This window comes from Streptomyces sp. NPDC051064, assembly GCF_044455985.1.
Lineage (GTDB): Bacteria > Actinomycetota > Actinomycetes > Streptomycetales > Streptomycetaceae > Streptomyces.
Window position 1 is genome coordinate 1,096,746 of record NZ_JBITFK010000001.1, and the last position, 339,002, is coordinate 1,435,747.

Below are 339,002 nucleotides of genomic sequence, written 5' to 3' on the forward strand. Positions count from 1 at the left end.
CACCCGCGTAATCGACCTGGTCCGTGCACTTCGTGCCGGACTCGGCGGGCGTGCCGGACGACTTGCCCTCCACCGTGTCGGACTGCGAGGTGCTCGTGGCCGTCACCGATGAGCTGCTCGCGGAAGAGGACGCGTTGCCGCCACCGTCGTTGTTGCATGCCGTCAGCGCCAGGCCGAGGGCCACTGCGGTCATGGTCAGTACCGAGATCTTCCGAGTGCGCATGCTGGTCTCTGTCCTCTGCATGGGGGTGTCGCTCGTGGGGAGCGGGCGAGTGGGCTGGGCGACTGTTCGCCCGTCTGGCTTTCTGTCTTCCCAGACGGCCGGTGCGGTTGCCCGAGTTGCTTCTTGATCGTCTTCAGGACACGTTCGTGACATGACAGTGGTCGCGTCGTGAAGTCCGCATCGGGCGTGTCGCCTGCGGGGCGGCGCGGCGAACGCGTGAGCGCCGGACCGTCCCCCGGTGGTGAAGGGGAGGGCCCGGCGCTGTCCGGCTGTCACCGGGTTTCCGCCGTCACGCGGGGTAGGGGTTCGCCTCCCGCGCCGTCCGGAGGGCACCCGCCCACCAGGCCAGCTGCTCCAGCAGGGTCTTGGCGTACCCCGGGGCGCCGGGGTCGAGGGGGCGGCCGTCCTCCCACGCCGTGTAGTAGTTCGGGAAGGCGAGACCGTCCCGGATCGTCACGGCGTGCAGTTCTGTCAGCACGTTCTCCAGGTGCAGCACCGCGTGCCGGCCACCTGCGGCCCCGCCGTAACTGACGAAGGCGACGGGCTTGGCCGCCCACTGGGTGAAGTGCCAGTCGATCGCCGCCTTCAACGACGCCGGATAGCTGTGGTTGTACTCCGGCGAGACCACGACGAACGCGTCAGCGCCCTCCAGGGCGGACGTGAGTGCCGCCATCCCGGCCGGACGGGGGTAATCCTCCCCGGCGTACTTCGGTGAGGCCGCCGGCAGCTCCAACGGAATGTCGATATCGGCCAGATCGACGATCTTCACATCGAACGCGCCGTGGCTTCCCGCCTGTTCGGCGACCCAGGAGGCCACGACCGGTCCGAACCGTCCTTCGCGGACGCTTCCGACGAGGATCACCAGTCTGTACGTGTCGTTGTCCATGCCCACCACGATCCGGCCGCCCGGCGGCCGCAACCAGACCGTGCTCAGGCTGGCCCCCGCAGGGCCACCCTGAGCCCTCCGCCGTCCGTGCGCACCGCCCTATGCTCGGAGCATGGGGACGCCGTTGGGAGATTTCATCCGGGCCAAGCGTGACAGCATCCAGCCGCAGTCGCTGGGGCTGCCGGACCACGGGCGCCGCAGGGCACCGGGGCTGCGGCGCTCGGATCTCGCGGGGCGGGCCGGCATCAGCGTGGAGTACCTGACGCGTCTGGAGCAGGGCCGAGACCGCAACCCCTCGGTCGCGGTGGTGAACGCGGTCGCCGACGCGCTCAGTCTCGACACCGCGGAGCGCGGTCATCTGCGTTACCTCGCGAAGATCACCGGCGGCGAGTGCACCGCCCACACCCAGCCCTCACCGGCGCCCCGCGAGGTCCGTCCACCGGTCCTGGAGACGCTCCGCCTCATCGAACCGGGCATCGCCGTGGTGACCAACCGGCTGGGCGACGTCCTGGCCCGCACCAGCGCGTACGAGGCGGTGACGAGCGGGACCGGGCTGCTCGACGGCGACGCCCCGAACCTCACCCGCTACCTCTTCACCGACCCCCGTGCCCGGAGGTTCTTCGCCGACTGGGACGACGTCGCCGACGAGCAGGCCTTCGACCTGTGGCTCGCCCCGTCCATCGAGAACACCGAGTGGTTCACCGCGGAACTGGCCCCCGTCGCCGGCCCTGACTTCACGGGCCGCCTGAACGGCCATGTGGTTCCGCGGCGTGGGGTCCTGCGCCTCAACCACCCGTCCGGGGACGAACTCCGGCTGCTCCGCGAGACGCTCGACCTCTCCTCGGACGCCCAGCAACTGGTCGTCTTCCTCCCCGCGGACGAGAGAACGGCCCAGGCGGTCGCCCGGCTCCGCGGCCTGCCGCCGCACGGCCGGCTCCGCGCCGTCTCGTAGCGCCTCGCCGGGTCAGCGCCCCAGCCGCTCCAGCAGCGCCGGCACGTCCGCGAACGAGTCCACCACGTGGTCCGGGGTCCCGTCGGCGGCCTCATGGGTCTCCGGCCGGTACTTGCCCGTCCTGACCAGCGCCCCGGTGATGCCGTGGCGCTGGGCGGCCAGCACGTCCGTCTCGATGTCGTCGCCCACCATCAGCGTCCCCTCCGGGCCGGTGCCGAGGTGGGCCAGTGCGGCGGCGAAGAAGGCGCCGGACGGCTTGCCGGTGATGACGGCCTCGGTACGCGCGGCGCGCTCCAGGCCGGTGAGGAACGCCCCGGTGTCGAGGTCGAGCCCGTCGGCGGTGCGCCAGTACAGGTTGCGGTGCATGGCGACGAGTGCCGCGCCCTGCTGGACGAGGCGGAAGGCGCGGTTGAGCGCCGCGTACGTGAAGGCGCCGCCCGCCCCGCCGAGGACGACGACATCGGGCACGGCCCCCTCGGTGTCCTCCTCCTCGACGAGGGTCACCCCGGACAGGTCGTCCCGTACGTCACCGGTGTTGATCAGCAGGCAGCGGGCTCCGGGATGGTGCTCGCGGAGATGGGCGGCGGTGACGGCGGGCGCGGTGAGGATGTCGCCGGGGCCGACAGGGAAGCCGGAATCCGCGAGCCGTTCGGCGATCCGGGCGCGCGTCCGCGACGTGGTGTTGGTGACCAGCGCCAGGGGGATGTCCGCGGCGCGGAGCCGTTCCATGGCCTCCACCGCACCGGGCAGCGGCTCCCAGGACACCGTGAGTACGCCGTCGATGTCGATCAGGACCGCGCCGATCAACTCCATGTACCCGACCCTCCCCGACTTGCCCGACCGGCGCAAATGCGGTTGCTTCGAAGGTGGGGGTGCGCGTGTGTGTTCCGCTCTTCCCTCGCTTGGAGGTGAACCACCGTGCTGTTCACCGACCGCACGGACGCCGGGCGGCGGCTCGCCGTGGCGCTGCGGCACCTGGAACGCCGCGATCCCGTCGTCCTGGGGCTGCCGCGCGGCGGCGTCCCGGTGGCGTACGAGGTGGCGCAGGCCCTCGGCGCTCCGCTCGATGTGATCGTGGTCCGCAAACTCGGGGTGCCCTACCACCCGGAGCTGGGGTTCGGCGCGATCGGCGAGGGCGGGGTGCGGGTCATCAGCGACGAGATCGTCCGCCATGCCGGGGTCCGGGAGAAGGACCTCGACTCCGTCGAGCGCACCGAGGAGGCGGAGCTCGTGCGCCGGGCTCGGACGTACCGCGAGGGCCGGCCGCGCCTGCCTCTGAAGGGGCGCGCGGTGGTCGTGGTGGACGACGGGGTCGCCACCGGAGCGACCGCGCGGGCGGCCTGCCAGGTGGTGCGGGCACAGGGTGCCGCCCATGTCGTACTGGCCGTGCCGGTCGCGTCACCGGATGTCGCCGACAGGCTGCGCGAGGACGTGGACGAGGTCGTCTGCCTCTCCACACCGCACCTCTTCTCCGCCGTGGGTGAGTGGTACCGGGACTTCTCCCAGACCTCGGACGAGGAGGTCGTCTCCCTGCTGGCACGGGCTTCCGGGAGTGCCGCCACGGCCGAGGAGGTCGAGGTGGACGCGGGCGGGGTCCCGCTCTCCGGGGACCTCGTGCTCCCCGGGGACGCGGGGGCGGTCGTGGTGTTCGCCCACGGCTCGGGCAGCAGCCGCCACAGCCCGCGCAACCGCGCTGTGGCCACGGCGCTGAACCGCGCCGGCCTGGGCACCCTGCTCTTCGACCTGCTCACGCCCGGGGAGGAGGTCTACCGCGCCAACGTCTTCGACATCGGCCTGCTGGCCGGGCGGCTGGCGGACACCACCAGCTGGCTCCGCCGCCGTGTGCCCCTCCCGGTCGGCTCCTTCGGGGCCAGTACGGGCGCGGCCGCGGCACTGCGGGCCGCCGCGGCGGCGGACTCGGGCGTCGGCGCCGTGGTCTCCCGCGGCGGGCGCCCCGATCTGGCCGGAGCGGATCTGTCCGCGGTACGGGCGCCCACCCTGCTGGTGGTGGGCGGCGCCGACACCACGGTGATCGACCTCAACCGGCAGGCGCAGGCGGCGCTGCACTGCGAGAACCGGCTGGAGATCGTCCCGGGTGCCACGCACCTGTTCGAGGAGCCGGGAGCCCTGGACCGGGTCGCGGAGCTGGCCGAGGACTGGTTCACCACGCACCTGGTCCGGCCGGCCGGCTGATGCCCCGCCGGCCCTGTTTCAGGGACGGACCACCGCCTTCCCGTACGGAACCAGCCGCACCGGCCCCACCAGGCCGTACTTCTGCCGCTGCGCCACTCCGAAGACGGGTGCGTTCGACACCCGCAGCCGGTTGAGGAGGGTCGTGGCGACCTCCACCTCGATCGTGTTGGTGCCGCTGCGCAGATACGGGCCTACGTCGACGGTGGTGGTCACCTGGTCGGCGGGCGGCAGATGGCGCCCGTTGACCGTGACCCGGTAGGTGTCGAAGACCTCGCCCAGCTCCAGCGTCGCTCCGTGGCCGCCGGTCCAGGGCCCGCCGAGGCGGACGGTGGCGCGGTAGCGGCCGATGCCGGAGGAGTCGGCGAGCTCCGGGATCTCCGACCAGGGCAGGAGGCCGTCGATCTCGACCGTTCGGCGGGTCCTTCCGGTGGTGGAGGAGGTGGCACCCGGCGTCCAGTCCTCGGCCGTCAGCGTCCAGCGGGTCAGCGGGACCGGCTCGGGTACGTCGTCGATGCGTGCCCGGAGCGTGCGGCCGTCGCCGAGCGTCGTCGCGTAGGTCCCCGGGCGGGTGTCCCGGATCTCGACCCTGTCGTTTCCGGCGCGGCGCACCTCGGCCGCGTCGGACGCGGTGGCGTACCACTGCGGTGCCGGGCCGGTGGCCCAACGGCCCGGGCGGGCGGTCGCGATGATCGTGGTGGCGCCGGGTTCGAGGGTGACGCGCAGCCGCAGTCGCCCGTCGGGGAGGCGCGTGTACGCCGCGAGCGGCTCGATCGTGCCGGTCCACGCGTCGAGGCGGTAGGGGACGACGTCGCGGTGGCGGGTGGTGAGGGTGACGTCGTGGCTGATGCGGGTGCCGGTCGAATTCTTCTTGCTGACGGCGTCGTTGGCGAAGAAGTAGTAGTCGGCGTCGCTGTCGGCCCGGTGGTTGTGGAGCAGCATCGAGGACTCGGCGTACTCGACGTCGCGGGTGAGTCCGAGCGCGGCGATGCCCTGCGGGACGTCGGGGCGGTCGGGGACGTTGCTGACCGTCGGCTGGGCGAGCAGCTTCCGGATCAGGGTGAGGAGCCGGTCGTTGTCGCCGGTGCGGGGCATGCCCGGCACGTGACCGTCGCTCCAGTCGCCGATGACGATGATCGGCAGGCCCTTGCGGGCGTAGCCGAGCAGCTTCTCCGCCACGTCGGTCTGGAGGGTGTGCTCACGGCCGATCATGACGTCGCCGTCGACGAGCAGCGCCTTGTAAGCGGGCCCTTCGGGGGCGAGCCTGCCGTTCTTCACCACGGCGCCGGGAAGGCTCAGGAGGCGTGGGCTGAGGAAGAGGTGGGTCCAGCCCACGGGGACTCCGTCGGCAGTGAACCAGGACGCCCCGAGCCCCGAGCCGGCATAGCCCTTCTGCCACAGGACGCCGACGTCGACCTTGTTGACCCCGGTCTGGAGTACCTGCTGGGTGCGGCTCAAGTAGCCCGCGATGTCGGGGAAGTGGCCCCAGGTGGGCTGCCGCGGCCCCCAGGCCTCGCCGTAGCCCGTACCACCGTTGTACGGGGAGAAGGCGGCGAAGCCGGGCCAGGCGGCACCGGGTGCGGAGGCGTACGCGAAGCCGTGGAAGACGGCCTGGTTGACGCCGGCGGCGTACTGGGTGACGAGCTTCTTGAGCGTGGCGTCCCAGGTGGTGGCGTAGGCACCGCCCGCGGTGCCGCCGGCCTCGTTGGAGAGGATGAGCTTGCCGCCCATGTCCCGGCCACCGGCCAGGGTGCGGAAGTCGTCGAGGTTCTTGAAGCCGAGCGACTCGCCCTCGGAGATGTCGAGAAGGGCCGCTTTGTACATGGCGTCGGTCTGGAGGCCGTACGGCTGGATGCGAAGCTGCAGTCCGAGGCCGTGGGCCCACTTCTGCACCGGCCGCAGATGGTTCTCCACGTACAGCTCGGTGACGACCTCCATGAAGTCCCGCCGGACCGCCTTGTCGGTGACGGCGCCGAAGGCGAAGACGTACTTCTCCTTCGTCTGGAGGAGTGCGGGGAGGTACGGGGTGAGGGCGTAGCCCATGCGGCGTTCGAACTCGGCCGCGATGCCGGGGGTCCAGAGCGTGGCATGGGTCTCCATCTCGATGGAGTCCTCGAAGAGCGCTCCCCCGTTCTCCCGCAGCAGCGCGCGCATGCGGGAGGTGAGGATGTGCTCCTCCCAGTAGTCGATGACCGCGCGGGTGCCGGCCGCGCTGAAGTGGTCCACGACGTAGCTGAGCGGGGAGGTGTGCGCGGGGCCCTCGGGTCGCTGGCCGGAGCCGCGCTCCCAGCAGGCGATGACGAGCCAGGTGCCGTCGTCGGGGGCCGTCCACTCCAGGGTCCCGGCCGCCGGCACACGCGCGGTGAGGTCGGTGACGGTGTCGAGGTCGAGCTTCACGGGGGCGGCGGTGGGCGAGGTGCCGGCGGTGACCCGGGCGGCCAGGACGCGATGGAGCGCGCGGGCGGTGACGCCGGAGCCCGGTGCGGTGACGGGCTCGGGCAGCGGGCCGGGGAACGCGGCGCCCGCGGGAAGGACCGTGACGCCGTGGGCGAGCTCCTTCACGGCGCCGGGGCTGTCGGGCGTGATGCCCGGGACGGCGGCGGGCCAGGCGGGGCCCAGGGTGAGGTCGACGACGATGTCACGCTTACGGGCCCGCTCCAGAGCGGTCTCGACGGCGTCGGTCCAGGCACGGGTGCCCCAGCCGTGCCGCACCGGGTCGATCGGTTCGGAGAGGCTGTGGGTGACGGCGGCGATCTCGACCCCGCCGAATCCGGCGGCCGCGATCTGGTCGATCTCGCGCTCGATCTCGTCGGCGTCGACGAGGGCGTCCGGCCACCACCAGCGGAACTTGGGGCGCACGGCGGGGGCGGGATCGGCGAAGCGGCGGGCGAAGGCGCCCTTGGCGGCCGGGCCGGCGGCCGGTGACGCGGGCGCGGCCACCGCCGCGCCTTCGGAAAGGGGGAGCGCGGCGAGCGCGCCCGCCGCCGCGGCCATCCTGAGGACGGCCCGTCGGCGGAGGCTGGTCCGCGAGCCCGTCCCGCCGTCCGTCGCAGCCTCGCTCGCGACCGTTTCGCCGTGCCCCGGTCTGTTCCGCATCTCGCCACCCTGGTGATTCGCCCCGTCCTGCACGCATGTCAGCGGTGCAGGAATGCCTAACGATTTAAACGATTCAATATCTCAGGCTGGAACATATGTGACCACTACCTCCGACCACAAGAGGCGTGCGCGATCCCGTCCCCTGCTGACGCCCCGACGCAGGCACTCGACCGGCCAACGGCGCGCGACTAAAGGGATGAATCAATACTTGACGCCCAGTCACCCGCTTCCGGTGTGAGGTCTTGACGCTCACCGCAGCAGCACCTAGCTTGCCACCGGATGTCGTAAAACGATTCAACTCACCTCTGGGGAGACCGCGTTCGCAGCCGACCGGCCCTCGGCTTCCGACGGCCGCTCCCCGCCGGAAGGAGCCCGGTCCTTGACTGCCTCGCCTCCCCCGCAGCCGTGCCGCCCGCCGACCCCCTCCCGCCGCCGGGTGCTGACCGCGACAGCGGCGACCACGGCGGTCGTGGCGCTGTCCGGCGGCGCCGTGAGAGCCGCGTCCGGGGCGCCCCCCGCGGACACCTCCGAAGCGGCCGTCGCCCCTCCGGCGCTCGCCTCTCTGCCCCTGGGTGACGTCCGTCTGCTCGACAGCCCGTTCCGGGAGAACATGCGACGGACCTGCGCCTATCTGCTCTTCGTCGATCCGGACCGGCTGCTGCACACGTTCCGCCTCAACGTGGGGATCGCCTCGGAAGCCGAGCCCTGCGGAGGCTGGGAGGCCCCGGACGTCCAGCTGCGCGGGCACACCACCGGCCATCTGCTGTCCGCCCTGGCACAGGCCCACGCCCATACCGGCGAGGAGGCGTACGCCGCCAAGGGCCGCCGCATCGTGGCCGCGCTCGCCGAGTGCCAGGCGGCGGCGCCCGCCGCCGGATTCCGGCCGGGCTATCTCTCCGCCTTCCCCGAGGAGGTCTTCGACCAGCTCGAAGCGGGCGGGAAGCCGTGGGCCCCGTACTACACGCTGCACAAGGTGATGGCGGGGCTGCTCGACCAGCATCTCCTCTGCGGCGACTCCCAGGCCCTGGACGTGGTGCGCGCCATGGCCGCCTGGGTCGACGGCCGGACCGCGGCCCTCGCGTACGACCGGATGCAGGCGCTCCTGAAGGTCGAGTTCGGCGGCATGAACGAGGTGCTGACCAATCTCTTCCTGGCGACCGGCGACCCGGCCCACCTGGTGACGGCCCGGCGCTTCGACCACGAGGAGCTGTACGGGCCGCTGGCCGCCGGCCGGGACGAGCTGGCGGGCCGGCACGCCAACACCGAGATCGCCAAGATCGTCGGCGCGGCCCGGAGTTACGAGGCGACGGGAGAGCGCCGCTACCGCGACATCGCCACCTACTTCTGGAAGACCGTCGTCGCCGACCACTCGTACGCCATCGGCGGCAACTCCAACCAGGAGCTCTTCGGGCCGCCGGGCGAGATCGTCAGCAGACTGTCGGAGGACACCTGCGAGAACTGCAACAGCTACAACATGCTCAAGCTCGGGCGGCAGCTGTTCCTGCACGACCCGGACACGGCCGCCTACATGGACCACTACGAGCGGGCCCTGGTCAACCAGCTCCTGGCCGAGCAGGACCCGGACTCCGCGCACGGCTTCGTCACGTACTACACGGGCCTGTGGGCGGGGTCGCGCAGGCAGCCCAAGGGCGGGCTCGGTTCCGCACCGGGCAGTTACAGCAGCGACTACGACAACTTCTCCTGCGACCACGGCACGGGCCTGGAGACCCACACGAAGTTCGCCGACTCCGTCTACTTCCGGTCGGCGGACGGCAGCGCGCCAGGCCCGTCGCTGTACGTCAACCTCTACATCCCCTCCGAGGTGCGCTGGCGCGAGCAGGGCGTGTCACTGCGTCTGACCACGCCCGACCCGGCCGGTGACCTCAACCGGCTCACGGTCACCGAGGGCGGCGGCAGATTCGCGCTGCGGCTGCGGATACCGGGCTGGCTGGCCGACGGGCACGGCAAGGCGGCCTCCGTACGGGTCAACGGGCACGTGGTGGGCGGGGATCCGGCCGAGCCGGGCACCTATTTCACGGTCCGCCGCACCTGGAAGCGCGGCGACACGGTGGAGCTCCACCTGCCCCGCGAGCCCGTCTGGCGTCCCGCACCGGACAACCCGCAGGTCCAGTCGGTTTCCTACGGGCCGCATGTGCTGGCCGGCGCCCACGGTGACACCGCGGTCGCGACCATCCCCCTCGTCCGGCCCGGCTCGCTGCGTCCGGCCACCGGGCGGTCCGGCGGGGCCGGGGAGTTCACCGCGCTCGCCGACGGACAGCGGATACGGCTGCTGCCCTTCCACCGCGTCCATCACCAGAACTACTCGGTGTACTGGGCCGTCGCGCCCGGCCCGTCCCGCCCGCGCGAGGTCGTCCGTCACTCCCTGGACGAGGGCGTGGGCGCCTCGTCCGCCGACCGCACCGGTTCCTTCCCTCCCGCGCGGCTCGCGGCCGGTGCCACCTGGACGGATCAGGGACCGGACGGCCGCAGCGCCGTCGCCCTGGACGGTACCGGCGGCCACGTCGTCCTGCCCCCGTCCGTGCCCTCGGGGCTCGACGCACTCACCGTGAGCGTGCGCGTCCGTCTGGACAGCCTCGCCGACTCGGCCCGGGTCTTCGATCTCGGGTACCACAAGGGCACCTACCTCTTCCTCACCCCGCGCACCGGCGCCGGGAAGGCACGCGCCGCGCTGAAGATCTCCGGCATGCAGGGCGAGGACGTCGTCGACGCGGCCGGCCCGCTGCCCACCGGCCGCTGGATCCACGTCGCGCTGACCATCGGCGCGGGCACCGCGGTGCTGTACGTCGACGGGGCCGAGGCGGGCCGCAACCCGGCGATGACCCAGAGCCCGCTGCTCCTCGGCGCCTCCACCCGCAACTACCTGGGCCGTTCACAGAACTCCACGCACCCCGCCCTGCACGGCGCGGTCGCGGACTTCCGGCTGCACAACCGGGCCCTCACCGCGGCCCAGGTCGCCGCGCTCTGAGCTCCCCGCCTCCCGCACCCCCCTACACGGAACACGGAGTACCCGCATGCCCGCATCCCCCCTGTCCAGACGCACGTTCGTGGCCGCTGCCGGGGCGGCAGGCACCGCCTTCGCCGTCGGCTCGCCCGGCATCGCCTCCGCCGCACCCGGGCAGTCCCCCACGTCGGCCCCGGCCGCCTCCGGCTACTCCCCCGCGCGCTTCACCGACCCGCCGCGCGACAGCCGCCCCGCCGTCTACTGGTACTGGAACGGCAGGGTCACCCCGGAACTGGTCGACACCCAGCTCGCCGATCTCCGCGCCAAGGGGATGTTCGAGGTGATCGTCTTCCCCTTCGACAACGCCGAGATGCAGCCCGAGTTCTTCACCGAGGGCTGGTTCGACATCATCGAGCACGTCCTGCGGGTCGCGGAACGCACCGGCATGCGGGTCTGGATCTTCAACGACGACCACTTCCCCAGCGGCCGCGCCGGCGAGTACATCGTGAAGGGCGGCACGGTCGGCTCACGCACCTACGAGCCCCGCCCCGACCTGCGGCTCAAGGCACTGTGGCGCTCCACCACCGTCGTCGAGGGACCCGTCCGCACGGACCTCGTCAGCACGACCGGTGTCGGCACGGACAACAGGCGCCTGGTGGCCGACGCGGCGGTCCTCGGGGGTTCCGCCGTGCTGCGGGCCGGCGCCGGATGGACCGATGTCACGGTCACCGCGAGCGCCCAGGGCGATCATTCCTCCTCCGCCGCCCTCGTCGTGCGGGCGAACGCGGACGGCTCGGACGGATACGTCGTCGAATTCGACCGGACCGGTGTGGTCACCGTGTCCCGGCTGACGGGCGGCGAGGCCACCGAACTCGCCAGGACCACCCGCACCGACGGTTTCAACAGCACGAAGTTCCACACCCTCGTGGTGAAGGTGTCCGGGCCCGCCCTCTCCGTCACCCTCGACGGCAAGGACAAGGGAACCGTCACCGACACCGTGTACGGCACGGGCAGCGCCGGGGTCCGTGCCACCGGTGCTCAGCGCTCACTGTGGGACAGCCTCACCGTCACCGATGCGTCGGGCGCTCTCCTCTACGAGCAGGACTTCACCGACCCGTCCTCGCCGGGCGACTTCCCGGCGAAGGCGGGCGTCGCGGGTGAGCCCGTCGCAGCGGCCGCCCGTCCGCTCGGCGCCACCGGCACCGGCTCGCTGACGGATCTGACGGCCGAGCTCCGTGCGGGCGACGGCTGGCAGGTCCCTGCGGGCCGCTGGCAGATCGACCTGTTCGGCGGGTCCCCGCTCATCGACGACAGCCAGGGTTACAGCCGCAGCTATGTCGATCTGCTCGCCGACGAGCCGGTCGAGCTGCTGCTGGACATCGTGCCGGGTGAGTACCACCGCCGTTTCGGCCGGTACTTCGGCACGGTCGTCCCCGGCTTCTGGGACGACGAGCCGTTCTTCGCCTCCGCCGAGGCCCACTTCAGGCGGCTCCCGTGGTCGCCCGCCCTGGAGGACGCGCTGCGCGCCGTGGGTACCGAGCCGGGAATCGCTTACGCCTGCGCCTTCGACGACCTGGGCCGCAGCGGCAGGATCGAGCGCGGCCGCTTCTGGCAGGCGGTCTCCGACCGCTTCGCCGCGGCGTTCGAGAAGCAGGCGCGCTGGTACGAGAAGCGGAAGACCGTCCTGATCACCAATCCGCTGTACGACGAGACCTCGCCCTCCAAGCGCATCTGGTCGACCGGCGACCTGCACAAGGTCAACCAGTGGGCGCAGGTCCCCGGCGGGGACGTCATCACCGCCGAGTACGAGGCGGGCGGTTCGACGATGACGCCGCGCAACCCGGCTTCCTCCGGCCATCAGATGGGGCGCGAGAGGGTGCTGATGGAGGCCTTCGGCAACATGGGCTGGGCCGTCGCCCCGGACTTCGTACGCGCCCTTCTGGGTGCGCACGCCACGCGAGGCGTCAACCTCACCGTGCTGCACGCCCTGTGGACGGACGAGACCCGCGTGTTCTTCCCGCCGCCCTTCGGGCCGCGTTCACCGTGGTGGTGGGCGATGGAGCCGATCTCCGACTGGATCGGGCGGGTGATGGAGCTCGCCCGGGGGACCTCGGCGGTCCGTACGGCACTCGTGCAGCCGCAGCGGGCGGCGGAGCAGTTCACGGGGACCGCACGGCAGGGTGAGGTCGACGGCGCGTTCAACGGCGCCGCCGAGGCGCTGGAGCAGGCCCAGGTGGACTTCGACCTGGTGCACGAGGGGGCGCTCTCCGGCGACCGCGGGCTGCTGGCGCACGGCTCGGTGCACGACGGCCGGCTGGTGGTCGGCGCGGCCCGCTACGACCTGGCCGTCCTTCCCGTGACCCCGGCCCTCACCGCGGCGAGCGTGCGGAAGCTGGCGGAGTTCGTCCGCGCCGGCGGGACCGTCGTCGCCGTGGGCGAGCTGCCCGTGGAGGACGCGGACGGCCAGGACCGGGCCCTGCAACGGGCGTTCGGCGGGCTGTTCGGCGACGGCGTGCCGAGCCGCCGCCGCTCCGGGAAGGGCGAGGCCGTACGCGTGGCGGACACCGGCGGGCTGCGGGACGTGGCGCACGCCGCCGGGGTGGCCGCGGCCGTCCTGGAACCGGCGGCGCCCGCTCTGCGGGTCCTGCGCACCGTGCGCGGCGAGGACACCGCCTTCCTCGTCAACAACGAGAGCGGTGAGACGGTCGAGACCGTGGCCGCGCTGCCTGCCGACGGGGTGCCGGAGCTGTGGGACCCGGCCACAGGGACCGCCCGCCCGGCGCCCGTGTACCGCACGGAGCGGCGGGGCCAGGGCGGGACGGGTGTACGGGTGCCCCTCCGCCTCGCGCCGTACGAGACCCAGGCCGTCGTGCTGCGCCACGGGGCACGGTCCGGGCCTCACCTCACCGACGCCGCGCTCCCCGTCGAGGCCGTCACCCGGCACGGCCGTGAGCTGCGGGTCACCGCGGTCGCCGACGCACCCGGCCGGTACGCCGTGGCGGGCACCGACGGATCGCACAACTACCGCGGCACCGTCGTGGTCACCGATCCGCTCACCCCGGTCCCGCTGGACGGCGACTGGACGCTGCTGCTCGCCCGCGAGGGCGCCGAACCGGTGACCCGGCCGCTCGGCAGCTGGACGGATCTGGAACCGCTGTTCTCCGGCAGCGGCACGTACTCCACCGCGTTCACCCTGGACCGGGCGGCGCTGCGGGACCGGGGGTTCCGGCTCGCCCTCGGTGTCGTACGGGAGGTCGCCGCGGTCACGCTCAACGGCACCGAACTGCCGCCGCTGCTGTGGAGCCCCTACACCGCGGACGTCACGGGGCTGCTGCGGCCGGGCCGCAACACGCTCTCCGTGAAGGTCTCCAACACCCTGTCCAACGAGCGGAACAAGCCCATCCCGTCGGGGCTCCTCGGCCCTGTCGCCCTCCGCCCCTACCGCCGCGCGACGGCCGCGCTCCCCCGCGTCTGATCCGCCCCTCCCAACGTACAAGGAGCACCCGCGTGCCCAGATCCAGACCTCTCACCTCCCGCGCCCGGCGCCGCCCGGCGCTGCTCGCCGCCAGTGGGCTCAGCGCCCTGGTGACCGTCCTGCCGACGGCCGTCACCGCCGACGCGGTCGCCCCGGCCGCCCTCTCGGCGACGGGGCTGCGCACCCAGCACCTCTCCCAGGCGCTCGGGATCGACGACACGACGCCGTCGCTGAGCTGGCGCACCACCGCCCGCGCCCGGTCGACCGTCCAGTCCGCCTACCGGATCCAGGCGGCCACGTCCCTGGACAAGCTGCGGCGGGGGCGGGCGGACCTGTGGGACTCCGGCAAGGTGGAGTCCGCCGTGCCGGAGGCGACGTACGCCGGTGAGAAGCTCGGGTCCCGTACCCGTGTCCACTGGCGGGTGATGCTCTGGTCCGGCGGTTCCGGGCGGGACTCGGGCTGGAGCGAGGCGGCCGTCTTCGAGACGGGCCTGACGCAGCCGCGGGACTGGGACGGCGCCGACTGGATCACCCACCAGGACTGGGCGCTGAGCGGGCGCACCGTCGCCCCGGTGGTCGTCAAGGTGGAGCGCACGACCGCGCGTTACGTCCGGCTGGACGTGACGAAGCTCGGTCTGCCGCTCGCCGACGCCTTCCCGGAGCGTACGTGGCGCGTACAGCTCGGTGAGATCGACGTACGGGACTCGACGACGGGCACCTCCGGGCTGGCGAAGGGCTCGGCGGTCACCGCCTCCGAGACGAACACACTCCGCAAGACCTGGGAACCGGCCCTGGCCGTGGACGGGCTGCCCAACAGCGCCCTGCAGACGGCCGCCGGGTACGCGAGCGCCGCGCACACCGGTCCCGATGTCTCCGGGCAGCCCGTCGTGCTCACCCTGGACATGAAGTCCGCGAAGACGTTCGACGAGGTGGCCCTGTATCCGCGCGCCGACGTGCTGACCGAGGACGGCGAGGTGCCGAACTTCCCGGTCGACTACACCGTCTCCGCGTCGGACGCCCCGGACTCGGGCTTCACCCGGATCGCCGGGGTCACCGGGCAGCGCCCGCCGAAGCCCTACCTGCCGGCCGGACTGCCCGTGTTCGCGAAGGACTTCGCGCTGGAGCAGAAGGTGCGCAGCGCCAGGCTGTACGTGTCCGGCCTCGGCGTCCACGAGACGACGCTCAACGGCGAACCGGTCGGTGACGCGGTGCTCGAACCGGCGAACACCGACTACCGGGACCGGGTGCAGTACGCCACGTACGACGTGACGAAGCAGCTCGGCAAGGGGGCCAACACGCTCGCGGTGGCCCTCGGGAACGGCATGGCGAACGTGGTCTCCACCGCCGACCGCTACCGCAAGCTGTACGGCAACATCAGCGACCCGAAGCTGATCGCCCGGCTGGAGATCACCCTGGCCGACGGTTCGGTGCGCACGGTCCGCAGCGGCGACGACTGGCGCACCGCGCTCGGCGCGACGACGTCGTCCAACTGGTACGGCGGCGAGGACTACGACGCGCGCCGCGAGATCCCGCACCGGGACGAGCCGCGCGGGTCACGCGTGGGCTGGGAGCGCGCCGAGGAAGTGGCGGCCCCCGGTACCCCGGAGCGGCCCGCCGTCCTCAGCGCGCGGGAGACCGAGCCGGTCCGGGTCGTCGAGACCCTGGAGGGCCAGGAGGTCGAGGGCGCGGCGGGGAGCCGGGTCTTCGACCTGGGCCGGAACATCGCGGGCTGGCCCGAGATCACGGTGCGGGCGCCGAAGGGCACCGCGGTGCGCATCTACCCCTCGGAGTCGCTGAAGGACGGCCGTGCCTTCCAGTCGATCAGCAATGTGGGCGGCCCCCTGTGGGACAGCTACACGACGGGCGGTGCCACGTCGGAGACCTGGCACCCGTCCTTCAGCTACCACGGCTTCCGCTACCTGGAGTTGCGAGGCCTGCCCGAGGGCGCCACCGTCTCGGTGCGGGGGAAGGTCCTCCGTGCGGACAACGCCTCGGCCGGGGACTTCACCAGCTCCGACGAGCTGATCAACGGCATCCACTCGATCATCCGGCGGTCGATCGAGGGCAACATGATGAGCGTCCTCACCGACTGCCCCAGCCGGGAGAAGCTCGGCTGGCTGGAGCAGAACCAGCTCGTCTTCCCGGCCCTGGCCGGCAACTACGACATGCAGGCCTACCTGCGCAAGATCATGCGCGACATGAGCGACGCGCAGACCGAGGACGGCCTGGTCCCGAGCACGGTCCCGGAGTACACGAACCTGCCCGGCAGTTACCGCAACGACTCCAACTGGGGCGGCGCGGTGGTTCTCGTCCCGTGGCAGATGTACACGACGTACGGCGACAAGGACACGCTGTCCGCGTACTACCCGCAGATGAAGGCCTACGCCGCGTTCCTGGAGGGGCAGGTGAAGGACGGCATCCTCGACTACGGCCTGGGCGACTGGTTCACCCCTGACCGCACGTTTCCGCGCGCGGTGGCCGGGACGTACGGCTACTGGCGGGTCGTCGACGCGCTCAGCCGGATCTCCGGCGTCCTGGGCGACGAGGAGGCGGCGGCGCGGTACCGGGTGAAGGCGGACGCGAGCGCGAAGGCGGTCTCCGACGCGTACTACGACCCGGCGTCCGGCACGCTCGGCGGCGGCGGGCAGGGCGCCGAGGCGCTGGCCCTGGACATGCGGGCCTACCCGGCGGGCGAGCGGGAGCGGCTGCTGGGACACCTGGTGGGCAGCATCGAGGCGGCGGGCGACCACCTGCTGCTGGGTGAGATCTCGCTCCCGGCCGTCTTCCGGGTGCTGTCGGAGTCGGGCCGTGACGACGTGGTGCACCGGATCGCCACGCAGACGACGAGTCCGAGCTACGGCTACCAGGTACGGGCGGGCAACACCACGCTCGGCGAGAGCTGGGACGGCGGCCCCGGGCAGTCGCAGAACCACTTCATGCTGGGCGCCGTCGACTCCTGGTTCACCGGCCGGGTGGCGGGCATCCAGCAGGCCGAGGGCTCGGTGGGCTACCGCAGGCTGCTGGTGGATCCGGCGGTCGTGGGCGATCTCACCTCCGCGTCGGGGTCCTACACGACGCCGTACGGCAGGGCGGCGACGTCCTGGCAGCGGGACGGCGAGCGCTACCGGCTGCGGGTGACCGTGCCGGCGGGTTCGACGGCCGAGGTCCATGTCCCGGTCAGCTCCGGACGCCCCCGCGCCACGGCCGGAGCACGGCTGCTGCGCACGGGGAACGGCGAGGCGGTGTACGAAGTGGGCTCGGGCGACTGGACGTTCACGACGGCGTACACGGGCGCGGCCACCGGGTCCTGACCGGTCACCGCACCCCCTCCGCGCGGGGACGCCCTCCGGAACACCGGGGGGCGTCCTATCCTTTTCCTTTCCGGAGCGGTCCAGGGGCGGGGGTGCGGTCATGCGGGTCCGGCTGATCGAGGGCGGAAGCCTTCCCGCGTACGCCGACGGGATCCGGCGGTTGTACGCCGAGGTCTTCTCGGCGCCGCCGTGGAGCCACCGACGGGGCGGGGCCCTGGAGGTCGACGAGCTGGCCGTCGCCCCACAAGCGCGCGGCACCGCACTTGTAAGTGGAGCGATGCACGACCGTTACGTGAATCGATTCAAGGCCCCGGAAGATAGTGGCCCGCCCCGAACACTGTCAAGGGCGCCCACCCATTCCCCCCATTCAGGTCGCACATCGCCCCTCTTCCTGGAACTTCCCGCCATCAACCCATTGACGGCGCCCGCAATCCCCGTTTAGCTTCCGAGCAACCTCATTGAAACCTTTCACGGCGGTGGAGCGGCACAGTCCCTCCGCTGAGGAGCTCCCATGAACCAGTCCGCCCCGGACCCGGCCCCGGTCCTGGCCCTGAAGGGCGTGAGCAAGTCCTTCGGTGCCGTACGGGCCTTGCAGGGCGTGTCCCTGCAGTTGTTCCCCGGCGAGGCCCACGCACTCGCGGGTGAGAACGGCGCCGGCAAGTCGACGCTGATCAAGGCCCTCGCCGGGGTGCACCGCCCGGACAGCGGCGAGGTGCTCCTCGACGGCGAGCCCGTCGTCTTCCACGGCCCGGCGGACGCCCGTGACGCCGGCATCGCCGTCATCTACCAGGAGCCGACGCTCTTCCCCGATCTGTCCATCGCCGAGAACATCTTCATGGGCCGTCAGCCCCGGCGCTCCTTGGGCCGGATCGACCGAAGGGCCGTGCACGAGACGACCGCCGGGCTGATGCGGAGGCTCGGGGTCGACCTGGCACCGGACCGGCCGGCGCGCGGACTGTCGATCGCCGACCAGCAGATCGTCGAGATCGCCAAGGCGCTCTCCTTCGACGCCCGCGTCCTGATCATGGACGAACCGACGGCCGCCCTGACCGGGAGCGAGACCGCCAGGCTCTTCTCCGTCGTCCGTACGCTGCGCTCCGAGGGCGCGGCGGTGCTGTTCATCTCGCATCGCCTGGAAGAGATCTTCGAACTGTGCCAGCGCGTCACGACCCTGCGCGACGGCCGGTGGATCTCCTCCGAGCCGCTGGAAGGGCTCACCGAGGACGACCTGGTGCGCAGGATGGTCGGCCGTGACCTCGACGACCTCTACCCCAAGCAGGACGCCGAGGTCGGCGAAGTCGCCCTGTCGGTGCACCGGCTGACCCGCGAGGGCGTCTTCCGCGATGTGTCCTTCGACGTACGCCGCGGCGAGATCGTCGCGCTGGCCGGCCTCGTCGGCGCCGGGCGCACGGAGGTCGCCCAGGCCGTCTTCGGTGTCGACCGCGCCGACGCGGGCGAGGTGAAGGTGGCCGGCACGGTGCTGCGCCCCGGTTCCCCGACCGCCGCCATGGACGCCGGGCTCGCTCTCGTACCCGAGGACCGGCGCCAGCGCGGACTGGTCATGGATATGTCGATCGAGCGGAACATCGGCCTCACCGGCCTGGGCGAGGTCCGCAAGCGCGGGCTCGTCAGCCGGGCCCTGGAGCACGACCGGGCCGCCGACTGGGCGGTGCGTCTCCAGCTCAAGTACAACCGGCTGGCCGACACCGTGGGCGTGCTCTCCGGCGGCAACCAGCAGAAGGTCGTGCTGGCCAAGTGGCTGGCGACCGGTCCCGCCGTGCTGATCGTCGACGAGCCGACCCGCGGGATCGACGTCGGCACCAAGGCGGAGGTCCACCGGCTGCTCTCCGCGCTCGCTGCCGACGGCCTCGCCGTACTGATGGTCTCCTCCGACCTTCCCGAGGTCATCGGCATGGCGGACCGGGTGCTCGTGATGCACGAGGGCCGGCTCGTCGCCGAGATCCCGCGCGAGAGCGCCACCGAGGAGTCGGTCATGGCCGCGGCCACCGGACGCAACGAGAGGGCAGCGGCATGACCACCACCATCGAGAGCCCCCCGGACACCGCGAAGGCGCCGGAGCGGAGTGCCTCCTCGCTCGTGGACGCGGTCTTCCGGGCGCGGGAGATCTCCATCGCCGGGGCGCTGGTCCTGCTGGTCCTCGGCACCTACCTGGCCAACCCACGCTTCCTGTCCGACCAGGGCATCAAGGACCTGCTGCTCAACGCGTCGATCCTGGTGCTGCTCGCGGTCGGCCAGTCCGCCGTCGTGATCACCCGCAACATCGACCTTTCCGTCGGTTCCGTCGTCGGCCTGTCCGCCTTCGCCTGCGGCAAGTTCGTCGCGGGCAGCGACCACGGCGTGCTGACCGTGATGCTGCTCGGCATCGCCATCGGTGTGGTCTGCGGCCTGGTCTCCGGCACCCTCGTCAGCTTCGGCAAGGTACCGGCGCTCGTCGTGACCCTGGGGATGCTCTACATCATCCAGGGCATCGACTACTGGTGGGCGCAGGGCGAGCAGATCAGCGCGTCCGACGTGCCGGAGGCGATCCTGGGCCTCGGCAGCGGCAGCGTGCTGGGCATCCCGTACCTGCCGCTGATCGCGGTCGTGCTGCTCGCGGCGACGGCGTACTTCCTGCGCGGCTACCGCTCCGGACGGGAGCTGTACGCGATCGGGTCGAGCCCCGAGGCCGCCCGGCTCGCCGGGATCCCGATCCGCCGCCGGGTGCTCGCCGCGTACGCCTTCTCCGGGGCCGTCGCCGGCTTCGCGGGCGCCCTGTGGCTGGCCCGTTTCGGCACCGTCGTCGCGGACAACGCGCACGGCTGGGAGCTGACCGTCGTCAGCGCCGTCGTCGTCGGCGGTGTCGCCATCACCGGCGGCACCGGCACCGTCTGGGGCGCCGCCCTCGGCGCCCTGCTGCTCACCACCATCGGCAGCGTCCTGGTCGTGCTGAAGGTGGACTCCTTCTGGCAGGGCGCCATCACCGGTGCGCTCCTCCTGCTGGCCATCAGCGTCGACCGGATCGTGAACCTGCGGATGACCGCCGCCCTGAGGAAGAGGAACGCCCGCCATGACCACGGCGCCTGACACCAAGCCGGCCCCCACGCCGCGGGCCGCGACGAAACCCTCTCCCCTGCGCGCCCTGGCGCTGCGCTGGGACACCGCGGTCGGTGTCCTGCTGGTCGCCGTCCTCGTCGTCGGGCTCGGGTCCACGGAGGGCTTCGGTTCGAGCGAGAACCTCGCGTTCGCCTTCAACGACATCGCCGAAGTCGCCATCATCGCGCTGCCGATGACCCTCCTGGTCGTCGCCGGGCAGGTCGACCTGTCGGTGGCCTCCATGCTGGGCCTGGGCAGCGCGCTGACCGGCGCGCTGTGGGAAGCGGGCTGGGCCTTCGAGATGATCGTGCCGGTGGTGCTGCTGGTCGGCGTCGCCGGAGGCCTCCTCAACGGCTGGCTGGTCACCAAGGTGGGTCTGCCCTCCCTGGCCGTCACCATCGGCACCCTGGCGCTCTACCGGGGTCTGGCCTCGGTGGCGCTCGGCAGCGACGCGGTGACGGACTTCCCGCAGGTCTACGCGGACTGGGCGGTCGACACCACGACCGTCCCCGGCACCTTCCTCACCTATCCGGTGCTGCTCTTCGTCGTCCTGGCCGCGGTCACCGCGGTGGTACTGCACGCCACCGGGTTCGGCCGCTCGCTCTTCGCGATCGGCGCCCAGGAGGAGGCCGCGTACTTCGCCGGCATCCGGGTCAAGCGGATCAAGCTGCTGCTCTTCGTGGTGACCGGGCTGTTCTCGGCCTTCGCGGGTGTCGTCTTCACCCTCCGCTACGGAAGTGCCCGCGCGGACAACGGACTCGGCTTCGAGATGCTCGTCATCGCGTCCGTCCTGCTCGGCGGAATCGACTTCGACGGCGGAAAGGGCACACTCTTCGGCGCGGTCGCCGGTGTCCTGCTGATCGGCCTGCTGAAGAACCTGCTCACGCTCAACGACATCGCCAACGAGGTGCAGGTCATCGTGACCGGGCTGCTGCTCGTGGCGTCCGTGCTGACCCCACGGATCATCGCGACGGTCGTCGAACGCCGGCACAGGCGGGCCGCGAACGCCCCCGCACCCCAGTCGTCCTAACGCCCCTCCCCCGTACCTCTCCGAAAGGCACACGCCGCCATGATGCTCCGCAATGCCGCTGGGCGCCGCGCCGTCGCGACCGCAGCCACCGCCGTCTCCCTGGCCCTCGCCCTCACCGCCTGTTCCGGCACCACGAAGGACAGCAAGGAGAGCGGGAGCGCGAAGGCGGGCAGCTCCGCGAAGGCCGACCCGGACGCGCCGCTGAAGAAGGGCCTGAAGCTCGGCTTCCTGCCCAAGCAGATCAACAACCCGTACGAGAAGATCGTCGACGAGGCGGGTATCGCGGCGGCGAAGGAGTACGGCGGCACGGGCAAGGAGGTCGGCCCGTCCGACGCGAACGCCTCCTCGCAGGTCTCCTACATCAACACCCTGATCCAGCAGCGCCAGGACGCGATCCTCATCGCGGCGAACGACCCGAACGCGGTCTGCGGCCCGCTCAAGCAGGCCATGAAGAAGGACATCAAGGTCGTCGCCTACGACTCGGACACGGCGAAGGACTGCCGCCAGCTCTTCATCAACCAGGCCAGCTCGGAGGAGATCGGCCGCAGCCTGGTCCAGCACCTCGGCGAGCAGATCGGCTACAAGGGCAAGGTCGCGATCCTGTCGGCGACCCAGAACGCGACGAACCAGAACACCTGGATCGAGTTCATGAAGGAGGAGCTGAAGCTCCCGAAGTACAAGGGCATGGAGCTGGTCAAGGTCGCGTACGGCGACGACGCGGACCAGAAGTCCTTCCAGCAGACGCAGGGCCTCATGCAGGCCTACCCGGACCTCAAGGGAATCATCTCCCCCACGACGGTCGGCATCGCCGCCGCGGCGCGCTACCTGAGCGACTCCTCGTACAAGGGCAAGGTCGTGCTCAACGGGCTCGGCACGCCGAACCAGATGCGCAAGTACGTCAAGGACGGCACCGTCGAGCAGTTCTCGCTCTGGAACCCGGAGGAGCTCGGCTACCTCGGCTCGTACGCGGCCGCGGCGCTCGCGTCGGGCCAGATCACCGGTGCGGAGGGCGAGAAGTTCAAGGCGGGCAAGCTCGGCGAGTACACCGTCGGCAAGGACGGCGAAGTCATTCTCGGCGAGCCGACCGTGTTCGACTCCAAGAACATCGACACGTTCGACTTCTGACCGGAGGGGCCGACTCCATGCAGCGCGTCTGCTTTCTGCTGAAGGTCCGTGAGGACCGCAAGGACGAGTACCGCGAGCGCCATGCCGCGGTGTGGCCGGACATGCTCGCCGCGCTGTCGGAGGCGGGCTGGCACAACTACTCGCTCTTCCTGCGCGAGGACGGCCTGCTGGTCGGCTATCTGGAGACGGAGGACTTCGACGCGGCCCGGGAAGCGATGGCCGCGACGGAGGTCAACGCCCGGTGGCAGCGGGAGATGGGCAAGTTCTTCGAACAGTCGGAGGCCGCCGACGAGGCCATGGTCCCGCTGACCGAGGTGTTCCACCTCGCCTGACCGGCGTCCGCCCCGGCTGTCCGTGACAGCCGGGGCGGACGTACGTGGACCTGGCCCCACCGGCGGTGCACGCGGGTGATGTTCAGGTCGCGGCCCTGCGGGATGTCCACGGACATCACCGTGCCGAGGTTCGGTTCGGTGCGTCGGTGCGGCCCTCCCAGCGCCGGGCCCTGGCGGCCGTGTCAGCCGAGTTCGCCTTCGCCCTCGTCGCCCGGCGGCTCGTCACCGCCGCTGTTCCTGATCCGGTCGGCCTGCTCGATCGCCGTCGCGAGCTTCTCCACCGAGCTGTCCTCGGTGGAGGACGCCAGCTTCCGCGCACGGCCGGCGAGTTCGCCGAGCGTGGGCGCCCCCTGGAGGTCACCGCCGCGCAGGGTGTCCGCGAAGTAGGCGGCCACCGCGGTCACCTGGAGCCGGGCGCCGGCGTCGTCCCAGAGCCTTCCGTCGATCGCGCCGGTCCCGACCGACCCGGTCTCCTCGTGCGCCTCGCGTGTCTTCGGGTCCAGCCAGCGCACCGTCGCCGTCGCCACATGGCCGGAGGCGCCCTCACGGAGCCGCACGGCGTAGAGCGCGGTCACCGTGTGGCCGGGGCCCACCTCGCCGCCGTCGACGCTGTCGTCCCGGAAGTCCTCGTCGGCGACCTTACGGTTCTCGTAGCCGATGAGCTCGAACTGCTTGACCGTCTTACGGTCGAACGCCACCTGGGCCTTGGCGTCGCGGGCCCGGAGCTCGACGTGGGCGGGCAGCTGGTCGACGAAGACCTTCCTGGCCTGCGTCTCGTCGGCGATGTAGGTGGTGTTGCCGTCGCCCTTGTTGGTGAGGCGTTCCATCAGCTCGTCGCCGTAGTCGCTGCCGACACCGACGCCGAAGAGGGTGATGCCGTACTCCTTGCGTGCGTCCCCGATGCGTTCCAGGATCGCGTCGGCGTCCGTCTCACCGGTGTTGGCGAGGGCGTCGGAGAGCAGGACGACGCGGTTGTTGGCGCCCTTGCGGTGGCCTTCGACCGCTTCCTCGTAGCCGCGCCGCACGCCGGCCGCCACGTTCGTGGAGTCGGCTGGTTCCATCGCGGCGATGGCGTCGCGGAGCTTGGTGCGGTTGCCCTGGAGGCGGGTCATCGGCAGCCTGGTCTCGGCCTCGTCGCTGAAGGTGACCAGGGAGACGGAGTCGTCGTCGCGCAGTTCGTCGGCGAGGATGCCCAGTGAGGTCTTCGCGAGGTCGAGGCGGCCCGGTTCGGACATCGATCCGGAGATGTCGACGACGAAGGTCAGCGCGGCGGGCGGGCGTTCGCCCGAGTCCTGGGCGGTCTTCGTCGCCAGCCCGATCCGTACGAGCGACCAGTCGGCGGCGTCGGTCCTGGCACCGTCGACGTTCACCGAGAAGCCGTTTCCGTCCGGCCTCTCGTACCCCTGGCGGAAGCTGTTGACGAACTCCTCCGGGCGCACCGTGCCGGCCGCCGGGAGCTGTCCGTCGCCCAGGGTGCGGCGCGCGTATCCGTAGCTGGCGGTGTCCACGTCGAGGGCGAAGGTCGACAGGTAGTCGGGCGCCACGCTCTCTCGTGCCGCACCGTCCTCCGCCCGACCCGCCCCGTCCTCATCCTGCCCCGGCACGGCGGACGGAGCGGCGGGGGGCTGTTTGCCCCCGGCCGGTCCGCCGCTGCCGGCGAGGCCGCGGTCGGCGGTGGCGGAGTCGTTGCCCGTGCCCGGCCCGCCGCAGCCGGTCACCAGGATCCCGCCCGCCAGGAGCAGTGCGAGTGCTCCCGTGTACGTCCTTGCCCTGCGGTCCATCCGTACCCCCCACGTCGTAGACATTCGTCAATGTGACGTGCGAGGCGGCCGGGCGGAGTCGTCAGAAGCGTTGCGGAACCGTCTCGATGGCGCAACGGCGGGTGCCGACGTGGCGGAACATCAAGGTCAGGACACGATGTCCTTACGGCTGAACCCGCGGAAGGCGAAGGCGAACAGGATCAGGGCATAGGTGACCGATACGGCCGCGCCCTTGACCATCCCGCCCCATGCGAGATCGGGCTGGAGCGCGTCGGCCCAGGCGAACTGCCAGTGGGCGGGCAGGAACTCACGCCAGGTACCGAGCGCGGTGACGGCGTCCAGGACATTGCCGACGATGGTCAGCCCGACGGCGCCGCCCACCGCGCCGAGCGGTGCGTCCGTCCTCGTCGACAGCCAGAACGCCAGCCCGGCGGTGACGAGCTGGGAGACGAAGATGAAGGCGACGACGAGCGCGAGGCGCGGCACGGTGTCCGATGTGGCGAGCGCGCCCCCGGTGGGCAGCTTCAGCGGCCCCCAGCCGTACGCCGCTGCTCCCGCGCCGAGGGCGACGAGCGGCAGCAGCACCATCGCGGCGAGGCTGAAGCCGAGCGCCACGACGAGCTTGCTCCACAGCAGCCTGGCCCGGGGAACGGGGGCCGCGAGCAGGTAGCGCAGCGAGGACCAGCTGGCCTCGGAGGCGACCGTGTCACCGCAGAACAGTGCGACCGGCACCACGAGCAGGAAGCCGGCGGAGACGAAGAGGCAGGTCGCCGCGAAGTTCGCGGCGGACTCCGTCGCCACGTCCATGAGGTTGATCCGCGAACCGCCACCTCCGCCGCCGCCCTCGCCGCCGCCGGGGGTGCCGCCGACCGCGAAGGCGATGATCAGGACGAACGGCAGTGCTGCCAGCACCCCGAACATGAGCAGGGTGCGCCGCCTGCGCAACTGCCTCATCGCCTCCACGCGCAACGGCAGGGTGCGGCGGGCGTGGTAGCCGGGGGCTTCGGCGAGTGCCTGGATCTCAGTTGCGGAGCTCATGCGGATCCTTGGGAGATGAGGGTGAGGAACGCGTCCTCCAGGCGGCGGTGCGGCCCGACACCCGTCACCGGCACGTCGAGACGGACCAGTTCGGCGACCAGCTGCGCGGCCGTGGCACCGTCGAGGCGGACCAGCAGGCCGTGGCCGTCGTCGAGGCGGACGGCGGAGCCGATGCCCGGCAGGGCGGCCACCTTGTCCACGAGCGGTTCGGCCACCTCGGCGCCCGTGGTGACGAGCAGCATGTCGCCGGAGCCGGTGATCTCGGCGACCGGACCGGCCTGGACGAGCTGACCCCGGTCCATGACCACCAGGTGGGTGCAGGACTGTTCCACCTCGGAGAGGAGGTGGCTGGAGACGATCACGGTCCGGCCCCCGGCCGCGTACCGGATCATCACGTCCCGCATCTCGCGGATCTGGGGCGGGTCGAGACCGTTGGTCGGTTCGTCGAGGATGAGGAGGTCCGGCATGCCGAGCATGGCCTGGGCGATCGCGAGCCGCTGCCGCATGCCCTGGGAGTACGTCCGCACGGCGCGGGCCAGGGCGTCGCCGAGCCCGGCGATCTCCAGGGCCTCGTCGATGTGGGCGTCCTCGGCGGGCCGCCCGGTGGCCTGCCAGTACAGCTCCAGGTTGGAGCGGCCGGACAGATGCGGGAGGAAGCCGGCGCCTTCCACGAAGGAGCCGACGCGGGACAGCACGGGCGCCCCGGGACGGATCGCGTGCCCGAAGACGCGGATCTCACCGGCGTCGGGAGTGATGAGCCCCATCAGCATGCGCAGGGTGGTGGTCTTGCCCGCGCCGTTCGGTCCGAGGAGGCCGAGCACCTGCCCCTTCTCGACGCGGAAGCCGAGGTCACGCACGGCGTACCGGTCGGTGGACCTGGCGTACTTCTTGGAGAGCCCGGTGATCTGCAGCGGGACTCCGGTCAGCGCCGGGTCGGGGGCGGGGGCCGCGGTACGCCGGCGTGCGGTGAGCAGGACGGCGGCGGCGATGACGAGCCCGGCCGCCGGGAGCCCCCAGGTCCACCAGGGCAGCGTGGCCGCGGCGGTCTTCACGGCGGGTGCCGTGGGGACGGTCAGGGGCCCGTCGAGGGAGACGGTGTACGTCGCGGGCTCGGCGGGAGAGGCGTAGGCGAGGTCGGTCGCGGAGAGGACGAGGCGGAGGCTGTGCCCGGCCTCGACCTCGTGGTCGACGGCGGGCAGGGTCAGCTCGACCGGCTTGCCCTGCTCCTCGGGGGTGATCCGGTAGGGGGAGACGAGCTGGGAGGGCAGGACCTGCTGTTTCCCGTCCGGCGAGACGTCGTAGACCTTGCCGAACAGCACGGCGTCGCCGTGGTCCGCCTTCACGTTCACGCGGACGGTCGGCGATCCGGTGACGTGTACGGCGCTGCCCAGCGGGGCGGAGTCGAAGCGGGCGTACTGCCCGGGGAAGTCGAGGGAGAACCCGACGCCGAGCGAGGACAGCTGGGAGAGCCCGCCTCCGACGCCGGGGACGGCGGAGATGGAGGGCGGGTTGGCGCCGGCGGGGTTGCGGAAGGTCTGCGTGAGGCCGCCGGCAGCGGGCTGCTGCTCCTTGCCTCCACCACGCGCTCCCGCCAGGGTGATCTTCCGCCCGCCGCTGTTCAGGCCGGGGTACGTGTCGCTGCTCGCGCCGCGCTTCAGGGCGGCACCGTCGGTGGAGTCGACGCCGCCGGTCCGGGTCACGCGGAACCCGGGGCCGGTGTCGGCGCCCTCGTCCTTCTTCAGGTACCGGTCGAACCAGTCGCCGACCCGGCCCTCGACGCGGTCGCCCTCGTCGTCCCCTCCGTCGTGTCCGCCCGCGATCCAGTCGACGGAGACGGGTGCGCCGTTGGCCTTGATGGCCCCGGCCATGGCATCGGCCTGGCCGAGCGGGAACAGCGAGTCGCTCTGGCCCTGGAGGATGAGCGCGGGCACGTCGATCCGGTCGGCCACGGCCTCGGGGGAACGTTCCGTCAGGAGTTCGCGCGCGGCGGCGTCCGGTTTGCCGCTGACGGCGACCCGCTCGTACATCTCGCACAGCTGCTTCTGGAACTTCTGGCAGCCGCCGCCGGAGCTGACGAAGATCCCGGCCCAGAGTTTCTTGAAGACCCCGTCCGGGAAGAGCGCGTCGGCGAGGTTCCAGTAGCTGATCACCGGTGCGATGGCGTCGACCCGGTCGTCGTACCCGGCGGCCAGCAGCGACACGGCACCACCGTACGAAGCGCCGGTGACACCGACGCGTGGGTCCCCCTTCGCGTCGAGCTGCACCTCGGGCCGGCCGGCCAGCCAGTCGATGAGACCGGACACGTCCTTGACCTCGCCGTCGGGGGCGTTGAGCGTGATCTCCCCGCTCGTCCTCCCGAATCCGCGGGCGGACCACGTCATGACGGCGTACCCGTCGGCGGCCAGCTTCTCGGCCTGGGCGCGCACATCGTTCTTGCTGCCGCCGAAGCCGTGCCCGATGAGGACGGCGGGCCGGGGCCGCGTGCCCCCGGACGTGAAGTACGACGTGTCGACCGACACCCCGTTCATCTTCATCATCCGGTCCTGCCGGTGCACGGTCGGGGGGCTGTCGTCGGCGACGGCGGTCCAGGTACCGGCCCCCACGAGCACGGCGAGGGCGGCGACCACCGCGGCCCACCGGCCTGGGGTACGGGGCAGCCGGTGCCGCCACCGGGAAGTCGGTTTCTCCATGACTCGACCCTAAACGGAGCGTGCGGTGCGCCAGGATGCCCCCAGGGGGAGCTCCCCGGCCTCCCTGAGAGGTACGGCACACCCCGCCCGTACTCCGCATGCGGTACACCACACGCACGAAAGCCCCATAAGTGAACATCCGCCCAGCCACCACCACCGCCGAGCTCCTCGCCGCCGCGCATCTCCACGCCGCCGAGCCCCGCCCCGAGTGGGCTGCCCGCTTCCTGGCGGCGGAGGGGGACGGGGTTCGCCATGCTGACCTGGGAGTTCGACGGGACGGACGCTCTCGGCCGGCCCTGAGCACGGGCGCCCACCCCTGACGAACGTCGCATACGGCCCCTGCCGTTCGGCCCGGGTGCCCGGCCCCCTGCCGCTCGTACGTTCGGCGTCATGACGAACCCACATTCCCCGGCCGCCCGCCTGCTCGGCGCGGCGGCCCTTCTGGCGCCGGCCGGCGGTGCCGTCGCGCTCCTGTCACCGGGCGGTTTCGGCCGGGCCGAGCCGACCGAGGTGACCCAGGGTGTCTCCGTGTCCGTGTACCGGTCGTTGACGGCGGCGGTCGCGGACGCGCCCGACCGGCTCGCTCATCTCCTGGAGCCGGTCACCGAGCTCACCCTGGTCGCCCTGGGCCTCCTGCTGCTCCTGCTCGGCTGGACGGCCGTACGCCGCAGGGACTCGCGCCTGGCTGCCGGAACCGTCCTGACCGGCGCCGGGACCGTCGTGGCGTACGCCGTCAGCGAGGCGCTGAAACTGGTGGTCGACGAGGAACGCCCCTGCCGGGCCGTGCCCGGGGCCGAGGCGGTGGCCGCGTGTCCGGAGGCCGGCGACTGGTCGTTCCCCAGCAATCACGCCACGCTGGCCGCCGCACTGGCGACGGGGCTCGCACTCCGGCGGCCCCGTCTGGCCGCCGTGACCGTGCCGTTGGCGGTGGCGGCGGCGCTGCTGCGTGTCCTGACAGGAGTCCACTACCCGCACGACGTACTGGCCGGCTCGCTGCTGGGCGCGGCCGTGGTGGCCGCGCTCCTGCTCCTCGCGCAACAGCCGGTGGAGCGCGCCGCGTCAGTCGTTCTCCGTCGGGTGCGCGGGCACGACACCCGCCTCATGGGCCACGACGGCGGCGGCGGCCCGGTTCTCCACCCCGAGGCGGGACAGGACGGAGCTCACATGTGCCTTGACGGTCCCCTCCACCACATGGAGCCGCCGGGCGATCTGCCCGTTGGACAGTCCGCTGCCGAGGAAAGACAGCACCTCGCGTTCCCTGGGGGTCAGCCCGGCGACCTTCTCCCGGGCGGCGACCCTGCGCCCGGCCCGGGCACCGGCTCCGCCGGAGGCGAGGTGCGCGACCACGCGCGCGGCGACCTTCGGTGACAGATAGGCGGCGCCGTCGGCCACCGCCCTCACGCCTGCCAGGAGTTCCTCGGGCTCGCCCGACTTGATCAGGAAGCCGGCGGCCCCGCAGCCGAGCGCCCGGAGGATGTAGTCGTCCTCACCGAACGTCGTGAGCATGATGACGCCCGTGGCGGGAACGGTCCGGCTGATCTCCGCCGCGGCGTCGATGCCGTCGGTCCTCGGCATCCGTACGTCGAGCACGGCCACGTCGGGACGGTGCAGCCGCACGAGCTCCACCGCCTCGTGTCCGTCGCCCGCCTCGGCGACGATCTCGATGTCCGGGTCGGTGGACAGCACGGCCCGGACACCGGCCCGGATCATCGGCTCGTCGTCGGCGATCAGCACCCTGGTCATCGCGCGCTCACCCGGCCAGGGCATCGAGCGAGACCAGCGTGTCGTCGCGGAAACAGAGCCGGTAGGCGTCCCCGGAGCGGCTGTCGAAGCGGTCGGCCGTCATCGCGTAGTACTCGCACGTCACTCCTCGTCCCTCGGGCCGCTGGCCACCGGAGGGCCGGTGGACCGACTGGCGGTCCGGCAGCACCCGCCGCACCTCCGCACGATCCTGCCCCACCCGGAGCCGGGCGTAGTCCCCCGGATCGAGGGTCGACCGTGCCGCCGCCACCATGTCCCACCCCATCACCGCCGCGCCCAGCACCGCGCCCGCGCCCAGCGGGACCAGGAGCGCGGTGGCCAGGGTGCGGCCCGCACGCCGCCGTGCCCTGCGGAACTCCGCCGGCGCCCCGTCCGCGGACCGGCCGGCCCGGTCCGGAGCGGGACGGTCCTGCACACGGGCCGGAGGGCGGTGCGGCAACCGGGCGGACACGGCGAAGCCGTCGCCCCGGGGCCCGTGTTCGAAGGTGCCGCCGGCGAGCCTGACCCGCTCGTCGAGCCCGATGAGCCCGCGGCCCCCCGAGCCGGGCGGCCGCCCGGCCGGGGTCTTCGCGGCACCGTTGACGACGACCACCTCGGTCTCGGTCTCCGTGTGCCTGACCTGGACGGTCGCCGCAGCGCGGGGCGCGTGCCTGGCCACATTGGTCAGCGCTTCCTGCACGACCCGGTGCACGGCCCGTGCGACGACGGGAGGAAGCCCGTCCGCCTCCCCCTCCACCCGCAGTTCGACCCTCAGCCCGGACTCGGCCGCATCGCCGACCAGTTCGGTCAGCTCCCGCCCGTGCGGCCGCAGCGGGGTCCCGTCCGTGTCCTCGCTCAGGACGCCGATCACTCCGCCCAGGCGCTCGACCGCCGTGGCCGCCCGTGCCCTGATGTCCTTGGCGGCCCGCCGCTGCTGGTCGTCGAGCCCGGGTGCGAGCTGGAGAGCGCCTGCCGACAGGGCGATCAGGCTGAGGTCGTGGCCGAGCACGTCGTGCATGTCCTGCGCGATGCGGGCCCGCTCCGCCAGCCGTGCCTGTCCGGCGACAAGCTGCCGCTCCCGCTCGAGCCGTTCGGCCCGCTCCCAGCCGGCCCGGGCCAGCTCCTGGTACTGCCGCCAGAACCGCCCCGCGAACCAGGGCAGCAGGACGCCCAGAACCATCACCCCGACGAACCGGGTACCGAGCGCGAGCAGGGGCGGCACCAGCGAGGCGGCCACCACCCCGGCGGCGAGCACGGCGGCCAGCGAGCAGAGCACCGCTCCGGTACGCCCGGGGCCGCGCCCCGCCACGAACGCGGCGACCACGGTCGGCGCGGCCCACCAGGGACTCACCAGGCTCAGCCCCCCGAACACGGCCACCGTCGCAGGCACCAGGACAGCAGCCGCACGTTCCCCGCTCACGTTCCCGCGCGGAGTCAGGTTCAGGTTCACCGGCCCGACGGTACGGAATCCGGGGCCTGTCCGGCACTGCCGAAAGTCATGGTCGTGGCGGGGAAGCCGGAGCCACCGGACGGGGCGCCCTGAGATCGAGCGGCGTCTCCACGGGCAGCAGGGCGGCGGCCCGCTCCCGCTCCCCCGCCCGGACCGCCGCGTGCACCTCGCGGGCCAGGGGTGTGACATCGCGTACGGAGACGGTCCACTCGTCGGCGTACCGCCGGGCGGCCTCCCCCGAGAGCCCGAGTTGCAGCGAGCGGTACGGGAGCGGGTTCAGGGCCAGATCGCGCTCGGGGTCCCACTGGACCCGCGCGGGAGCGGACCGCAGCGCCCGCTTCCACGCGCCCTGGTCCTCGTGCACATCCCTTACGTAGTGCGAGAGTTCGGCGTTCTCCAGCGCCCAGGCGAAGCCGTCGCGGGTGATCTCGACGGCGAGCACGGTCTCCTGGCCCTCCTTCGTGCCCCAGCCGCAGCGGTACATCATCCAGAGGAAGCTCGGCTTGATCCAGGTCATGCGGTCGCGCTTCCAGGCCGGCGGGAAGCGCCCGTCGCGGGCGGCGGGCAGTCCGATGGCCGGCCGGTAGGCCTGGTACACGGTGACGGTGGAGTCGGTGTGCTGCGCGCGGATCTCGTAACGGGGCGGGTGTGTCCGGTCGTTCATACGTCCCAGGATGCGGGCCCCGGCGCGCCACAGCACCTGGTTTTCGCTGTGCGGTACGGCCCGCCTCGAACATGAGTTACCTGCCCGGCCGATCCGGCCCACCCGCACCGTCTGAGCTTCCGGTGACTCCTACGGGCACCGCCCGCACCGTCGGCCAGCGGTCGAGGACGGCGCGGCGCAGGTCTCCCGCGAGAGACCCGAGATGCCGCAGGTCGCCGTGGTCCGTGGTCATGTCGGCGACCACCCCGAGCCGGTGGGCGAGGCGTTGGCGGGCGGTCGCCGTGCCCCAGGTCCAGTCCTCGTCCGGGACGCGGGCCAGGTGGTCGGTGGTGCCTCGGTGCGCCCGCTGGACCAGGGCGTCGCCCCGGATCAGCCACCCCGCGCAGGCGTCGGCGAGGCCTGCTTCCGGCAGCGCGGTGCCGGTCTCGGCGTGCCAGGCCGTGCGGTAGGCGGCCTCCGCCCCCTCCAGCAGGGGGCCGGACGCCCTCGTGACGCACCAGCAGGTCGGGAATCCGATGCGTAGGTAGGCGAGTTCCATCAGGCCGCTGCCCAGGGACGCCTGCTCGAAGTCGATGAACCTGACCCCGTCCGGGGTGTGCAGGTCGTTGCCGGGGCACGGGTCGCCGTGGAGGAGCGCGGTCCCCTCCGCCCGGCCGAGGCGCTCCACGAGGGCGTGGAGTTCGTCCCGTACTCCTGGCGGCCCGACGGCCCCGAGGGTCTCGGCCAGGGTGAGGAACGACGTGACGTCGGCGCGGGTCGGGCCCTGCCAGCGGGGCAGAGTGTCCGCGTCGCCGATGCCGGCGGTGGCGTGCAGCCTGGCGAGGGCGGTCGCGTAGGGGACGATCCAGTCGGCGGCGGGACGGCGGTCGGCGACGTGTTCGAGGACGAGGACCCGCTCGGCCGGATCCGTGCCCAGGAGCGCGGGCACGACCGGGGTGCCTGACGCACGGCCGCCGATGCGCAGGGCGGCCACCTCGCGGGCGTACCGCTCGTCGGCTTCGGGGCCCGCCACCAGCTGCTTCAGCACCGCCGGGCGTCCGGACAGCTCGATGCGCCAGACCCGTGAACGCGGGCTGCTCTCCAGGGCGGACGGGTGCGCGGGCGGGCCCAGACGGTTCCTCAGGGTCTCGCCGAACGGAAGCTGCGACGCCGTCACCATGCGGTCAGTCTTCCAGTCGGCGAGCGCCCGCGTCCGCCGTGTCAGTGATTGCGGGGGAAGCCGAGGTCGACGCCCGCCGGGGCGTCGGCCGGGTCGGGCCACCTGGTGGTGACGACCTTGCCCCGGGTGTAGAAGTGCACGCCGTCGTTGCCGTAGATGTGGTGGTCGCCGAAGAGGGAGTCCTTCCAGCCGCCGAAGGAGTGGTAGCCGACGGGCACCGGGATCGGGACGTTGACGCCGACCATGCCGGCCTCGATCTCCAGCTGGAAGCGGCGGGCCGCCCCGCCGTCGCGGGTGAAGATCGCGGTGCCGTTGCCGAAGGGCGAGGCGTTCATGAGGGCGACGCCGTCCTCGTACGTCTCGACGCGCAGGACGCACAGGACGGGGCCGAAGATCTCGTCGCGGTAGGCGTCGGAGTCCGTGGAGACGTTGTCCAGGAGGGACAGGCCGATCCAGTGGCCGTCCTCGAAGCCCTCGACCGTGTGGCCGGTGCCGTCGAGGACCACGTCGGCGCCCTGCGCGGCGGCGCCGGTGACGTAGGAGGCGACCTTGTCGCGGTGGGCGGCGGTGATCAGCGGGCCCATCTCGGAGGCGGGGTCCGTGCCGGGGCCGATGGTGATCTTCTCGGCGCGCTCGCGGATCTTCGCGACCAGCTCGTCCGCGACGGAGTTCACGGCGACGACCGCGGAGATGGCCATGCAGCGCTCGCCCGCCGAGCCGTACGCCGCCGAGACGGCGGCGTCGGCCGCGGCGTCCAGGTCGGCGTCCGGAAGGACCAGCATGTGGTTCTTCGCGCCGCCGAGGGCCTGGACGCGCTTGCCGTTGGCGGAGGCGGTGGCGTGGATGTACCGGGCGATGGGGGTGGAGCCGACGAAGGAGACGGCGGCGACGTCGGGGTGGGCGAGGAGCCCGTCCACGGCGACCTTGTCACCGTGCAGGACGTTCAGCACGCCGTCGGGCAGGCCCGCCTCCGCGGCGAGCTCCGCCAGCAGGTTGGCGGCCGACGGGTCCTTCTCGCTGGGCTTGAGGACGAAGGTGTTCCCGCACGCGATCGCCAGCGGGAACATCCACATCGGCACCATGGCCGGGAAGTTGAACGGGGTGATGCCCGCGACGACACCGAGCGGCTGCCGGATCGAGGAGACGTCGACCCGGCTGGAGACCTGGGTCGACAGCTCGCCCTTGAGCTGGGTGGTGATGCCGCAGGCCAGCTCGACGATCTCCAGGCCCCGGGCGACCTCACCCAGCGCGTCGGAGTGCACCTTGCCGTGCTCGGCGGTGATCAGCGCGGCGATCTCGTCGCGGTGGGAGTCCAGCAGGGCGCGGTAGCGGAAGAGGACGGCGGTACGGGCCGAGAGCGAGGAGGTGCCCCATGTCTCGTACGCGGTCCTCGCCGCGGACACCGCGGCGTCGACCTCCTCGGTGGAGGCGAGCGCCACCTGGGTCGTGACGGCGCCGGTCGCCGGGTCGGTGACCGGACCGTAATTGCCCGACGTGCCCTCGACGGTCTTGCCACCGATCCAGTGGTTGACGGTCTTCATGACGGGGTCTCCTTCACAGGTGGCGGCGTCGGGCTGCGATCTGCCGGTCGTACTCTTTCCTGGCCTCGACCGCCGACGGGCGGGTCGCGGTTTCGGCTACGGGAACATCCCACCACGCCTGTGCCGGGGGAGGCCCCGACACTGTGTCTGCCGTTTCGGTCTCGACGTAGACACAAGTGGGACGGTCCGCGCCGCGCGCCTCGGCGAGGGCCCGGCGCAGCTCCCCCACCGATCCGGCGCGCAGCACGTGCATGCCCAGCGAGGCCGCGTTGGCGGCGAGGTCGACGGGCAGCGGGGTGCCGGTGAACGCCCCGTCCTCGGTGCGGTGCCGGTAGGCGGTGCCGAAGCGTTCTGCGCCCACGGACTCGGAGAGGCCGCCGATGGACGCGTATCCGTGGTTCTGCAGGATGACGAGCTTGACCGGCAGGCCCTCCTGCACGGCGGTGACGATCTCGGTGGGGTTCATCAGATACGTGCCGTCGCCGACGAGCGCCCAGACGGGCCGGCCGGGCGCCGCGAGCTGGACGCCGAGGGCGGCGGGGATCTCGTATCCCATGCAGGAGTAGCCGTATTCGACGTGGTATTGGTGCGGGGAACGGGCCCGCCACAGCTTGTGGAGGTCGCCGGGGAGGGAGCCCGCCGCGTTGATCAGGATGTCGTCCTCGGTGACCAGCTCGTCCAGCAGCCCGAGGACCTGGGCCTGGGTGGGGCGGGCGCCCGGGTCACCGGTGGCGAAGGCCGCGTCGACGCGCTGCTCCCAGCGGTCCTTGGCGTCGGTGTACTCGCTCTCGTAGGCGGGGTCGACGCGGTGTCCGCGTGCGCCGAGGGCCTCGCCGAGGGCTTCGATCGCGGTGCGGGCGTCACCGACGAGAGGGAGGGCGGCGAGCTTGTGGGCGTCGAAGCCGGTGACGTTGAGGTTGAGGAAGCGGACGGCCGGGTCGGCGAAGAGGGTGCCGGACGCGGTCGTGAAGTCGGTGTAGCGGGTGCCGATCCCGATCACCAGGTCGGCCTCGCGGGCCAGCGCGTCCGCCGTGGCGGTGCCGGTGTGGCCGATGCCGCCCACATCTGCGGGGTGGTCGTGGCGCAGGGATCCCTTGCCGGCCTGGGTGGAGGCGACGGGGATGCGGGTGGCGGCGGCGAACGCGGCGAGGGTCTCCTCGGCGGCGCTGTGGTGGACGCCGCCGCCCGCGACGATCAGGGGGCGCCGTGCGGCGCGCACCGCCCGGACGGCCTGTGCGAGTTCGTACGGGTCGGGGGCGGGCCTGCGTACGTTCCAGACGCGCGTCGCGAAGAACTCCGCCGGCCAGTCGTACGCCTCGGCCTGGACGTCCTGCGGCAGCGCGAGGGTGACGGCGCCGGTGTCCGCCGGGTCGGCGAGGGTACGCATCGCCTGGAGGGCGGCCGGGATCAGGGCCTCGGGTCGGCTGATCCGGTCGAAGTAGCGGGAGACGGGGCGCAGGCAGTCGTTGACCGACACGTCGCCGGTGTGGGGCACTTCGAGCTGCTGGAGCACGGGGTCGGCGGGTCGGGTCGCGAAGGTGTCGCCGGGCAGGAGCAGCACGGGCAGGTGGTTGACGGTGGCGAGCGCGGCACCGGTGACGAGGTTGGTGGCGCCGGGGCCGATGGAGGTGGTGACGGCGTGGGCGGAGAGCCGGCCCGACTGGCGGGCGTATCCGACGGCGGCGTGCACCATGGCCTGTTCGCTGCGGCCCTGGAGATACGGCATCGCCGGGCCGGCCTCGACGAGTGCCTGTCCGACGCCCGCGACGTTGCCGTGGCCGAAGATGCCCCAGGTGGCGTTGATCAGGCGGTGGCGCCGGCCGTCGCGCTCGGTGTACTGGCGGGCGAGGAAGGCGACGAGGGCCTGGGCGGTGGTGAGCCTGCGGGTGGGCTTCGGAGCGGCTCGGGGCGTGCTGCGTGGTGTGGTCACCGGGCACCTCCCGTGCCGTGGAGCGGCAGCCTTGGGTCGACGGGCTGTGCGGGCCAGGTGTCGCGGATCCAGCGGTGGTCCGGGTGGTCGCGGATCAGCCACTCACGCTGCTCACCCGGGCCGGCCATCACGTTCAGGTAGTACAGGGTGCGGCCGGGCGGGGCGATGGACGGGCCGTGCCAGCCGTCGGGGATGAGGACGGCGTCACCCGTGGCGACCTCGGCGAGGACGTCCGTGCCTCCGGGGCGGGACGGCGACACCCGGTGGTAGCCGAGGCCGCCGCCCTCGACCTCGAAGTAGTAGATCTCCTCGAGCACCGACTCGCTGCCGGGGCGGTGCTCGTCGTGCTTGTGCGGGGGGTACGAGGACCAGTTCCCGCCGGGGGTGAGGACCTCGACGGCGATGAGCCGGTCGCAGTCGAAGGTGTCGGCGGCGGCGAAGTTGTTCACCTGGCGCGAGCAGGCGCCGGCGCCGCGGAGCTCGACCGGTACCTCCGGCGCGGGGCCGTAGCGAGCGGGGAGTCGTCGCTCGCACTTCGCTCCTGCCAGGGCGAAGCGGCCTCCTGCGCCGGAGGCGATCTGGGCGCGGGCGTCGCGTGGGACATAGGCGAAATCGGTCGCCGCGCTGAACACGTCTTTCCTGCCCAGCAGTTCAAAGATCTCACCTGCCGCCTGCACCGTACAGCCACCGGACAACGGCAGGATGATCCATTCGCTCTCCCCGGTTACCAGGGTATGAACACCTCCTGGTTCGAGCTCCAGGACGCGCAGACTCGACCGTTCCCACCCGGCGCGCTCCGGGTCGACGTCGAGGGCGTAGGGGCCGCGTGCGGCTCGGCCGGCCCTGAGGTGGTACCTCTGCTGCTCGTCGGTCGTCGTCATGGCTTCATCCCTACCCGTCGTCCCGCCCGTTCACGGGCACCCGTGGCCGGGTGCGTTCACAGCAGCCCCACGGCCGTGTCGACCGCCCCCGCCACGTCCCCGTCGGCGGGGTAGAGCAGCGAGCGCCCGACCACCAGCCCCTGGACGGTCGGCAGCCGCAGCGCGCCGCGCCATTTCTCGTACGCCGTGTCCGGGTCCCCCGTGACCTCGCCGCCGAGCAGCACGGCGGGGAGGGTCGAGGCCCGCATCACCCGCTCCATGTCGTCGGGGTCGTCGGTGACGGGGACCTTGAGCCAGGTGTACGCGGATGTCCCGCCCAGGCCCGAGGCAATGGCGATGGAGGTGGTGACGGCGGTGGCGCCCAGGTCGGTGCGGAGCCCGGCAGGGGTGCGGTGGCAGAGGAACGGCTCGATGAAGACCGGCAGCCGGAGGGCGGCCATCTCGTCCACGGCGCGGGCGGCGGTGTGCAGCGTGTCCAGGGAGCCGGGGTCGTCGTGGTCGATCCTCAGCAGGAGTTTGCCCGCGTCGTAGCCGTGGCGGGAGAGGTCGGCGGGGCGGTGGCCTGTGAAGCGGTCGTCGAGCTCGAAGGCCGCTCCCGCGAGCCCGCCGCGGTTCATGGAGCCGAGGACGACCTTGCCCTCCAGGGCGCCGAGGAGGAGCAGGTCCTCCAGGACGTCCGCGCCCGCGAGTACTCCGTCGACGCCGGGGCGGGCGAGGGCGAGGCAGAGGCGTTCGAGGAGGTCGAAGCGGTCGGCCATGGCCAGGTCGTCGTCGCCGACGGCGAGGGCGCCGCGGGCCGGGTGATCCGCCGCGATGATCATCAGGCGTCCGGTGGGGCCGAGGAGGGGGCGTCTGCGGCGGGCGGCGGCGGCCTCGGCGACGGCTTCGGGGCGGTGGGCGCGGAGCCGGACGAGATCGGCGACGCCGGCCGCGGCGGGCGGGGTCATGGGGTGGCTCCCGCGGCTCCAGCAGCTCCCGAGGCCCCCGTGGCTCCGGTAACTCCCGAGGCCCCCGCGACTCCCGAGGCTCTCCTCGCCGCCGTGGGTGCGCCGGCCGTGCCCTCGGCGAGGGCCTGTTCGACCTCGTGCGGGAACGGCATCGCTGACGAACAGGCCAGGCGGGAGGCGACGATGGCTCCGGCCGCGTTGGCGTAGCGCATGATGTGCGCCGTGTCCCAGCCGGCGAGGAGGCCGTGGCAGAGGGCCCCGCCGAAGGCGTCCCCTGCGCCGAGACCGTTGACGACGTCGACGGGCAGCGGCGGGATCTCGGCGGTGGTGCCGTCGCGGTGGAGCGCGAGGACGCCCTCGGGCCCCTGTTTGACGACGGCGAGTTCGGGCCCGGCGTCGAGCAGGGCGCGGGCGGCCGCGTGCGGTTCGCGTTCTCCGGTGGCGATCTCGCACTCGCCGAGGTTGCCGACGGCGACCGTGGCGTGGGCGAGTGCCTCGCGGTAGTGGGCGCGAGCGGCTCCGTCGCTCCCGTCTCCCTCCTCGCCCCAGAACATGGGACGCCAGTCGAGGTCGAAGACGGTGGCACGCGGGTGGCCCGGCGGAGCTGTCGCGCCACGGGCGCGGAGCGCGGTGAGGGTCGCGGTGCGGCTGGGCTCGGCGCAGAGGCCGGTGCCGGTCATCCAGAAGACCCGGGCCGCCCGCACCGCGTCCAGGTCGAGCTCGCCGCCGTGGATCTCCAGGTCGGGCGCCTTGGGCTGCCGGTAGAAGTAGAGCGGGAAGTGGTCCGGAGGGAAGATCTCGCAGAAGGTGACCGGGGTCGGATACTCCGCCACGGCGCTCACCCACCGGTCGTCCACCCCGAACTCCCTCAGCGCCTGGTGGAGATAGTCGCCGAACGCGTCCCGGCCGGTCCGGGTGATCACAGCCGTGCGCCGTCCCAGCCGGGCAGCCGCCACCGCCACGTTGGACGGGGAGCCGCCGAGGAACTTCCCGAAGGTCTCGACCTGGGCCAGCGGTACACCGGTCTGCAGCGGGTAGATGTCCACCCCGATCCGCCCCATGGTGATGACGTCGTACGGCTCAGGCATACGCATCCCTTCGACCCGTCGCTCCGGCCCGGTACGTCCTCCCGGGAGGCGGCCACGGCCGGACGGCCGCTCCCAGGTCTAGCCCTCGCCCGGAACCCTGTCAACACTTTGTCCGGACATTCGGACGAACTCTTGACACTCCTCCCCGAGGACTGAAGGGTGGGCGATATGACCTCCTCCGTAACCCCTCCGGCCCGCATCCGCATCGGTTCGGCACCCGATTCGTGGGGAGTGTGGTTCCCCGACGATCCGCAGCAGGTGCCCTGGGAGCGATTCCTCGACGAGGTCTCCGAAGCGGGTTACGAGTGGATCGAGCTCGGCCCTTACGGCTATCTGCCGACCGATCCCGCCCGGCTCGCGGACGAGACCGCACGCCGGAATCTCGCCGTCTCCGCGGGCACCGTCTTCACGGGATTGCACCACGGTCCGGCGGTCTGGGACCGGACCTGGGAGCATGTCGCGGGCATCGCGGCACTCACCCGGGCGATGGGCGCAGGACATCTGGTGGTCATCCCGTCGTTCTGGCGGGACGACAAGTCGGGCGAGGTGCTGGAGGACCGCACGCTCACCGCCGCGCAGTGGCGCGACCTCACCACCCAGACGGAACGCCTGGCCCGCGAGGTCCGGGACCGCTACGGACTGCGGATCGTGGTGCACCCGCACGCCGATACGCACATCGACAGCGAGGAGAACGTCAACCGCTTCCTCGACGCCACCGACCCCGACCTGGTCTCGCTCTGTCTCGACACCGGCCACTACGCGTACTGCGGCGGGGACAGCGTGAAGCTCATCAGGACCTACGGCGAGCGGATCGGCTATCTGCACCTCAAGCAGGTCGACCCGGAGGTGCTCGCGGACGTCGTGGCGAACGAGGTGCCGTTCGGCCCGGCCGTGGCGCGGGGCGTGATGTGCGAACCACCGGGCGGAGTGCCCGCGCTGGAGCCCGTGCTGGATGCCGCGCGCGCCCTGGGCACCGACCTGTTCGCCATCGTCGAGCAGGACATGTATCCCTGCCCGCCCGACAAGCCGCTGCCCATCGCACGCCGCACCCGGGAGTTCCTCCGGATCTGCGGGCCCGCGCGGCCGTCCTCCTGAGCTTCCTCTTCAGCCTCTCGAGCCCCTCCCCCAGCAGTCACCTCTCTGTCACGTATGTCCGCGTTCCGCTGGGTCCCTGTCACGGACTCGCGACGCCCCCTGCCCGGGCCGGGCCGCTCTCGTTCACCGGAACAGAGGCGCGCGGACGTACAGAGAGGTGTCATTCATGACGGACAGAACGCTCTGGTCGTACAAGGACATTGCGGCACACATCCGGGTCCAGCCGGACACGATCCGTTCGTACCGCAAGCACGGGCTTCTTCCGCCTCCCGACGATGTCCGGAACGGGAAGCCCTACTGGTACGTGGACACCGTCCTGGCGTGGATCGCGTCCCGGCCCAGCAACCGGCGCCGTTGAGCCGGCCGGCCGTTGAGCCGGCCGGACACGAACGCTCAGGCCTCCTCCGCCGGTTCGATGATCGTGACGCCCGCTCCTGGGGCGGTGCCCATCGCGGCGAGGGCCGCCGGGACGGCGTCCAGCCCGATGGTGGAGGTCACCAGCAGATCCGGCCGCAGGGTGCCGGCCCGGACCATGTCCATCATCGGCGGGTAGTCGTGGGCGGCCATGCCGTGGCTGCCGAGGATCTCCAGCTCCAGTGCGATCACCCGCGCCATGGGTACGACGGGGTCGCCGGCCGCAGACGGCAGCAGCCCGACCTGGACATGACGGCCCTGCCTGCGCAGGCTCCGCACCGAGGCGGCACAGGTGACCGGGGACCCCAGCGCGTCGAGCGACAGATGCGCGCCGCCGCCGGTCAGTTCGCGTACGGCCTCGTCGGCACCGGCGGGGTATGCCGAGGCGTCCACACAGGCGGACGCGCCGAAGGCCCGCGCCAGCTCCAGAGCCTGCCGCGAGACGTCGACCGCGACGACCCTGGCCCCGCACGCCACCGCGATCATCACGGCCGACAGCCCGACCCCGCCGCAGCCGTGCACGGCGACCCACTCCCCCGGCGCCACCCGCCCCTGTCCCACGCCGGCCCGGAACGCGGTGGCGAACCGGCATCCGAGCCCGGCCGCCGTGGCTGACGACAGCCCCTCGGGCACCGCGACCAGATTGACGTCGGCCTGCTCCAGTGCCACGTACTCGGCGAACGATCCCCAGTGGGTGAAGCCCGGCTGGGTCTGCCGCTCACAGACCTGCTGGGCGCCGGCCGCGCAGGCGGAGCACCGGCCGCAGGCACAGACGAAGGGCACGGTGACCCGGTCGCCGGGGCGCCAGTTGTACACACCGGAGCCCACCCCCTCGACCACCCCGGCCAGTTCGTGTCCGGGGACGTGCGGCAGGACGATGTCCGGGTCGTGCCCCATCCAGCCGTGCCAGTCGCTCCGGCACAGCCCCGTGGCCTCGACCCGGACCACGACACCCCCGGCCGAGGGGGTGGGGCCCGGGAGGTCCCGGACCCGGGCCTCCTGCCCGAACTCCTCGAACACCACTGCCCGCATCGGCCCCGCCTCCCATGGTCCGGCTCGCGCCGTCCGGTTCCTCAGGGCTGCGCCGCCCCGCGATCCGGCGAATCTACGCCCCGGCCTTGATCTTGTTGATACGCCGCTACGTGGAGCCCCTGGTGTGCGACACACTCGATGGAGGGACACCGGGAGCACATAAATACCCCCTAGGGGTATAGTTGTCCGTGCGGGTAAGTGCACCGGGCCCCCCGGCGCCCCCTCGCACCACATCCGCCACACATCAGTGCCTGCGAAGAGGAGAACGTCATGACCGCCGAGACCGACACGCCCCGGACCGCCGGCTCCTGCTGCTCGTCCACCGGTTCCCGCCACGACGGAGCGGCCGACGCCCAGGCGGGCGGCGTCACCACGGTGTACGAGGTGAAGGGGATGACCTGCGGCCACTGCGAAGGAGCGGTCACCGAGGAGGTCTCCGGGATCGAGGGAGTCACCTCCGTGAAGGCGGAGGCCGCCACCGGCCGGGTGACCGTCACCTCCGCGGCGCCGCTGACCGACGACGCCGTACGCGCGGCCGTCGACGAGGCGGGCTACGAGCTCGTGGGCCGCGCCTGAGGATCGGCGGCCCGCGCCTCGCGCGGCTCGCATCGAGGGCGGCCTCACGCCGGTTCATGGAGATCTCAAGGTGGCCCCTGCCCTCATCCGCCCTTCGAGGCGTACTCTGTGCAGCATCAGAAGCAACCGCTTCCAGGCTGGGGCCACCCTGTGGCCACTCTGCCGCTCACCACGTCCTGGCAGGTCAGAGCCATGTTCGCGGGGGCGACAGCAGACGTCACCGACGGTCTTCGTCACGACGGACGGCCTGCGGTTGCACTCCTTCACATAATTTCTACAAAGAGACTTAGATCACACCGATTTGAGGGTAACCATCTGATGGGTTGGTGAGTCTAAGAGTGCGATGCCAAGGATGTCTTGGGGGACGTCCGACGGAGTGTCTTGGGGGACGCTCCGGGCAAGCGTGGCCGGGGCACGTGCACCGGGGAGCTTTGAGCGGCCCTCCCGTGCGTACGTACCCCGGCAGTCGCACAGCAGGACCGAACTGAATACGCACCACAGGAAAACAAAGGGAGTTCAGGCTCCCGCGCAAACGCCCGGCCGGATCCCGTGGGGGGAATCCGCTCCGGGATATGGGAAGCGCCCTGTCCGTCGACCCGTGGGGGGATCGGCAGACGGGGCGCTTCTCGCGTTCCGCGGCTTCACGGTGTGAACCGCTCAGGGGCCCCTGCGCGGCGGCTCAGCAGCGCGGTCACCGTCGACAGGGGCTCCCACTCCGTGGCGCCTCCGGTCAGTCTCCTCGCCACCCGAGCCCAGGCCGCCCCGTCCGTGCCGAGCCGGGTCCGTACGAGAACGGCGAGCTCGGCCCGCGCGGCAGCGGCCTCGGCCGGTGCGTCCGTGCGGCGGCCGGCCGCGTTCAGATAGGCGAGCATCCGTACGGCCGGGGTCGCGAGACTCAGCAGGTCCGCGCCGGTCAGCAGACCCGAGGTGAGCAACCCGTCCAGCTGAGTGGCCGGCGGGCAGTGGTACTGGTCGCCCAGCCCGTGCCGGGCCCGCTCCCGGGTCAGCCGCTCGCCCTCCGGCAGCCCGTCGGGCCCCGGCTCCGGCAGCAGCGCCGCGTGCCGCATCCGTACGTCCTCGGGGACCCCGGGCAGATTGATCAGATCACCCCAGTACGGCAGCGGGTCCTGTTCGTGGGCGGCTTCGAGCGCCTCCCAGTCGACGGGCTCACCGGGCGGAAGTGCCTGGACGATGCCGCGCGCCTGGGCGGCGTGACGGGCGCGCCGCAGTTTCACGAGGAGCTTCTCCGGGGCCAGTTCACGGTCGAGCCGGGCACGGAGCACCGCGGCGGGGTCGGCGGACGCCAGAGCCTTCGCGCACAGCGATGTGGCCGCCCGCCCCAGCACATTGCGGCCCGCGAGGCCGGCCAGCCGGTCGGCTCCGCCGTGTTCGAGCAGCCGCAGACATCCCAACAGCTGGTGCCCGAGACCCAGTTGGGCACCCTCGCGGATGAGGAGCTCCTCGACCAGGCCGGGTTCGGCCGAGCACAGCCAGGTCAGACCCCCGGCCGGGCGGGCTCCGCCCCCGGCGCGCCACTCGGCCAGTACGCGGGCCCCCGACGACGGCGGTCCGGCTCCCCGGTGAGGGCGGGAGCGGGTCACGATCCGGTGGACGGTCGGCCGGTGCGTCAGATGCCGCAGGAGCACGAGGTCGATGTCCGGGTCGTCGAGATCGGCCAGCCGCTCCGCCGAGCCGTCCTTGAGCCAGCGGCACTGCGCGGCGAGCACGCGGAGCGCGTCGGGATCACGACCGGCGAGCAACCGGTCGAGGAGGTGGCGCGGAGTGCGGTCGTAGCGCAGCAGGTACGCGGCGAGGAGCCAGGGCCCGTCGGGGCCCAGCCGCGGCAGCACGGCGTCGGCCACCTCGGCGTCGGCCAGGCACAGCAGAGTGCCTTCCGGCCACGCCCACAGATGGTTGCCCCGCTCCAGCAGCTTGATCGCCTCGTCGGGGGTGCGCGGCCGGGGCGTGTCCGGGAACCAGCTCTTCCGCGGCGTGGGGACCTTGGCCGGCGACTGGGCCGCGGTGTGCGGGGCAGGCCCGTCACCGGAGCGTGCCAGGCGCAGCAACTGCACCCAGGTGGGCCCCTCCGGGTCACCGGTGGATCCGGACACGGCGGACGCCGGCACCCTGGCGGCCAGGCGCAGCCATGCCTCCGGATCGGCGCCGAGATCGGCGCGCAGCCGGCGGGCGAGCGCGGCCCGCCAGGCGTGGGCGAACGCGAGCCGTCGCCAGTCGTGGGGGAGCAGCAGCAGGTGGCCGGCCGGCAGCAGGGTGAGCAGTTCGTCGGCGGGCAGAACGCCCTGGACGTAGGCGTGTTCGGTGAGGAGGGCGCTGGACCCGTGGGTCTGCGGACGCTGCGCCCGTATCTCCGCGAGGGTGGGCGCCACGTGGACGGGTCCTTCCCCGGACGGGGCGATGCCGTGGGCCGCGCAGGCTTCGGCGAACCATTCCGGGGTGCTCAGCCCAGGGGCGTCACTCCAGTCGCACTCGGCCAGCGCGCGCAGCACATCGGGGTCGTCGGGCAGCGGTGTGCCGGCGGGAGCGAGGGAGTACAGCAGGTCCAGGGCCGGCAGGGCCAGGGACCGGTCGCGGCGGCTCAACTGCGACGGTGCCGGAGCGCAGGCGTGTGCTTCCGGGGAGGGACGCTCCTCCTCGACACCTGGCGCGGTAGCGACCTCACCGATGGCGGCCGGGGCGGCCCTGCCCGCGTCCGCGATCAGCTCCGCCACGGATCCGCGGTGCTCGGGCAGCAAGCTGTCGAGTACGGCCCAGATCCCGGGGTCCTCGCCCAGGTGGGTGTCGGCCAGCATGCGGAGCGCGGCCACGGCCTCGTCCGTCAGCAGGGCCCGCTCGGCGAGCGCGGCGAGGGCGGCCATCGCGTGGACGGCCGGTCGCGCCCCGTGTATCAGCTCGACCGGGTCGAGCAGGCCGGCATCGACCATGCCCTCCGCCCAGCGGGCCGCACTGTCGTCGAGCGTCTCCTCGGCCAGGCGCTGTCCCGGCAGACCGATGTTCCCGGCACGGCGGCCGTCGGCCCGCCACGGTTCGTTGAGGACACTCAGGCGAAACGCCAGGCGCTGCGCGTCGCTCGCCGCTTCGTGGCGGGCCAGCTCCTCGCACGCCTTGGGCATGAACGGGCTCTTCGCGTGGGCCAGGGCCAGGGCGTCGATGTCGTGGACGTACGGCTCGGCGAGCAGATCACGCAGGGTGCTGGTGCCCCGGGTGGTCGCCAGCAGGGCGGGCAGGCGCGCGGGATCCTCGTACGGCTCGCACTGTTCCCGCAGACGACGTACAGCGTCTGCGGGGCGGCCGTCCCGGCCGGGATCCTCGCCCACGCCGCCGCAGCCGGCGTCCGACAGGGCAGCACTGACCGCGCTCACGACATCCCGGCTCAGGTGACGGGCCACGGACGGGTCGTCGAGCAGGGCTCGTACTTCGTGCGGCCCGGTGCGCTCCCAGACTCTCAGCAGCGCGTACTGCTGAGCGACCCGCCGGGGTCCGGACCGCAAGGCCGACGCCACCAGCTGCGGATCTCCGGAGCCGAGCAGCGGCGCGAGCCAGGTACGCGGAACGTCGTCGCGCGGTGAGACCAGCTCCGTGCGCAGCGTGTCGTCCATCGGCTCGGCGGGGAGCCGGTGCGCGACGGTACGACGCAGGGACTGGGTGGCGCGGGGGTTGCGGTAGACGGCCGCCGCCACCTCGGAGTCGCCGACGGTGAGCAGACGGGCCAGGACCCGGGTGTCGAGCCGCGGGTGGCGGGCCAGGGCGGCGCGGACGCGGGAGTCGCCGTGGTCGAGGACGGCGGTGACGAGGGACGGCGCGGGGAGCGTCCCGCCGGCGAGCAGCTCCGCCGCCACCCGTTCGGGAAGGCCGGCCAGGGCGACGGCGGCGTGCTGCGGCTCGACGTGCTCCAGCAGCAGGCCGAGCGTGGCGTGGACGCTCCGGGGCGCGGGCGGGACGACAGCGCCCTCGGCGGGGGGCTTCGCGGGCACCGGCGCCTCGGCGAGCACTTGGGGCAGGCTGCCCCGGTGGCCGATGAGTGCGTCGTGCAGGCCACGCCACCGCTCCACGTCGCCGCCGAGCTGACTCCCCGCCAACTCGCGTAGCAGCAGAGCGGTTTCGCGGTCGGCTCCGCCCGCGGCGGCGACCTTGGCCGCGACCGTACGCGCCGGACGCGTCTGCTGTACGGCCCGGAGAGCGGCGCCCGCCTCGCCCTGGGCCGATGCGGCGCTACCCTCGTTTCCGGGTGTGCCGGAGGACGCTCCGAGGAGGGCGCGGAGCACGCGGCCGGCGGGCCCGGCCTGCATTTCTGTCATGCCCGACATGCTAGGTCCGGCCCAGGACTCCCCGGCCGTCCCCCGGAACGCCGAATCGCCCCGTACGCCGCGCTCGATGATCGAGCACGGCACGCGGGGCGAAGGCAGTGGGCCCTGAAGGCCCGGTACGTCAGCGGCTCCGGCGGGGCGGAACCGACGGGTGGTCGGGGATCAGCGGCCCTCGACCGGGACGAAGTCGCGCAGGACCTCGCCGGTGTAGATCTGGCGCGGGCGGCCGATGCGGGATCCCGGCTCCTTGATCATCTCGTGCCACTGGGCGATCCAGCCGGGAAGGCGGCCGAGCGCGAACAGCACGGTGAACATCTCGGTCGGGAAGCCCATGGCGCGGTAGATCAGACCCGTGTAGAAGTCCACGTTGGGGTAGAGGTTGCGCGAGACGAAGTACTCGTCGGAGAGCGCGTGCTCCTCCAGCTTGAGCGCGATGTCGAGCAGCTCGTCGGACTTGCCGAGCGACGACAGCACGTCGTGGGCGGCGGCCTTGATGATCTTGGCGCGGGGGTCGAAGGACTTGTACACCCGGTGGCCGAAGCCCATCAGGCGGACGCCGTCCTCCTTGTTCTTCACCTTCTGGATGAACGAGTCGACGTCGCCGCCGTTGGCCTGGATGCCCTCGAGCATCTCCAGCACCGACTGGTTGGCGCCACCGTGCAGCGGGCCCCACAGGGCCGAGATGCCGGCGGAGATCGAGGCGAACATGTTCGCCTGCGAGGAGCCGACCAGACGCACGGTGGAGGTCGAACAGTTCTGCTCGTGGTCCGCGTGCAGGATGAGCAGCTTCTCGAGCGCCGAGACGACGACCGGGTCCGGCACGTACTCCTGGGCCGGCACGGAGAACGTCATCCGCAGGAAGTTCTCGACGTAGCCGAGGTCGTTGCGCGGGTAGACGAACGGGTGGCCGATCGACTTCTTGTACGCGTACGCCGCGATCGTCGGGAGCTTGGCCAGCAGCCGGATCGTCGAGAGGTGACGCTGCTCCTCGTCGAACGGGTTGTGGCTGTCCTGGTAGAAGGTGGACAGCGCGCTGACGACCGAGGACAGCATGGCCATCGGGTGGGCGTCGCGCGGGAAGCCGTCGAAGAAGCGCTTGACGTCCTCGTGCAGCAGCGTGTGCTGGGTGATCTCGTTCTTGAAGGCCGACAGCTCGTCGACCTTGGGAAGGTCGCCGTTGATCAGCGTGTAGGCGACCTCGAGGAACGTCGAGCTCTCGGCGAGCTGCTCGATCGGGTAGCCGCGGTACCGCAGGATGCCCTGCTCACCGTCGAGGTACGTGATGGCGGATTTATAGGCGGCTGTGTTGCCGTATCCGCTGTCCAGCGTGACCAGGCCCGTATTGGCCCGGAGCTTCCCGATATCGAAGCCCTTGTCGCCGACGGTGCTGTCGATCACCGGGTAGGTGTACTCGTCATCGCCGTACCGCAGTACTACAGAGTTGTCGCTGTCGCTCACGTCATCCCTCACCGACGTAGTGCCTCTTCTTCGAGGTGCCCTGACTGTCTCCACCCTCCCCCATTTGGCTCAGGAGAGTGCACTCGGGGTCGTCCATTGGACCTAATGGCGGCACTGAGTGCCGTCAACTTTCTCATCCTGCCCCCTGGGGTCCGGTTCCGGAAGGGCTCAGTGATGTTTCCCACCGTTTTGATCGATCATTTTTTCGGGAGGTCTTCCGACGCCTCGCCGCGGAGCCGGAAATCCAGTGCCGTGCAGCGCCTGCCTGCGGAAACCGTGCGGACGGCCTGGCCGATGGCCTTGCGTGAACCGACCAGTACGACGAGCTTCTTGGCCCTGGTCACAGCGGTGTACAGCAGGTTCCGCTGGAGCATCATCCAGGCGCTGGTGGTGACGGGGATGACGACTGCCGGATACTCGCTGCCCTGGGAGCGGTGGATGGTCATCGCGTAGGCATGGGCGAGTTCGTCCAGTTCGTCGAAGTCGTACGCGATCTCCTCCTCCTCGTCCGTCAGGACCGTCAGCTTCTGCTCGTCCGCGTCGAGAGCGGTGACGACGCCGACGGTGCCGTTGAAGACGCCGTTCTCCCCCTTGTCGTAGTTGTTCCGGATCTGGGTCACCTTGTCGCCGACCCGGAAGACCCGGCCGCCGAACCGCTTCTCGGGCAGGTCGGGGCGGCCCGGGGTGATGGCCTGCTGGAGCAGTCCGTTGAGATGGCCGGCGCCTGCCGGACCACGGTGCATCGGGGCGAGGACCTGCACGTCACGGCGGGGATTCAGGCCGAACTTGGCCGGGATCCGACGGGCCGCGACATCCACGGCGAGCACCCCGGCGTCCTCCGTCTCGTCCTCCACGAAGAGGAAGAAGTCGTCCAGTCCCTGGGTCAGCGGCGGCACCCCGGAGTTGATCCGGTGGGCGTTGGTGACGACGCCGGACTTCTGGGCCTGACGGAAGATGGTGGTCAGCCGGACCGCCGGGACCGGGCCGCCGTCGGCGAGCAGATCCCGCAGCACCTCCCCGGCGCCGACCGAGGGCAGCTGGTCCACATCGCCGACCAGCAGCAGATGGGCACCGGGTGCCACCGCCTTGATGAGCTTGTTGGCGAGGAGCAGATCGAGCATCGACGCCTCGTCGACGACGACCAGATCGGCGTCCAGCGGCCGGTCACGGTCGTACGCCGCGTCCCCGCCGGGCTTCAGCTCCAGCAGCCGGTGCACGGTGGACGCCTCGGCGCCGGTCAGCTCCGAGAGCCGCTTGGCGGCCCGCCCGGTGGGGGCGGCCAGCACCACCTTCGCGTTCTTCGCGCGGGCCAGCTCGACGACGGAGCGGACGGTGAACGACTTCCCGCAGCCGGGGCCGCCCGTCAGCACGGCGACCTTCTCGGTGAGGGCGAGCCGGACGGCCGCCTCCTGCTCGGGCGCCAGCTTCGCCCCCGTACGCCCGGCGAGCCAGGACAGCGCCTTGTCCCAGTCGACGTCGCCGAAGGCCGGCATCCGGTCCTCCGGCGTACGCAGCAGACGCCGCACCTGTGCGGCGAGGGAGATCTCGGCGCGGTGGAAGGGGACGAGATACACGGCGGTGACCGGCTGTCCGTCCTCGGGACCCGGCACCTTCTCCCGCACGACACCCTCGGGGTCCTCCGCGAGCTCGGCCAGGCAGTCGATGACGAGACCGGTGTCGACCTGGAGCAGCTTCACCCCCTCCGCGATCAGCCGCTCCTCGGGGAGGAAGCAGTGCCCCTGGTCGGTGGACTGCGACAGGGCGTACTGCAGCCCGGCCTTGACCCGCTCCGGGCTGTCGTGCGGGATCCCGACGGCCTGGGCGATGCGGTCGGCGGTGAGGAATCCGATGCCCCAGACGTCGGAGGCCAGCCGGTAGGGCTGGTTCTTCACGACGGAGATCGAGGCGTCCTCGTACTTCTTGTAGATGCGGACGGCGATGGAGGTGGAGACGCCGACGGTCTGGAGGAAGACCATGACCTCCTTGATCGCCTTCTGCTCCTCCCAGGCCGCGGCGATCATCTTCGTCCGCTTCGGCCCGAGCCCGGGCACCTCGACGAGCCGCTTCGGCTGCTGCTCGATGATGTCCAGGGTGTCCACCCCGAAGTGGGTGGTGATGCGGTCGGCCATGACCGGCCCGATGCCCTTGATCAGGCCGGAGCCGAGGTAGCGGCGGATGCCCTGGATGGTGGCGGGCAGGATCGTCGTGTAGTTCTCGACGGTGAACTGCTTGCCGTACTGCGAGTGGGAGCTCCAACGCCCCTCCATCCGCAGCGACTCACCGGGCTGCGCGCCGAGCAGCGAACCGACGACGGTGAGCAGGTCCCCTGCTCCTCTTCCGGTGTCGACGCGGGCGACCGTGTAGCCGTTCTCCTCGTTGGCGTAGGTGATCCGCTCCAGGACGCCTTCGAGTACGGCGGTGTTGGACATGGGGTCGACGGTATCGGGCGGGTACGACAGCCCGCGCCGGGACTACGGCACCTGCGGCCACGACGGCTCCACACGTGCCTGGGAGCGGGGGCAGCAGGTCCCGCCTGTTCGGGCACCTGTCGTGCCCCAGGGCTTCCTGACTCGGCACCATCGCCGCGTTTAACGTCCGGGAGTGAGCCTCTGGACTTCCCTTGAGCCCGCCTCCACGACCGTGGACCCGGGTGGCAGTGCGACTGTGCGGCTGCGTCTGCGTAACACCGCTGACGTGGTGGAGGAGTACCGCTTCGAGGCGGTGGGCTCTCTCGCGCCCTGGACCGCCGTGGAGCCGCAGTCGCTGCGGTTGTACCCGGGGACGACGGGGTCGGTGGATCTGACGTTCGCTCCGCCGCGTACGCCGGATGCGACGGCGGGGCCGAATCCGTACGCCGTGCGGATCACGCCGACGGAGCATCCGGAGGCGACGACGGTTCCGGAGGGGAACGTCACCATCACTCCGTTCACGGAAGTGCGGGCGGAGTTGATACCTCCGACGGTGAAGGGCCGTTTCCGTGGCCGTCCGAAACTGGCCGTCGACAACCTGGGCAACACGAAGCTGACGGCGTCGGTGAGTGGCAGCGACAACGGCGACCAACTGTCCTACGAGATACATCCGGGCAGTGTGCAGATCGAGCCGGGCCGTGCGGCGTTCGTGAGGACGACGCTGAAACCACGGCAGATCATCTGGTTCGGGTCGGCGGAGCAACGGCCCTACACCCTGGCCGTGCAGCGGTCGGGTGTGACGCCGCTGGACGTGGAAGGCACGTACGTGCAGCGGGGTTTCCTGCCGCGCTGGCTGGTGGCCTTCCTCAGTGTCCTCCTGGCGCTGGCGATCACGTTCGTGATGCTGTGGATCGCCTACAAGCCCCAGGTCCGCAGCACCGCCACCGAGAAGTCCCAGGACGCCGCCATCAGCACGCTGCCGCCCTCTCCCTCACCGTCCGCCGGTGCGCCGAAGGCCCCGTCCGCCGAGGCGACGGCACCTCCGGCCGCGGCACGGCAGACGGGCGGGGCGGGGGCGGAAGGCGGCGGTTCCGACAAGGAGGAGACCGAGGCACCGGAGAGGACGGCGGCGACCGCCGTCCAGCAACTGGCCACGGAGGACCCGGGCGGACGGCACATCTGCTACCGGGTGTACACGGCGGACAAGGGCTGGACCGACGCCGTGTGCGACGGTGAACCGGCGGGCGCAGCCGGCGAGGGAACGCCGCTCAAGGCCGTCAACATCGCCGTGTCCGGAACCAACGGCACATCCGGCGGCGCCTTCACTCCCGACCCCGCGTCGACCAAGGGTGAGGGACACTTCCCCGAGCCGTGGTCGAACGCCGCGGACGGCATCGACAACTACGTCGGCAGCACCAAGAAGGACGCCCCGGACCTGATGGGGTTCACGATCAGCGTCGACGCCGGCAAGGGTGCCGTCTGCCAGTCCACCTACGTCAACAGCGATGCCTGGCTCGGCCTGGCATGCGACGATCCCGAGAACGGGCTCGAATTCACCTACGCCGGCACCCACGACAACACATCGTGGATCGAGGCGGTCAAGCTCAGGGTGTGATCGGCCGGCAGCCTCCGCGACCTGATGATGGCCCTGATCGGGCCCTTGACCGGCGCCCGGTCAGGAGCGGCGTCGTATGTCGAAGCTGATGTGGAAATTGCCGTCCGCGTCCTTGGTCAACTCGCCTCCCGAGATGAAATACGCGCGCTCCGGGGGAAGTTCCTTCACCTTGTTGTACGTCCGCACGGTGTTGAGCGTCGATTTCCCGTTGACCGTGCCCATCATCTGCTTGTACTCATCACTGTCCTCGGGGAAGGAGACCTTGGACTTGTCGCCGAGGATGCCACCCAGAGTCTTCTTGGCCTGTGCTCCCGAGATGTTCTGCCGGTAGATGCGGTCCGGCAGCTTGTCCGGGATCCCGGCAGAGGCGGTCTTCTCCTCCGCCAGTGCCCCCTTGACCTTCTTGTTCAGCGCGGCGCCACTGAGGCCGCCGCTCGTACCGAGTACCGAATCGGCCGCTGTCCACTGGTTGAGGAAGACGTCACTCGCGGTATAGGCGGGAGGCGGGACCACTTCCCCGGTCTCCGGGTCCTCCGTGTCCTTGCTCTGGCGGTAGTTCTCCATCATCACCGCGAAGGAACCGCCGTCGTCCTTCCCGAAGAGGTTCTTGAACGCCCCGCCCCTGAGCGGCGGCTTCCCCGAAGCGTCCTGCGGGTCGGCCTCGTAGTCCTGTGACTCTTCACCGATCTCGATCATCTCGTCCGGGACCGGCCGCCCGAAGGCCTTCAGCGCCGACGAATGCCTGGCCTTTGCGCCCACGTCGGCCTTCTTCTCATGCGCGTTCGTCTTCTCGATCCACGCGTCGAGCCTCTCCTGCGGGTCCTCCACGAGGCGTTGCACCGGGACACCGGCCCCGGGGCCGCTCCGCAGGGGCCGCTGCAAGGCGGCATTGCCGGCAGTGCTCTGAAAAGCGGCGACCTGTGACGCCGTGAGCAGCTCCCGCGAAGCCGGTGACACCCCGGCGTGCGGCCGGCGGAGGCTCGCCGGCGGGGGCGTACGGGCCCTGGCGCCGCGCACGGTCCAGGAGTCACGGTCGAGTCGCTCGCGCTCGGGCATGCTCGTCTCTTCTCTCCGTCTGCGGCACAGGGCCGGCTCAGCCTCACCCGGCCGGGAACGTCTGCCAAGGCCTGCCAGGGCACTTCCCGGGAAGCATCTGCCTGCCCTCCCGGCCATCCCCCACTCCTCGCGTGCGTCTGGGCGAAGTCCGCGAGAAAGACGTCCCGGGGGAGCCGGCATTGACCCCGTGGCGGCCCTCGGGTGGGGCGTGGGCGCGTGGGCGCCCGTGCGCCTGAGGGGTTGGTGGCGGGTGTCCGGCGAGGTCGCCACCCAGCCGTTCAGGGGCGCCGCTCACCTGCTCTGACCTGGCCCTTCACGTCGGGTGGCGATAAATTCGGGTCCTCGGAAAGGGGGTTCCGGATGGACCGGAACGTGCGCTCCGTCGACGATGTACTGAAGCTCATGGACAGCCTGTTCGCGCCGGAGGCCGACCGGTGGACGAGCGGGGCCGGCAATTGGTGGGACGGGTTCTACGAGGACCGGTCGAAGCCGGTGCCGTTCTTCGCGGCGAAGCCCGACGAAAGCCTCGTCTCATACGTGGAGCGAGGGCTGGTCCCCCCGGGGCGCGCGCTCGATCTCGGATGCGGTCCGGGGCGCAACGCACTCTGGCTCGCCTCGCGTGGCTTCGAGGTGGACGCCGTCGATCTGTCGCCCGGCGCCATTGCCTGGGCGGAGGAACGCGCCCAGGAGGCAGGCGCGGACATCCGCTTCCGCTGCGGCGACGCCTTCGCCGAGGACGCGTCGGCCGGCCCGTACGACCTGATCAACGACTCGGGCTGTTTCCACCACCTGCCGCCGCACCGGCGCGTCAGCTATCTCCGGCTCGTGGAGCGGTCCCTCGCACCCGGCGGGCATCTCGCCCTCAACTGCTTCGCCTCCGGCGCGGTGGGCTCCGAGCTCCCGGACGCCGAACTCTACGGCGCAGGGGGGCTGCAGGGCGGCCTCGCCTTCACCCCCGAATCCCTGCGCTGGATCTTCGAGGGGATGGAGGAGGTCGAACTGCGCCGGATGCGGGACGAGCCGGCCGACTCCCCCTGTTTCGGTGAGGACTTCCTCTGGGCCGCGCTCTTCAGGAAGCCTGCCGGCCCCGGGCCCCTCACTCCATGACCGCGGTGGCCTCGATCTCCACCAGGTGGGCGGGGACGTCCAGCGCCGCGACCCCCAGGAGTGTCGCCGGCGGGGCCGCGGTGACCCCGAGCTTCTCGGTGGCCCGGGAGATGCCCGCGAGGAGCAGGGGCATCTTGTCGGGGGTCCAGTCGACGACGTACACGGTCAGCTTCGTCACGTCGGCGAAAGAACCTCCGACCCCGGCCAGGGCGGTGCCGACGTTCAGGTAGCACTGTTCGACCTGGGCGGTGAGGTCGCCTTCGCCGACCGTGACACCGTCGGCGTCCCAGGCGACCTGGCCGGCGACGGAGACCAGCTTCGAACCGGTCGCGACCGACACCTGGCGGTAGACGTCGATCTCCGGCAGTCCCTTGGGGTTCGTCAGGGTGATGGCCATGCTGTCCGCCTCCTTGCCGCGCGGCCCGACGGGTCGACGCGTGCTCTCTTGTGGTTACTGGGAAACCTTAGGAGAGTGAGGGCTGACGTGGAAGAGCGCACTTTTCGGTGACAGGGGAACCTGAAGGTGACCAAGCAGTTCAGCGGCTCGCCCGAGGAGCGGGCGGACCTGAGGCGCGCGGATTCGCTGGCGCGGGAGATCTTCTCCGACGTCGCCAACAAGTGGGCGCTGCTGATCATCGAGGCCCTGGGCGACCGCACCCTGCGCTTCGGTGAGCTGCGGAGCGCTGTCGAGGGGATCAGCCACAAGATGCTCACCCAGAACCTGCGCATGCTGGAGCGCAACGGTCTGGCCGAGCGGACCGTGTATCCCACGGTCCCGCCGAAGGTCGAGTACACCTTGACCGAGCCGGGCCAGGGGCTGCGTAAGACGGTCGACGTGATGTGCGACTGGACCCACCGGAACCTCGGCAACATCGAGGCGGCCCGGAGCGGCTTCGACGGCTGAGGCAACCGGCCCCGGGCCCACGGGAGGCCGCGGCGCCGCTCCCGCGAGCGCCCGGCCCGGCGCCGTGCCGGCTTCAGCCCGACCGGCCCAGCCGTCGCCGTACGCGCCGGACCTGGCCGTTGTCGGCGACCGTGTCGAGGATCCGGCGTCCGGCGCCGGCCTCGTACGCCGGGCCCTCCAGCCGGAGCAGGGCGCCGCCGCGGACCACGGCGTACGCGACCGGCGCGTCCGCCTTCGGCAGGGTGACCGGGTGGCGTCCGTCCGGGAGCTTCAGACGGGCGGGCAGGCGCAACGCCGCCGTCGGCCCGTCGGCGGCGGGGACCACTTCGGCGGTGACCGTCAGAGCGGACACGGTGACCTTGACGGGAGCCGGGTCTCCAGGGCTCGCCGCCACATAGGGCAGCGGGAGCGAACGCCCGCCGCGTACGGCGTTCGCCGCGGCGGCACCGGCCGTGTCGGGGCCGAGCCTTCGCAGGCGCTGGTCCATGTCGAGGGCGAGCTGGCCGACACCGGCGGTCAGGTACGGGAGCGCGAGCCGGCCGCCGGTCAGCGCCGGACCCGCGGCCGGGCCGCCCGGGACGCCCTGGCCGGCCACCCGGACCATCCGGTCGATGCCCAGCAGGCTGACGAACGCCCACACGTCGTAGACCCCGCGCTCGAGCCGCCGTCCGCCGGCCAGTCTCCGCGGGTCGAGGCGGAGCCGTCCGGAGGCGAGGAGCCGGGACCGGCCCTCCCCCAGGGGCTGGAGCCTGACCTCCAGGTCACCGTCCGGGTACCACCAGTCCTCCCGGTCGCGGTCCTTGACGACCAGTTCCGCGTACGCCATCCGGAGCGGGTCGCGGACCTCCCATCCGCCTTCCGTCCCCGGTACGCCGGTGAGCAGCTCCGGGTCGAGCCACCACTTCCCGTCGCGCTCGGTCAGGACCAGCGGCTCACCGTCGCCGCGCAGCAGTTCCAGCGTGACGTCGGCGACGAGGCAGCCGTCGTGCCAGTGCGGTGCGCCGAGCTCGCTGCGGGCTGTCACGGTGCGGACGTGCTCCGCGAACGCGACCGCCCCGGCGAAGTCGCCGCGTTCCAGCAGTTCGGCCCTCACCCCGCTCACCGCGGGCAGCCCACGCCGCACGGCGGCCGGGAACTCCCCCAGCGCCACCTCGCGCGCGGTGTCGAACCGCTGTCGCTGCTCGGCCGGGTCCTCGCGCAGGATCTCGGGCTCACGGGCCCTGGACAGAACCTCGACGTGGTAGAGGCGGTGCAGGAGCCGGTTCTGCAGGGCGTCGACGTCGTCGGAGGGGCTGGTGCCGTCCTTGATCTGCCCGATGACGGTACGGAGGTTGGGCCAGAACCCGTGCCGCGGATTGAACCGGTGGCGGGTGTTGTTCCCGCCGTCGTCCCGCTTCATCCAGTAGTAGCAGGGGTAGTCGGCCAGGACCGAGATCCGTTCCGCCTTCAGATAGGCGGCGGTGACGAAGGCGAGATCCTCCATGATCCACGGGCCCTCGGGGAAGCGCAGCCCGTGCTTCTCGACGAAGGCCCGCCGGAACATCTTGTGCGGTGACATGCTCTGCATGAGCTCGTCGTTCTCGATCGTGCAGCTGTCCAGCGTGTACCGGAACAGCCGCCGGGGCCGCACCATCGTGCTGGACATCTTGCCGATCACCACGTCGGCCCGATTGCGCGTCGCGTGCTCGTACAGCCGCTCGAGGGCCTCGGGTCCGAGCTTGTCGTCGTGGTCGACGAACTGCACGTACTCGCCCCTGGCGTGCTTCATGCCGAGGTTGCGCGGCGCGCCCGGCCAGCCGGAGTTGGGCTGGGTGTGCACGTGGACGTGGTCGTGCCCGGCCGCCAGCTTCTCCAGGCGTGCCAGGGTGTCGTCCGTGGACCCGTCGTCGACGTAGATGACCTCGTATTCGTCGGCCGGAAGGCTCTGGCCGAGCAGCGACGGGGCACACTCGTCGACGTATTTCCCGGTGTTGTACACGGGGACGATCACGCTGACTTTGACTCTCGGCATTCCACGGACCTTCACGTTGGCGGGCGCGGGGCATCCGAACCCTCCCTCCCCGGGCCGGACGACGAGGGGTTGAAACCCTGATCCGGTCCTCCGAACCGTCCGGACGGCTCACGGACGGCTCACGCAAGCGGAATGGGGCCCGGCCCACGGGCCGGACCCCCCTCGCTTTCCCCCTCCGTCGGGCTTCCCGATCCCCCCGGACCCCTCCCCGGAAGTCCCGACGCAGAGTACGACCGGGAAGGGTACGTAAAGGTTGCACGCCTTGACGATCTCTTTGCCTTCGAGTCGTCGACCCGCTCTCAGCAGGCATGTTCCAGGTACCGGGCGGCGACTTCGGCGATCACTTCGGCTCCGTCACGGGCCCAGAGCTCCTCGTTGAAGATCTCGACCTCGATCGGCCCGTCGAAGCCGGTGGCCTCGACCTGCCGGCGCATCGCGCGGAAGTCCACGCTGCCGTCGCCCAGTTGGCCCCGGCCCACCAGAACTCCCGCCGGAAGCGGAGTGATCCAGTCGGCCAGCTGGAAGGAGTGGATCCGGCCGCCCGCGCCCGCCCGGGCGATCTGTGCGGGCACCTGGTCGTCCCACCAGATGTGGTACGCGTCCACGACCACGCCGACCTGCTCGGCCGGGAAACGCTCGGCGAGGTCCAGGGCCTGGGACAGGGTGGAGACGACGCAGCGGTCCGAGGCGAACATCGGGTGGAGCGGCTCGATCGCGAGGCGGATGCTGCGCTCGGCGGCGTACGGGGCGAGCTCCGCCAGCGCGTCGGCGATGCGCTCCCGGGCGGCGTACAGGTCCTTCTCCCCGTCGGGAAGACCGCCCGAGACCAGGACGAGGGTGTCGGTGTTCACACCCGCGGCCTCGTCGACCGCCGCACGGTTGTCGTCCAGGGCGCGGGCGCGTGCGGCGGGGTCCGTGGCGGTGAGGAAGCCGCCGCGGCAGAGGCTGGTGACGGTGAGGCCCGCGTCCCTCATCAGCTGCCCGGCACGCTCGACGCCGTACTCCTGCACCGGGGCGCGCCACAGGCCGACCTGGCCGATGCCCGCCTTGGCGCAGCCCTCGACGAGCTCCGGCAGGGAGAGCTGCCTGACCGTCTCCTGGTTGATGGAGAGGCGGGAGAGTTCGCTGGTCATCGGCTTCCTCCGTGGACGTTCAGCAGAGCGCGCATGCGGGCCTCGGCCAGCTCGGGGTCCGGGAACAGGCCGAGGCGGTCGGCCAGTTCGTACGCCTTCGCCAGGTGCGGCAGCGAGCGGGCGGACTGCAGGCCTCCGACCATCGTGAAGTGGTCCTGGTGGCCCGCGAGCCAGGCGAGGAACACCACGCCCGTCTTGTAGAAACGGGTTGGGGCCTGGAACAGATGGCGCGACAGCTCGACCGTGGGGTCCAGGAGCGCGCGGAAGCCCTCGGTGTCCCCGGTGTCCAGGACCCGCACCGCGTGGGCGGCCAGCGGGCCGAGCGGGTCGAAGATGCCGAGCAGGGCGTGGCTGAAGCCCCGGTCGTCGCCCGCGATCAGCTCGGGGTAGTTGAAGTCGTCGCCCGTGTAGCAGCGCACCCCGCTGGGCAGACGGCGCCGGACGTCGACCTCCCGCTCGGCGTCCAGGAGCGAGATCTTGATGCCGTCGACCTTGTCCGGGTGTTCCGCGATGACCTTGAGGAAGGTGTCCGTGGCGGCGTCCAGGTCCGCGCTGCCCCAGTAGCCCTCCAGCGCGGGGTCGAACATGGGGCCGAGCCAGTGCAGGACGACCGGCTCCGTGGCCTGGCGCAGGAGATGGGCGTATGTCTCCAGGTAGTCCTCGGGGCCGTTCGCCGCGGCGGCCAGCGCACGGGAGGCCATCAGGATGGCCTGGGCGCCGCTCTCCTCGACCAGGGCGAGCTGTTCCTCGTACGCGGCGCGCACCTCGGGCAGGGTGGCGGGGCCGGTGAGCTGGTCGGTGCCCACGCCGCAGGCGATCCTGCCGCCCACCGACTTCGCCTCGGCGGCGGAGCGGCGGATCAGCTCCGCCGCGCCGGCCCAGTCCAGGCCCATGCCGCGCTGCGCGGTGTCCATGGCCTCGGCGACGCCCAGGCCGTGCGACCAGAGGTGACGGCGGAAGGCGAGGGTGGCGTCCCAGTCGACGGCGGCGGGGTCGTCGGTGCTGATGTCGGCGTACGGGTCGGCGACGACGTGGGCTGCGGAGAAGACCGTACGGGAGGCGAGCGGCGCCCCGGACGGTGCCAGGCCGAGCGGGGTGGTCCGGGGCTCGTAGGGCCCCTGCGGGAGGTGGATGGTCACAGGCTCAGCTCCGGCACGTCGAAGCGGCGGCCCTCGGCGGAGGACTTGAGGCCGAGCTCGGCGAGCTGGACGCCCCGGGCGCCGGCCATCAGGTCCCAGGTGTAGGGCTCGTCGAGGACGATGTGGCGCAGGAAGAGCTCCCACTGGGCCTTGAAGCCGTTGTCGAACTCGCCGTTGTCGGGGACTTCCTGCCACTGGTCGCGGAAGGGCTCGGTGACCGGCAGGTCGGGGTTCCAGACCGGCTTGGGGGTGGCCGAGCGGTGCTGGACACGGCAGTTGCGGAGGCCGGCGACGGCCGAGCCGTGGGTGCCGTCGACCTGGAACTCGACGAGCTCGTCGCGGTTGACGCGGACCGCCCAGGAGGAGTTGATCTGGGCGACTGCGCCGCCCGCCAGCTGGAAGGTGCCGTACGCGGCGTCGTCGGCGGTGGCGGCGTAGGGCTTGCCCTGCTCGTCCCAGCGCTGCGGGATGTGCGTCTGCACATGGGCCGAGACGCTGGTGACCTGGCCGAACAGCTCGTGCAGGACGTACTCCCAGTGCGGGAACATGTCGACGACGATGCCGCCGCCGTCCTCCGCGCGGTAGTTCCAGGAGGGGCGCTGGGCCTCCTGCCAGTCGCCTTCGAAGACCCAGTAGCCGAACTCGCCGCGCACCGAGAGGATCTCGCCGAAGAAGCCGCCGTCGATGAGGCGCTTCAGCTTGAGCAGGCCCGGGAGGAAGATCTTGTCCTGGACCACGCCGTGCTTGATGCCGGCGTCGCGGGCGAGGCGGGCCAGTTCGAGCGCGCCCTCGACGTCGGTCGCGGTGGGCTTCTCGGTGTAGATGTGCTTGCCGGCCGCGATCGCCTTCTTGATCGCCTCGACACGGGCCGAGGTGACCTGGGCGTCGAAGTAGACGTCGATCGAGTCGTCGGCGAGCACCGCGTCCAGGTCCGTCGACCACTCGGTGAGGCCGTGCTGCTCGGCGAGCGCCTCCAGCGCGTGGGCGCGGCGGCCGACGAGGACGGGTTCCGGCCACAGCACGTCGCCGTCACCGAGGTCGAGGCCGCCCTGCTCGCGGATCGCGAGGATCGAGCGCACCAGGTGCTGCCGGTATCCCATGCGTCCCGTGACGCCGTTCATGGCGATGCGCACTGTCCTGCGTGTCACGAAAGTTCCTCCATACAGCCGTAGCAAGCGCTTTCTATGCGGTATGACGCTAGCCTGCCGACAGTGGCCCGGACAAGGGGGGCCGCGCCACAACTCCTCGGAGGAGAGCGATGACAGTCACCCTGGCGGACGTAGCGGCCCGCGCCCGGGTGTCCCCGGCCACCGTGTCCCGCGTCCTGAACGGCAACTACCCGGTGGCCTCGTCCACCCGGGAGCGGGTCCTGCGCGCGGTGGACGATCTGGACTACGTACTGAACGGCCCGGCCAGCTCGCTCGCCGCCGCCACGTCCGACCTGGTGGGCATCCTGGTCAACGACATCGCCGACCCGTTCTTCGGCATCATGGCCGGAGCGGCGCAGAGCGAGATCGGCGGCCCGGGCGACGGAACCGGCCGCGCGGGCGGCGAGAAGCTCGCCGTCGTGTGCAACACCGGCGGCTCCCCGGGGCGCGAACTCACCTATCTCACCCTGCTGCAGCGGCAGCGCGCCGCGGCCGTCGTCCTGACCGGCGGCGCGCTGGAGGACCCGGCACACCAGGCCGCGATGGCGGTGAAGCTGGCCAAGCTCGCGGACGCCGGCACCCGGATCGTCTTCTGCGGACGCCCTCCGCTGCCGGGCACCGACGCGGTGGTCGCCGCGCTGACCTTCGACAACCGGGGCGGTGCCAGGCGCCTCACCGAGCATCTGATCGCCCTGGGCCACCGCCGGATCGGCTACGTCGCCGGGCCCATGGAGCGCACCACGACCCGGCACCGGCTGGAGGGGCACCGCGAGGCCATGAAGGCCGCGGGGCTGTACGGGGACGAGGAGAGCGTCACCGTGCACGGCCCGTACGACCGGAGCTCCGGCTACGACGCCACCCTCGAACTCCTGCGCAGGGAACCGGACGTGACGGCGGTCGTCGCCGCCAACGACACCGTGGCACTCGGTGCCTGTGCGGCGGTCCGGGAGCGTGGGCTCCGCATCCCCGAGGACATCTCGGTGGCCGGCTTCGACGATCTGCCGTTCTCCGTGGACGCCGTACCGGCCCTGACGACCGTACGGCTGCCGTTGTTCGAGGCGGGGGCGCGGGCGGGCCGGCTGGCGATGGGCAAGGAGACACCTCCGGCGGGAGGCACGGCGACGATCGCCGCGGAGCTCATGGCACGCGGATCGACGGCGCCGCCGCGGCTGGGATGAGGATTCTCCCCCGCGAACACGGGTACTGGTCAGGACCGCACCGATGAAAGGACAGACACCGTGAAGCTCGCTTTCTCCACCCTCGGGGTTCCGGGGATGCCCGTGGCGGACGTGGTGCGGCTCGCCGCCGGGAACGGCTACCAGGGGGTGGAGCTGCGCGCCCATCCCGAGGAGCCGGTCCACCCCGGCCTGACCTCGCTCGAACGGGCCTCTGTGGCGGAGGAGTTCAAGCGTGGAGGCGTCGAGATCCTCACCGTCGCCGGGTATGTGCGCGTGGCCTCCGAGGGTGAGGACGGGCCGGTGATCGCCGCGCTCGCCGAGCTGGTGGAGCTGGCGCGCGACCTGGGCGCGGCCAACGTCCGGGTGTTCCCCGGCGGCGGGGACCAGGACCCCGCGGAGGCCGACGCGATCGCCGCACGGCGCCTGGGAGCCGCCGCGCCGCACGCCGCCGACCTGGGCGTACGCATCCTGCTGGAGACCCATGACTCGCACCGCGCCGGGGCCGACGTGGCCCGGGTCGTGGGCACCGTCGGACACGGGCAGATCGGCGCGATCTGGGACGTCATGCACACCTGGCTGGCCGGCGAGGACCCCGCGGCCAGCCATGCGGTGCTGGCCCCGCACCTGGGATACGTACAGGTGAAGGACATCGCCTCCGCCGAGGACACCGCGCCGCTCGCCCTCGGCGCGGGAGCGCTGCCCCTGAAGGCATGCCTGGACATGCTGGACCAGGACAGCTGGGTCTGCTGGGAGTACGAGAAGCGCTGGTACGCCGGGGCCGCCGGTCTGCCGGACCTGCTCGCGGCGGGGCGGGAGCACATCCTGCGGCTCGGCGCGCCGAAGCAGTAGGTCAGGCCCGCGCCTCCTGGGGCTCCTCGGCCCCCTGGACCTCCGGCAGCCGCGGAGCGGCGACGCGACGGGGCCTCGCCAGGGAGGTCAGGGCCACTCCCCCGACCAGCAGCGCCGCCGCGCACCACCGCAGAGGGCTGACCGTCTCGCCGAGGAGGAGCGCGGCCGAGGACATCCCGAAGACGGGCACGAGCAGGGTGAACGGGGCCACCGACGAGGCCGGGTGGTGGCGGAGCAGGAAGCCCCAGGCCGCGAAGCCGAAGACCGTGGAGATCCAGGCGACGTAGACGACGGTGCCGACGCCGCTCCAGTCGAGCGCGGCGAGGGCGTCGGCGTCACGGTCCCAGCCCTCGAAGAGCAGGGACAGGGCGAGGAGCGGCAGTACGGGCACGGTCGACACCCAGACCATGAAGTTGAGGGAGTCGGACGGCGCCGCCTTGCGGGTGATCACGTTGGAGACGCCCCAGCAGGCCGCCGCCAGGATCACCAGGACGAAGGCGAGTACGGGTCCGCCCGCCCCCTCGTCGGCAGCGGCCACGCCGATGCCGGCGAGTGCGACACCCATGCCCAGGACGCGTGTCCTGCCGGGGCGTTCGGACAGGACCAGGGCTGCGAACAGGGCGGTGAAGACGGCCTGGACCTGGAGGACGAGGGAGGAGAGCCCGGCGGGCATCCCGCGGTCCATCCCGATGAAGAGCAGCCCGAACTTGGCCACTCCCAGGGCGAGACCCACCCCGAGGATGTACTTCCACGCCACCGTGGGCCTGCCGACGAAGAACACGGCGGGCAGCGCGGCGACGAGGAAGCGCAGGACGGAGAAGAGCAGGGGCGGGAAGTGGGCGAGACCCAGCTCGACGACGACGAAGTTCACACCCCAGACGGCGGCGACCAGCGCGGCCAGGGCGATGTGGAGAGGACGCATGGACCGAGCATCCGACGCCGGACCATGTAGCACCAGCGCGGATTTCTTCATGGTTGGATTGAGAACGGCTAACGCTTCCCGCTCGTCCGGAGGTCCCGGTGCTCGACCTGTCCCGGCTGCGCGCCCTGCACGCCGTCTCCGTCCACGGCTCGGTCGCGGGCGCCGCCGCCGCTCTCGGCTACACCGCGTCGGCGGTCTCCCAGCAGATCACCAAACTGGAGCGGGAGACCCGTACGACCCTGCTCGAACGGCGCGGGCGCGGGGTGGCGCTCACCGAGGACGCGCTTCATCTCGCCTCCACCGCACAGCAGTTGCTGGCGATCGTGGAGCAGGCCGAGACGACGCTGGAGCAGCGCAGGGGGCAGCCGACGGGGCGGCTCTCCATCGCCGCGTTCGCCTCGGCGGCGCGCGGGCTGCTGCCCGGGGTGCTGGCGGAGCTGGCACGGGAGCACCCGGCACTGGACGCGCGGCTCACCGAGGTCGACCCGCATCTCTCGGTCGACCTGGTGGCGAAGGGCGTGGTCGATCTCGCGGTCGCCCACGACTGGGACATCAGCCCGCTGCCCGCACCGGAGGGCGTCGCCCAGGCCGTGCTCGGGGACGACCGCTGCGACCTGCTGGTGCCGGAGGGCCATCCGCTCGCCGGCCGGGAGGCGGTGCGGCGGGAGGAGCTGGCCGAGGAGCGGTGGGTGTGCCAGCCGCCCGGCACGGTGTGCCACGACTGGCTCGTACGGACCCTGAGGGCGGCGGGGTACGAGCCGGACATCCGTCACCGGGCGGAGGAGAACCACACCCAGCTGGCCCTCGTGGCGGCCGGGCTGGGCGTGGCGCTGATTCCCCGGCTGGGGCGGGGCCCGCTGCCCCCCGGTGTGGTCGCCGTGCGGCTGGATCCCGTACCGGTGAGGCGGCTGTACGCGCTGTGGCGCACGGAGGCGGCGCGGCGGCCCGCGATCATCGCGGCGGTGTCGGTGCTGCGCGGGCACGGAGCGGGAGCGGGCCTTTCCTGACGGCCGGACACCACCCGTCCTTCCACGCCGTCACGCCCGTTCCCGGACCGCCCTCTTGACTGGTAGTTACTTTCCATATATCCGTACCTTCTTGGAAGTTTCTTTCAGCACCGGAAGGGGCTCACGTGCACCACCGCACCTCCAGACGCACCCTCCTCACCGCCACCGCGGCGACCGCCGCAGCCGCGGCCACCGGCGTCGCCGCTCTCCCCGGCGCCGCGCAGGCAGCCGCGACAGGTACCTCCCAGGACAGCCGCCTCAAGCGGCTCATCGCCCGGATGAGCCTGGAGGAGAAGGTCGGCCAGCTCTTCGTGATGCGGGTGTACGGGCACTCCGCGACCGACCCCGACCAGGCGGACATCGACGCCAACCTCGCCGAGATCGGGGTCCGCGACGCCGCCGAGCTGATCTCCACGTACCACGTCGGCGGCATCATCTACTTCGCCTGGGCGCACAACACCCGCGACCCGCACCAGATCGCCGCCCTCTCCAACGGCATCCAGCGGGCCGGGCTCGCCGGCCCCACTCCGCTGCCGCTCCTCGTCTCCACCGACCAGGAGCACGGCATCGTGTGCCGCGTCGGCGAGCCCGCGACTCTGCTGCCGGGTGCGATGGCACTGGGCGCGGGCGGTTCACGCTCCGACGCGCGCGCGGCGGGCAGGATCGCGGGGGCCGAACTGGCGGCGCTGGGCATCAACCAGAACTACGCGCCGGACGCGGACGTCAACGTCAACCCGGCCAATCCCGTCATCGGCGTACGCTCCTTCGGCTCCGACCCGGAGTCGGTCGCCGGGATGGTCGCCGCGCAGGTGAAGGGGTATCAGAGCGCCGGGATCGCCTCCACGGCCAAGCACTTCCCGGGCCACGGGGACACCAGCACCGACAGCCACACCGGTCTGCCCGTCATCTCGCACACCCGCGAGCAGTGGGCCGCGCTCGACGCCCCGCCGTTCCGGGCGGCCGTCGCCGCCGGCATCGACTCGATCATGACGGCCCACATCGTGGTGCCCGCCCTGGACCCGTCGGAGGACCCGGCGACCCTTTCCCGCCCGATCCTCACCGGCATCCTGCGCGAGGAACTCGGCTACGACGGTGTCGTGGTCACCGACGCGCTGGGGATGGAGGGTGTCCGCACGAAGTACGGCGACGAGCGCGTCCCCGTACTCGCACTGCTGGCCGGCGTCGACCAGCTGCTCAACCCGCCGCACCTCGACGTCGCGTGGAACGCGGTCCTGAACGCGGTGAAGAGCGGCGAGATCAGCGAGGCCCGCATCGAGGAATCGATCCTGCGCATCCTGCGGCTGAAGACACGGCTCGGCCTGTTCCGCGACCCGTACGTCACCCAGCGGGGCGTCGACCGCACGGTCGGCATCCCGTCGCACCTCGCCGCCGCCGACCGGATCGCCGAGCGGACGACGACGCTGCTGGCCAACACCGGTTCGCTGCTGCCACTCTCCCGCCGGTCCCACAAGAACCTCCTGGTGGTCGGGGCCGATCCGGCCTCCCCCTCCGGCACGACCGGCCCGCCGACGACGACGCTCGGCGGGGCCTTCGAGGAGCTGGGATTCGCGGTGACCGTCCTGTCCACCGGCACGGCGCCCTCGAAGGCGAAGATCGCCGAGGCCGTGGCCGCGGCGGAGGGCAAGGACGCCGTGGTCGTGGGCACGTACAACGTCACGGCGTCCAGCACCCAGCGCACCCTGGTCAGCGCCCTCGCGGCGACCGGCGTCCCGGTGATCACCCTCGCGATCCGCAATCCGTACGACATCGCCCAGCTCGCCGGTACGGGCTATGCCGCGAGCCTCGCCGCCTACTCCTGGACGGACGTCGAGCTGCGGGCCGCCGCTCGTGTGATCGCGGGGCGGGCCCGGCCGGAGGGCAGGCTGCCGGTCCCGGTGCAACGGGCGGACGCCCCCGCGCAGGCGCTGTACCCCGTCGGCTACGGGCTGTCGTACCGGAGCTACGCCACGCCCTCGCCGTAACCACCCGATGAGCTGAAAACACCCCGTGCACCTGGCGTGTGCCCGCTCCGGCGGGTCACGCTGGGTGCACGTCCGTGTGGAGGTGCAGCTGGGCGGGGACATGCCGATGGGCTGCGCCCACCGGATGTGAACATCCGGCAGGCCCAGCCCACTTCGGCGCGGAGCGGCCCTACGGCCGCAGTGTGCCCCGGTCCCGCTGGAGTTCGGCGTCACGCACGTCCAGGCGCGCGTCGAACTTCGCGAGGGGCTTCGCCTTCGCCGGATCGGCCTCGACGGCCGCGGGAGCGACCCCGGCCCAGCGCAGGATGGCGGCGGTCGCCTTGGCCTTCTCGTCGGCGACGAGGCCGGCGACCTTGGAGCCGTGGTTGCCGCCCGGCACCGTGTAGACGTAGCTGTCACGGGCGCCGCGGCCCAGGCGGAAGGGCTCGGCTCCCCACGGGTCGTTCTCGCCGTAGACGTACAGCATGTGTTCGGCGTTGTTCCGGACCCAGCTGTCCACGTCACGCATGGCCGAGGGCTGGAACTTCATCGGGATGGAGCGCGGCACGAAGTTGCGCGGCGGCTGGTAGCCGTAGCGGCTCAGATTCCCGAGCCAGGGCTGCTCGATGTCGGGCGACCCGAGCTGCGTACCCGCCTGGTAGTAGTACGGCGTGTACGTCTCCAGGCCCTGGTCGGCGTAGGCGGAGAAGCCGGAGATGCCGTCGATGGAGTCCCAGATCTCCTGGTCGGTGGCGTTCGGGGCGTCGGCCGGGATGGAGTCGCAGTCGGCGAGCAGGCTGTACTGCCAGTACGCCCAGACGTAGTCCATGACGACGGCCTCGTACGCCTTGTCGAGCGTGCCGACGGTGTCGAAGGTCAGGCCGTTCTCGGCGGCGTATGCCTCGAACTTCTTCTCCAGCGGCTCGCGGCGGACGAGGGCCTCGCGCTGGACACCGGTCAGCCGGTCTCGGCACTCCTCGGTGCCGACGCGGGCGAAGAACCGGTCGTACGCCGAATCCTCCTTGTTCACCACGTCGTTGGGCGCGACATAGGCGACGACGCCGTCCATGTCCTTCGGGTAGAAGCGCTCGAAGTAGGTGGCGGTCATGCCGCCCTTGGAGCCGCCGGTGGTGAGCCAGTTCTCGGAGTAGATCTTCTTCAGCGCCTTGAAGACCCGGTGCTGGTCGCTGGCGGCCTGCCAGATGTCGAGCTTCGACCAGTCGGCGGGGGCCGGGCGGGACGGGGTGAAGAAGCGGTACTCCAGGGAGACCTGGTTGCCGTCGGTGATCTGCGTGGGCTCGCTGCGGCTGGGGTTGGTCGAGACGTTGTAGCCGCTGGTGAAGAAGACCGTGGGCCGGGTCGTGTCCTTGTGCAGCAGGGTGAGCCGCTGCTGGAACGTGCCCTTGGACGGGTGCCTGTGGTCGACCGGCTGGGTGTAGTTCAGGACGAAGAAGCGGTAGCCGGGGTAGGGCTTCTCCTCGATCAGACTCATGCCCGGGATGGCCAGGATGCGGTCCTTGATGTCCTCGCTGCTGCTCTCGTTGCTGCTGAGGCCGCTGCTCTGCTTCGCGGCCGGTTCCGCGGCTGTGGCCGCACCGGCCGAGGCTCCGGTCGCACTCACTGTGCCTATGAGCACCGCGAGCGACAGAACGCCTCTGAGCGCCTTGCGCATGCACCCTCCCCTTGGTTCACGACAGTCGCCGTGAACCTAGCGGTGGTAACACCCGTCACGCCAGACCCACTCGCGCGTCAGCACCCGATCCACCCCGTGGAACCGGAGGACCCCCCGATGGAACCCGAGGCACGGACGCAGCGGTTGAGCGCGTGCACCGTGACCGGGCCGGCCAGTTCGGTGAACCTGCCGCTGTCGACGACCGCCCGGCCGCCGCGCGGCTGGAGCGAGACCCGCATCGCCCGGCGAGCGCCCGGCTTCTTGGCGACCGTGACGGCGCACGCGTAGGCACGGCTCTTGTAGACGCGCAGCGAACCGGTGGAGAACTTCACCGTCTTGACCAGCCGTCCGGAGCAGGGCGACGCGGCCTGCGCCGGGGCCTGCCCGACGGGGCCCGTCACCAGCACCAGGGCCCCGAGCAGCGGCAGGAGGAGCGACGCCGTCATGCGCCGGCCTGTCGCCGGCCCGTGCCGCTCAAGCCCCGTCCGTCCCGATGACCTCAGCTGTCTCGCCACACGGTCCACCCCATCGACCCCTCGAACACATCGACCTCCATCAGACACACGTACGCATGGGTGTACGACGCGGGAAGACGGCGTTCAGTTGCGGAGGGGTGTCACACGCCCGCCGGGGCGTCCTCCCCGATGCCCTCCCCTATGAAGGTGCGCCACAGCCGGGCATACGTGCCTTCCCTGGCCAGCAGCTCGGCATGCGTGCCGTCCTCGGCGACCCTGCCCCGGTCCATCACCACGACCCGGTCGGCGCGCGCCGCCGTCGTCAGCCGGTGGGCGACCACCAGGGTGGTGCGCCGTCCTGCCAGCCGGTCTGTGGCCTGGTTGACCTGCGCCTCGCTGGCGAGGTCGAGGGAGGCCGTCGCCTCGTCGAGCAGCAGGATGTCGGGGTCGACCAGTTCTGCGCGGGCGAGCGCGATCAGCTGGCGCTGGCCGGCCGAGAGATTGCGGCCCCGTTCGGCGACCTCGTGCAGATAACCGTCCTCCAGGGTGGCGATCATGTCGTGCGCGCCGACGGCCCTTGCCGCCGCCTCCACCTGGGCGTCGGTGGCCTCCGGGAGCCCGTAGGCGATGGCGTCGCGGACCGTCCCCTCGAAGAGGTAGGCCTCCTGCGGCACGACTCCGAGCCGGTGCCGGTACGCCGTCCTGTCGAGCTGCCGCAGATCCGTGCCGTCCGCCGTGACCCGTCCGCTCGTCGGGTCGTAGAACCGGGCGACGAGCTTGACCAGCGTGGACTTGCCCGCCCCCGTCTCGCCGACGAAGGCGACCGTCTGGCCCGCCGGGATCCGCAGATCGATGCCGGTGAGGGCCTCCTCCTCGTCGGCGTAGGCGAACGAGACGTTCTCGAAGGCGATCTCGCCGCGCAGCGACGTCACGTCCACCGGCTCGTCGTGGTCGGCCGTGGAGGTCGGCTCGCGCAGGAGTTCCTGGATCCGGCCGAGGGAGACGGTGGCCTGCTGATAGCCGTCGAAGACCTGGGACAGCTGCTGCACGGGAGCGAAGAACAGGTCGATGTAGAGCAGATAGGCCACCAGCGCGCCCGTGGTCAGCGTGCCGTTGTCGACACGGCCGGCGCCGACGATCAGCACGGCGGCCGCCGCGACCGAGGCCAGCAGCTGGACGAACGGGAAGTAGACCGAGATCAGCCACTGACCGCGCACCCTCGCCTGGCGGTAGTGGTCGCTGCGCGCCGCGAACCGCTCGGCGCCGTCGCGCTCGCGCCGGAACGCCTGGACGATCCGCAGACCGGAGACGGACTCCTGGAGGTCGGCGTTGACGACGCTGATGCGCTCACGGGCGAGCTCGTACGCCTTGACGCTCTTGCGGCGGAAGAAGAACGTACCGACGATCAGCAGCGGCAGCGTGGCGAAGACGACCATGGCCAGCTGGATGTCGAGAACGAGCAGCACGACCGTGATGCCGAAGAAGGTGACCATGGAGACGAAGGCGGTGACCAGGCCGGTCTGCAGGAAGGTGGAGAGCGCGTCCACATCCGTGGTCATCCGGGTCATGATCCGGCCGGTCAGCTCGCGCTCGTAGTAGTCGAGTCCGAGCCGCTGGAGCTGGGCGAAGATCTTGAGGCGCAGGGAGTACAGCACGCGTTCGCCGGTGCGGCCCGTCATCCGGGTCTCACCGATCTGGGCCACCCACTGCACGAGGACGGCCAGCAGACCGAGTCCGGCCGCCGCCCAGACCGCGCCGAGCGCCATCTTCGTGACGCCGTCGTCGATGCCGTGCCGGATCAGCACCGGCAGCAGCAGTCCCATGCCCGCGTCGACGGCGACCAGGGCCAGGCTCACCAGCAGCGGGGCTCCGAAGCCGTGCAGCAGTCTGCGCAGACCGTACGACTTCTCCGGTCGCACCGCGCTCGCCTCGTCGATGCCGGGAGCGTCCGTGGCCGGTGGCAGCGCCTCGACCTGGGCGAGCAGCTCGGGAGTGGCGGGCATGCCGGCGGCCGCCGCGTCGCGCCGCTCGTCCTTACGGATCCACAGCCCGGGGGTGAGACCGCGCTCGGCGTCGAACTCCGCGTCCAGCTCCTCCAGGAGCGCGCGGTCGTCCTCCGGTTCGGCGGTGACCGACGGCTGGTGCCCGGGTGAGGTGCCGCCCATCTCGTCCGGGTCGGTGAGCAGCCGGCGGTAGAGCGCCGAGCGGCGCTCCAGTTCCGCGTGCGTGCCGATGTCGGCGAGCCGCCCCTGGTCGAGGACGGCGATGCGGTCGGCGAGGCCGAGCGTGGACCTGCGGTGAGCTATCAGCAGGGTCGTGCGGCCCTCCATGACCTGGGCCAGGACTTCGTGGATCTCGTGTTCGACCCGGGCGTCGACGGCGGAGGTGGCGTCGTCGAGGAGCAGCAGGCGGGGGTCGGTGAGGATGGCGCGGGCGAGCGCGACGCGCTGGCGCTGGCCACCGGAGAGGGTGAGCCCGTGCTCGCCGACCTTGGTGTCGTAGCCCTCGGGCAGTTCGGAGATGAAGCCGTGCGCCTGGGCGGCGCTCGCGGCGCGTTCGATCTGCTCCTGGGTGGCGCCCGGGTATCCGTACGCGATGTTGGCGCCGACGGACTCGGAGAAGAGGAAGCTGTCCTCCGGTACGAGCCCGATGGCGGCCCGCAGCGAGTCCTGGGTCAGCTCACGGACGTCGTGGCCGCCGACCAGGACGGCGCCGTGCGACACGTCGTAGAAGCGGGGCAGCAGGAGCGAGACGGTGGACTTGCCGCTGCCGGAGGCTCCGACGACGGCGACGGTCTCGCCCGGCTCGATGGTGAGGGAGAAGCCGTCCAGGACCGGCCGGTCGTCGTCGTAGCCGAAGCGGACGTCGTCGAACTCGACGCTCGCGGGGGCGTCGGCCGGGAGCGTCTTGGTGCCGTCCTCCATGGACGGCTCGGTGTCGATGAGCTCCAGGACGCGCTCCACACCGGCGCGGGCCTGCTGGCCGACGGTGAGGACCATGGCGAGCATCCGGACCGGGCCGACGAGCTGGGCGAGGTAGGTGGAGAAGGCGACGAACGTACCGAGCGTGATCTCGCCCCGGGTGGCGAGCCAGCCGCCGAGGGCCAGCATCGCGACCTGGCCGAGCGCGGGGACGGCCTGGAGCGCCGGGGTGTAGCGGGAGTTCAGCCGGATGGTGCGCAGCCGCCCCGCGAAGAGCCTGCGGCTGACCTCGCGGAGCTTGCCGGTCTCCTGCTCCTCCTGGCCGAACCCCTTGACGACCCGGACGCCCGAGACGGCGCCGTCGACCACTCCGGCGACGGCGGCGGCCTGGCTCTGGGCGTACCAGGTGGCCGGGAAGAGGCGCGTCTTGGAGCGGCGGGCGATGAACCACAGCGCGGGGGCGACGGCGAGGGCGACGAGGGTCAGGGGCAGCGAGAGCCACGCCATGATCACCAGGGAGATGAGGAAGAGCAGGATGTTCCCGATGGTCATCGGGAGCATGAAGAGGAGCCCCTGGATCAGCTGGAGGTCGCTGGTGGCCCGCCCCACGACCTGCCCGGTGGAGAGCTCGTCCTGGCGCTTCCCGTCGAGCCGGGTGAGGGTGCCGTACATCTCGGTACGCAGGTCGTGCTGGACGTCCAGGGCGAGCCGCCCGCCGTAGTAGCGGCGGATGAAGGTGGCGATGTAGACGAGGACGGCGGCCCCGATGAGCAGTCCGGTCCAGACGCCGAGGGAACGGGTGTGGCTGCCGACGACGTCGTCGATGATCACCTTGGTGATGAGGGGGACGAGCGCCATCACGGCCATGCCCACGAGCGACGAGCCCAGCGCCAGCACGACGTTACGCCGGTAGCGCCACGCGTATCCGCTCAGCCGCCGGCCCCACCCCTGTGTCTCGGGGTCCTTCGTCTCGGCGCCCTGTTTCTCCGCGCCCTGCTTCTCCGCGCCCACGCGTGCCTCCTGTATCGCCCCGTTGCCCCGCCTGGGCCTACCGCAAGTCTCCAACGCGGTCGGCCGAAGATTTCATCCTCCCGCAACAATTCTCAGCCGATGGGCGGATCCGGGGGCCGGTGGTCCTAGGACTCGGGCGGCGGCAGCGGCGGCGGTCAGCGGGCGGCGGCGCTCAGCCGGCGGCGGGCCCGATGTCCTTGTGGACGGCCTTGGAGACGGCCTGAATGGTGTCGATGCCGTCCTCCATCGTCCTGTTGTCCTGCGTGAGCACGGTGATCACGTAGTCGTGGCCCTTGCCGCTGAACGCGCCGACGCTGTGCACACGCCAGCCGTGGGTGGAGCGCTCCAGCCAGCCGTTCTTGAGCTGGACCGTCGCGTCGCCGGGGGCACCGGCCGGTACGCCCCAGCGCTGTTCCGGGACGACCTTGCGCATCCGGTCCAGGACGAAGGTCCGCGAGCTGTCGTCGAGGACCTTGTTCCTGGCCGTCACGAGGGTCAGCAGACGCTGTTCGTCATGGGCGGTGATCTGGGTGAGCCCCCATGCGCCCTCGGCGTCCAGGGCCGTACGGGTCATTCCCGCGGCCTTGAGGAATCCCTCGACCTTCGCGGGGCCGAGCTTGTCCCACAGCTCGGTGGTCGCGTCGTTGTCCGACTCGGTGATCATGGCCGTGGAGAGCCTGCTCTCGTGCGGGGTGAGCGGCCGGCCGGTCTTCTGCGCGTCCCAGAGCAGTGCGGCGAGGACGGTGACCTTGACCACGCTCGCCGAGTCCACCTGCTGGGTGGGCCGCAGCGTGCAGCTCGTACGCGTCCGGTGGTCCTGCACCGCCAGGGCGGTGGTGGACCTGTGCCCTTTGAGGGCCGCGGTGATGTCCTTGGACATCTTCGCGGCGAGCCCGGCCCGGTCCGAGGCGCAGGAGACGGCGGGGGCCGGTGCCGCGGTGGCGGGCGACGCCACGGCCGCCGGGGTGAGAGCACCACCGATCAGGGCGGCGCCGAGCGCGACGCGGGTGTACCGGGTCATCCGCTGGTGAGTCATACCGTCCTCCGCACCGTCTCGCTGGTCGCCCCTGCGGAGCACCCGGACATGATGCGCGGAACGGACAAACCGAGCTATGGCCTGGGACACAGGCAGGAGGGCCGTCCCGGCGCCCGTCCCGCGCCGCAAGGCCTCCGGGCCGGGCTCAGTGACCGACGCCACGCCGCTCTCCCTCCGCCAGGTCCGGCCGGAAGCCGGTCCGGGACCCGGCGCAGGGCCGGGCTCAGAGGTGCGTCGGCTCGAACATCTTCAGCAGCGCGGGGAGCACGACGACCGCGGGCCCGGGGGCCGCCAGAGCCTTGCCGAGGTCGGCGGCGAGGGTCTCCGGCGTCGTACGGACCGCGGGGACGCCGAAGGACTCGGCGAGGGCGACGAAGTCCGGGCGGGAGAGTTCGGTCGCCGTCGCCTCGCCGAAGGCGCCCGTCATGTACTCCCGCAGGATGCCGTAGCCCCCGTCGTCGACGATCAGCCAGGTGACGGGCAGGTCGTACTGCCGCACGGTGGCGAGCTCGGCGATCGAGTACATCGCGCCACCGTCGCCGGAGACCGCGAGCACCGGCTTCGTCGGATCGGCCGCTGCGGCGCCGATCGCGGCGGGGAAGCCGTAGCCGAGTCCGCCCGCGCCCTGGGCCGAGTGCATCGTGTTCGGACGGCGGGCGTCGAAGGCGGACCAGGCCCAGTAGGCGAGGATCGTCATGTCCCAGAAGCTGGGCGAGGTGTCGGGCAGCGCCTCGCGGACCGAGGCCAGCACCTGCTGCTCCAGCGTGAGGTCCTGTGCCGCGATGCGCTCGTGGACCCGCTCCAGCAGCGCCCGGACGCGCTCGGGCGCGGTGTCGTCCTCACGGGGCTCCACGGCGTCCAGAAGGTCGGCGAGGGCCTCTCGGGCGTCGGAGTGGATGCCGAGCGCGGGGTGGTTGGACTCCAGCTTCCCGGCGTCGGCCTCGATCTGGATGACCCGGCCGCGCGGGGCGAACGTGTGGTAGTTCGAGGAGAGTTCACCCAGTCCCGAGCCGACGACCAGCAGCACGTCCGCGGACTCCAGGAAGTCCGTGGTGTGCCGGTCCTCCAGCCAGGACCGGAGCGAGAGCGGGTGTTCCCAGGGGAAGGCGCCCTTCCCGCCGAAGGTGGTGACGACCGGGGCGTTGATCTTCTCCGCGAGCGCGCGCAGCTTGCCGGACGCGTCGGAGCGTACGACTCCGCCGCCCGCGATGACCGCCGGGCGCTCGGCGTTCGAGAGCAGGTGGGCGGCCGCGAGCGTCAGCTCCGGTCGCGGGTACAGCTCACGCGGGGTGGCGTCGAGTGCGCTGACCACGGGCAGGACGGTCTCGGCGAGCAGCACGTCCTGCGGGATCTCGACCCAGACCGGGCCGTGCGGGGCGGTCAGCGCGGATTCCCAGGCGGCGGCGATCGCGGAGGGGATCTGTGACGCCGTGCGCACGGTGTGCACGGACTTCACGATGTCGCGGAAGGACGCCTTCTGGTCGCGGAGTTCGTGCAGATAGCCGTGGCGCCCGCCGCCGAGTCCGGCGGTGGGGATCTGGCTGGAGATCGCCAGCACGGGCGCGGAAGCGGCTGCCGCCTCCTGGAGCGCGGCCAGGGAGGTCAGGGCGCCCGGACCGGTGGAGAGGAGCAGGGGCGCCACCTCGCCGGTGATCCGGCCGTAGGCGTCGGCGGCGAAGCCCGCGTTGTTCTCGACGCGCAGTCCGACGTACGAGAGCGAGGAGCGGCGCAGCGCGTCGAACATCCCGAGCGCGTGCTGGCCGGGCAGCCCGAAGACGGTGGTGGCGCCGAGGCCCTGGAGGGTCTCGACGACGAGGTCGCCGCCGTTGCGTCCGGGCGGAGGCTTCAGGGCGGCCTCGGCCTGCGCGGCGGTGAGCCGCGGCCGGTCGTCGTGGTCGTGACTCACCGGTTGCGGCCCTCCGCGATCTGGCGGGACATGATCGTCGTCAGCTCGTACGCCGTGTGGGACGCGGCGACGGAAGTGATCTCCGCGTGATCGTACGCCGGGGCGACCTCGACCAGGTCGGCCGAAACGAGGTGGCAGGAGGAAAGTCCGCGCAGGATCTCCAGGAGCTCGCGCGAGGTGAGGCCGCCGGCCTCGGGAGTGCCGGTGCCGGGGGCGTGCGCCGGGTCGAGCACGTCGATGTCGATGGAGATGTAGAGCGGGCGGTCGCCGATGCGCTGCCGCAGCTGGTCGGCGATCTCGTCGACGCCGCGCCGCATGACGTCGGCGGAGGTGACGATGCCGAAGCCCATCTTGGCGTCGTCGGTGAGGTCCTGCTTGCCGTACAGCGGGCCGCGCGTGCCGACGTGGGACAGCGCCTCCGTGTCGAGGATGCCCTCCTCCACGGCGCGGCGGAACGGGGTGCCGTGGGTGTACTCGGCGCCGAAATAGGTGTCCCAGGTGTCCAGGTGGGCGTCGAAGTGGAGCAGGGCGACGGGGCCGTGCTTCTTGGCGACGGAACGCAGCAGGGGCAGCGCGATGGTGTGGTCGCCGCCGAGCGTCATCAGCCGGGCGCCGGTGGAGAGCAGGTCGTCGGCGGCGGCCTCGACGGTCTCGACGGCCTCGTTGATGTTGAACGGGTTGGCGGCGATGTCACCCGCGTCGGCGACCTGGGCGAGGGCGAAGGGGGAGGCGTCCTGCGCCGGGTTGTAGGGGCGCAGGAGGCGCGAGGCCTCCCGGATCGCGTTGCCGCCGAAGCGGGCGCCGGGCCGGTAGGAGACGCCGCTGTCGAAGGGCACGCCGACCACGGCGACATCGGCGGAGCCGACCTCGTCGAGCCGGGGCAGCCGGGCGAACGTCGCGGGTCCGGCGTACCGCGGGACCCGGGAGGAGTCGACGGGTCCGCGCGGCGATTCGTTGCTGCTCATGGGTGCGGGTGCCTTTCGTTGTGCCATGCGCGCCTTGTGGGCGTTCATACGGTATTCAGTCTGCCAGGGGCCCGTCCCGGCCCCTGGGCCGGTGAACGGGCGGTCAGACGGCGACCGGGTCCGGGGTGGCCGGGTCCTCGGTCCCGCGTCCGGCCAGGCGCTCGCGCCAGGCGGTCAGCACGGCAGGATCGGTCGGCCTGGTCGCCAGCGATACGACGACGTACACCGCGAGTGAGGCGATCAGCCCGTAGTAGACCGGCTCGTTGGCGAGGATTCCGTAGGCGGCCATCAGTCCGATCACCGCGACACCGCCGACGGCCACGGCCGCCAACGCGCCCGCCGCCGTGCCCCGGCGCCAGAGCAGGCCCCCGAGGATCGGCACCAGCAACCCGCCGACCAGCAGGTTGTAGGCGACGGTCAGCGCCTCGACGACGTCATTGAGCGCGATGGCGATCACGATGACGGCGACGCCCATGATGAGGATGAAGGCCCGGTTGCCCTTCACCTCGTCCCGCTCCTCGCCGCCTTCCTCGGCGACCACGCCCCGCAGCCGCGACCAGATGTCGTTGTTGGCCACGGTCGCGCAGGCGATCAGGGCGCCGGAGGAGGTGGACATCACCGCGGCGAGCGCGGCGGCCAGCACCAGTCCCCGTACGCCGACCGGCAGTTCGTCCTTCACGATCGTCGCGAAGGCGGCGTCGGCACTGGGCAGCTTCGGGTACATCACCTTGGCCGCCGTCCCGATGACGGCACCGGCGACGGCGTAGACCAGACAGTACGTACCGGCCACGGTGCCACCCCAGCGTGCCGTGCGGTCGCTGCGCGCGGTGAACACGCGCTGCCAGATGTCCTGGCCGATCAGCATGCCGAAGGTGTAGATCAGGACATACGTGAAGATCGTCTCGCCGCCTATGCCCAGCGGGTCGAAGTACTCCGTCGGCAGCTTCGCCTTCATCTCGCTGAAGCCGCCGGCCTTGACGACGGCGATCGGCAGGAGCAGCAGCAGGACGCCGATCGTCTTGACGACGAACTGCACCATGTCGGTGATCGTGATCGACCACATGCCGCCGAGCGTCGAGTACGCGACGACGATGGTGCCGCCCAGGATGATCGCCACGGTCCGGTTCACGTCGAACAGGACGTCGAAGATGGTGGCGTAGGCGATGGTCGAGGTGACCGCGAGCATCAACGTGTACGCCCACATGACGACACCGGAGATGACCCCGGCCCGGCCCCCGTAGCGCAGGTCCAGCATCTCGGAGACGGTGTAGACCTTCAGCCGGGCGATGCGCGCGGAGAAGAAGACGGACAGGGCGAGAAGCCCGAGGCCGATCGTGAAGACCATCCAGGCGCCGGAGAGCCCGTACTGGTAGCCGAGGCCGACACCACCGATGGTCGAGGCACCGCCGAGGACGATCGCGGCCATGGTGCCGGAGTACATCCAGGGGCCGAGCCGTCGTCCGGCGACCAGGAACTCGCTCTTGGACTTGGCGCGGCGCATGCCCCACCAGCCCATGGCGAGCATGCCGGCCAGATAGACCACGATCACCGCGTAGTCGACAGCCATGGGCTTTCCTCCGTCTCGGTTCCGCTCAGGGGGTGTGGTGATGAAGACGGTAGGTGGCCGGAAGCCGACGCTGAAGTGTACGTTTCCTCCATCCTCATGAAGCTGAATGGATGGACCATCCATGCCGGACTCCCCCGCCGGGCCCCCCGCCCCTCCCATCGCCCTCTCCGAGCTGCTGGCCCGGGAGGAGCTCGGGCTGCGCCGGATCGCCGGTCCGGACCACGCGGATCTGCTGTGGGTGCACACCTCGGAGATGGCCGACCCGTATCCGTATCTGCTCGGCGGTGAGCTGCTGCTGAGCGCCGGGGTGCAGCTCACGGACGCGGACACCTACGTGACCCGGCTGGTGCAGGCGGGGGCGGCGGCGCTCGGCTTCGGGGTGGCGCCGGTGCACGACACGGTGCCGGCCGCCCTGGTGGAGGCGTGCGACCGGCACGGGCTGCCGCTGCTGGAGGTGCCGCCGGAGACCCGCTTCACCGCGATCGCCCAGGCGGTGTGGCGGCTCATGGCGGAGGCCCGGCACCGCGAGCTGCGCCGGGTGACCCGGGCCCAGCAGGCCCTGGCGACGGCGGCGGCCCGCCCGGACCCGGTGCCCGCGGTGCTGCGCCAGCTCGCCGTGCAGCTGGAGGGCCGGGTCGCGCTGCTCACGGCGGACGGCGCTGTGCTGCACGCGGCGGGCGGGCGCCCGGCACCGGATGTGCAGACGGCACTGGCCCGGCTGGCCCGGGTGGTGGTACCCGCACCCTCCGCCCCGCCCCCTGTGGCCGCTCCCACCGCGCGCTCCTCCCCCGGCCGGAAGCCGAACCCGTCGTCGGCGACCGACACCCGGGGCGGCACCCACCTCTTCGCGTACGCGCTCGGCGGCGGGCAGGGCCTGGCCCTCGCCCTGGCGACGCCCCGGCGCGACTTCGGCGACCACACCGTCGCGGGGATCGCCGTCGTCCTGCTCTCCCTGCTCACCGCCCCGCACCAGGGCGCCGACGCCGCGGGCCGTTCGGCGGCGCTCGTACGGCTGCTGCTGGGCGCGGCCCCGCAGGACGTGGCCCCGCTGCTGGGCGACGGCGACTCCTGGACGGTGGTCCACGCCCGGCGGGCCGACGGCACCCCGGCCGGTGCGCTGAACGCCGGGGCCCTCGGCGCCGCGCTGGGCTCCGCCCTCTCGGACGTGGACCGCGAGACCGTACGGGTCCTGCTCCCCGGCCGCCACGAGGCGGTGCCCGCGCAGCCCGGCTGGACCCTCGGCGTCTCCGGCCCCGCCCCGGTCACCGCCCTGCCCGACGCCGACGCCCAGGCGGCCCGCGCCCTGGGCCACGCCGAGGCGACCCGCGCCCCGCTGAGCACACACCGTCCGGGCACCGGCTTCACCGCCCTGATCCCCCGTGCGGAAGCCGAGGCCCACGCGCGCGCCCTGCTGGCCCCTCTCACCGAGACCCTGGCCGAGACCCTGCGCTGCTGGCTGAGCCTCCACGGCAGCTGGGACCGTACGGCGGTGGCCCTCAAGGTCCACCGCAACACGGTCCGCCAGCGCATCGCCCGGTGCGCGGCGCTGCTGGACGCGGACCTGGACGACATGGACGTACGGACGGAGCTGTGGTTCGCGTTGCGGGACCACGGGCCCGCGCGGGCGTGAATCCTGGCCTCGGGCTACGGCTCAGCCCTTGTTGACCTTGATGACGACGGTCTTGCACACCTTGTCGGCGAAGGTCTGCTTCTTCTCGTCCCACAGCGGCCACAGCCAGCCGAGGTAGCAGGCGAAGCTGTCCAGGAAGTGCGCGAGCTTACGGACGAACGCCATGCCGAACCCCAGGGGCCTGCCGTCGGCTTCCCGGTGCAGGCTGATGCCGAGGACCTTCTTGCCGGTCGTCTGACCGGTCTTGCCCTCCAGGTAGAGCTGGTAGAAGGCCATGGCGAGGGTGTAGACCACGCCGATCGCGAAGAAGACTCCTGGCTCGGCAGTCGCCGGGTCATCGCTACCCGCGAGGTCGATGAAGCCGAGCGCGTACATCGGGCCGGCAATGATCAGCACGTCCAGCAGGTACCCGCCGACGCGCTGCCCCCAGTGGGCCAGCGGCGGCAGTCCTGCCCCCGGCATGCCGGGCGGCGGGTACGCGCCGTACGGCTGCTGCTGATAGCCGTACTGAGGGGGCACGCCCTGCGGCGCCTGCTGCGGGTAGCCGTACTGAGGAGGCACGCCCTGCTGGGGGTAGCCGGGCTGAGGGGGCACGCCCTGCGGCGCCTGCTGCGGGTAGCCGGGCTGGCCTTGCGGAGGCTGCTGGCTGTAGGGGTTGTTGGGATCGCCGAAGCTCATGGCGAAGCTCTCCAGTTCCGAGGTGGGGACGGAGCGACCTGAGCGGAGGGCTGTTTCACTCCACACGCAGGTGCCCCCCGTACAGCCGCGGTTGTGCGCGATCATCGTGTTCGTAGGACTGTCTGCTTGTCTAATCCGACCAGGACCTGTCCGGCCAGGCGCAGGTATGTCTTCCTCACCGTCACCACGGGGATGGTCGACATGAACTCCTACGCGACCCAGCAGTAGACGCCTTGGCCCTGGAGTCGGGCGCTGCTGACGAGCGCGGCCAGATCGCTCAGGATCACTTCGGCGATCTCCGCGTCGATGACCTCGCCGTCCTCCGCCCGTTGCAAGGACCATGCGGCGGCGGCAACCTTCAATTCGGGCCGTTCGGCCCCGGCGAGTGCCGCGGACAGGCGAGGCGAGATGGCGAAGACGACGCACCCGTCATCGTCCAGGCCGGCGACGAGACGCGGCTCATCGGCTTCGACGAGTTCCTCGACGCTGCCGCCGGCAAGCAGGCACTCCCACTCGACCACAGCCTCTTCGGGATCGAAGTTGCCGAAGGAGAGCGACGCGAACGCGCGTGGCCCGGTCCGGAGAGCAAGAGCCGCGGACGCGTCGTCCGGAGCAGCGAAGAACTCGACGATGACGCTCACCCCGACATCATGCCGGTCCGCCCACGGCCGTGACCGGCCGCGCCTGGTATGCCGAAGCCCGTCCTCCACGACTTCGGGCGGTCTACACGGGCATGTACGCCGGGCCGGCGCCGATTCCGTCAGCCTTGAGGGACATCCGCACCAGTATTCCCGACTCATTGATCAGCAGTTCCGGCACATGGTCCTCGTAGAAGCGGATCTGCCCGATGACGCCCTCGGTGCTGCTGTGCCGCGCCAACTGCTCCAGCACCGGCCCCAGGTCGGAGAGACACTCTGCGTGCACCTCCTGGCGTGCGGTGAGAGCCCATCCGCAGTCTGTCCGGTGCAGCTCACCCACCAGCAGGCCGCCGATGCGCGCCGCCGGTCCACGCTCGGCGAGGAGAGGGAACACGTCGTCCGGTCCGGCCAGTTCTTCCGCGGGAACGTCTGCCGTTCCCTCCGCCCGCCCGGCGCCGGTGCCGGTGGCAGTGCCGAGATGCCATTCCAGCTCGTCCACGACCGCGCTCGGCATCGTGGCGCGGAGATCCAGTGAGAGCTCGACTGCGTACATGTCACCCATCCCGGCAGCCTATGCATGCGCGGTGGGCGGAGAAAATGGGAGGCAGCCCCGAGAACAGTCTGCTAGGAATACGAATTCCTCTTCAGCCGACAGGACTTGGATGTCATGCCCCGCGCCGTCACACTCATCCGTTCCACCGCGCTGTCCGACGTGGCCGAGTACGCCTACGCGGCCACCGCGCCCGCCGACGCACGGCTGATCTTCCTCGCCGGGGCGTGCCCGCTGAACGAGGACGGGTCAACAGCGGCCGTAGGCGACTACGCCGGCCAAGCGGCGAAGGCCCTCGAGAACATGAAGACCGCACTCGCAGCGGCGGGGGCCGGTCTGGAGGACGTCATCAGCACACGCGTACTGGTGGCCTCCACGCGACAGGAGGACCTGGGGACCGCCTGGGAGGTGGTCAGGAACGCCTTCGGTGACCACGACGTCCCGAGCACGTTGCTCGGCGTCACCGTGCTGGGATACGCCGACCAGCTGGTGGAGATCGAAGGCGTCGCCGCCGTACTCGACTCCTGATCATCACGGGGCAGCTCAGCCCCTGCGTCGAGCCGTCGGCCGAACCCTCAGACCCCGGCCGTGCAGAACACGCACGCCTCCCAGAAGGGCAGGGCGCCCAGCACCCGGTGACGTACGCACGAGGCCATCGCGGCCTCCTGCGGACCGGGAAGGACGCCCGCCTCGCCTCTCGCGGTCGCAGGGTCGAACTCCTCCACCATCGCCCGGTACGTGCGCAGGTAGCCCTCGGCCCAGGGCGGCTCGTACGTCAACTCCTCCCACCTGTGCCCGGACAGCGCCAGATCGAGGACGCGAAGCAGGAAGTTCTTGGCCGCGGCCTGCTCCTGCGGTGTGTCCCCCCAGTCGAGATCCTCCAGATCGAAGCCGACCACTCCACGCCCCATCACGCTCTGGTCCTGGAGCGTCAGCAGGGCGGCGAAGCGGAAGTGCCACGGCTCACGGGCCAGTGCGGACACGGAGAGCATCAGCAGGTCCACGAACACCGCCGTGCCGCCGTTGGTCATCTCCAGGCGCCGGCCACCACCGGCGCGAAACACGTTCATGGTCCGAGGGTAGAGAGAGGGAAGACGCCGCACCCGGTACGGGCTTACTGACTCAGCCCGACAACGCCCCAGCCTCGCCTTTCCGCTTCGTTGAGGACCCGGCCCCAGTCCTCCAGCAGGTCGGTGAACTCGCTTAACTCGCCGACCGACCTCCCGGGGTTGGCGGCGTGCTCGGTGAACGCCGCACTCAGCCCGCCGAGCAAGGGCTCTACCCGCTCCCAGGTCGTGGCAAGCTCCCGCACGCTTTCGGGCGACCGAGCCAGAAGCATGCCGTAGGAGATTTCGGGGTCATCGCAGAAAAAGTCCGGATCGATGTGCTGCGCCTCACCGTCCGGCCCGTCCCAGATCAGACCGATCAGCAATGCGTCCAAACCAGCGCGCACCTGCGGATCGGCGTAGTCGCGGACAGACTCCCACCTCTCCCCGGCCCAGAAGTGCGCCTTGAACGAGTCCATGGTGCGCCGGAACTCGTAGAGGGCAAAGTAGGTGCTATCGGGGCCCTGCGGCCACGTGAACTCACCCTCGGGCTCCGGGGTTCCGTAATCCCACAGCCCCGTCTCGTCTGCGTACCAAGCATCCCTCAAGCGCTCAAGTCGCTCACGCTGAGGAGCCTCGCCCAGCCAAGACCAGTCGGCGATCATCACACTGATATCGAGCCCCATGGCTCGACCGTACCGATCGCCGGGGCTCAGAAGTTCACGCTCCTGAATCCCGAGGCGGAGCGCTCTGTCGCGGCGCGGACCCCTGGGGCGTCATTGGGGAGTTACGGACAGCGATTGACCCCATATGCCCGGGATGGACGCCCGTAACTTCCCAACGACCGGAGTCGCGGCGTCCCTGCCGCGCCGCACCCAGGTCAGCGCAGGGCGTGCGGTCGCCCTGTCCGCCCGCGGCGTCGTGGTCGGAACGGTGCACACGGCGCAGCTGCCCGCCCTCCACGCCGCCACGTCACCCGAGGCCGTGGGCGGCGGGTTCTACGGACCGAGCGGGACCGGGCACATGGGTGGCGGCCCGGCGGAGCAGAAGCTGTACAGCTGCCTGCGCGGCAGGGAGGACGCGCAGCGCATCTGGCAGATCTCCGAGGAACTCGCGGGCGTTCGCTCCTGGGGATAGAGCCGATCAGACCGATGCCGCTGCTCTTCCGGGCGGCACGCCTCCGATCGGTGAACCCACATTCTGGTGTCAGTGACGTGCGCTTTCATGGGCCGCATGACTGTTCATGATGTTGCTCAAGCTCTTCCTGATATCCCGGCACTGCGGGACCGGTGCCGGTCGATAGCCATGCTGGAGACCGTGCTGAACCCTCACGGTGAACGCTGCTACTCATTCAGTTCGAGCTGCTCGGCGACGGAGGAGGTCGCCTCCATGCGGAGCGGTTCAGGGGACGAGTTCGACGTCATCTTCTCTCCAGCGGGTGCGTACATCCGAGGCTTCGACCACGAGTCGGCAATGAGCCCGTATGTCGGCGACGAACCCTGGCCAGGCGTGGTGGACTCGGTGCCGGAGGTGTTCCGCAGGTACGTCGAGGAGCCGGCCTTCACCGATGGCGGAGTGCCTACGGTCACGGCCTGCCTGTGGCGTGAGGCGGTGAGTGGGCACTGGCAGGCGGGGGAGATCGACTTTCCCGAGAACAGCGCCGACCCTGACGGCTCGGGTTGGATGTTCCGTCTGCTGGTCGCCCCGTCGCCGGAGGAGTTCCAGAGGTTCGCCGAGGACTACTACGAGATCCAGGTGGACCTCGACGCCGTGCGTCACGTGTATGCCCTCCGCCCGCTGACCCAGGAGGTGGTGGCTGCTTTGAACAGCAAGGTTGCCTGGGCGGAAATCAGCGACGCGGCCACCGCGATCGGCTATGCCGTCGCGGTCGGCGCGGCTTCCTGACCTGGACCTGCCCGGACAGGCTCCATGGGTGGGGAGCTCACCTGCCGGAGCTCCTTGAGAGACTTACGGCCATGACCACGAGCGATCACGAAGTGCACAAGTCGCGGGATCGCATCGAAGCCTGGTTCAGGGACCGTCTTCGGACGAGCCCCGTCAGACCGGCCGCGGACGAGAGTCGGCTCCGCGCGGTGGAGGCGGACCTTGCGGTGGCACTTCCCACCGACGTGCACGAGTGGTGGAGCCTGGACCGTGTCAGCGCCGACTACTGGATTCCTGGATCGTTCGCTCCGTTGAGCCTGGAAGAGGCCCTGGAGACCCGAGAGATCTGGTTGCTGATCGCTGAAGAGGAAGAGGCATCCTTCGACGCGAACGGCGAACCGGAAGCGCGGTTCCTGCCGTTGTTCCTGCCGATCGCGATGAGCCCCGGCGGTGACGGACTCATCGTCGACCTGCGCCCCGGCGATTCCCATGGCGCGGTTTTCCGTTGGGACCACGAGACGTGGCTGCTCGGGGTGCCGCTGTGGAGTTCGGTGGGTTCCATGCTCCAGGACATCGCTGCCGCCCTCGAATCGGGGACGCCGGTTCTGCTCCGGCACGCTGCCCTCGGCGGCACCGAGGAGACCTGTGTCGCTGTCGTGGATCACGCCGGTGATCTGGTCTGGGATGCGGCAGAACACTGATTGCGGCTCACACCCTCTCGGTGAGGACGGCACCCTCGAAGGGCGGTGCATGAGCCTTCGGGTGCTGCGGAATCCCGATACCGCACCCGCTCCCGGCCGGCGACTACGAACACCGGCCGGGGACCGGTACCGGACATCGCCACCGGCCGGGCAGGGGCTGCCGCGCCGCCGGGACCCGCCGTGTGGCGCGGGTCACCGGAACTCCCCGGTCCGGCCGGAGAGGTAGGGGGTGTGAGGTGTAATGAACAGGGAGATCGGGAGCGCATGCGTGCACGGATCAGGGCGGGCGACCGCGAGGCGTTCGCCGCGCTCTACGAGGAGTACGCGCGGGCGGTCTACAACCACGCCTACCGGCTGACGGGCGACTGGTCGACGGCCGAGGAGGTGCTGTCCGAGACCTTCCTGGCGGCCTGGCGCACCCGTCACGCCGTCGAACCGGAGGGCGACTCGCTGCGGCCGTGGCTGCTCGGCATCACCACGAACAAGGCGCGCAACGCGAATCGCGGCATCGGGCGACGCCTGGCCTTCCTGGCCCGCCGCCCCGCCCCGGAACCGGTGGCGGACATCGCGGACGCCACGGCAGGGCGTGTCGACGACGCACGGCGGCTCGCCGCGGTCCGGCGGGCGCTGGGCGGGCTCCGCCGCCAGGAACGCGAGGTGCTGGTCCTCTGCGTCTGGTCCGGGCTGGACTACGCCGAGACCGCCGAGGCCCTCGGCATCCCGGTGGGCACCGTGCGGTCGCGGCTGTCCCGTGCCCGTGCCCGGCTGCGCCGGCTCACCGACGAGGAGCTCGGCCGGCCGCCGGACGGGTCCGCGCGGGAGGCGCGATCCGGAGAAGCGGTCCGATCCGGCCGGGAACCCCGCCCCGGCCGCGGAGAGGTAGAGAGCAGGGCCCCGTTCGTGGCCCTGCCCATCCAGGAGGAAGCCCGATGAACGACCGCACCTCCGGCCCCGAACAGGCCGAACTCGAGGAACTGGACCGGCTGTTGCCGGCCCCGGCCGAACGGGACCTGCCCCCGGGCCGCCATCTTCACCACAAGGACACCCTGATGCGTCTGATCGACCAGGACGGCGACCGCGCCACCGCTCGCCCCCGCCCCCGCCTCCTGCGCCCTGCCGTTCTGCTGCCCGCCGCCGGACTGGCCCTGGGCGGGGTGCTGCTGACCACGCTCGCCGTGACCGGCCAGGACGGCGCTCCGCCACCCTCCGCCGCGGGCACCGGCTCCCACGCACCGGCCCCGCGCGGCGCGACCGTACTGCTCGACCGGATCGCGTCGGTCGCCGGGAAGAGCGACGAACAGACGGTCACCGGTGACCAGTTCGTGTACGTCAAGACACTGCAGACCGGAAGCGAGGGGAAATTCGGTGGCCCGTTGAAGCTGGGAAAGCCCCACGAGCGTGAGGTCTGGATGGCGCAGAAGGCGGGACCGGTGATCGATGTCGGCCTGATCCACGAGGAGGGCTCGTACTACCCGATCGAGGTCGGGGTCCCGGACGGCGAGACCCCCGTCGGCGACCCGGCGGGCCTCAACCGGCCGACGTACACGTGGCTGGCCTCGCTGCCCACCGACCCCGACGTCCTGCTCCGGCGGCTCGCCACCGAGATCACCCGGGACCAGGACTCACGCGACACCCCGGCCGAGGATCGTGACCAGGCCCGGGACACCTTCGACACCATGGGTCGACTGCTGCAGGAGACGGTGATGCCGCCGAAGACCGCGGCCGCTCTCTACAAGGCGGCGGCGAAGATCCCCGGCGTGACCGTGGACACCGACGCGGTGGACGCGGCCGGCCGGCACGGGATCGGCGTGGCCCGCGACGACACCCGGGCCGGCTGGCGCACCGCCTGGATCTTCGACCCGACCACCCTGGAGTACCTGGGCGAGCGCACCTACCTCATCCGGGACACCACCATGGGCAAGAAGGGCGCCCTGCTCAGCAAGTCGGCGGTCCTTGAGCGCGGGGTCGTCGACGACCTCCGCGAGAGGCCGTCGGCCGGGAAGCCGTCGACGACCTGATCCCGGCGGGGCCTGCCGGGGCGTGACCACACGCCCCGGCACCGGCCTCTCTCCGCACGACCCCTGTCACGCCCGGTCGCGGGTGGGGTTCAGCCGGAGTGCCGAGACGAGGAAGAACACGCCTCCGGGGAAGGCGTGGCCCGCGAGGTTCACCAGCGTCGGCTCGCCGCTCCCGGCCGTCGGGAAGTCGGCCGGCGCAGGGCACTCGGTCGCGGAGTTGGCCGACTCGGTGCTCGCGACGGTCGACACGCAGGTCGCCGTGGGGCGCTCACCCGACGGGGGGCTGACCGGACCTCGCACCCCACCAGCGCGGGCCCCGCGACGAGCGTCAGTGCGCTGCGAGGTCTGCGAGCAGCTCGGCGGCGGGCTTCGGGTGGACGAGCCAGCGCAGGTGACTCCCCTCGAGTGTCCGGACGTCGAAGGGATTGTCCGGTGTGAGCGCGTCGGCTTCGCGGATCATGCGGTCCTGCACGGCGGGCGGAACACTGGCATCGGCGGCCAGGCGCACATAGGTCCTGGGAATCCGGCCCCAGGTCGCGGCCTGCGCCCGGTCGGCGGACGTACCGGCGTCGAGGTTCTCGTCGGGCTGGAAGATGTTCAGGAAGGTCCGGAACTCGTCATCGGTGAGGTCGGCGGCGAACGCCTGCCTGAACGCGGTGAGCGCCGCCGGGTCGGCGGTGCGGAAATTGACCCGCAGAAGGCCCAGTTCGGCCGGGTTCCCGACGAGCGCGGGAGCCAGGGCTCCCGGGTCGACGTCCGCCATCTCCGGCTGGGCGTAGTAGCCGGCCACGTCCAGATCGACGGGGCACCAGGCGGAGACGTAGACGATCCGGTCGACCAGCTCGGGCCGGGCGTTGGCGACGGCGGTGATGGTGATGCCGCCCCTGCTGTGGGCGACGAGGACGGTGGGGCCGTTCCGCTTGGCACGCTCGAGGGCTTCGATCACTCGGGCGACGTTGTCCGCGAGCGTGACTCCCTTGATGCTCCCCGGTTCCGCGGAGAGGGCGTCCAGGTCCTGAGGGGCCTGGTAGGCCGAGGGGAAGGTCGCCTCGAATCCGTGCCCGGGAAGGTCGACCGCGACCGAGCGATGCCCCAGGAGGGCGAGTTCGGCCTGCAGCGGCGCGAACGAGAACGAATTCGCGAAGGCCCCATGGACAAGGACGAAGGTCGGCAGATTCTGCATGCCTCAGCCTCCAACAGAACGATCTTCGGAGCAATACCCGTACCAGGAACGCCCCCTCGCCCGCCCGAAATGTCGGGCCTTCCAGCATGTGCAACCGGGGGTTGACCATCTCCTCCCGCGCCCCTAAGTTTCTCGCAACCCGCTGGTACATCGATTAACCACCCTGGTCAACGTCCTGGTTGGAGACATCCCGCTGTGCGCTCACCTCTGAGTCGGCGCGGTTTCCTTGCCGCTGGTTCCGGCCTCGCCGCCGCTGCCGCGCTCCCCGCAACGTCCGGCTGCTCCACGCTCGCCTCGGCCGATTCCGACCCCGGCTCCCTACTCGTCCACACCCAGCTCGGGACCACCGCGCCGGGCTCCGCCACGTACACCGCCGTCGTCAAGGCCTTCGAGAAGGAGAACCCGGGCATCCGGGTCAAGAACCTCGTCAACGGCGACGACCTCCCCCAGGTCTACGAGACCTCACGGCTGGCCCGTAAGGAGCCGGACGTGGTCATGGTCAACCTGTACGACAAGACGCTGGCCTGGACCGACGTCGGTGCCACCGTCGACGTCAAGGGCTACCTCGACGACTGGGGGCTGCGCGACCGCGTCCTGCCCGCCGCCCTGACGGAGTGGACCGACGACAAGGGCAGGCTCCGCGCCTTCCCGTACTTCGCCACCAACTGGCCCGTCGCCTTCAACACCCACCTGCTCGACCGGGCCGGCGTCGGCTCCGTCCCCACCACCGGGGACCAGCTCATCGGCGCAGCACGGAAGTTGCGCGCCAAGGGCATCGCCCCTGTCACCGTCGGCGGCAACGACTGGACGGGGCAGAAGCTGCTCGCCCAGATCATCCAGACCTTCCTCACCCCCGAGGAGGCCAGGCAGGTCTACACGACCGGCGACTTCAGCGGCAGCCGGGGAGCCCGCGCGGGCATCGACTACTTCGTGACCCTGCGGGACGCCGGTGTCTTCGCCGACAAGGCGCAGGGGCTGACCTCCGACACGATGACCACGCAGTACAGCACGGAGGCGGCGGCCATCCAGTCCGCCATGTCCTCCGCGCTGGCGAAGGTCCCGGCGAAGGCGGCCGGGCACACCGAGATCGGCGGCTGGCCGCTGGCGCCGGGTGCCGCCCACGAGAAGCCGACCATCCTGCGCTCGTACACCCTCATCGGCTTCTGGATCAGCCCCAACGGGGTCAAGAAGCTGTCCTCCGTCGAGAAGTTCCTCAGCTTCATGTACCGCCCCGACGTGGTGTCGCGCTTCATCACCGAGAGCGGGCGGGACATGGCGCTCGTGACCGACACCGTCAGCAAGGACTTCCCGCTGGTGGCCGAGGCCCAGCAGCTCGGCGAGCGGGTCGGTCAGGTGCTCCTCCCCGACCTGTACGTCCCCCCGACCGCCACCCAGCCGCTGATCACCGCGACCAGCACCGCATTCACCCGGGGGACGAGCGCGGCCTCCGTGCGCTCCGCCCTGGAATCCGCCTACCGCACGGCCTGATCCGCGCGCCCGAGCCCTTGCGAGTCCTCCCATGACGATGCTCTCGTCCGCCCCGGGCGGCGCCTCGGTCCGCGGACCGGTCCCTTCCCCGCCGTCCGCCCCCACCACGAAGCGCCGCACGCAGGGCGGGGTCGTCCTCGCCGTGCCCGCGCTGGTCTGGTACCTGGTCTTCATGGTCGGCCCGCTGGTCGCCATCTTCGTCATCGCCGCCCTGCACTGGCCCGGCATGCTCCAGCCGGTCTCCTTCGCCGGTACCGGCAACGTCAGCGCGGTCCTGGACGACCCGGTCTTCTGGGACGCGGTACGCAACACCGCCGTGCAGCTCGCCGTGGCCGTGCCCCTGATGATCGTCGGGGCGTACATGCTCGGGTACTACGTCGCGCAGAAGCCGCCGGGCCACCGCGTCCTGCGCTATCTGCTCTTCATCCCCGGGCTGATCTCCACCCCCGCCAAGGCGATGGTCTTCTACGCGGTCCTGTCCCCGGACGGCCTGCTCAACGGCGCCTTGGACAAGGCGGGTCTCGGCTCGCTGACCGACGCCTGGCTCGCCTCGCCGTCCACCGCGCTCGGCTCCCTCGTCCTCCTCGACGTGTGGAGCGGCATCGGGTTCACCGCCGTGCTGTTCGCGGCCAGGCTCGGCAGCGTCCCGGACGAGATCGGTGAGGCCGCGCAGCTCGACGGCGCCGGGCACTGGCGGGCCATGTGGCGTATCCACTTCCCCGTCATACGTGACTTCGTGGGCGTCGTGACGATGCTCCAGTTCCTCTGGACGCTGTTCGGCTCCGCGCAGAACGTGCTGCTGCTCACCCAGGGCGGGCCGGGAAGCTCGTCTACGACGTTGTCCTTCCTCGTCTACCAGAAGGCGTTCATCGCGGCCGACCTCGGCTACAGCCAGACCGTCGGTGTGGTCCTCTTCCTGGTCGGCCTGGCCGGGCTGCTGACCATCCGCCGCGTCTTCCGCCAGAACTACTGATCGGAGCTGGTCCCATGAAGTTCGGAAGGTCCTGGCTGCCGGCGCACATCTTCGCGTGGCTGTACGTGGTGCTGCTGGTCGTCCCCCTCTACTACCTGCTGGTCTCGGCGTTCAAGACGAACGACCAGATCTTCGGGAGCCCGTTCTCCCTCCCCACCTCCCTCTCCACCGCGAACTTCACCGAGTCGTTCTCCTCGGCGCACCTCGGGCCGGCGATCCTCAACTCGATGCTCGTGACCGTGCTGGCGCTGCTGCTCACCCTCGCCCTCGCGATACCGGCCGCCTTCGCCATCGCCCGTGCGGAAGGGCGGCTCGGGGCCCTGGTCGAGCGGGTGTTCTCGCTGGGCTTCCTGATCCCCACGTTCGCCGCGCTCTTCCCGACGTTCCTGCTGGCCGCCGCCACCGGGCTGTTCCACACCCGCGCGTTCATGGTGCTGTTCCTGCCGGCCACGGCGATGCCGCTCTCCGTCGTCATCCTGGTGCAGTTCATGCGGACCATCCCGCGCGAGATGGAGGAGGCGGCGCGCATGGACGGCGCGTCCACCTTCGCCGTCCTGCGGCACGTCCACACACCGATGTGCATGCCGGGGATCGCGACGATCCTGCTGCTGAACTTCCTGACCTTCTGGAACGAGTACCTCTACTCGCTCGTCATCATCGGCCCCGACCCGGACCTGCGGACCGTGCAGGTCGCCCTGCCCACGCTCAAGTCCCTGACGGGCACGGACTACGGCATTCTTACGGCGGGCACGGTGCTGACCCTGGTCCCGGTCTGGGTGGTCTACACCGTGCTCCAGAAGCGGATGCAGCAGGCCCTCGTCAGCGGAGCGGTGAAAATGTGAGCAAGCCTCTCGAAGGGCGTACCGCCGTACGTCCCACCATCAAGGCCGTGGCCGCCGCGGCGGGTGTGTCCACCGCCGCGGTCTCCCAGGCCGTCAACGGCACCGGCCGGATCTCGGAGGCCACCCGCCGCCGGGTCCTGGACGCGGCCACCGAACTGGGCTGGTCCCCCAGCGCCTCCGCGACGGCGCTGCGCCGGGCCCGCACCCGTACGATCGCGCTCGTCGTCCGGCGGCCCACGGATGTGCTGGGCTCCGACCCGCACTTCAGTGAGCTGATCACCGGTCTGGAGGGCGAGCTCGCGCCGCGCGGTTACGGTCTGCTGCTGCACCTGGTCGCCGACATGGCCCAGGAGAACGCGCTGTACGAACGGCTCGTCGCGGAGGGCCGTATAGACGGCGCGGTGCTGACCGACGCCCGTGCCGACGACCCGCGCCCGGTCCTGCTGCGGGGCCTCGGGCTGCCCGCCGTCCTGCTGGGCGCCCCCGACGCCGGATCGCCCGTGCCCCGGGTAGGGCTCGGGCAGCAGGGCGCGGGCGTGAAGGAGGCCGTGGCCCATCTGCTGGAGCTCGGCCACCGCCGCGTCGCCTACGTCGCGGGCCCGGCCGAACTGCTGCACACCCGGCTGCGGTTGCACGCCTTCGAGGAGGCACTCGCCGAGGCGGGGCTGGCGCCCGTCGCCGTACGGCACAGCGACTTCACCGAGCAGGCCGCCGTCGACGTCACCGAAGAACTGCTCGCCCTGCCCGACCGGCCGACGGCCCTCGTGTTCCCCAACGACTCCATGGCCGTCTGCGGCATCGGCACGGCCCAGCGCGCCGGGCTCCGGGTGCCCGGCGACCTGTCGGTGGTCGGCTACGACAACCTCGCGCTCGGCCGCTGGGTCCACCCCCGGCTCACGACCGTCGACCAGCAGGTGCAGCGCGTCGGTGCCGCCGCCGCCCGGACCCTGCTCGCCGGGTGCGGGGAGGACGTGCCCCCGCCGGAGCTCGACGGCAGGCCCCGGCTGGTCGTACGGGAATCGACCGGCCCGCTGACACCCCCGACCTGAACCGCCGCACCACCCCGGCGCCCCCCCGCACATCGAAGAGGACCCAGAAACACCATGCGACGCCACAGCGCCCAGCTCACCCACGACTCCGCCGTCCTCCCGTGGCTCGGCGCCAACTTCTGGTCCCGCACCGGCGGCCCGCTGATGTGGCGGAACTACGAGCCGAAGACGGTCCGCGAGGAGCTGGCCGTGCTCCGGGAGCACGGCCTGAACATGACCCGGTCGTTCTTCTACTGGCCCGACTTCCACCCGGAGCCCGGACGGATCGACGAGGCACTCTGCGACCGCTTCCGGGACTTCCTGGACGCCCACCACGAGCTGGGCATGGGCACGGTCCCCACGTTCGTCGTCGGCCACATGTCGGGCGAGAACTGGGACCCGGCGTGGCGTGGTGACCGGGATCTGTACGAGGACGTGTGGCTCGTCGGCCGGCAGGCGTGGTTCGTCTCGCAGATGACCCGCCGCTTCAAGGACCACCCGGCGGTCACCGGCTGGCTGATCACCAACGAGATGCCGGGCTACGGCCGGATCTACCAGGTCGACCCGCCGTCGAGCGATGTCGTCACCGCCTGGGCACAGTTCATGTGCGACGCGGTGCGCGCGGCGGGCGGCACCCAGCCGGTGTCGCTCGGCGACGGCGCCTGGGGCATCGAGGTGACGGGCCGCGACAACGGTTTCTCGCTGCGGGAGACCGCCGAGTACGTCGACTTCGTCGGGCCGCACGTCTACCGCTCCGACACGGACCGGCCGCGCCAGCACTACCGGGCCGCGTTCGAGTGCGAGCTCGCCGCCGTCACCGGTCAGCCGGTCGTCCTGGAGGAGTTCGGGCTCTCCACGGACACGGTCTCGGCCGCGAACGCCGGGATCTTCTACCGGCAGACGCTGCACAACTCGCTGCTGGGCGGGGCCACCGGCTGGATGGCCTGGAACAACACGGACTACGACGACCTGTGGGAGCAGTCGCCGTACGACCACCACCCCTTCGAGATGCACTTCGGGATCACCGACAGCGCCGGGCGTCCGAAGGAGCCGCTGCGTGAACTGGCCGCTTTCGCGAAGGTCCTGGAGCAGGTCGACTTCCCGCGCTGCCGCCGTACGGACGCGGACGCGGCTCTCGTCGTGCCGGCCTTCCTGGAGCGCGGCTACCCCTACAGCCGGCCCGCCGACCGCCCGCTGATCTTCACCTCGCTGCACCAGGGTTACGTGGCGGCGCGCGGCGCGGACCTGCCGGTGGCGTTGGCCCGGGAGGCCGACGGGCTGCCGGACGACGCCTCGCTGTATCTGCTGCCGTCGACCCGCCAGCTGACCACCCGCACCCGCCGCGCGCTGGAGCGCAGGGCGAGGGAGGGGGCCACGGTCTACCTGTCGTTCTGCTCGGGTGAGTACCCGACGACGCGCGGCCCGTGGTTCCACGACCTCGACGGGCTGTTCGGCGTGGAGCTCCAGCTGTCCTACGGGGTCGCCGAGCCGATCGAGGACGACGTCCTGGAGATGACGTTCACCGAGGACTTCGGCTCGATAGCCGCCGGCGAGGTGCTGACCTTCCCGGTCGCGGGCAACGAGGACAGCCGCGCCTATCTGCCGGTCGTCCCGGACGGCGCGCGGGTGGTCGCCACCGACGCGCACGGCCGCCCGGCGCTCCTGCGCCACGAGACGGGCGCGGGCCGCACCGTCCTGGCCACGTATCCGCTGGAGCACATGGCCGCCCGTACGGCCCGTGCCAACCCCGAGCAGACCCACCGGCTGTACGCGGCGCTCGCCGAACTGGCCGGTGCGGCGCGCCCCGTGACGGTGGGCACCCCGTACGTCAGCGCCGACACGCTGGTCCGCGAGGACGGCACGCGCTTCGTGTGGCTGGTGAGCCAGTCCGGCGAGGAGCTGACCGTGCGCCCGTCGGCGGACGGGGAGCTGCGCGAGCTGACCGGCGGGGACCCGGTGCGGGACGTGACCCTCGCCCCGTACGGCGTGCGCGTCCTCGAACTGCGCTGACCGCCCGACCCCTGAGGAGCCGCCCGATGTCCGAGCCTCTGTTCCGCGACCCCGAGGCGCGCGTCGCCGACCGGGTGCGCGATCTCCTGTCGCGGATGACGCTCACCGAGAAGGTGGGCCAGGTCAACCAGCGGATGTACGGATGGGACGCGTACGAGCGCACGCCGTCCGGCCACCGGCTGACGGACGCGTTCCGTGCGGAGGTGGCGGCCTACGACGGGATGGGCGCGCTGTACGGACTCCAGCGCGCCGACCCCTGGTCCGGTGTGACGGCGGAGACGGGGATCGGCGCCGCGGACGGGGCACGGGTCTCGGACGCCGTGCAGCGGCACGTCGTCGGGACCACCAGGCTCGGCATCCCGGTGCTGCTGGTCGAGGAGATGCCGCACGGCATCCAGGCGCTGGACGGGACGGTGCTGCCGGTGAACCTGGCCGTCGGCGCCACCTGGAATCCGGAGCTGTACGAGGAGGCGGCGGCCCTCGCCGCCGGGCAGCTCCGGGCCCGTGGCGGCCATGTGGCGCTGGTGTCCGCGCTCGACCTGGTGCGGGATCCGCGCTGGGGCCGCGCGGAGGAGTGCTTCGGGGAGGACCCGTATCTGGCGGCGCGCTTCACCGAGGCGCTGGTGCGCGGGGTGCAGGGGCCGGCCGGGGACCGCATCGGGCGGGACCGGGCGGCCGTCGTGCTCAAGCACTTCGCCGGGCAGGGGGCCACGGTCGGCGGCCGCAACAGCGCGGCCACCGAGCTGGGCGCGCGGGAACTGCACGAGATCCATCTCGTGGCGGCTCTCGCGGGCGTACGGGCCGGAGCCGCGGGGCTCATGGCGGCGTACAACGAGTTCGACGGCGTCCCGTGTGCGGCGAGCCGCCACCTGCTGACCGGGATCCTCCGGGAGCGGTGGGGCTTCGGCGGCCTGGTGATGGCCGACGGGCTCGCGATCGACCGCCTGGTGCGGATGGCGGGTGATCCGGCGGCGGCCGGTGCGATGGCGCTGCGGGCCGGGACCGACCTGAGCCTGTGGGACGACTGCTACCCCCGGCTGGCGGAGGCGGTCCGGCGCGGGCTGGTCGACGAGGCCACGCTCGACACGGCGGTCGGGCGCGTCCTGGCGCTGAAGTTCCGCCTCGGCCTCTTCGAGGATCCGTACACCGGCCCCCGGGTGACGGACCGCGCGCGCGTGGAGGGGCTGAGTGAGCGCGTCGCCCGCGAGTCCGTGACTCTCCTCGAACACGACGGGGTGACACTGCCGCTGGCCGGCCGGCCCGTCGGGACCGTCGCGGTCATCGGTCCGAACGCCGACTCCGTGCCGCAGCAGACCGGGGACTACACCGCGCCGCAACGGCCCGGCACGGGCAGCAGCGTGCTCGCGGGGCTCCGGGCCGCGGCGCCCGCGGGCACGGACGTCACGTACGCCCGGGGCTGCGGCCTCATCGGCGGCGACCGGTCGGAGCTGCCCGGGGCGGTGGCGCTCGCCTCCGCCGCCGATGTGGCGGTGCTGGTCCTCGGCGGGTCGAGCGCGCGCGAGTCCGGGACGCGCTTCGACGCGAACGGGGCGGCCGTCGTCGCCTCCGGGAATCCGGTGGAGATGACGTGCGGCGAGGGCGTCGACCTGGCCGAACTCGCCTTGCCTGAAGGCCAGTCGGCGCTGCTGGACGCGGTCTCCGCGACGGGCACCCCGGTGGTCGTGGTGCTGGTCCAGGGCCGGCCGCACGCCCTGCCCGACCTCACCGGCAGGGCGGCGGCGGTGCTGAGCGCCTGGTATCCGGGCCCATGGGGCGGAAGGGCCGTCGCGGACGTACTGTTCGGCCGGTCGGGCCCCCAGGGGCGGCTGCCGGTCTCGGTTCCCCGCTCGGCGGCCCAGCTCCCCGTGTTCTACAACGGGAAGGACCACGGCTACCGGGGTTACGTCGACCAGCCCGCGACCGCTCGTCACGCGTTCGGCCACGGGCTGTCCTACACGACGGTCGAATACGGCGCGCCCCGGCTGTCCGTGCCGTCCCTGCCGGCGGACCGGTTCGACGGGCCGGCACCGCTGAGCTGCACGGTCCGACTCACCAACACGGGCGCCCGGCCGGTGCGGGAGACCGTCCAGCTCTACGTGCGCCGGGTGCTCGGCGGGACGTCGTGGCCGCGGGTACGCGAACTGCGGGGCTTCGTCCGGGTGGAGCTGGCGCCGGGCGAGAGCACCGAGGCCGTCTTCCCGGTGGACGCGGCGGTCCTCGCCTCGTTCACGTACGCGGGGGAATGGGCCGTGGAGCCGGGCGCGTTCGCGATCGGGACGGGGCCGTCCTCACAGCTCACCCAGGACGTCCGGCTCACGGTGACGGCGGCGCCCACCGGACGGGGTACCGGGCGCCGATGACGGCGTACGCTCCGCAAGGCCCGGCAGCCCTCCCCGCCCTTTCAGACCGTCCCGGGCTCCGCCTGCACGGTCCTTGCCGTGCCCGGCGCCGCCTCCGGCGCGGGGGCCGCGGCTCCCTTCGCCGTACGGACACGAGGGCGGTCGTTGCGCCCGCCGCCCCGCACCAGCAGCACGCTCACCGCGGCCAGGAAGCCGACGACGGTGAGGCCGACCAGGCCGCCCTTCGTCGAACCGGTCGTGTCCTCGATGATCCCGAAGGCGGTGGGGGCGACGAACCCTCCGAGGTTGCCGATGGAGTTGATCAGCGCGATGCCGGGGGCGGCGGCCCGGGCGTCGAGGTAGCTCTGCGGGATCGTCCAGAAGACCGGTGAGGCGGGCTTGAAGCCCACTGCCGCCAGGCAGAGCGCACCCAGGCCCACCCAGGGTGAGACGAAGACAGCGAGCAGTGTGCCGCAGCCGCCGATGAGGAGAAGGACCACCAGGACCGGCCGCCGTTTGCCGATACGGTCCGAGATCCGCCCGCTGACGTACACGGCGAGGATCGCGCAGATCCAGGGCACGGACGTCAGCAGTCCGACCTGGAGGTCGTTCAGGCCGCCGATGTCGTCGACGATCGACGGCAGCCAGAACGTCACCGCGTACAGGGCGACGTTGATCGCGAAGTAGATCCACAGGAAGAGCAGCATCTGGGGGTCGGCGAGCAGCTTCCAGCGGGAGACCCGGGCCTTGGTGCCGCGCTGTGCGTCCCGCGCGTCCTGTTCGGCGTCGATGGTGGCGACGAGGCCGGCCTTCTCCTCGTCCGTCAGCCAGGTCGCCTTCTCGATGCTGGAGTCGAGGAAGCGGTAGACGACGAAGCCGAGGACCACGGAGAAGACGCCCTCGACGAAGAACATCCACTGCCACCCGGAGTGGCCCCAGAGTCCGTGCATCTCCAGCAGCGCCCCCGAGATGGGACCGACGATGACGGTCGCCGTGCCGGAGCCCATCAGGAACACGGAGGTGGCCCGGCCGCGGTGGGAATCGGGCAGCCAGCGGCTGAAGTAGTAGATGACGGCCGGGAAGAAGCCGGCCTCGGCGACGCCGAGCAGGAAGCGCAGGGCGTAGAACATGCCCGGGCTGTTGACGAAGGCCATCGCGGTGGCCACGACGCCCCAGCTGATCATGATGCGGGTGAGCCACACCTTGGCCCCGAACCGTTCCATCATCATGTTCGAGGGGACCTCGAAGATGGCGTAGGCGATGAAGAAGATCCCTGCGCCGAGTCCGAACGCGGCGGCGGACAGCCCGACGTCGGCGCGGAGCTGGTCCTGGGCGAAGCCGAGGTTGACGCGGTCCATGTAGTTCGCGACGAACATCACGAAGAAGAGGGGGACCACGCGGCGGAAGATCTTGTGGATCGCGGACCGGACGACGGCCGGGTGCTGGACCTGGGGGGTGGGGGGAACTGCGGACACGAGCGGCACTCCTTTGTGCGGCCGGGCCACCGCCGCTCTCGCGGCGGTGGCTGCTCGCCGTCGGTGCGGTGGGGCGAGGAGTCGGGGAACGGTTACCAGCGCGGCACGGACGGGGCGACCCACTGCGGGTCGGTGACGCGCATCGCGGCCGCGTCGTCGCGGTCCTTGTACGTGCCGTCGTCGTCGAGCCACCGCTGGTGGAGGAACGCGAGCTTGTCCCGGTCGAGTTCGACTCCGAGGCCGGGTGCGTCGGAGACGGCGACCTTCCCGGCGTCGAAGGTGAGCCGCTCGGTGAGGACGTCCTCGGACTGCCAGGGGTAGTGGGAGTCGCAGGCGTGGTGGAGGTCGGGGACTGTGGCGGCCACATGGGTCATGGCGGCGAGGCTGATGCCGAGGTGGGTGTTGGAGTGCATGGACACTCCGACGCCGAACGCGCGGCAGATGGCGGCCAGTTGCTGGGTGTTACGCAGGCCGCCCCAGTAGTGGTGATCGGAGAGGACGACCTGGACGGCGCCTTGGGTGAACGCCTCCTTGATCTCGTCGAACGTCGTCACGCACATGTTGGTGGCGAGCGGTACGCCGGATTTCGCGGCGACCTCGGCCATGGCGGGGACGCCGGTCGCCGGGTCCTCCAGGTACTCCAGGACGTCCCGGAGCTCCTCGGCCACCTCCAGGGAGGTCTCCACCGACCAGGCCCCGTTGGGGTCCAGCCGCAGCGGATGGCCGGGGAACGCGGCGGCGAGGGCCTTGACCGCGGCGATCTCCTCGGCCGGGGGGAAGACGCCGCCCTTGAGCTTGAAGGAGGTGAAGCCGTACCGCTCGGTGAAGGTGCGGGCCTGCTCGACGATCCCGGCGGGATCGACGGCGGCGCCCCACCCGTCCTCCTCGCCGGACCGCTCGCCGGACGGACCTGCCGGATGAGCGGCGCACTTGTAGAAGAGGTACGCGCTGTACTCGACGGCGTCCCGCACCTTGCCGCCGAGCAGCGCGTGCACGGGCAGGCCGAGCGCCTTGCCGAGGGCGTCGAGGCAGGCGACCTCGAAGGCGGAGACCACGGACAGGCGCAGTTTGTCGGCGGTCTGGACGCCGCGCAGCCCGCCGACGTCGACCTGGCCGGTGACCCGGGCGGCGTCGACGGCGACCTCGTCGGCCGCACCGAACAGGCCGTTGAGGTCGCTGACCTGGTGGCCGATCAGCTGCTCGGCGAGGGGCCGGGCCAGCTCCAGGTACTTGGTGTCGCCGTAGGTCTCGCCGAGGCCCGTGGTCCCGTCGGCCGTGACCACCTCCACGATCAGGCGCGGGGTGTACGGCTGGTGGACGCCCGCGGTGTTCAGCAGCGGCGGGTCGGCGACCAGGATCGGGGTCAGCGTCACGTCCGTGATGGTCAGGTCGCGGGTCACAGGGAGGCTCCTACGAGGTCGAGTCCGGTGGAGAGCAGGGCCTTGAGCTCGGCCAGGTCGGCGGCCGAGGGGTCGGTGAGCGGGGCGCGCACGGGTCCGACCGCCCGGCCGCGCAGCCGGGCGCCGGCCTTCACCAGCGACACGGCGTATCCGGGGACGCGGTCACGGAGCTCGACGAGCGGCACGTAGAAGTCGCGCAGCAGTTTGTCGACGGTGCCGGAGTCGCCGTCGCGCAGGGCGGCGAAGAAGGCGTTCGCGATCTCGGGGGCGAAGGCGTGGACGGCGGAGGAGTAGGCGGGGACGCCGACGGTGGCGTAGGCGCGGGCCTGGATCTCGGCGGTGGCGGCGCCGTTGAAGAACAGGAAGCCGTCGGGGGCGGCGAGGGTCAGGCGCTGGAGGCGGTCGAGGTCGCTGTGGCCGTCCTTGACGCCGATGACGCCCGGGATACGGGCGATACGGCGGAGCGAGTCGGCGGTGTAGGTGACCTGGCCGCGCTGGTAGGCGATGAGCGGGAGCCGGGTGCGGGCGGCGATGTGCTGGAGCTGGGCGACCAGCCCGTCCTGCGGGGCGGCGGTGAGGTAGTGCGGCAGGACGAGGAGCGCGTCGGCTCCGGCTTCCTCGGCCACGCGGGCGAACCGGACGGCCTGCGCCCAGCCGTAGCCGGTGCCGGCGACGACCGGGAGGCGGCCGGCCGCCTCCTCGACGGTGATCGTGACGGCCTGCCGGTACTCGTCCTCGTCCAGTGAGAAGAACTCACCGGTGCCGCAGGCGGGGAAGACGGCCCCGGGGGCGGTGGCGAGCTGCTCTGCCACGTAGTCGCGGTAGCCGTCCGGGTCGAAGGATCCGTCCTGGTGGAAGCTGGTCAGCGGGAAGGAGAGCACACCGCCCGCCATCCCGTTCCGCAGCCGTCGTGCCACGGCCTCCGCGGTCTCCGTGCCGGTGTCGAGGCTCACGCCATCTCCCCATGTAGACGTCATCCATGTATGAGGATGGAGATTAGGGAGGTGGACCTCAGGGCGTCAATGGGTGTGCATCGCCCTTCTCCGAGCCCGATTACGATCGGCGCATGCCTGACACAAAGGGAGAGGCGGGCGGCGTCCGCGAGGTGAAGTCCGCGGCACGCACGGTCGAGTTGCTGGAGGTCCTGGCGGCACGCGGCGACCGTCCGGCGCGGCTCCAGGAGCTGGCGGACGAGCTGGGAGTGCCGCGCAGCTCGATGTACGCGCTCCTCCAGACGCTGATCTCACGCGGCTGGGTCCGCACGGACCTGACCGGCTCCCTGTACGGCATCGGCATCCACGCCCTGCTCACCGGCACCAGCTACCTGGATTCCGATCCCCGGCTGAGGGCGGTGCGGCCGTATCTCGACGAGGCCTCCGAGGCGCTGGGCGAGACGATCCACATGGGCCGGCTGGACGGGCGGGACGTGACTTATCTCGCGACCCGGGAGTCGCACGAGTACCTGCGGACGATCAGCCGCGTCGGACGGCGTCTGCCGGCGCACGTGGGCGCACTGGGCAAGGCGTTGCTGGCCGAGCGGCCGGACGAGGAACTGCCCGAGGGGCCCTACGAGGCGCTGACGCCGAACACCCACACCGACCGGGGCACCCTGGTGGCCGACCTCGCGGAGATCCGGACGCGCGGTCACGCGGTGGACCGGGAGGAGGGCGTATCCGGGCTCGTCGGCTTCGGGTTCGCCCTGCGGTACGACAACCCGCCGCAGGACGCCGTCAGTTGCTCGGTACCCGTGGCCCGGCTGACACCGGAGCACGAGGAGCGGATCGTGGCGGTGATGCGGGAGATCCGGGCGAAGATGGAAGCGGCGGTTCCCACCGGGAGCGGAGCGGCGCACTGGCGCTGACGCCCACCGGCCCGGTGACGTCCCGCACTACGACCGCCCGGCGCGCAGACCGTCGATGACGATGGCGAGCATGCGTTCGCCGCGTTCCTGCCAGTCGGGCCCACCGGCCTTCCACAGGAACGACACGAGCAGCAGGACCTCGTCGGCGTCGGCGTCGGGGCGCAGCTCCCCCGCCTCCTTGCAGGCGGTCAGCAGCCGGTCCAGCGCGGCGATGACCGGCGCGTAGTACTCGTTGCCCAGGTCGGCACGGGTGGCGGCCTCGACGGCCAGGGACGCGCCGTGCTTGATCCGGCCGTAGGCGGCGAGGCGACCGAACCAGAGGCGGAGCGCGTCCAGCGGCTCGTGCTCCGTGAGCAGGGCCGGGGCGGCGTCGACGAGGGCCTCGACGTCCTCCCGGTAGACGGCGACGAGCAGTGCCTCGCGGTTGGGGAAGTTCCGGTACATGGTGCCCTGGCCGATGCCGACCGCCTTCGCGATCGACTGGAGGGTCGCGTCGGGGGTTTCGGTGAACACGGCGCGCGCGGTGTCGATGATGCGCGCCCTGTTGTCCTGCGCGTCCGACCGCGTGGCGCGGCGGCGTGGCTCCGTCATCGACTCTCCCTCGTTCCGGGCGTACGGGCACCGATTGCTTATCCGGACACATGTCCGCTACCGTGGAATCCGTACTGGACACATGTCCGCTTAACAGTCTAGAGCGTCTGGAACGGAGATTCGGCATGCCTGGAACCGAGGGCAAGGTCGTGGCGATCACAGGGGCGAGCAGCGGGATCGGCGCCGCCACCGCGCGCCTGCTGGCGGAGGGCGGGGCGCGGCTCGTACTCGGCGCCCGCCGGGAGGAACGGCTCGCCGCCCTGGCCGACGAGCTGCGGGAGAAGGGGTGCGAGGTGGCGTTCACCTCGGTCGACGTCACCCGCCGCGAGGACCCGGCACGCCTGGTGGAGCTGGCCCGTGAACGCTTCGGCCGGCTGGACGTCCTCGTCGGCAACGCGGGGATCGGCCCGGTGTCACCCCTCGACGACCTGCGGGTGGACGACTGGGACGCGATGATCGACGTGAACGTCAAAGGACTGCTGTACGGCATCGCGGCCGCCCTCCCCGTCTTCCGGAGCCAGGGGCACGGCCAGTTCGTGCACACCCTGTCGACCGCCGCCTACCGGACGGTGCCCACCATGGCCGTCTACTCGGCCTCCAAGGTCGCCGCGCGCACTCTCACCGAGGGCCTGCGGCAGGAGGCCGGGCCGTCGATCCGGGTCTCCGCGGTCTCGCCGGGGTTCGTGGCCACCGACTTCATCGACTCCGTGCCGGACGCGGGTCTGCGTGCGCGGATGAACGAGTCGAAGGAGGAGGCGGCCATCCCGCCGGCGGCGGTGGCGCGAGCCATCCGGTTCGCGATCGAGCAGCCCGACGACGTCGACGTCAACGAGATCGTCGTCCGGCCGACCGCCCAGGCCTGAGGTGGCCCGACGGCACGGCGGGGAGCGCCGCACGGGGTGTCCCGGCAGGCGGGCGGGCGGTACGAGGCCCGGGGCCACCTCAGGACGTCGGGCCGAAACGCAGCGCCGGGTCAGGCCGGCTGGAGATCTACGGGCCTTCGGCCGCCGGCCGAAGGCCCGGCGCAGGCCGCAGCGCGCGCCACCGTGGCCCCGGGCGGTCGCTGTCCTCGCGGTGCTCTCACTGCACGCGCGCGGAGGCCCGGCCCGAGCGGTCGCCCTCGTCCTCCTCGTCCTCGTCCTCGTCCGGCACATGGACGTCGAAGACGTAGATGTTGATCTCGACGACCTCCAGACCGGTCATCGACTCCACCGCGTCCGTCACCTGGGTCCTGATGCGGTCGGCCAGCTTGTGGATCTGGACGCCGTACTCCACCTCCACGTCCACGTCGATCGCGGCCTGCTTCTCGCCCACTTCCACCTTGACGGCACGCCCCGCCCCGGACGACCCCGACCTCCGTCCCGTGACCGCGCCTATGGCCTTCGAAGCCCCGCGGCCGACCGAATACACGCCGTCGGTCTCGCGGATGGCGATTCCGGCGATGGTGGCGACGACACCGTCGGCGATGGTCGTCGTGCCCCGCCCGGCCTGCCCCGTGCTCCTGTCCGCGGTTGAACTCCCGCCCTGGGTCCCGACATCAGCCATGACTGCCTCACAGAGAGTTGATGCGACGAGGCTGCTCGTGTCCCCGTCGGCTCCTCATTTCACTGTGCGCCTGCCCGCCGCCGACCGCCATCGAGGCGTACGCAGCGCTCGCCGCGGCCACGCTCCGCTACCGGCGCTCAGCTGAGCCGGGCGTGCTCAGCATCACCCTGGACAGCCACCGTGACCGCCGGGTAACTTTTGACCAGGACTGAGCAAGCGCTTAGCCACCGCGACCGACGCTGAAGCTGACACCAGGAGGCATCCCGTGCGCCGTACGGTTTACAACGAGGACCACGAGGCGTTCCGGGAGACCATCCGCGCCTTCATCGAGTCCGAGGTCGTCCCCGTCTACGACGAGTGGTTCGCGGCGGGCCAGGCGCCCCGCGACTTCTACTACAAGCTCGCCGAGCTGGGGATCTTCGGCATCGAGGTGCCCGAGGAGTACGGCGGCGCGGGCGTGGAGTCCTTCAAGTTCGAGGCGATCCTGTACGAGGAGACCGCCCGCGCGGGCATCTCCTTCGGCGGCTCCGGGGTGCACGTCCTGCTCTGCCTGCCGTACCTCAAGGCGTACGCCACCGAGGAGCAGAAGAAGCGCTGGCTGCCGGACTTCGTCTCCGGCAGGTCCATGTACGCGATAGCCATGACGGAGCCGGGCACCGGTTCGGACCTGGCCGGCATGAAGACGACCGCCAAGCTCTCCGAGGACGGCACGCACTACGTCCTCAACGGCGCCAAGACCTTCATCACCGGTGGTGTGCACGCCGACAAGGTCATCGTCTGCGCCCGCACGGACGCCCCCAAGGCCGACGACCGCCGCCACGGCATCTCGCTCCTGGTGGTCGACACCAAGTCCGAGGGCTACTCGGTCGGACGCAAGCTCGACAAGCTGGGCCTGAAGGTCTCCGACACCGCCGAACTGGCCTTCGTGGACGTCAAGGTGCCCGTCGAGGACCTGCTGGGTGAGGAGAACAAGGGCTTCTCCTACCTCGGCCAGAACCTCCCGCAGGAGCGCCTGGGCATCGCGGTCGGCGCGTACGCGCAGGCCGCCGCCGCCGTGCGGTTCGCCCAGCAGTACACGCAGGACCGCACCGTCTTCGGCAAGACCGTCGCGTCCTTCCAGAACACCAAGTTCGAGCTGGCCGCCTGCAAGGCCGAGGTCGACGCGGCCGAGGCCGTCTGCGACCGGGCGATCGAGGCCCTGGACGCCGGTGAGCTCACCCCCGCCGAGGCCGCCTCGGCGAAGCTGTTCTGCACCGAGGTCGCGCACCGCGTGATCGACCGCTGCCTCCAGCTGCACGGCGGCTACGGCTTCATGAACGAGTACCCGATCGCCCGCCTCTACACGGACAACCGGGTCAACCGCATCTACGGCGGCACCAGCGAGGTCATGAAGTCGATCATCGCCAAGTCCATGGGCCTCTGAGAACGGCTACGTTTCTCCTTCATGAGCGCAGCACTTGAATCCCTGCTCGATCTGCTCGACCTGGAGCAGATCGAGCAGGACATCTTCCGGGGCATGAGCCGTTCCGCGGTCGTGCCCCGTGTCTTCGGCGGCCAGGTCGCGGCCCAGGCCCTGGTCGCCGCCGGGCGTACGGTCCCCGAGGACCGGGGAGCCCACTCCCTGCACGCGTACTTCCTGCGTCCCGGGGACCCGGGCGCGCCGATCGTCTACAGCGTGGACCGGATCCGCGACGGGCGGTCCTTCACCACCCGCCGGGTCGTCGCCGTCCAGCACGGGAAGCCGATCTTCCACCTCTCGGCGTCGTTCCAGGTGCACGAGGAGGGCATGGACCACCAGGCGGTCATGCCCCCGGCCCCGGACCCGGAGACCCTGCCGACCGCGGCGGAGATGCTGCCCCGGTACGCGCACCGCTTCACGGACCCGCGCATGGCGGACCGGCTGCTGGAGGCCCGGGCCGCGGTCGACCTGCGGTATGTGGACGCCCCGCCGTTCGCCACCGCCGGTGAGCCGCGCGAGCCGCGCTCCCAGGTCTGGTTCCGGACGCACGGCAAGCTGGCGGACGACCCGCTGCTGCACGTCTGCATGGCGACGTACGTCTCCGACATGACGCTGCTCGACTCGGTGCTGCTCGCCCACGGGCGCGGCGGCTGGTCGGTCGGTGACGTGGTGGGCGCCAGCCTCGACCACGCGATGTGGTTCCACCGCCCCTTCCGGGCGGACGAGTGGCTGCTGTACGACCAGGAGTCGCCCTCCGCGTCCGGCGGGCGCGGTCTCGGCCAGGCCAGGATCTGGACGGCGGACGGGAAGCTGGCCATCACGGTCATCCAGGAGGGCCTGGTCCGCGTCCCGAGGGACTGAAGCCCGCACGTTCGGACATACTGCCCCCCATGAGTGACGACCGGTCCGGCGGCAGCGAGTCCACGTTCACCGTCGTCGTCGCGGCGGTCGCCAATCTCGGCATCGCCGTGGCGAAGCTGGTGGCGGGACTGATCAGCGGTTCGAGCGCGATGCTGTCGGAGGCCGCGCACTCGGTCGCCGACACCGTCACCGAGGTCATGCTCCTCACCGCGCTCAAGCGCAGCGAGAAACCCGCGGACGAGGACCATCCGCTGGGCTACGGCCCCGAGCGGTACATCTGGGCGATGCTCGCAGCCGTCGCGACGTTCGTGGGCGGAGCGGTGTTCTCCCTCTACGACGGGATCCACACCCTGCTGCGGGGCGAGGAGCTCGGCGATCCGCTCGTGTCGTACCTCGTGCTCGCCGTCGCCTTCCTGCTGGAGGGCTTCTCGCTGCGTACGGGCGTCCGGCAGGTGCGGGGTGAGGCCATGCGGCTCCGGATGCCCGCGCCGCACTATCTGCGGCGGACGCCCGACACGGCGGTCAAGGCCGTGGTGATGGAGGACTCGGCGGCGCTGGCCGGGCTGCTGCTGGCGGCCGGCGGCCTGCTCGGCGGGCAGCTCTCGGGCTCCGGGGTGTGGGACGGGATCGCCTCCGTCCTGATCGGCGTACTGCTCGTGTACGTGGTATGGGTGCTCTGCCGGTCCAACGCACAGTTGCTGATCGGCCGGCCGCTCCCGGCCGGGATGCGGGACGGGGTGCGCGAGGAGCTGCTGTCCGTGCCGCACATCGTCGAGGTGGTGGAGCTGACCACGCTGATCCAGGGGCCGTCGGAGATGCTGATCGCGGCGAAGATCGACTTCCGGGACGCGTCGACGGCCGCGCAGATCGAGTGGGCGTGCGAGGAGGCGGAGCAGCAGCTGCGGGAGCGCTACCCGTCGATCCGGCGGGTGTACCTGGATCCGACACCGGGGCGCGCGCAGCGTCTGGCGGCGCGCGCCGGCGGCTGAGAGGGGCGCGGGCGTGCCGGCCGCGCCGCCGGAATGTGAGACTGCTGCGAGGTGTGGGGTCCGCGCTCCCCGGGAGGGGTAGGACCGTGCCGATCTCTTTCCCGACAGAGGAGAACCGGCCGTGCCGCAGCGCCCCGCCCCCATCGTGCTCGACCCCGCCGCCCGTGACGCCGACGCCGAGCACGAGCTGTTACGTGCTCAGGGGCCCGCGGCGCGTATCGACATCCTCGGTGTGGAGGCCTGGTCCGTCTCCGATCCGGCCCTGCTCAAGGAGCTTCTGACCAGCCCGGACGTCTCCAAGGACGCGCGCCGGCACTGGCCGGGTTTCGAGGAGGCGGTCCAGAGCTGGCCGCTGGCCCTGTGGGTCGCCGCAACGAACATGTTCACCGCGTACGGAGGCGAGCACCGCCGCCTGCGCCGCATCGTCGCCCCGGCGTTCAGCGCCCGGCGCATCGCCGCGCTGAGGCCGACCGTCGAGTCCATCGTGGAACAGCTGCTGGACGGCTTGGAGGCCACGCCACGAGGTGAAGTGGCGGACCTGCGCGAGCGGTTCGCGTATCCGCTGCCCATCACGGTCATCGGACGCCTCCTGGGCGTCCCCGACCAGCGGGCCGACGAGTTCCGTGTTCTCGTCAACGACGTCTTCTCCACCACCCTGACCCCGGAAGAAGCAGCCGCCAACACGGCCCAGTTGTACGCCATGCTCGACGTCCTCATCGCGGGCAAGCGGGCCGAGCCGGGCGAGGACGTGGCGTCGGTGCTGATCGCCCTGGGCGAGGAAGGGGCCGACGGACAGGGTCTGGCCGAGGAGGAGTTGCGCGACACGCTGCTCCTGATGATCAACGCCGGCTACGAGACCACCGTCAACCTGATCGACCAGGCCGTCACGACGCTGCTCACCGACCCCGCGCAGCTCGCCCACGTCCGTGCGGGCCGCGCGTCGTGGCCGGACGTCGTGGAGGAGACGCTGCGTCACTCGCCCCCGGTGAAGCACCTGCCCCTGCGGTACGCCGTCGTCGACATCCCGCTGCCCGACGGGCAGACCATCGCCAAGGGCGAGGCGATCCTGGCGTCCTACGCGGCGGCCAACCGCCACCCCGGCTGGCACGACGATCCGGACACCTTCGACGTCACCCGGATCACCAAGGAGCACCTCGCCTTCGGGCACGGGATCCACTTCTGCCTCGGGGCGGCCCTGGCCAGGATGGAGGCGGAGATCGCCCTGAGCGCCTTCTTCGACCGCTTCCCCGACGCCGAGATCGCTCCCGGCGAAGGGGACATGGGTCCGGTGGCCTCGCTGATCAGCAACGGCCACCGGTCCCTGCCCGTCCGCCTGCGGCCCTCGGCGTCCCCGGACGAGAGGCCCTAGACCCGGTCGGCGGAGGGGAGCAGCCCGGCCGCGTCCAGCAGGTAGTCGGTCATCGGGTCGTAGTAGCGCGGGTCGGTGACGTGGTCGTCGAGCGGCACAGTGACCTGGAGGGTGCCCTCCGCCTCGCCCAGGAAGAGCGCGGGGTCGTTGCAGTCCGCGTAACCGATCGAGTCGATCCCGCGCTGCCCCGCGCACCCGGCCCACCCGTGGTCGGCCACGACCAGGTCGGGCCGGGGCCGGCCCTCGCGCTCCAGGCCGTCCAGGATGGCGGCCATCGGCACCGGTGAGTGCGTGTGCCACAGGGTCGCGCCGCGCTCCAGGACGGCGACGTCGGCGAACTGGAAGACCATGCCCTCGTCCGCCATCAGGCCGCCGGGGATCCGTACGATCTCGCATCCGGCGGCCCGCAGCGCGTCCGCGGTCTGCCGGTGCACGTCGAGCAGACCGCCCGGGTGGCCGGTGGCGAGCAGCACCCGTTCCCCGTCGGCCGCCGCCTTCCGCAGCCGTGCGGCCATCCGGTCGAGCGCGTCGACCGTCAGCTCGGGGTCGATGGTGTCCTGGCCCTGGCGGTGCTCCGGGTCGTCGTTGACCCCGCATCTCTCGGCCATCACGGCGAGGACGTCCTGCTCGTCGGTCCACCGGTCGCCGAGCTCCAGCCCCAGCCAGAAATGGCGGTTGCCGTTGGCGAGCTGGCGGTAGTGGGAGAGGTTGTTGTCGCGGGGAGTGGCGACGTCGCCCGCGATACGTGTGCGGACGAGGTGCTCGACGAGTTCGGCGCGGCTGGGTATCGGCATGCACCCATTGTGCCGTCGGCGACGCACTGTGTGCCCGGTGTCTCGTTCGGCGGAATCCTCCGCGGCACGGTGCGCCGCGTGGCTACGCGGTCCGGGCATTGCGGCCGCCGGCACGAGGACCGCGAGTCCGAGCCACAGCAGCACGGCGGACGTGGCGATGACGGACGGGAGCGGCACCTGACCGCTCCCCCGGGTTACGAGGCCGCCGCCTCGAAGGCCCCGCGCGCCAGCCGGTGCAGCAGGGCTGCCGTGGCGGCCCTGCCCGGGAGCGCTTCGGGGCGGGTCAGGTGGGGGGTGGAGTTCAGCAGGCCGAACACCGCGTGGACGGTGACCCGGGCCTCGTTCTCCGCGAGGTCCGGGTAGAGGGCGCGTACGGCCTCGACCCAGACCTCGACGTACTGCCGCTGGAGCTGGCGCACGCGCTTGCGGTCGGTGTCACGCAGGCGGTCCAGCTCGCGGTCGTGGAGGGTGATCAGGGGGCGGTCGTCCAGGGCGAAGTCGATGTGGCCCTCGATGAGCGCGTCCAGGAGTGCGTCCGGGGAGCCGTCGCGGGAAGCGCCGCCCTCCGTGACACGCAGCTTCCCGCCGGCCAGCAGGCGCTCGCTGATGCCGACGAGCAGTTCGGCGAGCATCGCGTCCTTGCCGGGGAAGTGGCGGTAGAGGCCGGGGCCGCTGATGCCGACCGCGGCCCCTATCTCGTCGACCCCGACACCGTGGAATCCGCGCTCGGCGAAGAGGCGGGCGGCCTCCCGGAGGATCTGCTCGCGGCGGGTGGGAGCCGCGACACGGGCGGCGGCATGGGTGCTCATGAGGATTCATTCTAGACAGGCGGGTTAGCGCTCGTTAACCTGAGCACCATGCGTTAACGCTCATTAACTATCGTCCGACTACTGCGGTACGGGCAAGGGGGCTCGACAGGATGCAGCAGGCACCGGTCCTGGTGAGCGCGGCCGATCCCGCCTCGGAGGCCTGGCAGGCCAACGAGGCGGCGCATCACGCGCTCGCCGAGGAGCTGCGCACGCGGCTCGCCACGGCACGGCTCGGCGGAGGTGAGAAGGCCCGCGCCCGGCATGTGGCGCGCGGCAAGCTGCTGCCCCGGGAGCGGGTGGACACGCTGCTCGACCCGGGCTCGCCCTTCCTGGAGCTGGCACCGCTCGCGGCCGAGGGGCTGTACGGGGGCGCGGCGCCTGCCGCCGGGGTGATCGCCGGGATCGGGCGGGTCAGCGGCCGGGAGTGCGTGATCGTCGCCAACGACGCGACCGTCAAGGGCGGCACGTACTACCCGATGACCGTGAAGAAGCACCTCCGCGCCCAGGAGGTGGCCCTGGAGAACCGGCTGCCCTGCCTGTACCTGGTGGACTCGGGGGGCGCGTTCCTCCCGATGCAGGACGAGGTCTTCCCCGACCGGGACCACTTCGGGCGGATCTTCTACAACCAGGCCCGGATGTCGGGCGCCGGTATCCCGCAGATCGCGGCGGTGCTCGGCTCGTGCACGGCGGGCGGGGCGTACGTCCCGGCCATGAGCGACGAGGCCGTCATCGTCCGGAACCAGGGCACGATCTTCCTGGGCGGCCCCCCGCTCGTGAAGGCGGCCACGGGTGAGGTCGTCACGGCGGAGGAGCTGGGCGGCGGCGAGGTCCACTCCCGGACGTCCGGGGTCACCGACCATCTCGCCGAGGACGACGCGCACGCGCTGCGGATCGTGCGGAACATCGTCGCGACCCTCCCCGGGCGCGGGCCGCTTCCCTGGTCCGTGGAGCCCGCCGAGGAGCCGACGGCGGATCCCGCGGGCCTGTACGGGGCGGTGCCCGTCGACTCGCGTACGCCCTACGACGTGCGGGAGGTCATCGCCCGGGTGGTGGACGGCTCCCGCTTCCAGGAGTTCAAGGCGGAGTACGGCCAGACGCTGATCACCGGCTTCGCCCGGATCCACGGCCATCCCGTCGGCATCGTCGCGAACAACGGGATCCTGTTCTCGGAGTCCGCCCAGAAGGGCGCCCACTTCATCGAGCTGTGCGACCAGCGGGGCATTCCGCTGGTCTTCCTCCAGAACATCTCGGGCTTCATGGTCGGCCGGGACTACGAGGCCGGGGGCATCGCCAAGCACGGCGCCAAGATGGTCACGGCCGTGGCGTGCACGCGGGTGCCGAAGCTGACGGTCGTGGTCGGCGGGTCGTACGGCGCGGGGAACTACTCCATGTGCGGCCGGGCCTACGGGCCGCGCTTCCTGTGGATGTGGCCGAACGCCAAGATCTCGGTCATGGGCGGCGAGCAGGCCGCCTCGGTGCTGGCCACCGTCAAGCGCGACCAGATCGAGGGGCGCGGCGAGGAGTGGCCCGCCGAGGAGGAAGAGGCCTTCAAGGACCCGGTCCGCGCGCAGTACGAGCAGCAGGGCAACGCCTACTACGCCACCGCCCGGCTGTGGGACGACGGTGTGATCGACCCGGTGGAGACCCGGCAGGTGCTGGGGCTCGCCCTGACCGCGTGTGCCAACGCCCCGCTGGGCGAGCCCAGTTTCGGCGTCTTCCGGATGTGATGTGAGGACTTCCATGTTCAGCACTGTTCTGGTCGCCAACCGTGGCGAGATCGCGGTCCGGGTCATCCGGACCCTGCGCGAGCTCGGCGTGCGGTCGGTCGCCGTCTTCAGCGACGCGGACGCGGACGCCCGGCACGTCCGGGAGGCGGATACGGCGGTACGGATCGGGCCGGCCCCGGCCGCCGCGAGCTATCTGTCGGTGGAGCGGCTGCTGGACGCCGCCCGACGCACGGGAGCCGAGGCGGTCCACCCGGGTTACGGCTTCCTCGCGGAGAACGCGGGCTTCGCCCAGGCGTGCGCGGAGGCGGGGCTGGTCTTCATCGGCCCGCCCGCCTCCGCGATCTCGTTGATGGGCGACAAGATCCGCGCCAAGGAGACCGTCGCCACCGCGGGGGTGCCGGTCGTGCCGGGCTCCTCCGGGAGCGGGCTCACCGACGCCCAACTGGGCGCGGCTGCCCGGGAGATCGGGATGCCCGTTCTGCTGAAGCCGTCGGCGGGCGGCGGCGGCAAGGGCATGCGGCTGGTGCGCGAGGAGGCGCTGCTCGCCGACGAGATCGCGGCGGCCCGGCGCGAGGCGCGCGCCTCGTTCGGTGACGACACGCTCCTCGTGGAGCGGTGGATCGACCGGCCGCGCCACATCGAGATCCAGGTCCTGGCCGACGGCCACGGCAACGTGGTGCACCTCGGCGAGCGCGAGTGCTCCCTCCAGCGCCGCCACCAGAAGATCATCGAGGAGGCGCCCTCGGTCCTGCTCGACGAGGCGACCCGGGCCGCGATGGGTGAGGCGGCCGTGCAGGCGGCCCGGTCCTGCGGGTACGTGGGCGCGGGCACGGTCGAGTTCATCGTCCCGGGCAGCGACCCCTCCTCGTACTACTTCATGGAGATGAACACCCGTCTCCAGGTCGAGCACCCGGTCACCGAGCTGATCACCGGACTCGACCTGGTGGAGTGGCAGCTCCGGGTCGCCTCCGGCGAGCGGCTGCCGTACGCGCAGGCGGACATCACGCTCACCGGGCACGCCGTCGAGGCCCGGGTCTGCGCCGAGGACCCGGCGCGCGGCTTCCTGCCGTCCGGCGGCACGGTGCTCGCGCTGCACGAGCCGGGGGGCGGCGGGGTGCGGACGGACTCGGGGCTCAGCGAGGGCGTGCCGGTCGGCAGCACGTACGACCCGATGCTGTCGAAGGTCATCGCGTACGGCCCCGACCGTGCGACCGCCCTGCGCCGGCTGCGGGCGGCGCTCGCGGACACGGTGGTGCTGGGCGTCCCGACGAACGCCGGGTTCCTGCGGCGGCTGCTGGCCCATCCGGCGGTGGCCGCGGGCGATCTGGACACCGGCCTCGTGGAGCGGGAGGCGGACGGCCTGGTGCCGGACGGGGTGCCGGAGGAGGTGTACGCGGCGGCGGCGCTGCTGCGGCAGCCGTCGCCCGCTCCCGCCGGCGGCTGGGTCGATCCGTTCTCGGTGCCCAGCGGCTGGCGGCTGGGCGGCACCCCCGCGGAAACCTTCCACCACTTCCGCGTCCCTGGCCATGACCCGGTGCGCGTGGGTCTGCGGACGGGCGCGGAGTCCACGGCGGCGCTGACGTTCGGCCACGCCGGGGACCGGCGGGAGCCCGCGGACGCGTGCGGTCCGGTGCCCTCGCTGCCCGGCGCGGAGAGGTCCCGGCTGGTCGAGGCGTCCGGGCGGCGCGTGGTCGTCGAACTCGACGGCCTGACCCACACGTTCAGCCTGGTGTCGTCCCCGGAGGGGGTCTGGCTCGGCCGGGACGGGGACGCCTGGCACGTCCAGGACCACGACCCGGTGGAGGCGTCCCTCAGCGGTGCCGCCCGTTCGGGCGCCGACACGCTCGCCGCGCCCATGCCCGGGACCGTCACGGTGGTGAAGGTGGCGGTCGGGGACGAGGTCGTGGCCGGGCAGAGCCTGCTGGTCGTCGAGGCGATGAAGATGGAGCACGTCATCTCCGCCCCGCACGCCGGGACCGTCACCGAGCTGGACGTCACCGCAGGTGCCACGGTCGCCATGGACCAGATCCTGGCCGTGGTGGCCCCGAGGGAGGAATCGTGACCGACACCGGACTGCCCATGACGGTGCCCGCGCCGGGGCTGCCCGCCCGGGTCCGTATCCACGAGGTCGGCGCCCGTGACGGACTGCAGAACGAGAAGTCCGTCGTACCGACCGGGGTGAAGGCGGAGTTCATCCGCCGTCTCGCGGAGGCCGGGCTCTCCACGATCGAGGCGACCAGCTTCGTCCATCCGAAGTGGGTGCCTCAACTGGCGGACGCTGAACAGCTGTTCCCGCTCATCGGCGACATCGCGGATGTCGGGGACGTGGCCCTGCCCGTCCTGGTGCCCAACGAACGCGGCCTGGACCGGGCGCTCACTCTCGGTGCCCGCAGGATCGCCGTGTTCGGCTCGGCGACGGAGACGTTCGCCGCCCGCAACCTCAACCGCACGGTGGACGAGTCGCTCGCCATGTTCGAGCCGGTGGTGGCCCGGGCGAAGGCGGCAGGGGTGCATGTGCGCGGCTATCTGTCGATGTGCTTCGGGGACCCGTGGGAAGGCGCCGTGCCCGTCGCGCAGGTCGTGCGGGTCGCGAAGGCGCTGATGGACCTCGGCTGCGACGAGCTCTCCCTCGGCGACACGATCGGCGTGGCCACCCCGGGCCATGTGACGGCGCTGCTGACCGCGCTGAACGGGGCGGGGGTCCCCACCGGCACGATCGGGGTGCACTTCCACGACACGTACGGCCAGGCGCTCTCCAACACCCTGGCCGCGCTCCAGCACGGTGTGACGACGGTGGACGCCTCGGCCGGCGGCCTCGGCGGCTGCCCGTACGCGAAGAGCGCGACCGGAAATCTCGCCACCGAGGATCTCGTGTGGATGCTCGACGGCCTCGGTGTCGAAACCGGGGTCGATCTCGGCGCACTCACCGCCACAAGCGTGTGGATGGCCGAACAGCTGGGCCGCCCGAGCCCTTCCCGTACCGTCCGCGCGCTGTCCCACAAGGAGTGAACGACCCATGTCCCTTGACCACCGGCTGACCGCCGAGCACGAGGAACTGCGCCGCACCGTCGAGGAGTTCGCACACGATGTGATCGCCCCGAAGATCGGCGACTTCTACGAGCGCCACGAGTTCCCGTACGAGATCGTGCGGGAGATGGGGCGCATGGGCCTGTTCGGCCTGCCCTTCCCGGAGGAGTACGGCGGCATGGGCGGCGACTACCTCGCCCTCGGGATCGCCCTGGAGGAGCTGGCCCGGGTCGACTCCTCCGTGGCGATCACGCTGGAGGCGGGTGTCTCGCTCGGCGCCATGCCGGTCTACCGGTTCGGGACCGAGGAGCAGAAGCAGCGGTGGCTGCCGAAGCTGTGCGCGGGCGAGGCGCTCGGCGCGTTCGGTCTGACGGAGCCGGACGGCGGCTCGGACGCGGGCGGGACGCGGACGACGGCCGTTCTGGACGAGGCGGCCGGCGAGTGGGTGATCAACGGCTCCAAGTGCTTCATCACCAACTCCGGTACGGACATCACGGAGCTGGTCACGGTGACGGCGGTCACCGGCCGCAAGGAGAACGGCGCCCCGCGCATCTCCGCGATCATCGTCCCGTCGGGCACCCCCGGCTTCACGGTGGCCGCCCCGTACTCCAAGGTCGGCTGGAACGCCTCGGACACCCGTGAGCTGTCCTTCTCCGACGTCCGCGTCCCGGCGGCGAACCTGCTGGGTGAGGAGGGCCGCGGTTACGCGCAGTTCCTGCGGATTCTGGACGAGGGCCGGATCGCGATCTCGGCGCTCTCGACGGGCCTGGCGCAGGGCTGTGTGGACGAGTCACTGAAGTACGCGAAGGAGCGGCACGCCTTCGGGAAGCCGATCGGCGCCAACCAGGCCATCCAGTTCAAGATCGCGGACATGGAGACGCGGGCGCACATGGCCCGGGTCGGCTGGCGGGACGCGGCCTCGCGGCTGGTGGCGGGCGAGCCGTTCAAGAAGGAGGCCGCGATCGCGAAGCTGTACTCCTCGACGGTGGCGGTGGACAACGCCCGCGAGGCGACGCAGATCCACGGGGGCTACGGCTTCATGAACGAGTATCCGGTGGCCCGCATGTGGCGCGACTCCAAGATCCTGGAGATCGGCGAGGGCACGAGCGAGGTCCAGCGGATGCTGATCGCCCGGGAGCTGGGGATGGACGCCTGACGGGCGGGGCCGACACGGCATATACTCCATCTCAGGCGTATATACCCATCGGGCCCCAGGAGGTCCGCCATGACGAAGACCCTCGTGGACGTGGACGACCAGATGCTGGCGTTCGCCCAGCAGCAGCTCGGCACCTCGACCAAGCGGGAGACGATCAACCGGGCACTGACGATAGCTGCCGCGGTGAGTGCGGACGACCGGGCCCGGGCCTTGCGCTGGCTGCAGGACAACGCGGACCAGTTCCTGGACTTCGATGTCCTCGAAGACCGGGAGCGGTCAGGACTGTGAGCTATCTCGCCGACACATCGGCCGTCTGGCGGCTGCTCCGGCGCCAAGTAGGAGAGCCCTGGCCGAGGCGCGTCGCCCAGGGACTCGTGTCGCTCTGCCCACCCGTGGAGTCCGAGCTCATGCCGGCCCTTTGGACGGACCGGGACCATGAACCGTTCTTCACCATGCTCGGTCAGACCTTCGGATGGGCTCCCGCACTCGAAGACCCCTGGCCGAGGATCATCGAAGTGCAGCGAGAGCTCGTGAGGATCGGCCACCACCGGGGGCCCTCGCCCATCGACATCCTCATCGCCCTCACAGCCCGACAGCACCGGCTCACCGTGCTGCACGTGGACGATGACTTCGGCGCGATCGCGAAGGTGTGCCCGGACATCGACATGCTGCGCCTCCAGCCGGTCACCGGCTGAGCCGGACGTTCGCGAGAGCCGCCTTCCCCGGTCACGGGGGAGGCGGCTTTCCCGTGGGCCGGAGACGGAACGGCCGCCCCCCTTGCCCTCCCCGTCCACGGCATGTGAGGTTAGGCTAGCCTACCTTCGAATCGTCAGCGGGCGCCCTGAGGCGCGTACGAAAGCAGACCCACTCATGCCCAACCTCCGGACCAGCCCACTCTCCCGCCGCGGCCTGCTGGCCGCCGGTGGCGCCGTCGGTCTCGGTGCCGTCCTCGCAGCCTGTGGCGACGGCGACGAGAAGAGCTCCGCCTCGGGTTCGGGTACGGAGAAATCCGGCCCCTGGTCCTTCAAGGACGACCGCGGGCAGACGGCCGAGGCCGAGTCCGTGCCGAAGAACATCGTCGCGTTCATCGGTGTCGCCGCCGCGCTCCACGACTACGGCGTCGAGGTCAAGGGTGTCTTCGGCCCGACGAAGACCTCCGACGGCAAGGCCGATGTACAGGCCGGCGACCTGGACATCAGCAAGGTCGAGGTGCTCGGCAACGTCTGGGGCGAGTTCAACGTCGAGAAGTACGCCGGTCTCGCGCCGGAACTCCTCGTCACCGCCATGTGGGAGAAGGACGCCCTCTGGTACGTGCCGGACCAGTCCAAGGACAAGATCCTCAAGCTGGCCCCGAGCGTCGCCCTGTGGGCCGCGCAGACCACCGTGCCGAAGGCGATCCAGCGTCACGAGGACCTCGCCGCCTCCCTCGGCGCCGACGTCAAGGCCAAGAAGGTCACCGACGCCAAGGCCGCGTTCGAGAAGGCGGCGGCCCGGCTGCGCGCCGCCGCCAAGTCCCAGCCGAACATCAAGGTCATGATCGGCTCTGCCAGCCAGGACCTGTTCTACGTCTCCCTCGCCAAGACGTCCGCCGACACCCTGTACTTCCAGGAGCTCGGCGTGCAGTTCGTCGAGCCGAAGGTCAACGCGGCCGGCTTCTTCGAGGAGCTGAGCTGGGAGAACGTCGACAAGTACGACGCCGACATCATCATGATGGACAACCGCTCCTCGGCCCTGCAGCCCGACGCCCTGACCTCCAAGCCGACCTGGGCCCAGCTGCCCGCCGTCAAGGCCGGCCAGGTCGTCCCGCGTACGACGGAGCCCATCTACTCCTACGACAAGTGCGCGCCGATCCTCGACGCCCTCGCCGAGGCCATCGAGAAGGCCAAGAAGGTCAGCTGACCCTGCGGCCCTGCCGGGAGTGGCTCCCGGCAGGGCCCTCGCCGTTCCGGTTCCTGGGAGGACCCCTCGCATGACGACCGCCACCGCACCCGCCGTCGCCCCCTTCCGGTTCTTCGGCCTGACGGTCCTCAGGACCAGCAGGCTGAGCCCCTCCCTGCGGAGAATCACCTTCGGCGGACCGGGGAGCGACGGCTTCGTCGCCGGGGGCCGGGACCAGAGCCTCTCGATCTTCCTGCCACATCCGGGCGAGACCGAGGCGGTCGTCCCGGTCGACGAGAACGGTGAGTGGTTCGCGGCCTGGCGGGCCCTGCCCCCGGAGGTCCGGGCCGTGATGAGGTCGTACACCGTGCGCGCCCAGCGGTACGCCCCGGACGGCTCGACCGAGATCGACATCGACTTCGCCCTCCACGAGGACGGCGGGCCGGCCTGCCGCTGGGCCGAGGCCGCCACGCCGGGGCAGCGGCTCACCGTGCTGGGCCCCACCGGCGAGGACAACAACGGGATCCGCTTCCAGCCGCCGCGGGACACCGGCTGCGTGCTGATCTGCGCCGACGAGACGGCACTTCCCGCCGCCTCGGCCGCCCTGGAGTGGCTGCCGGCCGGCACGAAGGCCAGGGTCTGGCTGGAGGTCCCGCACACCCAGGACCGGCTGGACATCCGCACCGAGGCCGACGCGCACATCACCTGGCTCGTACGGGACGAGGGCGCTCCCTCCGCCGTGGACGCCGTGCGCGCCGCCGCACTGCCCGGGGGCGCCCCGTACGTCTGGATCGCCGGCGAGTCGTCCGGGGTCAGGGCACTGCGCCGCCACTTCGTGCGGGAGCGGGAGTTCGACCGCAGGCGCGTCACCTTCGTCGGCTACTGGCGGCGCGGGCTGAGCGAGGAGCAGCTCCGGGAGGAAGCGGCGCGGGCGGCCGCGTAACACGCCTGCGTTTCTTGTGGGGTTCCTGTGACGGACCCCCCGGGGGGGGCGAGGATCGCGAAGTTGTTAGGTTAGGCTTACCTAAGTCAATTGTTCGCGCCCTCGTCCCCTTTTCTCTGCCCGGACGCGACGACGTCCCTGCCCGGGAGGCCCCCACCATGCGTTCCCACCTGCTCAACCACACGACGGCGGAGGACTACCGTCGCTCCGTCACCGCGGGAGTCGAACAGGTCGCAGCCAGACTCGCCTCCACCGAGCAGCCGTTCAGCGGCATCGGCGTCGAGGCGCTCGCCCGCGTCGTCGACGCCATCGACCTCGACCGGCCGCTCGGCGACACGGCTGCCGCCCTGGACGAGCTCGGCGAGGTCTACCTCCGCGACGCCGTGTACTTCCACCACCCCCGCTACCTCGCCCACCTCAACTGCCCTGTGGTCATCCCCGCCGTGGTCGGCGAGGCCGTGCTCTCCGCGGTCAACTCCTCCCTGGACACCTGGGACCAGAGCGCGGGCGGCACGCTGATCGAGCGCCGGCTGATCGACTGGACGGCCGCCCGCATCGGCCTCGGCCCCGCGGCGGACGGCGTCTTCACCAGCGGTGGCACACAGTCCAACCTGCAGGCGCTGCTGCTGGCCCGCGAGGAGGCCAAACTCCGGCCCGAGGAGTTCACCCGGCTGCGGATCCTCACGTCCGAGTGCAGCCACTTCAGCGTCCAGAAGTCGGCCAAACTCCTCGGCCTGGGCCCGGACTCCGTCGTGTCCGTCCCCGTCGACCGTGAGAAGCGCATGCGGACCGTGGCGCTGGCCGCGGCCCTCGAACACTGCGAGGCCGAGGGCACCGTGCCGATGGCGGTCGTCGCCACCGCGGGCACCACGGACTTCGGCTCGATCGACCCGCTGCCCGAGATCGCCGCGCTCTGCGAGCGGTACGGGACCTGGATGCACGTCGACGCCGCCTACGGCTGCGGACTGCTCGTCTCGCCCACCCGGCGCGCACTCGTCGACGGCATCGAGCGCGCCGACTCGGTCACCGTGGACTACCACAAGTCCTTCTTCCAGCCGGTGAGTTCGTCCGCCGTGCTGGTCCGCGACCGGGCCACGCTGCGCCATGCGACGTATCACGCGGAGTACCTCAATCCGGAGCGCACCGTCGAGGAGCACATCCCCAACCAGGTGGACAAGTCCCTGCAGACCACGCGCAGGTTCGACGCGCTCAAGCTGTGGATGACGCTCCGCACCATGGGCGCGGACGGTGTCGGTGAGCTGTTCGACGAGGTGTGCGAGCGGGCCGCCGAGGGCTGGCGGCTGCTGGCCGCCGACCCGCGCTTCGACGTCGTGGTGGAGCCCCGGCTGTCCACCCTGGTGTTCCGCTACGTCCCGGTCCACGTCAGGACGCCCGCCGACATCGACCGGGCCAACCTCTACGCCCGCAAGGCGCTCTCCGCCTCGGGTGAGGCCGTGGTCGCGGGCACGAAGGTCGGCGACAGCCAGTACCTGAAATTCACCCTGCTCAACCCCGAGACGACCGCGGCCGACATCTCCGCCGTCCTCGACCTGATCGCCGGCCACGCCGAGCAGTACCTGGGAGAGTCCCTTGACCGCGCTTCCTGAGCCCCTTGACGCCCCGTACGACTTCATCGGGATCGGGCTCGGCCCGTTCAACCTCGGACTCGCCTGCCTGACCGAGCCCGTCGAGGAGCTGAACGGACTGTTCCTGGAGTCCAAGCCGGACTTCGAGTGGCACTCCGGGATGTTCCTCGAAGGGGCCCATCTCCAGACGCCGTTCATGTCGGACCTGGTGACGATGGCCGACCCGACCAGCCCGTACTCCTTCCTGAACTACCTCAAGGAGCGGGGCAGGCTCTACTCGTTCTACATCCGGGAGAACTTCTACCCGCTGCGCACCGAGTACAACGACTACTGCCGGTGGGCCGCGGCCAAGCTGAGCAGCGTCCGATTCAAGCAGACCGTGCAGTCGGTTACGTACGACGAGGGTGACGGCCTGTACACCGTCCGCACCGCCGACAGCGCCTTCCGCGCCCGTCACCTCGTCCTGGGCACCGGCACCCCGCCGCACATCCCGGAGGCCTGCCGGGGCCTGGGCGGCGACTTCCTGCACAACTCCCGCTATCTGCGGGAGAAGGCGGCGCTGCAGGCCAAGAAGTCCATCACGCTGGTGGGCAGCGGGCAGAGCGCGGCGGAGATCTACTACGACCTGCTCTCCGAGATCGACGTGCACGGCTACCGGCTGAACTGGGTGACGCGCTCCCCCCGATTCTTCCCGCTGGAGTACACGAAGCTCACGCTGGAGATGACCTCTCCGGAGTACGTGGACTACTTCCACGCCCTGCCCGAGGAGACGCGCTACCGGCTGGAGTCCGGCCAGAAGGGCCTCTTCAAGGGCATCGACGGCGAGCTGATCGACTCGATCTTCGACCTGCTCTACCAGAAGAACCTGCCGGGCCCCGTCCCCACCCGTCTGCTCACCAACTCCTCGCTGAACAGCGCGCGCTACGAGGAGTCCACGGGCACGTACACGCTGGGCCTCCGCCAGGAGGAGCAGGGCAGGGATTACGAGCTCGACAGCGAGGGCCTGATCCTCGCCACCGGCTACCGGTATGTCCCTCCTGCCTTCCTGGAGCCCGTCCTGCACCGGATCCGGCACGACTCCCGCGGCCGTTTCGACGTGGCCCGCAACTACAGCATCGACACCACCGGGCGCGGGATCTTCCTGCAGAACGCCGGGGTGCACACCCACTCGATCACCTCGCCCGACCTGGGCATGGGTGCCTACCGCAACGCGTACATCATCGGCGAAATGCTCGGCCGCGAGTACTACCCGGTCGAGAAGTCCGTCACCTTCCAGGAGTTCGCAGCATGACCAGCACGAAACCCCGGGGGACGTTCACCGTCCGCCCCATGGACCCCTCCCCCGGCCGGCCGGGCCGTAGGTCCGACGCCGAGCTGGTGCACGAGTGGGTCACCCACCCCAGGGCCGCCTTCTGGATGATGGGCGACGCCCGGCTGGAGGACGTCGAGCGGGAGTACGTGGCGATAGCCGCCCACCCGCACCACGACGCCTTCATCGGGCTGCACGACGGCCGGCCCGCCTTCCTGATGGAGCGCTACGACCCCACCGAGGTCGAGCTCAAGGGGCTGTACGAGGCGGAGCCCGGTGACGTCGGGATGCACTTCCTGGTCGCCCCGCCCGAGACCCCGGTGCACGGCTTCACCCGGGCCGTGATCACCACCGTCATGGAGACCCTGTTCGCCGATCCGCGGGTCCGCAGGGTCGTCGTCGAACCCGACGTCTCCAACACCGCCGTGCACGCGCTGAACAAGGCGGTCGGCTTCGAGGTGGTCCGCGAGATCGCCAAGCCGGAGAAACAGGCCCTGCTCAGCACCTGCACCCGCGAGCAGTTCGAGGCCGCGACCACTGGAGCCCACCGATGACCGACCGCACCACCACCACCGCAGCCGTCGACCACCTGACCCCCGAGCGCTGGGCCGTCGCCAACCGGCTGCTGATCCGCAAGGCGCTGGCCGAGTTCTCCCACGAACGGCTGCTGGTCCCCGTCCCGCTCGACGACGGCGGCTACAGCGTGCGCGGCGACGACGGGACGGTCGAGTACCGCTTCACCGCCCGCCGCTTCGCGCTGGACCACTGGCAGGTCGACGCCGGGTCGATCACACGTCACCGGCACGGCTCGGACCTCCCGTTGGACGCGCTGGAGTTCTTCGTCGAGCTGCGCTCCACGCTGGGCCTGTCGGCGGAGATCCTTCCCGTGTACCTGGAGGAGATCTCCTCCACGCTGGCCGGAACCGCGTACAAACTGACCAAGGAACCGACCACCGCCGCACAGCTCGCCGTGTCCGGTTTCCAGGCGGTGGAGACCGGCATGACCGAGGGGCACCCCTGCTTTGTCGCCAACAACGGGCGGCTCGGCTTCGGGGTCGACGCCTATCGCGCGTACGCCCCGGAGGCGGCGACCGGAATCCGCCTGGTCTGGCTGGCCGCCCGTCGCGATCGCGCCACCTTCACGGCGGGCGCCGGGCTGGACTACCCGGCCCTCATCGCGGGTGAGCTCAGCGAGGAGACCCTCGGCGGGTTCGCGGCGCGGATGACGGACCTCGGGCTCGACCTCGACGACTACCTCCTGATCCCGGTCCACCCCTGGCAGTGGTGGAACAAGCTCGCGATCACCTTCGCCGGCGAGGTGGCTCAGCAGCACCTGGTCTGCCTGGGCGAGGGCGAGGACGCCTATCTGGCCCAGCAGTCGATCCGGACCTTCTTCAACACCGACCACCCCGGGAAGCACTATGTGAAGACGGCGCTGTCCGTGCTGAACATGGGCTTCATGCGGGGGCTCTCGGCCTCGTACATGGAGGCGACCCCCGCGATCAACGACTGGCTGGCCGGTCTGATCGAGCGGGACGAGCTGCTGCGCGGGGCCGGGTTCTCGATCATCCGGGAGCGGGCCGCCATCGGCTACCACCACCGGACCTACGAGGCGGCGACCGCCAAGGGGTCCCCGTACCGGAAGATGCTCGCCGCGCTCTGGCGGGAGAGCCCCGTCCCGTCCCTGGCCGGGCGGGAGCGGCTCGCGACGATGGCCTCGCTGCTGCACACCGACGCCGAGGGCCGCTCGGTGGCGGGCGCGCTGATCGCCGAGTCGGGGCTCGCCCCCGCCGACTGGCTGCGGCGGTACCTGGACGCGTACCTCGTGCCGGTCCTGCACAGCTTCTACGCGTACGACCTGGTGTTCATGCCGCACGGCGAGAACGTGATCCTGGTGATCGAGGACGGCGTGGTGCGCCGGACGGTCTTCAAGGACATCGCCGAGGAGATCGCGGTCATGGACCCGGACGCGGCCCTGCCGCCCCAGGTCGAGCGGATCCGCGCGGACGTCCCCGAGGACATGAAGCTGCTGTCGGTCCTCACCGATGTCTTCGACTGCTTCTTCCGCTTCCTGGGGGCGGACCTGGCCACGGAGGGGGTCCTCGACGAGGAGACCTTCTGGCGGACGGTCGCGGCGTGCGTCAGGGGCTACCAGGACTCCGTGCCGTACCTCGCCGACAAATTCAAGCAGTACGACATGTTCGCGGAGGAGTTCGCGCTGTCCTGCCTGAACCGGCTGCAGCTGCGTGACAACCAGCAGATGGTCGACCTGGAGGACCCGGCGGGCGCGCTCCAGCTGACCGGCAGGCTGCGGAACCCGATCGCGGGGTACTGAGGCCGAAGAATGAGAATGTAACGGACATTCCCGCCAGATCAACCCAGCAGGATGAGATTTCTGCCCGATATCGGGCAGATTTCTTGCGTAGCGCCATCGATCCACGCAATATCGACGAGTGCTCGAACACCGCCCCGCGCATGACGACCTCATCGACCACCTCGTACGCTCCACCGCGCTCCAGCGCGGCGAGGCCGCCAGGGTGATCCTCGACGTGCTGGCGTACTTCGACGAGACGACCGAGGCCTTCGTCCGGCGCCGCCACCGCGAACTGCAGTCCGGCGGCCTGGTGAACACGGAGATCTTCGAGCGGATCGCGGCCGAGCTGCCGCACCGCGCGGTGGCGCCGCAGGAGCTCTCGCTCCGCCAGCTGCGCCGCATCGTCTACGGCTGAGCGGGACGGGCCGGGCACCGGATTTTTTGTACGTCGATGGAGGGGCAGAGACTCTATGTGCGGGATCGTCGGTTACATCGGGAAGCGTGACGTGGCTCCGCTGCTGCTGGAAGGCCTGCAGCGGCTGGAGTACCGGGGCTACGACTCCGCGGGCATCGTCATCACGGGCAAGGCCCCGGCGGGCAGGCCCGGCGCCCTGAAGATGGTCAAGGCCAAGGGCCGGGTCCGCGAGCTGGAGGCCCGCGTGCCCAAGCGGTTCGCCGGCACCACCGGCATCGCCCACACCCGCTGGGCCACGCACGGCGCCCCGAGCGACGAGAACGCGCACCCGCACCTGGACGCGGAGAGCAAGGTCGCCGTCGTCCACAACGGGATCATCGACAACGCCTCCGAGCTCCGCGCGAAGCTCGTCGCCGACGGTGTCGTCTTCCTCTCGGAGACCGACACCGAGGTGCTGGTGCACCTGATCTCCCGCTCGCAGGCGCTGACGCTGGAGGAGAAGGTCCGCGAGGCGCTGAAGTCCGTCGAGGGCACGTACGGCGTCGCCGTCCTGCACGCCGACTTCAACGACCGCATCGTCGTCGCCCGCAACGGCTCCCCGGTCGTGCTCGGCATCGGCGAGAAGGAGATGTTCGTCGCCTCCGACGTGGCGGCCCTGGTCGCGCACACCCGGCAGATCGTCACCCTGGACGACGGCGAGATGGCCACCCTCAAGGCCGACGACTTCCGTACGTACACCACGGAGGGCTCGACCACGACGGCCACACCGACCACCGTGGAGTGGGAGGCCGAGTCGTACGACATGGGCGGCCACGACACGTACATGCACAAGGAGATCTCCGAGCAGGCCGACGCCGTGGACCGCGTGCTGCGCGGCCGCATCGACGACCGCTTCTCCACCGTGCACCTGGGCGGCCTGAATCTGGACGCCCGCGAGGCGCGCGGGGTCCGCCGGATCAAGATCCTGGGCTGCGGCACCTCGTACCACGCGGGCATGATCGGCGCCGGCCTCATCGAGGAGCTGGCCCGCATCCCCGCGGACGCGGAGCCCGCGTCCGAGTTCCGCTACCGCAACCCGGTCGTGGACCCCGACACCCTGTACGTCGCCGTCTCGCAGTCCGGCGAGACCTACGACGTGCTGGCCGCCGTGCAGGAGCTCAAGCGCAAGGGCGCGCGCGTCCTGGGCGTCGTGAACGTCGTCGGCTCGGCGATCGCCCGTGAGGCGGACGGCGGCATGTACGTCCACGCGGGCCCCGAGGTCTGCGTCGTCTCCACCAAGTGCTTCACCAACACCGTCGTCGCCTTCGCGCTGCTCGCCCTGCACCTGGGCCGCATCCGCGACCTGTCGGTGGCCGACGGCAAGCGGATCATCGAGGGGCTGCGCAAGCTGCCGGAGCAGATCGGTCAGATCCTGGAGTCGGAGGACGAGATCAAGAAGCTGGCCGAGGAGTACGCCGGAGCGCAGTCGATGATGTTCATCGGCCGCGTCCGGGGCTACCCGGTCGCGCTGGAGGCCTCCCTGAAGCTCAAGGAGATCTCGTACATCCACGCCGAGGCCTACCCCGCCTCGGAGCTCAAGCACGGCCCTCTCGCGCTCATCGAACCGGCGCTCCCGACGGTCGCGATCGTCCCGGACGACGATCTGCTGGAGAAGAACCGCGCCGCGCTGGAGGAGATCAAGGCCCGCAGCGGACGCATCCTCGCCGTCGCCCACCGCGAGCAGGAGAAGGCCGACCACACGATCGTCGTCCCGAAGAACGAGAACGAGCTCGACCCGATCCTGATGGGCATCCCGCTGCAGCTGCTCGCCTACCACACGGCGCTGGCCATGGGCCGTGACATCGACAAGCCGCGCAACCTGGCGAAGTCGGTCACCGTCGAGTAGCGGACACCGTCCCGCCGCCTGCGGGAAGGCCCCTGACGTCGCGTCAGGGGCCTTTCCGTGCGCTCAGGGGATGACGATGACCGGGCGCTGGGCGCGGCGCGCGAGACGGCCGGCCACGGACCCGAAGATGCGGCCCACGATGCCGTGCGTCGAGCCGACGACGATCGCGTCGGCCGAATACTCCCGGCCGACCTCCTCCAGCTCGTGGCAGATGTCCCCGCCGCGCTCCACGAGGACCCAGGGGATCTCGGCGAGATAGTCCGCGCAGGCCAGCTCCAAGCCGAGGACCTCGGTTCGGTGGTCGGGAACGTCGACGAAGACGGGCGGCTCGCAGCCGGCCCAGACGGTGGTCGGCAGCCGGTTGGCCACATGGACGATGATCAGTCCGGAACCGTGCCGGTTGGCCATTCCGATGGCGTACGCGAGGGCTCGTTCGCTGGACATGGAGCCGTCGAAACCGACCACGACGCCATGCCGGAAGGCGGGATCGCAGGAAGGGCGCGACTCTCCGACCGGCTGCGGTTCCGACCCGGGGTCGGCTACCTGCTTGCGGTCTGCGGGTTCAGGGATTTCGTGACCGGCCATCGGTGTCTCGGCGAAGAGAGTCCTCGTGAGGAGGGAGCGGTTTGGAGGTGTACCTGCGAGCTGTGGAGCTGTGTCCGGGAAACATCTTCCCAACCCCCTACCCCTAAGGGTACGGCGCCACTCCTCCACTGCCCAGCGCTCACACATCGCGGGCGGCGATGGAGGGAGCATGCCGGAGACTGCCCCGGTATGGCAATGCCGGTTGCGTCGTACATCCAGCTCGTGGACGCTTCGACGGGTTCCGGTCACGGTGTCCGGCCGGCGCTCACCGCGATCCGGGCGCGGCGGCCGGATGTGCCACCCGCCCCTCCGGCCGGGATCGTCACGCCCCGCCATCGTGCAATTGCACATCGTTCACCCGGAGAGGCCGAATGGCCTCCAGGGGCTCCAGAGGCGTATGGATGCTCCCGTGAACAGGGGGCGTACGCCGGTCGTATGACTGGATTGCGCACACACAACCATCGGTTTTCAGCCAACTTCACCCCCATCCCGTTCCCTTGGGGCCGGAGCCGCCCAACCCACGTGCCACCAGGCAGGAATAGACCGCGCGGTACGCTTTGACCCTATGGGGACGGGCCATGATCGCCATGCGCACTTCCCTGTGGGGCTCACGGGTGAAACGCTTCGTGATCGAACGCTTCGCGCCAAGTTGCCTTGTCGACATAGTGCCGGTGGGGGAACGTGTCACGTCGGGACCACGGGACGCAGTAGATTCGATCTTGACTGTGTCGAGGACTGGGGACGCGTGCGAGACCGAGGGGAAACGTGCAGGAGCGACAGGCCCGTAAGGACCAGGAAGACGCGAACACCGAGGGGGGCTTAGCGTCATGAGCCAGGACTCCGCCACCGCAACGGAGGCGTCACGGAAGCTGACCGGGCGGCGACGCCGGGAAGTCGTAGCCGTACTGCTGTTCAGTGGCGGCCCTATCTTCGAGAGCTCCATTCCGCTCTCAGTTTTCGGAATCGACCGGCAGGACGCGGGCGTTCCCCGCTACCGCCTGCTGGTCTGCGGGGGTGAGGAAGGACCGCTGCGCACCACCGGCGGGCTCGAACTCAGCGCACCGTACGGCCTGGAGGCGATCAGCAGGGCTGGCACCGTCGTGGTGCCCGCCTGGCGGTCCATCACCTCCCCGCCGCCCGCAGAGGCCCTGGACGCGCTGCGCCGCGCCCATGAGGAGGGTGCCCGCATCGTCGGACTCTGCACGGGGGCCTTCGTCCTCGCCGCGGCCGGCCTGCTGGACGGCCGCCCGGCCACCACGCACTGGATGTACGCACCGACGCTGGCCAAGCGCTATCCGTCGGTGCACGTCGATCCGCGTGAGCTGTTCGTCGACGACGGCGACGTGCTCACCTCGGCCGGGACGGCGGCCGGAATCGATCTGTGCCTCCACATAGTCCGTACCGACCACGGCACCGAGGCGGCAGGGGCCCTGGCCCGCAGGCTCGTCGTACCGCCGCGGCGCAGTGGCGGTCAGGAGCGCTACCTCGACAGGTCTTTACCTGAAGAGATCGGCTCCGACCCGCTCGCCGAGGTCGTGGCCTGGGCGCTGGAGCATCTCCACGAGCAGTTCGACGTGGAGACGCTGGCCGCGCGCGCCTACATGAGCCGGCGGACCTTCGACCGCAGGTTCCGTTCGCTCACGGGCAGCGCACCGCTCCAGTGGCTCATCACCCAGCGCGTGCTGCAGGCGCAGCGGCTGCTCGAGACCTCCGACTACTCCGTCGACGAGGTCGCGGGCCGCTGCGGCTTCCGCTCGCCGGTCGCGCTGCGCGGGCACTTCCGCCGCCAGCTGGGCTCCTCCCCCGCCGCGTACCGGGCCGCCTACCGGGCCCGCCGTCCGCAGGGCGGGGCACTGGAGGGCGTCACCACGGTGCTCGAGACGTCCGTACCCGTCCAGGGCGCGGGACCGAGCCGGCGAGCCGCAGCGGCGTCCTCGCCCGGCCCGTCGCCGGTCACCGCGACGGCCGCTCCCGGCGGCGGCGTGGACCGCCTCGGACCGGGTCCCGAGGCGTACGCTCCGGGCCGCCCGGCCCTGCCGGGGCAGCGCAGCGCCCCGTAGGGTGGGGCCCATGAACGACCGTATGGTGTGGATCGACTGCGAGATGACCGGGCTCTCGCTGACGGACGACGCACTCGTCGAGGTGGCCGCGCTGGTCACCGACTCGGAACTGAACGTGCTCGGCGAAGGGGTGGACATCGTGATCCGCCCGCCGGACGCGGCCCTGGAGACCATGCCCGAGGTGGTGCGGCAGATGCACACCGCCTCGGGCCTCCTCGACGAGCTGGCCGGGGGCACGACCCTGGCCGACGCGGAGGAGCGGGTCATGGCCTACATCCGCGAGCACGTGAAGGAGCCGGGCAAGGCCCCGCTGTGCGGAAACTCGGTCGGCACCGACCGGGGCTTCCTCGCGCGTGACATGCCGTCGCTGGAGGGCTACCTCCACTACCGGATCGTCGATGTGTCCTCGGTCAAGGAGCTGGCGCGCCGCTGGTACCCGAGGGCGTACTTCAACAGTCCGGAGAAGAACGGCAACCACCGGGCGCTCGCCGACATCCGCGACTCCATCACGGAGCTGCGTTACTACCGGGACGCGGTCTTCGTGCCGCAGCCCGGACCGGACTCGGCCCGCGCCAAGGAGATCGCGGCACGCCACACGCCGGCCGCCGGGCAGTAGGGACACACCGCTGGTCACGGGCCCTCCGGGGCCCGTGCACCCGCCCCGGAGAACCGGGGCGCGAGCACCCGCTCGGACCCTGTACACTTTTTCTCGGCCGGTCAGGAAAGCGACCGGACGACATGGTGGGTATAGCTCAGCTGGCAGAGCACCTGGTTGTGGTCCAGGATGTCGCGGGTTCAAGTCCCGTTACTCACCCTGAACGATCAGCCCCTGACCTGGGAAAACGGGTCAGGGGCTGAGTCTTTTCCCCGGCGGCGGACATGTGGCGCCCCTCGCTTCCCCGGCTCCGTACACCGCCGGTCACCCGGGGCGACCGGCACGCGGCGCCGACGGGCGGGCGGCCCTCCCGCCCCCTCGCGCGCCGGCCCGGCCGGGTGACACCCGCCACACCCCGCTCCGCCCCGCATGGCGAGCCGCGGACCGGGCATCCGGCTTCGCGGGCCCTGCCGCACCATCCCCCGACGCGGCAGGGCCTCCTCGCGCCCGCGCGACGGTGACGGCCCCCGGACGCCACCGCCCGGGGCCCGCTGCGTGCCAAAAATCCGCAGCTGTGTGGAAGGCGTGATGAGGGTTCATGCATACGTTCGGGTCTCATGGGCACGCGGAGTGCATCCCGAACGAATGGCTGACCGAACGAAGCCGATAGGAAGCCACAATGACGCGCGGCAGGTGAAGCACATGGCCACGACCGAGAACACCAAGAGCGATCACGGCAGCAGTGGCGGCAACGGCCGGATCGATGTCTCCACAGCAATGCGGAAAGCGGCCGAACAGCTTGCCGAACTCCTCCAGCGCCAGCCCGATTCGGTGTCCTCACTGAATGCGACGGACGACGGCTGGGCGGCGGATGTGGAAGTCGTCGAGATCGAGAAGATCCCCGACACCATGAGCGTGATGGCCTCTTATCGCGTCAGGCTCGACGGCCAGGGTCAACTCGTGGGCTACGAACGAATTCGACGGTACTCGCGAGGACAGGTCGACCGCTGAGCCGACCACTCGCCGAGCAGCCGAACCGCGCAACACAACTCATTGGAAGGAAGACCGACCATGAGTCTCGTACAGCAGAGCAACGCCTCCAACAGCAGCGGGGGCGGTTCCGGAAATCTCTACGACGTTCTTGAGCTCATTCTCGACAGGGGGCTCGTCATCGATGCCTTCATTCGTGTCTCGCTCGTCGGTATCGAGATCCTCAAGATCGACGTACGTGTCGTCGTCGCCAGCGTGGATACGTATCTGCGTTTCGCCGAGGCGTGCAACCGGCTGGACCTGGAGTCGGGCCGAAAGGCTCCCACGCAGCTCACCGACATAGTCGGGGACACGGTGGAGAGCGGCGCCAAGGGCAAGTCGAAAGGGGCACTGACCGGCGCGGTCGAAGCCTTCACGGACTCCCTCCAGGGTGGCCGTGACGACTCCGACGAGAAGGAGAAGGAGAAGGAGAAGCGGCCGGCGCGCAAGACCGCTTCGAGCAGCAGCCGCCGGACGTCCCAGCGAGGGGAGGAGTGACGCATGCCGACCTACATCTACGCCATCACCGCGGCCGACCACCCGCTGCGGCTGGACGGCCTGTCCGGCGTCGGGGAACCGGCGTCGGAGCTGCGCACCGTCAGGACGGGGGCGCTCGGCGCTGTGGTCAGCGACACACCCGCCGACCTGCGGGCGAAGCGACGTGATCTCGTCGCCCACCAGAGCGTGCTGGAGAGGCTGATGGCCGACGGCGCCGCGCTGCCGATGCGCTTCGGCCTCGTAGGGCCGGACGACGATCAGGTACGGGCCGCGCTCGAGCAGGGCGAGGACAGCTACACGGCCCGCCTTTCCGAGCTGGACGGCCGCCTCGAGTACAACGTGAAGGTCTCGCGCGACGAGGAGAGCCTGCTGCGGGAGATTCTCACGGAATCGCCCGAGGCCCGGCGGCTCAGCGAACACACCCGGCAGAACCCGGGGGCGCAGGACCAGAAGATGGCTCTCGGCGAACTCGTGTCGCACGAGGTCCAGGCCAGGCAGGAAGCAATGGGACGGGAATTGGCGAGCGCACTGGCGACCGCCGCGGAACGGGTCTCCGAAGGAGAACCCACGAAGACCCACTTCCTGAACGTGTCCTACCTCGTGAGGCGCGACGAGGCGTCCGCCTTCTCGCAGGCGGTCCACGAGGAGGCCGAGCGCAGGGGTGACGATTACACGTTCGCCCTGAACGGCCCTCTTCCGCCCTACAGCTTCGTCTGACGTACATCCCTCGCAGAGGGGAGGCATCTGTTCATGGGCCTCATTACGCAACTGCTCACCCTTCCGCTGGCTCCGGTACGCGGCACGGCATGGGTTCTCGATCAAGTGGTGCAAGCCGCGGAACGCGAGCACTACGACCCGTCGTCCGTACGCACGCAATTGGCCGAGCTGGAACGTGAACTGCTGAGCGGCGAAATCGACGAGGAAGAATTCGACCGACGCGAGGACGAACTGCTGGACTGGCTCGCCGAGTGCGAGGCCTACCGGAATCGTCCGGACAACAACTCCTGATGGCGGGAGATCGAGGTGTTCGACAGATGACCGGAAATGCAAAGATAGGTGCGGCCCTGGTGGGCGGCTATCTGCTGGGACGTACCAAGAAGGCCAAGCTGGCGATCGGCTTCGGGATGTTCCTGGCAGGGAAGAAGCTGAGCCTGGACCCGAGGCAGCTCGGCAGGATGCTGGCGGACTCGCCGCTCCTGGGCGGCGTCAACGACCAGGTCCGCAAGGAGCTGGTGGGCGCCACGAAGACGGCCGCCACCCATGCCCTCACACAGCGGGCGACCGGCCTTGCCGACTCCCTGCACAAGCGCACACTCGAACTCGAGGACCCGTCCGGCGCCAAGGGGCGGGACGAGGCCGACGAGGAGTCCGAGGAGGACGACCTCGACGCGCGGGACGCCCAGGACGACGAGGACAGGGACAGCGAGGGCACGCAGGAGAAGCCGGCCCCGCGCCGCACGGCAGCTGCCAGGAAGGCCGCCGAGCCGGCGGCCAGGTCCACGGGCGGTGCCCGGCGGACCGCATCGGGCGGCGCGCGGAAGAAGGCCGCTCCGGCCGCCCGCAAGGCCGCCTCCGGGGCCCGTGGGAAGCGGGGTGGCAGCAATGGCTGACTCGGCTTTCAGCAAGCTCAAGGACGACGTGGCGAACAATCCCGCCACCGACCGCCTCAAGGAAGAGCTGCAGAACTACCTCAAGGCGCGTGCGCAGCACGCGGTCACCAACCTCGGCCACAAGCTGGGCGAGGGGGTCGGCAGACTCGCGGACGGCGACGCCCCGGGGGGCGCGGCGAAGACCCTCGCCAAGGGCGGCAAGGCGCTCAGCGAGGGCAAGTCCCCCGCACAGGCCGCCGTCAGCGCCGGCGCGTCCCATGTGAAGGACGCCGTCAAGGACAAGGTCAAGGGGCTGTTCGGCAAGGGGCGCAAGGGCGGCGGAGGCAAGTCGAAGAGCGTCACGATCTCCGAGGACATCGACGTCGGTGTGCCGGTGCGCGAGGCCTACGACCAGTGGACGCAGTTCCAGGAGTTCAGCACCTTCGCCAAGGGTGTCGTGAGCGTCGAGAAGTCCGACGACACGAGCAGCAACTGGAAGGTGAAGGTCGCCAAGTCCACGCGCAGCTGGAAGGCGAACGTCACTGAGCAGGTTCCGGACGAGCGGATCACCTGGACCACCGAGGGTGCCAAGGGCACGGTCAAGGGAGTGGTGACGTTCCACGCCCTCACCGACGACCTGACACGGGTCCTGCTCGTTCTCGAGTACTTCCCGAAGGGGCTGTTCGAGAAGACCGGGAACATCTGGCGCGCCCAGGGCCGCAGGGCCCGGCTCGATCTGAAGCTCTACCGCAAGTTCATCATGATGCGCGGCGAGGCGACCGACGGCTGGCGCGGTGAGATCCGCGACGGCGAGGTCGTCGTGGAGCACGACGAGGCCGTCGAGGAGGAAGAGGCCCGCGCCGAGGAGGAGAACGGCTCCGAGGCGGAGGAGCCCGAGTCCGGGAACGGCGAGGAGGACGAACTCGCGGACGACGAGGACGGCGAACTCCCCCCGGAGGACGAGGCCTACGAGGACGACGAGGACGAAGAGGCTCCCGCCGACGAGCCCCGTGCGGACGACTCCTACGAGGACGAGGACGAGGACGCGGACGAGGACGTGGAGGAGGACGCGGATGCCGAGGAGGAGGAGCCTCTCGAGGACGACGAAGAAGAGGAGCCGGCCCCGCGCACCCGGCGCCGTACCGCCTCCGCACGGAGCTGACATGCTCCGCCTACAGCACGGATGGGACTGATCCGACGTGTCCGACTCACTGGCCGGCCGGATGGGGGCCTCTTCGGGAGCGTCCCCGTACGGCCAGCAGCAGTCCTCCGCGAATCTGGCCGACATCCTCGAACGCGTCCTGGACAAGGGCGTCGTCATCGCGGGTGACATCCAGATCAACCTGCTCGACATCGAACTCCTGACGATCAAGCTGCGCTTGCTGGTCGCTTCCGTGGACAAGGCCAAGGAGATGGGCATCGACTGGTGGGAGCACGATCCCTCGCTCTCCTCCAGGGCCCGCCCCCGGCAGAGGCCCCAGGCGGTGGACGCGTCGCGGGACGGAACGGCGGTGGAGGCGGAGAACGCACGGCTCCGGGCCGAGATTGCCGAGCTGAGGGCCGCTGTGGGGCTGCCGGCCTCATCGGCGGCCGGGGCCGGCCAGGACGCGCTCACCGGGCGTGCCGGCGTGGAGAACGCGGAAGGTGAGGATGCGAAGTGACTGCGGAAGTGGACCCGGCGACGGGCCCGGAGATGTCCTACGTCTACGCCGTCAGCCGCGCCGGAGCCCCTCTCGAGGCGGCTCTCGCGGGGCGGCCGGGCCTGGAGGGGTCTCCTCTGCGGACGGTCCGCGCCGGGGACCTCGTCGCCCTGGTCTCGTCGGTCCCCTCCGCGTCGTACGGAACCGAGGGCGTGAAGGCGCAGATGGAGGACCTCGGCCGGCTGGAGGTGCTGGCCCGCACCCACCACGCGGTCGTCGAGGCGGCCTACGAGCACGCGGCCGTACTGCCGATGCGGCTGGTGACGGTGTACCTCGACGACGGGCGTGTCCAGGACATGCTCGGCGCGCGCGAGGCCGAGTTCTCCGCTCTGCTCGCCCGCCTCGAAGGCCATGTCGAGCTCGGCGTCAAGATCTACGCCGACCCGCGCGAGGCGGTCTCGGTGGGCGGCGGCGGAGCGGAGGCGGAGGCGCCGGGCTCACCCGGGCGGGCCTACCTGCAGCGGCGCCGTGCACAGCAGCAGAACCACCGCGCGACCTACCGGGCGGCGGGCTCGGTGGCCGCCGAGGTGCCCGCCCGGGTGGCCGGCATCGCCCGGGCGCACGTCACGCACCGTCCCCAGCAGGGAGACCTCGCCCAGGCCGCGGGCGAGAACATCGTCAACGACGCCTATCTGGTCCAGGGCACCGAGGCCGACGCGTTCCGCGCGGCCCTCACGGGGCTCGCCGACGACGTACCGGGCGTGCGCGTGGAGATCACCGGCCCTTGGGCCCCGTACTCCTTCGCGACGCCGCCCTCGGCGGACAGCGGTGATCCGCGATGAACGACGAACTGGGCGCCGCCATGCCCGGTGCGGGGTTCGCCGAACCCCGCACCGGGCATTCCGGGCCGCCCGACGAGTCCATCGAGTCCCTGGCCGGGCGCCAGGTGGCACTGATCGACCTGCTGGACCGCTTGCTGAACGGAGGAGCGGTGCTCACGGGCGATCTGGTCCTCTCCATCGCCGACGTCGACCTGGTGCACATCAACCTGAGGGCCGTGATCCGGTCGATCACGTCGGACGAACCGGCGCCGTGGTGAGGACCGCACGGCGAATGAACGAGGAGCAGTCCATGGTCGAGGAAACCGGGGAAACACAGCCGCGTACGCAGAACCTCCAGGAGGTCGCCCAGGCGGCGGCCCGCGCTTTCGATCTGGTGCCCGCGAGGCCCGACGAGGCGAGCACGCGCAGCGGACCGGCCCAGCGGCTGGAGACCGACCCGGAGACGGTGGAACGCGACCTCATCAAACTGGTGCTGACGATCGTCGAACTGCTGCGCCAGCTCATGGAGCGCACCGCTCTGCACCGGGTCGACGTGGGCGATCTCCGTGAGGACCAGGAGGAACGCATCGGCATGACGCTGATGATCCTCCAGGACCGGATGTCGGAGCTCTGCGAGCGCTACGACCTCACCATGGAGGACCTCAACCTGGATCTGGGTCCGCTGGGTTCACTGCTTCCACGGGATTCCGGCTGAATTTTCACCGCACCGTTTCGAGCCGCGGCGAGGGGTAACACGAACACCATGACTGCAGAGAGCGAAGAATCCAAGAAGGTAAACGGTTCTGCGGCGAAGGCCGGTACGGGTGCCAGGACGGCCGCCGCCAAGGGGCGACAGACCACCGCGGCAGCCAACAACCACGCCAAGTCCGGCTCGGCGGTCGCGGCCTCGAAGGCCAAGTCATCGGCGCAGGACGCCAAGTCCTCCGCCGGGGAAGCCGCCCGCTCGGCGGAGACCGGAGTGCGGTCGGCCGGCCAGGCGACGAAGCGCGCAGCGGCCGCCGGCTGGGACACGGGCCGGCAGACCGTCCTGGACACAGCAGGGAAGGTGACCTCGACGGCCACCACCGCGTGGACGGTCGTCAAGCACCGCAAGGCCATAGCGGTGGGAGCCGCCGCGGGCGTCGGCGGTCTCCTGGGCGGCGCGTTCGCCCTCGGACGCCAGACGGCCAAGACCCATGCCGGACCGATCACCCGCCTCACCGGCGGCCGGATCTGACCGCACCGCGGCCCTCGCCGCGCCCCCTCCCCAAGAGGGCCGACAGACCACTGTCGGCCCTCTTGCCTGCGGAGCACCTCGTCAGACCCGGCGGCAGTGATCTCGGAGCTCGGAGATGACAGCTCTCTCTCGCGCGTTGACGTCCCCGTCCACCGTGGCCACCCGGTCAGCCGCGTCGAGGAGGTCGCTCAGATCCCCCGGCTCGGCGTCCAGGCGTCGCCACACCTCGGCGGGGTCGACGTCGACGACGTGGGCGAGCTGTTCGTCGACCACCTGGTGCTGATCCCGGGCCAGTCTCACCAGGTGCCGCATCAACAGCGCCTCGTCATCGGCGATCTTTTCGTCCGCCATGACGACGAGCCACGCGACCCACAGCATCAACTGCGGGTGCTGACTCCGCTTGCTGAGCCCCTCGGCGAGTTCGATCACCCGCGCCTCGTTCCGGAAGACGGCCTGCGCGTGCCGGCCCGCGAGCAGCGTCGTATAGCGGTTCAGCACCACCGCGAGCGGAACGCCGACCACGGGGATACCGATCTTGATGACGTTGCGCTGCAGGAGGTACTTCCCGACGACGGGGAGCCCCTTCGCGGCGGTCAGCACCCCCTTGGAGTAGAAGCGCTTGATCACCGGCCGCATGAGGGCCGGGACCGCCTTGATCACGCCTTCCCGGACCACCTCCCCGCTCTTGATCGTGAAGGCCACGCGAATGAGCTTCCACATGTCGTCGGGGTCGGACAGGTCGAGCGGGACCCGGTAGAGGACTGCGACGTCGTAGGCCAGGCGCAGCTGGAGCCGGGTGACGAACGCGACATCGACCATCATGGTCGCGACGGCGGCCGGGACGGTCGCCGCCGACGCGCCACCCAGGCTCCCGAGGGTGGCGGCGACGGTCGCCGTGTAGGCCCCGGCGGAGAGCCCGCCTTCGAGCGCGGCGTACCGTGCCGCCATCTTGATCCGCTGATCGACGACGGCATCCGCGGGTACGCCCTCGTACCGCTCCTGGAAGTACTGCCGGTCGACCTTGGCGGTGTAGGAACTCAGGGCCTGAGCGCTGAGCTTGGTGAACCAGCCGCCCGACTTGATGTCGTCCGGGCTCAGCCCCTTGATGAACTCCCGTAGCTCGGCCCGCTCATGCTCGACAGCCTCCCGGTCGGCGTCGCTGTCGTCACCCGGGGCGTCGGCAGCGTCGGTCGGGGTTTCGCTCGTGGCGAGGTCTTCGGGGAGGTCCGGCGTGGGGCCGGTTCGCCCCGCAGGCTTCTCCTCGCTTCTCGGCTCCTCGGCGCTCGCTACGGCCTCGGGCGCGGGCTCCGATGCCCGGGGTGAGGGCACCGTCGCCGTCGGGGACGCGACCTGCGGGCCTGCGTCGGTCACGGCGTCCTCGTCCGGGCTCAGGGCCGCACCCTGTGCATCCGCATCGATGTCGACACCGAAGTCCGTCGCCAGTCCGGCCAGTCCGGATTCGTAGCCCTGGCCCACGGCTCGGAACTTCCACTCGCTGCCGCGCCGGTAGAGCTCTCCGAAGATGAAGGCACTCACGGCCCCGGCGTCCTCGATGGCGAACTGGACGAGGCCCTGACCGGAACTGTCGGCGACGGTCAGGCGGAGGTCGTCGAGATCCCCGAACCGGGACCCTCCGTGACGGCTCGCCGCCACGATGATCTGCTCGACGTCAGGTGGTACGGCGTCCAGGTCGAAACTGATCCGGGCCTCGTCGCCATCCGTCGTGGCGGCCTTACCGAGCAGTTGCACACTGCCGTCTCCGACGACCGGGTTCTTGTGGGAACAGAAGTCGGCGGCGCTGCGCACCTTGCCGTTGCCGTCGAGCAGGAGCACGGAGACGTCCGCGTCCCCCTCCGCGTTCGCGCTGCCCCAGCCGAGGCTCATCACCACGGACCCGACGTCCTCGCTCAGCGTGGCCAGACCGACGTTGGCACCCTTGATCATCTTCTGCATGCGACCCCCCAAATGCGCTGCCGGCCCGGAACGCACGCGCGGCAGAAGAGTGTGACGTTGTGTGGTGCGTCACACGTTCGCCGTACGCGAGGAATCCTAGCGGCCGAACGCTCCAGTTATGGAGGAGTTGTGAAAGACAAGTCGTTCATATGAGTGCCCGGCCGGCTGCACGAACCTCAGGACGACTCCCGGACCACCAGCTCCGTCGGCAGCACGATCCTCGGCCGCTCCTGCGCGCCGTCGCCCGACGAGCGGTTCGCGATCTCCTGCAGCAGGACGCGGGTCATCGTGCGGCCCATCTCCTCGATCGGCTGACGCACGCTCGTCAGGGGCGGGTCCATGTGGCGGGCCACCGCGGAGTCGTCGAAGCCGATCAGGGCCACGTCGTCCGGGATGCGGCGGCCGGACTCGCGCAGGACGTGGCGGGCGCCCGCGGCCATCACGTCGGAGGCGGCGAAGACCGCGTCCACGTCGGGACGGCGCTCCAGCAGCTCCCGCATCGCGCGGGCGCCGCCCTCCTCGCTGAAGTCCGCGGGGGCGATCAGCCGTTCGTCGGGGTCGAGACCGGCCGCGGCGATGGCCTTGCGGTAGCCGTCGAGGCGGCGCTGGGCACCGTAGACGTCCAGGCGGCCGGTGATCGTGGCGATGGAGCGGCGGCCTCGCGATATGAAGTGGTCGACGGCCGCGCGTGCACCTTCGAAGTTGTCGGAGTCCACGGAGGGCAGCGTCTCCGCCGCGTGCCTGCGGCCGCTGATCACGGCGGGCATGCCGAGCTGTTCGAGGAGGTCCGGCAGCGGGTCGTCGGCGTGGACGGAGACCAGGAGCACTCCGTCGACCCGGTGCGCGGTCAGATACTGGGCCAGCCGGCGGCGCTCGCGGTCGTTGCCCGCGAGGGTCAGCAGCAGCTGCATCTCCGTGTCGGCGAGGGCCGCGCCGACGCCCCGCACGATGTCCGAGAAGTAGGGCTCGGCGAAGAACCGGGTCTCGGACTCGGGCACGACGAGCGCGATGGCGTCCGTGCGGTTGCCTGCGAGGGCGCGGGCCGCGCGGTTGGGGACGTAACCCAGTTCGGCGACCGCCGCCTCGACGGCCTCCCGGGTCTGTGCGCTGACCCGCGGCGAGCCGTTGATGACGCGTGAGGCCGTGCCCCGCCCCACTCCGGCCCGGGCCGCTACCTCTTCGAGCGTGGGCCGCCCGCCACTCCGTACTCGCGCTGCCGCCATGGCTGCCTCCCGTTCGCGGTCAATTTCTCACAGCGGGTCGGCCAAACCAAGTCCCACCGTCCGATCCCTTGACACGTGGCAGGACCCAGCGGTCCCTGCAGCGCCACAACTCTTGGGAGCGCTCCCAAGCGTACGGGGTCCGGATGACGAACACGTAAGGCGGGCGGGGCGGACACGAAAAGCGGGACCCGGCGGAGTGCCGGGTCCCGCTTTTCCGTGCCGGTCGGGGTCAGACGGTGCCGACCGGGGGCAGTGCGTGGCGGCGGATCACGTCGGAGTACCAGTGGGCGCTCGTCTTGGGAATCCGGCGCTGGGAGGCGTAGTCGACGTACACCGCGCCGAAGCGCTTCGAATAGCCGTACGCCCACTCGAAGTTGTCCATGAGCGACCAGAGGAAGTAGCCGCGGACGTCCGCGCCGTCGGCGATCGCCCGCTGCACGGCGTCGAGGTGACCGTGCAGGTACGCCACCCGCTCCGGGTCCGCGACCTTGCCCTCCGGAGAGACGTAGTCGTCGAACGCGGCGCCGTTCTCGGTGACCATCAGCGGGAGGCCCGGGTGGTCCCTGGTGACGTCCATGAGCAGGTTGTAGAGCCCGTCGGGGTCGATCGACCAGTCCATGGCGGTGCGCTCCTTCCCCTCGGCGAGGTGGAAGGCGACGTGCTCGGAGCCGGGCCAGGGGGAATGGTCACTGGCCCCGTGGGCGTCGCTGCGCGCGTAGTCGGCGCCGTCCACCGGGGTGGAGACCAGCGTCGGGGTGTAGTAGTTGATGCCGAGGGCGTCGACCGGGCGGGAGATGGTGGCGAGGTCGCCGTCCCTGACCAGCTTCGACCAGTCCACCAGGTGCGAGGTGTCGGTGATCAGGTCCGCGGGGTACTCCCCGCGCAGCATCGGGCCGGTGAAGACGCGGTTGCCGACCGCGTCGATGCGGCGGGCTGCGTCCGCGTCGGCCTCACTGTCGGTGAGGGGGCGGACCTGATGGAGGTTGAGGGTGACCGAGGTCTGCGCAGAAGCGGGGAGTTGGGCGCGCAGAACCTCGATCGCCCGGCCATGGGCGAGGTTGAGGTGATGGGCCGCCTGCAGCGCCGCTGCGGGCTCGGTACGGCCGGGGGCGTGCACACCGGAGCCGTAACCGAGGTAGGCCGAGCACCAGGGCTCGTTGAGGGTGGTCCACATGCCGACGCGGTCGCCGAGGGCGCCCGAGACGATGGCGGCGTAGTCGGCGAAGCGGTCGGCGGTCACGCGCTCGGGCCAGCCGCCGGCGTCCTCCAGCTCCTGGGGCAGGTCCCAGTGGTAGAGGGTGGCGACGGGCATGATGCCGGCGTCCAGCAACTCGTCGACGAGCTTGCGGTAGAAGTCCAGACCGCGCTCGACGGCGGGGCCGCGGCCGGTGGGCTGGACCCGGGACCAGGAGACGGAGAAGCGGTACGCCTTCAGCCCGAGCTGTTTCATGAGCGCGACGTCGTCGCGGTAGCGGTGGTAGTGGTCGGCGGCGATGTCGCCGGTGTCGCCGTTGCGGACCTTGCCGGGCGTACGGCTGAAGGTGTCCCAGATGGACGGCGTGCGGCCGTCCTCGGCGGCGGCGCCCTCGACCTGGTAGGAGGCGGTCGCCGCGCCCCAGATGAAGCCCGTGGGGAACTGCGTCTCGGGCGCCTGCTTCGGGGTGGTGTCGGGTCGTACGGCTGTCATGCGGGAGCGCTCCCATGGGGGTGGACGGGACGAGGACGGGGAAGTGCGGGACCCGGCAACCGTACGGCCTGTGGTCAGGTACAGGCCGTACGGGGCGGCCGGGTACGGACCGCGGCGGACGGGCAGGTCAGCCCTTGACGGCGCCGGACATGATGCCCCCGACGATCTGCTTGCCGAAGATCACGAAGACGACGAGCAGCGGCAGGGTGCTGATCAGCGCGCCCGCCATGACGATGCTCTGGTCGGGCACGTAGGACGCGCTCAGCTCGCCGAGTGCCACCTGGAGCGTCGGGTTCTCCGCGTTCAGAGCGAGGTAGGGCCAGAAGAAGTCGTTCCAGGCCTGCACGAAGGTGAGCATGCCGAGCACCATCATGGCCGGTCGGGCGACCGGCAGCACGATGCTCCACACGATGCGGAGGTTGTTCGCTCCGTCCACCCGGGCTGCCTCGATGAGTTCGTACGGCAGGGCCTCCACGAGGTACTGGCGCATGAAGAACACACCGAACGCGCTCACCAGGGTCGGGAAGATCACCGACTCCAGCTGACCGCCCCAGCCGATGTCCGACATCATCATGAACAGCGGTACGACGCTGAGCTGCGGGGGGATCGTCAGCGTGGCGATGACCGCCGTCATCAGTGCGCCACGGCCTTTGAAGCGCATCTTCGCGAAGGCGTAACCGGCCAGGGTGCAGAAGAACAGGGTCGCCAGCGTGATGCTGGCGGACACGATCACCGTGTTGACGATCGCCTTGCCGAGGTGGGCCTGCTCCCAGGCCGCCTGGAGGTTGTGGAACAGGTTCCCGCCCGGGATGAGCGGCGGGGTGGTGCCCAGAATCTCGTCCTGGGTACGGGACGCGGCCACGAGCGTCCAGTACAGCGGGAACAGCGAGCCGAGGCCGACGACGGCGAGGGCGAAGTAGGCGAAGGGGCCCGCGTGGTGCTGACGGCCGGCGCCTGGCCTGAAGCGGCGGCGCGGGGGTTCGTCACGGACGGCCGCCTTGGAGACGCGCCGGTGGTCCGGAGCGGTGATGGGGCTTGTGGTGGTCATGGATATGGCTCCCGTCAGGCCGCGGTCTTGCGCCCGAGGCGCCCGATGAGCCAGTTGATCGCGGCAATGAGCAGCAGCAGGATGAGCATGGCCCAGGCGACCGCGGCGGCCGTACCGAGATGCCCGAGGTTCCAGCCGTAGTTGAAGAGGTAGATGCTGAGCGTCTCGTACTGGTGCTCGGTGCCGCCCTGAGCGCCGTTGGTGCCGCCCTCCAGAAGGAGGGGTTCACCGAAGAGCTGCATCGAGCCGATGGTCGAGACGACGATCGTGAAAAGGATCGTCGGCCGCAGCGCGGGAATCGTCACGTTGCGGAACTGCTGCCAGCGCGAGGCACCGTCGAGCGAGGCGGCCTCGTACAGGTCGGACGGCACCGCCTGCATCGCGGCGAGGTAGATCAGGGTGTTGTAACCCGTCCAGCGCCAGATCACGATGACGGCGATGGCGATGTTGGACGTCCAGTGGCCGTTGACCCAGTTCGTCTCGCCGAAACCGAAGAATCCGAGCACCCAGTTCAGCAGACCGCCGTCGGCCCGGAACACCAGGGCGAAGACGATGGCGGCGGAGGCCACCGAGGTGGCGTACGGGGTGAGGATCACCGTGCGCCAGAACGTGCTGGCCCGCAGTTTGTAGTTCAGCAGGTGAGCGAGGCCCAGCGCGACCATCAACTGCGGGACGGTCGAGATGACGCCGATGACGAACGTGTTGGTGACCGCGGTCCAGAACTCGGAGTCCTGCAGGATGGTGCTGAAGTTCTCCCAGCCGACCCATTCCATCTGGTCGAGGCCGGTCATCTCCACCTTGTGCAGGGCGATCCAGCCGGTGTAGACGAGCGGGTAGAGCCCGAAGGCTCCGAAGACGAGGAAGAACGGCGCGATGTAGGCGTACGGCGACGCCTTGTCGTCGAATCGCCACAGCCGGCTGCGCCACGCCTGGCGGCCGGGAGTCATGGGCTTCGGAGCGCGGCGGCTGGGCCGGGGGCCGCCGTGCGCGTCCCGGGTGGGGGTCGTGGTTGCCACAGGTGGGAGTCCTTCCCTGGGGTGTGCCGACACCTCAGGGGCAGGCCGGTCCTCTGGTCAGGCCCGGCGGGGGTGTCGGAGAAGGTGCGCGGTGCCGGTGAGGGAACCGGCACCGGTGCGGGCCGGCCGGGACGCGCTGGTCCCGGCCGGCCGCACGGTGGAAGATCAGCCGACCACCTTGTCGATGTCCTTGATGGCGGCATCCCAGGCGGCATCCGGAGCGGTGCCCCGCTGCTCCATGTTGTTGATCTGCTTGGAGAAGGTGTCCTTGATCACGCCGTCCTTCGGGCCGAGCACCGCGGCCGGGATGACCTGTGCCTCTTCGGCGTAGATCTCACCGATGGGGGCGTTGTTGAAGTACTCGAGCTTGGCGGTCTTCACGTCGGGGAGCTCGTAGGCGCCCTTGTTCGACGGGAAGAGGCCGGCGGCCTTGAACACGGCGGCCTGCTGCTCGGGCGCGGTCAGCCACTTGACGAGCTCACCGGCCTCCTTGACGTGCTTGCCCTTCGCGGGCACGGCGAGGAAGGAACCGCCCCAGTTGGCCGCGGTCTCACCCGGGGTGCGGGCGATGTCCCACTTGCCCTTGAACTCGTCGCCGGAGTACGTGGCTATCTGGGCCGCCATCCACGCGGGGCAGGCAACGGTGGCCATGGTGCCCTGGCGGAGAGCGGCCTTCCACGGGTCCTGGAACTGGGCCAGGCCCTGGGTCAGCTTCTTGTCGACCGCCTCGGAGGCAAGCTTCCAGCCCGCCTTGACGCCGGCGCTCTCCTTGTAGATCGGGTCGCCGTTCTTCGCGTAGTACTGCTCCGAGCCGGAGCTCACCACGCCGTTGTACATGGCGCTGGCGGAGTCCATGAAGAAGGTGTCCTTGGGGGCCTTCTTCACGTACTCCTCACCGAGCTTGAGGTAGTCCTCCCAGCCGCCGGCGAGCTTCGCGGCGACCTCCTCGCGGTCGGTGGGCAGTCCGGCCTGCTCGAAGAGGTCACGGCGGTAGCAGATGGACATCGGGCCGATGTCGGTACCGGCGCCGATGACCTTGCCGTCGTCGGTGGTCGCCTGCAGCGCCTTCCAGTTCACCCACTGGCTGGTGTCGATGACCTTGGACAGGTCGGCGAAGGCGTCCGCCTTGGTGTCGACGAGTTCCTTCGCGCGGCCGACTTCGATGCCCTGCACGTCGGCCAGGCCGCTGCCCGTGTTGAGCTGCTGGAGGAACTTGGTGTAGTAGACCGGCTCTTCGGCGGCGGTGTTCGCCTTGACCGTGATGTTCGGGTGGAGCTCGTGGTACTTCTCGAAGAGCTTCGCCTCCTTGTACCCGAACTGTCCGAAGTCGGCGAGGGTCAGGGTGATGTTCCCGTCCGCGTCGGCCTCGTCGGAATCCGAGCCGGAATCGCCGCAGCCGGTCAGCAGCAGGGCGGCGGCCGTGAGGCCCGTTGTGGCCATGATGGCGGTTCTGCGGCTTCGACCTGCGACGGTGCGGGTGATGCGCATTCCACTACTCCTTGTTCCAGGGTGGGACTTGCGTTCGATCTGCGGCATACGCGCTGGTGGGTGCGGGTGCCGGTGGTGCGGAGACGACATGGGCGGTGCCGTCCCCCGCACGAGCGAAAAACCTCGTCCGATATGGGAGCGCTCCCATGCGCTGATGCCGGAAGATTGCTACCTCCCGGGGTGGGTGTCAAGAGTTGAAGACGCTTCCGTTGCCCGAGCGTGTCCTGCAAGTCACGGGAACGTGTCCGACCGAGGGCTTGCGTTTACCTCCGCACCCTGCATGTGAAGTGCGCGGGAATCCCAATTGCCGCAGCTCAGCGAGGTGTTGGGCGTCGGCATGCCGTTCCGGCCGTGAGAAAGGGCCGTCCGCCGCGCAGATTTCCGCGCCACGCTCGAAAGGGCCCCTCGAGCCCCCGCCGTCACGAAAGGCCCGCCGGAAAATGAACGGGGCGGGGGGTCACGGAGGTGCACAGGGGGGTCATGGGGCGTTTCCGTGTTCTTTCCCCGAACTCCACTGCGGCGCGGGGAGGTTCCGGTTCCTTCCGTACGGGCGGGCACAGCAGTACCCCTCCGCGCACCGGGGAACGGGCCTGGAGGGGTACGGAGGGGACGCGCGTCCCGGCCGGGTGTGGGGGGCGTGGGGGGCGGCCGGGACGCGCGCGTCGAGGTGATGGCCGAAGGGGTGGTGCGGACTATCCGAAGGCGCCGAACGCCTTGGTGAAGGCCAGCGGCTCCTGGAGGACCGAGCTGCAGGTCGCGTCCGCGGTCGGCTTCGCGCCGCCCTCGCACTGCGCGTCCCGCGTGCCCGACCACATCGCCAGCCGGCCGATGCCCTTCTCCTGGGCGAACTCCACCAGCTGCGTGGCGTCCTCGACGGTGAAGATCTCGGTGGCGACGTCGTTCACGCCGATCATCGGGGTGACCGCGACGGCCTTCCACGCCTCCGCGTCCGTGAGCCCGAGCACGCCCTTGATCTGGGCCTGCGTGGCGGTGGCCGCCTGGGTGGCGTAGTCGCCCATGTCCTCGCTGTACGACGCCCCGTAGTCCATCGCCATGATGTTGACCGCGTCGATGGAGACTCCGTTCTTCTTCGCGTCCGCGATCAGGTCCACGCCCGGCTGGGTCAGCCCCTCGGGCATCACGGGCAGCGTGAAGGACACGTCGAGACCGGGGTGCGACTTCTGGAGCTGGGCGATGGCGGCCGAGCGTCGGGAGTTGGCGGCGGTGTCGGGCAGTGCGCCGCCTTCGATGTCGAAGTCGACCTTGGTCAGCTCGTACGTGTCGATGACTTCGGCGTACGCCGCGGCGAGCTCCTCCACCGAGGAGCAGTGCAGCGCCAGTTCGGCGCCGGCCGCCCCGCCGAAGGAGACCCGCACGTCGCCGCCCTCGGCCCGCAGCGCGCCGATCTGGGCGGCCACCTTGTCGTCGGCGAGTCCCGTGACCCCGCCCCACAGCGGGGCGCAGCTGCCGCCCGACGTGATGAACGCCAGGTTGAACTCCTCGACGCCGGTCCTGGACGCGGTGTCGAGGAGGTCGTAGGCGGGGTGGAGCGACGTGTCGACGTACGGGGCGAATCCCGCTCCGCCGGCCGTGCCCCCGGGGATCTCGGACGGTTCGGCCGTCGCGGTCTCCGTGGGCGTGGCGTCCTCCGTCGGCGTCGATGTGGGCGCCGGGGTCCCGGTCGGGCGTCCGCTCGGTTCCGGGGTCGCGCCGCCGTCCGCGGAGCAGGCGGCGTCGTTGATGCGGCAGCCTTCCGGATCGGCGGCGGCCGTCGCGGGGTCGGACGTGGTGACGAAGCCGACCGTCGCGGACGCGCCAGGAGCGATGTCCTTGTTCCAGCTCTCGGGCTTCACGGTGACGTGGTTTCCGCTGACGGTGTGCTCGCCGTTCCAGAGCGAGTCGATCTCCGTGCCGGCGGGCAGGTCGAATTCGAGCGTCCAGCCCGACTGGACCGTCCCGGTGTCGTTCGAGACGACGTACTGCCCGGTGTAGCCACCGGTCCAGCCGCTGGCCCTCGTGTACGTGGCGCCCACGGCCGCCGCCTGCGCGGTGCCGGTGAGCGCGAAGACCGTGCCGCCCACGACGGCCGCCGCGACGAGGGCGCCGACGGCCTTCGTGCGGGTGCTCGTCGTGCGGCGGTGCGTACTGGTGCCCATCGCGTGCCTCTGTCCTGCCGGGGGGTGATTGCGTCTGCACGCTAGCCGCCGGCAACCAGGCAAAAGGTACTCATGGGACCCGAGTTGCTGTTCTTAGGGTTTGCTTAAGGGAGACATCGGTGCCGGTTAAGACGGTGTCCTACATGGCGAGTTTGAGGAGTCGTCTGTAGCAGCAGAGGGCTGCGGCGAGGCCGAGGAAGGCCCAGTAGTTGCCTGGTTGGCGTTCGTAGGGGGGCTGAGCCTGCGGTAGCCGGACAGCCACGACATCGTCCGCTCGATCACCGACCTGCGGCGCCCCAGGTGTTGCCCTGCATCGAGTCGTGATCAATTTGCCGGAGTCGCTCTCGTTGCGAAGGTGGATCCGGTAGTCCAGTGTGCATGAGGCACGCGCAACTGACGTGCCAGGAACGGGGGTTCGTCGAGCCGTATCTACCGGTCGGTGAGTACGGCCCGTATCCCGAGCGGCTGCGGCAGCAGTTCGAGGGCGTGATCGCCGAGGCGGCAGAGCGGCACCCGTTACGGGCCCGGGACAGCAAGCATGTACCTACGAACCTTGATCCTTGCTGGGGGCGACCGGGAAGGATGCCTCCTCGCGGCCCGTGCCGTCGGTGATCCACCATCTGTCCTCGCCGAGAATGGTCAGTTCTGCGCGGCCGTCGCCGTCCCAGTCGTGGACGGCGAAGAGCGTGCCACCGTCGGGGCCGTCGTCACCCGGCACGGACCGCTTGGTGGAGTGCCAGGGTTTCGATCCGAGCCCGTGCTCGGAGCCGCCCTGCAGCACCTCGATCCGCGCGTCCCCCGCCTCCTTCTTCTTGGTGAGCTGTACGGCCAGGTCGTCGCAGCCATCGCCGTTGAAGTCCCCGACGGCGAGCCTGGTGCCGAAGCCCTCCTTGAAGTCGCCGCCGTCCATGGTGACCCACTTCCCCGGCTCCTTCCCGTAGCGGACGTTGACCTGGCCGCGCCGGTGAGGTGTGTCGACCTCGTCGTAGCTGTCGACGAAGCTCCGACCGATGGCGATGTCCTGGCGCCCGTCGCCGTCGAAGTCGCCGAAGACGATGTTCTCGCCCTCCGGCAGCCGCTTGGGTTCCTTGCTAAGGCCGCCGACCGTACGGGCGCCGCCGGTGAACAGCAGGGGCGGAACCCACGGAGAGTCGTAGAGCGCGAGATCGGTGGCACGGTCGTCGTTCGCGTCCCCGGCGACCAGTACGGGTGACGCGCCCTCGTGGACCGGGCTGGGGATCTCCACGGTCCTGACCGGGGCGCCGGAGCGCTTGAACGGTCCCTTGAGGACGACCAGTTCCCGAGCCTCGTTCGAGTCCCTGAACACCGCGAGGTCGGTGTGACCGTCCCCGTCGAAGTCGCCGGCGACCGGCGCGGTGTGGTATCCGCTGCCCGGCAGTGGCACACGCCCGTGCGCTCCGCCGATCCGCGGGCCCTTGGGGCCTCCCCACAGGACCTGGGCGGCGCCGCTCACGACGAGGTCGGCGTGGCCGTCCTCATCCAGGTCGGCGACCGTGGGCTGCAACGGGTCGTCGCCCGTCTGGACGTCGTGCGGTACACCGAGGTCGTCGTGGGCGAAGACGGTCGTGCGGTCGGGGTCAGGACCGTGCTCGGAGCCGGGCACGACGAAGAGGTCGAAGTTCTCCGTCTCGGAGATCTCGTGCACCAGATCGACGAGGCCGTCCCCGTCGAGGTCGGGGGTCGCGGGCGTGGCCTCGCGCGCGGAATCGACCGCCCGGCAGGGACTGTTGGGCACCGCACGCGCGCCGCCTGACGGCCGAAGGACGAGGAACGCCATCACCGCCACCACTACGAGGGAGGCCGCCACGGCGTGCCACACGCGCAAGTGGCGGAAGAACGGACCGCCTGCTGTCGGAAAGTGCATCAGCCCACTTCACGGGCGTGGACGCGGCCCGCACAAGGAAGCGGATCATTTCGTTACGGGGGTGATGCACGACGGTCCTGCCCCCCTTTCTGGCCCACGGGTACGTACGGCGGTGAGCCAGGGCTTCCTCCGGCCGGATCTCGGCATCCTCCGGGTAGCCCCGCGGGCTTCGATCTGTGACAGCAGGACCGGAGCAGATCGCGGCGCTCGTCGCCGACGCCGGGGCCGACGCGGTCGTCAATGCCGCAGGCCGGGCCCGGAAGGCCGACGATACGGATCTTCATCTGCGCGGCCCAACGCTTAGGACAGAGCCCTACATGCCGCGTCTGGGTAGACCGCCTTCATGAAGAGTGGGCGGTGGGACTGGATTGTGCCGGTCCGACTATGGGAGATCGCGGGGACCTGGTGGCGCGGAGCGGCTGGGAGCAGATAGAGGCTCGCACCGTGCTCAACGATCTCGGTCGGGAGTGGGCGGAGGATCTACACGCTCTAGCTGGCCGTCGGGGCTGAGCCCGTCAGCCCTCAGGCCCTGATGCTTCCCTGACGTTGCCCGCAGCCGCGCCCGAGGCACGGAAAGTGCGCCGGTAGGCCGACGGGGCGACCCCGGCCTCCGCCGCCAGGTGCCGTCGGAGCGAGGTGGCGGTGGCGAAGCCGACCTCGTGGGCGACCCGTTCCACCGGCAGGTCGGTGGACTCCAGCAGGTGCCGCGCCCGTCGCAACCGCTGCTGGGTCAGCCAGCGGCCGGGGCTCAGACCGGTCTCCTCCCGGAAGCGCCGGGCGAACGTACGGGTGCTCATGGCCGCGTGCGCGGCCAGCTCGTCCAACTGCAGAGGCTGTTCCAGCCGCTGCAGCGCCCAATCGCGGGTCGGCCCGGTGCCGGTTCCGCTCGCCGGCGGCAGCGGCCGCTCGATGTACTGTGCCTGCCCTCCGTCCCGGTATGGCGGCACGACGCAGCGGCGGGCGACCTGGTTGGCGACCTCGCTGCCGTGGTCTCGGCGCACCAGGTGCAGGCAGACGTCGACACCGCTCGCCGCCCCTGCGGAGGTCAGCACGTCACCGTGGTCGACGAAGAGCACACCGGGGTCGAACTCGGCCTGGGGGAACAACGCCTGGAAGTGGTCGGTGAGCTCCCAGTGGGTGGTGGCCCGGCGCCCGTCCAGGAGACCGGCGGCGGCCAGCAGGAAGGCACCGGTACAGATGGACACCAGGCGGGTACCAGGGCGGACGCGGGACAGGGCGGCGAGGGCGTGCGGGTCCGGGGTGGCCGACGCCGGGGAGATCGCGTACGGAGGGATGACCACGGTGTCCGCCTCGGCCAGCACCTCGGGGCCGTGCCCGGGGGTGACGATCAGGTCCGAGTCGGTATGCACGGGCTGCCCGTCCACGCTCGCGGACAGCACCTCGTAGCGGCCATCGGCGGAACCCAGGATCCGGTGAGGGATGCCGAGTTCGAAGGGATAGACGCCGTCGAGGGCAAGGACGACGACCTTGTGGGCGCCGGGCCGCAGATCCGGGCGCAGCCCGCAGTCCAGTTCGGCCGCGCGGTCGGCGAGGTCGCGGGCCTGGGACGGGGCGGCGGACGCGGGACGGGTGGCAGGGCCGAGGGGCATGGCAAGAATGTATCGGAGGCTGACCTTCTTGCCAATCGCCCCGGACGGACCGTACGGCCAGGATCGAGACATGACTTCGACGGACACCTCTGAGCACCTCAACTTCCCGGACCCGGCGGCTGCCACGGACTTTCCGGACCGCGCCGCCGCGGACCGCGCCGCTCCGGACGGCGCCCCCGTGATGCTCGCCCTGCACCAGACGGCCCTCGGCGGCCCCGAGGTCCTGCAGCTGACTGAGCTTCTGCGGCCCTCGCCCGGCCCTGGGGAGATCCTCGTCGCCGTGCACGCGGCCGGACTCAACCCCACGGACTTCAAGCACCGCGCCCTGAGCATCTTCCTGCCGCCCCCGCCGCTGACCCTCGGTTGGGACGTCTCCGGCACCGTGGTGGAGACCGGGTTCGGCGTCACCCTCTTCCGGCCCGGTGACGAGGTGTTCGGCATGCTGCCCTACCCGTACGGGGCCGGCTCCCACGCCGAGTACGTGACCGGCCCCACCCGCGCCTTCGCCGCCAAGCCCACCGGGATCGACCACATCCACGCGGCCGCTCTGCCGCTGGCCGCGCTCACCGCCTGGCAGGCCCTCGTCGAGACCGCGGACCTCCGGGCCGGACAGCGGGTGCTGATCCACGCCGCAGCCGGCGGAGTCGGTCATCTCGCCGTACAGATAGCCAAGGAGCGCGGCGCGCACGTCACCGGGACGGCGAGCGCCCCCAAGCATGACTTCCTGCGCGAGCTCGGCGCGGATGCCTGCATCGACCACCGCTCAGAGGACTTCGCCGAAACCGAGGAGCGCTACGACGTCGTCCTTGACACCCTCGGCGGGGAGACTGCCACCCGTTCCGTGGGCGTGCTCCGCCCCGGCGGTGTCCTCGTCTCCCTGATGCCGGGCGCCGAGGACACCCAGGCAGCGGCGGAAAAGGCACAGGTCCGCGCCGTCATCCTGATCGTTGAGCACGACGGGGCCGGGATGCGCGCCGTCGCCGAGCTCGTAGCCCGGGGCAGGCTCCGTGCCCACGTCTCCGGCACCTTCCCACTCGCCGAAGGCGCCCGGGCCCACGTCCTGGGAGAGACGGGCCGCACCACGGGGAAGCTGGTCATTACCGTGCGCTGAGGCGTGACACCTACGAACCGTACTCGACTCGCGAACAAAGCCAATTGGATGACAGCGGACACCCGGGGTACTCCGGCCTCGGGGAGCATCAGTACAGCAGTTGACGCCAAGCCGGTGATCATGGTCGGCCGGCGCGAGCGCGCTGACGCGGTTCTTCCCGCGGCACCTGCTGTCAGACGGGTGGCCAGTTCCGCAGCGCGACGTCGGCCACCTGCTGGAGTTCGGAGCGGGTGGCACCGTCGGCAGCCTGGACGGCGATGCCGTTCGCTACGGTCATGACGTATCGAGCGAGCGGTTCCGGGTCCACGCCGGGGGGCAGATCACCCTCGTCGACGGCCTGCTGGAACCGGTGGCGGAGGCGAGCACGGGCCTCGTCGCGCCAGGCGCTCAGGGCTTCCTGGGCCGGCCGCCCGGAGTCGCCGGAGGCCAGCGAGCCCTGCACACCCAGGCATCCGGCGGGGCAGCCAGGGCGGGTGGCCTGCAGGGCATCGCACCGGATACACGCTGGGACGGTACGGCGCTATGCGGCTGACTCCGGAACGCGCGGAGCAGGTGTTCACGAAGCTCGCGGTACCAGACACCGCCTGGGTCAGATCCGAGGAGACTGGCCAAACCGTGCACCAGACGGAATCGCAGCAGCTATCGACTTAAGACCGGCTGTCCCTGGGGTTCGGGCCGGCCCCCTGAGCACCTCGGAACTCTGCGTTCCGGCCTCGCGCTCCCCGGGGCCCCCGCCTTCCGGTACGCCGCCCCACCCGGTGCCCCCGGCGCGCGCGCTCGGCCGGGCCGCCGTCGAGCCCTATCCAGATGCGCACCTCCGTGCCGCCGAGCACCGACCGCCCGATCCGCAGGTCGCCGCCGGTGGATTCGGCGACCCTGCGGACGATGTCGAGACCGAGGCCGGTCGAACCCACCTCGCCCCGCGCCCCGTTCCGCCCGCTGGCACCCCTGGCCAGGGCGGATTCCGGATCGGGTATCCCGGGCCCGGCGTCCGAGACCAGCACGATCACCGCGTGGCCGGTGTGGTGCACGTCGACCGCGAAGGCGGTGCCTTCCGGGGTGTGCCGGAACACGTTGCCGAGCAGCGCGTCCAGAGCGGCGGCCAGCTCGGGCCGGGCCACCGGGATCCGTACGGTGCGGTCCACACCCGCCAGCCGCACCGTGCGCCCCTCGTCCTCGGCCAGCGCCGACCAGAACCCCATGCGTTCCCGGATGACCTCCGACGCGTCGCACCCGGCTCCCGCCCCCGTCTGCCCGCCCTGGGTCTGCGGGCGCTGTTCCCGGGCCGTACGGATGATCGTGTCTACCTCGTGCTCCAGCTGTTCGACGGCCGCCCTGGTCTGCTCGGCGGCCGGGCCCTCGCCCAGCGAGGCGGCGTTGAGGCGGAGCACGGTCAGCGGGGTGCGGAGCCGGTGCGAGAGGTCGGCGGCCAGTTCGCGTTCGTTGGCCAGGAGCTGGACCACCTGGTCGGCCATCGAGTTGAAGGCGACCGCGGCGGAGCGGAGCTCGGTGGGGCCCTCCTCGGGGACCCGGGTGCCCAGCCGGCCCTCCCCCAGGTCCTGGGCGGCGCCCGCGAGCCGCTGGGCGGGCTCCACCATCCGTACGCCGAGCCGGTCGGCCACGGCCACCGAGCCGACGATCAGCGCGATCCCGACCCCGGCGAGCACCAGCCAGGCCGTTCCGACGCCGTTGGAGACCTCGTCCTCGGGCACGAACACCTCGACGACCGCGATGCCTCCGGAGCCGAGCGCGGTGGGCTGGAGCAGCGCGGAGCCGCCGGGCACCTCGGCGATGGAGGCGCGGCCCGACTTCCGTACGGTCTCCAGGTCCTCGCGGGTGGCGCGCCGGGTGCCGATCTCCAGGCGGTCGCCGCCCTGTCCGGCTGCGGGGACGTGGACCGCGAGGCGTCCCCGGCCGCCGGGCTCGGTGGACAGGACGGCCCGGGTCAGCTCCTCACGGTCGGTGGTGATGGTGAGGGTCGGGCCGATCGTGGCGGCCTGCCGCTCGGCGTCGGAGAAGGCGCGGTCACGGGCCATCTCCTTGATGACGAGCCCGAGCGGGACGGCGAACGCGATCACGACCATGGCGGTGACCGCCAGGCAGACCCTGACCAGGGCCCATCTCATGCGGACGGCCCCGGGGCCGGTGGTTCGAGCTTGACGCCGACTCCGCGCAGGGTGTGCAGATAGCGCGGCCGGGCGGCCGTCTCGCCCAGTTTGCGGCGCAGCCAGGAGAGATGGACGTCGATGGTCTGGTCGTCGCCGTAGGACTGCTTCCAGACCTCGGCCAGCAGCTCGCGGCGCGGGACGACGACGCCGGGGCGGCCGGCGAGGAAGGCCAGAAGGTCGAATTCACGGCGGGTCAGGTCCAGCGCGGCGCCGTCCAGTTCGGCCTGGCGGCGCAGCGGGTCGATGGAGAGCCCGCCGACCTGGAGGACCCGCGGGGGCGGCGCCTGGGCGCCGGGGCCACGGGTGCGGCGGAGGACGGCCGCCATGCGGGCGGAGAGGTGCTCCACCGAGAACGGTTTGGTCAGGTAGTCGTCGGCACCGTCGTTGAGGAGCCTGACTATCTCGGCCTCGTCGTCCCGCGCGGTCGCGATGATCACGGGTACGTCGGTGATGGAGCGCAGCATCTTCAGGGCCTCGGAGCCGTCGAGGTCGGGCAGCCCGAGATCGAGGACGACGACGTCGAAGCGGAAGTGGGCGACTTCGCGCAGCGCTTCGAGCGCGGTCCCGACGCTCCGTACGGTGTGCGAGGCCTCGGTCAGGTGCCGGATGAGGGCGGAACGTACGAACTGGTCGTCCTCGACCACGAGCACACTAGGCATGCGCCGCACCGTAGCCCATCCGGAGGAACGGGGTCCCTCCCGGACAGCACGTGTGCGGGTGGTGCAGGATGTGCCCGATGCAACGAGGACTCGTACACGCGATCGCGTGGTCGCTCGCCACGGGTGCGGCGGTGACCCTGTCGTGGTGGGGCGTGCACACGGTCATGTCGGGGACGGCGTACGACCCTCCGCGTGCGGTTCCGATCTCGGTGGGGGCGCGGGGCGCGCAGGCGACGGACGAGCCGGTGTCGTCCTCGACGCACCGCGCGCCGCCCTCCCCCTCGCCGAGTGCCACCGCCTCCCGCTCCACGGCCCGGGCGTCCCCACGGCCCTCCCGGAAACCGTCCTCCCGGCCGCCGGCCGCGAGCAGCGGGGCGGCAGAACCCCCTGCGCCCCCGGCCGCCTCGGGCGAGGTGAAGAGCTACCCGACGCGCGGGGGCAGGGTCGTCCTGGAGCTGGCGGATGCCTCGGCGAAGCTGGTCTCGGCGACGCCGGAGCCGGGCTGGTCGATGCAGGTGTGGACGAACCCGGAGTGGATCCGGGTGGACTTCAGCGACGGGGCGGGTGCGACGGTCTCGGTGTTCTGCACCTGGAACGGCCATCCGCCGACCGTGGAGACCGTGGACCAGTAGTCCGGTTACGAGAACGCGTCGGGCGGCGGGGCCGGGGACGGCTTGGCGCCCGCGTCGGTGACGACGGCGGCGCCTCCCGTGAAGTCGGCGAGCGCGCGGCCCTGTTCGACACGGCCGGGGTGCGGGTCGCTCGCGACCCGCCGGGTCAGGTCGGCGACGGCGATCGGCAGGTCGGAGGCGACCAGGACCGCGTTCCCGAAGCGGCGGCCGCGCCAGACGGTCGGATCGGCGGCCAGGGCCAGCTCGGGGAAGAGCGAGGCGGCCGTGGCGATCTGGCCGCGCAGATGGGCGAGCGGCGGGCCGTCAGCGAGGTTGGCGGCGTACTGCCCGCCGGGCTTCAGCACCCGGCGCACCTCGGCGAGGAATTCGACGGAGGTGAGGTGCGCGGGGGTGCGGGCCCCGCCGAAGACATCGGCGATGACGAGGTCGGCCCAGCCGTCCTGGATCCTGCCGAGCCCGGCGCGGGCGTCCGCCGAGCGGACCCGTATCCGCGCCTGTGGGTCCAGGGGCAGCTCCCGCCGCACCAGTTGAACGAGGGGCGCGTCGATCTCCACGATCTGCTGCGTGGAGCGCGGGCGGCTCGCGGCGACGTACCGGGCGAGCGTGAAGGCTCCGCCGCCGAGGTGCAGCACCTGGAGGGGCCGGCCGGGCGGCGCGGCGAGATCGATGACATGGCCGAGCCTGCGCTGGTATTCGAACGAGAGGTACGCGGGATCGTCCAGGTCCACATGGGACTGCGGGGCGCCGTCCAGCAGCAGCGTCCACGCGCGCGGGCGCTCACGGTCGGGCACGAGCTCGGCGAGGCCCCCGTCCACCGTCGCGGAGACGGACTCCTGCCGGCGCTCGGACCGCTTCCGGTCGCTCGCGCCCCGGGCCGCTCCTCGACGTGCCACGCGCGCTCGTCCCCACTACTCACCGGTTCGGGCCGGTTCCCCGGGAGGGCCGGCGACGGCGGGAAACCCCGCCCACCTGGCCATTATGGCCTCAGCGGCAGTTGTCAGCCGCCTCGATGAGCCTGGCCGCCTGGTCGAGGGCGGCCCGGAGGACGGCCGGATCGGTGACCGGGGTCTCCTCGGCGGGCGGCAGGAGCCACCCCCCGCCGATCACGGGCGGCTCGGCGGGAACGCGCAGCCCGCGGCCGTCCGTCCTCGTACAGGCGCTGCCGGGTACGTCCCACGCCTCCGCCGTACCGGGTGGCACCAGGAAGCCGAGGACGGCGCAGGCTCCGTCGTGCAGGATCGGGCCGACGGACTCGTTCTCCGCTCCCCTGCGCAGGATGTCCACGGCCTCCAGGCCCTGACGCGCCGGGACGGTCACCAGGTCGCACGGTGTGGTTTCCGGGGCGCTGTCCATATGAGGCAAGGGAACCCCTCCTCTTCATCTCAGCGGGGCGGTGCCGCGCCCCGTCTCCGCAAGGACCAACGCGCCGACGGCGTCAAGGGCTACGGCGGCACACCGCCGTAAAGGGTGGCAGTTCATGGCGGATCATGGGTGAGATGTCCGCTTTATGGCTAAACGCTGCGTGTGCGGTCTGTCACAGCAGGTACGTTCTTGCTCCGCCGGGACACCGGAAGCACGAGCCCGGCTGCACCAGAGAGGGCCCCGCCATGGTGTCGACACGGGCAGTTCCCAACCTCGCCTTCCGGCGGCTGCGCGGACAGCGCTCCGCCGGGGAGTTCGCGGCCGCGATCCGCCGGGCCGCACGCGAGATCGGTGAACACGTCGCGTGCGACGCCCGGTACATCGGACGCGTGGAGTCCGGCGAGATCCGCTGCCCCAACTACGCGTACGAACGGGTGTTCCTGCACATGTTCCCCGGGGCGAGCCTCGCGGACCTGGGCTTCTCGGCGCGCGAGAGCGTGCGCGGCCGGGGGGCCCGCACGACACCTCTGCCCCCGCCCACCACACCCCCCGCGCTCGACAGCGAGATCCACGAGGAGAGCGACGTGCTGCGTCGCGTGTTCATGACCAGCGGTACCGCCACGGTGGCGGCCGCGTCCCTGGGCCTGGGCGGCCATGCGTCCGCCGCGGGCCCCCTCACCGTCCCCGCGCAGCGCCGGATCGGCGAAGCCGAGGTGAGCGCCGTGGAGAAGGCCGTGCGCCAGATCCGGCTGCTGGACGACCGGCACGGCGCGGACGGCCTCTACCGGCGGGCCTCCCAGCCGCTCCGGGCCGCGTACGCCCTGCTCGACTCCGGGACCACGGCGCGGCGCAGCACGGCGGACCGGCTGCACGCCGGCGCCGGTGAGCTGGCGATCTCCGTGGGCTGGCTGGCCCACGACTCGGGGCGCTTCGACGACGCGCGCTCCCATTACGCGGAGGCGCTCGCGACGGCCCGGCTGGCCGGGGACGCCGCGCTGGAGGCGCACGCGTTCTGCAACGCCTCGTTCCTGGCCCGCGACACGGGGCGGGCCCGGGAGGCCGTCCGCGCGGCGGAGGCCGGGCAGCGGGCGGCCGGGCCGCTCGGCTCACCGCGGCTGCTGGCCCTGCTGGCGCTGCGGGAGGCGGGGGCCAGGGCATGGCTCGGGGACCGCACGGGATGCGAGCAGGCGATCGGGCGGGCACAGACGGCGTTCGAGCGCGGGCCGAGCGACGCGGACCCTGAGTGGATGACCTTCTTCAGGGAGGCGGAGCTGGAGCTGCTGGAGGCGCAGTGCTGGTCGGCGCTGGGTGACTGGCCCCGGGCGGCGCGGCATGCCCGGCGGGCGACCCGGCTGCAGGACCCGCACTTCACCCGGAACCTCGCGCTGTACCGCGCGCAGCTCGCCGGTGACCTGGCGCGGGCGGGCACGGCCGACGAGGCCGCGGCGGCGGGCCACCAGGTGCTGGACCTCCTGGACCGTGTCCAGTCCTCCCGGATCCGCGGGATGCTGGCGAGCGCCGTACGGGTGCTCCGTCCCCGGGGCGGCCCGGAGGTGACGGCCCTCCTGGCCCGCTACGAGGAGCTGCCCCCGGACGCGTGAGGCGGGCCCGCTGACCCCGGTCCAGGCGGGCAGAACCCAGCCCGGACGGGCTTGAATGGGCCGGCCCGAGCCGAAGAGCGAGCGGGCTTGAATGGGACGGCCCGAGTTGGATGTGCTCGCCCGAGCAAGAGACCGAACCGGGTCCCCCGGGTCAGCGGTCCAGGTGGCCCGTGTCGTTCCAGCGCTCCAGCGCGGGGAGGCCGTACGCCCACCCCAGCACCGACAGCGACGTGGGCTCCAGCCTGATCCGCGCGGCGAACGACACGTCCTCGCCCAGCCACCGCGCCCCCAGCGCCCGCAGGATGTGACCGTGCGCGAAGACCAGCACATCGCGGTCGGCGGACCGCGCCCACTCGACGACCTCGTCCGCCCGGGCCGCCAGTGAGGCGAGGCTCTCGCCCCCCGGGACCCCGTCGCGCCAGATGAGCCAGTCCGGCCGGTCCGCCTTGATCTGCGCCGGGGTCAGCCCCTCGTAATCCCCGTAGTCCCACTCCATCAGCGCGTCCCACGGCTGGGCCCGCTCACCGAATCCGGCGATCGCGCAGGTCTCGGAGGCCCGGACGAGCGGGCTGGTCCGCACCTCGACGCCGGGCAGGCCGCCCCAGGGCTCCCGGTGCAGCCGTTCACCGAGCAGCTTGGCGCCCTCGCGGCCCGTGTCGAGGAGGGGAATGTCGGTCCTGCCGGTGTGATTGCCCTGGACCGACCACTGTGTCTGGCCGTGCCGGGCGAGCAGGATTCGCGGTGCCATGACGGCTCTCCCTGAAAAAATACGGAGATCCGAAGATCCGGGGACCCTAGGATCTGGTGGGTCCGGGACGGCGGTGTCCGGGACGGCGACGGGGCGGCGGACGCGAGCGGCCGGCTGGGAGACCGGTGCGGGACCGGGCCCCGCTCCATCATCTCCCACATGCTTCACGGGCAACCTGCGGGGCGGCGTCCGCGTCCCTCCCCACGCATGACCAGGGCTGTCCGCGTGGGACCGGCCCCGGGGGGAATCAGGACATACGACCACCGTACGGTTGAACGCCCGCCGACGACCGCATGAACACTGGGGAGAGCTGCCGGATGCCGCACGCCACCGCCGCGACACCGTCCTCCGGTCACCGGCCCCGCTGGTGGACGGAGCTTCCGCTGATCGCGGTGGTGTACGGGCTGTATTCGACGGGCCGGCTGCTGGTCCACGAGAACATACCGGCGGCCGTCGAGAACGGGCTCGCGATACTCCGCCTGGAGAAGGCGCTGCATCTCAACGCCGAGCACCCACTCAACCGGATCCTGACCGGCAACCCCACGCTCGGGATACCCGCCGACTTCGCGTACGCCTCCCTGCACTACCTGGTCACCCCGGCCGTCCTGGTCTGGGTCTTCCGGCGCCGTACCGCCGCCTACCGGGCGGCCCGTACCTGGCTGATGACCTCCACCCTCCTCGGGCTGGCCGGCTTCACGCTGATGCCGACCTGTCCGCCCCGGCTGCTCGACGCCCACCACGGTTTCGTTGACACCATGGCGCAGTACAGCGCGTACGGGTGGTGGGGCACGGGCGCGAGCGCCCCCCGCGGGCTCAGCGGGATGACCAATCAGTACGCGGCGATGCCCAGCCTGCACGTCGGCTGGGCGGTGTGGTGCGGCGTCCTGCTGTGGCGCCACGGGCGCCACCCGCTCGTCCGGGCCGCGGGGATCGCCTATCCGCTGATCACCGTGTTCGTGGTGATGGGCACGGCGAACCACTATTTCCTCGACGCCTTGGCCGGCGCCGCCGTGATGGCCGTCGGCGCACTGCTGACCATGCCGTTGATGCGGCTCGCGGACCGCGTCAAGGACCGGGTGAGGGCGGTGTTCGCACGGGTGCCCGCATCCGTCACCCCCACGGTATCCACGATTGTCAGTGAGGGATGCAAGACTTCCGCGGGTGAGCGAATACCCGGCCGGCGGACCGCCTCCGCAGATTCCAGCGACGCGCGCACCCGCTCCGCAGTCGAAGCCAGCGACGACGCTCCGGCAGCGGCTCGCTGAGCTGCGCGGTCCGGCCGTCGCGCCGCATCCGCTCGACGCACGCGCGCTGGCCGCGCTCGCGGCCAACCCGGGATGCAAGCGGCGCGCCCTGCTCGACGGCGCGGGCGTCGACAAGGCCGTGCTGGCCACCGCGCTCGGCTCCCCCGCGGCGTTCGGCCAGTCGCAGTTCGCGTTCGTGCGGGGCAACGCCTTCGAGGCGAAGGTCAAGGCCGACGGCGGGACGGAGCTGCTACGCCTCCTCGTCGAGCGGCTCGGCGGCGGCGCCGAAGCGCCGGACTCGGCCGTGGTGCCCGATCTGACGGCAGCCGGCCCCGAGGGCCGCGCCGCGCGTACGGCGCTGGCGCTGCGCGAGGCCACGGAGGCGGGCGGCTGGGCGCTGCTCGACCATCCGATGCTGGCCCTGGAGGTCGCGGGCTCCCCCGCCTACCTGGAGCCGGACGCCGTGGTGGTGCATCCCGACGGCACCTGGACGGTCGTCGAGATCAAGTCCTTCCCCATGATCGACAGTTCGGCGGACGCCGCGAAGGTCGGTGCGGCGGCCCGCCAGTCCGCGGTCTACGTCCTGGCGCTGGAGCGGATCGCCGCGAAGACGGAGGGCGCCCGGGTCGGGCACCGGATCCTGCTCGTCTGCCCGAAGGACTTCTCCAACCTGCCGACCGCCTCGGTCGTGGACGTGCGCAAACAGCGTGCCGTCACCAGCCGCCAGCTGACGAGGCTGACCCGTGTCGAGGACATCGCGGCCGCCCTCCCCGAGGGCACGACCTTCGACCCTGGCTGCTCCCCCGAGGAGCTGGGCACCGCGGTCGACACGGTCCCCGCGGCGTACGCCCCCGAGTGCCTGGCCGCGTGCGAGCTGGCCTTCCACTGCCGGGCCAAGGCCCGCGCCGAGGGCGCGGTGGAGTCGCTCGGCCGGAGCGTGCGGGGCGAGCTCGGAGGCCTGACGACGGTCGCCGGGGTGCTGTCCGCGGCGGCCGGCAAGGAGGGCGACGCGGCCGACCCGACGGTTGCCGCCCTGCGCCGGGCCGCCGCGCTGCGGGCCGAAGCGCTGGCCGGTGTGGACGGCGGCGTTCCATGTCGCTGATCAGCACTCTCGCCCGGCTGGAGGCCGTGGACAGCGGCCGGGCCCAGCCGCTGGCCACCGTCCGCCACCGCCATCTGACGGACCGGCCGCTCGTGCTGGTGCCGCTGACGACCGCCGGTGAGGCCGGCGCCCCGCTCGGCGTGCTCGTGGGCACGGACCGCGCGGCGCCCCGGCTGCTGGTGGTGGCCCAGCCGCGCGACCGCGATCTGCGGTTCGCGTTCCTCGCCGAGCTGGCCGAGGCGGTGCTGCCGCACATCGAGTCGTACGCCGATGCCGTCGAGCCGGCCGAGCGCAACGAGGTCGATGCCGGGACCGGCAAGAAGGTCAAGGTCGAGGTCGAGCTGTGCACGGACGCGGCCCAGCTGATCGTGCCCAGCAGGGCCGGCCTCGACTTCGTACGGCTGCTCGGGCGGTCCATGCGGTTCCGGCGTACCGCCGAGGACGACCCGGACACCCCCTATCCGGCTCCCGCCCGTGTGCCGCTGCTCGGCCGCTGGCTGACGCATTACGGGGAGCGGGCCCGGGTGCCCGGCTCCTCGCTGCTGCTGGCCACGACGGATCTGCTGAACCGGCACTGGGCGACGGGACAGAGCAGCCTGGAGGACCAGCATCTCGGCGCGCTGCTCGCCTGGGTCGATCCGCCGGACGGCGAGTCCGGTGCGGAGGCCGCGCTCCGGGCGGAGCTGGAGCGGGACCGTGCCGGCCAGCTGGTCTGCCCGCCGGCCGGACCGGCGACGGATCCGGCGTTCGACAACAGGCTGCTGGCGCCCGCGATCGAGCGGTACGACCGGGCGCGCACGGCGCTGGCCGCCGCGGAGGACGGCCTCGACGCCGACACCCGGCTCGGCGAGCTGAGCGGTGCGGAGCGGGAGATCAGGTCGCTGCTCGCGGGGGTGCTGCTGCCCACCTGGGACGCCGTGTGGCGGGGGCTCGACCTGCTGCGGGAACTGCCGGAGGGGGCCAGGGCCCAGGACCGCTGGACCAGGGACCGCTGGTCGTTCACCGCGCACCGGGACCGGGTGCGGGCGGGCGAGCCCCCGCAGCCGCGCCGGGACGACGCGGTCACGGCCGCGCAGAAGCTGGCCTCGCGGGAGACGGCCCAGGCGCAGCTGGACGCCCAGGAGGCGCTCGACGACCCGCTGGTGCTGGCGGGCCGCAGGCTGGCCGGTGAGGCGTTCGTCGGGGAGGTGACGGAGATCGAGATGGCGTACAGCGAGTCCAAGCGGCCCTCGCCGCGCCCGCTGGTCACGGTGCGGACCGAGGAGCGCCCGCATCTCGGCGAGCGGACCAAGGTGTACCGCTCGCTGGAGGGGAAGCCGCAGACGGCGGAGTTCGTGGGGTACGCCGCCGAGGACCCGCACACCGGCACGGTCGACCTCGTCCTGCGGATCACGGACCGGATGGGCCGGAGCAAGGAGCCCGCGCCCGGTTCGGTGCCCGAGCCTGGCGACCGGATCGCCTGGACCCTGTTCGAACACGACCAGCGGGGCGGTCCGAAGCTGCCCGATCCGGAGGACACCCCGTGGACCCATGGCGGTCCGCCGGGCGCCGCCGGCTCCACCGGCCATGCCGAGCAGCCCGACCCCGTGACCGCGGAGGACCTCCTGTGACAGCCGTTACCGACCCGGGGGCCGCTGCGGCGCGGGCGACCGACGCGATCCTCGGCGACACCCTGCGCGGCACGGCGCGCGGCATCGTCGTGGACTCGCCGCCGGGCGCGGGGAAGTCGACGCTGGTGGTGCGTGCGGCGCTGGAGCTGGCCGCCGCAGGCCGCCCGCTGATGGTCGTCGCGCAGACCAACGCCCAGGTGGACGATCTGGTGGTGCGGCTGGCGGAGAAGGCCCCCGAGCTGCCGGTGGGCCGGCTGCACAGCAGCGACTCCGATCCGTACGACAAGGTCCTGGACGGCCTGGACAACGTGCGGAAGTCGGCGAAGGCGGCGGATCTGGCGGGCCTGGACATCGTCATCTCCACGGCCGCGAAGTGGGCGCACGTGAAGAACGTGGAGCCGTGGGGGCACGCGATCGTCGACGAGGCGTACCAGATGCGGTCGGACGCCCTCCTGGCGGTGGCCGGACTGTTCGAGCGGGCGCTGTTCGTCGGGGATCCGGGCCAGCTCGACCCGTTCTCGATCGTGGGTGCCGACCAGTGGGCGGGCCTGTCGTACGACCCGTCGGCGAGCGCCGTCTCGACTCTGCTCGCGCACAATCCTGAGCTGCCGCAGCACCGGCTGCCGGTGTCGTGGCGGTTGCCCGCGTCGGCCGCGCCGCTGGTGTCGGACGCGTTCTACCCGTACACACCGTTCCGCAGCGGTACGGACCACGGTGACCGGCGGCTGTCGTTCGGCGTGCCCTCGGACGGGTCGGGCCCCGACCGGGTGCTGGACGAGGCGGCGGAGTCCGGCTGGGGGCTGCTGGAGCTCCCGGCCCGGCACACCCCGCGCACGGACCCGGAGGCGGTCCGGGCGGTGGCGCTGGTGGTGCGCAGGCTGCTGGACCGGGGCGGCGCCGCGACGAGCGAGCGTGGCCCGGATCCGGTCCCGGTGACGGCGGAGCGGGTCGCGGTCGGCACGGCCCACCGCGACCAGGCCGCCGCGGTGCGGGCGGCGCTCGCGGAGCTGGGTGTGACGGGTGTGGCGGTGGACACGGCCAACCGGCTCCAGGGCCGCGAGTTCGACGTGACCGTGGTCCTGCACCCGCTGTCGGGCCGCCCGGACGCCACGGCCTTCCATCTGGAGACGGGCCGCCTGTGCGTCCTGGCCTCGCGGCACCGCCACGCGTGCGTGGTGGTGTGCCGTGCCGGGGTGGCGGACCTGCTGGACGAGCACCCGTCGACGGAGCCGGTCCAGCTGGGCGTGACGGTGAAGTTCCCGGACGGCTGGGAGGCGAACCACGCGGTGCTGGCGCATCTCGCCGAGCACCGCGTGCATTGGTCGCCCTGATTCTGGGCAGCGCTCTTGCGCTCGGCTGGACAATGGAAGGTGGCCGTCCGGCCGCACGAGGAAGGAACACCACATGGCACAACCCGAGCGGAACGAGCGGCAGAGGCTGCGTCCGGCGCCGCTGCTCTTCGAGCCGTCGGAAGCGGCGGCGGATCCTGAGCACTTCTTCGACCTGGAGTCGATGGAGGACCCGAAGGAGCTGCTGGCCCGCGCGACGGAGCTGACGCTCGCCTTCCGGGCGGCGACCGACCGGGCCGTGGAGTTCCAGGCCGTGGCCGCCGCCCAGCTCGCGGATCCGCGGCGGTTCGACCGGCTCACGGCCGCGGACATAGCCGAGCGCGCGGAGTGGACCGAGGACTACGCCAAGAAGATGATCGAGTTCGGCCGGTCCCTGCTCGACGCCCCCGCGCCCTGACCCCGGGGCCCCACGGCGGCCCCTGACACCGCACGGCCGTCCGTCACTGCGGGTACACCTGTGGCATATGCCGTCGGGCAAGATACTCCGCCGGGGTCCGTCCTGTCCGACTTTCGGCAACTCTGGGGAACAGGAACGTCACGGCCGGTAGACATGTCGTCATGAGCGCATGGCTGAATGACGAAACGACGCAGCGGACCGCTGCCGCCCCGCGCCACGGTGTCGACATCTTCGCCCTGCTGCGGGACCGCGTGGACCGCCGGGCCGACGACAGGGCCGCCCAGGTCACGGCGTCCGGTGCCGCGTGGCTGGCGGGTGCTTCGGCCTACCCCCGCAGCACGCTCTCGCAGTGGGAGGCCCGTCCCTGCTCCCCCGGCGTGCTGCCGTGCGGCTCCTCGTTCGATGTCGTGAGCGTCCCCGCGCTGTTCGGCAGGCGCATGCTGGAGCAGCTCTGGTCGGAGGGGCCGGGATCGGGCCCGGTCGCCACGCACCGGGGCCGGATGCTGCTGTTCGCCTCCCCCGGCACGGCCCAGCGGCTGCCGTCCCTGCTGGCCTGGGAGGAGTGGGGCACGGGTTCCGCCGACGGCCCCCGGCGGCAGGGCGCCCTGCCGCCGGTGCTCTGTCACGGCACGGGGGACGCGGTCACCGTTCCGCCCCTGACCGGCGGCGCGGGCGCCGGCGGGCCCCGCTGGGTGGTCGCCCCGGACACCCGTAACCCCTGGCTCCCGGGGCCGGACGTACTGCTGTGGGCCTGTGTGAGGGTGGGCAGGTCGGCGGCCCCGTCGACCACCGGGAATTCGATTTTTCCTCCCGCCGATCCGGGTGCTAATGTCTACGAGGTCAGCAGGCGCCGTTAGCTCAGTTGGTTAGAGCAGCTGACTCTTAATCAGCGGGTCCGGGGTTCGAGTCCCTGACGGCGCACCGACGGTGGAAGCCCCCTCGTGGAAGCGAGGGGGCTTCTTCGTGTGCCGGAGCGGGTCAGGTCCCGGTGGCGATCCGGACGGTCCAGGCGCCCGACCGGGTGCGGTCGGCGACGTCGATGCGGATGCGCTCACCGGGCACGGTGTAGCGCTCACCCTCCCGGAGCGGGGCGTCCGCGAGCGGCGGGTAGACCGACCTGTCCCAGCAGGCGTCGGAATCGGGGTGGGTGTCCAGCACCTCGACCGGGCCGCCGCCGGACGGCGTGGCGTTGCGGATGCGGTAGACGAGCACGCCCTCGGTGCACGTCGTACGGTCGTTGCCCGTGGCGCTGCGGGCCTCGATGGCCAGCGCGCTGTCCGGGCCGGTCCTGACGACCGCGAGCCGGGTCCCGAGGGACGCGCCGCGCACGGGCACCTCGGCCATCGGTTCCAGGGTGAGGTCGGCGGCGCCCTGCACACACACGACCTCCTCGCCGTCCAGCCAGCCGAGCTTCCACTTGTGCCAGCCGAACAGGTCCGGGGAGAGTCCGAACTGGCTTCCCATCACGTCCCAGTCGCCGACGTAGGTGTCCCAGTCGCCCTTCCCGTCCTCCGGGCGGTGGTAGAGGTCCGCCAGGTCGAAGACGTGTCCGGTCTCGTGCGCGAGGACGTTCCGGTCCGGCGGGTGTTCCTCGAAGACGGTGACCACACGCCTGATGTCCGTGCCGTCGGCGCGCACCGGACGGTCGAAGTTGACGACCTTGGTGGCGTCGGAGTCGACTCCGGGGGCGTCCGGGTCGGCGACGAGGTAGACGATGTCGTAGGCGGAGAAGTCGGTCTCCTCGTCGGCCGCCTCGATCGCGTCACGCAGGTAGGCGCTGCGGCGCTCGGAGCCCCAGTCGCGCTGTATGCCGTACCAGGTGGAGGGGTGGGGCATGGAGGTCCACCGCCGCTGCGGGTGGATGCGCAGGGTGAATCTCCCGTACGACGCGCGCTGGAAGAAGCGGGTGGTGGAGGGGAAGTGGTCGGCGGCAAGCACCTCGGGGGGCACGACGGGGTCGGAGTCGGGGAACGAGAGAAAGACCATGACCGCGTCGAGGCTGCGGTCGGGGCGCGGGTAGGCGCCGTTCCAGGTGTCGAGGCCGAGGGAGTGATGCGCCCCGGTCCTGGGCAGGGCGCACGGTCCCGCGTCGCGCGAGGCCGCCACGGCGGGCCCTGCCACGAGTCCGGTGGCGGCGAGCGCCAGGAGGGACGTGAGAGCAGCCGCCGCGCTGCGCAGCCTCGAACTCTCGGCTCTCCCGGGTCTGCGCTGACGCGGCACATCTACCTCCGGGTGGCGAATGCGGGACTTCCCCCTCACCCTCTGCCGAGTCAGCGGCGTACGCCCTGTTGTGCTGCCCCACACGGGTCAGCGGAGGCCCCGGTGATCATCTGGATCCACACGATCACCCTTACGGACAGTCACATTCGCTCACTCCGAAACCTGAATCGTCCAGATCAGCACAAAAATGATCATCTACGACCATCGAGCATGCGGGTGTCACGTGCGGGACAGGCGTGGGGCAGGAGTGGGCCATGCGCGTGCCCCCCGTCCGAAACGGCGGGCACGTTGGAACGGCCGGTGTGCAACCCTCTATGCTTCACCTCGTTTTCCTGCGTGGTTCCCGCCTCCGGCGCGGCGCTCCACTCCACGCAGCTGCCCGGCCACATCTGTTCACGACAATCTGCACAGCGGGAGCGAGCGGTGAGCGGAACCTCCGAAGGGCCGACGCCCCGGGCGGGCACGGCCCCCGGCGCCGGGCCGTCAGAGGTCACACAGGGTGATCATCCGAGGCCGAACCTCTCCGAGCTGCGCGACTACCGCGCCGCGTTCGCGGCGTCCGCCCTCCCGATGGCCGTCGTCGACCACCACGGCCTGATCGTCAGGCCCAACGACGCGCTCGGCGCGCTGCTCGGCGCCGACGCCTCGTCCCTGACCGGGCGGACCGCGGCCGACCTCCTCGGTCTCGCCTCGGACAGCCCCACCTGGCGGGCGTACACCGAGGTCCTGCGCGGCGGCCGCCCCCGCCTCCGGTGCACCCGGCGGCTCAAGCACGCGGACGGCCGGCCCCTGTGGGCCGAGGTCACCGTCGTGCCGATGGGCGACCGGGCCTCCGGCGCGGGCCGTGTGCTGCTGTCCGTCGCCGACGTCAGCGACCGGCGCGAGATGCGGGAGCGGCTGCGCCATCTGCGGATACACGACCCCGTGACCCGGCTGCCCAACCGCACCCTGTTCTTCGAGCGGCTCGCGAGCGCGCTGGAGACCCCGCCGCACCAGGACGGGTCGCCGCCCCCGCACGGCCGGATCGGCCTCTGCTACCTGGACATCGACGGCTTCAAGGCGGTCAACGACACTCTGGGGCACCGCACCGGCGACCGTCTCCTCGCCGCCGTCGCCGGGCGGCTCACCGACTGCGCCGAGGCCGACGGCCACCGCACCGGCGGTCACCTGGTGGCGCGCCTGGGCGGTGACGAGTTCGCGATCCTGGTCGAGGACTCGTCGGGTACGCCGCAGCTCACCGAACTCGCCCGCTCGGTGCTCTCGGCCCTCCAGCGGCCGTTCGAGGTCTCCGGGCACCGGCTGTCGGTCTCGGCGTCGATCGGGGTGGTGGAGCGGTCGTCGGCCGGCACCTCGGCCACCGCCCTGATGCAGGCCGCGGACACCACGCTGTACTGGGCGAAGGCCGACGGCCGCGCCCGCTGGACCCTCTTCGACCCCGAGCGCAACGCCCACCGGATGACCCGGCAGGCGCTCTCCTCCACGCTCCGCCCGGCCGTCGAGCGCGGGGAGTTCACGCTGGAGTACCAGCCGCTGGTCGGCATGGCGGACGAGGTCGTACGGGGTGTGGAGGCCCTGGTCCGGTGGAATCACCCGCGGTTCGGCCTGCTCGCACCGAGCCGGTTCGTCCCGATCGCCGAGGAGGACGGCACGATCGTCCAGCTCGGCCGGTGGGTGCTGCGCACGGCCTGCCGTCAGGCCCGCCGCTGGCAGCTGGAACACCCGGACGAGCCACCGCTGTTCATCAGCGTCAACGTCGCCGTGCGTCAGGTCCGGGACTCCGACCTGGTGACCGATGTCGCGGAGATCCTCGCCGAGACCGGCCTCGAACCCGGTCTGCTCCAGCTGGAGCTGACCGAGTCCGCGGTGATGGGCTCGTCGGGCAGGCCGCTACGGGTGCTCCAGGCACTCAGCGACATGGGGGTCCGTATCGCGATCGACGACTTCGGCACCGGCTACTCCAACCTCGCCTACCTCAGCCGGCTGCCCGTGTCCGTGCTGAAGCTGGACGGCTCCTTCGTCCGCGGTTTCCGTTACGAGGACGGCGCGCACCCCAGCCCGGCCGACGAGACGATCGTCGAGGCCATGGTGCAGCTGGCGCACCGCCTGGGCCTGACGGTCACCGCGGAGTGCGTGGAGACCTCGGGCCAGGCGGAGCGGCTGCGCCGGATCGGCTGCGACACCGGGCAGGGGTGGCTGTACTCCCGGGCGGTGGCCCCGGAGCGGATCGCCGAGCTGATCGGCACGAGGCCGCCGGAGCGCCTGTAGCGGCACTCGCGGCGCCCCGTTCCGCACCCTCTCAGAGGGAGAACTCCCGGATGACGGTGTTCTCGAAGACCGCGGCGCCGCCGACGGTGAAGAGGGCCAGCCCCGTGTCTACGAGATAGGGGAAGGCTTCCATCGAGTGGGTGTGGCGGCCGTCGTCGAAGAACACCTCGACGGTGGTGCGATCGACCAGCACCCGGAGCTGGACCTTCCTGGCGGCGGCGTCGAAGGGTGTTCTGCTCTCCTGCCACTTCCCGGAGGTGTCCGGGTTGACCGCCCCGCGCCGGTTGACGTAGGCGTAGTCGCCGTGGACACCGGCGTCGATGTGGCGGCCGCCGTCGTTGGACCTGCGCAGCTGTACGCCGGCGCCGGTGAGCACCTCCCAGGTGATCGTGGTCGACAACTCGTACGCGGTGCCGGTGTAGTCGAGCAGGAGGGTGCCGTCGACGCTCACGTCGCCGAGGTCCACGGTGCGCGAGACGCTGTCGTCCAGGGCGGCCACGGGGCGCGACGCCAGGTAGTGCGTGCCCGCTGCGGTGCGGCGCAGGGTGATCTCGCGCACGATCGAATCCGTGCCGTTGAAGCCGTCGGAGTCGATGGTGGGGGTCGTGTTCGCGTAGTCCCAGTTGTTCATCCAGCCCATCGCGTACCGGACCGCGGGGTCCACGGTGCCGTCAGCGGAGTGCTTCTCCCAGGTGACGGCGCCGTACCAGTCGAAGCCGTGGTCGAGCCACTGCGGTTCGGCCGCGTCGGGTGCGAAGGTGGTGCCGTCGAACTCGCCCGTCCAGTACGCGTAGGTGTTGGGGAGCCCCGCGGCCTTGCCGTTGGCGCTCACGCCGAGAACCCACTTGGTGACGGAGTCCGCGCCGGTGATGCGGAAGAGGTCGGGGCACTCCAGGACGCCGATGCCCTCCTTGACGAAGCCGGAGGCGTAGGTCCACTCCTTGAGGTCGTGCGAGTGGTAGAAACCGGCCTTGGTGTTCTCCGCGAGCACCATCACCCAGCGGCCGTTCTCCTGGTCGCGCACCACCTTGGGGTCGCGGAAGTCCTTGACCCCGGGGTTGGGCAGCACCGGCGCGGTGCCGTGGGCGGCGAAGCTCCGGCCGCCGTCGGTGGAGTACCAGAGGTACTGCGCCTGGGAGTCGGCGCCCTCGACGGGTTCCTGGGTGGCGAGCACGACCACTGCGCCGGCCCCGAAGCCCGCCGTGTCGTCGGTGTCCACGACCGCACAGCCCGACCAGACGTCGCCGTTCGGCGTGGTGTCCTTCGGCACCGCGATGCCCTGGTCCCGGAACGACACCAGATCGGTGCTGGTGGCCAGGCGCCAGGCGGTGCCGGTCGTGGTGCCGCCCGCGAGGTAGTCGGCGTTGTACAGGTAGTAGTAGTGGTATTCGCCGTCGATCCACACCGGCCGTTGCGGGTCGTTCTTCCACTGGTCGGGGACGGTGAAGTGGTAGGCGGCACGGTAGCTCGCCGCCTGCTTCGCCTCGGCCCGGCCGGGAGCGACGGCAGCCGCGCCGGCGGGTACGGCCGCCGCTGCGGCGCCGATCGCGCCGGCCCGGAAGAGAGTCCTCCTGGTCATTCCACGCATGGTGATTTCGCCTTCCTGACGACGGCGTCCCGGCGGCCCTGTCCGGCTCGCCACGGCTCTGTACGGGCATGCGGAGGCTCGCTGCGGCCCACTGCGGCTCACTGCGGCTCTCACGCTGCATCAGGACTGTAGACCTAACTCGTTAAAGGTCAAGGGGTGCGGCAGCCGGGAGCCATGAACAGGTACCTCGAACAACCCGTACGACGCCTGAGGTCCACCGCCCGGTCGCCCCTGTGCCGGGGCGCGTGCCGTCACGGGCCGGGCGGTGGCCCCACCGAGGCGCGGCCGACCACCGGGCACTCCAGACGCAGCACCTCCGCGGCGGGCGGGCTGCCCGCCGCGATGGCGTCCAGCAGCAGCCGCGCAGCCGTCTCGCCCATCGCCCGGTGCGGGAGCGCCACGGTGGTGAGCGGCGGGGTGAGAAACGCGGCCATGTGCTCCTGGTCGTCGTATCCGACCACGGACAGCTCGCCGGGGACGTCGATGCCGAGCCGGGCGGCCGCGTGCAGGACGCCCGCCGCGACCCGGTCGTTGTAGCAGACGATCCCGGTGGGCCGCTCCTGGGGTGGAGCCCCGTCGAGAACCCGCAGAGCACCGTCGTATCCGGCGGAGATCTCTCCCCCGGTCCGGACGATCCAGTCCTTGCGGAGCTGCAGTCCCGCGCCCCGCGCGGCGTCCCGCAGTCCCCGCAGCCGCTCGGACGACGCGATGTCGTCCATGCCCCCGACCAGGGCGATCCTGCGGTGCCCCGCGTCGATGAGCAGCCGGGCCGCCGCCCGCCCTCCCGCTCTCTCGGCGGGGATGACCGTCGCCCGTGAGCCCTCCTCGGGCAGACAGTTGGCGAGCACAGTGAACGTCCGGTCCAGGCCCTGCGGGAGGTGGGCACGGTGCAGAGACATGGCGGCGTAGATGATGCCGTCCACCCGTCGGTCGAGGAGCTCCGCGACGGCCGCCTCCTCCTTGACCGGGTCCCCGGTGGAGTCGACGGTGAGGACCAGGTGTTCCTCGTTCCAGGCGGTCTCCATGGCACCGCGCAGCAGGGGCCCGGCGAAGGGGGAGGACGCGATGTGGTCGGTGACCAGTCCGATCACGGCGGTGCGGCGTCGCCGCAGACCCCGGGCGACGGCGTTGGGACGGTAGTCCAGCTGCTCGGCGGCCTTGCGGATCCGGTCCTGGGTCGCCGCCGAGAGGTTGCCCTCGGCGCGTCCGTTGAAGACGAACGAGACCGCGGTGTGAGAGACACCGGCGAGACGCGCCACGTCCTTCGACGTGGGCCGATCACGGGCGCTCGCGCCCCCGCTGTCGGGCTTGTCCATGGAGCGGTGCCCCTCCCCCGTTACCGGTTCGAATCGTGCCACCCTATCCGCGCCGGCGGTCGCCGCACGGAGGGCTGCGCCCCTTGGGGATACTTGCCCTGCCAGGTGTGAGGCCCTCAGGAGGAGAAGCGACGTGAACCGCCCGACCGCCCGTGATGTGGCCGAGCTGGCCGGGGTCTCCCGTGCCGCCGTGTCCTTCGTCTTCAGCGGGCGGGCGGCGGGGAATCTGTCCGCGGACACCCAGCGGAGGATCAGGAGCGCGGCGGAGCAGCTGGGTTACCGGCCCGACGAGGTGGCTCGCTCGCTGCGCAGGCAGCGCAGTGCGGTCATCGGACTGCTGAGTGACGAGATCGCGACCAGCCCGTTCGCGGGCCGGATGGTGCTCGGCGCCATGGAGGCGGCCCGGGAACGGGGGCATCAGGTGCTGCTCCTGGAGTCCCGCCTCGATCCGACGGCCGAGGCCGAGGCGGTGGCCGAGCTCCGGGCCCGGGGCGTGGACGGCATCGTGTACGCGGCCATGTCGATGCGCCGTACGGCCGTGCCGGAGGGCATCGACCCGGCACGTGCCGTGCTCGCCAACTGCCTCCCGGTCGAGGCGGGTGCGTACGCGGCGGTGGTGGCCGACGAGCGGGCGGGCGGCCGGGCGGCTGTGGACGTGCTGATCGAGGCGGGTCACCGGGAGATCGCGATGCTCGGCGGCGAGCAGGAGAACATCGCCGCCCTCGACCGGGGCGCCGGCTTCCGCGACGGGATGCGGGCCGCGGGAATCCCCGTCCGCGAGGACCGGCTGATCGGCGCGGGCTGGCAGATCGACGAGGGGTACGCCGCCGCTCTGCGAGTGCTGGACGGTCCTGACCGGCCTACCGGGCTGGTGTGCGCCAACGACAGGGTCGCGGCCGGCGCGCTGCTCGCGGCGGCCCGGCTGGGCATCGACGTGCCCGGAGACCTGTCGGTGGTCGGCTACGACGATCAGGACCAGATGGCCGGCCATCTGGTGCCGGCACTCACGACGGTCGCCCTGCCGCACCACGGGATGGGCGCGGTGGCGGTGCGGACCCTCCTCGACGCGGCCGACGCCGGGGAGGGCGTCGACCGTACGAGAACGTGCCTGCTGGAGTGCCCGGTCGTCAGACGGGATTCGGTCCGGAGGCCTCCCAGCCACTGACGCGCGTGGCGGCGGAGCCGCGTACGAGCACGTCGTACGTGCCCTCCGGGGCCGGGTACACCTTCTCCGTGATCACCGCCCGCTCGTCCAGGAACGCCTCGATGAGCGGGCCGTCCACGAGGACCCGCAGGTGGGCGCTGACGCCGCCGGGCACTGTCGCGGTGGCCAGGGCGGTGCGCGGGCGGGGGTGCGACGAGGTCGCCGGGGCGTCCGTGCGGTCCAGGACGAGGGTGCCGCGCGTGGGGTTCACATGCAGGCGGACCGAGGGACCGAGGGTGAGGGTCACCTCGCTGTCGGGCTGCGCCACGGTGACGTCGAGTTCGAGCTCGTAGGCCGCGGGCAGCTCCGCGCCGGGCGGCAGCTCCGCGCCGCGCAGGGCGGCGAGTTCGGGTGCCGGGGCGAGGCGCAGCGTTCCGTCCGGATGCACGCCGACCTCGCGCGGGTACGTGAGGCAGCCGGCCCAGCCGGCCGCGACGGACTCCTGCTCGGTGCGTGACTCCCAGCTCCAGCCCCACACCAGGGTGCGGTCCTGCTCGACGAGTGCGGTGGGCGCGTAGAAGTCACGGCCGTGGTCGAGCATTCCGCCTGCCCCTGGCACGAACCTCAGCCCCTCACCGGCTTCCCGCAGCTCGCCGATCAGATAGGCGGTCGAGTACGTGATGTCGTCGATCCAGAGGGAGAGGAGGAGGATCCAGCGGCCGTCACCGGCCGGGAGGAGCGCCGGGCACTCCCACGCGGTGGCGGGCGCGGCGACACGTCCGGCGACCGGGTCGGTGGCGTCGACGAGCGAGCCGGCGTAGGTCCACTCCGTGAGGGAGTCGACCCGGTAGAGGAGGACGTCACCGAGGCCGGTCCCGCGATGCCCGGCGCCGACGATCCCCCAGCGCCGGCCGTCGTGGGTGAAGAGGTACGGGTCGCGGAACGCGTGCAGGTCGAGGCCCGCCGGCGGTCCCGGTACGACCGGTTCGGGGTCGGCCTTGAGCTCGCCGACGGTGCCGTCCGTGGCCCGGGCGATCATGACGGAGCCGACCCCGTCGCGCCGGTCCATGCCGGTGTAGACGGCGGTCGGCACCCCCTCCTCGACCACCGCGCAACCGGACCACGCGCCCAGCTCGTCCGGGCTTCCCGGCGTCGGTGCCAGGGCGACGCCGTGGTCGGTCCAGGTGACCAGATCGGGGCTGGAGGCGTGCCCCCAGTGGATGTCCCCCCACACCGCGGCGCCCGGGTTGTGCTGGAAGAACAGGTGGTAGCGGCCGTCGTGGAACAGCGGGCCGTTCGGGTCGTTGCACCACTGCCCCGCAGCAGGCCGTACATGGCGGCGGGGGATGTCGCGGTCTGCCATATCGCTTCACTTCCTTGTCATCGAACCTCTTGCCTTTTGGAACCTAACACGTGATAGTGGTGCCGCCCTAGCACGTGTTAGGCGCTACTGCGGAACGGCTGGTTCCGCCATCATGAGCAGGCGCTGTGCGGGGACACCGCAGCGCCCAGCACGAGGGAGTGCCCATGACCACCCACAGTCCAGCGGCTCCGAGCCCCGAGGCGGCGGCCCCGATGAGGAGCAGGCGGCGCCTGAACTTCACGCTGATCAGCGCGGCCCTCTTCATGTTCTTCGTGACCTGGTCGCTGTCCTGGTCGCTGTTCTCCATCTGGCTCACCCAGGACATCGGGCTGAGCGCGGGCCGCAGCTCCCTCGTCATCAGCGCCAACGCCGTCGGCTGTCTGGTGACCATGCCGGTGTACGGCTTCGTCCAGGACAGGCTGGGCCTGCGCAAGAATCTTCTGTACTGGATCAGCGGACTGATGCTGCTGGTCGGCCCGATGTACATCTACGTCTACGGCCCGCTGTTGAAGTCCCACTTCGTCATCGGCCTGGTCGTCGGCTCGGCGTATCTGGCCATGGCCTTCGCGGTGGCCGTCGCCACCCTGGAGAGCTACACGGAGCGGCTCAGCCGTTTCCACGGCTTCGAGTTCGGCCGCGCCCGGATGTTCGGTTCACTCGGCTGGGCCGCCGCGACCTTCTTCGCCGGCCGCCTCTTCAACATCGACCCCGCGCTGAACTTCTGGGCCGCGTCCGGGGCCGCCGCCGTCTTCGTCCTGCTGCTCGTCGCGATCCGGGTCACCGACGGCCGGCGGGCGGCGGCCGTCGATCACGCCGCCTCGTCCGTCTCGGTCGCCGACGTGAAGTCGCTGGTCACCTACCCGGCGTTCTGGGGTCTGCTGCTGTTCGTGGTGGCCGTGACCGCGACGTACAACACGTACGACGCGATGTTCCCCTCGTACTTCTCCTCGCTCTTCTCCACCTCGGCCGCCGGCAACCGGATGTACAGCGATCTGAACTCCGTCCAGGTCTTCCTGGAAGCCGGCGGTATGGCGCTCGCACCCTTCCTGGTCAACCGGCTCGGCCCCAAGAAGTCGCTGCTCCTCTCCGGCTGTGTCATGGCGACCCGGATCTTCCTGTCCGGTGTCGTCACCGACTCGCTCGCGATCTCGGCGGTGAAGCTGCTGCACGCCGTGGAGCTGCCGATCATGCTGATCGCCATCTTCAAGTACATCAACCGGCATTTCGAGCCACGGCTGTCGTCGTCGATCTATCTGGTCGGCTTCCAGCTGGCGACGCAGATCGGGGCCGCGGTCATCTCCCCCCTGGCGGGCATCGGTTACGACAGCATCGGCTACGCCCACACCTACCTCGTCATGTCCGGGTTCGTGGCCGCCTTCACCGCCCTCTCGGTCTTCACACTGCGGGCCGACTCCAAAGGCATTCCCGGGACGCTGCCGTCCCCGGACGGCGAACTCTCCCCCGAACCGGCCAAGATCTGACCGGCACCGCTCCACCCGTCGGACGGACAGTTCCATCAACCATGTGAGGAAAACACAGTGATCGTCGTCGCCGGTGAGGCCCTGATCGATCTGGTGCCGCTGACCCCGGGCGACACGCTGGCGCCGATGGCTCCCGTGCGCGGCGGCGGACCGTACAACACGGCCGTCGCCCTCGGCCGGCTCGGTGCCGACGTCTCCTTCTGCTCGCGGATCTCCACCGACGCCTTCGGCGAGGCCCTGTTGCGAGGCCTGCGGGACGAACGGGTCGACGTGTCACATGTGCAGCGCGGCCCGGAGCCCACGACGCTGGCCGTCGCTTCGCTCGGCGCCGACGGCTCCGCCGCGTACACGTTCCATGCCGGAGGCAGCGCCGACCGGCTCTTCACCGTGCCGGCAGCCTTCCCGCCCACCGTTCGGGCGCTCTCCTTCGGCACGTGTTCCCTGGTTCTCGAACCGGGGGCGAGCGCGTACGAGGAGCTGATGCGCCGGGAGGCCGGACGTGGGGTGTTCATCGCGCTCGACCCGAACATCCGGGCAGGGCTGATCGCCGACGCGGACGCCTATCGCGCCCGCTTCCGTAGCTGGCTGCCGCACGTCTCGCTGCTGAAGCTGAGCGAGGAGGACGCGCAGTGGCTCGGCTCCGACGTCAGGGCCTGGCCGACGACCGGTCCCGCGGCCGTGGTACTCACACGCGGCGAGCGGGGGCTGACGGTGTTCACGCGCGACGGACGGGAGATATCCGTTCCCGGCGTGGACGTGGAGGTGGCGGACACGATCGGCGCAGGTGACACGGTGAACGCGGCGCTGCTCCACGGGCTGGCGGAACGTGACCTGCTGTCCGCCGGGGATCTGGCAGCACTCCCGGACGGGACCTGGGCGCAGGTGCTGGCGTTCGCCGCCCGGGCCGCGGCCGTCACCTGCTCGCGCGCCGGGTCGGAACCGCCGTACAGCACCGAGCTCTGACCCGTTGCGCCGGCGGGCCCGTACACCCGGAGGCGTACGGGCCGTTCCGGTCAGCCGAGGCGGGGCAGCCCGTAGGCGTCGGCGATGAGTTCGTACGAGCGCAGCCGGGCCTCGCCGCCGTGTGCGTTGGCCGTGATCATCAGCTCGTCGGCTCCGGTGCGCTTGGCCAGGTCGTCCAGGCCGCTGCGGACCTCGTCCGCCGTGCCGTGGACGATGTCCTTCAGCCAGCCGTCGACGAACTCGCGCTCCATGGGGCTGAAGTCGTACGCCTCCGCCTCTTCCGGGCTCGGCACGAGACCCGGGCGCCCGGTGCGCAGCCGGACCATGGACAGGGCGCCGGTGAGCACCTGGCGCCTGGCCTCGCGCTCGTCGTCGGCGGCCAGGGCCGCGACCCCGATGAGGGCGTAGGGGGCGTCCAGCACCGCGGAGGGGGTGAAGGACTCCCGGTACAGGTCCAGGGCCGGCACGGTGTTCCGGGACGAGAAGTGGTGGGCGAAGGCGAAGGGCAGGCCGAGCACGCCGGCCAGCCGGGCGCTGAAGCCGGAGGAGCCCAGCAGCCAGACGGGCGGGCGGCCGGGCGACTGCACGCCGCCGGGCGAGGTGGCCTGCACGGGCCCGGGGACGGCGTGGATACGGGCGTAGGGGTGCCCGTCCGGGAAGTCGTCGTCCAGGAAGCGGGTCAGCTCGGCGAGTTGCTGCGGGAAGTCGTCGGCACCCTCGTTCAGCCGGTCCGTGCGGCGCAGGGCCGCGGCTGTGGCGCCGTCCGTCCCGGGGGCGCGGCCGAGGCCGAGGTCGACACGGCCGGGGGCCATCGCCTCCAGGGTGCCGAACTGCTCGGCGATCACCAGGGGGGCGTGGTTGGGCAGCATCACCCCGCCGGAGCCGAGCCTGATGCGCTCGGTGTGGGCGGCCAGGTGCGCGAGAATCACGGCGGGGGACGAGGAGGCCACCCCGGGCATGGAGTGGTGCTCGGCGACCCAGTAGCGGTGGAAACCGCGGCTCTCGGCGAGCTTGGCGATGTCCACGCCGGTGCGCAGGGCCTGGGTCGCCGTGCGGCCCTGGCCCACGGTCACCAGGTCGAGCACGGAGAGCGGTACGGAGGCCGTACCGCCCGCTGTGCCGCGAATCCCGTCGCCTCGGTGCTCGTCGCCTCGGTTCTCGTCCACGTGTTCGGCCTCTCCGGTGCTACGTCTGTGTACCGGAGGGTGCAACAGGAGGATGGCTCCGCTTATTCCCGACCGCTCCCCGGACCTGGCCCTGGACGCCTACTCCCGGACCTCGATGCCCCGGGGCTCCGAGGCGCCCAGCGGGGGCTCCCGGGTGGCGAACAGGGTGCCGAGCGTGGGGGCCCAGATCCGGCGTTCGGCCAGCCGGAGCCCTTCCCAGACCGCCACCTGGTTGGCGGTGAGGACCGGCTTGCCGAGAAGTTCCTCCAGTTCGGGGACGTACGCGGCGGTGTGCAGAGCGTTGTCGGGAAGCAGGACCACCTCGGCGTCCGGGTGGTCGCCGGCCACGGCCAGCTCCTTCACGAGCTCCACGTCCGCGTCGGCCGCCGCGGACGCCGTGACGATGCCGCCGCCCCTGGTCGAGGTCACCTCGACGCCCCCGGACCCCAGGAAGCCCGCGAAGAGCGCGGCGACATCCTCGGAGTAGGTCGCGGCGACCGCGACCCGGGTGGCACCCAGCTCGCGTACCGCCTGGACGAAGGCGATGGACGTGCTGGACGCGGGGAGCCCGGCGGCCCTGGCCAGGCCCGCGGCCTGCTCGTGGGCACCGGCCCAGCCGTAGGCGAAACTGCCGCCCGAGCAGGCCCAGACCAGCGACTCGGCGCCGGCCATCCGCAGTTCCTCGACGCCGGCGCCCAGGCGCTCGGCCGAACCGGCCGCCCGTAGGCTGTCGGCCCTGCGGACGTCCTCGTCGATGTCGGTGTGGAAGAGCGGCACTCTGATGTCGCTGTCGAGCATGACCTCGATCCGCGGGAAGTCGTCCTCCGCGGCGTGGCCCGGGTAGAGAAGTCCTACGGTCGTCATGTCCACCCTTCCCGTGCGTCCGGATGTCCTGTCGGCACTCGTCACCACCGCTGCCCCCGCCTGCGACAAGTATTCCCCTTTTCACCCCATACCGCCGCCCGCAACGGGGGTGACCAGCGGTTTCTCCTCGGACGCGAACGCCCTGTTGACGGGCGTGTTCCCCGGTGCGAGCGTGGTCATTCCGATGACCGCTCCCGTGATCCTCGTCCTGGACACCGACCCGTCACCGCGCCTGGGCCGGCTGACCGGCCGGGCCGCCGTCCGGTACGCCGACGAGCGGACGCTGGCAGCCCGGCTGACCGACGCGGATGTGCTGCTCGTCTGGGACTTCACCTCGGACGCCGTCCGCGAGGCCTGGCCGGGCGACGGGCCACGCCCCCGCTGGGTGCACACGGCGAGCGCCGGGGTGGACCGGCTGCTCTGCCCGGAGCTGGCCGCCTCCCCCACCGTCGTCACCAATGCCCGTGGCGTCTTCGAGCTGCCCATCGCCGAGTACGTCGCGGGACTGGTGCTCGCCTTCGCGAAGGACCTGCCCCGCACGCTGGAGCTCCAGCGGCAGCGCCGCTGGAGCCACCGGGAGACCAGGGGACTCTCCGGCAGCCGCGCCGTGGTCGTCGGCGCGGGCCCCGTCGGCCGGGAGATCATGCGACTGCTGCACGGCCTCGGCGTCCAGGTGGCGCTCGTCGGCCGTACGGCCCGGCGCACGATCCACGGCGCCGGAGATCTGGGCCGGCTGGCGGCCGGCGCGGACTGGGTGATCTGCGCGGCCCCGCTGACGGACGAGACGCGCGGGATGTTCGACGCCCGCTTCTTCGGACTGCTCCAGCCCTCCGCCCACTTCATCAACGTGGGGCGCGGCCCGCTGACCGTCGAGGAGGACCTGACCGACGCCCTGCGGAAGCAGTGGATCGCGGGTGCGGCGCTCGACGTGTTCCACGAGGAGCCGCTGGGCCCGTCCAGCCCGCTGTGGGACGTGCCCGGGCTGCTGGTCTCCCCGCACATGAGCGGCGACACGGCCGGCTGGCGGGACCGGCTGGGCGAGCAGTTCGTCTCGATGTACGAGGGCTGGGTGGCCGGTGAGCCGCTCCCCAACGTGGTGGACATGGAGCGTGGTTACGTACCTTCTCCTGACATTCCGGCCTGACGGTCCAGGTGACGGGCGGTCATGAACCCGCACGCGGCGGGGAACACGCCCCGCACACCCGTCGTCGCACTCCGCCCATGACGAGACACGGGAAGGTCACCCTCCGGCCACTGTTCGATTACGTGGCAGCGCTTGCTGCATAGATGTCCGGGAGCGGGAAGGTGCTCACCCTGTCCGGACTGTTCGACACCCCGATTTCTCCAGGAGATTGCGAACCATGGCTGACTTCCCTCACCTGTCCCGTCGGGGCTTCCTCAATCGATCGGCGGCCGTGGGAGGTCTGATCGTCGTTCCCGGCCTGCTCTCCGCGTGCAGCAAGACCGACGCCGGCGCCACGGACGGTGAGGGGGCGCTCGACAAGCTCCGCAAGCAGGGCTTCGTCAGGGTCGCGTACGCCAACGAGGCCCCGTACGGCTACATGGAGGGCAAGGAGCTCAAGGGCGAGGCCCCCACGCTGCACCGGGAGATATTCAAGGCGCTCGGCGTGGACGAACTGAAGCCCACCCTCTCGGAGTGGGACGGCCTCATCCCCGGCCTCCAGGCGGGCAAGTACGACGTCGTCAGCGCGGGCATGGCCATCACCCCCGAGCGCTGCGCCAACGCCCTGTTCTCCGAGCCGGAGTTCATCTCCCCCACCGCCCTGATGGTGAAGAAGGGCAACCCGAAGAAGCTCACCGACCTGGCGTCCGCGAAGGCGGCCGGGGTCACCGTCGGCGTGATGTCCGGTGCGGTCGAGGCCTCGTACGCCGAGGGCGCGGGAATCGCCGAGGGGAAGATCAAGACGCTGCAGAAGCCGCAGGACGGCGCGGACGCCGTCAAGGGCGGCCGGGTCGACGCCTTCCTGCTCACCGGCATCTCGCTGCGCTGGCTCGCCAAGACCAACCCGGACACCGAGGTCACCGAGGCCTTCGTCCCCGAGCTGGACGGCGCGAAGCAGTACTCGCCGGGCGGCGCGGTGTTCCGCAAGGGCAACGAGGATCTGCGCGACTCCTTCAACCGCGAGCTCAAGAAGATCGTCTCGGACAGGTCCCGCTACGTGGAGCTCCTCCAGGAGTACGGCTTCGGCGCCACGGAGATTCCGCCGGCCACGCTCAAGACGGCCGACCTGTGCAAGGGCTGACGAGGACGGATCCCACCGTATGAGTGACTTCCTCTCCATACTCGGCGAAGAGTTCCCGCAGGTCAGGTCGGGCCTGTGGGTGACGCTCGAGGCGACGGTCCTGGGCTCCCTGCTCGCCCTGCTGCTGTCGTTCGTCCTCGGCCTCGCCGCGGGCAGCAAGCTGCTGCTGGTGCGCGGGGTCTCCCGGACCGTCGTGGAGTTCTTCCGCGGCACCTCGCTCTACATCCAGCTGTTCTGGCTCTACTACGCGATGCCGCCCCTCACGGGGTACGAACTCACCCCGCTGGTCTGCGGGGTCGTCGCCTTCGGCCTGAACTACGGGGCGTACGGGTCCGAGATCGTGCGCGGCGCGATCAACTCCGTGCCACGCGCTCAGTACGAGGCGGCCGTGGCGCTGAACATGACGCCCTTCCACCGGATGCGGAAGGTGATCATGCCGCAGGCCTGGGTGCAGATGATCCCGTCCTTCACCAACCTGCTGATCCAGCTGCTGAAGTGCACGCCCCTGCTGTGGCTGCTCTCCGCGGCCGATCTGATGACCGCGATCGAACACGTCCGCAGCCGCAGCGGTGAGAGCCTCATCACCTATCTGCTGCTGCTGGCCGTCTACTTCGTCCTCGCCTACGCGCTGACGCTTCTGATGAACATGCTGGAGCGCACCGCCAAGCGGCGGCTGGGACTGCACACCGGTGCGGGCAGCCTGCTCAGGACACGCACGGCGGAAGCCGCCGCCACAGCGGGAGGTGCCCGGTGAACCAGTCGTTCCGGTGGGATGCCGTCGGGGACGCCTTTCCCCTGCTGCTCGAAGGATTCCGGGTCACGCTGCTCGCGACCGTGCTCGGCACGCTCGTGGCGGCGGTGCTGGGGCTGGCCGTCGCCGTGGCCGGGCGGGCACCGTCCCGCGTCGTGACCGTGCCGGTGAAGGCGCTGACGGAGTTCGTCCGTTCCACCCCGCTGCTGGTCCAGCTGGTGGGCGCGGCAGCCGTCTTCAGCTCCGTGGAGCCGCTGACCATCGGCATCATCGTGCTGGGCATCCACTACGCCGCCTACACCTCGGAGGTCTACCGGGCCGGGATCGACGGTGTGCCCAAGGGACAGTGGGAGGCCTGCCGGGCGCTCTCCATGTCGCCGCGGCGGACCTGGCAGGCCGTGATCCTGCCGCAGGCGGTGCGCAACGTGCTGCCCGCGCTCGGCAACTACGCGATCTCGATGTTCAAGGAGACCCCCTTCCTCGCCGTGATCACGGTGCAGGAAATGGTCTTCGAAGCCCGGAAGTACGGAGCCGACCACTTCGTGTACACCGAGGTGTTCACGCTCGCCGGACTTGTCTTCCTGGTCGCGAGCTACCCCACCTCACTGCTCATGAGAAAGCTGGAGAAGCGCCTTGGCCACTGAATCCGCCCCCCTCAAGGAGCCCGCGGACGCGGCTCCGGACGCCCGGCTGACCGGCGTCGAGCCGCTGGTCCGCTTCGACAAGGTCGTCAAGCGGTACGGCGACCATGTGGTCCTGGACGAGCTGGACTTCACCGTCCGGCGCGGCGAGCACGTCACGCTGATCGGACCGAGCGGCTCGGGAAAGACGACCATCCTGCGGCTCCTGATGACGCTGGAGAAGGTCAGCGACGGCGTGATCTGGGTGGACGGCTCGCCGCTCTCTCACGTGAGGACGCCGTCCGGCTCGCTGAAGCCCGCCGGTGAGAAGCAGCTGCGGGAGTCCCGGAAGAAGATCGGGATGGTCTTCCAGCAGTTCAATCTCTTCCCGAACATGAAGGTGCTCCAGAACATCACCGAGGCGCCCGTCAACGTCCTCGGCATGGACAAGGACGAGGCGGAGACCCGGGCCCGGGAGCTGCTCGACCTGGTCGGGCTCGCCGGCAAGATCGACGCCCACCCCTCCCAGCTCTCCGGCGGCCAGCAGCAGCGCGTGGCCATCGCCCGTGCGCTGGCGATGCGGCCGGAGATCCTGCTGCTCGACGAGGTGACGTCGGCGCTGGACCCGGAGCTGGTGGCGGGTGTGCTGGACCTCCTCAGCGACATCGCGAGGAACACCAACATCACGATGCTCTGTGTGACCCACGAGATGAACTTCGCCCGGGACGTGTCCGAAAAGGTCCTGATGTTCGACGCGGGACGGGTCGTGGAATCCGGTACGCCGGAGAAAATATTCACCGACCCCGAGCACGAACGCACGCGCGAATTTCTCAACGCGGTGCTGTGACCTTGCCTTCGGAATGTCGATCGTGACCTTGGCATATGCCATGCGGGTGCGCCCCGGCCGACACGGCCGGGGCGCACCATCAACTCCTCGACAGCCCCTCCCCAACGGCCTGTTGACGACTATCGTGGGTCGTGAGCTTGCGGTCACAACCTGGCAGATGCCCTGGAGGGGGAACCGTGGCGTTGAAGCCCGAGCCGAAGGCACCGTTCCATTCGGTGCAGTACGCCCTTCGGGTGCTGGAGTCCGTGTCCACCCACGGCAGCGGGGTGACCGAGGCACGGCTCTCCCGCGAGACGGGGCTGCCGACGGGCCATCTCACGCCGCTCCTGCTGACGCTGCGCCGCGAGGGATACGTGGAACAGGTCGCCGACGGCGCGTACGTCATCGGGTCCTCGCTCCTGGAGCTCGGCTCCGGCGCCGCCCGCAGGCGGGCCCTGGAGGCGAAGCTCCAGCAAACCCTCGTACAGCTGCGCGACTCGGTCGGTGCGGCCGTCTATGTCAGCCGCTACGTCGACGGGGAGATCCGCGTCACACAGATGGCCGACGGGCCCCGCACGCCGGCCGTCAACGAGTGGGTCGACTTCCGCTCGGCGGCGCACGCCAGCGCGATCGGCAAGTGCCTGCTGACGCAGCTCGACCAGAACGGCCGGCGCGACCATCTGGCCCGGCACCGGATCGCGCGGCTGACGTCGCGGACGATCACGAACGAGAAGGTGCTCTTCTCCAAGCTGGACAGCCAGCCGGCGACGGTCCCGGTGCTCGACCTCCAGGAGTACGCCGTGGGCACGGTGTGCGCGGCCGTTCCGCTGACGGCGGGCTCGTCGGCCGGCTGCCTGGCGCTCTCCCTGCCGATCGAGCACGCGCACCGGCTGCGGGCCGCGGCCGCGACGATGAACCGGCGCGCGGCGCCGGTCCTGCTGTCGCTGGCTCTGTGAGCCGCGTTCCGCAGGCCGCTCCCTGTGGGATACGCCACGCCCGGACGGTGGCGCCCAGGCCTGGCCCGGTATACATGCACGGACGCGGGCCCGCAGGTCAGGGGCGGATCCGCACGATCCGACGGCTGACGTCGGGGTGCGGCGGGCGTGTGTCATCAGCACCCCTGAGGACCAGGTATTATTTTCGAGTCAGCAGGCGCCGTTAGCTCAGTTGGTTAGAGCAGCTGACTCTTAATCAGCGGGTCCGGGGTTCGAGTCCCTGACGGCGCACAGACACCACAGTGGGCGGTCTCCTTCCGGGGAGACCGCCCACTGTGCTTCGTGCAGCGCTGGATCAGAACTTCACGTCGGAGCACGCGTAGAACGCGTTGCTGGTGTCGGCGACGTTCCAGACGGCCAGGATGATGTGCTTCCCGGACTTCTGGGTGGGCATCGTGCCCTGGTGCGTCAGCGTCGCCGGCGGCTGCTGGTTGCCGTACGGCACCGTCATGAAGGGCTGCGATTCCAGGGCCGCCCTGGTCAGCGGCTTGGTGGAGTCCCAGCCGTTCTTGGTGATGTAGTAGCGGAAGTCGCTGGTGGAGTGCCGGGCGGTGAACTGCCAGCGGAAGCTGTAGCCCTGCCCCGCGGTGACCTGGGTGGCGGGCCAGTTGCCGCCGCGCGGGTCGTCGAGCTGAGCGAAACCGCTGTTCCCGCCGGCGCAGATCTTGCCGTCCGCCGGTCCTGCCGCCGGGAAGCCCTTGGGGCCCTCGACGCTCTGCGGTTCCCACTGGATGTTGCCGCAGCCGGTGACGGTGCCGTTGGCACAGAGCTTCTGCCGGCTGATGGGGGAATCCGTGTAGCCGTGGCTGCTGGCGCTGCTGGTCGCGAACATGGAGACGCCCGCTATCGCCAGGCCGATGACGGCCGCGCTTGCCCTTTTCCGCATGCTGTGTCGCTCCTCGAGAACGTGGGGGATGTTCTGGGGATGATCCGAACTGTGCTGCGCGCCTCGCTGTGCGGTCTAGACCAAGTCCAGATTATTGACGCGGCATGAACATGTCCAGACCAATGTGGATCGGGTTTCAGCGCACCCTCCGGTGCAAGCGGAGGCGCTCAGGCCCCTTCCCCGCCGCTGCGGCCGGTGTAGAACGCCACCGTCAGATCCCTGACCAGGGCCTTGTGTTCGTAGGCGTCGAGCTCGACGATGCCGCGTGCGGTCAGCCGGCCGACCGTGTCGTCCACCGCAGCGACGACGGAGGTCAGCACCTCGTCCCGGTGCTTCGCGTCGATGGCCGCCACCCGGCGCCGCTGCATCGCGGCCGCGACCTCGGGGGCGTACTCGATCCCGGTGGGCTGCGCGGAGTAGACCTCGATGCCCACGGGCACGCAGTCCGCCTTCACCAAGCGGGTCAGCGCGTCACCCACCGCCTCCGCGTCGCGCAGGGTGCGGGTGTCCTCGTGGAAGGCGTCGGCAGGCAGCTGCGAGAGGACCCGGGCCAGCGCCGCCTCCACCTGGTCGCGCAGGTACCGCTCGTGGTCCGCCACTCCGAGCGTGGCCCGCGCGGTGTCCCTCACCCGCCATACGACGAGGACCACGGCCCGCAGCGCGGTACCGCTCGCGTCCACGGCGGACAGCGGCTCGCTGCGCCAGTGCCGCAGGCGTACGTCGATGCGGCGGCGCCGCAGGATCGGGGAGATCCAGAGGAGGCCGGCGCGCCGGACGCTGCCCCGGTAGTCACCGAAGAGCGTCAGCACCGAGGCGTGTCCGGACCGGCCCCGTCCGAGGCCGCAGAGCACGAACAGCGCCACCGCCATCACGAGGGCGAGCAGCGCCCAGGTCCCGGTGCCGATGCGGTCGTACGGCCGTGCCCCGAGTCCGAGCCGGCCGGTCACGTCGGTGGGCAGCGCGCCGTGCCACCACAGCGTGGCGAGTCCGGCCGCCACCCCGGCCGTCGCGGTGAACAGCGCGGCCCAGCCCGGCAGTACGGGCCCGGGCCGCTCGGTGAGCCGGGGGTCGGCGAGGGGCGCCGGCCGGGTGGGCGCCTGCGTCCGGCGGGACTGCGGCAGGGGCGCACGGCGCTCATCGGACCGCGGGGCGGTGCCGGCCCCCGCACCGGCGGGGCTGTCGCCCTGGTCGTCGTCGCGGAAGAGCAGGTGTACGGGGATGGGCGCGGTGGTCTCGGTGGTGATGACGGGCTGCCGGCGCCCGGCCCCCCACCAGGCGACCGGGTCCGCGGCACCGACGGTGAGCGTGACCGGGGCACGCTCCTCTCCTTCGGCCGGCCGGAACCGGCCGGGCTCGGGCTTCCGGAGATCCAACGGCCATTCCTCCTGGGCGGCCGGAGCGGGCACCTGGCCGGTGTCCTGGTCCGCCGGGGCGGGCGCCGCCCCGGTGTCCGCCCCGACGACCGCTTCCGGAACGGACGGCAGAAGACGCGTCTCCGGCTCCGCCTCCAAGGGCTCGGTGCCACGCACCGGCTCGGAGCCGAGCCACGGCTCCAGGTCCAGGTCGAGGTCCGGGCCCCTCGGGCCGAACGCCGGCTGCGGCACCGGCTCCATGCCCAGCCCCGGCCCCAGGTCCAGGTCCACCGGAACACCCACGCCGTCCGCCGGTACCGCCCGCCCCACCACGGCGACGGCGTCCAGGGCCGGCCCCAGATCCGCCGGGATGTCGTCCTCCACCGCCGCCGGCACGTCCACCGCGGGAGCCGTGGCCGCGTCCGCCCCGCCCCCGGCCGGCTCCGCCGACGGCTCCGGAACCACCGGCGGCAGCACCTCGACGGGCGCCTCTCCCTGCGCGTCCCCCACGCCGGGACCGGGGACGATCACCCGCGTGTCCCGCTCGCCCAGCTCGTCCCACTCGCCCCGTACGTTCTCCGTTGACCGCATTCCCGCCTCCGTCATGTCCGTTCCGTCGCTTCACCCGTCACGCGAAGAGCCGTCGCCATGTCTCCGGCCCCGGATATCCGTCGGCCGCGCTCCCGCTCCAGCCCTGGGCGCGCTGGAACGCCTGGACGTTGCGGCGGTCCGCCTCCGTCCAGCGCGGGCCGGGGCCGGTCACGTAATGGGTGCCGTATCCCTTCTTCACCAGCCGGTCGCCGAGCTGTTCGACGTGGCTGTTGGACTGCCCCGGCCGGAAGAAGCTCTTCCCGGGGTACGCCACGGCTCCGCCCGTGGTCCCGCCGGACCCGGCGGCGGGGATCCTGTGGCCGGTGCCCTTGAGGAGCAGACTCCAGGTGCCAGGGCCGGGGATGCCGTCCGCTTCCTTGCCCTTCCACCCCTGCGCCAGCTGGAACGCCTGGGTCGCGCGCTTGTCCGCGTCGCTCCAGCGCGGCCCCGCGCCCTCCTTGTAGAAGCGCTTGCCGCCCTGCGCGATGAGCAGCTGTCCGAGCCGGGTCACATGCGCGTTGTCGGCACCGGGACCGAACTTCCCAGCGCCGGGGAACGCGGTGGTGGCCGAGCCGCTGCCGCTCGCGCCGCTGACGATGCCCTTGTAGCGGTAGGCCACGTACTTCGAGGAGTTGCTCCAGTACGCCATCGGCGTCGTCGCCTTCCGCGCGTTCGGGCGGGTCTGCTCGTACGCGAGGTAGTGACTGTGCGTGTGGTCGGTCCAGCCGCCGAAGACCGTGACGTGCGACCCCACCGCGGGGTCGGCCAGGTTGTGGAAGAGGAGGATGTCGCCGGGCTCCAGGTCGGCCCTGGCGATCTTCGTCCCGAAGGTGGCGAGGCTGCCGGTCCACTCGTTGCTGCCGAGGTCCCACGCCATCGACACGAAGCCGGAGCAGTCCTGCCGGTAGCCGTCCGACCAGTACGCCGCCATGTCGTAGGGGACCTTCGCCGTCACCCATTTCTTGGCGCGGTTGATGATCTCGGTCCGCGTCGTCGTGCGCGACGCCGTGTCCGGGGCGGAGGGCGGCCCGGAGGACCCCCCGTTGCCCAGGGGCCCCACCGGGCCCTGAGGGGTGACCGGCTGGGGGTCGGTCACCGTGCCGCCGCGGGCGTCCCGTCCGGCAGCGGTGGCGGCGGCCTGACCTGCACCGCAGGCCAGGACCACCCCCGCCGCGGTGACCAGCACCAGCGCCCGCCGCGCGCCGTGCGCGGCCGGGTGGCCGCCGTGGCGTACGGGCAGTGCGGAGGCCGTACGGCGACGTCGCGCGCAGCCCGGACAGCCACAGTCGGCGGCGGGTTCGTACTCCTCGAAGACCGGCACAGTCATGCGACTCCTCTTCCCCTCGGCATTCGTCCAGATCTTCCGTATCTCAACTTTCCCGACATATCTCATGGTGACGGATTAAAGAGACAAAACGACCGTCCGACAGGCCGTACCGGAGAGGAATTGGTCGGGAGCACTCCAGGACATCGGGTAAAGTTCTTCAGGTCAGCAGGCGCCGTTAGCTCAGTTGGTTAGAGCAGCTGACTCTTAATCAGCGGGTCCGGGGTTCGAGTCCCTGACGGCGCACGCAACAGCGAGGCCTCCTCACCGAGTGTGAGGGGGCCTCGCTCGCGTTTCCCTCCAGCTCGTAAGCGCCCCCGGGGCGCCTTTCGTCACCTCCGTGCGCCTCCTTCACGGTATTCCCTCAAATCACACGTATGGCGGGTAAACAGCCCGTTTCCCCCTTGCGCTCAAGCCGCATAGTCGGACAACCTGACCGGGTGTCGTCCGAGGGATCCACGGATCTCCCGGCCGGGGGGAGCAGCGAACGGCATGTGCGCGGAGTGGGGACTCCGCCGTCGTACGCACGGAGAGAAAGCACGCAGAGCTTTGCGTGCGGGGGGATGACCATGACGTCGACGCCGTCAGGCGACCGGCAGCACCACGACGCCGCCCACACGGTCCAGCTGCGGCCGCCTCCGCAGCCGCGCGCCGACAGACCCGGGCGGCAGACGAAGAAGGCCCTGCCGCGCTACGACTACGAGCACTACAGCCGGCTCGCCGGGCCTCTGACCCAGCCCGATCCCGACCGGCCGTATACGGTGCGCTACCGCTCGCTCCTCTCGCAGGAGACCCACCGGATACGCGCGGCCCTGCTGCTGGGCGCCGCGCCGCTCGTCTCGCTGGGCCTCTTCGCCTGGCTCATGCAGCCCGAGCACTGGACGGAACGTGACCCGAACCTCGAGAACGACACGCTGCTCGTCCTCGACATGGTGATGCTGGTGTCGATCGGGCTGATCGAGCTCTTCCGCACCATGAACGTCCTGTCGAACGCGCACGCCACGCTGGTGGCCCGCGACCCGGTGCCCGTCATACCGGAGAGCGGCACGAAGGTCGCCTTCCTCACCTCCTTCGTCCCGGGCAAGGAGCCCCTGGAGATGGTGACGAAGACGCTCGAGGCCGCCGTGCGGATCCGGCACCGCGGCCAGATGCACGTCTGGCTGCTCGACGAGGGCGACGACCCCGCCGTGAAGGAGGTCTGCCTCCGCCTCGGCGTGCACCACTTCTCCCGCAAGGGCGTCGCCCACTGGAACCAGGCCAAGGGCCCGCACCGGGCGAAGACGAAGCACGGCAACTACAACGCCTGGCTCGACGCGCACGGTGACGCGTACGACTTCTTCGCCTCGGTCGACACCGACCACATCCCGCTCCCCAACTACCTGGAGCGGATGCTCGGTTACTTCCGCGACCCGGACATCGGCTTCGTCATCGGCCCGCAGGTCTACGGCAACTACGACACCTTCGTCACGAAGGCCGCCGAGTCCCAGCAGTTCCTCTTCCACGCACTGATCCAGCGCGCGGGCAACCACTACGGCGCCCCGATGTTCGTGGGCACCAGCAACGCCGTACGGATCTCGGCGCTCAAGCAGATCGGCGGCCTCTACGACTCGATCACCGAGGACATGGCCACCGGCTTCGAGATCCACCGCCACCGCAACCCGCTGACCGGCAGGAAGTGGCGCTCGGTCTACACCCCGGACGTCCTGGCGGTCGGCGAGGGCCCGACCGCGTGGACCGACTTCTTCACCCAGCAGCTGCGCTGGTCCCGGGGGACGTACGAGACGATCCTCAAGCAGTACTGGAAAGGCTGGTTCTCGCTCCCGCCCGGCAAGCTCTTCAACTACACGATGATGATCATCTTCTACCCGATGTCGGCCCTGAACTGGATCCTGGCCGCCCTCAGCTGCGCCCTCTTCCTCGGCATGGGCGCCTCCGGTGTCCAGATCGACCCGGTGATCTGGATGATGCTGTACGGCAACGCCTCGGCGCTCCAGATCGGCCTCTACATCTGGAACCGCCGCCACAACGTCTCACCGCACGAGCCCGAGGGCTCCGGCGGCCTCGCCGGTATGGCGATGTCCGCGCTCTCCGCGCCGATCTACGCCCGCTCGCTGATGGACGCGGTGCTGCGCCGCAAGAGCTCGTTCGTGGTGACGCCCAAGGGTGACTCGTCCAGCCCGGACACCCTTTTCGGCACCTTCCGCATCCACCTCTTCTTCATCCTGGTCTTCGGCGGTTCGATCGCCGCTTCGTTCGTCCTCGGGCACAGCCACCCGGCGATGCTGACGTGGGCCTGTCTGGCGCTGCTCATCACCGCCGCGCCCCTCATCGGCTGGCGGTACACGATCCGCGCCGAGCGGAGGAAGCGCCGCGGCGGGCCCCCCGCACCGGCACCCGAGCCCGCGCCGCGGACCGGGTCCACCCGGGCGGGGAACGAAGACACCGTGCAGATCGCTCTTGGGGGACGTCACACATGAAGTACCGTCCGAGCCGCCGTACCCGCCGCCTGGCGATCAGTACGGCGGCGGTTCTGGCGCTCGCCGGGGCGAACGGGCCGTGGGTGTACCGCTTCGGCACCGAGCGCTACCACGAGTACGCCGTCAACCAGCAGGATTACAAGGCGGAGAACGGCCACTGGGACTTCCTCGACGTCCCCTCCGAATTCCGGATCAACACGATCCACGCCGCCTTGCTGCACACCGGCAAGGTGCTGCTCGTCGCGGGCTCCGGAAACAACCAGAGGAACTTCGACGCGAAGAGCTTCCGGTCGGTGCTGTGGGACCCGGAGGAGAACAGCTACAAGAACATCCCCACGCCGAAGGACATGTTCTGCGCCGGTCACACCCAACTGCCGGACGGGAAGCTCCTCATAGCCGGCGGCACGAAACGGTACGAGAAACTGGAGGGCGACGTCACCAGGGCCGGCGGCCTGATGATCGTCCACAACGAGGACCCGGACAAGCCGGTCACCCTGCCGGCGGGCACCCGCTTCACCGGACGGGAGAACGGCAAGTCGTTCGTCTCCAAGGACCCGGTGCTGGTGGAGAAGGCCACCAAGGTCTTCGACGAGGAGACCGGCGCATTCCTGCGTAACGAGCCGGGGCTCGGCCGGATCTACGTCGAGGCGCAGAAGTCCGGGACGGAGTACGAGACGGGCACCGAGGACAACTACCGGGTCTCGGGGCTCTCCGGCTCCGACAGCCGCAACGTCTACGGGATCGCCCAGAAGCTCGCCCTCGACAAGAAGGACTTCCAGGGCCTCAAGGAAGCCTACGAGTTCGACCCGGTGGCCGAGAAGTACATCAGCGTCGACCCGATGAACGAGGCCCGCTGGTATCCGACGCTCACCACCCTGGAGGACGGCAAGGTCCTCTCCCTCTCCGGGCTGGACGAGATCGGGCAGATCGTGCCGGGCAAGGACGAGATCTACGACCCGGAGACCAAGAAGTGGGAGTACACCGGCATCGTCCGGAAGTTCCCCACCTATCCCGCCGTCTTCCTCATGAACAACGGCAAGCTCTTCTACTCAGGCTCGAACGCCGGTTACGGTCCCGCGGACGTGGGCCGCGATCCGGGCGTCTGGGACCTGGAGTCCAACACCTTCGAGAAGATCCCCGGGCTCAGCGACCCGGACAAGATGGAGACCTCGGCGACCGTACGGCTGCCTCCCGCCCAGGACGAGAAGTACATGGTGATCGGCGGGGGCGGTGTCGGCGAGTCCGAGAGGTCCAGCGAGAAGTCACGGCTGGTCGACCTGACGAAGGACGACCCGCGCTTCACGGACGGCGCCAGCCTCTCCGAGGGCACCCGCTACCCCAGCGCCTCCCTCCTCCCGGACGACTCCCTGCTGGTCACCGGTGGCTCCAGCGACTACCGGGGACGCGGCGGTTCGGACGTGCTGCAGGCCCGGCTGTACGACGCGAAGTCGGACACCTACCAGCGGGTCGCGGATCCGGCGGTGGGCCGCAACTATCACTCGGGGTCCGTGCTCCTCCCCGACGGCAGGGTCATGATCTTCGGCTCGGACTCGCTGTACGCTGACGAGGCGAACACGCGGCCCGGCACGTTCGAGCAGCGCATCGAGATCTACACGCCCCGGAGCTGACGGCCGGCCCCGAGCGGATCTCCCGTGGCGGCACTGGGTTGTTCACGACCCAGCACGCCTCGTCGATCACCTCGGCGAAGCTGATGCGCCCCAGCGCCGTCACCCACGTCACGGACACGGACCAGCGGTCGATCGCCCTGGATCTGGAGAAGTCCGCCGACGGCATCACCGTGACCGTCCCGGAGAACCGGGCCCTGGTCCCGTCCGGCTGGTACATGCTCTTCGTCACCGACGCCGACGGCACACCGTCGGAGGGCATGTGGGTGGAGATCCCCTAGAGGACGGGACGCGTCGTGGGAAGGGGCCCGCCTGACGAAGGGCCGCGGGACCCGCCGGGCTACTTCGTGGCGCGGGCCAGGCCCAGCGCGTACTCCGGCCACCAGTCGCCGGCCTTCGGGCCGCCCTTGCAGTCGCCGTCCGACTCCCCCGGACGCTTGACCCAGAGGTACGCGTCCACCAGCTCGTCGCCCGTCTCCGTCGTCGGGGGCTCACCGAGTGCGCGGCCCGGGGGGTTGCACCAGTTCTCCGCGGGGTCGCCCCCGTCGTACGCGCCGTTGCCGTTACGGCTGGTGTCGATCACGAACGGCTTGCCGCCCACCTTCGCGGAGAGCTGTCTGCCGAATTCCGTGCTGGCCGCCGTCGTCTGGAAGTTGGACACGTTCACCGCGAAGCCGTCCGCCTCGGCGATTCCCGCCCGCTGCAACGGCTCGAACAGCGCGTCGGGCGACTGCCACCCCGCGTTGCCCGCGTCCACGTACACGGTGGTCGCCGGCTGCTGCTTCAGGCGCTCGACCGCGCCCTTCAGCAGGTCGTACCGCTCCTCCTGGAACTCCTGCGGCGTGCACCCGTCCACCAGGTGCAGGAGGGCGTCCGGCTCCAGGATCACCGTGGCCCGGCGGTCGCCGATGCCCTTGGCGACACCGTCCAGCCATGCCCGGTACGCGTCGCCGTCGGCCGCCCCGCCCTTCGAGAACTGACCGCAGTCCCGGTGCGGGATGTTGTAGAGGACGAGCAGCGCGTCCCGGTCGGCCTTCTCGGCCGCCTCGGTGAAGCCCTTCGCCGCCTCCTGCGGATTCTCGGGGCCGATCCACTCCCCCACGGGCTGCTCCGCGATCTTCCGGATCAGCTCGGCGTTCCCCTTCTCGCCGTCCTTCACATAGGACGCGACCTGCCGCGCGGCGTTCCCGTCGGGGTTGACCCAGTACGGATCGTCGCCCTCGGGCTGCCGGCCGACCGCGGCCGGCGCGTCCTTCGCTCCGTCGTCGGACGAGCCGTCGCCGGACGAGGAACACCCGGCCAGCAGCAGAACCACGAGCGCCCCGGCCGCCGCACTCGCCATCCGTCCGGTGTAACTGCCGTACATCCGTTCCCCCTTGTCGCGATGCACTGCCCGGTCGAATCCATCCTGGCACAGCGGTCCGGGCCCCGGCCGCTCCCGCCCGGATCCGGACATCCTGCCGAAAAACACTCCGGGTGCGGGGCGTGGTCGGCCTACGGTGTCGTGCCGGTGCGAACGACCCGACCTCCCGCGTCGTGCCCGGGTCACTCCCGCGGTCCGGGCGCCGTGGCAGAGGACCGGCCCGGCCGGCGGCTCCGAGGGGGAGCGGGCGCCGACCGGGCCAGGTTGCCTTTCAGGCGCGGCTCTTCGAGCCGTCCTTCTCCACGCTCTTCTCCGCCGTCAGATAGGCGGAGACCACGACGTTGGCCGTGTACGCATGGGACGTGTGGTCGTACGTACCGCCGCAGGTGATCAGACGGAGCTCCGCCCGTCCGTCCTCACGGGGCCCGTACGCCTTCTGCGCGTCAAAGCGTTCGCGGGTGAAGACCTGGACGTCGTCGATGGTGAATTCGGCGATCTTCCCGTCGGACCGGCTCACCCGGACCTTCTCGCCCGGTCTCGCGGCGCTGAGCCCGTAGAAGACGGCCGGCTTCGTCTCGGTGTCGACATGGCCGACGAAGAGCGCGGCGCCCTTCGTGCCGGGCTCGGTGCCCTCGGCGTACCAGCCGACGGCACCCGGCGTCTCGAACGGCGGGGGCTCGATCGCCCCTTCGTCGTCCAGCCCGCGGCTCACGAGGTCCGCGTCGATCCCGATGGAGGGGATCTCGACCCGCTGCGGCGTGGCACCGTCCAGCGGGTCGTGAGCCGGGGGCAGCGGTACACCCAGGGGGCGGCCTACCGCCGCGACGTCACCGGTCGTCGGGGCGGAGTTGCCCGCGGTGGCCGCACGGCCCCACAGCCAGAGCCCCAGCAGCAGAACGGCCCACGCGACACCGGTCAGCAGCCGTCCGGTCCCGGCGGGACGGTCCGGGGCCGACATGTCAGTGCTGCGCCGGGCGGCGGCGTCGCGCGCTGCGGAACGCGACGGCGACGGCCGCGACGGCGCCCAGTCCGAGACCGAGCACCGCGTGCCGGGTCCCGGGGCCCTCGTCGGCGGCCTCCTCGGCGAGCACCGCGGTGCCTCCGCCGCCGGCCCTCACGGGGGCGACGGGCGAGGGGCGGCTGTGATGGACGACGGTGACCGTGCCGGTGGCCTTGCCGTGGCCGTCCTTGCAGGTCACCCAGACCTCGTAGTCGTCGGGTGCGGCGTCGGAGCGGATCCGGGCCTCGGCGACGAGCTCCTTGCCGTCACCCCGCTCGAAGCGCGCTTCGGAGGCGAAGGCCTCGGAGTTGCCCCGGGCCGACCTGCCCTTGCCGCAGGCGTCGGTCCGGAGTTCCACCTCCCCGCCGGGTGAGACACGGGACGGACTGACCGAGACCGTCCCGGAACGCTTCTCGTCCCTGGAGTCGTCGGACGTGGAATCGGCCTGCGCGGCGGACGCGGGAAGGGCTATCGTCCCGGCCACGATCGCGGCACAGAACGTGAGGGGCAGTGAACGCATCGTAAACCTCCTAGGGGAAGGTTCACGCGTGGGGCGGCATCCCGCATCCGCTGTAGCCCGGTCGGGTTACGGCACGGGCAGGTCGACCAGGTCGACGAGGTCCGCGATCGAGTCGACGACCGTGGAGGGCCGGAAGGGGTACCGGTCCATGTCGTCCTCCGTGGTCAGGCCGGTGAGGACCAGGAAGGTCTGCATCCCCGCCTCCAGACCGGCCAGCACGTCGGTGTCCATCCGGTCGCCGATCATGGCGGAGGTCTCGGAGTGGGCGCCGATGGCGTTGAGCCCGGTCCGCATCATCAGCGGGTTGGGCTTGCCCGCGAAGTACGGCGCCTTGCCGGTGGCCTTGGTGATCAGCGCGGCGACCGAGCCGGTAGCGGGCAGCGGGCCCTCTGCCGACGGGCCGGTCTCGTCCGGGTTGGTGCAGATGAAGCGGGCGCCTCCGTTGATCAGCCGGATCGCCTTGGTGAGGGCTTCGAAGCTGTAGGTCCGGGTCTCTCCCAGTACGACGTAATCGGGCTCGTGGTCGGTGAGGACGTAGCCGATGTCGTGCAGCGCGGTGGTGAGCCCGGCCTCGCCGATGACGTACGCCGTGCCGCGCGGCCGCTGGTCGTCCAGGAACTGGGCGGTGGCCAGGGCGGAGGTCCAGATATTCTCCACGGGCACGTCCAGACCCATGCGCTTGAGCCGCGCGTGCAGGTCACGGGCGGTGTAGATGGAGTTGTTGGTGAGGACCAGGAACGGCAGCCCGGAGTCCCGCAGCCGCTTGATGAAGGCGTCGGCCCCGGGGATCGGTGTGCCCTCGTGGATGAGGACACCGTCCATGTCGGTCAGCCAGGATTCGATCGGCTTGCGCTCTGCCATGTGACGGGCTCCTGCCGTACGCACTGTGCACTCGGGGTGCCGGACGCCGGCGGCACCGCGTTGTGCAGCGCCGACGCCCCGATCCTAGGCCGCACGCTCCGTCGGGCGGAAGCGACCGGACGCGAGCAGCCGATCTTGGCCGGCATCCCGCCCTCGACGCACTCGCCCGCGGGGAGCCCCAGGTCAGTCCCGTGCGCGGCGGATCCTGCGTGCGCCCGCCAGGGCTGCCACACCGCCGGCGAGCAGCACACCGGCAGCGATTCCGGCCGCGGCGGCCTGGCCCTCATGCCCGGTGCGGGCCAGTTCGGAGGTCTCCGTGTCGCTCTCCTCGCCGGCGTCCTTCCCCGGGCCGGTGGGCTCCAGGTCGGTACCACCGTCGAGGTCTCCCTCGACGACGTCGAAGGTGTAGTCCTCCGACTCCCCCACCCAGTCCCCGTCGTCGCCGCGCTGCTCCACCGCCGCCAGCCGCTGCACGACGGCCGCGTTGGCCGTGACCCGTCCGGGCTCGGTGTCCGAGGTGAAGGCCATCCGGACCTGGACGGTGACGGTGCCCCCCGCGGGCACGGTGAAGCCGGGGAAGTCGTCGTCCTCGCCGCTGCCGAAGACCCCGATCTGCTCGTGCCGTTCCGTGGTCTCCCAGGAGACGCGGTGCCGCGTGTCCGGGTCGGACTCCTCGGAGAACTCCAGCTGGATCCGGGCGGGGGTGAGCGTGCGGTCCTCGTCGGTGAGCACCAGCACCGGGTGGATGGCACGGCACGGCTCGGCCGTGGTGTTGGTGAGGTCGAGGTACCAGATGCCGTAGCCGCCGCCGGAGGCGTAGGTGTCCGGGCCGCCGTGGATCCGGGTCTCGATCGGGAAGCGCTCGGCGTCCGGCTCACCGCAGACGGGCTGCCGGTCGTCGGCGACGACCGAGGTGGGGGCCACCGGTGCCGCGTCCGCCTGGGTTCCGCCGAGGAGGACCGCGGGTACGGCGAATCCGGCCGCCAGCCCGAACGTCCCGAGGGTGGAGAAGACACGGCCGTCGCGCGGCCGTGCGGGGGGTTTGGGGGGCATGGGAGAAACACCCTTCGCTGCTCGCGAACGACCGGCGCGGGAGGCCGGCTGCCGGGGACGACGCTGCCACGCGCGCGCGTGGGCGGCCACCGCCGTACGGGCGGTACCGCCCGTACGGGCGTCGGAAACCGCCCGATCAGCCCTGCCCGGACCGCTCTTCGGCCTCGCCCGCCCGGCCGAAGAGCGGCGCCAGGACCAGCTGGGCGGCCCCTTCGGCGACGGGCCGGTCGCCGCCGCCGGCCACGGTGACGGGCACGGCGGCGGTGACTCCCTCGCGCCGGGCACGCTCCTCGACGACGGCGCGCACCCCGCTCAGGTAGGCGTCCTCGTCGGCGGCGACGGTACGGCCGCCGAGGACGACCCGGTCGATGTCGAGCAGCCCGACGAGGTTGGCGGCGCCCGCCCCGAGGACCCTGGCGGCCTCCGCGATGTCGCCGCGGGCGGCGGCGGCCAGGCAGAGCGCCTCGATGCAGCCGCGCCCGCCGCAGCCGCACGGGGGGCCGTCCAGCTGGAGGGTCTGGTGGCCGAACTCTCCGGCGCCGGTACGGGCCCCTCGGTGCAGGGTGCCGCCGAGGACGAGGCCGGCGCCGAGGCCGGTGCCCAGGTGGAGGTAGGCGAAGTCGGCGTCGGCGCGTTCGCGCAGGGCGAGGCCGAGGGCGGCGGCGTTGGTGTCCTTGTCGACGACGACGGGCAGTCCGGTGCGTCCGGCGAGGGCGTCGCGCAGCGGGTATCCGTCCCACTGGGGGAAGCCGGTGACCCGGTGCAGCACTCCGCCCCGGTGGTCCAGGGGGCCCGGCAGGGCGGCGCCCACGCCGAAGACCTGCCGGTCCTCGGCCCCAGGGGCCGCTGCCCGTACCGTCTGCACCGCATGGGCGGCCGTGGCGAGGACCTCGGCGGCCGGGGCTCCGAGGTCGAGCGGGAAGGTGCGGGTGGCGACCGTGGTGCCGGCGAGGTCGGCCAGGACGGCGGTGAGTTCGTCGCGGTCCAGGTGGAGGCCGACGGCGTAGCCGGCGTCCGGGACCAGCCTGAGGACGGTGCGGGGCTTGCCGCCCGTGGAGGCGAGCCGGCCGGCTTCGGCGGCCAGGCCCTCCGCGCGGAGCCTGGCGGTGATCTTGCTGACGGCCTGCGGGGTGAGCCCGGTGCGCTCGGCGAGCTCCAGCCGGCTGATGCCCTGCTCACCGGCGACGCGCAGCAGGTCGAGGACGAGCGACGCGTTGTGGTGGCGCAGCGCCGGGAGATTCGCCCCGCCGCTCCTGCTGTTGCTCCTGTTCACCGCACCATTGTCTCCATCGCTTGCACTTTGGCAACAGCGTTGCTTAAGTGGATCGCATGACTGCCAACGCTCCTCTCCGCGTCGGGCTCGTCGGCTACGGCCTGGCGGGTTCCGTCTTCCACGCCCCGCTGGTCGCCGCGACCGACGGCCTCGTCCTCGACACGGTCGTCACGTCGAACGAGGAGCGGCAGGCGCAGGCCCGCGCCGAGTTCCCCGGCGTGCGGTTCGCGGCCTCGCCCGACGAGCTGTGGCCGCGCGCGGAAGAGCTGGACCTGATCGTGATCGCCTCGCCGAACAAGACGCACGTCCCGCTCGCGCGGGCGGCGCTGGAGGCGGGGATGGCGGTGGTCGTGGACAAGCCGCTCGCCGGCACGGCCGCCGAGGCCCGTGAGCTGGCCGCGCTGGCCGAGGAGCGGGGGCTGCTGCTCTCGGTCTTCCAGAACCGCCGCTGGGACAACGACTTCCTCACGCTGACCGGCCTGATCGAGGAGGGCGAGCTCGGTGAGGTGCAGCGCTTCGAGTCCCGCTTCGAGCGGTGGCGTCCGCAGCTGAAGGGCGGCTGGCGCGAGTCGGGCGACCCGGAGGAGATCGGCGGGCTGCTGTACGACCTGGGCAGCCATGTCGTCGACCAGGCGCTCACGCTGTTCGGGCCCGCGGTGCAGGTCTACGCGGAGTCCGACGTACGCCGCCCGGGCGCGGCGGCCGACGACGACACCTTCATCGCGATCACGCACCGCAACGGCGTGCGCTCGCACCTCTACATGAGCGCCACCACGGCCCAGCTCGGCCCGCGATTCCGGGTGCTCGGCTCAAAGGCGGGCTATGTGAAGTACGGTCTGGACCCGCAGGAGGCCGCACTGCGCGAGGGAGCGCGCCCGGCGGCCGGCGCGCCGTGGGGCGAGGAGCCGGAGGAGCTGTGGGGCCGGGTCGGTTCCGGTGAGTCCCCGCAGACCGGCGGCGGCGACCCGGTCCGCACGCTGCCGGGCGACTATCCCGCGTACTACGCCGCCGTGGCCTCGGCCCTGCGCGGCAAGGGTGACAACCCGGTGACGGCTCTGCAGGCCGCCGCCGCACTGGATGTCCTGGAGGCGGCGCGGCGCTCGGCCCGTGAGGGCGTGTCCGTGACGCTTCTGCCCCACCACGACGAGGAGCAGCACGCATGAGCCCCAGCGCTCCGACCATCTCCGAGCTGATCGCGCAGGAGCGGCGTCTGACGCTGCCGCGTTTCGGCTACGACGACGCGTACGCGCTGGGCGGCCTGCTGGTCGCGCTGGCCCGTGAGCGGCACGCCCCGGTCGCGATCGACATCCGGCGGGGCGGCCAGCAGCTGTTCCACGCCGCGCTGCCGGGTTCGAGTGCGGACAACGACGCCTGGATCGACCGTAAGCGGAAGGTGGTGGAGCGGTACGGGGAGAGCTCCTACCTGGTCGGTACGCGGTTCCGGGCGAAGGGCACCACGTTCGAGGAGTCCTCGCGGCTGGACCCGGACACGTACGCCGCGCACGGCGGTTCGTTCCCGATCGCGGTGGAGGGTGCCGGCGTGATCGGCTCGGTCACGGTGTCGGGACTGCCGCAGGCCGAGGACCACGCCCTGGTCGTGGAGGCCCTGGAGCAGTTCGCGACGCGCCCGCAGTCCTGACAGCGGTGCGGGGCGGGCCCGCCGGGATCACCCGGCGGACCCGCCCCGCACCCATTCCCTAGGCGTCCTTGAGCTCCTGGCGCTGGCGCCCCAGTCCCTCGATCTCGAGCTCCACCACGTCGCCCGCCCGGAGATACGGCTTGGGCTCGGGCCGGCCCATGGCGACGCCCGCCGGGGTGCCGGTGTTGATGACGTCGCCCGGGTAGAGCGTCATGAAGTGGCTCAGATAGCGCACGACCTCACCGACCGGGAAGATCTGCTCGGCCGTGGTGCCGTCCTGCTTCAGCTCGCCGTTGACCCACAGCTTGAGCGGCAGTGCCTGCGGGTCGGGCACCTCGTCCGCCGTGACGAGCCAGGGGCCCAGCGGGTTGAAGGTCTCGCAGTTCTTGCCCTTGTCCCAGGTGCCGCCGCGCTCGATCTGGAACTCGCGCTCGGAGACGTCGTGCGAGGTCGCGTATCCGGCGACGTGTCCGAGCGCCTCCTCGGCGGAGTCGAGGTAGCGGGCGGTGCGGCCGATCACGACGGCGAGCTCGACCTCCCAGTCGGTCTTCCGGCTGCCGCGCGGCACCAGCACCGTGTCCTCGGGGCCGACGACGGTGTCGGGGGCCTTGAAGAACAGGATGGGCTCTTCGGGGATCGCCGCCCCGGTCTCGGCCGCGTGGTCGTGGTAGTTCAGCCCGATGCACACGATCTTGCCGATCCGCCCGAGAGGCGGTCCGACCCGCAGGCCTTCCGCGTCGAGCGGGGGCAGGACGTCGGGCGTCTGCGCCGCTTCCCGTACGCGTGCCAGTGCCGAGGCGTCGGCGAGGAGCTCGCCGTCGATGTCGGTGACGAGGCCCGAAAGGTCACGCAAAGTCCCGTTCCGGTCAAGCAGCGCGGGGCGTTCGGAGCCCGCCGTACCCACTCGAAGAAGCTTCAACGGTCCATCTCCCCTTGGTCGCGATCGAGCCCGTCGGTGGGTTGCGGCCAGCGAAAGGCTCGGTCGATCCTCCAAGACATCGGATCACTCCGCAAGACCCTGTTCACACACTGGATCCGATGCGCCTACACGGCGGGCGCGACCGCGGCCTCGGTGGCCGGGGTCTCCCGGTAGAGGTAGGCGCGCTCGATCGCGGTCCAGGTGGTGCTCGTGACGATGTACAGAGCCGCCGCGAGCGGCACGTACGCGACGGAGACGAGGGTCAGGAAGGACATCAGCGGCATGACCTTCGTCATCGCGCCCATGCCGGGCACGGGCTGTCCGTCCGGGCCGGTGGCCGGCGTCATCGGGTTGGCGGCCATCTGCCGCTTGGTGCGTCCGTAGTTGAAGGTGGCGACGGCGGCGACGATCACGAAGAGTGCGAGGTAGACCATCCCCTGCTCGCCGAAGGGACCGCCGTCGGCCAGCGCGTCGTGCCAGCGCTCGCCGAGCGGGGCTCCGAAGAGTTCGTGGCCGAGCAGCGAGTTGGGGTCGCCGCCGATCCTCTGGCTGGAGAAGAGGTGGTAGAGCAGGAAGAAGGCGGGCATCTGGAGCAGGCTCGGGAGGCAGCCGGAGAGCGGGGAGACCTTCTCCTTCGCGTGGAGCTCCATGAGCGCCTTCTGCATCCGGTCGGGGTTCTTGGCGTGCTTCTTGCGCAGTTCGGCGATCTGCGGCTGGAGCTTGGTGCGGGCCTTCTGCCCGCGCGCCGCCGCCCGCGAGAGGGGGTGGACGGCGAGCCGTACGAGCGCGGTGAAGAGGACGATCGCGGCGGCGGTGGAGGCGCCCTGGAAGAGGGGCTGGAGCAGATCGGCGAATGCGCCGACCAGGCTCGCGAAAGCGGACATGAACGCGGACATGGGGTGAGCCCTCCGGGGGTCTCGTCGTGCCGGGGAGTGAATGACTCGGCAGGACGACCCGCGCAGGGGTGGTGGAAGTGTGTCCTCTACGCGGCCGTCAGGAGGGCGGCCCCGGGCGCTCGGGGCCTGGTGCGCCCCCGGGCGTCGGGGTCACGCTGCGGGAGGAACGCGGTGCGCTTCTCGCGGTCGCGCATGGCGGTGCGCACTCTCGTACGGGGTACGGGGGCGGCGCAGCGCGCGCTGATGACGGAGCAGACGAGGAGCGCCGAGCCGGCGGCCGCGGTGGCGGCGAGCGCGACGGCGGCGGAGAGGCTGCCGCCCTCGGCGAGGAGGACCTCGGTGAGGAACAGGACGAGGAAGGCGGCGGGGCGGAAGAGGCGGGCGACCGCACGGCGTACACGGTTCATGTCGTCGTTCATCGGCCCTCCCCCGTCGCTTCGCGCTCGTATGTGTCCTTCAGCCGTTATACACGATCGGTGTCCAGCGGCTGAAGGAGCCGGCGGGGGGCGAGGAGGGCGCGGCTGACGGGGTCGGCGGGGTCGGGGTCCAGTCCCGCACCGGGCCGCATCTCCACGTCCTCGAGCGGCACACCGATGTTCCCGCAGGCCGCGCACTGGCCGTACGCCCCGAGTTCGCTGTCGCAGGTGGCGTGGAAGAAGAGGCGCAGGGGCTCCGAGCCCTCGATGTGCTCACGGCCCCAGAGACCGAGGGAGCGCAGGGTGGGCCAGAGGGCCTTGCCTCTGTCGGTGAGGACGTACTCGTCGCGCCGAGGTGACTCCTGGTAGCGCCGCCTGGCCAGCACCCCGGCCTCGGTGAGCGCCTGGAGGCGGGAGGCGAGGACGGCGCGCGGGATGCCGAGGTGGGCGAGGAAGTCGTTGTAGCGGCGGACCCCGTAGAGGGCGTCGCGGACGACGAGCAGGGTCCAGCGCTCGCCGATCACTTCGAGCGCGCGGGCGATCGAGCACTGCTGGGCCGCGTAGTCCTTGCCGAGAGCCATGGCGTCCACTTTACCCCTTCGGTTCGGTGACCGAACCTACTCGTGCTAGCGTGGCCCCTCGGTAGGTTCATTCACCGAACCTTAGGCACGGACCTGGACCCCCGACGGGGCGGTCCCCGGAGGGACGTCATGACCCAGCAGCCCCTACAGACCGCCGCGGCCGACCTGAGACGGCCGGCGCGACTCCGCCCGCCGCACCGGCCCGGCGCGACCCTCGCCGTCACCAGCGCGGCCACCGCCGTCGCGCTGATGAACTACACGGCGCCGATGACGACGCTCCCCGCCCTCTCCGGCGCCTTCGCGACCCCGCCCGCCGCCCAGGCCTGGCTGCTCAACGGGGCCCCGCTCGGCCTCGCCGTGCTGCTGCTCGTCGCGGGCAGCCTCGCCGATGACTTCGGGCGCCGCAGGCTCTTCCTGATCGGCACCCTCGGCCTCGGCGTCACCACCGCGCTCGGCGCCCTCACCACGGGCACCGTCGGCTTCACCCTCGCCCGGGCAGCCCAGGGCGCCGCGAGTGCGGCGATCCTCGCCACCAGCCTCGGACTCCTGGTCGGCGCCTACCCGGTCGGGCACGCGCGGATCAAGGCGATGGGGGTGTGGGGAGCGTTCGTGAGCGCCGGGATCGCGCTCGGCCCGCTGCTCGCGAGTTCTCTCTCCACCGTGGACTGGCGGCTGACGTATCTCGCCCTGGGGCTCGGCGCCCTCGTCACCGGGGCCTTCGCCTTCCGGGTCCTCACGGAGTCCCGCGCACCCCGCGCCGGCCGCCCCGACCTGGCGGGCGCCGCCGTGCTCGGTCTGGCGATGACCGCGCTGCTGACGGCCCTGACGCTCGGCCGGGACGGCTGGCTGCGCGCACCGGTCGGCCTGCTGCTGCTCGCGGCGCTGACGCTGACCACGGTGTTCGCCGCGGTGGAGCGCCGGGCGGCGGCCCCGCTGATCGACCTGGCCCTCTTCCGCAGCCGCGCCTTCCTGGCGTCGGCCGTGGGCGGCCTGTTCACCGGGCTCTCGGTGATCGGACTGTTCAGCTATCTGCCGACCCTGCTCCAGCACGCGCTCTCGCTGTCGGCCCTGGACTCGGCCTGGCTGTTCCTCCTCTGGTCCGGCACGTCGTTCGTGGTGGCCCTCCAGGCGCGGCGGCTGACCGGCCGGATCACCGCCAGGCACCAGCTCGCGGCCGGCTTCGTGCTCCACGCGGTGGCGGTGCTGCCGATGCTGGGACTTCTGACCGGCGCACCGGGTGGCGCGGAGCCATCGGTGTGGGCGCGTCTCGTCCCGGCCCTGATCGTGGCCGGCGCGGGCAGCGGCCTGATCAACGCGGCGCTGCCCCGGCTCGCCGTCGAGTCGGTGCCGCCGGAGCGGGCGGCCATGGGATCCGGTGCCAACAACACCGCGCGCTATCTCGGCTCCTCGGCCGGTGTGGCCGTGACGATCGCGGTGGCGACGACCCCGGCGGGGGCGGACGGGGCGGTGCTGCTGTCCGCCGCCATGGCGCTCGCGGCCACGGCGGGCGTCCTCCTCCTGCGGGAGCGCCACTGAGGCCTCCCGGGGCCGGGGAGTCGGACCCGGGATCCTGAGGCCCCCCGGCTGGAGCAGGCCCCGGGTGTTCTCCCCGGCGCCCTGCGGCCTTCATCAGCACTCCGGCCCGCGCCCTCTCACCTCGCACCCGACCCGCAGTACCGTGTGGTCCATGCGCCCCGACACGCCTGCCGACCACATCGCCGAAGCCGAGCGCCTGCTGCGCACCGCGGCGCAGTATCCCGAGGACCACGAACCGCTGTTCCTCCAGGCCGCGGCCCATCTGGAGCTCGCCGGTGAGCGCGCCCGCGCGAGCACCCTCTACGACGAACTGCTCGACTCCACCGAGACCACCATCGACCACCCGCATCTGGTCAAAGCACTCAAAGCGTCCAACCTGTGGGAGTACGGCCACGAGGCGGAGGCCCGCGCGATCATCGACGGCATCCGCGCCGCCGGCCCGCTCGACGCGGCACCGTGGGAGATCGCCGCGGAGACGCTCGAAGCGCACGACGAGCTGGAGGCGGCCCACGACTTCTTCTCGACCGCGCTGACGCTGCTCCTCGCGCCGGGCGAGGAGGTCCCGTACGCCACCCAGTCGCTGGTGACCGGACGGCACCGGGTGCGCAGGCTGATGGGCGTCGCCCACGACGCGTGGGACGAGCTGGCCGACGCGCTGCACACGGCCGCCGTCCCCCTGGACGAGCTGCACGACCCGAAGCGTCTGTGGTCCCTCGGCTCCTCGGACCCGGGCGAGCTGCAGGCGGAGATCAACCGGCTCCGCGCCGAGCTGGGCACCTACCGAAGCGCGTTGTCCCGCCCGTTCCCCGTCGCGGTGCTGCACTGGCCCGAGGGCGAGCTGCGGGAACTCCTCACGGCCTACCCGGAGCTGGCCCAGGAGTACCTCTCGCACCAGGACCATCTGGCGCGCCTGGAGGCGGCGTTGCGGGATCTGCATGCCACGGGCACGCCGAATCTCGGCATCGTGACGGGCACGGTCCCCTCCTACGAGGCGTTCGCCGCGTCGGAGGCCGCGTCCCCGTCCGACCCCGACCTGCTCCCCCAGTACGCCACCACGCTGGCGGCCCGTGGCCGCGCGGTCCCGTGGCCCCCGGCGCGGAGTGCGGCGTGCTGGTGCGGCTCGGGGCGTCCGTACCGCGAGTGCCACGGGGCGGGCTGAGGGGGCTCCCCTCCTACTTCCCCGCGAACACGTCCCGCAATTCCTTGTCGAGCTTCTCGGCGGCCTCGTCGGTGTCGGGCTGCTCCGCGGCCAGCAGCGCGTGCACATGGGACTGCAGGACCTGGGTGAACGCGCCGTAGTAGGGGGTGCGCGGCCGCTGCACCGCCACGGTCAGCGCCGCGCCGAGGATCCGGATGTACGTGGCTCGCGCCTGCGCCCCCTGCCCCGTCGGAGGCCCCTCCCCCGTGGCCGCCGCCTTCGGCGCGTCCCCCGCCGGCCGGAGCGCGGCGGCGACCCGGGGCCGGCAGGGCATCGCGGCGCTGCCGTAGACGGAGGCCCGGGTCGCCGCGAAACCGGCGTCGAGCAGGCAGCGTTCGCTCTCCCGCGAGGTCAGGAAGGTGATGAGCTCGCGGGAGAGCTCGGCGCGGGGCGAATCGGCGGTGACGGCGAGGTTCTGCCCGCCGAGCACGGCCTTCCCCGGCAGCCGGTTCACGGCGTAGGCCTGCGGCTTCATCAGGCTCCCCAGGGCCCCGTACGCGTACGGCCAGTGGCGCAGGAAGACGGCGCGTCCCTCGGCGAAGTCGGTGAGGGACGCCGTCTCGTCCGAGGTGAGCGCGGCGGGCTGGACACGGCCCCGGTCGACGCGGTCGAGGAGCGCGTCGAGCCCCTTCTTCAGCTCTCCGGCGTTCGAGCTGTACTTCCCCTCGCTGTCGGTGAGTTCGACCTCGGCGTCGGCGAACGCCTCGACCGCGTTGACGGTCAGCCCCTCGTACTGCTTCAACTGCGTCGTCCAGCCCGCCAGTTCGTCACGCCGGACCGGGTTCAGCCCGAGGGTCTTGACGGAGGAGTAGAGCTGGTCCCACTTCCAGTGGGCGTTGGGCTGCTTGTCCGCCTTGATGTCGGCCTCCGTCAGGAGGTCGGGCCGGTAGTAGAGGAGCCCCACGTCGGTGTTGAACGGCCGGGCGTAGGAGCGGCCCTTCCAGACGGTGGTGGCGTGGACCTGCCGGATGAAGTCGAGGTCGTCTTCGGCGGCGGCGCCGGATTCCTCGACGGGCATCGGGCGGATGAGTCCGGCCTCGGCGAATTCCGGGATCCAGGTGATGTCGAGGTTCACCACGTCGTAGCGGGCGCTGCCGGACTGGAGGGCGCCGAGGAGCTGACTGCGCTGCTGGTCGGCGCCGCCGGGCAGCTCGACGAGCTTGGCCTGCTCGGCCTTCGACCCGGCGTGGAGGCGGTTCCATTCCTCCACGAGCTGCTGCCGCACGCTGCCGGAACCGGTGACGTCCAGCCCGCTGGCGACGACGATGGGGCCTTCCGCCGGCTCCTCCCGGCCGTCCTGCGGCGTGTCCCCGGGCCCTCCCGTGCAGGCGGCGGAGACGAGCGCGAGCAGGCAGGCCAGGGCGACGGCCGTCCTGGCCCTGCGGCGGCTGGTGCGACGGTCGCCGTAGGTCATTCCGCGTCCCCCGTACCGGTCTTGGCGACCTCCGCCGCCAGTTCCGCCGCGATGTCGTCGGCGGGGTCCAGGCAACGGCCACCGCTCGCCTCCGCGAGCCGCTCGCCGAACCGGCCGGGTGTGCAGGCGCCGTCCTGGAGCGAGACCGTCACGATCCTGACCAGCGGAGCCTTCCCCGCCTCCGCGACCAGCCGCTGCTGTTCCTTCTCCTTCACGTCCTCGAAGTCCTCGCCGTCGGTGACCAGGACGAGGAGCCGGGGCCGCTCCGCCTCGGGGGAGTCGCGCAGGGTGCCGAGCGCCTCGCGTACGCCCGCCGCGATGCGGGCGTCGAAGGCTGCCGTCCCCGCGCCGGCGACGGCCTTCTGCGCACCGGCCCTGGTGTTCGCCCCGAACGGGACGAGGTCCGTGGCGGGTTTCCCCTCGTCGACGGCCGTCATCCACACCCCGTAGGAGTCCCCGGCGCCCAGGGAGCTCATCGAACGGGCCACCAGTTCCTTGGCTCCGCCGGTGCCGTCCCAGACCCGCTTGTCGGCCATCGAGGTCGAGTTGTCGAGGAGATAGAGCACCCTGCCCGGCCCGAGCGCCCCCCGGTAGCGGTCCAGGGTGCCGGTCAGCGACGTGGAGGCATCGGCTCCCGGGCCGGTCTGCGGGACCTGTTCGCGTACGGCCGACGTGTTGTCCTCCTTGCTCAGCACCGAGTCGCCGCCGGGCGGGGCCGGGGCGCCCTTCTCGACGCCCCGGAAACCGTCGTCGGTGAAGCACTTCCGCGCGTCCTCGTCCGTGGCCAGCCAGTCGTAGAAGTCCTGGACGGCGGTCTTGCGGGCGGCGGCGTCCCGGTCGGCCCCGGCCCAGGTGACCCGGACGAAGGGAAGGTCCAGCATCGGCACGTCGGAGGGGTAGTGGGCCACCCGGTGCGCCAGCGCCTCGGTCGCGCAGGCGGGCCTGCCCGGCTCGCCCGCCGACAGGTTGAACTGCGCCAGGGTCTGCTCCGGCACGAGGACGGCCGCCCGGTCCTCCAGGTCGTTGTGGGCGCCGTCGGCCAACACGCACATCAGTTCCCGTGCGGTGGAGGGCATGGGCCGCAGCACCTGGGACATCCTCTGTTCGAGCGTGCCGACGCTCCCGGAGTCGGAGGAGGCGTAGAGCGCGTCGGTCGCCAGCAGGGCTCCCTCGGTGTCCTCGGGGTCAGGACGCAGGATCTCGGCGGTCTGGTCCTCCTTCAGCCCGGAGACGATCGCGTCGAGCGGATCGCCGGTCTGCAGGGACTGCGCCAGACGCATGGTGTCCGGCACGCCGAGGACCATCGGCGTGAAGGCGATGGGGCCCAGCCGCTCGAGCTCCACCACGCTCTTCCCGGCGGCAGCGGCGGGCTCGTCGCCGTCGGCCCCGGTCGCTGTCGCGGTGGAGGCCGTGCCGCCGCTCGCCCCGTCGGCCGTCGCCCGCTGCCACGCGCTGTCGGCGGCCGGGATCCAGATGTCCGGCTGTGCGCCGACGTCCCGCTGGGGCCGCGGGCAGTCGCCGGAGGCCGGGCAGGATGCGGGCGGTTCCTGCCAGAGCGAGGAGGACCGGAGGGCCGTCACGGCGTCGGTGGCCTTGGCGTCGTACACGTTGATGCCGACGGTCCGGCAGCCGTCGTCGTCCCGCTTGGGATAGGCGTCGGCGGTCTTCTGCACGGTGGCCTTCAGATCGGGGTCGGTGACCACGCGCAGTTCCAGGGGGGACGCGCAGGGGCCGCCGGAGGTCCCGCCGAGGAGGTACCATGCACCGGCCCCGGCGAGAGCGACGACGCCCGCCAGGACCACGGCTGCCGTACGCGTCATACGGCTGACCACGCCGGGAAGCAGGCGGCCCGGGAGGCGCGACGTCCCCTTCGCGGGGTCCGGCTTCACGTCGTCGTCCGGGGGTGTCGGGTCCGGCGGAGGAGGAACCGGGGGCGTCGGGCGTTCCGCGTCCGCGGCGAGCGCGAGCACGACGTCGTCGCCGTGCCGGAGCTCGTCGGGGATCCACGGGTGCCCGTCGACGGCCTTGAAGGGCGCCATCGCCTCACGGATCCCCGCGACGGTCCGGGTGAAGGTGACCGGCTCCCCCTTGCCGGTGGTCAGCAGCCGGTGGAGGGCCGCCGTGAACTCCGTACCGGTACGGGGATCGCCGGGCGGGACCTCCACACCGGGCTCGGCGGCGGTGAGCAGGGCGAAATTCTGTCCCACGGCCGGCTGGAAGGCCCGGAGCGCGTTTCCGGCGAAGCAGCAGTCGAGGATGACGACGACCCAGTCGGCGCCGGAGTTCCGCAGGACGCCCATGACGTCGTTGTCCCAGGACAGGGCGCCGACGAAGGGGTGGTGCCGGTCCCTGGTCACCTCCGAGTCGGTGAACATCAGGTTGAGGTCGCTGCCGTCGGGGCGCACGATGCCGTGCCCGGCGAAGTAGACCACCAGCAGCCCGGTGACCTCCTTGCGGGCAGCGGAGAGCGCGGTACGCACGTCGTTCGGATCGACGGTGGTGTCCGGGCCGCCGCCGTCCGCGGGGACCACGACGAGGTCCTCCGGGGCGAGCACACCGGTGCGTTCGTCGGTCAGGGCCTCCCGCATGAGGCGGAGGTTCGTGGTGACGGACGGCAGGTCGTTCCGGGCACCCCTGTAGTGCTCCACCCCGATGAGTACGGCCCGGTGACGCTTGGCTCCGTTCTCCTCGCCGCGCGCGTTGTACGGCGGCACGGCCGCTAGACCTCTCCGGGCTCGTCGCCACCGCGCGTTCGGTTCGGGCCACCGGACCCGGGCCCCGCGTCCGGGCCCCCGTCACGGGAGTCGCCCCGGGCGGCGTCGTCGTCGGTGTCGCGTCTCAGGTCGGATCCCGCACCCTGGGGCGGCCCGTCCAGCGTGACGCGCGGCCTCTCCTCGGGATCGGCGAACCGGCGCCGGTTGCGCAGCCAGGTCTCCACGGACCGCCAGGCGTTCTCGGCCACCGAGCGCGCCACCTCGACGGAGACGACCAGGATGATGTCCTGGATCAGCTCCCCGCCCATCGCCTCGGCCTGCGTGAGCGAGTCCTTGCGCGCCAGGGTGACTTCGTCCCGCTCCAGCGCGTCCTCGAGGACCGGCGCGTTCCTCAGCCACGTACTCAGGGCTTCGAGGTCGTCGCGCCGGGTGTGCGTCCCGCTGAGGCTTATCCGTAACTCGATGCTCTCCTGCCCCTGTTCCCGCACGCCCGTGTCCGGCCCGTCCGCCATGCCTGCCCCCATCGACCCCGCCGTCCTCGCCCCGCAAGGGACCGGTCACTGAACACAGAAGTATTTCACGGGCGTTGGCAGTCGGCACCCCTTTGTTCCTCCTCATCCGGAGCCTCGCCCGGGGGCCGTCGCGCGCCCACCGATGACTTCTGCGCCCGCCGGCAGTCATAAGCATCACCACGGACCTCATGACGGATTCACGGACAGGACGCGAGAACATGACCGAAGCAGTGAAGGGCCCGGCGAGCTACTTCCCCTCGATCGAGAAGAAGTACGGCCGCCCGGTCGCGGAGTGGAAGGAGCTCGTCCGCTCCTCGCACCTGACCAGGCACATGGAGCTCGTCTCCTGGCTCAAGACCGAGCACTCCATGGGCCACGGCCACGCCAACGCCCTGGTCGCGCACACGCTCGCGGAGGACAAGTAGGGCCTGGAGTGAGGCCGTTCACCCGTCGTCGTCAGGGAGCTCGTCGGAGGAGGGCCCGTCGTCGGGGGTCTCGACCTCGGTGCTGTCCTGACCGGAGATCGCCTGCTCCGACCAGACGGTCTTGCCCTCGGGTGCGTAACGGGTGCCCCACAGCGAGGCGAGCTGGGAAATGATGAAGAGGCCCCGCCCGCCCTCGTCGACCGCTCCGGCGTACTTCATGTACGGGGCGGTGGTGCTGCCGTCCCGGATCTCGCAGGTCAGCCCCCGGTCCAGGATGAGGCGCAGCTCCACCGGCGGGCGGCCGTAGCGCACGGCGTTGGTCACCAGCTCGCTGACGATCAGCTCGGTCGCGTCACCGGTGTCTCCGTCGACGTGCCAGCCGGCCAGCGCCTTCGACGCGAGGCGGCGCGCGGTGGCCGGGGCCGTCTTGTCGTACGGGAGCTCCCACGCGGCGTAGCGGTCCTCGGGCATCGCATGGGTGCGGGCGAGGAGCAGGGCCGAGCCGCGGAGGCCGGCGTCGTCGGGCAGGGCGTAGGAGACCGCGTCGCACAGTTCCCGCAGCGGCCGGTCCGGCGGTGAGAGCGCCTGGACCAGCGCACCCTCACGGAGGTCGGCGTGGTCCCGCAGCGCGTTGCTGTGGAGCACGATCAGGCTGCCCTCCCGGAGCGGGAAGGAGGCCGCGGCGACGGGCCCGCGGCTTTCCGAGCCGAGCGGTGGCCCCTGGGGGACGGTGACCTCCGTGGTGGCGCCGTCCGCGGCGATGACGAGGGGGGCGCAGTGCCCGGCGGAGGCCACGGTGCACGTCTCGGTGAACGGGTCGTACACGGCGTACGTGCACGACGCGGTCAGTGGTTCACGGTGCAGCGGGTCGCTCTGCGGCAGATCGGCTCGTTCCCTCGCCAGCCGGTCCGCGGTGTCGTACAGGCGCGCCAGCAGCTCGTCGGGCTCCAGGTCGAGTGCGGCGAGGGCCTGGACGACGGTACGCAGCTGCCCCATGGTGGTGGCCCCGTGGATACCCCTCTCGGCCACCTCCCCGATGACGAGGGCGGTGCGGGCCCCGGGCAGCGCGATCGTGTCGAACCAGCTGCCCGCGCCCCCGCCGGGCAGCAGCAGGTGGTCCGTCTCGACGGCGGGCTGGGGGGCAGGGCGCTGGGGCAGCAGCCGGCGCTGCAGGGCGCTGGCGATGGTGTACTCGTGCACGTAACGGCGGGCGTTGTCGATGCCGAGAGCGACGCGGGACGCCAACGCCACCGCCACGGGGATGTCCTCCTCGCTGAAGGCCTCGGAGTCCCCGCAGCGGTAGAGGCTCACCAGCCCGAGGACGGCTCCGCGCAGCGTCAGCGGCGCCAGCAGGAGCGTATGGGAGCGCTGCTCCCGGATCGAGCGCGCCCGCGCGGGGTCGGCGTCGGCCCATGGCGCGTCCTCGACCGGGACGACACGGGCCCGCAGGTCGGACAGGGCGCGCTGGAACGGCGTCCCGGGCGGCACGGCCCGCACGTCGCCGACCGGGTGGGCCGGGTCGTCGCCGCCGCCGAACGCGGCCCGCCGCAGCGGCACGTCCCGGCCGAGCGGCCCGGGCTGCGGGGCCTCACCGCGCAGGACCGCGTCGACGACCTCGACGACGCCGATGTCGGCGTAACCGGGGACCAGCGCGTCGACGAGGTCCCGGCAGGTGGCCTCCACGTCCAGCGTCCGGCCCACACGGTCGCGGACCGCGTCGAGGGCCGCGTCCCGGACGTGGCGCCGCACCTGTTCGGTGACGTCGACGACGGAGACGGCGACCCCCAGGACGGTGCCGTGGTCGCCCGGCCGCGCCCCGTGCCCCTCTTGGAGCCGGAACGCCGTCAGGGAGAAGGTGCGCCGCCCGCCGGGCACGTCGCCGGGGCGGGCGCGGAACGGGCGCTCGACGCCGGGCACACCGGTGCGCAGGACCTCCCGTACGAACGCCTCGACCCGCTCCGGTTCCTCGAAGGCGCACACGTCGCGGAACGGCAGGCCGCGCAGCCGCTCGGTCTCGTCGGTGTCGGGGTCCATGGAGTGGTCGCTGATCCGCAGGAGGCGGAGCTCCGGATCGAGCACATGGACGCGTACGCGTGCCTGGGTGAACATCACGTCCAGCAGCGCCCGCCCGAAGGCCCCGGGGCCGGTGCTCTCCTCGGCGGCCCAGACGGCCCAGCCCGCCCCGGCGAGCGGTTCCAGCCGCAGTCCCGTACGCGCCTCGCCCCCGTCCGCACCCCGGGTGTCGCCCGCGTCGCCCGCGTCGCGCGCCAGTACGTCCATGACGTGCAGGCCCAGCGCATCGGCGGTCGCCGCACCGAAGCGCCGCTCGGCCGCCCGGCTCCACCCGGTGACCACTCCGGCGCCGTCCACGACCATCAGGGGCGCATCAGCCATGAACCCAGCTCCTTCGCCCCCGCACGGGCCCAGGACGGGCCTCCGCACACGTGGACACGTACCGAACCAGCATCGGCCCGCGGCCCGCAGCCCGCTACCGGAGCGGGCAGGGGAGGCGGGTCCCCGGTCGTCTTCCTGGGCTCCGAGGGCGAGTGCGGCGTGGTGGCACGCACTGTGCCGGTGAGCCCTCGGGCGGGCACCACCGCGGATCAGCGTGCCGACGCCGTGGAACGGCCGCGGTCCGAGGGCGCCGGCGTTACGGGCGCCCGCCCGGCCGTACCCCGCAGGAAGCCGAACGAGAACACCCCGGCCCCGGCCATGACCACGGCCGCGCCGACCGCCGCGATGCCCAGCCCGTGGGTGAAGGCGTCACGCGCGGCCGACAGCACGGCGTCCGCCGCCGCGGCCGGCAGTCCGTCCGCGACCGCCGCCGCGCCGCCCAGGGTCTCGCGTACCGCGTCGGCGTGCTCCATCCCGGCGGGCAGGGCGTCGGCCATGTCCCGGCTGTAGACCGCGGCGCCGATGGAGCCGAGGATCGCCATGCCGAGGGCCCCGCCCAGTTCCTGGCCCGACTCCAGGACGGCCGCCGCCGATCCGGCTCGCTCCGGCGGGGCGGCGCCCAGCGCGAGTTCGTTGGCGAGCGTCATGGAGGCGACCAGGCCGCCCGCGTAGACGGACCCGCCGGCGAGGGCGAACCACAGGGGCGAGTCCGTACGCAGCTGAGCCAGCCAGAGGAATCCGCAGGCGGCGACGAGAAAGCCGCCCCCCATCACATACGCGCGGTCGGTCCGCTGGGCGAGCGCGGCCCCGGTCGGCGCCATGACGGCGACGCCCGCGGCGGGCACGAGGCTCCACAGCGCGGCGGTGAGAGGGCTCTGGCCGAGCACGGACTGCAGGTACTGCGTGAAGAAGACGGCCATGCCCACCGTGGCGAACATCGCGAGCAGGTTGGCGAGCACCGGCCCGCCGAAGGCACGGCGTCCGAGCAGGCCGAGGTCGATCAGCGGGTGGGCGAGGTGCCTCTGGCGGCGTACGAAGACGAGGCCGAGCACCAGCCCGACGGCGATGCAGAGCGCCGGCAGCGGTTCGTAACCGTGCCGGGCCAGCTCCTTGACGCCGTAGATGACCGCGAGCAGGGCGCCGAGCGAGAGCACGGCGCCGATCAGGTCGAAGCGGCCGCGGGCGGTGGTGACGGTCTCCGGCACGAGGACGGGCACCAGCACGAGCAGCAGCACCATGGCGGGCAGGTTGATGAGGAAGACCGACCCCCACCAGAAGTGTTCGAGCAGCAGCCCGCTGACGACGGGCCCCAGCGAGATGCCGGTGGTCATGACGCCCGTCCAGACGGTCACCGCCTGCCCGCGCTGTTTCGCGTCGTGGAAGAGGTTGCGGATCAAGGCGAGGGTCGAGGGCATCAGGGCGGCCCCGCCGATTCCCAGCAACGCGCGTACGCCGATGAGCATTTCGGCGGAGTGCGCGTACGCCGCCGCGACGGAGGCCGCACCGAAGACGGCGGCTCCGGCGAGGACCAGCGTGCGCCGCCCGATGCGGTCGCCGAGGGCGCCCATGACGATGAGCAGGCCGGCGAGCACGAAGCCGTACATGTCCAGGATCCACAACTGCTGTGTGGCGCTGGGCTCCAGGTCCTGGCTGATGAACGGGATGGCGAAGTAGAGGACGGACACGTCCATCGAGACGAGGAGCAGCGGCAGCATCAGGACGCCGAGGGCGGTCCATTCCTTGCGGCCCGCGCGGGGGCCGGGTGGGTTATCGGGTGCGTTCTCGGGTGCGTTCCGGGTTGTGTTCTCCATGTGCAGCACGGAAGCGGGCCATGACGTACACCGCAAACAGGTCCCTAGTGCACCGGTCCGAACCCCCAGTTGAAAGGGGTGCGGGCGCCCCAGGTGCACTAGTACGGTGACGCCATGACCACCGAACCGCCCTACCTCCGCATCGCCGGGGAGATCCGCCGCCGCATCGCCTCGGGCGAGCTGGGCCCGGGCGATCCGGTCCCCTCCACGCGGCGGATCACGCAGGAGTGGGGCGTCGCGATGGCCACCGCGACGAAGGCCCTCGGCGCGCTCAACCAGGAGGGCCTGGTGCGGGCGGTGCCCGGCATCGGCACGGTGGTCGCGGAGAGCGGCCGGGAGCGCGCCATGCCGCCGGGCCGGCAGCTCAGCCGCGAACGCATCATCCGTACGGCGATCGCGCTCGTGGACGCGGAGGGCCTCCCCGCACTCTCGATGCGGCGCCTCGCAACGGAGTTCGGCACCTCCACGATGGCCCTGTACCGCCATGTCCAGAGCAAGGGCGAGCTCGTCCAGCTGATGGCGGAAGCGGTGTTCGACACCGGCCCGCCCGGCCCACGCCCGACGGGCTGGCGCCCCCGGCTGGAGCGGGAGGCACGCTGGCTGTGGAAGCAGTACGAGCGACACCCATGGCTGGCCCGCGCCATGGCCGGCCTCACCCGCCCGATGGCCTCCCCGAACGCGATGCAGTACACGGAGCGGGTCCTGACGGCCCTGACCGGCACCGGTCTCACCCCGGAACAGATGCTGCACGTCCACCTCACGGTGCTCGGCTACGCCCAGGGCGTCGCGATGGCCGTGGAGCTGGAGTCCCAGGCGCGGCAGGACAGCGGCATGACGGCGGACGAGTGGATGGCGGCGATCGAGCCCCGGATGGACGCGATCCAGACGGCCTCGGCCTACCCGGTGCTGTCCACGCTCTTCGACCAGGACGGCTTCGACCTGGACCTGGACACCCTCTTCGAGTTCGGCCTGGCACGGGTGCTGGACGGGGTGGAGGGGCTGGTGGCGGGGGCGGGCTGATGCGGCGGGCGGGCCGCCGGCCTCGGGCTCGTATCAGTCGCAGGACGAATTCATGAGGGATTCCCCTCATGTCGCACCTTTGCAATACGATCACATTCAACAACTAGCTCCGGGCCACTCACCCCCCACACAGGCCCCGTTACGTCTGTGCGAGGAAGCCCATGCCGCCCTACCAGCCGTCCTCGGACTGGCAGTACGAGATCCCGACGACCGGCAGCAAGCGGCTGCCGCCCGCCGCCCGTTACGTCGAATCACTGTCGCATCAGGGGTACGGCTTCGAGGCAGCGATAGCCGACCTCGTCGACAACTCCATCGACGCGGGTGCGCGCAATGTCGTCATCAGCTTCCTGCGCGACGAGGACCGCCTAGTCAGTCTCCTGGTCGTCGACGACGGGCGGGGCATGAACGACGAGACGCTCGACACCGCGATGACGGTGGGCGGCCGGCAGGAGTACGGGGAGAACGCGCTCGGCCACTTCGGTGCCGGTCTCAAGGCCGCGTCCCTCTCGCACGCCGATTCGCTCACGGTGATCAGCCGCACCAAGCGCAGCCCGTCCACCGGCCGCCGGTGGCTGACCGCCCGCGCCCAGGCCGATTTCACCTGCGACATCGTGGACCCCGGCTACTGCCAGGACCTCGTCGACCGGTACGACGGTCTGATCGAGTGGCACGGCACCATCGTGCGCTGGGACAAGGTCCGCGCCTTCGACACGGTCACCGCTGGACAGGCCGACCGCTATCTCGACGACGCGATCGAGAAGCTGGAGACCCACCTGGGGCTCCACCTGCACCGCTTCCTGGCCGACGACTCGTTCAACGTCGACATCGTGGTCGAGGACGTCGCGACCACGGAGGAGCTGGACCACCGGGGCGTCGAGCCGATCGACCCCTTCGGCTACCGCGTCCCCGGCCGGGCCGGTTACCCGCGTACGTACACCGCCCCCGTCGAGGGCGTCGGTGACGTGGCGCTGACCGCGCACATCTGGCAGCCGAAGTCCCCGCTGGTCAGCTTCCGCGGGATCGGACCGCTCGCCGAGCGGCAGGGCTTCTACATCTACCGCAACAACAGGCTTGTGCAGGCCGGTGGATGGAACAGCACCCGCAGTGCCGAGGGGCACCTCGCGCTGGCCCGTATCGCGATCGACCTGCCGGCCGAGGCGAACGATGTCTTCAGCCTCACGGTCAAGAAGGACGGCGTGACGGTGACCCCCGCGTTCGCGCGAGGGCTCGAACAGGCGACGGATGCGACGGGGCACACCTTCGGCGAGTACGTCCAGGAGGCACAGACGACGTACCGGGAAGCCGCCAAGCGGGTCACCGAAGTGACGCGCGACGCGGTCATCCCCGCCGGGAAGGGGCTCGACCCGAAACTGCGACGGACGCTGCGGGACGAACTGCCTGAGCTGGAGGGGGAGGAACCGATCACCTTCCGCTGGGCGTCCCTGGCACCGGACCTGTTCTTCGAACTCGACCGCGACGTACGTGAGATCAGGCTCAACAAGCTGTACCGGACGGCTTTCAACGGCGGACGCAGGGGCGGGCTCAACGACGCCCCGGTCGTGAAGAGCATGCTCTATCTGATGGTGGAGGAGATCTTCCAGAAGTCCCGGGTCCGGGCCACGCGCGCCGACAAGATCGCCCTGTGGAACAGCGTCCTGGTGACAGCGGCACGCTGCGAAATGACCCGCTGACGCCCGCGCCGCACTCCGCCCCTCCCCGAGAAAGTCCGTACCGCCATGACCGACCACCTGTTCAACCTGCACGGCGATGTCCTGGCGGCCATGCGCCGGGGCCCGAAGGCATTCGCGAAGCTGGCCTTCGTGCTCTCGGAGGCGGAGGAACCGGCCGACATCGACCTCGGCCACTTCCGGGACCGGATCGTCGCGGCCGGCCCAGGGGACGAACTCGTCGCACTGTGGCACCGCACGCTGACCGCCTGGGACCTGGCGGAGCAGGCGGACTGGTCCGATGCCCCGCCGCGGACGGACGCCCGGCGAGCCGATACCCATGACCGCCTCGGCTTCGGGGCGGACCTGCGCAAGGCCCTGGACGAAGCTGTGCCGGTGTTCAAGGAGCCCGGGGCCACCGTCATCAGCAAGGAGTTCACGTCCTGGTACTCCAGGGACATGGCGGCGGCACGCGCCTTCTACTGGAACTCCTACGAGCAGACGCTGCGCCGCAAGGGCTGGTCGGACGCCGCCGTGTCGAGCCTGGACGAAGCCAGCCACGCCGTGGTCGAGCGTCTCTCCGATCCGACCCGCGCCGAGGCATACGGCGCCCGGGGCTTGGTCGTCGGCTATGTCCAGTCGGGAAAGACGGCCAACTTCACGGGCGTCACCGCGAAGGCCATCGACGCGGGCTACCGCCTGGTCATCATCCTCGGGGGCACCCTGAATCTCCTGCGGGGCCAGACCCAGCGCCGACTGGACATGGAGCTCATAGGGCGGGAGAACATCCTGCGCGGTGCGGACCCGGCCGACACGGACGCGCTCGTCGGTGTCGACTACCAGGACGACGAGGACTGGCCGGCGGAGTTCGTCAGCCATGGCGGCCGTCCGTCCACGCTGGGCGCCTTCGACATCGAGCGCCTCACGACGCGCGACGACGACTACAAGAGCCTGCTGAACGGCATCCGCACGCTCGAATTCGAGAAGCAGGTCCGCACGCAGCCCCTGTACGACCCGGCCAATCTGCACCACGCCGCCGCCCGCGTGATGGTCGTGAAGAAGAACGCGGACGTGCTGGACAAGCTGCTCAGGGACCTCAAGAAGATCGGCCCGATCCTCTCCGAGATCCCGGCACTGATCATCGACGACGAGTCGGACCAGGCGTCGGTGAACACGACGGACCCGAAGAAGTGGGAGAACGGCAAGGTCGCGCGCAAGGCGATCAACGGCCAGATCACACAGCTTCTCGGCCTGCTTCCGCGCGCCCAGTACGTCGGCTACACGGCGACGCCGTTCGCCAACGTCTTCGTCGACCCGGGCGACGAGGAGGACATCTTCCCCCGCGACTTCCTGATCTCACTGCCCCGGCCGACCGGCTACATGGGCGTACAGGACTTCCACGACCTCGAAGGCGAGGGCTCGGCCGAGGAGACGCACGTACGCGGGATCTACGACGACACCGGGGACCGGCTCCAGGAGGCCATGGATGCCTTCGTCCTCACTGGTGCGTTGAAGCTGTACCGCGCGGCTCACGGCGTCCCCGAAGGGCCGTTCCGCCATCACACGATGCTCGTCCACGAATCCGTGCAGCAGCGGGAACACGCGGCCCTCGCTCTGCGGATCAACTCGATGTGGCACCGGTCGGCATACACGGGCCAGGAGGGCCACGCACGCCTCGCCACCCTGCTGACCACCGACTTCCAGCGCTTCGCGGACGACGGCCTGCCGCTCCCCGCTTCGTACGACGACCTGAAGCCGTACGTCTCCCGGGCCCGCCAGCTCATCAACTCGGGCGGCGAACCGGTGATCATCGTCAACGGCGCCACCGAACGCGACTACGAACAGGCCGAGCTCGACTTCGACCGGACACCGCACGTGTGGAAGATCCTGGTCGGCGGCACGAAGCTCTCCCGCGGCTTCACGATCGAGGGCCTCACGGTCACGTACTACCGCCGCACGACCCAGCAGGCCGACACCCTCATGCAGATGGGCCGCTGGTTCGGCTTCCGCCCCGGCTACCGCGACCTGGTGCGCCTCTACATCGGCCGCGAAGTACCGATGGGCAAGAAGAAGACCGTCGACCTCTACGAGGCCTTCGAGGCGATCTGCCGCGACGAGGAGACCTTCCGCGCCCAGCTCACCCGGTACGCGGCCCTGGTGGACGGCAAGCCGCAGGTCACCCCGGCCCAGATCCCGCCGCTGGTCTCGCAGCACCTGTCCTGGCTCAAGCCGGCGGCCCGGAACAAGATGTTCAACGCGGAGCTGGTGGAGATCCGGTCGCCGGGGCAGTGGGTGGAGCCGACGGCGTACCCGACGAGCGCGGCGGACCTGCGGCACAACGCCGAAATCTGGCTGCCTGCCCTTGATGCCTTGAGCCAGGACATTGCCGTATTCGTCACTCTCTCCGACGACGACCGGGGCGGATTCACTCGCTACCCAGCCAAGACAGCGGTCCTCAGCCACTCCCAGCTGCTCGGCATCATGAGCAGCCTTGCCTGGGGCCGGCCGGACCTCTTCGCTCCGCACCTGGCCTATCTCAGGGACGGCAGCGACGCTGGCTGTGCTACTGACGACTGGTCGCTGATCCTTCCCCAGACTTCGGGACCGACAAGCGTTGCAGCCAGCATCCTCGGAAGTCAGCCCATCACCCTGGTACAGCGCAAGCGGAACGCGCGCGGCGTGTTCAACCGCATCTCGGGGGTGGCCCACCGGCAGTCCGCTGAGCGCATCGTCGGCCTTCGCCCGCTGAGCGATGACGACCCGTTCGCGTCTCAGCTCCAGCAGCCGCGCCGCGGTGCAGTGTTGCTGTACCCGGTGGTCGACCCTGATCTCGGCGATCCGGCAGACCTCGTGACTGGCGGCAGTATCGATCCAGCCAAGGTGGTGCTGGCAGTGGCATTCATCCCGGCCGCCAGCGCCGCAGGGAAGTCGGTACCCTACGTTCGCTTCCGGGCCGTCGACTCGTCCCGCCGCGGTGAAGCCACTATTGAAGTGCCATGACAATGATTCTGGAGTGACTCCGGTGCCTGAGCCCACAGACTGGACCCCGCCAAACGGTTCGTGGGCTTCTTCTGCGGCGCGCAGGAGGAACATGCAGGCAATTCGCAGCCGCGATACGCAGCCGGAGCGGCTCATCCGGCGGCTCGTGCACGCCAACGGCCTGCGGTACCGGGTCGCTGCCAGGCCGTTGCCGGACCTTCGCCGCACGGCAGACCTGGTCTTCCGTCCGGCGAAGGTAGCCGTATTCGTCGACGGCTGCTACTGGCACGGCTGCCCCGAGCACTACGTCGCCCCCAAGACCAATCCCGGCTACTGGTCAGACAAAGTGGCCCGGAACATGGCCCGGGACCGCGATACCGACACGCGCCTCGTTGAGGCGGGCTGGCTGGTCCTACGCTTCTGGGAACACCAGGACTCAGGCGCGTGCGCCCTCACGATCGTCGAAGCTGTCCGCGAACGCCGACGAGGGCTGTCCGGGTAGAACCCCTTCGGAGCCAGACTTACTACGGTCGCGCTCCTGGGCAGCGCGCAGCACATCCGCGATCGCTTTGCCCACTGCGGCCGCGACAGGCGGCGGGAACGCATTGCCGACCTGCCGGTACTGTGCGGTCTTACCCCCAGAGAATTTCCAATTGCCCGGGAACCCCTGAACAATCGCGGCCTGCTCGACTGTGAGCATAGGACCGGTTTCCCGGAACAGGTCCCTGTCCTGGCTCTGCCTTTTCACGCTCTCTTCGTGCGAGTTGGCAACGCCAACCCCCGAGACGCCCAGGAGTGCCCAGGCGGCCTTCGCACGACTCGGGCCGAGATCCGCACCGCCGTGCTTTTTCGAGCCGCCAACCAGGGTAGGTGCAACGCCGAAGTCTTTTTTACTCTCGGCCTTTTGCGCCCTCTCCTTCCACTGACCGAGCCGCTGCTCCGCCAGGCGTGCTACATCTCCACTCATTTTAAGATATGGCGCATACCTGAGATCCATGGACTCCTCAAGCGCACGGAAGACGCTTTTAGGGCTTCCCGTGGCGGTGGGCCACACAAATTTAATATCACCCAGCACATCCTTGCGGATAGCTACAAGGACTGCCCTCGGGCGCAGCTGCGGCACACCAAAATCACTGGCCTCAAGCACTTCCCACTCGCAGATTTCATAGCCGAGCCCATCGAAATTCTCATCGATGCCCGTGACGGGATGCCTGGCCCAGCCCCCCTGAAGCCGCGCTTTAATGTACGTGCGATACTCTTCGAATTTCGCGTCTTTAATGCCGCGAACGTTCTCAATCATCACCGCTTTGGGGTGAAGCTCATCAGCCAGCTCAAGAATCCGCGGGAAGAGATCACGCTCATCATCCTTCCCCAGCTGCTTCCCGGCATGCGAGAACGGAGGGCAGGGCACGCCACCAGCGAGAAGGCTGAGATCTCCCCGAGCGAGGGGCTTGCCGAGGTACCCCTGGCCCTTTTTTACATCAGATTCGCGACCTTCACCACGGGGAATGGGAACGAAATCATTGACGTCGCCGGAAATGACGTCACAGAACTCCCTTTCCCAACTCCACTCTTCCAGGCTGGCAATGTTCCCCCGAAGGGTCTCCGCAGCATGCGGGTCGATTTCCACAAGCGCCAGGTGCTTAAAACCGGCCTGATGAAGGCCGATAGCCTGCCCTCCGGCCCCCGCGCAGATCTCGATTGAGGTCAGCACATCATCGCTGGGACCCATCGGGTCCTCCTGGTGGGACTGGAGGCCCATCGGCTCAGGCTCCTCTTCGTACGGTTGGCTGACAGAAAGCAGGTGTCGCGTCGAGGCGAACCCACACGCGGGCCGAGCACCCGAGCCCGCGAGCAACCGCTTCGGCTCAAAGCTGAGACGCGATACGCGCAGAGCCTACCCGGGCCCGGCCTCACAGCGCCGGCCCGAGAGGCATCACCCCCAGAGCACCACCCCAAGCAGGGCGTCACTACAGGGGCGGACGGCTGCGCAATCGACAGCGTATTCGAACGAACGCTCCAATCTGTTCTGCTTTGCTCATCTGGCAGCTCAGTAGCCGCAGCAGGGGGCCGGGCGGCTGGCTCTCCAGCTCAGGCAGGAACCAGAGGTGACGCCTGGAAGGGCCCATACGGAAGCGCTCGGCAGCAGCCCATCAGGCAGGAGCACCCAAGTCTCCGTAGCCAGTCCTGGGGTGAGGGCGCAAACCGGCACCGTCAGCCTCACTGACTCCCAGCGGCCGTTCCTCTCCTGGTCTGTGGGAACGGTCGAGTGGAGCCACCCTCGGTCCACTGTGGCCACACTCGCCGCGTTCCCGTCACTGTCGACTAGAACTGCGGCCAGACACCAATCGGCATCCGCCGCCATGACTTCGTACTCATGGCGCGTCAGGTGAACGACCAGACGGGTCGGGTCTGTGGTGGCCTTGACCTCGATGTGAGCACGCTCAGGCACGGATCCGGCAGCCTCTATGTCGTACCCGTAAGCATCTGACTCCGCAGCCACGTGCCTGACGTGCGGCACTCCGCCCTGGCGCAAGACCCGGAGCAGCGCCTGCTCGCCAGCCGCTCCGACTGCCCTCTTTGCGTCTTCAGCAGCCTGATTCCACAGCACACGAGGAACTTCGTCGGCTGTTACGTCTTCCCACAACTCGCCATCACTTACCTCCACCACCGGCTGACCTGCCGCAGTCACCATGCCCGTACGTCTGAGCCACGCGAATCCTTCGGCATACTGTGCCGGCGTGAGATCCGCGTACCGCGGATGGTTCGTGAGGAGCACCCGCACCCGCGGCACCCCAGCCACCCGCAACTCGCTCAGCCAGCGAAGCGCCGCGCGGCGCGTTGACTCAGTGGCCAGCGACGGCATCGACGTGATTCAGCAACGCGCGGACATCCGCCATATCCATACCCGCCGCTCCGGACGGCTCATCCTCGAGATCGCCCAACTGCTGTACAGACGGGTCATCGAGGATCCGCCCCATGAATTCGAGCTTCTCCTCAAGCCTCATCGCCACCACTTCATCAATCGTGCCCTCGACCGCGAGCACGGTGACGCGGGTCTGAGTATCAGGCGCCAGTCCGAGCCGGTGAATACGGTCCAGACTCTGAAGGAATCGGCCCGCCATGAAGTCACGATCGACGTACACGGCGTCATGGCAGACATGGTGCAGACTGATTCCTTCCCCAAGGGTGGCGGGGTTGGACAAGAGGACGTGGCAGTCAGGATCCTCGCGAAAGCGCCTGATCTGCTCCTCCCGGTCAGGAGTGCCACCGTGCACTACGGCGGGCTGATACGCCGCGAACAGGCTCTCCATCGTCGTGATACTGCGCACGAAGGTCGTCCAGACCAGGGTCTTCCGACCCATCGCGGCATTCGTCGCGACGATATTCAGGGCCTCTTTGTACTTGGGAGAAAGTTCGTGCGCCGGAAGGTTCCCCATGAGTGCGTACAGTGATTCACCCTGAGGTACTTCGAGCGGCGGGACCTGGTAAGTCAGCGGCTCATATCGGCTTCCGCCCTCAATAAGCAATGCCGGACTGGTGGCTGCCATGAGAAGGCGAAGCATCGCCTTGCCCAGGGCGTCAAAGTCATCACGCGAGGCCTCCGCCCTCGTGGTGAATCGCCCCACCAGGGCGTCGTACACCTCACGATGCAGCTCCGGCATTTTCAGGCGCCGGATGCGTGTCTCGAACGGGGGCAGCCCCAGCTCCTTCTTCGTCGTCCGCGTGAACAACGGCCTCAGTACGGAGCTTGCGTAGGCGAGATCACCACCTGCAACAGCTTGGGTGACCACTCTCCGGCCATGCCCCGGCCAGACAAACGACAGCAGGTTCTCCAGATCCCGAGCGCCGTTCGGCGCCGGAGTCCCCGTGAGAATGAGACGTCGCCGGGTCAGCGGTCCAAGGGCCATACAGGCACTTCCGTACTTTCCCCGAGCACCGAGCTTCATCCGATGCGCTTCATCAAGAATGATCATGGAAGGCGCACCCCTGAGCCAGGTCGCCAGCGATGCCAGCGACCTGTCGAGACGTTCGTAGTTGACAACCAGGATCTCGGCCCGGCCTTCGGGGGTCTTTCCCATGACGGCTGTCCGCGGAGGCTCCTTAAAGCACAGCTCGCTCTCAGTGAGCCACGCTTCGTAGGCGGATTTCGGGCTGACAACCAACAGTCGGCGGACTTCGCCCCGTTCACGCATGGCTGCGTACACCGCCAGCCCGACCCGGGTCTTTCCAGCTCCAGGAACACTGAAGTTAGCCCCGTGCTGCAGTGACAACAGCCGGCCGATGTCCCGGCGCTGGAACTCCGTGAGGTCGGCACGCCATGTCGGCCCGAGCGCCGACTCCACAGCGCTGGCACCCCACGCCGTGTCTGAGCGAGGTGTCTGAAGTTGCTGCTCAGCTTGATCGGCATCATCGAGCACCTCTCCGACCAGGGCACTCAACTCATCCGCCCAGACAACGGACTCGGGGTGCGGCCAGTCGGCGAGGACGTCGATACCTACCAGGAAGTCATCGAGAGTCAGCTCAAGGGCGAGACGGTCGCGCAGCCCGCCTCCGGGGAATCTGGCTGCGAGCCGGTTCAGATCGCTGCGGCACTGCTCGCTCGCGCGCAGCACAGCTTTGGTCCGCGTGACATCAAAGCCGATATGCAAGGACGATTCCACAGTTGTCACGGTCACGCCTGCCCCTGCCGTACCGCGTCACGCAGCCACTCGACGCCCTCGCCAGGTACTTCGATGGTCTGCGTGGTGGCCTGGGCCAGCTTCCTCAGGGTGGCCTTCAACTTGAGGACAGCCTCGTCCAGGGCCTCCTCGTCCAAGCTGCGGGAAGCGCTCGCAAGCACCATGTCAGTGATGCACTGTTCGATGTCCTGGCAGGCGTCGTTGAGGCGATCGGGGGCGGCCTGCTTGCGCTTGCGGACACGGGCGTCCTTGCCGGCAGGCTCAAGTGCGGCCTCGACAGCCTTGTGCGCCACTTCGAAGACAGAGGTAGCCGCATCAAGCTGAGCCGAAGGCACCTTCTCCTGCGCCCGGACCACCGCCTTCGCGCGAAGCACCGAGTCAGTGAAGGCACGAGCCGCAGCCACTTGGGGCACGTCTCCCTTGACCGCACGGTTAATACCAGGGATCACCCGCGCGGGGGCCGCAGCAGGAGCCGTCTTCAGTTCGTCAGGCAGCCGGTGCTCCAAGTAGCGGTTTCGGAAATCGGCTTCAATGAGACGGACGTCAGTCTTGGAGAAGTTCATCACGATGGCGGCAAGGCGGTTCTCCTTGAGCAGCTCCGCCTTCTGCGCATCAGCCTTCGACTCCTTGGCGTAGGCGCGGTGCACCTCCCGAAGCCTCTCCTGTGCGTCCTCGAAGTCCAGTAGCCGCAACTGCACATCGCCGGTCGAAGACCTGTCGCTCAGATCCCGGAGGCAGGAGAGCACCCAGAGGTCCTGTACCGCTGTCGATTCCCTGATGCGGAAGTCTCGAGCGACCTCCTTCAGCGGGCGGCCCGATTCCACCTGCTCGTCGATCGTGAGGAGTCTATTGATGTACGAATAGGGCCGTCGGGTGTCGTGGCGGAGCTGAAGGGAGAGTTCGACCCTGTTGATGTCCGCCCAGGTGCAGGAGTCCGGCAGCACAGCCACCCGGATGTTCTCTACGCCCAGCTCGCGCAGGGCCGCCGCCCTGGTGTTGCCGTTGACCAGGATCCCTTCACGGGTGATGAGCCCCGGCTCGTTCTGCTTGAAGTCCGCAAGGCTCTCCTTCAGCGCGTCGAAATCCTTGTCCCTCTTCGACGGGTCAGAGGGTTCCGCCTGGAGCAGATACTGAAGGTAGCTTTGACTGTCCTCATTCCAAGGGTCCTCATCGAGCCGGCGGTCGAGCTGCGGGTCGTAGCTGCGCTGCGCCCTGATCCGATGTGTCCCCGGGTTGTAGTAGAGCGAGTTCACCGGCATGTCGATAACCTGGACGACCAGCGGATTCGTACGCCACTCAATCGTCAGGGTCTCCTGAAGTCCGGTGCCGACAGCTACGTCGTTGAGACGCTCCTCCACGACATCCCGGTTCTTGGCGGCGTACGGCGGCAAGCCGAAGTCTCCGTCGTTCTTGATCACAGCTCGTTCTCCTCTGGCTGGTGCAAGTTCTGGCTGGGCTCATGGGTGGGGCTGCTGCCGGCAGCAGCCCCACCACAGCTCTACGGATGGAACTCAGGCGGGGGGGAGGCCAAGGGACTCGCGGACCTTGTCACGCGCCTCCGCCGGCAGCGTGCGGAAGTCTGCCCACAGCCGCTCCACGATGCTGAACTCACGCTCGTCAGCCGAAACCCAGTCCTTGAGGGTCTGCAGCTGCAGACCGCCGAGCTTCTGAACTCCTTCGAGCACGTCAGCGAGGTCCGCTTCCAGAGTGCGGCCGCCGACGCGGCAGCGATTGCATTCCGCGATGTGCTGCACCGACGAGGTGCCGCTGGGCAGCTTCACCGTCCGGCGGGCAATGTCGATCTGGGCGGTCTCGAAGGTTCCGGGATAGGTCTGTCCAGGCGTGATTCCGCATGACCGGCAGCGGTTGCCGTCACGGGTCAGAACCGCCCGCCGCTGAGTGTCCGTAATGGCCGAACTGCTCTTGGTGGCCTTGCCCGGCTCCCAGACAGGCTGCCCCGCCGCGACAAACCGCTGCTCGTGCTGGCCCAGGCTCGCGTCCTCGCGGTGGGTATCGATCTTCCACCCGTAGTCGCGCAGGTCACGCACCCTGCGATCGGCCTGGCTGATGCCGGGGAAGGCGGCCTTGACCTCCTCCTTGGTGAAGGTGCCTCCCTCCTTCACGACAGTCAGCAGCCACAGCGCGGCCCTCTTCATCGTGCCGAGCTTCTCGTTCTCCCACGACGGCAAAGTCATCCACAGCCCCCAGCTACGTCAGATACACGGCAGTCCCGAATGCCAGTCCTCTGGCACCCCTCGCTGACTCCGCCACTCTCGCGGCTTGACGACCCATCACGCCAGACTCTGCAAGCTTTCGAGGGGTTATGGAAAACATCCATACGCTGCTGAAATCTGCCCGTGTCGTACACAATTGGTGATCAACGCTGTCCTGACGATGAACGGAAGCCGTGCGTGACGCCGAAGCCGAGGACATGGAAAGAGCTGCCGCCTGGCATCACCGCCGCGCACAGGGCGTTAGTGACGGCACTGCGCGAGATCCGGGAGTGCAGCACTCGAACGCAGGCCGACATCGCCAGGGACGCTCACCAGGAGCCAACCACCCTCTCCAACCATCTGAACGCTGGCCGCATCCCCGAGGAATCGCTCCTGCGTGACTTCTACGCTGTCGTGGCAAAGGACGCCTCGGGCAGCGGCCCACTGCCGCACACCCTGGAGTTTCTTCTTGATCTCCGCATTCACGCCAAGAAGAAGCACTGCGCATGCTGCTCCGTCGGCTATCCGGCCACGAGCGAAAGCACCCAGACGGAACCACCACAGCAGCCGGCTTCGCGCAGTGGCAGGAACCCCGATCTAGTGCGGGCGCGGCACCTTCGCCGAGGTGCCCGGCGGCACACATTTCCGGGCCCCCGGGAACGCACCGGGGTGCCGGTCCCCCGAGGGGAGGGGGACCGGCACCCCGCAGACTCCGCGGAGCTCACCTGGTCCGAGACTGGAGTGGTGGCCCGATACCTTGCCGATGGCCAGAAACGGGACGCTGGCTTTCTGCTCTGGCAGGCAGGCACGTCCTACTCGGCCGCGGAAATCGTCGTGGCCGTCAGCTCCTGCCGCACGGCCGGGCTGCACGATGCCGCCGAGGCAATACTGATCAATGTTGCAGAACGGGCAGACAGGCAGGCTGTCTTGAACATCGCGGCAGCGCTAAATCAGGCCGGCCGGCACGACGACGTCGCGTTCATGCTCACTGCGGCGATGCGGGCCGTGAGCTAGGCCATTTCCTGCGGTCAGTGACCGGTCAGTGATGTGATGGCTGCATGCGACGTGAGGGCTGTGTGACCAGGAACCACATAGAGGTGTGGCATGAACGAGCCCTGCCCACAGCTCCGGGACGCGCCACGGTCTGGGCGGTGTTGCATGGCTCTCTCCTGCCACTCCTGGTCTGGGCTGGCGTCGCGTGCTTCGCCTACTTCGTCTATGACCCAGTCGTGGCGGTGGCCCTAGGTGGGCTCTTCGTCTTGTCGTTCATCGTGGGATTCGGCCTCCGTCGCCGGGCCAGGCACTCTCTCCGCTGCAGTGTCTACGGCGCGATGGGCGGTGTGCTCGACAAGTCCATGGCTGGGTTCTGAGGCGTTGCGGCAGAGGCGGTCCGTCCTACAGCGGCGGCAACGAGGTAGAGCACGGGCCAAGGTCACCGGGTAAACCTGCGCACGCTTCTGCCCTCAGAGGTGCGAGCCGGCCGCAAGTACCGTGAAGGCTGACCAAGCTCGCGGAGAGACCGTCAGCGCGTCCTGCTGCGTGTCCTTCGAATCTCGGACCAGCACGGCCCCGGGGCCGAAGGCGATCTCGACACAGTTGTCGCCGCCACCGCCGCTGTAACTGCTCTTGAACCAGGCCAGTTCTACGGTGCTCATTACTCTCCTCGCATCTGTTCCAGCAGGCCGGTCGTGTCCTGATGGCTCAGGGCTTGTGAGCGCATCTTGCCATAGCGCTGAAGCATGTAACTTGCCGCTTTCGCGTCAGTGATGAGCATGCTAGTGCCGTGGCCTTCGACGTAGCCGGCCCATCGGTGATCAGCGGTTTCCGCGAGGTACATCTCCCCTTCGAATCCGGCGTGGTCCTCCTGTACGAGGGGCATCACCTGGATTTCCACGTTGCGGTAACGCCCCACGAGGAGCAGGTGATCGAGGAGCGCCGTCGTCACCCGGGCTCCACCCAGGCGCCTCTCCAGCAAGGCTTGTTCGATGATGAAGCTGAAGGAGGTGTTCGGCCGGTCGATGAGCAGTTGCTGTCGGGCCAGTCGCGCCGCCACCTGGCGCTCAGACTGCTCCTGCGTGAGTGGGGGCAAGTGGCGTTCGAAGAGTGCGTGGATGTACGGCTCAGGCTGCAGAAGGCCAGGGATGACCCGGCACTCGTAGGCGTACAGCGAGGCCGTGTCCTCCTCGACCGCCGCCCACTGCAGGAACCACGACGCCAGCCCCGCCTTCCGCGTCAGGCTCCTGGCCGCCGCCTCCAGCACCCGCGCCGCCGCAGCCCCCAGCACCTCCTCCGAGCGCTCCAGCAAGTCCCTCGGCGGGAATCGCTTGCCCTGCTCGATCTTGGCGATGTACGCCGCCGAGTACTGCACCCGAGGCGCGAACTGCTTCTGCGTCAGGTGCGCTTCGTCGCGCAGCGCCTTGAGTACGGCCCCGAACGTCTTGAGACTGTCCGACGACTCCGGCTCGCCACACTGTCCCCCGCCCCCGTTGTCCGAAGCCATGCCCGGCCACCTTTCCCCTGCGCTGCGCCCGCTGGTGGGCCACGAGCCAGGGTTACGTACAGTGACCCTCCCAGTCCAGCGCGTGAACCAGTACAAGCCGATCTGTATTGGCGCCGTGCCTGCCGCGAGGGTCCACCTCCGCACCAGGCTGGGGCCCATGCCAGCCCCTCGCGCCTTTTCCCCCGCCACCACGCGCCTGTTCGTGCAGCGCTTCTCCGCCACCCGACGCGGAGCCCGCCTCGCACGATTGCTTGCCGGACTGCAGTTGGTCGAGTGGGGGCACCCTCGCGGTGCGGACGACCACGACACGGTCACAATCGTCGTTGCCGAGCTCGCCGCGAACGCCGTGTTGCACGGCCGCGTACCCGGCAGGGACTTCGCCCTGCTGCTCCGTTACGACGATGGCCAGGGCGTCATCCGTATCGAGGTATCCGACACCCACTCGGCCCGCCCCGCCCTCGTCGTGCCTGCCTCCGACGAGGACCACGGCCGTGGGCTGATCCTCGTCGACGCCCTCGCCACCCGTTGGGGCGTTCATGACCGCGTGGGCCCTGGCAAGACGGTCTGGGCGGAGTGCGCCCTGTCCACGGGGGCCGGAAGCCCCGCGTAGACGGCGGGTACGGGTTGGTCAGGGTGTCCGCTCCTGGCCGCCGCCGCTGGGTGCGTGGCTCAGGTCCACCACGCAGAAGATGTTGCCGTCCGGGTCGGCGAGCACGACGAAGTCGGGGTCCGGCGGGTACATGTCCCAGGCGACCGCCTGCGCGCCGAGGCCGATCAGGCGCTGCACCTCCGCCTCTTGTTCCTCCGCCGTGTCCGTGAAGAGGTCCAGGTGGATACGGGGGCGCGGCTCGGCGGGGGAAGCGCTCTGCATCAGGCCGAGGGCCCGGCCCGAGCCGTCTGCGTACAGGAGCGTCCGCCATGTGTCGCTCGCCCACTCCTCGGCGACGACCAGGTTCAGCGCCTCGGTCCAGAAGGCCACTGCGCGGGGGATGTCCGTGACACCGATGACAGGGATTCCGAGTTTCAGCATGGGACGAGACTAGGACCTGGCACGTAAATGATCTCTGTGCTCTGTTCACGAGTAGTTCTGGCTCAGGTGCGCGATCCGCGCCCTACGAGTGACAACTGAACCGGAAGTCCCTGTCCTGGCGCGCCTTTTGACATGACCGGATGATCTCGCACTTCGAAGCGGACCCGCCGGTGAGTCGCGCAGCCCGGTGACGGGGCACCCTCCCCCTTCAGCTGCCGCTCAGCGGCGAGCCCCACGCGGATTCGTGCCGGGGTCTTCCCCTGAGGTGGGCCAGCAGTCGCCCCGCCGTGTCGGAGGCGGTGTCCTGCGGCGCTCCAGCCGAAACCAGGGCGGCGCCGAGCCTCGCCGGCGCCGTCTCCGGCACCTCCAGGTCGTCGAGGAGCGGGAGGGTCAGCAGAAGGCGGGCGGCGGCGTCCTCGACTCCTTCGGCCCCGGGGGACGGGCTGTCGGCCATACGGACCAGGTCCTGCCACGCCAGCCCGGCCCCCGAGAACTCTCCTTCCCAGCTGCCGATCCGCCGCGCGTAGCTCCGGCCCGGGTGGGTGAGGAGATAGTCGATGCCGTAGTCGTCGACGAGGTTGCGGTAGATCACCACGGCTCCGGGACCGTCTGCGGCAGGTATGCGGAACACCGGCCACCGTTCGGGGTCGAACAGGGTCTCGGACATGGCATCCGTATCAGCGCCGTCGTCGCCGAACCACTCCGGAGAAGGAGGCCCGGCGCTCGTCCCCTCACCGCACATCGCCAGGAGGTGGTTCGACCAGAAGCCCCGGCGGGCCAGCAGCGGTTCCCCCGCGACCAGCGGAGCGTCATATCCCTTGATCAGCACCCCGCAAGCCTGTCACCGGCCACTGACACAGCCCGGCCAGGGATCCGCCGCGCCCTCGCCGCCCAGGCACGGGACAGCGCTCAGGTCGCCGCCGCGAACGCGTCGACGCCCGTGAGGCCGGCCGACAGCGCCCACAGGCGGGCGGCCTGCTCGGGGTCGGTCGCGTGCGCGTGCACGCCTCCTTCCGCGCCGTCACGGGCCGGCTCGGCGATGTCGCAGTCCTCGCAGTACACGCCGCCCATGTCCGCCAGTTGGGGCGAGGTCGCCGCCCATACCTGCGTCGCCGCGCCCTGCTGGGGCGTCTTGAAGGTGGGGTCGGTCGGGTTGCCGTTCTCGTCGATCCATCCCGCGTCGACCATGTCCGCCTTCGCGAGGTGGCGCTGCAGCGGGGTGAGGATGCTGCCCGGGTGCAGCGCGAACGCCCTGACTCCGGCGTCGCGGCCGAGTGCGTCGAGCTGCACGGCGAACAGCACGTTCGCCGCCTTCGCCTGTCCGTACGCACGCCATCTGTCGTAACCCCGCTCGAACTGCACGTCGTCCCAGTGCATTCCGGCACCGTGGGCGCCGGAGGACACCGCGACCACACGCGCGCCACCACGGGCGATCGCCGGCCAGAGTTGGTTGATCAGCGCGTAGTGGCCGAGGTGGTTGGTGGCGAACTGCGCCTCCCATCCGGGGCCTACCCGCGTCTCGGGGCAGGCCATGACGCCGGCGTTGTTGATCACGATGTCGACCTCACGCCCCGAGGCCAGGAACCGCTCGGCGAACCCGCGGACGCTTTCGAGGTCGGAGAGGTCGAGGTCCTCGGTCTCGACGCCGTCGATGCCCTCGACCGCAGCCTCGGCGGCCGCCCGTCGCCGGGCGGGGACCACGACGCGGGCTCCGGCACCCGCCAGGGCGCGGGTCGTCTCCAGGCCGAGTCCCGAGTAGCCACCGGTGACGATCGCGGTGCTGCCGGACAGGTCGATCCCGCTCAGGACGTCGTCCGCGGTGCTCCGGGCGTGGAAGCCCGATCCGATCTTGCGCTGAGGTGTGGTCATGGCCGGGACGCTAGGTGCTGGACCGCACTCCAAGTCAAGCCCCGATCACGGAGCGTCCGGAACGAATGCCGGGTGAACGCGTCCGTCCCGGACCCCTGGTGCGGGACGGACGCGTACGGCGGCTCAGTCGCAGAGCAGCGCCCACGAGTTGTCGGGACGCCAGGTCTTCTCACCCGAGGACGCCCCCTTCCAGCTGAACGTCGCCACCACACCGAAGCTCGACGTCGGCCACCTGCACGGGTCGACGGTGGTGGTGCCGGCCAGGTCCTCGGTGTCCTTCCAGCCGTCGCCGTCCGCCGCGGTGCGCAGCGTCACCCAGCCGCTGCCGCTGAAGCGCTGGAGCTTCACGTCGGTGACCTTGACCTGGTAGCTGCCGCCGCCCGCGACGTCGGTGATCTTCGCCCGCGCCCGGTAGGTGTCGGCCGTCTCGTCCCACCAGACGGCGGCGCAGCGCTTGACCTGGGTGCCGTAGCACTCCCAGGCGCTCTCCGCGGATGCCGACGACGGAGTGAGGACGATCGACGCGCCGAGCGACGCGGCGACCAACGCGCCTGTCGTACCGAACCGGCCCACACGCTTGAACCTCATGAAACCCCCTCATGATTCACCAGTGAGCTTTTTCAGCGGTGCCGCTCCAGGGTGAGGACGGCCTTGGCGATTGACGTCATGCGGTTCGGGCTACAGCGGGCGCGACGGAAGATTCGCCAGGATTTCAGGCGGGCGACTCCTCGTTCGACGGGTACGCGAGCGGCGGTGACTCGGGATCAACAGGGCTCCTGAGCCGGTGAGTTGGGACGTGGAACACCTCCCTCAACGGCACGGGAGCCTTTCCGTTGCGCACAACCCGGCCGTCACCCTTCCGGGGGCGCAGCCTGAAAACCCTCAGTATCTGCCGGTGGCAGTACGCCTCCGGCTGCCCACCCCGGCCGCGCAGCCAGCCCGGCACCGGCAGCAGCGGCCGGACCACGGCCCACTCCGCGTCCGTCATGTCCGAGGGATAACGCCGAACGCGTTCCGGGTGATCGGCCGCGTCTCCGAACCGGTGAGCGGCACAATCACACGTCGCTGCAGCCGAGTTGAACTCCACCAGCGTGGGCACATAGAACTGCGGTAACAGGGTCCCCTGGATCTCGGTTGGCTTCGCAACCCCGAGCTACCAAGAGGCCCTGCCTTCACGCCGCGACCAGCTGCGATCACCCGATCGAGACTCCCGTTCGACGCCCACCCCTCAAGATGACAACAGCTACTCAGAGGGGAACCGGTCCCCCGGAGTCGGAGGCCGAGTTGTCCTGGACGATGCAACGGGTTTCCCGCTTGATCTGGCCCAGCGGCAGGTCGATCCCATCTCCGCGGTGCCCGCAGGCCTGGTTCTGACGGCCGTTCTGGGCGGTGTTCTTCTCGATGCCGACCACCTGGCCAGCGTCGGCGGAGGCGGGGCCGCGATGCACGGCGGCGGGGCCGGAGCCGTGGGAGTGGTCGGCGGCGATGCAGGTGGTGTGCTTACGGATGGTGCCCAGCACGTTGAGGGTGACCGTGTTGGAGGAGTTGCCGCAGTTCAGGTTCTGCTTGCCGGTCTGCGCGGTGTTGACCTGCTGCCCGGCCGAGGTGCCGCCCAGCGCCTTGGAGCCGCCGACGTACCCGCCGTGGCCGTGGTCCTGGCCGTCACCACGGTCGACGGCAGCGCAGGTGGTCTCCTCGTTGATGGTGCCCGCGACGTTCACGGTGATCAGGTCCGCGGAGTTGCCGCAGTTCAGGTTCTGCTTGCCGGTCTGGGCGGTGTTGACCTGAGGCCCGAGGACGGTGCCGCCGACCGCCTGGGCGCCGTCGAGGTGGCGGCTGTGGCGGTGAGTGTGGCCGTCGGTGTCCACGCAGTCCTTCTCCCGGTGCGTCGTTTTCGCAACGTTGAGGCGGATCAGGTGGGCGGAGTTGCCGCAGTTCAGGTTCTGCTCGCCGTCCTGGTCGGTGTTCGCCTGCCCGCTGAGCGGGATCGTGCCCAGCCCGTCGGCGAAGGCGCTCATGCCACCCGTGGATACCAGCGCACCGGCGGCCAGCACCACGGCCGCTGCCCTGCGTACCTTGTGCACGGTCGCGTTGGGAGCCGCGTGCCGTCCCTGTCCCATGGCCTGTGTCTCCTGCCGTCGAGTCGAACCGCCCCGCCCGCGGGGGCGGCGAACGCCGTCACGGTCGACAACGCCCGTCCGGGGCGAAAGGTAACGGTATGCCGGAAATGGCCGCGTCCCTGCCCGGAGAGCCGGGCAGGGACGTTGAACCGTGCCGGAGCCGCGGACCCACGGACGGGGACGCGGAGGGTTACCGGTAGACGGAGTCGATGTTCTTCGACTCGTCCACGGCCACGCACTCGGTTCGGGTGCGGGAGCCGGTAGCGGTCAAGGTCAGGCCGTTGGGGTTGCCGCAGGCGTTGTTCTGCCGGCCGTCCTGCGCGGTGTTCTGCTGGAACAGGTCCGCCACGCCGTTCCCGCCGGTGGCCTCGGCGCCGCCGCTGGACTCGGCGGTGCCCACGTTCACGGAGCGGTCCACCGTCGCACACCGGGACTCCGCCCGGCCCCCTGTCAGGGTGATGTCGACGTCGTTGGGGTTGTCGCAGGCGTTGTTCTGCCGGCCCTCCTGCGCGGTGTTCTGCTGGAGCACGCCGCTGGCCGTACTGGTGCCGCCGCTGGCATCGGCGCCCCCTCCCTTGACCACGCTGCCCTTATTGAGGGAACCGTCCTCGTTGGCGCAGTGCCCCTGGGCCCGAGCCCCGGTGAGGCCGATGCCGGCGAGGTTGGGGTTGTCGCAGGCGTTGTTCTGCCGCCCCTCCTGCGCGGTGTTCTGCTGGACAGCGGCAAAGCCCAGGCTGTTGCCGCCGGTGGCATCGGCACCGCCGCCCTTGACCACAGTGTCCTTGTTGACGGAACCGTCCCGGTCCGTGCAGCGGTGTTCCGTCCGGCCCCCGGTCACCTCGATGCCGATGTCGTTGGGGTTGGAGCAGGCGTTGTTCTGCCGCCCCTCCTGCGCGGTGTTCTGCTGAAACATGTTGCTGACCGGGCTGTTGCCGCCGGTGGCATCGGCGCCGCCACCCTTGACCACGGTGCCCATATTCAAGGAACCGTCCTCACTGGCGCAGCCGTCCTCCGCCCGACCCCCGGTCAAGGTGACGGACGTGGCGTTGGGGTTGGCGCAGGCGTTGTTCTGCCGCCCCTCCTGCGCGGTGTTCTGCTGTGCACTGTGGCCAAGGGCGTTGCCGCCGGTGGCATCGGCACCCCCGCCCTTGACCAGGGTGCCCACATTGGCGGAGCGGTCCACCGTCGCACACCGGGCCTCTGCCCGGCCCCCGGCCAGAGTGACCGTCGTGTCGTTGGGGTTGGCGCAGGTGTTGTTCTGCCGCCCCTCCTGCGCGGTGTTCTGCTGAAAGCCACTGGCCCCGCCGCCGGTGGCGTCGGCGCCCCCGCCCTTCACCAGGCTGTGCCGGTTGAAGGAGGCATCGCCGGTCACACAGCGAGCCTCCCCCCGGCTCCCCGTCAACGCCGTCGGAAACGAAGACACGGTATTGGGGTGAGAGCAGTTGTTGTTCTGCCGGTGAGTCTGGGCGGTGTTCTGCTGGAACACGCTGCCCAGCACGCCGCCGGTGGCGGTGGCGCCACTGTCACCGCCGTCGCCGCCAGGGCCGTCGGCGAAGGCAAGGCCGGAGCCGGCGGAGGCCAAGCCCCCCACCGCCAGAGCCACCAGCGCGACCTTCCTGATCTTCTGCACTCGCACGATATTCCTCCCGGACCGACCGACAGTGAGCCTGCTCACCGCCTGCCCCAACGCGCCCTGGCCTTCCTGGACATGGCCACGGCCGACGTTGCACCCGAACGGCCCACCAAGCCTGGACCCACCGACGGCAGGTCTTTCGGCGTTGCCGCTCAAGGGTGAGGACGGCTTTGGCGATGACGGTCATACGGTTGGGGCTGATGCGGGATCTGCGGAAGATCTGCCAAGACTTCAGTCGTGCTATGCCGCGTTCGACGGGGCTCGTGCTTGGGCGAGGGCGCGGTTGAGGGTGCGTTGGGTGGGGGTGAGCTCACCTCCGGGCGGGCGTTTGAGGCCGGTGGTGACCCAGGGGCCGGCGCCTGTGTAGGCGCGGTCGGCGAGGATCGGGACACTCTGGCGTTCGCAGATCCGAATGTTGCGCTGGGTGCGGGCGGCGGTCAGGTCGTGGGTGCGGTGCGGCAGGGCGGGCGAGATCCACAGCACTTTCCCGGCGGGATCGGTGACGACCTGGATGTTGACGCCGTGGCGGCGGTGCTTGGCGGAGTAGTCGCCTCGGCTGTCGCCGACCCGGTCGCACTCGGCGAGCGTGCCGTCGAGGAGGACGAAGTCCGGTTCGTGCTCGCGCAGCGTCTTCAACAGGCTGGGTGCGCGGTCGGCGAGCAGGCCGGTGACGGCGGTGACGTAGGGCGTGGGCGGTGCCCACGGATATGCCGAAGCCGGCCGCGATGCGGGCAAGGGTGTCGTGGCGGCGCAGGTACACGAGTGCGACGAGCGCACGCCGGAGCGGCGGGAGCTTGCACCGCCAGTCACCCTCGCGGGGTGACGATGAGCATCGTGACCCACTCGACCAGAGCGTGAGGCAGGTCAAGTGCGGCAGGATACGGAACCAACAGGGCTCCTGTACTGCTGAGTTGAGACGTCGAACACCTCTCTCAACGGCACGGGAGCCCTGTCCGTTGCGTACACCCACCGCATGACCCCCCCAGCGTCACTCGATCGGTGGCCACGTTGAAAGGCTCAGTGATTCCGGGGGACCATATCCAGCAGGTGTTGGTAACTGTCGCGACGTGCGGAGCGGTTGCTCTGCTGTGACAAAGTCAGAATTCCGTTTCCCCGTTGCCCGCAATTCTTTTCCCGGACGGCCAGACGCTCGGGCGGCTGGTCGGTGGGAGGTTGAGGACACGTACGGGTCCGGTTTCGGGGGGTCCGGCTGTCCGTAACTTCCCAGCGACCAGCTGAACGCTACTTCTCCTCCGCGGGCTCCTGATCGTGGGAGAGCGCGCGTGCCGGGCCGGAGGCCTTCGCGTGGCGGGTGCCGATGGCCGGGGCGAGGAAGACGGCCACAGCGACGAACGCGAGGACGACGACCATGGCGGACCGCAGCCCGTAGTGGTCTCCGAGGAAGCCGAGCCCGGGAGGCCCGACGAGGAAGGCGACGTAGCCGATCATCGCGACGAGGCTGACCCGGGCCGCCGGGTCGGGTCCCGAGTCACCCGCCGCCGAGAGGGCGACGGGGAAGCCGAGCGAGGCGCCCAGGCCCCAGAAGAGGACGGCCGCGCCGGCCAGGACGGGCGAGTCGGCGAAGATGACGAGGGTGAGCCCGAGGGCGGCGGACAGTGCGCTGGCCCGGACGACGGGGGCGCGGCCGAAGCGGTCGATAAGGAAGGTGCCGCAGAAGCGGCCGAGCGTCATCGCGGCGGCGAAGCCCGCGTAGACGGCCGATCCCAGGGCGGGGTCGACGCCGTGGCCGTCGACCATGAGCAGGGGCAGCCAGTCGTTGGCGGCACCCTCGGCCAGCGCCATCGCGAGGATGATGCCGCCGATCAGCAGCAGGCGGCGGTCCTTCCAGACCGCGGGGCGGGCCGGTGTGGTGCCGCCCTCGGGCCGCCGGGCCTTGCTGGTCCTGCCGACGCCGGCGGGGATCGAACGGATGGCGTACGCGCACATCCCGGCCGTGATCACGGCCATGCCGCCCAGATGCCACTGCACCGGGAAGCCGACGGCGGTGCACAGGATGCCGAGCGAGGCTCCCACGACGGTGCCGAGGCTGAAGAAGCCGTGCAGGGTGGGCAGCACGGTGCGGCGGGTGATCTGTTCGACCTCCGCGCCGTCGACGTTGACGGCCACCTCTCCGCCGCCCATCCCGGCTCCGAAGAGGAACAGCCCGGCGGTGACGGTGGGGGCGGAGGAGAACAGGGCGCCGAAGCCGATGGCCACGGCGCCGGCGATGATCAGCACGGTCCCCACGCCCATGACGGGCCGGGTTCCGAAGCGTGCGACCAGCGGCCCGGAGGTGAGGATGCCGAGCATGGAGCCGACGGACAGGCCGAAGAGGACGAGCCCCATCTCCGTGGTCGACGCCCCCAGTTGGTCCCTGATGTCGGGTGTCCGCGTCACCCAGGAGGAGATCGACAGGCCGGGTATGAGGAAGAAGAGGAACAGTGCCGCCCGTCGGCGGCGTGTGGCCAGGTCCATCAGTGACGCGCTCTTTCAGGAGTGCACGGCCGGGCGGACGCCGCCCCCCGGATGAGTATGTACAAACGTACACTCCACTGCGGAAGCCCTCTAGAGCCAGCCGTGCTCGCGGGCGATGCGGGCGGCGACGTGCCGGTTCTCCGCGCCGAGCTTCATCGCCGCGGCCGAGAGGTAGTTGCGGACCGTTCCGCTGGACAGCGAGGCGCGGGAGGCGATGTCCGCGACCGGGGCCCCGTCCTCCGCGTACGACAGGAGTTCCGCCTCCCGGGGTGTCAGGGGCGATTCGCCGGCGGCGATGGCGTCGGCCGCGAGTTCCTGGTCGACGTAGCGGCCGCCGGTGTGGACGGTCCGGATGATCTGCGCGAGTTGCTGCGCGGAGACCGTCTTGGGTGCGAAGCCGCGCACCCCCACGCTCAGCGCACGCTTCAGGGCCCCTGCCCGGGCGTGGCTGGTGACGATCATCGCGGCGCATCCGGGCACGGCGGCGCGCAGCTGGTCGGCGACCGCCACGCCGTCGAGGCCGGGCATCTGGAGGTCGAGCACGGCGACGTCGGGGCGGTGCGCCGTCGCCATGGCCAGGGCCTCGTCGCCGGTTCCGGCCTCGGCGACGACGGCGATGTCGTCCTCCAGGGTGAGGAGGGAGGCGAGCGCGCCCCGGATGAGGTGCTCGTCGTCCGCCAGCAGAACCCTGATCATGCGGCTTCCTCCCAGGGGATGCGCGCGGAGAGGCGGAAGACTCCGCCGGAGTGCTGTTCGAAGGCCAGCGTGCCGTTCAGTGCGCTCAGGCGCTCCTTCAGTCCGGCCAGGCCCGTGCCGGTGCCGGGTTCCGCTTCGGACGCGCCGTCGTTCTCCATCACGAGCAGGGCCGTGGTCGGACCCGCCGTACGGAGTGACATGGTGCAGCGGGACGCGCCCTGCGCATGGCGGAGCACGTTCGTCGTCGCCTCGCGCACCACCCAGCCGAGGGCCGACTGCACGTCGGCGGGCAGGCGGTCGGCGGGTCCGTACTCGATGCGGCAGTCGATGCCCGCGGCCTCCAGGACGGAGCGTGCTCCGGCGAGTTCGGTGTGGAGGTCGGCGGTGCGGTATCCGCGGACCACCGAGCGGATCTCCCGCTGGGACTCCCGCGCGATGTTCTGCACCTCCTCCATGTGGTCGACCGCCTCGGGCCGGCCGCGCCGCGCGAGCTGTGCGGCGAGTTCGCTCTTGAGCGCCACCACCGCGAGGTTGCGGCCGAGTACGTCGTGCAGGTCGCGGCCGAAGCGCAGGCGTTCCTCGGCGACGGCCAGGCGTGCCTGCGTCTCGCGGGCGGCCACCAGTTCCTCGACGAGCCGGACGCCCCAGCCGGAGGCCAGGGAGGCGGCGGCCATGAACGGCACCATGACCGCGGTGGCGCCGATGAGCAGGACCAGGGTCTCGCCCGACAGCCCCGCCACGGCCGCCCCGGTCAGGGACGCGACCGAGACGACCGCCACGAGGGCCGCCCCCGCGCGAGGTCCGAGCGCCAGCACGGGCGGCCCGGCGTAGAACATCAGCAGCCACAGCATGTAGGCCGTCAGGTTGCCGTTCTCGATGCGGCCGGACGACAGCAGCACGCATCCCCAGGCGGCCATGGCCACGGTCACGGCCGTGTACAGCACCACGAGGCGGTAGGGCCGTGAGGCGAGGTCGAGGTAGTGGTACAGGGCGGAGCGCCACAGCAGGAGCTGGACTCCGGCGTGCGCGATGCCCAGCACGAGCACGGTCGCCGGCACCAGCACGCCGAAGTCGCCCCGCACGACCCAGACCGTCCACAGCCCCACCTCGCAGACGGACATGAAGCCGACGCTGCTCACCGCGTAGCGGCGGTACCGGCTGGGGCCGTCCGGGCCGCCGAGCCTCTCCACCCAGTCCTCCACGCTCATGGTGCTCATGGTCCCCAACTCCCTCGTCCGTGCGCCCGCGTGCTCCAAGGCGCGCTGTCAGCCGCGCGGGCCCCAACGGAACCACTGCCGCACTCCGAGGGCCGCCACACCTGTCCAGGCCAGGGCGGCGAGCAGCAGGCGGATCTGGTCCACGCCGCCGAGGCTGCCCGTCCAGCCGCCCTGGAGGAGGTCCATCACCGGTGAGAACGGCAGCCAGGCGCTGATGTCGCCGGCCACGCCCGGCAGCACCCCACGCGGTACGAACATCCCGGAGCCGACCATGCTCACCAGCCAGAACGGCAGGAAGGTCAGCTGCGCGCTCTCTGCCGTCCGGGTGACCGCGGCCGTCAGCGCGCTCGCGGCCACGAGCATCGCCACACCCACCAGCAGGCCGAGGACCACCAGGTGCGGCGCCGCGGGTGCCGGTGCGTCCAGGACCACCGTGAGGCCGACGATCAGCAGGACGCACTGCACCAGCGCCAGCATCAGGGCCGGGAGCGCTCCGCCCGCGAAGATCTCCCAGTCGCGCACCTCACCCGTACGCAACCGCTTGAGCACGAGGCTCTCACGGCGCGTCACGTACACACCGACCAGATTCGAGTAGACGGAGAAGAACAGCGCAAGCCCCAGCGAGCCGGGCAGCAGGACGGTCGCGATCGACAGGCCGGTGCCGCCCAGGTCCAGGCCCTTCACCATGGTCCGCATCGAGAAGGCCGTGACGGCCGGTACGAGGAGTGCGGTGACCAGCGCGGCCCTGCTGCGCAGCAGGAGTGTCAGCTCCGCGCGGCCGAGGGCGGCCAGCCGGGCGGTGGCACCGCTCCGCGCGGGCACGGTCGTCCCCGGTCGTGTCACGCTCGCGGTCGTCGTCATCGTGTCCTCTCGTTCCCGGCGTTCTCGCCCTCGATCCTCTTGGCGATCTCCATGAAGGCCTCTTCCAGTGATGCGGAACGCGCGTCGAGCGCATGCAGCGCGACGCCCGCGTGGTGGGCCCAGGTGAGCAGTTCGGTGGTCGTGCGCTGCAGGTCCCGGGTTTCCAGCCGCACGGTCCCTCCCTCGTCGGAGTGCCGGGTCACGCCCATCGGCGCGAGCGGTGGCAGTTCACCGAGGAAGCGGTCCTGGGGCAGCTGGAAGCTGATCCGGGAGGGCCGCTCGGCCACCACGTCTGCCACCCGGCCGGTGGTGGCGATCAGCCCCTGGTGCATGATCGCCAGCCGGTCGGCGAGCTGCTCGGCCTCCTCCAGGTAGTGCGTGGTGAGGAGCACGGTCGTGCCCTGGGCCTTGAGTTCGCGGATCAGCTCCCAGGTGTCCCGGCGCGACTGGGCGTCCAGGCCGGTCGTCGGCTCGTCGAGGAACAGCACCTCGGGCCGTCCGAGCAGGGCCAGGGCGAGGTCGAGGCGGCGGCGTTCGCCGCCGGAGAGCTGCTTGACCCTCACCGCGCGCCGGTCGGACAGGCTGGTCAGTTCGAGGGCGTCGTCGGCGGGGCGTGCGCCGGTCGTGCAGCCCGCCCACATCCGTACGGTCTCCAGGACCGTCAGCTCCGGCGGGAAGCCGCCCTCCTGGAGCATCACCCCGATGCGGTGGCGTACCGCCGTCCGGTCGTGGAACGGGTCATGGCCGAGTACCCGGACGGTCCCGCCGGTGGGGGTGTCCTGCCCCTCCAGGAGTTCGAGCGTGGAGGTCTTGCCCGCGCCGTTGGTCCCCAGCAGGGCGAAGAGCTCTCCGCGGGCGACCGTGAAGTCGATGCCGCGTACGGCCTCGAAGCCCCCGTAGCTTCGTTTCAGTCCGATGGTTTCGATGACTGCGTTCATGTCCTCCACACTCCCGGCGATACGGGGTGGACGGCAGTGCGGTGTGTCATCGGGTCCGTATGACGCCTGTCATGGGTACGCATGACAGGCGTCATACCGCTGGACACAGGAAATCCCCGTTCCAGAATTGCGGAACGGGGATTTCCTCACGTATATTGAGTGGTTCTGTGTGCCCACAGAAAAGGCCCCTCACCGGGGGCCACTAGAAACACCATATCCGGCAGGGAGCGATTTTGTCAACTCGCGGAAACGTCGAATTGCAGAAGGAGCAGGAATTCATCGACCGGCTCTACGACCGTGTCGACGAGCTGCGCGGGGTCACCGCTCAGCGCGTCGAGGACGCGTTGACGCCGGTGGGGAACGGCCTGCAGGCCCGGCTCGAACGTGATGTGCTCGTCTCCGAGCGTTCCGGTCTGCTGGCCGCCCTGAATGCGGTGGACGGTTCGCTGTGCTTCGGCCGGATCGATCTCCGCGACGGCGCCGCGCACCATATCGGCCGTATCGGAATTCGTGAGGACGACACCGAGCACACGCCCCTTCTGATCGACTGGCGGGCACCGGTCGCCCGCCCCTTCTATCTCGCGACCGGGCATATGCCGATGGGGCTTCGCCGGCGCAGACACCTCACCACCGAGGGCCGCACGGTCACCGAGCTGCACGACGAGATCCTCGACCTGGGGGACGACGAGCGCAGCGGTTTCGAGGACCCGAGCGGCGACGCCGTGCTGCTCGCCGCGCTGAGCTCCGCCCGCACCGGCCGCATGGGCGACATCGTGCGGACCATCCAGGCGGAGCAGGACCGCATCATCCGCGCCCCGCACCGTGGGGTCCTCGTCGTCGAGGGCGGCCCCGGGACCGGCAAGACGGCGGTCGCGCTGCACCGGGCCGCGTTCCTGCTGTACGAACACCGTGAGCTGCTCGCCAAGCGCGCGGTCCTGGTCGTGGGCCCCAACCCGGCCTTCCTGCGCTACATCGGCGAGGTGCTGCCCGCGCTCGGCGAGACCGGCGTCATGCTCGCCACCCAGGCCGAGCTCTTCCCCGGGGTTCACGCCCGCGCCACCGACACCCCCCGCGCGGCAGCCGTCAAGGGCGGCGCGGGGATGGCCGAGGCCCTCGCCCTCGCCGTACGCGACCGGCAGGGGCTGCCCGAGCCGGGCGCGCCCATGGTCATCCCGCACGACGACGGCGACCTGGTCCTCGACTGGGAGATCGCCTACGAGGCACGGCAGTCGGCCCGCGAGACCAAGCTGCCGCACAACCTCGCCCGCCCGTACTTCTCGTTCCAGGTGATCGACGCGCTCACCAGGCAGCTCACCGAACGCATCGGCGCCGACCCGTACGGCGGCCCCAACTTCCTGGGCCCGGACGACGTCGCCCAGCTCGGCAAGAGCGTCGCCACGAGCGAGGAGGTGCACGCGGCGGTCGGGGAGCTGTGGCCGCTGCTCACCCCCGAGGACTTCCTCGCCGACTATCTGACCGAGCCGGTGTACGTACCGGACGAGGACGCGCGGGCCATCCGGCGCGCCCCCGGCGACAGGGAGTGGACCCCGGCCGATGTGCCGCTCCTCGACGAGGCGGCCGAGCTGCTCGGGTCCGACGACAGCGCCGAGCGGGCCGCCGCCGAGGCGGAGCGCCAGGAGCGGGTCGCCTACGCGCAGGGTGTGCTGGAGCTGTCCCAGGGCTCGGAGACGTACGAGTTCGAGGACGAGGAGGAGTCGGAGATCCTGGCCGCCCACGACATCATCGACGCCGAGCGGATGGCGGAGCGGCAGGAGGAGGCCGACCACCGCAGCGCCGCCGAGCGGGCCGCCGCCGACCGGACCTGGGCGTTCGGGCACATCATCGTCGACGAGGCGCAGGAGCTGTCGCCGATGGCCTGGCGGCTGCTGATGCGCCGGTCGCCGACCCGCTCGCTGACCCTGGTCGGCGACCCCGCGCAGACGTCCGAGGAGGCGGGCATCGGCTCGTGGGAGAGGATCCTGGAGCCGTACGTCGGCGACCGCTTCGAGCATGTGCGGCTGGAGGTCAACTACCGTACGCCCGCCGAGATCATGGAGCTGGCCGCCAGGGTGATACAGGCCGATGACCCGTCGTTCGAGCCGCCCGGGTCGGTGCGGTCCACGGGCGAGACCCCGTGGACGCGGGACTCCGGAGCCGACCTGGCGGGCGCGGTGGCGCGGGCCGTCGAGGAGCTGACGCCCGAGGAGGGACGCCTCGCGGTGATCGCGCCGCGCGAGCTGCACGGCGAGATCGCGACCCCGCTCGACGGGATCACGCCGGGCGCCGAACCCGACCTCACCCGTCCCGTGGTGCTGCTGGGCCGGCGTGAGGCCAAGGGGCTCGAATTCGACAACGTGCTGGTGGTGGAGCCCGGGAGGTTCGGGACGAGCGACCTGTACGTGGCACTGACCCGCGCCACGCAGCGGCTGGGCATCGTCCACCGGGAGGAGCTGCCCGAGTCGCTGCGGTGACGGGGGCTCCGGCCCGCCCCGACGCTCGGAGCTCGGGTCCCGGGATCCGAGCGCCGGGACGGGTCGGTTCACCCTTTCGGGGCCCGGAATCGGAGCTTCCGCCCGACGCTTGAGCTTCGGGATCCGGGCGTCGGGATCCGAGGGCCGGGATTCGAGCGATGCTTTTGACCGGTGGGGAAAGAAGGGGGTTTGGGAAAACCTCCCTGACCCCCCTGACCCGTCACGGCCAGCAAGTATGACTAATCGTGACCAACTTGCGGCGGAGCGTGGCGACTGCTTACGGTGCGAGAACAAGCGACCCCGGCACGGTGTTGGAAGCACCAGACCGGGGTCTGACCGCAAGATCGAAAGAAGCGATCCCGTGGCTACCGAGCACCTTAACTTCGCCCTGCGCGCCCCCGCAGCCTCGTGCCCGTACCCGATGGCCAAGCCCGGTTACGGCAAGCGCTCCATGCCTGACCAACTTCCGCGCACGGCTGACGACTTCGCCCTGCTGCCCGCCCGTGAGCGGTACATCGCCGGGTTCATCGACCAGCTCCCCGACGGCGCCTCGATGGACGTCAAGAGCCTCGCCAAGCAGCTGCCGCTGTACGGCCAGCAGGCCGTGGGCTCGGCCCTGAAGGCGCTGGCGACCGCCGGGTATCTGCGCCGCGTACGGTGCCTCGTCGGCGAGCAGGGGCAGGTCCGCTGGGTCTCGCGGACCTTCTGGTCGCGCACGGCCCGCGACAACGAGTGGTGGGCGGCCACCGAGGTCACCCCGGCAGCCACCGCCGCGCAGCCCTGCGCCCCTGCGGAGCCCCCCTCACCGCCGGAGCCTGCCCCTGCCGCGCCCGTCGTACCCCCACAGCGTGCCGCGGCCTCCGCCGAGCCCTCCCCCGCCTACCTCGCGCTGGCGCGGCTGGGCCGCATCGACTCCCGCCTGACGCTGTCCGCCGCCGACTGCGCGGTCCTGGAGGCCCTGGCCGCCGCGTGGTTCGACCGTGGCGTGGACGCCGACTACCTCACGCAGGCCCTCACCGCAGGGCTTCCGGCGCGGGTCGGCTCCCCGGTCGGCTTCGTACGCCGCCGCCTCACCGACAAGCTCCCGGCGCACGTGCCTACCGCCCCCGCGCCGCCCGCGCCGGGCACGCCCGTACACCGCGTGATGCTGGAGTGCACCAAGTGCGGCACCCCGGGCCGCCCGGAAGCCCTCCCCGACGGCCTCTGCCGCCCGTGCCGCCTGCCGGATGCCGACGCAGCGCCCGAGGTGCCCGTGGGACGGCCCAGCGAGGAGGACGTCCGTACGTTCGCCGCCGGGCTGAGGGATCTGCTCAAGTCCCCTTGATCAGAGGACAGTCACCTCCCCGCCGGATCAGGCGTACGAGTTCACGCTGACCGGGCGCGTCCCGGTGTACGGCGTCCAGCCCTGGAGGGTGGCGGGCAGACCCACGCGACTGTTGCAGTCGATCACCTGGAAGTGCAGATGCGGTGCGCTGGAGTTGCCCGTGCTGCCCGACCAGCCGACGATCCGGCCCTGCGGGACCCAGTTGCCCGGCTCGTAGAACGACCTGTTCAGGTGCGCGTAGTGGGTGCACTGGCCGTTCGAGTGCCGGATGATCACCTCGATGCCGTTCTGCCAGTACGGCGACCAGTTCGAGAAGACGATGGTGCCTGCCTGCGCAGCGGACACCTCGTAGTTGGCGGGGAGCCCGAAGTCCCAGGCGTACTCGTTGTAGGGGCCGGTGTGCGAGTACGTGCCCTCCGGTCCCTGGGTGACCGTGTATGCCTCCCCCGCCGGGTACGGCAGCTCGTAGTAGTAGTCCACCGCTGCGGCCGGGGACGCCCCCGCCATCGTGATGCCCACCGCCGTCAGCAGCGCACTCGCCCCTACCGCCATGCGGCGCAGAACCCTCTTCACTCCGCTCATGTGCGACTCCGTTCGTGTTCCGCGAGTACCCGACTCCGCGTCCGGTCGGGGCGGAGGAGTGCAAGGATCAGACGCCAACTGCCGGGCACACAAGGGCCGCAGGACCTATGTCCAGTCGCTGCCACCATCCCGCCGGCCGTAGCCATGGGCCCCGGCGGCCAGTCGTTCAGGACCGCAGGGCCCTTGACAGGACCCGGCCACTCGGGGCTCGGGCGCCGATGAACGACGTACCCGGACCAGGCCGATCCCCCGCAGGACTCGGACGCCGGACCGGGCCGAGCGCACGAACCGGGTGATCGTAGAGGTGACCTTCCTGGAAAGCGGGGCAGCCGCTGTCCGAGGAGGCTCAACACTATGAGTGCAACGAACAAGAAGAAGTCCAGGTCCAGGCTGTACCTGTCGCTCGGGACCACCGCCTTCGGCGTGTTGAGCGTCGTGAAGGAGGCCAAGCTCGCCCGGGAGGAGAACGACACTCTCCGGTTGGTCGACGCCGTCGTCTCCACAGCCAAGATCGTCACCGGTCTCGCGATCCTCTACCGCGAGGTCAAACGGCTCGGCGACGACGATGTCCTGCTGGGCTGACGACGCGCGCACCAGACGGGAAACCACCTCAAGTCGACCTGGCCTGAGGTGGTTTCCGGCCGGTTCCGTGCCCGCGGAACGCCCCGCGCCGTTCACATGGGGCCGCCCACGGCCAGGCGTCACACCTGCTTGATCGCGGAGATGTCGAGCTCCAGCACCACCTTCTCCCCCACCAGAACACCGCCGCCTTCGAGAGCGGCGTTCCACGTCAGCCCGTACTCCTTGCGGTTGACAGTGATGGAGCCCTCGAAGCCCACCCGCTGGTTGCCGAACGGGTCCTGGGCGGCTCCGGTGAACTCGAAGTCGATGCTGACCGGCTTGGTGGTCTCCTTGATCACCAGGTCTCCCGACAGCCGGAAGTGGCTGTCGTCCAGCTGCTCGGCCCTGGTGGAGACGAAGGTGATCGTGGGGTGGGTGGGAGCGTCCAGGAAGTCGTTCGTACGCAGGTGACCATCGCGGTCGGCGTTACCGGTGTCGATGCTGTCGGTCTTGATGGAGACCGAGGCACTCGACCGGGACGGATCGGATCCGTCCAGGCGCAGAGTGCCCTCGAAATCGTGGAACGAGCCGCGCACCTTGGTGATCATCGCGTGCCGGGCCACGAAGCCGATCCGGGTGTGCGCGGGGTCCAGCACGTACGTACCGGTCAGGTCGGCGAGGGCGGGTGTGTTCACAGTAAGCTCCTCCGGTCGCACAAGGGGCCTCTCACGCTACGTCAGGGTCGCTTCGCCCGGGCCGGGGCCGCGCTCCGCCCGGGCCTCCGGTCACCCGGTGGGCCGCACGCCCCTGGGCGGCGCCGGGGCCACTGGTCAGCTGTTGGCTGCCGATGACCGACAGGAGTTGCAGCGTCCCGATCTCGGGGTGGACGGCCGCGAATTCCTCGCTCTCGTCGAGGAGCCGGCCTGCGAGGGCGGCGCAGGTGAGTGCGGGCCTTGCCGGGCTGCGGCGCTTCGCGCGAACACCGCGGTCCCGGGCGCGGCGGGTGCCTTGGCGGCGCCCGCTCCGACGGCGGCGAGGACCACCGCCCACAGGAGGACCACGAGCCGGCGCCGCCGGAAGGCAGCGCGGCCCATGCGATACGGGAAGGTAGCCACGGGTCTGAGATCTCCGCATCCGATCTGGGGTACCGATCAAGACTCGCGAAAGGGGGCCTTTTCCGCGTCGTGCGCATACCGTCACTTCGGCCTGCTGCAACGGCACGAGGCACCGCTACGCGGCCAGGAACGGCGTCAGTGCGGCCGGCATCGCCTCGGGTGCCTCCTCGGCCGGGTAGTGGCCGCAGTCCGGAAGGATCACGCACGGCCGGGTGAAGGCACAGGGCGCACACGACGCCCGGCGGACGGGAGAGGCCCCGTCACCACCGGACGTTCCGGCTCCGTACCGTTCACAGACAATCCACAGACTCCGGGAACCGCATCGCGCGATTCGGCCGTCCTCAGGCCCGAACTACCGCACTGGTCACAGCGGGTGCCGTGCGGGGCACGCCATGCATCCGAGGAGCAGCATGACCGTCCACGGCAGTACGCGACCCCGGAACAGCCGCCCGAGGGGCGACGGTTCCCCGTCGGCGCGTAGCGGTCGCACGGTTCTCCGGGACTGCGCGAAAGGCGTCCTGATCCTCACGGTCGCGCTCGGTGCTGCCACGGCCTGCGGGCCGCTGTCGGACAGCGGCAGCGGGTCGCCGAAGGGCGGCAGCCAGAAGTCCAGGGACTGGAAGGTCGGTGACTGCGCGGGCCCGGACACGAGCCAGTCGAAGGACGGCTTCCAGGGCCTCGACTGCGACGACCCGAAGGCGACGATCAAGGCGCTCGCGGTGAAGGACGGCGAGATCTTCGCCGGGGCCGTCGAGTGCCCGGCCGGGACCGACGAGATCATCTCGGTGAAGGTCTCCTTCGGCGGGGACGCCTCCACCAGCGGCATCCCCAGCAAGACCATCTGCGGCCGCAACCTCTCCGGCGACCACCCCGGGGACGCGGGCGCGGGCGGCGGGCAGCTCGTGGTGGGCGACTGCGTGAGCGACGAGGCGAAGGAAGTGCCCTGCGCGAGCGGCGGGAACAAGGTCCTCGCCCTGACCAAGACCGCCGAGGAGTGCCCGGCGAACGCGGACAACCCGATCGAGCTCTTCCCGAGCCCGGGACGCCCGTACGACGCGATCTGCACCAGCAAGGCCTGACGGCGGGCCGGCAGCAGGCCCGCCCCGCCCGGTCGGGGCGGGCCGCCCGGGGCTCCGCACGGCCAGGAGGCCGAAGTGTGCGCGACGTCTTGACGTGCCCCTGCCGAGGTGGCTTTATGGGAGCGCTCCCACGTCATCCGATGTTTGCGTTCCGGCACCCACCTTGGAGTCGCAGTGAGATCAGCAACGAATACGGCACAGAAGAGCCCCTTAACCGTCCTGCTGAAGGGCCTGGCCGCCCTTCTCGGCATCGTCCTGCTGGGCGCGCTCGGCCCGGCCGCGGCGCAGGCCGCGCCCGCGCAGGCGGAGGCCGCGGCCACCGGCCTGCACATCAGCAACGGCCGTCTGCTGGAAGGCAACGGCAACGACTTCGTCATGCGCGGCGTCAACCACGCGCACACCTGGTACCCGGGCGAGACGCAGTCGCTGGCCGACATCAAGGCCTTCGGCGCGAACACCGTCCGCGTCGTCCTCTCCGACGGTCACCGCTGGACGAGGAACGGCCCCGACGAGGTCGCGGGCATCGTCGAGGACTGCAAGGCCAACCGGCTGATCTGCGTCCTGGAGGTGCACGACACCACCGGTTACGGCGAGGACGCCGCGGCGGGCACCCTGGACCACGCGGCCGACTACTGGATCAGCCTCAAGGGCGTCCTCGCGGGCCAGGAGGACTACGTCATCATCAACATCGGCAACGAGCCCTGGGGCAACACCGACCCCGCCGGCTGGACCGCGCCCACGACCGCCGCCGTCCAGAAACTGCGCGGCGCGGGATTCGCCCACACGATCATGGTGGACGCGCCCAACTGGGGCCAGGACTGGCAGGGCGTCATGCGCGCCAACGCCCAGGCCGTGTACGACGCCGACACCACGGGCAACCTGATCTTCTCGATCCACATGTACAGCGTCTACAACACCGCCCAGGCCGTCACCGACTACCTGCACGCCTTCGTCGACGCCGGACTGCCCCTTCTCATCGGTGAGTTCGGCGGCCCCGCCGACCAGTGGGGGGACCCGGACGAGGACACCATGATGGCCACGGCCGAGCAGCTGGACCTCGGCTACCTGGCGTGGTCCTGGAGCGGCAACACCGACCCGATCCTCGACCTGGCGATCGACTTCGACCCGAGCCGGCTGAGCTCCTGGGGCGAGCGCGTCTTCCACGGGGCGAACGGCATCGCCCAGACCTCCCAGGAGGCCACCGTCTTCGGCGACGGCGGCGACCCGGACGACACGGAGGCCCCGACCGCCCCCGGCACCCCGGCCGCCTCCGCCGTGACGGCCACGTCGGCCACCCTGACCTGGGCCGCGGCGTCCGACAACGTTGCCACCACCGGCTACGACGTCGTCCGTGTCAGCGGCGGCACCGAGACCACGGCCGCCTCCTCCACGACCAACAGCGTCACCGTGACCGGCCTCACCGCGGACACGGCGTACGTGTTCGCCGTCTACGCCCGCGACGCGGCGGGCAACCGCTCGGCCCGGTCCGCCACGGTGAGCGTCACCACCGACGAGAGCGGACCCACGCCGGGCGTGGGCTGCTCCGTGGGATACCGGGTGATCGGCGACTGGCCCGGCGGGTTCCAGGGCGAGATCACCATCCGCAACACCGGCACCAGCGCCGTCAACGGCTGGAACCTCGGCTTCACCTTCGCCGACGGCCAGACCGTCTCCAACATGTGGGGCGGGACCCCCACGCAGAGCGGTGCGACGGTCAGCGTGGCCCCCGCCGGATACACGGCCTCGATCGCCGCGAACGGCTCGGTCACGGTCGGCTTCACCGCCACCAGGGGCGGCACCAACCGCGCCCCGGCCGCCTTCACGCTCAGCGGCACCACCTGCACGACGGCCTGAACCCGGCCGTTCCACCGGCTGGCAGGCCCTGCCCCCGCCCCCTGCCGGCCGGCGGCCCTGAGAGGATGGGCCCGTGATCCGCGACCTGTACAACGTGCACACCGTGGGGCCCGAGCCCGGTCCCAGCCCGCTGACGCCCGACGAGGAACAGCGGGCCAGGGCCACCCTGTTCACCGAGCTGGGCAACGCGATCGCCGATCACGGCTGGACGCGCTTCCCCGCGTACAGCCCCGAGGAGCGCCGGCGGCTCGTCGCCGTCGGCCGCATGCTGAGCGAGCACTGGGGCATCCCCGTCACCGTCGAGGCGGAGGACGCGTGCGCCATGCGCCTCTCCCTGGCCGGTCACGCCCTGGGCGCCTGACGGCGGAACCCCCAGGCCATCATGACCCCATGACCTCTCACGCAACTCCCGTGCAGGCGCTTATCGTTGTCGACGTACGTCCGCGGGGACGATGCGCTGCCCGAGGCCGCGCGCCTCGTGGACCGGACGGCCGGACTGATCGCACGGGCACGGGCGGCCGGGGCGTTCGTCGTCCACGTCCAGAACGACGGAGCGGCCGGTGCGGACGACGAGCCCCACACCGCCGGCTGGGAGCTCCACCACCCCGTCGAGGCGGGTCCCACGGAAGTGGTGATCCGCAAGACCCACGACGACGCGTTCCAGGAGACCTCGCTGGAAGCCCTGTTGACCGCGTCCGGGGTGCGGTCGCTCGCCGTCTGCGGCCTAATGTCCGAGATGTGCGTGCAGGCGACGGCACGTACGGCCGTGGCGCTCGGCTACCGGGTCGCCCTGCCCCACGACGCCCACGCGACGCACGACATCCCGGCGGAGCCCGGGATCAGCGCGGCTGTTCCGGCGGCCACGGTCTCACGGGTCGCGGCCTGGCCTCTCAGCAGGGACGCCGACGTCACCGTCCGCGCGGCGGACGTGGCGTTCGCGGCGGCACCTTCGCCCGCCGGTTCCTGAACTCCCCTTTCCGGCGCGGCATCCAGCGAAAGTTTTCGAAGCTTTCGGAGCATTGACCGAAATTTATCGGAGCGACTAGCCTGCCGCTCGAATCCCCGGACGTCGGTGAAGAAGCCGTCCACACCTGTGGATTCACCCCTGCTTCCCCCACCCAGCCAGAGGGAGCACCACCGTGATCCGAAGATCGTCGATCCTCAGCCTGTTCGCCGCCGCCGCGCTCACCGCCGCAGTCGTCAGCCCGGCGCTCGGCGCCGGGGACGGCCACGGCCCCGGCAGCTCACCGGCGCCCGGCGAGCGCAACGCCCGCTGGGTGAGCACCTGGACGTCCATGCCGCAGCTGACGGAGCCGGGCAACATGCCCCCGGCCCCGTTCACCCAGGACGGCTCGGTCCTCGACGACGCCACCCTGCGGCAGACGGTCCACGTGTCCACGGGCGGTGAGCACATCCGGCTCCGCTTCTCGAATGCTTTCGGTGGCGCCGCACTGCCGATCACCAAGGTGTCCGTCGCCCTGCCGCTCGACGACAAGGCGGGCACCAGCGCGATCGCCCCGGGGACCACGCGGCCCGTGACCTTCCAGGGGCGTTCGTCGGTGTCGGTCCCGGTGGGCGCGCAGGCGGTCTCCGATCCGCTGGACTTCGCGCTCGCGCCGGGGTCGAACCTCACGGCGACGGTGTATCTGGCGACCGGTCAGGCCTCCACGTCCATCACCTCGCACCCCGGCTCCCGTACGACGTCCTATCTGCGGGCCGGGGAGCATGTCGCCGACGCCGACCTGCCCGGAGCGACGCCCACCGACCACTGGTACTTCCTCAGCGGCGTCGAGGTCTGGTCCAGGAGCACCACCTCGGCGGCCGTCGTGCTCGGCGACTCGCTGACCGACGGCCGGGGCTCGACGACGAACATGAACAACCGCTGGCCCGACCTGCTGCTGAAGCGGCTGGCGTCCGGTGCGGCCACGTCGAAGACGGCCCTGGTCAACCAGGCGGCCGGTGGAAACCGCCTGCTCAACGACGGTCTGGGCCCCAACGGCCTGGCCCGCATCGACCGTGACGTCCTGGCCCAGAGCGGCGTGGACTGGCTGGTCGTCTTCGAGGGCATCAACGACATCGGCACCGCCGAAGCCACTCCGGCCGCCCAGAAGCAGGTCGCGGCCGACGTCATCGCCGCGTACGAGCAGATCATCACCCGCGCCCACACCCAGGGCATCCGCGTCTACGGGGCGACACTGACCCCGATGGGCGGCAACACGGGGTACGACGACCCGGACGGCTACCGCGAGCAGGCCCGGCAGACCGTCAACACGTGGATCCGCACGAGCGGGCGCTTCGACAGCGTGATCGACTTCGACCGCACCGTCCGCGACCCGCAGGAGCCCCGTCAGCTGCGGGCGGAGCTGGACACCGGCGACCACCTCCACCTCAACCCCACGGGGTACCGGGCGATGGCGGACTCCGTGCCCACCCGGCTGTTCCGGCAGGCGCCGCTGCCCCGGGGCTTCGGATACAACTGACGCGGTCGTACGGCCCGTACGGTCCCCCTCGCGGACGAGGGAGACCGTACGGGCGACGCGGTCCGGAGAGCGGCACGGCAGCGGTCACCCGTCGCCGTCGATCCTGCTGACCACGCGCCGGAGCTCACGGGCCCCGCGGGGCGACAGCGCCCCCATCACGGTGTCGAGGAGCTCCCGCGCCGCCGACGGATCGCCGCAGCAGTCCCAGTGGGTGTCGCCCAGTTCGTGGTCGCGCCACAGCACGCGCAGCGACTGCCGCCTGTGCCGCTTCCACGTACGCACGGCCTCGCTGACCTCACCGGGCGCGAGGTAGTTGCGGCTCAGCTCCAGGCGGGTGATCTCGGCGAGCGTGCGTGAGGAGAGCCCGTCGATGACGGTGCTCGTGCCGTCGGGCCGGCGAGGGTACGCCCGGCCCCTTCGGAGGTGTCCTGACCGGCTACGCGGCATGGACCTTTCGGTTCGTCGTCATGGCGGTCATGGTGCCATGCGTGCGCGCGTTCGTTCCCGTCATTTTCGGCACCCCAACTGATGTGCGGACAGCACCGATTACTTTCCCGTGGTGCGGCAGTCTTCATGGCAGTGGATCCGGAACGGAAAGAGGAGCGAGAGCCGTGCGCATCGTCATCAATGAGTTCATGAGCCTCGACGGCGTCGTGCAGGCGCCCGGCGGGCCCGAGGAGGACACCGACGGCGGCTTCACGCAGGGCGGCTGGACCCATCCGTACTTCGACGAGGTGGTGGGCGGCGCCTTCGACGCCGCGCTGAAGGACGCCGACGCGCTGCTCTTCGGACGCCGTACGTGGCAGAACATGGCCGGGGCGTGGCCGGAGCGGGCGGGCGACCCCTTCGCCGACCGGATGAACTCCATCCCGAAGCACGTCGTCTCCAGCACCCTCGGGGACGACAAGCTGACGTGGGCCAACACCACCCGCGTCCCCGGTGACTCGGCCGTCGCCGGCATCCGGGAGCTGCGCGCGGCCGAGGGCCGCGACCTGCTGGTCATGGGGAGCGCCACGCTCGCCCGGACCCTGCTGCACGAGGGCCTCGCCGACGAGCTGCGGCTCCTGATCATGCCGGTGATCGTCGGCGGCGGTAAGACGATCTTCCCCACCGACGGTGCGCTGCGCCCGCTCGAACTGGTGTCGACGGTGATCAGCGGCACGGGCGTGCACGTGTGCACCTACCGGGCCGCCGACCCGGCGTAGAGAGTGTCCGCGGGCCCGGCGGCGTCACCGCTGAGAAGCTGCTGTCATGGCCTCTCTGCCCCGGATCGCCCCCATGCTCGCCACCCCCGGCCGCCTGCCGTCGGCCGCCGTCGACGAGCAGTGGGCGTACGAGGTGAAGCAGGACGGCCAGCGCGCCATGGTCTATCTGCCGGGGGACGGATCGGTCGAGCTGCTGGCCAGGTCGGGGGCCGTCATCACCCCCGCGTATCCGGACCTGGCCGCGCTCGGGCCCGCGCTCGGCGGCGTACCGGCGGTGCTGGACGGCGAGATCGTCGCGCTGGACGACCAGGGGCGCAGCGACTTCGAGCGGCTCCAGTCGCGGATGGGGCTCTCCGGATCGCCCGCGAAGGCCGCCCGCATGGCGCAGCGCGTGCCGGCGCACCTGGTGCTGTTCGACGCCGTGTTCCTGCGGGACCGGAGCCTCGTGCCGTCGCCCTACGCCGAGCGCCGGGCGGCGCTGGAGGAGCTCGCGCTGAACGGACCGCGCTGGTCGACGCCCTCGGTGGTCGTGGGGCACGGCGAGGAGGCCCTCACCATGACCCGGGAGGCCGGGCTGGAGGGCGTGATCGCGAAGCGGCTGACCTCGGTGTACGAGCCGGGGGTCCGCGCCCGCACGTGGATCAAGATCCGCCACGCCCGCACGCTGGACGTGATCGTCGGCGGCTGGGTGCCCGGGCGCGGCCGGCTGGGCGGCCTGCCGGGCGCGCTGCTGGTCGGCGAGCGGCACCCGGGCGGTCTGCGCTACGCGGGCAGCGTCGGGACGGGGTGGAGCGACGCCGAGCGGACCAGGCTCGCCGAGCTGCTCCGTGTCGCCGCGGTCGACACCTGTCCCTTCGACGAGACGCCCCCGGTGGCCGGGGCGCGCTGGGTGCTGCCGCGGCTGGTCGGCGAGGTGCGGTACTCGACGCGGACGAAGGCGGGGAAGCTGCGTCAGCCCTCCTGGCACCGGCTCCGCCCGGACCTGGCGCCCGACGACATCGAGTGAGGGGCCCGGCCGCCCCCGATGTCGGGCGGGTGACGGGGCCGGCCGCGGCGCGATGCCGTCCGGGACGGACCGGCCGCGGCGCGATGCCGTCGGGGACGGACCGGCCGCGGCGCGATGCCGTCGGGCGCCGCTCAGGAGGCGGTCCGCTTCTTCGCCGCCGTCTTCCTCGCCGGCTGCTTCTTGGCCGCCGTCTTCCTGGAGGCCGTCTTCTTCGCTGCCGGGGCGGCCTTCTTCCGGGCGCGGGACTTGCCCGGCGTCATCTCGTGCACGGTCGCGTCCTCGCCCCGCGTCTCCTTGGCCGCCTTCACCGAGGCGTTCAGCGCGGCCATCAGGTCCATGACCTTCCCCGGCTCCTCCTCTTCCCCTGCTGCCGCCGGGAGCGCCTTGCCCTCGGACTTGGCCGCGAGCAGCTCCTCCAGGGCCTCCCGGTAGCGGTCACGGAAGCCGGAGATGTCGTCCAGGGCCATGCTGTCGGTGAGCTGCACCGCGCGTTCGATCTCGTCCTCGTCCAGCTCGGTCTCCCGCGGGGCGAGGGATTCCGGGCTGCGGATCTCGTCCGGCCAGCGCATCGAGTGCAGCACGATCGCGTCCTCCCGCACCCGCAGCAGGCCGAGCCGCTCACGGTTGTGCCAGGCGAACTTCGCCACGGCGACCTTGTCGCTGCGCTCCAGCGCCTTCCGCAGCAGGGCGTACGGCTTCGCCGCGACCTGGCCGTCGACCGCGAGGTAGTAGCTGTCGCTGATCCGTACGGGGTCGATGCTGTCGGCCTCGACGAACGCGACGATCTCGATGGCCTTCGCCGTCGGCAGCGGCATCCGGTCGAGTTCCTCGTCGGTGACGGGCACGGTCCGGTCCTTGGCGACCTCGTAGCCCTTGCCGATCTCCTCCTGCGAGAGGACCTTGCCGTCGATCTCGCACACCTTGCGGGTGCGGATCCGGCCCATGTCCTCCTGGTGGTACTGGTGGAAGGAGATCGAGTGGTTCTCGGTGGCGGAGACCACCTTGATCGGGATCGTGACCAGCCCGAAGCTGATCGCTCCTGTCCACAGGGGCCGCGGCATCCAGTACCTCCATACCCCCCTGGTGGCTTGGCCGGGAGGCGGACCGGAGCGCCTGGAAGGGAGAACCGACCCGAGAGGGCCGAGGCGCGGCCGGGCCACCGCCCGTAATCACGATCCTCGCGCCCCCGCCCCCGGACCGCATGTGGATCACCGGGGGACCGGACGGTCAGCCGCGCGGCACGTCCATCTCGCCGACCACCTGGTCCCCGCTCATCTCGCCGGTCATGTGGAAGCCGAGCCGGAGATAGAACTCCTCGGGACCGTGCTCCCCCTGCCCCCAGGTCACCGTCACGCGCTTCTGTCCGCGCCGGAGGATCTCCTCGCAGACGGCGTCCACGGCGAAGCGCCCGTATCCCTTGCCCTGCTCCTCCGCCGCGACGGCCAGCCGCCAGAGCCCGGAACGGAGCCGGTCCCCGGGGTCGGCGGGGCCCCCGAGCCCGAACCGTACGTCGAAGAAGGCCATCACGAAGGCGACGAGCCGGTCACCGTCGTAGACCAGCCGGGGCCAGGCCCTGTCCGGATCGGCGTACGCCTCGGCCAGCGACCGCGCGACCGGGGAGACGAACCGTTCCTGCTCGGGTGCGACCTTCAGGCGGCACGCGTCGAGGACGTTGTCCGGGGTCACCTTCTCCAGGCGGAGCTGCGCAGTCATACGCGCACCGTACGGGCGGAGCCGGGCGCCCGGCCATCGAATTGTCGGCCCGGCCCGGCGCGGGGTCACCAGGCGGCGGGGCCGGCCTCGTCGAAGAAGCCGCCGGTCGGGCCGTCGGCGCCGATGAGCGCCATACGGACGATGATGTCCGCGCCCTCCTCCACCGTGTTGGGGCCCGAGTGGCCGTTGAGGTCGGTGGCGGTGTAACCGGGGTCGACGGCGTTGAACCTGATGCCCGGGAATGCCTTCGCGTACTGCGAAGTCACCATGACCAGCGCCGTCTTGGACGAGTTGTAGTCGAGCGCCGCCACGGTGAACTCGACACGGGCCGGGTCGTTCGTCGCCGCCAGCGAGCCGAGGCCGCTGGACACGTTCACGACGACCGAGTCCTTCCCCGCCTCCAGCAGCGGCAGGAAGGCCCTGGTCACGCGCACGGCACCGAAGACATTGGTCTCGTACGTGCTCCGCATGTCCGCCCCGGTCACCTCGCCCACCGGCTTGCGTGCGCCGGCGATCCCGGCGTTGTTGACCAGGACGTCCAGCCGGCCCGCGTCCTTCGTCACGAAGGCGGCGGCGGCCTCGACGGAGCCCTCGTCCGTGATGTCGAGCTGGACGAAGCGCGCGCCGAGCCGCGCCGCGGCCTCCTCCCCGCGCCGGGCGTCGCGCGCCCCGGCGTAGACGGTGTGCCCGGCCTCGATGAGACGGCGGGCGGTCTCGTAGCCGAGACCCTTGTTCGCTCCGGTGATGAGGGTGGTGGTCATGGTGGCGCTCCCGTGTTCGGCGGTCGGTGGGGTGATGCCTCCACCCTGCTCGCGCCTCCGGCGGACAGGGAGTGCCCGCCTCAGCGGGTGGACCGGCAGTACCAGGCTGTGCGACGGGCCTGCCCGGATACTGGAGAGGTGAGCGCATCCAAGGACACACCGTCCGCACCGTCCAAGGCCCCGTCCGGGAACCCGTCCGGCGACCCGGGCTCCAGGGACCTGGGCAAGGCCCTGCACGGCTGGCGGGACCGGATCTCCCCGGCCACGGTCGGGCTGCCCGCCGGCGGGGTGCGGCGGGCGGCGGGGCTCCGGCGCGAGGAACTCGCCCAGCTCGCCGCCCTTTCCGTCGACTACATCACCCGCCTCGAACAGGGCCGCGCCACGTCCCCGTCACCGCAGGTCCTCGCCTCCCTGGCACGCGCGCTGCGCCTCTCCGAGGCCGAACGCACCTACCTGTACCTGCTCGCGGGACAGCCCGAGCCCGGGCCCGGCCACATCTCGGACCACATCCCGCCGGGGCTGCGCCGGCTGCTCGACCAGCTGAACGGTGCCCCGCTGAGCGTTCACGACGCCGCCTGGAACCTCGTCGAATGGAACCCGTCCTGGGCCGCCCTGCTCGGCGACCCCTCCGCACTGCGCGGCCGCGAACGCAACATGATCTGGCGCCACTTCACCGGCCTGCCGGGCCGGGTCCGCCAGACACCGGAGCAGAAGGCGGACTTCGAGGCCACGATGGTGGGCGACCTCAGGGCGGCCACCGCCCGCTACCCGGCCGACCAGGGGCTGCGCTCACTGATCAAGGACCTGCGGGAGACCAGCACCGCCTTCGCCGGCCTGTGGGACTCGGGCATCGTGGGCATCCACCGGTCCGGCGCCAAGGCCATCGTCCACCCCGAGATCGGCACGCTCACCCTCGACTGCGACGTCCTGGTCGCCGCGGGCAGCGACCTGCGGGTCGTCGCGTACACCGCGGCCCCCGGCAGCGACGCCGCCGCCCGGCTCGGCCTGCTCGCCGTCATCGGCACCCAGGCCATGACCTGAGCCTTGACCCCACGTCAAGCCAGCCACAGCCTCCCGGTCACCACTTCAGCAGCCGCCTCCGAACCCTTCCGGAGGCGGCTGCTCTTTTCCAATCTGCTTCAAGCAGGCTATAAATGAGCAACTTCGAGCACCATTCGCCTGGGTTCACGCAGCCCGCATCCGCGAAGGACGCCCATGCCGCTCATATCCACCGGTGTCATTACGCACGGCGCCCGGACCGACGCGACCGGCGTCGGGGCCTTCAACGTCGTGCAGATCGAACACGCGCAGGCCATCGTGGGCGGGGCTGAAGCCGCCGGGCTGCCGGTGATCCTCCAGGTCAGCGAGAACACCGCGCGCTACCACGGCGGCCTCGAACCCATCGGGCTCGCCTCGCTCGCCGTCGCCCGGGCGGCCGGCGTGCCGGTCTCCGTGCATCTGGACCACGCCGAGTCGGCCGGGCTGGTGCGCGAGGCCGTCCGGCTCGGCTTCACCTCCGTCATGTTCGACGCGTCGGCGCTCCCGTACGCCGAGAACGTGGCGGCCACCCGCGAGATCACCGCCTACTGCCACAGCCACGGCGTCTGGGTGGAGGCGGAGCTCGGCGAGATCGGCGGCAAGGACGGGGCGCACGCCCCCGGCGTACGCACCGACCCGGACGAGGCCCAGGCGTTCGTGGAGGCCACGGCCGTCGACGCGCTCGCCGTGGCCGTCGGCAGTTCGCACGCGATGCTGACCCGGGACGCCGTCCTCGACTTCGCGCTCATCTCCCGGCTGCGCGACGCGGTAGGGGTCCCGCTCGTCCTGCACGGTTCCTCGGGGGTCGGCGACACGGGTCTCGCGGCGGCGATCGGCGCCGGCATGACGAAGGTCAACATCTCCACGCACCTGAACAAGCTGTTCACCCGGGCCGTCCGCGACTATCTGGACACCCACGCCGAGGCCGCGGACCCCCGCACCTATCTCGGCCCGGCCCGCGACGCGGTCGCGGCGGAGGTGGCACGCCTGCTGGGCGTCCTGGCGCGGCCCGGACGATAGGCTTGTGAGCTGCGAGCGAGGAGGATCCGGTGGCGGCACACACACGTTGGACCCGGCTGCTGGAGATCCTCAGCGACCAGGGCCATCTCGACGTACTCGACGCCGCCGAACGGCTCGGCTGTTCCGCCGCCACCGTCCGCCGCGACCTGGACGAGCTCGCCCGGCAGAATCTGCTGACCCGCACCCGGGGCGGCGCGGTGGTGAGCGCCGTCGCCTACGACTTGCCGCTGCGCTACAAGGCGGCCCGCAGGGCGGACGAGAAGCAGCGCATCGCGAAGGCCGCGGCCGAGCTGATCCCGACGGGCTCCACGGTCGGCCTCAACGGCGGCACGACGACCTCCGAGGTGGCCAGGGAACTGGCGCTGCGGCCCGAGCCGTCGGGCGGGGGCGTGGCGCTGACCGTGGTGACGAACGCGATCAACATCGCCAACGAGCTGGCGGTCCGCCCCCAGGTGAAGATCGTCGTGACCGGCGGGGTGGCCCGGCCGAATTCGTACGAGCTCGTCGGCCCCCTGGTCGACTCGGTCCTGCGCGGCCTCGCGCTCGACTACACGATCCTCGGCGTGGACGCCGTCCACGCCCGGTTCGGCGCGGCCACGCACGACGAGTCCGAGGCCGGCGCCAACCGGGCCCTCGCCGAGTGCGCGGGCACGGTGATCGTCGTCGCGGACTCCTCCAAGCTCGGCCGCCGGGCCTTCGCCCAGGTCTGCGAGACCGGCGCGGTGTCGGTGCTGGTCACGGACCGGGACGCGCCCGAGGGCGTCGTCGAGGAGTTCACCGCGCTGGGGATCGACGTCCTGCGGGTGTGACCCCGCAGGTCAGCGGTAGTCCTCCGGGTGACCCTGCATCCACGTGTTGACGCGGTCCCGGGTGCCGATCAGCTCCCCGGCCCTTCGGTGGTGGTCGCCGCGCCGCAGCCCACCAGCAGCGCTCCCAGAATCACGGCCGGCATCGCGGCACGCAGGCCGGTACGGATCAACATGAGGCCCCCCTCGTCGTGTTGGGCCGGACCCTATCGAATATCCCGGGCGGGTCAGCCCTCCACCAGGCTCTGCAGCGCCCGGGCGTACAGGTCCGCGAGGTGCTCGGAGGTCGCCTCCCGCGCACCCATTTGCATATACATACAATCGAGTGCATACTCTTCCTATGTCTAAGGTTCTCACCTCCCTGCCCACCGGCGAGCGCGTCGGCATCGCTTTCTCGGGCGGCCTCGACACCTCGGTCGCGGTCGCGTGGATGCGCGACAAGGGTGCCGTCCCGTGCACCTACACCGCCGACATCGGCCAGTACGACGAGCCCGACATCGCGTCGGTGCCCGGCCGTGCGAAGGCCTACGGCGCCGAGATCGCGCGCCTGGTCGACTGCCGGGCGGCACTGGTCGAGGAGGGCCTGGCAGCGCTCGCGTGCGGTGCGTTCCACATCCGCTCGGGCGGGCGTGCCTACTTCAACACGACGCCGCTCGGCCGCGCCGTCACCGGCACCCTGCTGGTCCGGGCGATGCTCGAGGACAACGTGCAGATCTGGGGCGACGGCTCCACGTTCAAGGGCAACGACATCGAGCGGTTCTACCGCTACGGCCTCCTCGCCAACCCCCACCTGCGCATCTACAAGCCGTGGCTCGACGCCGACTTCGTCACGGAGCTCGGCGGCCGCAAGGAGATGTCGGAGTGGCTGGTCGCCCACGGGCTGCCCTACCGCGACAGCACGGAGAAGGCGTACTCCACCGACGCCAACATCTGGGGCGCCACCCACGAGGCGAAGACGCTGGAGCACCTCGACACCGGCGTGGAGACCGTCGACCCGATCATGGGCGTCCGGTTCTGGGACCCCTCGGTCGAGATCGCCACCGAGGACGTCACCATCGGCTTCGACCAGGGCCGCCCGGTGACGATCAACGGCAAGACGTTCGCCACCCCGGTCGACCTGGTCATGGAGGCCAACGCGGTCGGCGGCCGTCACGGCCTGGGCATGTCGGACCAGATCGAGAACCGCATCATCGAGGCGAAGAGCCGCGGCATCTACGAGGCGCCCGGCCTGGCCCTCCTGCACGCGGCGTACGAGCGCCTCGTCAACGCGATCCACAACGAGGACACCCTCGCCCACTACCACAACGAGGGCCGGCGCCTCGGACGGCTGATGTACGAGGGCCGCTGGCTGGACCCGCAGGCCCTGATGGTCCGCGAGTCGCTGCAGCGCTGGGTCGGCTCGGCCGTCACCGGCGAGGTGACGCTGCGGCTGCGGCGCGGTGAGGACTACTCGATCCTCAACACCACCGGCCCCGCCTTCAGCTACCACCCGGACAAGCTGTCGATGGAGCGGACCGAGGACTCGGCGTTCGGCCCCGTGGACCGCATCGGCCAGCTCACCATGCGCAACCTCGACATCGCGGACTCGCGCGCCAGGCTCGAACAGTTCGCCGGCCTCGGCCTCGTCGGCACCACCCAGCCCTCGCTGATCGGCGCCGCGCAGGCGGCGGCCACCGGCCTGATCGGCGCCATGTCCGAGGGCGGCGCGCAGGCCATCGCCTCGCGCGGCGAGGTCTCCCGTGACGACGAGCTGCTGGACCGCGCCGCGATGGAGTCCGGCACCGACTGACGTTCCGGCCCGCCCCCCGGCCGACCGGCTGACCGGCTGACCGGCCGGCCGGTCCGGGACCTTATCCTCGGATTCTCGGCGGTCAGGCCGGGTGAGACGCAGGAAAGCGAAGGTGGCGGCAATGGCGAAGGTCCCGGCAGCGGCAGTGGCGGCGGGCGGACTCGTCGGCGGGTACGGAATCGCCCGCTGGACCAGGAAGCGCCCGCTGGGCGGCGTCGCGCTGGCCGCCGCCGGCTCGGTGGCGGCGTACGAGTGGAACCGGCAGGCCGGGGCCCGCGCGGCCACCGGGCTGACCGTCGCCTACGTCGCCGCCTTCGCCTGCTCGCACCCCCTGGCCAAGAAGCTCGGCGCCTGGCCCGCGGTGTTCACCGTGGCGGGCGGCGTCGCCGCCGCGTCGTGGGCGGTCACCCGGCGCGGCACCCGATAGGGCCACCGGGGAGCGGCCGCACGCGCGGCGCCGTCTCCGAGAAAGTCCGGCCCGGGGGATTGAACACGGGCGCCGCGGGGTGCGTACTGAAGAGCAACTCCCCGCGTGACCCGGGGGCGTGCCCGTGCGACAGGACGGGCACGTCTCCGGTCAGCCTCCCAGCGCGTGTGACACCGAATAGATCGCCAGGCCGGCCAGCGCACCCACCACGGTGCCGTTGATCCGGATGAACTGCAGGTCACGGCCGATGTGCGCCTCGATCTTCCTCGACGTCTGGTCCGCGTCCCAGCCGGCCACCGTGTCGCTGATCAGCGAGGTGATCTCCGTGCGGTACGTCGTGACGACATACGCCGCCGCGTCCTCCAGCCAGCCCTCCAGCTTCGCCTGCAGCCGCTCGTCCGTGGAGAGCCTGGCGCCCAGGGAGATCAGCGACGCCCGGGCCCGCATCCGCAGCTCGCTGCGCTCGTCCTCGGCCGCCGCGATGATCATCGTACGGACGGAGGACCAGGCGGAGGCGATGACGTCCTGGACCTCACCGCGCCCCAGGATCTCCGACTTCAGCCGCTCCACCCGGGCGCGGGTGTCGCTGTCGGTCTGGAGGTCGGCCGCGAAGTCCGTCAGGAACGTGTCGATCGAGCCGCGCGCCGGATGGCCCGGCATGTCACGCATCTCCGTGACGAAGCGCAGCAGCTCCTTGTAGACCCGCTCCCCCACCCGCTTGTCGACGAACCGGGGCGTCCAGCCGGGCGCCCCGCCCTGCACCGCGTCCATCACGGAGTCACCGTGCAGGACCAGCCAGTCGTGCGCCCGTACGCAGACGAGGTCGACGACCCTGCGGTGACCGCCGTCCTGGACGATCCCCTCCAGCATCTTCCCTATCCCCGGCCCGACTTCCGCCGCGTCCGCCCGCCGGGTGATCGCCTCCCCGACGACCGCCTGCACATCGGAGTCCCGCAGCACGGTCAGCGCACCGCGCAGCGCGGTGGCCAGCTCGGCGGTGACCCGGTCCGCGTGTTCCGGCTCCGCCAGCCACGCTCCGAGCCTCTTGCCGACCCCCAGAGCGTGAATTCGGTCACGAACGACGTCCCCGGAGAGAAAATTCTCGCCCACGAAGGAACCGAGTGATGCCCCCAACTGGTCCTTCTTGGTGGGAATGATGGCGGTGTGGGGGATGGGCAGGCCGAGCGGACGCCGGAACAGCGCCGTGACGGCGAACCAGTCCGCCAGCGCACCGACCATTCCCGCCTCGGCGGCCGCTGCGACGTAGCCCGGCCAGCCGCCCATTCCCTCGTTCTTCGCCCAGGTGGCGAGAACGTACACGAGCGCGACGAGCAGGAGCAGCCCCGTGGCGGTGGTCTTCATACGGCGCACACCGCGCCGCTTCTCCTCATCGGCGGCGGTGTACGCGAACCCGCCCAGTCCGGTCCCACGGCCCTCCGCCCCGGATGCCGATCCCTGTCCCGCGTCCTGTTCCATCCGCTCCACCCGTCCGCGTACACGTCACCCAGTGCCGTACGCATTGTCCCTACCTCACCTACTCCTGGGCCGCACGTCGAGTTCCCCAGGGCCTGTCGCATCATGAGAGCGACCCGAACACCGGGGCCGGACACCGCAAGGAGAACCACCACAGATGCCCAGGCGCCAGGGGTATGCCCTGCTCATCGCCCTCGTAGCGGGCACCGTCGCGCTCGCCGCCGCCGTCGCGTTCGGTACGTCGCTCATCGCCGGGAAGAGGCAGGAACCGCTGAGCGGGTCCCAGACCCATGCGGCGGCCCGCAATCCCGCCGCACCGGCCAACTCCGTCGGCACCTGGGTCGCCACCTGGACCGCGGCCCCCGTCAGCGCGGAGCCGAATTCCGCACAGGGCTACCCCGGCAGCACCATCCGCAACATCGTGCACACCAGCGTCGGCGGCGACGCCGCCCGCATCACGCTGTCCAACCTCTTCGGCGCCACACCGCTCGTCATCGACCAGGCCACCGTCAACACCCGCCAGGTGACCTTCCGCGGCCGGCCCACCGTCACCGTCGCCGCCGGCCTCCAGGTCGTCAGCGACCCGGTCGTGGTGCCCGTCGCCCCGGACGCCGATCTGGAGGTCACCCTCCGCACCCCGTCCGCCGGCGGGCCCGTCACCCAGCACCCCAACGCACACCAGACGTCCTACCTGGCCGACGGCCGGGGCACCTGGAGCACCACCCGGTGGCGCTACCTGACGGCCGTCGACGTCCGCAACGAGGCGTCGCCCGGCGCGATCGTCGTGCTCGGCGACTCCCTCACGGCGGGCAGCGGCTCCACGACCGACGCCGACACCCGCTGGCCGGACGTCCTCTCCGACCGGCTGCGGCACGCCTACGGCGTCGCCAACCAGGGGATCGCCGGCAACCGGCTCCTGCGCGACAGCCCGCTGACGGTGGACGGCGTCAAGAACGTGGGCGGCCGGAGCGGCGCCCACCGCTTCGAGCGCGACGTCCTGTCCGTCGCCGGAGCGAAGACCGTGATCATCGCCCTCGGCATCAACGACGTACAGCAGTACCCCCAGGAGCCCGACCCCCAGCGCATCACGGCCGGGCTCCGCGCCCTCACCGAGCGCGCACACGCCCAGGGGCTGCGGGTCGTCGGGGCGACCCTGACGCCCTTCCAGGGCTACTCCACCTGGTCGCCCCGGAGCAACAGCGTGCGCCTCGCCGTCAACAAGGAGATCCGCTCCGGCCGGATCTTCGACGCGTTCGTCGACTTCGACCGCGCCGTACGCGACCCTTACGCGCCCAACCGGATCCTGCCCGAGTACGACTCCGGAGACCGGCTGCACTTCAACGACGCCGGCTACCGCGCACTGGGCCACGCGATCGACCTCGGCGCCGTGGACGGGACGCCGAAGGCCGACACCTTCTGAAGCTCAGCCGAGCTCCTTGCGCCCGTCCCCCGTGTCCGGCTTCCGCAGCCGCAGCCGCTCCTGCTCCTGCAGCCGCCGCTTCTCCGCCCTGCTCCGCTTGCGCTCCACGCCGACCCCGCCCATCAGCGCGAACCCGGTGATCTTCACCCGGGGGGCCTCCGGAGCGGGGTACGGCTCCTCGTCGAGCTTGGAGTGCTCGCCGAAACCGCCCATGATCCCGAGGCCGTTGACCTGCACGTTGAGGTCCGGCGGGACCGTCACCTGCATGCCGCCCATGATCGTGAAGCAGCGGATCACGACATCGCGCTCCGCGAAGTGGGCCTCGCGCAGATCGATCTCGCCACCGCCCCACATCGCGAACGCGGTGAACTTGGGGCCCACCGTCCAGCGGCCCTTGCGGCTGAAGCCGCCCCAGAAGGCGAAGGCCCCCGACGAGGTGGCGGTGCCACCGATCCGCGCGGGCCAGTTCGCGGACGACCCCTTGCGCTCGGCCACCGCCCCCGCCACCGGCCGGGCTGGACCGCCCGGCACCGGCAGGTCGCGTACGAGCGGCACCAACTCCCCGTGCGTACGCGCCTTGAACGTCGCGTCGAGCCGCTGCTCGAACTCGTCCATCTCCAGCCGGCCCTCGGCCACGGCCTCCCGCAGGGTCTCTGCGACCCGCTCACGTTCCGCGTCGGAGGCACGCATGTCCGGGCTGTCACTTGTCATACCGGCACCCTATAGAGCAATCGAGGGAGGGACCTAGAGAGCAGAATCCGACACGTACATCTTCGCGATCACGGACTCGATGTCCGGTTCCCGCACCGAGAGGTCCACCAGCGGATAGTCCGCCGCGATACGCGCCACCAGCGGGGCGGCCGACGCCGCGGCCGGGAACGCCAGCCACTGCCGGGGCCCCTCCACCTTCACCACCCGCACCGAAGGCTCCGCCCCCAGCTCGATCGGCGGCAGCTCCCTCTCCAGGTCCACGACGAGCGTGCGCTCGCTCTCCCCCACCTCGTGCAGCCCGGCGAGCGCACCGTCGTACACCAGACGGCCGTGGTCGATCACCATCACCCGCTTGCACAGCTGCTCGATGTCGGTCAGATCGTGCGTGGTCAGCAGCACCGTCGTGGACCGCTCCGCGTTCAAGTCCCGCAGGAACCCCCGCACCTTCGCCTTGGAGACCACATCGAGCCCGATCGTGGGCTCGTCCAGATACAGCACCTCGGGATCGTGCAGGAGCGCCGCCGCGATGTCGCCCCGCATCCGCTGCCCCAGCGACAGCTGACGCACCGGGACCTCCAACAGCGCTCCCAGATCCAGGAGTTCGACGCAACGGTCCAGATTCTCCCGGTAACGGCTGTCCGGGATCCGGTACATCCGGTGCATCAGCCGGTACGAGTCACGCAACGGCAGGTCCCACCACAGCGTCGTACGCTGCCCGAAGACCACGCCCATCCGGTGCGCCAGCTTCGTACGCTCTCGGCTGGGGTCGATCCCCGCGACCCGCAGCCGGCCGCCGCTCGGCGTGAGAATGCCCGTCAGCATCTTGATCGTCGTCGACTTGCCCGCCCCGTTCGGGCCGATGTAGCCGACCATCTCACCGCGCGGCACCCGGAAGCTGATCCCGTCCACCGCCCGCACCTCACGCCGCTCACGGCGCATGAAGCCCGTCTTACGGCGCACGTCGAAGACCTTCTCGACGCCGTCCAGCTCGATGAAGTCCATGTCGTCCACGCCCACTCCTCAGCTTCCCGTACTGCGGTACGACCGCAGCCCCACACGCCACGCCAGCCCCGCGAGCACCCAGCACCCCGCCGCCACCACCGGCGGCAGGCACGCCACCCACTGCGGCAGGTCCAGCGGATAGTCCCGCCCCAGCACGTACAGGGCCGGCAGCCAGCTCACGAACGCCAGCGGCACCACGAACGTCACCCCGCGCACCAGGTCCTTCGCGAAGACCGTCGGCGGGTACTGCAGCATCGTCGTCCCCCCGTACGTGAAGGCGTTCTGCACCTCGGAGGCGTCCTGGGCGTAGAACTGGAACGCCGCCCCCACCACGAACACCGCCCCGAAGATCGCCGCCCCGCTCAGCACCATCAGCGGCAGCATCACCACCTTCAGCGGCGACCAGTCGATGTCCAGCGTCAACAGCGCGTAGCCCAGCACCAGCAGACCCTGCGTGATCCGCCCCAGCCGGCGCAGCGCGAACCGGTCCGCCGCCACCTGCGCCAGCACCGGGACGGGCCGCACCAGCAGCGTGTCCAGCGTCCCGTCCCGCACCCGGCGCCCCAGCCGGTCCATCGACCCCAGCACCAGGTCGGCCAGCCCGAACGCGGTCGCCGACGTCCCGTACAGCAACGCGACCTCCGGCAGGGTGAACCCGCCCAGCACGTCGACGTGCGCGAACATCAGCATGATCGTGACGAAATCGAACGCCGTCGACACGAAGTTCCCGACGGTCGTCATCACGAACGACGCGCGGTACGCCATCGTCGAGCGCAGCCACATCGCCACGATCAGCCCGTACGCCCGCACCCCCTCGACCAGCCGGGACCGCTCGGCGAACGCCGTCTCCGGCTCCACGGCCGCAACACGCCCGACCCGGACCTCAGCCACCCTGGACCACCACCCTTCTGGTCGCCACCGACTGCAGGAGCCTCCCGGCCAGCAGCAGCGCCACCGCCCAGCCGGCCTGGAAGGCGTATGCCCGCACGACGTCCCAGCCCGCGTACGTGCCGAGGAACACATCGGCCGGGACCTGGAGCAGCGACGACCACGGCAGGACGCGGGCCAGCTCCCCGAGCCAACCGGGGAACAGCGTCAGCGGCAGCATCATCCCCGAGAAGAACAGCCCGGCCAGCCAGGCGATCTGCATCGCGCCCGCCCCGTCCATCAGCCAGAACGCCGACAACGCGACCAGGAAGCGCACCCCGAAGCTCACCACGACGCCCAGCCCCACCGACACGAGGAAGGCCAGCCAGACCCACGGAGAGCGCGGCATCGCGAGATCGAAGGCCAGCGCCCCCAGCACCATCGGCACGATCCCGCGCCCCAGCAGATGGAACGCGGCCCGGCCCAGGTCCCCCGCCAGCCACCACAGCTGCAGATCGGCCGGCCGGTACAGATCGACCGCGATGTCACCCGTGCGGATCCGCTCCATGAGCTCGTCCTCGAAGCCGCCGCCCATCATCGCGCAGGTCATCAGCAGGGCCTGACCCAGCCACACATAGGTCAGAGCCTGCGACATGTCGTAGCCGCCGAGCTGCGGTCTCTCGTCCCACAGAGCGATGTAGGTGTACGCCATGATGAAACCGAAGACGGTGTTGGTGAACACCCCCGCGAGCGTCGCCACCCGATAGGTGGCATACCGCCGGAACCCACCGGCCGCCACCACGGCATAGAGCCGCACCTCGCCCCCCTCAATCCGCCAAAGCGCACGACCCTAGTCCACGGCGTTCGGCCGCCGCGACCCCATTTCCGTGGAGGGATCCGAGGGTTATCCGTCCGAAAAGTGCACTATAGGAAAATCATCCGTAGTCGAGGAGCCTCCACAGTCATGAGCCAAGAGCCACCGCAGCACGGCGGAGACCCTGGTCAGCAGGGCACCCAGGGCTGGGCCCCCCGAGACCCCTCGGCCGCGGCCCCCGCCTCCGACTCCCGCCACCCGAACGGCGCACAGGAGCCCAAGGGGCGCAAAAAACGCCCCAAGCGGCCCAAGCGCACCGGCTGGCGCCGCGCCATCCCCACCTGGCGCATGACCCTCGGCGGCGTACTTCTCCTCGCACTGCTCCTCGTCGGCGGATTCATCGCCGGCTACCAGCTCATCGACATCCCCGCCGCCAACGCCGCCGCGACCGCGCAGGCCAACGTCTACGTGTACGCGGACGGGAAGACCGTCATCGCCCGCGACGGCGAGATCAACCGCGAGAAGATCCCGCTGGACCGCATCCCCCCCACCATCCAGCACGCCGTACTCGCCGCCGAGGACCGGGACTTCTACTCCGAGGACGCCATCGACATCAAGGCCACCCTCCGCGCCGGCTGGAACACCGTCACCGGCAAGGGCAGGCAGGGCGGTTCCACCATCACCCAGCAGTACGTCAAGAACTACTACCTCGGCCAGGAACAGACCGTCATCCGCAAGGCCAAGGAATTCTTCATCTCCATCAAGCTCGACCGCGAGCAGAGCAAGGACGAGATCCTCGAGGGATACCTCAACACCAGCTACTTCGGCCGCAACGCCTACGGCATCCAGGCCGCCTCCCACGCCTACTACGGCAAGGACGTCGAAGACCTCGACGCCGGCGAAGGCGCCTACCTCGCCTCCCTGCTCAACGCCCCCAGCTCGTACGACGTCGTCGCCCACCCCGAGAACAAGAAGGCCGTCCTCGCCCGCTGGGACTACGTGCTCGACGGCATGGTCAAGCACCACTGGCTCAGCGCCGCCGACCGCGACGCGATGACGTTCCCCGCCCCCGACGAGGCCAAGCCCGCCACCGCACTCTCCGGCCAGCGCGGCTACATCATCCAGGCGGTCGAGGACTACCTCACCGCCAACAAGATCATCGACGCGGACACCCTCGCCACCGGCGGCTACCGCATCACCACCACACTCCAGAAGAAGAAGCAGGACGCCCTCGTCGAAGCCGTCGACGACAACGTCCTCTCCAAGACCAGCGACGACCGCGAAGCCGACCGCAACGTCCGCGCGGGCGGCGCCTCCATCGACCCCGCCACCGGCCACGTCGTCGCCCTCTACGGAGGCATCGACTACACGAAGCAGTACGTCAACAACGCGACCCGCCGCGACTACCAGGTCGGGTCCACCTTCAAGCCGTTCGTCCTCGCCGCAGCCCTCGCCAACGGGTCCACCACCCAGAAGGACCGCGCCATCACCCCCAACACCCGCTACGACGGCACCAACAAACGCACCGTCCAGAGCGCCGCCGGCTCCACCGGCTACTCCCCCGCCAACGAGGACGACGTCGACTACGGCTCCATCACCGTCCGCGAGGCCACCGACAAATCCGTCAACGCCGTCTACGCCCAGATGGCCCAGGACGTCGGACCCCAAGAGGTCAAGGACACCGCGGTCGCCCTCGGCATCCCCCAGGACACCCCCGACCTCACGGCCTCCCCCTCCATCGCACTCGGCCCCGCCACCGCCAGCGCCGTCGACATGGCCTCGGCCTACGCCACCCTCGCCGACCACGGCAGACAGCGGCCCCACACCCTCGTCGCCAAGATCAGCAAGGACGGCACCGAGCTGGACCTCCCCGCCAGGAACACCCGGCAGGCCGTCAGCCGCGAAGCCGCCGACACCACCACCTCCGTCCTGCGGAGCGTCGTGGACGGCGGCACCGGCACCGCCGCCCTGGGCGCGGGCCGCCCCGCAGCGGGCAAGACGGGCACCGCCGAGGAGGACAGGGCCGCCTGGTTCGCCGGCTACACCCCGGACCTCGCCACCGTCATCGCCGTCATGGGCCAGGACCCCAAAACCGGCGTACAGAAGCCCCTCTACGGAGCACTCGGCCTCGCCCGCATGAACGGCGGCGGCGCCCCGGCCCAGACCTGGGCCGCCTACACCCGGGCCGCGCTCGAAGGCAGCGAGGTGCAGGGCTTCGAACTCGAGGCCGACGAAGGCCCCGAGGAGCCCGACCCGGACGAGAGCGCGGAGGGCGAGGACACCGAGGACACCGAGGAAGCCGGAGGCACCGACGAACCCGGCACCGGAGACTCCCGCGAGAAGCGGGACAGCGCCCGCAACCGCACGCCGGACGCCGCCTCCGAAGCCTCCCGGGCCCCACGAACACCCCGCACCACCACCCCCGCCGACGCACCCTCCCGCGCCCCCGCCGAGGAAGGCACCGACCGCGACTCCGCCGCACAGGGACCCGACGCCGGGCAGGAACCCGACGCCGGGCAGGGACCCGACGCCGGGCAGCAGCCCGGCATCGAACCCGCCGGCCCCGCCGGGAGCCGCCCCGCCGACGACCACCCCGCCGACCGACGCGAAAGGGACGGACAGGGCCCCCACGGCCCCGCCCGCCCCTGAACACTCAGTGCCCGGACGTCGCCTTCAGACCCACCACAGCCACCAGCAGCAGACAGACGAAGAAGATACGGGCAGCCGTCACCGGCTCATGCAGCACCACCATGCCCAGCACCGCCGCACCGGCCGCGCCGATCCCCACCCACACGCCGTAGGCCGTACCGATCGGCAGCGTCTTCGCCGCCTGCGACAACAGCATCATGCTGGCCACGATCCCCAGGCCGGTGAACACACTCGGCCACAGCCGGGTGAACCCCTCGGTGTACTTCATCCCGATCGACCAGCCCACTTCCAGCAGACCGGCGACGATCAACAGAACCCACGCCACGACAGACCTCCACGACGAAACACGCGAACAACACGGGTGCGTCGTCTTTGCGGAAACCCGGTACGGCGCGTCTCGTCGGGGTCACACCACCGTAGCAAGCCCCCCGGGACAGCCAAAAGGCCTGGTGACCACGGTCACCAGGCCCACTCACCCCACACCTGCCTACAGATAGAGCCCGGTCGAATCCACCGAACCCTCGAACCGGTCCGCGGCCACCGCGTGCAGATCCCGCTCCCGCATCAGGACGTACGCCACACCCCGCACCTCGACCTCGGCGCGGTCCTCGGGGTCGTACAGCACCCGGTCACCCGGCTCCACGGTCCGCACGTTCTGGCCGACAGCGACCACCTCGGCCCACGCCAGACGCCGACCGACCGCCGCCGTCGCCGGAATCAGGATGCCGCCGCCGGACCGCCGCTCGCCCTCGGGCGAATCCGACCGCACCAGCACACGGTCGTGCAGCATCCGGATCGGCAGCTTGTCGTCGGTGTTGCTCATGCCGTTGTCGCTCACGCCCCGAAACCTACCTGCCCCGAACCCCTCCGCACGCCCCAGGGCCACACGGAACCGCTTTCAGCGCCTCCTGCGGCGCGCGCCCCGCGAAGACCGCGAGGACACCGTCAGCAACGCGACCGCCCCGGCCACCACCAGCGCCGCCGGAATCACCCGTTCCAGCCGCGGCGAACCATCCTCCGCGACGAACTGCGCCTTCACGTCCGAAACCGAACGGTTCACGGCGACGAACGCACGCCCGGCCGTCCGGTCCACCGTCGACGCGACCTTGGCCTTCGCGTCACCCATCATCGTCTTCGGGTGCACCCGCACCCCGATCTCGTCCAGCACCACCGCAAGCTGCTCACGCCTGCTGATGATGTCCGCCTCGATCTGCGCAGGGGTCCTGGTATCCGACACTGCGCCGCCTCCGTGGTCGTCGTCGGGTAAACCTTCATCGACAGTCTGTCAGCTCGGCCGCCCCTACACCCGGCGGCACCCCCTATTACGCTCGGTGCCACACAGCACGCGTGCCACTCGAGGAGAAACATGAGCGAGCGACTCCAGACCGGCGACACCGCCCCCGCCTTCACCCTTCCGGACGCCGACGGCAACGAGGTCTCGCTCGCGGACCACAAGGGCCGCAAGGTCATCGTCTACTTCTACCCCGCCGCACTTACCCCCGGCTGCACCAAGCAGGCCTGCGACTTCACGGACAACCTGGACGTCCTCGCCGGAGCCGGCTACGACGTCATCGGCGTGTCGCCGGACAAGCCGGAGAAGCTCGCGAAGTTCCGCGAGCAGGAGAACCTCAAGGTCACACTGGTCGGCGACCCCTCCAAGGAGACCCTGGAGGCGTACGGCGCGTTCGGCGAGAAGAAGCTCTACGGCAAAACGGTGACGGGCGTGATCCGCTCCACGTTTGTGGTCGACGAGGAGGGCAAGGTGGAGAAGGCCCTCTACAACGTCAAGGCCACCGGACACGTCGCCAAGATCATCAAGGACCTCGGAATCTGACCCGGTTCGTGGCGATCCCGGCCGGAAAAGGTGTGACCGAGATCGCAAAAGGCCGTTGATTCGGTTTGCAACCGCCATGACTGCGCAGAAGCCTTTCCTGGAACACCGTTCGACGAAAGGAACCGGCCATGGCGGCCTCCGACCCCCACCAGGCGGCCGACCCTGATGCGGTCAAACGCCACCCGGCGCTCTTCCGGGCCATCCGGAAGCGCCAGAACCCCCGGCTCCGTCGGACCGACATCACCGTCACCGACGACCAGGCGGTCAAGCGCGCGGTGAAGGCGGCGTCGCTCGGTAACGCCATGGAGTGGTTCGACTTCGGCATCTACTCCTACCTGGCCGTCACCATCGGGCATGTCTTCTTCCCGTCGGGGAACGACACCACCCAGCTCCTCTCGTCGTTCGCGACCTTCGCCGTGGCCTTCCTCGTCCGGCCCCTCGGCGGCATGTTCTTCGGCCCCATGGGTGACAAGATCGGCCGTAAGAAGGTCCTGGCCCTCACCATGATCCTCATGGCGATCGGCACCTTCGCGATCGGCCTCATCCCCTCCCACGGCACCATCGGCGTCTGGGCCGCGGTCCTGCTCATCTTCTTCCGGATGCTCCAGGGCTTCTCCACCGGCGGTGAGTACGGCGGCGCCTCGACCTTCATCGCCGAGTACGCCCCCGACAAGCGCCGCGGATTCTTCGGCAGCTTCCTCGAGTTCGGCACCCTGGCCGGCTACGTCGGCGCCGCCGGGCTCGTCACCCTCCTGTACGCCCTCCTGGACACCGGCCAGATGGAGTCCTGGGGCTGGCGCATCCCGTTCCTCGTCGCCGGTCCCCTCGGCCTCGTAGGCCTCTACCTGCGACTCCGCCTGGACGAGACGCCCGCCTTCCAGAAGCTGGAGGGCGGCACCGCCCACGCCACGGAGGCCGCCGACCACGTCGAGTCCACCGCCAAGGGCGACCTCGCCAAGATCTTCCGCCAGTACTGGCCGACGCTGATCCTCTGCATCGCCCTGGTCGGCGCGTACAACATCGCCGACTACATGCTGCTGTCGTACATGCCGACGTATCTCTCGGACGAGCTCGGCTACAGCGAGACCCACGGGCTGCTCATCCTGCTCGCCGTCATGGTGTTCCTGATGCTGATCATCAGCCAGTTCGGCAAGCTCTCGGACCGCTTCGGCCGCAAGCCGCTGCTGATGACCGGCATGGTGGGCTTCCTCGTCCTCTCGCTCCCGGCCTTCCTCCTCATCCGCCAGGGCAGCATCCCGGCCATCACCATCGGCATGCTGATGCTGGGCCTCTCCCTGGTCTGCATGCTGGGCACGATGTCCGCCGCCCTCCCGGCCCTGTTCCCGACCAACGTGCGCTACGGCTCCCTGTCGGTCGGCTACAACCTCTCGGCCTCGATCTTCGGTGGTACGACCCCGCTGGTGATCACCGCGCTGATCAGCTGGAGCGGCTCGAACCTGATGCCGGCGTACTACGCGATGGCGGCGGCCCTGGTCGGTGTGATCGCGGTGGCCTGCATGAAGGAGACCGCGAACAAGCCGCTGGCCGGCTCCCCGCCCTCGGTGGAGACGGAGGAGGAAGCGGCGGAACTGGTCCACGCACAGAGCCCGGACCCGAAGTTCTGACCCACGCACGTCCCCGCGAAAGGGCCCGTATCGCTTCCCTCGAAGCGGTACGGGCCTTTCCGTATCTCGTCGCTCTTGGACACGCCGGACCGTGGCCCCCTGGGCGCGCTCACCACCTCGACCGGCTGCCCGGTACGATGACAGGCGGCTAGCGGCGGTGGTGCAATGGCGACACAGCAGACTTAGGATCTGTGGCCCGTGAAACGGCTTGAGGGTTCGAATCCCTTCCGCCGCACCGCGAACGGCCTGCGAATCGAAGAATCGATGCGCAGGCCGTTTTTGCGTCCGGAGAATCAGCCCACCAGCTCCCGCACCATCGGCACCAGCGCCCGGAACGCCTTGCCGCGGTGGCTGATCGCGTTCTTCTCGTCGGGGGTGAGTTCCGCGCAGGTCCGGGTCTCGCCGTCCGGCTGGAGGATCGGGTCGTAGCCGAAGCCGTAGGCGCCGGCCGGGGCGGTGCGCAGGGTGCCCGTGAGGCGGCCCTCGACCACGCGGTCCGTGCCGTCGGGGAGGGCCAGGGCGGCGGCGCAGGCGAAGTAGGCCCCGCGGTGCGGGGCGTCGATGTCGCCGAGCTGGGCGAGGAGCAGGTCCAGGTTGGCCCTGTCGTTGCCGTGGGCTCCGGCCCAGCGGGCCGAGAAGATGCCGGGGGCTCCGCCGAGTACGTCGACGCAGAGGCCGCTGTCGTCGGCGATGGCGGGGTGGCCGGTCGCCTGGGCGAGGGCGTGGGCCTTGAGGAGGGCGTTCTCGGCGAAGGTGACGCCGGTTTCCTTGACGTCGGGGATGTCGGGGTACGCGTCCGCGCCGACGAGGTCGTGGGTGAGGCCCGCGTCGGCGAGGATCGCGTGGAGTTCGGTGATTTTCCCGGCGTTGCGGGTGGCGAGGATCAGGCGCGTCATGCGTCGATTATCGCCGTCCGGTCACGGGGTGCAGACCTTGCCGATCTCGGTGGCGGCGTCCGTGACGGGGGTGATGTCGGGGGTGGCGTCGCCCTTCTCGATGGAGTCGCGGACGTTGGTGACGCCTGCCTGGAGGTCGTCGACGGCCTTGTCCAGGTCGGCGTTGTCCGTGGTGTCGCCGAGGTCCTTGAGCTCCTTGTCGATCTGGTCCAGGGCTTCCGATGCCTGCGTCGGGTCGTTCGAGGCGTTGGATATCGCCTGCTGGAGGTTGTCGACGCTGGTGGCGATGGCGTCGGCGGTGCGGACGCAGTCCAGGGCCTTGTCGACGGCGCCGCAGCCGACGGCGGCGGTGAGGGTCAGCAGAGTGGTCGTGACGACGAGTGCGGTGCGGTGGCGGCGCGAGGCCATGGCGCGGTCCCTCCCGGGGGTGGATACGTGGACGGACGCACGGTTCGACCCGTGCGTCCGTACTCGTCACGACGCCGTGCGCTGCGTATTTGGTTGCTTCTTTACCCGCGTTTACTCGCCGAGGGTGCGGGCGAGTGCCTCTTCCTGGAGCTTGGCGAGGTCGGTGCAGCCGGCGGTGGCGAGGTCGAGGAGGGCGTTCAGCTCGGCACGGTCGAAGGGTTCGGCCTCAGCGGTGCCCTGGACCTCGACGAAGCGGCCGTCGCCGGTGCAGACGACGTTCATGTCGGTCTCGGCGCGCACGTCCTCCTCGTAGCAGAGGTCGAGGAGGGGAAGGCCGTCGACGATGCCGACGCTGATCGCGGAGACGGTGCCGGTGAGGGGCTTGCGGCCGTGCTTGATGATCTTCTTGCCCTGGGCCCAGGCGATGGCGTCGGCGAGGGCGACGTAGGCGCCGGTGATGGCCGCGGTGCGGGTTCCGCCGTCTGCCTGGAGGACGTCGCAGTCGAGGACGACGGTGTTCTCGCCGAGGGCCTTGTAGTCGATCACGGCGCGCAGGGAGCGCCCGATGAGCCGGCTGATCTCGTGGGTGCGGCCGCCGATCTTGCCGCGTACGGATTCGCGGTCGCCGCGGGTGTTGGTGGAGCGGGGCAGCATGGAGTACTCGGCGGTGACCCAGCCTTCGCCGCTGCCCTTGCGCCAGCGCGGGACGCCTTCGGTGACGGAGGCGGTGCAGAAGACCTTGGTGTCACCGAAGGAGATGAGTACGGAGCCTTCGGCGTGCTTGCTCCATCCGCGTTCGATGGTGACGGGGCGGAGCTGTTCGGGGGTGCGGCCGTCGATACGAGACATGGCGTCGAGCCTATCGGCTGCCGCGGCCGGGTCCGTTCGGGTGCACCGCAGGCCCCGCTCCAGGCCGGTCGGGGGGCGGAGCGGGGCCTGCGTGCGGACCTGGGTGGGCCGGCCGGGTCAGCCGGTCACATCATGTCTTCGATGTCGGCGGCGATGGGGTCGGCGTCGGTGCCGATGACGACCTGGATCGCGGTGCCCATCTTGACGACGCCGTGTGCTCCGGCGGCCTTGAGCGCGGCTTCGTCGACCTTGCTGGGGTCGTGGACCTCGGTACGGAGGCGGGTGATGCAGCCTTCGATCTCGTCGATGTTCTCGATACCGCCGAGCCCGGCGACGATCTTCTCAGCCTTGCTGGCCATGTCCTTCTCCCTGGTCTGTTCCTGCGTGCGGCGGCCCACCGTGGGTCCGTTTCGTCACGGTAACGCACGGTTGGCCCAACTTCACGGGCGGGTAACCGCGCAGTCCCCAATGATGACGATCACCGGCGCCCTGCCTTCCGGCGGGGCTCCGCACCGTATCGCGACTGGTCTACACCAGTTTGCAACGCTCGCCAAACCTTGCGCGTTCCGGGAGGATGCCGATGAGTTCGACCGCGGCCACGCAACCGCAGCGGAAGTGGTGGAACGGGCCGGTCCAGGGCTTGCAGAAGGTCGGCCGCAGCCTGCAGCTGCCGGTGGCCGTGCTGCCCGCCGCGGGCCTCCTCGTCAGCCTCGGCAACCTCTTCGACTCCTCGCTGCACGGCGCCTTCTGGGACAAGTTCGCGAAGGTCCTCCTCAACGGCGGCACGGCGATCCTCGACGGCGAGGTGGGCCTGCCGCTGCTCTTCTGCATCGGTGTCGCGATCGGCTTCGCGAAGAAGGCCGACGGCTCGACGGCGCTCGCCGCGGTCGTCGGCTTCCTCGTCTACCGGGGCGTACTGGCGGCGTTCCCGGTGGACGACTCGGTGACGGAGGCGATGCCGGACGGAGTGCCGCAGAACCCCGGTGTGCTGGGGGGCATCCTCATCGGGCTGCTGACCGCCGTGGTCTGGCAGCGCTACCACCGCACCAAGCTGGTCGACTGGCTCGGCTTCTTCAACGGGCGCCGGCTGGTGCCGATCCTGATGGCGTTCCTCTGCGTGATCCTGGGCGTGCTGTTCGGGCTGCTGTGGCAGCCGGTGGGTGACGCCCTGACGTGGTTCGCCAAGCAGCTGATCGACCTGGGCGCCTGGGGCGCGGCGATCTTCGGTTTCGCCAACCGACTGCTGATCCCGATCGGCATGCACCAGTTCCTGAACACGTTCTTCTGGTTCCAGGCGGGCGAGTTCACCGGGGACGACGGGGGCACCGTCCAGGGCGACATCTCGCGCTTCTTCGCGGGGGACCCGTCGGCGGGGCAGTTCACCTCGGGGTTCTTCCCGATCATGATGTTCGGCCTGCCGGCCGCCGCGCTGGCCATCGCCCACTGCGCACGTCCGGAGCGGCGCAAGGAGGTGTCCGGCCTGATGCTGTCGGTGGCGCTGACGTCGTTCGTGACCGGGGTGACGGAGCCGCTGGAGTTCTCGTTCCTCTTCGTCGCTCCACTGCTGTACGGGGTGCACGCGATCCTGACAGGGGTCTCGATGGGGGTCACCTGGGCGTTCGGCGTGCACGCGGGGTTCAGCTTCTCGGCCGGTCTGATCGACTACGTCGTCAACTGGCACCTGGACACGAAACCGTGGCTGATCATCCCGATCGGGCTGTGTTTCGCGGTGATCTATTATGTGATCTTCCGCTTCGCGATCACCAAGTTCAACCTTCAGACCCCAGGGCGCGAGCCCTTGGAGGTGGAGGAGAAGATCGAGGAGGACCTCACGAAGTAGAGGCCCCTCAGCCTTCCGCGCGGCCCCCGGACCTGACGGTCCGGGGGCCTTCGCCGTGTCACCCAGGGTGGCGGGGGCACTACGGGGCAAATTGAAGGTTCCTTATCCAACCCTCACCGTGCTAAAACTGGTCTACACCACTGAGTGGTCCAGACCACGCGCGCGTTTTCCCGCCGCGTTCCTCAAGTCGCCGCCTCCCTTCGATCAACGACATGGGCGGCACCTTGCCCCATGGAGGAAGTTGATGAGTACGGATACCGCTGCGCCGGCACCCGAGAAAAAGAAGGGCGCGGGCGTCATGGCCGTCATGCAGCGCATCGGCCGCAGCCTCATGCTGCCGGTCGCCGTGCTGCCCGCGGGCGCGCTTCTGGTCCGGCTCGGTAACCCGGACATGCTGGGGCGCGACTCGTTCCCGGACTTCATCGTCAAGATCGCCGGTTTCATGGCGGCGGGCGGCAACGCGATCCTCGACAACATGGCGCTGCTGTTCGCCGTCGGTATCGCGATCGGCTTCGCCAAGAAGTCGGACGGTTCCACCGCCCTCGCGGCGGTCACCGGCTACCTGGTCTTCAAGAACGTCCTGGCCACCTTCACCGACAGCAACCTGCCCAAGGTCGCCAGTGTGGTGGACGGCAAGATCGTCATGAACGAGGCGCCGGTCAACGCCGGTGTGCTCGGCGGTGTCGTGATGGGCATAGTCGTCGCCCTGCTGTACCAGCGCTTCTACCGGACGAAGCTGCCCGCCTGGGCCGGCTTCTTCGGCGGCCGCCGACTGGTCCCGATCCTCTCCGCGTTCGCGGGTCTGCTGATCGGTATCGTCTTCGGTTACATCTGGCCGGTGCTCGGCACCGGGCTGCACAACTTCGGTGAGTGGCTCGTCGGTTCGGGCGCTGTCGGCGCGGGCATCTTCGGTGTCGCCAACCGTGCGCTGATCCCCGTCGGCATGCACCACCTGCTCAACTCGTTCCCGTGGTTCCAGGCCGGTTCGTACGAGGGCAAGAGCGGTGACATCAACCGCTTCCTGGCGGGCGACCCGACCGCCGGGCAGTTCATGACCGGCTTCTTCCCGATCATGATGTTCGCCCTTCCGGCCGCCTGCCTCGCGATCGTCCACTGTGCCCGTCCGGAGCGCCGCAAGGTCGTCGGCGGCATGATGTTCTCGCTCGCCGCCACCGCGTTCGTGACGGGTGTCACCGAGCCGATCGAGTTCACGTTCATGTTCATCGCGCCGGTGCTGTACGCGATCCACGCGGTGCTGACCGGTGTCTCGATGGCCCTCACGTGGGGGCTGGGCATGAAGGACGGCTTCGGCTTCTCGGCCGGCGCGGTCGACTTCTTCCTCAACCTGGGCATCGCGACGAAGCCCTGGCTGCTGGTGCTGGTCGGCCTCTGCTTCGCGGTCGTCTACTACGTGGTCTTCCGGTTCGCCATCACGAAGTTCAACCTGCCGACTCCGGGCCGCGAGTCCGACGAGGAGCTCGCCGAGCTCCTGAAGGCCGAGGCCAAGTAGTCCGGCCGGTCTTCGTACGCCACGCAGAAGCCCCACCTTCCCGCGCGGGAAGGTGGGGCTTCTGCGTGTCCGGGGCGGGACCTAGATCTCGTACACCGCGCCCGGCACCGCCAGCTCGACCGGGCCGTCGTAGACCTCGCGAGCGTCGGCGAGGTTGCGTTCGGCGTCCGTCCACGGCGGGATGTGGGTGAGGACGAGGCGTCCCGCTCCGGCGCGGGCGGCGTACTCGCCTGCTTCGCGGCCGTTGAGGTGGAGGTCCGGGATGTCCTCCTTGCCGTGGATGAACGATGCTTCACAGAGGAACAGATCGGTGCCCTCGGCGAGTTCGGCCAGCGCCTCGCAGGTGCCGGTGTCGCCGGAGTAGGTGAGTGAGCGCCCGTTGTGCTCGACCCTGATGCCGAAGGTGTCGACGGGGTGGCGGAGCTTCTCCGTACGGACCGAGAAGGGGCCGATCTCGAACGATCCGGACTTCAGTGTGTGGAAGTCGAAGACCTCGCCCATCGCGTGGTCGGACGGGGTGTCGGCGTGGGCCGTGGTGAGCCGCTGCTCGGTGCCGTCGGGTCCGTACACGGGGATCGCGGCGGGGCGTCCGCCGTCGAAGCGGTAGTAGCGGACGACGAAGTACGCGCACATGTCGATGCAGTGATCGGCATGGAGGTGGCTGAGGAAGATGGCGTCGAGGTCGTAGAGACCTACATGGCGCTGCAGCTCGCCCAGGGCGCCGTTGCCCATGTCGAGGAGCAGCCGGAAGCCGTCGGCCTCTACGAGGTAGCTCGAGCATGCCGAACCCGCGGACGGGAAGGAGCCGGAGCAGCCGACGACGGTGAGCTTCATGGAGCGTGAACCTCCGAGGCGTGGGAACGGGGAGGGTTCGTGCGGTCCGTCGAGCGTAAGGCGCAAAACCGGTGGTCGCTCCTCCATGGCCTGCCGTTGTGGGGGAACTCACCTGTGCTGTCACCGGTTCGATGGAAGGCGGCGTGTCGCCGGGCGCCGGTACCGTCGGGATATGAACACGTGGTGGTGGGTGGCGCTGGTCGCCGTCGTCCTGTTGGCGCTCGTGGCGACGGTCTCCGACGCGCGGGGGCGCGGCGGGCGCGGGCCGCGGCGGCCGGGCGGGCGGACGCGGCCTCCGGGGCGGGCTCCGGAGCGGAAGAAGGGGCGCCCGCACGGTCTGCCCCGGCCGGGGGAGATCTGGTGGGCGGATGTGCCGTTCGAGGACGGTCCCGGGTCCAAGGACCGGCCGTGCCTCGTGCTGTCGGTGCGGGGCGGCACGGCGGTCGTCGCCAAGATCACCAGCAAGCACCATGAGGAGCGGCCGGGTGTGATCGCTCTGCCGCCGGGTTCGGTGGGGGACGCGCGGGCCCGGCAGAGCTTCCTGGAGACGGACGAGCTGCGGGATGTGGCGGTGTCCGGGTTCCGCCGGAAGGCCGGCGAGCTGGACGGTGAGGTGTGGGGGCGGGTGCGCGGGCTGGGCTGAGCATGCGGGAGGCGCGGGACGGGGTTCGCCGTCCCGCGCCTCCTGGGGCGCGCGGCCGCCGGTGCCGGGCGGCTTGAGGGGCCCTCAGGCCCAGAGCTGGCCGTGCAGGGTCTCGATGGCGGCTTCCGTCGTGGGGGCGGTGTAGACGCCGGTCGACAGGTACTTCCAGCCGCCGTCCGCGACGACGAAGACGATGTCCGCGGACTCTCCCGCCTTGACGGCCTTGCGGCCGACGCCGATGGCGGCGTGGAGTGCGGCGCCGGTGGAGACGCCCGCGAAGATGCCCTCCTGCTGGAGGAGCTCCCGGGTGCGGGTGACGGCGTCGGCCGAGCCGACGGAGAAGCGGGTGGTGAGTACGGAGGCGTCGTAGAGCTCGGGGACGAAGCCCTCGTCGAGATTGCGCAGGCCGTAGACGAGGTCGTCGTAGCGCGGTTCGGCGGCGACGATGCTGACGTCGGGCTTGTTCTCCCGGAGGTAGCGGCCGACGCCCATGAGGGTGCCGGTGGTGCCGAGGCCCGCCACGAAGTGCGTGATGGACGGGAGGTCGGTGAGGATCTCCGGGCCGGTGGTGGCGTAGTGGGCGCCGGCGTTGTCCGGGTTGCCGTACTGGTAGAGCATGACCCAGTCGGGGTGCTCGGCGGAGAGCTCCTTGGCCACGCGTACGGCGGTGTTGGAGCCGCCTGCGGCGGGGGACGAGATGATCTCGGCGCCCCACATGGTGAGCAGGTCGCGCCGCTCCTGCGAGGTGTTCTCCGGCATGACGCAGACGATGCGGTAGCCCTTGAGCCTGGCCGCCATGGCGAGCGAGATGCCGGTGTTGCCGCTGGTGGGCTCGAGGATCGTGCAGCCGGGTGTCAGACGGCCGTCCTTCTCCGCCTGCTCGACCATGTGGAGCGCGGGGCGGTCCTTGATCGAGCCGGTGGGGTTGCGGTCCTCGAGCTTGGCCCAGACACGGACGTCCTCGGACGGGGACAGCCGCGGGAGGCGGACCAGGGGCGTGTTGCCCACGGCCGCCAGCGGGGAGTCGTACCGCATCAGCGCATGCCGCCGGCGACGGCCGGGAGGATGGTGACGTTGTCGCCGTCGGCGAGCTTCGTGGAGATGCCGTCGAGGAAGCGGACGTCCTCGTCGTTGAGGTAGACGTTCACGAAGCGGCGCAGCTGGTCGCCGTCGACGATGCGCTCACGGATGCCGTTGTGGCGGGTCTCCAGGTCGGCGAGGAGGTCGGCGAGGGTCTCCCCGCTGCCTTCGACCGCCTTGGCGCCGTCGGTGTAGGTGCGGAGGATGGTCGGGATGCGGACCTCGATGGCCATGGCGTGGGCTCCTGTCGAAAGCGTGGAGGTGGCGTGGGGCGCGCGTCTGTGCCCCCGCGCTGGGGTGGTGCGTACGTGATTGCGCTCGGACCGCGGCTCAGGCCGTGCGGTTCACGGGCAGGCGACAGCCGGACACATCGCGCTGGAGAGCCTGCACAGGTCGACGTGCAGCCGCGCGACGAGCAGCATGCCCGGGGCCTTTTCGCTCACGTCATGGGGAACCATGCGCTCATCGTATCGATTCCCTGCCCCGGAACCGGAGTGTGATCCCACATGGTGGATGGTGAGCGTTCGCCATGTGGACTTTCCATGGGAGCCGGAGCCGCCCGGGGGCGTCACGCCGCGGTGGGGTAGGCGTCGACGACCTCGACCTCTTCCTCGGTGATCTCGCCGTCCACGATGCGGTACGAGCGGAACTGGAAGGGGCCCGCGTCGTCGGTGTCCGCGGTGGAGACCAGCACGTAGTGGGCGCCAGGCTCATTGGCGTAGGTGACGTCGGTGCGGGAGGGGTAGGCCTCGGTCGCGGTGTGGGAGTGGTAGATGATCACCGGCTCCTCGTCGCGGTCGTCCATCTCGCGGTAGAGCTTCAGCAGGTCCACGGAGTCGAATTCGTAGAACGTGGGTGAGCGCGCGGCGTTGAGCATGGGGATGAAACGTTCGGCGCGGCCCGCCCCGGCGGGGCCGGCGACCACTCCGCATGCTTCGTCGGGGTGGTCCGCGCGGGCGTGCGCGACGATCTGGTCGTGGAGCGTCCGGGTGATGGTCAGCATGGCGCCAGGATAAGCAGACGGGCCCTCCCGTACCGAGGGGTGGTACGGGAGGGCCCGGATGCCGGGCAGGGCCGTTGAGGCGGCCGGTGCCCCGGAGGCGCCGTGGCGCGGGTCAGCGCTTGGCGAAGGCGGTGTTCTCGGGGTTGCGGGCCTTGAGCACCAGGTAGGAGACACCGAGGATCAGGCCCCACACCGGTGCGCAGTAGAGCGAGATCCTGGCGTCCTTGTCGATGGCCATCATGACGATGACGAGGCCGATGAAGGCGAGGGCGAACCAGCTGCTGAACGGCGCTCCGGGTGCCTTGAAGGTGGACTGGGGCAGTTCGCCCCGGTCGGCCTTGGCGCGGAAGCGGATCTGGCAGACGAGGATCATGATCCAGGCCCACATGCCGGAGATGGTCGCGAAGGAGACGACGTAGTTGAACGCCTCGCCCGGCCACTGGTAGTTGATCCACACGCCGACGAGCATCAGCGCGGCGGAGAACGTGGTGCCGACCAGCGGGAGGCCGTTCTTCGTCAGCTTGGTGAAGGCCTTGGGTCCCTGCCCGTTGAGCGCGAGGTCCCGCAGCATGCGCCCGGTGGAGTACATGCCGGAGTTGCAGGAGGAGAGCGCCGCGGTGAGCACGACGAAGTTGACGATCGCGGCGCCGATGCCGAGGCCCATCTCCTCGAACGCGGCGACGAACGGCGAGACGCCCGGCTCGAAGGTGCTCCAGGGGACCACGGAGAGGATCATGATCAGCGCGCCGACGTAGAAGACGGCGATGCGCCACGGCACGGTGTTGATGGCCTTGGGCAGGACGGTCTTCGGGTCCTTGGACTCGCCCGCGGTGACGCCCACGAGCTCGACGGCGAGGAACGCGAACATCACGATCTGGAGGGTCATCAGCGTGCCGCTGATGCCTTCGGGGAAGAAGCCGCCGTCGTTCCACAGGTTGGCGACGGTCGCGGTGTCACCGGCGTCGGAGAAGCCGACCGTGAGCACTCCGGCACAGATGAGGATCATGCCGAGGATCGCGGTGACCTTGACCATCGAGAACCAGAACTCGAGCTCGCCGAAGAGCTTCACGGAGATCAGGTTGGCGCCGTACAGAATGATGGTGAACACCAGTGCGGACAGCCATTGCGGAATATCCCACCAGTACGTCATATAGGTGGCCGCGGCGGTGACTTCGGTGATTCCGGTGACGACCCAGAAGAGCCAGTACGTCCAGCCGGTGACGAATCCGAAGAAGGGGCCGAGGAATTCGCGCGCGTACTCCGAGAAGGAGCCCGACACCGGGCGGTACATGAGGAGTTCGCCCAGGGCGCGCATGATGAAGAAGATGACGAGGCCCGCGATGGCGTACGCCAGGATGAGGCTGGGGCCGGCTCTGTCGATGGCTTTGCCCGCGCCGAGGAAGAGCCCCGTGCCGATGGCTCCGCCGATGGCGATCATCTGGATCTGGCGGGCCCCCAGGCCACGCTGGTAGCCCTCGCCCGCCGGGGCGTCGACGGCCTTCGGGCCGTCCGCCTGTCCGTTGTCGACCTGCGCCGATGTCATGGTGGTGCGCCTTTCTCCACGCCGATCCGCGCCGTCGTCGGCGTCGGATCAGGTCCTGATCCCCCCGGATATGGATGGAGTGCCGCCGGCGTTCGGCCGGCTCGTAGCGCCCCCGGGGACAGGGGTGGCGTCCCCGGGCGGTCGTGAAGATTTATCACGGGTACCCGCTGAGGCCACCGGACATTATGTGGCGCACGCCACAGGAAAAAGCGGACAAGGGTTTCCAGCCGCTGCAAAGAGAGCCATTCAGGTGACAGGATCGTTATTCGGATTTGAGCATCCGTTGAGCGAACCCGTCGGGCCGGCCGGGTCAGTCGGGCATCAGCGTTTCGACGAGGGTTTCCTGCAGTGCGCCGAGCCAGAGATACGCCATCACCATCGGCTTGCGCGGATCACTGTCAGGGAGCCGGTAGAGCGATCCGTCCTTGCCCTCGTCCTCGTCGGACACCTCCAGGCGGGTGCCGATGGTGAGCCGGAGGTCGTTGAGGGAGCCCAGCCAGTGGTGGCACTCGTCGGGGGTGAGGGTGAGCACCGCGCCGCTGTCCGCCACGGGCGAGAGCGCGTCGAGTGACCGTACGACGGCGAGGGCGTCCTCGCGCTTGCGGGTGCGCAGGTCGTTCTCGGTGAAGCGGCGGAACTCGGCGGAGGCCTCGCGCAGCTCCTTGTCCTCGTCGCCGTACGCCTCGGGGAAGAGCCTGGCCAGGGCGGGGTCGGCCGGCGGTTCGCTGGGCCCTTCGGCGAAGAGGGCGGCGAGCGGGTCCTCGCCCTCGACGGGCTGATCGCCCGGGCCGATCAGTTCGAGCAGCTGGACGGCGAGGGAGCGCAGGATGGCGACCTCGACCTCGTCGAGCGCGACGGACGCGCCGCCGCCTGGGGTGGCCTGGAAATGGCCGGCCATGAATTCTCCGATGGTGGGTCGGACGGAGGGCAGCGGTCGGGTCAGTTGCGGTCCTGGGTCAGCGTGGCCCAGAGCCCGTAGCCGTGCATGGCCTGGACATCGCGCTCCATCTCCTCGCGGCTGCCGCTGGAGACGACCGCGCGGCCCTTCTGATGGACGTCGAGCATCAGCTTGTGCGCCTTGTCCTTCGAGTAGCCGAAGTAGGCCTGGAAGACATACGTCACGTAGCTCATGAGGTTGACCGGGTCGTTGTGCACCAGCGTCACCCAGGGGACATCGGGCTCAGGGACGGCGAAGGTCTCCTCGGCCGATTCGGGACGTTCGATCTCTACAGGGGCAGCAACGCTCACCTACCCCATGCTGCCACCAGAAAGGGCCCCACGCACAAACGGCGCCCCCATCTCGTCAGTTTGACGAATAGGGAGTAGCATCCCCGGCATGAACTCAGCGGACCTTGGGCGGCGGGTCGGTGTGCCGTCGACCGCGCTCTTCACCGACCAGTACGAGCTCACGATGGTGCAGGCCGCACTGAAGGCCGGCACCGCGGACCGGCGCTCCGTCTTCGAGGCCTTCACCCGCCGGCTGCCCGAGGGCCGGCGCTACGGCGTCGTCGCGGGCACCGGGCGGGTACTGGACGCGGTGGAGAACTTCCACTTCGACGACGAGATGCTCGCCTTCCTGCGCGACCAGCACGTCGTGGACGCCCGCACCGTCGACTGGCTGGCCGACTACCGCTTCAGCGGCGACATCTGGGGCTACCCGGAGGGCGAGGTCTACTTCCCGGGCTCGCCGCTCCTGCGGGTGGAGGGCTCCTTCGCGGAGTGCGTGCTCCTGGAGACCGTGATCCTGTCGATCCTGAACCACGACTCGGCGATCGCCGCCGCCGCCTCCCGGATGTCCTCGGCGGCGCAGGGCCGCAGGCTCATCGAGATGGGTGCGCGGCGCACGCACGAGCTGTCGGCGGTGGCCTCGGCCCGCGCCGCGTACATCGGCGGCTTCCACACCACCTCGGACCTCGCGGCCGGCTTCCGCTACAACATCCCGACCGTCGGGACGAGCGCGCACGCCTTCACGCTCCTGCACGACAGCGAGCGGGACGCCTTCCAGGCGCAGGTGGACTCGCTGGGCCGGGGGACCTCGCTGCTCGTCGACACGTACGACGTGACCGAGGCCGTCCGTACGGCGGTGGAGGTCGCGGGGCCGGAGCTCGGGGCCGTACGGATCGACTCGGGCGACCTGCTGCTCGTCGCGCACCGGGTCAGGCAGCAGCTGGACGAGCTGGGTGCCACGGAGACGAAGATCGTGGTGACGTCCGACCTGGACGAGTACGCGATCGCCTCACTGGCCGCCGCGCCCGTCGACACCTACGGGGTCGGCACGCAGCTGGTCACCGGGAGCGGGCACCCGACGTGCTCCATGGTCTACAAGCTGGTGGCGCGTGCGCGGTCCGCCGATCCGGCCGATCCGCTGCTGCCGGTGGTGAAGAAGTCGCTGGGCGCCAAGACGTCGAGGGGCGGCCGCAAGTGGGCCGCGCGCCGGCTGGACGAGGCCGGGGTGGCCGAGGCCGAGGTGATCGGCAGCGGTGAGGTCCCGGAGGAGCTGGCGGACCGGCAGCTCCACGTGGAGCTGGTCAGGGGCGGTGAGGTGATCGGCCGGGAGCCGCTGGAGACGGCGCGGGAGCGCCACATCGCGGCCCTGGCGGGGCTGCCGATGTCGGCGATGCAGCTGTCCCGGGGGGAGCCGGTGCTGCCCACGGAGTACGTGTGAGGCCCCGGGGTACATGTGACACCTGCCCGCCCGTGCGCCCCCGGCCGCCGGAAGGCCCCCGACGCGGCCGGACCGGGTTCCTCCGGAACCGTCCCCGCACGGCCGGGCGCACAGGGGAAGGAGAGCCGATGCGTGTGCCCCCTCCCGCAGGGTGCGCCGAGTCTCTAGGCTCGGTGGCATCCCCACCGCACCGGTCCGCGGAACCCGCCGGAACCCCCACCGAAGGACAACCGTCATGCATCGCGCCTTGATCGTCGTTGACGTTCAGAACGACTTCTGCGAGGGCGGCAGCCTCGCGGTGGCGGGCGGCGCCGATGTCGCCGCCGCCATCACCGACCTGATCGGTGAGGCCCAGCCCGGCTACAGCCATGTCGTGGCCACCCGCGACCACCACATCGACCCCGGGGGCCACTTCTCCGTCGCGCCCGACTTCGAGCACTCCTGGCCGCCCCACTGCGTCGCCGGCACGGAGGGCGTGGGCTTCCACCCGAATTTCGCCCCCGCCGTGGCCTCCGGCGCGATCGACACCGTCTTCGACAAGGGTGCGTACGCCGCGGCGTACAGCGGCTTCGAGGGCGTCGACGAGAACGGCACGGGGCTCGCCCAGTGGCTGCGGGACAGGTCCGTGACCGCTGTCGACGTCGTCGGCATCGCCACGGACCACTGCGTGCGGGCCACCGCCCTGGACGCGGCCCGCGAGGGCTTCGCCACGCACGTGCTGCTGGACCTCACCGCCGGTGTCGCCGAGGGGACCACGGAGCGGGCCCTGGCGGAGCTGCGGACCGCCGGCGTGGAGCTGTCCGGCAAGCCGGTCGTCTGACGGGCCGGCCCGTCAGCGCTCAGGCCGCCGGGCGGGCCGGTCCCGCGTATCCGGAGGAGCCCAGCAGCGCCCGTATCGGGTGCCAGAGCTCCTGGCCGGTCTGCGGCGCCGTGCGCCAGAGCAGCCCGTCCGGGTGGTGCAGGACCGCCGTGATCTCGTCCGGGGTGGGCGGATGGGCGTTGCCCCTGAGGTAGACGGCCCGCAGTCCGAGGTTGCGCAGCCTGGTCAGGGCGCGCGCCCGGTTCACCGCGTGCACCAGCACCCGCACGGGCTCTCCGGGCCCGGATCCCCCGGCCGGGCTGTTCAGGGTCAGCGCCACCACCACAGTGCCGTTGGGCAACCTGCAGAAACCTCCGCCTGCCATGCTTCGCGCTCCCCCGTAAGACTTCGTGTCAATAAGGATCGGTAGGACGCACCTAAACACGACCGGCCGTCACCCCGCTAGAGGGCGACGGCCGATCACGCTTTGACCAGGTGTTTTTCGGACTACTTGCCCGAGGGGCCGACCTTCACGGTCATCGTCGAGCCGCTGAGCGGCTCGTTCACGATGGTGATCCGGGTGTTGGTGTCAGTAACCTTGACACTTCCTGTCGGGTTTTCCTCGTACCAGTAGGTGCCCTTGCGGTCGTCGAAGACCGGGACGCCCAGCGACGGCTTGATCTTCAGCGCGACGTCCGCCTTGTGCAGCGTGAAGCCCTGGTTGGGGTACCCGCTGAACGGCGCGTCGAAGGGCTGGATCTTGTTGCGCAGGAGCGTGCCGTCCGTCCACTTCAGCGGCTTGGCGTGCGAGTCCACCGGCAGGATCAGACCCTGGCCGGGGTGGACCGAGGTGTTGTTGTCCTTCTGGGAGGTGTCCCAGAGCCAGACCATCAGACCGTTCTGGTACGAGTAGTGCTCGACCCAGTCGGGGCGGGTGGTGGAGAAGCCGAAGTTGTACGGGCCGACCTCGAGGGTCTTGTCGTACGAGACGTACTGGCGGTTCTCGGCGATGTAGTACTGCGGGTAGTCGTTGGTGAACGACTCACCGATGCGCGAGAAGCCCTTGGACGTCCAGCCGTTGTCGTCGCCTTCGGCGCCGTCCGTGAAGAGGGCGGAGCCGTCGGCGGTGACCGTGATGGCGTCGGCCGCGAAGCCCTTGCCGCCCGCGCCGCCGTCCGTCTGGTAGCGGAAGCGGATGTCGATCTTCTTGCCCGCGTAGGCGCCCAGCGGGAACGAGAGCTTCTTGTACGCGCCGGAGACGTCCGTCAGGGCCGGCTTGTCGCTGGCGTCGCGCGGGATGGCCTTGCCGTCCGCCGTGCCGTCGAGCGCGGTCCAGCTGGTGCCGCCGTTCTCGGACACCTCGGTGTAGAGGTAGTCGTAGTCGGCCTCGATGTCGTACCAGCCGGACAGGTCCAGCGAGGCGGACGACTTGCCGGTCAGGTCGACCGAGCGGGTCAGGGTGTTCGACAGGTCGTCACCCATGTCGCTCCACCACTGCTTGGAGCCCTCCGCGGGCTTCGTGACCGTGGTGGTGACGGCCTTCTCGGGCAGCTCGACGACGAGCGCCTGCTTGTCCTTGGTGTTGTACTCCGAGACCCCCAGCTTGTGGGTCGACTTCGTCGCGGCCTCGGCCGTGTCGTAGTCGAGCCAGCCGAGCTGGAGCTTGTCCCAGGCGGTCATGTCGCCCGGGAGGTTGCCTATCTCGCCCTTGCCGGTGCCGAGCCAGGAGCCCGCGGACATGAGTGACCAGAAGCCGACCGAGTTCTCGCCGCCGCCGGAGGTGTCGTACAGGTCCGGGAGGCCGAGGTCGTGGCCGTACTCGTGGGCGAAGACGCCCAGGCCGCCGTTCTCGGGCTGCGCGGTGTAGTCGCCCACCCAGATGCCCGTGTCACCGATCTCGGCGCCACCGGCCTTGTTGCCCTCAGGTCCCGTCGCACCGGCGTTGGTGCCGTACGCGTACCACCGGTGCGCCCAGATGGCGTTCGTGCCCTCGGTGCCGCCGCCCGCGGACTCGTCCTCGCCGGCGTGGACCAGCTGGAAGTGGTCGATGTAGCCGTCGGGCTCGTTGAAGTTGCCGTCACCGTCGAAGTCGTAACGGTCCCACTCGTCGTACTGAGCGAGGTCGGCCTTGATCTCGTCCAGGGTGCGGCCCTTGGCCTTCTGGTCGGTCACCCAGGCGTTGACGCCGTCGCGAACGGTGTCCCAGACGTTGGCGCAGTTGGTCGAGCCGCAGTAGTTGGAGCCGTAACGGGCCTCGTTGTACGGGACCTTGACCCAGTCCGAGACCTCGCCGTCGACGGAGTAACGCCCGGAGGACGTCTTCTCGTAGTACGTCTTCAGCGAGTCCTTTCCTTCACCCTCGCCGAAGTACAGGTCCTGGAAGTGCTCCTGGCTGTAGTCGGCCTGCCAGGCGGTGCTGTTGTCCTTCGCCGGGTCGGGCTCGGCTATCTCGTTGTGCAGCGGGCCGGGTGTGCCGCCGTACTTCTTGACGGGCGGCTTCGGGCCGTCGCCGTCGGGGTCGAACATCGTGGTGCCGTCGACCTGGTCGCCGAACTCCACGAGGATGGTGAAGATCTTGTCGGTCTTCTCGCGGCCGAGTTCGACGTACTTGCCCTTGCCGAGCTTGACGACCTTGGAACCACCCTTGGCGGTCACCTTCTTGTCGCCGGACAGGACCTGCTCCAGCGCGGCCTGACGCTGTGCGTCCTGCTCCTTGCTGAAGGGCCCTTCCAGGTCGTGCTCGTGGGCCTTCGCCGGCGCGGGGTCGCGCCGGTCCACGATGGAGGCGCCGGAATCCGACGTCCTGTCATCCGCCTGCGCGGTGGCGAAGGCGGATGCCGTCGCAGCGGTGGCGGCCAGGCACACGGCCACGGCGGTGGCGCGTAGCGCTCGTCTTTGAGTGGTCACTTGATGCAGTCCTCCCCGGCGTTCGCGTCCGCGGCCAGGGGGTGACATCGGGCCGCGCGCGTTCAACGCGTCACAAGTGACGACATTCGATCGGAGTTATGAGAGAAAAGACAGATCTTGACTTGCACATACCAAGTGCACTATGCGGGAGCCCTTTTCCGGTATCCGGACGCGAGTCCAAGCGAACCGGGCAGCCGACCGGCGCGCCGAGAAACCGTCCCGGCGTCGGTGTGACTCAGTGCGCCCCCCGTGCACCGGTACCGTGGGTTAGGTCACGCTTACTACCCGTTCCTCACGGGCATCCACCGTCGTAGAGTCGATTGACAGTGCGAACGTGTTGAGAGACTTCCCTATCCGACGCCCCGAGGACGGATACCGCCATGCCGCGTCCGACTGCCGCACAGTTCTCCTACGGTTCGGCCACCGTCGTCATCTCCGCCCTCGCCCTGCTGTTGCTGTTCCGCACAGAGTCGGGCATCGGTGTCGCCGCCGTCTCCACCGTGGCGCTGGCCCTCGGCCTGCTGGTGGCCATGGCCCTGCCCGCACGCACGAAGGCGGCCCGGCGGGCGACGGCACCGCCCACCGCTGCCCGCACGCACCGCACGATCGAGGACATCGAGATCGCCGCCGCTCAGCGGGAGCACGTCGGAGAGCACTCTCTGCACCGCTGAGAAGACTCAGGTCGCGGTGACGACCACGGTCTTGCCCGCCTTGTCCTGCAGACCCTGCCGGTAGGGCTTGTCCGTGAACATCAGCACGATGTTGATGAGCCACCAGAGACACGGGCAGCACAGCAGCGCGGGCAGCCAGAGCACGACGGCCCGCATCAGCGAGGAGCTCGTGTCGGGGACCGAGCCGTCGTTGAGCATCGCGACGCGCATCTTCAGCAGTCGCTTGCCGAGCGTCCGGCCGTCCTTGTGGGTGAAGTAGGTGTCGTACGCGACGTAGACCACCAGGCCGATCAGCGACCACACCAGCTGATGACCGGTGTAGGTGTTGCCGACGGCGTTGCCGAAGTCGTCGTTGCCGTCGTCCGAGGAGACGTCGACCGCGCCGCCGAAGGGCAGCGAGATCAGGTACAGCGGGATCGAGATGATGAGGAAGTCGATCAACCGCGCCAGAATCCGCTTGCCCGGTTCGGCGAGCGGCGGCATGCCGGCCAGCGGATCCGCGCCACCGTAGGGACCACCGCCGCCGTACGGGTCGTGCGGCGGCGGGGGCGGAGGCGGCCCGCTGTCGTAGGGCGAACCGCTCGACGGGGGCGGAGGCCCCTGTGGCGGCCGCTTCGAGAAAGGGTCGTCCTCGGGCGGCGGCGGAGGCGGTGGTGGTTCGTTACTCATGGGGGCAGTGCACCCCGGCCCGCGAAGGCCCGCAACGGCTGAGGTCCCTTCGGGGGACGGGGCGTCAGCACACGGGCGTACGGGACGCTTCCGCAAAACCGGCCGGTCCGAGCGAGGCGAGCATGCGCAGCTTCTCGTGGTCCTCGGTCCGCGGCACGGCGGTGAGCACGAGCAGTGTCTGGGACTGGTCCTCGGTGAACAGCGCTTGGCAGTCCAGTTCGATCTCACCGAGTTCTGGATGAACGAGCGTCTTGTGGTCCTCGAAGCGCTTCGCGACCTCGTGCCGCTCCCAGAGCTCGGCGAACTCCTCGTTCGCCTTCCGCAGCGTCCGCACGAGTTCGCCGGCGCGCGACTGCCGACCTCGCAGCCCGTAGGCGGCCCGTAGGTTCGCGACCTGGGCGCGGCTCTGCCGCTCCCGGTCGGCCTCGGGATAGACCGACCGCTCCCCGGGATCGGTGAACCAGCGGTAGATCGCGCTGCGGGCGAGACCCGTGTGGTGCGACGCGTCCCCGAACAGGGCAGCGGCCATCCTGTTCTGCACCAGCGTCTCGGCCAGGTCGGTCAGAACGAGCGCCGGAGTGTCGTCGAGGCGGTCCAGCACCCGCAGGAGCGCGGGGGCCACCTGTGCCGAGGCCGACAGCGACGCAGGAGCGTTGTGCCCGGCGATCCGGTACAGGTAGTCGCGCTCGTCGTCCGCCAGCCGCAGCGCTCTGGCGAGCGAAGCCAGTATCTGCCCGCTGGGCTGCGGGGCACGCTGCTGCTCCAGCCGCGTGTAGTAATCGGTGGACATCACGGCGAGGGACGCCACCTCCTCACGCCGCAGCCCCTGGGTCCGTCGGCGCGCACCCGGGGGAAGCCCGACGTCCTCCGGCCGGAGTGCCTCGCGGCGGCGGCGCAGGAAGGCGGCCAATGATGCACGGTCCATGAGGCCGATTATCGTCCGGTTGCCGTGCGCGAACCAGGGATCGCCGATCCCCCGATAGCCGGTCTCTGCACCTGCGACGACGGACCGGCGACTGTGGAGGCATGAACATCTCCGGAAACAGCATCTTCATCCCCGGCTCCACCAGCGGCATCGGTCTCGCCCTCGCCCTTGAGCTGCGGGCCAGGGGGAACACCGTCATCGTCGGCGGCCGACGCGCCGAGCTGCTGGAACGGATCGCGGCCGAGCACCCCGGCATCGACACCGTGCAGATCGACACCACGGATCCCCAGAGCATCGCCTCCGCCGCGAAGCAGGTACTGGCCGGCCATCCCGACCTCAACGTCCTGATCACCATGGCCGGCGTCATGCACGTCGAGGACTGGCGCGATCCCGCATCGTTCCTCGCCTCCGCCGAGTCCACGGTGGCCACGAACGTGCTCGGGCCGATCCGGCTCATCGCCGCGTTCGTCGAACATCTGCAGACGCGTCCGGATGCCACGATCATGACGGTCTCCTCGGGCCTGGCCTTCACTCCGCTCAAGGTCACACCGAGCTACAACGCGTCGAAGGCCGCGATCCACATGCTCAGCGAGTCCATCCGGCTGCAGTTCGCCGACACCTCGGTGAAGATCATCGAACTCGAACCGCCGTCCGTCCGGACCGCGCTGTTGCCCGGGCAGGAGGACAGCGAATCCGCCATGCCGCTCGACGCGTTCATCGCGGAGACCGTCGAGTTGCTCGACACCCGGCCCGACGCACGGGAGATCCAGGTCGAACGTGTGAAGTACCTGCGCTTCGGCGAAGCCCGCGGCGACTACGACCAGGTCGTCGAGACGCTCAACGCCTTCGACCCCCATGGGAAGTAGACCGGCAGGCATCCCTCACGGGGCCGGGCCGGGCAACCGTCGTCCTGCCTCTCCGCCTCAGCTCTTCAAGGCGTAGAAGGCCATCGGGGAATTCGGTTCGAAACCGATGCGGGGGTACACGGGCGCGCCGGCGGCGGTCGCGTGCAGGGTCGCACGGGTCAGGCCGGTGGCCCGGCCTCCCTCGTACAGCGCCTTGCGCGTCACCGCCTCGCCGTAGCCGTTGCGCTCCCACGCCGGGGCCGTGGCGACGAGCACGACGAAGAGACGGCCCGCCACCTCCACGGTCGCCGCGCACGTCACCGGCACGCCGTCCCGGATGCCCAGGTAGGCGTGAACCCGGTCCCTCCACATCACGGAGCCGACGAGGCCGTCGCGGCCGTCCTCCAGGGGGAAGCCGTAGGCCTGGGAGTTGAGGTCGGCGTAGGCCCGCAGGTGTTCGTCGGTGGTCACGCGTACGAACGTCAGGTCGCGGTGAGCCGGTTCGGGAAGGGGCAGCAGATCTCCGGCCATGCCGGTGCCGGGGAAGGCGTGTTCGAGGCCCGCCTGGCCGGCTGCCGCCCCGAGTGCCTCGCGCGCCTCACCGGTCAGGAGGTCCTCGAAGACCCACAGGAACCCCGGCCGCTCCTTGGCGCGCATGATCTCCGCCGCCTCGCTCAGCCGCTGCCGCACGAGCTCCGGGTCCGCGCCGACGTCGGTCAGGGTGACACAGTTCCAGAAGGCGAACCGGGAGTCTGCCCACCGTACGGCGATGCCCGGGAGGTCGCGCACATCCGCGGCCGCGTCCCGGTCGAGCACCATCTCACGCCAGCCCACGACGAGCTGCTCCATCGACTCGATCGCATCCGCGAGATCCTCCACCAGGGCTCCTGAGGTGCGTAGAAGGAAGGGCGAACCGGACGAGCGGGACCCGGAACTCCCCGGGGAGCTCCCTCAGCCCGCGACGAACGTACGGGCCGCCTTGTCGTGCCAGCACTGGCGCCACGGGCGGTCGATCAGACACCAGAGCACATTGAGCACCCCGACGACAACCAGGCCCAGCACCCCGTACACCAGCCAGCGGCGCAGTGCCGCACCCAGGGTCGGGGCGTCGTGGGACTCGATGTCCCGCACCTCGAGACCGCACAGCTTCTTGCCCAGCGTGCGGCCCCACTTGGCGGTGGGCACGGCCTCCAGGACGAAGCCGAGGACGAGGAACGCGGCGAGCACCCCTCCGAACAGCCCGGCCGTGGTCGAGTCCAGGAGCCAGACGGTGACCGTCTCTCCGGAGAGCTTCGCCGCTTCGATCTTCTGATCGATGTGGTCCGTCGCCTGAGTGACCAGCGGGAAGCCGGCCGCGCCGACGAACACGCCAAGAACGACCGTGTCGATGATCCGGGCGGTCAGCCGCTTGCCCAGCCCGGCGGGCCTGGCCGAGGCCTGGGACCGGACGAGCTGCTGGAACGGGTCCTCGACCGGGGGCTTCCAGGGCACGACGGGCTGCTGCTGCTCGGGCCCGGCGCCCTGCTGCTGCGCGGGCATCGGGCTCTGCTGCCGGGGCCGCGGCTGCGGGCGGGCCGCCTGCTCGGGCTGGGCGAGGTGGTGGACCTGCTGCGCCCAGGAAGCGGAACCGCCGCCGGGACCCGGGGTCAGGGGCGTGTTCAGCGGCGCCTGCGCCTGCGGCGGGGTGGGCGACGGTGCGGGAGCGGGCGGCGGCTGGGTGGAGCCGGGCGGTACGGCGCGGATCGCCATCGTGCCGTCGGCGGGGGCGGGGCCCTCCTCGCGCGGCCGCGGGGGACGGCCGCCGGAACCCACGGCGCGGATCGTGACCGTGCCGTCGGTCGGCGGGCGGCGGCCGGCGTCGCCGCCGCTGCCGGGCCGGTCGAGGCGGATGGCGACGGTGCCGTCGGTCACCTCGTCGTTGCCGTCCCGCATGCCGGGCAGGGCGCCGCGCGTCGGGTCCGGGGTGCCGGGCTGCCGGGGGTCGGCGGGAGCGTCCGGCGGGGTCGCACGGGCGGGAGCGGCCGGCGGCGTCCGCGTCCCGGATTCGGGCGTGTGCGCCTCGGGCGTACGCGGGTCCGGGCCGCCCCAGGAGACGCGGTGGTCGCGTTCACCGCCGAAGCCGGTCTGCCGGGAGGTGTCCGCCTGCCAGGCGGTCGCGGGCCTCGGCCGGCCGGGGGCGACGTCCGCCTCACCGGTGCCTGCCCCGGCGTCCCCGCCGGGTGCGTCCGGGGCGTCGACCTCGTCGAGGTACATCGGCCCGGTCTCGTCCACCGGGGCCGGCCGCTGCGGGGCGGCGTCGGCCGTCGGGGCGGGCGGCGCCGCCGGAGTCGTCTCGCCCTGCTGGGGCGCGGGCCGGCTGGTGCCGGGGACCCACGAAGCGCCGTTCCAGTACCGGACGTATCCGGGAATGGACGGGTCGGGGTAGTACCCCTCGCGGGGGCTTTCGTCACCGGGTGCCGGGGTTGGGGCGCTCATCACCGTGGTCCCGTATCTCTTCGAGGCCTCAATACAAGGGTCCACATCTATCAGACCGCCGAGCACCCCCGGGCCGGTCCTGTCGTTTGGACCACTTTCAGGTCCGGGGAAGTTTTTCTGGGAAGTCGCGTCATAGACGTCCGGGAGGGCGCTCTCTCCTTGTGCGGACCGGTCACGGGACCGGGCCCTACGAGCATCGGAAGGTCGTGCACCCTCATGCAGAACGCCGTGGAACGCGAACTGGAAGTGAATCTGGTCCTGTCGCCCGAGCGGTCCGTCCCCGTACCCGCGCGGCTGTCCTACTTCACCGACGACCCGTACGCCGTGCACATCATCTTCCACATCGGCTCCGAGTCGCCCGTGCACTGGACGTTCGCCCGTGAACTGCTGGTCGAGGGGGTGTTCCGGCCGTGCGGGCACGGGGACGTACGGATCTGGCCGACCAGGGTCGAGGACCGGGGCGTCATCTGCGTCGCGCTCACCTCACCCGACGGCAACGCCCTCCTGGAGGTGGCGTCGGGCGCGGTGTCCGCGTGGGTGGAGCGCACCCTGCGGGTGGTCCCGCCGGGGACCGAGAGCTCGCTGCTCGGACTCGACGGAGCCCTCGCCGAGCTGCTCACCCCACTGCCGGCGGACGACCTGTGGCTGAGCGACCCCTGGTTCCAGGACGAGCCGCAGGACGGGGAGGCCTGAGCGGTGGCATGGGCGGTCCGTCAGAACAGCTTGCCCGGGTTGAGCAGCCCGAGCGGGTCGAAGGCGGCCTTGATCCCGCGCTGCAACTCGACCCCGACCTCGCCCAGTTCGCGGGCGAGCCACTCCTTCTTCAGGACGCCGACCCCGTGTTCGCCGGTGATGGTGCCGCCCAGTTCGAGACCCAGCGCCATGATCTCGTCGAAGGACTCGCGGGCCCTGCGGGACTCGTCGGCGTCGGTGTGGTCGAAGCAGACGACGGGGTGGGTGTTGCCGTCGCCGGCGTGGGCGCACACACCGATGGTGAGCCCGAACTTCTCGGCGATGGCGGCGGTGCCCTCGATCATCGCGCCGAGCTGCGAGCGCGGCACGCACACGTCGTCGATCATCGTCGCGGACTTGACGGTCTCCAGGGCGGGGAGGGACAGTCTGCGGGCCTGGAGCAGGAGTTCGGACTCGGCAGCGTCATCGGCGGGCACGACCTCGGTGGCCCCGGCCGCTGTGCACAGTTCCCCGACGGCGGCCAGGTCGGCCGCCGGGTCGGGCGTGTCGAAGGCGCAGAGCAGCAGCGCCTCGGTGGTCTCGGGGAGGCCCATGGACGCCATCGCGTTGACGGCACGCACAGTCGTACGGTCCATCAGTTCGAGGAGTGACGGAGTGTGCCCCCGCTCCATGATCCGGCACACGGCGCCGCAGGCCGCCGCCGCCGACGGGAACTCGGCGGCGAGCACGAGCTGCTGCGGCGGCTGGGGCCGCAGCGCGAGGACGGCCTTCACGACGATGCCGAGGCTGCCCTCCGAACCGACGAAGAGCCGGGTGAGGTCGTATCCGGCGACACCCTTCGCGGTGCGGCGTCCGGTGTTCAGCAGCCGCCCGTCGGCCAGGACGACCTCGAGGCCCAGGACGTATTCGGCGGTGACGCCGTACTTCACGCAGCACAGCCCGCCGGACGCGGTACCGATGTTGCCGCCGATCGTGCACATCTCCCAGCTCGACGGATCCGGCGGGTAGTACAGCCCGTGCTCGTTGACGGCACGGGACAGCGTGGCGTTGACGACGCCCGGCTCGACGACCGCGATCCGGTCCACCGGACTGATCTCCAGGATCCGGTCCATCTTCACCAGGGAGAGCACGATGCAGCCCTCGGAGGCGTTGGCCGCACCCGACAGCCCGGTCCTCGCGCCCTGGGGGACGACGGGGACCCGCAGGGCGGTGGCGGTCCTCATGACGTGCTGGACCTCCTCGACCGTGCGCGGGAGCACCACGACGGCGGGGGCACCGGCGTCGCAGAAGCTCGCCATGTCGTGGGCGTACGACGCGGTGACGTCCGGGTCCGTGATCAGCGCCTCGGCAGGGAGACCTGCGCGCAGTCGTTCGAGAAGAGGGTCCATGATCCAAGCGTGGCACCCGGGGCCAATGGTGTGAACCCGTCTGCGTCACCCTTCGCGGAGCGCGATGTGATCTTCGTACTGACGCAGAGTGATGGCCATGGATGCCAAGCCGCAGCAGAACCCGGAGCCGCTCCCCTCCCCCCTGCCGCCCCAGGGTGCGACGTCCGTCCCGCCGCCCCCCGCGCCGATGCGCACCACGCTGCGCAGGGCGGCGTTCGGCGCGGTGGCGGGAGCCGTGCTCATGGCCGGTGCGGTGATCGCCGTACCGGACGACGACGAGGTGGCCGCACCGCCCACGCCGGGGCCCGTGGCCCGGGCCGAGGCCGCGGCGGCGGCGGGTTCCCCGGCGTCCCTGTCCGACCTGACGGCCCTCATCGGCGACCGGCAGAAGTGGGTGGAGACGCACCCCGCGGACGCCCCGTCCTGGGCGGTGCTCGGCACGGCGTACGTGGAGTGGGCCCGGCGCTCCGCGGACACGGCGTACTACGCCCGGGCCGAGCAGGCCCTCCAGCGTTCGCTGGCCGCGCAGCCGGGTGAGCGGGGGAACGTGCAGGCCTGGGTGGGGCTCGGGACGCTCGCCAACGCCCGTAACGACTTCCTCGCCGCGAAGAAGTGGGGCGAGACGGTCCGCGCCCGGCAGCCGAAGGACTGGACGGTGTACCCGGTGCTGATCGACGCCTACAACGGCCTCGGCGAGTACGCGGCGGCGGCCAAGGCCACGGAGAAGTTCGGCACCCTGCGCAAGGGCGCCCCCGCCCTGGCCAGGACGTCCGACATGTACCGCAACCAGGGCTGGCGCGAGGACGCCCTGGCCACCGCCCAGGAGGCGGCGGACCACGCCGGCACGCCGGCCGCGAAGGCGGTGGCCCTGCACCGCCTCGGGGACCTCGCCGGTGAGCGCGGGGACCCGGCGGAAGCCCTCGCGCAGTACGACGCCGCCCTGCGCACCGACCGCGGCCACCTCGCCTCCCTCGCGGGCCGGGCCCGCGCCCTGGCGTCCCTGGACCGCACGGACGAGGCGCTGGCGGACTACCGGACGGTGACGACGAAGCTCCCCCGCCCCGAGTACATGCTCGAACTGGCCGAGCTGTACGAGTCCCTGGACCTGGACGGCGACGCGCGCACCCAGTACACGAAGCTCCGCGACCTCCTCACCGGGGCGAGAACGGCCGGGGTCGACGAGTCCCTGACCGAGGCCCGCTTCGAGGCCGACCACGGTGACCCGGAGGCGGCGGTGGAGCTGATGCGCACCGAGTGGGCGGCGCAGCGCCGCAGCGCGGCGGTGTCCGACACCCTGGCCTGGTCGCTGCACCGGGCGGGCCGGAGCGAGGAGGCCATGCAGTACGCGGAGCGGGCGGTGGAGACCGGCGTACGGGACGCCACGTACGCCTACCACCTGGGCGTGATCGAGAGTGCGCTCGGCCAGGACGGCCCGGCCCGCGGCCATCTGGAGGAGGCTCTCCGCACGAACCCGGACTTCTCCCCCTTGGCCGCCCCGCTGGCGCAGGAGGCCCTGGACGCGCTGGGTGAGCCGGCGGCGGGCGGCCCCGAGGCGGTGCAGCCGCCCGAACCGGAGCCCGCGCAGGAGCCCGGGAAGCCGGAGGGGGCCGGGAACGGGCCCCGGACGGAGCCCTCGGCGGAGGCCGACGAGGAGGCCGCGAAGGGTGCCGGAGAGGGTGCCGGGGAGCCCGCACCGTCGGTGTCTGCCTCGGCGGCCCCGCGGGCGAAGCCCGGCGCCGCCACGGCGACCCCGTAACCGCATGCGGAAGGGGCCTTTCTCCCGGCCGGGAGAAAGGCCCCTTCGGCGCTGTGGCTACAGGTTGCCGCGCTTCTCCTGCTCGCGCTCGATCGCCTCGAACAGGGCCTTGAAGTTGCCCTTGCCGAAGCCCATCGAGCCGTGCCGCTCGATCATCTCGAAGAAGACCGTCGGGCGGTCCTGGACCGGCTTGGTGAAGATCTGCAGCAGGTAGCCGTCCTCGTCGCGGTCGACGAGGATCTTCAGCTCGCGCAGCGTCTCCACGGGCACGCGGGTCTCGCCCGCCCACTCCCCCAGGGTGTCGTAGTACGAGTCCGGGGTGTCCAGGAACTGCACGCCGGCCGCCCGCATCGCCTTCACGGACGCGACGATGTCGTTCGTGGCGAGCGCGATGTGCTGGACGCCCGCACCGCCGTAGAACTCCAGGTACTCGTCGATCTGCGACTTCTTCTTCGCGATCGCCGGCTCGTTGATGGGGAACTTCACCTTCAGCGTGCCGTCGGCGACGACCTTCGACATGAGGGCGGAGTACTCGGTGGCGATGTCGTCGCCGACGAACTCCTTCATGTTGGTGAAGCCCATGACCTTGTTGTAGAAGGTCACCCACTCGTTCATCCGGCCGAGCTCGACGTTGCCGACGCAGTGGTCGATGGCCTGGAAGGTCCGCTTGGCGGCCGGCTCGACGATGGGGTCGGCGGCCGTGTAGCCCGGGAGGTACGGCCCGTCGTAGCCGCCGCGCTCGACCAGCGTGTGGCGGGTCCTGCCGTACGTCGCGATGGCGGCCAGGACGACCGTGCCGTGCTCGTCCTTGACCTCGTGCGGCTCGGTGATGCCCCGCGCGCCGTGCTCGACGGCGTACGCGTAGGCCGCGCGGGCGTCGGGGACCTCGATGGCGAGGTCGACCACGCCATCGCCGTGGGCGTGCACATGGTCGGCGAGGAAGGTGCCCCACTCGGTGGACGCCTTGATGACGGAGGTGAGGACGAAGCGGGCGGAGCCGTTGGTCAGGACGTAACTCGCGGTCTCGCGGCTGCCGTTCTCCGGTCCGGAGTAGGCGACGAGCTTCATGCCGAAGGCGGTCGAGTAGTAGTGCGCCGCCTGCTTGGCGTTGCCCACAGCGAAGACCACCGCGTCCATTCCCTTGACCGGGAAGGGATCGGCCTGCCGGGCGGTGTCGGGGGTGGTGTGCACAGTCTCAGTCATGTCCGAAGGTTCCCGCCGCTTCGCAAGGTGCGCAACAGTTCGCGGATCCACTGGTCAATCTGTACACCCGGACGCCAGGATGGGCGGGCTGTCCGTACAGGCTGACCATCGGGAGGCGGATCATGGCGATCGATCGACTGGACGGCCGGCTCATCGTGCTGCTGGCCCGGGAGCCCCGTATCGGCGTACTCGAGGCGTCGCGGCGTCTCGGGGTGGCGCGCGGGACGGTGCAGGCGAGGCTGGACCGTCTTCAGTCCAATGGCGTCATCCGCGGCTTCGGCCCGGACGTGGACCCGGCCGCGCTCGGCTACCCCGTCACCGCGTTCGCCACGCTGGAGATCAAGCAGGGCCAAGGCGCCGACGTACGGGCCCATTTGAGCAGCGTGCCGGAGGTGCTGGAACTGCACACGACGACCGGCCACGGGGACATGCTCTGCCGGCTCGTGGCCCGCTCGAACGCCGATCTCCAGCGGGTGATCGACCTGGTCCTCGGCTTTGATGGCATCGTCCGGGCCTCCACGGCGATCGTCATGGAAAATCCGGTGCCCCTGCGTATTATCCCGCTGATCGAGCAGGCTGCAGAGGACACCGACTGAGCCGAGGGAGCAACATGTGAACTTCTGGGAGTATTTGAGCACGAGACACCAGCAGTTGCTCACGGACGCGTTCCAGCACGTCAGCGCCGTCTTCCAGTGCATGGTCATCGCCACCGTCCTCGGCGTCCTGATCGGTGTCGTCAGTTACCGCAGCGGCTGGGGCGGTGCCCTGGCGATCACCTCCACCTCGGCGATCCTCACCATCCCGTCACTCGCGGCGATCGGCCTGCTGATCCCGCTGGTCGGCCTCGGGGTCCCGCCCACCGTGATCATCCTGACCCTGTACGGGCTGCTGCCCATCGTCCGTAACTGCATCGTCGGGCTGCGCGGGGTCGACCCCTCCCTCGTCGACGCGGCGAAGGGCATCGGGATGTCCCGCACGAGGCGGCTGCTCAAGGTGGAACTGCCGCTCGCGTGGCCGCCCATCCTCACCGGCATCCGGGTCGCCACCCAGATGCTGATGGGCATCGCCGCCATCGCCGCGTACGCCTCGGGTCCCGGTCTCGGCAACGAGATCTTCCGCGGACTCGCCTCACTCGGAAGCGCCAACGCCATCAATCAGGTCCTCGCCGGCACGATCGGCATCGTCATCCTCGCCCTGCTCTTCGACGCCGCGTACGTACTGCTCGGGCGGCTCACCATCCCCAGGGGGATCCGTGCCTGAGACCGCCACCGGGTCGACGGAGTCGGCCCCGCCCCGCCCGGCCACCTCGGGCGCGACGATCCAGCTGGAGAACCTCAGCAAGTCCTACCCAGGGAACCCCAATCCCGCCGTGGACAACGTGTCCATGGACATCAAGGCCGGTGAGACCGTGATCCTCGTGGGCCCCTCGGGCTGCGGGAAGTCCACCACGCTGAAGATGATCAACCGTCTGATCGAGCCGACGTCCGGGCGGATCAGGATCAACGACGAGGACGTCACCGACATGGACCCGGTGAAGCTGCGTCGCAAGATCGGCTACGCCATCCAGTCCTCCGGTCTCTTCCCGCACATGACGGTCGCGGAGAACATCGCCCTCGTGCCGAAGATGACGGGCTGGTCGAAGTCCGGGGTGAAGGACCGGGTCGAGGAGATGCTCGACCTGGTCGGTCTCGACCCCCGGGAGTTCCACGGGCGGTACCCGCGCCAGCTCTCCGGCGGCCAGCAGCAGCGTGTGGGCGTGGCGCGGGCGCTGGCCGCGGACCCGCCGGTGCTGCTGATGGACGAGCCGTTCGGGGCGGTCGACCCGATCACCCGCGATCACCTCCAGGACGAGCTGATCCGGCTCCAGCACGAGCTGCACAAGACGATCGTCTTCGTCACCCACGACTTCGACGAGGCCATCAAGCTGGGCGACCGGATCGCGGTGCTGCGGGAGCGCTCGCACATCGCGCAGTTCGACACCCCCGAGGCCATCCTGACCAACCCGACGGACGACTTCGTCTCGGGGTTCGTGGGGGCGGGCGCGGCCCTGAAGCGGCTCAACCTCACCCGCGTACGGGACGTGGGGATCGCCGACTTCCCCACGGTGACCGTCGAGGACCCGCTCCAGTCGATCTTCAACAAGCTGCGCGACGGCCAGCACAACGAGCTGCTGATGCTGGACCGCCGCAACCGTCCGTACAAGTGGCTGCGGCGCGGCGACCTGATGCGGGCCAAGGGCTCGCTCGCCAGGGCCGGGCAGCTGGTGCACGACACGGTGACCCGGGACGCGACGCTGCACGACGCGCTGGAGGCGGTGCTGACCGACAGCGGCGGGCGGGTCGCCGTGACGGGACGGCGCGGCGAGTTCATCGGCGTCGTCGACATGCACACGCTGCTGAACTCCGTGCAGGAGCTCCTGGAGGCCGACCGGCTCGCCGCGATGGAGCACCGGCACGACCTGGAGGAGTCCCGGTCCCATCTGACGGAACAGGAGCTCGAGGGCGGTGGCAGCGGGCTATGACCCCCAGCCGACAGGTGTCCCCCAAGGACGCACGGCCACCCGGCGAGCACGACGTCCAGGGCCATGCCTTCCGTGACGAGGAGAGTGAGCCCACTCCGCCGCCGTCGGGTCCGGCGCGCAGGATCACCTGGCAGAAGCTCGTTCTGGTGCCGGCCGTCTGCGCCGTCGTCCTCGTGGTGACCTATCTGTGGATCTCCCACGTCGACCTCGACTCGATCGCGGAGAACTCACTGGCCGGCGACAACGTTCAGGTCCGCTGGTGGCAGCACGTCAGACTGACCGCGATCTCCACCTTCTGGGTGCTGATCATCGCGCTCCCCCTCGGTATCGCGCTGACCCGGCGCGGCCTCAGGAAGGCCGCCCCCTGGGTCACGGCCCTGGCCAACATCGGCCAGGCCACGCCCGCGATCGGGCTTCTGGCCCTGCTGGTGATCTGGCTGGGCATCGGCCCGTCGACGGCCATCACCGGCATGGTGATCTACGCGGTGCTGCCGGTGCTCTCCAACACGGTGGCGGGTCTGAACCAGATCGAGCCGACGCTGGTGGAGGCTTCCAAGGGCATCGGCATGTCCGCCATGAGCACGCTCACCAAGGTCGAGCTGCCGCTCGCCGTCCCGCTGATCCTGGCCGGCGTACGCACCGCCCTGGTGCTCAACGTGGGCACGGCGACCCTCGCCACCTTCGGCGGCGGCGGAGGACTCGGCGACCTCATCACCTCCGGGATCCAGACCCAGCGCATGCCCGTGCTGGTGCTCGGTTCCGTACTGACGGTGGTGCTGGCACTGCTGGTGGACTGGCTGGCGTCGCTGGTCGAACTGTGGCTGACGCCGCGCGGACTGGAGGAAGCGTGAGGGTACGTACGGGCCTGGCATCGGGGGCCGCGCTCGCCCTCCTGCTCACGGGGTGCGGGCTGAAGAGCGGATCACCGCTGGTGGACGAGGTGGAACCGGGGTCCATCGGGAAGGGGCAGCCCCTCAAGGGCGCGTCGCTGACGGTGACCTCGAAGAACTTCAGCGAGAGCATCATCCTCGGCCAGATCATGGGACTGGTCTTCAAGGCGGCCGGCGCCGAGGTTCTCGACCGGACGAACCTGCCGGGGTCGATCAGCGCGCGCGAGGCGGTCGTGAAGGGCGAGGCGGACGCGCTGTACGACTACACGGGTACGGCGTGGATCACCTACATGGGCCATGCCGAGCCGATCGTCGACCCGCAGAAGCAGTGGGAGGCCGTCCGCGACGAGGACATCGCCAACGGGGTGACCTGGCTGCCGCCGTCCACCCTCGACAACACCTACGCCCTGGCCGTCAGCAAGAAGAACAACGCCAAGTACAAGCTGAAGACGCTCTCGGACGTGGCGGAGCTGGCCAGGAAGGACCCGAAGGCGGTGACGGTCTGCGTGGAGAACGAGTTCGCCTCGCGGGACGACGGGCTGCCGGGCATGCAGAAGAAGTACGGGATGAAACTGCCGGCCTCGAACATCCAGAAGATGGACGCCGGGATCATCTACACCCAGGTCTCGAAGTCCGACTCCTGCCTGCTCGGCGAGGTGTACACCACCGACGGCCGCATCAAGGCGATGAACCTGGACGTCATGGAGGACGACCTGCAGTTCTTCCCCAACTACAACGTCGCACCGGCCATTCACACGGCGACACTCGACAAGTACCCCGAGATCGCCGAACTGCTGGCCCCCCTCACCGGGAAGCTGACGACGCCGCTCGCGCAGGAGCTGAACTCCAAGGTCGACGTGGACGGCCAGGACCCCCACGAGGTCGCGAAGGACTGGCTGGTGAAGGAAGGATTCATCAAGGAGGGCTGAGCGGAACGGGGGCTTCCAAAGAAGTCGTTGCAAAAAACGTGTTGCAAAGCAGTCTTTGCAACTCTATGGTCATGGCATGCCACCGAACGAGCCGGAACGCCGGCCGACGCCGTACGCCGATGACCCGAAGATCCACCACGTCGACACCCGCACCCTGCGCGGCCTCGCCCACCCGCTGCGGATCCGGCTGCTGAACACCCTGAGGGAGTTCGGCCCCGCGACCGCCTCCGGACTCGCCGACCGGCTCGGCGAGTCCAGCGGGGCCACCAGCTACCACCTGCGCCAGCTCGCGACGTACGGCTTCGTCGAGGACGACCCTGAGCGCGGCAAGGGGCGCGAGCGGTGGTGGAAGGCCGTCCACATGGGCAACACCTTCAGCACCAGCAGCTTCCTGGAACACCCGGACGCCGAGGTACGCGGCGCCGTCGGAGTAGTACTCCACGAGATCGCCACCACGCACGGCCAGGAGCTGAACACCTGGCTGGGGACGATGCACGAATGGTCTGGGGAGTGGCGCCGGGCCTGGGAACTCAGTGACTTCAAGCTGCGCCTCACCCCGGAGCTCTCGCAGGAGCTCGCGGAGAAGATGCACGAGCTCGTCCACAGCTACCAGGACCGCGTCCCCGAGGACACCGAGGGGTCGGCCGTGGTCCGCACCCATCTGCACATGTTCCCGCGTCCCACCGACTGAGGGGATCACCGTCATGCACAGCGACATCCACCTGCTGCTCCACACCTACCGCGCCGCCGAACTCCGGCATGAAGCGGCCGAGTTCGTCCCCGTACGCCCCGGACTGCGCCACCGGATGGGCTGGACGCTGGTCGAGCTGGGCCTCCGGCTGGCCCGGAGCACGCCTCCCCCGGCCCGCGCCGCGCGAACGGCCTGATGGTGGACGGGGGGAAACAGCCGCGGGACCGCACGCCGCTCGCCGCTGTCCTGGCGGCCAACTCGATATCCACGGCGGGCACTTCGCTCACCCTCATCGGCGTGCCGTGGTTCGTCCTGGAGACCACGGGGAGCGCCGGCCGGGCCGGCGTCGTCGCCTTCTGCGCGACCCTGCCGATCGTCGTCGCCGCCCTGATCGGCGGCCCGGTCATCGACCGGATCGGCCGGCGCCGGGTCTCCATCGCCTCCGACACGGTCTGCGGCGCCGCCATCGCCACGATTCCGCTGCTGCACCACGCGGGAGCGCTCCATTTCTGGATGCTGTGCGCGCTGATGGCGCTGAACGGGCTGGCCCACACGCCCGGGAACACCGCGCGCTACGTCCTGGTCCCCGACCTCGCCGAGCACGCCGGCACCACGCTCGCCCGCGCCGCCAGCCTCTTCGACGCGGTGTCGCGGGGTGCCCGCATGGTCGGCGCGGCACTGGCGGGCGTACTGATCGCCTTCGCGGGCGCCGAGACCGTGCTCCTGCTGGACGCCGCCTCGTTCGCGCTGTCCGCCCTGCTGGTCGCGGCGGGCGTACGAGGCATCCGCTCGGCCGAGCCGAGCAGGACCGCGGCCCCCGTGTCGCTGCGCATCTACCGCGCCGAGCTGCGGGAGGGCTACGCCTACCTGCTGGGCAACCGGCTGCTGCTCGCCGTGGTCCTCATGGTGATGTTCATGAACGGCACCGACCAGGGATGGAACGCCGTCCTGCTGCCCGTGCACGCCGAGGGCGAGCTGGGCGGGGCGGCCGACCTGGGGATGCTGACCGCGCTGTTCGGCAGGGTCTCGGGTGCCCTCACGGCGGGCTGTGAGCTCGCCATGCCGGTGGGCGGGCTGGCGGCGGGCCTGCTGGTCGAGGGGATGGGCGCGACGAGGGCGCTGCTGGCGATGGGCGGGGTGTACTTCCTGGCGACGCTGAGCCCGCTGGTCTTCCCCGCCTGGCGCACCATGGAGGGTCCGGAGCCGCAGGTCAGCAGCCCGGAACCTTGCCCCCCTCGTCCAGGGCCCGTAGCGAGGACACCGCGCTCTTCAGCGTCGTGACGGAGATCAGCCGCAGCCCGTCGGGCCGCTCGGCCTTCGCCTGCTTGCACTCGGCCTTCGGCACCAGGAAGACGGTCGCGCCGTCCCGCCGGGCTGCCTGCGTCTTGAGGCTGACCCCGCCGACCGCGCCGACCGCGCCGTCGGCCTCGATCGTCCCCGTACCCGCGATGGTGCGGCCGCCGGTCAGGTTGCCTCCGGAGCCGTTGTCCGAGAGTTTGTCGATGATCCCGAGGGAGAAGAACAGGCCCGCGCTCGGACCGCCGACATCGGCGAGGTGCAGGGTGATGTCCACCGAGCCGGGCTTCATGTCCAGGTAGTTCAGGGCCGCGTCGACGGCGACGTTCTGCGACTCCTTCATGTCCTGGAGGTTGTGCTGCTCGATCTCCTTCTCGGAGTCGCCGGCCGGATAGACGGAGTCCCGCGGCATGACCGCCCGGTCCGTCCTGAACCAGCTGTCCACCACGTCCCCGACGCCGATGTCGGCCGTCGGCGACGTCGCGAGGATCGTGGTCATCAGCAGCTTGCCGTCGGTGGGGTGGGTCGGCGCACCCTTGACCGTGATGACCGGTGTCCCCTTGTCGTCCCCGAGGACGTCCGCGGTGGTGCCGGGCTGCGCCACGGTGAACGGCAGCGGCGCGAAGGCGGCCGTACCGAACAGTGCGAGGACGGGCAGCGCGCAGAGGGCGAGAAGGCGGGGGCGAGAGAGACGAATGGCCACCCGCCCAATCTAACCGCCGCGCGCCTCCGGCTCCGACCGCCCCGGCGCCACCGGGGCGGTCGGGCCCGCACCGCGGCGCCCGTCCTGGTGCAGCGCGGGCGCTCGGCCCGACGCGGCGCCGGCGCTCGTGCTAACGCAGCGCGTCGGCGACCTCACGAGCCGCGTCGAGGACCCTCGGTCCGACCCGTTCCGGTACGGCGTCCGCGAGCATGACCACACCCACGCTGCCCTCCACCCCCGATACCCCGACCAGCGGCGCCGCCGCCCCGCAGGCACCGGCTTCGAGCTCGCCCTGGGTGAGGGTGTAGCCCGGGTGGTCGACCGTCTTCTGCCGGGCGGTGAGGATCGCCCGGCCCGCGGCGCCCCTGTCCAGGGCGTGACGGAAGCCGGCCCGGTAGGCCACGTGGTAGTCGGTCCAGGTCGGCTCGACGACGGCGACCGCGAGCGCGTCCGACCCGTCGACGAGCGTGAGGTGGGCGGTGGCCCCGATGTCCTCGGCCAGGGAGCGCAGCGCGGGCAGTGCCGCCTCCCTGACGAGCGGGTGCACCTGACGGCCCAGGCGCAGCACGCCCAGACCCACTCGGGCCCGGCCACCCAGATCACGCCGGACGAGCGCGTGCTGTTCCAGGGTGGCGAGCAGTCGGTAGACCACGGTGCGGTTGACGCCGAGTTTGTTCGACAACTCGGTGACGGTCAGGCCGTGATCGGTATCGGCGAGCAGCTTGAGGACACGCAGTCCCCGGTCGAGCGTCTGAGAAGTCTCCGCGGTCACGACGCCCTCTCCCTCGTGGTGAGCGGGGCGGTTGTCTCTCCGGGATGCCGACGCCGGTCCCACGGCGACGCACCGAGAGGCCGCCGACTGGCCATAACACCGGCTGCGCTCCGCGGCCACATTGCCACGGGGCGTTCATGTTTCGGGGACATTAGCGAGAGGGTCCGCTCAGCGGAAGCCCTCGTCCAGAATCCGGTCTCCCTCCGGAGTCGCATGACATAACCGCCGGTCAGCGGGAGACCGTCCGGAACGCGAACATCTACGCGCGTTCAAGTCGGGTGACGCCGTGACAACGCTCCGTACATCACACGTGAACGATTGTTAACTCACCGTGAAATATATGTCGCAAAAACTTCCCACCCACGGAGCCCGCCGCACCCTCACGCGCCCCCGGGGGACGGCGCACGCCCCGCGCGGAACCGCCCGCCGGCGCCCGGCCCGGATCACACCGGGGCCCCGGCACTCGGGCGGCGTGATCCGCGCGTGTGCCGGGGCCTTCGGAGCAGGAATCACCGCATTCGGGTGGCCCACTCCTGGACCTTCTTGATCCGGTCCTGGATCTGCCCGGCCGTCGCCTCCGCGCTGGGCGGCCCGCCGCACACCCTCCGCAGCTCGGTGTGGATCACCCCGTGCGGCTTGCCGCTCTGGTGGGTGTACGCCGACACCATCGTGTTGAGCTGCTTGCGCAGCTCCAGCAGCTTCTTGTGCGTGACCACCGGCCGCCCCTCGGCCGGCTTCTCCAGCAGGTCCGCCTCCTCCGCCGGCTTCTGCCTGCTGTGCGCGATCTGCCGGGTCTGCCGCTTCTGGAGCAGCAGCTGCACCTGATCGGGTTCGAGGAGGCCGGGGATGCCCAGGTAGTCCTGCTCCTCCTCGCTGCCCGGGTGCGCCTGCATGCCGAATTCCGCGCCGTCGTACAGCACCCGGTCGAAGACCGCGTCGGACTCCAAGGCCTCGAAGGGCAGCTGCTCCTCGGTCTCCTCGTCCTCGAGCTTCTCCGCGTCCGCGAGGAGCTGGTCCTCCTCGGCGAACGGGTTCTCCTCGTCGCTGCCCTTCTTGGGCTTGTCGAGCACGTGGTCGCGCTCGACCTCCATCTCGTTCGCGAAGTCGAGGAGCATCGGGATGGTCGGCACGAAGACGGAAGCCGTCTCGCCCCGGCGCCGCGACCGTACGAAACGGCCTACGGCCTGGGCGAAGAAGAGCGGCGTCGAGATGGTCGTGGCGTACACGCCGACCGCGAGGCGCGGGACGTCGACGCCCTCCGACACCATGCGCACCGCGACCATCCAGCGCGATTCGTCCTGGCTGAACTTGTCGATCTTCTTCGACGCCGCCTTCTCGTCGGAGAGGACCACGGCCGGGGACTCGCCCGTCACCTTCTTCAGGATCTTGGCGTACGCGCGCGCCGACTCCTGGTCCGTCGCGATGACGAGCCCGCCCGCGTCCGGAATCCCCTTGCGCACCTCGGTGAGCCGCTTGTCGGCGGCGGACAGCACGTTGGGGATCCACTCGCCGGTGGGCGCGAGCGCGGTGCGCCAGGCCTGCCCGATGGCGTCCTTGGTCATCGGCTCGCCGAGCCGGGCGGCGATCTCGTCCCCGGCCTTGGTGCGCCAGCGCATGTTGCCGCTGTAGCTGAGGAAGATCACGGGGCGGACGACCCCGTCGGCGAGGGCGTTGCCGTAGCCGTAGGTGTAGTCGGCCGAGGAGCGGCGGATGCCGTCGTTGCCCTCCTCGTACGCCACGAAGGGGATCGGGTTGGTGTCGGACCGGAAGGGCGTACCGGTGAGCGCGAGCCGCCGCGTCGCCGGGTCGAACGCCTCCTGGCAGGCCTCACCCCAGGACTTCGAGTCACCGGCGTGGTGGATCTCGTCGAGGATCACGAGCGTCTTGCGCTGCTCGCACCGGTTGCGGTGGAGCATGGGGCGCACGCCGACACCGGCGTACGTGATCGCGACCCCGTGGTACTCCTTGCTCACCGGGCCGGCGCTGTAGTCGGGGTCGAGCTTGATACCTATGCGGGCGGCGGCCTCCGCCCACTGCTTCTTGAGGTGCTCGGTGGGCGCCACGACGGTGATCTGCTGCACCACGTGGTGGTGCAGCAGCCATGAGGCGAGGGTCAGCGCGAAGGTGGTCTTCCCGGCGCCGGGCGTCGCGACCGCGAGGAAGTCGCGCGGCTGCTCCTGGATGTACTTCTCCATGGCACCCTGCTGCCAGGCGCGCAGCTTCCCGGCCGTCCCCCAGGGGGCGCGGCCGGGAAAGGCGGGTGAGAGGTGGTGGGAGGCGGTAGTAGTCACGGTCTCCGGTTCAGGGCACTCGGGTACGTGGGCGGCTGCCGATACGACAACCGGGCCACCCTACCGGCGGGCGGCGCGGAACCCCGTACGGATCAGCTGCGACTCGGCACTGCTGAGACCCGCTTCACAGGACACGGCTACCTGGCGAACCCGGGCAGCTGCTCCGCGATCTTGGCCATTTCCAGCACTCCTTGACACACATCCAGCACGAACCGCTCGGCCTCGTCCACGTCGAAGCCTGCGTCGAGCGGATGCCCGTTCATGTGCAGGAAAACCCATGTCGCGTACCAGGCGATGCGTTTGTTGCCATCGACGAGCGCGTGGTTGCGCGCCAGGGACTCCATGAGCGCCGCGGCTTTCTGCCACACGTCCGGATAGGCGTCCTGACCGAATACGCTCGCCTGCGGGCGCGCCAATGCCGAGTCGAGCAGCCCGTAGTCGCGTACCTCGGCGGCCCCCAGCCGTTCTGCAAGATTCAGAAGCTCGGGCAGTGTCAGGTACCGCATCAGGCGAGCCTCCGGTTCAGCTCCTCACTGACCTTCAGCACATGATCGGCTGCCTCGTTGAAGAGGCGCGAGTGTTCGTTTATGGCGGTGATCACCGCATCGTGAGCGAAGGACTGCATGCTTCGCCCCTCAGCCTCGGCGCGAGCACGCAGGGCGTCGAGCTCTTCCTCGGTAAACCTCAGATTCAGACCAGCCATGGACGAATGGTACCGCGTAGTACCACGCGGTACTAAGAATCCGTCCGCACCCGCGTAGCGACCCACACCCCCACCAGCGCCACCGCCGCCATCGGCAGGAACACCACCGTGAACGCCCCGGGATGCGCCGTGGCCGTACCGCTTTCCACGGCCCCGTGGGCGGCCACGCCCACCGCGCCGCCGCCGAGCGCGGCGAACGCCGCACCGCCCGCGGCGAGCAGCAGCGCGTTGGACAGGCCGTCCGAGATCTGGAGGGCAGCCGAGTTGGCACCCGCCTCGTGCGGCGCCGACAGCTTCAGCAGCAGCACGCTCGTCGACGCGATCACGATGCCCATGCCGAAGCACCCGACGCCCCAGACCACGGCCAGGGTCCACACCGGTACCGCCTCGATCAGCACACTCGGCGCCGCGACGATCGCCAGGGTCACGAGCACCATGCCCACCACCATGAGTGCCCCGCGGTGGGGCTCCAGCCGGGGCCGGGCCAGGACGTACGAGCCGAGCGCCCAGGTCAGACCCCCGGCGGCCAGGGAGAGGCCTGCCAGCGTCGGGGAGAGTCCACGCTGGGTCACGAGCATCAGCGGGACGAAGGACTCCGCGACGATGAACGAGCCGGCCGATATCCCCCGCAGCAGGATCACGGCGGGCAGTCCCCGCGCGGCCCGCACGGTCCCCCGGGGCAGCAGCCCGCGCACGGCGGGGACGAGCAGCGCGGCACCGGCGAGCGCCGGGACAAGAGAGACCCACCGCAGCTCCTGCCCCGCGTACTGGAGCAGCCCGGCACCGGCCGAGATCCCGAGCGCGAGCCGGATGCGGCGCCGGTCGAAGGGCTCCGCCGCGGCCTCCGCGTCCGCGGCCCCTCCCGCCATCCGCCGGATCGCGGGCAGCGCGAGGCCCAGCGGCAGGAGGATGAGGACCGGGATGCCGACGAAGACCCAGCGCCACCCGAGGTGCTCGGTCACGGTCCCGGAGGCCAGCGGGCCGACGACGGACGGCACGATCCAGGCCGCCGAGAAGCCGGCCATGATGCCCGGCCGGATCCGCTCCGGGTAGGCCCGCCCGATGACGACGTACAGCGCCACGATGACGAGCCCGCCGCCGATGCCCTGGACGGCCCGCCCCAGGATGAACGTCCACATGTTCGCCGCGGTCCCGGAGAGCAGCAGCCCCGCCCCGAAGGCCCCGATCCCGGTGGCGAGCGGGGCGAGCGGCCCGCGCCGGTCGGCCCACTGCCCGGAGAGCACCATGGCGAAGAGGCTGGTGGTGAAGTACGCGGAGAAGGCGAAGGCGTAGAGCGGGATGCCCTGCAGCTCACGGGCCGCGACCGGCATCGCCGTGCCCACGGCGGTCGCCTCGAAGGCGATGAGCAGTACGACGGAGACGATGCCGATGCTGAGTGCCCGGTAGGTCCGCCCGAGGACACCTTCCGCCGGTTCGACGACGGTGGTCTCGACTATGGCGGCGGTGACCTCGGCGTCACGGGGTTCCAGGGCAGTCATGAGCCCCAGAGTAAGGGCCACCACCCCCGGTGACCCCTGTCGGTGGGCGGAATCCGGCTGGTCCCTTCGCCGTAGGACCAACGGCTCGCCAGGACCGCGAACATGAACGCGGTATGGCAGTCACGTTGCGGCCCGCCCGTGACCCTTGGCCGGGCCCCGGCGGGCCCGTACGGTCGACAGCAGATCAAGAAACGCACGGCCGTGTGCCCGAGAGGTTCAGGGGCTCGACTGCAACTCGAGTTACACCGGTTCGAATCCGGTCACGGCCTCCGGCGAAAGGTGACGGCCGCCCCATCCCGTGGGGCGGCCGTTTCTGCGTGCGCGAGCCTGCCACCACCTCAGGGTTTCGGCCGCGCCTTCTGCCGGGCGCGCTCCTCGGCCTCCTGCATCTCCAGAATCCGGAAGACATGGGAGCTCGCCCGCTTGCGTGCGCTCCCGCTCGTGAACAGCGCCGCACCCGCGACAGCGGGGGGCACGGCAAGAAATCCGATTCCGAGCAGTTCTGGCCAGTCACGCTCGGCGCTGCACATCTTTGCCGCGCCTTGGCTGTACGAGGTGCTCTCACTGTCGTAGAACACCGGAGCTTCACAAGCGATTTCATCCTGAAAGTGATGCACAGTGAACGGGATCAGCAGCAAGTACCCCAACCAGAGGAACAGGGCTGCGGACAGTGCCATCAGGCCGGCGCCCCAGCTCTGCTGCCGTCCGGCCCAACGGTCGAATTCCTGTCGGGCTGGCCATTGCATGAGAAGTCTCCCATTGGTCATGAAACGCGCTTGTCCCGGCCCTGATCCGGCGCGGCCCGGGATGACGGGCGGGCGGTCAGCCCTTGGCCGCACCCGCCACGAATGCGGTCCAGGCGGTGGGGGTGACGGTGAAGGTGGGGCCGTCGGTGACCTTGGAGTCGCGGACGTGGACGGTGTGAGGGCAGGTGGCGACCTCGACGCAGGCCTCGCCTTCGTTGCCGCTGTAGCTGGACTTGTGCCAGTCGTAGGCGACTTCGAGGCAGGCCCCGCCCTCGTTGCCGCTGTAGCTGGACTTGAACCAGGTCAGCCGGGGTCCGTCGCTCACAGTTGCCTCACCTTCGTCTCGATGATCTCCGCGGACTTCCATGGGTTGAGCGCCTGCGCCCGCAGGATGCCGAAGAGGTCGAGCTGGTCACTCACTTGCTCCGGCTTTGAGATCAACCTACCGCCGCCCTGAGCCTCCACATACATCAAGTTGCGGCCTTCCGCCGTGGACATCAACTGCATGGGTCCCATCAGCCCCGCATGCGTGTGCTGAGCCGACGGCATCACCTGCACCGTCAGGTGGTTGAACCGCTCCACGCAGTCGAGCACGTGCCGCAGCTGCTCCTTCAGCACCTCGGGCCCGCCGAGCGTCCGGTCCAGGACCGACTCCTCGATGACGTACCCGATCCGCGGCGGCGGCGTGCGCGACAGAACCGTCTGCCGCTCCAGCCTCGCTCCGACGTGCCGGGCGATCTCGTCCTCCGTGTACGCCGGTACGCGCGACCGGTACAGCGCGTGCACGTACGCCTCCGCCTGGAGCAGGCCCGGGATCAGCATCGTCTCGTATGCGCTGATCACCCGCGCGTTCCGCTCCAGCTTCGCCCAGTCCAGGAACTTCGGCGGGTACTTCTCCTCGTCCACCAGTTCGCAGCACGCCTTCAGAGCCCCGCCCGCACCGAACACCCGGTCCGCGTCGATCAGCAGGTCGCGCGACGGAATGCGCTCCGCGCGCTCCACCGCGCCCATCAGCGACTCCGAGATCAGCAGTTGCTCCGCCGCTTCCTTCTGTGTGTGACCCGCCCGCACCCGGTGGATGCGGATCAGCTCCCCCACCAGCCGCCGCCCACGCGTCGTCCCGCCACTCGTCGCCACAGCCATCACCACTCTCCCCACATCGCGTGGATGTGGATCGCGTCCTGCTGGTCACGCTACGCAGTCACCACGATGCTCATAGCCATGACGAGCAAGAAGCTCCCCGAATGGGTACCCGCATCGGGGCTCCAACTCCGCCTCATCGGCATTCACTTCGACGCCATCCGGCTGCGCGGCGTCCGGGGCGAGGCGGTGCTGCACCACCTCGCCACCCTCACGGACGGCGATCCGGGGCCCGTCGTGCGGGAGATCGCAGGGGCGCGGTGGACGTACTTCCTACTGGAAGCCGGCGCGAGCCAGGACTTCGACTGGCCGCCCGGCGCGAAGCGCTTCGGCCCGGCGGCCCGCGACCAGTACGTCGGGATTCCTGCCGCCCACGGCAACACGTATCCGCTGAGCTGGCGGTGCGGGCCTCCGCAGGACGGGGAGTTCGTGGACGCCGAGCTGCTGTACGGGCTGGTGGTGGCCCAACTCGGCCCGGCGCGTGACTGCTCAGGGGGTGCGCATCAGGTTGCGGAGGCTCGCGACGAGGGCAGGGACGTCGCGTTCGACCCCGGCGGGCGTTGCGCCTTCGACTGACTGCGGGGGCAGGTGTGCGGTCGTGCAGGGGCGGCAGAGGCCGTCCGGGAGCGCTTCGGCCGGGCCGGGGCGGCCACAGTCGGCACACTCGACCAGGACGCTGCGGACGGGGGTGGCGGGGAGGCCGCCTTGGTTCGGTGCGGGTGCCGGGGGCAGGTGGGGCGGCATCTTGTCGGTGAGGCGGCGGCGTACCAGGCCGATGGGCGACCCGATGCACTCGGGCAGTCCGGCGGTGAGCGCCGAGGTCAGGTAGTCGGCGCCGACACCTCGCGTGAACCATGCGGCGGCGAGCGGTTCCAGCGCGGCGCAGTCGGCGGCGGAGAGCGCCAGGCGGGGTTCGCTGCGGCCGAGTTCGGCGAGGGTGAGGTAGGCGGAGGAAGGGGCCGCGACAGCCGAGGAGGCGCCTACGCCCGGCTCCTCTTGCGGCGCCGGGGGCGGGTTGGGGCCGGGCCGCTCCGCAGTGCGCTGTCGGGGTACGACCGCCGGTTCGGCGGAGGGTGCGGGCGCCTGCTCCGGGCCAGTGGCAGCCTCACCTGCGAGCCTGGCGATCCACCACTCGTTGTCGTGAGCGGTCCGGGACCAGTAAGTGAGCGTCACCCACCGGCACTGACCGGCCCCTTCCACCCGGCAGCGCACGCGACGCAGATGCCCAGCCACGGCGAGGGCGCGCAGTGCGGTGCCGATGGCCATCTGGCCGTACAGGGGCAGGTCCTTGGCCAGCGACTTGATGTCCATGGCGGCGCCGTCGGGGAGGTGGTCGACATACCCGGCGACGTAGCGTTCACGCTCGGGCAGATAGGCGAAGGCCACTGCACCGGAGGGACCTTGGGCCGGGACGGTCTGCTTGCCGTAGCCGGTGTGCGCCTTGCGGTACGGGCGCGAGGCTGCGGGAGCGGGCGGGGCGGAGCTAGGGTGCTGGATAGCCACGAGATCGTCCTTCTTGGGTGCGCGATCTTGGGTCAGACCCCGGCCGGTGCGGCAAACACCCGTCGGGGTCGTCTCGTTGTGGGCACCGTAAGCAGCCGCGACTCTCCGCCGCAACTCGCTCACTATTAGTCATACTTGCTGGCCGTGACGGGGTGGGGAGGGAGGGGCGGTTCCCCAAAAGCCCTTACCTACCCCCCGGATGAACAACAGCGCTCGAACCCCGGCCCTCGCGTCTCAGCCCTCGAAGCCCGAAGCTCAAGCGTCGGTCCGGCCGGCATCCCCCGGCCCCTCGAACGAGTGATGGCGCCACACCCGGCGCTCGAACCCCGAGCCTCGGGGCCCGAGCGCCGGGTCACCATCCGACCCCGCTGAGCAGCTACTTCGGCGTGAGATCGGGGGTCTCGGGCAGCCCCGCGTTGTTCTCACAGCCCAGCTCCTCCGCCATAGCCAGCGCCACGGAGTGGGCGACCGTCACGTAGGCGTCCATGAGCGCCTTCGCCCGCTTGTCGTCCTCAGGCTCGGGAGCGATGCCGTCGTACTCAGCGGTGATGGCGATGTGCGCCGGACTGGCACCTGCCAGCCTCTCGCTGCGGCAGGCGAACCTGACGATGCCACTGTCCGGAGCAGCCAGCGCCTGCTCCCCCATCCTCAGCAAGGTGAACTTGGACGCCGGTTCCCCGGCCGGGGCGCTCCCCACCAGCTCCCACCCGATCTCGACCTGCGGGGCGGCACTGCCGGACGCGAACGCTCCGCAGATCTCCCCGTCCCCCAGGGTGGACGAGGCGAACGCGTCGCGCAGCTCCTGCGCGGCGTGGGCAACGGTCGCCTCCTCGCCATCCGCCACGAACCGCGATGAGCCGGTGATCACCTTGACCGCTTCGACCGCACCGGCCGACATCACCTTCGCGCCGCAGAGTTGCTCGGCCGAAACGGAGGAGTTTCCCGCCTTCGTGGATTGGCCCTCTCCTCCCCCACAGCCCGCGGCTCCCACAACGACCGCACCGGCTACAGCCGCTCCGAGGAGCCCCCTGCACCCGCCCCTACGACTGATCACCATCTGCATCCCTCTGCTCCGCTGCCTTCCAACCACCGTCTCAGCCTGTCTCCGGGTCGTTGCCCTGCTGGTTCTCCCGGTCGTTGCCTGTCGCATAGCCGAGCCTCATGGACTCCTTCATGTCCTGACGGAAGTCAGCGTCCTTGTCCGTGGTGTTGCTCGCGAGGAACTCCTCCATCGGTGCCTCAGCCATGGACTCGCCGGACCGATAGATCCTGTTCCATTCCTCCCGCGTCAGCTCCTCGGCCTTCTCCTTGTTCGCGTCGACCGAGTTGTCCGACATGTCACCGACGAACTGTCCGATCAGCTGCTCCGCCCCACCGCTGGCCGTGTCGGTGGCCAGCGGAATGAGCACGGCAGCCGTCCCGACCGCCGCGGTGGCCGGCAGGAAGGCGACGCCCGCGGCGATGCCCGCCGCCGCGCCGAACTCGACCCACCCGGAGCGCTTTTCGACAGCCTTCTCGTAGTCCTCGTGGCTCTTCATGTTGTCGGCCTGGACCTGGTCGGCCCGGGACTGGTCGAGCATGCCCTGGACCTCGGCACCCACATGCACGGTCGACCTGGCACCACCCGTGTCGATCGCCCCGTTCGGACCGACCTGGTTCTCCAGCACACTGCGGGTGTAGACCTGCTCCGCCGCCGAGACCGTCGCGTAGGCGTCCGGGTGCTGGCCCAGAGCACTGAGGAATTGACGTGCGACACTCCTGCCCTCGTCGTCGTCCGCGAAGTCGATATGTCCGTCCGGGTTCTTGCCCGGGGCGAAGACACTGTCCGTCCCGCCCTTGTCCAGAGCCCAGTTGATGTCGTCGATGTACCCGGCACCCATGGTGCCCAGGCTGTCGGCCATCGCCTCCTGCTGCTTGAGCAGGCCGGCGTCGGCACCGTACTTCTCCATGACCTTCTGCATGACCGCGGCATTGTCCGCGTCCCGCACCACACCACCGTCCGGGTGCCCCGCCGGGTAGCCCAGCGTCGCCGATTCCAGGGCGTGGCCCAGCGCGTCGGGCATCTGGTTGAGGGAGTTCTTGAGCTCGTCCTCGTCCAGCGAGTTGACGTCCGGGAAGGACTCCCACTTCTCGTTGCCGAAGAAGTCGAGGTAGTTCTCGATCGGCGTGTCGCCGTTCTTGCCGAGGTCGGCCGTGGCTCCGTGGTTGACCGTGCCGTCCTCGTTGTACGCGGTCGGCGGGTCGTTGAAGAAGTGCTTCGCCGCGTCCGGGCTGTTGCCGAGCGCCTCCAGCATGGCGGTCGCCGGGTCGTAGCCGGCCCCGTTCACACCGGACGGGTTGAACGGGTTCTTGAACGGACTGTTCACCACCTTGTTGTCGGCGAACATGTACGGGTCCTTCTGGTGCAGCTGCGCCACGTGTTCAGCGATCGGATTGAGGAACGCCTTGTCGTAGTTCCCGTACCGCATGATGCCGCCGAGCAGCTGGTAGCCGTACGGCCCGTTGGAGTCGTACTTGGCCAGCGGGACGCGTTCCGTGCCCATCTTGCGGAGCTCGGGGCCCCACTCGTCGGAGAACGCCTTGTCGTGGGAGGCGGTGGCCAGGTTGAGGCCCAGGTTCTTCTGGAGTTCCTGGACGTCCTTCAGCCGCTCCTTGTCGAGCTTGCCGTATTCGTACGTGTCCGTGGAGAGCTGGCCGAAGAACGCGAGGGACTTCTCCGGGCCGAGCTTCTCGTAGAAGTTCTTCGAGAACTCCACGGACTTGCTGTTGTCCGCCAGCAGTTCGTTGAGCTGCTGGAGTTCGGTGTGCGTGATGTCGCGGCCCTTGGCGGCCAGGCCGGCGGCCCGGGCGGCCTCCTCCTGGTCCATCTTCGTGTACTTCGGGGCGTTGAAGTCCTTGCGGTCCGTGACGTTGGCTTCGAGGGAGTTCTTGAAGGACACATCGGTGTCGTTGCAGTTGTCGACGATCAGGTCGATCTTCTTCTGCCAGGAGGCGATGTTCGCCTTCTGCTGCTGCACCAGTGCGGGGTAGTCGGGGTCGTGCGCCTTCTGCTGGGGAGGCATGTCCTCCACCGGGTGGCGTGCGGTGACCTTGCCGTGGCCGTCAACCTTGATCCCGGCCGCGGGCCCTTCGTGGTCCCGGATGTCGATCAGGTCGTCCTTGGCCTTCTTGATGGCGTTGTGACCCTCTTCGAGGATCTGCTTCACGCCCTTGGCCTCGGCCGCGGCGTCCGCGACCTCCTTGACCGTCTTGCCGATGAACGCCTTGGTGACACCGGCGTTGAGACCTTCCCAGTCCGCCTTGTCCGCCTTGGCCTTCATCCCGTCGCGGGCCTCGGTGGCGAGCCTCTCCAGATCGCCCGCCATCTTCGACCAGTCGTCGACCGCGGTCTTCAGCTTCCCCAGCGGGGCGTCGACTATGTCCTCGTATTTGAGCGTACCCATGATCCCCCGCCCCCTACTTCATGTATTCCGTGAGCTTGGAGATCGGCGCCAGATCTCCCTCGATCTTCACGTCGTCCTTCGCGTGCTGGGCCTTGGTGAAATCCAGGTGATTCGAAATGTGCGCAAGAGAATCCAGAAGGGTCTTCAGGTGTGTGTTCCAGCGGTCATGCACCTTGAGCACCGCAGAACCGCTCGCGAAATTACCGTTGGTGAGCGCGATGGCTGCCTCGAAGGTGGCAGGACGGGCGTGGTCGCCCTGCCGGGACACCTTCGTCCGCAGGTCATAGGCGTCATTTCCGATAGAACCGAGATCGTCGCGATTGACCACCAGGTCGCCGGAACTTCCCCCGCCGCCCTCGGCCGGGACACTGTTGATCCGCATGGCGCTGCGCGCGGCCGCGGCCGCGCGTAGTTCGGCCCATTCCTGTTCGAAGGTCACGAATTTCCCCAAGTCCGTCTCTACATACCGCTTCGTCCGAGACGCGCGGCCATCGGCCTGCTCACCGTACCGGTTTCGTCCTCACCGGCACCGATCGGACGAGAATATCGAGGCTCGACCGAGACCCGGCTCGCGCCGGTTCCGGCGAGTAGCATCTGCCCCCTTGTCCGGCACCGATTCAGCGGAATCACGGGGAGTGCGTACATGTCGGCCGTCGTCTTCTTGTTCGCCATCGCCGCCGCATTCCTGGTCATCGCGCTGGCCGGCCCGTACCGGCTGTACTGGCGGGCCCGGCCGCACGCGGGGCGGCAGCCGTCGGACGCGGCTCTGGCGGTGGGGCGGATCGCCGCCTTCGGGGTGGCCGGGGTGTTCGTCTTCGGTGGGTGCTCGGTCCAGGCCGGCGTCGACCAGAGGTCCTGGAGCGCGAGCGAGGTCCGGGAGGCCGCCGAGGACGCGGCCGAGTCCATGGCCGCCGACACTCAGATCCGCCGCGACCCGACGGACGGCTACACCTCACTGATCGAGGCGGCCGTCCTGAAGGCCGGCGAGGACCAGGGGCCCTTGTACAAGGTTTCCGTGGAGCGGGCCGGCGAGGGGCACGACTACGAGATAGCGGCGGGCGGTAGCGACACCACCGTCTGCATGCGCGTCACGGAGGAGGAGTCCTCGGAGGGCGGAATCTTCGTCCCGGGCGCGGACGGCAGCAGCAACTCCATTCCCGAGTACGAGCTGACCGCCACCGTCGACGACGGCGCCTGCTGAGCCGGCAGGCGCCGCCGGATCAGGACTTGGGCGCGGCCACCGCCGCCTGGGGGCGGATCGGCAGCCGGTTGACCGGGCGGCCCGTCGCTGCGCGGACCGCCGAGGCCACCGCCGCAGGGGAGGTCACCACCGGGGCCGCCGAGGCCGGCTTGGCGCCGAAGGGGGCCACCACGTCGCGTTCCTCGACCAGCTTGACGATGTGGATGTCCGGCGCGTCCAGGGACGTCGGGAGGGCGTAACCGGTGAGGTCCGGGTGGCGGATCACGCCGCGAGCGGTGCGGAGGTTCTCCGTGAGGGCCGCGCCGATGCCCTGGGTGACGCCCGCCTCGATGCGGGTCGCCAGCTGGGACGGGTTGAGGATCCGGCCGACATCCTGGGCGACCGCCATCTCGACCACCCGGACCGAGCCGAGTTCGATGTCGACGTCGACCACCGCGCGGACCGCGCAGAAGGCCAGGCCCACGAACGCGTCGCCCTGTCCGGACTCGTCCAGGGGCTCGGTGGGGTGGGGGCGGCACTGGGCGGTGGCCCAGAGTTCCTTGCCCTCCATCGCCTCCGTGACCGTCGTGGACAGCACACCGTCGTACGAGGTGATCTTGCCGTCGGCGATCTGGAGGAGCTCCGTGGACATCCCGAACTTGTGGGCCAGCGGCTGGAGGAGCTGCGTACGGACCATCTTGGCGGCGCGTTCGATCGCGCCGCCCGAGACCCACGTGTGGCGGCCGTGCGTCGCCGGGCCCGCCGGGGGCTGGTCGGTGTCCACCGCCGCCACGTGGACCTCTTCGACGCCCAGGGTCTCCTGGACGATCTGGCGGGCGAGGGTGGTGAAGCCCTGGCCGGTCTCGACGGCCGCGCAGACGACGGTGGCGACGCCGTCATGGACCCGCACCGTGGCTGTGGAGACCTCGTCGGCACCCTCGGCGCCGAGCATGTGGACCATGCCCAGGGCGTAGCCGACACCCCTCCGAACGGCTCCGGGTTCACCGGCGCCCTCCGGGCCCCCCGGGAGCAGCCAGTCGTCCTCCGGCGTGTCCTTGGGGAGCGCAGGGAGCGGGAAGTCACGGAGCGCGCCGAGGAGTTCGGCCACGGGCGCGGGGCAGGTCACGGTCTGGCTGGTGGGCAGGATGTCGCCCGTGGAGAGGGCGTTGCGCAGGCGGAGCTCGACCGGGTCGATGCCCAGCTTGGCCGCCAGTTTGTCCATCTGGCCCTCGTACGCGGCGCAGACCTGCATCGCGCCCTCGCCCCGCACATGCCCGGAGGGCGGATTGTTCGTACGGACCGCCCAGCCCTCGATGAAGGCGTGCGGGACGACGTACGGCCCGCAGGCGAAGGCCACGGCGGCGGCCAGGGACTCGGACGAGGAGTCGGCGTAGGCGCCCGCGTCGAGCAGGATCTGCGCCTCGACCTTGACCAGTCTGCCCTGCGCGTCCGCGTGGTGGCGGTAGCGCAGCAGGGTGGGGTGGCGGTGGGCGTGCCCGAGGAAGGACTCCTCGCGGGTGGCGGCCAGTTTGACGGGGCAGCCGGTGCGCAGCGCGAGCAGACCCAGCGGGATCTGGAAGCCGGGGTCCTCCCGGTCGCCGGTCGCTCCGGGGACACCGGTCACGACGACCTTGACCCGCTCGGGGTCCAGGCCGAAGCAGGCGGCGGCCAGATCGCGGTCGGTGTGCGGGTCGGTGGACGCCGTGTAGAGCTCGACGCCCCCGTCGGGGCGGGGCACGGCGAGGCCGGCCTCCGCGCCGATCGGGGCGGGGTCCTGACGGCCGATGCGGTACAGGCCCTCGACGATGACCTCGCCCACGGTGTCCGGGTCGCCGTAACGCAGCGGGATGTGGCGGATGAGGTTGCCGTCGGGGTGGAGGGGCTCGGCGGCGAAGGCCTTCTCGGGGTCGGTGACCGGTTCGAGGACCTCGTACTCGACGGTGATCGCCGCGGCGGCCAGCCGGGCGGTGTCGGGGTGGTCCGCCGCGACGGCGGCGATCGCCTCGCCGTGGTGGCGTACGAGCTCGGAGGCGAACACGGGACGGTCGACGACCCGGCGGCCGTACGAGCCGTCCCCGGGGATGTCCTCGTGCGTGACAACCGCGCGCACCCCGGGCATGCCGACGGCGGCCGCCGTGTCGATCGAGACGATGCGCGCGTGCGGGTGCGGGGAACGCAGCACCGCGGCCCACAGCAGCCCCTCGGCCCACAGGTCGGCCGCGTACGGGAAGGTGCCCTCCGTCTTGGCGCGGGCGTCGGCGGGCGGCAGCGAGGTGCCCAGTCCGAGCGCGGGCGGCTCCTGGTCCGGGCCGGGGCCCTCGGGCGGCGGTGTGGTGTGCGTGGTGCTGGTCGCGGTGGCTGCGTCGCTGGTCACGCCGCCTCCTTGTCGTTCGCTCCGCTGCGGCGGCTGGTGGGGGTGGGGATGACCGGTGGTGCGGGTGACGGCACGGTGTTCACCGGACGTCTCCCTCGTGTGCCCGGACGCTGCCCGCGCCGGGGGCGGCCTGGTGCGGGATGCGCGGTTCGGCGTCGTCCGCAGCGGTCGCCGCCGCGTCCGCGGTCGCCTCCCGGCCGGCGACGACGTCGCGTACGGCGTCGAGCACACCCCGGTAGCCGGAACACCTGCAGAGGTTGCCGCACAGGGCCTGCCGGGTCTCCAGCTCGCTGGGGGCGTGGTTGCCCTCCAGGAGGTCGTGGACGGTCATGGCCATCCCGGGGATGCAGAATCCGCACTGGACGGCCCCGCACTCGGCCAGGGCCCGCTGGACGTCGGACGGTTCGCCGTCCACCGCGAGCCCCTCGACGGTACGGACCTCGCTGCCCGCGGTCGTGGCGGCGGGAACCAGGCAGGAGGCCACGAGGCGGCCGTCGACCTGGACGTTGCAGGCACCGCACTCGCCCTGCGAGCAACCGTCCTTGGCGCCGGCCAGACCGAGGCGCTCCCGGAGCACGTACAGCAGCGATTCGCCGATCCAGGCGTCGCTGACGGGGCGGTCCACGCCGTTCACATGGAGGACGTACGAGGACGAAGGGTGCTCGCTGGGGCCCGCCAGGGGAGCCGGGTCGGCGGGCTCCTCCGTGGGCACGGGGCCGTGTTCGAGGGTGGGTTCGAGGCCGGGCCCGGCCTCGGCCGCCTCGGTCCAGGGCGCCTCGGCCGCGGATTCCGGGGCTTCGGCCGCGGAGGCAGCGGCCTCCAGGGGCTCTTCCGGCTCTCCTGCGGCCTCCACGAGGGCCTCGGAGCCCGCGAGGGGCTCCTCCTCGGTCTCCGCGCCCTCCGGGGCCTCCACGGGCTCCGAGGGCCCGGGCGGGGCCTCCTCGGGGGCGGCCTCGGGCTCGGGGGCACGCTCCTGCGTCGCCCACGGCGCGGATGCGCCGCCGGGCAGCGTGGCCGGGGGCGGGTCGGCGTACCACTGGGAGGCCATCGCCGACGACGCGAACTCGCCGGACTCCTCCGGGAGGTCGCCGTTCGCCACCGGGATCGTCCACTCGCCGGTGTGACCGGCGGGCTCGGGAGCCGGTTCGGGCTCGGGCTCCGCGGGGACGGCCTCGGTGAAATGCCACTGGGCCGTGGTGGACGACGTCTGCGCGTACTGCGACGTGTCCGGGTACGGCTGCTGGTACGGGTCCTGCTGCTGGTTCGGATCGGGCCAGTGCACCGCCTCCGGGGCGGACTCCGTGCCCGGGGAGTGGCCGGCCGCCCGCTCCTGCTGGCTCTGCGTCTGCACGACCCAGCTGCCGGTCGCCGCGGGGTCGAGACCCGCGGCCGGGGTCAGCGGAAGGATCATCGGCGGGACGTAGCCCTGCCCGGGGGCGGCCAGCGGGTCGCTTCCGAGGTCGGCGAGGTCCTCCGGGGGCAGGTGGACGAAGGCGGTCGCGTCGGCGTCGTACTCACCGCCCTGCGGGGTCGGCTGCCAGCCGGCGTACGGGTCGGGCTGCCCGTGCTGCTGCTCGGGGTTCTCTTCATTGCTCACGACAGTGCCCTCCCCAGTGCGCGTCGGGCGAGCGCGGCGACCGTGCGCCGCAGGTGCAGGACGGCGGGCGACAGCGGAGGTGCCTCTCCCCCGTCGTCCGGTGGAGCCTGGTCAGGGATGCAGGCCGCCGCGACGTACTCGCCGAAGGCGGCCAGCGCGTCGGGGGCCAGGCCGCGTTCGCCGTCCCAGTCGATCAAGGAGGCGATCCAGCGTTCGGCCTCCAGGGGCCGCAGAGGCATCGGGGCGATCGCGCCGACGGCGCAGCGCACCCCGCGCCGCGCCGGGTCCAGGACGATCGCCACGGAGGCGGTGGCGCGGCCGGGTCCGGTGCGGCCGGTCGCCTTGAGGAAGACCTGGGGGGCGTGCAGCAGGGGCACGCGGACGAAGCCGATCAGCTCGGCGGGCTCGAGCATCTCGCGGCCCGCCAGCAGGTGCGACACGGGGATCTCACGGCGGGAGCCCCCGGGGCCCGCGATGACCAGCTCGGCCTCCAGGGCGGCCAGGGCCGGCAGGGCGTCGCCGGTCGGCGCCGCGGTGGCGATGTTCCCGCCGAGCGTCCCGGCGTTACGGATCTGGGGCGGGCCCGCGGCACGCGAGGAGGCCGCCAGCGCGGGGATGAGGGCGGCGAAGTCGGGCCGCCCCATGCGCGCGTGGGTGAGCCCGGCGCCGAGCAGGGCGTGGCCGTCCTGGTAGTGCCAGCCGCGCAGCTCGCTGATCCGGCCGAGGCCGACCAGCCCCGAGGGGCGCAGGAGGCCCTTGTTGACGGCCGACATGAGGTCCGTGCCCCCGGCGACGGGAACGGCGGCAGGCATGGCGCCGAGAGCCGCCACGGCCTCGTCGAGCGAGGCCGGGAGCGTCACCGACTGCATCGCCTGCGGTGCGTGCGTGGTCAACCCAGCTGCCCCTTCCCGGTGTCCCGGCAGTCCCGCCTGTCCGCCGTACGGTACGTGCTCACGGCCGGGACGTGGCAACTCTGGCACATCTTCCGGGCTGTCCGACGCGAGGGTCCGCGAAGGGTGTTTCCACCCCCGACCAGGGGAAAAGTCACTTTTGGCATTCCTTCTGCCCGACGCACGAATTGACGCTCTTCAGCGGGTTCGTACGACTAATTCGGTTCCCCTGGCCGTCGGGTGGGGTGGCGGTCACACGGTCGGGGGCGGCCCCTCGATCGGGCGACCCAGAACGCCGGGCCGGCGTTGCCACGGGTGCGGGCCTGCCGGGGGCCGGTAGCCGACGCCCAGGGCGTCGAGCCGTGCGTAGTGCGTGTTCATCCGGCGTTCGAAGTCGGCGAAGTCCCGCTCACCCGGAGCCGGGAGCCGCGACCAGGCGACCTCGGCGAAGGCGGCGAGCCTCGGGAACACCTGGTAGTCGACGCGGTCCCGGTTCTGCATGACCTCGGTCCAGACGTTGGCCTGGGCGCCCATGATGTGCCGGGCCGCCTCCTCGGAGAGACCCGGGGGAACGGGCTCGAAGCGGTAGACGTCCTCCAGGGTGCGGACGAAGCCGATGGGCATCGGCTCGTCGGGGCCGCCGTCCTGACGGTGGTCCAGGTACACCTGCTGCTCGGGGCACATCACGACGTCGTGCCCGGCCTCGGCGGCCGCGATCCCGCCCGCGTAGCCCCGCCAGGACGACACCGCGGCGCCCTCGGCGAGGCCGCCCTCCAGGATCTCGTCCCAGCCGATGAGCCGGCGGCCCCTGGCCGTGAGCCAGCGGTCGAAGTGGCGGATGAACCAGGACTGGAGCTCGTCCTCGTCGGCCAGGCCGGCCCCGGTCATGCGGGCCTGTGCCGCAGGTGACGCCTTCCACTGGTCCTTGGGGCATTCGTCGCCACCGACATGGATGAAGGGCGAGGTCTCGGCGGGAAACAGGTCGAGCAGTTCCTCGAAGACCCCTTCGAAGAAGCGCAGGGTGTTGTCAGTGGGGGCGAGTACGTTCGGATTGACGCCCCAGGTGTCCCACACGGAAAGCGCGGAGGTGTCGATGACATCGGTGTTGCCCAGTTCCGGATACGCGCTGATCGCTGCCTGCGAGTGGCCCGGGATGTCGATCTCGGGGACCACCCGGATATGCCGCTCGGCGGCGTACGCGACGATTTCGCGGATGTCGTCCTGGGTGTAGAAGCCGCCGTGCGGGGTCTCGTCCCACAGTTCGGAAGCGCGGTGGCCGTATTTGGTGCGTGCGCGCCAGGCGCCCGTTTCCGTGAGCCGGGGGTGGCGCTTGATCTCGACGCGCCAGCCCTGGTCGTCGGTGAGGTGGAAGTGGAAGACGTTCAGTTTGTGGGCGGCCAGCAGATCGAGCATGCGCAGCACGCCGTCCTTGGGCATGAAGTGCCGTGCCACGTCGAGCATCAGGCCGCGCCAGCCGAAGCGGGGGCCGTCCTCGATCTCCGTGAAAGGGATGCTCCTCTTCGCGCCCGGGTCGGCCGGCGCGCGGCGGAACGCCTCGGGACCGAGGAGCTGACGGAGGGTCTGCGCTCCCCAGAACACTCCGGCCGCGCTTCCGCCGGTGACGCGTACGCCGTGGGCGGGCGCGACGGACAGCCGGTAGCCCTCGGGCTCCAGGGTGGCGTCGATCCGCAGGTGGACGGTGTTGCCGGCCGGCTCCGCCGGGGTGGACGGGGCCAGCGGCAGACCGAAGGCGGCTCCCAGGGTGGTGCGCAGCCAGCGTTCCGTGCCCTCGGTCCCGGGGCCGGCATCGAGGGTCGTGGCCCCGTCGAGGAGGAATGCGCCGCTGTCGTCTCCGCCGGTACGCACCGGCGCGGGAATCAGGTTGTCCATGTGTCAGTCCTTCACCGCTCCGCCGAGTCCGGAGACCAGACGGCGCTGTACGAGGACGAAGAAGACCAGTACGGGAACGGTCATCACCGTCGAGGCCGCCATGATCCCGCCCCAGTCGTTCTCGTCGGGTTTGAAGAAGACCAGCAGCGCCATGGGAAGCGTCGACTGGGAGGTGTCGCTGATGATGAACGATTTCGCGAAGAGGAAGTCGTTCCACGTCGAGATGAACGAGAAGACGCTGGTCGCCACGAGGCCGGGAAAGACGAGCGGGAAGAGGATCTGCCACAGGAAGCGGGTGCGGCTCGCCCCGTCGATGTAGGCGGCCTCCTCCAGGGCCTCCGGGACGGCCTTGACGAATCCGCGCAGCATCCAGATCGCGAACGGCAGCGAGAAGGCGAGGTGCGGCAGGATCAGTGATCCCAGGGTGTTCAGCTGACCGAAGTCCCGCATCAGGAAGAACAGCGGGATGGTCAGCGCCTCGACCGGCACCATCTGCGCCACGAGGAACATGATGAGCAGCGTGGTGCGGAACCTGAAGCGGAACCGGGTCACCGCCGTCGCCGCGAGGAAGGCGATCAGCGCGGAAGCGATGACGACCGTGCCGGCGACGACCAGACTGTTGAGGAAGTAGCGGCCGAATTCCTGTTGTTCGAAGACCCTGCGGAACGAGTCGAGGGACGGGGCCAGGGTCCAGGGGCGGGCCTCGGTGGACTGGATCTCGCCCGCCGGCTTGAAGGCGGAGAGCACCATCCAGTACAGCGGGAAGGCGACCACGACGGCGATGACGAGGGCCGCGGCCTCCGCCGCGAGCCTTCCGGGCCGGCGGACGCGCAGCAGCGTGCGTGCGCTCACAGTTCCTCCCCCTGGCGCCGCACCAGGCGCAGATAGACCAGTGTCACGGCCAGCAGGATCACCAGCATCACGACCCCGATCGCCGATCCGAGGCTGTACTGCGAGGACGCGAACGCCTTCTGATACGCGTACACGTTGAGCACCAGGTTCTGGCCGGCGATGCCGCCGCCGTTCGTCATGACGTAGATCTGTGTGAAGACCTTGAAGTCCCAGATGACCGACTGGATGGTGACGACGATCAGGATCGGCCTCAGCATCGGGGCCATGACCGACCGCCAGATCCGCCACTGCGAGGCGCCGTCCAGCGAGGCCGCCTCCAGCACCTCGGTGGGGATCGCGCGGATGCCCGCGTACACGGTCACCATCACGAACGGGAACGAGCACCAGAGCACTTCCAGGAGCACCAGCGCGAAGGCGCTGTAGCGCCCGTACGTCCAGGAGAAGTCGCCGAGGCCCAGCGCCTTGTTGACCGGGCCGAAGTCCGGGTCGAAGAGGAAGACCCAGACGGTCGAGCCGGTGATGGCCGGCGTGGCCCAGGCCCCCAGGGCGGCCATCATGAGCGCGAGCCGGGGCAGGGCGCGGATCCTGGTCAGCAGGACGGCCAGGGCGCAGCCGGTGAACAGGGTGGCGAGCACGCAGGCCGCGGCGAAGACCACGGTCGCGAGGAGCACCTGCCAGAACTGGCTGTCGCCGAAGAGGGTGGCGTAGTTGCCGAACCCCTGGAAGGTGGTCGGCTCGCCCCCGCTGACCTGGGCCTGGGTGTACTCCAGGAAGGAGATCAGGCCCAGCTGGTAGATCGGGTAGACGAGGAGCCCGCCGAGCAGGACGAGCGCCGGGAGCAGATAGAGCCAGGGGGTCCAGCCGGAGCGCCGCGCCGGTGACGCCGGGCGGCGCCGGGGCGCGCGGGACGGTGTCCCGCGCGCCCCCGACACGGCGGGGACCTTGTGCGGTGCGGTGTCGGCGGTCATCGTCAGCCCGCTTCGGCGAACGCCGCGTCCATCTTCTTCGCCGCGTCGTCCGAGGCGGCGGCCACGTCCTTACGGCCGCTGACGATCTCCTGGAACATGGTCGGCAGGACCAGCGAGGCGTCGATCTGGCCCCAGGCCGGGGAGGCCGGGACGAACTTCGCGCCCGCGCCGAGCGTGTCGACGAAGGGGCCGACGAAGGGCTCCTTCTCCGCGGCGGTGTCCAGCACGTCCGTGTACGTCGGCAGGAAGCCCATGGCGTCGAACATCTTCGCCTGCGTCTTCTTGCCGGTCAGGGACTTCATCAGGTCGACCGCGAGGGTGCGGTGCGAACTGCTCCTGAGTACGCCGATGTTGTTGCCTCCGGCGAACGCCGGGGCGATGGAGTCCTTCTTCACGCCGGGCAGCGGCACGACGGCGTACTCGCCCTTCACGCTGCCCGCCTCGACCGCGGCGTGGCTGAAGTCGCCGCCGATCGCCATGGCCGCCTTGCCGGACGCGAAAGCGGTCACGGTCGCGTTGCCGCCCATGGCCGCGCACTTGGCCGCCGGGCAGTTGTCCTCGCCGAAGAGCGAGGTGTAGGCCTCGATGCCCTTCCGGGCCTTGGCACTGTTGATGGCTGACCGGTAGGTCACCCCGGTCTCGTCGGCCAGCTCGCCGCCCTGGGCCCAGATGAAGGGCATCGCCCCGTAGGTGTACGCACCGCCGACCGCGAGGCCGTACAGGTCCGGCTTCTCCTGGTGGATCTTCCTGGCAGTGGAGATCAGCTCGTCCTGGGACCTCGGGGGCTTCATGCCGAGCTCCTCGAAGACATCGGTGCGGTAGTACAACGCCCGTACGCCGACGAAGAGAGGCGCCCCGTAGACCTGGCCGTTCACCGTCACGGAGCGCTTGGCCGTGGGGTCGGTGTCCTTGGCCTCGTCCCAGGCGGCGAACTCCTTGCTGACGTCGGCCAGTCCGCCGTCCTTCACGTATCCGGCGGTGTCGGTGTTGCCGTACTCGATGAGGTCGGGGGCGCTCTTCGGGTCGTTGAAGGCGGCCTTGATGCGCTGGGCGCGGGTGTCGACGGGTATGTACTCGACCTCGACCTCGGCCCCCTCGTGGGACTTCTCGAAGTCGGCGACGGCGGCGTCGACGACCTTCTCCTTGGGCTTGTTGCCGACCTCCTGGAAGAGCCAGACGCGGAGCGTCCCGGACTTCTTGTCGCCCTCGGCGCCGGTGTCGGAGGTCCCCGGCGCGCAGGCGGTGACGGTGAGGCCTGCCAGCACAAGTGCCGCGGCCGGAGTGGCGATTCGGGCAGAAAGCTTCATCCGGGACCCCTACCGGTCAATCGTTGCATTCCATGCAACGTACGTTTCGTTCTGCACAACTCGCAGGAGACTAAGGGCGCCCCAGCACGCCGACAAGTGGTCTCAACCACTCTGTGACCTCGCGGTGCAGCCCCGCGCGCCGCCGGCCCACGCTCCCGCCGTGCCGGGGACGGACACCCAGGGGCTCCCGGGTATGCGAACGGCCCCCGGGGCGCGCGTCTCCGCGCGTCCCGGGGGCCGGGGTCAGGGTCCGGAAAGAGATAAAAGAGCTAAGGGGTGATAAGGGCGGGGCGGGCTACTTCTTGCCGCTGTTGTCCTTGCCGCCCTTGCCCTTGCCCTTGTCCTTGTCGCCGCCGGCGCCCATGGACTCGTAGATCTCCTTGCACATGGGACAGACCGGATACTTCTTCGGGTCGCGTCCGGGAACCCAGACCTTCCCGCACAGCGCCACCACGGGAGTGCCCTCCAGGGCGCTCGCCATGATCTTGTCCTTCTGGACGTAATGGGCGTAGCGCTCGTGGTCACCGTCGCCGTTCGACACCTGCGGCGTCGGCTCTACGAGGGTCCCCGTACCTGCCCCGCGCTCGGGCTCAAGAGTGCTCATAACTGCCAAGCGTACTGAAAGCTCCGCGCATCAGTTCAGCGAAGGGTCGTCCGGATACGTCGCGATCATCGCCAGTTCGCTGCGCTGCCGCCGCAGAACCGCACGCCAGAGGTTCTCCGGGCGTGGCGAGGAGACGTCGCCGGGCTCCGACTCGACCACGTACCAGGCGCCGTCCGTCAGCTCGGTCTCCAGCTGACCCGGCCCCCAGCCCGCGTATCCGGCGAAGATCCGCAGCGAACCGAGCGCCGCCGCCAGCAGCTCCGGCGGCGCGTCCAGGTCCACCAGGCAGATCGCCCCGTGCACCCGGCGCCAGCCGATGGGGGCCGGGGAAGGCCCCTCGTCCCCCGGGATCACCGCCACACCCAGGGCGGAGTCGAGCGACACCGGACCACCCTGGAAGACCACGTCCGGCTCGCCGGTCAGACCGGCCCAGGACGCGAGGATGTCCGCGACGCCGACCGGGGTCGGACGGTTCAGGACCACACCCAGCGAGCCCTCCTCGTCGTGGTCGAGGAGCAGCACCACCGCACGGTCGAAATTCGGGTCCGCCAGGGCGGGTGCGGCCACGAGCAGCCGTCCTGTGAGCGAGGACACCTCCGTCATGGCACCGATGATCCCGCATCTCGGCCCTCCGCGGGGGCCAAGTGGCGCGACCGCCCCCGGACCGCGCCCCTCCGCAGCTCAGGGCGCACGGACGCCGCACGGGCGCACGGGGAGCGCACGATCGGGGGGCTGCCGGACGGGCCGTACGGACGGTGACCCTCCGCAAGGACCGGGGAGCAGAACGTGTTGCGGCGGATTCATGACGCCCCGGCACCTTACGGAAGGGGGGCGGGAGCCCATTACCCTTTTCATGGCCCCCTGCCCGACCACTCCGGAACGCGAGATACATGACCGGCACAGACGATGTCCTGCTTGTCCACGGCGGCACCCCGCTGGAGGGCGAGATCCGCGTCCGAGGCGCCAAGAACCTGGTGCCGAAGGCAATGGTCGCCGCGCTGCTCGGCAGCGGGCCCAGCCGGCTCCGCAACGTGCCCGACATCCGCGATGTGCGGGTGGTCCGGGGGCTGCTGCAGCTGCACGGCGTGACCGTCCGCCCCGGCGACGAGCCGGGCGAACTCATCCTCGACCCGTCGCACGTCGAGAGCGCGAACGTCGCCGACATCGACGCCCACGCGGGCTCGTCGCGCATCCCGATCCTCTTCTGCGGCCCCCTTCTGCACCGTCTGGGCCACGCGTTCATCCCGGGCCTCGGCGGCTGCGACATCGGTGGCCGGCCGATCGACTTCCACTTCGAGGTGCTCCGCCAGTTCGGCGCGGTCATCGAGAAGCGGGCCGACGGCCAGTACCTGGAGGCCCCGCAGCGGCTGCGTGGCACGAAGATCCGGCTGCCCTACCCGTCGGTGGGCTCCACCGAACAGGTGCTGCTGACCGCCGTCCTCGCCGAGGGCGTCACCGAGCTTTCCAACGCCGCTGTCGAGCCGGAGATCGAGGACCTCATCTGCGTACTGCAGAAGATGGGCGCGATCATCTCCATGGACACCGACCGGACCATCCGGATCACGGGTGTCGACAAACTCGACGGTTACACCCACCGGGCGATCCCGGACCGCCTGGAGGCCGCCTCCTGGGCGTCCGCGGCGCTGGCGACCGAGGGCAACATCTACGTGCGCGGCGCCCAGCAGCGCTCGATGATGACCTTCCTCAACACCTTCCGGCGTGTCGGAGGTGCCTTCGAGATCGACGACGAGGGCATCCGCTTCTGGCACCCGGGCGGCGCGCTGAACGCCATCGCCCTGGAGACGGACGTGCACCCCGGCTTCCAGACCGACTGGCAGCAGCCGCTCGTGGTGGCCCTGACGCAGGCCACCGGACTGTCGATCGTCCACGAGACGGTCTACGAGTCCCGGCTCGGCTTCACCTCGGCGCTCAACCAGATGGGTGCGCACATCCAGCTCTACCGCGAGTGCCTCGGGGGCTCCGACTGCCGGTTCGGGCAGCGGAACTTCCTGCACTCGGCGGTCGTGTCCGGGCCCACGAAGCTCCAGGGCGCGGATCTGGTCATCCCCGACCTGCGCGGCGGTTTCTCGTACCTGATCGCCGCCCTGGCGGCCCAGGGCACGTCCCGGGTGCACGGGATCGACCTGATCAACCGCGGCTACGAGAACTTCATGGACAAGCTCGAGAAGCTCGGCGCGAAGGTCGAGCTTCCCGGCGGCTCGCTCGTCTGACCACGCCGACGCGCTCCGGCGTACGCACAGTGCTGCCGCACACAGCATTGCGCACCAGCGCACCACAGTCCGCCGCCCCGGCCCCCACGAGGGACCGGGGCGGCGGGCTTTTCCGTCGTCCGGGCGCCGGGCATCGGTCCAGGCGCCGCAGAACGCCCGTACAGAGCCGAACGGGGCGCCCTGCCCTCCGGGGGCCGCCGGGGGGTGCCGGGGCGCCGCAGACCGCCTCACAGCGCCCGCACGGGCGGTGTGCGCCGCGATGAAGCCCCCCGGACACGGTCACGTGCATGCCGAAGGGCGGCCGCCCCGGTCGGGACGGCCGCCCTTCGTTGATGCCTTGGGGCCTTACTTGCCCTTGGCGGCTTCCTTGAGCTTGGAGCCCGCGGAGACCTTCACGCTGTAGCCGGCCGGGATGTTGATCGGGTCGCCGGTCTGCGGGTTACGAGCGGTGCGAGCGGCACGGTGGGTGCGCTCGAAGGTCAGGAAGCCGGGGATGGTGACCTTCTCGTCGCCCTTGGCGACGATCTCGCCGACGGTCTCGGCGAGGGCGGCCAGAACGGCGTCGGCGTCCTTGCGGGTCACCTCGGCACGGTCGGCCAGGGCGGCCACCAGCTCACTGCGGTTCATGTTTGTACTCCCGTGTTCTTCTTGCCTGTGAGGCGTGAGATCGAAGCCGATGCTGCCAGGGCCCTCTGACAGTCCCCGGACCCGGGTCTGCTGTCAGACCCTCGCGCCCGAATACGCATCCTGCCCCCACCTGCGGCGCTAACGCCAATCCGGAACCCCTCGTCGTCACACGAAAAGCACCACCGATTGCCTGTGATGACGTTCCGTCGACTCGTTGGAGCGGTCCGCAGCGGATGCCGGGCCTGTGGGGCTCGCTGCCCGCCCACCCTAAAGGGGCGTTTGGGACGCCGCGACACGCGACGCGCCGTACGGGCCGCCGGACGTGAGCTACGGCACCGTCCGCAGGAGTCGTGGCCGACCCCCGCGGACGGCGTGTGGCAGGGCCGTCAGGGCGAAAGATCCTAGGCGGGGTCGGACGCCGCCTCGGCAACGCCGGCCGCTTTCGCGGCCTCCCGGACCGCGCCCGCGACCGCGCCCGCGACCTTGTCGTTGAAGACCGAGGGGATGATGTAGTTCGCGTTCACCTCGTCCTCCGCGACCACGTCGGCGAGGGCGCGCGCCGCGGCGAGCATCATCTCCGTGTTGACGGTGCGGGACTGGGCGTCCAGCAGACCGCGGAAGACACCCGGGAAGACCAGCACGTTGTTGATCTGGTTCGGGAAGTCGGAGCGCCCGGTGGCGAC

296 protein-coding genes, 6 tRNA genes, 11 pseudogenes and 1 riboswitch are annotated in these 339,002 nt (G+C 70.9%); of the genes and pseudogenes, 144 read left to right on the plus strand and 169 right to left on the minus strand.

Going from position 1 to position 339,002, the window contains the following annotated elements:
- Positions 1–223 (minus strand): annotated as a pseudogene (locus tag ACIBCU_RS05120) (hypothetical protein); the annotation flags it as partial.
- A gap of 289 nt (positions 224–512) precedes the next feature.
- Positions 513–1,109, minus strand: a complete 597-nt coding sequence (locus tag ACIBCU_RS05125; RefSeq protein WP_399229306.1) for an NADPH-dependent FMN reductase — start codon at positions 1,107–1,109, stop codon at positions 513–515.
- A gap of 112 nt (positions 1,110–1,221) precedes the next feature.
- Between ACIBCU_RS05125 and ACIBCU_RS05130 the strand changes: the two genes are divergently transcribed.
- Positions 1,222–2,061 (plus strand): helix-turn-helix domain-containing protein, encoded by an 840-nt coding sequence (locus ACIBCU_RS05130; protein WP_399229308.1) that lies wholly within the window; start codon positions 1,222–1,224, stop codon positions 2,059–2,061.
- A 12-nt stretch (positions 2,062–2,073) separates the two neighbouring features.
- Here ACIBCU_RS05130 and ACIBCU_RS05135 read toward each other — a convergent pair whose 3' ends face one another.
- Positions 2,074–2,874, minus strand: coding sequence for a TIGR01458 family HAD-type hydrolase (locus ACIBCU_RS05135; RefSeq protein WP_399229310.1), 801 nt, complete (start codon positions 2,872–2,874; stop codon positions 2,074–2,076).
- A gap of 105 nt (positions 2,875–2,979) precedes the next feature.
- On the opposite strand from ACIBCU_RS05135, the gene ACIBCU_RS05140 reads away from it, so the two are divergent.
- Positions 2,980–4,254: a phosphoribosyltransferase family protein gene (locus tag ACIBCU_RS05140; RefSeq protein ID WP_399229312.1), complete on the plus strand. Its 1,275-nt coding sequence runs from the start codon at positions 2,980–2,982 to the stop codon at positions 4,252–4,254.
- 18 nt (positions 4,255–4,272) lie between these two features.
- Here the strand turns inward: ACIBCU_RS05140 and ACIBCU_RS05145 are convergent, their stop codons facing one another.
- Positions 4,273–7,347, minus strand: coding sequence for a glycosyl hydrolase (locus ACIBCU_RS05145; RefSeq protein ID WP_399229314.1), 3,075 nt, complete (start codon positions 7,345–7,347; stop codon positions 4,273–4,275).
- Positions 7,348–7,726: 379 nt separating this feature from the next.
- Here ACIBCU_RS05145 and ACIBCU_RS05150 point away from each other — a divergent pair, with 379 nt between their 5' ends.
- From ACIBCU_RS05150 to ACIBCU_RS05185, 8 genes are all read left to right on the plus strand, one after another.
- On the plus strand, positions 7,727–10,333 hold the full coding sequence (locus ACIBCU_RS05150; RefSeq protein WP_399229316.1) for a beta-L-arabinofuranosidase domain-containing protein: 2,607 nt from the start codon (positions 7,727–7,729) through the stop codon (positions 10,331–10,333).
- Between the two features lie 46 nt (positions 10,334–10,379).
- On the plus strand, positions 10,380–13,784 hold the full coding sequence (locus tag ACIBCU_RS05155) for a glycosyl hydrolase (protein ID WP_399229318.1): 3,405 nt from the start codon (positions 10,380–10,382) through the stop codon (positions 13,782–13,784).
- Between the two features lie 32 nt (positions 13,785–13,816).
- Complete coding sequence (locus ACIBCU_RS05160; RefSeq protein ID WP_399229321.1) at positions 13,817–17,095, plus strand: family 78 glycoside hydrolase catalytic domain; 3,279 nt, start codon at positions 13,817–13,819, stop codon at positions 17,093–17,095.
- A 511-nt stretch (positions 17,096–17,606) separates the two neighbouring features.
- Positions 17,607–19,130, plus strand: coding sequence for a sugar ABC transporter ATP-binding protein (locus tag ACIBCU_RS05165; protein ID WP_399229323.1), 1,524 nt, complete (start codon positions 17,607–17,609; stop codon positions 19,128–19,130).
- A complete protein-coding gene (locus ACIBCU_RS05170) occupies positions 19,127–20,179 on the plus strand; it encodes an ABC transporter permease (protein ID WP_399229325.1) in 1,053 nt (350 codons plus the stop codon). Before ACIBCU_RS05165 ends, ACIBCU_RS05170 begins: the two co-directional genes overlap by 4 nt.
- A complete protein-coding gene (locus tag ACIBCU_RS05175) occupies positions 20,163–21,218 on the plus strand; it encodes an ABC transporter permease (protein WP_362926618.1) in 1,056 nt (351 codons plus the stop codon). Before ACIBCU_RS05170 ends, ACIBCU_RS05175 begins: the two co-directional genes overlap by 17 nt.
- A gap of 39 nt (positions 21,219–21,257) precedes the next feature.
- Complete coding sequence (gene rhaS, locus ACIBCU_RS05180) at positions 21,258–22,343, plus strand: rhamnose ABC transporter substrate-binding protein (RefSeq protein WP_399229328.1); 1,086 nt, start codon at positions 21,258–21,260, stop codon at positions 22,341–22,343.
- A 17-nt stretch (positions 22,344–22,360) separates the two neighbouring features.
- The gene (locus tag ACIBCU_RS05185; RefSeq protein WP_362926622.1) at positions 22,361–22,675 is read left to right on the plus strand and encodes an L-rhamnose mutarotase; all 315 of its coding nucleotides are present in this window, start codon (positions 22,361–22,363) and stop codon (positions 22,673–22,675) included.
- A gap of 20 nt (positions 22,676–22,695) precedes the next feature.
- Here the strand turns inward: ACIBCU_RS05185 and ACIBCU_RS05190 are convergent.
- The 4 genes and pseudogenes from ACIBCU_RS05190 to ACIBCU_RS05205 all read right to left on the minus strand — a co-directional run.
- Positions 22,696–22,835: pseudogene (locus ACIBCU_RS05190) on the minus strand (RNA-guided endonuclease TnpB family protein); the annotation flags it as partial.
- Positions 22,836–22,857: 22 nt separating this feature from the next.
- Entirely contained in the window at positions 22,858–24,456 is a 1,599-nt protein-coding gene (locus ACIBCU_RS05195; RefSeq protein ID WP_399229734.1) for a von Willebrand factor type A domain-containing protein, read from the minus strand.
- A 126-nt stretch (positions 24,457–24,582) separates the two neighbouring features.
- Positions 24,583–25,473, minus strand: a complete 891-nt coding sequence (locus tag ACIBCU_RS05200) for an ABC transporter permease (protein ID WP_362926624.1) — start codon at positions 25,471–25,473, stop codon at positions 24,583–24,585.
- Positions 25,470–28,163, minus strand: a complete 2,694-nt coding sequence (locus tag ACIBCU_RS05205; RefSeq protein WP_362926626.1) for an alpha/beta fold hydrolase — start codon at positions 28,161–28,163, stop codon at positions 25,470–25,472. Before ACIBCU_RS05205 ends, ACIBCU_RS05200 begins: the two co-directional genes overlap by 4 nt.
- Positions 28,164–28,553: 390 nt before the next feature.
- On the opposite strand from ACIBCU_RS05205, the pseudogene ACIBCU_RS05210 reads away from it, so the two are divergent.
- Positions 28,554–29,141: pseudogene (locus tag ACIBCU_RS05210) on the plus strand (phosphatase PAP2 family protein); the annotation flags it as partial.
- An 81-nt stretch (positions 29,142–29,222) separates the two neighbouring features.
- On the opposite strand, the gene ACIBCU_RS05215 reads toward ACIBCU_RS05210, so the two are convergent.
- The 9 genes from ACIBCU_RS05215 to iolC form a co-directional block, all read right to left on the minus strand.
- A complete protein-coding gene (locus ACIBCU_RS05215; protein WP_399229736.1) occupies positions 29,223–29,906 on the minus strand; it encodes a response regulator in 684 nt (227 codons plus the stop codon).
- 7 nt (positions 29,907–29,913) lie between these two features.
- Positions 29,914–31,353 (minus strand): sensor histidine kinase, encoded by a 1,440-nt coding sequence (locus ACIBCU_RS05220; protein ID WP_399229332.1) that lies wholly within the window; start codon positions 31,351–31,353, stop codon positions 29,914–29,916.
- Positions 31,354–31,399: 46 nt separating this feature from the next.
- Positions 31,400–32,017, minus strand: coding sequence for a DUF4291 domain-containing protein (locus ACIBCU_RS05225; RefSeq protein WP_362926632.1), 618 nt, complete (start codon positions 32,015–32,017; stop codon positions 31,400–31,402).
- Positions 32,018–32,093: 76 nt separating this feature from the next.
- The gene (locus ACIBCU_RS05230; RefSeq protein WP_399229335.1) at positions 32,094–33,176 is read right to left on the minus strand and encodes a phosphotransferase family protein; all 1,083 of its coding nucleotides are present in this window, start codon (positions 33,174–33,176) and stop codon (positions 32,094–32,096) included.
- A gap of 41 nt (positions 33,177–33,217) precedes the next feature.
- On the minus strand, positions 33,218–34,717 hold the full coding sequence (locus ACIBCU_RS05235; RefSeq protein WP_362926635.1) for a CoA-acylating methylmalonate-semialdehyde dehydrogenase: 1,500 nt from the start codon (positions 34,715–34,717) through the stop codon (positions 33,218–33,220).
- 13 nt (positions 34,718–34,730) lie between these two features.
- The gene (iolD, locus tag ACIBCU_RS05240; protein WP_399229337.1) at positions 34,731–36,647 is read right to left on the minus strand and encodes a 3D-(3,5/4)-trihydroxycyclohexane-1,2-dione acylhydrolase (decyclizing); all 1,917 of its coding nucleotides are present in this window, start codon (positions 36,645–36,647) and stop codon (positions 34,731–34,733) included.
- A complete protein-coding gene (gene iolB, locus ACIBCU_RS05245; protein ID WP_399229339.1) occupies positions 36,644–37,528 on the minus strand; it encodes a 5-deoxy-glucuronate isomerase in 885 nt (294 codons plus the stop codon). Before iolB ends, iolD begins: the two co-directional genes overlap by 4 nt.
- A gap of 56 nt (positions 37,529–37,584) precedes the next feature.
- Positions 37,585–38,475, minus strand: coding sequence for a deoxyribose-phosphate aldolase (locus ACIBCU_RS05250; RefSeq protein ID WP_399229342.1), 891 nt, complete (start codon positions 38,473–38,475; stop codon positions 37,585–37,587).
- Positions 38,472–39,563 (minus strand): 5-dehydro-2-deoxygluconokinase, encoded by a 1,092-nt coding sequence (gene iolC, locus ACIBCU_RS05255; protein ID WP_399229344.1) that lies wholly within the window; start codon positions 39,561–39,563, stop codon positions 38,472–38,474. Before iolC ends, ACIBCU_RS05250 begins: the two co-directional genes overlap by 4 nt.
- Before the next feature lie 168 nt (positions 39,564–39,731).
- Here iolC and ACIBCU_RS05260 point away from each other — a divergent pair, with 168 nt between their 5' ends.
- Entirely contained in the window at positions 39,732–40,658 is a 927-nt protein-coding gene (locus ACIBCU_RS05260; protein WP_362926644.1) for a sugar phosphate isomerase/epimerase, read from the plus strand.
- 166 nt (positions 40,659–40,824) lie between these two features.
- Positions 40,825–41,016, plus strand: coding sequence for a MerR family transcriptional regulator (locus ACIBCU_RS05265; RefSeq protein WP_362926645.1), 192 nt, complete (start codon positions 40,825–40,827; stop codon positions 41,014–41,016).
- Between the two features lie 35 nt (positions 41,017–41,051).
- On the opposite strand, the gene ACIBCU_RS05270 is transcribed toward ACIBCU_RS05265, so the two are convergent.
- On the minus strand, positions 41,052–42,104 hold the full coding sequence (locus tag ACIBCU_RS05270) for a zinc-dependent alcohol dehydrogenase family protein (protein WP_399229347.1): 1,053 nt from the start codon (positions 42,102–42,104) through the stop codon (positions 41,052–41,054).
- Positions 42,105–42,374: 270 nt separating this feature from the next.
- Here ACIBCU_RS05270 and ACIBCU_RS05275 point away from each other — a divergent pair, with 270 nt between their 5' ends.
- Positions 42,375–42,680, plus strand: coding sequence for a heavy-metal-associated domain-containing protein (locus tag ACIBCU_RS05275; protein WP_399229349.1), 306 nt, complete (start codon positions 42,375–42,377; stop codon positions 42,678–42,680).
- Between the two features lie 641 nt (positions 42,681–43,321).
- Here ACIBCU_RS05275 and ACIBCU_RS05280 read toward each other — a convergent pair.
- The 3 genes from ACIBCU_RS05280 to ACIBCU_RS05290 all read right to left on the minus strand — a co-directional run bounded on the left by ACIBCU_RS05280 (position 43,322) and on the right by ACIBCU_RS05290 (position 50,892).
- Positions 43,322–46,996 (minus strand): hypothetical protein, encoded by a 3,675-nt coding sequence (locus tag ACIBCU_RS05280; protein ID WP_399229351.1) that lies wholly within the window; start codon positions 46,994–46,996, stop codon positions 43,322–43,324.
- A gap of 171 nt (positions 46,997–47,167) precedes the next feature.
- Positions 47,168–48,475, minus strand: coding sequence for a citrate synthase (locus ACIBCU_RS05285; protein ID WP_399229353.1), 1,308 nt, complete (start codon positions 48,473–48,475; stop codon positions 47,168–47,170).
- A 185-nt stretch (positions 48,476–48,660) separates the two neighbouring features.
- Positions 48,661–50,892: an ATP-dependent RecD-like DNA helicase gene (locus ACIBCU_RS05290; RefSeq protein WP_362926654.1), complete on the minus strand. Its 2,232-nt coding sequence runs from the start codon at positions 50,890–50,892 to the stop codon at positions 48,661–48,663.
- Between the two features lie 172 nt (positions 50,893–51,064).
- Between ACIBCU_RS05290 and ACIBCU_RS05295 the strand changes: the two genes are divergently transcribed.
- Entirely contained in the window at positions 51,065–52,486 is a 1,422-nt protein-coding gene (locus ACIBCU_RS05295) for a hydrolase (RefSeq protein WP_399229355.1), read from the plus strand.
- A 60-nt stretch (positions 52,487–52,546) separates the two neighbouring features.
- Here ACIBCU_RS05295 and ACIBCU_RS05300 read toward each other — a convergent pair whose 3' ends face one another.
- Entirely contained in the window at positions 52,547–53,542 is a 996-nt protein-coding gene (locus tag ACIBCU_RS05300; protein WP_399229357.1) for a hypothetical protein, read from the minus strand.
- A 360-nt stretch (positions 53,543–53,902) separates the two neighbouring features.
- On the opposite strand from ACIBCU_RS05300, the gene ACIBCU_RS05305 reads away from it, so the two are divergent.
- Positions 53,903–54,649, plus strand: coding sequence for a class I SAM-dependent methyltransferase (locus tag ACIBCU_RS05305; protein WP_399229359.1), 747 nt, complete (start codon positions 53,903–53,905; stop codon positions 54,647–54,649).
- On the opposite strand, the gene ACIBCU_RS05310 is transcribed toward ACIBCU_RS05305, so the two are convergent.
- Positions 54,639–55,046 carry a RidA family protein gene (locus ACIBCU_RS05310; protein WP_362926667.1) on the minus strand — a complete coding sequence of 136 codons (408 nt, stop codon included), beginning with the start codon at positions 55,044–55,046 and terminating at the stop codon, positions 54,639–54,641. The two genes, ACIBCU_RS05305 and ACIBCU_RS05310, sit on opposite strands and share 11 nt — an antisense overlap.
- A gap of 126 nt (positions 55,047–55,172) precedes the next feature.
- Here ACIBCU_RS05310 and ACIBCU_RS05315 point away from each other — a divergent pair, with 126 nt between their 5' ends.
- Positions 55,173–55,553: a winged helix-turn-helix transcriptional regulator gene (locus tag ACIBCU_RS05315; protein WP_399229363.1), complete on the plus strand. Its 381-nt coding sequence runs from the start codon at positions 55,173–55,175 to the stop codon at positions 55,551–55,553.
- Positions 55,554–55,626: 73 nt separating this feature from the next.
- Here the strand turns inward: ACIBCU_RS05315 and ACIBCU_RS05320 are convergent, their stop codons facing one another.
- From ACIBCU_RS05320 to ACIBCU_RS05335, 4 genes are all read right to left on the minus strand, one after another.
- Complete coding sequence (locus ACIBCU_RS05320; RefSeq protein WP_399229365.1) at positions 55,627–57,564, minus strand: glycosyltransferase family 2 protein; 1,938 nt, start codon at positions 57,562–57,564, stop codon at positions 55,627–55,629.
- 299 nt (positions 57,565–57,863) lie between these two features.
- Positions 57,864–58,697, minus strand: a complete 834-nt coding sequence (locus ACIBCU_RS05325) for a sugar phosphate isomerase/epimerase family protein (RefSeq protein WP_362926672.1) — start codon at positions 58,695–58,697, stop codon at positions 57,864–57,866.
- Complete coding sequence (locus ACIBCU_RS05330; protein WP_399229367.1) at positions 58,694–59,836, minus strand: dihydrodipicolinate synthase family protein; 1,143 nt, start codon at positions 59,834–59,836, stop codon at positions 58,694–58,696. Before ACIBCU_RS05330 ends, ACIBCU_RS05325 begins: the two co-directional genes overlap by 4 nt.
- Positions 59,833–60,984, minus strand: a complete 1,152-nt coding sequence (locus ACIBCU_RS05335) for a Gfo/Idh/MocA family oxidoreductase (protein WP_362926675.1) — start codon at positions 60,982–60,984, stop codon at positions 59,833–59,835. The genes ACIBCU_RS05330 and ACIBCU_RS05335 overlap by 4 nt, the downstream gene beginning before the upstream one ends.
- A 110-nt stretch (positions 60,985–61,094) precedes the next feature.
- Between ACIBCU_RS05335 and ACIBCU_RS05340 the strand changes: the two genes are divergently transcribed.
- A complete protein-coding gene (locus ACIBCU_RS05340; protein WP_399229369.1) occupies positions 61,095–62,162 on the plus strand; it encodes a LacI family DNA-binding transcriptional regulator in 1,068 nt (355 codons plus the stop codon).
- Positions 62,163–62,222: 60 nt separating this feature from the next.
- The gene (locus ACIBCU_RS05345) at positions 62,223–63,011 is read left to right on the plus strand and encodes a sugar phosphate isomerase/epimerase family protein (RefSeq protein ID WP_399229372.1); all 789 of its coding nucleotides are present in this window, start codon (positions 62,223–62,225) and stop codon (positions 63,009–63,011) included.
- 1 nt (position 63,012) lies between these two features.
- Here ACIBCU_RS05345 and ACIBCU_RS05350 read toward each other — a convergent pair whose 3' ends face one another.
- Entirely contained in the window at positions 63,013–63,933 is a 921-nt protein-coding gene (locus ACIBCU_RS05350) for an EamA family transporter (protein WP_399229374.1), read from the minus strand.
- Positions 63,934–64,031: 98 nt separating this feature from the next.
- Here ACIBCU_RS05350 and ACIBCU_RS05355 point away from each other — a divergent pair, with 98 nt between their 5' ends.
- Both ACIBCU_RS05355 and ACIBCU_RS05360 read left to right on the plus strand, forming a co-directional pair.
- Positions 64,032–64,940 (plus strand): LysR substrate-binding domain-containing protein, encoded by a 909-nt coding sequence (locus tag ACIBCU_RS05355; RefSeq protein ID WP_362926682.1) that lies wholly within the window; start codon positions 64,032–64,034, stop codon positions 64,938–64,940.
- Positions 64,941–65,065: 125 nt separating this feature from the next.
- Entirely contained in the window at positions 65,066–66,922 is a 1,857-nt protein-coding gene (locus ACIBCU_RS05360) for a glycoside hydrolase family 3 protein (protein WP_362926683.1), read from the plus strand.
- Between the two features lie 169 nt (positions 66,923–67,091).
- Here ACIBCU_RS05360 and ACIBCU_RS05365 read toward each other — a convergent pair whose 3' ends face one another.
- From ACIBCU_RS05365 to ACIBCU_RS05395, 7 genes are all read right to left on the minus strand, one after another.
- Entirely contained in the window at positions 67,092–68,573 is a 1,482-nt protein-coding gene (locus ACIBCU_RS05365) for a S28 family serine protease (RefSeq protein WP_399229378.1), read from the minus strand.
- A gap of 77 nt (positions 68,574–68,650) precedes the next feature.
- Complete coding sequence (locus tag ACIBCU_RS05370; RefSeq protein ID WP_362926686.1) at positions 68,651–69,019, minus strand: hypothetical protein; 369 nt, start codon at positions 69,017–69,019, stop codon at positions 68,651–68,653.
- A gap of 170 nt (positions 69,020–69,189) precedes the next feature.
- The gene (locus tag ACIBCU_RS05375; protein WP_362926688.1) at positions 69,190–72,960 is read right to left on the minus strand and encodes an ABC transporter ATP-binding protein; all 3,771 of its coding nucleotides are present in this window, start codon (positions 72,958–72,960) and stop codon (positions 69,190–69,192) included.
- Positions 72,961–73,132: 172 nt separating this feature from the next.
- On the minus strand, positions 73,133–73,996 hold the full coding sequence (locus ACIBCU_RS05380) for a serine hydrolase (protein ID WP_362926689.1): 864 nt from the start codon (positions 73,994–73,996) through the stop codon (positions 73,133–73,135).
- A gap of 223 nt (positions 73,997–74,219) precedes the next feature.
- Positions 74,220–75,902 (minus strand): thiamine pyrophosphate-binding protein, encoded by a 1,683-nt coding sequence (locus ACIBCU_RS05385; protein WP_399229381.1) that lies wholly within the window; start codon positions 75,900–75,902, stop codon positions 74,220–74,222.
- On the minus strand, positions 75,899–76,867 hold the full coding sequence (gene speB, locus ACIBCU_RS05390) for an agmatinase (protein ID WP_362926691.1): 969 nt from the start codon (positions 76,865–76,867) through the stop codon (positions 75,899–75,901). The genes ACIBCU_RS05385 and speB overlap by 4 nt, the downstream gene beginning before the upstream one ends.
- Before the next feature lie 103 nt (positions 76,868–76,970).
- Positions 76,971–78,434 carry a sodium:solute symporter gene (locus ACIBCU_RS05395; RefSeq protein WP_399229383.1) on the minus strand — a complete coding sequence of 488 codons (1,464 nt, stop codon included), beginning with the start codon at positions 78,432–78,434 and terminating at the stop codon, positions 76,971–76,973.
- 121 nt (positions 78,435–78,555) lie between these two features.
- Between ACIBCU_RS05395 and ACIBCU_RS05400 the strand changes: the two genes are divergently transcribed.
- Positions 78,556–80,064: a PucR family transcriptional regulator gene (locus tag ACIBCU_RS05400; RefSeq protein WP_362926693.1), complete on the plus strand. Its 1,509-nt coding sequence runs from the start codon at positions 78,556–78,558 to the stop codon at positions 80,062–80,064.
- Positions 80,065–80,085: 21 nt separating this feature from the next.
- Here the strand turns inward: ACIBCU_RS05400 and ACIBCU_RS05405 are convergent, their stop codons facing one another.
- The 3 genes from ACIBCU_RS05405 to ACIBCU_RS05415 form a co-directional block, all read right to left on the minus strand.
- Positions 80,086–80,742: an RDD family protein gene (locus ACIBCU_RS05405; RefSeq protein WP_399229386.1), complete on the minus strand. Its 657-nt coding sequence runs from the start codon at positions 80,740–80,742 to the stop codon at positions 80,086–80,088.
- Positions 80,743–80,951: 209 nt separating this feature from the next.
- Positions 80,952–81,383, minus strand: a complete 432-nt coding sequence (locus ACIBCU_RS05410) for a hypothetical protein (protein ID WP_399229388.1) — start codon at positions 81,381–81,383, stop codon at positions 80,952–80,954.
- Between the two features lie 82 nt (positions 81,384–81,465).
- Complete coding sequence (locus ACIBCU_RS05415; protein ID WP_399229390.1) at positions 81,466–81,942, minus strand: hypothetical protein; 477 nt, start codon at positions 81,940–81,942, stop codon at positions 81,466–81,468.
- A gap of 105 nt (positions 81,943–82,047) precedes the next feature.
- Here ACIBCU_RS05415 and ACIBCU_RS05420 point away from each other — a divergent pair, with 105 nt between their 5' ends.
- On the plus strand, positions 82,048–82,458 hold the full coding sequence (locus ACIBCU_RS05420; protein ID WP_399229392.1) for a RidA family protein: 411 nt from the start codon (positions 82,048–82,050) through the stop codon (positions 82,456–82,458).
- A gap of 47 nt (positions 82,459–82,505) precedes the next feature.
- On the opposite strand, the gene ACIBCU_RS05425 is transcribed toward ACIBCU_RS05420, so the two are convergent.
- A complete protein-coding gene (locus tag ACIBCU_RS05425; protein WP_399229395.1) occupies positions 82,506–83,000 on the minus strand; it encodes a hypothetical protein in 495 nt (164 codons plus the stop codon).
- A gap of 44 nt (positions 83,001–83,044) precedes the next feature.
- A complete protein-coding gene (locus ACIBCU_RS05430) occupies positions 83,045–83,662 on the minus strand; it encodes a hypothetical protein (protein ID WP_399229397.1) in 618 nt (205 codons plus the stop codon).
- Positions 83,663–83,873: 211 nt separating this feature from the next.
- On the opposite strand from ACIBCU_RS05430, the pseudogene ACIBCU_RS05435 reads away from it, so the two are divergent.
- The 5 genes and pseudogenes from ACIBCU_RS05435 to ACIBCU_RS05455 all read left to right on the plus strand — a co-directional run.
- Positions 83,874–84,113: pseudogene (locus ACIBCU_RS05435) on the plus strand (short chain dehydrogenase); the annotation flags it as partial.
- Positions 84,114–84,200: 87 nt separating this feature from the next.
- Complete coding sequence (locus tag ACIBCU_RS05440; RefSeq protein WP_399229399.1) at positions 84,201–84,881, plus strand: hypothetical protein; 681 nt, start codon at positions 84,201–84,203, stop codon at positions 84,879–84,881.
- A 71-nt stretch (positions 84,882–84,952) separates the two neighbouring features.
- Complete coding sequence (locus ACIBCU_RS05445; RefSeq protein WP_399229401.1) at positions 84,953–85,561, plus strand: SMI1/KNR4 family protein; 609 nt, start codon at positions 84,953–84,955, stop codon at positions 85,559–85,561.
- 264 nt (positions 85,562–85,825) lie between these two features.
- Complete coding sequence (locus ACIBCU_RS05450) at positions 85,826–86,494, plus strand: RNA polymerase sigma factor (protein WP_399229403.1); 669 nt, start codon at positions 85,826–85,828, stop codon at positions 86,492–86,494.
- Positions 86,491–87,579, plus strand: a complete 1,089-nt coding sequence (locus tag ACIBCU_RS05455; protein WP_399229405.1) for a CU044_5270 family protein — start codon at positions 86,491–86,493, stop codon at positions 87,577–87,579. The genes ACIBCU_RS05450 and ACIBCU_RS05455 overlap by 4 nt, the downstream gene beginning before the upstream one ends.
- A 66-nt stretch (positions 87,580–87,645) precedes the next feature.
- Here the strand turns inward: ACIBCU_RS05455 and ACIBCU_RS05460 are convergent, their stop codons facing one another.
- Positions 87,646–87,828 (minus strand): hypothetical protein, encoded by a 183-nt coding sequence (locus tag ACIBCU_RS05460; RefSeq protein ID WP_362927081.1) that lies wholly within the window; start codon positions 87,826–87,828, stop codon positions 87,646–87,648.
- A 79-nt stretch (positions 87,829–87,907) separates the two neighbouring features.
- The gene (locus ACIBCU_RS05465) at positions 87,908–88,762 is read right to left on the minus strand and encodes an alpha/beta fold hydrolase (RefSeq protein ID WP_399229407.1); all 855 of its coding nucleotides are present in this window, start codon (positions 88,760–88,762) and stop codon (positions 87,908–87,910) included.
- 195 nt (positions 88,763–88,957) lie between these two features.
- Between ACIBCU_RS05465 and ACIBCU_RS05470 the strand changes: the two genes are divergently transcribed.
- From ACIBCU_RS05470 to ACIBCU_RS05495, 6 genes are read left to right on the plus strand one after another with little or no spacing between them, the layout of a single operon-like run.
- Positions 88,958–90,250, plus strand: a complete 1,293-nt coding sequence (locus ACIBCU_RS05470; protein ID WP_399229409.1) for an ABC transporter substrate-binding protein — start codon at positions 88,958–88,960, stop codon at positions 90,248–90,250.
- Between the two features lie 31 nt (positions 90,251–90,281).
- On the plus strand, positions 90,282–91,223 hold the full coding sequence (locus ACIBCU_RS05475; protein ID WP_399229411.1) for a carbohydrate ABC transporter permease: 942 nt from the start codon (positions 90,282–90,284) through the stop codon (positions 91,221–91,223).
- 14 nt (positions 91,224–91,237) lie between these two features.
- The gene (locus tag ACIBCU_RS05480) at positions 91,238–92,065 is read left to right on the plus strand and encodes a carbohydrate ABC transporter permease (RefSeq protein WP_362926713.1); all 828 of its coding nucleotides are present in this window, start codon (positions 91,238–91,240) and stop codon (positions 92,063–92,065) included.
- The gene (locus ACIBCU_RS05485; protein ID WP_399229415.1) at positions 92,062–93,114 is read left to right on the plus strand and encodes a LacI family DNA-binding transcriptional regulator; all 1,053 of its coding nucleotides are present in this window, start codon (positions 92,062–92,064) and stop codon (positions 93,112–93,114) included. The genes ACIBCU_RS05480 and ACIBCU_RS05485 overlap by 4 nt, the downstream gene beginning before the upstream one ends.
- Positions 93,115–93,168: 54 nt before the next feature.
- Positions 93,169–95,103, plus strand: a complete 1,935-nt coding sequence (locus ACIBCU_RS05490; RefSeq protein WP_399229417.1) for a cellulase family glycosylhydrolase — start codon at positions 93,169–93,171, stop codon at positions 95,101–95,103.
- A 26-nt stretch (positions 95,104–95,129) separates the two neighbouring features.
- A complete protein-coding gene (locus ACIBCU_RS05495) occupies positions 95,130–97,463 on the plus strand; it encodes a glycoside hydrolase family 3 N-terminal domain-containing protein (RefSeq protein WP_399229419.1) in 2,334 nt (777 codons plus the stop codon).
- 41 nt (positions 97,464–97,504) lie between these two features.
- On the opposite strand, the gene ACIBCU_RS05500 is transcribed toward ACIBCU_RS05495, so the two are convergent.
- The 3 genes from ACIBCU_RS05500 to ACIBCU_RS05510 all read right to left on the minus strand — a co-directional run bounded on the left by ACIBCU_RS05500 (position 97,505) and on the right by ACIBCU_RS05510 (position 101,294).
- Positions 97,505–98,839, minus strand: coding sequence for an MFS transporter (locus ACIBCU_RS05500; protein WP_399229738.1), 1,335 nt, complete (start codon positions 98,837–98,839; stop codon positions 97,505–97,507).
- 170 nt (positions 98,840–99,009) lie between these two features.
- The gene (locus ACIBCU_RS05505; RefSeq protein ID WP_399229421.1) at positions 99,010–100,317 is read right to left on the minus strand and encodes a glucarate dehydratase family protein; all 1,308 of its coding nucleotides are present in this window, start codon (positions 100,315–100,317) and stop codon (positions 99,010–99,012) included.
- Positions 100,314–101,294: a 5-dehydro-4-deoxyglucarate dehydratase gene (locus ACIBCU_RS05510; RefSeq protein ID WP_399229423.1), complete on the minus strand. Its 981-nt coding sequence runs from the start codon at positions 101,292–101,294 to the stop codon at positions 100,314–100,316. Before ACIBCU_RS05510 ends, ACIBCU_RS05505 begins: the two co-directional genes overlap by 4 nt.
- 89 nt (positions 101,295–101,383) lie before the next feature.
- On the opposite strand from ACIBCU_RS05510, the gene ACIBCU_RS05515 reads away from it, so the two are divergent.
- Positions 101,384–102,178, plus strand: a complete 795-nt coding sequence (locus ACIBCU_RS05515) for an IclR family transcriptional regulator (protein ID WP_399229426.1) — start codon at positions 101,384–101,386, stop codon at positions 102,176–102,178.
- Positions 102,179–102,205: 27 nt separating this feature from the next.
- On the opposite strand, the gene ACIBCU_RS05520 is transcribed toward ACIBCU_RS05515, so the two are convergent.
- Positions 102,206–102,769 carry a TetR/AcrR family transcriptional regulator gene (locus ACIBCU_RS05520; RefSeq protein ID WP_399229428.1) on the minus strand — a complete coding sequence of 188 codons (564 nt, stop codon included), beginning with the start codon at positions 102,767–102,769 and terminating at the stop codon, positions 102,206–102,208.
- 125 nt (positions 102,770–102,894) lie between these two features.
- Between ACIBCU_RS05520 and ACIBCU_RS05525 the strand changes: the two genes are divergently transcribed.
- Positions 102,895–103,632 carry an SDR family oxidoreductase gene (locus ACIBCU_RS05525; protein WP_362926722.1) on the plus strand — a complete coding sequence of 246 codons (738 nt, stop codon included), beginning with the start codon at positions 102,895–102,897 and terminating at the stop codon, positions 103,630–103,632.
- 217 nt (positions 103,633–103,849) lie between these two features.
- Here ACIBCU_RS05525 and ACIBCU_RS05530 read toward each other — a convergent pair whose 3' ends face one another.
- Positions 103,850–104,314, minus strand: coding sequence for an Asp23/Gls24 family envelope stress response protein (locus ACIBCU_RS05530; protein ID WP_362926724.1), 465 nt, complete (start codon positions 104,312–104,314; stop codon positions 103,850–103,852).
- A gap of 265 nt (positions 104,315–104,579) precedes the next feature.
- Between ACIBCU_RS05530 and ACIBCU_RS05535 the strand changes: the two genes are divergently transcribed.
- From ACIBCU_RS05535 to ACIBCU_RS05550, 4 genes are all read left to right on the plus strand, one after another.
- Positions 104,580–105,737 carry an acyl-CoA dehydrogenase family protein gene (locus ACIBCU_RS05535; protein WP_399229431.1) on the plus strand — a complete coding sequence of 386 codons (1,158 nt, stop codon included), beginning with the start codon at positions 104,580–104,582 and terminating at the stop codon, positions 105,735–105,737.
- A 21-nt stretch (positions 105,738–105,758) separates the two neighbouring features.
- Positions 105,759–106,634 (plus strand): acyl-CoA thioesterase II, encoded by an 876-nt coding sequence (locus ACIBCU_RS05540; protein ID WP_362926728.1) that lies wholly within the window; start codon positions 105,759–105,761, stop codon positions 106,632–106,634.
- Between the two features lie 29 nt (positions 106,635–106,663).
- Positions 106,664–107,623 (plus strand): cation diffusion facilitator family transporter, encoded by a 960-nt coding sequence (locus tag ACIBCU_RS05545; protein WP_399229434.1) that lies wholly within the window; start codon positions 106,664–106,666, stop codon positions 107,621–107,623.
- 121 nt (positions 107,624–107,744) lie between these two features.
- On the plus strand, positions 107,745–108,992 hold the full coding sequence (locus ACIBCU_RS05550) for a cytochrome P450 (RefSeq protein WP_362926732.1): 1,248 nt from the start codon (positions 107,745–107,747) through the stop codon (positions 108,990–108,992).
- On the opposite strand, the gene ACIBCU_RS05555 is transcribed toward ACIBCU_RS05550, so the two are convergent.
- A complete protein-coding gene (locus ACIBCU_RS05555) occupies positions 108,989–109,786 on the minus strand; it encodes a phosphatase (protein ID WP_362926734.1) in 798 nt (265 codons plus the stop codon). The genes ACIBCU_RS05550 and ACIBCU_RS05555 overlap by 4 nt on opposite strands.
- A gap of 194 nt (positions 109,787–109,980) precedes the next feature.
- Entirely contained in the window at positions 109,981–110,595 is a 615-nt protein-coding gene (locus ACIBCU_RS05560) for a TetR/AcrR family transcriptional regulator (protein WP_362926736.1), read from the minus strand.
- Positions 110,596–110,705: 110 nt separating this feature from the next.
- Here ACIBCU_RS05560 and ACIBCU_RS05565 point away from each other — a divergent pair, with 110 nt between their 5' ends.
- From ACIBCU_RS05565 to glmS, 14 genes are all read left to right on the plus strand, one after another.
- Positions 110,706–112,322, plus strand: a complete 1,617-nt coding sequence (locus ACIBCU_RS05565) for a carboxyl transferase domain-containing protein (RefSeq protein WP_399229437.1) — start codon at positions 110,706–110,708, stop codon at positions 112,320–112,322.
- A gap of 13 nt (positions 112,323–112,335) precedes the next feature.
- Positions 112,336–114,384 carry an acetyl-CoA carboxylase biotin carboxylase subunit gene (locus ACIBCU_RS05570; protein WP_399229439.1) on the plus strand — a complete coding sequence of 683 codons (2,049 nt, stop codon included), beginning with the start codon at positions 112,336–112,338 and terminating at the stop codon, positions 114,382–114,384.
- Between the two features lie 17 nt (positions 114,385–114,401).
- Positions 114,402–115,331: a hydroxymethylglutaryl-CoA lyase gene (locus tag ACIBCU_RS05575; protein WP_399229740.1), complete on the plus strand. Its 930-nt coding sequence runs from the start codon at positions 114,402–114,404 to the stop codon at positions 115,329–115,331.
- A 7-nt stretch (positions 115,332–115,338) separates the two neighbouring features.
- Positions 115,339–116,505 carry an acyl-CoA dehydrogenase family protein gene (locus ACIBCU_RS05580; protein ID WP_362926742.1) on the plus strand — a complete coding sequence of 389 codons (1,167 nt, stop codon included), beginning with the start codon at positions 115,339–115,341 and terminating at the stop codon, positions 116,503–116,505.
- Between the two features lie 69 nt (positions 116,506–116,574).
- The gene (locus ACIBCU_RS05585) at positions 116,575–116,793 is read left to right on the plus strand and encodes a type II toxin-antitoxin system VapB family antitoxin (RefSeq protein ID WP_399229442.1); all 219 of its coding nucleotides are present in this window, start codon (positions 116,575–116,577) and stop codon (positions 116,791–116,793) included.
- A gap of 119 nt (positions 116,794–116,912) precedes the next feature.
- Positions 116,913–117,200: a hypothetical protein gene (locus ACIBCU_RS05590; protein ID WP_399229445.1), complete on the plus strand. Its 288-nt coding sequence runs from the start codon at positions 116,913–116,915 to the stop codon at positions 117,198–117,200.
- Positions 117,201–117,375: 175 nt separating this feature from the next.
- A complete protein-coding gene (locus ACIBCU_RS05595; protein ID WP_362926748.1) occupies positions 117,376–118,404 on the plus strand; it encodes an ABC transporter substrate-binding protein in 1,029 nt (342 codons plus the stop codon).
- 70 nt (positions 118,405–118,474) lie between these two features.
- Positions 118,475–119,326, plus strand: coding sequence for a siderophore-interacting protein (locus ACIBCU_RS05600; RefSeq protein ID WP_399229448.1), 852 nt, complete (start codon positions 118,475–118,477; stop codon positions 119,324–119,326).
- 158 nt (positions 119,327–119,484) lie between these two features.
- Positions 119,485–120,933 (plus strand): pyridoxal phosphate-dependent decarboxylase family protein, encoded by a 1,449-nt coding sequence (locus tag ACIBCU_RS05605; protein ID WP_399229451.1) that lies wholly within the window; start codon positions 119,485–119,487, stop codon positions 120,931–120,933.
- Complete coding sequence (locus tag ACIBCU_RS05610; protein ID WP_399229453.1) at positions 120,917–122,203, plus strand: lysine N(6)-hydroxylase/L-ornithine N(5)-oxygenase family protein; 1,287 nt, start codon at positions 120,917–120,919, stop codon at positions 122,201–122,203. Before ACIBCU_RS05605 ends, ACIBCU_RS05610 begins: the two co-directional genes overlap by 17 nt.
- On the plus strand, positions 122,200–122,775 hold the full coding sequence (locus ACIBCU_RS05615; RefSeq protein WP_399229456.1) for a GNAT family N-acetyltransferase: 576 nt from the start codon (positions 122,200–122,202) through the stop codon (positions 122,773–122,775). The genes ACIBCU_RS05610 and ACIBCU_RS05615 overlap by 4 nt, the downstream gene beginning before the upstream one ends.
- Complete coding sequence (locus tag ACIBCU_RS05620) at positions 122,772–124,556, plus strand: IucA/IucC family protein (protein WP_399229459.1); 1,785 nt, start codon at positions 122,772–122,774, stop codon at positions 124,554–124,556. Before ACIBCU_RS05615 ends, ACIBCU_RS05620 begins: the two co-directional genes overlap by 4 nt.
- Before the next feature lie 118 nt (positions 124,557–124,674).
- Positions 124,675–124,950 (plus strand): hypothetical protein, encoded by a 276-nt coding sequence (locus ACIBCU_RS05625; protein ID WP_362926760.1) that lies wholly within the window; start codon positions 124,675–124,677, stop codon positions 124,948–124,950.
- A 55-nt stretch (positions 124,951–125,005) separates the two neighbouring features.
- Positions 125,006–126,835: a glutamine--fructose-6-phosphate transaminase (isomerizing) gene (glmS, locus tag ACIBCU_RS05630; protein WP_399229462.1), complete on the plus strand. Its 1,830-nt coding sequence runs from the start codon at positions 125,006–125,008 to the stop codon at positions 126,833–126,835.
- Positions 126,836–126,898: 63 nt separating this feature from the next.
- Here the strand turns inward: glmS and ACIBCU_RS05635 are convergent, their stop codons facing one another.
- Positions 126,899–127,420, minus strand: a complete 522-nt coding sequence (locus ACIBCU_RS05635) for a universal stress protein (protein ID WP_362926764.1) — start codon at positions 127,418–127,420, stop codon at positions 126,899–126,901.
- Positions 127,421–128,247: 827 nt separating this feature from the next.
- On the opposite strand from ACIBCU_RS05635, the gene ACIBCU_RS05640 reads away from it, so the two are divergent.
- The 14 genes from ACIBCU_RS05640 to ACIBCU_RS05705 all read left to right on the plus strand — a co-directional run bounded on the left by ACIBCU_RS05640 (position 128,248) and on the right by ACIBCU_RS05705 (position 136,889).
- Positions 128,248–129,480: a helix-turn-helix domain-containing protein gene (locus ACIBCU_RS05640; protein ID WP_362926766.1), complete on the plus strand. Its 1,233-nt coding sequence runs from the start codon at positions 128,248–128,250 to the stop codon at positions 129,478–129,480.
- 10 nt (positions 129,481–129,490) lie between these two features.
- Complete coding sequence (gene orn, locus ACIBCU_RS05645; protein WP_104786026.1) at positions 129,491–130,096, plus strand: oligoribonuclease; 606 nt, start codon at positions 129,491–129,493, stop codon at positions 130,094–130,096.
- A gap of 125 nt (positions 130,097–130,221) precedes the next feature.
- Positions 130,222–130,294: transfer RNA gene (locus ACIBCU_RS05650), tRNA-His, on the plus strand.
- Between the two features lie 483 nt (positions 130,295–130,777).
- Complete coding sequence (locus tag ACIBCU_RS05655; protein WP_362926770.1) at positions 130,778–131,086, plus strand: gas vesicle protein; 309 nt, start codon at positions 130,778–130,780, stop codon at positions 131,084–131,086.
- 60 nt (positions 131,087–131,146) lie between these two features.
- Positions 131,147–131,602: a gas vesicle structural protein GvpA gene (locus ACIBCU_RS05660; RefSeq protein WP_399229465.1), complete on the plus strand. Its 456-nt coding sequence runs from the start codon at positions 131,147–131,149 to the stop codon at positions 131,600–131,602.
- Between the two features lie 3 nt (positions 131,603–131,605).
- Positions 131,606–132,319 carry a GvpL/GvpF family gas vesicle protein gene (locus ACIBCU_RS05665; protein WP_362926773.1) on the plus strand — a complete coding sequence of 238 codons (714 nt, stop codon included), beginning with the start codon at positions 131,606–131,608 and terminating at the stop codon, positions 132,317–132,319.
- Positions 132,320–132,352: 33 nt separating this feature from the next.
- A complete protein-coding gene (locus tag ACIBCU_RS05670; protein ID WP_399229469.1) occupies positions 132,353–132,610 on the plus strand; it encodes a gas vesicle protein GvpG in 258 nt (85 codons plus the stop codon).
- A gap of 26 nt (positions 132,611–132,636) precedes the next feature.
- Positions 132,637–133,212 carry a hypothetical protein gene (locus ACIBCU_RS05675; protein ID WP_399229471.1) on the plus strand — a complete coding sequence of 192 codons (576 nt, stop codon included), beginning with the start codon at positions 132,637–132,639 and terminating at the stop codon, positions 133,210–133,212.
- On the plus strand, positions 133,205–134,353 hold the full coding sequence (locus tag ACIBCU_RS05680) for an SRPBCC family protein (RefSeq protein ID WP_399229473.1): 1,149 nt from the start codon (positions 133,205–133,207) through the stop codon (positions 134,351–134,353). The genes ACIBCU_RS05675 and ACIBCU_RS05680 overlap by 8 nt, the downstream gene beginning before the upstream one ends.
- 37 nt (positions 134,354–134,390) lie before the next feature.
- The gene (locus ACIBCU_RS05685) at positions 134,391–134,852 is read left to right on the plus strand and encodes a gas vesicle protein (protein WP_399229475.1); all 462 of its coding nucleotides are present in this window, start codon (positions 134,391–134,393) and stop codon (positions 134,850–134,852) included.
- On the plus strand, positions 134,849–135,673 hold the full coding sequence (locus ACIBCU_RS05690; protein ID WP_399229477.1) for a GvpL/GvpF family gas vesicle protein: 825 nt from the start codon (positions 134,849–134,851) through the stop codon (positions 135,671–135,673). The genes ACIBCU_RS05685 and ACIBCU_RS05690 overlap by 4 nt, the downstream gene beginning before the upstream one ends.
- Positions 135,670–135,930, plus strand: coding sequence for a gas vesicle protein (locus tag ACIBCU_RS05695; RefSeq protein WP_393759029.1), 261 nt, complete (start codon positions 135,670–135,672; stop codon positions 135,928–135,930). The genes ACIBCU_RS05690 and ACIBCU_RS05695 overlap by 4 nt, the downstream gene beginning before the upstream one ends.
- 32 nt (positions 135,931–135,962) lie before the next feature.
- On the plus strand, positions 135,963–136,367 hold the full coding sequence (locus ACIBCU_RS05700; RefSeq protein WP_399229742.1) for a gas vesicle protein K: 405 nt from the start codon (positions 135,963–135,965) through the stop codon (positions 136,365–136,367).
- A 48-nt stretch (positions 136,368–136,415) separates the two neighbouring features.
- The gene (locus ACIBCU_RS05705) at positions 136,416–136,889 is read left to right on the plus strand and encodes a hypothetical protein (protein WP_399229481.1); all 474 of its coding nucleotides are present in this window, start codon (positions 136,416–136,418) and stop codon (positions 136,887–136,889) included.
- Between the two features lie 81 nt (positions 136,890–136,970).
- Here the strand turns inward: ACIBCU_RS05705 and ACIBCU_RS05710 are convergent, their stop codons facing one another.
- From ACIBCU_RS05710 to ACIBCU_RS05755, 10 genes and pseudogenes are all read right to left on the minus strand, one after another.
- The gene (locus ACIBCU_RS05710; protein WP_399229483.1) at positions 136,971–138,842 is read right to left on the minus strand and encodes a TerD family protein; all 1,872 of its coding nucleotides are present in this window, start codon (positions 138,840–138,842) and stop codon (positions 136,971–136,973) included.
- A 176-nt stretch (positions 138,843–139,018) separates the two neighbouring features.
- Entirely contained in the window at positions 139,019–140,065 is a 1,047-nt protein-coding gene (locus ACIBCU_RS05715) for a LacI family DNA-binding transcriptional regulator (RefSeq protein ID WP_362926786.1), read from the minus strand.
- A 229-nt stretch (positions 140,066–140,294) separates the two neighbouring features.
- Complete coding sequence (locus ACIBCU_RS05720) at positions 140,295–141,752, minus strand: GH1 family beta-glucosidase (protein WP_399229485.1); 1,458 nt, start codon at positions 141,750–141,752, stop codon at positions 140,295–140,297.
- Positions 141,753–141,879: 127 nt separating this feature from the next.
- On the minus strand, positions 141,880–142,800 hold the full coding sequence (locus tag ACIBCU_RS05725; protein ID WP_362926789.1) for a carbohydrate ABC transporter permease: 921 nt from the start codon (positions 142,798–142,800) through the stop codon (positions 141,880–141,882).
- A gap of 14 nt (positions 142,801–142,814) precedes the next feature.
- Complete coding sequence (locus ACIBCU_RS05730; protein ID WP_362926791.1) at positions 142,815–143,816, minus strand: sugar ABC transporter permease; 1,002 nt, start codon at positions 143,814–143,816, stop codon at positions 142,815–142,817.
- Between the two features lie 165 nt (positions 143,817–143,981).
- The gene (locus ACIBCU_RS05735) at positions 143,982–145,304 is read right to left on the minus strand and encodes an ABC transporter substrate-binding protein (protein ID WP_399229488.1); all 1,323 of its coding nucleotides are present in this window, start codon (positions 145,302–145,304) and stop codon (positions 143,982–143,984) included.
- 692 nt (positions 145,305–145,996) lie between these two features.
- Entirely contained in the window at positions 145,997–147,460 is a 1,464-nt protein-coding gene (locus tag ACIBCU_RS05740) for a cellulose binding domain-containing protein (RefSeq protein WP_399229490.1), read from the minus strand.
- A gap of 139 nt (positions 147,461–147,599) precedes the next feature.
- Positions 147,600–147,763, minus strand: a pseudogene (locus ACIBCU_RS05745) (IS5/IS1182 family transposase); the annotation flags it as partial.
- A 241-nt stretch (positions 147,764–148,004) separates the two neighbouring features.
- Positions 148,005–149,345, minus strand: a complete 1,341-nt coding sequence (locus tag ACIBCU_RS05750) for an FG-GAP repeat domain-containing protein (protein WP_399229491.1) — start codon at positions 149,343–149,345, stop codon at positions 148,005–148,007.
- 515 nt (positions 149,346–149,860) lie between these two features.
- Complete coding sequence (locus ACIBCU_RS05755) at positions 149,861–150,955, minus strand: helix-turn-helix domain-containing protein (protein ID WP_362926798.1); 1,095 nt, start codon at positions 150,953–150,955, stop codon at positions 149,861–149,863.
- A gap of 70 nt (positions 150,956–151,025) precedes the next feature.
- Here ACIBCU_RS05755 and ACIBCU_RS05760 point away from each other — a divergent pair, with 70 nt between their 5' ends.
- On the plus strand, positions 151,026–152,066 hold the full coding sequence (locus ACIBCU_RS05760) for an NADP-dependent oxidoreductase (RefSeq protein WP_362926799.1): 1,041 nt from the start codon (positions 151,026–151,028) through the stop codon (positions 152,064–152,066).
- 172 nt (positions 152,067–152,238) lie between these two features.
- Here ACIBCU_RS05760 and ACIBCU_RS05765 read toward each other — a convergent pair.
- From ACIBCU_RS05765 to ACIBCU_RS05775, 3 genes and pseudogenes are all read right to left on the minus strand, one after another.
- A pseudogene (locus ACIBCU_RS05765) lies at positions 152,239–152,544 on the minus strand (TetR family transcriptional regulator C-terminal domain-containing protein); the annotation flags it as partial.
- A 169-nt stretch (positions 152,545–152,713) separates the two neighbouring features.
- Positions 152,714–154,192 (minus strand): sensor histidine kinase, encoded by a 1,479-nt coding sequence (locus ACIBCU_RS05770; protein WP_399229495.1) that lies wholly within the window; start codon positions 154,190–154,192, stop codon positions 152,714–152,716.
- Positions 154,189–154,893 carry a response regulator transcription factor gene (locus ACIBCU_RS05775; protein WP_362926807.1) on the minus strand — a complete coding sequence of 235 codons (705 nt, stop codon included), beginning with the start codon at positions 154,891–154,893 and terminating at the stop codon, positions 154,189–154,191. Before ACIBCU_RS05775 ends, ACIBCU_RS05770 begins: the two co-directional genes overlap by 4 nt.
- Positions 154,894–154,970: 77 nt before the next feature.
- Here ACIBCU_RS05775 and ACIBCU_RS05780 point away from each other — a divergent pair, with 77 nt between their 5' ends.
- On the plus strand, positions 154,971–155,525 hold the full coding sequence (locus ACIBCU_RS05780; protein ID WP_362926808.1) for a hypothetical protein: 555 nt from the start codon (positions 154,971–154,973) through the stop codon (positions 155,523–155,525).
- A 5-nt stretch (positions 155,526–155,530) separates the two neighbouring features.
- Here ACIBCU_RS05780 and ACIBCU_RS05785 read toward each other — a convergent pair whose 3' ends face one another.
- The gene (locus tag ACIBCU_RS05785; RefSeq protein ID WP_362926810.1) at positions 155,531–156,418 is read right to left on the minus strand and encodes a fused MFS/spermidine synthase; all 888 of its coding nucleotides are present in this window, start codon (positions 156,416–156,418) and stop codon (positions 155,531–155,533) included.
- A gap of 91 nt (positions 156,419–156,509) precedes the next feature.
- Positions 156,510–156,878 carry a hypothetical protein gene (locus ACIBCU_RS05790; RefSeq protein ID WP_362927073.1) on the minus strand — a complete coding sequence of 123 codons (369 nt, stop codon included), beginning with the start codon at positions 156,876–156,878 and terminating at the stop codon, positions 156,510–156,512.
- 254 nt (positions 156,879–157,132) lie between these two features.
- Between ACIBCU_RS05790 and ACIBCU_RS05795 the strand changes: the two genes are divergently transcribed.
- Positions 157,133–158,488 (plus strand): tetratricopeptide repeat protein, encoded by a 1,356-nt coding sequence (locus tag ACIBCU_RS05795; protein ID WP_362926812.1) that lies wholly within the window; start codon positions 157,133–157,135, stop codon positions 158,486–158,488.
- Between the two features lie 151 nt (positions 158,489–158,639).
- On the opposite strand, the gene ACIBCU_RS05800 is transcribed toward ACIBCU_RS05795, so the two are convergent.
- Complete coding sequence (locus tag ACIBCU_RS05800) at positions 158,640–159,236, minus strand: histidine phosphatase family protein (RefSeq protein WP_362926814.1); 597 nt, start codon at positions 159,234–159,236, stop codon at positions 158,640–158,642.
- 317 nt (positions 159,237–159,553) lie between these two features.
- Here ACIBCU_RS05800 and ACIBCU_RS05805 point away from each other — a divergent pair, with 317 nt between their 5' ends.
- From ACIBCU_RS05805 to ACIBCU_RS05835, 7 genes are all read left to right on the plus strand, one after another.
- Positions 159,554–160,501 carry a phosphatase PAP2 family protein gene (locus tag ACIBCU_RS05805; RefSeq protein ID WP_399229499.1) on the plus strand — a complete coding sequence of 316 codons (948 nt, stop codon included), beginning with the start codon at positions 159,554–159,556 and terminating at the stop codon, positions 160,499–160,501.
- A complete protein-coding gene (locus ACIBCU_RS05810; RefSeq protein WP_399229503.1) occupies positions 160,398–161,582 on the plus strand; it encodes a hypothetical protein in 1,185 nt (394 codons plus the stop codon). Before ACIBCU_RS05805 ends, ACIBCU_RS05810 begins: the two co-directional genes overlap by 104 nt.
- Complete coding sequence (locus ACIBCU_RS05815) at positions 161,573–163,192, plus strand: hypothetical protein (RefSeq protein ID WP_399229505.1); 1,620 nt, start codon at positions 161,573–161,575, stop codon at positions 163,190–163,192. The genes ACIBCU_RS05810 and ACIBCU_RS05815 overlap by 10 nt, the downstream gene beginning before the upstream one ends.
- Positions 163,189–164,523 (plus strand): AAA domain-containing protein, encoded by a 1,335-nt coding sequence (locus tag ACIBCU_RS05820; protein WP_399229507.1) that lies wholly within the window; start codon positions 163,189–163,191, stop codon positions 164,521–164,523. The genes ACIBCU_RS05815 and ACIBCU_RS05820 overlap by 4 nt, the downstream gene beginning before the upstream one ends.
- A gap of 73 nt (positions 164,524–164,596) precedes the next feature.
- Positions 164,597–164,938: a hypothetical protein gene (locus ACIBCU_RS05825; protein WP_356708396.1), complete on the plus strand. Its 342-nt coding sequence runs from the start codon at positions 164,597–164,599 to the stop codon at positions 164,936–164,938.
- A 161-nt stretch (positions 164,939–165,099) separates the two neighbouring features.
- Positions 165,100–165,795, plus strand: coding sequence for a hypothetical protein (locus tag ACIBCU_RS05830; protein WP_399229510.1), 696 nt, complete (start codon positions 165,100–165,102; stop codon positions 165,793–165,795).
- Positions 165,786–165,859 (plus strand) — tRNA-Lys (locus ACIBCU_RS05835). Before ACIBCU_RS05830 ends, ACIBCU_RS05835 begins: the two co-directional genes overlap by 10 nt.
- A 57-nt stretch (positions 165,860–165,916) precedes the next feature.
- On the opposite strand, the gene ACIBCU_RS05840 is transcribed toward ACIBCU_RS05835, so the two are convergent.
- Positions 165,917–167,158, minus strand: a complete 1,242-nt coding sequence (locus tag ACIBCU_RS05840; protein ID WP_399229511.1) for a M6 family metalloprotease domain-containing protein — start codon at positions 167,156–167,158, stop codon at positions 165,917–165,919.
- 423 nt (positions 167,159–167,581) lie between these two features.
- Between ACIBCU_RS05840 and ACIBCU_RS05845 the strand changes: the two genes are divergently transcribed.
- Positions 167,582–169,423 (plus strand): putative bifunctional diguanylate cyclase/phosphodiesterase, encoded by a 1,842-nt coding sequence (locus tag ACIBCU_RS05845; protein WP_399229513.1) that lies wholly within the window; start codon positions 167,582–167,584, stop codon positions 169,421–169,423.
- A gap of 31 nt (positions 169,424–169,454) precedes the next feature.
- Here the strand turns inward: ACIBCU_RS05845 and ACIBCU_RS05850 are convergent, their stop codons facing one another.
- Together ACIBCU_RS05850 and ACIBCU_RS05855 are read right to left on the minus strand one after the other, a co-directional pair.
- Positions 169,455–171,011, minus strand: coding sequence for a GH32 C-terminal domain-containing protein (locus tag ACIBCU_RS05850; protein WP_362926830.1), 1,557 nt, complete (start codon positions 171,009–171,011; stop codon positions 169,455–169,457).
- Between the two features lie 251 nt (positions 171,012–171,262).
- On the minus strand, positions 171,263–172,327 hold the full coding sequence (locus tag ACIBCU_RS05855) for a LacI family DNA-binding transcriptional regulator (RefSeq protein WP_399229516.1): 1,065 nt from the start codon (positions 172,325–172,327) through the stop codon (positions 171,263–171,265).
- A gap of 133 nt (positions 172,328–172,460) precedes the next feature.
- Between ACIBCU_RS05855 and ACIBCU_RS05860 the strand changes: the two genes are divergently transcribed.
- On the plus strand, positions 172,461–173,492 hold the full coding sequence (locus ACIBCU_RS05860) for a LacI family DNA-binding transcriptional regulator (protein ID WP_399229518.1): 1,032 nt from the start codon (positions 172,461–172,463) through the stop codon (positions 173,490–173,492).
- On the opposite strand, the gene ACIBCU_RS05865 is transcribed toward ACIBCU_RS05860, so the two are convergent.
- Positions 173,455–174,834, minus strand: a complete 1,380-nt coding sequence (locus ACIBCU_RS05865; protein WP_399229521.1) for a glycoside hydrolase family 32 protein — start codon at positions 174,832–174,834, stop codon at positions 173,455–173,457. The genes ACIBCU_RS05860 and ACIBCU_RS05865 overlap by 38 nt on opposite strands.
- Positions 174,835–174,998: 164 nt before the next feature.
- On the opposite strand from ACIBCU_RS05865, the gene ACIBCU_RS05870 reads away from it, so the two are divergent.
- On the plus strand, positions 174,999–176,315 hold the full coding sequence (locus ACIBCU_RS05870) for an oligosaccharide MFS transporter (RefSeq protein ID WP_362926837.1): 1,317 nt from the start codon (positions 174,999–175,001) through the stop codon (positions 176,313–176,315).
- A gap of 57 nt (positions 176,316–176,372) precedes the next feature.
- Entirely contained in the window at positions 176,373–177,278 is a 906-nt protein-coding gene (locus ACIBCU_RS05875; RefSeq protein ID WP_399229523.1) for a carbohydrate kinase, read from the plus strand.
- Positions 177,279–177,328: 50 nt separating this feature from the next.
- On the opposite strand, the gene ACIBCU_RS05880 is transcribed toward ACIBCU_RS05875, so the two are convergent.
- Both ACIBCU_RS05880 and ACIBCU_RS05885 read right to left on the minus strand, forming a co-directional pair.
- Positions 177,329–178,444, minus strand: coding sequence for an LLM class flavin-dependent oxidoreductase (locus tag ACIBCU_RS05880; RefSeq protein WP_362926841.1), 1,116 nt, complete (start codon positions 178,442–178,444; stop codon positions 177,329–177,331).
- Between the two features lie 99 nt (positions 178,445–178,543).
- A complete protein-coding gene (locus ACIBCU_RS05885; protein WP_362926842.1) occupies positions 178,544–179,308 on the minus strand; it encodes a decarboxylase in 765 nt (254 codons plus the stop codon).
- A gap of 184 nt (positions 179,309–179,492) precedes the next feature.
- Between ACIBCU_RS05885 and ACIBCU_RS05890 the strand changes: the two genes are divergently transcribed.
- From ACIBCU_RS05890 to ACIBCU_RS05920, 7 genes are all read left to right on the plus strand, one after another.
- Positions 179,493–180,452, plus strand: a complete 960-nt coding sequence (locus ACIBCU_RS05890; protein ID WP_399229744.1) for a D-2-hydroxyacid dehydrogenase — start codon at positions 179,493–179,495, stop codon at positions 180,450–180,452.
- A 217-nt stretch (positions 180,453–180,669) separates the two neighbouring features.
- Positions 180,670–181,572 (plus strand): ectoine/hydroxyectoine ABC transporter substrate-binding protein EhuB, encoded by a 903-nt coding sequence (gene ehuB, locus ACIBCU_RS05895; protein ID WP_399229526.1) that lies wholly within the window; start codon positions 180,670–180,672, stop codon positions 181,570–181,572.
- Positions 181,573–181,591: 19 nt separating this feature from the next.
- Positions 181,592–182,326 (plus strand): ectoine/hydroxyectoine ABC transporter permease subunit EhuC, encoded by a 735-nt coding sequence (gene ehuC, locus ACIBCU_RS05900; protein WP_362926846.1) that lies wholly within the window; start codon positions 181,592–181,594, stop codon positions 182,324–182,326.
- Complete coding sequence (gene ehuD / locus ACIBCU_RS05905) at positions 182,323–182,967, plus strand: ectoine/hydroxyectoine ABC transporter permease subunit EhuD (RefSeq protein WP_399229528.1); 645 nt, start codon at positions 182,323–182,325, stop codon at positions 182,965–182,967. The genes ehuC and ehuD overlap by 4 nt, the downstream gene beginning before the upstream one ends.
- Positions 182,957–183,790, plus strand: coding sequence for an ectoine/hydroxyectoine ABC transporter ATP-binding protein EhuA (ehuA, locus tag ACIBCU_RS05910; RefSeq protein ID WP_399229530.1), 834 nt, complete (start codon positions 182,957–182,959; stop codon positions 183,788–183,790). Before ehuD ends, ehuA begins: the two co-directional genes overlap by 11 nt.
- 176 nt (positions 183,791–183,966) lie before the next feature.
- Complete coding sequence (locus tag ACIBCU_RS05915; protein ID WP_362926851.1) at positions 183,967–184,725, plus strand: IclR family transcriptional regulator C-terminal domain-containing protein; 759 nt, start codon at positions 183,967–183,969, stop codon at positions 184,723–184,725.
- 196 nt (positions 184,726–184,921) lie between these two features.
- Positions 184,922–184,995, plus strand: a tRNA-Lys gene (locus ACIBCU_RS05920).
- 64 nt (positions 184,996–185,059) lie between these two features.
- On the opposite strand, the gene ACIBCU_RS05925 is transcribed toward ACIBCU_RS05920, so the two are convergent.
- From ACIBCU_RS05925 to ACIBCU_RS05935, 3 genes are all read right to left on the minus strand, one after another.
- Positions 185,060–185,650, minus strand: a complete 591-nt coding sequence (locus ACIBCU_RS05925) for a lytic polysaccharide monooxygenase (protein ID WP_362926853.1) — start codon at positions 185,648–185,650, stop codon at positions 185,060–185,062.
- A gap of 167 nt (positions 185,651–185,817) precedes the next feature.
- Complete coding sequence (locus tag ACIBCU_RS05930) at positions 185,818–187,593, minus strand: SPFH domain-containing protein (RefSeq protein ID WP_399229533.1); 1,776 nt, start codon at positions 187,591–187,593, stop codon at positions 185,818–185,820.
- A gap of 37 nt (positions 187,594–187,630) precedes the next feature.
- Positions 187,631–188,920, minus strand: coding sequence for a peptidoglycan-binding protein (locus ACIBCU_RS05935; protein ID WP_399229535.1), 1,290 nt, complete (start codon positions 188,918–188,920; stop codon positions 187,631–187,633).
- Positions 188,921–189,089: 169 nt separating this feature from the next.
- Between ACIBCU_RS05935 and ACIBCU_RS05940 the strand changes: the two genes are divergently transcribed.
- From ACIBCU_RS05940 to ACIBCU_RS05950, 3 genes and pseudogenes are all read left to right on the plus strand, one after another.
- Positions 189,090–189,163 (plus strand) — tRNA-Lys (locus tag ACIBCU_RS05940).
- 323 nt (positions 189,164–189,486) lie between these two features.
- A complete protein-coding gene (locus ACIBCU_RS05945; RefSeq protein ID WP_399229537.1) occupies positions 189,487–191,394 on the plus strand; it encodes a glycosyltransferase family 2 protein in 1,908 nt (635 codons plus the stop codon).
- Positions 191,391–193,300: pseudogene (locus ACIBCU_RS05950) on the plus strand (galactose oxidase-like domain-containing protein). The gene ACIBCU_RS05945 and the pseudogene ACIBCU_RS05950 overlap by 4 nt, the downstream one beginning before the upstream one ends.
- Positions 193,301–193,359: 59 nt before the next feature.
- On the opposite strand, the gene ACIBCU_RS05955 reads toward ACIBCU_RS05950, so the two are convergent.
- The 6 genes from ACIBCU_RS05955 to ACIBCU_RS05980 all read right to left on the minus strand — a co-directional run bounded on the left by ACIBCU_RS05955 (position 193,360) and on the right by ACIBCU_RS05980 (position 199,089).
- A complete protein-coding gene (locus ACIBCU_RS05955) occupies positions 193,360–194,385 on the minus strand; it encodes a glycoside hydrolase family 6 protein (RefSeq protein ID WP_399229539.1) in 1,026 nt (341 codons plus the stop codon).
- Positions 194,386–194,653: 268 nt separating this feature from the next.
- The gene (locus ACIBCU_RS05960; protein WP_399229541.1) at positions 194,654–195,340 is read right to left on the minus strand and encodes a class F sortase; all 687 of its coding nucleotides are present in this window, start codon (positions 195,338–195,340) and stop codon (positions 194,654–194,656) included.
- 1 nt (position 195,341) lies between these two features.
- Complete coding sequence (locus ACIBCU_RS05965; protein ID WP_362926864.1) at positions 195,342–195,902, minus strand: hypothetical protein; 561 nt, start codon at positions 195,900–195,902, stop codon at positions 195,342–195,344.
- A 66-nt stretch (positions 195,903–195,968) separates the two neighbouring features.
- The gene (locus tag ACIBCU_RS05970; RefSeq protein WP_362926866.1) at positions 195,969–196,763 is read right to left on the minus strand and encodes an HAD-IIA family hydrolase; all 795 of its coding nucleotides are present in this window, start codon (positions 196,761–196,763) and stop codon (positions 195,969–195,971) included.
- A gap of 183 nt (positions 196,764–196,946) precedes the next feature.
- A complete protein-coding gene (locus ACIBCU_RS05975; protein WP_399229544.1) occupies positions 196,947–197,816 on the minus strand; it encodes a hypothetical protein in 870 nt (289 codons plus the stop codon).
- Between the two features lie 136 nt (positions 197,817–197,952).
- Positions 197,953–199,089: an ROK family protein gene (locus ACIBCU_RS05980; protein ID WP_399229546.1), complete on the minus strand. Its 1,137-nt coding sequence runs from the start codon at positions 199,087–199,089 to the stop codon at positions 197,953–197,955.
- A gap of 56 nt (positions 199,090–199,145) precedes the next feature.
- Between ACIBCU_RS05980 and ACIBCU_RS05985 the strand changes: the two genes are divergently transcribed.
- Both ACIBCU_RS05985 and ACIBCU_RS05990 read left to right on the plus strand, forming a co-directional pair.
- Complete coding sequence (locus tag ACIBCU_RS05985; RefSeq protein ID WP_399229549.1) at positions 199,146–200,252, plus strand: Gfo/Idh/MocA family oxidoreductase; 1,107 nt, start codon at positions 199,146–199,148, stop codon at positions 200,250–200,252.
- On the plus strand, positions 200,249–200,728 hold the full coding sequence (locus tag ACIBCU_RS05990; protein ID WP_362926873.1) for a heme-degrading domain-containing protein: 480 nt from the start codon (positions 200,249–200,251) through the stop codon (positions 200,726–200,728). Before ACIBCU_RS05985 ends, ACIBCU_RS05990 begins: the two co-directional genes overlap by 4 nt.
- Positions 200,729–200,786: 58 nt before the next feature.
- Here ACIBCU_RS05990 and ACIBCU_RS05995 read toward each other — a convergent pair whose 3' ends face one another.
- The 4 genes from ACIBCU_RS05995 to ACIBCU_RS06010 form a co-directional block, all read right to left on the minus strand.
- On the minus strand, positions 200,787–201,647 hold the full coding sequence (locus ACIBCU_RS05995; RefSeq protein WP_362926874.1) for a fumarylacetoacetate hydrolase family protein: 861 nt from the start codon (positions 201,645–201,647) through the stop codon (positions 200,787–200,789).
- Positions 201,648–201,772: 125 nt separating this feature from the next.
- Positions 201,773–202,543, minus strand: coding sequence for a YidC/Oxa1 family membrane protein insertase (locus ACIBCU_RS06000; protein WP_399229551.1), 771 nt, complete (start codon positions 202,541–202,543; stop codon positions 201,773–201,775).
- An 86-nt stretch (positions 202,544–202,629) separates the two neighbouring features.
- A complete protein-coding gene (locus tag ACIBCU_RS06005; protein ID WP_104786092.1) occupies positions 202,630–202,962 on the minus strand; it encodes a DUF6412 domain-containing protein in 333 nt (110 codons plus the stop codon).
- A 44-nt stretch (positions 202,963–203,006) separates the two neighbouring features.
- Complete coding sequence (locus ACIBCU_RS06010) at positions 203,007–203,540, minus strand: winged helix-turn-helix transcriptional regulator (protein ID WP_399229554.1); 534 nt, start codon at positions 203,538–203,540, stop codon at positions 203,007–203,009.
- A 129-nt stretch (positions 203,541–203,669) separates the two neighbouring features.
- On the opposite strand from ACIBCU_RS06010, the gene ACIBCU_RS06015 reads away from it, so the two are divergent.
- Both ACIBCU_RS06015 and ACIBCU_RS06020 read left to right on the plus strand, forming a co-directional pair.
- A complete protein-coding gene (locus tag ACIBCU_RS06015; RefSeq protein WP_399229556.1) occupies positions 203,670–205,076 on the plus strand; it encodes an MFS transporter in 1,407 nt (468 codons plus the stop codon).
- 151 nt (positions 205,077–205,227) lie between these two features.
- Positions 205,228–206,235, plus strand: coding sequence for an SEC-C domain-containing protein (locus tag ACIBCU_RS06020; RefSeq protein ID WP_362926878.1), 1,008 nt, complete (start codon positions 205,228–205,230; stop codon positions 206,233–206,235).
- Positions 206,236–206,248: 13 nt separating this feature from the next.
- On the opposite strand, the gene ACIBCU_RS06025 is transcribed toward ACIBCU_RS06020, so the two are convergent.
- From ACIBCU_RS06025 to ACIBCU_RS06035, 3 genes are read right to left on the minus strand one after another with little or no spacing between them, the layout of a single operon-like run.
- Positions 206,249–207,688 (minus strand): extracellular solute-binding protein, encoded by a 1,440-nt coding sequence (locus ACIBCU_RS06025; protein ID WP_399229559.1) that lies wholly within the window; start codon positions 207,686–207,688, stop codon positions 206,249–206,251.
- The gene (locus ACIBCU_RS06030; RefSeq protein WP_399229561.1) at positions 207,685–210,402 is read right to left on the minus strand and encodes a substrate-binding domain-containing protein; all 2,718 of its coding nucleotides are present in this window, start codon (positions 210,400–210,402) and stop codon (positions 207,685–207,687) included. The genes ACIBCU_RS06025 and ACIBCU_RS06030 overlap by 4 nt, the downstream gene beginning before the upstream one ends.
- A 5-nt stretch (positions 210,403–210,407) precedes the next feature.
- Positions 210,408–210,914 carry a hypothetical protein gene (locus ACIBCU_RS06035; protein WP_362926881.1) on the minus strand — a complete coding sequence of 169 codons (507 nt, stop codon included), beginning with the start codon at positions 210,912–210,914 and terminating at the stop codon, positions 210,408–210,410.
- Between the two features lie 218 nt (positions 210,915–211,132).
- On the opposite strand from ACIBCU_RS06035, the gene ACIBCU_RS06040 reads away from it, so the two are divergent.
- Positions 211,133–211,339 carry a DUF4287 domain-containing protein gene (locus ACIBCU_RS06040; protein ID WP_362926882.1) on the plus strand — a complete coding sequence of 69 codons (207 nt, stop codon included), beginning with the start codon at positions 211,133–211,135 and terminating at the stop codon, positions 211,337–211,339.
- Positions 211,340–211,357: 18 nt separating this feature from the next.
- On the opposite strand, the gene ACIBCU_RS06045 is transcribed toward ACIBCU_RS06040, so the two are convergent.
- Together ACIBCU_RS06045 and ACIBCU_RS06050 are read right to left on the minus strand one after the other, a co-directional pair.
- Positions 211,358–213,733: a SpoIIE family protein phosphatase gene (locus ACIBCU_RS06045; RefSeq protein WP_399229563.1), complete on the minus strand. Its 2,376-nt coding sequence runs from the start codon at positions 213,731–213,733 to the stop codon at positions 211,358–211,360.
- A 209-nt stretch (positions 213,734–213,942) separates the two neighbouring features.
- On the minus strand, positions 213,943–215,544 hold the full coding sequence (locus ACIBCU_RS06050; RefSeq protein ID WP_399229565.1) for an MFS transporter: 1,602 nt from the start codon (positions 215,542–215,544) through the stop codon (positions 213,943–213,945).
- Positions 215,545–215,658: 114 nt separating this feature from the next.
- On the opposite strand from ACIBCU_RS06050, the gene ACIBCU_RS06055 reads away from it, so the two are divergent.
- From ACIBCU_RS06055 to ACIBCU_RS06070, 4 genes are all read left to right on the plus strand, one after another.
- Positions 215,659–216,564, plus strand: coding sequence for a TetR/AcrR family transcriptional regulator C-terminal domain-containing protein (locus ACIBCU_RS06055; RefSeq protein ID WP_399229567.1), 906 nt, complete (start codon positions 215,659–215,661; stop codon positions 216,562–216,564).
- A gap of 161 nt (positions 216,565–216,725) precedes the next feature.
- Positions 216,726–218,255 carry an ATP-binding protein gene (locus ACIBCU_RS06060; protein WP_399229569.1) on the plus strand — a complete coding sequence of 510 codons (1,530 nt, stop codon included), beginning with the start codon at positions 216,726–216,728 and terminating at the stop codon, positions 218,253–218,255.
- 45 nt (positions 218,256–218,300) lie between these two features.
- A complete protein-coding gene (locus ACIBCU_RS06065) occupies positions 218,301–221,231 on the plus strand; it encodes a Z1 domain-containing protein (protein WP_399229571.1) in 2,931 nt (976 codons plus the stop codon).
- A 22-nt stretch (positions 221,232–221,253) separates the two neighbouring features.
- A complete protein-coding gene (locus ACIBCU_RS06070) occupies positions 221,254–221,712 on the plus strand; it encodes a very short patch repair endonuclease (RefSeq protein WP_399229573.1) in 459 nt (152 codons plus the stop codon).
- Here the strand turns inward: ACIBCU_RS06070 and ACIBCU_RS06075 are convergent.
- From ACIBCU_RS06075 to ACIBCU_RS06095, 5 genes are all read right to left on the minus strand, one after another.
- Positions 221,647–222,942: a DNA cytosine methyltransferase gene (locus ACIBCU_RS06075; RefSeq protein ID WP_399229575.1), complete on the minus strand. Its 1,296-nt coding sequence runs from the start codon at positions 222,940–222,942 to the stop codon at positions 221,647–221,649. The genes ACIBCU_RS06070 and ACIBCU_RS06075 overlap by 66 nt on opposite strands.
- 318 nt (positions 222,943–223,260) lie before the next feature.
- The gene (locus ACIBCU_RS06080) at positions 223,261–224,076 is read right to left on the minus strand and encodes a protein NO VEIN domain-containing protein (RefSeq protein ID WP_399229577.1); all 816 of its coding nucleotides are present in this window, start codon (positions 224,074–224,076) and stop codon (positions 223,261–223,263) included.
- Positions 224,057–225,883, minus strand: a complete 1,827-nt coding sequence (locus ACIBCU_RS06085) for a DEAD/DEAH box helicase (protein WP_399229746.1) — start codon at positions 225,881–225,883, stop codon at positions 224,057–224,059. Before ACIBCU_RS06085 ends, ACIBCU_RS06080 begins: the two co-directional genes overlap by 20 nt.
- A gap of 2 nt (positions 225,884–225,885) precedes the next feature.
- Positions 225,886–227,310 (minus strand): transcriptional regulator, encoded by a 1,425-nt coding sequence (locus ACIBCU_RS06090; RefSeq protein WP_399229579.1) that lies wholly within the window; start codon positions 227,308–227,310, stop codon positions 225,886–225,888.
- Positions 227,311–227,403: 93 nt separating this feature from the next.
- Positions 227,404–228,087: a hypothetical protein gene (locus tag ACIBCU_RS06095; protein ID WP_399229581.1), complete on the minus strand. Its 684-nt coding sequence runs from the start codon at positions 228,085–228,087 to the stop codon at positions 227,404–227,406.
- A gap of 216 nt (positions 228,088–228,303) precedes the next feature.
- Between ACIBCU_RS06095 and ACIBCU_RS06100 the strand changes: the two genes are divergently transcribed.
- Positions 228,304–229,119 carry a hypothetical protein gene (locus tag ACIBCU_RS06100; protein WP_399229583.1) on the plus strand — a complete coding sequence of 272 codons (816 nt, stop codon included), beginning with the start codon at positions 228,304–228,306 and terminating at the stop codon, positions 229,117–229,119.
- Between the two features lie 449 nt (positions 229,120–229,568).
- Here ACIBCU_RS06100 and ACIBCU_RS06105 read toward each other — a convergent pair whose 3' ends face one another.
- Entirely contained in the window at positions 229,569–229,760 is a 192-nt protein-coding gene (locus ACIBCU_RS06105) for a DUF397 domain-containing protein (protein WP_399229585.1), read from the minus strand.
- Complete coding sequence (locus ACIBCU_RS06110; RefSeq protein WP_399229587.1) at positions 229,760–230,605, minus strand: helix-turn-helix domain-containing protein; 846 nt, start codon at positions 230,603–230,605, stop codon at positions 229,760–229,762. Before ACIBCU_RS06110 ends, ACIBCU_RS06105 begins: the two co-directional genes overlap by 1 nt.
- 157 nt (positions 230,606–230,762) lie before the next feature.
- Here ACIBCU_RS06110 and ACIBCU_RS06115 point away from each other — a divergent pair, with 157 nt between their 5' ends.
- On the plus strand, positions 230,763–231,215 hold the full coding sequence (locus ACIBCU_RS06115; protein ID WP_399229589.1) for an ATP-binding protein: 453 nt from the start codon (positions 230,763–230,765) through the stop codon (positions 231,213–231,215).
- An 18-nt stretch (positions 231,216–231,233) separates the two neighbouring features.
- On the opposite strand, the gene ACIBCU_RS06120 is transcribed toward ACIBCU_RS06115, so the two are convergent.
- The 14 genes and pseudogenes from ACIBCU_RS06120 to ACIBCU_RS06185 form a co-directional block, all read right to left on the minus strand.
- Positions 231,234–231,635, minus strand: a complete 402-nt coding sequence (locus tag ACIBCU_RS06120; protein ID WP_399229591.1) for a VOC family protein — start codon at positions 231,633–231,635, stop codon at positions 231,234–231,236.
- A 208-nt stretch (positions 231,636–231,843) separates the two neighbouring features.
- Positions 231,844–232,464, minus strand: coding sequence for a hypothetical protein (locus tag ACIBCU_RS06125; RefSeq protein ID WP_399229593.1), 621 nt, complete (start codon positions 232,462–232,464; stop codon positions 231,844–231,846).
- Between the two features lie 80 nt (positions 232,465–232,544).
- Positions 232,545–233,504: an SDR family NAD(P)-dependent oxidoreductase gene (locus tag ACIBCU_RS06130; RefSeq protein WP_399229595.1), complete on the minus strand. Its 960-nt coding sequence runs from the start codon at positions 233,502–233,504 to the stop codon at positions 232,545–232,547.
- A gap of 123 nt (positions 233,505–233,627) precedes the next feature.
- A complete protein-coding gene (locus ACIBCU_RS06135) occupies positions 233,628–234,092 on the minus strand; it encodes a hypothetical protein (protein ID WP_399229597.1) in 465 nt (154 codons plus the stop codon).
- A gap of 32 nt (positions 234,093–234,124) precedes the next feature.
- Positions 234,125–234,262: pseudogene (locus ACIBCU_RS06140) on the minus strand (IS5/IS1182 family transposase); the annotation flags it as partial.
- A 152-nt stretch (positions 234,263–234,414) separates the two neighbouring features.
- Positions 234,415–234,603, minus strand: a pseudogene (locus ACIBCU_RS06145) (transposase); the annotation flags it as partial.
- 148 nt (positions 234,604–234,751) lie between these two features.
- On the minus strand, positions 234,752–235,624 hold the full coding sequence (locus ACIBCU_RS06150) for a hypothetical protein (RefSeq protein WP_399229599.1): 873 nt from the start codon (positions 235,622–235,624) through the stop codon (positions 234,752–234,754).
- A gap of 190 nt (positions 235,625–235,814) precedes the next feature.
- A complete protein-coding gene (locus ACIBCU_RS06155) occupies positions 235,815–237,254 on the minus strand; it encodes a hypothetical protein (RefSeq protein ID WP_362926899.1) in 1,440 nt (479 codons plus the stop codon).
- A 145-nt stretch (positions 237,255–237,399) separates the two neighbouring features.
- Positions 237,400–238,147, minus strand: a pseudogene (locus tag ACIBCU_RS06160) (transposase family protein); the annotation flags it as partial.
- 352 nt (positions 238,148–238,499) lie between these two features.
- Positions 238,500–239,732: an MFS transporter gene (locus ACIBCU_RS06165; RefSeq protein ID WP_399229601.1), complete on the minus strand. Its 1,233-nt coding sequence runs from the start codon at positions 239,730–239,732 to the stop codon at positions 238,500–238,502.
- A gap of 90 nt (positions 239,733–239,822) precedes the next feature.
- The gene (locus ACIBCU_RS06170) at positions 239,823–240,428 is read right to left on the minus strand and encodes a DNA-binding response regulator (RefSeq protein WP_399229603.1); all 606 of its coding nucleotides are present in this window, start codon (positions 240,426–240,428) and stop codon (positions 239,823–239,825) included.
- On the minus strand, positions 240,425–241,645 hold the full coding sequence (locus tag ACIBCU_RS06175) for a sensor histidine kinase (RefSeq protein WP_362926902.1): 1,221 nt from the start codon (positions 241,643–241,645) through the stop codon (positions 240,425–240,427). Before ACIBCU_RS06175 ends, ACIBCU_RS06170 begins: the two co-directional genes overlap by 4 nt.
- Positions 241,646–241,693: 48 nt before the next feature.
- Positions 241,694–242,506 (minus strand): ABC transporter permease, encoded by an 813-nt coding sequence (locus ACIBCU_RS06180; protein WP_399229605.1) that lies wholly within the window; start codon positions 242,504–242,506, stop codon positions 241,694–241,696.
- Positions 242,503–243,444 (minus strand): ABC transporter ATP-binding protein, encoded by a 942-nt coding sequence (locus ACIBCU_RS06185; RefSeq protein ID WP_399229607.1) that lies wholly within the window; start codon positions 243,442–243,444, stop codon positions 242,503–242,505. The genes ACIBCU_RS06180 and ACIBCU_RS06185 overlap by 4 nt, the downstream gene beginning before the upstream one ends.
- A 257-nt stretch (positions 243,445–243,701) precedes the next feature.
- Between ACIBCU_RS06185 and ACIBCU_RS06190 the strand changes: the two genes are divergently transcribed.
- Entirely contained in the window at positions 243,702–245,915 is a 2,214-nt protein-coding gene (locus tag ACIBCU_RS06190) for a HelD family protein (RefSeq protein WP_399229748.1), read from the plus strand.
- Between the two features lie 361 nt (positions 245,916–246,276).
- Positions 246,277–247,239, plus strand: a complete 963-nt coding sequence (locus tag ACIBCU_RS06195; RefSeq protein WP_399229609.1) for a MarR family transcriptional regulator — start codon at positions 246,277–246,279, stop codon at positions 247,237–247,239.
- A 27-nt stretch (positions 247,240–247,266) separates the two neighbouring features.
- Here ACIBCU_RS06195 and ACIBCU_RS06200 read toward each other — a convergent pair whose 3' ends face one another.
- Positions 247,267–247,821, minus strand: a complete 555-nt coding sequence (locus tag ACIBCU_RS06200) for a peptidoglycan DD-metalloendopeptidase family protein (protein ID WP_399229611.1) — start codon at positions 247,819–247,821, stop codon at positions 247,267–247,269.
- A gap of 354 nt (positions 247,822–248,175) precedes the next feature.
- On the opposite strand from ACIBCU_RS06200, the gene ACIBCU_RS06205 reads away from it, so the two are divergent.
- On the plus strand, positions 248,176–248,403 hold the full coding sequence (locus ACIBCU_RS06205) for a hypothetical protein (RefSeq protein WP_399229613.1): 228 nt from the start codon (positions 248,176–248,178) through the stop codon (positions 248,401–248,403).
- Positions 248,404–248,522: 119 nt separating this feature from the next.
- Here ACIBCU_RS06205 and ACIBCU_RS06210 read toward each other — a convergent pair whose 3' ends face one another.
- Positions 248,523–249,077 carry a YceI family protein gene (locus ACIBCU_RS06210; protein WP_362926908.1) on the minus strand — a complete coding sequence of 185 codons (555 nt, stop codon included), beginning with the start codon at positions 249,075–249,077 and terminating at the stop codon, positions 248,523–248,525.
- Between the two features lie 830 nt (positions 249,078–249,907).
- Here ACIBCU_RS06210 and ACIBCU_RS06215 point away from each other — a divergent pair.
- The 5 genes and pseudogenes from ACIBCU_RS06215 to ACIBCU_RS06235 all read left to right on the plus strand — a co-directional run bounded on the left by ACIBCU_RS06215 (position 249,908) and on the right by ACIBCU_RS06235 (position 254,910).
- Positions 249,908–250,576 carry a hypothetical protein gene (locus ACIBCU_RS06215; protein ID WP_399229615.1) on the plus strand — a complete coding sequence of 223 codons (669 nt, stop codon included), beginning with the start codon at positions 249,908–249,910 and terminating at the stop codon, positions 250,574–250,576.
- A 174-nt stretch (positions 250,577–250,750) separates the two neighbouring features.
- The gene (locus ACIBCU_RS06220) at positions 250,751–252,430 is read left to right on the plus strand and encodes a cellulase family glycosylhydrolase (RefSeq protein WP_399229618.1); all 1,680 of its coding nucleotides are present in this window, start codon (positions 250,751–250,753) and stop codon (positions 252,428–252,430) included.
- A gap of 73 nt (positions 252,431–252,503) precedes the next feature.
- Complete coding sequence (locus ACIBCU_RS06225) at positions 252,504–252,791, plus strand: hypothetical protein (RefSeq protein ID WP_362926911.1); 288 nt, start codon at positions 252,504–252,506, stop codon at positions 252,789–252,791.
- 29 nt (positions 252,792–252,820) lie between these two features.
- A pseudogene (locus ACIBCU_RS06230) lies at positions 252,821–253,397 on the plus strand (isochorismatase family protein).
- 172 nt (positions 253,398–253,569) lie between these two features.
- Positions 253,570–254,910 carry an SGNH/GDSL hydrolase family protein gene (locus ACIBCU_RS06235; RefSeq protein WP_399229620.1) on the plus strand — a complete coding sequence of 447 codons (1,341 nt, stop codon included), beginning with the start codon at positions 253,570–253,572 and terminating at the stop codon, positions 254,908–254,910.
- Between the two features lie 84 nt (positions 254,911–254,994).
- On the opposite strand, the gene ACIBCU_RS06240 is transcribed toward ACIBCU_RS06235, so the two are convergent.
- Positions 254,995–255,357, minus strand: a complete 363-nt coding sequence (locus tag ACIBCU_RS06240) for a hypothetical protein (RefSeq protein WP_362926914.1) — start codon at positions 255,355–255,357, stop codon at positions 254,995–254,997.
- Between the two features lie 164 nt (positions 255,358–255,521).
- On the opposite strand from ACIBCU_RS06240, the gene ACIBCU_RS06245 reads away from it, so the two are divergent.
- Positions 255,522–256,115: a dihydrofolate reductase family protein gene (locus ACIBCU_RS06245; RefSeq protein WP_399229623.1), complete on the plus strand. Its 594-nt coding sequence runs from the start codon at positions 255,522–255,524 to the stop codon at positions 256,113–256,115.
- A gap of 46 nt (positions 256,116–256,161) precedes the next feature.
- A complete protein-coding gene (locus ACIBCU_RS06250) occupies positions 256,162–257,121 on the plus strand; it encodes an ATP-dependent DNA ligase (protein WP_399229625.1) in 960 nt (319 codons plus the stop codon).
- Between the two features lie 131 nt (positions 257,122–257,252).
- On the opposite strand, the gene ACIBCU_RS06255 is transcribed toward ACIBCU_RS06250, so the two are convergent.
- The 3 genes from ACIBCU_RS06255 to ACIBCU_RS06265 all read right to left on the minus strand — a co-directional run bounded on the left by ACIBCU_RS06255 (position 257,253) and on the right by ACIBCU_RS06265 (position 259,595).
- On the minus strand, positions 257,253–258,182 hold the full coding sequence (locus ACIBCU_RS06255) for a Ku protein (RefSeq protein ID WP_399229628.1): 930 nt from the start codon (positions 258,180–258,182) through the stop codon (positions 257,253–257,255).
- Between the two features lie 166 nt (positions 258,183–258,348).
- Positions 258,349–258,834, minus strand: a complete 486-nt coding sequence (locus tag ACIBCU_RS06260) for a GNAT family N-acetyltransferase (RefSeq protein WP_362926918.1) — start codon at positions 258,832–258,834, stop codon at positions 258,349–258,351.
- Between the two features lie 65 nt (positions 258,835–258,899).
- Complete coding sequence (locus ACIBCU_RS06265) at positions 258,900–259,595, minus strand: SDR family NAD(P)-dependent oxidoreductase (RefSeq protein ID WP_362926919.1); 696 nt, start codon at positions 259,593–259,595, stop codon at positions 258,900–258,902.
- A 138-nt stretch (positions 259,596–259,733) separates the two neighbouring features.
- Between ACIBCU_RS06265 and ACIBCU_RS06270 the strand changes: the two genes are divergently transcribed.
- The 5 genes from ACIBCU_RS06270 (at position 259,734) to ACIBCU_RS06290 (ending at position 264,675) form a co-directional block, all read left to right on the plus strand.
- Positions 259,734–260,636, plus strand: a complete 903-nt coding sequence (locus ACIBCU_RS06270) for a helix-turn-helix transcriptional regulator (RefSeq protein WP_399229631.1) — start codon at positions 259,734–259,736, stop codon at positions 260,634–260,636.
- A gap of 174 nt (positions 260,637–260,810) precedes the next feature.
- Positions 260,811–261,653 carry a class II fructose-bisphosphate aldolase gene (locus ACIBCU_RS06275; protein WP_362926921.1) on the plus strand — a complete coding sequence of 281 codons (843 nt, stop codon included), beginning with the start codon at positions 260,811–260,813 and terminating at the stop codon, positions 261,651–261,653.
- A 29-nt stretch (positions 261,654–261,682) separates the two neighbouring features.
- Positions 261,683–262,462, plus strand: coding sequence for a DeoR/GlpR family DNA-binding transcription regulator (locus ACIBCU_RS06280; protein ID WP_362926922.1), 780 nt, complete (start codon positions 261,683–261,685; stop codon positions 262,460–262,462).
- 337 nt (positions 262,463–262,799) lie between these two features.
- On the plus strand, positions 262,800–264,248 hold the full coding sequence (gene argG / locus ACIBCU_RS06285; RefSeq protein ID WP_362926923.1) for an argininosuccinate synthase: 1,449 nt from the start codon (positions 262,800–262,802) through the stop codon (positions 264,246–264,248).
- Between the two features lie 121 nt (positions 264,249–264,369).
- Entirely contained in the window at positions 264,370–264,675 is a 306-nt protein-coding gene (locus ACIBCU_RS06290; RefSeq protein ID WP_362926924.1) for a hypothetical protein, read from the plus strand.
- A gap of 150 nt (positions 264,676–264,825) precedes the next feature.
- Here ACIBCU_RS06290 and ACIBCU_RS06295 read toward each other — a convergent pair whose 3' ends face one another.
- Positions 264,826–266,151: a DUF445 domain-containing protein gene (locus ACIBCU_RS06295; RefSeq protein ID WP_399229634.1), complete on the minus strand. Its 1,326-nt coding sequence runs from the start codon at positions 266,149–266,151 to the stop codon at positions 264,826–264,828.
- A gap of 154 nt (positions 266,152–266,305) precedes the next feature.
- Here ACIBCU_RS06295 and ACIBCU_RS06300 point away from each other — a divergent pair, with 154 nt between their 5' ends.
- A complete protein-coding gene (locus tag ACIBCU_RS06300) occupies positions 266,306–267,568 on the plus strand; it encodes an SGNH/GDSL hydrolase family protein (RefSeq protein ID WP_399229637.1) in 1,263 nt (420 codons plus the stop codon).
- Between the two features lie 3 nt (positions 267,569–267,571).
- Here ACIBCU_RS06300 and ACIBCU_RS06305 read toward each other — a convergent pair whose 3' ends face one another.
- The 4 genes from ACIBCU_RS06305 to ACIBCU_RS06320 are packed head-to-tail and all read right to left on the minus strand — an operon-like array spanning position 267,572 to position 270,965.
- Positions 267,572–268,258, minus strand: coding sequence for a DUF1707 domain-containing protein (locus ACIBCU_RS06305; protein WP_362927078.1), 687 nt, complete (start codon positions 268,256–268,258; stop codon positions 267,572–267,574).
- 54 nt (positions 268,259–268,312) lie between these two features.
- Positions 268,313–269,281 (minus strand): ATP-binding cassette domain-containing protein, encoded by a 969-nt coding sequence (locus ACIBCU_RS06310; protein ID WP_362927079.1) that lies wholly within the window; start codon positions 269,279–269,281, stop codon positions 268,313–268,315.
- 18 nt (positions 269,282–269,299) lie between these two features.
- Positions 269,300–270,172, minus strand: coding sequence for an ABC transporter permease (locus ACIBCU_RS06315; RefSeq protein ID WP_399229639.1), 873 nt, complete (start codon positions 270,170–270,172; stop codon positions 269,300–269,302).
- Entirely contained in the window at positions 270,165–270,965 is an 801-nt protein-coding gene (locus ACIBCU_RS06320) for an ABC-2 family transporter protein (protein ID WP_362926928.1), read from the minus strand. Before ACIBCU_RS06320 ends, ACIBCU_RS06315 begins: the two co-directional genes overlap by 8 nt.
- 147 nt (positions 270,966–271,112) lie before the next feature.
- On the opposite strand from ACIBCU_RS06320, the gene ACIBCU_RS06325 reads away from it, so the two are divergent.
- Entirely contained in the window at positions 271,113–273,611 is a 2,499-nt protein-coding gene (locus ACIBCU_RS06325) for a transglycosylase domain-containing protein (protein ID WP_399229641.1), read from the plus strand.
- Positions 273,612–273,615: 4 nt separating this feature from the next.
- Here ACIBCU_RS06325 and ACIBCU_RS06330 read toward each other — a convergent pair whose 3' ends face one another.
- The 3 genes from ACIBCU_RS06330 to ACIBCU_RS06340 all read right to left on the minus strand — a co-directional run bounded on the left by ACIBCU_RS06330 (position 273,616) and on the right by ACIBCU_RS06340 (position 274,848).
- Positions 273,616–273,936, minus strand: a complete 321-nt coding sequence (locus ACIBCU_RS06330) for a multidrug efflux SMR transporter (protein WP_099172860.1) — start codon at positions 273,934–273,936, stop codon at positions 273,616–273,618.
- A 35-nt stretch (positions 273,937–273,971) separates the two neighbouring features.
- Positions 273,972–274,037, minus strand: a riboswitch (guanidine-III (ykkC-III) riboswitch).
- Between the two features lie 61 nt (positions 274,038–274,098).
- Positions 274,099–274,434 carry a co-chaperone GroES gene (locus tag ACIBCU_RS06335; RefSeq protein WP_099173024.1) on the minus strand — a complete coding sequence of 112 codons (336 nt, stop codon included), beginning with the start codon at positions 274,432–274,434 and terminating at the stop codon, positions 274,099–274,101.
- Between the two features lie 75 nt (positions 274,435–274,509).
- On the minus strand, positions 274,510–274,848 hold the full coding sequence (locus ACIBCU_RS06340) for a DUF3618 domain-containing protein (protein ID WP_362926930.1): 339 nt from the start codon (positions 274,846–274,848) through the stop codon (positions 274,510–274,512).
- A 129-nt stretch (positions 274,849–274,977) separates the two neighbouring features.
- On the opposite strand from ACIBCU_RS06340, the gene bcp reads away from it, so the two are divergent.
- The 3 genes from bcp to ACIBCU_RS06355 all read left to right on the plus strand — a co-directional run bounded on the left by bcp (position 274,978) and on the right by ACIBCU_RS06355 (position 277,305).
- The gene (gene bcp, locus ACIBCU_RS06345; protein ID WP_362926931.1) at positions 274,978–275,445 is read left to right on the plus strand and encodes a thioredoxin-dependent thiol peroxidase; all 468 of its coding nucleotides are present in this window, start codon (positions 274,978–274,980) and stop codon (positions 275,443–275,445) included.
- 128 nt (positions 275,446–275,573) lie between these two features.
- Positions 275,574–277,070: a glycine betaine/L-proline transporter ProP gene (gene proP, locus ACIBCU_RS06350; RefSeq protein ID WP_362926932.1), complete on the plus strand. Its 1,497-nt coding sequence runs from the start codon at positions 275,574–275,576 to the stop codon at positions 277,068–277,070.
- A gap of 151 nt (positions 277,071–277,221) precedes the next feature.
- Positions 277,222–277,305 (plus strand) — tRNA-Leu (locus ACIBCU_RS06355).
- 58 nt (positions 277,306–277,363) lie between these two features.
- Here ACIBCU_RS06355 and rdgB read toward each other — a convergent pair.
- The 4 genes from rdgB to ACIBCU_RS06375 form a co-directional block, all read right to left on the minus strand.
- Positions 277,364–277,966, minus strand: coding sequence for an RdgB/HAM1 family non-canonical purine NTP pyrophosphatase (gene rdgB, locus ACIBCU_RS06360; RefSeq protein WP_399229645.1), 603 nt, complete (start codon positions 277,964–277,966; stop codon positions 277,364–277,366).
- A 21-nt stretch (positions 277,967–277,987) separates the two neighbouring features.
- The gene (locus ACIBCU_RS06365; RefSeq protein WP_362926934.1) at positions 277,988–278,374 is read right to left on the minus strand and encodes a hypothetical protein; all 387 of its coding nucleotides are present in this window, start codon (positions 278,372–278,374) and stop codon (positions 277,988–277,990) included.
- A gap of 111 nt (positions 278,375–278,485) precedes the next feature.
- On the minus strand, positions 278,486–279,223 hold the full coding sequence (gene rph, locus ACIBCU_RS06370; RefSeq protein WP_362926935.1) for a ribonuclease PH: 738 nt from the start codon (positions 279,221–279,223) through the stop codon (positions 278,486–278,488).
- Positions 279,224–279,348: 125 nt separating this feature from the next.
- Entirely contained in the window at positions 279,349–279,582 is a 234-nt protein-coding gene (locus ACIBCU_RS06375; RefSeq protein WP_014156020.1) for a glucose PTS transporter subunit EIIB, read from the minus strand.
- Between the two features lie 221 nt (positions 279,583–279,803).
- On the opposite strand from ACIBCU_RS06375, the gene ACIBCU_RS06380 reads away from it, so the two are divergent.
- The gene (locus ACIBCU_RS06380) at positions 279,804–281,063 is read left to right on the plus strand and encodes a PTS transporter subunit EIIC (protein WP_362926937.1); all 1,260 of its coding nucleotides are present in this window, start codon (positions 279,804–279,806) and stop codon (positions 281,061–281,063) included.
- Between the two features lie 244 nt (positions 281,064–281,307).
- The gene (locus ACIBCU_RS06385; RefSeq protein ID WP_362926938.1) at positions 281,308–282,573 is read left to right on the plus strand and encodes a PTS transporter subunit EIIC; all 1,266 of its coding nucleotides are present in this window, start codon (positions 281,308–281,310) and stop codon (positions 282,571–282,573) included.
- Positions 282,574–282,654: 81 nt separating this feature from the next.
- Here ACIBCU_RS06385 and ACIBCU_RS06390 read toward each other — a convergent pair whose 3' ends face one another.
- Positions 282,655–283,407: an MBL fold metallo-hydrolase gene (locus ACIBCU_RS06390; RefSeq protein ID WP_362926939.1), complete on the minus strand. Its 753-nt coding sequence runs from the start codon at positions 283,405–283,407 to the stop codon at positions 282,655–282,657.
- A 172-nt stretch (positions 283,408–283,579) separates the two neighbouring features.
- Between ACIBCU_RS06390 and ACIBCU_RS06395 the strand changes: the two genes are divergently transcribed.
- Positions 283,580–284,050: a type II toxin-antitoxin system PemK/MazF family toxin gene (locus ACIBCU_RS06395; RefSeq protein WP_362926941.1), complete on the plus strand. Its 471-nt coding sequence runs from the start codon at positions 283,580–283,582 to the stop codon at positions 284,048–284,050.
- Positions 284,051–284,134: 84 nt separating this feature from the next.
- Here the strand turns inward: ACIBCU_RS06395 and ACIBCU_RS06400 are convergent, their stop codons facing one another.
- From ACIBCU_RS06400 to clpS, 7 genes are all read right to left on the minus strand, one after another.
- A complete protein-coding gene (locus ACIBCU_RS06400) occupies positions 284,135–285,085 on the minus strand; it encodes a cysteine synthase (RefSeq protein WP_362926942.1) in 951 nt (316 codons plus the stop codon).
- Complete coding sequence (locus tag ACIBCU_RS06405) at positions 285,085–285,363, minus strand: MoaD/ThiS family protein (protein WP_104786217.1); 279 nt, start codon at positions 285,361–285,363, stop codon at positions 285,085–285,087. The genes ACIBCU_RS06400 and ACIBCU_RS06405 overlap by 1 nt, the downstream gene beginning before the upstream one ends.
- 111 nt (positions 285,364–285,474) lie before the next feature.
- Complete coding sequence (locus ACIBCU_RS06410; RefSeq protein WP_362926943.1) at positions 285,475–285,588, minus strand: putative leader peptide; 114 nt, start codon at positions 285,586–285,588, stop codon at positions 285,475–285,477.
- A gap of 110 nt (positions 285,589–285,698) precedes the next feature.
- Complete coding sequence (locus ACIBCU_RS06415) at positions 285,699–286,133, minus strand: M67 family metallopeptidase (protein ID WP_362926944.1); 435 nt, start codon at positions 286,131–286,133, stop codon at positions 285,699–285,701.
- A 112-nt stretch (positions 286,134–286,245) separates the two neighbouring features.
- Positions 286,246–287,676, minus strand: a complete 1,431-nt coding sequence (locus ACIBCU_RS06420) for an amino acid permease (RefSeq protein WP_362926945.1) — start codon at positions 287,674–287,676, stop codon at positions 286,246–286,248.
- A 310-nt stretch (positions 287,677–287,986) separates the two neighbouring features.
- Positions 287,987–288,574, minus strand: a complete 588-nt coding sequence (locus tag ACIBCU_RS06425) for a DUF2017 domain-containing protein (RefSeq protein WP_399229651.1) — start codon at positions 288,572–288,574, stop codon at positions 287,987–287,989.
- Positions 288,575–288,615: 41 nt separating this feature from the next.
- Positions 288,616–288,924 (minus strand): ATP-dependent Clp protease adapter ClpS, encoded by a 309-nt coding sequence (gene clpS / locus ACIBCU_RS06430; RefSeq protein WP_031100168.1) that lies wholly within the window; start codon positions 288,922–288,924, stop codon positions 288,616–288,618.
- Between the two features lie 88 nt (positions 288,925–289,012).
- Between clpS and ACIBCU_RS06435 the strand changes: the two genes are divergently transcribed.
- Both ACIBCU_RS06435 and ACIBCU_RS06440 read left to right on the plus strand, forming a co-directional pair.
- Positions 289,013–290,341 carry a nicotinate phosphoribosyltransferase gene (locus ACIBCU_RS06435; protein WP_362926947.1) on the plus strand — a complete coding sequence of 443 codons (1,329 nt, stop codon included), beginning with the start codon at positions 289,013–289,015 and terminating at the stop codon, positions 290,339–290,341.
- A gap of 235 nt (positions 290,342–290,576) precedes the next feature.
- Complete coding sequence (locus ACIBCU_RS06440) at positions 290,577–291,161, plus strand: isochorismatase family protein (protein WP_399229654.1); 585 nt, start codon at positions 290,577–290,579, stop codon at positions 291,159–291,161.
- A 19-nt stretch (positions 291,162–291,180) separates the two neighbouring features.
- Here the strand turns inward: ACIBCU_RS06440 and ACIBCU_RS06445 are convergent, their stop codons facing one another.
- Both ACIBCU_RS06445 and ACIBCU_RS06450 read right to left on the minus strand, forming a co-directional pair.
- Positions 291,181–291,525 (minus strand): hypothetical protein, encoded by a 345-nt coding sequence (locus tag ACIBCU_RS06445; RefSeq protein ID WP_362926949.1) that lies wholly within the window; start codon positions 291,523–291,525, stop codon positions 291,181–291,183.
- A 122-nt stretch (positions 291,526–291,647) separates the two neighbouring features.
- Positions 291,648–294,047, minus strand: a complete 2,400-nt coding sequence (locus tag ACIBCU_RS06450) for an immune inhibitor A domain-containing protein (RefSeq protein ID WP_399229656.1) — start codon at positions 294,045–294,047, stop codon at positions 291,648–291,650.
- 380 nt (positions 294,048–294,427) lie between these two features.
- On the opposite strand from ACIBCU_RS06450, the gene ACIBCU_RS06455 reads away from it, so the two are divergent.
- Positions 294,428–294,718 carry a hypothetical protein gene (locus ACIBCU_RS06455; protein ID WP_362926951.1) on the plus strand — a complete coding sequence of 97 codons (291 nt, stop codon included), beginning with the start codon at positions 294,428–294,430 and terminating at the stop codon, positions 294,716–294,718.
- 6 nt (positions 294,719–294,724) lie between these two features.
- Here ACIBCU_RS06455 and ACIBCU_RS06460 read toward each other — a convergent pair whose 3' ends face one another.
- Both ACIBCU_RS06460 and ACIBCU_RS06465 read right to left on the minus strand, forming a co-directional pair.
- Positions 294,725–295,387 carry an RDD family protein gene (locus ACIBCU_RS06460; RefSeq protein WP_362926952.1) on the minus strand — a complete coding sequence of 221 codons (663 nt, stop codon included), beginning with the start codon at positions 295,385–295,387 and terminating at the stop codon, positions 294,725–294,727.
- A gap of 64 nt (positions 295,388–295,451) precedes the next feature.
- Positions 295,452–296,312 (minus strand): helix-turn-helix transcriptional regulator, encoded by an 861-nt coding sequence (locus tag ACIBCU_RS06465; protein ID WP_399229659.1) that lies wholly within the window; start codon positions 296,310–296,312, stop codon positions 295,452–295,454.
- Between the two features lie 101 nt (positions 296,313–296,413).
- Here ACIBCU_RS06465 and ACIBCU_RS06470 point away from each other — a divergent pair, with 101 nt between their 5' ends.
- A complete protein-coding gene (locus ACIBCU_RS06470) occupies positions 296,414–297,178 on the plus strand; it encodes an SDR family oxidoreductase (RefSeq protein ID WP_399229661.1) in 765 nt (254 codons plus the stop codon).
- 57 nt (positions 297,179–297,235) lie between these two features.
- Here ACIBCU_RS06470 and ACIBCU_RS06475 read toward each other — a convergent pair whose 3' ends face one another.
- Both ACIBCU_RS06475 and ACIBCU_RS06480 read right to left on the minus strand, forming a co-directional pair.
- Positions 297,236–298,006: a GNAT family N-acetyltransferase gene (locus ACIBCU_RS06475; protein ID WP_399229751.1), complete on the minus strand. Its 771-nt coding sequence runs from the start codon at positions 298,004–298,006 to the stop codon at positions 297,236–297,238.
- A gap of 102 nt (positions 298,007–298,108) precedes the next feature.
- A complete protein-coding gene (locus tag ACIBCU_RS06480; RefSeq protein WP_399229663.1) occupies positions 298,109–299,632 on the minus strand; it encodes an RDD family protein in 1,524 nt (507 codons plus the stop codon).
- A 216-nt stretch (positions 299,633–299,848) separates the two neighbouring features.
- On the opposite strand from ACIBCU_RS06480, the gene ACIBCU_RS06485 reads away from it, so the two are divergent.
- Complete coding sequence (locus tag ACIBCU_RS06485; protein WP_362926958.1) at positions 299,849–300,325, plus strand: SsgA family sporulation/cell division regulator; 477 nt, start codon at positions 299,849–299,851, stop codon at positions 300,323–300,325.
- 20 nt (positions 300,326–300,345) lie between these two features.
- Here ACIBCU_RS06485 and ACIBCU_RS06490 read toward each other — a convergent pair whose 3' ends face one another.
- Complete coding sequence (locus tag ACIBCU_RS06490) at positions 300,346–301,713, minus strand: FAD-binding oxidoreductase (RefSeq protein WP_399229665.1); 1,368 nt, start codon at positions 301,711–301,713, stop codon at positions 300,346–300,348.
- 97 nt (positions 301,714–301,810) lie between these two features.
- Here ACIBCU_RS06490 and ACIBCU_RS06495 point away from each other — a divergent pair, with 97 nt between their 5' ends.
- Positions 301,811–303,469: a tetratricopeptide repeat protein gene (locus ACIBCU_RS06495; protein WP_399229667.1), complete on the plus strand. Its 1,659-nt coding sequence runs from the start codon at positions 301,811–301,813 to the stop codon at positions 303,467–303,469.
- A 57-nt stretch (positions 303,470–303,526) separates the two neighbouring features.
- On the opposite strand, the gene hppD is transcribed toward ACIBCU_RS06495, so the two are convergent.
- Positions 303,527–304,672: a 4-hydroxyphenylpyruvate dioxygenase gene (hppD, locus tag ACIBCU_RS06500; RefSeq protein WP_362926961.1), complete on the minus strand. Its 1,146-nt coding sequence runs from the start codon at positions 304,670–304,672 to the stop codon at positions 303,527–303,529.
- Between the two features lie 122 nt (positions 304,673–304,794).
- Here hppD and ACIBCU_RS06505 point away from each other — a divergent pair, with 122 nt between their 5' ends.
- The 8 genes from ACIBCU_RS06505 to ACIBCU_RS06540 all read left to right on the plus strand — a co-directional run bounded on the left by ACIBCU_RS06505 (position 304,795) and on the right by ACIBCU_RS06540 (position 310,984).
- The gene (locus tag ACIBCU_RS06505; RefSeq protein WP_362926962.1) at positions 304,795–305,268 is read left to right on the plus strand and encodes an Lrp/AsnC family transcriptional regulator; all 474 of its coding nucleotides are present in this window, start codon (positions 304,795–304,797) and stop codon (positions 305,266–305,268) included.
- A 16-nt stretch (positions 305,269–305,284) separates the two neighbouring features.
- Complete coding sequence (locus tag ACIBCU_RS06510; protein ID WP_362926963.1) at positions 305,285–305,932, plus strand: ABC transporter permease; 648 nt, start codon at positions 305,285–305,287, stop codon at positions 305,930–305,932.
- On the plus strand, positions 305,925–307,193 hold the full coding sequence (locus ACIBCU_RS06515; protein WP_362926964.1) for a betaine/proline/choline family ABC transporter ATP-binding protein: 1,269 nt from the start codon (positions 305,925–305,927) through the stop codon (positions 307,191–307,193). The genes ACIBCU_RS06510 and ACIBCU_RS06515 overlap by 8 nt, the downstream gene beginning before the upstream one ends.
- On the plus strand, positions 307,190–308,044 hold the full coding sequence (locus ACIBCU_RS06520) for an ABC transporter permease (protein WP_362926965.1): 855 nt from the start codon (positions 307,190–307,192) through the stop codon (positions 308,042–308,044). The genes ACIBCU_RS06515 and ACIBCU_RS06520 overlap by 4 nt, the downstream gene beginning before the upstream one ends.
- Entirely contained in the window at positions 308,041–309,012 is a 972-nt protein-coding gene (locus ACIBCU_RS06525; RefSeq protein ID WP_399229671.1) for a glycine betaine ABC transporter substrate-binding protein, read from the plus strand. The genes ACIBCU_RS06520 and ACIBCU_RS06525 overlap by 4 nt, the downstream gene beginning before the upstream one ends.
- A 76-nt stretch (positions 309,013–309,088) precedes the next feature.
- Positions 309,089–309,703 (plus strand): winged helix-turn-helix domain-containing protein, encoded by a 615-nt coding sequence (locus ACIBCU_RS06530; RefSeq protein ID WP_362926967.1) that lies wholly within the window; start codon positions 309,089–309,091, stop codon positions 309,701–309,703.
- Between the two features lie 13 nt (positions 309,704–309,716).
- The gene (locus ACIBCU_RS06535) at positions 309,717–309,899 is read left to right on the plus strand and encodes a hypothetical protein (protein WP_362926968.1); all 183 of its coding nucleotides are present in this window, start codon (positions 309,717–309,719) and stop codon (positions 309,897–309,899) included.
- Complete coding sequence (locus ACIBCU_RS06540) at positions 309,899–310,984, plus strand: MFS transporter (RefSeq protein ID WP_399229673.1); 1,086 nt, start codon at positions 309,899–309,901, stop codon at positions 310,982–310,984. Before ACIBCU_RS06535 ends, ACIBCU_RS06540 begins: the two co-directional genes overlap by 1 nt.
- On the opposite strand, the gene ACIBCU_RS06545 is transcribed toward ACIBCU_RS06540, so the two are convergent.
- From ACIBCU_RS06545 to ACIBCU_RS06570, 6 genes are all read right to left on the minus strand, one after another.
- The gene (locus tag ACIBCU_RS06545; protein ID WP_362926970.1) at positions 310,914–311,702 is read right to left on the minus strand and encodes a S16 family serine protease; all 789 of its coding nucleotides are present in this window, start codon (positions 311,700–311,702) and stop codon (positions 310,914–310,916) included. The genes ACIBCU_RS06540 and ACIBCU_RS06545 overlap by 71 nt on opposite strands.
- Positions 311,703–311,832: 130 nt before the next feature.
- A complete protein-coding gene (locus ACIBCU_RS06550) occupies positions 311,833–312,474 on the minus strand; it encodes an IclR family transcriptional regulator (protein WP_104786256.1) in 642 nt (213 codons plus the stop codon).
- Between the two features lie 509 nt (positions 312,475–312,983).
- Positions 312,984–314,765: a DEAD/DEAH box helicase gene (locus ACIBCU_RS06555; RefSeq protein WP_362926971.1), complete on the minus strand. Its 1,782-nt coding sequence runs from the start codon at positions 314,763–314,765 to the stop codon at positions 312,984–312,986.
- A gap of 137 nt (positions 314,766–314,902) precedes the next feature.
- Positions 314,903–315,271, minus strand: a complete 369-nt coding sequence (locus ACIBCU_RS06560; RefSeq protein ID WP_399229676.1) for a type II toxin-antitoxin system death-on-curing family toxin — start codon at positions 315,269–315,271, stop codon at positions 314,903–314,905.
- Positions 315,271–315,468, minus strand: a complete 198-nt coding sequence (locus ACIBCU_RS06565; RefSeq protein ID WP_073746295.1) for an Arc family DNA-binding protein — start codon at positions 315,466–315,468, stop codon at positions 315,271–315,273. Before ACIBCU_RS06565 ends, ACIBCU_RS06560 begins: the two co-directional genes overlap by 1 nt.
- A gap of 32 nt (positions 315,469–315,500) precedes the next feature.
- A complete protein-coding gene (locus ACIBCU_RS06570) occupies positions 315,501–316,967 on the minus strand; it encodes an MFS transporter (protein WP_399229679.1) in 1,467 nt (488 codons plus the stop codon).
- A gap of 197 nt (positions 316,968–317,164) precedes the next feature.
- Here ACIBCU_RS06570 and ACIBCU_RS06575 point away from each other — a divergent pair.
- Positions 317,165–317,236 (plus strand) — tRNA-Cys (locus tag ACIBCU_RS06575).
- A gap of 69 nt (positions 317,237–317,305) precedes the next feature.
- Here the strand turns inward: ACIBCU_RS06575 and ACIBCU_RS06580 are convergent.
- The 3 genes from ACIBCU_RS06580 to ACIBCU_RS06590 all read right to left on the minus strand — a co-directional run bounded on the left by ACIBCU_RS06580 (position 317,306) and on the right by ACIBCU_RS06590 (position 318,856).
- Positions 317,306–317,713 (minus strand): hypothetical protein, encoded by a 408-nt coding sequence (locus tag ACIBCU_RS06580; RefSeq protein WP_393766328.1) that lies wholly within the window; start codon positions 317,711–317,713, stop codon positions 317,306–317,308.
- Between the two features lie 76 nt (positions 317,714–317,789).
- Positions 317,790–318,038, minus strand: coding sequence for a DUF397 domain-containing protein (locus ACIBCU_RS06585; protein WP_393766329.1), 249 nt, complete (start codon positions 318,036–318,038; stop codon positions 317,790–317,792).
- Positions 318,035–318,856 (minus strand): Scr1 family TA system antitoxin-like transcriptional regulator, encoded by an 822-nt coding sequence (locus tag ACIBCU_RS06590; RefSeq protein ID WP_399229682.1) that lies wholly within the window; start codon positions 318,854–318,856, stop codon positions 318,035–318,037. Before ACIBCU_RS06590 ends, ACIBCU_RS06585 begins: the two co-directional genes overlap by 4 nt.
- A 78-nt stretch (positions 318,857–318,934) precedes the next feature.
- On the opposite strand from ACIBCU_RS06590, the gene ACIBCU_RS06595 reads away from it, so the two are divergent.
- Positions 318,935–319,429, plus strand: a complete 495-nt coding sequence (locus ACIBCU_RS06595) for a hypothetical protein (protein WP_399229684.1) — start codon at positions 318,935–318,937, stop codon at positions 319,427–319,429.
- Here ACIBCU_RS06595 and ACIBCU_RS06600 read toward each other — a convergent pair.
- The 4 genes from ACIBCU_RS06600 to ACIBCU_RS06615 all read right to left on the minus strand — a co-directional run bounded on the left by ACIBCU_RS06600 (position 319,343) and on the right by ACIBCU_RS06615 (position 324,238).
- Positions 319,343–320,356 carry a MarR family transcriptional regulator gene (locus tag ACIBCU_RS06600; RefSeq protein WP_399229686.1) on the minus strand — a complete coding sequence of 338 codons (1,014 nt, stop codon included), beginning with the start codon at positions 320,354–320,356 and terminating at the stop codon, positions 319,343–319,345. The genes ACIBCU_RS06595 and ACIBCU_RS06600 overlap by 87 nt on opposite strands.
- 376 nt (positions 320,357–320,732) lie before the next feature.
- Complete coding sequence (locus ACIBCU_RS06605) at positions 320,733–321,254, minus strand: hypothetical protein (protein ID WP_399229688.1); 522 nt, start codon at positions 321,252–321,254, stop codon at positions 320,733–320,735.
- Between the two features lie 196 nt (positions 321,255–321,450).
- Entirely contained in the window at positions 321,451–323,799 is a 2,349-nt protein-coding gene (locus tag ACIBCU_RS06610) for a hypothetical protein (protein WP_399229690.1), read from the minus strand.
- Between the two features lie 13 nt (positions 323,800–323,812).
- Positions 323,813–324,238: a hypothetical protein gene (locus ACIBCU_RS06615; protein WP_362926984.1), complete on the minus strand. Its 426-nt coding sequence runs from the start codon at positions 324,236–324,238 to the stop codon at positions 323,813–323,815.
- Positions 324,239–324,442: 204 nt separating this feature from the next.
- On the opposite strand from ACIBCU_RS06615, the gene ACIBCU_RS06620 reads away from it, so the two are divergent.
- On the plus strand, positions 324,443–325,000 hold the full coding sequence (locus tag ACIBCU_RS06620; protein ID WP_399229692.1) for a hypothetical protein: 558 nt from the start codon (positions 324,443–324,445) through the stop codon (positions 324,998–325,000).
- A gap of 19 nt (positions 325,001–325,019) precedes the next feature.
- Here ACIBCU_RS06620 and ACIBCU_RS06625 read toward each other — a convergent pair whose 3' ends face one another.
- From ACIBCU_RS06625 to ACIBCU_RS06665, 9 genes are all read right to left on the minus strand, one after another.
- Entirely contained in the window at positions 325,020–327,353 is a 2,334-nt protein-coding gene (locus ACIBCU_RS06625; protein WP_362926986.1) for a xanthine dehydrogenase family protein molybdopterin-binding subunit, read from the minus strand.
- A 79-nt stretch (positions 327,354–327,432) separates the two neighbouring features.
- Positions 327,433–328,950 carry a (2Fe-2S)-binding protein gene (locus ACIBCU_RS06630; RefSeq protein WP_399229694.1) on the minus strand — a complete coding sequence of 506 codons (1,518 nt, stop codon included), beginning with the start codon at positions 328,948–328,950 and terminating at the stop codon, positions 327,433–327,435.
- Complete coding sequence (locus tag ACIBCU_RS06635; RefSeq protein WP_362926988.1) at positions 328,947–329,843, minus strand: FAD binding domain-containing protein; 897 nt, start codon at positions 329,841–329,843, stop codon at positions 328,947–328,949. Before ACIBCU_RS06635 ends, ACIBCU_RS06630 begins: the two co-directional genes overlap by 4 nt.
- A 249-nt stretch (positions 329,844–330,092) precedes the next feature.
- The gene (locus ACIBCU_RS06640) at positions 330,093–331,730 is read right to left on the minus strand and encodes a beta-N-acetylhexosaminidase (protein ID WP_399229697.1); all 1,638 of its coding nucleotides are present in this window, start codon (positions 331,728–331,730) and stop codon (positions 330,093–330,095) included.
- A gap of 3 nt (positions 331,731–331,733) precedes the next feature.
- Positions 331,734–332,582 (minus strand): carbohydrate ABC transporter permease, encoded by an 849-nt coding sequence (locus ACIBCU_RS06645; protein WP_399229699.1) that lies wholly within the window; start codon positions 332,580–332,582, stop codon positions 331,734–331,736.
- Complete coding sequence (locus tag ACIBCU_RS06650; protein ID WP_362926991.1) at positions 332,579–333,550, minus strand: sugar ABC transporter permease; 972 nt, start codon at positions 333,548–333,550, stop codon at positions 332,579–332,581. The genes ACIBCU_RS06645 and ACIBCU_RS06650 overlap by 4 nt, the downstream gene beginning before the upstream one ends.
- Positions 333,551–333,552: 2 nt before the next feature.
- The gene (locus tag ACIBCU_RS06655; RefSeq protein WP_362926992.1) at positions 333,553–334,857 is read right to left on the minus strand and encodes an extracellular solute-binding protein; all 1,305 of its coding nucleotides are present in this window, start codon (positions 334,855–334,857) and stop codon (positions 333,553–333,555) included.
- 295 nt (positions 334,858–335,152) lie between these two features.
- Positions 335,153–335,461 carry a DUF3039 domain-containing protein gene (locus ACIBCU_RS06660; RefSeq protein ID WP_399229702.1) on the minus strand — a complete coding sequence of 103 codons (309 nt, stop codon included), beginning with the start codon at positions 335,459–335,461 and terminating at the stop codon, positions 335,153–335,155.
- A gap of 30 nt (positions 335,462–335,491) precedes the next feature.
- Positions 335,492–336,064, minus strand: a complete 573-nt coding sequence (locus tag ACIBCU_RS06665; protein ID WP_362926993.1) for a YqgE/AlgH family protein — start codon at positions 336,062–336,064, stop codon at positions 335,492–335,494.
- Positions 336,065–336,351: 287 nt separating this feature from the next.
- Here ACIBCU_RS06665 and murA point away from each other — a divergent pair, with 287 nt between their 5' ends.
- Positions 336,352–337,692: a UDP-N-acetylglucosamine 1-carboxyvinyltransferase gene (gene murA / locus ACIBCU_RS06670; protein WP_362926994.1), complete on the plus strand. Its 1,341-nt coding sequence runs from the start codon at positions 336,352–336,354 to the stop codon at positions 337,690–337,692.
- Positions 337,693–338,037: 345 nt separating this feature from the next.
- Here murA and ACIBCU_RS06675 read toward each other — a convergent pair whose 3' ends face one another.
- Together ACIBCU_RS06675 and ACIBCU_RS06680 are read right to left on the minus strand one after the other, a co-directional pair.
- On the minus strand, positions 338,038–338,319 hold the full coding sequence (locus ACIBCU_RS06675; RefSeq protein ID WP_003968811.1) for an HU family DNA-binding protein: 282 nt from the start codon (positions 338,317–338,319) through the stop codon (positions 338,038–338,040).
- A gap of 401 nt (positions 338,320–338,720) precedes the next feature.
- Positions 338,721–339,002: malic enzyme-like NAD(P)-binding protein (locus ACIBCU_RS06680; protein ID WP_393766344.1), on the minus strand; the 282-nt coding region annotated here is incomplete at its 5' end.

Coding starts and splice junctions, on each gene's coding strand:
- ACIBCU_RS05125 (WP_399229306.1), bottom strand. CDS start 1,109: ATGGACAACGACACGTACAGACTGGTGATCCTCGTCGGAAGCGTCCGC.
- ACIBCU_RS05130 (WP_399229308.1), top strand. CDS start 1,222: ATGGGGACGCCGTTGGGAGATTTCATCCGGGCCAAGCGTGACAGCATC.
- ACIBCU_RS05135 (WP_399229310.1), bottom strand. CDS start 2,874: ATGGAGTTGATCGGCGCGGTCCTGATCGACATCGACGGCGTACTCACG.
- ACIBCU_RS05145 (WP_399229314.1), bottom strand. CDS start 7,347: ATGCGGAACAGACCGGGGCACGGCGAAACGGTCGCGAGCGAGGCTGCG.
- ACIBCU_RS05155 (WP_399229318.1), top strand. CDS start 10,380: ATGCCCGCATCCCCCCTGTCCAGACGCACGTTCGTGGCCGCTGCCGGG.
- ACIBCU_RS05165 (WP_399229323.1), top strand. CDS start 17,607: ATGAACCAGTCCGCCCCGGACCCGGCCCCGGTCCTGGCCCTGAAGGGC.
- ACIBCU_RS05170 (WP_399229325.1), top strand. CDS start 19,127: ATGACCACCACCATCGAGAGCCCCCCGGACACCGCGAAGGCGCCGGAG.
- ACIBCU_RS05175 (WP_362926618.1), top strand. CDS start 20,163: ATGACCACGGCGCCTGACACCAAGCCGGCCCCCACGCCGCGGGCCGCG.
- rhaS (WP_399229328.1), top strand. CDS start 21,258: ATGATGCTCCGCAATGCCGCTGGGCGCCGCGCCGTCGCGACCGCAGCC.
- ACIBCU_RS05185 (WP_362926622.1), top strand. CDS start 22,361: ATGCAGCGCGTCTGCTTTCTGCTGAAGGTCCGTGAGGACCGCAAGGAC.
- ACIBCU_RS05195 (WP_399229734.1), bottom strand. CDS start 24,456: ATGGACCGCAGGGCAAGGACGTACACGGGAGCACTCGCACTGCTCCTG.
- ACIBCU_RS05200 (WP_362926624.1), bottom strand. CDS start 25,473: ATGAGCTCCGCAACTGAGATCCAGGCACTCGCCGAAGCCCCCGGCTAC.
- ACIBCU_RS05205 (WP_362926626.1), bottom strand. CDS start 28,163: ATGGAGAAACCGACTTCCCGGTGGCGGCACCGGCTGCCCCGTACCCCA.
- ACIBCU_RS05215 (WP_399229736.1), bottom strand. CDS start 29,906: ATGACCAGGGTGCTGATCGCCGACGACGAGCCGATGATCCGGGCCGGT.
- ACIBCU_RS05225 (WP_362926632.1), bottom strand. CDS start 32,017: ATGAACGACCGGACACACCCGCCCCGTTACGAGATCCGCGCGCAGCAC.
- ACIBCU_RS05230 (WP_399229335.1), bottom strand. CDS start 33,176: ATGGTGACGGCGTCGCAGCTTCCGTTCGGCGAGACCCTGAGGAACCGT.
- ACIBCU_RS05235 (WP_362926635.1), bottom strand. CDS start 34,717: ATGAAGACCGTCAACCACTGGATCGGTGGCAAGACCGTCGAGGGCACG.
- iolB (WP_399229339.1), bottom strand. CDS start 37,528: ATGACGACGACCGACGAGCAGCAGAGGTACCACCTCAGGGCCGGCCGA.
- ACIBCU_RS05250 (WP_399229342.1), bottom strand. CDS start 38,475: ATGACCCCGCCCGCCGCGGCCGGCGTCGCCGATCTCGTCCGGCTCCGC.
- iolC (WP_399229344.1), bottom strand. CDS start 39,563: ATGCCTGAGCCGTACGACGTCATCACCATGGGGCGGATCGGGGTGGAC.
- ACIBCU_RS05260 (WP_362926644.1), top strand. CDS start 39,732: ATGACCTCCTCCGTAACCCCTCCGGCCCGCATCCGCATCGGTTCGGCA.
- ACIBCU_RS05265 (WP_362926645.1), top strand. CDS start 40,825: ATGACGGACAGAACGCTCTGGTCGTACAAGGACATTGCGGCACACATC.
- ACIBCU_RS05270 (WP_399229347.1), bottom strand. CDS start 42,104: ATGCGGGCAGTGGTGTTCGAGGAGTTCGGGCAGGAGGCCCGGGTCCGG.
- ACIBCU_RS05275 (WP_399229349.1), top strand. CDS start 42,375: ATGACCGCCGAGACCGACACGCCCCGGACCGCCGGCTCCTGCTGCTCG.
- ACIBCU_RS05280 (WP_399229351.1), bottom strand. CDS start 46,996: ATGACAGAAATGCAGGCCGGGCCCGCCGGCCGCGTGCTCCGCGCCCTC.
- ACIBCU_RS05290 (WP_362926654.1), bottom strand. CDS start 50,892: ATGTCCAACACCGCCGTACTCGAAGGCGTCCTGGAGCGGATCACCTAC.
- ACIBCU_RS05300 (WP_399229357.1), bottom strand. CDS start 53,542: ATGCCCGAGCGCGAGCGACTCGACCGTGACTCCTGGACCGTGCGCGGC.
- ACIBCU_RS05305 (WP_399229359.1), top strand. CDS start 53,903: ATGGACCGGAACGTGCGCTCCGTCGACGATGTACTGAAGCTCATGGAC.
- ACIBCU_RS05310 (WP_362926667.1), bottom strand. CDS start 55,046: ATGGCCATCACCCTGACGAACCCCAAGGGACTGCCGGAGATCGACGTC.
- ACIBCU_RS05320 (WP_399229365.1), bottom strand. CDS start 57,564: ATGCCGAGAGTCAAAGTCAGCGTGATCGTCCCCGTGTACAACACCGGG.
- ACIBCU_RS05325 (WP_362926672.1), bottom strand. CDS start 58,697: ATGACCAGCGAACTCTCCCGCCTCTCCATCAACCAGGAGACGGTCAGG.
- ACIBCU_RS05340 (WP_399229369.1), top strand. CDS start 61,095: ATGACAGTCACCCTGGCGGACGTAGCGGCCCGCGCCCGGGTGTCCCCG.
- ACIBCU_RS05350 (WP_399229374.1), bottom strand. CDS start 63,933: ATGCGTCCTCTCCACATCGCCCTGGCCGCGCTGGTCGCCGCCGTCTGG.
- ACIBCU_RS05365 (WP_399229378.1), bottom strand. CDS start 68,573: ATGCGCAAGGCGCTCAGAGGCGTTCTGTCGCTCGCGGTGCTCATAGGC.
- ACIBCU_RS05370 (WP_362926686.1), bottom strand. CDS start 69,019: ATGACGGCGTCGCTCCTCCTGCCGCTGCTCGGGGCCCTGGTGCTGGTG.
- ACIBCU_RS05380 (WP_362926689.1), bottom strand. CDS start 73,996: ATGACTCACCAGCGGATGACCCGGTACACCCGCGTCGCGCTCGGCGCC.
- speB (WP_362926691.1), bottom strand. CDS start 76,867: ATGAGCAGCAACGAATCGCCGCGCGGACCCGTCGACTCCTCCCGGGTC.
- ACIBCU_RS05395 (WP_399229383.1), bottom strand. CDS start 78,434: ATGGCTGTCGACTACGCGGTGATCGTGGTCTATCTGGCCGGCATGCTC.
- ACIBCU_RS05400 (WP_362926693.1), top strand. CDS start 78,556: ATGCCGGACTCCCCCGCCGGGCCCCCCGCCCCTCCCATCGCCCTCTCC.
- ACIBCU_RS05405 (WP_399229386.1), bottom strand. CDS start 80,742: ATGAGCTTCGGCGATCCCAACAACCCCTACAGCCAGCAGCCTCCGCAA.
- ACIBCU_RS05415 (WP_399229390.1), bottom strand. CDS start 81,942: ATGGGTGACATGTACGCAGTCGAGCTCTCACTGGATCTCCGCGCCACG.
- ACIBCU_RS05420 (WP_399229392.1), top strand. CDS start 82,048: ATGCCCCGCGCCGTCACACTCATCCGTTCCACCGCGCTGTCCGACGTG.
- ACIBCU_RS05425 (WP_399229395.1), bottom strand. CDS start 83,000: ATGAACGTGTTTCGCGCCGGTGGTGGCCGGCGCCTGGAGATGACCAAC.
- ACIBCU_RS05430 (WP_399229397.1), bottom strand. CDS start 83,662: ATGGGGCTCGATATCAGTGTGATGATCGCCGACTGGTCTTGGCTGGGC.
- ACIBCU_RS05440 (WP_399229399.1), top strand. CDS start 84,201: ATGGGCCGCATGACTGTTCATGATGTTGCTCAAGCTCTTCCTGATATC.
- ACIBCU_RS05445 (WP_399229401.1), top strand. CDS start 84,953: ATGACCACGAGCGATCACGAAGTGCACAAGTCGCGGGATCGCATCGAA.
- ACIBCU_RS05450 (WP_399229403.1), top strand. CDS start 85,826: ATGCGTGCACGGATCAGGGCGGGCGACCGCGAGGCGTTCGCCGCGCTC.
- ACIBCU_RS05455 (WP_399229405.1), top strand. CDS start 86,491: ATGAACGACCGCACCTCCGGCCCCGAACAGGCCGAACTCGAGGAACTG.
- ACIBCU_RS05465 (WP_399229407.1), bottom strand. CDS start 88,762: ATGCAGAATCTGCCGACCTTCGTCCTTGTCCATGGGGCCTTCGCGAAT.
- ACIBCU_RS05475 (WP_399229411.1), top strand. CDS start 90,282: ATGACGATGCTCTCGTCCGCCCCGGGCGGCGCCTCGGTCCGCGGACCG.
- ACIBCU_RS05480 (WP_362926713.1), top strand. CDS start 91,238: ATGAAGTTCGGAAGGTCCTGGCTGCCGGCGCACATCTTCGCGTGGCTG.
- ACIBCU_RS05490 (WP_399229417.1), top strand. CDS start 93,169: ATGCGACGCCACAGCGCCCAGCTCACCCACGACTCCGCCGTCCTCCCG.
- ACIBCU_RS05495 (WP_399229419.1), top strand. CDS start 95,130: ATGTCCGAGCCTCTGTTCCGCGACCCCGAGGCGCGCGTCGCCGACCGG.
- ACIBCU_RS05510 (WP_399229423.1), bottom strand. CDS start 101,294: ATGACGTCTACATGGGGAGATGGCGTGAGCCTCGACACCGGCACGGAG.
- ACIBCU_RS05515 (WP_399229426.1), top strand. CDS start 101,384: ATGCCTGACACAAAGGGAGAGGCGGGCGGCGTCCGCGAGGTGAAGTCC.
- ACIBCU_RS05520 (WP_399229428.1), bottom strand. CDS start 102,769: ATGACGGAGCCACGCCGCCGCGCCACGCGGTCGGACGCGCAGGACAAC.
- ACIBCU_RS05525 (WP_362926722.1), top strand. CDS start 102,895: ATGCCTGGAACCGAGGGCAAGGTCGTGGCGATCACAGGGGCGAGCAGC.
- ACIBCU_RS05530 (WP_362926724.1), bottom strand. CDS start 104,314: ATGGCTGATGTCGGGACCCAGGGCGGGAGTTCAACCGCGGACAGGAGC.
- ACIBCU_RS05540 (WP_362926728.1), top strand. CDS start 105,759: ATGAGCGCAGCACTTGAATCCCTGCTCGATCTGCTCGACCTGGAGCAG.
- ACIBCU_RS05545 (WP_399229434.1), top strand. CDS start 106,664: ATGAGTGACGACCGGTCCGGCGGCAGCGAGTCCACGTTCACCGTCGTC.
- ACIBCU_RS05555 (WP_362926734.1), bottom strand. CDS start 109,786: ATGCCGATACCCAGCCGCGCCGAACTCGTCGAGCACCTCGTCCGCACA.
- ACIBCU_RS05560 (WP_362926736.1), bottom strand. CDS start 110,595: ATGAGCACCCATGCCGCCGCCCGTGTCGCGGCTCCCACCCGCCGCGAG.
- ACIBCU_RS05565 (WP_399229437.1), top strand. CDS start 110,706: ATGCAGCAGGCACCGGTCCTGGTGAGCGCGGCCGATCCCGCCTCGGAG.
- ACIBCU_RS05570 (WP_399229439.1), top strand. CDS start 112,336: ATGTTCAGCACTGTTCTGGTCGCCAACCGTGGCGAGATCGCGGTCCGG.
- ACIBCU_RS05575 (WP_399229740.1), top strand. CDS start 114,402: ATGACGGTGCCCGCGCCGGGGCTGCCCGCCCGGGTCCGTATCCACGAG.
- ACIBCU_RS05580 (WP_362926742.1), top strand. CDS start 115,339: ATGTCCCTTGACCACCGGCTGACCGCCGAGCACGAGGAACTGCGCCGC.
- ACIBCU_RS05585 (WP_399229442.1), top strand. CDS start 116,575: ATGACGAAGACCCTCGTGGACGTGGACGACCAGATGCTGGCGTTCGCC.
- ACIBCU_RS05590 (WP_399229445.1), top strand. CDS start 116,913: ATGCCGGCCCTTTGGACGGACCGGGACCATGAACCGTTCTTCACCATG.
- ACIBCU_RS05595 (WP_362926748.1), top strand. CDS start 117,376: ATGCCCAACCTCCGGACCAGCCCACTCTCCCGCCGCGGCCTGCTGGCC.
- ACIBCU_RS05600 (WP_399229448.1), top strand. CDS start 118,475: ATGACGACCGCCACCGCACCCGCCGTCGCCCCCTTCCGGTTCTTCGGC.
- ACIBCU_RS05605 (WP_399229451.1), top strand. CDS start 119,485: ATGCGTTCCCACCTGCTCAACCACACGACGGCGGAGGACTACCGTCGC.
- ACIBCU_RS05615 (WP_399229456.1), top strand. CDS start 122,200: ATGACCAGCACGAAACCCCGGGGGACGTTCACCGTCCGCCCCATGGAC.
- ACIBCU_RS05620 (WP_399229459.1), top strand. CDS start 122,772: ATGACCGACCGCACCACCACCACCGCAGCCGTCGACCACCTGACCCCC.
- glmS (WP_399229462.1), top strand. CDS start 125,006: ATGTGCGGGATCGTCGGTTACATCGGGAAGCGTGACGTGGCTCCGCTG.
- ACIBCU_RS05635 (WP_362926764.1), bottom strand. CDS start 127,420: ATGGCCGGTCACGAAATCCCTGAACCCGCAGACCGCAAGCAGGTAGCC.
- ACIBCU_RS05640 (WP_362926766.1), top strand. CDS start 128,248: ATGAGCCAGGACTCCGCCACCGCAACGGAGGCGTCACGGAAGCTGACC.
- orn (WP_104786026.1), top strand. CDS start 129,491: ATGAACGACCGTATGGTGTGGATCGACTGCGAGATGACCGGGCTCTCG.
- ACIBCU_RS05655 (WP_362926770.1), top strand. CDS start 130,778: ATGGCCACGACCGAGAACACCAAGAGCGATCACGGCAGCAGTGGCGGC.
- ACIBCU_RS05660 (WP_399229465.1), top strand. CDS start 131,147: ATGAGTCTCGTACAGCAGAGCAACGCCTCCAACAGCAGCGGGGGCGGT.
- ACIBCU_RS05665 (WP_362926773.1), top strand. CDS start 131,606: ATGCCGACCTACATCTACGCCATCACCGCGGCCGACCACCCGCTGCGG.
- ACIBCU_RS05670 (WP_399229469.1), top strand. CDS start 132,353: ATGGGCCTCATTACGCAACTGCTCACCCTTCCGCTGGCTCCGGTACGC.
- ACIBCU_RS05675 (WP_399229471.1), top strand. CDS start 132,637: ATGACCGGAAATGCAAAGATAGGTGCGGCCCTGGTGGGCGGCTATCTG.
- ACIBCU_RS05680 (WP_399229473.1), top strand. CDS start 133,205: ATGGCTGACTCGGCTTTCAGCAAGCTCAAGGACGACGTGGCGAACAAT.
- ACIBCU_RS05695 (WP_393759029.1), top strand. CDS start 135,670: ATGAACGACGAACTGGGCGCCGCCATGCCCGGTGCGGGGTTCGCCGAA.
- ACIBCU_RS05700 (WP_399229742.1), top strand. CDS start 135,963: ATGGTCGAGGAAACCGGGGAAACACAGCCGCGTACGCAGAACCTCCAG.
- ACIBCU_RS05705 (WP_399229481.1), top strand. CDS start 136,416: ATGACTGCAGAGAGCGAAGAATCCAAGAAGGTAAACGGTTCTGCGGCG.
- ACIBCU_RS05710 (WP_399229483.1), bottom strand. CDS start 138,842: ATGCAGAAGATGATCAAGGGTGCCAACGTCGGTCTGGCCACGCTGAGC.
- ACIBCU_RS05715 (WP_362926786.1), bottom strand. CDS start 140,065: ATGGCGGCAGCGCGAGTACGGAGTGGCGGGCGGCCCACGCTCGAAGAG.
- ACIBCU_RS05720 (WP_399229485.1), bottom strand. CDS start 141,752: ATGACAGCCGTACGACCCGACACCACCCCGAAGCAGGCGCCCGAGACG.
- ACIBCU_RS05725 (WP_362926789.1), bottom strand. CDS start 142,800: ATGACCACCACAAGCCCCATCACCGCTCCGGACCACCGGCGCGTCTCC.
- ACIBCU_RS05735 (WP_399229488.1), bottom strand. CDS start 145,304: ATGCGCATCACCCGCACCGTCGCAGGTCGAAGCCGCAGAACCGCCATC.
- ACIBCU_RS05740 (WP_399229490.1), bottom strand. CDS start 147,460: ATGGGCACCAGTACGCACCGCCGCACGACGAGCACCCGCACGAAGGCC.
- ACIBCU_RS05750 (WP_399229491.1), bottom strand. CDS start 149,345: ATGCACTTTCCGACAGCAGGCGGTCCGTTCTTCCGCCACTTGCGCGTG.
- ACIBCU_RS05755 (WP_362926798.1), bottom strand. CDS start 150,955: ATGCCCCTCGGCCCTGCCACCCGTCCCGCGTCCGCCGCCCCGTCCCAG.
- ACIBCU_RS05760 (WP_362926799.1), top strand. CDS start 151,026: ATGACTTCGACGGACACCTCTGAGCACCTCAACTTCCCGGACCCGGCG.
- ACIBCU_RS05770 (WP_399229495.1), bottom strand. CDS start 154,192: ATGAGATGGGCCCTGGTCAGGGTCTGCCTGGCGGTCACCGCCATGGTC.
- ACIBCU_RS05775 (WP_362926807.1), bottom strand. CDS start 154,893: ATGCCTAGTGTGCTCGTGGTCGAGGACGACCAGTTCGTACGTTCCGCC.
- ACIBCU_RS05780 (WP_362926808.1), top strand. CDS start 154,971: ATGCAACGAGGACTCGTACACGCGATCGCGTGGTCGCTCGCCACGGGT.
- ACIBCU_RS05790 (WP_362927073.1), bottom strand. CDS start 156,878: ATGGACAGCGCCCCGGAAACCACACCGTGCGACCTGGTGACCGTCCCG.
- ACIBCU_RS05795 (WP_362926812.1), top strand. CDS start 157,133: ATGGTGTCGACACGGGCAGTTCCCAACCTCGCCTTCCGGCGGCTGCGC.
- ACIBCU_RS05800 (WP_362926814.1), bottom strand. CDS start 159,236: ATGGCACCGCGAATCCTGCTCGCCCGGCACGGCCAGACACAGTGGTCG.
- ACIBCU_RS05805 (WP_399229499.1), top strand. CDS start 159,554: ATGCCGCACGCCACCGCCGCGACACCGTCCTCCGGTCACCGGCCCCGC.
- ACIBCU_RS05815 (WP_399229505.1), top strand. CDS start 161,573: ATGTCGCTGATCAGCACTCTCGCCCGGCTGGAGGCCGTGGACAGCGGC.
- ACIBCU_RS05825 (WP_356708396.1), top strand. CDS start 164,597: ATGGCACAACCCGAGCGGAACGAGCGGCAGAGGCTGCGTCCGGCGCCG.
- ACIBCU_RS05830 (WP_399229510.1), top strand. CDS start 165,100: ATGAGCGCATGGCTGAATGACGAAACGACGCAGCGGACCGCTGCCGCC.
- ACIBCU_RS05850 (WP_362926830.1), bottom strand. CDS start 171,011: ATGCGTGGAATGACCAGGAGGACTCTCTTCCGGGCCGGCGCGATCGGC.
- ACIBCU_RS05855 (WP_399229516.1), bottom strand. CDS start 172,327: ATGGACAAGCCCGACAGCGGGGGCGCGAGCGCCCGTGATCGGCCCACG.
- ACIBCU_RS05865 (WP_399229521.1), bottom strand. CDS start 174,834: ATGGCAGACCGCGACATCCCCCGCCGCCATGTACGGCCTGCTGCGGGG.
- ACIBCU_RS05870 (WP_362926837.1), top strand. CDS start 174,999: ATGACCACCCACAGTCCAGCGGCTCCGAGCCCCGAGGCGGCGGCCCCG.
- ACIBCU_RS05885 (WP_362926842.1), bottom strand. CDS start 179,308: ATGACGACCGTAGGACTTCTCTACCCGGGCCACGCCGCGGAGGACGAC.
- ACIBCU_RS05890 (WP_399229744.1), top strand. CDS start 179,493: ATGACCGCTCCCGTGATCCTCGTCCTGGACACCGACCCGTCACCGCGC.
- ehuB (WP_399229526.1), top strand. CDS start 180,670: ATGGCTGACTTCCCTCACCTGTCCCGTCGGGGCTTCCTCAATCGATCG.
- ehuC (WP_362926846.1), top strand. CDS start 181,592: ATGAGTGACTTCCTCTCCATACTCGGCGAAGAGTTCCCGCAGGTCAGG.
- ACIBCU_RS05925 (WP_362926853.1), bottom strand. CDS start 185,650: ATGCGGAAAAGGGCAAGCGCGGCCGTCATCGGCCTGGCGATAGCGGGC.
- ACIBCU_RS05930 (WP_399229533.1), bottom strand. CDS start 187,593: ATGCGGTCAACGGAGAACGTACGGGGCGAGTGGGACGAGCTGGGCGAG.
- ACIBCU_RS05935 (WP_399229535.1), bottom strand. CDS start 188,920: ATGACTGTGCCGGTCTTCGAGGAGTACGAACCCGCCGCCGACTGTGGC.
- ACIBCU_RS05945 (WP_399229537.1), top strand. CDS start 189,487: ATGACGTCGACGCCGTCAGGCGACCGGCAGCACCACGACGCCGCCCAC.
- ACIBCU_RS05955 (WP_399229539.1), bottom strand. CDS start 194,385: ATGTACGGCAGTTACACCGGACGGATGGCGAGTGCGGCGGCCGGGGCG.
- ACIBCU_RS05960 (WP_399229541.1), bottom strand. CDS start 195,340: ATGTCGGCCCCGGACCGTCCCGCCGGGACCGGACGGCTGCTGACCGGT.
- ACIBCU_RS05965 (WP_362926864.1), bottom strand. CDS start 195,902: ATGCGTTCACTGCCCCTCACGTTCTGTGCCGCGATCGTGGCCGGGACG.
- ACIBCU_RS05970 (WP_362926866.1), bottom strand. CDS start 196,763: ATGGCAGAGCGCAAGCCGATCGAATCCTGGCTGACCGACATGGACGGT.
- ACIBCU_RS05975 (WP_399229544.1), bottom strand. CDS start 197,816: ATGCCCCCCAAACCCCCCGCACGGCCGCGCGACGGCCGTGTCTTCTCC.
- ACIBCU_RS05985 (WP_399229549.1), top strand. CDS start 199,146: ATGACTGCCAACGCTCCTCTCCGCGTCGGGCTCGTCGGCTACGGCCTG.
- ACIBCU_RS05990 (WP_362926873.1), top strand. CDS start 200,249: ATGAGCCCCAGCGCTCCGACCATCTCCGAGCTGATCGCGCAGGAGCGG.
- ACIBCU_RS06000 (WP_399229551.1), bottom strand. CDS start 202,543: ATGTCCGCGTTCATGTCCGCTTTCGCGAGCCTGGTCGGCGCATTCGCC.
- ACIBCU_RS06005 (WP_104786092.1), bottom strand. CDS start 202,962: ATGAACGACGACATGAACCGTGTACGCCGTGCGGTCGCCCGCCTCTTC.
- ACIBCU_RS06010 (WP_399229554.1), bottom strand. CDS start 203,540: ATGGCTCTCGGCAAGGACTACGCGGCCCAGCAGTGCTCGATCGCCCGC.
- ACIBCU_RS06015 (WP_399229556.1), top strand. CDS start 203,670: ATGACCCAGCAGCCCCTACAGACCGCCGCGGCCGACCTGAGACGGCCG.
- ACIBCU_RS06020 (WP_362926878.1), top strand. CDS start 205,228: ATGCGCCCCGACACGCCTGCCGACCACATCGCCGAAGCCGAGCGCCTG.
- ACIBCU_RS06025 (WP_399229559.1), bottom strand. CDS start 207,688: ATGACCTACGGCGACCGTCGCACCAGCCGCCGCAGGGCCAGGACGGCC.
- ACIBCU_RS06035 (WP_362926881.1), bottom strand. CDS start 210,914: ATGGCGGACGGGCCGGACACGGGCGTGCGGGAACAGGGGCAGGAGAGC.
- ACIBCU_RS06040 (WP_362926882.1), top strand. CDS start 211,133: ATGACCGAAGCAGTGAAGGGCCCGGCGAGCTACTTCCCCTCGATCGAG.
- ACIBCU_RS06045 (WP_399229563.1), bottom strand. CDS start 213,733: ATGGCTGATGCGCCCCTGATGGTCGTGGACGGCGCCGGAGTGGTCACC.
- ACIBCU_RS06050 (WP_399229565.1), bottom strand. CDS start 215,544: ATGGAGAACACAACCCGGAACGCACCCGAGAACGCACCCGATAACCCA.
- ACIBCU_RS06055 (WP_399229567.1), top strand. CDS start 215,659: ATGACCACCGAACCGCCCTACCTCCGCATCGCCGGGGAGATCCGCCGC.
- ACIBCU_RS06060 (WP_399229569.1), top strand. CDS start 216,726: ATGCCGCCCTACCAGCCGTCCTCGGACTGGCAGTACGAGATCCCGACG.
- ACIBCU_RS06065 (WP_399229571.1), top strand. CDS start 218,301: ATGACCGACCACCTGTTCAACCTGCACGGCGATGTCCTGGCGGCCATG.
- ACIBCU_RS06075 (WP_399229575.1), bottom strand. CDS start 222,942: ATGGGTCCCAGCGATGATGTGCTGACCTCAATCGAGATCTGCGCGGGG.
- ACIBCU_RS06080 (WP_399229577.1), bottom strand. CDS start 224,076: ATGCCGTCGCTGGCCACTGAGTCAACGCGCCGCGCGGCGCTTCGCTGG.
- ACIBCU_RS06095 (WP_399229581.1), bottom strand. CDS start 228,087: ATGACTTTGCCGTCGTGGGAGAACGAGAAGCTCGGCACGATGAAGAGG.
- ACIBCU_RS06105 (WP_399229585.1), bottom strand. CDS start 229,760: ATGAGCACCGTAGAACTGGCCTGGTTCAAGAGCAGTTACAGCGGCGGT.
- ACIBCU_RS06110 (WP_399229587.1), bottom strand. CDS start 230,605: ATGGCTTCGGACAACGGGGGCGGGGGACAGTGTGGCGAGCCGGAGTCG.
- ACIBCU_RS06115 (WP_399229589.1), top strand. CDS start 230,763: ATGCCAGCCCCTCGCGCCTTTTCCCCCGCCACCACGCGCCTGTTCGTG.
- ACIBCU_RS06120 (WP_399229591.1), bottom strand. CDS start 231,635: ATGCTGAAACTCGGAATCCCTGTCATCGGTGTCACGGACATCCCCCGC.
- ACIBCU_RS06130 (WP_399229595.1), bottom strand. CDS start 233,504: ATGACCACACCTCAGCGCAAGATCGGATCGGGCTTCCACGCCCGGAGC.
- ACIBCU_RS06135 (WP_399229597.1), bottom strand. CDS start 234,092: ATGAGGTTCAAGCGTGTGGGCCGGTTCGGTACGACAGGCGCGTTGGTC.
- ACIBCU_RS06150 (WP_399229599.1), bottom strand. CDS start 235,624: ATGGGACAGGGACGGCACGCGGCTCCCAACGCGACCGTGCACAAGGTA.
- ACIBCU_RS06165 (WP_399229601.1), bottom strand. CDS start 239,732: ATGGACCTGGCCACACGCCGCCGACGGGCGGCACTGTTCCTCTTCTTC.
- ACIBCU_RS06170 (WP_399229603.1), bottom strand. CDS start 240,428: ATGATCAGGGTTCTGCTGGCGGACGACGAGCACCTCATCCGGGGCGCG.
- ACIBCU_RS06175 (WP_362926902.1), bottom strand. CDS start 241,645: ATGAGCACCATGAGCGTGGAGGACTGGGTGGAGAGGCTCGGCGGCCCG.
- ACIBCU_RS06180 (WP_399229605.1), bottom strand. CDS start 242,506: ATGACGACGACCGCGAGCGTGACACGACCGGGGACGACCGTGCCCGCG.
- ACIBCU_RS06185 (WP_399229607.1), bottom strand. CDS start 243,444: ATGAACGCAGTCATCGAAACCATCGGACTGAAACGAAGCTACGGGGGC.
- ACIBCU_RS06200 (WP_399229611.1), bottom strand. CDS start 247,821: ATGAGCGGAGTGAAGAGGGTTCTGCGCCGCATGGCGGTAGGGGCGAGT.
- ACIBCU_RS06205 (WP_399229613.1), top strand. CDS start 248,176: ATGAGTGCAACGAACAAGAAGAAGTCCAGGTCCAGGCTGTACCTGTCG.
- ACIBCU_RS06215 (WP_399229615.1), top strand. CDS start 249,908: ATGACCGTCCACGGCAGTACGCGACCCCGGAACAGCCGCCCGAGGGGC.
- ACIBCU_RS06240 (WP_362926914.1), bottom strand. CDS start 255,357: ATGCCGCGTAGCCGGTCAGGACACCTCCGAAGGGGCCGGGCGTACCCT.
- ACIBCU_RS06250 (WP_399229625.1), top strand. CDS start 256,162: ATGGCCTCTCTGCCCCGGATCGCCCCCATGCTCGCCACCCCCGGCCGC.
- ACIBCU_RS06255 (WP_399229628.1), bottom strand. CDS start 258,182: ATGCCGCGGCCCCTGTGGACAGGAGCGATCAGCTTCGGGCTGGTCACG.
- ACIBCU_RS06260 (WP_362926918.1), bottom strand. CDS start 258,834: ATGACTGCGCAGCTCCGCCTGGAGAAGGTGACCCCGGACAACGTCCTC.
- ACIBCU_RS06265 (WP_362926919.1), bottom strand. CDS start 259,595: ATGACCACCACCCTCATCACCGGAGCGAACAAGGGTCTCGGCTACGAG.
- ACIBCU_RS06275 (WP_362926921.1), top strand. CDS start 260,811: ATGCCGCTCATATCCACCGGTGTCATTACGCACGGCGCCCGGACCGAC.
- argG (WP_362926923.1), top strand. CDS start 262,800: ATGTCTAAGGTTCTCACCTCCCTGCCCACCGGCGAGCGCGTCGGCATC.
- ACIBCU_RS06290 (WP_362926924.1), top strand. CDS start 264,370: ATGGCGAAGGTCCCGGCAGCGGCAGTGGCGGCGGGCGGACTCGTCGGC.
- ACIBCU_RS06295 (WP_399229634.1), bottom strand. CDS start 266,151: ATGGAACAGGACGCGGGACAGGGATCGGCATCCGGGGCGGAGGGCCGT.
- ACIBCU_RS06300 (WP_399229637.1), top strand. CDS start 266,306: ATGCCCAGGCGCCAGGGGTATGCCCTGCTCATCGCCCTCGTAGCGGGC.
- ACIBCU_RS06305 (WP_362927078.1), bottom strand. CDS start 268,258: ATGCGTGCCTCCGACGCGGAACGTGAGCGGGTCGCAGAGACCCTGCGG.
- ACIBCU_RS06310 (WP_362927079.1), bottom strand. CDS start 269,281: ATGGACTTCATCGAGCTGGACGGCGTCGAGAAGGTCTTCGACGTGCGC.
- ACIBCU_RS06325 (WP_399229641.1), top strand. CDS start 271,113: ATGAGCCAAGAGCCACCGCAGCACGGCGGAGACCCTGGTCAGCAGGGC.
- ACIBCU_RS06335 (WP_099173024.1), bottom strand. CDS start 274,434: ATGAGCAACACCGACGACAAGCTGCCGATCCGGATGCTGCACGACCGT.
- bcp (WP_362926931.1), top strand. CDS start 274,978: ATGAGCGAGCGACTCCAGACCGGCGACACCGCCCCCGCCTTCACCCTT.
- proP (WP_362926932.1), top strand. CDS start 275,574: ATGGCGGCCTCCGACCCCCACCAGGCGGCCGACCCTGATGCGGTCAAA.
- rdgB (WP_399229645.1), bottom strand. CDS start 277,966: ATGACGCGCCTGATCCTCGCCACCCGCAACGCCGGGAAAATCACCGAA.
- ACIBCU_RS06365 (WP_362926934.1), bottom strand. CDS start 278,374: ATGGCCTCGCGCCGCCACCGCACCGCACTCGTCGTCACGACCACTCTG.
- rph (WP_362926935.1), bottom strand. CDS start 279,223: ATGTCTCGTATCGACGGCCGCACCCCCGAACAGCTCCGCCCCGTCACC.
- ACIBCU_RS06375 (WP_014156020.1), bottom strand. CDS start 279,582: ATGGCCAGCAAGGCTGAGAAGATCGTCGCCGGGCTCGGCGGTATCGAG.
- ACIBCU_RS06380 (WP_362926937.1), top strand. CDS start 279,804: ATGAGTTCGACCGCGGCCACGCAACCGCAGCGGAAGTGGTGGAACGGG.
- ACIBCU_RS06385 (WP_362926938.1), top strand. CDS start 281,308: ATGAGTACGGATACCGCTGCGCCGGCACCCGAGAAAAAGAAGGGCGCG.
- ACIBCU_RS06390 (WP_362926939.1), bottom strand. CDS start 283,407: ATGAAGCTCACCGTCGTCGGCTGCTCCGGCTCCTTCCCGTCCGCGGGT.
- ACIBCU_RS06395 (WP_362926941.1), top strand. CDS start 283,580: ATGAACACGTGGTGGTGGGTGGCGCTGGTCGCCGTCGTCCTGTTGGCG.
- ACIBCU_RS06400 (WP_362926942.1), bottom strand. CDS start 285,085: ATGCGGTACGACTCCCCGCTGGCGGCCGTGGGCAACACGCCCCTGGTC.
- ACIBCU_RS06405 (WP_104786217.1), bottom strand. CDS start 285,363: ATGGCCATCGAGGTCCGCATCCCGACCATCCTCCGCACCTACACCGAC.
- ACIBCU_RS06410 (WP_362926943.1), bottom strand. CDS start 285,588: ATGGTTCCCCATGACGTGAGCGAAAAGGCCCCGGGCATGCTGCTCGTC.
- ACIBCU_RS06415 (WP_362926944.1), bottom strand. CDS start 286,133: ATGCTGACCATCACCCGGACGCTCCACGACCAGATCGTCGCGCACGCC.
- ACIBCU_RS06420 (WP_362926945.1), bottom strand. CDS start 287,676: ATGACATCGGCGCAGGTCGACAACGGACAGGCGGACGGCCCGAAGGCC.
- ACIBCU_RS06425 (WP_399229651.1), bottom strand. CDS start 288,574: ATGGCCGGCCATTTCCAGGCCACCCCAGGCGGCGGCGCGTCCGTCGCG.
- ACIBCU_RS06435 (WP_362926947.1), top strand. CDS start 289,013: ATGAACTCAGCGGACCTTGGGCGGCGGGTCGGTGTGCCGTCGACCGCG.
- ACIBCU_RS06440 (WP_399229654.1), top strand. CDS start 290,577: ATGCATCGCGCCTTGATCGTCGTTGACGTTCAGAACGACTTCTGCGAG.
- ACIBCU_RS06445 (WP_362926949.1), bottom strand. CDS start 291,525: ATGGCAGGCGGAGGTTTCTGCAGGTTGCCCAACGGCACTGTGGTGGTG.
- ACIBCU_RS06455 (WP_362926951.1), top strand. CDS start 294,428: ATGCCGCGTCCGACTGCCGCACAGTTCTCCTACGGTTCGGCCACCGTC.
- ACIBCU_RS06460 (WP_362926952.1), bottom strand. CDS start 295,387: ATGAGTAACGAACCACCACCGCCTCCGCCGCCGCCCGAGGACGACCCT.
- ACIBCU_RS06465 (WP_399229659.1), bottom strand. CDS start 296,312: ATGGACCGTGCATCATTGGCCGCCTTCCTGCGCCGCCGCCGCGAGGCA.
- ACIBCU_RS06470 (WP_399229661.1), top strand. CDS start 296,414: ATGAACATCTCCGGAAACAGCATCTTCATCCCCGGCTCCACCAGCGGC.
- ACIBCU_RS06475 (WP_399229751.1), bottom strand. CDS start 298,006: ATGGAGCAGCTCGTCGTGGGCTGGCGTGAGATGGTGCTCGACCGGGAC.
- ACIBCU_RS06480 (WP_399229663.1), bottom strand. CDS start 299,632: ATGAGCGCCCCAACCCCGGCACCCGGTGACGAAAGCCCCCGCGAGGGG.
- ACIBCU_RS06485 (WP_362926958.1), top strand. CDS start 299,849: ATGCAGAACGCCGTGGAACGCGAACTGGAAGTGAATCTGGTCCTGTCG.
- ACIBCU_RS06490 (WP_399229665.1), bottom strand. CDS start 301,713: ATGGACCCTCTTCTCGAACGACTGCGCGCAGGTCTCCCTGCCGAGGCG.
- ACIBCU_RS06495 (WP_399229667.1), top strand. CDS start 301,811: ATGGATGCCAAGCCGCAGCAGAACCCGGAGCCGCTCCCCTCCCCCCTG.
- hppD (WP_362926961.1), bottom strand. CDS start 304,672: ATGACTGAGACTGTGCACACCACCCCCGACACCGCCCGGCAGGCCGAT.
- ACIBCU_RS06505 (WP_362926962.1), top strand. CDS start 304,795: ATGGCGATCGATCGACTGGACGGCCGGCTCATCGTGCTGCTGGCCCGG.
- ACIBCU_RS06520 (WP_362926965.1), top strand. CDS start 307,190: ATGACCCCCAGCCGACAGGTGTCCCCCAAGGACGCACGGCCACCCGGC.
- ACIBCU_RS06530 (WP_362926967.1), top strand. CDS start 309,089: ATGCCACCGAACGAGCCGGAACGCCGGCCGACGCCGTACGCCGATGAC.
- ACIBCU_RS06535 (WP_362926968.1), top strand. CDS start 309,717: ATGCACAGCGACATCCACCTGCTGCTCCACACCTACCGCGCCGCCGAA.
- ACIBCU_RS06540 (WP_399229673.1), top strand. CDS start 309,899: ATGGTGGACGGGGGGAAACAGCCGCGGGACCGCACGCCGCTCGCCGCT.
- ACIBCU_RS06560 (WP_399229676.1), bottom strand. CDS start 315,271: ATGCGGTACCTGACACTGCCCGAGCTTCTGAATCTTGCAGAACGGCTG.
- ACIBCU_RS06565 (WP_073746295.1), bottom strand. CDS start 315,468: ATGGCTGGTCTGAATCTGAGGTTTACCGAGGAAGAGCTCGACGCCCTG.
- ACIBCU_RS06570 (WP_399229679.1), bottom strand. CDS start 316,967: ATGACTGCCCTGGAACCCCGTGACGCCGAGGTCACCGCCGCCATAGTC.
- ACIBCU_RS06580 (WP_393766328.1), bottom strand. CDS start 317,713: ATGCAATGGCCAGCCCGACAGGAATTCGACCGTTGGGCCGGACGGCAG.
- ACIBCU_RS06590 (WP_399229682.1), bottom strand. CDS start 318,856: ATGGCTGTGGCGACGAGTGGCGGGACGACGCGTGGGCGGCGGCTGGTG.
- ACIBCU_RS06595 (WP_399229684.1), top strand. CDS start 318,935: ATGACGAGCAAGAAGCTCCCCGAATGGGTACCCGCATCGGGGCTCCAA.
- ACIBCU_RS06605 (WP_399229688.1), bottom strand. CDS start 321,254: ATGTCGGCCGGTGCGGTCGAAGCGGTCAAGGTGATCACCGGCTCATCG.
- ACIBCU_RS06610 (WP_399229690.1), bottom strand. CDS start 323,799: ATGGGTACGCTCAAATACGAGGACATAGTCGACGCCCCGCTGGGGAAG.
- ACIBCU_RS06620 (WP_399229692.1), top strand. CDS start 324,443: ATGTCGGCCGTCGTCTTCTTGTTCGCCATCGCCGCCGCATTCCTGGTC.
- ACIBCU_RS06640 (WP_399229697.1), bottom strand. CDS start 331,730: ATGGACAACCTGATTCCCGCGCCGGTGCGTACCGGCGGAGACGACAGC.
- ACIBCU_RS06650 (WP_362926991.1), bottom strand. CDS start 333,550: ATGACCGCCGACACCGCACCGCACAAGGTCCCCGCCGTGTCGGGGGCG.
- ACIBCU_RS06655 (WP_362926992.1), bottom strand. CDS start 334,857: ATGAAGCTTTCTGCCCGAATCGCCACTCCGGCCGCGGCACTTGTGCTG.
- ACIBCU_RS06660 (WP_399229702.1), bottom strand. CDS start 335,461: ATGAGCACTCTTGAGCCCGAGCGCGGGGCAGGTACGGGGACCCTCGTA.
- ACIBCU_RS06665 (WP_362926993.1), bottom strand. CDS start 336,064: ATGACGGAGGTGTCCTCGCTCACAGGACGGCTGCTCGTGGCCGCACCC.
- murA (WP_362926994.1), top strand. CDS start 336,352: ATGACCGGCACAGACGATGTCCTGCTTGTCCACGGCGGCACCCCGCTG.
- ACIBCU_RS06675 (WP_003968811.1), bottom strand. CDS start 338,319: ATGAACCGCAGTGAGCTGGTGGCCGCCCTGGCCGACCGTGCCGAGGTG.